Source organism: Streptomyces sp. NPDC050147, from assembly GCF_040660195.1.
Classification (GTDB): domain Bacteria; phylum Actinomycetota; class Actinomycetes; order Streptomycetales; family Streptomycetaceae; genus Streptomyces.
The window spans coordinates 343,488-768,868 of record NZ_JBFALJ010000001.1 but is presented as its reverse complement, the minus strand read 5'-3'; the positions used below and the strand labels follow the sequence as shown (position 1 = coordinate 768,868).

Genomic DNA, 425,381 nt, shown 5'->3' with positions numbered 1-425,381 from the left:
GTCGCCGCCGTGCGACGCGCCGTGCGTCGGCTCCCGCCGGTGCGCCGCAGGGTGCCGAGGCGCCTGTTGAGACGCCGGTCGCCGAGCCTGTGGCCGTCGAGGTCGAGGCCGAGGCCGAGGCTGAGCCCGTCGAGGAGGCCGCTCCCGCGCCGCGTCGCCGCCGTGCGACGCGCCGTGCGTCGGCTCCCGCCGGTGCGCCGCAGGGTGCCGAGGCGCCTGTTGAGACGCCGGTCGCCGAGCCTGTGGCCGCCGAGGTCGAGGTCGAGGCTGAGCCCGTCGAGGAGGCCGCTCCCGCCCCGCGTCGCCGCCGTGCGTCCCGCCGTGCGTCGGCCCCCGCCGGTGCGCCGCAGGGTGCCGAGGTCTCCGTGGAGACGCCGGTGGCCGCCGATGAGCCCGCCGCCGAGCCCGCGCCGGAGGCCCAGCCGGAGTCCGGCGACGCCGCCCCGCGCCGTGGCCGCCGCCGCGCCACCCGTGGTTCCTCCGCGCCCGCCGCCGAGACCGCTGCCCCCGAGGCCGCCGAGCCCGTGACGAGCACGGACACCCCCGAGGCGGAGTCCGCCGAGGAGGACGCGCCCCGTGGGCGGCGCCCCCGCCGTGCCACCCGCAAGGCCGCCGCCGGATTCTCGGCGCCCGCCCCGGCGCGGACCCGCAAGGCGCGTGCCGGTGACGCCGATGACGACTCGGAGCGCAAGCCCGCACGGCCCGCCGTCGCCGTCTTCCAGGCGCCGGTCTTCGCCGAGCCGATGTTCCAGACCCCCGAGCGCGCCGCCGCCGCGGCGGCCGCCGCCGAAGCGGCCGACGAGCCCGCCGAAGAGGTCGAGGCCGAGCCCGTCGCCACCGCGCCGGTGGTGGAGGAGGAGACCGGGCCGCGCCGTCGCCGCCGCCGCAAGGCAGCGGACGAGCAGCCCGCCGCCGAGCGCGAGCCGGCCAAGGCCGCCGCGCAGCCCGTCGAGGCCGAGGCCCCCGAAGCCGAAGAGGCCGAGGACACCGCCGCGGACAACGACAACGGCAATGACAACGACAACGACGACTCCGACGACTCCGGTGAGCGCCACGGCCGCCGTCGCCGCCGTGGTGGCCGTCGCCGCCGCCGCGGTGAGTCCGCGGACGACGCCGGTGACCAGCAGGACGCCGACGCCGAGTCCGACACGGACGCCGCCGAGCAGGGACAGTTGGCCGAGGACGCGGAGGACTCCGCCGAGCAGGCCGAGGACGACTCCGAGGACAACGGCTCGGGCGCCGGTTCGAGCAGCAGCCGTCGCCGTCGTCGCCGCCGTCGCCGTGCCGGTGACTCCGGTGACTCCGCTGACGTGGCCGCCGCCGACGGCGACCCGGAGCGTACGGTCGTCAAGGTCCGGGAGCCGCGCAAGAAGGAAGAGCGCGAGCGTGAGCCCGGCACCGGCGTCGACGAGGTCCAGTCCATCAAGGGTTCGACCCGCCTCGAGGCCAAGAAGCAGCGCCGCCGCGAAGGCCGCGAGCAGGGCCGCCGCCGCGTCCCGATCATCACCGAGGCCGAGTTCCTGGCCCGCCGCGAGGCCGTCGAGCGCGTCATGGTCGTCCGCCAGAGCGGCGAGCGCACGCAGATCGGTGTCCTCGAGGACAACGTGCTCGTCGAGCACTACGTCAACAAGGAGCAGGCCACCTCGTACGTCGGCAACGTCTACCTGGGCAAGGTCCAGAACGTGCTGCCGTCCATGGAGGCCGCCTTCATCGACATCGGCAAGGGCCGCAACGCGGTCCTGTACGCCGGTGAGGTCAACTTCGAGGCGCTCGGGATGGCCAACGGCCCCCGTCGCATCGAGTCGGCCCTGAAGTCGGGCCAGTCGGTCCTCGTGCAGGTCACGAAGGACCCGATCGGCCACAAGGGCGCCCGCCTCACCAGCCAGGTCTCGCTCCCCGGCCGCTACCTGGTCTACGTGCCCGAGGGCTCGATGACCGGCATCAGCCGCAAGCTGCCCGACACCGAGCGCGCGCGTCTGAAGACCATCCTCAAGAAGATCGTCCCCGAGGACGCGGGCGTCATCGTGCGCACCGCCGCCGAGGGCGCGAGCGAGGACGAGCTGCGCCGTGACGTCGAGCGTCTGCAGGGCCAGTGGGAGGACATCCAGAAGAAGGCGAAGGCGGCCTCCACGAGCGCCCCGGGCCTGCTGTACGGCGAGCCGGACATGACCGTCCGTGTCGTCCGCGACATCTTCAACGAGGACTTCTCGAAGGTCATCGTCAGCGGCGACGACGCCTGGGAGACCATCCACGGATACGTCTCCCACGTCGCCCCCGACCTGGCCGACCGCCTGCAGCGCTGGACCTCCGAGGTCGACGTCTTCGCGACGTACCGCATCGACGAGCAGCTGATGAAGGCGCTCGACCGCAAGGTCTGGCTGCCCAGCGGCGGCTCGCTGGTGATCGACAAGACCGAGGCGATGATCGTCGTCGACGTCAACACCGGAAAGTTCACCGGTCAGGGCGGCAACCTCGAAGAGACCGTGACGAAGAACAACCTCGAAGCGGCCGAGGAGATCGTGCGCCAGCTGCGCCTGCGTGACCTCGGTGGCATCGTCGTCATCGACTTCATCGACATGGTGCTCGAGAACAACCGTGACCTGGTCCTTCGCCGCCTGCTCGAATGCCTGGGCCGTGACCGCACGAAGCACCAGGTGGCCGAGGTCACCTCGCTGGGTCTCGTGCAGATGACCCGTAAGCGGGTCGGCCAGGGCCTCCTGGAGTCCTTCTCCGAGACCTGCGTCCACTGCAACGGCCGCGGCGTGATCGTGCACATGGAGCAGCCGACCTCCGCCGGTGGCGGCGGCAAGCGCAAGAAGCGCGGCCGCGGTGGCTCGGAGCAGGGCCAGGAGCACACGCACGAGCACGACCACGAGGTCGCGTACGAGACGGAGACCGAGGACGAGGTCGTCGCGGAGGCCGCGGCCCCCGTGGCGCTCCCGGAGCCGGAGTTCGTGCCGGACGAGGAGCTCTACAGCAGCGCGTTCGAGGCCGAGGCCGCGGCGTCCCGCGGTGGCCGCTCGCGCCGCAGGGCGACCCGCCGGGCCTCGGCTCCGGCCGGCGCCCCGAAGGCGGAGACCCCCGCCAAGGCGGAGACCCCGACCAAGGCGGAGAAGCGGGGCAGGTCCCGTGCCGCCAGGGCCGAGGCATCTGAGGCCGAGGCTCCGGTGGTCGAGGCTCCGGTGGCCGAGACCCCCGTGGTCGAGACCCCGGCCGCCGCCGAGGACCCGGTCGTCGAGGTCGCCCCCGAGGCGCCCGTGGACGACGCGGCCCCCAAGGGGCGTACGCGCCGTCGTGCGACCCGCAAGGCGACGTCGCCCGCCGGCTCGCCGAAGAGCGCCGAGAGCACCGAGTCGCAGGCCGCCGCGGTGATCGTCGCCGAGGCGCCCAAGGCGGAGCCCGTCGCCGAGCCTGCCGCGGCCGAGCCGGTGGCCGAGGCCCCCGCCGACGCCGCCCCGGCCCGTCCGCGCCGCCGTGCGGTCCGTAAGGCCACCGCGCCGACCGCGTCCGAGGAGGCGGCCGTCCTGGTCGTCCCGTCGGCCGAGAAGGCCGCACAGGCCCCGCAGAAGGCCGCCGAGGAGGCCGCGGAGAAGCCCGAGGCCGACGCCGAGGAAGCCGCTCCGGCCAAGAAGACGGCGCGTAAGGCCGCCGCCAAGAAGGCGCCCGCGAAGAAGGCCGCCGCCAAGAAGACCGCGGCCAAGAAGACGACCGCGAAGAAGACGACGGCCAAGAAGGCGTCGAAGACGACGAAGAAGACCGCCGCGGCGGAGCAGACGCCGTCCGGCGTCAAGGCCTCCGCGGCCGACGAGGACTGACCTCCTCCTTCGTAGTCCGTACATATGACCGGGTGCCCCCGGCATGGTGATCGTTGCCATGCCGGGGGCATCTCTGTAGTTGGAACACGGAGAAGTATTTGTAAGACTCATGCGGTTGGTGAGTGAACACACGGCGTGACGTTCGGGAGACGTTGCGCTCGTGTCAGGGGAGGGGATGCATGATGGCGCACGGACGCCTGAGAGGCACGGGACGTCACCGTGCCGTGAAGCAGATCAAGGGCGGGCGCCAGGCCGTCGCGCTGGCCACGGTCCTGTCGGCGGCGGGGATCCAGACCGTCACCGCCATGGGGACGGCCGCGGCCGACGGCGAGCCGCCGCTGGTCGAGGCGCCGCTCTTCAATGATCCGAAGGGCACCCCCGAACAGCAGCACGCGATCCGCACCCGGCTGATCGAGCTGACGAACGCCGCGGTGCCCGGCTCGTCGATCAAGGTCGCGGTCTACCACGTATGGGAGGCCTCGGTCGTCGACGCGCTCCTGGCGGCCAAGAACCGCGGTGTGCACGTGCAGGTGGTGCTCGACGAGACCAGCAGGAGCGACCGCCCCACGAACACCTCGTACAGCAGGCTCGCCACGGCTCTCGGCACCGACAGGGCCAAGTCGTCCTTCGTGACGCTCTGCCCGACCGGGAAGTCCTGCCTGGGTGATCCCAAGTACGGCAAGTCGATCATGCACAACAAGTTCTGGCTGTTCTCGGAGGTCGAGGGGGCCAGGGACGTCGTCGTGCAGACCACGTCGAACTCGACCCCGTCCGCCCACACGAAGTTCTACAACGACGCGCTGCAGCTCCCGAACAACCCGACGATGTACGAGGCGTACGCCGACTACTTCGCCGACATGATCCGCAAGGACTGGCGGAACTGGGACTACCGCACGGTGAGCGACGGCCTCTACAAGGCGTACTTCTTCCCGCGCTCCGGCACGGTCAACGAGACCGACACGATGTACTCGGTCCTGAACAACGTGCAGTGCAACTACACGGACGCGGCCGGGGTCGCCCGGCACACCAACATCCGCGCCTCGATCTTCAAGATCACCCGCAAGCAGATCGCCGACAAGCTCGTCTCGCTCAAGAAGGCCGGCTGCACGGTCAGCATCCTCTACGCCGAGACCGACAGCGCCAAGAGCCAGGGCGGCACCCCGGGCACCTGGGAGGCCCTGCACAAGTCGGGCGGGCCCACCGTGCGCTGTTTCAACGACGACCGGGACCCGCTGCGCCCCGGGAGCAAGCTGGTGACGCCCTACATCATCCACTCGAAGTACCTGCTCATCGACGGCAAGTACGACGGCAGGCAGAACAAGCTCTCCTTCACCGGCTCGCAGAACTACACGGCGCCCGCGCTGCGCGAGAACGACGAGGCGATCGTGAAGGTCGACGACGACTCCGTGCACGACGCGTACCGCGGCCACTTCGACCGGGTGCGGGCGATCGCCTGGCCGGGCAAGGCCGACAGCACCGATCTGTGCAAGGGTGTCAAGCCTCTGCCGCCGGACGGTGAGAAGCCGGTTTGACCCTTCCGGGTGAGCCCCGTAATCTTGACCGTCGGCGTGTTACTAGCACGTCCTACCCCTGTAAACCTGTTTTCCTTCCGGCGCCCCCGGCGCTCGGGAGAGGCCGACCGTGCATCTGGACGGACGGCTGGACTGCGGGGGTCCCGTTCCGAGCGAAAGAGAGATCCGTGTACGCCATCGTGCGCAGCGGTGGTCGCCAGCACAAGGTTGCTGTCGACGACATCGTTGAGGTTGACAAGCTTCCCACCGCCAAGGTCGGCGACACCGTAGAGCTCTCTACGCTGCTCGTGGTCGATGGCGACGCCGTGACGAGCGACCCGTGGGTGCTTGCCGGTATCAAGGTCACGGCCGAGGTCGTGGACCACCACAAGGGCGCGAAGATCGACATCCTTCGCTACAAGAACAAGACCGGCTACCGCCGTCGCCAGGGTCACCGCCAGCAGTACACGGCGATCAAGGTCACCGGTATCCCCACGGCTGCGAAGTAAGGGACTGAGACAAGATGGCACACAAGAAGGGCGCATCGTCCACTCGGAACGGGCGCGATTCCAATGCTCAGCGGCTCGGCGTGAAGCGCTTCGGCGGTCAGACCGTCAACGCCGGTGAGATCCTGGTCCGCCAGCGTGGCACCCACTTCCACCCCGGCTCGAGCGTCGGCCGTGGCAAGGACGACACGCTGTTCGCGCTGGCCGCCGGTGCGGTCGAGTTCGGCACGCACCGTGGCCGCAAGGTCGTGAACATCGTTCCGGTCGCCTGAATCAGGCTTCCGTAGAACAGGTTCTTCGCGAGGGCGGACCTCACTTCCCTGTCGGGAAGCGGGTCCGCCCTTCGCGTGTTACACCTAGGGGCATTTCGCCCTTAACATTTCGTCGTTTCTGGAGGCACATCCCATGACCACCTTCGTGGACCGCGTCGAGCTGCATGTCGCCGCGGGTAGCGGGGGCCACGGCTGTGCCTCCGTTCACCGTGAGAAGTTCAAGCCTCTCGGCGGTCCGGACGGCGGCAACGGCGGCCGTGGCGGTGACGTGATCCTGGTTGTCGACCAGTCGGTCACGACACTTCTCGACTACCACCACTCCCCGCACCGCAAGGCCACCAACGGCGCTCCCGGCGCCGGTGACAACCGCTCCGGCAAGGACGGCCAGGACCTGGTCCTGCCCGTGCCGGACGGCACCGTCGTCCTCGACAAGGATGGCAACGTCCTCGCCGACCTGGTCGGCGAAGGCACGACGTACGTCGCGTCCCAGGGCGGCCGTGGCGGCCTCGGCAACGCGGCGCTCGCCTCGGCCCGCCGCAAGGCGCCCGGCTTCGCACTCCTCGGTGAGCCGGGGCAGGCCGGCGACGTCGTCCTGGAGCTCAAGACGGTCGCGGACGTCGCGCTCGTGGGCTACCCGAGCGCGGGCAAGTCCTCGCTGATCTCGGTCCTGAGCGCGGCCAAGCCGAAGATCGCCGACTACCCCTTCACGACGCTGGTCCCCAACCTCGGTGTGGTGACGGCCGGTTCGACCGTCTACACGATCGCCGACGTACCGGGTCTGATCCCGGGCGCCAGCCAGGGCAAGGGCCTCGGGCTCGAGTTCCTGCGGCACGTCGAGCGGTGCAGCGTTCTGGTGCACGTCCTGGACACGGCGACCCTGGAGTCCGACCGTGACCCCGTCTCCGACCTCGACATCATCGAGGCCGAGCTGCGGGAGTACGGCGCGGGCCTGGAGAACCGGCCGCGGGTCGTCGTCCTGAACAAGATCGACGTACCGGACGGCCAGGACCTCGCGGACCTGGTCCGCCCCGACCTGGAGGCACGCGGCTACCGCGTCTTCGAGGTGTCGGCCATCGCACACAAGGGGCTCAAGGAGCTCTCCTTCGCGCTCGCCGAGGTGGTGGGCGCCGCGCGCGCCGCGAAGCCGAAGGAGGAGGCGACCCGCGTCGTCATCCGGCCCAAGGCCGTGGACGACACGGGCTTCACCGTCAAGCTCGGCGACGACGGCATCTACCGCGTGCGCGGCGAGAAGCCGGAGCGCTGGGTGCGTCAGACGGACTTCAACAACGACGAGGCCGTCGGCTACCTCGCGGACCGGCTGAACCGTCTCGGCGTCGAGGAAGCGCTGATGAAGGCCGGCGCGCGTACGGGCGACGGCGTGGCCATCGGCCCCGAGGAGAACGCGGTCGTCTTCGACTGGGAGCCCTCGGTGATGGCCGGCGCGGAGATGCTCGGCCGCCGCGGCGAGGACCACCGCCTTGAGGAGCCCCGCCCCGCGGCCCAGCGCCGCCGGGACCGGGACGCGGATCGTGACGAGGCGGAGAAGGCGTACGACGACTTCAAACCGTTCTAGGTTTTTGCCTGGCGGGGGCGCCCTGGACTGCGCGAAGGCCCCCCGGAGCTTCTGCTCCGGGGGGCCTTCGCCTGTTCGTACACCGTGCGGGTGCGTTGCGGCTGATCGCGCAGTTCCCCGCGGCGCCCCTTGCGGGGCCTGCGGCTACGCCGTGACCGAGTCCTCCGCGCCGTTCGGGTTCGGCTCCGTCGGGTCGGACTCCATTTCCTCCGCCGCGTCCTGTGCCGCACGCTGACCGGGGATCTCCGCGTCGATGCGGGTGGCCATGCGGACGCGGCGCTCGTCGGCCTTGGCCGAGAGCGCGAGGACGGCCTCGTTGAAGCGGACCAGGGAGGGCGGGTCCGAGGGGCCGAGGAGGTGCTCCTTGAGGGCCGCGCGGGCCTCGGCGTGCGTGTCCTTCTCCGGGGAGCGGACGGCCTCCAGGAGGGCCGGGACGTCCTCGGCGGTCGGGGACAGGATCGTCGCCGCGCTCACCGTCGGGAAGCCCGCGCGGAAGTCCGCCTCGGCCATGCCGGACGTGTTAGCGACCGCGTACGGCTTCTCGCTCGACAGCCAGTCCGAGACCACCGAGGAGACATCGCTGATCAGCAGGTCGGCCTGGTTGAAGCAGGAGAAGATCGCGGGGCGTGCGGTGGTGATGATCTGGTGCTCCCACTCGGGGAACGAGGCCCAGTACGCCGCCTCCCACGCCGCCGTCGCCTCGGCGACCGCAGCCTGCTGGTCGCCGTCCGGCGTGCCCTGGAGCATCATCCGCTCCATCTCGTCCACGCTCTTGCGGAACGCGGTCGAGGTGAGCTGGTCCAACTCGGCGGTGCGGCGCGCCAGTTCGGCGGCCGCCTCCGGGCCGGGACGCTCGCCCGAACGCTTGGCGGCGGCCTCGCGGATCATCGCCTTGATGCGCAGGTCGGCGGCGCCGGCGCGGGGGTCCTGCGAGCCGGTCATCGGGTGCGGCTTGTAGATGAGCCGGACACCGGGGTCGGCCAGAAGGTGCCGGACGATGTTCTCGCCCGCGAGGGTCACCGACGTGTTGCCGGGGTTGCCGTCCCAGCCTTCCCAGGTGGGGGCGTACAGCACGGTCGTGAACGCACCCGTGGGAGCGCCCGTCGACGGCAGGATCGGCGACAGCTGGGGGCGGCCGACCTCGACCACGTCCTTGTCCTCGACGCCGACGTCGGCGGCCTGGTAGCGGTCGCGCGCGGCGGGCCCCGCCACCCACACCTCGTCGTACGCCTTCGCGTACGGGTTGCAGGAGGACAGCTTGTCGCTCTCGCCGTGGTTGATGAAAGCGTGCTTGATCGTGGGGATGCGCAGCACCTGCGAGGTCTTCGCGGCGTTCGCCGGGTGCAGCATCATCTTCAGCGTCGAGGTCTCCAGGGAGAACATCGTCGCGACCTTCGGGAAGCAGATGATCGGGACGTCCGTCGCGTCGATCTTCTGCACCATGAACCGCTCACGCAGCACGATCAGCGGATTGCCGTCGAGCCGGGAGAGCGTGGAGAGCCACATGTTCGCCTGGTACGCGGACGTGGCGCCGCCCGAGAAGTACATGGCGACGGACGGCTGGTACTCGGCCAGCCAGTTGTCCAGCCACTCCATGACCTTCTCGTCGTTCTTCGCGCGCTTCTTGGGAAGCAGCCACGTGGCGAGGTAGAGCGCGCCGATGCCCATCAGGGCGATGGAGATACCGAGGCCGATGCCGCCCCAGTACGCGTCCGTGGTGGCCGCGGTGACGATCAGGCCGGCCGTGGAGGGGATCGAGAACGTCAGCAGGCGGTGGGCCTGACGGCGCGAGAGGATCCGCGGCGGGGCAGCGGTCAGGTGCAGCGCGGACGTGTCGATGTTGCGTGTGACGATCGGCAGCTGGCGGGAGCGGCGCACCATTATGGCGGTGGCCTGGCAGCCGAAGTGCAGGAAGTAGAAGGCGAGCAGCGAGATCGTCAGCGGCGACTGCTCGGCCAGCGGTTCGATGCCGTCGATGCGCAGCAGGCCGACCAGGATCAGCATGTCGCGCAGGAGCTGCCTGACGGTGACATCGAACCGGATCTTGCCAAGGAGGGAGAGGAGCCCCGGCTGCTTGTACTGCAGATAGACGTCGAGCGCGAGGTTCGCCGCGGAGGCGGCGATGAACACCGGTACATACGGGACCAGCGCGCTGACGAGCTGGGCCGTGAAGAGCGCGAACATCGCGAACAGCGTGGAGAGCTGCACGATGCGGCGGGGGGCGAGTCCGGCAGAGGGCACGGGCTTGGGCTCCTGGCGGGGGATCGGGGCGATCGGGGGGGGATCGGGGGGATCGGACGGGAAGTCGACCACTGACCGTATGACGTGCGGTGTCCTTGTAGCAATCTTCCGTGACCACAATCACCGGATAAAGGGGCAAAGGCACTGAACCATCGGGCCGGGAATGGCCTCCGGGGAGTCTTCGGTCCGTCCCTCGAAATGGATGGGCACTCCACGCGCTCACTCGCGTAGATTGCTGCTCCGGCAGGGAACGGGATCTTCAGGATCAATTGGGGAAGTACGTGGCTGGGGCAAGGCAGGATGCAGGGTGGGCCCGGAGGGCCTCGGTTGAGGGCGGTGGTGGGAGACGGGCGGGCGTGGCAGAGGCCCGCAGGGTTGTCGTCAAGGTCGGGTCCTCGTCCCTGACCACCGCGTCGGGGGGCCTGGACGCCGATCGCGTCGACGCCCTCGTCGACGTGCTCGCCAAGAGCCGCAGCGGCGGCGAGCGCGAGATCGTGCTCGTCTCCTCCGGCTCCATCGCCGCCGGACTCGCGCCGCTGGGGCTGCGCAGGCGCCCCAAGGACCTGGCCAGGCAGCAGGCGGCCGCCAGCGTCGGCCAGGGCCTTCTCATGGCCCGCTACACCGCTTCCTTCGCGCGCTACGGCGTACGCGTCGGGCAGGTGCTTCTCACCTCCGACGACATGGCCCGCCGCGCCCACCACCGCAACGCGTCCCGCACCTTCGACCAGCTCCTCGCGATGGGCGCGCTGCCCGTCGTGAACGAGAACGACACCGTGGCGACGGACGAGATCCGCTTCGGCGACAACGACAGGCTGGCCGCTCTCGTCGCCCACCTCGTCCACGCCGACCTCCTCGTCCTGCTCTCCGACGTGGACGGCCTCTACGACGGTGACCCGGCCAGGCCCGGCACCTCCCGGATCTCCGAGGTCACGGGCCCCGCCGACATAGCGCACGTCCAGATCGGCAGCGCGGGCAAGGCGGGCGTGGGCACCGGCGGCATGGTCACCAAGGTCGAGGCGGCGCGGATCGCGGCGGCAGCCGGCATCCCGGTCGTCCTGACCTCCGCGAGCCAGGCCGCCGACGCCCTCGCGGGCCGTGACACCGGCACGTACTTCCACCGCACGGGCCGCCGCTCCGGCGACCGGCTCCTCTGGCTCCAGCACGCCTCCGAACCGCAAGGCGCGCTGACGCTCGACGACGGGGCGGTGCGGGCGGTCGTCGAGGGGCGCAAATCGCTGCTGCCCGCCGGAATCGCGGGGGTCGAGGGCGACTTCGCCGCGGGCGACCCCGTCGAGCTCCGGGACAGCGCGGGGCGAGCCGTGGCGCGCGGCCTGGTGAACTTCGACGCCAAGGAGCTCCCGCAGCTCCTCGGCCGCTCCACCCGTGATCTCGCGCGGGAGCTCGGCCCGGCGTACGAGCGGGAAGTGGTGCACCGCGACGACCTGGCCCTGCTGCACGACTAGGGCCCTGGCCCTACACGGACGCCGGGCACCGGACGCCGGACGCAGAGCCCCGGACGCCGGACGCCGGACACCGTGGCCGCGGCCGAAAACAGGCGCGAACGCCGTGCGCCGACAGGCCTCCGCGAGGTGAAACTCCCTAAAACCGCCCCGCGGGGGCGCTTGGCCTGCTCAACTTTGTTCCAGACACTTCCGCACGACCATTGCGTATCCGCACCACCATTGCGTAAAGGAGGCCGTCGTGAGACGAGTGCGCCCGGGAGCGTCGTCCCGCGCGCCGGCTGAGCGGTCCCTGACCAGCGTCGCCGCGGGGGCGACGTACACCGGTGACACGCGAGCGGCGGGCGAGACGGACGAGAGCCAGGAGGGCGAGACGGTGGACGCGCCCCGTCTGTGGCACGTCACCCTGAGCGTCTCGGGGGACGAAGCCTCGCTGAAGGAGGTCAGGCGGGGCCTCGAACAGCTCGCCCACGACCACCCCTTTCTGCTGACCAGCAGGTACGCGCCCGATCACGCGGAGATCCGGTACTGGGAAGAGGCCCGTGACCTGCACGACGCGGCCGCGGTCGCGCTCCGGCTCTGGGGCGAGCACCGGCAGAGCGCGCAGCTCCCGCCGTGGGAGATCGTGGGGCTCGAGGTCATCGACCGCGACACGTACCACCAGCGCATCGCGGAGGGGTACGGCCCGCTGCCGGCGACCCCCGTGGGCGTGCACCCTTTTTGAGCCGACGTGAGCACCATGGTCTCGGCTGCTGAAACAGCGGGTGGACCTGGGCGGCTCCGCATTACGCTGCGGTCATGACGTCCCTCACGCCTCCGTTCTCGGGCTTGCCCTACGACAACCTCTCGCCCGTCGCCCAGGCCGCCTACCGCGCCCGTGGCGCCGCCGCGACGCTCGCGCCGCTGCCGCGAGCCGCCAAGGACGACGCGCTCCTGGCGATCGCCGACGCCCTTGAGGTCCGCACCGCCGAGATCATCGAGGCCAACGGCAAGGACACCGCCCGCGCCCGCGAGGCCGGGACCAGCGAGTCCGTCGTCGACCGCCTGACGCTCACCCCGGAGCGGGTGCGCGCCATCGCCGCCGACGTGCGCGACGTGGCCGCGCTGCCCGACCCCGTCGGCGAGGTCGTCCGCGGCTCGACCCTGCCCAACGGCATCGACCTGCGCCAGGTCCGCGTGCCGCTCGGCGTCGTCGGGATCATCTACGAGGCCCGCCCGAACGTCACCGTGGACGCCGCCGCCCTCTGCCTGAAGTCCGGCAACGCGGTGCTCCTGAGGGGCTCGTCATCGGCGTACGAATCGAACACGGCGCTCGTCCGCGTGCTGCGCGACGCCGTCCACGGAGCCGGCCTGCCCGCCGACGCCGTCCAGCTCGTGCCGGGCGAGAACCGTGACTCCGTGCGCGAGCTGATGCGCGCCCGCGGCCTGGTCGACGTCCTCATCCCGCGCGGCGGCGCCTCACTGATCAAGACCGTCGTGGAGGAGTCCACCGTCCCGGTCATCGAGACCGGCACCGGCAACTGCCACGTGTACGTGGACGCCGTCGCCGACCTGGACATGGCCGTCGACATCCTCATCAACTCCAAGGCCCAGCGTCCCAGCGTCTGCAACGCCGCCGAGACGCTCCTGGTGCACGCGGACATCGCCGACGCCTTCCTGCCGCGCGCCCTGGACGCCCTGGCCGAGGCCGGGGTCACCGTGCACGCCGACGAGCGGGTCATCGCGTACGTGGAGAGCACAGGCGGCTCGAAGGCCACCGTCGTGCCCGCGACCACGGAGGACTGGGAGACCGAGTACCTCTCGTACGACATCGCGGCGGGCATCGTCGACTCCCTGGAGCAGGCCGTCGAGCACATCCGCCTGTGGACCTCCGGGCACACCGAGGCGATCGTCACCACCTCGCAGCAGGCCGCGCGGCGCTTCACCCAACTGGTGGACTCCACGACGGTCGCCGTGAACGCCTCCACGCGCTTCACGGACGGCGGACAGTTCGGCTTCGGCGCCGAGATCGGCATCTCCACGCAGAAGCTGCACGCCCGTGGCCCCATGGGGCTTCCCGAGCTGACCTCGACCAAGTACATCGTCACCGGCGACGGTCACATCCGCTGAATTCCCGCACGGGCCGAATTCCCGCACCGTCTGCCCAGATTGCCCCTTCCGGTCTACGCTGGGAGGGTGCCGGAGGACGTGGGGGGCACGCCGTCATCTGCTGACGGCCGGGAGCCCGACGACGACCGCGACCGCGGGGGTGCGGACGAAGAGTTCGCCTCCGTGGTCTTCGACGAGGCCTTCGTCAAGGCCGCCGAGATCCATGAACCCACCGCGGTGGAGCGGCTGTTGGCCGCAGCCCAGGCGCGCGCGGAGGCCTCGGAGGCGGAGAGCCGCCGGGCCCGCACCCGCGGCTCGGGGCGCGACTCGCCGGAGGACGACTTCTACGACGAGGGCTTCGGCCCCGACGACGGCGGCGAGTTCGGCCACGACGCGGACCTGGACGACGTGTACGACCGGGAGTTCGCCGAGCACGGGTACGGCAGGCAGGGCTATGCGAGCCGCAACCGCTGGCACCGCCCTGTCGCCTGGCTGCTCGCCCTCCTGATGGGCATCGGCATGGTCGCGCTCGCCTTCACCGCGGTCTACCGCGGCGCGTCGACGGGCCGCCAGGACCCCACCCCGCCCCCGGTGTCCACGGAGCCGTCGGCCTCCGCGGAGTACGGCCGGCCGCCGGTGTCCGCAACGCCCCGCACCCCGTGAGAAGTTGTCAGAACTTGTCGTGTACCAGGGCGTTTACCGGACCGCGCGGAGACCTACCCTGAAGGTATGGGCGGGCCAGGAGAACCACCCGAGGGGACACCCGAGGGAGCTCCCGCCGGTGGTGAGGACGAGTACCGATCCGTCGTCTTCGACGAATCGTTCGTCCGCGCCGCGCGGCTCCAGGAGTACTCCGCGCAGGAGCGCATAAGCGATCACATGCACGCGGTGCGTCACCGCCCCGCTCACCACAGGCACCTCTCCAAACAGGCCGTGATCCTCGTCCTGCTGATCGCCGTCGCCTTCGGCACCGCGATCTACATGGGCGTACGCCATCCTGCCCAGGACCCCGTCGCCCAGCGCCCCGAGCCGCTGCGGATGACGGTGATCCCGCTCGCCCCGCCAGGGCCCGTGCCCGGCGCGGAGAAGCCCGCCGACCTGTTCGCGCACAGCCCGGCCGCACGGTTCCGGGTGGGTGCCTCGGGCATCAACCTGCCGCCGGCGCGGCGCACCTCGCACTTCTCGGAGGGTCAGGTGATGACCGCGCTGACCACCGCCAAGGACTATCTCGTCGAGTCCTCGCTCGACCCGGACGTCCTCACCGGCGGCACCGTGCGCTCCGCGCGCATCCTGCTCGACCCGCGCCAGCTCGACCAGTTCGACGAGAGCTTCGCGCACCCGGCGGCGGACGGCCGGCACGCGCCCACGGGCTGGCTCGTGCGCTTCGACCCGACGAAGACGGCCCTCGCCTCGCCCGGCATCCGCGTCCACGGCACGCTGCACGCGACCGAGACGGACAAGAACACCCTTGAGGTGACCTCGGACCACACCTTCGTCTACGCGCTGCGTCCGGCCGGAAAGGGCGAGCACGTCAAGGCCTCGCTGTTCACCGTCCGGCGTGAGCTGCAGTTCCGCTTCGACCGCGACGACCTGCGGATGCGCCAGACCGAGCTGCTCGTGTCGTACACGCAGGCCGGCCCGCTCGCCTGCTCCGCCGACGCCGCCAACCGGCTGCGGCCGCTGCTCGCCGGACAGAAGGCGAAGGCGGGCGGCCCCGCGGGCACCGACCCGTACGCGACGGGTGATGCCACGGCGCTGTGCGGGTCGCTCTCGGCGACCGCCCAACCCTCGCTCTGAGGGCTACTTGCCTTCGCCGGTCGGCGGGTCCTCGTTCCGGTTCCCGCCCTGCTGGCCGCCCTGCCCGGTGAACTTCCCGCGCAGCTTGCCGCCCAGGTCGCCCGCGCCGCCCGCGATGTCGTTGACCAGCTTCATCAGCGGGTCCTTGCTGCTGCGTACGTCATCGGCGTAGCTGGAAGCCGACTGGCGGAAGGAGTCGGACACCGAGGTGTCCCTGTCCTCGTCGCGGCGGGGGTAGTGGCCGTCCATGATCCGCTGGTAGTCGCGGGTCTCGGCCCACTTCTTCAGCTCGGCGGCACGCACGGTGGTGAAGGGGTGCGTACGCGGCAGGATGTTCAGGATCTTCAGGACCGAGTCGCGCAGGTCGCCCCCGGCCTCGTACTCCTTGGCCTGCTCCAGGAACGCGTCCACGTTCATCTCGTGCAGGTGGTTGCCGCCCGCGATCTTCATCAGGCCGCGCATCGACGCCTTGAGGTCCTGGCCCACCAGGAGCCCCGCGCGGTCCGCCGACAGCTCCGACTTGCGGAACCACTCGCGCAGGGCCGTCACGATGGCCATGATCGCCACGTTGCCCAGCGGGATCCAGGCCACCTTGAGCGCGAGGTTGGTCAGGAAGAGCAATATCGTGCGGTACACCGAGTGGCCGGAGAGCGCGTGGCCCACCTCATGGCCGACGACTGCGCGCATCTCCTCCTCGTCGAGCAGCTCGACCAGGCCCGTGGTCACCACGATGATCGGCTCGTCGAGGCCGATGCACATCGCGTTCGGGGTCGGGTCCTGGTTCACGTACATCGGCGGGACCTTCTCCAGGTCCAGGATGTAACAGGCGTCCCGCAGCATGGTGTTGAGGTGCGCGAACTGCGCGTCGGAGACCCGTACGGAGTCCGAGAGGAACAGAAGCCGCAGGCTCCGCTCGGGAAGCAACCCGCTGAGTGCCTTGAAGACGGTGTCGAAGCCGGTCAGCTTGCGCAGGGCCACCAGGGCCGAACGGTCCGCCGGGTGTTCGTACGCCCGTGACGAGATGCCGGGGAAGCGCCTGCGCTGCCTGCTCGGCACATTCTCGTGGCCACCGTCCTGCCGGCCGTGGTCGTTGTCGTCGGTCATGCCCCATCCCCCATGCTCGTCCAGTCATGCCCCCGAGGTGGGCCCCAGCCTAGGCGGAGATACCGTGACAGGGCAGCACAGCGAAGGGAGTCGTCCGTCATGGCCGTCATGGAGCACAGCGCCGCAGCCCACCACTGGGTCACGGAGGCGGCCGCCCTGGCCGCGAAAGAGCAGGGGGCGGGCAATCTGCTCCGCGTCGTGCTGATCGTCATGGTCGTCGGCTGTGTGCTCGTGGCGTGGTTCCTGCTGCGCGGCTACCGCCAGGGGGCCGACGCCGAGCGTCCCGGCGGCCCCGCGAAGGGCGGCGAGGACCGTCCCGGCGGGGGCGACGAGGACGACCGCGTGGACCACAACAGCTGAGTCGGCGTGAGCCCGGCCGCCGCCCCCGCATACGATGGCCCGGAAGTCTTTGTCCCGCCCACCTCCGGATAGGTCCTGCCGACGATGAGCCTCCACAGCACCGCCTCCCAGCTGGTCACTCTCGCCTCCGAGGGCAAGCACGTCGACGAGCACGCAAGCCTCAGCCCTCTCATCACCGGCGGTGGCGCGTTCGTCGCGCTCATGCTGCTGCTGTGGATCACCACGCGCTTCAACCGGGACCGCTGAGCGGTCCACCGAACGGACGCTGAAACAGAGCCCGTCCACCGGGCCGGTAGGGTCTGCACGCATGGGAGAGCAGGACATGCCTACCGGTCCCGGTTCCGGCCCGGCCAGCAAGGGCAAACGTCGCCTGGGCGTCATGGGCGGAACGTTTGACCCGATCCACCACGGACACCTGGTGGCGGCCCAGGAGGTCGCCGCGCAGTTCCACCTCGACGAGGTGGTGTTCGTGCCGACCGGGCAGCCGTGGCAGAAGAGCGACAAGGCGGTGTCCGCGGCCGAGGACCGTTATCTGATGACGGTCATCGCCACGGCCGAGAACCCACAGTTCTCGGTGAGCCGCATCGACATCGACCGCGGCGGACCGACCTACACGACGGACACGCTGCGCGATCTGCGCACGCTCAATCCCGACACGGACCTCTTCTTCATCACGGGCGCCGACGCCCTCGGCCAGATCCTCACCTGGCGCTACACCGAAGAGCTGTTCTCCCTGGCGCACTTCATCGGGGTCACCCGGCCGGGCCATACGCTGGCCGATCCGGGTCTGCCGGAGGGCGGAGTCTCGCTGGTGGAGGTCCCGGCCCTCGCCATCTCGTCCACGGACTGCCGTGCGCGAGTCGCCAAGGGGGATCCCGTCTGGTACCTGGTGCCGGACGGCGTGGTGCGTTATATCGACAAGCGCGAGCTGTACCGCGGCGATTGAGCCGAGAGGGGCACCGGTGAACGACCGACAGTACGACCCGTATGCGGGCGGCGACCCGTACGCGGGCGAGTACGCGGCTGATCAGTACCAGGTCGTCGGGTACGACGAGTATGGGCAGCCGGTGTATCAGCAGGTCCAGCAGCAGGCCCCGCAGCAGGCGCAGCCGTCGGCTTCGTACGACCCGTACGGGGGCCAGGCCCAGCAGCAGCAGCAACACCAGCAGCCGCAGGGTTATGGCTACGACCCGTACGCGACCGGGCAGCAGGCGCCTGTTCCGCCGTACGACTCCGGTTCGTACGACTCTGGTTCGTACGGCGGCTATGACCAGGCTCAGCAGGCGGCTCAGCCCCAGGCTCAGCCCCGGCCGCAGGCCGCACAGCAGACGCAGACCGGCTGGATCCCGCAGCAGTCGCGGCAGCCGGAGCCGGAACCGGAGCCGGATTTCGAAGCCGAGCCGCAGCGTGAGCCCCAGCGCCGCGACCCCGCGTACGAGACCCAGCAGTTCTCCTTCATCGAGGAGCCGGACGAAGAGTCCGAGGACGTCATCGACTGGCTGAAGTTCACCGAGAGCCGCACCGAGCGGCGCGAGGAGGCCAAGCGGCGCGGGCGTTCCCGGGTCGTCGCGCTCGTCGTGGTGCTCGCGCTCGTGATCGCGGGCGGCGTCGGCTACCTCTGGTACGCGGGCAAGCTGCCGGGCCTTTCGGACGACGCGTCCGGCGGCGGCGACGCGGCGGCAGGACCGCAGAACCGCGATGTGATCGTCGTACACCTGCACAACACCAAGGGGGGCGGCACCTCCACGGCCCTCCTGGTGAACAACACCACCACCAAGCGCGGCACCACCGTCCTGCTGCCCAACTCCCTCTCCGTGACGGACGACGAGGGCGCGGGGACGACGCTCGGCAAGTCGGTCGACGACGACGGGTCCACCGGCACCCGCGAGTCGATCGACAGCCTGCTCGGCACCCAGGTCGAGGGCACCTGGCGCCTCGACACCCCCTACCTGAACAACCTCGTCGAGCTGGTCGGCAACATCGACGTCGACACGGACACGGACGTGCCGGACCCCAAGGCCAAGAAGGGCCAGGGGCCCCTCGTGAAGAAGGGCGAGCAGCAGACCCTGAGCGGCCCGATGGCCGTCGCGTACGCCACCTACCGTGCGTCCGGCGAGCCCGAGACCGCGCAGCTCGACCGGTTCGGGCAGGTCATGCAGGGCGTCCTGCGGAAGCTGTCGTCCGACCCGCAGGCCGCGACGACCACCGTCCAGTCGTTGGCCCAGATCCTGGACCCGTCTCTCAAGGAGAAGGACCTCGGCGCCTTCCTCGCCAAGCTCGCCGACCGCGCGAAGGGCGGCGACTACGCCACCCAGATGCTCCCGGTGCAGCAGGACGGGACGCTCTCGGAGAAGGCCGGCGCGAGCGTCGTCAAGAACGTCCTGGGCGGCGCGGTCAAGAACGCGGACAAGGACGCGGCCGTACGGGTCGGCGTCAAGAACGCGTCCGGCAGCAAGGGTGCGGGGCAGGACGCGCGGATCTCGCTGGTCAACGGCGGCTACACCTTCGTGGACAGCGGCGCGGGCTCGACGGCCCAGGCGCAATCGCAGGTCACGTACGCCGACGCGGACAAGAAGACGCAGGCCACTGAGGTCGCCAAGACCCTCGGCCTGCCGGACGGCGCGGTCCGCAAGGGCAAGACCGCCCCGAACGCGGATGTGTCGGTCGTCCTCGGCCAGGACTACGACGCGGGATGACGGCAGCGACCCCGGCCGGGCCTTCTTCCGGCCGGGGTGACGCAGCAGACAGGGTGATCGGGCGATCGCCGGGAGTGCTGTCGGCGGTCCGTGAGACCCTTGGGGTGTCTTGACCATCTGAAGGAAAGCTCAACTGTGACCGCCACGGACCGCTCCATCGAGCTCATCAAGGCCGCCGCGCAATCGGCCGCCGACAAGCTCGCGCACGACATCATCGCGTACGACGTCAGCGACGTGCTGTCGATCACGGACGCCTTCCTGCTCGCCTCCGCGCCCAACGACCGCCAGGTCAAGTCGATCGTCGACGAGATCGAGGAGCGGCTCAGCAAGGAGCTCGGCGTCAAGCCGGTGCGCCGCGAGGGCGACCGCGAAGCCCGCTGGGTCCTCCTGGACTACGTGGACATCGTGGTGCACGTCCAGCACAGCGAGGAGCGTGTCTTCTACGCCCTCGAGCGCCTGTGGAAGGACTGCCCCGAGATCGATCTCCCCGCGGACGCCGTCGCGACCCGCGGCAAGGCCGCCGAGCACGCCGAGCAGCGCGCCGCGGAGGAGGCAGCCGATCTGGACGGTGAGCTTCGGTGACCAGCCGCGGCTGCCGGATCATCCTGTGGCGGCACGGCCAGACCGCCTGGAACCTGGAGCGCCGCTTCCAGGGCTCCACGGACATCGAGCTGACCGACACCGGAGTCGCGCAGGCCAGGCGCGCCGCCCGGCTGCTCGCCTCGCTGAAGCCGGACGCCATCGTGGCGTCCGACCTGAAGCGGGCGGCAGCCACGGCGAACGAGCTCGCGGCCCTCACCGGCATCCCCGTCACACACGAGCAGGGTCTCCAGGAGACGTACGCCGGTGAGTGGCAGGGCCTGACGCACGACGAGATCATCGCGCGCTTCGGGGACCAGTACGCCGCGTGGAAGCGCGGCGAATCGGTGCGCCGCGGCGGCGGTGAGCTGGAGACCGAGGTCGCCGACCGTGCCGCGCCGATCGTGCTGCGCCACGCCGAGAAGCTGCCGGAGAATGGCACGCTCGTGGTGGTCAGCCACGGCGGCACGATCCGCACCACCATCGGCCGCCTCCTCGGCCTGGAGTCCTACCACTGGGAGGGCCTCGGCGGGCTCTCCAACTGCTGCTGGTCGGTCCTCGGCCAGGGCGCGCGGGGCTGGCGCCTGCTCGAGCACAACGCCGGCACGCTGCCGGAGCCGGTGCTCGGCGACGACGATTAGCGCTGGGCCGGGCCGGTGCGAGAGCCGCTGGTCGGAGGGGTTGAGAGGGCCCGTCACCCGGATTTCACATTCCGGCTTGTCGCAGGCTAAAGTTCTTCTTGTTCGCCCGCCGAGCGGGGCGGAACATCATGCGGCTCCGCCGCGTGGCACGAGGGGCTATAGCTCAGTTGGTAGAGCGCCTGCATGGCATGCAGGAGGTCAGGAGTTCAATTCTCCTTAGCTCCACAATATGGATCCCGTCCTCGTCAGAGGGCGGGATCCTTCTGCTTCCGGTGGCCTGAGCTCGCGAAGTTCGGCCGCCCGCCGACGGCTCTCCTCGTCGTCCGGGGTGTACGCGACGATCCGGCACTCCTGCATGCCGTTGATGGACAGCGATACCGACGTCATCCGCAGCTCTCCGACCGCCTCGTGCCGGAACGTCTTCACACGGGGTCCCGGCGGCGCCACGTCGCCCCTCTCCCACAGCTCGGCGAAGTGTGCGCTCGCGGCGGACAGGCGGCCTATGAAGTCCTCCCAGGCGGGCTCGCCCACATGCCGTCCGTACGAACTGCGCAGCGTCGCCACCATCACCGGCAGCTCCTCGTCCCGGAAGACCAGCGGGCAGACGGGATCGGGCGCGATGAACAGCGTCCACAGCACGTTCGGAGCTCCGAGGGCCGCAAGCTGCGGGACGAAGAAGAGATCGCGGTAGGCGGGGTTGGTGGCGAGGATGTCGTACCGCTCGTTGTAGACCACCGCCGGGTGGGGGTCGAGGGCGTCGATGATGCCCTGGATCTCCGGTCCGACGGCCGCGGGGGAGACGGTCCTGCGGACCGGGTCGTACGGCACCTCGGCCAGGTGGTACAGGTGCTCGCGCTCCGCCTTGTCGAGGCGGAGCGTACGCGCCACGGCGTCCAGGACCTGCGCCGACGCGTTGATCGGGCGGCCCTGCTCCAGCCACGTGTACCAGGTGACGCCGACTCCGGAGAGCTGGGCGACCTCCTCGCGGCGCAGGCCGGGCGTGCGGCGGCGCAGGCCCGGCGGCATGCCCACGTCGGCCGGTGTCACCCTGGCCCTGCGGCCACGCAGGAAGGCGGCGAGCTCCGGCCTGCGGCGCTGAGTCGTCCCCATCGTCGTCACATCCCCCATGGTCGGTCCTCGCCCCAAGCCTTGCCAGGTGCTGCCAGTACCAGCATCAGCGGGCTCTCGTTACCCGTACCAACTCGCCGCCATGCTCGGTGCCATGACAACGACATCCCCGCCGACCGCGGCGGATCCCGCTGGTTCGAGCTCTGCGTCCAGTAAAGCCCCCAGCACTGACAACCGCTCCGGGCGGCTGCTCGCCGTCGTCATCGCCGCGCAGTTCATGGCGCTGCTTGACGTCTTCATCGTCAATGTCGCCGCGCCCACGATCCGCACCGAACTGGGCGCGTCCGGCGCCGGGTTGCAGCTGGTGATCGCCGGATACACCATCTCGTACGCCGTGCTCCTGATCACCGGTGCGCGGCTCGGCGACCGCCTCGGGCACCGTCGGGTCTACCTGTTGGGCCTCACGGTCTTCGTGGTCGCCTCGCTCGCCTGTGGACTCAGCCAGGGGACGGGCGAGTTGATCGCCTTCAGGCTGTTGCAGGGCGCGGGTTCGGCGTTGCTCATCCCGCAGGTGCTCAGCCTGATCCAGCGCAACTTCACCGGGGAGGCGCGGACGAAGGCGCTCGGAGCGTACTCGGCCGTGCTCGCCGTCGGGGCCGCCGCGGGGCAGGTGCTGGGCGGGGTCCTGGTCAGCGCCGACCTGTTCGGCACGGGGTGGCGCCCGGTGTTCCTGGTGAACGTGCCGGTCGGCGTGGTCCTGCTGGTCGTGGCCGCGCGTGTGCTGCCGCGTGACGCCTCCCGGAAGCCGGGGGAGGGGCGGCGGACGCGCGGGCTGGATCTGCCGGGGCTCGTGCTGCTCGGTGCCGCCGTCTCGCTGCTCACCGTGCCGCTGGTGCTCGGTCAGCAGGAGGGCTGGCCGCTGTGGTCCTGGCTCTCGCTGGGCGCCGCGGTGCTGCTCTTCGCCTCCTTCTGCGGGTACGAGTCCCGGCTCGCGCGCGGCGGCGGTGCGCCGCTGATATCGCCGAGGGTCCTGCGCATCCCCGGCATGGGTCTCGCTGTGTTCCGGATCGCCGTGGTGATGGGGGTCAACGCGGGCTTCTTGTTCGTGCTCACGCTGCACATCCAGGGCGGACTCGGCTACAGCGCGCTGCGCGCCGGACTGACGTTCGCGCCGACCGCGGTGGTCTTCGGTGTCGTCGGCCTGACGTGGCGCCGCTGGCCGGGGGCGCTCCAACGGGCACTGATCCCTGGCGGGTTCGCGCTCACCGCGGCTTCGGCGGTGGCCGTGGGACTGCTGCTCCGGGACGGCGGGGAGGGCGGACCGTGGCTGTATGTGGCCTTCGTAGGCATAGGGGCGGGCCTCTCCTTGGGGTTCAGCCCGACGCTGACCCGGGCGCTTTCCACGGTGCGGCCCGAGGAGGCCGCGGACGCCAGCGGCCTCCTGTCGACGGTCGCTCAGCTCGGCCAGCTGATCGGCGTCGCGTGTTATGGCGCACTTTTCCTCAACCGGCTTGAGTCACAGGGGGCTCCGGGGGCGTATTCATCCGCGGACGCCCTCATGGTGTCCGCATACGCCCTGGCCGGGGCGGCCGCACTGGGCGCCGTGTCCGGACTGGTACGACCACGTCGCTGACCGGGTCGCTCAGGCCGTGGCAGAATCGGACAGCCGGAAGGGGACCGCACCAGACCACCGATTGTGACCCGACGGGAGGGAGAGCGATGCCTGCGAGCATCCTCGATGGGGCCGACGGCGCCATCGCAGTGGCCGCGCCGCGCCGCGCTGCCTCTCCCTTTGCGGCGATCCCTCTTCTCACCTGTCCGTCCTGCGGTTCGTCCCACGTCGCCCAAGTTCTCGGCGACAACGGCGGTGTCTCGTACGTGTGCACGGCCTGCGGCCGCAGCTGGAGCTGATTGATGGGTGCACACAGGCGGAAGTGCGACTGGTGCGGCAGTGGCACGCCGATCGTCCGCGACATGGAACCGGTCAACCAGGACTACCAGTACTGGTGCGAGGAGTGCGCGCGGGCGCTGATCATAAAAGGCGACCCCATCGAGACGTACCGCGAACTCGAAGGGGAGCCGATCTATGGCCGGCTGCTCGACGAACACTGCACGCTCAAGCGCTTCTACTCCTTCGCCACGGCCTGACCCCACTCGGCCCTCAGACGGTCCGGCGTCCGGCTCGTCGCAGTCGGCGTCCGGCCCCTTGCAGCAGGAACGCGAAAGCGGTCCCTACGTAGAGGGCGGACAGCGTCATCTCGCCATAATTCTGGTCGAGTTCAAGCCGCCCCACTCCGTGCGGGACCCACCACAGGGCGTACGAACAGAAGACGAGGCCCACCGCGCCGACGGCCGCCCACCGGGCGCGGCCGCCCCGGCGCACCGCCTCCGTCCACACGAGCAGGCCCAGCGGCACGCACCACACCCAGTGGTGCGACCACGACACCGGGCTGACCAGGAGCGCCGTCACCGCGCAGCTCACGGCGGCACGGGCGCGCTCCCCGCGCAGCGCGGCGCGCACCGCGACCGCAAGGCCGAGCGCACCGGCCCCCGCCGCGGCCACGGCCCACCAGAGGCCCGGCTCCGCGGTGTGCAGGAGCCGTGCGAGTACCCCCCGCAGAGACTGGTTCGCGGTGTCCTCGGGAAGCCCGACCCGGCCCGCCTCGAAGACCATCCGGGTCCAGAAGCGCCGTGAGTCGTACGGCAGGGCGGCGGCAGCGAGCAGCGTCGCGCCGACGAAGGAAACAGCCGCCACGCACGCGTGCCGGACGGGTACGCGCCACTGCCCGCGCCGGACGGCCTCCGCGGCGCCGGTGAGCAGCAGGAACACCGCGAAGAGGGCGGGAGTGAGCTTGATCGCGGCCGCGATGCCGATACCCAGACCCGCCCAGCGGTGGCCGGGGTGGCGGGACAGATCCCACAGGACCAGGACGGCGAGCAGCAAATTGATCTGGCCGTACCGCAGGGTCGTCCAGACCGGCTCCGCCCAGACCGCGAGCGCGGACACCCACAGGGCGCTCTCCACGCGCGCGTGCCCGGTGCCCGTGGCAGGCCCGACGAGGCGGAGTGCGAGATGGGCGAAGGCCACCAGGAGGAGGAGGTTTCCCAGCGTCGCCAGTGTGCGCATCTGAGCCGTGTCCAGGAGCGTCAGCGGTGTGAACAGCAGGGCGGCGAAGGGTGGGTAGGTGGTGGGCAGGTGCGCCTCGGTGGTGCGCAGCGCGTAGAGGTCGCCGCCCGCGCGCACGGTCTCACCCTCGGCGCGGTAGACCATCAAGTCGATCATCGAGACGTCCGCGGCACGCTGCGCCAGCCAGAAGACCGTGAAGGAGAGCAGGCAGGCCCCGGCGGCGAGGGGCAAGCGGCGGCGGGCGCCGACAAGCGCGATCACGGTCACGAAGGCAGACAGTACCGGCCGTATCCGTACAGACCGGAAACGATTTGGTGGAGCACGGGGAGGACCGTGTAATGTTGGCGGAGCCGCCGGGGGAACCGGGCGGACAAGCAAGGGGCTATAGCTCAGTTGGTAGAGCGCCTGCATGGCATGCAGGAGGTCAGGAGTTCAATTCTCCTTAGCTCCACAGCAGATGAGAGCGGGCCACCCAGATCGGGTGGCCCGCTTTCGTGTGCCTCGCCGGATCTTCAGGAGCGGGTCGTCACCGTCCGCTGCCGAGCGCCCTGCGGCCACGGCCAGGCGGGAGCGCGAGCGGCAGTGCCGTGCGCGGCGAGGGCACGGACGGGTCCTCCTCGATGCGCAGCGCCAGCGCGGGGCAGCGGCGTACGGCACGTGCGGCACGCGCTTCGGAGTACCGCGGTACGGACGCTTCCGCCACACCGGGGAAACCGTCGGGGCCCAGCTGGATCAGCTCGGGGATGATGTCCGCGCACAGCCCGTGGCCCTGGCAGAGCGTCCAGTCGACGGCGAGCCTGCGGCCACTGGGCGCCTCGGCCTGCGGGGTGTCCGACTGGAGCGGCAGGACGCCCTCCACGGGGCGGCCGCAGCCACCGCCGAGAACGTGCGCGGCGAGGTCGTCCGTGAACGCGGAGATCGTGGACTCGATGAAGGCCGCCGTGCCGTCGGGATGCTTGCAGGCGCCACGTCGTTTCACGGCCCGTGTCACCTCGCGCAGCGCCTCCAAGGCGGTGGGACCGCCGCCGTCCAGGACGTCGGCGAGTCCGCGGGCCGCCGCGGGAAGGCCGAGATAGCAGGGGCCGCACTGTCCCGAACTCTCGGCGGCCAGCCAGTTCGCCACATGCAGTGCCTCCCCGAGCGGGCAGGTCCCGGCGCCGATCGGCAGGATCGCGCCCGCACCGAGCGCGCCGCCACACGCCTCCAGGGAGGCGCGTGAGACGACCGCGTCGTGAGCCGTGACGGCGTCGAGCCACTTGCCGTGATAGCCGCCCGTCAGGACGCCCTGGGGGAGCGGTGGGGCGCCGGCCAGCTGCAGGACGTACCGCAAGGGCACTCCCGTGGGGACCTCGACCACCATGGGTCTGGCGACGGCCCCGGAGACGGTGAGCAGCACCGTGCCCGGCTCGTCCCGCAGGCCGGTGCGGCAGTAGCGGTCGGGGCCGATCCGGGCTGCGACCGCGAGCTGGGCGAAGGTCTCCGCGTTGGACAGCAGAGTGGGCGCGCCGCCCACTCCGGAGTCGGACGTGCGCACCTTGCGTCCCGGCGGCATGGGCGGGCCGCCGTCCGCCGAACGCACCAGGGCGGACGATTCGCCGGTCACCATGCGCACCGGATTGCGCTGCACGCGCGCGCGGATGCTCGATCCGCGCCGGTTGGTCAGGCCGCGCTCGGCGAGCGCGGCGAGCATCGAGGACTCGGTGGAGTCCCGGGTGACGCCCACGACGAGCGTGCGGGCGCCCAGCGCCTCGGCGGCGAGGAGAGCGCCGTCGAGGATGAGGTGCGGGGCCCGGTTGATCAGGACGGTGTCCTTGCGGCAGGCCGGTTCGTCCTCGCTGCCGTTGATGACGACCACGGGGCGTACGCCTCGGCGTATCGCCGCGTCGGCGACCGAGCGCAACTTCTTGGCGAAGGGGAAGCCCGCGCCGCCCCTGCCGCGCAGCGAGATGGCCTCGGAGAGGGAGGCGAGGGACTCGCCCGCCATGGGTTCGAGCGGTCCGTGCACCTTCAGGTGCATCGCCAGATCGAGGCGCTCGACCAGGTCGAAGCCCGAGGTCAGGAGCGGAAGTCCGACGACTCGGACTTCGGGGACGTCGGGCAGCGACGCGTTCACTTGGGGCCTCCGGTGGCGGCGTTCCAGGGCTCGCCCGAACTCGGCGCCTGGAAGGTGTGGGGCAGCGGTTCAGTGGCGGGGCCACTGTCGTACGGGGCTTGGTACGGGGCCTCGTACGGGGGGTTGAGGGCCGCGCCGTAGGGCGGGTCGTACGCGGTGTCGTGGGAGCGGTAGCCGGGGTCCTTCGGGTCGTACGCCGTGGAGTGGGTGTCGTAGGTGTACGAGGTGTCGTACGGGATGTGAGGGGCCTCGGCGGGGAGCGGCGGGGAGGGTGCCGGCCAGCGGGGCGGGGGCTCCATGTGCGGCAGGACCTCCGTGACCTCCGTGGGCCGGTTGGTGGAGGCGAGGACGCGGTAGGCCGCCGCGATGCCGGCCACCGGGGCGGTGTCGGGTCCGGGTTCGGGGGCACGGCCGGGAGCGGCGGCCGTGCCGGGGAGCGGGGACTCCGTGGTGTCCCGGCGCACGGGCTCGTCACTGCCCGCCCTGCGCTCCGGTTCAAGGACGGCCAGGATGCGGGCGGCCACCTTTCGCTTGATCGGGAGCGGGGACGCACGCAGCGCGACCGCACCCGCGACGGCGACCAGGCAGAGGCTGTACAGGACGATCACCCATGGCTTGGGAGGGCGTCCCGCGTACAGGCCGTGAATCAGTGCCGAACACCAGGCCGGGTAGGCGAGCATGTGCAGCGCGCGCCAGCGCGACGCGACCTGGGCCGGTGAGGCGAAAGCGCTGCGCAGGGCCCCGGTGACGCCTGTGACCACCATGAGGAGCCCGGCGAGCGAGCCGAGGCCGATGAGCCCGTCGCTGCCGGAGAAGCCGAGCCCGAAGGGGATGAGAGCGCCGACCGGCGACACGTGATCGAGCACGAGTTTGACGGTGACGTGGAGCAGGAGGAAACCGATGGAGGCGACGGCGGTCGCCCGGTGCACGGCCTGGGCGAGCAGTCGCTGACGGGAGTGCAGGAAGAGCCGGTCCGTGGCGACCAGGCCCCAGGCGACGGCGGCGGTCAGGGAGACCAGGGACAGGACGCCGGTGGTGAAGTCGAGCGCGGCGCGGAACGCGTCGCTCCCGAGGATCACGAGCAGGGGTATGAGAAGCAGTGCGGCAGTCATCAGGACTCCGCGCGTGGTTCTGCTCGGTTCTGGGAAGGCTGCGAACGAACGGCTCCTACGACTGGTCCGGGTGGCGCGGTTGGCACGAGTGGTGCGGTTGGCACGGGTGGGGCGGTTTGCGTCGCTCTTGCGGTGAGGATTCAGAGGGTTCATGGGGGCGACTCCGAAATGGCTCGATCGCCGCATGCTAAGTGGCCTCATACCGGCGAGTACGCGGTTTGAGTTATTGCGTCGTTATCTAAAAGCGATGCGATCTTGGTGTTGCCCCGATAGTGGTCGGTACGCGGAGTAACCCTTGGCCAAAGGTCAGGGTGCGGCCCTCCCGCGGGCCAGGGAGCGGCGCGGGGCGGCGTGGTGGAACCTCGTCGCGGGCCGGGCGAGCGCTGCGGTACCCTGACGCCATGCGTGCCGTACGCCTTCTGCTTAGCGGGCCGCGCTGATCAGTCCCGACCGCCGGAAAATCGCGGTCGGCATCGGCGCGGCGTCCCCTCCTGTGTGAGGGGCTTTTTCATTTGGCCGGGACGGTCATTTCCGCGGGCAGAGACGATCGATGGAGCTTTGAGGATCATGAGCGAGACGAATTCTGCTGCCGCCTCCGAGGTGGCAGCACCGCACCGCTATACGGCCGCCCTGGCCGCCGAGATCGAGGCACGCTGGCAGGACTTCTGGGACGCCGACGGCACGTACGAGGCGCCGAACCCGAGCGGGGACATGGCCGCGCGGGGCGACGCGGAGGCAGCGCTGGCCGCCAAGCCCAAGAAGTTCATCATGGACATGTTCCCCTACCCCTCCGGGGCGGGCCTGCACGTCGGCCACCCGCTGGGCTACATCGCCACGGACGTCTTCGCGCGCTTCCAGCGGATGAACGGCCACAACGTCCTGCACGCCCTGGGCTTCGACGCGTTCGGGCTGCCCGCCGAGCAGTACGCCGTGCAGACGGGCACCCACCCGCGGGCCTCCACCGAGGCCAACATGGAGAACATGAAGGCGCAGCTGCGCGGTCTGGGCCTGGGCCACGACCAGCGTCGCTCCTTCGCGACGATCGACCCGGACTACTACAAGTGGACCCAGTGGATCTTCGTACAGGTCTTCAACTCCTGGTACGACACCGACGCCCAGAAGGCCCGCCCGATCGCCGACCTGGTCGCCCAGTTCGACAGCGGTGAGCGCGCCGTTCCCGGCACCACGCGCGCGTGGAGCGAACTGGACGCCGCGGAGCGCGCGGAGGTGCTGAGCGGGTACCGCCTGGCGTACGCGTCGGACGCACCCGTCAACTGGTGTCCCGGCCTGGGCACCGTCCTGGCGAACGAGGAGGTCACCGCCGACGGACGCTCCGAGCGCGGCAACTTCCCCGTCTTCAAGGCCAAGCTGCGGCAGTGGAACATGCGCATCACCGCGTACGCGGACCGCCTGCTTGACGACCTGGACGCGCTGGACTGGCCCGAGGCCATCAAGCTGCAGCAGCGCAACTGGATCGGCCGCTCCGAAGGCGCCCGCGTCGACTTCCCCGTCGGCACCGAGGGCGGCGACGCGATCACCGTCTTCACCACCCGCCAGGACACCCTGTTCGGCGCCACCTACATGGTTCTGGCGCCCGAGCACGAGCTGGTCGACAAGGTCGTCCCCGATGCCTGGCCCGAGGGCACCCACGAGACGTGGACCGGCGGGCACGCCACGCCGGCCGAGGCCGTCGCCAAGTACCGCGCGTTCGCGGCCTCCAAGTCCGACGTGGAGCGCCAGGCCGACGCCAAGGAGAAGACCGGTGTCTTCACCGGTGTCTACGCCACCAACCCGGTCAGCGGCGAGCAGGTCCCGGTCTTCATCGCCGACTACGTACTGATGGGCTACGGCACCGGCGCGATCATGGCCGTCCCGGCGCACGACAGCCGTGACTTCGCCTTCGCGCGCGCCTTCAACCTGCCGATGCGCTGTGTGGTCGAGCCTGCCGACGACCGCGGCACCGACCCTTCGACGTGGGACGGCGCCTTCTCCTCGTACGAGGCGAAGCTGGTCAACTCCTCGAACGAGGAGGTCTCGCTGGACGGCATGGACGTGGTCGGCGCCAAGGCGCGGATCACCGGCTGGCTGGCCACCCGCGGCATCGGCGAGGGCACCGTCAACTTCCGCCTGCGCGACTGGCTGTTCAGCCGCCAGCGCTACTGGGGCGAGCCCTTCCCGATCGTCTACGACGAGGACGGCGTCGCCCACTCGCTGCCCGAGTCGATGCTGCCCCTGGAGCTGCCGGAGGTCGAGGACTACTCCCCGCGCACCTTCGACCCGGACGACGCGGACACCTCTCCGGAGACGCCGCTGTCCCGCAACGAGGACTGGGTCAACGTCACCCTGGACCTGGGCGACGGTCCGCGAAATTACCGCCGCGAGACCAACACCATGCCCAACTGGGCGGGCTCGTGCTGGTACGAGCTGCGCTACCTGGACCCGCGCAACGACCAGAAGCTGGTCGACCCGGCCGTCGAGCAGTACTGGATGGGCCCGCGCGAGGGACAGCCGACCGGCGGCGTCGACCTGTACGTGGGCGGCGCCGAGCACGCGGTGCTGCACCTGCTGTACGCCCGCTTCTGGTCGAAGATGCTGTTCGACCTCGGACACATCTCGTCCTCCGAGCCGTTCCACAAGCTGTACAACCAGGGCATGATCCAGGCCTACGTGTACCGCGACAGCCGTGGCTTCCCGGTCCAGGCGACCGAGGTCGAGGAGCGCGACGGCCAGTACTTCTTCGAGGGTGAGCCGGTCAAGCGCGAGCTGGGCAAGATGGGCAAGTCCCTGAAGAACGCCGTCACTCCGGACGAGATCTGCGCGGAGTACGGCGCCGACACCCTGCGCCTGTACGAGATGGCGATGGGCCCGCTGGACGTCTCGCGCCCGTGGGACACGCGCGCGGTGGTGGGCCAGTACCGTCTGCTGCAGCGGCTGTGGCGTCGACTCGTCGACGAGTCGACCGGTGAGGTCACGGTCGCGGACGTCGCGGAGTCCGACATCGCCGAGGGCACGCTGCGCGCCCTGCACAAGGCGATCGACGGCGTGCGCCAGGACATGGACGGCATGCGGTTCAACACCGCCATCGCCAAGATCACCGAGCTGAACAACTACCTGACCAAGGAGGGCGGCACGCTGCCGCGCTCGGTCGCCGAGCGCCTGGTGCTACTGATCGCTCCGCTGGCCCCGCACATCGCCGAGGAACTGTGGCGCAAGCTGGGTCACACCGAGTCGATCGTCCACCAGGACTTCCCCGTGGCCGACCCCGCGTACGTCGTGGACGAGACCGTGACCTGCGTCGTGCAGATCAAGGGCAAGGTCAAGGCGCGCCTGGAGGTCTCCCCGTCGATCTCGGACGAGGAGCTGGAGAAGGTGGCCCTGGGTGACGAGAGGGTACTGGCGGCGCTGGACGGCGCCGGGATCCGCAAGATCATCGTTCGGGCACCGAAGCTGGTGAACATCGTTCCGGCGTAACGCTGAGTGCTGAGTGCTGAGCGCGTGCGAGGGGGCATGAGGGTAGTCCCCTACGGGCAGGTTGGGGGTTCCGGCGGAACCCTCGGCCTGCCCTTTGCGTTTACCGTTGAAGAGTCGGTGCGGAACTCGCCGCAGGACCTGAGAGGAGCGTCATGGAAGCCGTGGGCGTGATCGTGGCACTGCTCGTCCTGCTGTTTGTCGTCTTTGGTGCGTACATGACGGTGAAGGCGGTCGGAGCCGCCAAGCGCGGCGTGGACCGTACGATCTCGCAGGCGCGCAGGTCGGTGGAGGACACGACGCTCCGCGCCAAGAGCTTCGCGCAGGTCGGTACGGCCGGCGAACTGGCCCAGCTGCGCCTCTCCTTGCGTACGTCGATGCGGGCCACGCAGGACGCCCTGCAGGCGGGTGTGGTCGAAGACGCCTCGCTGAAGGAGTCCCTGGGGCTCTTCGAGCGGCTCAGCGCGCATGGGCACGAGTTGGACGACGAGCTCCGGCGTCTTGAGCGGGACCCCGACAAGACGTCCCTGGCCGCGCGTCTCCCGGCGCTGCGGGAGCGTACGGCGCAGATCACGAAGTCGGCGGACTCGCTGCGATGGGTGGTGCGCGACCGGGCCCACCGGTTCGCCGACGACGACCTGGACTCGCTGAGCTCGCAAATCGATCTGGAGACGGGTGCGCTGCGGCACTGGACGAAGGAGCCCGCGCCCCCGCAGACGCCCGCCGCGTGGCCTTCGCCCGAGCCTGCGGTGGACGCGGCGGGCGAGGGTGCCGAGCAGACGTGGACGGAACCGTCGGAGCCACAGTCCACGTCGGCGCGGCCCGCCATCACGCCGCCGGTGGAGCGGCCCACCTATCCCTGGGAGAAGCAGGCCAAGCCCGAGAGCACGACGTGATCGAGGGAGTGATCTGGCACCGCCCGGAGCGCGACTGGCAGACTGACCCGCAAGGGGCCGGGCTGCCGCCGTCGGGTCCAGGCAGGTAATCTCCACCGCATGTCCCGTCATGTCGCGATCGTCACGGATTCAACGGCCTATCTGCCGCAGCGGACGATGGAGCGGCACGGCATCACGTCGGTACCTCTGACCGTGGTCCTCGGTGACCAGGCGCTCGAAGAGGGCACAGAGATCTCCGCCCGCTCGCTCGCTCTGGCGCTGCAGAAACGGCGCTCCGTGACCACCTCGCGGCCAAGCCCGGAAGTTTTCGCGCAGACCTATCGCAAGGTCGCCGAGTCGGGTGCGACGGCCATCGTCTCGCTGCATCTGTCCGCCGAGTTCTCGGGCACGTACGACGCGGCGGTCCTGGCCGCGAAGGACGCGCCGGTTCCGGTGCGAGTGGTGGACACCGGAATGGTCGCGATGGCCCTCGGCTTCTGCGCCCTCGCGGCGGCGGAGGCCGCGGAGTCGGGCGGATCGGTGGACGAGGCGGTGACCGCGGCGGAGAAGAGGGCGGCGAACACGTCCGCGTACTTCTACGTCGACACATTGGACTACCTTCGCCGCGGCGGCCGGATCGGCGCCGCACAGGCCCTGTTGGGCTCGGCCCTTGCCGTGAAGCCGTTGCTTCAGCTGGACGGCGGGCGCATCGAGATGCTGGAGAAGGTGCGGACGGCGTCCAAGGCGATCGCACGCCTTGAGGAGATCGTGGCCGAGCGGGCCGGTTCGAACCGCGTGGACATCGCGGTGCATCACCTGGCGGCCCCGGACCGCGCGACGACCCTCGCGGACCGTCTCAGGGACCGGGTGCCCGGCCTTGCGGAGTTGCACGTGAGCGAAGTGGGGGCGGTGATCGGGGCGCATACGGGGCCGGGGTTGTTGGGGGTTGTGGTCTCGCCCTGGTGAGTGGTGGTCGGGCCTGGTGAGTCCCTGGTGAGTCCCTGGTGAGCAAATGTGGGTGACGGAGTTATCCACAACTCCTGAGTAATCCACGGGAATTGACCAAGATCAACTCGGTTCCGTCGCAGTGCCTAGCGTCGTCGGCATGGCACTTCGATCACTTTCACGGACACCTGCCGCGACGAGCGGACCGGGGCGAGGCCCCGAGTCGGACGGTCGCGCCCTTGCCGGTCGCGCCCAAGGCGGCCCTACTTCAGCCGGCCGCGCGCGATATCGCCATGCCCGCAGGCGGGCGACCCGACGCAGACACGCCTCGGCGCAATCGCGAGCACAGGCGTTGCGGCAACGCGCGGAGCTGCTTTTCACTGCCGGGGCCGAAGGGGGCGGCGACGGTGGGGGGTTGAGGTCGGGTGCGCCGCCGGGGGGTGGGGCGGGATGGCCCGGGGCGGGCGTGGGATCGGGGGTTGAGCCAGAGCCACAGGTGGGCCCTGGGGTGGGGTTGCAGCGGGAGCCGAGGCCGGAGGGGGAGGCGGCAGCGGGGTCGGGGTCGTCGGAGTCCGGGCCGAGGCCGGGGGTGGGGTTGGGGCCCAGGACACCGGCGCGATCGGAGGCTGGGCGGCGGTCGCGGAGAGGGCCGGGGCTGGCGGAGGCTGCGCCCGGGGTGAGAGTGGGGGCGGCGGGGGCCGGGCACGGGGTCGAGACCGAGATCGGGACCGAGGCCGGAGTTGGGACTGACGTAGGGGTCGAGGCCGGAGTCAGGGCCGGGAGCGGGGTCGAGGCTGGGGTCGGGCCGGGGTCGGGGTCGGGGGCGAAGCCCCGGAGGCGGGCGTTGTCGCAGCCGGACGTCGCGCCGCCGTTGCCGACGCAGGCCGCGCGGTGGCGGCAGCCGGTGTTGGAGGAGGCTGTGGGGCGTGAGCAGCCGGGGTTGGAGTCGGCGTCGTTGTCTCAGCCGCAGGTAGTGCGGCAGGTGGATGGTGTCGCGGGCCGGCAGTCGGAGCGGCGGGCTGTGCGGGGGCATCCCCCGACGCCGACGCCGACGCCGACGCCGGTGAGCGTGCGGCGAACGCCGGTTGAGCCGACGCCGGTGCCGACGGCGCAGGGCGGGCGGGGGCCCCGGTCGGCGTGGCAGCGGCCGAGGGGTGAGACGCCGACGCCGGTGAGCGTGCGGCGAACGCCGGTTGAGCCGACGCCGGTGCCGACGGCGCAGGGCGGGCGGGGGCCCCGGTCGGCGTCGCAGCGGCCGAGGGGTGGGACGCCGACGCCGGTGAGCGTGCGGCGAACGCCGGTTGAGCCGATGCCGGTGCCGACGGCGCAGGGCGGGCGGGCGCCCCGGTCGGCGTCGCAGCGGCCGAGGGGTATGACGCTGCCGCAGGCCGTGTGGCAGCAGCCTCGGTCGGCGTCGCGGCCGGACGTTGTGACCGTGCCGCAGGCTCAGGAGCAGGCCCGGCCATCGGCGCCCCATCGGGCTCAGCAGCGGGCGGAGCCCGCGGCCGACGGTGAGGGGATGCCGCCGTTGCCGGGGCGGGTGGGACTTGCCGTACGGGAGCGGTTGCCGGTGTGGCTGCAGCTGCGGTGCGGTCTTGAGCGGCGGAGTCTGGTCGCGCTCCTGGTGGTGCTCGCCGTCGCGGCGGTCTTCGCCGCCCAGCACTTCTGGGCGGGCCGGACGCAGCCGGTGCGGGAGCCGGACGTGGTCGGAGCGGCGCCCGATCGGGGCGCGGAGCCGTCGCCGGCGCCGGGAGCCCCGCCTCCTCCGGGTGGTGATGGCCGCCCGGTGGCCGGTTCCAGCGGCGCTCGGATCGTCGTGGACGTCAGCGGCAAGGTCCGCAGCCCGGGCGTTCTGCGCATGCCCGCGGGTTCCAGGGTCGCGGACGCGCTCAAGGCCGCGGGCGGCGTCCGTCCCGGTGTGGACACGGAGGGCCTCAACCGTGCCCGTCTGCTCATCGACGGCGAACAGGTGGTGGTGGGAGCTCCGGCGACGGCACCCGCAGCTCCGGCGGCCCCTGGCGCGGGGACGGCCGCGGGGCCGACGGGAGCGAGTCCTGCCGCCGCGATCAGCCTCAGCACGGCTACCGCGGAGCAACTCGACGAACTGCCGGGAGTCGGCCCCGTGCTGGCCCAGCACATCATCGACTACCGCACGGAGCAGGGCGGTTTCCGCTCGGTGGACGAACTGCGGGAGGTCAATGGAATCGGTGACAAACGCTATGCCGACCTGCAGAATCTCGTGCGGCCATGAGGGCGCCGAGCCGGGCGACGGGCGCGCAGGGAGCTCCGACGGCTCCCATGGCCATGGGGCGGCCCGCCGTTCACGCCCCGGACGGGCATCGGCTCGCGGGGGCCGAGCCCCGCCCGGAAGGCCCGCTGGACCTGCGCCTGGTGCCGCCCGCCCTCGCGGCGTGGGGCACCGCGGCCGTGGCGCTGGACGCCCCGTCCCGGTGGGTGATCGCAGCCGTGGTGGTCTGCGTGGCGGTAGCCGGGGCTCTGCTGGTGACATGGACGGTGAGGGGGAGGCGTCCGACGGGTGAAGGGCCAGGCGATGCGCGGGCGCGCCCGGGGCGTGGAGGGCGGCAGGATGCGACAGAGCCGGACGATGGCCCGAGGCGGCGGCAGTCCTGGGGGCGGGTCTCGGTGGCGGCTGTCCTCCTCTGCGCTGCGGCCGGCGCTACCTCGGCGGCACTGCATGGGGCCGACCTGCATCGGGGCCCAGTCCCCGCCCTTGCGCGTCAGTACGCGGAAGCAGAGATCGAGTTGGACGTCACCTCCGACCCTCGGCTGACCCGGCCCCGCGTCACGGGAGCCCATGCCATGCCGCCCTCCGTCATGCTGGACGCGGAGATCGTCCGGGTGACGTCGCCTGATGGCACTACCTCCGTGACCCGCACCCCGGCCCTGGTCTTCGCAGAGAGCGGGGGTGGGGACTGGGACGCGAATGCGGGAGAGGGCGGGACCAGCGGCAGGGACGCTGTCGGCTCCGGTAGGGCAGGCACTGGGGAGGTCGTCGGCTCCTGGGGGGCAGGGGGTGGAGATGCTGTCGGCCCCGGGAGGGCAGGCGGCGGGGCTTCCGTCACTGCCTGGTCCAAGGCGCGTTGGCTCGCGCTTCTGCCCTCGACCAGGCTTCGTGTGCAGGCGAGACTCGCGCCTCCCTTGCCACGCGGCGACCGCGTCGCGGCGGTGCTGCGGGTGTCGCAGGAGCCGGCGCCGCGGGTGATCGAGGCGCCGTCAGGGCCGCAGCGGTTGGCGGGGCGGTTGCGGGGCGGGTTGCGGGAGGCCACGGACGGGTTGCCGCCCGACGCGCGGGCGCTGTTGCCAGGGCTGGTGGTGGGGGACACCTCGCGCGTGCCGCTGGAGTTGGAAGAGGCGTTCAAGGCGACCGACCTGACGCACCTTCTGGCGGTGAGCGGGGCCAATCTCACGATCGTCCTCGCCTTGCTCATCGGTCCACCCAGCCTTGCCCAGCGAGCTGAACGACGAGGTCTGGCGCCGCGGTTGGGGATTTCGCTGCGGGCGACCGCGTTGATCGGCGGCGCCCTCACCCTCGGCTTTGTCATCGTCTGCCGACCGGACCCGAGCGTGTTGCGGGCCGCGGCCTGTGGACTGATCGCGCTGCTGGCCATCGGCACAGGGCGGCGCCGTTCACTGATCCCGGCGCTGGCGGCCGCCGTGCTGCTGCTCGTCCTGTACGACCCGTGGCTGGCGCGAAGCCCCGGCTTCCTGCTCTCGGTCCTCGCCACCGGAGCGCTGCTCACCCTCGCCCCGAGGTGGAGTGCTGCCCTGCGAAGGCGGCGGGTTCCGCCGCGGTTGGCCGAGGCGTTGGCCGCAGCGGCTGCCGCGCAGGCGGTGTGCGCGCCCGTCGTCGCCGTCATCGCGGCGCGGGTGAGTCTGGTGGCGGTGCCCTGCAATCTCCTCGCGGAGGTGGCCGTCGCACCCGCCACGGTCCTTGGCTTCGCCACACTTGCGACCGCGCCGCTGGCGATGCCGGTCGCCAAGGCCCTTGCGTGGAGTGCGAGTTGGCCTACCGGGTGGATCGCGGACATCGCCCGCGCGGGCGCGGCCCTGCCCGGCAGCGGGGTCGACTGGCCCGGCGGTTGGCGTGGCGGTCTGCTGCTGGCCCTCGCCACGGTCGGCGTGGTGCTGGTCGGCCGCAGGCTTGTGAGGCACCCCTGGCTCAGCGTGGCCTGCGCCCTGCTGCTTCTCCTCGCGGTCGTGCAACCGCCGCCCCTCACCCGGGTGATCGCGGGCTGGCCACCGCCGGGGTGGCGGTTCGCGGTGTGTGACGTGGGCCAGGGGGACGCCACGGTGCTCGCTGCCGGTGACGGGGCGGGAGTGGTGGTCGACGCGGGCCCTGACCCGGTGCTCGTGGACCGCTGTCTGCGTTCGCTCGGCGTGACCCGCGTACCGCTCGTGCTGCTGACCCACTTCCACGCCGATCACGTGGCGGGTCTGCCGGGCGTGCTGCGGGGGCGGTCGGTCGGGGCGATCCAGACGACGGGGTATCAAGAGCCCCCGGAGCAGGCTCGCTTCGTGCGGGCACAGGCGGCTGCCCACCGGATCCCGGTGAGTCATGCCGTGGCGGGGGAGAGGCGCCGTGCGGGTGCGGGGGTCCTCGATTGGGAGGTGCTCTGGCCCATGGCGGTCACCACGGGGGCGGGGCCGACTCCCGATGGCGCGAACGACGCCAGCGTCACCCTGCTCGTCCGGGCCATGGGGGTGACCCTGCTCCTGCTCGGTGATCTCGAACCGCCGGCCCAGCGAGCCCTGACACGGACCCCGGCTGTGGCGGCGCTGCCACCCGTGGACGTGCTCAAGGTCGCCCACCACGGCTCGGCTTATCAGGACCCCGGACTCCTGCGACGGGCCGCGCCGCGCCTCGCGCTCATCTCTTGTGGCCGGGACAACTCATACGGACATCCGGCACCCCGCACGGTCGCGGCGCTGAAGGCGGGGGGAGCGGAGGTGCTGCGGACGGATACGAACGGCTCGATCGCGGTAGCAGGCCCAACCGGTGAATCGGCAGCGCAGCCGAAGGACGGAGGTCCACCCTTGCGGGTAACCACTCGCCCTCCATAACGGCCCGCGGGCCACTGCCGCCCCGGATTACCGGGCGCCCGAGCTGCTCGCCGCTGCCGACTTGGCCGGGGTGAGCCCATCGACCTGATCGAGCCGAGCCCGCTCGCGTCTCGTCAAGCCCCCGGCCACCGGGCGGAGCCCGCTCAGGTCTCGGTGAGTCTCCCGACCCGCCAAACCCCCGCCAGGGGTGACCAATTCGGTTACTCGGGACAGTTCCAGTGCTAAGGCAGGATTTCAGTGAAGTGGGTTCGTGTTGCATCGAATGCCGTAACGGTGATCGAATGCCTCTTCGTGACCAGAGTTGTCAAGGTGCGCGGGGGTGTGTCGCAAATGTTCGGCCGTTGGCTGGGAGACCGTATGAACCGAGCCGGCCGGACGAACCGAGCCGGTCGGGTGGGTCGTGCCGGTGGGGTGGGTCGTGCCGCTCTGGCTGCGCGAGCGGGGCGAGCGGGGCGCAGCGGGGGGCCTCTTTCCGCCGTGGCGGTTCCGCCCAGCGCGGGCGTGTTGAGTTGCCGGGTGCTGGACCCCGTCAACGAGCCCGTGCGGCACGCCGAGTTCGCGGTCAGCGATGCCATGGGGCGCAAGGTCGTCGGTGGGGGGCTTGACCCGTTCGGTTCGTTCGTCGCGGCCGTTCCTGCCGGGGACTACCGCCTGGCGGTCTCGGCGGAAGGGTTCACTCCGTACCGTGCGAACGCCACGGTCGGGGAGAGCGCGCACGCCTCGCTCGGTGACGTCATGCTCCAGATAGCCCCGCCTCCGGCGCTGCCCGAGCCCGGTGACTGGGAGATCGACCCTCTGCACTCCTCGGTCGCCTTCACCGCGCGGCACATCGGTCTTGCCCGTATCCACGGCAGGTTCAACAGCTTCGCGGGCGCCATACGGCTGGGGGAGCGGATGGAGGACTCCGCGATGCACGTCGTCATCGACGCCGCCTCCATCGACACCGCGGTGAAGATGCGCGACGACCATCTGCGGTCCAAGGACTTCCTCGACGTGGAGCGCTTCCCGACGATGGAGTTCTACAGCGACCGCTTCCTGCACAAGGGCGGCACCCGCTGGGCGATCACGGGCGGACTGACGCTGCACGGGGTGACGCGCACGGTGACGCTGGAGACGGAGTATCTCGGGGTGGGCCACGGACTGGAGGGTGAGACCAGGGTGGCCTGCCGCGCCTCCACCGAGCTGCACCGTGACGACTTCACGATCAACTGGCAGACGATGCTCGCCCGTGGCATCGCCGCGGTCGGACCCAGCATCTCGATCGACCTCGACATCCAGGTCCTGCCCAAGAGCTGACACCGGCGCATACCGGGCAGGCCCTCGCAGCGCGGGTCCAAGCCCGCGCAGGCCCCCGCCGACCCATGCCCGTGCAGGCCCCTGCAGCGCGGGTCCATGCCGTGCAGGCCCCCGCCGTCCGTGCCGGGTCGTGTCTACGGAGCTTCGAGCCAGCCCTCGTGCTCCGCCGCCAGATCGTCCAGCGCCGTCCGGTCCAGGCGCCGCTCGGGGTCCTCGACCACGACCAGCCACTGGGCGTCCTCGGCGTCGTCCTCGCCGGCCAGGGCGTCACGGACGAGTTGGGGCTGCTCGCGCACGCCGAAACGGTCGGGGAGTTCTTCGGCCACTTCCTCCGCGGCATCGCGGTCGGGCAGCACCAGGACATGTCGTACGTCGGTCACCTGCTCATTCTCCGATACAGGGGGAGCCGACCGGCAACCGGCCGCACGGGACGGGCTGTCAGTGCCGCGTGGGATGCTTTACCGCGATGGCCAGGAAGACAGATACCGCCGACCCGCTCGCTCCCCTCACGCTCGCCGTGGGCCAGGAGGACCTCCTCCTCGACCGCGCCGTGCAGCAGGTGGTCGCGGCCGCCCGTGCCTCGGACCCCGACACGGACGTGCGTGACCTCACATCCGACCAGCTGCAGCCCGGCACGCTCGCCGAGCTGACCAGTCCCTCGCTCTTCGCCGAGCGCAAGGTCGTGATCGTACGCAACGCGCAGGATCTGTCGGCCGACACGATCAAGGACGTGAAGGCGTATCTCGGGTCGCCGGCCGAGGAGATCACCCTTGTCCTGCTGCACGCGGGCGGGGCCAAGGGAAAGGGCGTGCTCGACGCCGCGCGCAAGGCGGGGGCCCGTGAGGTCGCCTGCCCCAAGATGACCAAGGCCGCGGACCGGCTGTCGTTCGTGCGGAGCGAGTTCCGTGCCCTGGGGCGTTCGGCCACGCCCGAGGCGTGTCAGGCCCTTGTCGACTCGATCGGCAGTGATCTGCGGGAGCTCGCCTCGGCGGTGTCCCAGCTGGTGGCTGATGTCGAAGGCACGATCGACGAGGCCGTCGTCGGCCGTTACTACACGGGCCGGGCCGAGGCCTCCAGCTTCACCGTGGCGGACCGTGCGGTGGAGGGGCGGGCCGCTGAGGCGCTCGAAGCGTTGCGTTGGTCCTTGTCGACCGGTGTCGCTCCCGTACTGATCACCAGTGCCCTCGCGCAGGCTGTCCGGGCGATCGGCAAGCTTTCCTCCGCGAGGGGCGGGCGGCCGGCGGATCTCGCTCGCGAGCTCGGTATGCCTCCCTGGAAGATCGACCGGGTCCGGCAGCAGATGAGGGGCTGGACGCCGGACGGGGTGGCGGTGGCTCTGCGGGCTTGCGCGGAGGCTGATGCGGGCGTCAAGGGCGGGGGCGATGATCCCGAGTACGCGCTGGAGAAGGCCGTCGTCGCGATCGCCCGTGCGGCGAGGTCCCGGCGGGGCTAGGCGCTGGCGCTCGGCGTTGGCACTCGGCGTTGGCACTTTGCCGGAGCGGTGCTTGCCCTGCGGGTGCGGCGGGGTTGTTCGCGCCGTTCCTCGCGCCCCTGAGGAGCGACCGCCCGTGCTTGTCTGCGGGTGCGTTGTGGTTGGTCGCGCAGTTCCCCGCGCCCCTGAAGGGGTGCGTCCGTCGGGCTGGTGTCTGCGGGTGCGTTGTGGTTGGTCGCGCAGTTCCCCGCGCCCCTGAAGGGGTGCGTCCGTCGGGCTGGTGTCTGCGGGTGCGTTGTGGTTGGTCGCGCAGTTCCCCGCGCCCCTGAAGGGGTGCGTCCGTCGGGCTGGTGTCTGCGGGTGCGTTGTGGCTGGTCGCGCAGTTCCCCGCGCCCCTTCACAGCTCCCCGCGCCCCTTCACGGCCCCCCGCGCTCCCCGCGCCCCTTCACGGTCCCCCGCGCTCCCGGCGCCCCTTGCAGGTCCCGCCCCCGGACACAGCAATGCCCCCGGAGTGGGCCGGGGGCATCGGCGCAGCGTGGCGTACTGCGGGGTCTGTCCGCGATTCGAGGTAGAGGGCTCGAATTACCCTCGCGGGAAGGATTGATCAGCGCCCCGGCGAACCGGGGCAAAGGGTTCAGCCCTGGAGGGTCGCAACCTTCGAAGCAAGCGCCGACTTCTTGTTGGCGGCCTGGTTCTTGTGGATGACACCCTTCGAGACAGCCTTGTCGAGCTGACGCGAAGCCTCACGAGTCGCCTCGACGGCCTTCTGGGTGTCGCCTGCGGCAACGGCCTCACGGGCCTTGCGGATCGCGGTCTTCAGCGAAGACTTGACCGCCTTGTTGCGCTGACGCGCCTTCTCGTTGGTCTTGATCCGCTTGATCTGGGACTTGATGTTCGCCACGAAAGAGCCTTTTCAGGTTCAGGTACTGCAGAGGTACTGCAGATGAGTTTCTTTGACATGCGCCTCAGAAGCCGAGAGAGCCAGGAGACACAGCTGCCCAGATTACCAGCCGCTCCCCGACCGGCCCAATCCGGGCCCGCTCCTCACCTCGACCGGCCCGACCCGGGCCCGGCTCCCCTGCCCCATCCGGGCCCGGCTCCCCACCCCGACCGGCGCGGTGAGGGCCCGCTTCCCCTCCCCGACCGGCCCACACCGGGTCCAGTGCCTCACCCGTGGGACCATGGAACCTACGTATAGATCCGACCCGAGGCGACAGGCGCCTCAAGAGACAGGACCCTGCGTGCCCGCGACCCCTAAAAATGTGCCCGAGCCGAGCCGTACCGACCCGGCTCTGATCCGTAATTTCTGCATCATCGCGCACATCGACCACGGCAAGTCCACACTCGCCGACCGGATGCTCCAGCTGACCGGCGTGGTCGACCAGCGCCAGATGCGTGCTCAGTACCTCGACCGCATGGACATCGAGCGCGAGCGCGGCATCACGATCAAGTCCCAGGCGGTGCGTCTGCCCTGGGCCCCCTCGGAGGGGCCCGACAAGGGCAGTACCCACGTTCTCAACATGATCGACACCCCGGGGCACGTGGACTTCACGTACGAGGTGTCGCGCTCGCTGGCGGCCTGTGAGGGCACGGTCCTCCTGGTCGACGCGGCGCAGGGCATCGAGGCTCAGACTCTCGCCAACCTCTATCTGGCGATGGAGAACGACCTCAAGATCGTTCCGGTGCTCAACAAGATCGACCTGCCGGCCGCCCAGCCGGAGAAGTTCTCCGAGGAGCTCGCCAACCTCATCGGTTGCGACCCGGAGGACGTGCTGAAGGTCTCCGCGAAGACCGGCATCGGCGTCGAGGCACTGCTCGACAAGGTCGTCGCCGAGGTTCCGCCGCCGGTCGGTGTCGCCGACGCGCCCGCCCGCGCGATGATCTTCGACTCGGTGTACGACTCGTACCGAGGCGTCGTGACGTACGTCCGTGTGATCGACGGCCAGCTCAACAAGCGTGAGCGCATCCGGATGATGTCCACCGGCGCGACGCACGAGCTGCTCGAGATCGGTGTGTCGTCCCCCGAGATGACCCCGGCCGACGGCATCGGCGTCGGCGAGGTGGGCTACATCATCACCGGCGTGAAGGACGTCCGTCAGTCCAAGGTCGGTGACACGATCACCTCCCTGCACAATGGTGCGACCGAGGCCCTCGGCGGTTACAAGGACCCGAAGCCGATGGTCTTCTCGGGTCTCTATCCGCTGGACGGATCGGAGTACCCGGACCTGCGTGAGGCCCTCGACAAGCTGCAGCTCAACGACGCCGCCCTGGTCTACGAGCCGGAGACCTCGGCCGCGCTCGGCTTCGGCTTCCGCGTCGGCTTCCTGGGCCTCCTTCACCTCGACGTGATCCGTGAGCGGCTCGAGCGCGAGTTCGGTCTCGACCTCATCGCCACCGCTCCGAACGTGGTCTACCGCGTGGTCATGGAGGATGGCACCGAGCACACGGTCACCAACCCGAGCGAGTTCCCCGAGGGCAAGATCGACGAGGTCTTCGAGCCCGTCGTGCGCGCCACGCTGCTCGCGCCCAGCGAGTTCATCGGCTCGATCATGGAGCTGTGCCAGAACCGGCGCGGCACCCTGCTCGGCATGGACTACCTCTCCGAGGACCGTGTGGAGATCCGCTACACGCTGCCTCTCGCCGAGATCGTCTTCGACTTCTTCGACCAGCTCAAGTCCAAGACGCGCGGTTACGCCTCGCTGGACTACGAGCCCACCGGCGAGCAGTCCGCCCAGCTCGTCAAGGTCGACATCCTGCTGCACGGCGACAAGGTCGACGCCTTCTCGGCCGTCACGCACAAGGACGCGGCGTACGCGTACGGCGTGCGGCTCGTCGCCAAGCTGCGCGAGCTCATCCCGCGCCAGGCCTTCGAGATTCCCGTCCAGGCCGCGATCGGCTCCCGGGTCATCGCCCGCGAGACCATCCGCGCCATCCGCAAGGACGTCCTCGCCAAGTGCTACGGCGGTGACATCTCCCGAAAGCGCAAGCTCCTGGAGAAGCAGAAGGAGGGCAAGAAGCGCATGAAGATGGTCGGCTCCGTCGAGGTGCCGCAGGAAGCCTTCATCGCGGTGCTCTCCAGTGACGACAGCGGTCCGGGCAAGGGCAAGAAGTAGCCCACGCCCCCAGGCCCGCCGTCCCGTCCGGCACGGACGTCACACGGCGTCACACAGCCATCGCACCGGGTCCGTCGCGCTCTTGCGCGGCGGACCCGTTCTTGTAGGAAGTGACAGGCAGAAGACCCTTACGCACCGGGCCTCAGCGCTCTACTCTGATCACTGCTCGTAGGTTACTCGCAAGTTAAACAAGACCCTCGCAAGTTCAACAAGACCAGCAGCCGCCAGCCAGTCGCCGCATAGTCGCGGGTCCGGAGGATGTCGTGAGCGACACACAGACCTTGATCGAGAACCGTCCGCCGTCCGTGGCCCAACTCTTCCTGGAGCGCGTGGCGGCCACGCCCGACGCGGAGGCCTACCGCTATCCGGTGCCGGCGGCATCGGGCGAGGGCCCCGACGACTGGAAGTCGCTGAGCTGGGGGCAGGCCGCCGAGCGCGTCTACGCCATCGCGGCCGGCCTGATCGAGCTCGGTCTCGCCCCCGAGGACCGGGTGGCGCTCGCCTCGTCCACGCGGGTCGAGTGGATCCTCGCCGACCTCGGCATCCTCTGCGCGGGCGCGGCCACCACCACGGTGTATCCGCAGACCAACGCCGAGGAGTCCACCTACATCCTGGCCGACTCCGGCAGCCGGGTCCTGATCGCCGAGGACGCCGCGCAGCTCGCCAAGGCGCGCGAGAAGCGGGCCGAGCTGCCCGATCTGAGGCACGTGGTGGTGATCGACGCCGAAGGCGCGGGGCCCGTCGAGACAGACCCCGACGGCTGGGTGCTCACCCTCGCCGACCTGGAGGCGCGCGGCGCCGCCCACCTGGAGAAGAACCCGGAGGCGGTCAAGGAGCGGATCGCCGCCATCACCAAGGACCAGCTCGCCACGATCATCTACACCTCCGGCACCACCGGCCGCCCCAAGGGCGTGCGCCTGCCGCAGGACAACTGGTCGTACATGGCCAAGGCCATCGCGGCGACCGGGCTGCTCGGCCCGGACGACGTGCAGTACCTGTGGCTGCCGCTCGCGCACGTCTTCGGCAAGGTGCTGACCTCGGGCCAGATCGAGCTCGGGCACGTCACCGCGGTCGACGGCCGCGTCGACAAGATCATCGAGAACCTGCCGGTGGTGCAGCCGACGTACATGGCCGCCGTGCCGCGCATCTTCGAGAAGGTCTACAACGGGGTCGCGGCCAAGGCCCGGGCCGGTGGCGGCGCCAAGTACAAGATCTTCCTGTGGGCCGCCGAGGTCTCCCGCGAGTACGCGAAGGTCAGCCAGGACAACTTCCGCAGGACCGGCAACGCGTCGGTGCCCTTCGGGCTGCGCGCCAAGCACAAGGCCGCTGACGCGCTCGTCTACTCCAAGCTGCGCGAGGCCTTCGGCGGACGGCTGCGCGCCGCTGTCTCCGGGTCGGCCGCGCTCGCGCCCGATATCGGCTACTTCTTCGCCGGCGCGGGCATCCACATCCTGGAGGGTTACGGCCTCACCGAGTCCTCCGCCGCCTCCTTCGTCAACCCGGGCGAGGCCTACCGCACCGGCACCGTCGGCAAGCCGCTGCCCGGCACCGAGGTCCGGATCGCGGACGACGGCGAGATCCTGCTGCGCGGCCCCGGCATCATGGAGGGCTACCACGGCCTTCCGGAGAAGACCGCCGAGGTCCTGGAGTCCGACGGCTGGTTCCACACCGGTGACATCGGCGAGCTGTCCGCGGACGGCTATCTGCGGATCACCGACCGCAAGAAGGACCTGATCAAGACCTCCGGCGGCAAGTACATCGCGCCCGCCGAGGTCGAGGGCCAGTTCAAGGCCGTCTGCCCGTACGTCTCCAACATCCTGGTGCACGGCGCCGACCGGAACTTCTGCACCGCACTGATCGCGCTCGACGAGCCGTCCATCCTGGCCTGGGCCAAGGACAACGGCCTGGACGGCAAGAGCTACGCGGACGTGGTCGCGGCCCCGGCGACGGTCGAACTGGTCGAGGGCTACGTGAAGGAGCTCAACGAAGGCCTCCAGCGCTGGCAGACCGTCAAGAAGTTCAAGCTGCTGCCCCGCGACCTGGACATCGAGCACGGCGAACTGACGCCCAGCCTGAAGCTGAAGCGGCCGGTCGTCGAGCGTGAGTACCAGCACCTGATCGACGAGATGTACGCGGGTTCGCGCGAGGCCTGACTCTGAGCCTCGACTCCCGCGCACGCACGGGCGGGGGGATGCCGGACCCATGGGGAAGGACTCATGGGTCAGCCGCCACCCCGCCCGCGCCGCATCTCCTTCACCAGCTCCTCCATGTGCGTCACGTGGTGGCGCAGTTCGAGGACGTCCTTGAGGCTGCTGGCCGCCATATGCGTCTCGATGGCGGAGAGGCGCGCGGCCAGCTCGTCGAACTGCTGCTGTTCGCGCGCCAGGATCGTCTCCAACTGCCGGTTCTTGCGGTGCAGTTCGAGGAAGACGGTGACCTTGGCGCGCAGCACCCAGGGGTCGAACGGCTTGGTGAGGTAGTCCGCGGCGCCCGTAGCATAGCCCCGGAAGGCGTAGCCCGCGTCGTTGTCGGTGCCCGTCAGGAAGATGATGGGCACGTCCTTGGTCTGGTCGAGCCGTTTGATGTTGGTCGCGGTCTCGAAGCCGTCCATCCCCGGCATGCGCACGTCCAGGAGGATCACGGCGAAACGTTGGCGCAACAGTGCCTTCATCGCCTCCTCGCCCGAACGAGCGCGCACGAGTGGTTCGTTGAGTGACCCCAGGACGGCTTCGAGCGCCAGCAGGTTGTCCTCCATGTCATCGACAAGAAGGATGCTCGAGCGGTTGTCGGTCAAGACCTCTGTGCTCATGGTGACGGTGCCTCACTCGGTCGGCGGCGGAACAGCGGCCTCCCCGAGAGCGCCTGCCGGTTCCGGTGCAACGGTCGTGTCTGTGGTGGTGGCCGTGTCCGGCTCTGCCGTGCCCGCGCCCTCAGGGGCCAGGAGCGCACAGGCGACGGTGAGCAGCTGGTCCACGTCCACGGGTTTGGGTACGTAGTCGTTGGCGCCCTGCTCGATGGCCTTCTCGCGGTCACCGGGCATCGCCTTCGCGGTCAGCGCGATGATGGGAAGGCCGGTCCAGCGGGGGGTGCGGCGGATCGCGGTGATGGTTTCGTAGCCGTCCATCTCCGGCATCATGATGTCCATCAGGATGAGGTCGGTGTCCGGGTTGCGCTCCAGTGTCTCGATTCCTTCCCGGCCGTTCTCCGCGTAGAGGACAGGCATGCCGACGCGGCTCAGCACATGGGTGAGCGCGAAGACGTTGCGGATGTCGTCGTCCACGATCAGGACGCGGCGCCCCCGCAATATGCGGCCCGCAGGCCCCTCGCGGTACTCCTCCAGCTTGGTCGGCGTCGGCCAGCTGTCGTTCTGTTCGTGGAAGGTGTGCGGGGACATGGTGACCCGCTCGTCGTGCGGCTCCGGTGTCGTGAGCGACCTGGTGGCCGCGTACGCCGCCGCCGCGGGCCCATGGCCGGGGTGCACCACGGGGACGTAGAGCGAGAAGGTGGAGCCCTGCCCCGGACTGCTCTCCGCGGTGATGCGGCCGCCGAGGAGACCTGCGATCTCGCGGCTGATGGAGAGACCGAGGCCGGTGCCGCCGTACTTGCGGTTGGTGGTGCCGTCGGCCTGCTGGAACGCCTCGAAGATGGCCGGCAGCTGATCGGCCGGGATGCCGATGCCGGTGTCCGTGACGGCGAAGCAGAGGCGGTCGCCGCCGTCGTGGAGCCGCCGGTCGCCGGCGTTCTTGACGCGGGTGACGCGCAGTTCGACCCGGCCGCTCGCGGTGAACTTGACCGCGTTCGACAGGAGGTTGCGCAGGATCTGCTGGAGCCGCTGCTCGTCCGAGAACATCTCGCGCGGCACGTCCTCGCCGACCGACACCTCGAAGGCGAGCCCGCGGTCCAGGGTGAGCGGGCGGAACGTCGCGTGGACGTAGTCGAGGACCTTGATGAGGGGGAGCTTCTTGGGGCGTACGTCCATCCGGCCCGCCTCGATCTTCGACAAGTCCAGGATGTCGTTGATCAGTTGCAGGAGATCGGAGCCCGAGCGGTGGATCGTGGTCGCGAACTGCACTTCCTGGTCGGAGAGGTGGCTGTCGGGGTTGTCGGAGAGCAGCCGGGCGAGGATGAGCAGGGAGTTCAGCGGGGTGCGGAGCTCGTGCGACATGTTCGCGAGGAACTCCGACTTGTACTGCGACGACGTGGCGAGCAGCGCCGCCTTCTCCTCCAGCTCGGCGTTCGAGCGCTGCAACTCGGCTTGCTGGAGCTGGAGTTCGTCCGAGCGGTCCTGGAGCTGCGTGGCGAGCCGCTGGGACTCGCTGAGCAGTGACTCCGTACGGGAGTTGGCGATGATCGTGTTGATCGCGACGCCGATGGTGCTCACGAACTGGTCGAAGAACGCCAGGTGCACGTCCGAGAAGCGGGAGAACGTGGCCAGCTCGATGACGCCGAGCAGCTTGTCCTCGAAGAGGATGGGGATGATCACCAGGCTGGCCGGGGCGGCGTCCCCGAGCCCTGAGGTGATCTTGATGTAGTCGGGCGGCACCTCGTCGACGAGGATCCGCTTCTTCTCCAGGGCCGCCTGGCGCACCAGACCGTGCGGGGGCATCGCGCCCGTGTCGACGACCGAGCCCTGCGCGGAGCCGTACCCGGCGATGAAGGCGAGCCCCTTGACCGGGGGAGTCTGCAGCGTCGCGGCGTCCCCGGCCTCCGGGTCGGCCAGGAAGAAGGCGCCGTACTGCGCGTTCACCAGCGGGGTCAGCTCGCGCAGGATCAGGTCGGCGACCTCCATCAGGTCGCGGTGGCCCTGCATCAGACCCGCGAGACGGGCCAGGTTCGACTCCAGCCAGTCCTTGGCGCGGGTGGTCTCGCGGAGGTTGGAGACCATGACGTTGATGTTGTTCTTGAGCTCGGAGACCTCGCCGCGGGTCTCGACCGTGATGGAACGGGTCATGTCGCCCTGGGCCACGGCCGACGCGACCTCAGCGATCGCGCGGACCTGGGTGGTGAGGTTCAGGGCGAGTTCGTTCACGTTGGTCGTGAGGCGTTTCCATGTGCCGTAGACGCCCTCGACCCGCGCCTGGCCGCCCAGTTGCCCCTCGGAACCGACCTCACGGGCCACGCGGGTCACCTCGGAGGAGAAGGAGGACAGCGTGTCCACCATGGTGTTGATGGTGGTCTTCAGCTCCAGGATCTCGCCGCGCGCGTCCACGTCGATCTTCTTGGAGAGGTCGCCCTGGGCCACCGCCGTGGCGACCTGCGCGATGTTGCGGACCTGGCCGGTGAGGTTGTCGGCCATGTAGTTGACGTTGTCCGTGAGGTCCTTCCACACACCCGATACGCCGAGCACCTGGGCCCGCCCGCCGAGCCGGCCGTCCGTGCCGACCTCCCGGGCCACGCGGGTCACCTCGTCCGCGAAGGCGCGCAGCTGCTCCACCATCGTGTTGACGGTGTCCTTCAGCTCCAGGATCTCGCCGCGCGCGGTCACCGTGATCATCTTGGACAGGTCGCCGTTGGCGACGGCCGTGGTGACCTGGGCGATGTTGCGCACCTGGGAGGTGAGGTTCAGCGCCATGAAGTTGACGTTGTCCGTGAGGTCCTTCCACACGCCGGACACACCGCGCACCTGAGCCTGCCCGCCCAGGTTGCCTTCGGTGCCGACCTCGCGGGCGACGCGGGTGACCTCGTCGGCGAACGCGGAGAGCTGGTCCACCATCGTGTTGATGGTCGACTTCAGTTCGAGGATCTCGCCCTTCGCCTCGACCGTGATCTTCTTGCCGAGGTCACCCTGGGCGACGGCCGTCGACACCAGGGCGATGTTGCGCACCTGAGAGGTGAGGTTGTCCGCCATGAAGTTGACGTTGTCGGTGAGGTCCTTCCAGACCCCCGACACGCCGCGCACCTGAGCGCGACCGCCCAGGTTGCCCTCCGTGCCGACCTCGCGGGCGACACGCGTGACCTCGTCCGCGAACGCGGAGAGCTGGTCCACCATCGTGTTCACCGTCGACTTCAGCTCCAGGATCTCGCCCCGGGCGTCGACGGTGATCTTCTGGCTCAGGTCGCCGTTGGCGACGGCCGTGGTGACCTGGGCGATGTTGCGCACCTGGGAGGTGAGGTTCGACGCCATGAAGTTGACGTTGTCGGTGAGGTCCTTCCAGACCCCCGACACACCGCGGGCCTGCGCCCGGCCGCCCAGCTGCCCCTCGGTGCCGACCTCGCGGGCGACACGCGTCACCTCGGCGGCGAACGCGGAGAGCTGTTCCACCATCGTGTTGACGGTCAGCTTCAGTTCGAGCAGCTCGCCCGTCGCCTCGACCGTGACCGTCCGCGTCAGGTCGCCCTGAGCCACCGCCGTGGTCACCAGGGCGATGTCGCGCACCTGGGCGGTGAGCCGGGCGGCCATCGTGTTGACGGCCTCCGTCACGTCACGCCAACTGCCCGAAAGGCCGCGCACCTTGGCGCGCCCGCCGAGCCGCCCCTCCGTGCCGACCTCACGGGCGACACGGGTGACCTCGCCCGTGAAGAGCGAAAGCTGGTCGACCATCGTGTTCACCGCGCGGCCCAGACGCCGCAGGTCTCCCCGCAGCTCACGGGAGCCGTCGTGCAGGTCCACGCGCTGGGTGAGGTCTCCGCCCGCGACCGCGTTCAGCACGCGCGTCGCGTTGGCCGCCGGGGCGACCAGGGAGTCGAGCAGGGAGTTGACGGCCACCACGCGCGTGGCCCAACTGCCCTGCCCGGGGCTCGCGGAGAACCGCTCGTCGAGGTGACCGTGGCGGATGATCTCCCGGCGTACTCGCGTGAGTTCGCTGTCGAAGTGCAGGGAGCGGTCGAGCATCTCGTTGAACACCGTGTGCAGCTCGGCGACCACGCCTTGACCGCTCACCGTGACCTTGGTGAAGTCCCCGTCGCGCGCCGACCGCATGGCGGCCAGCAGGTTGCGCAGCTCGGACGGCGTGTCCGGGGCGGATTCCGGGATGTTTTCTGCTGCCGTGTCCGGATCTTTCCCGGCGTGCGGCTGAGGTGTCGGGGCTGGTTTCGGTGCCGGAATTCGACCGTAACCGAGCGCGGGCATAGCAGTGTCATCACTCATAGCGGCCCACTTCAGTAACTCGGTGCTTATGGGCGTGGCCAGTCTGTCACTCTGTCCGTGTCACCTGAGGCGTATTCGACCGAACTGCTCAGGAGCCGAAACGTGGGGTCCATTCCGATGCAACGGGAGACCATTTTCCGTGCGTCCGCCCAGCCGGGACACCAGCCCGGCCCGCCGGCGGTGGTGTGCACATCGCTGCCCGGAAACCCGCTGGCGCCCGCCGCCGCACGCAAGTTCGTGCGCGCGGCGCTCGCCGACTGGGCCGAGCTTTCCGTGCCCGCCGCCGCGGGCGTCACCGACCGCCTGGCGGACGATGCCGTGCTGCTGGTCAGCGAGCTCGTCACGAACGCGGTCGTGCACGCGGGCACGACGGTCGAGCTGGTGTGCAGGCTCGACGAGGCGGGCCTGGGGGAGAGCTGCGACACCCTGGTCATCGAGGTCTCCGACCACCACCCCGCCCGAGCGGTCCGCAGCGAACCCAGGCCCCGGCAGCCCGGCATGCCCGAGTACGGCCGCGGCCTCCAGCTCGTGGCGACCCTCTCCGAATCCTGGGGCATCACCTACCGCACCGGCACCAAGGCCGTCTGGGCGCGCCTCGCCGTCGGCGGCGTACAGGCCGGGCAGGCCGGGCAGGACATCGAGTCGTACGCGAGTGAACAGGCGCCGCAGCGCGGCATGCGCACCGCCGAGATCCTCGCGCCGATGCCGCGGCGGATCACCCACGACACGGAGTGGGTCAACCGCGGCGCGCTCACCTTCCTCGCCGAGGCCTCCGACCTGCTCGCCGGGCAGTTCGACGAGGACCTGGTGGCCGCGCTCGCCGGGCAGCTGCTCGTGCCGCGGCTCGCCGACTGGTGCGCGGTGTGGCTCGACGACGAGCCGGAGGTCGCGCCGCGCGGCTCCGTGAGCGGGGGCACGGACTCCAGACTCGCCCGCGTCTGGCACACCAGCGAACAGCGGATAGAGGAGCTGCGCCGCAGCCTGGAGAAGGACCCGCCCCAGTTGCCCGACGCGGTGGGCTCAGGCGCCGTCCCCGTGCCCTGGCCCGGCGATGCCCCGGCGGGAGAGCCGAACGGCGCGGCCCTGGCCTACCGCCTCACAGCGGGCGGCCGCGTGCTGGGCACGCTCATCATCGGGCGGGCCGGGGTGATGCGCTTCGCCGACGAAGTCACGGGCCTCGTCGAGGACTTCAGCCGCCGCGTCGCCCTGGCCATCAGCGCGGCGCGGCGCTATCAGCGCCAGGCCACCATCAGCCAGGTCCTGCAGCGCGGCCTCCTTCCGAGCTCCGTCGCGGACATCCCCGGCGTGAGCAGCGGCGTCGTGTACGAGCCGCGGGACAAGGGCGGGCCCGGCGGCGACTTCTACGACGTGTTCCAGGCGGGCAAGGGCCGCTGGTGCTTCGCGCTCGGCGACGTACAGGGCAAAGGCGTCGAGGCGGCCGTCGTGATCGGCCTCGCCCGCCCCTGGCTGCGCCTGCTCGCCCGCGAGGGATACGAGGTCGCGGAAGTGCTCGACCGCCTCAACCAGCTCCTCCTCGACGACGCGACGGAGGCGGCGGACGCCGCCGCGGCGGTGGTCGCGGTGGCGGGCGGCCAGGGCGTGCCAACGGACGGGGCCACCTCCCGCTTCCTCTCACTCCTCTACGGCGAGCTGGTCCCCATGGACGACGGCGGCGTCCGCTGCACGGTGGCGAGCGCGGGGCACCCGCTGCCGCTCCTCCTCTCCCCGGACGGGACGGTCCGGGCGGCGGCCACGCCTCAGCTGCTGCTCGGGGTCGTCGACGACGCGACGTACAGGAGCGAGACCTTCGAGCTGCGCACGGGAGACACGTTGCTCTGCGTCACGGACGGCGTGACGGAGCGCCGCACGGGACAGCTGATGTTCGACGACAGCGACGGCCTCGCCACGGCGCTCGCGAGCTGCGCGGGCCTGGACGCGACCTTGGTGGCGGAACGGATCAGGCGCCTGGTGCACGAATTCTCCGACCGGCCGCCGGACGACGATCTGGCGGTGCTTGTGCTCCAGGCACAGTAGCGGCGTCGGCTCTCTCCGGAGTGCGGGACAATCGGGGTATGCCTTCCGCACTGCCCGATGGTGAGCCCATGCCCGAGGACGGGGCCCTGCCCGCGTCCGCCCTCGCGGGTGCGGGGGAACGTCCGCTCGGTTTCTACCTGCACGTCCCGTACTGCGCCACGCGCTGCGGGTACTGCGACTTCAACACCTACACCGCGACCGAGCTGCGCGGCACCGGCGGAGTGCTCGCCTCGCGCGACAACTACGCGGACACCCTGATCGACGAGGTGCGGCTCGCGCGCAAGATCCTGGGCGACGACCCGCGCCCCGTGCAGACCGTCTTCGTCGGGGGCGGTACGCCGACGCTCCTCGCGGCGGCCGATCTGGTCCGCATGCTGGGAGCGGTGCGGGAGGAGTTCGGGCTCGCGGACGACGCGGAGATCACCACCGAGGCGAACCCGGAGTCCGTCGATCCGGCTTATCTGAGCGAGCTCAGGGCCGGGGGCTTCAACCGCGTCTCCTTCGGGATGCAGAGCGCCAAGCAGCACGTACTGAAGGTGCTCGACCGTACGCACACACCCGGCCGGCCCGAGGCCTGCGTGGCGGAGGCGCGTGCCGCGGGCTTCGAGCACGTCAACCTCGACCTCATCTACGGCACACCGGGGGAGACGGACGACGACTGGCGGGCCACGCTGGACGCGGCGATCGGAGCGGGGCCCGACCACGTCAGCGCCTACGCCCTGATCGTCGAGGAGGGCACGCAGCTGGCGCGACGGATTCGGCGCGGCGAGGTGCCGATGACGGACGACGACGTGCACGCGGACCGGTATCTGATCGCCGACGAGGTCCTCGGGGGCGCCGGTTTCTCCTGGTACGAGGTGTCCAACTGGGCCACGTCCGACGCCGGACGCTGCCTGCACAACGAGTTGTACTGGCGCGGGGCCGACTGGTGGGGGGCCGGGCCGGGGGCCCACAGCCACGTGGGGGGCGTGCGGTGGTGGAACGTCAAGCATCCCGGGGCGTACGCGGGGGCGCTGGCCGCGGGGCGGTCGCCCGGGGCCGGGCGGGAGATTCTCGCCGCGGAGGATCGGCGGGTGGAGCGGATTCTGCTGGAGCTGCGGCTGCTTGAGGGGTGCCCGTTGTCCTTGTTGCGGCCTGCTGGGCTCGCGGCTTCCCGCCAGGCCCTGGCGGACGGCCTCCTCCAGGCGAGGCCCTACGAGGAGGGGCGAGCGGTCCTCACGCTCCGGGGACGCTTGTTGGCGGACGCGGTGGTGCGGGACCTGGTGGACTGAGGTTCCAGCGGCCCTGCGGGGCCTTCCCCCATCCCGCCCCTTCCCGAAACTTCCGGCTTCGCCGGCTCGGGCGCACCGCAGATCACCGGCTTCGCCGAGCTCGTCCTCAAACGCCGGACGGGCTGAATATCCCTGGTCGGCCCGGGTGGGTGGGGCGGGACAGTTCGCACCGGTAGACGGCGACGGGCCTGGATCCCTGGTCAAACCTCGGGGCAATCGGATGGGTGGGCGAAAAAGATCCGCCGCGCAGCGGCGGGCTAGGGCGCTGTGACGAAGTCGATCAGTTCCTCCACGCGGCCAAGCAGCGCCGGCTCAAGATCCCGGTAGCTGCGTACCGAGCCCAGGATCCGCTGCCAGGCCGCGCCAGTGTTGGGCGGCCAGCCCAAGGCCTCGCAGACGCCCGTCTTCCAGTCCTGCCCCCGCGGCACCCGGGGCCACGCCGCGATCCCCACCGATGACGGCTTCACCGCCTCCCACACGTCGATGTAGGGGTGCCCCACCACCAGCGCCGAGGACGAACTCACCTCCGCCGCGATCCTCGACTCCTTGGAGCCGGGCACCAGGTGGTCCACCAGGACGCCGAGCCGCGCGTCAGGACCGGGGGAGAACTCCTCGACGATCGCCGGGAGGTCGTCGATGCCCTCCAGGTACTCCACGACCACGCCCTCGATCCGCAGGTCGTCGCCCCACACCCGCTCGACCAGCTCCGCGTCGTGCCGCCCCTCGACGTAGATCCGCCCCGCGCGTGCGACCCGGGCCCGCGCCCCCGGAACGGCCACCGAGCCAGAAGCGGTACGCGTGGGACGTACAGGAGACGAAGCAGCGGACGGACGGACGAGCGTGACCGTCCGGCCCTCCAGATCGAAGCCCCCGGGAGTCATCGGGAAAACACGCTGCTTGCCGAAGCGGTCCTCCAGGGTCACCGTCGGGCCCTCCGCCGTCTTCTCGCAGCGGATCACCGCCCCGCAGAACCCGGTGCTCAGCTCCTCCACCACGAGATCCGCCTCCGCGGCGACCTCCGGCACGGGCTTCGGCTTCTTCCAGGGCGGGGTCAGGTCCGCGGAGTACTGGCGCATTTTCCCGACGATAGGAAGAAGAAGGGGGAGGTCCGCTACGACACGCCGAAGCGGGCCGCCAGTGTGGCGCGTTGCGCACGGACAAATGCCGCATCCACCACCGCGCCGTGCCCCGGCACGTACAGCGCGTCCTCGCCGCCCAGGTCGAGCAGCCGGTCCAGCGCCGCCGGCCATCGTTTCGGGACCGCGTCCGACCCCGCCTGCGGTTCGCCCGACTCCTCGACCAGATCGCCGCAGAAAACGATCTCCGGAGAGCTGTCCGTGCCGGGGATCAGCACCGCCAAGTCGTGCCCCGAGTGCCCCGGGCCGACGTTCGCCAGCAGGACCTGCACCCCGCCGCCCAGGTCGAGCGTCCACTCCCCGCACACCGAGTGGCGCGGGTGGACGAGCAGGTCGGCGGCCTCCGCCGCGGCGTCGGGGCTCACGCCGTGCCGGACGGCGTCCTCGCGCAGCTCGTCCCGCCCCCTGACGAGCAGCGCGTCGAGGCCGACCGCGCCGTACACCTCCACGCCCGCGAACGCCGCTGCGCCGAGCACGTGGTCGAAGTGCGGGTGCGTCAGGACGAGATGGGTGACCCGGCGGCCCCCGCCCATGATGCCGCGCGCCTGGGTGCGCAGCTCCGCTCCCTCGCGCAGGGTCGCGCCCGCCTCGATCATCAGCGCCGATTCGCCGCCCACGACGAGGCCCGCCGTACAGTCCCAGACCGGCAGACGCCGGCGCCCCACGTGCGGCGCGAGCCGTTCCCAGCCCGCCTCTTCCCAAGCCAGTGCCACGTCCATGCCCTCGACGCTAGCCCCGTACGGGCGGCTTGGCAGCCGCCGCCCCACCCGCCGGACCGGCGCCGGCGGTCCGGCCCTTGCCGGGTCCGTACCTCGCAGCCGTACACTGGGCCCGGTGCAGGCTGGCACTCACCCGCGGGGAGTGCCAGGCAAGCAGCGGGGCAGACAAGTCTCAGGGCGAAAAGGTGGAGGTGTTGCGCGGATGCTCAGTGAACGCAGGCTCGAGGTGTTGCGTGCCATCGTCCACGACTACGTCGGCACCGAGGAGCCCGTCGGCTCCAAGGCGCTCACCGAGCGGCACAGCCTCGGCGTCTCTCCGGCCACGGTCCGCAACGACATGGCGGCGCTGGAGGAGGAAGGGTTCATCGCCCAGCCTCACACGAGCGCGGGACGCATCCCCACGGACAAGGGGTATCGGCTCTTCGTCGACCGGCTCGCGGGCGTCAAGCCGATGGCGGCGCCGGAGCGCAGGGCCATCCAGAACTTCCTCGACGGCGCCGTCGACCTCGACGACGTCGTGGCGCGCACGGTGCGGCTGCTCGCGCAGCTCACCCGGCAGGTCGCGGTCGTGCAGTATCCGTCCCTCACGCGGTCGACGGTGCGGCACGTGGAGCTGCTCTCGCTGGCTCCCGCCCGCCTGATGCTCGTACTGATCACGGACACGGGCCGGGTCGAGCAGCGCATGATCGACTGTCCCGCCCCGTTCGGCGAGTCCTCGCTCGCGGACCTGCGGGCGAGGCTCAACAGCAGGGTCGCGGGCCGTCGCTTCGCGGACGTGCCGCAGCTGGTGCAGGACATGACGGAGTCCTTCGACGCGGAGGACCGGGGGACGGTGGCGACGGTGCTCTCCACGCTCCTCGAAACCCTCGTCGAGGAGACGGAGGAGCGGCTGATGATCGGCGGAACGGCCAATCTCACCCGCTTCGGACATGATTTTCCCCTCACCATCAGGCCCGTCCTGGAGGCTCTTGAGGAGCAGGTCGTCCTGCTCAAGTTGCTTGGCGAGGCCACGGATTCGGGCATGACCGTACGGATCGGTCACGAGAACGCCCATGAGGGACTCAGCTCCACGTCCGTGGTCTCCGTCGGCTACGGTTCGGGCAGCGAGGCAGTAGCCAAACTCGGCGTGGTCGGCCCGACCCGCATGGACTATCCGGGAACGATGGGAGCAGTACGCGCAGTGGCACGTTACGTCGGACAGATCCTGGCGGAGTCGTAAGTGGCCACGGACTACTACGCCGTACTAGGCGTGCGCCGCGACGCTTCCCAGGACGAGATCAAGAAGGCCTTCCGAAGGCTTGCGCGAGAGCTTCACCCGGACGTGAATCCGGACCCGAAGACTCAGGAGCGCTTCAAGGAGATCAACGCCGCGTACGAGGTGTTGTCGGACCCGCAGAAGAAGCAGGTCTACGACCTCGGCGGTGACCCGCTGTCCCAGGCGGGCGGCGGCGGAGGTGCGGGCGGTTTTGGAGCCGGTGGCTTCGGCAACTTCTCGGACATCATGGACGCGTTCTTCGGGACGGCGTCGCAGCGTGGCCCCCGGTCGCGCACGCGCCGTGGCCAGGACGCCATGATCCGCCTCGAGATCGACCTGGACGAGGCGGCCTTCGGGACCACCAAGGACATACAGGTCGACACGGCGGTCGTCTGTACGACCTGTAGCGGTGAAGGCGCCGCGCCGGGGACGTCCGCTCAGACGTGTGACATGTGCCGCGGTCGCGGTGAGGTGTCGCAGGTCACGCGGTCCTTCCTCGGTCAGGTCATGACGTCGCGGCCGTGCCCGCAGTGTCAGGGCTTCGGCACGGTCGTGCCCACGCCCTGCCCGGAGTGCGCCGGCGACGGCCGCATCCGGTCGCGGCGGACGCTCACCGTGAAGATCCCCGCGGGTGTCGACAACGGCACGCGGATCCAGCTCGCGGGCGAGGGCGAGGTCGGCCCCGGCGGCGGCCCCGCCGGCGACCTGTACGTGGAGATCCACGAGCAGCCGCACGCCGTGTTCCAGCGGCGCGGGGACGATCTGCACTGCACGGTCACCATCCCCATGACGGCCGCGGCTCTGGGCACCAAGGTGCCCCTGGAGACGCTGGACGGCCTGGAGGAGGTCGACATCCGGCCGGGCACGCAGTCCGGCCAGTCGGTCCCGCTGCACGGCAGGGGCATCACGCACCTGCGGGGCGGTGGACGCGGTGACCTCATCGTGCACGTCGAGGTCCTCACGCCGAGCAAGCTGGACGCGGAGCAGGAGCGGGTCCTGCGGGAGCTCGCGGTGATGCGGGGCGAGGAGCGGCCCACGGGGCAGTTCCAGCCGGGACAGCAGGGTCTGTTCTCCCGCCTGAAGGACGCGTTCAACGGGCGGTAGCGCCTTGAGCAGTGCTTTTTGGTGCCCCCGGCAGCGGATACCCCGTGCCGGGGGCGCTTTGTCTTCTTCGTCCGCGGGCCGTTCGTGGTTGCTCGCGCCGTTCCCCGCGCCCCTGACGGGGCGCGATTCGGCCCTTCGTTGAGGGCATGGCACGATGCGTTCATGTCCTCCGCGCTGACCGATCTCTGTCGCTATCCGATCGTGCAGGCCCCCATGGCGGGCGGCGCTTCGTGCCCCCAGCTCGCCGCGGCCGTGTCCGAGGCCGGGGGGCTCGGTTATCTCGCCGCCGGGTACAAAACCGCCGACGGGATGTACCAGGAGATCAAACAGCTGCGGGGGCTCACGAGCCGGCCGTTCGGCGTGAACCTCTTCATGCCGCAGCCGGAATACGCCGACGCCGCCGCCGTCGACGTCTACCGCAACCAGCTCGCCGGTGAGGCCGCCTGGTACGAGACGCAGCTCGGCGACCCGGACAGCGGCCGCGACGACGGCTACGACGCCAAGCTGGCGATCCTCGTAGAGGACCCGGTGCCGTTGGTGTCGTTCACCTTCGGCTGCCCCACCCGCGACGTCTTCGACGCGTTCGCGCGGGTCGGCACGATCACCGTCGCCACCGTCACCTCGCCCGAAGAGGCGCAGACCGCCCAGTGGTCGGGCGCCGACGCCGTGTGCGTACAGGGCATCGAGGCGGGCGGCCACCAGGGCACGCACCGCGACAACCCCGAGACGGACGGCGCCGGGCTCGGCCTTCTCTCGCTCATCGCGCAGGTGCGCGAGACCGTGCAGATCCCGGTCGTCGCCGCCGGCGGCCTGATGCGCGGTTCCCAGATCGCCGCGGTGCTCGCGGCCGGCGCCGACGCCGCGCAGCTCGGCACCGCCTTCCTGGTCTGCCCCGAGTCGGGCGCGAACGCCCTGCACAAGCAGGCCATGACCAACCCGCTGTTCACCCGGACCGAACTGACCCGGGCCTTCTCGGGACGCCCCGCGCGCGGCCTGGTCAACCGCTTCATGCGTGAGCACGGGCCTTACGCCCCCGCCGCCTACCCCCAGGTCCACCACCTCACCAGCGGCCTGCGCAAGGCCGCGGCCAAGGCCGGTGACGCACAGGGCATGGCGCTGTGGGCGGGGCAGGGTCACCGCATGGCGCGGGAGCTTCCCGCCGGGCAGCTCGTGGAGGTCCTGGCGGCCGAACTCGCCGAGTCCGAGGCCGCGTTGGCGGCCGGCGGGCGGCAGGGGGACCAGCCGGGGAACCAGCCGGGGAGCCAGGCGTGACCGCGCCCGTCTTCGTCGTCGAGAGCTTCGAGACCTTCGAGAACACGGCCGCGGGCGGCGACGGACGCTACGTACTCGATGGCCCCGAAGGGCGCCACGCCGTCTCCGTGAAGCGCCTGCACGCGGGTGAGGACGTCGTCCTGACCGACGGGGCCGGGCGCTGGGCCGACTGCGTGGTCCTGGACACCGAGGGCAAGGACCGGCTGATCCTGCGGATGGATCCCGTACGGGAAGAGGCGCCCCAGGAGCCCCGAATCACCGTCGTACAGGCCCTGCCCAAGGGTGACCGCGGTGAACTCGCCGTCGAGACCATGACGGAGACCGGCGTCGACGCGATCGTGCCCTGGTCCGCGTCGCGCTGCATCACGCAGTGGAAGGGCGAGCGCGGGCTCAAGGCGCTCGGCAAGTGGCGTGCCACGGCGCGCGAGGCGGGCAAGCAGTCGCGCCGCGTGCGCTTCCCCGAGGTGGCCGAGGCGATGTCGACCAAGCAGGTGGCGGCGCTGCTCGCCGCGGCCGACCTCGCCGCGGTCCTGCACGAGGAGGGCAGCGAACCGCTGGCCACAGCCGACCTCCCGGCGGCCGGGCACATCGTCCTCGTGGTCGGCCCCGAGGGCGGTGTGTCCCCGGACGAGCTCGCGGCCTTCGCGGACGCGGGGGCGAAGCCGTACCGCCTGGGGCGCAGCGTGTTGCGTACGTCGACCGCGGGGACGGCGGCGGCCGCACTGCTCCTGGGGCGTACGGGTCGCTGGTCCTGAACTTCCGTCCCGGGTCCGCCGCGCGGTGAGGTCCCCGGAGCGGACGCGGATTCCCGGAGTGGACGCAAAGGGGACTGTCGTCAGGCGGCTCGCAGTGGCACTCTGCCGCCTATGGGGGCATTGAGGCGCTTACGTGATCGTGCGGTCGAGGTACGCGGACGGCGCCGGCGGGTGCTGTACGCCGTCGGGTTCGCGGGAGCGGCGGTGATCGGGGCCGCCGCGTGCGACCCGGTCGACGGAGGCATGAACACCGCCGCCGTCGCGATCACCACCGACGAGATGGCGACCAGAGAGCTGGAGCGGCAGCACCTCGACGTGCTGTGGATCAGCTGCACCGCCCGCTACAAGTCCAGGGTCACACCGTCCAGCGGCTCCCCGGACCGTGACGCCGTGGCCACCGTCGACTGCCAGGGGCAGGCCAGGAAGGGCAAGGGCTCGGACGGCACCAGCGACATCACCGTCAAGGGATCGGTGTGGTCCGTCGTCGACGGACACTGCGTCCGCGGGAACCTCACCGCCAAGGTCGACGGCAAGGAGTGGTTCCAGGTGGATGTGCTCGGCGACTGCGCCGGAGGCGACAAGCCCGATCAGCCGGATGAGCCGGACCAGCCGGATGACCCCGAGCAGCCGGATGAGCCCGACCAGCCGCCCACGGCGACCGTCACGGTGACCGTCACGCCCGACCCGCCGCCGCGGCAGCCCGATCCGACGTGCACGTGCTTCAAGGGCAAGTGATCCAAAACGCTGTCCGGTTCCGCCGGGGCTGCCTAGGCTGGCTCTGTGACACTGACTGGACACCCTGCGTATCTCCGGTTTCCCCATCTACGCGGCGAGTTGGTCGCCTTCACCGCCGAGGACGACGTCTGGGTCGCGCCTCTCGACGGCGGCCGGGCATGGCGCGTCAGCGCCGACAACATGCCGGTGAGCCACCCCCGCATCTCCCCGGACGGAACGACCGTCGCCTGGACGTCCACGCGTGACGGCTCCCCGGAAGTGCATGTCGCTCCGGTCGACGGCGGACCGTCCACGCGCCTGACGTACTGGGGCAGTTCACGCACGTCGGTGCGCGGCTGGACCCCGGATGGGCGGGTCCTCGCGGTCAGCACGTCCGGCCAGGCCTCGCTGCGCCGCAGCTGGGCGCGGGCCGTCCCGCTGGACGGCGGGCCCGCGGACACTCTGCCGTACGGAGTGGTGGGAGACATCGCGTACGGCCCGAGGGACGGCCAAGTCCTGCTGCTCTCCGCGCCGATGGGGCGCGAAGCGGCCTGGTGGAAGCGGTACCGCGGCGGCACGGCGGGCAAGCTCTGGATCCGCTGCGGGGATGCCGACGAGGAGGGCGGCGAGGAGGGCGGCGAGGTCCGCTTCGTACGCGTCCACGAAGAGCTCGACGGGAACATCGAGTACCCGTTGTGGGTCGGTGAGCGCGTGGCCTTTCTCTCCGACCACGAAGGTGTCGGCGCCGTCTACTCCTCGCTGCCCGACGGCTCCGACCTGCGTCGGCACACCGGTGTCGACGGGTTCTACGCCCGGCACGCCGCCACCGACGGCGCGCGCGTCGTGTACGCGTCGGCGGGTGAACTCTGGCTCCTGGACGACTTGGTGGACGCCGCGCCGCGCCGCATCGACGTCCGCCTCGGCGGCCAGCGCGCCGACCTCCAGCCCTACCCCGTGAGCGCGGCGCGCTGGTTCGGCGCCGCCGCGCCCGACCACACGGGACGGGGCAGCGCCGTCTCCGTGCGTGGCGGCGTGCACTGGGTGACCCACCGTGAGGGGCCGGCCCGCGCGCTCGCCGCCGAGCACGGGGTGCGCGCACGGCTGCCGCGCACGTTCCGCGTCGACGGCGAGGAACACGTCGTCTGGGTGACGGACGCGGAGGGCGACGACGCACTCCAGTTCGCGCCGGCCACGGGGCTCGCGCCCGGCGCCACACCGCGCCGGATCGCGGCCGGGCAGCTGGGCCGGGTGCTCGCGCTCGCCATGGCGCCCGACGGCAGCCGGGCCGCCATCGCCTCGCACGACGGGCGGGTGCTGTTGGTCGAGCGGGAGAGCGGTGAAGTGCGTGAGGTCGACCGCGGGGAGCACGGGGACGCCACCGGGCTCGTCTTCTCGCCGGACTCGGCGTGGCTCGCGTGGTCGCATCCGGGGCCGAGTCCGCTGCGGCAGCTGAAGCTGGCGAACACGGCCGACCTCGCGGTCTCCGAGGCGACACCGCTGCGATTTCGCGACTACGCGCCCGCGTTCACGCTGGACGGGAAGCACCTGGCGTTCCTGTCCGCGCGGTCCTTCGACCCCGTCTACGACGAGCACGTCTTCGACCTCGCCTTCGTCGGAGGATCGCGGCCCCACCTGATCACGCTGGCGGCCACCACGCCCTCGCCCTTCGGGCCGCAGCGGCACGGGCGGCCCTTCGAGGCGCCCGACAAGGACGAGACCCCGGACAGCGAGGGCTCGCCCGCCACCCGCGTCGACCTCGACGGCCTCGCCGACCGCATCGTGCCGTTCCCGGTCGAGGCCGCCCGCTACTCGACCCTGCGGGCCGCCAAGGACGGCGTCCTGTGGCTGCGGCATCCCGTGCGGGGCGTCCTCGGCGCGTCCCGCGCCACCCCGTCCGACCCCGACCCGCGGACCGAGCTGGAACGCTACGACCTGGTCCAGCAGCGCATCGAGGAACTTGCCTCGGACGCCGACCACTTCGCCGTCAGCGGGGACGGCAAGCGGGTGCTGCTGTGGGCCGACGGGAAACTGAAGGTCGTGCCGAGCGACCGGCGGGCCTCCGGTGACGAGAGCTCCGACTCGAACATCACCGTCGACCTCACACGGGTCCGCCAGACCGTCGATCCCGCCGCCGAATGGCGCCAGATGTACGACGAGGCAGGGCGCCTCATGCGGGACAACTTCTGGCGGCCCGACCTGGGCGGGGTCGACTGGGCGGGCGTCCTGGACCGGTACCGCCCGGTGCTCGACCGGGTGGCCACGCACGACGACCTCGTGGACCTGCTGTGGGAGGTCGCCGGAGAGCTCGGCACCTCCCACGCGTACGTCATGGGGGGAGGGACCCCGGGGAGTCCGGCGGCCCGGCAGGGGCTGCTCGGCGCGGACATCTCGCGGGGCGCGGACGGGGCGTGGCGCATCGACCGCATCCTCCCCTCCGAGACGTCGGACCCCGCCGCACGCTCGCCGCTCGCCGCGCCCGGGGTCGCGGTGCGTGCCGGGGACGCGTTGCTGGCCGTCGCGGGGCGGCCGGTCGATCCGGTGGTGGGGCCGGGGCCGCTGCTCGTGGGTACGGCGGGGAAGCCGGTGGAGCTGACGGTCTCGCCCGCGGGTGGCGGCGATCCGCGGCACGCGGTGGTGGTACCGGTCGACGACGAGGAGCCGTTGCGGTACCACGCGTGGGTCGCGGACCGGCGTGCGTACGTCCACGAGCGGTCGGGCGGCCGGCTCGGGTATCTGCACGTGCCGGACATGCAGGCTCCCGGCTGGGCGCAGATCCATCGCGACCTGCGGGTGGAGGTGGCGCGGGACGGTCTCGTGGTGGACGTACGGGAGAACCGGGGCGGGCACACGTCCCAGTTGGTGGTGGAGAAGCTGGCCCGCAGAATCGTGGGCTGGGACCTGCCGCGGGGCAGGCAGCCGGTCAGCTATCCGGCGGACGCGCCGCGGGGGCCTGTCGTCGCCGTCGCCAATGAATTCTCCGGGTCCGACGGGGACATCGTGAACGCGGCGATCAAGGCGTTGGGGATCGGGCCCGTGGTGGGGACGCGGACGTGGGGCGGCGTGATCGGCATCGACAGCAGGTATCGCCTGGTGGACGGGACGTTGGTGACGCAGCCGAAGTACGCGTTCTGGCTGGAGGGGTACGGGTGGGGTGTCGAGAACTACGGGGTGGACCCGGACGTCGAGGTGGTGACGGCTCCGGAGGACTACGCGACGGGCAGGGACCCTCAGCTGGACGAGGCGATCCGCTTGGCCCTGACGTCCTTGGAGACAACATCTCCTAAGACGGCACCGGGGTTGCCCGGGGGGTGAGGGGGCGGGCCCTGCGGGGCGGGTGCGGGTGCGGGTGCGGGTGCGGGTGCGCGTGCGGTGTCGGTGCGTGTGTGGGGCGGGGCCGCACCGGTATGTCCGTCCTCGCTATCGTCCGGTGGCCGTGGGGCTGCTTCGGCGCCGGAGCGCCGCGAGCTGTGCTCCGGGCGGACAAACCGGCACGTCCCCTCGCGTCTCGATGCCGACTGCGGGTGCGCGGGGGCTGAGGCTCCTCCGGCACCGCGGGGCAATCGGGTGGGTGGGTGGGAGAGCTTGTCGGGGGCGCGGCCGGTGCCGGGGGGCGAGGGGAGGGCCTGGCGTGGGCGCAGCCCGGATAGCATGCGGGGGGCCATAGTGAACCAGCTCGGACCGGAGGCACCGCATGGCGGGAGAACCGCAGGCTGACTGCCTGTTCTGCAAGATCGTCGCGGGGGACGTACCCGCGACCCTCGTCAGGGAGACGGACACGACCGTCGCCTTCCGGGACATCAACCCGCAGGCCCCCACCCACGTCCTGATCATCCCCAGGGCGCACTACCCGGACGCCGCCTCCCTCGCCGCCGCCGAACCCACCCTCGCCGCCGACGTCCTGCGCGAGGCCGGCGAGGTCGCAGCCGAGGAGAAGGCGGAGAGCTACCGCATCGTCTTCAACACCGGCACCGGCGCGGGCCAGACCGTCTTCCACACGCACGCCCACGTCCTCGGCGGACGCGGCCTGCAGTGGCCTCCGGGATAACTCACCTTGTCCGTACGCGAACTGGTGGTCCTCGGCACCGCCAGCCAGGTCCCCACCCGGCACCGCAACCACAACGGGTACGTCCTGCTCTGGGACGGGCAGGGCATCCTCTTCGACCCCGGTGAGGGCACGCAGCGCCAGATGCTGCGTGCCGGGGTCGCCGCGCACGACCTGCACCGGATCTGCGTCACGCACTTCCACGGCGATCACTCACTGGGACTCGCGGGGGTCATCCAGCGCATCAACCTGGACCGCGTTCCGCATGACGTGACCGCGCACTTCCCGCGCTCCGGACAGCACTTCTTCGACCGGCTCCGGTACGCCACCGCCTATCGCGAGACCGTCTCACTCGTCGAGGAGCCCGTCTCGGAGAGCGGGCAGCTGGCAGCCACCCCCTCCTTCGCGCTCGACGCCGTCAAGCTCTCGCACCCCGTCGAATCCTTCGGCTACCGCGTCACCGAGCCCGACGGCCGGCGGATACTCCCGGAGCTGCTCGCCGAGCGCGGCATCGCCGGGCCCGACGTGGGGCGCCTGCAGCGGGAAGGCTCGCTGCGGGGTGTCACGCTCGACGAGGTGAGCGCGGTGCGTCGGGGGCAGAGGTTCGCCTTCGTGATGGACACCCGCCTCTGCGACGGCGTCCACGCGCTCGCCGACGGCTGCGACATGCTCGTCATCGAGTCCACCTTTCTTGACGAGGACGAGCAACTCGCCCTCGACCACGGGCACTTGACCGCCGGTCAAGCCGCCCGCGTCGCCGTCGAATCCGGCGTCCGGCATCTCGTGCTGACCCACTTCAGCCAGCGCTACCCCGACCCCGGCGTTTTCGAGCAGCAGGCCCGGGATGCGGGATTCGACGGTGAACTCACCGTCGCGAAAGACCTGCTGCGTGTACCTCTGCCCAAACGAACCACCTGAGTGAGCCGCCGTCATGCCCCTTCCCAAAGCCGAACTCCACCTCCACATCGAGGGGACGCTCGAACCCGAGCTCGCTTTCTCCCTCGCCGCCCGCAACGGCGTCACCCTCCCGTACGCGGACACCGAAGAGCTGCGCAAGGCCTACCTCTTCGATGATCTGCAGTCCTTCCTGGATCTCTATTACGGGTTGATGGCCGTCCTGCGGACCGAGGCGGACTTCGAGGAGCTCGCCGACGCCTACCTGGCGCGAGCCGCCCGGCAGGGCGTGCGGCACGCGGAGATCTTCTTCGACCCGCAGGCCCACATGGCCCGCGGTGTCGGCATCGCCACCGTCATGGAAGGGCTCGGGCGCGCCCTGGAGCGCAGCGAGGAACGGCACGGCATCTCGACCCGGCTCATCATGTGCTTCCTGCGCGACCAGTCCGCCGAGTCGGCCCTGGAGACGCTGGAGGCCGCCAAGCCCCACCTGCACCGCATCGTCGGCGTCGGGCTCGACTCCGCCGAGGTCGGCCACCCGCCCGCCAAGTTCCGCGAGGTGTACGAGGCGGCGGCCGCGCTCGGCCTGCGCCGGGTCGCGCACGCGGGCGAGGAGGGACCGCCGGCGTACATCACGGAGGCCTTGGACGTCCTGGGCGTCGAGCGCGTCGACCACGGGCTGCGCTGCATGGAAGACCCGGAGCTTGTGGAACGCCTCGTGCGCGAGCGGGTGCCGCTCACCCTGTGCCCGCTGTCCAACGTCCGGCTGCGCGCCATCGACGTGCTCGAAGAGCATCCGCTCGCACGCATGATGGACGCCGGGCTGCTGTGCACGGTCAACTCCGACGACCCGGCGTACTTCGGCGGCTATGTCGACGACACCTTCCACGCCGTACGCGAAGCACTCGCCCTGGACCAGGAGCGGCTGCGGGAGCTCGCGCGGAACTCCTTCGAGGCGTCCTTCCTCGACGGCAGCGCGCAGGACGAGGCGCTGCGGGCGCGGTACCTCGCCGAAGTCGCGGAATATTCGTTCGACTGAGCGCGCGGGACGGTCAGGGCGCCGAGCGCTGCCCGGGTCAGCTTCTTCCGTTACGTTTCCTGCATGGTCGTACCTCTCAAACCCAGCATCGACCCGCTCAAGGCGGCCCGCAGAGCAGGCGATCCGCCCTGCGACGTCTTCCTCACCGGCACGGTCTTCCTCGACATCATCTTCACCGGGCTCGACTCCGCGCCCGTGCGCGGCACCGAGTCCTGGGCCCGCGGCATGGGGTCGAGCCCCGGTGGCGTCGCGAACATGGCGACCGCGCTGGCCCGGCTCGGTCTGCGCACCTCGCTGGCGGCGGCGTTCGGGGACGACCACTACGGGGAGTACTGCTGGGACGCGCTCGAACAGGGCGAGGGCATCGACCTCGCGACGTCACGCACCGTGCCCGGCTGGCACTCACCGGTGACCGTCTCGATGGCCTACGAAGGCGAGCGGACCATGGTCAGCCATGGGCACGAGCCGCCGCCCGACGCCGACTCGCCGGACGGCGGCGCCCCGTCCTGCCCGCCACGCGCGCGTGCCGCCGTCGCATCGCTGACGCCCGGCACGCGCGCGCCGTGGATCGCCGGGGCCGCGCGCACGGGCACGCGGATCTTCGCCGACGTCGGGTGGGACGACACCGGGCGCTGGGACCTGGCGGGCCTGACTGACCTGCGGCACTGCGAGGCGTTCCTGCCGAACGCGGAGGAGGCCATGCGGTACACCCGTACGCAGTGTCCGCGCGCCGCCGCGCGGGCACTGACCGAACACGTGCCGCTCGCCGTGGTGACGCTGGGTGCCGAAGGGGCGTACGCGGTGGACGGGCGGACCGGCGAGACGGCCGAGGTACCGGCCATCGCCGTCGAGGCGCTGGATCCCACCGGGGCCGGTGACGTCTTCGTGGCGGGGTTCGTGACCGGCACCCTCGCCGGGTGGCCCCTCGCGGACCGGCTCGCCTTCGCCGGGCTCACGGCGGCGCTCTCGGTGCAGGAGTTCGGCGGCTCCCTCTCGGCGCCCGGCTGGGCGGAGGTCGCCACCTGGTGGCGGACCGTGCGGGAGGTCGACGACCAGGACCCGGTGGCGCTGCGCCGGTACGGGTTCCTGGAGGGCCTGCTTCCGGAGGCCACGCGTCCGTGGCCGTTGCGGCGGGCGGTGCCGACGATCGGGTTCCGGTCGGCGTAGTCGCCGGAGGCCTCCGCGCGCGACAGGAGTGGAAAAGCCCTACGGCGGTGACAGTGGTGCGTCGTACCCTTGGCAGTGCAAGGCTGTCGAGCGGCCACCAAGCCCCGCATGAGGAGGATGAGCAGGCCTAAGTGCCGGCCCATGACTCAGACACCCACAGCTCGTAACCCCGCCCAGGGTCAGTCGCGAGCAGAGTTCACCGTCCCGGCGAATCACCCGATGGTCACGGTGCTCGGCTCCGGAGACGCTCTGTTGCGCGTGATCGAGAAGGCCTTCCCGGCGGCCGACATCCATGTCCGGGGCAATGAGGTCAGCGCTGCCGGTGACGCCCATGAAGTCACCCTGATCCAGCGACTGTTCGACGAGATGATGCTGGTGCTCCGCACCGGTCAGCCGATGACGGAGGACGCAGTGGAACGCTCGATCGCCATGCTCAGGGCGGACGAGGCAGGTGAGGGCGACGGCCAGGAGACCCCGGCCGAGGTCCTCACCCAGAACATCCTCTCGTCCCGCGGGCGCACGATCCGCCCCAAGACGCTCAACCAGAAGCGCTATGTCGACGCCATCGACAAGAACACCATCGTCTTCGGCATCGGCCCCGCGGGCACCGGCAAGACCTACCTCGCCATGGCCAAGGCCGTGCAGGCCCTCCAGGCCAAGCAGGTCAACCGCATCATCCTGACCCGCCCCGCCGTCGAGGCCGGCGAGCGGCTCGGCTTCCTGCCGGGCACGCTCTACGAAAAGATCGACCCGTACCTGCGCCCGCTGTACGACGCGCTGCACGACATGCTCGACCCGGACTCGATCCCGCGCCTGATGGCGGCGGGGACGATCGAGGTCGCGCCGCTGGCATACATGCGTGGTCGCACTCTGAATGACGCCTTCATCATCCTGGACGAGGCGCAGAACACCAGCGTCGAGCAGATGAAGATGTTCCTCACCCGCCTCGGCTTCGAGTCGAAGATCGTGATCACGGGCGACGTCACCCAGGTCGACCTGCCGAACGGCACGAAGTCGGGTCTGCGGCAGGTCCAGGACATCCTGGAGGGCATCGACGACGTGCACTTCTCGCGGCTCACGTCGCACGATGTCGTCCGGCACAAGCTGGTCGGCCGTATCGTCGACGCGTACGAGAAGTACGACGACAGCCAGCAGAACCTGAAACAGCAGAACCAGAAACACGGGAAGTAGCGAAGCCAGCGCCATGTCGATCGACGTCAACAACGAATCCGGAACCGAGGTCGACGAGCAGGCGATCCTCGACATCGCCCGCTACGCCCTCGCGCGGATGCGCATCCACCCGCTCTCCGAGCTCTCGGTGATCGTCGTGGACGAGGACGCCATGGAGCAGCTCCACATGCAGTGGATGGACCTGCCGGGACCGACGGATGTCATGTCGTTCCCGATGGACGAGCTGCGCCCGCCGGCCAAGGACGAGGAGGAGCCCCCGCAGGGCCTCCTCGGTGACATCGTGCTCTGCCCCGAGGTCGCCACCAAGCAGGGCAAGGAAGCGCCCACGGAGCACTCCATGGACGAGGAGCTCCAGTTGCTCACCGTGCACGGGGTGTTGCACCTGCTCGGGTACGACCATGAGGAGCCGGACGAGAAGGCCGAGATGTTCGGTCTCCAGGCGGCCATCGTCGACGGCTGGCGCGGCGAGAACGGCCTGACCGGGCCGTCTCCGGCGCCCACCGTCTCCTAGCGCCGTGGATGTCCAGCTGATCGCGGGCGCCGTCGCCCTGGTCGTCGTCGCCTGGCTCGCGGCCTGCGCCGAGGCGGGCATCGCCCGCACCTCCAGCTTCCGGGCGGAGGAGGCGGTCCGCTCCGGGCGGCGCGGCAGCGCGAAGCTCGCGCAGGTCGCCGCCGACCCCACCCGCTACCTGAACGTGGCGCTGCTCGTGCGCGTGGCGTGCGAGATGGCGGCGGCGTCCCTGGTGACGTACGCCTGCCTGCAGGAGTTCCCCGAGACGTGGGAGGCGCTGGCCGTCGCCATCGCGGTGATGGTCCTCGTGTCGTACGTGGCCGTGGGCGTCTCGCCGCGCACCATCGGCCGCCAGCACCCGCTCAACACGGCGACCGCCGCCGCGTACGTCCTGCTGCCGCTGGCCCGCATCATGGGCCCGATCCCGCCGCTCCTGATCCTCATCGGCAACGCGCTCACGCCCGGCAAGGGCTTCAGGCGCGGCCCGTTCGCCTCCGAGGCGGAGCTGCGGGCGATGGTCGACCTCGCCGAGAAGGAGTCCCTGATCGAGGACGACGAGCGCCGCATGGTGCACTCCGTCTTCGAGCTCGGTGACACCCTCGTACGCGAAGTGATGGTGCCCCGGACGGACTTGGTCGCCATCGAGCGCTTCAAGACCATCCGGCAGGCGCTCACCCTCGCGCTGCGGTCCGGTTTCTCGCGCATCCCGGTGACGGGCGAGAGCGAGGACGACGTCGTCGGCATGGTCTATCTGAAGGATCTGGCCCGCAAGACGCACATCAACCGCGACAGCGAGTCCGATCTGGTGTCGACGGCGATGCGCCCGGCGACGTTCGTGCCCGACACGAAGAACGCGGGTGATCTGCTGCGCGAGATGCAGCAGGAGCGCAATCACGTCGCCGTCGTCATCGACGAGTACGGCGGCACGGCCGGCATCGTGACCATCGAGGACATCCTCGAAGAGATCGTCGGCGAGATCACCGACGAGTACGACCGCGAACTGCCGCCCGTCGAGCAGCTCGACGACGGCTGCTACCGCGTCACCGCACGCCTGGACATCGGTGACCTCGGGGAGCTCTTCGGGCTCGACGAGTTCGACGACGAGGACGTCGAGACGGTCGGCGGGCTGCTCGCCAAGGCGCTGGGCCGGGTGCCGATCGCCGACGCGTCCGCGGTCGTGCGGTTGCCGGACGGGCGTGAGCTGCGGCTCACCGCGGAATCCGCCGCGGGGCGACGGAACAAGATCGTGACGGTCCTTGTGGAGCCCGTCGAGCCGTCGGGCGCCCAGAAGGCGGCCACGGCGTGACCCCGCAGGAACTGCGCACCTTCTGCCTGTCGTTCAACGACGTGGTGGAGGAGTTCCCGTTCGGGCCCGAGGCCTCGGTGTTCAAGGTGGCGGGGAAGATGTTCGCGCTGAGTTCACTGGACGGGACGCCGCTCACCGTGAACCTCAAGTGCGACCCGGAGATCGCGGTCCAACTGCGGGCCGCGCACCCCGAGATCGTGCCCGGATGGCACATGAACAAGCGGCACTGGAACACCGTGACGGTCGACGCGACGCTCCCGGACCAGCAGGTCCGGGAGCTCGTCGAGGACTCGTACGACTTGGTGGTCGCCGGTCTCCCGAAGGCGGTACGCCTGCGGCTCGACCGGCCTTAGGTGTTCCCCCGGGTTCCCTAGGCGTTACGCCGGGTGCGCAGGCCCGTCGCCACCAGGGCCGCCGTCACGAGCAGGACCGTCGCGTCGATCAGGAGCACCGTCCGCGTCCCCGCCAGGAGGTCCGTGTCCGTGGTCGCGAGCACCCCCAGGAGCGGGATGCCGATCGTGATGCCCACCTGCTGGGTGGACGTCACCAGGCCCGTGGCCAGACCCTGCTCCTCGTCCGGGACACCCGACGTGACCGTCACGCCGTACGAGATGATCGCGCCCAGGTGGAACATGCTCGCCACCGAGACGCCCGCCGTGGCGAGCCAGACCGACCAGCCGCCCGTGTCGATGCCGAGCAGCGACGCGATGAACAGGCCCTGGCCGAGCAGCGAGACGACGAGGACACGGCGCGCCCCGAAGCGGCTGATGACCTTGGGCGCGTAGATCCCGGCGACGACCGAGAGCACGCCCTGCACGCCGAAGACGAGACCCGTCTCGAACGCGGAGAGCTCCAGGACCTCCTGCAGATACAGGGTGAGGACGAAGACGACCGCCGACATCATCGAGAAGGTGACGAGACCGCCCAGGTTGCCCCACGCCACCGTCCGCCGCCGCAGCATCGGCAGCGAGACCAGCGGGGACGCGGCGCGCGACTCGACGTAGCCGAACGCCGCGAGCAGCAGCACGCCGGCGGTCAGCGTGACGATGACGTCCGCGCCGCCGAAGCCGCGCTCGGCAGCCGTGGAGAGCGCGTAGATCAGGGCGAGCAGGCCGCCGGTGACGGTGACCGCGCCGGGGACGTCGAGGCGGGGACGGTCCGGTGTGCGGGAATCGGTGAGCAGTCCCGGTGCGAGCGGCAGCACGATCAGTACGAAGAGGGTCAGCAGGCCCATCGTGGAGCGCCAGCCGAGCGTGTCGGTCAGTACGCCGCCGAGGACCATGCCGACCGTGAAGCCGAGCGAGAGCAGCGTGCCGGAGATGCCGAGCGCGCGGTCGCGCTGCGGGCCCTCGGGGAAGGTGGTCGTCAGCAGGGACATGCCGGTCGGCACGATGGCCGCCGCGCCCACGCCTTGCAGCGCGCGCCCGGCGAGGAAGGACGCCGGGTCCCAGGCGAAGGTCGCCAGGAGTGAGGCGAGGCCGAAGAGCGCGAGGCCGCCGATGAACAGCTTGCGGCGGCCGAACAGGTCGCCGGTGCGGCCGAAGAGCAGCAGGAAGCCGCCGGAGGGAAGGGCGAACGCGGTCACCGCCCACTGCAGCGCGGACTGGCTCATGCCCAGGTCGGCGCCGAGCACGGGCAGCGCCACATTCAGCACGGAGAAGTCGAGCGCGACCATGAACTGGGCGGCACAGAGCACGAAGAGGACGAGCTTGTCGCGGGGGGAGAGCCGGGGAGCCCCCGCTGTGGGGGTCGGCGGGGCTGTGGGGGACGGGGGAGTGGTGGTGTCGATCGCCATGGCAACGAGCTTCGGGTGTCCGGAATACCCGTGGGGAGCGGGAACTTATGCTGGTGGTCGTAACACCAGGCAGGGGGAGCTGCGGATGGCAGGGACGAGCGGGGCGGCGACAGCGCGGCCCCAGGACGAGGCCAAGGCACGGCGGCTCGGCGAACTGCGCGAGTTCCTGATGAGCCGCCGCGCCCGGGTCAGCCCCGCGGAGGCGGGCCTGCCGGACGGCGGCGCGCGACGGCGTACGCCGGGGCTGCGCCGTGAGGAGGTCGCCGTGCTCGCCGGGGTCGGCGCGTCGTGGTACCAGTGGCTGGAGCAGGGCCGCGACATCTCGGTGTCGCCGCAGGTCCTGGACTCCGTGGGGCGCGTCCTGAAGCTGTCGAGCGCCGAGCGGCGGCACTTGTACGTGCTGGCCGGGCTGAATCCGCCCGCCCCCGAGGTCGAGCAGGCCGACCGGGACATGTGCCAGGGGATGCAGCGGCTGATCGACACGTGGATGCCGTATCCGGCGCACATCATGGACCGCTACTACAACTGCGTCATGTACAACCACGCGGCCACGATGGTCTTCGGGATGCGTCCCGAGAACACCCAGAACTGCATCGTGGACTTCTTCACGGACCCGATCTACCGCTCGCGGAGCGTGAGTTGGCGCACGAACGCGGAGAACGTCGTCGCGCAGTTCCGTGCGTCGTGCTCGGAGACGCCGGACGACGAGGGGTTCCAGGAGGTCCTCGCCGAGCTGCGGGAAACGGCGGGCGAGGAGTTCACCGAGCTGTGGGAGCGGCGGGACGTGCGGCCCGCGGGGCAGGTCCACAAGGAGCTGACGCATCCGCTGGTGGGGGCGTTGCACGTCGAGTCGACGGCGTTGCGGGTGCCTGCGCGGCCCGACCTGACGATCGTGCTGCACACGCCGCTTCCGGAGGTGGAGACCGCGGCGAAGCTGGAGTGGCTCGCCTCGCCGGAGGGGCGGCGAGGGGCGATGTACCCGGTGGCGGTTTAGCTGTCCGTGCTCCGTATGCTCGGCGTATGACCGAGAGTGCTGCGCTTGACGCTGAGGACCGGAAGATCGTTACGCTGGCTCGTTCGGCGCGGGCGCGCAACGGGGTGGCCGAGGGGGCCGCCGTGCGGGATGAGACGGGGCGGACGTATGTCGCCGGTACGGTTTCGCTCGACTCCCTGAAGCTTTCCGCGCTGCGGACCGCGGTCGCCATGGCGGTCGCCTCCGGCGCGGAGTCCCTTGAGGCCGCCGCGGTCGTCTCTGCCGGGGAGTCGCTGTCCTCGGAGGACCTCGCCGCTGTGCGGGACCTTGGCGGGGCCGGGACGCCGGTGTTTCTGGCGGGGCCTGACGGTGAGGTCCGGGTGCGGGCTCAGGCGAGCTGACTTCGGTCGGCGCGGGAGCCTCCCCCAAGCTCGCAAAGAGCAGGGTGCCCCACGACGGGCCGAAGACTCCGCCTTTCCGCGGGCTCGCCCGAGGCGTCGTGGACACCGTCTCCGTGCCGCATCGGCGCCCGATCGTTGCCTCGGCGTGCTGCGGCCCTCCGGCGATCAGGGAGAATGGGCGCCATGAGCGTTCGTACCGAGTCATCCGAGCCGTCCGAGGCCACCCACCGCGCCGGCTTCGCCTGCTTCGTGGGCCGCCCCAACGCGGGCAAGTCCACCCTCACGAATGCTCTGGTCGGCCAGAAGGTGGCGATCACAGCCAACCAGCCGCAGACCACGCGGCACACGGTGCGCGGCATCGTGCACCGGCCTGACGCCCAGCTGATCCTGGTGGACACCCCTGGGCTCCACAAGCCGCGCACGCTGCTCGGCGAGCGGCTCAACGATGTCGTGCGGACCACCTGGGCCGAGGTCGACGTGATCGGCTTCTGCCTGCCCGCGAACGAGAAGCTCGGCCCCGGCGACCGGTTCATCGCCAAGGAACTGGCCGGCATCAAGAAGACGCCGAAGATCGCGGTCGTGACGAAGACCGACCTCGTCGACAGCAAGACGCTCGCCGAGCAGCTCATCGCCATCGACCAGCTCGGCAAGGAGCTCGGCTTCGAGTGGGCGCAGATCGTGCCGGTCTCGGCGGTCGGCGACAAGCAGATCCAGCTGCTCGCCGACCTGATCGTCCCGATGCTCCCCAAGAGCCCGCCGCTCTACCCGGAGGGCGACCTCACGGACGAGCCCGAGCAGGTCATGGTCGCCGAGCTGATCCGCGAGGCCGCCCTCGAGGGCGTGCGGGACGAGCTGCCGCACTCCATCGCCGTCGTGGTGGAGGAGATGCTGCCGCGCCAGGACCGGCCCGCGGACAAGCCGATGCTCGACATCCACGCGAACGTATACATCGAGCGCCCCAGCCAGAAGGGCATCATCATCGGCCCGAAGGGCAAGCGCCTCAAGGAGGTCGGGATCAAGTCCCGCCAGCAGATCGAGGCCCTCCTCGGCACTCCGGTCTTCTTGGACCTGCACGTGAAGGTCGCCAAGGACTGGCAGCGCGACCCGAAGCAGCTGCGCAAGCTCGGTTTCTGAGCGGGCGGGCTCGGTCGGTCTCACTCGACGCCCTTGATGCGTCGCACCAGCAGCGCCCCCGCGAGCCCGATCACCGCTGCCACCAGGTAAAGCACCCGGTAGCCGCCCAGGTGCGTCACGATCGGGGCCGCGAGGGCCGGGGCGGCGACCTGGGGCAGGGAATTGGCGATGTTGATGACGCCCATGTCCTTGCCGCGGTCCATGGCCTTCGGCAGGACGTCCGTCATCAGCGCGAAGTCCACCGACGTGAAGACGCCGAAGCCCACCCCGAGCACCGCCGCCGCGACGATCGCGCCCGGCCACGTCTGCCAGCCGGACAGCAGGGCCGTCGCCACCGCCATCAGGACGCCGGACCAGAGTACGAACGGCTTGCGGCGGCCCACGCGGTCGGACCAGACGCCGCCCACGACCACGGTCGCGAGCAGCGTCAGGCCGTTCACCGCCGTGAGGATCAGTACGCCCTCGTCGGGGTCGGAGTGGCCCAGGCGGTCCCGCAGGTAGTACAGGAGATAGAGCAGCACCAGGGCGTTGCTGAGGTTCATCAGGAAGCGGGTCAGCCAGGCCCAGCCGAGGTCGGGGTAGCGGCGCGGGCTCAGCCAGAAGGCGGCGGCGAACGACCGCCACGCGAACGGCGGCTTGTCCTGTGGCGCGAGGCGCAGGTCCTGGTGGCGCAGGACGTACGGAACGACGCCCGCCAGCGTGAACGCCGCGCACGCCGCGTACCCCGCGCCCACGCCCCCGGCCGCCGTCGCGAGTCCCGTCCCCACCACCACGCCCAGGAGCTGCGCCGCCCCCAGCCAGCCGCCCACCGAGCCCCGCTGGAGGCGCGGCACCCGGTCCGGCACGGCCGCCGTGACCGCGGCGAACGCGGCGTTGAGCGTGAGCTGGACCAGGCACCAGCCCGCCGCCATCCACCACACCGACCCGGCGGCCGAAAGCAGCAGGAGCGCGACAGCGCCGCCTGCCGTGCCCGCCACGATCCACGGCGTACGCCTGCCCCAGCGGGACGTCGTACGGTCCGAGAGGGCGCCGAAGAGCGGGTTCGCGGCGAGGGACACCACGGCCCCCGCGCCCGCCACCCACGCCAGAACCGTCTCCTTGGAGGTGCCGGCCGGGGCCAGGTCCGCCGCCTGTACGGCGAGCAGGATCTGCAGCGGGCCGTACCACCCGACCCAGATGGCGCCGTTGGCGAGCGACAGGGAGGCCGTCCAGCTCCGGCCGACCCGGTCGACCGGTTCGCGCAGCGCGCCGGCCGTCATGCCCGTTGCGCCCGCAGCGCCTCACGCAGCCAGGCGTACGACGCCTTCGGGGTGCGCTTCAGGGTGGCGTGGTCGACGTGCACGAGACCGAAGCGCTGCCGGTACCCCTCGGCCCACTCGAAGTTGTCCATCAGGGACCAGACGAAGTAGCCGCGTACGTCCACACCCTCCTCGGACGCCCGGTGTAGTGCCCGCAGATGGCCGTCCAGGTAGTCGATCCGCCGTTGGTCGTCGATTCCCTCGTACGAGCAGCCGTTCTCGGTGATCACCAGTGGGGGGAGACGGTCGCCGTACCGGTCGCGGAAGCCGGTGAGCAGGTCGGTGAGCGACTCCGGGACCACCGGCCAGCCGAAGTCCGTCACCGGGCGGCCCTCGATCTCCCTCGGCGAGAAGGGGAGGCCGGGCGGGAGGGTGAGGCCGGAGAACTCCGTCGGTGTCGCCGTGGTGGCCGGGAGCGGGGCGCCCACCTTCGTCGGCTGGTAGAAGTTGATCCCGTACCAGTCGACCGGCTCGGCGATGATCCTCAGGTCGGCCTCGACGTCGTCGCCCGGCATCAACTCCCCGATTGCGTCCGGGTATCGGCCCAGGATGAGCGGGTCGGCGAACAGGCGGTTGAGGAGTACGTCGTAGAAGTCCGCCGCTTCCGTGTCCTCGGCCGAGGAGGACGCCGGCCAGGTGGGGCCGTGCGAGTTGGCGATGCCGATGTCCGTGACGCCCGCCGCGCGCAGTGCCCGTACGGCGAGGCCATGGGCGAGGAGCTGGTGGTGGGCGACCGGCAGCGCGTCGAACATGAGCTTGTGGCCGGGCGCGTGCTGGCCGAGCGCGTGACCGAGCAGGGTGTGCTCGGCGGGCTCGTTCAGGGTGATCCACTTCTTGGCGCGGTCACCGATGCGGTCGGCCACCACGGCCGCGTACTCGGCGAAACGCTCGGCCGTGTCCCGCCGCTGCCAGCCGCCCTCGTCGGCGAGCGCGAGCGGTGTGTCCCAGTGGAACAGCGTGGGAACGGGACTCACGCCCGCCGCGCGCAGCTCGTCGACGAGCCGGTCGTAGAAGTCGAGGCCCGCGGCGCTGACCTCGCCCGCCCCGCTCGGCAGTACGCGCGGCCACGACACCGAGAAGCGGTAGGCGTTCACCCCCAACTCGCGGATGAGAGCGACGTCTTCGCGGTAGCGGTGGTAGTGATCGCAGGCGACGGCGGCTGTCGTGCCGTCCTTCACCCTGCCGGGCACGGCAGTGAACGCGTCCCAGACCGAGGGGCCGCGTTCGTCGACGGCGCCCTCGATCTGGTGAGCCGAAGTGGACACTCCCCACACGAAGTCGCGGGGGAACTGAGGGAGGGGTGCGCGCGCAGGGGTCGCTGCCATGGGCGCGATCTTCCGTACGGTCGCGTACGGAAGTCAATGGGCGTGCCTCAGAAAACGTGAACACTTCTCACGTCTTGCGAGCCGTCCGCTACGACCCTTCCTTCAGGACGCGCGTGATCAGCTTCCGCTGTGCGTCGGTCAGGCGGGGATCCGAGCAGTACACCGTGTGTCCGTCCACGGTGAGCTGGTAACTGAAGCCGTCCGGCACCCCTATCGGTGGCGTGCTCCGGCCCTCTGCCACGGCCTCTTCGGCCAGGGCCTGCCACTCGTGGGCATCGGGCAGTCCCGAGGTGTCGACCTCGGCGTGCCGCTCGATGCCCGCGAAACCTCCCGTGCGCTTCACCTGGATACGCATGGAACCTGTCTACTCCATGGGCGGGCCGGTCGCCAGGTCAGTTGGTCGGCACTCCGACTTGGGACCATGCCTTCACCACGGCGCCGTGCTCCTCGCCGTCGCCGTACTTGGCGCGCGCCGCGGCCACGGTCAGCTTGGCGAAGTCCGCGAAGGACGCGTCCTGGGCCAGCTCACCGCCGGTCAGGACGGCGTACCAGATCTGTCCGGCCCGCTCCCACGCGTTGCCGCCGAGCGCCTCGGCGAGCAGGTAGAAGGCGTGGTTGGGGATGCCGGAGTTGATGTGCACGCCGCCGTTGTCGCGGCCCGTGCGGACGTAGTGGTCCATGTCGGCGGGCTGCGGGTCCTTGCCGAGCACGTCGTCGTCGTACGCCGTGCCGGGGGCCTTCATGGAGCGCAGTGCCTTGCCCGTGACGCGCGGGGCGAGCAGCCCGGCGCCGATCAGCCAGTCGGCCTCGGAGGCGGTCTGGCCGAGCGTGTACTGCTTGATCAGCGAACCGAAGACGTCCGCGAAGGACTCGTTCAGGGCGCCTGGCTGGCCGAAGTACGTGAGGTTCGCCGTGTACTGCACGACGCCGTGCGTCAGCTCGTGGCCGATGACGTCCACGGGGATGGTGAAGTCGAGGAAGATCTCGCCGTCACCGTCGCCGAACACCATCTGTTCGCCGTTCCAGAATGCGTTCCCGTACTTCTCGCCGTAGTGGACCGTCGCGTTCATCGGCAGGCCGCTGCCGTCGATGGAGTTGCGCTGGTACGACTTCAGGAACAGCTCGAAGGTCGCGCCGAGGCCCGCGTACGCGCGGTTGACGGTCGCGTCCTTGCCGGGCTTGTCGCCCTCGCCGCGGACCTTGCGGCCCGGCAGCTCGGTCTTGTGCTTCGCGTCGTAGATCGTGCGGTGCGGCTTGTTCTCCGCGGCTTCCTTGGGCAGCGAGACGGACGGGGCGCCGATGACCGTGGTCAGGCGGCGGTGGGTGCGCTCGATCGAGTCGCGCTCCAGGGTGCGTCGAGCGGGACCGGCGAGGGCGGCGTCGTCACTCTGGGCCAGAGTGTCGAGCACGTGGGGCGGAATGATGGTGCAGAAGACAGGCTCGAAGCCTGCGTTGGCGGTCATGGCCGCAATGTGGCACTGGGTCATGCCGCTGTCACTACCTGCAGCCATGATTACTGAAATGGAGGTATTGATCACCTCTTACCCGTTACCTGATGGCGATCCCGCATACTGATACGCACCCGCGCACACAGCGCGACTCCATTAGGCTACGGAGCATCATGCGTTACGGGCTGCTTCTCCTTAGCTGCCGCGGCGAGGGCCTGTAGTCGAGGCCGACCCCCTCCCCGCGGAGTTCGGTGTTGCTCGCACAGCGACCGTCGGCCGTCCTTCAGGACACTCCCGAGGAGCCCCCGCATCATGGCGATCAAGCCCAATCTGCAGCGCGCGACTTCCATGCCGGTCCACAAGTACGGCCAGTACGACCAGGTGGACATCCCCGACCGTACGTGGCCGGACAACCGCATCACGGTCGCTCCCCGCTGGCTCTCCACGGACCTGCGTGACGGCAACCAAGCGCTGATCGACCCGATGTCGCCCGCGCGCAAGCGCGAGATGTTCGACCTGCTGGTCCGCATGGGCTACAAGGAGATCGAGGTCGGCTTCCCCTCCTCGGGCCAGACCGACTTCGACTTCGTACGGTCGATCATCGAGGACGGCGCGATCCCGGACGACGTCACGATCTCCGTCCTGACGCAGGCCCGCGAGGAGCTCATCTCCCGCACGGTCGAGTCACTGGTCGGCGCCAAGCGCGCCACCGTCCACCTGTACAACGCGACCGCGCCCGTCTGGCGCGAGGTCGTCTTCCGTGGCTCGAAGGACGCGGTCAAGCAGATCGCCGTCGACGGCACGCGTCTGGTCATGGAGTACGCGGAGAAGCTGCTCGGCCCCGAGACGGTCTTCGGCTACCAGTACAGCCCCGAGATCTTCACGGACACCGAGCTGGACTTCGCCCTGGAGGTCTGCGAGGCCGTCTGTGACGTGTGGCAGCCCGAAGAGGGCCGCGAGATCATCCTGAACCTGCCCGCCACGGTCGAGCGCTCCACGCCCTCCACCCACGCGGACCGCTTCGAGTGGATGTCGCGCAACCTGTCGCGGCGCGAGCACATCTGCCTGTCCGTCCACCCGCACAACGACCGCGGCACCGCCGTCGCCGCCGCCGAGCTGGCCATCATGGCCGGCGCCGACCGCATCGAGGGCTGCCTGTTCGGGCAGGGCGAGCGCACCGGCAACGTCGACCTCGTCACGCTGGGCATGAACCTGTTCTCGCAGGGCGTGGACCCGCAGATCGACTTCTCCGACATCGACGAGATCCGCCGCACCGCCGAGTACTGCAACCAGATGGAGATCCACCCGCGCCACCCGTACGCAGGTGACCTCGTCTACACCGCCTTCTCCGGCTCCCACCAGGACGCCATCAAGAAGGGCTTCGAGGCGATGGGCATCCGCGCCGAGCAGCAGGGCAAGACGGTCGACGAGATCGAGTGGGCCGTCCCGTACCTGCCCATCGACCCCAAGGACGTCGGCCGTTCGTACGAGGCCGTGATCCGCGTCAACTCGCAGTCCGGCAAGGGCGGCATCGCCTACGTCCTGCAGAACGACCACAAGCTGGACCTGCCGCGCCGCATGCAGGTCGAGTTCTCCAAGATCATCCAGACGAAGACCGACACCGAGGGCGGCGAGGTCACGCCGGACGCGATCTGGGGCATCTTCCGGGACGAGTACCTGCCCAACCCCGCCAACCCGTGGGGCCGCATCCAGGTCAAGAACGGCCAGACGACCACGGACAAGGACGGCACCGACACCCTCACCGTCGAGGCGACGGTCGACGGCGCCGACACGGTCCTGACCGGCATCGGCAACGGTCCGATCTCGGCCTTCTTCAACGCCCTGCAGGGCATCGGCATCGACGTACGCCTCCTGGACTACCAGGAGCACACGATGAGCGAAGGAGCCTCCGCGCAGGCCGCCTCGTACATCGAGTGCGCGATCGGCGACAAGGTCCTGTGGGGCATCGGCATCGACGCGAACACGACACGTGCGTCGCTGAAGGCCGCGGTCTCCGCGGTGAACCGCGCCGCTCGCTGACGCCTCCGGCCGCCGGACAGGCTCGAAATGAGCCTGTCCGGCGATCGTCTACCGGCCATCTCTCGCTCAGGGTGCTGACGCCACATCAACAATGTGGCTAACATCACGCCCAACGCGGCAACGTTGCCGGGACGTTACGGAGGTGCGCGGTGCTGCCAGATCGGGGACGAAACGGCCGGGAAACCCGCATCTTCGCCACGCCCGTTTCGCGCGGGCGAGTCCTGCGCAGGCGCATGATCGGCGTGCACACGGCCTGGACCACCGTCGGGGACGGCGAGTTCTTCTGCCCCGGCTGCGGCGGTGACCGCAACTACCGGCGCCGCACGGGTCGTCGCCGCTTCGTCCTGCTCGGTGTCCCGGTCCTGCCGCGCGGCGTCGCGGGCCCCATCGTCGAATGCGCCGCCTGCGGCGACCACTTCGGTACGGATGTTCTCGGCCACCCCACGACCACGCGGCTTTCGGCCATGGTGCGCGACGCCGTGCACACCGTCGTCCTCGCCGTCCTCGCCGCGGGCGGCACCTCGTCGCGTTCGACGCTCGACGCGGCCGTCGGCGCGCTGCGCGGCGCCGGGCTCGACGACTGCCGCGAGGAACAGCTCGTCGCACTCGTCGACGCGCTCGCGGCGGACACCGGGCGGGCGACCGTCCCGGACTGCGGGCCCGGTCTGGCCATAGAACTCCACGAGGCGCTCGGCCCGCTGGCCCCGCACCTGGCCCCGGCCGGGCGCGAGGCGCTGCTGCTCCAGGGCGCGCGGATCGCCCTCGCCGACGGCCCCTACACCCCCGCCGAGCGCGAGGTGCTCGCCACGGCCGGCGGCGCGCTGACCATCGGCGCGGACGAGGTGACGCGGCTGATGGTGGCGGCGCGGACGACGCACTTCTGACCTCTGCCGGTCTCCGGGCGAGGCAGGCCCCCGTACTCCCACGGGAGTAACGCGGCCCCATCGCCTCCCAGCGCCGTACGCCCCAACTCGCCCTCACGCCCGACGGATCGCGCGGCCCTCTCCGGAAAGGTTGGCACCGACCTGCCAACCTGTCGGAAGGAGGCCCGTCATGCGGGCCGAACAGACCACCTCACGCCGGCGTCGAGCCGTGCCCTGGGGGCTCCTGGGGCTGTGGATCGTCGTCATCGCGCTCGCCGGGCCCTTCGCGTCGAAGCTGGCGGACACCCAGCAGGACGGCGTCGTCGACTATCTCCCCGCCAGCGCCGACTCCACCCACGTGGCCGAGCTCCAGGCTCAGCTGCCCGGCGGTGAGGCCACCGAGCTCGTGCTCGTCTACCACCGGGACGGAGGTCTGACCGCCGCCGACCGCGAGACGGCTGCCGCCCAGGTCGCCGAGATCGGCCAGGACCACAAGCTGACCGGCGTCCCGCGCGCCGTACCGTCCAAGGACGGCGCCACGCTGATGTACCCGGTGGCGAGCAACGAGCCCGGCCAGGACGAGGACGCCAGGGACGCGCTGGTCGACGACGTACGCGAAGTCGCCGAGGGCAAGGGCGCGTTGAGCGTCGACGTGGGCGGCCCGGGGGCGCTGGCGACCGACGCGGGCAAGGTCTACGACTCGCTCGGCGGGCCGCTGCTCTACACCACCGCCGGGGTGGTGGCGCTGCTCCTGATCCTCATCTACCGCAGCCCGTTCCTGTGGCTCGTGCCGCTCGCCGTGGCGGGCATGGCCGACTATCTGGCGATGGGCGTCGCGTACGGCCTGCACGAAGGCTTCGGGACGTCCGTCACCGGCCAGAGCAGCGGCGTCATGACGATCCTCGTGTTCGGCGCGGGCACGGACTACGCGCTGCTCATCGTCTCCCGCTACCGCGAGGAGCTGCGCAGGATCGAGCGGCCCTACGACGCGATGGCCGCCGCCCTGCGCGGCTGCGGGCCCGCCGTGCTCGCCTCGTCGGGGACGGTCGCGCTGGGGCTGTTCTGCCTGCTCGCCGCCGACCTCAACAGCAGCAGGGGCATGGGCCCGCTGGGCACGGTCGGTGTGCTGTGCGCGCTCGCCGCGATGCTGACGCTGCTTCCCGCGCTCCTCGTCCTCCTCGGCCGACGCGTGTTCTGGCCGCTCGTGCCCGCCTTCGGCAGCGAACCCAAGAAGCGGCGCAGTCTCTTCACCATGATGGGGAGTTCGGCGGGGCGCAGGCCGCGCGCCGTGCTCGTGGGCGGTGCCGTGCTGCTCGGAGCGCTCGCCCTCGGGGCGTTCAACCTGCCGGGCGCGCTCAAGCAGGAGGACTCCTTCACCAAGACGCCCGACTCCGTCCACGCGATGGAGACCCTCGCCAAGGCCTACCCCGGACAGGGCACCCGGCCCATCACCGTGATGGCCCCCGAGGACCGTGCCACCGCGGCCCTGTCCGCGGCCAAGGACACGAAGGGCGTGGACAGCGCGCGGGAGGGACGCACGGGGAAGGGCTGGACGGAGATCTCCGTGATCGCGACGTCCGCGCCCGAGTCGGCGCGGGAGACGCAGACGATCAAGGCGCTGCGGGCGAACCTGGACGGGTCGTACGTGGGCGGTGCCAGCGCCCAGCAGCTCGACCTGAAGGACACGAACGACCGTGACACCCTGATCATCGTGCCGCTGGTCCTCGCGGCGGTGCTGCTGATCCTGGTGGTGCTGCTCAGGTCACTCGTCGCGCCGCTGATGCTGCTCGCGGCCGTGGTCGCGGTGTGGGGGGCCTCGCTGGGCATCGCGGGCCTCGTCTTCGAGCCACTCCTGGGCTTCGAGGGCACGGACCCCGGGCTCGGCCTGCTGTCCTTCGTCTTCCTCGTCGCCCTGGGCGTCGACTACGGCATCTTCCTGATGCACCGCATGCGGGAGGAGTCCCTCGCCGGGGCGGAGCCGGGGGAGGCGGCGCTGACCGCGCTGCGGACCACGGGCGGCGTCATCGCGTCGGCGGGCCTGGTGCTCGCGGCGACGTTCGCGGTGCTCACCAGCATGCCGCTGGTGCAACTCGTCGAGCTCGGCTTCGTGATCGCGGTCGGGGTGCTGCTCGACACGTTCCTGGTGCGGACGTATCTGGTGACGAGCGCGAGCGTGGCGCTCGGCCGGAAGGTGTGGTGGCCGGGCAAGCTGTCGCGGCCCACGGCCGCCGCCCCGCCGGTGGCGGAACCGGAGCCCCAACGGGTGCCCGCCCCTTGACCGTTGACCGCCTCGGGACGCCCCTTCCCTGCCGGAGGGGCGTCCTCGTACGGGAGGATGGAGCGGTGGGGAGAGAATCGCAGGTTCAGGTCCACCGGAGCTCGTCGACACCGCGCGGTCTGCTGTCCTTCACCCGGTCCGTGCCCGGCACGTCACGTGCCCTGCGGGACGACGCGCTGTTCGCCGCGGGGCTCGCGGTCCTTTCCGCACTGCTCGCGGCCTTCGTGGCGGACGGGCGGCGGCCGGACCTGCTCGCCTGGGCGCTGTTGCTCGGCGCGCACGTGCCACTGGTGTGGCGGCGCGTGCGGCCCATGCCTGTGCTGCTGGCCGTCCTGGGGTGCGTAGCGCCGTACCACGCCGTCGACTACACCCACATCGCCGCGGTCCCGGTGGGCATGGTCGCCCTCTACACCGTCGCCGTGTCCGGCCGCCCGCGCCGGGCCCTGATCACCGGCCTCCTCCTCGTCGGCGTCATGCTGACCGTCAACGTGAGCGTCTCCCCGCACCAGGTGGCCGAGGTGATGAGGATCACCGGATGGGTCGTCGCCGTGCTGCTGCTCGGCGTGTACGTGCGCATCCACCGCCAGTACGTCGCCTCCGTCCTTGAGCGCGCCGAGCGGGCGGAGCGTACGCGCGAGGAGGAGGCGCGGCGGCGGGTCGCCGAGGAACGGCTGCGGGTCGCCCGCGATCTGCACGATCTGCTCGCGCACAGCATCACCCTGGTCGGCGTCCAGACCTCCGTCGCGGCGCATGTCCTCGCCGCCGATCCGGAGCGGCTCGACCGGGCGGCGGTGGCGAAGGCGCTGGACGACATCGCCGACACCTGCCGGTCGGCCCGGGGCGAACTCCGGGCCACGCTCGCGGTGCTGCGGGCCTCCGGTGCCGGGCCCGAACCCGACGAGACGCGGGACCCGTTGCCGGGGCTCGACGGTCTCCCCGATCTGGCGGAGGCGGCGCGTACCTCCGGGGCCGAGGTCGATCTGGCGGTACGGGAGGCCGAGGCGCCGCCCGCCGTGGGCGCGGCGGCCTACCGGATCGTGCAGGAGGCACTGACCAACGCGGTGCGGCACGGCGGGCCGGGGCTCACCATCCGGGTGGGGATACGCGTGGCGGACGCGGCGCTGCGGGTGACGGTCACGGACGACGGGCGGGCCGCCGACGACCCCTCGCACACCCCGGGGTTCGGCCTCGTGGGGATGCGGGAGCGGGCCCGGAGCGTGGGCGGCACGTTGGAGGCCGGGCCCCGGGCGTGTGGTGGATTCGAGGTGTCGGCCGTGCTGCCGCTGGTTCCTGTCGGCCTGGGAGGGCTTCGATGACGATCCGTGTACTGCTCGCCGACGACCAGACGCTGGTGCGGGCCGCGTTCGCGATGCTGGTGGAGTCCGCACCGGACATGGAGGTGGTGGGGCAGGCGGGGACGGGCCGGTCGGCGGTCGAACTGGCCCGCTCGGAGCGGGCCGACCTCATCGTCATGGACATCCGGATGCCCGACCTCAACGGCATCGAGGCGACGCGGCTGCTCGCCGAGGACGAGGACCTGGCCGGGGTGAAGGTCTTGATGCTGACGACCTATGACACGGACGAGCATGTCGTCGACGCGCTGCGGGCCGGGGCGTCCGGGTTCCTGGTCAAGGACACGAAGCCGGCGGAGCTGCTGGAGGCGATTCGTACGGTGGCGGCGGGGGAGTCCCTGCTGTCGCCGGGCCCGACTTCGCGGCTGATCGCCCGGGTGCTGCGTGCCCCGGCCGCGGTCCCGCCTCCGGAAGAGCTCGCGGGGCGGTTGAGCGAGCGGGAGTGCCAGGTGCTCGCGTTGGTGGCGCGGGGCCTGAACAACACGGAGATCGCGGAGACGTTGGGACTGAGTCCCTTGACGGCGAAGACTCATGTCAGCCGGATCATGGGCAAGTTGGTGGTCCGGGACCGGGCGCAGTTGGTGATCGTGGCGTACGAGTCGGGGTTGGTGCGGCCGGGGGTGAGGGGGGCGGAGTAGGACGGTCCCTGCGGGGCTTTCCCCAATCCCGCCCCCTCCCGAAACCAAGGGGCTCCGCCCCCTGGACCCCCGAAAAGATGTCCTCAAACGCCGGACGGGCTGAATCTATCCAGCCCGTCCGGCGTTTGAGGACGAACCCGGCGCAGCCGGTGATGACGGCAACCAAGGCCCCCGCGCCGAGCGGGATTTCGGGAAGGGGCGGGGTTGGGGAAAGAACCGCCCTACAACAACCCCGCCCCCGCCAAGAACTTCCCTACCCGCTCAACCTCTCCGGAGGCCAGCGGAACCTGCGGCTCCGCAGTCGCCGCACACGCAATCACGCCCCGCAGGGCAAGCGCCGCCTTGAACGCGCCCAGCGCAGAAGAGCTGCCGCCCATCCGCCCCGCGTCCCCGACACGCACCATCCCGAACAGGCCGCACAGTCGCTCCTGCTCCACCCGAGCCCGCACCCAGTCCCCCTCCCGGCAGTAGCGGTACAGCCGCGCATACCCCTCCGGGTCCACATTCCCCAGCCCCGGCACCACCCCGTCCGCCCCCACCGCCAGCGCCGTGTCCACCGTCGTCTCCGAACCCGTCAGCACACTGAAGCCGGGTGCGTCCCCACGCCCTCGCGCCCCCAGCACCACCTCCCGGAAGTTCCCCTCGTCCCCGCTGGAGTCCTTCAGCCCCGCCAGGACCCCCTCCGCCGCCAGCTCCAGGACCAGCTCCGCGGGCAGCTTGGAGTGGACCGAGGCCGGCAGGTCGTACGCGAAGACCGGCACCGGCGATCCCGCCGCCACCAGACGGAAGTGGCGGGCCACCTCCGCCGGATGTGTGCGCGTGTAGAAGGGAGCCGTCGCCACCACTCCGTCCGCCCCCGCATCCGTGACCGACCGGACGTGATCCAGAACCCTTGGCGTCGCCATGTCGATCACCCCTGCCAGGACCGGCAGTTGCCCCCCGGCATGCCCCACCACGGTGTCGACCACGACCCTCCGCTGAGCATCCGTCAGGTATGCCGCCTCCGACGACGAGCCGAGGACGAACAGGCCGTCGACCCCGCCCGAGACCAAGTGGTCGACCAGCCTGACGAGCGACGCCGTGTCCACCTCGTGGTCCGGTGTCAGGGGGGTGCAGACGGGCGGAACGACACCGGTCAGCGGGGTGGGCATGGTCATGGAGTCTCCCTGGGGCTCGCGTCCGTGGCGGCGGACTGGATGACTAGTTCGTGCGTGGACTGGCCGTCCGGCACGGGGTGGTGGCAGCGGTAGCGGTGCCCGGACCCCGCCGTCGACGCGACGTCCGGCATGGTGGCCGCGCAGGTCTCGTCCGCCTTCCAGCACCGCGTACGGAACGGACAGCCGCTCGGCGGTCGCGTCGCCGAAGGCACCGGGCCGACGAGCGGGATCGGGTCGATGGGGTCCAGGAGGCCGGGCGTCGCGGAGAAGAGAGCCCGGGTGTACGGATGGCGTGCCCGGTCCAGGATCTCCTGCGCCGGTGATTCCTCCACGATCCTGCCCAGGTACATGGTGATGACCCGGTCGCTCATCCGCCGCACCGTCTGGATGTCGTGCGACACGAAGACCAGGGCCAGACCGAGCCGCTCCTTCAGGTCCAGGAGGAGGTTGAGGATCTGGGCGCGCACGGAGACATCGAGCGCGCTCGTCGGCTCGTCCGCCACCACGAGCTCCGGTTCGAGGGCCAGGGCGCGCGCGATCGCCACGCGCTGGCGCTGTCCGCCCGACAACTGGCCGGGCAGACCGTCCGCCAGGACCTTGGGCAGCCCCACCAGGGACATCAACTCGACGACCCGGGCGTCGCGTTGCGCCGGAGTTCCCACCCTGTGCACGTCAAGGGGGTCCCGGAGGATCTGCCGTACCGTCAGCCTGCGGTTCAGTGCCGTCGACGGGTCCTGGAAGATCATGCCGGTGTTGCGTCCGATCGCGATCCGGCGCTCGGCCGGCTTCATCGTCCACAGGTCGCGTCCCCGGAAGGACACCGTCCCGGCCGTGGGCTGCTGCACCCCCACGAGCACCTTCGCGAGCGTCGACTTGCCACACCCCGACTCGCCCACGACACCCACCGTCTCGCCGGGCGCGATGGTCAGATCGGCGCCGGTCAGGGCGTACACGCGGTCGCGTGAGAACAGCCCGCCCGAGCGAGCCCGGTGCACGACGTGCGCGTCGGAGAGGGTGATCAGGTCTTCGGAAGGCGTGTCCTTCGTCGCGTCCTTTGTCGTGTCCTTCGTCGTCACTTGAGGGCCTCGCTTCCCCTGGGCCGCGGCACGCCCGGCGGCTGCTGCGCCGGGTGGTGGCAGGCGATGGAATGCCGTTCCCCGCCCACGAGTTCGGGCGCCGTCGTGCGGCACACCTCGCTCGCGAGGGGGCACCGGTCCGCGAACCTGCAGCCCGCGGGGAAGTCGGCCGGTGAGGGGACGACACCCTTGATCTGGGTCAGGCGCTCCGCCGCGGATTCGAGCGAGAGCACCGAGCCGAGCAGGCCGCGCGTGTAGTGGTGCGACGGTGCCTCGACGAGGTCCGCCGTCACGCCCGTCTCGACGATCTGGCCGCCGTACATCACCACCACCCGGTCGGTGACGTCCGCGATCAGGGCCAGGTCGTGCGAGACGAGGATCAGCGCGAAGCCCAGCTCCTCGCGCAGGCGCAGCAGGAGTTGGATGACCTGGGCCTGGACCGTGACGTCCAGGGCCGTCGTCGGCTCGTCGGCGACGATCAGTTTCGGGTCGCGGGAGAGGGCCATCGCGATCAGGACGCGCTGGCGCTGGCCGCCGGAGAGTTCGTGCGGGTAGCTGCGCAGGGTGCGGTCCGGGTCGAGGCCGACCAGTTCGAGGAGTTCCACGGCCGTGCGGCGGCCTCCCCTTCGTACGACCTGTTTGAGCTGGGAGCGGACCGTCATCGCGGGGTTGAGGGACGACAGGGCGTCCTGGTAGATCATCGCCATGTCGTGGCCGAGCAGTCGTCTGCGGGCGCGCATCGGCATGCCGAGCAGCTGCTCGCCGTCGAAGGTGACCTGGCCGCCGATGCGGGCGCCCTTCGGCTCCAGGCCCATCACGGTCAGCGCGGTGAGCGACTTGCCGCAGCCCGACTCGCCCACCAGGCCGAGCACTTCGCCCGGCCGGACGTGGAAGCTGATGCCGTCGACGATGTCCACCCCGCCGTGCCGGGCGTCGAAGCCGATGGTGAGGTCGGAGACGGTGAGCACCGGGCTGCCCTCCGGCAGCGGGCGCGCGCGTGAGCGCAGACGCTCGGCCGCCTCCGTCAGGCCCGGCAGTTCGAGGACCTTGCCGCTGCCCGGCTCGGGCGCTTCGAGAGGGTCCTCCTTACGGGCCTCTCCCGGCACGTCACGGGTCGCGGGCGCCGCCCACGCGTCCGACACGCCTTCGGAGAGGATGTTCAGGGCGAGGACCGTGATCAGCATCAGGAGGCCGGGGAAGACCGTCGCCCACCAGCCGCCGAGCAGCACCATGTTCTTGCCGTCGGCGATGACGCTGCCCCAGGACGGGTCCGGGGGCCGCACGCCCGCGCCGATGAACGACAGCGAGGCCTCGAAGACGATCGCCTCGGCGACCTGCACCGTGCAGAACACGAGGATCGGCGCCGCACAGTTGATGGCCACGTGCTTGATCAGGATGTGTGGGGTGCGGGCGCCGACGATGCGTTCGGCGACGACGTAGTCCTCGCCGTACTGATCCATCACGTTCGCGCGCACGACCCGCGCGATCGGCGGGGTGAACAGGAACGCGATGGCGCAGATCAGTACGAGGATGCCGCCCCCGAAGACCGCCACGAGGACGGCCGCGAGCGCGATCCCGGGGAACGCCATGACGATGTCCAGGCACCGCATCAGCGTCTCGTCGACCGCTTTGCGGGACGTCGCCGCGATCGCCCCGAGCACGGCCCCGACGACCAGGGCGAGCAGCGTCGCCCCGAGTCCGATCGCCAGGGACCAGCGCGCCCCGTACATCAGCCGGCTGAGGATGTCCCGGCCGAGGCTGTCCTGCCCCATCCAGTGGTCGCCGGTCGGGTGTCCCGTGCCGTCGGACTGCGGCTGCTGGTCCAGCGGGTCGTGCGGGGCGATCAGCGGTGCGAGGAGCGCCACCAGGACGACCACGCCGATCACGCCCACCGCGACGCGCGACAGCACGGGCAGGCGGCGCAGGGAGCGCAGCCGGATGCCGGGCCGCGAGAGCCGCTCGGCCAGAGCCTTGCGCGACATGATCATCAGGCGGTCCCCCTCAGACGCGGATTGACCAGCAGATAGAGGATGTCGAGGACCAGGTTCACGACCACGAATCCGACGGCCGTCGTGATGACGACCCCTTGTACGACGGCCGGGTCGCCGTTCTTCACGGCGTCGATCATCAGCTTCCCCATGCCGGGCAGCGAGAAGATCGTCTCGATGACGACCGCGCCGCCGAGCAGATAGCCCACGCGCAGGCCGAGCACGGTCAGCGGGTTGATGAGGGCGTTGCGCAGGACGTTGCGGCCGACCACCACGACCGGTGGCAGTCCGCTGCCGATCGCCGTGCGCACGTAATCCTTGTCGAGCTCCTCCACCACCGCCGTGCGGATGATGCGGGTGAGCCCGGCGGCCACCGGCAGGGAGAGCGCGAAGGCGGGCAGCGTCATCGTCTTCAGCCAGCCGGTGAGGGAGTCACCGGGGTTGACGTATCCGCCGGTCGGGAACCAGCCCGCCTCCACCGCCAGGTACTGGATCATGAGCAGCGCCAGCCAGAAGCCGGGCGCCGCCACACCGGTCAGCGAGATGACGCGGATGAGCTGGTCGGGCAGCCGGTCGCGGTAGATCGCGGCGGTCACCCCGAGCAGCAGCGAGATGACCACCGCGATGCCGAGCCCGAGGAAGGTCAGCTGCAGGGTGAGCGGAAGCGCGGTGGTGACCTGGTCCACCACCGGTGAGCGGGTGAGCACGCTGATGCCCATGTCGCCCTGGACCAGATCGCCGACGAACGCGACATAGCGCACCGGCAGCGGATCGAGCAGGCCGTTCTCCTCGCGGAACTCGTGCAGCTGCTCCTCGGTCGGATTGGCGCCCTGGAAGAACGCCGACGCCGGATCGACGTCGGAGAACCGCATCACGAGGAAGACGAACAGGACGATGCCGAGCAGCAGGGGGACGAGCAGGACTAGGCGGCGCACCAGGATTCTGACGATCGCGATCACGTCGTACGACTCCCCACGGTCTTGCTGGAAGGCTGGTTCCCTGAGCGGCTAGTCGGCCCACTTGGCCTGGAGGAGATTGATGCCCGGATAGGGCTGGGCCTTGATGCCGGTGAGCTTCTTCGGGTCCCAGGCGGTCATCAGCTCGTTGTGGACGACCGGATAGATCACCGCCTGCTCGGCGACGGTGTCGATGTACTCCTGGACCATGGCCTTCTTCTTGGTCGCGTCCGGCTCGCGCGTCGCCTGGTCCATGTCCTTGAAGAGCTTCTTGGCCACGGAGTTGTCCGCCCAACGGGCGTAGCCCATCCACAGGTTCTCGGGCCCGTAGTTGTAGTGCATGATCAGGTCGGGGTCGATGCCGAACTGGTTGGGGTTCGATGCGGCCGCGACGATCTGGTAGTCCTTCTTCTGGTCCATCTTGGTGAAGACGGCCGTGGTCTCCTGCGGGTCCAGCGTCGTCTTGACGCCGATCGCGTCCCACGAGGCCTTGATGGTCGGCAGGCAGTCGACGATCCAACTCACGTTCACCGCCATGAGATCGACCGACAGGTCCTTGACCCCGGCCTCCTCCAGAAGCTTCTTCGCCTTCTTCGGGTCGTACGCGTAGACCGTCTTCGCCGGGCGGTAGGCGGGGTTGGACTCGTTGAGGAACGAAGTCGACGCCTTGCCATGACCCTTGAGGGCGACCTCGATCATCTTCTCGGTGTCGATGGCATAGTGCAGCGCCTGGCGCACGCGTACGTCGTCGAAGGGCTTGTGAGCGGTGTTGAACATCAGGAACAGGTTGTTCATCCCCGCGCCGCCCTCGACGGTGAGCCCGCCCTTCTTGAGCTGCTCGATATTGGCGTACGGGATGTTGTCCGCGATCTCCGAGTCCGCGCTGCCGCCGGAGATCTTCGCGACGCGGGGGGCGGCGTCCACGATGGTCAGCCAGTTCATCTTCTTGAAGGCGGCCTTGCGGGGGCCGTTGTAGTCGTCGAAGGCCTCAAAGGTGGTGTTGGACTTCGGGGCGTGCGACGCCATCTTGTACGGTCCCGAGCCCACCGCCTTGCCCTTGGTCGCGTCGTCCCAGGCGCCCGGCTTGGAGAAGACGTGCTTCGGCATGATCTTGGCGAGGGAGAGGCGGGCCAGGCCGTCCGGGAAGGGGAACTTGAGGGTGAGCTCGACGGAGGTCGCGTCGACCTTCTTGACCTCCTTCAGCCAGCTCTCGAAGAAGCCCTTGGCCAGGGTCTGCGTCTTCGGGTCCAGGATGCGGTCGAAGACGAACACCACGTCGTCGGCGGTCACCGGCTTCCCGTCGTGCCACCTGGCTCCGGGCCGCAGCGTGAACTTCCAGGTGGTCGCCTTGTCGTCGGTGGGGATCTCCGTGGCGAGCGCGGCGTACGGCTCACGGGTGAGGGGGTCGGTGCCCAGGAGGCCCTCGTAGATGTGTTCGTTGCCGGCCATCGCGAAGGCGGACGCGGTCTGCGTGGGGTCCCAACTGCCGTCGTTTCCATAGCCGATGACGGCGGTGAGGGTCGAGTCGCCGCCCTTGCCGTCGCCGTCTCCGGCCTCGTTCGTGGACTCGGGCCCCGACGAGCAGGCGGAGAGCGTGGTGGTGATGGCGGCGGCGGCGCCCAGCGCACCGGTGTACTTGAGGAAGGCCCGACGGTCCGATGTGGGGCCGGTGGAGCCGCGGCTGGTCTTCAGGTCGCTCACTGTGTCTCCCTTGAGAGATCCCACGTCCTACGTCATGGTGGCGTGGCGACGATAAGAGGGGCCGGGGGGCCGGTCAAGGCTCTGGACGTGCCGTTACGCGTCGATACGCGCAGTACGTCGCCGACCGTGCCGGCCGAGGCCCGTGCGTGGCGCCTCGTCGAGATGAAAGGTCGGATGACATGGGTGAGTGTCAGGGCATGGACCGCTTCCGTTCGCGCCTGCCGGCGCTCGGCTACGGCGGCGACTACAACCCCGAGCAGTGGGGCCCCGAAGTCCACGCGGAGGACGCCGAGCTGATGCGCGAGGCGGGGGTGAATCTGGTGACGCTCGGGATCTTCTCCTGGGCGAAGACGGAGCCGGCCCCGGGCACGTACGACTTCACTTGGCTGGACGGCCACCTGGACCGTCTCGCGGAGGCGGGCGTCGCGGTGAGCCTGGCGACGATGACGGCGTCCCCGCCGCCATGGCTGACGCGCCTGCACCCGGAGACCCTCCCGATGACGCAGGACGGGGTCCGCCTGCACCCGGGGGCCCGCCAGCACTGGTGTCCGTCGAGCCCGACGTACCGCACGCACGCCGTACGCCTCACCGAGCGCCTGGCCGCGCGGTACGGCGAGCACCCCGCGCTCGCCCTCTGGCACATCGGCAACGAATACGGCTGCCACATCTCACGCCACTGCCACTGCGAGGTGTCGACGGCGGCGTTCCGCGGATGGCTGCGGGAGCGGTACGGCACGGTGGAACGCCTCAACGACGCATGGTCGACGGACTTCTGGTCGCAGCGCTACGGCACCTTCGAGGAGATCCACACCCCTCGCAAGGCCCCGTCGTTCCGCAACCCGGCCCAGCAGCTCGACTACTGGCGCTTCTCCTCCGACGAACTCCTCGCGTGCTACCTGGCGGAGAAGGAGGTCCTGACCCGCATCACCCCGCACATCCCCGTCACGACGAACTTCGTGCCGGTGGCGAAGACGCTGGACCTGTTCGCGTGGGCACCGCACCTGGACGTGGTGTCGTACGACTCGTACCCCGACCCGCACGATCCGGCTTCACTCCACCGAACGGCCTTCTCGTACGACGTCATGCGCGGCCTGAAGAGCGGCCGGCCGTGGCTGCTTCTGGAACAGGCGCCGGGCGCCGTGAACTGGCGTGAGCGCAACGGCAGGAAGCCACCGGGCCGGATGCGCCTGGACAGCTGGCAGGCGGTGGCGCACGGCGCGGACTCGGTGCTGTTCTTCCAGTGGCGGCAGTCGCGCGGGGGAGCGGAGAAGTTCCACTCGGCGATGGTGCCGCACGGAGGCAGGCAGACGCGGATCTTCCGCGAGGTGCGTGAACTGGGCGCGGAACTGGCAGCGCACCCCGAGCTGCTCGGCGCGACGCCCGAGCGGGCGGACGCGGCGCTGCTCATGGACTGGCCCAGCTGGTGGGCGCTGGAACTGGACGCGCACCCGAGCGCCGACGTCACGTTCCTGGAGGCGGCCCTGGCCCACCACAAGCCGCTGTACGACGCGTCGGTGGCCTGCGACGTGGTCCCGGTGGACGGGGACTTCACCGAGTATCGCCTGCTCCTGGTCCCCAATCTTTACTCGGTGACGAAGGAGACCGCGGCACGAATCCGTGCGTACGCCCACGGCGGCGGCACTCTGGTGATGTCCTACTTCTCCGGAATCGTGGACGAACACGACCGCGTCCACCTCGGCGGATACCCCGCCCCCTTCCGCGAACTCCTCGGCCTGCGGGTGGAGGAGTTCGACCCGGGACCGGACGGCACGTGGTCGGAGGAGATCCACCTGGAAGGCGCGGAAGCGGTGACCACGTCCGCCGAGGGCACCCCGACGGTGACCCGCCACCCCTACGGCGAGGGCGTGGCCTGGTACTTGGGCACGCGCCCCGCCCCGAAGGAGATGCGGGAACTTTTTGACCGGGTGCGCGCGGAGTGCGGGGTGGAGCCGGTCCTGCCGGACCTCCCCGAGGGGGTGCAGGCGCGGACGCGGGTGACGGCGGATGGGGAGCGGGTGCATGTTCGGCTGGACACCCGGGACTGGTCGGTGGACGTGCTCCGCGGCTGACCCCCGCAGGACTAATCCCGCTCGCTCTTGCCCGGATCACCCATGGCGGTCGCTCTGAAGAAAAGTCCCAGACCAGAAGGGGAAACCCTCTGGTCAAGAAGCATCCGCGTGGGACTTTACTGCAACTGTCAGCCGTCGGCGGGCCGTTGACCGCAGGGGGGCCCGGGGGAGAAGGCTCCCCCGGGCCCGCCTGGGCGTCAGGCCCTTGCGGGGCCCGGCCGTTCGGCCGCGCTCGTCAGCTCGTCTGCATGGGAACAGCGAGGTACTTGTAGGCGATCCAGCCGGTCTCCCCCTTGTGCGGGCCGCTGGTGACCTTCAGGAAGGCCCACGTGCCGGCCTTGGCGGTGCAGGTGACGTACACCCAGCGGCCTTCGCCCACCGTGCCCTTCGCCGTGTAGCCAGTACCGGGGCCAGTGCGGAACTTGACGGTGGTGTCAGTCTGGGTGTCGTAGTTGGCGACATTCTTGGTGCAGGCGCTGGAGCCGACCGCGGAGGCGGTCGGCGCGAGCGCCACGGTGCCACCCACGATCGCAGCGCCGACAGCGGCCACGCTGGCGAGTCGGGCGGCGATCCTGTGCTTCGTCATGTGTTGCCTTTTCTTTGGTTCTTCGCGCGCTACAGCCCACAGCGGTGCCATAGCCATAGCTTCGAGGCGTTTTCAGGCCAAGGGCGAGGGCGAAAAAACAAGTTCGCCCCTGCGGGTGCATCCTCGCGGTATGGCCCAACATTTCCCCAACACGCGCCTACGTCACGTGCGTGCTGCTTCTCACCGTCAACCGTCAACCGGCCGTCCTGACCCGTCACGAGGCGATCGCGTTGGTTCCCCGAGGGGTCGTGTGGCCGGCCGGACACCTGGCTCGTCGGACGTTAGCGAGGCGTTAGTCAGACGTCGGTAGATCATCAGCAGCGACCGACAGTCTGGTTCTGCCGAGCCCGCACCACTGACTGAACGGGAAGAACATGTCGCACTCCACCCTCCTCCACGCCCGCAAGGCCGCTGCCGCCATGGTGATCGCCGTCGCCGCGTTCGGGCTCACCGCCTGCCAGAGCGGCGGAAACGACGCCTCCTCGTCCTCCGCGTCCTCTTCCGCGCCCACTTCCGCGTCCAAGACCGGCGAGACCGGCGGGGACTCCGCCGACGGCAAGTCGTCGGGCACGCCGGCCAAGTCCGGGAAGAGCTGCACGGACCAGATCAACTACGCGGGTGACCCTCGGTCGAACGCCGAGATCAACAGCATCGGCGCGGACACCGGCACCTGCCCCACGCCGGTGAAGGGGAACAAGCCGTCGGCAGCCCCCGAGAAGACCGGGAAGAGCTGCACGGACCAGATCAACTACGCGGACGACCCCCGGTCGAACGCGGAGATCAACAGCATCGGCGCCGACACCGGCACCTGCCCCACGCCCGAGAAGGGGAACAAGCCGTCGGGCACCCCGAACAAGCCCGGTGTCAGCTGCACCGACCAGATCAACTACGCCGGCGACTCGCGGTCGAACGCCGAGATCAACAGCATCGGCGCGGACACCGGCTACTGCCCGCCGGTCAAGAAGTAGTGGGACACGGCTAACACAGCTACCCGTCGAGGTCGAGGTTCTCCCGGAGCGCGTCGACCACGTACTCGGGGCAGAACTCCAGGAGCCACTCCATGAAGCGCATGCCGTATTCGTCCCGTGCGCGGTCGATGATGAGGTCGCCGTCCTCGGGCGCGGTGAGGCCGAACCTCTCCTCCAGCCAGTCGAGATACTCCCCGTGCCCCGGGCTGTGCTCTTCGTCGGCGTCCCACTCCCACTCGGGGAGGTACCACTCGTGGTCGATGGCCAGCAGGCGGAACAGGTCCCGCAGCCCGGAGGCGACGACGTCGAGGTCGCCCTCGTCCCCGAAGAGGACGACGGGCAGCGTCGCGAGATCGGCGCGGTCGTCACAGCGCCACAGCGCGTAGAACGACCCGGAACCGGTGGCCTGGGCGAAGGGCACGAGCCGGTCCAGGCGGACCCGCAACTCCGGGGAGTCGGTCATGTCCAGCCACTGGACGAGGCCGGCGTCGCGCCACCCGTACGCGTACATCTCGAACCCGTCGGCGAAGCCCGCTTTCCCGGGCCCGTCGTGGAACTCCTTGAGCAGATTCAGCTCGGGTATGGGCGAGTAGGCACTACCCATGGCGTCGTCCACGGCATCTCCTCGGTGGGGGACGGTTCGGGACGACGGACGTTACCGTCCGGCACTGACAGCGAGAGCGCCAAGACCGGGCCGCCCACCGGGACCGAAAATGCGAGGCGGCGACCGCGGACCCGCGGCTAGTTTTCCGTCATGCCCGAACTCCAGCGCCTGCGCGCCGACCACGCTCCCGCCCTGCTCGCCTTCGAACGCGAGAACCGGACCTACTTCGCGAAGTACGTGCCCGACCGTGGCGACGCCTACTTCACCGAGTTCGACGTACGGCACGCTTCCCTGCTCGCCGAACAGGCCGCCGGGACCTGTCACTTCCACGTACTGGTGGATGGCGAGGGCGCGGTGGTCGGCCGGGTCAACCTCGTCGATGTGACGGACGGCGAGGCCGAGCTGGGCTATCGCATCGCGGAGAGCGCCGCGGGCCGCGGGCTCGCCACGTCCGCCGTACGGCAGGTGTGCGGACTCGCGGGCAGCGAGTACGGGCTGCGCGCGCTGCGGGCGGCGACGGACGCCGACAACGCCGGGTCGCGGGCGGTGCTTGTCCGTGCGGGGTTCGTGGTCGTGGGCGAGGTGGACGCCGACGGGCAGGGGCGGACCGAGGTGCGCTATCGCCGTGACACGGCGGCTGGTTGACACGTGATCCGCCTCGCACCAGAGTCGCGCCGGTGGAGATCAGCGATCTGAGCGAGGCCGAGCGGGAGGTGTGGAACGCCTTCCCGCTGGGGCGGGCCGTCGACTTCCGGGAGCGGCACAGGGAACCCGCCGATCTCGGCGCCGACTGGGGTCCTGAGCGGACCGTGCGGGCCGAGGTGCTGCGCGCTCTGCTCATCGACGGGCCACGCCAGGAAGGCGAGACGCCCGTGCTGCGACTGCACGGCGCCCGCATCACGGGCAAGCTCGACCTTGAGTACGCGGAGGTCGCGGGGGCGATCCATCTCTGGGCCTGTTACTTCGACGAGGAACTGGACGTCTACGGAGCGCAGTTACGGCAGCTGAACCTCGGCTGGTCCGTGTTTCCCGGTCTGTATGGCGTCGGACTGCGGGTCGACGGCTCGCTGCGGATGACCGGGGTCCGCGTCCGGGGAAACGTCCGGCTCGGCGGCGCCCGAATCTCCGGAGCTCTTTTCCTCGACAGGGCGCAGCTGGGTGAGGAAGGTGCGGCCGTCGACCCCGATCAGCCCATCCTGGCCCTCAATCGCGTCACCATCGACGACGACCTGACCGCCGACCAAGGCTTCACCGCCCACGGGATGGTCCGCCTCGCGGGTGCCGTGGTCGCCGGGAACATCACGTTCGACGATGCGGTCCTCAATAATCCAGGTGGCACGGCCCTGCACGCTTCGAACTTGAGCGGCGGCACCGATCTGCATGCGATGCGGCTCACCGCGCGGGGACGGATCAACCTGCGGGGCGCCCGGATACCGGGCCAGCTCAATTTCGCCTACGCGCGCCTGTCCAACCCCGGCGGCATGGCCCTTCGCGCCAGCAGCCTCGCCGTCGGCGAACTGTGGTTGCGGGAGGCCGCCCCCATCGAGGGCTCCGTCACCCTGCGACGCTCTCGGCTCGACCTCCTGCACATCTCTCCGGAGAGCTGGCCGGACGCGGTTCGCCTCGACGGCCTGACCTACACCACGCTCGACCCGCACGAGCCTGCCGAGCGTCGGCTTCAGATCCTGGGACGTGATTCCGACGGCTATGTCCCGTACGCGTACGAGCAACTGGCCGCCTCCTACCGCCGGATCGGGGACGATGCCGCCGCGCGCAAGGTCCAACTCGCCAAGCAGCGCCGCCACCGCACCACCCTGCCTTGGTACGCCAAGGCCTGGGGGTACCTCCAGGACGCCACCGTCGGCTACGGCTTCCGGCCCACGCGGGCGGCGGCCTGGCTCTTCTCGCTCCTGCTGATCGGCTCCGTCGCGTACGCCGTGCGGGAGCCGGTGGCGCTGAAGCCGGACGAGGCCCCGGAGTTCAACTCCGTCTTCTACGCGCTGGACCTGCTGCTCCCGATCATCGACTTCGGCCAGGAGCACGCGTACGCCTCGCGGGGGCCGTATCAGTGGTTGGGGTATGCCCTGGTCATCATGGGCTGGACCCTCGCCACGACGATCGCGGCGGGCATCACGCGGGCGATCAGCCGCCAGTAGCGCGCACCCCGGTCACGAACGCCTGCCAGGCGGGGGCGTTGATCAGCAGGGCGGGGCCCTGGGGGTCCTTGCTGTCCCGTACGGGGACGATGCCGGGGACTCCGTCGGCTACCTCGACGCAGCTGCCGCCCTCGCCATTGCTGTAGCTGCTCTTGCGCCAGCGGGCGGCGCCGATGAAGTCGTAGGCGACCTCTATGCACTCCTCCCCGCCGTCCCCGCCGCTGTGACTGCTCTTGCGCCAGCTGGCGTTGCTCAAGTCGTACTCGCGCATCGTCTGAATTCCTCCGACGCCGAATCGATCAGGTCCAGGGACGCCTCCGGCGACAACGCGACGGCCCTGAGCTGATCGTAAGACGACCTCGTCCGCTTCACCACAGCCGGATCGTCCAGCAAGTTCCCCGAAAGCACGGCTTCTGTATAGACAGTTGGCGGCGCGTCCTCGAACTCCATGAGCCGCATCATCTTGCCCATCGGCGAGTACGCTCCGGCCGCGAAGGGGAGCACCTGGACCATCACCCTGCGCTCGCGCATCATCGCCGCAATGCGATCGAGCTGCCCGGCCATCGTGGCGGGCCCGCCGACCGGTACACACAGCACGGCCTCGTGGAGGATCGCCCAATACATGGGCTTTGCAGTGTCCTTGAGGAGCAGGGTCCGGTCCATGCGAGCCCTTACCAACTCCTCGACGTACTCGTCGGTGGCAAGGGGGTTGCTGCCCAGGAAGATCGCTCGCGCGTACTCGGGGGTCTGCAGAAGCCCCGGGACCACCGCCGGGGCGAAGTCACAGATCTCCGTCGCCAGCCTCTCCAGCTCCGCAGCATGCGCGAAGTACTCCGCGAACGGCTGGTCATTAATCAGCTTGCGCCACAGCCGCTCGAAAAGGCCATCGGTTTGTAGTACCTCATCGATCCGCTCCGCCACATCCAACTGCGGCTTACGAATAGCCTGTTCGAATTGGCCGATATAGCTGCCGGAAACAAATACCCGCACCCCGAGCGCAGCCTGCGTAAGCCCCGCATCCTCCCGCCGCCGCTTCAGCTCCGCGCCGAAGAACTCCCAGGCCGCCTGACGTGAACCATTGGCCATGGCCAACCACCCTCCGCTGCCTCGCAGTTGTAGGAGACAGACTCCTGTCGAGTCTAGGTGGATTCCGTCACCGTAGGGATGCGAAGAGTGAGATTCGACGGCAAAGGGGAGCCACCCGATGGGTGAGAACAAGGCGCACGCGCCGGTATGCGTGGCAGAGGCGGAGGAGACCATGAAAGAATTGCGCAACGCGCTCGCGCGGGCGGGAATTACGTTGCCGTCATTGCGGATCGACCCCACATCTTTGGCCCGCGAGGCACCTTGCCCGCGCATTGAATTGGGCGGATGCCGTGTCGAGACGGCCGCTCGGCTGGTCGCCGCGCTGGGGGTCGCGCCATGAACCTGTACCTCCCCGTCGGCGCCTACGCCGTGGACACCCGCACCGGACAGGTCGGCCGGGTCATGGGCCACGAAGGGCCCTACGTCCAGCTCCGCCCCTTCGGCGGCGGCCGGGAGTGGGACTGTTCGCCGGACGCGCTGAGGACCGCCACCGCCTCGGAGCGGCTCCGTGCCGCGACGGCGTACGCGAACGCCCGAAGCCGGGGGGAAGTGCCGTGACATAGGGTGCGGCGCCATGGCGATATGGAAGTGGAGCAAGCCCAAGGTCGAGTCCAAGTATCCGACACCGCTCACCATGCACCAGCTCTGGATGGTGTCGCTGAGCGCGCCGGTCAGCCGGGACAAGGACGCCTCCCGGACGACCCTGTATCCGTTCACCCGCCTCGACGACGGCAGAGCGCGGAAGTGGCTGGCCGAGCAGTGGGAGATCACCGCGCCCGAGCAACTGCTCGGGCGCCTGAGCGGGCTCGCGAGCACCGGCTACCGTGCGATGGCCCGGCGGCGGCTCGGGGTGGAGCCCCTGGCCTGGGACATCGCGCTCTACGTGGACATCTCACGGCGCGGCTTCGCCTGCGGGATGCTGAGCGAGGCCGACACCTGGAACCGGCTCAAGAACGTCGTGCCGACGGTGGTGGGGACGTACTCCTCGTGGGAGGAGTACGCCGACCACTATCTGCTCGGCAGGAAGGTGTGGCGGGACAGTCTTCAGGGCACCGAGGACGCGGACTTCCCCGCGCCCCAGGCCGCCTCCGACGCCCATCTGAAGACCCTTTTGGACCCGGCGAACGGGGCCAGCCCGTGGAACCTCGCCCCCTGGGAAGCGATCAGCCACCCCGACCGGGCCCGGCAGCCCGCCTAGTGCTGCTGCGGCTTCGAGGGGGTCAGCTCGCTCGGGCGCACGATGACGTACCCCTCGCCGCGCAGCATCAGCTGCACCGCTTCGCCGGAACCGCCCCTGATCATGGAGCCGACGGACTGCGAACGGTGCAGTGAGGTGTCCAGGTTCGCGGTCCAGCCGACCACCGCGTCCGTGTCGACGTACACCGGCTGCTGCGGCGACACCGGGATCACCAGCGGGTTGCCGTCGCAGACCAGGCCGAGCTGCCCGGCGCCGGTGAAGACGCTGTTGAAGAGGCCGCCGCCGGTGACGCCCGCGCCCTTCACCGTCTTGATCTCGTAGGAGAGCGTCGCGTCGAAGCACAGGACGTTGCGGCCGTTGACGGTGAGGACGTCGCCCGGCTCGATGTCGACGATGAAGCAGTTCTGCGCCTCGTGCGCGAACCACGCCTCCCCCTGGCCGCGCACCGCCATGAGCGCAAGACCCTCACCGGTCATCGCCCGCTTCAGCATGCCGCCCACGCCCTGGCCCTTGCGCTCGAACTGAAGATCACCGCGGTAGGCGATCATCGCGCCCTGCCGTGCGTGCATCTCACCGTTGACCGCGTACTTGATGGACTTGGCGTTCTGCAGGGTCATCCCGGGGGCGACGGACTGCTGGGCCATGTGCTCCGTGGAGAACAGCTCACTCTTCATGCGGGCATTTTGGCAGGCGTGAGTGATATGGCCAGGGGTCAGGACGGGCCGGTGCCGATCCGGTCACGGCCCCGGAGCCACCCCGGCCACGGCTGTCGGCCCCGTACGCGAGAATGGGGCCCATGAGTCTGTTCCGTGATGACGGCGTCGTGCTGCGCACCCAGAAGCTGGGTGAGGCGGACCGCATCATCACGCTGCTCACCCGCAGTCACGGCCGGGTCCGCGCCGTCGCGCGCGGCGTGCGGCGCACGAAGTCCAAGTTCGGGGCGCGCCTCGAACCCTTCTCCCACGTCGACGTGCAGTTCTTCGCGCGCGGCAGCGAACTCATCGGCCGCGGACTCCCGTTGTGCACCCAGAGTGAGACGATCGCTCCGTACGGTGGCGGAATCGTCACGGACTACGCGCGCTACACCGCCGGCACGGCCATGCTGGAGACCGCCGAGCGGTTCACGGACCACGAGGGCGAGCCCGCCGTGCAGCAGTATCTGCTGCTGGTGGGCGGGCTGCGGACCCTGGCCAACGGCGAGCACGAGCCGCACCTCATCCTCGACGCGTTCCTGCTCCGCTCCCTCGCCGTGAACGGTTACGCACCCAGCTTCAGCTCCTGCGCGAAGTGCGGGCTCCCCGGGCCGAACCGGTTCTTCTCCGTCGCCGCGGGCGGCTCCGTCTGCGTCGACTGCCGGGTGCCCGGCAGCGTCGTACCCTCCATGGAAGCCCTCGGCCTGCTCGGCGCGCTGCTCACCGGAGACTGGGAGACGGCGGACGCGTGCGAGGCGCGGCATGTCAGGGAGGGCAGCGGGCTCGTCTCCGCCTATCTGCACTGGCACTTGGAGCGCGGGCTCCGCTCGTTGCGGTACGTAGAGAAGACCACGTAAGCACGTCACGTACCACGTCAGGTACAGAGAACAGCTAGGTAGGAGAGAGCCCCCCATGGCACGACGCGGAATCCTCGGACGGTCCCGCCGTGAGTACAAGGCCCCCGAGCCGCACCCCTCGGGCGCCACACCGCCGAAGATCCCCGGCGAGCTGGTGCCCAAGCACGTGGCGATCGTCATGGACGGCAACGGGCGTTGGGCGAAGGAGCGGGGTCTGCCGCGCACCGAGGGGCACAAGGTCGGTGCCGAGCGCGTCCTCGACGTGCTGCAGGGCGGCATCGAGATGGGCGTCGGGGCGATCTCGCTCTACGCCTTCTCCACCGAGAACTGGAAGCGTTCTCCGGACGAGGTGAAGTTCCTGATGAACTTCAACCGCGACTTCATCCGCAAGACCCGCGACCAGCTGGACGAGCTCGGTATCCGCGTGCGCTGGGTGGGCCGGATGCCCAAGCTGTGGAAGTCGGTCGCCAGGGAACTGGAGATCTCCCAGGAGCAGACCAAGGGCAACGACAAGCTCACCCTGTACTTCTGCATGAACTACGGCGGCCGTGCGGAGATCGCGGACGCCGCACAGGCGATCGCCGAGGACGTGAAGGCGGGGCGGCTCGACCCCTCCAAGGTCAGCGAGAAGACCTTCGCGAAGTACATGTACTACCCCGACATGCCGGACGTCGACCTCTTCCTGCGCCCGAGCGGGGAGCAGCGCACCTCCAACTACCTTCTCTGGCAGAGCGCTTACGCCGAGATGGTCTTCCAGGACGTGCTGTGGCCGGACTTCGACCGCCGCGACCTGTGGCGCGCCTGCCTCGAATACGCCTCGCGCGACCGCCGCTTCGGCGGGGCGATCCCGAACGAGCAGCAGATCGCCGACAGTTAGACAGTTGTTCATGCGTACGTGAGGGGCCCCCGCCGTCAGCGCGACGGTGGGGGCCCCTCACGTACGTACGGTTACTTGTTCGCGCACTCCGCACAGGTGCCGAAGATCTCCACCGTGTGCGCCACGTTCACATACCCGTGGTCGGAGGCGATCGCCTCGGCCCACTTCTCGACCGCGGGGCCCTCGACCTCGACCGCCTTGCCGCACGCCCGGCAGACCAGGTGATGGTGGTGGTCGCCGGTGGAGCAGCGGCGGTAGACCGACTCGCCCTCGTCGGTGCGGAGCACGTCGACCTCGCCTGCGTCGGCGAGGGACTGGAGCGTTCTGTAGACCGTGGTCAGGCCCACCGAATCGCCCTTGTGCTTGAGCATGTCGTGCAGGTCCTGCGCACTGCGGAACTCGTCCACCTCGCCCAGGGCCGCCGCCACAGCGGCGCGCTGCCGGGTGGATCGTCCTCGTACCGGGGGTCCCGCAGCCGTTGTCACAGGTGCCTCCTCAACTGAAAAAATCGCACGATCGCCCGCACATCTGTCATATCCCGTCGGGCCATTGTGCCAGCTCGCTCTCAGGCGCTGACCTCGTCAGCCGGGCGCCGCGCCCCGGGGACGTCCTTGGCGACGTCCTCGGCCGTGCAGGTCGCGTCGGCAGAGGTCACGGCCCGTGCCCGTCGCCGGGCCAGGGGGGTGGCGAGCGCGGTCAGGACGACGAAGACGCCGATCGCCATCAGGACGATGGTCGCTCCTGGCGGCACGTCCTGGTAGTACGACGTGACCGTGCCGGACAGCGTCACGGCGGTGCCGATGACCACCGACAGGATGAACGTCACCTTGAACGAGCGGGTGATCTGCTGGGCCGCGGCGACCGGCACCACCATGAGCGCGCTCACCAGGAGCAGCCCCACGACGCGCATCGCGACGGTGACCGTGACGGCGGCGGTGACCGCGATCAGCAGGTTCAGCGCGCGCACCGGAAGTCCCGTGACCCGCGCGAACTCCTCGTCCTGGCTCACCGCGAACAGCTGCTTGCGCAGGCCGACCGTGACCAGGACCACAAAGGCCGCGAGCAGGCAGATCGCCGTGACGTCGGAGTCCGAGACCGTGGAGAGCGAGCCGAAGAGGTACGAGGAGAGGTTCGCGTTGGAGCCGGTGTCCGAGAGATTGATCAGCAGGACACCGCCCGCCATGCCGCCGTAGAAGAGCATTGCGAGGGCGATGTCGCCGCGCGTCTTGCCGTACGCCCTGATCAGCTCCATCGTCACCGCGCCCACGACGGCGATCAGCGTCGCCATCCAGACGGGGCTCGAATTGAGCAGGAAGCCGAGGCCGACACCCGTCATGGCGATGTGGCCGATGCCGTCGCCCATCAGGGCCTGGCGGCGCTGGACGAGGTAGATGCCGATGGCGGGGGCCGTGATGCCGACGAGGACGGCGGCGATCAGCGCCCGCTGCATGAATTCGGTCTGGAAGATTTCCATCATCATCAGGTCAGCAGTCCCGTGCGGATCGGCTCGTGCTCGTCGGCCGAGTGCGGATGTACGTGGTCGTGGCCGGGCAGGGCGTGCTGGCCGAGCGCCTTCGGGGGCGGGCCGTCGTGCGTCACGCAGCCGTCGCGCAGGACGATCGCGCGGTCGATCAGCGGTTCGAGGGCGCCGAGCTCGTGCAGGACGAGCAGGACCGTCGTACCGGCCGCCACTTGCTCGCGCAGGGTCTGGGCGAGGATCTCCTGGCTGGCCAGGTCGACGCCCGCCATCGGCTCGTCCATGATCAGCAGCTCGGGCTCGGAGGCGAGCGCGCGGGCGATGAGCACGCGCTGGTGCTGGCCGCCGGAGAGGGCGCCCACGGAGTCCTTGGCGCGGTCGGCGAGGCCGACGAGCGCGATGGCCCGGTCGACCGCCGCGCGGTCGGTCTTCGTCGTCCAGCCCAGCCTCGACAGCTTCGTACGCGAGAGGCGGCCCGACGACACGACCTCGCGGATCGTCGCGGGGACGCCGCTCGCGGCTGTCGTGCGCTGCGGTACGTAGCCGATGCGGGCCCACTGCCTGAAGCGCTTCAGGGGGGTGCCGAAGAGGCTGATGTCGCCGCCGGTGAGGGGGACTTGGCCGATCACGGAGCGGACGGCGGTGGACTTGCCCGAGCCGTTCGCGCCGAGCAGCGCGACGACCTCACCGCGCCTGACGGTGAGGTCGATGCCGCGCAGCACCGGGCGCGCGCCGAGGGTGGCCGTGGCCGCCCTCACGGATATGACGGGCGGGACGGACCCCGCGCCGTCCATGGCTTCCGTGACTCCCATGGCGTGCGCCTCCGATGCTGCTAGCCGTACGTTCACTTCGCGCCGAGGGCCTTCTTCAGCGCGGCGAGGTTGGATTCCATGACCCCGATGTAGTCATCGCCCTTGGACTTGTCCGTAATTCCCTCCAGGGGATCCAGGACGTCCGTCTTCAGGCCCGCGTCGTTCGCGAGCGTCTTGGCGGTCTTGTCGCTCGCGAGGGTCTCGAAGAACACCGTGGAGACCTTGTCCTCCTTGGCGATGTCCTGGAGCTCCTTGATGCGGGCGGGGCTCGGGTCCGCCTCGGGGTCGATCCCGGAGATGCCCTCCTGGTCGAGGCCGTAGCGCTCGGCGAGGTAGCCGAAGGCGGAGTGCGTGGTGATGAAGGTCTTGGTCTCGGTGTTCTTCAGGCCGCCCTCGAACTTCGTGTTCAGCGCGTCCAACTTCTTGACCAGGGCCTTCGTGTTCTTCTTGTACGCCGCCGCGTGGTCGGGGTCGGCCTTCTCCAGCGCCTTGCCGACACCCTCGGCGACCTCGGCGTACTTCACCGGGTCGAGCCAGATGTGCGGGTCGGCACCGGCTTCGCCCTCGCCCTCGTGGCCGTGCTCTGCTTCCTCGTCGGCGTGCTTTTCCTCGCCGGAGTGCTCTTCGGAGTGCTCTTCGCCCTCGTGGCCGTGGTCGTGGCCGACGCCCGTGCCGTGCTTCTCCAGCTTCGTGAGGGTCGCGGCATCCACGGTGTTCTTCACGCCGGACTGGCCGATGGCGTCGTCGACGGCGGGCTGGATGCCCTTGAGGTACAGGATGACGTCCGATTCGCCGAGCTGGGCGGTCTGCCTCGGGCTGAGCTCCAGGTCGTGCGGCTCGACACCCGGCTTGGTCAGGGTGTCCACGGAGACGTGGTCGCCGCCGATCTCCTGGGCGAGGTACTGCATGGGGTAGAACGACGCGGTCACACTCAGCTTGCCGTCGCCGTCCTTGTCCGCGGCGCTGGAGGACGAGCAGGCGGACAGGGCCGTGAGCCCGAGGACCGTGGCGGAGGCGACGGCGGCGGTGGGTATGAGGCGACGTACGTTCATGACACTCATTTTCAACAAATCTGGAAACGATTGTCAACTAGTCGTCTGATACGTCCCCTGCGGGACGGTCGCCCGGGAACCGATTTGATTAGGGGGGTAAGCCCGCCGGTAACCTGAAGCATTCGCTTCGCCCACCGTCGTAATGAAGAGAGCACCGTGGCCGCCGACAAGATCGACAGCATCGTCAGCCTGAGCAAGCGCCGTGGCTTTGTTTACCCGTGCAGTGAGATCTACGGCGGCCAGCGTGCCGCCTGGGATTACGGGCCGCTCGGCGTCGAGCTCAAGGAGAACCTCAAGCGCCAGTGGTGGCGTTACATGGTCACTTCGCGCGAGGACGTCGTCGGCATCGACTCGTCGGTGATCCTGGCCACGGAGGTCTGGCAGGCCTCGGGTCACGTCGCGACGTTCTCCGACCCGCTGACCGAGTGCCTCTCCTGCCACAAGCGCCACCGCGCCGACCACCTGGAAGAGGCGTACGAGGCCAAGCACGGCCGTCCGCCCGAGTCCCTGGCCGAGGTCAACTGCCCGCACTGTGGCACCAAGGGCCAGTTCACCGAGCCCAAGCAGTTCTCCGGCATGCTCGCCACGCACCTCGGCCCGACGCAGGACAGCGGCTCCGTCGCCTACCTGCGCCCCGAGACCGCGCAGGGCATCTTCACCAACTTCGCCCAGGTCCAGCAGACTTCGCGCAAGAAGCCGCCGTTCGGCATCGCGCAGATGGGCAAGTCCTTCCGCAACGAGATCACGCCCGGCAACTTCATCTTCCGGACCCGCGAGTTCGAGCAGATGGAGATGGAGTTCTTCGTCAAGCCGGGCGAGGACGAGAAGTGGCAGGAGTACTGGATGGAGCAGCGCTGGAACTGGTACACCGGCCTGGGCCTGCGCGAGGAGAACATGCGGTGGTTCGAGCACCCGAAGGAGAAGCTCTCCCACTACTCCAAGCGCACCGCTGACATCGAGTACCGCTTCCAGTTCGGCGGCAGCGAGTGGGGCGAGCTGGAGGGTGTCGCCAACCGCACGGACTACGACCTCTCCGCGCACTCCAAGGCGTCGGGCCAGGACCTGTCCTACTTCGACCAGGAGGCCGGCGAGCGCTGGACTCCGTACGTCATCGAGCCCGCGGCCGGCGTCGGCCGCACCATGCTCGCCTTCCTCCTCGACTCCTACATCGAGGACGAGGCCCCGAACGCCAAGGGCAAGCTGGAGAAGCGGACGGTCATGCGCTTCGACCACCGCATCGCTCCCGTCAAGGTCGCGGTCCTGCCTCTTTCGCGGAACCCCGAGCTGTCCCCGAAGGCCAAGGGCCTGGCGACGGCCCTCCGCCAGAACTGGAACATCGACTTCGACGACGCGGGCGCCATCGGCCGCCGCTACCGCCGCCAGGACGAGATCGGCACGCCGTACTGCGTGACGGTCGACTTCGACACCCTGGACGACAACGCGGTCACGGTGCGCGAGCGCGACTCGATGAAGCAGGAGCGGGTCTCCCTCGACCAGATCGAGGGCTACCTCGCCTCGCGCCTGGTGGGCTGCTGACGCCTGACTCGAAGAGAAACCCCCGGTTCCGTACGCAGACGTACGGAGCCGGGGGTTTCTGCTGCACACTGGGCGCCATGCCTTCGACGACCACGAGCAAGGTCAGCAGATGGGACCAGCACGGGCGCGAGCATGTCGTGCGCGTGCAGAAGGCAGGTGTGCAGCGGCAGTTGAGCTGCGACACGTGCGGATGGGGGAGGCGGGTGCAGTTCCTGCCATGGCTGAAGGCGGAGGAACACCTCGCGCAGGAGCATCAGGCGACGGTGGACCCTTCGATGCCCTAAGCCCCTGGGCCCCCTGGGGACGGTCCCGGAGGTCAGGTCAGCCGAACCGTCTCACGAAGCGCCGCTGCCACGGCGTCTCCACCGCCCGCGGCGCATAGTGCTCCCGTACATACGCGACCGCCTCGTCGCCCGGCACCCCGTCCAGCACCGCGAGGCACGCCAGCGCCGTCCCCGTGCGGCCGAGGCCGCCGCCGCACGCGACCTCGACCCGCTCCTCCCGCGACCGCTCCAGCGCCTCACGCAGGGCGGCGGCCGTCGCCCCGCGGTCGGTGGGCAGCCGGAAGTCCGGCCAGCGGACCCACCGGGCCTCCCAGTCGACGGCGGGCGGCTCCTTGCCGAGGAGATACAGCGCGAAGGCAGGCTCCGGGCCCCGCGGAAGCGGTCGCCGCAGGCCTCGGCCGCGGATGAGCCGGCCCGAGGGGAGTCGCAGTACGCCTGATGCCGTGGGGTCCCAAGTCGCAGTCATGACGCGACGGTAGTGCTGGGCATGCCTGTCGCGTCCTCCGACCCGGTCTCAAGCCGCTCTGCCGTCCGCCGTGCCGTCTCCCTCGCCCACCGGCCGCTCGTCAGCGCACCCAGTACCAGCACCGCGAGGCCGCAGCCCGCGATGATCCACCAGGCGGGGCGGCTCGCCTCCGTGAAGGTGGCGGCGTACGACGAGGTTCCCACCCCGGAGGCGAGGACCGCCCCGATGACGGCGACGCCGAGGGTCTGGCCGATCTGGCGGCTCGTGGAGGCGACGGCGGCGGCGACGCCCGCCTGGGAGCGGGGCATTCCGGAGACGGCGGTGTTGGTGATCGGGGCGTTCACGAAGCCGAAACCGAGACCGAAGAGGACATAGCCGAGGAGGAGCGTCGCGTTCGTGGTCTCGGCGTCGAAGGCGGCGAACAGGACCCCGGACGACGTCATCGCGACCCCCGCCACCAGGAGCGGGACACGCGGGCCCCGGCTGCCGACCAGGCGGCCCGACAGCGGGGCGCAGACCAGTGTCATCGCGGCCATCGGCAGCATCCACACGCCCGCGTGCAGGGCGTTCAGGCCGCGTACGTTCTGGAGGTAGAGCGTGGAGAGGAAGAGGAAACCGCCCAGCGCGGCGAACGCGCAGACCGCGATCACGGTGGCCCCGCTGAAGGGGGCTGATCTGAAGAAGCGCAGGTCGATCAGAGGATCGGCGCGGCGCGGCTCGTAGGCGATGAGGCCGAGCAGGGCCAGGAGCGCGGTGGCCGCGAACGCGATGATCAGCGGCGAGGTCCAGCCCGCGGTCGGCGCCTCGATGATCGCGTACGTCAGGGCGCCGAGCAGCACGATGATCAGGAGCTGGCCCACGGGGTCGGGGCGGCGTGGCTCGGGGGCGCGGGACTCGGGGACGTACCGGATGGTGAGGAGCAGCGCCGCGAGGCCGACCGGCAGGTTGATCCAGAAGATGGAGCGCCAGCCGACGGAGTCCACCAGGAGGCCGCCCAGCAGCGGGCCCGTCGCCATGGAGATGCCGACCACGCCGCCCCAGACCCCGATGGCGCGGGCGCGCTCGCGCGGCTCGGTGAAGGTGTTGGTGATGATCGACATCGCGACCGGGTTGAGCATGGACCCACCGACCGCCTGGGCCATGCGGAAGGCCACGAGGGACTCCAGGTTGGGCGCGAGGGAGCAGGCGACCGAGGCGAGCGTGAAGATCACCAGGCCCACCTTGAATATCTTCCGACGCCCCACACGGTCCGCCGTCGACCCCGCGAGCATGAGGAGCGCGGCGAGTACGAGGGTGTAGGCGTCGATCGTCCACTGCATGCCCGAGATGCTGGTGCCGAACTCCCGCGCCATGGTGGGCAGGGCGACGTTCAGGACGGTGTTGTCGAGGCTGACGATGAGCAGGCTCATGCAGCAGATCGCGAGGATGAGCATGCGTCGGCGGTGCGTGAGCTCTTGCGGGGGCATGAGTTCGACGGTAACCCGGCGGGCTGGGCGCCGCCCTCGTGGGCCGCGCCCCTCACCCGAGCCCGCGGGGCAGTCGCAGACTCAGGAGTGCGAGGCCGATGAGCCCGGCCAGTTGGACGCCGAGGACGATCGCGAACGCGTCCCGCATTCCGGAGCCCGACGCCAGGGCCAGGAAGAGCGAGCCGAGGGTGGCGACGCCGACGGCCAGGCAGGACTGTTGCACCGTCGCCGCGAGGCCGCTGCCCGCGCCCGCCCGCTCGGCCGGTACCGCGGCGAGCACGATGCGGTAGTAGAGGGCGAGCTGTACGCCCTGGCCGACGCCGCAGAGAGCGAGTCCCGGGGCGAGGACGAGCGGGCTCAGCGACGCCCACGGCGTCCACAGCACCGTGAGCGCGAGGACCGCGAGGCCCGTGCCGTGCACCAGCGCGCACAGCGGCAGCGCGCGGCTGCCGAGCCGTTTCACCAGGCGTGGGGCGAGCATCGACGCCGCGAACTGCGCGACGCCCATGGGGATCAGGGTCAGACCGGACTTCAAGGGGCTGAAGCCCAGCCACTGCTGGAGCGTCACCGCGCTGACGAACATCCAGCCGGCGAAGCCGATGAAGATGGGCAGGCCGAGGGTGAGCCCGATCCGTACGCCGGGTTCGCGCAGCAGGGACGGGGGCAGAAGCGGGCTGCCGCCGGTGCGCTCCGCGCGCAGTTCGACGCGGGCGAACGCCCAGGCGAGGAACGGTGAGGCGAGCAGGGAGAGCACCGACCAGAGGGGCCAGCCCGCGGCCCTGCCCTCGGTCAGGGGCAGCAGCAGCGCGATCAGGGACGCGGCGAACAGGAGCGTGCCGCCGATGTCGCCGCGGGTGGGCTGCGCGGCGCGGCTGTCCGGCACGGAGCGCACCGCGCAGAACAGGGCGGCGACCGCGACCGGCACGTTCACCAGGAACACGGCGCGCCAGCCGGTGCCCGCCAGGTCGGCGGAGACCAGGACGCCGCCGAGCACTTGGCCGAGGATCACGGAGATGCCGCCCACCGAGCCGTAGAGGGCGACCGCCCTGGACCGCCGCTCGCCCCGCGTCGTCGCGTGGATGGTGGCGAGGACCTGCGGCAGCATCAGCGCGGAGGCCGCGCCCTGGGTGACGCGCGCGGCCACGAGCCACCAGGCGCCGGGCGCGAGACCGCAGGCCAGCGAGGTCACGCCGAAGGCGGCGACACCCCAGAGGAAGAGCCTGCGGCGCCCGTACGTGTCGCCGAGCCGTCCGCCGAGCACGAGCAGCACGGCGTACGCGACGGCGTAGCCCGCGACGACCATCTCCAGGGTGGCGGGGGAGGCGTTCAGGTCGTGCTCGATGCTGGGCAGGGCGACGTTGACGATGAAGAAGTCGATCATCGGGAGCGCGGCGCCGAGCAGGATGGTGACGAGGCCGAGCGGGGTCAGGGCGGGGGAGTCGGCGGCTGTGGCGGACCGGGCCGCCGGGGCGGGCTCGGGCTTCAGGACGTGGGCCGTGGAATTCGTCAGGTTCACGAGTACGACGCTCGGCGAACCTTCAGCCTGGTACCAGAGTCTCTTTATCCTGGTACCCGCACTACCTGGAAACAGGGTCGGCATACGGGCAAGCTGTTCCCATGGACACCGCAGCGCCCACGCAGCCGGGCGACCGTATCCGCCGCAGTGAACTCGCCGACTTCCTGCGCAGCCGCCGCGAGCGCATCACGCCCGAGCAGGCGGGCCTGCCGCGCGGCCCCCGCCGTCGTACGCCGGGCCTGCGCCGCGAGGAGGTCGCGCACCTCTCCACGGTGGGCGTCACCTGGTACACGTGGCTGGAGCAGGGCCGCGCCATCCACGTCTCGGCCCAGGTGCTCGACGCGCTGTCCCGTGCCCTGATGCTGGACGCCGGTGAGCGCGCGCACCTCTTCCAGCTCGCGGGCACCGCCGACCCCTCCCCGGCAGCCGAGACCGCTTCGGTCCCGCAGGGCCTGCTGCGGATCGTCACCCAGCTGGAGCCGTACCCGGCGTGCGTGCAGAACGCCCGCTACGACGTCCTCGCCTACAACGCGACGTACGGGAATCTCCTCACCGACCTCGACGTGCTGCCGCCCGAGGACCGCAACTGCATGTGGCTGACCTTCACGCACCCCGCCTGGCAGGCCGCCATGGACGACCGGGCGGAGACGATGCGCCGGATGGTGGCCAGGTTCCGGGCCCGGATGGCGGGGCACCTCGCGGATCCGGCGTGGAAGACGCTGCTCAGGAGGTTGCGCAAGGCGTCGCCGGAGTTCTGCGAGCTGTGGGAGCGGCACGAGGTGATGCAGGCGGTCGACCAGACCAAGCGCTTCACGAATCCGGTCGTGGGCCCACTGCATTTCACCTACCACGGTCTGTGGCTCGGCCCGGCCGAGGGCCCGCGCCTGGGGACGTACGTCCCGGCGGACGCGCGTTCGCAGGCGGCCACGGAGGAGCTGCACCGGCTGGTGAAGGCCGGGCGCGTGGGCAGTCGCGCGGATGGGGGACAATAGGAGGTCTGCCCCCTCTCAGCCCGCTCGTCCCGGAGGAATCCCGCGCCATGGAGCCCCAGCTTCAGATCGGCCCGCACGCCGTGCGGCCGCCCGTCGTGCTCGCGCCCATGGCGGGCATCACGAACGCGCCCTTCCGGACGCTGTGCCGGGAGTTCAGCGGCGGTAAGGGGCTCTTCGTCAGCGAGATGATCACGACTCGGGCGCTGGTCGAGCGCAACGAGAAGACCATGCAGCTGATCCACTTCGACGAGACCGAGAAGCCCCGGTCCATCCAGCTGTACGGGGTCGACCCGGCCACCGTCGGCAAGGCCGTCCGCATGATCGCGGAAGAGGACCTGGCCGACCACATCGACCTGAACTTCGGCTGCCCCGTCCCCAAGGTCACCCGTAAGGGAGGCGGCTCCGCGCTCCCGTACAAGCGGCCCCTGCTGCGCGCGATCCTCCGCGAGGCCGTAAGCGGCGCCGGCGACCTGCCCGTCACGATGAAGATGCGCAAGGGCATCAACGACGAGCACATCACCTTCCTCGACGCGGGCCGCATCGCCGTCGAGGAAGGCGTCACGGCGATCGCGCTGCACGGCCGCACCGCCGCCCAGCACTACGGCGGCACCGCCGACTGGGACGCCATCGCCCGCCTCAAGGAGCACGTGCCCGAGATCCCGGTGCTCGGCAACGGCGACATCTGGTCCGCCGCCGACGCGACGCGGATGATGAAGGAGACCGGCTGCGACGGAGTCGTCGTCGGCCGCGGCTGCCTCGGCCGCCCCTGGCTCTTCGCCGACCTGGTGGCGGCCTTCGAGGGCACGGGCGCGCCCAAGGCCCCTGACCTGCGCGAGGTCGCCGCCGTCATGCTGCGGCACGCGACCCTGCTCGGCGAGTGGATCGGCGACGAGGCGCGCGGTGTCATCGACTTCCGCAAGCACGTGGCCTGGTACCTGAAGGGTTTCGCGGTCGGCTCGGAGATGCGCAAGCGTCTCGCGATCACCTCGTCCCTCGCCGAACTCGAGGACGGGCTCGGCGAGTTGGACCTCGACCAGGCGTGGCCGGTGGGAGCGGACGGTCCGCGCGGCCGGACGTCGGGCAACAACCGCGTCGTCCTGCCGGACGGCTGGCTGAAGGACCCCTACGACTGTGCGGGCATCAGCGAGGACGCGGAACTGGACACCTCCGGCGGCTGAACCGCCGAATCCCGCGTCGAGGGCCCGGAGGTCTCGTGGCCGCCGCGGATTTGGCCTGAACACTTTTCCTCGCCGGGGTGCGGCGAAGCGCTCTGTCGGCGGTCCGCGCCCCGGTCGGCGTACGAGTGGCACCCGACCGTCTCGCCGCGCGTCCGGATACTGACATCAGACCGCTTCAAACGGCGTGATTCTCGCCACCCCTGATAGGCGTTGCGCTCAGATGAGCGGTTTCAGGGCGCCTGCACTTCTCCAAGGGGTGGCACTCAGTGCCACTGCTCGATCATTCACAAGATGAACTCACATCTGAGTGCGAGCCGCTCATGTGAGCAAAACGCCAGGTCTACGGGCGTTGCGCATTCAAGAGTTGAACGAATGATCCACCGTGCAGCTACCGCCGAGTCACTTTCGATCTACTGGCGGACGGGTGGTTACAGCCGCATGACGCGCAAGTGGACGTACCCATGCGCCTTCGATCTGGGTATGTTCCTCGCCGTCAGGGCAGCCACCGAGTCCTCGAGGAGTCGAGACCCGTGTCGGAAAACAAAGATCCCCACGTAGCGCAGAGCGATGCGAACGTCAGCGATGCGAGCGATGCGAGCGATGCGGCCGTGAAGTTCGTCTACGACTTCACCGAGGGCAACAGGGACCTCAAGGACCTTCTCGGCGGGAAGGGCGCGAACCTCGCCGAGATGACCAACCTCGGGCTGCCCGTCCCTCCGGGCTTCACGATCACCACCGAGGCCTGCAAGACCTACCTCGCCAGCGGCGAGGAGCCGGTCGAGCTGCGCGACGAGGTGAGCGCGCACCTCGAGGCCCTTGAGAAGACCATGGGCAAGAAGCTCGGTCAGGCCAATGACCCGCTGCTCGTCTCGGTCCGCTCGGGCGCCAAGTTCTCCATGCCCGGCATGATGGACACCGTCCTGAACATCGGGCTCTCCGACAAGTCGGTGACCGGTCTGGCCAAGCAGTCCGGCGACGACCGCTTCGCGTGGGACTCCTACCGCCGCCTCATCCAGATGTTCGGCAAGACCGTCATGGACGTCGACGGCGAGCTCTTCGAGGACGCCCTGGAGGCCGCCAAGGCGGCCAAGAAGGTCACGGTCGACACCGACCTGGAGGCCGGCGACCTGAAGAAGCTGGTCACGAAGTTCAAGAAGATCGTCAAGACCGAGGCCGGGCGGGACTTCCCGCAGGACCCGCGCGAGCAGATGGACCTCGCGATCCGCTCGGTCTTCGAGTCCTGGAACACCGACCGCGCCAAGCTCTACCGCCGCCAGGAGCGCATCCCCGGCGACCTGGGCACCGCCGTCAACATCTGCTCGATGGTCTTCGGCAACCTCGGCCCGGACTCCGGCACGGGCGTCGCGTTCACCCGCGACCCGGCCAGCGGCCACCAGGGCGTGTACGGCGACTACCTGACGAACGCGCAGGGCGAGGACGTGGTGGCGGGCATCCGCAACACCGTCCCGCTCGCCGATCTCGAGCAGATCGACAAGAAGTCGTACGACCAGCTCATGCAGATCATGGAGACCCTCGAAACGCACTACAAGGACCTGTGCGACATCGAGTTCACCATCGAGCGCGGCCAGCTGTGGATGCTCCAGACCCGCGTCGGCAAGCGCACCGCCGGTGCCGCCTTCCGCATCGCGACGCAGCTCGTCGACCAGGGCCTGATCGACGAGGCCGAGGCGCTGCAGCGCGTCAACGGCGCCCAGCTCGCCCAGCTGATGTTCCCGCGCTTCGACGACACCGCGAAGGTCGAGCAGCTCGGCCGGGGCATCGCCGCGTCACCCGGTGCCGCGGTCGGCAAGGCGGTCTTCGACTCGTACACGGCCATCAAGTGGTCGCGTTCGGGCGAGAAGGTCATCCTCATCCGCCGTGAGACCAACCCCGACGACCTCGACGGCATGATCGCGGCCGAGGGCATCCTCACCTCCCGCGGCGGCAAGACCTCGCACGCCGCCGTCGTCGCCCGCGGCATGGGCAAGACCTGCGTCTGCGGCGCCGAGGAGATCGAGGTCGACACCAAGCGGCGCCGCCTGACCGCGCCCGGCGGTGTGGTCGTCGAGGAGGGCGACGTCGTCTCCATCGACGGCTCGACGGGCAAGGTGTACCTGGGCGAGGTGCCCGTGGTCCCCTCGCCGGTCGTCGAGTACTTCGAGGGCCGGATGCACGCGGGCGCCGACGACGCCGACGAGCTGGTCGGCGCCGTGCACCGGATCATGGCGTACGCGGACCGAGTACGCCGCCTGCGGGTCCGCGCCAACGCGGACAACGCCGAGGACGCCCTCCGCGCCCGCCGCTTCGGCGCCCAGGGCATCGGCCTGTGCCGCACCGAGCACATGTTCCTCGGCGAGCGCCGCGAGATGGTCGAGCGGCTGATCCTCGCCGACGCGGACGGCGAGCGCGAGGACGCCCTCAAGGAACTCCTGCCGCTCCAGAAGCGCGACTTCGTGGAGCTCTTCGAGGCGATGGACGGCCTTCCGGTGACGGTGCGCCTCCTGGACCCGCCGCTACACGAGTTCCTGCCGGACATCACGGAGCTCTCGGTCCGTGTCGCCCTCGCCGAGTCCCGCAAGGACTCCAACGAGAACGACCTGCGCCTGCTCCAGGCGGTGCACCGCCTGCACGAGCAGAACCCGATGCTGGGCTTGCGAGGCGTACGCCTCGGCCTGGTCATCCCCGGCCTGTTCACCATGCAGGTACGGGCCATCGCCGAGGCCGCCGCCGAGCGCAAGAACGCCAAGGGCGACCCGCGCGCGGAGATCATGATTCCGCTCGTCGGCACGGTCCAGGAGCTGGAGATCGTCCGCGAGGAGGCCGAGCAGGTCATCGCGGAGGTCGAGGCGACGACCGGCGTGGAGCTGAAGCTGGCGCTCGGCACCATGATCGAGCTGCCGCGTGCCGCGCTCACGGCGGGCCAGATCGCTGAGGCCGCCGAGTTCTTCTCCTTCGGCACGAACGACCTCACGCAGACGGTCTGGGGCTTCTCGCGCGACGACGTGGAGGCGAGCTTCTTCACGGCGTACCTGGAGAAGGGCATCTTCGGGGTCTCCCCGTTCGAGACCATCGACAAGGACGGCGTGGGCAAGCTGGTGAAGGACGCGGTCAAGGCAGGCCGCGCCACCCGGCCCGACCTGAAGCTCGGCGTCTGCGGCGAGCACGGCGGCGACCCGGAGTCCGTGCACTTCTTCCACGAGGTGGGCCTGGACTACGTCTCCTGCTCCCCGTTCCGCATCCCGGTGGCCCGCCTGGAGGCAGGCCGCGCGGCATCCGAATCGGCGGGCAGCGACCACCGGTAGGCCTCACGGCCACCGGCGAACTCCGGGCCCGACCTCGTGTCCCCGACCCTCACCGATGCGGGGACGGGCCCGGTCCACCAAGAAGGGGCAGCTCCCTGTGCGGGGGAGCTGCCCCTTCGGGTTGCCGCTACCGGCTCATTCCGATCTCAGTTCGCGGCTGTTGGCTCGGTTCTTTGCGATGTTCCGGGTCTTCTTGGTGTTGGCCGACTCGGCGACCACGGCGAGTACCGCCGGTGACCTCGACCACTCGGCGAGGTGGCGCTGCATCCAGTCCGTGACCTCCGCCAGCTCGGCCGGTGTCGGCACGTGGCCGTCCTTGACGGACAGGTAGAACAGCCAGTCGTCGATGCGGCGGCGGATGAACGCGCGGAATGCCTCCACCTTGAGCCGGTCGATCTCCGGCAGTAGTTCGCCCGACCACTGCCGGAACTCGGCAGGGCTGGTCACCTTCATCGCGATCTCGTCCACGAGGGCGACCACCGCCCCCTTGGAGATCGACTCCAGGGGGTCCCGCAGAATCGTGGCCACGAGCGCGCGGTCCCGGTCGCGGCTCCGCGAGGAAGCGATCACCGAGACAACGCGTCGGTACGCGGACGCTCGCACGTGCTCGTCCGCGACGGCTTCGTCCACGTCCACGTCGATGATGCCGGCCTCCGCCAGCAACTCGGCCACATCGGAATGCAATGTCATCGCTTCATCCCTACTTGCAGGGTTTCTTGCCGGCCTCGGCGGCCTCGCGCTGCTCCTTCGCAGCCCGCTCCTCCGCCTGACTTCGCTTGCCGAGCTTCCTGACGGCGGTCCTGATCTGCGGCTTGAAATGCTCCACCGCTTGTCGCTGCTTGCTCGAAAGCTCCGGTTGGTTGTGGAGGGGCTTGCCGTTCGGGCCGATCCTGACCTCGCGACCCCCGCCACCGGTGACATGGGCGTGCGCCGGCTTGTCGACGTCGTACTCGTGCACGACGATTTTCACGCCGTTCTTGCTGACGTCGAGGAGGGACAGGCCGAGAGGGTCGATCCACATGAACGGGTTCGGCACGTAACTGTGCGGCGCGAAGCCGCCGGCGAGACCGATCGGGTCCGCGGTGAGGTAGCGGGCGGTTTCGGGGTCGTAGTGCCGGAAGTAGTTGTAGTGCAGGCCGGTCTCGGGGTCGTAGTACTGGCCGGGGAAACGCAGAGGTGTGTAGGCGGTGGCGCCTCGGTTCCAGACCGTGGTGCCCCAGAGGGTGCTCCTGGTGCGCCAGGCGATGTCGCCCTGCTCGTCGAGGAGCTCGGTCGGGGTGCCGACGAGGTCGGTGGCGATGGCGTAGAAGCGGGCGTCCACTTCTTCGTCGGTGAGGTGTTTGCGCTCTGTCTGGGCCAGGGGGAGCAGGCCGTCGTGGTCCCAGGTGAGGGTCACTGATTCCGGTGCGCCCGGGGTGTGGCTCGTCTGTTCGCAGAGGGTCATGTCGTCCCAGGTGAAGTCGGTCTGTTCTGCCACTTCCTGCTTTGCCACCCCCTGCTCTGTCGCGCCGCCCTGTTCCGTCACGCGCTGTTTGGATACGCGGCGGCCCAGGGGGTCGTAGAGGTAGCGCCACCTCGTGCCGTCGGGGGTCACCACGGACGTGAGGCGGTCTTCCGCGTCCCATTCGTAGTGCCAGGTGTCGGGTTTGCGGGACAGGCGGGTCTTCTGGCGCAGGGTGGTGCGGCCCGCCGTGTCGTACGCGTAACGGACGTTGCCTGCCGCGGTGATGCGGGTGCCGGTGTAGGTGCGTGCGCCTGTTGCCTCCTGGCCCGGCATGGGGGACGGCCAGGAGGCGTTGGTCTGGTTGCCCGCCGCGTCGTAGGCGTACGTTTCCGTCCAGCCTGCCGCGTGGACCGCGGTGACGCGGCCGGCCGCGTCCAGGTCGAAGCGCCGTGTGCCGTTGAGCTGGTCCTCCATGCCGGTCAGGTGGTCGTCCGCACGGTAGGTGTACGCGCGGCGCTGGATGCGCGTGTTGGCCGGGCCCATCAGTTCCTGTTCCGTCAGGCGGCCCACGACGTCGTACACGTTCGTCAGCGTCAGGGTCTCGCCGACCGTGCGGGTGAGTTCCCGGCCCGACCCGTCGTGCGTGAACGCCATCCTCCTGCCGGACGAGACCAGTTCGGTGCGACGGCCTGCCGCGTCGTACGTCCAGGTGCTCCTCGCGCCGGACGGTGTGGTGCGGCCGGTGCGGCGGCCCAGTTCGTCGTAGGTGTGGGTCAGGGTGCGGCCATTGACCGTTTCCGAGAGCAGACGGCCTGAGGCGTCCCTCTCCAGGGTCAGTGTCACGTCCGGGCTCACCGCCGCGGTGAGGCTGCCTGACGCGTCGTAGGCGAAGCGCGTGATCGCGGCGCCTGCCACGTTCTGCGTGACCGTCCGGCCCAGCGCGTCCCGTTCGAAGACGATCTCGTCGCCCGCGGCCGTCGTGCGGGTCGCCAACTGGCCCGCCGCGTCGTAGGTGTACGTCAGTGCGCGGTCGTCGAAGTCCGTCTCCGCCACCAGGCGGCCTGCCGGGTCGTACTCGTAACTCCAGGTCAGGCCCTGCGGGTTGGTGACCTTGCGGAGCTGGAGCTGGGTGTCGTGGAGGAACTCGTAGCGGACGCCGTCGGGGTCCGTGCGGGCCGCGATCAGGTCGAAATGCGTGTATTCGTGTGTCGTGGTCGCGCCCATCGCGTCCGTGTGCGAGACGCAGTTCCCCTCGCCGTCGTACGTCCACGACTCCGACGAACCGTCCGCCTCCGTGCGCCGCGCCAGCTTGCCCTCCACCGTCCACTCGAGCAGCGTGGTCGCGCCCGTCGGGTCCGTGATCGTGTGCACGCGGCCGAAGGCGTCGAGGGCGTAGCGGGTCACCGCGCCCAGCGGGTCGGTGACTTCCAGCGGCAGCCCCGCCGCGTTGCAGCGCCGCTCGGTGGTGTGACCGAGGGGGTCCGTGATGGTGGACACGGCTCCCGTGGCGTCATGGGTGAAGTGGTGCGTCATGCCGTCGGGGGCGGTCACGCTGATGCGGTTGCCGCGCTCGTCCCATGCCTGGCGCTGGACGGTGTCGCCCGGGCCGACGATCTCGACCAGCAGGTTGAGGTCGTTGTACGTCGCACTGGCGCATGTGCCGTCCGGCGCACGCGTCGCGGTCAGGTTGCCCTGCTCGTCCCAGGTGTTCTCGGTGCGGTGCCCCAGCGCGTCGGTGCGGGAGAGCAGGTTGTTCCAGCTGTCCCACTCGGTGTGGACGGTGCCGCCCAGCGGGTCCGTCTCGGACAGGAGCTGACTGAGGTCGTTGTAGCGGTAGACGGTGGTGTGGCCGAGGGCGTCGGTGTAGCGGGTTTCCCGCTCATCGGGGCGGTACTCGATGGTGCAGGACAGGTGGCCGGCGGTGCTCTCGCCGCGGACGCAGCGGTCCTCGTCGTCGTAGGTGAAGCGGTACCAGGTCTGGTTGCTGTCGGTCCAGGACGTGATGCGGGCCCGGTCGTCGTAGTCCAGCCGCAGCCGCGCGCCGACCGAGTCGTGGACCTCGGCCAGGTTGCCCACCTCGTCGTAGCCGTACGCGGCCACCAGCGTGCCACCGGAAGCGTCCTCGGGGCCGGGGCCGGGGCCGGGGGCGAGCAGACGCAGCGCGGTGACGCGGTGGTCGTCGGTGTCGACCTTCAGGTGGTAGCCGCCGGTGTGGCGTATCGCCGTGGGTGCCCCGGTGGGGTCGTGGTCGATGTCGAGGCGGTTGCCGTTGCGGTCGGTGACGGCCCGCAGCGGCAGAGTCCGTTCCCCGGCCGTGGTCTCCGTGCTGGATGTGACCGCGAGGAAGTGGCGGACGTGGCCGGTCTGTGGGTCCGCGACCGTGACCGTCCCCGCGTCGTCGACGGTCAGCGGCCGGCGGGGGCCGTGAGCGGGGAGCACCGGTGCGCCACCGGGGGCGGGGTGGGGGTAGGACAGGAGCTGGCCGTCCTCGGTGGCGTAGACCAGGCCCTCGTCGTCGATCACGACCCGCTCGTCCAGCGTGGAGGCCCACGAGTGTCCGTACCAGTGGCCCCAGCGGTACGTGGACAGGTGCGTGCGATGGAGGACGAGGGGGAGCAGGCCCGGCAGGACGACGTCGGTCTGCTCCATGAGCATCTCGCCGGAGATCATGTCGATGGGGTCGCCGTTCTTGCAGCGGCCCTTGGCCGGCTTGCCCTTGCCCGCCACCTTCTTCATGCCGCCCGTGAGGGCGTTGCGGAGGCCCCGTCCCCCGGAGCGCAGTCCGCGGGCGGCGGCCTTGAGGCCTTTGGCCGTTCCGGCGAGGCCACGGAGGGAGGAGAGGGCCTTCATGCCGGGGATGCAGTCGAGGGCGGCGAAGGCGACGTCCAGTAGCCCGGCTTCTCCGTTGGCGTATTTGTTGAGGGTGTCGGCGAGGACGACGAGGGCGGCGATGAGGACGATCGCGCCGAGGATCGGGCCGCCGACGATCAGTGCGATGACGCCGAGGACGGCGACGACGACCTTGCAGACGGCGACGATGGTGTCCCAGTTGTCGGTGACCCAGTCGCCGACCTCCTCCCACCACTTACGGTTCTGGACGCCCGCGTCGGAGGCCTCTTCGAGTTTCTTCTTCGCCGTCCCGGCCGCGTTCTCGCGCATCTTGCGCGCGTCCTCGGCCATCTTCTTCGCCGCGTCGAGGTTGCCCTTCGCGGCGCTGACGTCCGACTTGGCGGCCGTCTGGGCCTTCTGGGCGGAGTCGGCGTTGCGGGTGGCGGCCTTGACCTTGTCCGGGTCCGGCTTGGGGACGTCCTTGCCGGCCTTGGAACCGCCGTCGTCGTCCTTGTACTTGTCGGCTTCCTTGCCCGCCCTGTCCATCCAGGAGTCGGCCGAGGTCAGGCGGGACTGGGCGGCGCTGAGGCTGGTCTGCGCCTCGCGGCCCTGGGCGAGGGCCTTGTCGGCAAGGGCCTGGGAGCGTTCCAGCTCCGGCCAGTACGCCGAGAGGGCGTCGCCGGCCATCTCGTAGCTCTTCTTGAGCTTCTTCAGCTTGCCCGGCGCGTCCTCGAACTCCGCCGTGAAGGACTTCGCCGTCTTGCCCGCCCAGGTAAGGATCGCGTCCTCGCCCGCCATCCCCTTGATGTCACGGAGGACTTTCGAGACGTCGTCGGCGAAGTCGTGCAGGCTCTTGGCGAGGTTGCGGACCCTGTCCGGGTCCCCGGGCGTCGGGTCCTTGTCCAAGTCCAGGACATGCCAATCCGCCGGACGATTCCCCGCCATCTTGCTCCCCCGTCATGTCACACGCATACGTCCTCAGACGCCCAGAAACCCATCTGGCAATGCTCGCGTGCAACGGTATCCGGTCAAGCAGCCCACCTGGGCTGCTCCTTCGGGCGTCAGCGGCGTGCCTCGCGCAGCATGGCCGCCAGCGCCCGCCGGGTGGCGCACTCGCGCCAGTCGCACTTGCACCGGGGGCAGTGCAACGCGTGGGACAGCATCGCGCGGTACGCCAGATTCGCCGGGTCCTCCGCCGGCCCGGCGGCGTTCCTGCGCCCGCCACGCTCCACCATGTCGACTCCGTCCACTCTCCTGTGCCCCGGACCGCTCGCGTTTGCCGGGGCCTTGCCGCAAGACTTCCGTGGAACCGGGGCCGTTGGACGCAACGAAGAGGCATACGCGGCCGAGCTCTTGGTGTGCGGAACACGAAGTGCGCCCCCCGGCGTGTGCCCGGCGCGTGACCGGGGTGAGCGGGGTGACCGGGGTGAGCGGTGAGGCTACTCGGCGCTCTCCAGCAGGGACTTGAGCCCGGCCAGGCGCTCGCGCCAGAACGCCTTGTACGCCGCCACCTCCGCCGCGTCCGCCAGCTTCTCGTGGCGGACGCCCACCAGCGTTTTCGCCGGGCCCTTGACCGTGACCCCCACGGAGAGACGGCTGGTGGCGCCCGTCGCGTCCTTGAGGTCGGCGGTCACCGACTTGGCGGGGCGGTGCGTGCGCAGCGTGAAGTCGACGCCGGGGAGCCAGCGGTCGCGTACGCCGTCGTCCGCGAAGGCTTCGACGACTTGGGCCGCCGAGGCCGCGATCGTCTTGCTGCCGCTGGTCCGCCAGTCGCCCGTACTGCTCTGGCCGACCTCGCGCAGGCCCCGCTCCTGCTCGTAGCCGACGGCCACGGACTGGGCGTACCAGCCGTCGACGGCGTGCTCCTCGCGGACGTGGCGGGCGATCTCCGTGTGACTGCGCGAGGCCGCGCCCCAGGCGTCGAGCACGGCGAACCACTGCGGCCAGCCCTTCCCCGTCGCCTCGCGCAGCGTCTCGTCCGCCAGTTTCTCGGTGATCTTCTTGCCCGCAGTGCCTGTACCGCGCACAGCGCCCGTACCGCCCGCAGCGCCTGTCTCACCCGTGCTTCCGCTCATGGCGCGACGCTAGGACCGGCCTCGCCCTGCCGCAAGGCGAGAGCCCGAGGGGTGCAGTGCCTCACCCCTTCAGCGCCGCGTATCGCACCCCTGTGAGGCTCTCCGACGCCTCCCAGAGCCGCTCCGACGCCGTGTCGTTCAGCGTCCACTTCGCCCGCCACGACCTTCCCGGCGCTCCCTGCCACCCCAGGACCCGAGGTCCGGTGAACGAGTCGGGGCGGACGTCCGGTGCCGTGGCCGCGTACAGCGACGGCAGTGCGCCCTTCGTCGCGGGCTGGGCCAGGGCGCGGTTGCCCAGCCACATGACGCGCTCGGCCACCTTGCGCCCCTCCATCTTGGGCCCGGCGGCCTGGAGGTTCGTCTGCGCGTACCCGGGGTGCGCCGCCGCGGCCACGACGCCGGAGCCGGTGGCCGCGAGCCGCCGGGCCAGCTCGTGGGTGAAGAGGAGGTTCGCCGTCTTGGAGCGGCCGTAAGCGATCCAACGGCGGTAGTCACGCTCGCTGTTGAGGTCGCCGATGTCGATGTTCGCCAGAGCGTGGAAGGCGCTGGACACCGTGACGATCCGGGCCCCCGGCGTACGCAGGAGCCGGGGCAGCAGCAGTCCGGTGAGCGCGAAGTGGCCCAGGTGGTTGACGCCGAACTGCGTCTCGAAGCCGTCCGCCGTCTGCCGGTGGGGCAGCGCCATCAGGCCCGCGTTGTTGATGAGGAGATCGAGGCCATCACCGGCCCCCTCGTCACGGGCGTACGACTCCGCGAAGGCCCGCACCGACCCCAGGTCCGCCAGGTCGAGGCACCTGAACCCGGCTACTGCCGAGGGGACTTCGGCACGTATGCGTTCCAGCGCCCGCGCCCCCCTCTCCTCGCTGCGGCAGGCGAGCACCACGCGCGCGCCATGACGGGCGAGTTCGCGCGCGGTGACGTAGCCGATGCCGCTGTTGGCGCCGGTGACCACGGCGGTTCGGCCGCTCTGGTCGGGGATGTCGCTCGCGTTCCAGCCCGTCATGACACAGCTCCCTCTGCTTGGGCGCACGCCTGTTCCTACCCGAGAGTAGGCGGTGCGAGCCAAGGGCCCCAGGGCAGGGAGTCAGGCCGCGGCGCCCCCGTCGATCACCAGATCCGCGCCCACCACCGACGCCGATTCGTCCGAGGCGAGGTACAGCACGGCGGCCGCGACCTCCGCGGTCGACGAGACGCGGCCGAGCGGGTTCGCGCCCTTCATCCGCTCCGTTCGCTCGGCCTCGCTCTCACCCGGGCGCAGCGACATGGTGGTGTCGGACGAGCCGGGGCTCACCGCGTTGATCCGTATCCCGTCGCCGATGTACTCGACCGCTGCGCCCTTGGTCAGCGCGGAGACGGCAGCCTTGGTGACGCCGTAGCCGATGGTGCCCGGCAGGCTGGTGTGGGCGCCGAGGGTGGAGGAGATGTTGACGATCGCCCCGCCGCCGGACTGCGTCCGCATCTGCCGCACCTCGGCCTGGAGCGCGAGCAGTGCGCCGGTGACGTTGATGTCGAGCATCGTCCGCCAGTCCTCCTCGGGCAGCTCGGCGACCGGCTGCCCGGCGCGCAGGACGCCCGCGTTGTTGACGGCCACGTCCAGCGAGCCGAACCGCTCGACGGAGGCGTCGACGAGAGCCGTGAGGTCTGCGGAGCGCGAGACGTCGGCCGGGACGGCGAGCGCCGTGCCGCCCGCGTCCTCGATGAGGCCCACGGTCTCCTTGAGCGGACCTTCGGTGCGCCCGGCGACGACGACGTTCGCGCCCTCGGCGGCGAAGGCGAGCGCCATGGCACGGCCGAGGCCGGAGCCGCCGCCGGTGACGAGGGCGGTGCGTCCTGCGAAGCGGGCGCGAGGTGCTGAAGTCATGACGGAACTCTTTTCTTGAACGATCGGTTCAGTATGAGGGCATGAAAAAGAAGGCCGGGAGTGATTGATCCGGGAAAGGCGGCTCTCAGTCGAGCAGGCTCAGTGCCTGCTCCGTCGCGTCCCGTACCCGCGCCGGGTCCGTGGACGCCTTGCCGACCACGCGCAGCCCCTGCATCAGGGTCAGCAGCATGCGTGCGACGGCGAGCGGGTCGCGATCCTCGGGGAGTTCGCCCTGGGACTGGGCGCGCACGAGCGCGGAGTGCAGCAGTGTCTCCATGTACTCCCAGCTGCGCTCGACGCAGCGGGTCGCCGCCTCGTCGTGCGGACCGAGCTCGGCCGCCGTGTTGGTGATGAAACAGCCGTTGGCGCGCCCTTCGTCGGAGGCTGCCTCGCGTCCGAAGCGGCGCACCACCGAGCGGACGGCGGGTAGTGCCGGGCCAGGCTGGGAGAGCTCGTCGAGCAGGCGCGGGTTCTGCAGCGTCGCGTACCGCTCCAGCGCCTTCAGGTACAGCTCGTGCTTGTTGCCGAACGTCGCGTAGATGCTGGCCCGGCCGATGCCCAGCTCCTCGACCAGGTCGGCCATGGACGTCGCCTCGTAGCCGCGCCGCCAGAACAGCTCTAGGGCCGACTGGAGCGCGGCGTCCGGATCGAATTCCTTGGTCCTGGCCACGAGGAGACCGTAAGTCGTTCCGGAACGATCGGTCAAGTAATTCCGCTAGGCGAGCCGGACCTTGTGCGTCTCCACCGTCACGGAGTCGTCGTCCAGGCACCGCCCCGTCTCCAGGTCGAACCGCTGCTTCAGGAGCGGCGAGGCGACGAACGGGCGGCCCGCCGCCGCGCCGAGCAGGCCGCGCGAGAGAACCGCGGCGCCCGTGAACGGGTCGCGGTTGTCGATCGCGTACGCGCGGCCCGCGCGGTCGATGAAGAGCGCGGCCTGGCGGCCGTCGGGGAGGAGGGCGGCGATGCCGCGGCCCGGCAGGAGCCGGGCGCGGTCGCAGACCTCGAACCAGTCGTCGTCCAGGTGGAGTTGCACACTCATCGGAGTCGTCGTCGGAATGCTCATCAGGATGCGGCACCTTCCAGGTCGCGAGGGCGGGAGCCGATGGACAGCAGCGGCAGGTCCGGCTTGATCTGGTCCCGTTCCGGGACGAAGCTCACGGTCGGGTCCGGGACGTCCGGCGCGTTCACGAAGGACACGAACCGTGCGAGACGCTCGGGATCGTTGATGGTCTCGGCCCACTCGTCGCGGTAGTGCGCGACATGGTCGGCCATCAGGGCCTCCAGCTCGTCACAGAGGCCGAGCGAGTCATGGACGACCACGTCCCGTACGTGGTCCAGGCCGCCCTCGATCCGCTCGATCCAGGTCGAGGTGCGCTCCAGACGGTCCGCCGTGCGGATGTAGAACATCAGGAACCGGTCGATGAGCCGCACCAGTTCGGCGTCGGACAGGTCCTGCGCGAGCAGGTCGGCGTGGCGCGGGGTCGCGCCGCCGTTGCCGCCCACGTACAGGTTCCAGCCGCTCGACGTGGCGATCACGCCGAAGTCCTTGGACTGCGCCTCCGCGCACTCGCGCGCGCAGCCCGACACGGCCGACTTCAGCTTGTGCGGGGAGCGCAGGCCCCGGTAGCGCAGCTCCAGGTCGATCGCCATCCGGACCGAGTCCTGCACGCCGTAGCGGCACCAGGTCTGCCCCACGCACGACTTCACCGTCCGCAGCGACTTGCCGTACGCGTGCCCCGACTCGAACCCCGCGTCCACCAGACGCGTCCAGATCAGCGGCAGTTGCTCGACGCGCGCGCCGAACATGTCGATGCGCTGGCCGCCGGTGATCTTCGTGTAGAGCCCGAAGTCCCGTGCCACCTCGCCGATCACGATCAGCTTGTCCGGGGTGATCTCGCCGCCGGGGATGCGCGGCACGACCGAGTAGGAGCCGTTCTTCTGGAGGTTGGCGAGGAAGTGGTCGTTCGTGTCCTGCAGGGAGGCCTGCTCGCCTTCGAGTACGTAGCCGTCGGCGCCGATCGTCGGGGCCAGCGAGGCGATGATCGAGCCGACCGTCGGCTTGCAGGTCTCGCAGCCCTCCGTGCCACGGGCGGACTCGCGGCCGTGGGAGTCCAGGAGCCGCCGGTAGGAGGTGATCCCCAGGGTGTGGACGATCTCGTACAGCTCCTGGCGCGTCTGGGCGAAGCAGCCGCACAGGCCCTTGTCGACCTCGACGCCCGACGCCTCCAGCTCGTCGTTGACCAGCCGGCCGAGCACCTTCACGCAACTGCCGCAGCCCGTACCGGCCTTGGTGCACTTCTTGACCTCGGGCACGGTCGTGCAGCTGTGCTCGGTGACGGCGCCGCGAATCGCACCCTTGGTGACGTTGTGGCAGGAGCAGATGACCGCCGAGTCCGGCAGCGAGGACGGTCCGATCGACACCGGGCCGCCGGCGCCCGCGGGAAGCACCAGCTGCTCCGGCGAGACCGGCGGCACGCTCCCGGTCAGCGGACGCAGCACGCCGTACGCCTCCGCGTCGCCGACCAGGACACCGCCGAGCAGCTCGCCGTCCGCGCCGATGACCAGCTTCTTGTACGTGCCCGAGCGCGAGTCCGAGTAGACGACGTCCAAACAGTCCGGGGTCGCGCCGTGCGCGTCGCCGAAGGAGGCGACGTCCACACCGAGGAGCTTCAGCTTGGTCGACATGTCGGCGCCGGTGAAGCTGGACTCCTCGGCGGCGATCGCGGCGGCGACGGTCTCGGCCATCTCATAACCGGGCGCGACAAGCCCGTACACCCGGCCGTCCGACGCCTGGGCGCACTCGCCGATTGCGTACACGTCCGGGTCGCTGGTGCGGCACTGCTCGTCGACGGTGATGCCGCCGCGCTCGCCCACCGAGAGGCCGCTGTCACGGGCGAGTTGGTCGCGGGGCCGCACACCCGCCGAGAACACCACCAGATCGGTGGCGAGTTCGCTGCCGTCCGACAACTTCATCCCGCTGACGGCGCCCTCGGTGCCGACGATCTCCTGAGTGCCGACGCCCGTGTGCACGGTCAGGCCCATGCCGGTGATGGTGCGCAGGAGCGCGGCGCCGCCGCCCTCGTCGACCTGCACCGGCATGAGCCTCGGCGCGAACTCGACCACGTGCGTGGCGAGTCCGAGCCCGCGCAGCGCGCCCGCGGCCTCGAGGCCGAGCAGTCCGCCGCCGACGACGGCGCCGGTCGTGGCGTACGTCTTCGCGTACTCCTCGATGGCGAGCAGGTCCTCGATCGTGCGGTAGACGAAACAGCCCGGGGTGTCCTTGCCCGGCACCGGCGGCACGAAGGGGAAGGAGCCGGTCGCGAGGACGAGCGTGTCGTAGGCGAAGGTCTGCCCGGAGCGCGCCGTGACGGTCTTCGCCGCGCGGTCGACGCTCTCGGCCGGGTCGCCGACGTACAGCTCGATGCCGTGCTTCTCGATGAACTCCGGGTCCGTGAGCGAGAGTTCTTCGGGCGTGCGGCCCGAGAAGTACGAGGTGAGCTGTACGCGGTCGTAAGCGGGCCGCGGCTCTTCGCACAGGACGACCACGCGGTGCGTGTCGGTGAGGCCGCGTGCGGCGATGGCCTCGAGGAAGCGCTGGCCGACCATGCCGTGCCCGACCAGCACGATGGTGTTGTCGTGCGCGCTGTGGCGGGGGGTGTCCGTGGGCATCTCAGAGGCCTCCGTCGTGGGTGAGCAGGTGGAGCAGGGGGCTGCCGTCGTCGGGCAGCGGGTCGTCGGCCTCCCAGGCGCGGGCGAGCGCGCCGACGGCGCTCAGCTCACCGAGCAGAACGCCGCCGACGAGGCGGTCTCCGCGCACGACGACCTTGCGGTACGTGCCACGGGTGGCGTCCGCGAGCTGGACGACGTCGTCGTCGGGCCGGTGCTCGGGGTCGCCGAAGGCCGCCAGGTCCAGGGGAGCGGAGCCGGGGCGTCCGTTGTGCAGGGTGAGGCGGGTGAGGGCGCGGGTGCCTGCGTAGGGGCGCGCGTCCCGTGGTGACAGCAGGGAGTCCGCGAGGGCGTCGGCCTGTTCGAGCGCGGGCGCCGCCAGGCAACGCGCCTCACCGGAGTGCTCGGCGCAGTCACCGATGGCGCGGATGTGCGGGTCGGAGGTGCGCAGCTCGTCGTCCACGACGATGCCGCGGCGTACGTCCAGGCCCGCGGCCTGCGCCAGCCCTGTGCGGGGGCGGACGCCGCAGGCGAGGACGGTGAGGTCCGTGCCCAGTACGTAACCGTCGGCGAGCTCGACCGACTGGACGGCCCCGCCGGCCTGTCGCACGCCGCGCACCCGGCACTCGGTGTGCACTTCGACCCCGAGCTCGGTGAGATGCCGGTGGACCAACGCACTGGCGGACGGATCGAGCTGCCGCTCCATGAGCCGGTCGCCCTGCTGGGTGAGGACGACCTGGGCGCCACGGACGGCGAGCGCGCGGGCGGCCGAGACGCCGAGCAGCCCGCCGCCGATGACGACGACGCGGGTGCCGGGCCCCACGGCCTCGGACAGGGCGAGGCAGTCGTCCATGGTCCGAAAAGCGTGCACGCCGCGGGGCAGGTCGGTGGCGCCCGGCTCGAAGAGACCGCGCAGTGGCGGGAGAACGGGGTTCGATCCGGTCGCGAGGACGAGGGTTCCGTACGGGACGACGCTGCCGTCCGCGCAGTGCACGAGGCGGTCCGCGCGGTCCACGCGGACGGCGCGGGTACGGAGGAACTCGCCCGGGACCGGCGGCAGTCCGATGACTTCCGGCCCGAAGCGTCCGGCGAGGACGTCGGCGAGGAGCACGCGGTTGTACGGTGCGTGCGGCTCCTCCCCGATGAGTACGGCCCCGGCGCCGCCGCTGCCCCCGAGACGCTGGGCGAGCCGGACACCGGCGAGGCCGCTGCCGATCACCACCACGCGTGAGGAGCTCGCGGGGTTCGCGGGGCTCGGGGTCGATGAGGTCATGTACGGCAGAGTGCGGGGGCGGTGTTACCCGGTCGCATCCTTGCTGTTTCCCTCGGGGAACGCTGCCCTCAGCGGGCGCGGGGGTCGGCTGTGAGGGTGTCGCCCCGTGTCCTCCTCCGGCGGCACGGGCCTGTCCCGTCTTTTCCGCCGGCCCGTTGCCCTGCGTCTGGTCCTTGCCGAACGGGCCTTCCCGTCCACCCGCCCGATTGCCCCGCAGTCGGCGATGTTCGTGAGGGGACGTGTCGGTTTGTCTGCCCCGAGCACGGTTCGCGGCGCTCCGGGGCCGAAGTAGCCCGGCGGTCACCGGACGACAGCGAGGACGGACATACCGGCGCGTCCCCGCCCCACAACCGAACCGACACCGTGACCGCACCCGGGCACCACCTGGCACCACCGGACTTAACCCCCGTTGAGCCGATCCTCAAGTCCGCCTTAAGGATCACCGATAAGCCCCTGACCAGCCACTTCCACCCCCGCCCCGCACCTAGTCTGCGGCGGTGACCACCGACCGACCTGCCGCGTACCCCCCAGTGCCCCCGATCCGCGTCACCCCCACAGCCCTGCGCACCGGCATCCTCGCCGTAGCCCTCGCAGTGACCGCGCTCTGGGCGGTGCAGGCCGAGCCCTCGGCCCGGCTGGACGTGCTCTTCGCGACCGGCGCCCACCTCACGGGACTGCTCGCGGGCTACGGCGTACTCGTCATGCTGTTCCTGATGGCGCGCGTGCCGGCGGTCGAGCACGGGGTCGGCGCCGACCGGCTCGCCCGGCTGCACGCCCTCGGCGGTCGCTACGTACTCACCCTGTGCCTGGGCCACGCCCTGCTCGCCCTCTGCGGATACGCCGCCCACACCGACACCGACCTCCTCAGCGCCACACTCGACCTGCTCGGCTATCCGAGCCTTGCCCTCGCCACCGTCGGTACCTCCCTGCTCGTGGCCGTCGGGCTCACATCGGCGCGCGCCATGCGGCGCCGCGTCCCGCACGAGACCTGGCGGGCCGTGCACCTGCTGACCTATCTCGGCGTGGCGCTCGGCTTCGTGCACCAGCTCGCCGGTCCCGACGTGGCGGGCAGCGTCCTGACGGTGTGGGTGTGGTCGATGCTGCACGCCACGGTGGCCGTGCTGCTCGTCTGGTACCGCGTCGTCGTGCCCGTGCGGCAGGCGCTGCGGCACAGCCTGCGCGTCATCGACGTACGCGTCGAGGGGCCCGGTGTCGTGTCGGTCGTGATGCAGGGCATCGGACTCGACGAACTGCGCGCCGAACCGGGACAGTTCTTCCGCTGGCGCTTCCTGCGGCGCAGGCTCTGGCGCACCGCGCTGCCGTTCTCGCTGTCCGCGCCCGTGCGCGACGACACCCTCCGGATCACCGTGAAGGCCATCGGTGACCACACGCGGCGGATGCGGCGCCTGAAGCCGGGGACGCGCGTGCTCGCCACGGGTCCCTTCGGCGCCCTGACCCCTCATCGGCGCACGCGGCGCAGAGTGCTGCTGCTCGCGGGCGGGGTGGGGATCACCCCGATGCGGGCGCTGTTCGAGACGCTGCCCGGCGGGCCCGGGGACATCACGCTCCTCTACCGGGCGGGCAGCGCGGAGCAGCTCGTACTCCGCGATGAGCTGGAGGAGATCGCCCGGAGCAGGGGAGCGGGGCTGCACTATCTGCTCGGACGGTCCGACGCCGCCTTCGACCCGCTCGCGCCGCAGGCCCTGCGCAACCTGATCCCCGACCTGGCCGAGCACGACGTCTATCTGTGCGGGCCGCCCGGGATGACCGCGTCGGCCACCGTGGCGCTCGTACGGGCCGGGGTGCCGCAGGAGCGCGTCCACGCCGAGTGCTTCGCCTTCTGAGCCTCTGAGACCCCTGGACACCCGACCCTTCTCCGAATAGGGGCTGACGTGGGACGTCACCGCAAACCCGTGGGCCCGGCACCGGGCCCCACCCCGCAGGCGCGCCGCAAGCTGGCGACGGGCCTCGCGGGAGCGAGCGCGCTGCTCGCCACCGTGCTCGCCCTCACGGTCGATCCGGCGGCGCCACCGGCCCCCGATCGCGCCCCGGCGGGAGCTCCGGCGGAAGCTCCGCCGGGAGTTCCGGCGCCTCAGGCCGCCCCTTAGGGGGTCGCAACCTCTGAAGACCCTCAACACTCCCTGAATTCATGGACGGCGTGATCACCCCCTCCATAAGGTCGCGATCATGCCCGACATATCGCTGACCACCGTCGTCGTCCTCTGTATCGCCGCGCTCGCGGCCGGCTGGATCGACGCGGTGGTGGGCGGTGGCGGGCTCCTCCTGCTGCCAGCCCTGCTCCTCGGCCTGCCGGGCGGGACCCCGGCCGCGCACGCCCTCGGGACGAACAAGGCCGTGGCCATCGTCGGGACGACCGGCGCCGCGGTGACCTACGTCAGGAAGACACCGGTCGACGTGCCCACCGCCGTCCGGATCGGCCTTGCCGCGCTCGCCGGGTCGATGGGCGGCGCCTTCTTCGCCGCCGGTATGAGCACCGAGGTGCTCAAGCCCGTGATCATGGTGGTGCTGCTGGGGGTCGGGGCCTTCGTCATCTTCAGGCCCGCCTTCGGCACCGCGCCGTCGGCCCGCCCCGTCTCGCCCAAGCGCGTCCTTGCCGCCATCGGCCTCGCGGGCCTCGGCATCGGGTTCTACGACGGGCTCATCGGGCCCGGCACCGGCACCTTCCTGGTGCTCGCGCTGACCGCCGTGCTCCACCTCGACCTGGTGTCCGCGTCCGCCACCGCCAAGATCGTCAACTGCTGCACCAACGCGGGCGCCCTCGGGATGTTCGCCTGGCAGGGCGCGGTCCTGTGGCAACTGGCCGCGCTGATGGCCGTCTTCAACCTCGCGGGCGGCATGTTCGGCGCGCACACCGCGCTGAAGAAGGGCAGCGGCTTCGTCCGGATCGTGTTGCTCACCACCGTGTTCGGGCTGGTGGCGAAGATGGCGTACGAACAGTGGTTCGCGTAGCGAGGCCGGCCGCCCGGCCCCCGTGGTGGGACCGGCTCCCACCCGCGGGCCACCCGAGGGTCAGCGCACGCTCGTCATGTGTGCGAACACCACGACATTGCCCTGGTACCCCGTCCTCTTCGAGTAGCCGCCGCCGCACGTGATGACCCGCAGCTCCGGCCGGTCCGCCGCCCCGTACACCTTGGCGTCCGGGAACCTCTTCGCGTCGTAGACCTCGTTCGCGTCGACCGTGAACACCGCGACGCTGCCGTCCCTGCGTTCGATCTCGATGGTGCGGCCCCGGGTCAGACCGCCCAGGTCGTAGAAGACGGACGGGCCGTCCGCGTTGTCGACGTGCCCCGCCACGATGGCGGTGCCGGTCTCGCCGGGCGTGGTCCCCGACTCGTACCAGCCCGCGAGATCGGTCCTTTTCGGGGGCGGTACGTCGAGACTGCCCTGCCGCGTCAGACCGAGCCCCATGAGAGGCGCGTCGACCCGGATCGAGGGGATACGGATCCGGTCGGGCGGGGAAGGGGGAAGCGCCGCGGCGGCCGGGGCGTCACCGGAACGGGAGTGGCCCGACGCGGCCTGCGCGGCGGATGGCTGCGGCGGGGGGTGGGACTCCGTGCCGTTGCGCAGCAGCCACGCGCCGGAGCACAGGGCCAGCACGGTGACGGCGCCTATGGCGGAGTTGAGGGATTTCCTGCCCGGGTTCTTCCCACCGTGGTTCTTTCTGCCGTGGTTCTTCCCGCCGAGGTTCTTCCTGCGCGTCAATCGACTCGACCCCCTCAGGGTTTCGGGGAAGCCGTCCCCGCATCCCTCTCCGGATCCACGAGGGACCGGTGGACCCGGAGAGGGAGGGGGCTGGCGGTACCGGTGGACAGCGGAGGGTGTCCGTCAGATCCTGTCGCCTCTCGCCCGGCGATGCAGGAGCCAGGTACCGCCCGCGGCGGCGACGGCAAGCGCCGCCACACCCGCCGCGGTCTGTACGGGGTCGGGGCCCAGAGCGCCGCCGACCCCCGTCTTCACATGGCCCTTCGGGGTCACCTGCTGCTCCTCACGGGCGGCGGCGGTGGAGGTGATCGTCACCATCAGGTCGCCCGCCACCTGCTTGCCGTCCGCGCCGGAGCCGGAGCACTGCGCGGCGATCTCGTAGGTGCCGGGCTGAGCCGAGGGGGGCACCTTGAACTCGCCGGTGGCGTTCTCCTTGTGGGTTTCGGGGGCGAGAGTGAAGGTGCCGGCGCCGACCGCGCTGGCGTCGCCCGTCGCGGCCCCGTCGCTGCCGCAGGCGGTGGTGTTCACGGTGACCGTGGAGCCCGGCATGACGGTGGACGGGTTGACCTCCAGGCCTCCTCCCGTGTCGCGCGCGGCAGCCGCGGCGGGGGGCGCCAGCAGAGCCGCCGATGCGACGGCGAGCGCGGCAGTGGTCAGCAGGCGGGCTTTGCGCATCGTGCTTGCTCCTCCGAGGGGCCGATCAGAGGGCACGGCCCGCGACACCCCCAAGTGCCGCTGCGTCGGTCGAACCCCGCTCTACCGAGGTAAGTGGCACTCGGCGGCGCACGCCTCCTGAACACCCGTCAGAAATGCTGCGGACGGGCGACTTCTGGCACTTCGGCGAGAACATCCCAGCAGGTCACTCGGCGTGTCGCCGTGCCGTGTCCGAAGGGGCGGCGGGGCGCCTGTGAATGGGTGACCCCAGGGCCGTCCGGACACCCTGCCCCGGACCTTTCGAGGCCCCTTCGTGTCCCCTCGGCGGCCTCACCGTGACCCCGACCTGACCTGATCCCGATTCAGATCACCTCTGTCGCCGCTTGACCTCAACCTAGGTTGAGCACCGAGGCTCCTCTCATGACCCAGAACACGAACACCGCTGATTCCGCGTCCACCGTCACCTTCTCCACCGCCCCCGCCGCACCCCTTCGCGTCGCCGTCATCATCGGGAGCAATCGCGAGGGCCGCTTCGGGCCGATCGTCGCCGACTGGCTGCTGGCGCGCATCCGGGAGCGGGCGGACTTCGAGGTGGACGTCATCGACCTGGCCGAATCCCACCTGCCGACCGCGCTCTCCTTCAACCCGTCGCCCGACACCCTCGCCGAGCTCGGCAAGGTCACCCCGAAGCTGGCCGCCGCCGACGCCTTCGTCGTCCTCACCCCCGAGTACAACCACTCCTATCCCGCGTCCCTCAAGAGCCTCATCGACTGGCACAACGCCGAATGGCAGGCAAAGCCCCTCGCCTTCGTCTCCTACGGAGGGCTCTCCGGCGGCCTGCGCGCGGTCGAGCACCTGCGCCCGGTCTTCGCCGAGCTGCACACCATGACGATTCGCGACACCGTCTCCTTCCACAACGCCGGCGGCCTCTTCGCCGACGACGGCACCCACAAGGACCCGACGGCCGCGAACGCCGCCGCCAAGTCGATGCTCGACCAGCTCCACTGGTGGGCGTGGGCCCTTCGGAGCGCCAAGGAAGCCCGCCCCTACGGGGGTTGAGAGCCGTCGGGGGCCCGCGGTCAGGCCTCCGGAAGGTGCACCGTAGCCACCGCGCCGCCCCTCCCGGTCCGTCCGGCGGCCGGTCCGGCGAGAATCGGTGCATGACGTCCACGTACGAAACCGGCTCCGGGCCCGGACAGGCAGCGGTGCTCACCGTGCTGACCACGACCGACACCGCCCAGAAGGCGGAAGACCTCGCGAGCGGCGCGGTGGCCGCCCGGGTCGCCGCGTGCGCGCAGGTGGTCGGACCCGTCGTCTCCGTCTACCGGTGGGAGGGCGCCGTCGAGACCGCGCGGGAGTGGCAGATCCTGTTCAAGACGGCCGCCGCGCGGTACGACGCCCTGGAGACCTGGCTGACCGAGGCCCACGACTACGACACCCCCGAGATCATCGCGACGCCGGTCGTGCGGGGGAGCGCTGCCTACCTGGAGTGGGTGGAGCGGGAGACGGCGGAGTGACGCCGGAGGGGGGCCGGCTGCCGTTCTTCGTGTACGGAACGCTGCGGCCGGGGGAGCGGAATCACGACGTCCATCTGCGCGGCAGCGTCGAGGCCGAGATGCCCGCCCGGCTCTCGGGCGCGGTCCTCTATGAAGGGCCCGGCTACCCGTATCTGGTGGAAGGGCCCGAAGGCACCCCGGTGCGAGGCGAATTGATCACCGCGACCCCGTCCGCGTACGACCGGCTCCTCGACGATCTCGACGTACTGGAGGACTACGCGCCGGGCGACCCCCGCAACCTCTACGAGCGCGTCGTGCGCGAGGTGACCCTCCTGGACGGGGCGACGGCGCCCGCGTGGGTGTACGTGGCGGCGCCGCGGGTGGCGGCGAGACTGCGCGCCTCGGGGGTGGTGATCGGGGGAGGGGACTGGTCGTCGTCCAGGATGCGCCGGTGAGGTGTGGGGGCGCGCCCGGTGAGGCGTGGGCGCGTGACAGCCCAAGGCCGGGCCGTGGCGCGCTTTGCGCAGCTCAAACGCCTGCGCACTCGATCTGATGGACAGCGTCACCCGTGCGAGCGACCCGCGGCAGACGCATGATCACGGAGGGACGCCGCTGTGGGACTCTCCGTGTGCACCAGTCGGTGCGCGAGTCGGTGCGTGAGCACCACGTCCTCAGCAGGAGTTGCCCCATGAGCCTTCGCCGTTCGCTGCCGGCCCTCGTCGGCGCCGTAGCCCTCACCCTCGGCCTCCCTGTGGCGGCCGCCGCGTCCGCTCATGCCCCGGCCTCCGTCATGAACCCCTGCGGGTTCTACGAGACCGGCAGCGACGCGTTCTACAACCACTGCACGGGCGACGGATCGAACGTCGTCATCAAGGTGAGGGTCGCGATGGCACCCGACTACGAGCGCTGTGTGGGCCCGGGAAAGCACTGGCTGGGTTCGGCGAACAAGATCCAGGGCGCGCACTACGTGGGACGCACCTGCTGATCGCCGGCCACTGACCGTGCGCACGACCGCGGGCCGGGGTGGGTTCCCCGGCCCGCGGTCATGCCCGGCGGCTACGCCCGTTCGAGCCGCACCGCGCACACCTTGAACTCCGGCATCCGCGACACCGGGTCAAGTGCCGGGTTCGTCAGGGAGTTGGCCCGGCCCTCGCCCGGCCAGTGGAACGGCATGAAGACGGTGTCGGAGCGGATCGCGGTCGTGATCCGCGCCGGCGCAACGGCCCGCCCCCGCCGCGAGACGACGGCCAACGGCTCGCCCTCCTCGACCTCGAGGCGCGCGGCGAGCCACGGATGCAGCTCCACGAAGGGCCCCGGAGCGGCGGAGTTGAGCTCGTCGACACGGCGCGTCTGGGCCCCCGACTGATACTGCGCGAGGACCCGCCCGGTGGTCAGGAGCACGGGATACTCCGCGTCCGGCTCCTCGGCGGCACCCCGATGCACCACCGGCACGAACCGCGCCCGCCCGTCCTCGGTGGCGAAGCGGTCGAGGAACAGGCGCGGGGTGCCGGGATGCTCGGCACCCCGCCCGCTTCCGCCCCCGTGAGCCTCCTGGCCGTGGCCCGCGTCCTCGTTCGCGGGGCACGGCCAGAACACCCCTTCCCCGTCTCCTTCCTTCAGGCGCGCGTACGAGATCCCCGAGTAGTCCGCCACCCCGCCCGCGCTGGCCCGGCGCAGCTCCTCGAAGACCTCCTCCGGGTCCGTCGGAAAGCCCTTCTCGTGGCCGAGGAAGGCGGCGAGACCGTGCAGCACGTCCAAATCGCTGCGTACGCCGTCAGGAGCACTCACCGCCCGGCGACGCAGCAGCACCCGCCCCTCCAGGTTCGTCACCGTGCCCGTCTCCTCCGCCCACTGCGTCACCGGCAGGACGACATCGGCGAGGCGGGCCGTCTCGGAGAGCACCACGTCGGCCACCGCCAGGAAGTCGAGCGACCGCAGCCGCTGCTCCACATGCGCGGCGCGCGGCGCCGAGACGACCGGGTTGGAGCCCATCAGGAGCAGTGCCTTGATGTCTCCGCCGAGCGCGTCGAGCAGCTCGTACGCGGACCGGCCGGGGCCCGGGAGCGAGTCGGGGTCGACGCCCCACACCCCCGCCACATGCGCCCGCGCCGCGGGGTCCGTCAGCTTGCGGTAACCGGGCAACTGGTCGGCCTTCTGGCCGTGTTCCCGTCCGCCCTGCCCGTTGCCCTGCCCGGTCAGGCAGCCGTACCCGGCGAGGGGGCGGCCGGCGTTGCCCGTCGCGAGGCAGAGGTTGATCCACGCGCCCACCGTGTCCGTCCCCTTGGAGTGCTGCTCGGGCCCGCGCGCGGTCAGCACCATCGCGGCTTCGGCGTCGCAGAACATCTTCACCGTGTCCCGGAGTTGGGGCACGGGAACGCCGCTGATCCGCTCCACGTACTCCGGCCAGTGCGCCATCGCCGCCGCCCGCGCGTCCTCCCAGCCGCTGGTGCGCTCCTCGATGAACGTCTCGTCCGTCCGCCCCTCGGCCACCACCAGGTGCAGCAGGCCGAGCGCGAGGGCGAGGTCGGTGCCGGGGCGCGGCGCCAGATGCAGGTCGGCCTGCTCGGCGGTGCGGGTCCGGCGCGGGTCGATGACGATCAGTTTTCCGCCGTTCTCCTTCAGCTCCGTCAGATACCGCAGCGCGGGCGGCATCGTCTCGGCGAGGTTCGAGCCGACGAGGATCACACAGCCGGTGCGCGGGATGTCCTCAAGGGGGAACGGCAGACCGCGGTCGATCCCGAAGGCCCGCTGTCCGGCCGCTGCCGCCGACGACATGCAGAACCGGCCGTTGTAGTCGATCTGCGACGTGCCGAGCGCCACCCGCGCGAACTTCCCCAGGGCGTACGCCTTCTCGTTGGTCAGGCCCCCGCCGCCGAACACCCCGCACGCGTCCGCGCCATGTTCCGTACGGGTGCGGGAGAGCCCCTCGGCGACGCGGGCGACGGCCTCCTCCCAGGTGGCCGGTTCGAGCCGGCCCGTGGCGTGGGATCGGATGAGTGGCTCGGTCAGGCGCACCCGGGAGGAGAGCACAGCGGGCGCCGTGCGGCCCTTGCCGCACAGCGCGCCCCGGTTCACGGGGAACTCGGGACGCTCCACGACCTCCGTCCCGCCGGGGCCGGTGGTCAGGCCCATCCCGCATTGCAGCGCGCAGTACGGACAGTGGGTCGGTGTCGCCGTGGTGTGCATACCGGACAGGGTCCGACGCGCGTGTTACGCGCCCCGACGCGATCGCGTTACACACGCGGTAAGCCGACCTCAGCGAGGACCGCCTCCCACTGTGAGCCCGGCCGTGCCCCGTCAGGGGCGCGGGGCACTGCGCGAGGACGGACCACGACCCGCACCCGGCGGACGAGCGGAAGAAGGCAGACGCACCCCCGCACCCCGCCCGCTCAAGGCCCAGGGGCCAGGTCCGTCAGCGAGGTGCGGCAAGGGCCTGGTCCACGCCAGGCTCCCGGGGCCCCAGGAACCGCGGATCCGGTTGAAACGCCGAGTCGAGCGCCGCCTTGCCCGCCGCGAACAGCTCCCTCGCGCCGCCGTAGTACCAGGTCGCGTCGTGCTTGGCGTCGACCCCGACGCCGTACGAGGAGACGCCCGCCGCACGGCAGAGCGCGACGGCCCTGCGTATGTGGAAGCCCTGGCTGATCAGCACCGCCCGGTCCACGCCGAACACCTTTTTGGCGCGCACGCAGGAGTCCCAGGTGTCGAAACCCGCGTAGTCACTGACGATCCGCCGTCCCGGCACGCCGTGCTCGGTCAGATACGCGCGCATGGCGTCCGGCTCGTCGTACTCCTCGCGGCTGTTGTCCCCGGTGACGAGGACGACCTCTATCCGCCCCGCCTCGTACAACTCGGCCGCCGCGTCGAGGCGGTGCGCGAGATACGGCGAGGGCTCGCCCTCCCACAGGCCGGCGCCGAAGACAACCGCGACCCGTGTGCGCGGCACGTCAGCCGTCGTGTGCAACCGCCCCTCCGCCGTCACGAACAGCCACGTCGCGGGCAGCAGCGCCACCACACAGAGAGCCATGAAGACCTGCACGGCCCGCCGCTGCCCCTGCCGCGTCCGCGGCAGCCGCAGCCACGCCGGACGCTTCCACTCTGGACGCTTCCACGCCGGACGCATCCACCCCGGACGCCTCATCCCGTTCCCCCGTGCCCCGAGCCGGATCCCCCCGGATCCGATCACTGCCACAACGGTAAGCGACCCCACCGACAACAGCGCACTGACAACGAGCCACCGTCGCCGGTGAGCCAGGCCGAAAGGACCCGTCACCGGCGCGCAACGCGACCGAAACGCCGCACGGTCATCCTCGGTCCATGACGCCGTCGAACCCTCTTCGCGATGAGTCCGGCAGCACCCCTCTCGAAAGCACGGCGCACATCATGAACCGGATCACCACCCAGCTCGGCAGCCAACTGGCCCTCGTCTCGCTCGACGGCAGGCGCCGCCCCGCACCGCGCCGCCCCGCACCGGCACCCGACCTCGTCGTCGTCGCCCACGGCAGCCGTGACCCCCGCGCTCTCGCCACCGTCACGGCGCTCCTCGCACGGGTCCGGGAGCTGCGACCCGGCCTCGGCGTGCGCCTCGGCCACATCGAGCTGAACGAACCGCTGCTCGGCGACGCCCTCGCCGCGGCCACCGGCTCCGCCGTCCTCGTGCCGCTGCTGCTCGCCCGCGGCTACCACGTCAAGCACGACATCCCCGAGGCCGCCGCCCGCGCGCCGCACCTCGACACGCGCGTCGCCGCCCCCCTCGGCCCACACCCCTTGCTGGTCGACGCGCTGCACGACCGCCTCGTGGAAGCGGGCTGGCCGGCCAGGCCCGGCCAGGCGGGTCGGCGCACCGGCGGCGTGGTCCTCGCCGCGGCCGGCTCCCGCGACCCCGACTCCGCCGCCGACACCCGGCGCACGGCGGACCTCCTCGCCCAGCGGCTCGGCGTACCGGTGCTCCCCGCGTACGCCACACCGACCGCGGCCACCCCGCTCAGCGTCCCCGCGGCGGTGCGTGCCCTCGCCGCCCGTGGCCGCCACCACACCGCCGTGGCCTCGTACTTCACGGCGCCCGGCCGCTTCGCCACGCAGTGCGCCGACGCCGCGCCCTGGATCGCCTCGGCCCCGCTCGGCGTCCACCAGGCGATGGCCCAGCTCCTCCTGCACCGCTACGACCAGGCCCGCGCGACCTCACCCGCCACGTGGGCCCCGGCCCGCCGGCTGACCTCCGCCTGACCGTCGCCCGTCGGCCACCGAGGCACCCTGAAGCCCTCTTTGTCACTGCTTGCGTTTACTGTCGGTGCATGGAAGGCACTGCACCGAACGTGTACGACGAGGAGGCGGCCTATGACAAGGCCGCCGTCGAGCGATGGGCCACGGAGCCGGACAAGAGGCCGGGACGCACCGCCTTCCAGCGGGATCGCGCGCGCGTTCTGCACTCCTCCGCGCTGCGCCGCCTCGCCGGAAAAACCCAGGTGGTCACCCCGGGCACGCGCAGCAACGAGGCGTGGGACGCCAGCGCCCGTACCCGCCTGACGCACTCCCTCGAGTGCGCGCAGGTCGGCCGTGAGCTCGGCGCCGCCCTCGGCTGCGACCCCGACCTGGTGGAGACCGCCTGCCTCTCGCACGACATGGGCCACCCGCCCTTCGGGCACAACGGCGAGCAGGCGCTGAACGAAGTGGCGCAGAGCTGCGGCGGTTTCGAGGGCAACGCCCAGTCCCTGCGGCTCCTCACCCGGATCGAGCCGAAGCGCTTCGTCCGCAGCGAGGAGACGGACGAACTGGTCGGCGTGGGGCTCAACCTGACCCGCGCCGCCCTGGACGCCGCGACGAAGTACCCCTGGCCGCGCGGCGCTCACCCCACCGACCCGGACTCACCCAAGTTCGGGGTCTATGAAGACGACCGACCGGTCTTCGACTGGGTCCGCAAGGAGGCCCCCGGCCGTCGCACCTGCTTCGAGGCCCAGGTCATGGACTGGTCGGACGACGTGGCGTACTCGGTGCACGACATCGAGGACGGCCTGCACGCCGGGCACCTCGACCCGAACGTCCTGCACGCCGAGCCGGAGCGCCAGGACATCTTCGCCGTCGCCATCGGCCGCTATGTGCCGGCGGACACCGACCCCGAAGAGCTCTCCGCGGCCCTGGACCGCCTCCTGGACCAGGAGTGGTGGCCGCACGGATACGACGGCTCGGCGATCGCCCAGGGCCGCCTGAAGGACGCCACCAGCCAGCTCATCGGCCGCTTCTGCCTCGCCGCGGAGAGCGCGACCCGCGCGCGGTACGGCAAGGGCCCCCTGACGCGGTACGCCGCCGAACTCGTCGTGCCGCGCGAGGCCCGCCACGAGTGCGCGGTCCTCAAGGCCGTCGCCGACCGGTACGTCATGCAGCGCCCCGCCCAGGAGCGGCTGCGCGCGGACCAGCGGATCGTCGTCGCCGAGCTGGCCGAGGCGCTCACGGCCCGCGCCCCCGAAGGACTCGACCCGCAGTTCCGCGCGCTGTACGACACCGCGCCCGACGACCGCGCGGCGCTGCGCGTGGTCGTCGACCAGATCGCGTCCCTCACGGACGCCGCCGCGCGCTCCCTGCACGCGCGGCTCACGGCGAGAAGGCCCTGACACAGAGGCCTGACACCGAGGCCTGACACATGCGGTACGAGCCGATCGATCGACCACGGGGCGTGACGAAAACTGGCCGGATCGGGCCCCAACCCCTTCCCGCATCACGCTCCGTGCGGGACGCTCCCCTGACGGCAAGGCTTTGAGGAGGCATCAAGTGGTCGACGCGGATCAGACGTTCGTCATTGTCGGAGGAGGTCTCGCGGGCGCGAAAGCGGCCGAGACACTCCGGTCCGAGGGCTTCACCGGCCGGGTGATCCTCATCGGCGACGAACGCGACCACCCGTACGAGCGCCCGCCCCTGTCGAAGGGATATCTCCTGGGCAAGGAGGAGCGCGACAGCGTCTTCGTCCACGAACCCTCCTGGTACGCGCAGTCGGACGTGGAGCTGCATCTCGGCCAGACCGTCGTCTCCATCGACCGCGCGGCCAAGGCCGTCCGCCTCGGTGACCGGGCCGTCATCCACTACGACAAGCTCCTCCTGGCCACGGGCGCGGAGCCGCGCCGTCTCGACGTCCCCGGCACCGGCCTGGTCGGCGTGCACCACCTGCGCCGCCTCGCGCACGCCGACCGGCTGCGTCAGGTTCTGGCCGGTCTCGGCCGTGACAACGGCCACCTGGTGATCGCCGGGGCCGGCTGGATCGGCCTGGAGGTCGCCGCCGCCGCGCGGACGTACGGCGCGGAGGTCACCGTCGTCGAGCCGCAGCCCACCCCGCTGCACGCGGTCCTCGGCCCCGAGGTCGGCCAGATGTTCACCGACCTGCACGCCGAGCACGGCGTGCGCTTCCACTTCGGCGCCACGCTCACCGAGATCGCCGGTGAGGACGGCCTGGTGCTCGCCGCCCGTACGGACGACGGAGAGGAGCACCCGGCGCACGACGTGCTCGCCGCGATCGGCGCCGCCCCGCGCACCGCGCTCGCCGAGTCGGCCGGCCTGGAGATCGCCGACCGCGCGCACGGCGGCGGCGTCGTGGTCGACGCCTCCCTGCGGACCTCGGACCCGGACATCTTCGCGGCGGGCGACGTGGCCGCCGTCCGCCACCCGCTCTTCGGCACGAGTCTGCGCGTGGAGCACTGGGCGAACGCCCTCAACGGCGGACCGGCCGCGGCCCGCGCGATGCTCGGCCAGGACGTGACGTACGACCGCGTGCCCTACTTCTTCTCGGACCAGTACGACGTGGGCCTGGAGTACTCGGGGTGGGCGCCGCCGGGTACGTACGACCAGGTCGTGGTCCGAGGCGATACGGGGAAGCGGGAGTTCGTCGCCTTCTGGCTGAGCGAGGGCCGGGTCCTCGCCGGGATGAACGTGAATGTGTGGGACGTCACGGACCCCATTCAGAGGCTGATCCGCACGGGCGCCCGGCCGCCCGCCGAGTCCCTCTCCGACCCGTCCGTCCCCCTGGAGTCGCTGCTCGGGTGACGGGCCGGGCGGGAGTGTCACAGCAGGGCCGTAGTATTCCTACGTGGCAGGCAGGATCAATGACGAGGACGTGAAGGCGGTTCGGGACGCGGTCCCGATCGACGCCGTGGTCTCCGACTACCTCCAGCTGCGGAACGCGGGCGGAGGCAACCTCAAGGGCCTGTGCCCCTTCCACGACGAGAAGTCACCGTCCTTCCAGGTCAGCCCCAGCAAGGGTCTCTTCCACTGCTTCGGCTGCCAGGAAGGCGGCGACACGATCGCCTTCGTGATGAAGATCGACCACCTCACCTTCTCGGAGACGGTCGAGCGCCTCGCCGCCCAGGCGGGCATCACGCTGCGGTACGAGGAGGGCGGGTACAACCCCTCGAACCAGCGCGGCGAGCGCATCCGTCTCGTCGAGGCCCACAAGATCGCCGCGCAGTTCTACGTCGACCAGCTGGAGAGCCCCGAGGCCGAGATCGGCCGGAAGTTCCTGGCCGAGCGCGGCTTCGACCAGTCCGCCGCGGCGCACTTCGGCGTCGGCTACAGCCCCGCGGGCTGGGACCACCTCACGCGGTTCCTGCGCGGCAAGGGCTTCACCGACAAGGAGCTCACCCTCTCCGGCATCTCCCAGGAGGGCCGCCGCGGCCCCATCGACCGCTTCCGCGGCCGTCTGATGTGGCCGATCCGCGACATCAGCGGCGAGGTCGTCGGTTTCGGCGCGCGCAAGCTGCGCGACGACGACAACGGCCCCAAGTATCTCAACACCCCCGAGACGCCGATCTACAAGAAGGGCCAGGTGCTCTACGGGGTCGACCTGGCCAAGAAGGAGATCGCCAAGACCTCCCGCGCGGTCGTCGTCGAGGGATACACGGACGTCATGGCCTGCCACCTCGCCGGTGTCACCACGGCCATCGCGACCTGCGGCACCGCCTTCGGCGGCGACCACATCAAGATCCTGCGCCGCCTCCTGATGGACAACGGCTCGGCGCGGGTGATCTTCACCTTCGACGGTGACGCGGCAGGCCAGAAGGCCGCCCTGCGCGCCTTCGAGGACGACCAGAAGTTCGCCGCCGAGACGTACATCGCCATCGCGCCCGATGGCATGGACCCCTGCGAGCTGCGCCTGGCCAAGGGGGACGGAGCGGTCGCCGACCTCGTCGAACCCCGCACCCCGCTCTTCGAGTTCGCGCTGCGCCAGATCGTCGCGCGGTACGACCTGGAGACCCCCGCGGGCCGCGCCGCGGCCCTGGACGAGGCAGCGCCGGTCGTGGCCCGCATCAAGAACAGCGGCGCGCAGCACGAGGTGGCCGTCCAGCTCGCCGGGATGCTCGGCATCCTGGACACCCAGTTCGTGGTCAAGCGCGTGGCCCAGCTCGCGCGTTGGGCCCGCGACCGGGGCGGCAGGGGCCCGGCCCCGCAGGAGCGGCGCCCGTCCCACAACCAGCAGTACGCGGCGTCGCCGTCCTCTTCCTTCGGCCCCGCGCTCACGCTGCGCAGCCCCGCCCACCGCACCGAGCGCGAGCTGCTCAAACTGGCCCTGCAGCGCCCGGAGCTGGTCTCCCCGGCCTTCGACGCGTACGGCGTGGACGAGTTCACCGCGCCGCCGTACGCGGCGGTGCGCCAGTGCGTGGAGGAGGCGGGCGGCGCCGAGGCGGGCATCCCCGAACCGCAGACCTACCTCGCCCGCGTCCTGGACGCGGCGCCGGACGACACGGTCCGCGCCATGGTCACCGAACTGGCCGTCGAGGCGATCCTGCGCAAGCAGGTGGACGAGATCTACGCGGGCATCCAGCTCGTCCAGGTCCGGCTGCGCGCCGTCGACCGCCGCATCCGCGACGTCCAGGGCAGCCTCACCCGCCTGAGCGCACAGGGCGACCCCGCACGACTCGCGGCGGTCCAGAACGAGTTGTGGATCCTCCAGCAGTACGCGCAGGCGCTGCGCGAGCGGGGCGCCGACGCGCTCTGAGGTTCGGACGGCGCCCGACTGGATACCCGTCGGGTAACCACGCGGTCACGCACCGGACTCAGAAAGTCACCGCACGCCCCTCGTGGCGGCCGTGTGTCGTACCCCACACTGGGGTGCGGTGCCTGAGTCCTCGGAGCGCGGCCGGTCCGCAGACAGCGGATGCGGATCCGGTACACCCGCGATTCCACACATCGTGTTCGGGACGGACAGCGGCGAGGCCGTGGAAGCCGATCCCGCTGTACCGCTGCCGCACGCCTCAGCAGCGATCATCATGGAGGTCGCCCCCGTGCAGACCCAGACCCTCGGCCAGAGCGAGACCGCCGTTGCCGCGAAAGCGGAGGCAGTGGCGGATACGGACGTCATCGCGGCCGTGCCGCAGCAGGGCCGCGCCGCACGGCACCCGGAGACCGGTCCCGACAGCCCCGGTGTCCAGACGGCCCCCGAGCCCCCGGAAGCCCCGGAGGCGCTCGAACCGGACAGCGGTGAGCTGCCCCTGCCGCCCGCCCCCCGCGGTCGCGCCGACACCGGCGGCCCCTCCTCCGACCTGTTCCGGCAGTACCTGCGCGAGATCGGCCGGATACCCCTGCTCACGGCGGCGGAGGAAGTGGAACTGGCGCGCGGCGTCGAGGCCGGCCTGTTCGCCGAGGAGAAGCTGCGCCTGGCCACCGACCTGGACTCGCAACTCGCCCTCGACCTCGACAAGTTGGTCGTCATGGGCCGGATGGCCAAGCGCCGCCTGATCGAGGCCAACCTCCGCCTGGTCGTCTCCGTCGCCAAGCGGTACGTGGGGCGCGGACTGACCATGCTCGACCTCGTCCAGGAGGGGAACCTGGGCCTGATCAGGGCGGTCGAGAAGTTCGACTACGCCCGCGGCTACAAGTTCTCCACGTACGCGACCTGGTGGATCCGCCAGGCGATGTCGCGGGCCCTCGCCGACCAGGCCCGCACCATCCGCGTCCCCGTGCATGTCGTGGAGCTCATCAACCGCGTCGTCCGCGTCCAGCGCCGGATGCTCCAGGAGCGGGGGTACGAACCGACCCCCGAGGAGGTCGGCGCCCACCTCGACCTGCCGCACGAGCGGGTCAGCGAGGTGCTGCGCCTGGCCCAGGAGCCGGTGTCGCTGCACGCGCCCGTGGGCGAGGAGGACGACGTCGCGCTCGGCGACCTCATCGAGGACGGCGACGCGACGAGCCCCGTCGAGTCGGCGGCCTTCCTCCTCCTTCGCGAGCACCTGGAGGCGGTCCTGTCCACGCTCGGCGAGCGTGAACGCAAGGTGGTCCAGCTGCGTTACGGCCTCGTGGACGGCAGGCCCCGCACCCTGGAGGAGATAGGACGGATCTTCGGCGTGACACGCGAACGCATCCGCCAGATCGAGTCCAAGACCCTCAACAAGCTGCGGGACCACGCCTTCGCGGACCAGCTGCGCGGCTATCTCGACTGAGCTGACCACTCGACTGAGCGGACTAGTCGACCTCGGCCACGGCCTGCGCGAACTGAGCCGCGTACAGACGCGCGTACGCGCCCTCCGCGGCCAGCAGGACGTCATGCGTGCCCTGCTCCACGATCGACCCGTTCTCCATGACCAGGATGGTGTCCGCGTCGCGGATCGTGGACAGCCGGTGCGCGATGACGAACGAGGTCCGCCCATGGGCGAGCCGCGCCATCGCCTTCTGGATGAGCACCTCCGTACGGGTGTCGACCGAGCTGGTCGCCTCGTCGAGCACCAGGATCACCGGGTCGGACAGGAACGCCCGCGCGATCGTGATCAGCTGCTTCTCGCCCGCGCTCACCCCCGTGCCCTCGTCGTCGATCACCGTGTCGTAGCCGTCGGGCAGCGTGCGGCAGAAACGGTCGGCGTGGGCCGCCCGCGCCGCTTCCTCGATCTCCTCGCGCGTGACGTCCTTGGCCGCCCCGTACGCGATGTTCTCCGCGATGGTGCCGCCGAACAGCCAGGTGTCCTGGAGCACCATGCCGATGCCGGACCGCAGTTCGTCACGCGACATCTTCGCGATGTCGACCCCGTCCAGCGTGATGCGCCCGCCGGTGACCTCGTAGAACCGCATGAGGAGATTGACCAGCGTGGTCTTGCCCGCGCCGGTGGGACCGACGATCGCCACCGTGTGGCCCGGCTCGACCTTCAGGGACAGGTCCTCGATGAGCGGCTTGTCCTTCTCGTAGCGGAAGGACACCTGCTCCATCTCGACCCGGCCGCGCAGCTGTTCGGGACGCATCCCCGCCGCCGGGTCGGCCTCCTGCTCCTCGGCGTCGAGCAGCTCGAAGACCCGCTCGGCGGAGGCGACACCGGACTGCACCAGGTTCGCCATCGAGGCGACCTGCGTGAGCGGCATCGAGAACTGCCGCGAGTACTGGATGAAGGCCTGCACGTCGCCGATCGACAGCGCCCCGGACGCGACCCGCAGGCCACCCACCACGGCCACGAGCACGTAGTTGAGGTTCGACATGAAGAACATCAGCGGTTGCATGACCCCGCTGTTGAACTGTGCCTTGAACCCGGCCTCGTACAGCGCGTCGTTCTGCTCGGCGAAGGCCTTCGCCGACTCCTCCTGGCGCCCGAAGACCTTCACCAGGTTGTGCCCGGTGTACATCTCCTCGATGTGCGCGTTGAGCTTGCCGGTGGACTTCCACTGCTGCACGAACTGCGGCTGCGACCGCTTGCCGACCTTCGTCGCCACGTAGAACGACAGCGGCACGGTGACCAGCGCCACCAGGGCGAGCAGCGGAGAGACGTAGAACATCATCACCAGTACGCCGATGATGGTGAGAGTCGAGTTCACCAGCTGGCCCATGGTCTGCTGGAGGGTCTGGCCGATGTTGTCGAGGTCGTTCGTCGCCCGGCTGAGCACCTCGCCGCGCTGCCGCTTGTCGAAGTACGCGAGCGGGAGCCGTGACAGCTTCTCCTGGACGTCGCCGCGCATCCGGAAGACGGTCCTGTTGATGGCGTGGTTGGCCAGCCGCGTCGCCACCGCCATCAGCAGACCCGCGATCAGGAACACGCCGAGCGCGAGCAGCAGCACCTCGCCCACCGCGTCGAAGTCGATGCCCTTGCCCGGCGTGAAGTCGACCCCGGAAAGCATGTCGGCCATGCCGCCGTCGCCCCTGTCGCGCAGGCTCTCGATGGCCTGGTCCTTGGTGACGCCGCCCTGCATGTCACGGCCGACGATGCCCGCGAAGAGCAGGTCGGTCGCCTTGCCGAGAATCTTCGGGCCGAGCACGGTGAGCGCCACGCTGAGCACAACGGCGGCGACCATCCCGTACATCGTGGTGCGCTCCGGCTTGAACTCTGCGAGGAGCCGTCTGCCGGAACCCTTGAAATCCATCGACCGGGAGTCCGGCCCCATCATCTGTCCGCCCGGACCGGCCATTACGCGGCCTCCGCTTCCGTGAGCTGGGAGAGCACGATCTCCCGGTAGGTCTCATTGCCGGCCATGAGCTCGTGGTGGCTGCCCGTCCCCACGACCCGGCCCTCGTCGAGGACGATGATGCGGTCGGCGTCACGGATCGTCGACACGCGCTGGGCGACGATCACGACGGTCGCCTCGGCAGTCTCACGGCCGAGCGCGGCCCGCAGGGCGGCGTCCGTGGCGTAGTCCAGGGCCGAGAAGGAGTCGTCGAAGAGATAGATCTCGGGACGCTGCACCAGGGTCCGCGCGATCGCGAGGCGCTGGCGCTGGCCGCCGGAGACGTTCGTGCCGCCCTGGGAGACGGGCGCGTTCAGGCCCTCCTCCAGGCCTTCGACGAACCCCTTGGCCTGGGCGACTTCGAGCGCGTGCCAGAGCTCCTCGTCGGTCGCGTCCGGGTTTCCGTAGCGGAGGTTGGTGGCGACCGTGCCGGCGAAGAGGTACGGCTTCTGCGGCACCAGGCCCACGGTCCTGGCGAGCAGCGCGGGCTCGATGGTGTGCACGGGCACGTCGTCCACCAGGACCTCGCCCTCGGTGGTGTCGATGAGCCTCGGCACGAGGCTGAGCAGAGTCGACTTGCCGCTGCCGGTCGACCCGATCACGGCGGTCGTCTCGCCGGGCCGCGCGACCAGGTCGACGGCCTTCAGGACGGGCTCCTCGGCACCGGGGTAGCGGAAGCCCGCGTCGCGGATCTCCAGGTGACCGTGGCGCCGCAACTCCCGTACGGGGGAGGCCGGGGGCACCACGCTGCTCTCGGTGTCCAGGACCTCCTCGATGCGCTCGGCGCAGACCTCGGCGCGCGGCACCATCATGAACATGAAGGTGGCCATCATCACGGACATCACGATCTGCATGAGGTACGCGAGGAACGCGGTGAGCGCCCCGATCTGCATGCCGCCGCTGTCGATGCGATGCGCGCCGAACCACACCACGGCGATCGAGGAGATGTTCACGACGGTCATCACGATCGGAAACATCAGCGCGAGCAGCTTGCCGGTGCCGACCGACACGTCGGTCAGCTCAGTGTTGGCCTTCCGGAAGCGGTCCTTCTCGTACTCGTCGCGGACGAAGGCGCGGATGACGCGGTTGCCGGTGATCTGCTCGCGCAGCACGCGGTTCACGGTGTCCAGACGCACCTGCATGGTGCGGAAGAGCGGGCGGAGCCGCTTCACGATCAGGCTCACGCAGATCGCGAGGGCGGGCACGACCGCGATCAGGACACCCGAGAGCGGTACGTCGAGTCCGAGGGCCATGATGATGCCGCCGACGCACATGATCGGCGCCGACACCATCAGCGTGAACGACATGAGGACCAGCATCTGCACCTGCTGGACGTCGTTCGTGGTCCGGGTGATCAGCGACGGAGCGCCGAACTGTCCCAACTCCCTGGCGGAGAACGACTGCACGCGGTCGAAGACGGCGGCCCGGACGTCGCGGCCGAGCGCGGACGCGGTGCGGGCGCCGTAGTAGACGGCGCCCACGTTGCAGATCACCTGGGCGACCGTGACGGCGACCATGAGGCCGCCGAACGACAGGATGTAGCCCGTGTCGCCCTTCACGACACCCTCGTCGATGATGTCGGCGTTGAGCGTGGGCAGATAGAGCGAGGCGCACGTCTGCAGGAACTGCAGCAGCACCAGCAGGCCGATGGGCTTCTTGTACGGGCCCAAGTGGGCCCGCAGGAGTCGTATGAGCACGGAGTCTCTTCGAGAGGCGTGGGCGGGGGTTACGGCGAGGTCGCCCCCCATACTCCGATACCGCACCGGGGCGCGTGCAACCAATTAAGCGATGACCCGGTAAAAAGTTGGTCTGGGTCAATAAGTGGGGCGCGCTCCGTGCGGCGCTCTCTAGAACCCGCTCGCTTCGAACGCCCCGGGATGGGACTGCTCCCGTACCGTCCGGTACTGCTGGCACACCGCCTGGCCCACGGCCTGCTCCTCGCCGGGCTCGAAGACCTGCGCGGACGCCCCCTGCCAGTAAGGCAGTTGACCGTTCAGCGCCCAGGCCGCCTGCCGCGCCGCACCGATCGCCGCGTAGTCCGCGGGCTGCGGCACCACGACCTGCGTACCGAACAGCATCGGCGCCGCGGCCTGCACCGCCGGCAGCTCGGCCGCCGCACCGAGCAGGAAGACCCGGCGCACCTCCACGCCCCGCCTGCGCAGCACGTCGAGCGCGTCCCCGAGCCCGCACAGCATGCCCTCGAAAGCCGCCCGCGCCAGATGCTCCGGCCGCATCGACTCACGCCGCAGCCCGGTCAGGGTGCCCGCCGCGTGCGGCAGATTCGGCGTCTTCTCGCCCTCCAGATACGGCAGGAGCACAAGCCCGTGCGCACCAGGCGTCGACTTCATGGCCAGCTCCGAGAGCCCCTCAAGATCGGGCACCCCCAGCATCTCGGCCGCGCCGCGCAGCACCCGCACGGCGTTCAGCGTGTGCACCACCGGCAGATGCAGGCCGGTGGCGTCCGCGAGCGAGGTGATCGTCCCGCTCGCGTCGACCAGGGCCTCGTGGTGTACGGCCATCACGGACCCCGAAGCCCCCAGTGAGACGACCGCGTCGCCCTGCTGGACCCCGAGCCCGAACGCCGCCGCCATCGTCTCGCCGGTCCCCGCCGAGATCAGCAGCCCCTCGGGCGTCGTTCCCGCCGCCTCGGCGGGTCCGATCACCTCGGGCAGCATCGCCTGGTGGCCGAGCGCGAGCTCCACGAGATCGGGGCGGTACGCACCCGTCGCCGCCGACCAGTAGCCGGTCCCGGAGGCCCCGCCCCGGTCGCTCGTGCGCCGCGCGGGCCGCCCGAGCAGCTGCCACACCAGCCAGTCGTGCGCCTGCATGAGGGAGGCGACGCGCTGGGCCGCCTCCGGTTCGTTCTTCGCGAGCCAGCGCAGCTTCGTCACGGGGTGCGCCGCCTGCGGGACGCATCCGACGGCCTGCGCCCAGGCCTCGCGGCTGCCGAGCCCGTCGATCAGGTCGGCGGCGGCGACCTGCGCCCGCCGGTCGTTGCCGACGAGCGCGGGCCGCACGGTGTTGCCGTGCTGATCCAGGGGGACGACCGCATTCTGCTGCGCGGAGACGCCGATGGCCTGTACGCCTTCGAGCAGCCCGCCGCCCGCCGCCTCGCCGAGCGAGAGCAGCCAGGCCTGCGGATCCACGTCCGACGGACGGCCGCCTCCATCGGGGCCCTCCGTCGGATGCGGGGCGTAGCCCTGCTTGAGTACGGCGCCCGTGTCCGCGTCACAGACCACGATGCGCGTGAAATCGGGCGAACTGTCCAACCCTGCGACTATCCCCATGCCAGGAATTCTGCCGCACCGCGCGACGTGTCCCGTACCCCAGCTCCCAGGAGCCGCCCCCGGTTACGTGTTACTGGTGCCCCAGTCGTCCTCGCCACTGCCCTGCCCGCGCTCGCGCAGCGACCGCACCCGGTCGGCCACCGAGTCGGGGACCCGGTCGCCGACCTTCTCGGACACGGTGTGGAAGGCCTTGCCCGCCACGTCGCGGCCCTGCTGGGTCGCGGACTCCACGGTGTTGCGCACCGCCGGGTTCTGCGCGAACTCGCGGGCGGATTTCCTCAGCTTCTCGTAGCGCTCGCGGCCTGCCCGGGTACCGAGCACGTACCCGAGAGCCACTCCCGCGACGAATGTGAGCCGGTAGCGCATGGCTGCCACCCTTCCCTTGCGTCGGCATCGATCGTCTGTTCGCTCGTCTGTTGCCCTGCGTGGTCTGTTGCCCTGCGCGGGCGGTGGGGATACCGATTGGCGGAGCACCCCCCTGCTTGCGCTAATGTATGTGTCGCAGCGACCGCCCGCCGCCTGGAGAGTTCCCAGGTAGCTGCGTTCGATGCAACGAGACGATCCCCTGTAGCTCAATTGGCAGAGCAGCCGGCTGTTAACCGGCAGGTTACTGGTTCGAGTCCAGTCGGGGGAGCTCGGTCTCCTGTAGCTCAATTGGCAGAGCAGCCGGCTGTTAACCGGCAGGTTACTGGTTCGAGTCCAGTCGGGAGAGCTGTGAGGAAGGACCCCTGAGATTCCTCTCAGGGGTCCTTTTTCGTGCCTGGTGGAACCATGCGGGCAGCACTGCGGTCCTCATGGTCGAGCGATGCCGACCATCCGAAGCAGGAGATCGTATGAGCGGCTATGCTGCGGCAGACGGCGCGCACAAATGTGCGCGACGCGCCATTAGGGGCGGTAGCTCAGCCGGTTAGAGCAGCGGACTCATAATCCGTCGGCCGTGGGTTCGAGTCCCACCCGCCCCACCGAAGCGCTGGGCCGCAGGAACGATTCCACCTGTGCCAGCAGCGCAAACCTCCCCCGTCCTTCTCTTTGAAGTGACGCGCGGTGAGCTGCGGGGCCGGCACGACCCCACAGCCCCGCGGTTCGGTCAGCGGAGGGCGAGCGCGACGATCTGTGTCACCGCTTCCTTGCTGAAGTTGTCGTCGCTGACGAGGATCAGCGACCGCTCGCCGGAGGGCAGGACGGGGCCCCAGGTCATGCCTTCGGTGTTGTCGACGGTGGACAGCCCGAGGGTGTGGAAGTCCGCGACGAGCGTCTTGCGCATGGGCGCGACGTGCTGCCCGGCCAGGGAGTCCACCGCGCGTACGTCGGTGGCGCCCCGTGTGGTGGCCTCGTACAGGCGGATCTTGTATCCGGAGCCGGCGACCCAGGTGCGTTCGAGCACGAGATAACGGTCGGGGTCGTCCGGGAAGGCGAGGAGGGACGGAACGCCGGTGTCGGGGCCCCACGGGCTGTCCGGGTCGGATTCGGCGAAGATCTTCTCGATGGGGTACGCGAACTGTCCGAGCACCCGGCCGCCGCGAGTCTGCTGCGTGACGCGGACGAGCGCGCCGTGGGTCAGGTCCGGCACCGGGCCGTCCTGGAGCAGCGGGCCCTCGACCGCGCTGGTGACCATCCGGCCCCGGGCACCGAAGGTGAGCGCCTCGACGGCCTGGTTCCGGCGCGGTCCGCGCTCCGCCGTGTACATGTAGTTCTCCGGCAGCCGCAGACGGCCGCGGTGGGCGCCGTCCGGGTCGGAGATCTCGACGGACGGCTGGATCAGCGGCGGACCGGCCACGGCGGGACGGTCGCCCTCCTGGCCCCACCAGTAACGGCAGTCGCGCGGATCGACGCGGATCTCCTCCGGGTCGACGGCCTTGCCGTCTCCGACGGCGGGCGACGGGTAGACCGCCCCGTCCGCCTGGCGGAAGGGGCGGGTTCCGGTGAAGCCGACGGAGTGCACGCCGTCGGCGTCGACGTCCAGCTTCGCGGTGTAGAAGCGGGCGGGCTGGAGGGAGGAGCGGTCGTCGCTGATGAACACGTACTCGCCGGTGCACCGGTCGCGGTCGACGCCGGAAAGGCCCCCGACCGTGGTGTCCTGGAAGTCGAGCTTGTGCGGAAGGATCTTCTCGCCGAGCAGGCGGGCCTGCACCGTGCCCCCCGACTCCGCGGCCGGGCCGCCGGGTTGGGGGACGGCAGTCGCCGTAGGAGCCAGCGTGGATGTCATGAGCAGTGCCGCGGCACAGGCGCGGTAGATCAGGGAGGCACTCATGCCGGTGATCATGGCCCGGCCCACTCCCGCCCCGCAGTCACCCACACGGGTACTCCTCCCACGGCCCGGCCGCCTCCTTCTCGGTGCGCGTCGCGCGGGCGGCCCCACAGCGGCCCTGCGACCAGCGGCCCAAAGCTTCAGGACCGGAATCCGGGGCAGCAGGGACTCATGAAGATATTGATCGTCCTGGTGGTCATCGGGCTGGCCGCGGCCTGGTACATGCAGTCGAGGAAGCGGCGTTGAGCGCGCACGCGGGATCCACGGGCGCCGCTCCCGTGGCCGTGCATCCGCCCGCGGGCACCGGCGGCCGGCGAGTGACGGTCCGCGGGCGGATCCTCGGCCTCGCGCACTCGGACGCGGACGTGGTCGAGTTCTTGCGGGTGGCCGGGCTGCCGGATGCGGACGGCCTCCTCGACGATCCCTCGTGGGTGATGTGGTCCGGTGGACGAGCGCACCACTACGAAGCGGCGTAGGGGCCGGTACGGCGTGCGGGGAGACCCTAGAGCGGGGCCTGCCAGGTGGTGGTCGTGCCCGAGCCGACGCCGTCCGTCGTGCCGTCGTCGTAGACCGTCAGGCGCACGCCCGTCCGGCCGTCCGGCAGCGTCGCCCGCGCGTCCACCGCCACCTCGATGCGGGTGACGTCGGGGCGGCGCGACGCGGCGGCCAGGGCGCGGCGCAGGGCTGCCAGCAGGTGGCCCGCCGCCGGGTCGGTGACGCGGGCGTCCACGGCGCCGGTGAAGTGCACCGAAGGCTGCACGCCGACCACGGCTGCCGCGCCCGCCGTCTCGCGGAGCACCTTGCCGCGGAACGTGGTCGGGGCGTCGGCCGGTGGCTGCTGGAGCGCGAAGATCGCCGTACGGACCTCCTGGATGGTGCATTCCAGCTCGTCCACGGCCTGGTCGAGGGTGGACTCCACCTGCGGCGAGGTGTCCCTGCGACGGGTCGACTCCAGCATCATGCCCGTCGCGAAGAGCCGCTGGACGACGAGGTCGTGCAGGTCCCGGGCGATGCGGTCGCGGTCCTCGAACACCGCGAGGCGCTGCCTGCTCTGCTGGGCGTCCGCCAGGACGAGGGCCAGCGCGGCCTGTGAGGCGAACTGGGTGGCGAGGAGCCGCTCCACGGAGGTGTAGGCGCGCTCGCCCCTGCGGCGGGGCAGCGCGAGCGTCCCGATGAGCCGGCCGCCCGCCTGGAGCGGCAGCATCATGCTGGGCCCGAAGTTGGTCCGTACGTGCGTGGTCATCCGGGGGTCGGTCGCGGAGTCCTCGACGAACACCGGCTCACCCCCCAGGAGTTGTTCGAGAACCGCGCTGCCGGGCTCGATGGTCGTGCCGATGAGGTCGTCCTGGAGGGCGTGAGAGTGGGCCTCGGCGGCCTCGCTCGGCTGCGTGACGCCGTCGTCCTCCTCCGTGGCCGCCGCGACGATCCGCATGCCGCCCTGGTCCGTGGGCTGCAGGACCACCCCCGCGGAGGCGCTCGCCAGGATGCGGGCCTGCTCGGCGACCTTCATCAGCGCGTCGGCCGCCGGTTCGCCGGTCAGCAGGGCCGTGGTGACCGCGGCCGCGCCGTCGATCCACCGCTCGCGCTGCCTCGCCGCCTCGTACAGGCGGGCGTTGCCGATCGCGATGCCCGCCTGGCTCGCGAGGACACGGAGCAGTTGCAGGTCCTCCTCCGTGAAGCGGCCGTCGCGCTTCTCGGTGAGGTAGAGATTGCCGAACGCCTCGTCGTGGACGTGCACGGGAACGCCCAGGAAGCTGTGCATCTCCGGGTGCTCCGGCGGTACGCCGCACGAGCGGGGGTCCGACGTCAGGTCGTCCAGGAGAAGCGGCTTCGGCTCGCGGATCAGGGTGCCGATGAGGCCCGAGTGGCCGTCGGGGAGAGGGCCGATGCGCTCCCGCTCGGCCGGCGTCAGGCCCGCCGTGAACAGATCGGTCAGCTTGCCGTGGCCGGGGTCGATGACGCCGAGCGCGCCGTAGCGGGCGCCGGTCAGCTCGGTCGCGCTCTCCACGATGTGCTGGAGCGTGGTGTGCAGTTCGAGGTCCGAGCCGACGCCGAGCACCGCGTCCAGGAGGGGCACGAGGGAGAGCGGCAGGCCGTGGCCGTTCATCGCGCGGCGCCGCTCGCGTCCGGCCCCGCCCCGCCGCCGCGCGCCTTCTTGACCAGGCTCAGCAACGAGACCACCATCCACGCCCCCTCCAGAAGCAGAAAACCCCACTGCCGTTCATGGAAGGCATCGCCCGCGGTGAGCCCGGACCCGACGAAGTTCAGCCAGAGGTAGGGCCAGGTGTCCGTACCGAGCCTGCCCGCCTGGGCCAGGACGAAGGCGAGCAGGATCATCGCGGAGCCGACCAGCTGCACGGTCATCGACATTCTGGCACTCTTCCGCGGGGCGCTGGGATCGGCGGGGGAGGCCCGGGATCAGCGGGAGAGCGGGCTGAGGTCCAGGGGCTGGATCTTGCCCTCCAGCATCGCGCCGAGCCCGAGCACGGCGCACACGTCGGGCCGTTCGGCGATCTGTACCGGCATCCCCGTCGCGTCCCGCAGCATCTGGTCGAGGCCCGGGAGCAGCGCGCTGCCGCCGACCATCCTGATCCCGCGATCGGCCAGGTCGGCCACCAGGTCGGGCGGGCAGTCCCGCAGCACCTTGCCGATGCCGTCGAGTACGGCGGTGAGCGGGGTGTGGATCGCCTCGCGGACGGCGGCGGTGTCCACGTGCACCGACCGGGCCAGGCCCGTGGCGACGTCACGGCCGTGGATCTCGGTCGACTCCGGCCCGTTCGGGGTGAGGCCGTTGCCGCGCAGGGCGAGCTGGAGGGGGCGTACCGACTGGCTGGGCAGCACCAGTTCGTGGTGCTGGCGCAGGTGCTGGACGATCGCGCGGTCGATGGCCTCGCCGCCGACCGGGATCCGCTGGGCCGTGACGATCGACCCGAGGGACAACACCGCGACCTGCGTGGTCGCGGCCCCGCACACCAGGATCATGGTCGCTTCCGGCTGCTCCACGGGCAGCCCGCAGCCGACCGCGGCCGCGATGAGGGTGTCCACAAGCTCGACCCTGCGTGCCCCGAGCCCGACCATCGTCTCGACGGCGGCGCGCTGGGCCAGCGGGTCCGCGTCGTGCGGTGTGCAGGCGGCGGCGCGCAGGCGCGGCTTGCGGCGCAGGGTGCGGCGCAGCTTCTCGCCGAGGAGGTGGCGCAGCATGCGCTGGGCCATCTCGATGTCGACGACGGTGCCGCCGGAGACCGGCCGCACGACCCGGATGTATCCCGGCGTCCGCCCCGTCATCTGCTCGGCGAACTGACCGACCGCGATGAGCGCGCCCGTCCGCGTGTTCACGGCGGCGGCGCTGGGCTCGTCGACGACGAGGCCCACGCCCTTCACGAACACCCGGGTCCTCGCGGCACCCAGGTCGACGGCGATGTGGCAGCGGCGCAACTGCTCCAGACTGACGGTCATGGCAGATCCTCCCGAGAGCGCAGACCGTACGGACCGTCGGACGACGGCCTTGTCTCGCATCGTGCGGTGGCCGCGGGCGGCGCGCGCGTTGGGATGAGCCGGGCGGGGCGCCGCCGCACGGGTGGTCTTGGTCGCGTCGTCGGCGGGCACGGTTAGCATCCCGTGTGACGCAAACGCCCCCGGAGGAAGACGAGGCCGACGGCCCCCGCATACCCGAAGCCGACAGCAGCCCCCCGCTGTCCCCGCCACCGGTGGAGCCTCGGGGGCCCGTCGGGAGGAGGCGGATACTCGCCGATCTGACGCCTTTGCGCACGTCCGTCGACTACCGCAGGCTCTGGGTCGGCAACACGATCTCCTGGATCGGCCAGGCGATGACCGCGCTCGCGGTCTCCCTCCAGGTCTACGACATCACGCACTCCAGCTTCTCGGTCGGTCTGGTGGGGCTCTTCTCGCTGGTCCCGCTCGTCGTGTTCGGCCTGTACGGGGGCGCCATCGCGGACACCGTGGACCGGCGGAAGCTGGGCCTCTACTCGTCGCTCGGCTCGTGCGGGCTCTCGGTCGCGCTGGCCGCGGGCGCGTCTCTGGGCTTCCACCACGTGTGGTTCCTGTACTCCGTGGTCGCGCTGCAGGCGGTCTGCGGGGCGCTGAACTCGCCGGCGCGATCCTCGATGATCCCGCGGCTCCTTCCGGCGGAACAGTTGCCCGCGGCCAACGCGCTCTCGTCGGTCACGACGACAGGGGGCACGATGCTCGGCCCCATGCTGGGCGGCCTCATCGTCGGCCTGTGGGGATACCAGGCGGCGTACACCGTGGACGCGGTGGCCTTCAGCGCGGCGCTGTACGCGATGTGGCGGCTGCCGGCGATGCGGCCGGAGGGCGCGGAGGAAGGGGTGCGCAGGAAGCGGGCCTCGGTCCTCGACGGCCTGCGGTTCCTCGCGACGCGGCCGAACCTGCGGATGACCTTCTTCACGGACATGTGCGCGATGGTGCTCGCGCACCCGCGGGCGCTGTTCCCCGCGGTGGCGGTGGTGTGGTTCGGGGGCGACGCGAAGACGGTGGGCCTGCTGGTCGCGGCGCCCGCGGTGGGAGCGCTGCTCGGCGCGGTGTTCTCCGGGTGGCTGGGCCGTGTCAGGCGCCACGGCCTCGCGATTCTCCTCGCGGTGGCCGGGTGGGGCGCGGCGATCGCCGTCTTCGGCCTGACGCGGAACCTGTGGCTGGGGCTGTTCTTCCTCGCCTTGGCGGGCTGTGCGGACACCATCTCGATGGTGTTCCGGAGCACGATGCTCCAGGCGGCCGTGCCGGACGAGATGCGGGGGCGGCTGCAGGGGGTCTTCATCGTGGTCGTCGCGGGCGGGCCCCGGCTCGGGGACTTCATCGCGGGGTCGGTGGGCGACCTGGGGTCGCCCGGGGTGGCGGTCACCGGGGGCGGTGTCGCGTGCGTCGTGGCGGTGGGGCTGCTGGCCCTCAAGTGGCGGAGGTTCGCCCGGTACGACGCGAGGGTGCCGGAGGCGTAGCGGCCCGGGGGGCTCACCGGCCGTGGAGCAGGCCGACGAGGCGTGACAGATCGCTCACCGTCGTACGCACTCCGGCGGCGGCCAGGCGCTCGCGGGCGGTGCGGCTCGGCGCGTACCCGACGAAGGCGATGCGCAGGCTCCGGGCGGCGGCCGCCTCCGCCGGTGAGGAACCGACCATCACGCAGCGGTCCGCCGGGGTGCCGAGCTGCTCCAGCGCGCGGCGCGGGCAGTCGGGGTCGGGCATGAGGAGGGTGAGGTCCGAGGTGCGGCCGTGGATCCCGGCTTCGGGCAGGTGCAGCCCCTTGGCCCCCAGGTAGGCCGTCACGGCGCGCGGCGACGTGTCGGTGACGATGGCCAGCCTAAGGGTCTCCTCGGGCCGGGCCAGGGTGCGCAGGAGGTGCGCGACGTGGGGCGAGGGCTTCGCGGTGAGCGCGGCCTGCATCTCGATCTCCTCCAGGCGTGTGTGCAGCTCCCGGGAGAGCGTGCCGCGCCGGGCGAAGGCGCGGAGCACGCCCATGGGGTGGACGCGGTCCGCCGTGCTGCCGGCCGGTCCGGACTCGGGCAGCAGAGGGGTGCCGGCCAGCGCTGCCTCGGGGTCGCGCTCCTCGGCGATCAGGGCGGTGAGAGCTCTGGCGGCGTGGCGGGCGGACTGTGCCGAGTAGAGCTGGGCCAGGGTTCCGTCGAAGCAGAGGAGGACGGATTCGACGGCGTCGGGCACCGGGTCGGGGGACGGCCCGGCGGCGACCTCGCAGTACCAGTCGTCGGACTGCGGCACCGCCTGGAACCTGTCGCGCAGGCGGCCCGAGCGCTGGAGGCGCTCATGCAGGTCGCTGGAGACGATCACGACGGCCCGCCTGCTGTCACGCCCGAGCAGATGACGCAGCCCGGAGGGGAAGGCGGGCGCCGAGACCGTCGGGTCCGGCTCGTGGGTGAGGGTGACCCCGAGCCCCAGCACGGGGAAGGCGTCCAGCGCGGCGGGGAGTTCGTCGACCGTCGCGGTCAGGGCGTGCAGGACGTGCACCTCGGGTGCCACGACCACCTCCCAGCCCCGCGGACCCGCCCGCATCGCGAACAGGTCGGGGCCGATGCCGCCCCGGATGAGCAGGTGGGAGATCTCCTGGCCCAGTTTCTGCCGTACGTCCTCCTGACGTCCCGCCGGGCGGGCCAGGTACTCGAAGGTGATGCTGGTCGGCGGGGCGACCGGCTGGTCGGCCGCGGTCTCCCGGTGCACACCGAGATCGTCGAGCTGGTCGCTGGGGAGTTCCTCGTGGGGGACGAGCACCTCGTCCTCGGTGTGCGGGAACTCGCGGAGCAGCTCGTCAAGTTCCGACTGCTCCTGCTCGGTCGCGCCGAGCTCCCGGTTCAGCTCAAGCCGCGTGTGGAGCAGGGACTGCCGCAGACGCATGATGTCGGCGCGGGTGGCGTGGGCCGCCGGGCCGGGGACGCCTTCCAGGGGCTTGCCGCGCCACAGTTCCAGGGCGGAGCGGGCCAGTTCGCGGGCCCGGACGAAGTCTCCCGCGAAGCGGGCGTCCCGGGCGTCGTCGTGGAGCCGCTGGAAGCGGAACAGGTCGACGACATCGGGGCCCGTCGGGAGGGCCAGCGCGTAGGTGCCTTTCCCGGCCTGCACGGAGTCCGGGCCGAGCGCGTTGCGCAGGCGGGACGCGTAAGCGCCGATGAGACGGGGTGCGTTGACGGGCGCGGTGCTCGAACCCCACATGCCGTCGATCAGCTCGTCGATGGGCACGTCACGGCCGCGCCGGAGCAGCAGCAGGCAGAGCATGGCCTGCTCCCTGCCGCTGCCGGTGGCGAGCGGGCGGCCGCCGCGCGCGACGAGGAGAGGGCCGAGCAGGGAGTACGTGCGCTCGCGGGACCCGGGGGCGGAGAGCTGCGTGAGCTGCTGGAGGCCACGGCGCCGGCGCTCCGGGTCGGGCGATTCGAGGTCCCTGGCGGCCGAAAGCAGCGTGCCCCCGACGGCGCGGCGCTCGGGTGTTCCGGATGCGCTCGCTGGGCTCACCCCGGTGGCCAGGTCGTCGGCCGGCGACCCCGCGGCCTCGTCGACGCCCGCGTACATCTCGCGTACGAGGCGGCCGAGCGCGCGGAGATCGGACGCCTCGCTCTCCTCGCTGTGGGGGATGAGAGTGAAGCCGCACAGCACGGCGCTCCCTCCCGGCGGGAGCCGCACACAGGTGCGGGAGATGGCGCCGTGGGTCAGGCCTTCGGCGTGCAGGGCGCCGACCGCGAGGGCGAGGGGCGGGATCAGGTCGAGAATGTGGTGGGTGGGCAGCCCTTTCGGGTGGTGCTGCAGGAGCTCCGACAGATTGCGGCCCTCGATGAAATCCATGACCACGTAGGGGACTTCACCGTTGGCGTAGTCCCGCACGGGAGCCACGTTCGGATGGCGGAACCGGGACAGCCGTCGCGCGGCCCGTGTGAAGCCGAGGCGGAGCCACTGCGGTGCCTGCGGGTAGCGCTGCACCACCACGGGCTCCCCGCCCCGGTCCTGGTTCTCCGCGAGCCACACACTCTCGCTCCGCCCGATCTTCCGCACCATGCGGTAGCGATGACCGAGAAGTCCCGCGTCCCGCCCGCCGCCCAGCTGCCGCACACTGTCCGCGGTGACCGTCGCGAAAGGCTCGCCCAGCGGTGTCGCCGACCCTGAGCCCCCGCCGGAGGGAGCCACCGCCCGCAGCTCACCGGGTGTCGTCCCCGCCCGCTCGTCGATCAGCCCGCCGACCCGGGCAAGCAGCTCTCGCGTACGCCCCCGTGCGGTACGCGGCAGCGTGCGCAGCAGCAACTCCCGTACGCCGTCGCGGAATTCGTACGCACCGGCGGCCCCGCCCGAAGCCAGCATCCCGCTCAGGATCACCTCCGCCAGATGCTGCGGGCGCGGGCGCCTCTCCACCGCCGCCTGGACGAGCCGCATCACCGGCAACTGCGTCTCGCCCACCGCCAGATGGCCCGCCAGGCGGAAGGCCTCGGGGGAAGCGGTGGAGCGGAAGCGGAGCACGAGGTCCTCGGGGGCGAGGTCCGTGACGTCCGTGATGTCCGTGGCGTCGGCACCGGCGGCCGGTGACGGCGGACCGTGGTTCAGCCACCCCACCGCACCCGGCAGCCGCGCCCCGCCCGAGTCCGCCACCAGCGCCGCCCAGTGGGCGAGCCACGTCCCGGCGGGTTCGAGGACCGGGACGGGCACCGCTCTGTCGGGCGCCGCCTCCGAGGCGGCGTACGGAGTGAAGGAGAGCGCGGCGGACGGCGCCGCTGGGAACGGGGCCGAGAGCGAGCCCGGAGTCGTGGGCAGAGCCGTGGTGCGCCAGAGGCGCTCCGGGAGCGGCTGGATCACGGCCACCGGCATCCGCGCCGCCCAGCGGCGCAGCGTGCGGTACCAGCGGATGCCCGCCGCGCCGTCGCGCCACTGCGGGCCCATGCAGTCGCTGATCACCAGGGTGACCGTGCGGCCCGATGCGGGCGCGTGGGCGGCCTGGGGCGGGACCGTGCCGTCCGGCTCCGCCCGGTGCAGCTCCACCGTGCGGAAGATTCCGGACTGGGCGAGCGCCGCGTGGAGTTCGCGGACCAGGGGCCGCCAGATCGGCATCGTGGGGCCCGCGTCGTACACCAGGCACAGGCGCAGCCAGCGCTCGTCGGCGGGGCGCAGGACCGGAAGCCAGCCGCGCGGGTGGCCGCCGAGCCGGGCGATGCGGTGGGCCGTGGCTTCCTCGTCGATGACCTGGCCCACCGGGGAGGGGACGCGGCGTTTCAGGGGGCGCAGGGCACGTTGCAGGCTGAGGGGGTGCGTCACCATCGGGGGCACGGGGACGCGGACCGGGGTGTGGTGGGCCGCCGCCGTCGCGTCGGCGGCGCCCGGCAGGTCCTCGCGAGAGGCGGAGGTGGCCGAGGCGCCACCGGCCGCCCGAGCGGGCAGCCGTAGCGGCACCCGGTCGTCCGGCGCGGGAGCGGGGTCGGGACCGGCCGGTTGCGCGGCCGGCGACGGGTTCACCGGCGGTGGTGTTCGTTCCGTCGGCGGCGCGACGGTGGCTGCTTCCCGTGACGGTGGTTCGTCGGCGTCCATCTGCCCTGCGAGCCAGAGCAGTTCGGCCAGCTCGATGGAGGTGGGGCGTGAGCCGTCGGCCGCCTCCGCGAGGAGATCGGCGAGCCGCGCGACGGGGCCCCGGCTCCGGGGCGCGTCAGAGTGCATCGGGGCCCGGATCCGCCGCCTGCGTCAGATACGGCATCAGCTGCCGCGCGAGCTCGTCGCGCGAGCCCGCGTCGACGCCCGCCGCGCCGGTCAGGTAGATCGCGTTCAGGAGCTGGTCCGTGGCGAGTTCACCGCCGGTGCCGCGCTCCAGGAAGCGGGCGATGAGTGTGCGGGCGTAGGCGTCGGGTTCGCCGAGGTGGGCCCTGACGATCTCCTCCAGGTGTTCGTCGCGCGGCTGGCGAAGGCGCAGCGTGACGCAGCGGCGCAGGAACGCGGGCGGGAACTCGCGCTCGCCGTTGCTGGTGAGGACGACGAAGGGGAAGGCCCGGCAGCGCACGCGCCCGCGCTCGACGGTCACCGGGTCGTCCGAGCCGTCGGCCAGGAGGACCGCCTTCGGGGTGTGCTTGGCGATCCGTACCAGCTCGGGGACCTCGTACTGGCCCTCCTCCAGGATGTTCAGCAGGTCGTTCGGCAGGTCGAGGTCGCTCTTGTCGATCTCGTCGATGAGGAGGGCGCGCGGGCGGTCGTAGGGCAGCAGCGCGGTGCCGAGCGGGCCCAGGCGCAGATGGTCCTCGACGCCCGCGCCGTCCCGCGAAGCCCTGGCCCTCGGGGCGCGCCCCGCCGCGTACAGCCGCGACAGCGGGTCGTACTGGTAGAGGCCGTCGTGCAGGGCGCTGCGGCTCGTGATGTTCCAGCGCAGGACCGGGCCGAGGCGCAACTCCCTCGCCACCGCGTACGCGAGGCTCGACTTGCCGCTGCCCGGTGGGCCCGTCACCAGGAGCGGGCGTCGCAAGTACAGGGCGGCGTTGACCAGTTGGACGCAGGTCTCCGTGGCCCGGTACGTGTGCGCCCGGTGCACGCGGTCGGGGGAGGTCGCCGAGCCGTCGTCGGTGGGCGTCTGGAGGACCGGGCCGCCGTCGAAGGCGCGCCAGGGCGGCGGCGGAGGCAGCTGGGCGATCCCGTCGTGGGGCTCGTTCGTGCCGGTGTAGACGGGCCACAGGGACATGGTCGGGGTTCTCCGTGTTCGGGGGCGGGCGGCGGTCGGCGGGCTCAGGCGACGGGGGAGTGGCGGTGGGCGGCGGGTGCGTCGGGGAAGCAGCGGGGGTCGTCCCAGAGGAGCTGCACGTCCCGCGCCCAGTGGGTGTCCGGCTCGTCCGACGCCTCCGCGGTCTCGCGCAACGTCAGGATGGCTCGGGGGAGTTCGGCGGGCGGGTGCCCTTCGACGTGGGCGGCGATGCGGTCGAGGAAGTCGGAGCCCGCGCACGTCGTGTCGCCGCGGTGACCGGGGTCCTCGCAGCCGGTGCGCGGCCACAGGATGACGGGCACCGGCGCGGTGAGCGAGACGTCGAAGTGCGTCACGTCGGTGTCGGGACCGGCGCGCTCGGCGTGTGGCGGGGCCGCGAACCCCGCCAGGTCCGCGCCGTCGCGCCGCAGCCGGAACCTCAGCTTGTTCGGCTTCTCCTGGGTGCCGCACTCGACGCGGTGCAGGACGGTCGCCGGGCAGTCGTCCAAGTGCTCCCACTTGCGGGCCAGGCGGTGACGCAGACCGCCCTTGCGGCGGGACCGGTCGGTGACGACCAGGGGGTACGAGCAGCCGAGCGGGGTCGGGTCGTCGGCCCCGCACTCCCACCGGGCCACCGGCCAGTTGAGCAGCGCGCGGGGCAGCACGAAGGCCAGCAACTCGTCCGTGCCGGGGGTGAGATGGGAGAAGGCGTCGTCGACGCGCTCCTGGACGTAACGGCGGACCTGCCCCGCGGCCAGGGTGTGCGAACCGACGGGATGGCGCAGGCCCTCGCGGTACGCCGACACCTCGACCAGGAGCTGGTCGTCGCCCGCGCCGCTGTGGTCGATGTCGATGACGATGGGGGACCAGGCGGGTGGCTCGCCCTGCTTCGGCGCGGTGGGGGCCCCGGGAGCTTCCAGCAGCTCCGTGAGACGGCCGGCGAGGCGCGTCACCGCCTCCGGGTCGTCGACCTCCCAGAGGATGTACCAGGCCGCCGACCACAGCGAGCCGAAGCCCTCCGGCGGCACGGGCGGGCCGAAGGGGCCCACCGCGTCGCGGTACAGCCGCTCCGGGTCGCGGGCGGCGCCGGTGTCCGCCGCCCGGCCCACCAGGGCGCGCAGCCGTTCCTTCGCGTCGCGCTGATGGCCGGGGATGGGGACGAGGTCGCCGAGCGGCGGCCAGTAGCGCGCCATGACGGAGGTGGGCAGCATCCGTCCGTTGCGCACGCCACTGGACGCGCGGGCGGCGGCCGACACCATGCCCACCACCCGGTTGCTGTCCGCGAGGGTCACCGCCGCGCCGCTGAACCCCGGAGCCAGGGGCTGCCCGTGCGCGCTCCACGCCTCCAACTGGACCCACTCGTCGGCGATCCGCTGGGCCGCGATGGCGCGGTACTCGGCGAGGGTGCCCTCGCGGTAGCCCTTGGGAAATCCGTACACGAGGAGCCGGGGGCGGGGTTCGGCGTACGCGTCGTCGGGTGCCGCGAACTCGGCGGGCCGCACCGGCACCGCGTGCGCGAGCTCCAGGACGGCGAGGTCGCCCAGGTCGTCGCCGTGCCCGTTCCAGCCGCCGTGCGCCTCGACGGCGGCGTTCACCTCGCCGAGGTCCTCGCGGTGCGGGAAGGAGACGGTGACGGGTGCGCTGCCGCTGCCGCTGCCGCTGCCGCTGTGGTTGCCGCTGCGGCGGACGACGTGTGCGCAGGTCAGCACGTGCCGCTCGGAGACGAGGAATCCGGCCCCGACCTCGCTGCCGCAGACGATGCGGACATGCCACGATGCGCTGCTCATGGGGTGGGGGTGGCCTCCGGGGTTGGTCCGTCGTGGGTGCGGGGGTGCTTCGGGGGTGGCGTCGTTTCGCTGCCCGCTGCGGGGCGCCGTGCGTTGCTGCGGCGTTGCTCCGTCTCGGGGCGGGGCCGCGCCGGTATGTCCGTCCTCGCTATCGTCCGGTGGCCGCTGGGTTGCTTCGGCGCCGGAGCGCCGCGAGCTGTGCTCCGGGCGGACAAACCGGCACGTCCCCTCGCGTTTTGACGCCGGGTGCGGGTGGTTGCTGGTTGCTGCGGGGCAATCGGGTGGGTGGCGGGGGCCGTGCTTTGGGTGGGGCTGCCGGTGCGTTCCCTAGGTGGCTGCGGGGTGATCGGGTGGGTGGGTGGGAGAGATCCGCCGCGCAGCGGTGGGGCTGGTCTCCGGCTCATGACGCCCCCCGCGGCCCCGCGGGTCCGTCCGGGGTCCAGGCGAGGCGCACCACCAAGTGGCCCTCCGCTGTGCCCTTCACGATCACCGCGCCCGCCTCCGCCGACATCCGCACGCCGAACTCGATCTCCACCGAGTCGGGGCGCAGGCTGCCGTCACGGAACACCCGCAGCGCGGACTCCGCTGCCGCGCGTGCCCCGGCGAGCGACTCCTCGAAGGTGCGCGCCGCGCGGGCGGGGCCGTCGCCGCGGGAGACGAGGTGGGAGCCGTGCGTGTCCTCCACGTCGGCCATGACGACCTGCGTTCCGTCGTCGGTCGTGAACTCCACCAGATCGTCCATCAATGCCCCCGTCGAGCCCTGTGCATCAGCTGCCAACTGCATTGTCGCGGAAGGTCCTTGCAGCTGTCATCCGTCTCCCGGGCAACGGACGCGTACGGGTGAGGCTGGCGGGAAGGTGCCCTGGCGGCTTCCCGCCAGCACCCGTCGACACCCCCGCAACACACGCCCCCCGACACTTCTCGCAGCGCCCGGGACCACCCCCGCCCGGGTCCGACGAGGAGAGGGCACCCATGACCCGATCATCCGCGTGGCGAAGAGCCGGGCTGCTGCCGGCCCTCGGCCTCACGTTCGCGCTGCTGCCGGCCGGGCAGGTGGCTGCCGCGGTCCCTTCCGATGCGCCGCAAGGGCGGGCCGCCCCTGCCGCGCACGCGGCCCACACGGTCACCCTGGTGACCGGCGACAAGGTCACCGTCACGGAACTCGGCGGCGGCAAGAAGACCGTCACTGTCGACCGGCCCACCGGGGCCACCGGAGCCGTCCGGAGTGAGATCGCGGGGGACCGCATCACCGTCGTACCCGACGAGGCACGGCCCTACCTGAGCGCGGGCACCCTCGACGCGCGGCTCTTCGACGTGACGGGGCTGATACGCCAGGGGCTGGGGGACGAGAAGAGTGGCGCGCTGCCGCTCATCGTCACGTACGACAAGGACGCGCGGCGTGACGCGGGCCCGGTGACGCCCCGCGGCGCCGACAAGGTGCGTTCGCTGCCCAGTGCGGGCGGCTTGGCGGTGAAAGCGGCCGAGCCCGGGACCTTCTGGCGGGACGTCGCTCCCGACTCCGCCAAGGCCGGGCGTACGCAAGCCGGTTCGGGCGGGGAACTCGCCGACGGCATCGACAAGATCTGGCTCGACGGGCGCGTCGAGGCCGACATGGCACAGAGCAACGAGCAGATCGGCACCCCCGAGGCGTGGGAGGCCGGGCTCACCGGCAAGGGCGTGAAGGTGGCCGTCCTCGACACCGGCGTGGACGCGGGCCACCCTGGTCTCAAGGACCGGGTGGACGCCACCAAGAGTTTCATCCCGGGCGAGGAAGTCGCCGACCGCAACGGTCACGGCACCCATGTCGCCTCGACCGTCGGCGGCAGCGGCGCCGAGTCCGACGCGGACAAGGAGAAGGGCGTGGCGCCCGGCGCCGTCCTCTCCGTGGGCAAGGTGCTCAGCGACGAGGGCTCCGGCAGCGAGTCGCAGATCATCGCCGGAATGGAGTGGGCGGCCAAGGACGTCGGCGCCAAGGTCGTTTCCATGAGCCTCGGTTCACAGGAGGCGAGTGACGGCACCGACCCGATGGCGGCCGCGGTCGACACCCTGTCCAAGGACACCGGCGCCCTCTTCGTCATCGCCGCGGGCAACACCGGCGTCCCGTCCTCGATCGGCTCGCCCGGCGCCGCCGACTCCGCGCTGACCGTGGGCGCCGTCGACTCCGCCGACCAGGCCGCCTACTTCACCAGTCAGGGCCCGCGGCACGGCGACAACGCCCTCAAGCCCGACCTTTCGGCACCGGGCGTCGACATCCTCGCCGCCCGGTCCCAACTCGCCGAAGGCGAGGGCTACTACACCGAGATGAGCGGTACGTCGATGGCCACGCCGCACATCGCGGGCGTGGCCGCCCTGCTGGCCGAGAAGCACCCGGACTGGAGCGGGGCCCGCCTCAAGGACGCTCTGATGTCGACGTCCGCGCGACTGGACGCGTCGGCCTACGAACTGGGCGCCGGGCGAGTCAGCGTGCCCGACGCCATCGACGCACGCGTCACCGCGACCGGGAGCGCCGACCTCGGCCACTACTCCTGGCCGTACGAGGACAACGAGCCCGTCACGAAGACGGTGACGTACACGAACGCCACTGACGCGGCCGTGGAGTTGAGCCTCTCCGTCGAGGGAGCGGCCGAAGGTGTCGCGTCCCTCGCCGACAAGACGCTCACCGTCCCCGCGCACGGCACCGCGTCGACCACGGTGACCGGTGACGGCGCGAAGGCGCCCGTCGGCAACACCAGTGGCCGCATCGTCGCGAGCGCCGCCCAGAAGCCCGTCGCGCACACCGCGTTCGGCCTGGTCAAGGAGGAGGAGCGGTACACGCTCACCGTCCGCGTCAAGGACCGTGACGGCGCCGCGACCGGAGCCGGCCTCGTCTACCAGCGGCTCGCGGAGCGGGTCGACCCCGTCCAGGCGGTGGTCGGTGCGTCCGGCACGCTGGAACTGCGCCTGAAGCCCGGCACGTACAGCCTCTCCTCCTTCCTCGACGTGCGCGGCAGCAAGGGCAAGGACTCGCTGGGCCTCGGCTTCCTCGCCGCGCCCGAGATCGTGCTCGACAGGGACCGTGAAGTCACTCTGGACGGGCGCGCGTTGCGCGAGGTCGGGGTGGACGTCGGAAAGCGGACGGAGACCCGCCAGCTCCTGATGGAGTACGACCGCCGGGCGAACGGCGCCGCTCTGCAAGGGGCGGTCCAGGTGCCGGTCAAGTACGACAGCGTCTTCGCGGCGCCCACCGCGAAGGTGTCCGACGGCAGCTTCGAATACCGCACCGTCTGGCGTCTGGGCAAGCCGGTCCTGGACGTGAAGGGCCTCGGTGAGGTCGTCGCTCAGCCCGGCGGCACGGTGAGCGACGGCCGGAGCAGACTGCGCGTCGTGGACGTGGGCGGTGGCACTGCAGCCGAGTACGCGGGCAAGGACGTGAAGGGCAAGGCCGTCGTGGTGCGGCGCGAGCCCGGCTCGGGCATGACCCCCGCTCAGCTGGGTCAGGCTGCCCAGGACGCGGGCGTGAAGGCGCTCTTCGTGACGGACGGCGCACCGGGCAGGCTCAACGCCTGGTTCGGCACCGACGACAACGCGGACCGGCCGCTGCAGATCGGCACGGTCAACGCGGCGGACGGCGCGCGGCTGCGGGCGGCGGCGGAGGCGGGCAGGGCCGTGGAGACGACGGCGACCTCACGCACTCCGTACGTCTACGACGTGTCGGAGGGCCACAAGGGTGCGGTGCCGCGCGACCTGACGTACGAGCCGTCGAAGCGTGAACTCGCGGTCCTCGACACGAAGTTCCACGCGGTGAAGCCCGTGGCGGGCGGCGAGTTCCGCTACTCCCTGACGGACACCTTCCATGTCGGGATCGGCTTCCAGGAGAAGATCGACTACCCGGTCGAGCGGACGGACCACGCGTCCACGGGAGCCGGTCAGCTGTGGCACGAGTCGGTGTCGGTCGGGCCCGGCGCCCTGGAGGAGCGGAGCGGTCTGGTCGACTACCGGGGCGGCGAGCGGGGCGAGCTGAACTGGTTCAAGCCCGTGTGGCACCCGTGGCTGGGGACGGGCCTCGGCTGGGGCCAGCAGCGGACCGGGAACACCCTGGAGTTCAACGTGCCCGGGTGGGGTGATTCCGGCCCCGACCACACCGGATTCGGCGACGTGTGGAACGACGGCTCGATGACGCAGTTCACCGAGGTCCACGCGGACGGGAAGCTGGTCGACCGGCGCAAGAGTTCGGGGGCGTACGTATGGGACGCGGACCCGGCGTCGACGACGTACAAGGTCGTGACGGACACGACGCTCGACCCGGGGCGGTGGCGGCTGGCCACGAAGGGCCACTCGGAGTGGACCTTCACGTCGAAGGAGACGGCGAGCGACCACAAGACGTTCCTGCCCCTGCTGAACCTCGGCTTCGACGTGGACACCGACCTCGCGGGCGACGTCCGGGGCGGCCGGAGCCTGTCGGTCGGGATCTTCTCCGAGTACGTCAAGGGCGCGCCGGACACCGGAACCATCGGCGGCGCCGAGCTCGAGGTGTCGTACGACGACGGGAAGAGCTGGACCGGGGTGAAGCTGGACCGGGACGGCGCCAGGGCCGCCTGGAACGCGAGGCTGAAGGTGCCCGGCTCCGCCGATTTCATCTCGCTGCGGGCCTCGGCGAAGGATGACCGGGGCGGCTCCGTCACCCAGGAGATCGTGCGGGCGGTGGGGGTGAAGTAGCCAGGGCGGAACGCGGCGACGCCGCCTCCCGTGGGACGGGGGAGGCGGCGTCGCTGTGCGGACTTCCGGGTGACGTCAGACCAGCCAGCCGAGGAAGTGGGCGATACCGGCGACGACGTCAGTGATGATGTTCATGGTGGTGCTTCTCCTTGTGGGACTTTCTCAGGACGTTCCAACTCCCGGGCCCCGTATGGGACATGGGCCGGGAACGCGACAACTACGGCCTGCAGCCCGTCGCTTGCGCACCGTAATCATCGTCAATCACAGAGCCCCCATGCAATCTCTGGAGTGACGATCACCTGTTCCAGGGAACACCTGCTTCCCTGTTCGCATTTTCGAGAGGCGGAGGGCCGACTCGATGGAGGGCGAGGCCTGATGGAGCGCCCCGCTTCCCCCCCCGCAGGGTCAGCCCGTCCGTGTGAAGGAGCGGTGCGCCTGGACGAAGTGACGCTCGCCCGCCGCCGCCCGCCCGGCGGGCGCCGAGACCCACAGGTCGTACATCTTGCCGCCCTCGTTCCAGCTCAGGTCGTACGTGCGGCGCGGTCCGCCGTCGCCGGAGCCGCCGTCCCAGGTGAACTCCCAGACGGCGGCGGGGCGGCCGTCGTGCGTGGTCTCCCGTACCGAGCCGTCGCGGTAGCCGGGGTAGTCGGCCGGGCCGTCCTTGTGTGCCTGCCGCATCACCGCCAGGGGGCCTTCCGGGTCGAGCGGCTGGGGGTGGACGCCGATGCGGAAGGCGTTGTCCGCCGAGTTGTAGAAGACGCGGGGCGGTTCGGACGAGCGGGCGAAGCCGGTGGGCGTCACCATCTTGAATCCGGTCGGGTCGGTGACGGTCCGATAACCCGCGGGGGCCGGGTCGCCGTCGGTGGGCTTGCCCGGCTTCTCGACGGCGCCGGTTTTGCCGGGGGTGGGTTTCCCGGTCCCCTCGGGGGAGGGGACCGGGGCGGCGGGGCTCTTCTTGCCGGGGTTCTCCGGCTTGTCCGCGCTCTTGGACGGAGTGTTGCTCGGCTCCTTGGTCTCCGGCTTCTCACCCACCTTGTCCGCGACGCCGCCCCCCGTCGCGTCCGTCCGCCCACTGGAGTCGTCCCGCGTCATGAGCCACGCGCCGGTGCCGCCCGCCCCGAGCGCGACGACCAGGGCGCCGGCGATCAGCGCCGTACGGACGCGGGGGCGCGCGGCAGGTGCGGGGGCGGCGCCCAGCACGACGGGGTCGCCGTCCGACGGCGGCGGGGGCGGGGGTTTGTGGGCCGCCGGGGTGCGGGGCACGGTGGGCATCCGCTCCTCGACCAGGAAGCCGCGCAGGGCCTGCTCGGCCTCGTCCGCGCCGAGCCGCCGCTCGGGGTCCCGCTCCAGCAGGCCCCGTACGACCGGCTCCAGCGGACCGGCCGAATCCGGGATTCTGATCTCGTCCAGGACGACGGCGTGCAGGACCCCCGCCACCGAGTCGCGGTGGAACGGCGACTCGCCCTCGACGGCCGCGCAGAGCAGCACCCCGAGCGACCACAGGTCGGACTCCGGGCCCGTGCGCTTGCCCGACATGCGCTCCGGGGCGGTGTACTCGGGCGAGCCGACGAAGGCACCCGTCTCCGTGAGCGTCGTCTGCCCGGCGACCTGCGCGATTCCGAAGTCGGAGAGCACCACGCGCTCCGTCCCCGCCTCCAGGAGCACGTTCGCGGGCTTGAGGTCACGGTGCAGCACCCCGGCCCTGTGCGCGGCACGCAGCGCGGCCAGCAGGGCGAGGCCGATGCGGGCCGCCTCGGCGGGTGGTACCGGACCCTCGATGGCCATCCGGTCGGCGAGTGAGCGGCCGTCGATCAGCTCCATCACGAGCCAGGGCTGCGCGTCGTGCTGGACGACGTCGTGCAGGACCAGTATCCCGGGGTGCTTCACCTGTGCGACCGAGCGCGCCTCGCGCAGGGTGCGTTCGCGCCGTCCCGCGGCGTCGGCGGCCGACTGCCCCGCGTCGACGTGCAGTTCCTTCACCGCGACGGCGCGGCCCAGGAGCTCGTCCTCCGCTCGCCAGACCGTGCCCATGCCGCCGCGTCCGAGCGGCGTCGTGATGCGGTAGCGCCCAGCTATGAGATCCCCGTGACTCGCCATGGCCGCATCATACGAACTCACGTTGTAAAAGGCGCAGTTGGGCAGTTCAGTGACCGTGGTGCGCGAGTGGTGTGACCGCGCCGTGAAGGGAGGTGAAGGGCGTACGCACCGACAGCGGGTGCACCCGCGCGCCGGGTACGCAACGTGCGTGATCGACTACCTTGGGTGACTGGAGCGGGCCGCTTCGGGAGCGGTCCGCACGGTGGAGGGGATCTCAACATGATGCGACGACGCATGGCCGTGACCCTGGGGGCGCTTCTGGCCGCCGCGACCCTGTCGGTCGCGGTGCCGGGATCGGCGTACGCGGCGGAGGGTGTCCTGATCATCAACGGCGACGCACACGAGAACCCGAGCGGTTGCTACGGGGTGGAGTGGTTCCCGTCCTCGGTCACCAACCACACCGACGCCATCGCGGAGGTCCACGCCGGGCCCGGCTGCGGCGGACCGGTGGAGTGGCTCGTCCACCCGGGCGAGACGTACTACACGGAGACCGCTCAGAGCGTCTTCATCCTCTGACTGCTGACTGCTGACTGCTGACTGCTGACCGTCGGCTGACGGTGGCCGACTGGCCGAGGGTGGGCCTCACTGGTCGCGGCGCTGTACCGCTGTCACAGCGATCGCCGCCGCGATCAGGGCCCAGATCCCGTAGACCGTCCAAGCCCCCGTGGCCGTCCACGGGTAGACGTCCGGGGGACCGCCCGGCTGGGCCAGGCGGTCCCAGGCGTTGAGGGGCAGGGCGTGGGAGAGCACCGCCGTCCAGCGGCGGTCGTCGGTGAGGACGGCGGGGAACAGGACGAGCACCGCGAAGACAGCCGCCACGGTGGTGGCGCCGTGCCGGACGAGCGCGCCGAGCGCCATGCCCGTGAGCGCGCAGACCGGAGCCAGGAGCGCGGACGCCACGACCGCGCGCAGGGCCCCCGGGTGCGAGATCCCGATGCCCACGTCACGTCCGGACAAGATCGCCTGGGTGAGGGCGAAGGAGGCCGCGCTGACCACCGCGCCGAACGCCGTCGTCACCGCGGCGATCACCGTCACCTTGGCGGCCATCACCGAGCGGCGGTCCGGGACCGCCGTGAACGTCGTGCGGATCAGGCCGGTGCCGTACTCGCCGACGACCGGCAGCGCGCCGAGGGCGCCGACGGTCAGCATGTAGACCAGCGCGCCGTTCGAGGTGAAGGCCTCCAGAAGCGGGATGCCGTCATGGATGAAGGCGGCCCGGTCGTCGCCGTCGCGCTCCGTCCAGTAGCGGTACGAGTCGTAGGCCGTGCCCACGTTGAACGCGAGGACCGACAGCGCGCTCAGCAGGAGGACCCAGGCCGTCGAGCGCAGCGACCAGAGTTTGATCCACTCGGCGGCGACGAGGTCACGGAAGCGGGCGCGGGATTCCGCGGCCATGAAGACGGTGAAGGTCGTCATCGTGATTCTCCCGCCAGATATTCGACGCTGTCCGCGGTGAGTTCCATGAACGCTTCCTCCAGGGAGGCGGTGCGCGTGGTCAGTTCGTGCAGCAAGATCCGCTGCCGGAGGGCGAGTTCGGCGATGCGGGTCGCCGGCAGGCCGGTGACGGTGAGTGTGTCGCCGTCCGTCTCCACCGACGCGCCCTCGGCGGTCAGGGCTTCCGTCAGTTCGCGGGGGTCCGGCGTCCGCGCCGTCACGCGTCGCCGGGTCCCTCGCGCCGCGAAGTCGGTGAGGCTCTCCGCCGCGATCAACTCGCCCCGGCCGATGACGATCAGCTGGTCGACCGTGTTCTCCATCTCCGTCATGAGGTGGCTGGACACGAAGACCGTGCGGCCCTCGGCTGCCAGGCGCCGGAAGAGCCCGCGTACCCACAGCACACCTTCCGGATCGAGGCCGTTGAGGGGCTCGTCGAACAGCAGCACCGGCGGATCGCCGAGCAGCGCGGTCGCGATGCCGAGCCGCTGCCGCATACCCAGCGAGAAGCCGCCGACGCGGCGCCGTGCCGCGCCCGAGAGCCCCACCTCACGCAGCACCTCGTCGACCCGGGCACGCGGAACGCGGTTGCCGCGGGCCAGGCCGTACAGGTGCGCCGCGGCCCGGCGGCCGCCGTGCACGTCACCCGCGTCGAGCAGCGCGCCGACGTGGCGCAGGCCGCGGGGCCGGTCGCGGAAGGGGCGTCCGTCGATGGTCACCGTGCCACGGGTGGGATCGTGCAGGCCGAGCAGCAGCCGCAACGTGGTGCTCTTACCGGCGCCGTTCGGGCCGAGGAACCCCGTGACGTGTCCGGGGCGCACGGTGAAACTCAGGTCCTTGACGGCGGTCTTGCCGCCGTACGTCTTGGTCAGTCCGTTGACTTCGATCACCCGGCATACGGTGCCGGGACCGACGCCCCCGCGTCGTCGGACCACCGCCGACAATCGCGCGCCAGGATGTCGACCGTGGGTGTACAGCCACGGTCCGATGACCTCCCCCACCCGCGTGGTTACGATCAGCGCATGTCCGCCACCCCGCGTCTTCCCCTGCTCAAGCGCATACCCCTGGGCGTCTGGACGGCGGTGACGTGGTGCGCGGTGACGGCCCAGCCACTCGTCCAGTACGTTCTGATGCCGCCCCGGCAGGACGTCTCCTACTCCTATCCACGGCACGGCATGGACGGACTCGGAGCCCGGCTTTTGCTGCTCCTTGCCACCGCCCTGGCCCTCGCGGGCTGCGCCGTGCTGAGCCGCCGGCCGCTGCCCGCGACGGCGCTGCTCGTGGCGGGCACGGGTTGCTCGATGGCGGCGTGGCAGCAGACGGAGATGGTGCCGACGGCCTACCTGCCGGTCACCGTCGCCCTCGGCTCCGTCACGGCCCTCAGCTCCCGGCGGACCTCGCTGATCGCGGGCGCCCTGGCCTTCGGGGCGCTGTTCGGCCTCTGGGCCGCGCGGGAGTTGCTCGGCTTCGGCCGCGACGACGGCACCGCGGCGGAGCCGTACATCGCACTGATCGCCCTCGTCGCCTGGCTCATCGGGAATTCGGTGCGTCAGTCCCGGGTGTACGCGGCGAACCTCCGCTCCCAGGCCGCCACCCAGGCCGTCACCGCCGAACGGCTGCGCATCGCGAGGGAGTTGCACGACATGGTCGCCCACAGCATCGGCGTCATCGCCCTCCAGGCGGGCGCCGCGCGGCGGGTCATCGACACCCAGCCCGACGGAGCCCGCGACGCGTTGACCGCCATCGAGGCGACCGGCAGACAGACGCTGTCCGGCCTGCGCCGGATGCTCGGCGCCCTGCGCGAGGCGGAACCGGGGGCGGCGGACGCACCCCTCGGACCCGAGCCCGGTCTCGCCGCCGTCGACCGGCTCGCCGAGACGACGACCGCCGCCGGAGTCCGCGTCGACGTGCGGTGGCTCGGCGAACTCCGGCCGCTGCCACCGGAGATCGACGTCTCCGCGTACCGCATCATCCAGGAGGCGCTCACCAATGTCGTACGCCATGCGAGCACCGCATCGTGCAGCGTGTCCGTCGACTGCCGTGCCGAGGAGCTGGCCATCGAGGTGATCGACGGCGGACGCGGCCACGGCCGCACCCCGGGCAGCGGCTACGGCCTCCTCGGCATGCGCGAACGGGTCGGCCTGCTGCACGGCGACTTCTCCGCCGCGCCGCGCCCCGAGGGCGGCTTCCGGGTCGCGGCACGGCTGCCCGTACCGGCGGGCGTCCGATGAGTGAGCACAGCGGCCGGGCCCCGGTCCGGGCCCCCTTCCGCGTCGTACTCGTCGACGACCAGCCCCTTGTCCGCGCCGCCCTGCGGATGGTCATCACCGAGGCTCCCGACATCGAGGTCGCGGGCGAGGCGGGCACCGGCTCCGAAGCCGTCCGGCTCGTCGGGGAACTCCGCCCGGACATCGTGGTGATGGACATCCGCATGCCCGGCATGGACGGCATCGAGGCCACCCGTCTGATCACCGAGGGGCCGAGCACGGACACGCATGTCATCGTCCTGACCACCTTCGACGACGACGATTACGTCTACGGCGCGCTCCGCGCCGGCGCGGCGGGGTTCCTCGTCAAGGACATGGCGCTCGACGACATCCTCGCCGCCGTCCGCGTGGTCGCCGCCGGAGACGGTCTGATCGCCCCGAGCGTCACCCGCCGCCTGATCAAGGAGTTCGCGGACCGGCCGCAACGTGACTCCCGTCCGCGGAAGAACATCACCGGCATCACCGACCGTGAACGCGAGGTCCTGACCCTCGTCGGCAGGGGGCTCTCCAACGCGGAGATCGCCGCCGAACTCTCGCTCAGCGTCGCCACCGCCAAGACCTATCTGACCCGCCTGCTCGCCAAGCTGGACGCGCGCGACCGGGTACAGCTCGTGATCATCGCGTACGAGACGGGGCTTGTCGGGAACACGTCGTCAAGTTGTTAGCCTGCGGGGCGGATCATCGAACCCAGGAGGCCTAGTGTCACCCGACCGCCCCACGATCGCCCTGGTCACCAGCAGACCTCAGCTGGAGACCGGCCTCGACCGTGACCTCCCGGAGCTGGCACGCTCGCTCGGCGCGGCGGACGCCGACGTCACCACCGTTTCCTGGGACGACCCGGAGGCCGACTGGGAGCGGTTCGACCTCGTCGTCATCCGGTCCGCGTGGGACTACAGCGAGCGTGTCGCGGAGTTCGTGGCCTGGGCGGGGCGGGTCGCACGGCTCACCGTCCTGGCCAACCCGGCGTCCGTGGTGCGGTGGAACACCGACAAGCGGTATCTGGCGGATCTCGCGGCGGCGGGAGTGCCCGTCGTGCCGACCCGCTATCTGGCGCCCGGCGACCCCGTGGAGCTATCTGAATCCGACGACGGCGAGTTCGTCGTCAAGCCCACCGCCGGGGCGGGCGCGCGCTACGCCGCCCGGTACGAGAAGGGCGAGTACGAGGCCGCCGCAGCGCACATCGAGCGGATGCACGGCGAGGGCCTGACCGCGATGGTCCAGCCCTACATGCCGGGCATCGACGAGACCGGTGAACGCGCGCTCGTGCACGTCGGCGGGCGGTTCCTGCACGCCGTACAGAAGGGTGCGGTGCTCGCGCCGGACACGGCCTACGACGACGAGAAGATGCCGCACCCCGACCTGCGCCCGTGGCAGCCGACCGCAGCGGAACTCGACGTCGCCGAGCGGGCGTTGGCCGCTGTCCCGGGCTCGCCCGAGCTGCTGTACGCCCGCGTCGACCTGGTCGACGACGCGGACGGCGCGCCCTGCGTCATGGAGCTCGAACTCGTCGAGCCGAACCTCTTCCTCGACCTGCACGGGGCTTCGCTGCCAGCCGTGACGCAGGAGATACTGACCGCCGCGAGTTAATCGGGTGGACGTGGCGCGCGTGGCCTGATTAGCCTGCCGCCATGTCCAGTCCCGAGTCCGACAGACTCTAGCCACCGGCCCGGCATGTCCGGTGGCGCTCACTCACGTCGCCGGATGCATCGCCGAAGCGGTTCACCGCCGCTGTGCGGACGGACATCCCTTTCTTCTTCCTGGCGCGGCAGCCGCGTGGCCCCCCTCTGTGCGGGGCGGCATCCGCGGTCGGCCGTCGCCTTGTCGATCACTGACGTGGTTGCGGAGCTCCTTCATGCCTCTTGCCCTCTACATGCTCGGCCTTGCCGTCTTCGCGCAAGGAACCTCCGAGTTCATGCTCTCCGGTCTCGGCCCTGACATCGCCGCCGACCTCGACGTATCCCTCTCGACGGCGGGCACCCTGACCTCGGCCTTCGCCGTCGGGATGGTCATCGGTGCGCCGGTGATGGCCGTCCTCGGCCGCCGCAGGCCGCCCAGGACCGCGCTGCTCGCCTTCCTGGTCACCTTCCTGCTCGTCCATGTGGTCGGCGCGCTGACCACCAGCTTCGCCGTACTGCTCGCGACCCGCGTCGTCGGCGCGCTCGCCAACGCCGGGTTCCTCGCGGTGGCCCTGGTCGCCGCAGTCGGCATGGTGGAGCCGAACGCCAAGGGGCGGGCCACGTCGGTGCTGCTCGGGGGCGTCACCCTGGCCTGTGTCGCGGGCGTTCCCGGCGGCGCGCTGCTCGGGCAGTTCTGGGGGTGGCGGTCCGCCTTCTGGGCGGTGGCCCTCGTCTCGGTGCCCGCCGTCCTGGCGATCCTGCGGTCCGTGCCCGCCGGTGCGCCCGCCGGCGCCCCCGAAACCGCCGGGAGCGGCGCACGCGGGGAGCTGCGGTCACTGCGCGCCCCACGACTCGCGGTGACGCTGCTGCTCGGAGCGCTGGTGAACGGCGCGACCTTCTGTACGTTCACCTATCTCTCACCGGTGGTCACCCATGTCAGCGGATTCTCGGAGAGCTGGGTGCCGGCGCTGCTCGCGCTCTTCGGAGTCGGATCGTTCATCGGGGTCACGGTCGCGGGGCGGTTCGCGGACGCGCGTCCCGTGCCGTTCCTCCTCGCGGGCGCGGCGGCGCTGCTCGCCGGGTGGGTGCTCTTCGCCCTGGGCGCGGGGAACCCCGTGGCGGCGGTCGTGCTCGTCCTCGTCCAGGGCGCGCTGTCCTTCGGTGTCGGCTCCACACTGATCACCCAGGCGCTGTACGCGGCGACCGGCGCCCCCACCCTCTCCGGCGGTTTCGCCACGGCCGCGCTGAACGTGGGCGCCGCGATCGGCCCCGTGGGCGGTGGCATCGCCCTCTCGGCGGGACTCGGCCACCGCTCGCCCCTGTGGGTCAGCTCGCTGCTCGTGGCGCTCGCCCTCACCGTCGGGGCAGTGGCACTTCTCCGTAGCCGAGGTCAGGGGCCGTCGGTGAGCGAGAGCCGCTGGAGCAGCCCCCAGGTGAACTCCGCGACGCAGCGCCGGGGCTGACCCGCCCCGTCCGGCGCGGTGAAGGCGAGCCGCCAACGTGTGGGCGCCGTGCCCTCCATCGGGCGGGCCGGGGCGAACGCGCGGGCGGCCTCGTCGACCGTGCACGACCAGGGGGTGAGGTCGTCCAGGGTCCGGAGCGCGGGGCCCGGGGCGCCGGGCGCGCGGATCAGCCACTCGTTCCACACCGCCCCGTTCGGTGCGCGCAGGACCTCGAAGCGCAGGTCGGGCCAGAGCGGCACCGGCCACAGCAGGGCCTCGCACGTCAGGTCACCGATCTGCCGGGCCACAGTGGCTTCGGGGGCGCCGAGCACCGAGCGGTAGCGGGAGACGGCACCGCGTGAACGGGGGGAGCGGCTCATCGCCTGCCAGCGGCGGTTGGCCTCGCGCATGTCCGTGATGGAGACGCCGAGCTCATGGCGGGCCGCCTCCACCAGGTCCGGGTTGTGGTCGGCCATGCGGCGCAACAGGACCAGCTGGAAGTCGTGAGGCGTGAACGGGCCCGATGAGCCGGGGCCGGGGGAGGAGCTAGCGGACATGCGCTCCATGGTCGCGCACCGTCGCGGCTCCCGGGCGGCGCCCGCCGGGAAGGAAGAGGACCGAGTTGACGTACCGGGGCCTGCGCGGTGTGAGCACCCTGCGAAGGAGGCCCTGCGACACGACGTACGACGTGTCGTTCTGGTGCGCCTCCAGGTCGAAGTCGGCGAGCGGCAGCCAGGTGTGGTGGGGCAGGACCCAGCCCTCGTAGCCGTGGTGCTGAGTGAGGAGCTCGACGATCGGCTCGATCGGCTGGATGCGGGATTCCAGCTCGATGAAGAGGGCGGGACGGTCCCGGGTGAGCAGATCGTGGGCGCCGTGCAGGACCGCGAGTTCGTTGCCGTCCACGTCGATCTTGACGAAGCCGACGTCACGCAGGCCGAGTCCGTCCAGGGTGAGGCAGGGCACCTCGACGGCCTTGGCGTGGATGTCCCTGCGGATGAGTGAGGAGACCCCGCGGTCCCCGCGGTCGCCCTGCGGGAGCCAGAGCCGTGCGGTGCCGGGGCGGTCGGTGGCCGCGGCCTGGATCACCCGGACGTTGCCCGGTGTGGAGGCCTCAAGGAGCCGCGCCAGATGCGGCACGGGCTCCACGGTCACCACGCGGCGCGCACGCGAGGCCAGGCGGCGCGACCAGGGGCCGTACCAGCCGCCGACGTCCACCGCGGTGCCGCACCCGCGCGGGCAGAGGTCGGCGAGGCGGGTGAGCTCCGGTTCGAAGCGGGGGTAGACGAGGTGGGCCAGGGCGCCGATGAGCCGGGCGGGGAGGTGCGGGGCCAGGCGGGCGGCCACGGTCTTGTGGGGGCCCGTCACGGGGAGATCCGCTTCAGGAGCTGCTCGTGCTCGTCCTCCGATATCTGCTCTCCCGACGAGGGCAGGAGCTGCGGTATGCCGTCGATGATCGGGTAGCGGCGGCGCAGCCGCGGGTTGTAGAGGACCTCCTGCGGTACGAGGGGTTCCGCGGGTCCCAGAAGATGCAGCGGGCCTTTGTCCAGCGGACAGGCAAGGATCTTCAGGAGTGGGTCTTCGGGGTTCATCAGCTGGTCAACTCCTTGGCGGGGGGCGTGGGTTGGGGTGGGGGCGCGTCATGCTTGGGCATGGCGAGGAGGACGGAGACCGCGAGCGCCGTGCCCGCGATCCGCAGGGTGAGCCGCAGAGGTTCGTCCGGCAGCGGCTCGCCGAACGCCAGCGTGCCGAGTACCGCGGTGAACAGCGCGGTGACCGTCGTGCACACGGGGACGATGAGCGAGGCCCGGCAGCGCTGGAGCGCCGCCTGGGACATGATCAGGCCGAACGCGCCGGTGAACAGCAGGAGGTACGGGTACGGGGAGCGCAGCAGGTCGAGCAGGGCCGAGCCGAGTTCGTCCGTGGTCAGGTAGCTGGACACGCCCTTGATGGCCAGCGAGCTGACCCCGTAGAGGAGCCCGACGGCGACGCCGTACTCGACGCCCGTCGTCGGCAGGCGGTGCCGGTGCTTCGCGCGGCGCTCGGCCGATCCGTACAGCAGGACGCCCGCCGCGAGCGACGGCAGACAGACCGTGAGGACCAGCGGAACGGGTGCGCTGCGGCTCACGGTGTCCGCCCCCTCGTCCAGCGAGAGGACGACCATGAGCAGCGCGGCGAGAATGGCCCCGACGGCGTACCGCTCGCGCCCCGATGTCTGCTCCCCGAGCAGCACGGAGGAGAGCAGCAGCAGGAGCACGAGCCCGGAGACGAAGATGCCCTGCGCGGCGGCGATCGGCAGCGTCCGGTAGACGGCGAGCTGCGCGCCGAACCCGGCGGCGAGCGCGAGCGATCCGCCGATCCACAGCGGGCTGGAGACGACCTGCCTGAGCAGCCGTGCCGGTTTGCGCACGCTGACGGACGGCATCGCGGTCAGGGCCCGCTTCTCCAGGACGAAGCCGGTGCTGTAGAGGACGTTCGCCAGCAGGGCGGCGGCCACACCCCACCACATGGCCCTACGTCCTTCGGGCGTGCAGCAGCAGGATCGACGAGGCGCTCGGCACGGCGCAGGCGAGCCGGTCCAGGGCGCGCAGCGGACGCGGTACGCCGTGGAAGGGCGCACCGGCGACGCGCACCACGTCGAAGCCGGACGCGGCGACGAACTCCCGCAGCGCGCGGGCGGTGTAGAGCCGCAGGTGCCCGACGACCTCGCTCCCCGGACGGCCGTGGATGGCGCGCAGGCTGACCTCGGAGAAGACGGGCTGGACCCCCGCGAGCAGGAGCCCGCGGTTGTACCAGGCGGCGAGGTTGGGCGTGGACAGCATCAGGTGCCCTCCCGGCCTGAGGACTCTCCGCAGTTCGTCCAAGGCGCTGTCGGGATCGACGAGATGCTCGATGACTTCACTGAAGAGGACGGCGTCGGCGGTACCGTCGCCGAACGGGAGCCCCCCATCGGTGAGTTCACCGCGTACGACGTACGGCAGATGCGCGTGGGCCCGCTTGAGGGCATCCTGCGACCAGTCGACGCCGATGACGCGGTGCCCGGCCAGGAGCGGGGCGGCGGTGGCCGCCGCGGTGCCGTCGCCGCAGCCGATGTCGAGGACGACGGCCGTGCGGGCGGTGGCGGGGCCGATGGCGTCGGCGAGCATCCGGGCCTGGCGCAGGCTGCGGGCGTCGCCGGAGGCCACGGGGACGGAGGGGTCCTCGTAGAAGTCCCGCAGGTCGCGGGGCGCGGTGCTGGTGCTCGTGCTGGTCACGGTGTCTTCCCCTCCTCCGTGTGCTCCGTGGCGTGGAGGTAGTGCTCGAAGAGGTCACGCAGGTGGGCGCCGTCGCCGCTGCTGAGCAGGGACTTCGACCAGCGCAGGGCGACGTGCAGACGGCCCGCGGTGGACGCCGTGGTCACCGTCAGGCCGCGGGGCAGCCGGGCGGGCGCGGAGAACCAGACGGCGTGCGCGCGTCCGGCGTCCCCGAAGTCGAGGGGGTACGGAACGCGGCCGATGTTGCTGAGCAGCGTGGTGGACGTCCAGGGCGCGGCGGCTCTGCGCAGGCCGCGCGTGACGGCGGCTCTGACGGTGACGGGCAGGACGGGCGAGGTCAGGAGGGCTGCCCCGCGCCCGAGTTGGGGCCGGGAGAGGGCCTTGAGCGCGCGGGTGCGGTCGGCCGTGCGGCGCAGGAGTGCCCCGATGTCTTCCGGCCCCCACTCCGCGGAGGTCAACTCGGCGGCGCTGAACGGCACCTCGACGAGCCGGGTGCCGTTCCCGATGGGCATGTCCATGCTGCGGGGCCGGTCGTCGACGGGCATGGTGATCCGGAACGGCTTCGGCCGCCCGCCGTGCTCCCGGTTCCAGTGCGCGATCATCAGTGCGGTCGCCACCATGAGCTGGTCGTTCACGGTGAACGGCGCCCCCTTGGGCCGCCGCGGCACGGGCAACTCGGAGACGAGCATGCCGTTGCCGGGCGAGGGCTCCGGGGTGCCGCGCGAGACACGGGCAGGGGGAGCCCAGCCGGAGGGCGCGTCCCCGACGCCCGCCGCGCTCCCGGGACCGGCTGACGAGGCCGTACGCGACGGGGGCGCGGCAGGCGAGTTGTCCTGTCCGCCGTACAGCTCGGCGGCGGTCGCGAGCACACGGAGGCAGGCGGGGCCGTCGAGGGCGGTGTGATTGATGGTGAGGAACAGGACGCTGCCACCGGCGGGGCGCCCGGAGCTGTCCGGGGTGCCGCCCGCGCCGTCCCCGCGCACGGGGCCGGCCGTGTCCCCGTCGCCGTCGGAGGCGATCACCTCAAGACGGATCGGCGGGGACACCGACAGCGGCGGGGCTTCGGACAGGGAGCGGGTGCGCGCCTTCTTCAGCGCGTCCCGTTCCGGCGGCGGGAACGTCACCACCTCCACGTCCGGCTCCGCCGTCAGCTCCCATTCGTAGCGGCGGCGGTACCAAGGCCCCCGCGCCTCCCGCATCAAAATGCGCGGGTGGCGGCGCAGGGCCTCGGTGAACGCGGCCTTCAGGCGGTCCGGGTCCGGTGTGCCGGGCAGGTGGACCTCGATGTGTACCGTCTCCGGTTCCTCCTCCTGGAAGCAGTGCCGGGCGACCTCGTCGACGACCGGGAACGGCACGCGCTCCGGGGGCCGCTCGGGTCCGTCCGCGTGACGTGCCGGGTGATCGAGTGCGGTCATCGGTCTGAGTCCTCCCCGGGGGTGGACGGCGCCGCGGCTCCCGCGAGCCCGTCCGTCGCCCTTGGTCCGCGCCGCCTGAAGCGCGCGGTCCGCGTGGTCCGCGCATCCGAAGATGCCGGTTCCGGTTGGGCCGCGGCCGGGCCCCTGGCCGAGATGGTCGAACCGGTGGCCTGCGAAGCGCCACCCGCGTTCTGGCTGCTGCCCGCGTCGGAGCCCGGCCCGCTCTCCCCGCGCTTGCGGTGCGGCAGCGGAGTCGTGCCCAGGTCCCGGTCAGGACCGGGCGGTGGCGTGCCGCCGCTCGCCGGCGGAGGCATCACCGGGGGAGCAGCGGGCGGAGGCTGGTGCGGAGGAGGGTCCCAGGGAGCGAACTCGCCGCCGCCGGGTTCCCCGGCTGCCGCAGGAGTCCCCTCCTGGGTCCCCCGCACACTGACCAGCGCCGCGAACAAGGCGATCAGCGCGAGGAGTTGGGCGGCGGGGCTGAACGCGCCCTCGTCCGCCGTGCTCGGCTCACCCGCACCCACCGCCGCCACGATCCCCGCCCCGGCCATCGCCACCAGGGCGAGCGGCACGAGCAGCGTGTGACGGCGCCAGGCCAGCAGGGCGAGCGCGGGCACGAGCAGTGCGAACCAGCCCGCGATCACCGCGGCCACCAGCGTCAGCGCCACCGTGCCGAGGATCAGTCCCGGCGCGGGCGGCGCCAGGTCCGGGCCGTCCGGGTTCGGCTCGCGCCGCCGGATCAGGACCAGGGCGATCAGGACGAGGACGCCGACACCGCCGCCGATCAGGCCGATCTCGTAGATCCGCGAGGGCTCGTAGGAGAGCTTGACCGTGCCGCCCTCACCCTCGGGGACCAGGAAGCCCTGCTGCCAGCCGTCGAGACGTACGGACGACAGCTCCTTGCCGTTCAGCGTCGCCTTCCAGCCGTCGTTGATGTTCTCGTAGGTCGAGAGGTACGAGGCCGAGCCCGCGCCCACCGACACCTCGCGCCGGTCGCCCAGCCAGTCCTTGATGTTCAAGGAGCGGGACTCCTCGTCGATCGCGCCAGGCGTCCCCTGCGTCAGCGAGACGTCCATGAGGGCGAGCGGACCCGCGTCCCCGGCCTCGACGGTGTGCTTGCCCGCGCCGAGCGACAGGGTCGTGTTCTGCGATCCGCGCGAGCAGAGCGTCACCTCGATGGGCCGCCGCTCGACCAGGTCACGTACCGAGCCCTTCGCGCTCGTCGCGTGCAGCTTGCCGTCGACGGCCAGCATCGGGCCTTCACCACAGGCGAGTTCGAAGGTCTTGGAGGCCGAAGGCTGCTTCGTCCGGTACTTGTCCAGGGCCGGGACGTAGACCTCGGTGAGACCCACCGGCAGCTGCAGCTCCTTGTCCGCCACCGGGTTGTGGACCGCGAGCGGCGCGGTCTTGGTGACCGTGATGGTCAGCTCGTCCGTGGTGATCGGCGGGAACCGCGTGTTGCCGTTCTCGTCGACGCCGGCGATCGCCGCGCCGTCCGGCGAGCTGATCTCCACCTTCTCGGGGCGGGTGGAGAGCCCGCCCGCCGCGGGAAGGACGATCTCGCCGATCGGCTGCTTGCCCTTCCACTTCAGATGGACCACGGGACGGTCACCGGCGATCCACGCCGTCGTCAGGTCGCCGTCCGTGAGGTTGCGCGGAGACAGACCGCCGCCGAGCCTCGACGTGGAGTCCGCGCTCGCGACGATCTGGTCCTTCTGCTCGGGAGCCACCTTGTAGAGCAGCTCGTCCAGCTCGGACCCCGCCACGGGCAGCGCGCTCGCCTTCACCTCGTACTCGGCCTCGGCCGGAGTGGTGAAGCGGCGGTGCAGTCCCGACTCGGTGTTCACCGGCGACAGGGCGCTCGGGTCCGAGGCACGGTGCATCGAGTACGTCGTCGCATCGGCGCCCGCGGCGGCCTTGCGGCCCGGACCGGAGCCGGTGTCCGTGGGCAGCTGCAGCAGCTTCGTCACGCGCACGCCGGGAACGGTGATCTCCGAGAATCCGGCGCCGGTCACGCCCTCGTGGCCGATCTCCGCGTCCAGGATGGTGACCTTCAGCCAGCTCGAATCACCCTCGGGCGCCTTGACGCTCTGGCGCATGCCGTTGGGCTTCAGCGAACTCGTGCGGCTGCCCTGCTCCGTCTCCACCCGCACCCGCGTGGGCGCGGCCCGTACGCCCTCATGGGGCAGCGGCGTGACCCGGATCGAGGACGGGACCGACTCCTTGGCCCTGAACTCGGCCTTGATCCAGGCACCTCGGGGCTTTCCGGGACTGCCCTCGGCCCATGCCGTGGCCGGATTGCCGTCGAAGGCGTTCACGGGGTCGTACTGCGGCAGGTGGAAGAGCCAGTTGCCGTAGCTGGACGCCGTCACGGACTTCGCGCCGCGCAGCTGAGCCGTCGTCTGGTGCTCGATCCCCGTGGTGGGCAGGATCTGGTGCGGCTTCTTGCCCGCGTCCTGGACGGCCCCGCTCGCGTTGCGTTCGCCCGGTGTGTACGTATAGGAGGTGTTGGAGTTGACCAGGCCGAAGCGTGTGTCGGCGCGGCGCAGACCGTCACCGACCGCTTGCAGGCCCGGAGTTCCGACCCCCGGGTGGTTGTCGCCCGTCAGGACGGAGGGGCGGTCCCGCATCGAGGGGTCGGCGGAGAGCTGGAGGAGCGACTCGGGGCCACCGCTCACCACGGCCGTGTTCGAGACCGGCTTGATCCCGGCCTGGCCGGGCCGCTCGGCGCCCGCGCCGGGTGCATAGATCTCCACCGCGCGCTCGCGCGGGTAGAGGCCCTCGACCTGGAGGGGCGTGTCCTTGGGGATGATCCCGCCGGTCTGGGTCGGACCGAAGCCGGTGACCCGCTCGAAGCCGGACTCCTCCAGGGTCCGCTTCACGGTCGCGCTCGGCACGTTCCCGACCTGGTCGGGGTCGAGGTCATTGCGTACGACGACGTAGTAGAGGCCCGCACGCGTCAGGTAGTCGCGCAGACCAGGGACCGAGCCGCCGGTCGCGAGCGCCTGCTCCACCGCGTCCATCGCGCGCCGGTTGCCGGGCGTGCCGAACGGGACGTAGTCGCGCTGCGCCCAGCGCGACTCGGCGAGCACGTCGAGGGGCTGGTCGATGGGCGAGCCCCAGGTGTAGATGCCGTGCGCGGTGGCGGGCACCACGAGCGCGCGGGAGTCGGGGGAGTACTTCTTCAGCCAGTCACCCGTCGCCTCCCAGTAGTTGGGCAGCTTCTGGAAGGAGCCGGGCTGGAGGATCGAGCCGTTCAAGTAGGGGAAGGCGAGCCCCGGCAGCACGAGCAGGGCCGCGATCAGTGGGGCGAACTTGCGCCCGCGCACCGGCCGGGCCCCGCGAGCCTGCGCCGCCACGCCCACGAGATGCATCAGGCCGAAGACCAGCGCGAGCGCCAGGCCCGTCTGGAACTTGTAGATGTTGCGGAAGGGGACAAGACCGCCGTTCAGCCACGACTGCACCGTCTCGTGGAAGGGCGCGCCGAACGAGCCGCCGTACCCCGCGAGCGTGATCAGCGCGACCGAGAGCACGGTCAGGACGAGCCAGCGCCGCTCGGGCAGATCGCGCCGCGCGAGCCCGGCGAGGCCGAGGGCGGCGGCGAGCGCCGAGCAGACCACGACGATGACGGACGTCGCGACCGTCCAGCCGGCGGGCAGCCATGCCTCGCCGAAGTGCAGGTAGGCGACCCAGTTGCCGGCGCCGCGCAGTGTCTCCGTGGCCGACATCGTGCCGGTCGTGGTGGCCGAGTTCTCGACGTAGGGGAGGAAGTTCTCGCCGTACACGCCGAGCACCAGCAGCGGGACCACCCACCATGCGGTGGCGAGGATGACGCCGGGCACCCACCAGGTGATCAGCTTCCGCTTGCGTGGCCCGTTCGGTCGGGACAGCAGATACAGGCCCACCGGCAGCAGCGAAGCGAGCGTCGAGGCCGCGTTCACGCCACCCATGAAGGGGATGAAGAGCGCCGAGCGCAGGGCCGCCGAGCGCGCGCTGATGCGGTCGTTCGTCAGCGGGAGCAGCACCCACGGGAGCAGGGCGCCGGGCAGCGCCGCCGCCGACGTCGATCCGACGACGACCGTGAAGGTCGGCCACAGGGCGTACGCCACCGCGCCGAGCAGCCGGCTCGTGCCGCTGCCGATCTGCAGGCGCTCCGCGAGCCGCAGCGCACCCCAGAAGGCGGTCGCCACGATCAGCGAGAGCCAGAGGCGCTCCGCGAGCCACACGGGGAGCTGGACGAGGTCCGCGAGGCCGTAGAACGGCAGCATCGGGAAGGTATAGCCGACGTACTGGTTCTGGATGCCGCCGAAGCCGCTCTGGTCCTGCCACAGCTGGCCCAGGTCGGAGAGGAACTGCCAGGGGTCGACGGCGACCCCCAGCTTCGTGTCGAACGTCATCCGCCCCGGCTTCACGGCCAGGAAGAGGACGAAGACCACGGCCCAGAACCCGAGCAGCCAGCGCTTGGAGCGCGGCCCTCTGCCGGGTTCGGGGGCGTCAGCCGTTGGCCGGACTGCCGCCGGGGGTGGGGCCTGGACCGTGGTCATGAACACCGCCTGAGGATGAGAAGGAGATTCCAGGTGGCGAACTCGCGTACACCCGGCACTTTGGTGATGCCACTGGCCAGGAACGGCCAGTAGCGGGACCGTGCGGACACGACGGACACGTCTTCCCTCGCCCGCACTTGGCGCAGGGTCGGGCCGACGTGGTGAGCGAAGAGGTTCTCGCCGAGCGTGTGTTTGGCGGTTTTACCGGTACGTCGTTCATAGCGGGCGCGCCCACGGGCGCCGCCCAGGTAGTGCCAGGGCGCCCACTCGTGGCCGCCCCACGGCGAGTACCAGTTGGTGAAGGAGACATAGATCAGACCGCCCGGCCTGGTCACCCGCACCATCTCACTGAGGAACGTCTGCGGATCGTCCACGTGCTCGAGGACGTTGGAGGAGAAGGTGACATCGGCGACGGCGTCCGCCAGCGGGAGCAGATACCCGTCGGCGACGACGGAGCCCTCCGGCGGCTTGGCGCCCAGCTCGGCCGGGTCCGGCTCGAAGAGGAAACTCTGCGCGCCGCGGCGCCGGAACTCCTCGGTGAAGTAGCCACCGCCGCCGCCGACATCGACGACGACACGGCCCTTGACCGGTCCGTAGGCCTCGACCTGGTCGGCGGCGTCACGGGCGAGCAGGGTGTAACACCGCTCGGGCTCTTGCTGCTCGCGCAGAAAGGCCCGGAAGAGGGTGGCGGATCGGCGCAGGGACGGGTCCTTCACGTGGACCCCTGGGTTGCCTGGTGCGTGACGATCGCCTCGGAGGCCACCGCCTGGAACTCGCGTACGGAATTGGCCCACCGGTAGCTGGTGGCCCGCTCGCCGGCCGCCTTGCCGAAGGTCTCGCGGCGCTCGGTGCTCAGCGCCAGGGTGCACCAGGCGGCGGCGAAGGAACTCTCGCCCCGGGCGAGCAGCCCCGTCACGCCGTCCTCGATGGAGTCACGTACGCCCGGTACGTCGAAGCCGATGGCCGGTGTCGAGCGGGTCGCCGCCTCGGTGATGACCAGACCCCAGCCCTCGACGGCGGAGGGGTGCAGGAGCATCCACGCCTCGCAGAGCAGCCGGTGCTTCTCCGCCTCGGAGACATGGCCCTTGAACTCGACGCCGGGCCCCGCGATCTGTTCGAGCCGGGCGCGCTCGGGCCCGTCGCCCACGATCACCAGTCGTCCTCCGGTGACGGGCCTGACCCGCTCCCAGAGCCGAAGCAGCAGATCGATGCGCTTGTACTCGACGAGCCGTCCCATCGCCAGGAACATCGGCTCGTCCGAGCGGGCGTGGAGCGGACCCGGCTCCTCGACCCCGTTGTGGACTATGCGTATGCGCTCACGCTCGACGCCTATCGCGCGCAGGGCGGAGGCCGTCGACGGTGAGACGGCCACCAGGAGGTTGCCGCGCTGGGCACCGGAGAGCGACCAGTGTTCGAGTCTTCGGCCGAGCCGGGCCGCGGGGGCGAGCGCGCCTTGGAAGCGCATCCCCCACAGATCGGTGTGGACGTGGTTGACCAGGCACACCGTGGGTCCGCGGTGCCACAGCGGCGCCAGGTACGGCATGCCGTTGCAGACCTCGACGAGGAGATCACAGTCGCCGACCTGCCGGGTGAAGGCGGAGCGCGTGCGCAGATAGTGCCCGAGGTCACCGCCCGCCGACACGACGCGGTAGTCGCGGAAGGCGGCAGGCCCGCCGCACAGGAGGGTGACCTGATGGCCGAGTTTGCTCAGGCCGTCGGCCAGCCGGTCGACGAGCAGTTCGGATCCACCCGCGGCCGGATTCGCCAGGTCGCGACGGGCGAGGAAGACGATGCGGCGGGGCTGCGGGGGAGGTGCCGGTAGCCGGTGCGCGACCCGCGGGGTGGCGGCGCGCAGCGGAGAAGGCACGTGCTGGGGCATGCGTGCTCCAACTCGTCAGGGTGCGGAACCGTGAGGTCGCTATGGGGGGTTGCACCGTTCGGGGATCGCTTGCGGAGGTGCTGTGCTCTGGCTGTGCGGGGATGGTGCGGGGGCGGTGCGCGGACTGTGCTGGGGTGGGGTCGTTAGTTTTCGCCGCCGTGTTCGACGCGGCTACTCACCGAAGTGACAACTTTCGGGGTTTCAACTGCTGACGTCTCATCACATCGTGGTGGGTTGCAGGGCGGTTGGCGACGTACCGCTATGCGGACCGTGAGGCTCCGCCGCGGAACCCGGCCCTCCGGGCCCTTGTGCCCCACTGTCGGACCGCCGTCCGCGCAGGACGAGAACGCCCCCCGCGATCGTGAGCAGCGCACCCAGCCCACCCGTCCCCAGCGGCAGCGTCTCGCCCACCAGCTTCAGCCGGCTGCTGTCGTCGTCGGCGAGCTTGACCTGTGCCTTCTGCGTCTTCGGCGTGAACGCGATGCGCTTGCTCTCCAGCAGCACCGTCGCGTCCTTGTCCGAGCCTGGCGCGCGCAGCGTCTTGCGGGGGCCGATAGCCGCGTAGATGATCCGGCCGGTGCGCTTGTCGGCGACCAGCTCGACGCCGTGGTTGGAGTACCACTCCTCGGCGAGGACGTTGCTGCGCTTGGGCTGTCCCACCAGGCGGCCCGGCACCAGACGGGTGCCGGTCTTGGCGGGCTTCACCTTGGCGGTGAAGCGGTAGCCCTCGTAGCCCTGGATCTTCTTTGTGCCTCTGAAGGTCAGCGGGACGGTCGCGCCGAGGGTGTTGTCCCACCAGACGTAGGAGCGTCGTTCCACGTCGAAGGGGAACTTGAGGTAGGCCTCACCCTCGAAGTAGGGCTTCTCGTCGCAGCAGTGCACCGGCTTGTTCGTCTTGCGGTCGGTGACCCAGCGCTCCGTCGTGAACTGGAGCGAATCGTGCGGGTCCGAGGCCGGCAGGGACGCGTCAGGATCGACCGACGTGACCACGTCCCAGACGGCGTGCTCGCTGTTGCTGTCGTCGACGTCGCCACGCACCTGGCGGGTGATCGTGAGGTTCTTGCCGTGCACCGTTTTGATCTTGTCGGTGTCGAAATAGCTTCCTTTGCCCTTGAAGACGGTGGTTGTGTCGATATCGACGGGTGTGCGCTTTGCCCGTGGCTCGACGTACCACGCGAGCATCGGGGCCAGGACGAGCAGAAAAACGCCGAGTCCGAGGAGGATCAGCGAGAGGGGCGAGGCTGTGCGGCGCATCCGGCACTCCTGTGGCGGGTGAGAAGTGTTACCGAGCCGTAGGGGCCGGACGCTAGGCGGACCCTTGACGAAGTGTCAATGCGTTGATGAAACTGTGCTCCAACCGGAAGGGGCCGGTAAGGGGGCTGTGCGTACGACATCCGCGCGACCTGGGTGGGGACGACCTCCAGCAGAGAGGCTGACCCTGACATGCACCGATTGCTCGCCGCCGGTCTGACCGTCGTAGCCGCCGCGGCACTCGCCGTGGCCGCCGCGTTCGGCGTCGTCGCGCTCCTGAACGCGACCCCGGAACAGCCCAACACCCCCCTCGTGCACTACGAGACCGCCCCTCGGGGACAGTGAGTGACCGTGCCCGTGACCGAGAGCCAGGGGTCACTGTCCGTACGCTCGGCCTGGCGCGACGTACCGCCCATGCAGGTGCGCCGGTTCGCCGCGCTCGCCCTGGACGAGGTGCCCGCGCTCGCCCAGGACATTTTGCGGCAGATCCGCTCCGAGTACCCCGGCCTGCCCGTCGTCCTGGACGACTCGGGCGAACCCATGGCGCTCATCGGCATACGCCGCGCCCTGGAGGGGTTCGTCCAGCAGATCGCCTCCGCCGACGGCGGGCGGCCGTGCTACCCCCTGGAGGTGTTCCAGGAGTTCGGCAGGGGTGAGGGGCTGCACGGCCGCAGCCTCGACTCGCTCCAGGCGATCTACCGCCTCGGCGTACGGCTGGCCTGGCGCCGCCTGGCCGAGATAGGCCAGCAGATCGAGATCCCGCCACCGGCCATGTACGAACTCGCCGAGTCGGGCTTCGAGTATCTGGACGGCCTTGTCGACCAGTCCGTACGCGGATACGCCGAGGCCGCGGCCCGGCAGGCGGGCGAGAGGCTGCGCCTGCAACGCAAGCTGATGGAACTGCTGCTCTCCGAGCGGCGCGGGGACCCCGGGGCGGGAACACCGGCCGACTTCGGCCACGGCTCCGGCGCGCACTCCGCTCCGGGGCAGCCAGGCGCCCGCAGCGCCCTCGACGAACGGGCCGCCCGCGTGGGCTGGCAACTGCCCGAGCGGGTCGCCGTCGGGGTACTCCTGCGTCCCGCGAGGGAGGCCGTGGCGCCCGCCGTCGGCCAGGGTGTCCTGCTCGACATGGAGACGGAACAGCCCCGCATGGTCGTCCCCGACCCGGACGCGGCCGGCCGTCCCGAACTCCTGCGGCGCGCCATGGCCGGCTGGTCCGGGGCGATCGGCCCGCCCGTGCCGCTGGCCGACGCGGCGAAGTCACTGCGCTGGGCGCAGGCCGCGGTCCGGCTGATGGAGCGCGGACTGCTGCCCTCCGGTGAGGTCCTGTACTGCACCGAGCACACCGAGGCCCTGGTCCTGCTCCAGCCGGAGGAGCTCATCGAGGACCTGGCCCGCCGCTGCCTCGCCCCGCTCGCGCACTGCGGACCCGCGCACGGGCGCCGCCTTGCCGAGACCCTGCTCGCCTGGCTGGAGACGCGGGGCGGCGCACCGGAGGTCGCGGCCCGCCTCGGGGTGCACCCGCAGACGGTGCGCTACCGCCTGCGGCAGATCAGGGAGCTGTGGGGCGACGAGGTCGACGACCCGGACCGCCGCTTCGAGCTGGAACTGGTGCTCAGGGCAAGGCGTTTGCGTGGCCAACTGGGCCGGGCGGGCTGAGCGAGGGCGTTCGGACAGCCGTACGGGTAGCCTGCCGCAATGGACATAGCGGTACGCGCGCAGGCAGCACTCGGCGAGGGGCCCACCTGGGACCACGCCACCCAGCGGCTGATCTGGGTCGACATCCTGAGCTCACGCGTCCACACGTACGACCCGTCGACCGGGCACCGCTCGGTCCTGGTCACCGAGCAGCACGTGGGCGCCGCGAAGCCGCGCGCGGGCGGCGGGCTCGTGGTCAACCTCCGGGACGGCGTGGGCCTCTACGACTCCATGGCCGACGGAGGCGCCTTCCGCTGGCTGCACCGCGAGGCCGTGCCGGGCCGCCGCGGCAACGACGCGGCGGTCGCACCCGACGGCGCGCTCTGGGCGGGCACGATGGCCTACGACGAGACGCCGGGCGCCGCCAACCTCATCCGCGTCACCGGTGACGGCACGGCGACCGAGGTCTTCGGGGACGTGTCCGTCAGCAACGGCATCGGGTGGAGCCCCGACGGCCGCTCCATGTACTACATCGACACCCTGACCCGGCGCATCGACGTCCTGGACGTGCGCGAGGGTCAACTCCCGGGCTCCCGGCGCCCCTTCGCGACCGTGGAGGCCGCGGCCGGATATCCGGACGGTCTCACCGTCGACGCCGACGGCTGCGTCTGGGTCGCCCTGTGGGACGGCGCCGCCATCCGCCGCTACACCCCGACCGGCGCCCTGGACCGGGTGATCGAGCTCCCGGTGGCCCGTCCGACCGCGTGCGCGTTCGGCGGTGCGGGGCTGCGCGACCTGTACATCACCTCCGCGCGTACGGGACTTGAGGCGCCGCACCCGCTGTCCGGATCGGTGCTCGTGATGCCGGACGCGGGACAGGGCGTGGTGCAGGCGGCGTTCGCCGGATAGGGCGCTGATCAGGCGGATTGCCGTACATCGGACGCCCGCACCGCTGGAACATTCGATTCCGCACACAACCTTCACGGCAGCGGCTTCCTCTGTTACCCGTGGCTCACTTAGCCTCCATGCCTCATGGACTACTGCCACCCGTGCCACAGGCACCTCAACGGCGCCCTGGCCTGCCCGGGATGCGGCACCCCGGCCTCAGGTGGCCGTGAGTACGCGGAGGCGGACGCCGCGCAGGATGAGCCGCCGGGTTCCGAGCGCCCGTACGACGACGAGGCGCCGCGCCGCAGGAGCCGCCGCCGGGAGCGCGGGCGCCGGGCGCACCGCCGTAGGCGCCGCAAGGTCCTCCTGGTGACCGCCGGGCTCGCGCTCGCGGCTGGTGGTCTGAGCCTGGCCGAGCTCGGCATCGAGGGGCCGTCGGACGAACCGGCGGCGGCCTCCGCGCCGGACGCGGAAGCGAGCCGGTCCGCGTCCCGGAAGCCGACGGACCCGGACAGCGGCGCGGCCACCGGCGGCGGGTCCACGTCGGCCACGCCCTCGGCATCGGCGTCCGCGGCGGACAGAGAGTCCGAGAAGGACGAGAAGACCAAGGACGGCAAGGACAGCAAGGACAGCAAGAACGGCGAGGAGGAGAAGGAGGAGAAGGAGGAGGAGACGGACGAGGCCGGTCAGGGCCCGGACTCGGCCACTCCGGTCACGACCTCCGGACCGGACGCACCGGAAGCCCCCGGCGATCCGGACACCCCCGGGACCACGCGCCCCACCGAGCCCCCGCCGAGCTCGCAGCGGCCCGATCCGACCCCCGACCCGGAGCCGTCGGAGACATGCGACCGCTTCCTGTGGTGGTGCACCTAGCGATCGGTGACGCGAGGAGCGGGCGTCAGCCGGTGTCACCGCCGGTCATGCGTCAGCCGGCGTCCCCGCCGCTGCCTCAACCGGCGTCTCCGCCGATCATTCTGCGCAGCAGCGCCCGCAGCGAAAGCCGCTCCTCCCGGGAGAGCTCGGCCAGCGGCTCTCGCGCGAAGTCCAGCGAATCGCGCAGGCTGCGGGCGACCGTCAGGCCCTCGTCCGTCGGCGCCGCGAGCTTCACGCGGCGGTCGGCGGGGTCGGGCCGCCGCTCGACGAGGCCGCGTACCTCGAGCCGGTCGACGATTCCCGTGATGTTCGACGGCTCGCACTTCAGCTTCTGCGCTATGCGGCGCATGGGCAGCGGCTCCAAGGAGAGCAGTCCAAGGACGCGCGCCTGCGCCCCGGTGAGGGCGTGCTTGCCCGCCGCGGCGTCGTACTCCTCGTAGTAACGCGCGACGACCGTGCCGATGAGCTCGACGACTTCGAGTGTCAGGGGGTCGGGCGTGCGCGGGGTGCGGGAGCTGGTGGTGGCCATGCGCTTCAGGCTACCCGGTTACTTGACATGGTGAAATATGTAGGAGCATGGTTGTTTCACAACCTGAAGCATTTCCGAGACGTCAGTCTGTCGGCAACGGCAGCCTGAGCAGGAGGAGGACGCCCGCATGTCCGTCACCCCCGAGGCCCCCGGGTCCGCGCAGCTCCCCGCCGTCAGCCGTGAGTGGCACCTCGTGCGCCGCCCGCACGGCTGGCCGGTCCCGGAGGACTTCGCGCTGCGCGAGGCCCCCGTGGCCGCCCCGGCCGACGGCCAGGTCGTGGTCCGCAATCTGCACTTCTCCGTGGACCCGTACATGCGGGGCCGGATGAACGACGTGAAGTCGTACACGCCGCCGTTCCAGCTGGACCAGCCCATGGAGGGCGGTGCGGTCGGCGAGGTCGTCGCGTCGAACGCCGAGGGCCTCGCCGTGGGCGACCACGTCCTGCACTTCGCCGGCTGGCGCGAGTACGCGACCGTCCCGGCCAAGCGCGCCGTCAAGGTGGACGGGCAGGCCGCGCCGCTGTCGGCGTACCTCGGTGTGCTCGGCATGCCGGGCCTGACCGCCTACGCGGGGCTCTTCGAGGTCGCCTCCTTCAAGGAGGGCGACGCGGTGTTCGTCTCCGGTGCCGCGGGCGCCGTCGGCTCCCAGGTCGGTCAGATGGCCAAGCTCAAGGGTGCCTCGCGCGTCGTCGGCTCGGCGGGCTCGGACGAGAAGGTGAAGCTCCTCGTCGAGGAGTACGGCTTCGACGCCGCGTTCAACTACAAGGACCCGCGCCCGGTCGTGGAGCAGCTGAAGGAGGCGGCCCCCGACGGCATCGACGTCTACTTCGACAACGTCGGCGGCGAGCACCTCGAAGCGGCCATCAGCCGCATGAACGTGCACGGCCGCGCCACCATCTGCGGCATGATCGCGGCCTACAACGACACCGAGCCGACGCCCGGCCCGCGCAACATGGCCATGATCATCGGCAAGCGCCTGCGTCTGCAGGGCATTCTCGTCGGGGACCACGAGGCGCTGCAGCCGCAGTTCGTCTCCGAGGTCGGCGCGTGGATCCGCTCCGGCGAGCTCAAGTACAACGAGACGGTCGTCGAGGGCGTGGAGAACGGCGTGGAGGCCTTCCTCGGCATGCTGCGCGGCGAGAACACCGGAAAGATGGTCGTTTCCCTCGCCTGAGAGTGGAGAGCCGGTGACGTGAGGGCGGCGGGCGGTGGCCGGAGAGAGATGGCCACCGTCCGTCGTTTTCCGTCATCCGATAAAGTAATTCCACATTGCCGCGACTGTGGGCGCGCATCGCGGAACATCTCAGGAGGAACCGGCACTTATGTCCATCCAGCAGATCGACGTCAAGTACACCGCCGTCGCCACCGCCGAGAACGGCCGTGACGGCCGCGTCGCCACCGATGACGGCAAGCTCGACGTCGTCGTCAATCCGCCGAAGGAGATGGGCGGCAGCGGCGCCGGCACCAACCCCGAGCAGCTCTTCGCGGCGGGCTACAGCGCCTGCTTCCAGGGCGCGCTCGGCGTGGTCGCCCGCAAGGAGAACGCCGACATCTCCGGCTCGACCGTGACCGCCAAGGTCGGCATAGGCCAGAACGAGGCCGGCGGCTTCGGCCTGGAGGTCGCGATCACCGCCTCCATCCCGAACGTGGACGCGGCCACCGCGCAGTCCCTCATCGAGAAGGCGCACCAGGTGTGCCCGTACTCCAGCGCCACGCGCGGCAACATCAAGGTGGAGCTCGCGGTCGCCTGACCGTTTCCTCTGCTACGTGACGGAGGGCCGTACCCCGCAGCAGGGGTGCGGCCCTCCGTCATGCCGGTCAGCGGGTGACCGCCGCCGTGTGGATGGCCCGCACCAGGCGCTCGTCCTCCGGGGCCGGTCCGCCGGGGAAGGGGAAGCGGCGCCGCGTGTACCCGTAGGCGAGCCCGCTGCGCGGATCGGCGAGCGCCTGCGAGCCGCCCACGCCCTTGTGCCCGATGGACCCCGCGCCGAGGAAGGGGTACCAGGCCTCGGCGACGTTCTGGAACCCCACCCCGAACGATCTGTGGGCCCGTATCACCAGGTCGAACCCGTTGGAATGGATCTGCCCGAACTCGGCCACGGTGTCCGCTTTCAGGAGCGGCTCCCGCCCGTCGAGCCCGCCGACCGCCGCCGCGTACATCCCGGCGAGACCGCGTGCGGAGGCGACACCGCCGACGGACGCGGGACCTTTGGCGCGTACGGCACGTGAGTTGGGAAGCGACTCCAGGTCGGTGGGGTGCGCGCCGTTGCGGTTGAAGGCGATGGAGTTGAGGGTGCCCGGCTGGGGCGGCTGCGCGTCGAGGAAGGCGCGCTCGTCGGGCGACGGCATCATCGGCAGCACGGAACGGAAGCGGGGCTCCAGTGCTTCCGGGAGCCCGAGGTGGAAGTCAAGGCCGTACGGCGCGCGGACGCGTTCCTCGTACACCTCGTGGAGCGTCCGCCCGGTGGCCCGTAGGACGACCTCGCCCGCCAGCGCGCCGATGGACAGGGCGTGATAGCCGAAGGCGGTGCCGGGACGCCAGTAGGGCCGCTGGGTGGCGAGGCGGGCGGCGATGGCGCGGTCGTCGGCGATCTCCTCCGGCGTGAAGCCGCTGTCGGCGCCGACGATCCCCGCCCGGTGCGAGAGAAGTTCCCGAAGGGTGACGTCTGCCTTCCCCTCGGCACCGAACTCCGGCCAGTAGTACGCCACTTCGCGGTCCAGCCCCAGGGTGCCGTCCTGAACGAGCAGCGCCATGACGAGATGGGCGGCGCCCTTCGTGGACGAGTACACGCCGAAGAGCGTGTCACCGTCGGTGTCCGGCCCCACCCACAGGTCGACGACCTGCTCACCTCGTACGTGGGCGGCAACCTGCGCGGCATGATCGGGCTTCTCCCCGGCGAGCAGGGCGGCGAACTCCTCCCGCACGGCTTCGTATCCGGCTGCGGTGGTGCCCTGGACCTTGATCTCACGTGTCATGCGTTCTTCCTCCCCCACCCCGCCCCTTCCCGAACTGGGGCGGGGTGGCGGAACGAACCCGCCCGGACCTCAGCTCACACTCAGCAACGCCCGCCCCACCTGCGGAAACATCCCCTTCGGGTGGTCCCGGAACAGCGGCTCGGTGCCGAACAGGACCACACGGGAGCCGGCAGCGGCCCCGCTCACGACGGAAGGCTGCCCCGCGGCGTCAGAGGGCCCGCCGACACCGCCCTCCGCGGGACGCCAGTGCCCGGAGACCAGCGGGTTCCCGGCCCCGTAGGACTGCTCCACCCGCACCCCGCTCCCGAGCCCCTTGAACCACATGGGTGCGTACACGAACGAATGCGACGGCGCACCTCCCGTGACGGGCCCACCGGAGTTCACGACGCGGACCACACCATTGGCATCCCCGTTCCCGGAGACCGCCCGCACGGAAAGCAGCTTCGCGTCGGAGTTCAACGCGGCCCCCTCGGCGCCACGCCCGACAAGGCCGCCTCCCCGGGCGAGGAACGCGTCGAGCCCGGCCTTCGCACCGGCGTTCAACTCCCCGTACGCGAGCCCGGCCGACACGAACAGCGCGTCCGCACCTGACTTCTTCCAGTCGAAACCGGAGTTGAGGACCTTCGTCGAGACCGGCACCACGTCGAAGTTCATCTCCCGCAGCGCGAACAGCTCCCCGGGAGTGACGGCCGCAGCGATCCGCGTGGCACGGACGACGGCGCCACCCTTCGCCTTGGTCGCGTCGAAGGCGACGTCGTACTTCTTCGCCGCCGCGACGGCCGCGCCCCGCGCCGACGACGGCAGAATCACGCTGCCGTCGTCAGCCCGCCGCACGGAAGTACCGCGCCCGAGCAGCCAGTTGAGCGCGGCGACCTCCCGCGCGTCGTCGAGCCGCAGCCGAAGATCCCCGCGCGAGGCGACATGCCCGACCCGCGACGCGGAGTCCACGACGCGCGTCCGCACACCGGACAGCGAGCCGCCCTTCACCGAATCCACCGTCGCGCCCCACAGCCGCCCGAGGCTCCACCCCGAGATGTCGTACATGGTGGACACCTTGTCGCTGATGTCCCGCCCGTCGGCGAGCATCACGTTGGCGAGCCCGCGCTTGGGCTGCCGCATGTCGATGACGTACGAACCCTCGGCGTACGAGGTGCCGCCAAGCCTGAAGTCGCGGGTGGCCCGGCGGACTTCGACGTCGTTGTCCAGCAGATGCTCCACCAGCCGCGAGGCGGCAGCGGCCGAGCGCTGACCGCGCTCACCCTTCCCCTCGCCCCGCGGAATCACGTACGCACGCGGGAAGTCCGTCGTGTAGACGTCCTCCGGGCCGATCCCCGGGACGCCGGGCACGGTCTCAGGCGAGACCGGCACCTGCGCCGCGCCCGCCGCGCCCCGCCGGAACGTCTCGATCTGGTCGGCGATCACCGAAGTGCGGTGCTCTTGCGTGTACGTGAGCGTCGCCGACATCGCCGCGCCCGCGATGTCCACGTTGATCGCGGAACGCCGCCGCAGCTCCGGCACCGAGAGCTCGTCGTACTCGTCGTTGTTGACCGCCATCGGGAACTCGATGGTGTGCGCGGCGACCGTGCCGTGGAACGGCATGTACTGCGGGGTGAAGATCGGCGGCCAGTCGTCCCAGCCCTCCTCCTGGTCACGGAAGGGGATGATCGCCGGTTCGACACCGTCCTTCGCGGGGGTGTAGCCGAGGCCGTTGACCGCCGCTTCCATGCCGAGGGCGTTGGCGTAGGTGTTCTTGAGGAAGAGGTCGTACTCGTAGTTCTCGCCGTGCGGGGGAGTCGTCGGCTCGATCAGCGTGCCGTTGACGTAGCCGTGCAGGTCGATCATGACCGCGGGCTGCTTGTCGATGGCGATCTGCCGCATCGCGCGCGCCTCGGGCTGTGAGGCGGTGATGAAGTCGCGGTTGAGGTCGAAGCCGTTGGCGTTGGCGCGCGTGCCCGCGATGCGGCCGTCGGGGTTGGCCGTGACGTTGAAGTACAGCCGGTTGTGCGCGAGCAGGTCTGCCGTCTTGGTGTCCTTGGCCTTCGCCAGCTTCTCGATGAGCTTCAGGGCGGCGTCGGTGCCCTCCCACTCGTTGCCGTGAATGTTGTTGTTGATGAAGACCGGCGTCTTGTACGAGGACTTGACCGTCGGGTCCTTGGCGGCGGCGCCCGGCGCGTTCTCGATGAGCTCACGCATCCGCTCCTGGCGGGCGGTCTCCTTGGCGGACTCGGGGGCGGTGACGGTCACCAGGTAGAGCTGGTGGCCGCCCGCCGAACGGCCGGCGATCTCCACGCTGACCCGGTCGCCGATGGACTGGACGTCATTCAGCTTCGGGGCGATGGAGTGATACGGGGCCAGACCCAGCTTTATCGACTTGTCGTCAGGATTGACGGGAGGCGCGGTGAGCTTCTGCTCACGGGGATAGCCGCGGTCCTTGCCGCGGCCGTGGCCGGACGACCCGAGTGCTGGGCTGTCCGCGGCTCCCAACGCCCGGTCGGCGGCGCTCTGAGGCGTCCTCGCGGCCCGCTCCGTGCTGCTGAGGGGTGAGCCCTCGCGGAGGATGTCGCCGCCGCCCGGACGAGGGTCGGCGGTCGCGCTGCCGGGGGCGAGAGGGGTGAACACGAGAGCGCCCGCCGAGGCGAGGGTGGTGAGCAGAACGGGTCTGGATGGCCGGGATATGCCCATACGTTCCTCCGGGAAAGAAGTCAGTACGCGTGGTCTACCGTTTCAACCCCCGCACAACAAGAGGGCCTTCGACCCCGCGGTCCCATGGACCGCGGGGCTCCGACCGGCGGATAGGCTGTCCCGCATGCGTGATCTGGGACGAGGCTTCGGCTATCTGATGAAGGGCCAGCGCTGGGTCGCCCAGCACGGCAAGCAGTACGGATTCGGCCTGCTGCCCGGCCTGATCACCCTGCTTCTCTACGCCGCCGCGCTCGTCGCGCTCGCCCTGTGGGGCACGGACTTCGTCGGCTGGGCGACGCCCTTCGCCGACGACTGGTCCGCGCCGTGGCTCGGCCTGTTCCGGGGCTTCCTCACGGCGCTCCTCTTCGCGCTGGCGCTCCTCCTGTCGGTCGTCACCTTCACGGCGGTGACGCTCCTGGTGGGCCAGCCCTTCTACGAGTCGCTGTCGGAGAAGGTCGACATCTCCGTCTCCGGCTACGCACCCGAGTCGGGCCTGCCGCTCTGGCGCGAGCTGTGGATCTCCGCCCGCGACAGCCTCCGCATCGTCATGCGGGCCCTGGTCTGGGGCGTCCTGCTCTTCGCCCTCGGCTTCATCCCGGTCGTCGGCCAGACCGTCGTCCCGGTGGTCGGCTTCTGCGTGACGGGCTTCTTCCTGGTCGAGGAGCTGACGGCGGTGGCGATGCAGCGCCGGGGCGTCGAGGCCCGCGAACGGCTCGCGCTGCTGCGTGGCCGCAGGCAGTTGGCGTGGGGTTTCGGCACCCCGCTCGCCGTGGCCTTCCTGGTCCCGTTCGTCGCGGTGTTCCTGATGCCGGGTGCGGTCGCGGGCGCGACGCTCATGGCGCGGGAGCTGCTGGGCGAGGACGGGCCCGACGACGCGCGGGGACCGGCCGGTTCGGCCGACTCGGCAGGTTCGGCCGGTCCCGGCGGGCGGACGTCCGCTACGGGCGGGCGTTCATAGCCGCCGACAGGATCTTCCGTACCTGCGCGATGATGTCGAGGCGGTTGCGCACGAACTCGGGATCGGTGATCTCGCCCGCCGGGTCCGTGTTGTCCGCCCCGAACCGCAGGATCGGCGTGTGCACATGGCCGCCGGGCAGACGGTCGTGCAGTCCGAGGCGGTCGCGCAGCAGCGTCGCCCGGTAGGCGATCTCGTTCGACAGGTAGTTGCCGCCGCCTCCCTCGCGGGCCGTCGAACCGGCGGTGGGCCCGTCCGGGCGGACCACGGGAGCGCTCTGGCCCGCCGGGATCTCGGTCACCGACGTGTTGTCGTACACGGGGAAACGGCCCGTCTCGGCGCTCACGATCTCCTTGTACGGGAGCGTCGTGGACGTCCACTGGGGCTGCGACGCCGGATCGGTGACCGGGACGGTCTCCGTGCGCGAGAGGTTCTCGTTGTCGGGGAACCCGCCCCGCCAGGCGCCGTTGGTCCGCTCGATGTCGAAGCGTCCCGCCCGGCCCTGGCTGACGGTGGTGAAGAGGTCGACGCGGGGGAGATGCGCACGCAGGGTGCGCTCGACCGTCCCCTGTGCGAAGTCGTCCCAGCGGACGGGGAAGACGGCGGTCTCCACCCGGGCGGGCCCGTCGGCGGTCTCGATGACGGTGCCGTCGAGCGCCAGCGCGGTCGCGCCGGACGGATTGCTGATGCGGGTGTCCCGGTCGAGCGTGAAGGGGTCGAAGCCGGTGACGAGGATGCGCTTGAGGTGGTGGCCCGCGCGGTCCTTGTGCGGATAGCGGATGGAGTCGTGGCCGCGCGAGGAATCCTCCAACTCCCGTATGAGACGCGCGCGCCGGGTCTCGCTCACGCCGAAGCGGGTCGGCTCCCACTGCCTGAGCTCCCGTGTCATCCCGAGCCGGGCCCAGTACAGCGGCCGGTCGTCGTCCCGGCTCAGGTCCCCGCTCTTCCCCGCCGCGGGGCCCCGCCCCTGCGCCCGGTCGACGGCACGCCGCCACAGCGCGTCTCCTTGCCGTTCGACGATGCGCTTGGCCTCGCCGTACGAGCGGGCGCGGTCCAGGGCGCGCGCGAACTCCGGTGCCACGGAGTCGAAGCCGCTGCGGCGCAGTATCTCCTGCGGCGCGGCCCGGTCGAGGCGCTGCTCCTCGGCGGTGGCGGCCGGTGCGGTGGCCGCCGACGCGGGCACCGCGGCGAGGGAGAGCAGGAGGGTGACGCCGAGCGCGGCGAGCCGCGGGGAGACGGGGGGCGTGAGTGACACGGGAGTCCTTCCGTGGCCGGTGAGGTGGTCGCAGTATCCCGGCAGGAAGGCGGCGCCGAAAGGGCCTAGTGATCCATGGCGGCGTGATCCGCGAGGACCTCGTCGATCACGTGGCGCGCGATCCTCGCGATGGTGGCGTTCCGCGTCCGGTAGTACGGCAGCTCGATGAGCGCGATCGACAGGGCCCAGCCACGGCCGCGGGCCCACGTCGCGTCATCGACGTCCACGGCGGCACGGAAGCCCTCCCGCGCGTCGGCCGTCAGCAGACTCCACGCGGTGATCAGGTCGACGGCGGGTTCGCCGAGTCCCATGCACCCGAAGTCGATGACTCCGCTGAGGCGACCGCCGGCGGTCAGCAGATTCCCCGGCTGCAGGTCGGCGTGGACCCAGACCGGTGGCCCGTCCCACCGGGGCGCGCGCAGGGCGGCGTCCCAGGCGGCGGTCGCGGCGTCGGTGTCGATGACGCCGTGCAGCAGGGCGATGGCCTCGCGGGTCGCGGCGTCACGGCGCGCGAGGGGCCCGCCGCGGTAGGCGGCAGGCGCGTCGGCGGGGTCGACGCGCCGCAGGGCGGTGACGAACTCGGCCAGGTCCGCCGCGAACAGACCGGGTTCGGCGAGGCCGCCGACCACCGGGTTCTCGCCGTCCAGCCAGCGGTACACGTACCAGGGCCAGGGGAAGCCCTCGGCGGGCTCGCCCTTTCCCAGCGGCGCGGGGATGGCGACGGGCAGCGACGGCGCGAGCCGCGGCAGGAGAAGCACCTCGCGCTCCACGTCACCGACGCCTCCCTCGACACGGGGCAGCCGGACGGCCATGTCGTCGCCGAGCCGGTAGATGGCGTTGACGGTGCCGTTCGAGTCGACGGGCTCGACGGCGAGGTGCGCCCAGTCGGGAAACCGCGCGGCGAGCAGCCGACGTACGAGGTCCGTGTCGATGTCGGCTTCGTGGGCGTGCATCTTGGCGGGCGGCATGCGGGCCTTCCGGAGTTTCGGGGAGATAGGGCCGAACGCTGATCGAAGCTGGCCGTGGACGACGGGTCAACTGGATTGGGCCTCAAGTGGGCGTCACCCGGGCGGACACAGCGTCTGAGGGAACGGCTCCACCGCGGGCGGGCCACCCGGCCCCGCGCGGTCACCTGCCTGATCACTCGCCGTCGGCGCCGAGCAGCCCGAGAAAGTTCCTGAACGCCTCCGCCATGTCCACCGACTCGGGGTCCAGGAGCCACTGGTACTGGAGCCCGTCCATCACCGCGACGAGGAGCGGCGCCGCCGCCTCCGGGGTGAGACCGCCGGGGAGCCGCTCCCCGTACTGCGCGCGCAGGACCGCCGCGAACTTCTCCCGCACGGAGCCGTACCGCTCGGTGAAGTACTCCCGTGCCGGATGCCCGTCCGTGACGCTCTCGCCGAGCAGTGCGGAGAAGGTCTGGATGATGCCGGGACGCATCGCGTTGTACTCGACGAGTGAGCCGAGCAGGTCGAGGCGGATCTCGTGCGCCGGCACCGCGTCCCACTGGTCGCGTGCCTCCAGGACGGCGACGAGCAGGGCGTCCTTCGTGGGGAAGTAGTGCAGCAGGCCCTGCTGGGTGAGCCCGACCCGCTCGGCGACGGCACCCAGGCTCGCGCCCCGGTAACCCCGCTCGGCGATCACCTCGAGGGTGGCCCGGAGGATCTCCGCACGCCGCTCCTCGCTTCTGGCCCTGGCCATCGTGTCCGCCCCTTCACGTTCTCGGTCTGCTCGCGGGACCGACCGTACGTCACGCCCGGTCTCATATAACGTCAAGATTACGAAACCTACCGCCCTACAGGTAGGCGGGGCAGGATGGAGGGAACGTACGGAACGGAAGCACGGACCGGACTTCAACGAGGAGGTACCGCCATGGCGGAAACCCAGGGACCCGGAGCCACACAGGCCGCCGACCAGGCACGCGAGGCGGTCGTGGAGGCCGCGCTCGGCGCGCTGGATCTGGACGCCAAGGCCCGCCTGCTCGGCGGGCGTGACATGTGGTCGCTGCACGCGCTGCCCAAGATCGGCCTGAGTCCCCTCGTGATGTCGGACGGCCCGATCGGCGTGCGCGGCACCCGCTGGACCGCCGACGACCCGTCCATCGCCCTGCCCTCCCCGACCGCGCTCGCCGCCACCTGGGACCAGGACCTCGCCCGCCGCGCGGGCGCCCTCCTCGCCCAGGAGGCCCGGCGCAAGGGCGTCCACGTCCTCCTCGCACCCACCGTCAATCTGCACCGCTCGCCGCTGGGCGGCAGGCACTTCGAGGCGTACAGCGAAGACCCGTATCTGACCGGTGTCATCGGCAGCGGCTACGTCCAGGGCGTGCAGTCGGGCGGCGTCGGCACGACCGTCAAGCACTTCGTCGCGAACGACGCCGAGACCGACCGCTTCACCGTCGACAACAAGGTGGGCGCGCGAGCCCTGCGCGAGCTGTACCTCGCGCCCTTCGAGGCGATCGTCACCAACGCCCACCCCTGGGGCATCATGACCGCGTACAACCAGGTCAACGGCTCGACGATGACCGAGCACCGCTACCTGGTCAACGAGGTCCTGCGCGGCGAGTGGGGCTTCGACGGCTACAACGTCTCCGACTGGATGGCCGCCCGCTCGACCACCGGCGCCATCGAGGGCGGCCTCGACGTCGCCATGCCGGGGCCGCGGACCGTGTACGGCGACGCGCTCGCCGAAGCGGTGCGCGGCGGCCGGGTCAAGGAGTCGACGGTCGACGAGGCCGTCCGCAACGTCCTGCGTCTCGCCGCCCGCGTCGGCATCCTCGAAGGCGCCGAGCCCGTCGTCACCGATCTGCCCGCCGAGATCGACGGCGAGGCGCTCGCCCGCGAGATCGCCCGCCGCGCCTTCGTCCTCGTGCGCAACGAGAACGACACGCTGCCGCTTCGGCCCACCGCCTCCGTCGCCCTCATCGGCGCCGCCGCGCGCGACGCCCGCATCCTGGGCGGCGGCTCCGCCACCGTCTTCCCCCCGCACGTGATCTCCCCGCTCGACGGTCTGACGGCGGCGCTCGGCGAAGACACCTTGACGTACGCCGTCGGCGCCGACCCGAGCGACGAACTCGCCCCCGCCGAACAGGGGTTCGCGCTGCGCGCCGTCTGCCGCGACGCGGACGGCCACGTCCTGGGCGAGAGCGGCCTCCCCTCCGGCCATCTCCAGTGGATCGGCGACGACCTGCCCGACGGCGTCACCCACGAGACGATGGCCTCCGTCGAGATCGTCGGCACGTTCACGCCCCGCGAGAGCGGCGAGCACTCCTTCGGCACACGCGGACTCGGTGCCTTCACACTCCGTGTCGGCGGCGAGGTCGTCTTCGACGGGACCGAGGTGATGGACGCCGCGTCCGACCCCTTCGAGGCGTTCTTCGGCTCACCGGTCGAGCGGGCCAAGGTGAACCTGACGGCGGGCGAGAGCGTCGAGGTCTCCCTGCTCCACCCGCTCGACAAGGAGTACGAGGCCCCGCTGCCCGGCGTGGTGTTCTCCTTCGTGCACCTCGGCCCGCGGCGCGATCCCGACGAGCTGATCGCGCAGGCCGTCGAGGCGGCGCGCGGCGCCGACACCGCGGTCGTGGTCGTCGCCACCACCGAGCGCGTCGAGTCCGAGGGCTTCGACCGGCAGGACCTGCGGCTCCCGGGCCGCCAGGACGACCTGGTGCGAGCGGTGGCCGCGGCCAACCCCCGTACCGTCGTGGTCGTCAACTCCGGCGCACCGGTGGAGCTTCCGTGGCGCGAGGACGTCGCGGCGGTGCTGATCGGCTGGTTCCCCGGGCAGGAGGGCGGCGCCGCGCTCGCCGATGTACTCCTCGGCGCCGAGGAGCCGGGCGGAAGGCTGCCCACGACGTGGGGACGCCTCGCGGACGCCCCGGTCACCCAGGTCACTCCAGCGGACGGCGAACTCGCCTACGACGAGGGCGTGTTCATCGGGTATCGCGCCTGGGAGAAGTCGGGAGCAACCCCCGCCTACGCCTTCGGTCACGGCCTCGGCTACACCGACTGGACGTACGAGTCCCTCACCGTGGAGGGCACGACCGTCACGATCCGCGTCCGTAACTCCGGGCCGCGCGCGGGCCGCGAGGTCGTCCAGGTGTACCTCGCCCCGGCCACGGCCGACGTCAACCGACCGGCCCGCTGGCTCGCGGGCTTCGCGGGAGTCGAGGCCGCGCCCGGCGAGAGCGTGGAGGTGCGGATCGAACTCCCGCGCCGCGCCTTCGAGATCTGGGACCGGTCCACCAACTCCTGGTCGCGCCAGGCCGGTTCCTACGAGGTCCAGGCAGGCCGCTCCGTCGCCGACCGCAGGCTGAGCGAGACGATCGCCGTCTGACGAGGGCGGACCGCGCTAGCGAACCGAGAAGCCGTACACCGTCTCCGACCGGTACACCCCACCCGGCCGCAGCACCGTGCCCGGAAACTCCGGCCGGTTGGGGGAGTCGGGGAAGTGCTGCGTCTCCAGAGCGATCCCGTCCCCCGGGCCGAACGGCAGCGGCTCCTCGAAGTGGTCCGCCGTGTACAGCTGAAGGCCCGGCTCCGTCGTCGCCACGGTCAGCACGCGGCCGGACCCTGGATCGCTCAGCTCGGCCACCTCGACCGGCCGCGCGGTGAGCCCCTTGTCGAGCACGTAGTTGTCGTCGATCCCGGCCCCGGCCTTCCGCGCCTCCCGGAAGTCGAAGCGCGTCCCCGCGACCTCCTCGTACGCACCCGTGGGGATCTGCGTCCCGTCGGTCGGTGTGCGGCGCGCCGCCGCGATGCGCAGCTCGTGCCCGCCCGCGCCACCGCTTCCGGCCCCCGCGAGATTCCAGTACGTGTGGTTGGTGAGGTTCACGACTGTCGGGGCCTCGGTCGTCGCCTCGTACGCGATCCGCAGCGCGCCCGACTCGTCCAGGCAGTACGTCGCCGACACCGTGAGCCGCCCGGGATAGCCCTCCTCGCCGTCCGGGCTCACCCGCGAGAGCCGCACCCCGTGCTCGACCTGCGCCGCCTCCCACACCCGCTTGTCGAAACCGGCCGTGCCACCGTGCAGCGCGTTGGGCTCGTCGTTCCTCGCCAAGCGGTACGTCCGCCCGTCGAGCGTGAACTCACCGCCCGCGATCCGGTTCGCGTACCGGCCCACCAGCGCCCCCAAGTACGGCCCCGGATGGTCGAGGTAGCCCTGGAGGCCGTCGAAGCCGAGGGCCACCGGCGCGCGCCGCCCCGACCGGTCGGGAACTTCCGCCGACTGGATGATCCCGCCGTACGTCAGCACGCGTACCCGCACCCCGCCCCTTTCCAGGGTCCAGCGATGGACGGGCGTGCCGTCGGGGAGGGTCCCGAAGAGTTCACTGCGCATGATCGCGACCCTACGCCGGGCCGCCGGACCTCAGGCCCCGGGACCCCCGGGATTCTTGGCCTTCACCTGACGGTAGGCCAGCTCGGCGAGGCGCGACTGGCCGTCCTTGCTGGGGTGGAACCAGTCCCAGCGGCTCAGCTGGTCGCCGTCGAAGCGGTAGTCGAAGACCGCCCCGCCGTCGTACCGGCAGCGCAGGTCCTTCAGGCACACGTCCTTCAGCACCTCGTTGTACGCGATCACGCGGTTCTGCACGGTGGCCCGCCGCTCCGTCGCTGCCGCGTCCCGCGCGTCCGGGTCCGCCAGCATCGAGGAGCAGATGCCCAGCTTCCAGATCTGCTTGCCCAGCGCGTTGGTGCGCCCCTGGGACCAGAGCCGCTTCAGGTCCGGTACGGAGGTGACGTACACCTGGGTCTTGGGGAGCTCGCGCCGCAGTGTGCGCATCGCCTTCTCGAAGTCCGCGCGGAACTCGGAGACCGGCGTCATGGAATCCGCGGTCGGCCGGCACGCGTCGTTCGCGCCCGCCATCACCGTGATCAGCTCGGGCCGTTCGGCCGCGGCCTGCTCGACCTGTGCGGGGAGGTCCGCCATCCGGGCGCCGGTCTTCGCGTAGTTCCAGCTGTGCCCGGCGGCGCGCTCCTTGCCCAGCAGCCGGGTGGCGAGGCTGCGCACCTCGGAGTCCGTGCCGGTCGCCCAGGACGCCTCGGGGCAGTCGGCGAGCACCGAGCAGGCGTCGAAACCGCGGGTGATGGAGTCGCCGACGGCCGCCAGGGAGTCCGGGCTCGTGTCCCAGGTCGGGGTGGGCTTGGGGGATGGCTTCCGTGCGGATGGCCCCTGGGGCGCGGGAGTGTCGCCGCCGGAGGCGTCACACGCCGTGAGCGCGCCGGCGCCAAGAAGAACCGCCGTCGCCGTGACGACGGCGGCACGCGAGCGGTGCCTTCGGTTCCGCATCCCGGGTCCCCCTCTGTTGCCGTAGGCCGGTCCATTGCCGTAGGCCGACCGCGCCGCTTCGGCGCCCCTGCGAGTGCTGTACCTGCCTGAGGGACGCCCCGAACCCCCGGCCGGGTGAAGCATGAGCGATTCCTGGCCTTGGGACCGACCGTACGTCACACTCCTTGTTCCGCCGCACGGTAGCCTCGCCACCCAGTGGCACCCTGCTCTTCCGGTTCCGCTAAATTACATCACGTCACATCTGTCCCGTTTTTGGGAGTTTCCCGAATTCAGGGCGAGAACGCTCGCACGGGCGCGAGGCCGCTGGGGAAGGCGAACCTCGACCCACACTGGAGGTCCCGGTGACGACACGTGGAGTTCTTTACGTGCACTCCGCACCGCGCGCGCTGTGTCCGCACGTCGAATGGGCAGTCGCGGGCGTACTCGGCGCGCGCGTCAACCTCGACTGGATCAGGCAGCCCGCGGCGCCCGGCAGCTGGAGATCCGAGTTCTCCTGGCGTGGCTCGGTGGGCACCGCGTCCAAACTGGCCTCCGCCCTGCGCGGCTGGCAGCTGCTGCGCTTCGAGGTCACCTCCGAGCCGTGCCCCACGGCCGAGGGCGAGCGGTACAGCGCCACGCCCGAACTCGGGATCTTCCACGCGGTCACCGGCATCCACGGCGACATCCTGATCCCGGAGGACCGCCTGCGCGCCGCACTGGCCCGGTCCCAGCGCGGCGAGAGCGACCTGGAGGCCGAGCTCGCCAAGCTGCTCGGCAAGCCCTGGGACGACGAACTGGAGCCTTTCCGGTACGCCGGCGAGGGCGCCCCGGTGCGGTGGCTGCACCAGGTCGTCTGACGGAGCTCCTTCTCGTACGACGAAGGGCCCCCACCGAGCGGTGGGGGCCCTTCGTCGCTTACGGGTGACTGCTCAGACGGTCCTGAACGCGAGCACCACGTTGTGGCCGCCGAAGCCGAACGAGTCGTTTAGCGCCGCGATCCTGCCCTCGGGCAGTGCGCGCGCCTCGTCGCGGACGATGTCCGCGTCGACCTCGGGGTCGAGGTTCTCGATGTTGATCGTCGGCGGGGCCATGCGGTTCTTCAGCGCGAGGACCGTGGCCACGGTCTCCACGCCGCCCGCGCCACCGAGCAGGTGACCCGTCATCGACTTCGTGCTGGCGATCGCCATGTGGTCGACGTCGTCGCCGAAGGCCTTGCGCAGCGCCTTGATCTCGGCGACGTCACCCTGCGGCGTCGAGGTCGCGTGCGCGTTCACGTGCATGATCTCGGCGGGCTTGAGGTCCGTGGTGTCGATCAGGTTCTGCAGGGCTGCCGCGATGCCGTTGCCGGACGGCTCGGGCTGCGTGATGTGGTGGGCGTCGGCCGAGATGCCCTGGCCGACGGCCTCCGCGTAGATCTTCGCGCCGCGGGCCTTGGCGTGCTCCTCGGACTCCAGGACGATCACGCCGGCGCCCTCGCCGAGCACGAAGCCGTTGCGGTCCGCGTCGTAGGGACGCGAGGCGCCCTTCGGGTCGTCGTTGTTCTTGGACATCGCCATCATGTTGCCGAACGCGACGATCGGCAGCGGGTGGATCGCCGCCTCCGTGCCGCCCGCGACGACGACGTCGGCGCGGCCGGTGCGGATCATCTCGATCGCGTAGCCGATGGCCTCGGCGCCCGAGGCGCACGCCGACACGGGAGTGTGCACACCCGCGTGGGCGCCCAGCTCGATGCCGACGTTGGCCGCCGGCGAGTTGGGCATGAGCATCGGAACGGTGTGCGGGGAGACGCGGCGTACGCCCTTCTCCTTGAGCACGTCGTACTGGTCGAGCAGGGTGGTCACGCCGCCGATGCCGGAGGCGATGACCGCACCCAGGCGGTGCGGGTCGACCGACGCGTCCTCGCCGGCCTTCGCGGTGTAACCCGCGTCGGCCCAGGCCTCCTTGGCCGCGATCAGCGCGAACTGCGCCGAACGGTCGAGCTTGCGGGCCTGCGGACGCGGGATGACCTCGCCCGGCTCGACCGCGATCTGGCCCGCGATGCGGACCGGAAGCTCGGCCGCCCAGTCCTGTTCCAGAAGACGTACACCGGAACGGCCCGCGAGCAGACCGTCCCAGGTCGAGGCTGCGTCGCCACCCAGCGGTGTGGTTGCGCCGATACCGGTGACGACCACGGTGCGATTGGTCGAGTTCACAGGAAAATTCTCCACGGTGTTGAGGGGATCAGCGGCGCCACCGCCGGGTGGCGACAGCAGAGCAGCCTGGTCAGGCCTGGTGCTTGAGGATGTAGCTGGTCGCGTCGCCGACCGTCTTGAGGTTCTTGACGTCGTCGTCCGGGATCTTGACGTCGAAGCGCTCTTCGGCGGCGACGACGACCTCGACCATGGACAGCGAGTCGACGTCCAGGTCGTCGGTGAAGGACTTGTCCAGCTGGACGTCCTCGACCGGGATGCCGGCGATCTCGTTCACGATCTCGGCGAGACCGGCGACGATCTCTTCCTGAGTGGCGGCCATGTTGGCGCTCCTTCTATGTATCCAGAGGGTGTGGCGGCATTCGTACGGATCGGGTGATCCGGACTTGATGCCTAGGGGAGGGTAACGACCGTGGCGGCGTACACGAGACCCGCCCCGAAGCCGATGACGAGCGCGGTGTCGCCGCTCTTCGCCTCGCCGGTGGCCAGGAGCCGCTCCATCGCGAGCGGGATCGAGGCTGCCGACGTGTTGCCGGTGGTGCGCACATCACGGGCGACCGTGACGTGTGCCGGCAGTTTCAGAGTCTTCACCATCGAGTCGATGATCCGCTCGTTGGCCTGGTGCGGGATGAAGACATCCAGGTCGTCCGCGGTGATTCCGGCCGCGTCCAGCGCCTGCTGGGCGACCTTCGCCATCTCGAACACGGCCCAGCGGAAGACCGCCTGGCCCTCCTGCGTGATCGCAGGGAACTTGATGTTGCCCTCGCGGTCGAGCGGCAGCTTCGAGACATCGCCGACGTGCAGGTCGTTCCACGCGACGGTCTGCTTGATGGTCTCGGACTTGTCGCCCTCGCTGCCCCAGACGGTGGGGCCGATGTGCGGCTCCGTGGACGGGCCGACGATCACGGCACCCGCGCCGTCGCCGAACAGGAAGGCCGTCGCGCGGTCCTCCAGGTCGGTGAGGTCGCTCAGCCGCTCGACGCCGATGACCAGGACGTACTCCGCGGAACCGTCGACGATCATGCCCTTGGCGAGGGTGAGGCCGTAGCCGAAGCCCGCGCAGCCGGCGGAGATGTCGAACGCGGCGGGCTTGCCCGCGCCGATCTTGTCCGCGATCTCGGTCGCGATGGCCGGGGTCTGCTTGAAGTGCGAGACCGTCGAGACGACGACCGCGCCGATCTGCTCCGGGGTGATGCCCGCGTCGGCGATCGCCTTGCCGGACGCCTCGATGGACATCGCGGCCACGGTCTCCTCGTCGGAGGCCCAGTGGCGGGTCGCGATGCCGGAGCGGGAGCGGATCCACTCGTCGGACGAGTCGATCGTCTCGAGGATCACCTCGTTGGGCACGACACGGGTCGGGCGGTAACCGCCGACACCCATGATGCGCGCGTACGGGGCGCCCTTACTGGGCTTGATCTTCGACATGCTCTCCTGGCTCCTTCTCAGGCACCCGCCGCGTCGGCGGCGGATGCAGTGTCGGCGATGAGCTCAGTTGCGGCGTCGAGATCGGCAGGGGTCTTGAGGGCCACCGTCCGCACGCCGGGCAGCGCGCGCTTGGCGAGACCGGTCAGCGTGCCACCGGGGCACAGCTCGATCATCGCCGTGGTACCCAGGTCCTTGAACGTCTCCATGCACAGGTCCCAGCGCACCGGGTTGGCCACCTGGCCGACCAGGCGGGACACGACGTCCGAGCCGGTCGCCACGGCCTGGCCGTCGCGGTTCGAGACGTACGTCAGCTTCGGGTCGGCCGGGTCGAGGGCCTTGGCGGCCTCTTCGAGCGTGGCGACCGCGGGAGCCATGTGGTGCGTGTGGAACGCGCCCGCCACCTTCAGCGGTACGACGCGGCGGACGCCTTCCGGCTTGTCCTCGGCGAGCGCCGCGATCTGCTCGGCGGTGCCCGCGGCGACGATCTGGCCCGCGCCGTTCACGTTCGCCGGCGTCAGGCCGAGCTTCTCCAGGTACGGGATGGTGACCTCGGGGTCGCCGCCGAGCAGCGCCGCCATGCCGGTCTCCGTGATCGCGGCGGCGTCGGCCATGGCCAGACCCCGCTTGCGGACCAGGCCGAGCGCGGCCTCTTCGGTGAGCACACCGGCGAACGCGGCGGCGGTGATCTCGCCGACGCTGTGTCCCGCGACCGCGCCGGGCTTGTTCCCGGCGAGGGCGTCACTGAGTGCCGCGGCGGACAGCAGACCGGCGGCCACGAGCAGGGGCTGGGCCACGGCGGTGTCGCGGATCGCGTCCGCGTCGGCCTGCGTGCCGTAGTGGGCAAGGTCGAGCCCGATGGCGTCCGACCACGCGCCGATGCGGTCGGCCGCACCGGGGAGGTCGAGCCAGGGAGTCAGGAAGCCGGGCGTCTGAGCGCCTTGGCCGGGAGCGACGAGTACGAGCACTCTCACACTCTCTCTTGTGGACGGTGCAAGCCGCCCGTGGGGACAGGGACGAAGAACGGCTGGGGGAATTGTAGAGGTCCGACAAAATCCTATGGTTGGAGATCTCCGTCGGCCAGACGTCCCAGGATCAGCGCGATCCGCAGCGTGAATGCGGAACGTACGTCCGAGGGCGACCAGCCGGTGACGTCTGTCACACGTCGCAGCCGGTAGCGCACGGTGTTGGGGTGCACGAAGAGCATGCGTGCCGCGCCTTCGAGACTGCTGGCCTGCTCCAGATAGACGCTGAGCGTCTCCAGAAGCGCGGAGCCGGCTTCCTCCAGTGGTCTGTAGATCTCCTCCACCAACTGCTCGCGCGCGGCCGGATCGCTCGCGATCGCGCGCTCCGGCAGGAGATCGTCCGCCAGAACGGGGCGCGGGGCGTCCTGCCAGGCGGCACAGGCCTTGAGCCCGGCGGCCGCGGCCTGCGCGGACCGGGTGGCGGCGAGCAGGTCGGGGACGATGGGGCCGGCGACGACGGGCCCGGCCGCGTACGGGCCGATCAGACCCTTGGCGACCTGCAGCGGATTGTCGCTGCCGCCCGCGATGACGACCAGACGGTCGCCGAGTACACCGGTCAGGACCTGGAGCTTGGTGTGCCGTGCGGCGCGGCGGATGGCTTCGACGGTGAGTTCGCTGTCGCCGTCGGGCGCGGTGCCGAGGACGACACAGACGTGCTCGGGGGAGTTCCAGCCGAGCGCCGCGGCCCTGCTCACCGCCCCCTCGTCGGCTTCCCCGGAGAGCACCGCGTTCACGACGAGGGACTCAAGCCGGGCGTCCCAGGCACCGCGTGCCTCGGCGGCCTGCGCGTAGACCTGCGCCGTGGCGAAGGCGATCTCGCGGGCGTACACGAGGAGCGCCTCACGGAGGACGGATTCGTCACCGGGGGCCGCGATCTCGTCGACCGCGGACTCCATCACCTCGATCGTCGTACGCACCATCTCCACGGTCTGGCGCAGGGTGATCGCCCTGGTCAGCTCGCGCGGGGCGGTGCCGAAGACGTCCGTGGAGATGGCCTGGGGGGCGTCGGGACGCCGGAACCACTCGGTGAACGCGGCGATGCCGGCCTGCGCGACCAGACCGATCCACGACCGGTTCTCGGGTGGCATCGCCCGGTACCAGGACAGCGTCTCGTCCATGCGGGCGATGGCTTGCGCCGCGAGGCTGCCGGCCGACTGTTCGAGGCGCTTCAGCGTGGCTGAGTGCGCGTGAGCCTTCCGGTGCGCGTCCTGACGAGCGGCTTCCTCGTGGCGCGCGGTTTCCTCGTGGGCTGCCTGATGGGCGTCCTGGCGGGCTTCGTTCGCAGAGGGTTCGGGCACGGGGACAAGACTGCCTTATCGGGACGGGGGCGTGCGGTGCCGGGTCTAACGTGGGGTGTGTGATTGATGTACGGCGCTCCGGCGATCGGTACCGCGGCGGGGAGCCCGGAGCCGGTATCGAGACCTTCCACGCCTTCTCCTTCGGGCCGCACTACGACCCGGACAACCTCCGCTTCGGCGCGGTCCTGGCCTGCAACGAAGAGCGTCTGGCGCCCGGCGCGGGCTTCGACGAACACCCGCACAGCCACACCGAGATCGTGACCTGGGTGGTGGAGGGCGAACTGACGCACCGTGACTCGACCGGCCACGAGTCGACCGTCGGACCAGGGGACGTCCAGCACCTGAGCGCGGCCGGCGGCGTCCGCCATGTGGAACGCAACGACGGCGAGGGCCCGCTGGTCTTCGTGCAGATGTGGTTGTCCCCGCTCAGCCCTGGCGGCGACCCGGCCTACGAGGTGGTCCACGGCATCGCGGACTCGACTCCGTACGCGGTCCCGGCCGCGGGCGCGCTCCTCCACGTCCGCAGACTCGCCGCGGGCGAGCGCACCGCCATCCCGGACGCCCCCTTCGCGTACGTCCATGTCGTACGCGGCGAAGTCCACGTGTCCGGCGAGACCCTGACCCCGGGCGACGCGGCCCGCATCACGGCCGCGGAGGGCCTGGAAGCAGTGGCGAACGGCAAGGGGGCGGCGGAACTGCTGGTGTGGGAGATGACGAACGGGCGGTAGGGGAGCCGTAGCCGCCGGCGCCGCTGTGGGCAGTCGTGCCGCTGGGGCGGCACGGGTGGGCACAGCGGCGGCACCCCGCCCCCGCCGGGCTGCGGAAACGCTCCTTGCGGCAACTGGGCTGCGGGGCAGGGCTCAAGGGTGCGGGGCAGGGCAGCGCAAGCCGCGGGCAGGGCAGCGCAAGCCGCGGGCAGGGCAGCGCTAGTCGGGGGTAAGACTCAAGGCGCAGGGAGAGCTCAAGCCGAGGGGCAGGGCTCAAAGCTGCGGGCACCGCAAGGGGCCACACGAACCCCCCTCAGAGCTCGGAGAGCACCGCATCGGTGAACGGAGGCCACGCCTCGACGGCCCACGGCCCGAACGCCCGATCCGCCAGAGCGACACACGCCGCCCCCGCGTCGGGGTCGACCCAGAGGAACGTCCCGGCCTGCCCGAAATGCCCGAACGTCCGAGGCGACGACGAACTCCCGGTCCAGTGCGGCGACTTCGAGTCCCGAATCTCGAACCCGAGCCCCCAGTCATTGGGACTCTGATGCCCGTACCCGGGAAGCACACCCTTCAGCCCCGGATGCACCACGGACATCGCCTCAGCCACCGTCCGCGCATCCAGCAACCGCGGCGCCTGCACCTCGGCGGCGAACTTCACCAGGTCGTCGACGGTGGACACCCCGTCCTTGGCGGGCGAAGCCCCTCCGACGAGCCCGGTGGACGCCATCCCCAGCGGTTCGAGCACGGCCTGCCGCAGATACTCCCCGAAGGAAATGTCCGTCGCCTTGGCGATGTGATCCCCGAGCACCTCGAACCCCGAGTTCGAGTACAACCGCCGCGTCCCGGCGGGCGCCGTCACCCGGTGCTCGTCGAACGCGAGGCCACTGGTGTGCGCCAGCAGATGCCGCACGGTCGAACCCTCGGGCCCGGCGGGCTCATCGAGCTCGATCGCCCCTTCTTCGTACGCCACGAGGACCGCGTACGCCGCCAGCGGCTTGGTGACCGAAGCGAGCGCGAAACGGTGTCCGGTGGGCCCGTGCGCCCCGACAACCGTGCCGTCCGCGCGAACGACGGCGGCGGCAGCGGTGGGGACCGGCCAGTTCTCGATCAACGCCAGGCTCTGCATGCGTACGAGCCTATGCGCCCTACAGGCTCAGTCGCATCGAGGGGTCGGGCTTGCGCACGAAGCCGAGCGAGGCATACAGCGGCTCCGCTTCCGCCGACGCATTGAGATCGACACTTCCCGCACCACGCTCCCGGAACCAGTCGAGGAGCACCTGCATGCCTGCCCGCGCATACCCACGCCGCCGCTGATCCGGGTCGGTGGCGACGCTGAACACGTGACCAATGACGCCCCGCGGGTTCCCCGCCCGCCCGATGCGGTAGTCGAGTGTCCCCACCACCAGCGCCGCGAGCTTGCCGGGCCGGTCCGGCCAATCGACGACGAAGGCGGCGAAGTCGCCGTCGTGATCAGCCAGTTTGCCCCGGACGACGGAAAGGGACTCTGCATGCCAGCCGGTGTCGGACTCGGCGGCGGCCACCGCGCCGGTGGCGAACATCGAGTCGATCATCACCTGCCGCAACCTGATCAGTTCCTCTGCATCGTCCGGCGTCGCGCGACGTACAACACTCATGATCGACACCGTAGCCACCGCACGCAGCGGCGTCCCCCGATTTTCGAGGGTGTGTGTCCGTCACATATTTCCTCCCGGTTCTGCTTGCTTAGAGCGCACTCCAAGGTTCTAGCGTGGTGGTCATGACGGTGATGGAGACCGAGACCACCCGCACACGGGGCCCCGCGCAGGGCGTGACCGAAACGACCCCAGGCGCCGCCGGGAGCCCCGCAAGCCCCGACGGCACTGGCACCCGAGCGGACGCCTGCGCCTCCGCACCCACAACGCACCCCCGCCCGAACGGGCAGGACCACTACACGATCAGTGAGGTCGTCGCCTTCATCGGCCTGACCGCGCACACCCTGCGCTGGTACGAGCGAATCGGCCTGATGCCCCACATCGACCGTTCCCACACGGGCCAGCGCCGCTACCGCAACCGCGATCTGGACTGGCTCACCTTCGTCGGCAAGCTCCGTCTGACCGGCATGCCGGTGGCGGACATGGTCCGCTACGCCGAGCTGGTGCGAGAGGGCGACCACACCTTCACCGAACGCCACGAGCTTCTCGAACAGACACGCCGTGACGTCCGCACCCGCATCACGGAGCTCCAGGACACGCTCGCCGTGCTCGACTACAAGATCAACTTTTACGCTGACGCCCGACCGGCGTCGGAGAGGCACTGACACCGATGACCGCAGAGACGCCCAAGCCCCCCACGCCTACGACCGCCGCGACGCCTACGACCCCCGCGACGTCCGGGGCCCCCGGCAAGACCCCCGGCGGCGCGCCCGACGAGACGCCCGACCGGATCGCGAAGGTGCAGCTCGGGACAGGCGGTCCCGAAGTCGGCGTCCAGGGACTTGGCTGCATGGGCATGAGCTTCGCCTACGGCCCCACCGACGCCGAAGAGGCCCGGGCGACCCTGGAGCGAGCCCTCGAACTCGGCGTCACCTTCTACGACACCGCCGACGCCTACGCCGCCGGCGAGAACGAGAAGTTCCTTTCCCCCTTCCTCAAGGCCCACCGCGACGAGGTCGTCCTCGCCACCAAGTTCGCCCTGGCCATCGACCCGAACGACTCGACCAAGCGGATCATCAACAACGACCCCGCCTACATCCGCGCCTGCGTCGACGCCAGCCTCCAGCGCCTGGGCGTGGACGTCATCGACGTCTACTACATGCACCGCCGCAACCCCCAGGTCCCTATCGAGGAAACAGTCGGCGTGATGGCCGAACTGGTCGCCGCGGGCAAGGTGAAGCACCTCGGTCTCAGCGAGGTCACCGGCCCCGAACTCCGCGCCGCCCACGCCGTCCACCCCATCGCCGCCCTCCAGTCCGAGTGGTCGCTCTTCAGCCGTGACATCGAGCAGAGCGTGGTCCCCGCCGCCGCCGAACTCGGCGTCGCCCTCGTGCCCTACTCCCCGCTCGGCCGCGGCTTCCTCACCGGCTCGTTCGTCAGCGCCGACAAGGAACTCGGCAAGGACGACTTCCGCCGCCAGCAGCCCCGCTTCACGGGCGACAACGCCGCCGCCAACGCGGCCCTCCTCGAACCCGTCCGCACCGTCGCCGAAGCTCATGGCGCGAGCCTCGGCCAGATCGCCCTCGCCTGGGTCCAGCAGCAGGCCCAGGTCCACGGACTCGCCGTCGTCCCCATCCCCGGCACCCGCAAGCGCACCCGCGTCGAGGAGAACACCGCGGCCACCCACCTCGAACTCACCCCCTCCGAACTCGCTCTCCTGAACCCCATCGCCACCCAGGTAGCGGGCGACCGCTACGCCGACATGACCTTCACCTCAGCGGGCCGCGAGTAACAGCGCATCGGCTGTCCGCCGGCGAGGGGCGGTCCCGACCAGCGGGTCGGGGTCTGCCTCCGCGGGGGCGGGGCCGCCCCCCGCGGACCGGGCCCCCCGGTAAGCCGGTGACCCGGCGGATCGGGTCCCCCGGTAAGCCAGGTGACCTGGCCGCCAGGCGGGACCCGCCCGATAGGCAGGCGACCCGCCCCGGTAAGTCGGCGACCTGCCCCTGTAGGCGGGAGCCGCTCGATAGGCAGGCGTCCCCCTATAGGCAGGCGCCCCACCCCGGTAAGTCGGCGACCTGCCCCCGTGGGCGGGAGCCGCTCGATAGGCAGGCGTCCCCCTATAGGCAGGCGACCCGCCCCGGTAAGTCGGCGACCCACCCCCGTGGGCGGGAGCCGCCCGATAGGCAGGCAACCCACCCCGGTAAGCCGGCAACCCGCCCCTGTAGGCGGGAGCCGCCCGTAGCGCGCCCACCCGGCCGCCCCTCCGCCGCACAGCGACCCGCCCGGTGGGGACCCTTGCGCGGCTGCTCCGGGCGTCGCAGGTTCCTTGTGCGGCCCCACAGCCCGCCACGCCACCAGCTCCCCCTTACCGCGCGGGGTGCGGCTCCGTACGCGTTCCGCCCGTCACGCCAACCCCAGAGCGAAGACCGCGAATCCGGCCGCCAAGAGCCCGGCGAGGGCCCTTCGTGGGTGCGTGGCCTGCTTCCATGGGGACTCGAAGCCGCGGGCGTAGCGGCCTATCAGCAGCAGTAGCGCCCCGAAGACCGGGAGCCAGGCGATCCGGGCGGCTATCCAGGCCCAGGTGTCCGGGCCCGCCGTCAGCCCCTGCACCGTGCCGCCGAGGAACGAGCCGGGCACGGCCGCCGCGAGCATCGCTGTCTGGTGCCAGCAAAGGATCGTCATCGCCGACAGGTTGATCACGACCACCGGCGCCCACAGGGCGGGCCTGCGCAGCAACTTGCCGATGCGTTCCCGCAACAGGATGGCCGCACCGCTCTGCGCGGCGGCCAGCGCCAGGACGAGCAGCGACGGCGGGTGGGAATTCGTCCGGGCCTCACCCGGGACACCGACCATCGACGCCGGATAGTGGAAGACGAACAGGAGGGCCGCGAACAGCGCTGTCCCCCCGAGGAGCAGCAGCCAAGCACCGCGCCTGCCCAGTTTCTTCTCGCCCCAGCTGACGCCCAGTTGATAGGCGAACATCCAGCCGGGCAGCAGGTTCAACAGGCTCAGCGTGGACGGCATGGCGTCCCCGAACGGGCCGTAGCGCAGGAAGTCGACGACGGCGACCGAGCCGAGCAGCGGTGCCGCGGCCCAGGCACCGAACCGCTCGGCCGCCTTGATGCACCAAGGGGTGAGCGCCGTGATCACCGCATAGATACCCACGAACCACAGCGGCTGTATCACCAGCGTTGACCCCGTGCGCAGAGTCGTGCCCGGCACCCCCATCGCGTACAGCACGGGGATCAGCGCGGCCCAGACGGCCGTCACGCCGAGGACCGGGCGTCCGAGACGAGTCACACGCCCCCGAAGCCAGCGTCTCGTCGACTCCCCGCGCGCCACGGCCCGTCGGTATGACAGGACGGAGGCATAGCCGCCGACCAGGAAGAAGATGCCCAGCATCTGCAGCACCCAGGTGAGCGGTGCGAAGAATCCGAACGACGCCAGAGGGCTGGCGTTGTGCAGCGCGCCGCCCGCGTCGAGCGTGAACCCGCCGAGCAGCCAGTGACCGGTCGGCACGGCGAGCAGTGCGAGCGCTCGCAGCCCGTCTATGGCCCGGTCGCGATGTGCGGGCGTCTTGGCGTCGATCGTCGAAGCCGTTTTGCGCAGGGTGGTCAGTGGGGTGAGGCTCATGGCCGCTCTCCGAGGGGGTGGGCGTCGGCGGCAGGCGCCTCTTTGACGGCGCCGTCGTCCGGGGTGCTGGAAGCGTCCGTCTCCGCGATGGCGGCGAAGGCCTGGAGGGAATCCGTCCCCGGGGCGAAATAGCCGGTGTGGCCCTCGGCTCGCTCGGCGGGAACGTGTCGGGCGCCGAACCCCGGATCGGCAGGGTCCTCGCCATGGCCGAGGCCGAACAGCTCGACGTTCGGCACGTCACCGATCCAGTCGCTGTCGTCCTTCGCCGCCCACACGCGGGCGGAGGTGCGCAGATCGGCCACGCTGTCCGCACGCATCCCGGGGGAGCCGAGCACCACCAGGTCCGACGCTGCGAGTTGGGGTGCCGCCACGCCGCAGACCACCGAGCCGTAGCTGTGGCAGAACACGGCGGGGCTTGGGGCGCCGGAGGCAGTCATGCCCCGCACGAACCGTGCCAGCCGGGGTGCGCCGGCCTCGGCGAGCCGTCCCGTAGCGGCATCGGGGCCGAGGCCGACCGGGGTGGTGTAGCCGACCCAGGCCACCACGGCCGTGTCGGCGCCCGCCGCGGTGTGCAGGGAGCGCGCCATCCCGGCCGGTGTGCCGTACTCATCATTCGAGCGATCGAAGGTGCTCAGATCTATGTCCGAACCCGGCACGACAACTGATACGTGTCGGGCGGTCGCCAAATCCCCAAATACCTCGGCCACTTGACCTCTCCCGCGTGGATCGAACGCGAGTATCTGCCGGTCGGGGCTCAAAAGCTCTGCGTATCGCGCGACCAAGGACCGGGATCGCTCGTGGTCCTGCACGGTGAGACTCGGGTCGCTTTCGCGCGCCCGCTCACGGGCGCGCTCGGCCTTGAGAGAAAGGGAGTTGGCCTCGAAGCGCAGGGCGGCCGGGGCACCGTCCAGATTGCCGACGACGGACGGGTGCCGTGTGGCCAGCCTGTGCTGTTGCGCCTGGCTCAACGAGTCGAAGAACGCGGCGACTCGGGCGGGGCCCGCGGCCGCCGGATCCGGCAGCCGGAACCCCCACGTATGGTCCGCGCGCCAGGCTTGTGTGCCCGGCGGTGGGCCCGTCAACGGCTGCTGCTCATTGCCGACGGCCCAGCCCGTCGTGCCCGCCACGATCGTCGTCGTGAGCGCCGCGGCGATCAGCGTTCGCTTGCTGCGGGTCTTCCAGCTCCCGCGGGCTTTCCAAGAACGAAGGCGCATGGCCCGTCTCCCTCCCCATCTCGAGACACGCTCTGGCGTGACGAGGGAAAAGTAGGGAGACGGTGCCAGGCAGCACCTCACACTGGGGAGCCAACTTGCAGGTGATACCGGGGTATGTGGAGCCCATACCCCGGTATGGGGAGAGGGGCCCTACTGTTCGCCGGGCGTGATCAGACCTGACTCATAGGCGAAGATCACGGCCTGCGCGCGGTCCCGCAGATCCAACTTGGACAGCACCTTGCCGATATGGGTCTTCACGGTCTGCTCGGCGAGGACCAGGCGCTCGGCGATCTCCTGATTGGAAAGACCGCGCGCGATCAGCACAAGTACCTCGGTCTCACGCGGCGTCAGGCCGTTCAGCCGCAATGACTGGTCGGTGCGTGGACGCTGCTTGGCGAAGTCCGTGATCAGGCGACGTGTCACCGACGGAGCGAGCAGCGCATCGCCGGCCGCCACCACGCGCACCGCCGAGATCAGATCCGCCGGTGGGGCGTCCTTGAGGAGGAAGCCCGAGGCTCCGGCGCGCAGTGCCTCGTACACATAATCGTCCACGTCGAAGGTGGTGAGCATCAGCACCTTCGGCACATGCACCACTCCGGGCGGCGGGTCCAACAGGGCGCGCGCCGCGGTCAGTCCGTCCATCTCGGGCATCCGGACATCCATCAGGACGACATCGGGATGGGTGTTGCGGCTGACGTCGACACCCGCCTTGCCGTTCGGTGCCTCGCCCACGACGTCGATGTCGCTCTGGGCCGCAAGGAGTGCGGCGAATCCGGCCCGCACCATGTTCTGGTCATCGACGATGATCACGCGGATGGTCATGCGGTGCCGGATTCCTTCTTGAGGAGTGGGAGTTGGGCCGCCACACGGAAGCCGCCATCGGGCAGCGGACCGGCGTCGACCGTGCCGCCGACCAACCGTACGCGTTCGCGCATGCCGATGAGTCCGTGGCCTGTGCCGCTGTGCTCCAACGAGTCGGCTGCTTCGGTGGGCGGGCCGTTGACCACGAGGATCAGCAGATGCTGCTCGTCCAGGCTCACGGTGATGGTGGTGCGTGCCCCCGGCGCGTGCCGCATCACGTTCGACAGGGCTTCCTGGACGATGCGGTAGGCGGAGAGGTCGACGGCCGGTGTGACGTCGGCGAGCTGTGTGAGCACCGACAGTTCAGGACGTGACAGATCGATCGGTATGCCGGCACGCACCGTGGCCTCCACCAGGTGCGGCAGCCTGCTGAGCCCAGGCTGCGGGGCACGCTCGCCCGGTGTGTCCTCGCTGCGCAGCACAGCGAGCAACCGCCGCATCTCGGTGAGGGACTCGCGGGCGCTGGCGGCGATGCTCCCGAACTCCTCACGTGCCGCGTCCGGAAGGTCGCCGAGGCGGTAGGGCGCAGAGTCGGCCTGCACCGTGATCACCGACATGTGGTGAGCGACGACGTCGTGCAACTCGCGGGCGATGCGTGCTCGTTCCTCGAGGAGCGTGCGCTGGGCGCGCTCGGCCTCGCTGATGGTCTCCTGCTCGATGAGTCTGCGCTGTGCGTCGCCGCGCTCGCGCAGCAGCGCGCCGAGCAGCAGCGCGACACCGCTCAGCACGATCAGGAGCACGCTGGTGTCCTGGCTGCCGTCGTCACGGAACGCACCGAGGACGAGGCTCACGACGACGGTGACCAGCCAGATCCCGAGGAGGGTGCGGCGGCTCTCGCGCAGCGACAGCACGAGACACACGAACACGTAACCCACGATGATCATGGCTGTCCAGGGGGCGGGGCGGTCGTCGCCCATGGACAGCGTCACGATCGCCCCGAGGACATCCGCGACGATGACGATGCACCAGGCGGCCAACGGGCGGCTGACCGCCAGCAGCAGCGGTGCGGCCTGGGCGACACCCAAGGCGCCCGCCAGACCGCCGCTCACGCCGTAGTCGTTCGTCAGCACCTGAGCGGTGACGGGGATGAGTGCCGCGACGAAGCCCAGCGCGGCGATCAAGGGAAACAGCCGCATCCACCGCTTGGGCGCCCGTGCGAGGAGCGGCTCCGCCCGACCCGCGGGCGTCGAGAGAAAGGCCCCCGCCCTGCCGAGTCCTTCACGGACGCCCGCGGACGCATGCTGAAGGGCGCCCCGACGTCCGTCCGGCTCGGTGGCCGGCGGGCGGGGATCCTGGTCCGGTGGGGTCGATGCGCTGCTCATGGCCTGATCAGCGTAGGCAAGAAGCGCGCCCCGCGCCGTCGTACCGCGGAGCTGACCTGCACCTCATACCCAGGTACGAACCGGGCTCGCCTCGATACCCAGGTATGACCCGGGGACCCGTGGCCCCGCCGGTCGACAGCTTCGCCGGGCATCGGCTCGGCCGGGTCACAGCTCCGCCAGCAGCTCGGCCTTCTTCATGCTGAACTCCTCGTCCGTGAGCAGACCGGACTGGTGCAGCTCGCCGAGGTGACGGATGCGCTCCGCGATGTCCGCGGGGTCGCGACGGACCACTGGTGCGTTGCCGGGCACCGTGCCGGGAGTCAGAGCCGGGCCCGAGGACCTCACCGCGGCGAGCACCGACGCCGCGAACGGCAGCGACTCGTGCACCGGCCCGTACCCGAGGCCGAAGACGACGGCCGCGGGATCCTGGTCCGCCTGCGCGGGCTGGGCGATCGGGGTCTCACGGCGCAGCAGCCGCAGATGCCCCTCGAAGACCTCGGGGGAGCGCCACTCGACGCCGCTCAGATCCGTGACCAGGAAGCTTTGGTCGCCGGCTTTCCATTTCGCGGACGAAGCACCCGTCCAGAACCACCGGAAGGCCACTGACTTGCCGTCGAAGGAGGCCTTGCCGTCGTACGCCTTGAATTGCAGCGGAGTCTCGGGCGCGGCCACCAGATAGCGGTCCGGAGGCCCGCAGTCCCCTGTTGTGAGCTGGGCCCGCAGCTCGTCCGCGTAGTACTCGGCAAGCGTCTCCCGCTCGGCGGGCAGCACGAGTCGATACGGGTCGCAGCCGTCCTTGAGCTGGCCCGCGGCCGCCTCCATCAGCGGATCCGCGCCCGGTCTCGGCACGGCGTGCAGGACGACTGTCCCGCGCTTGCCAGGAGTCAGTGTCACCGCTGCGATCGCCTCGTGGGGGATGCGGCGTTCGCCGAGCGCCTGAAGGAGCTTCGGCGTGCGGATCCCCCGTTCGAAGCGGATGAGCACGGAGTCGGACTCGAACTCCCAGGCGGCATGAAATCCGGCCAGTACGTCACCCATGCGGCTCATCGTAGGCGGCACGCGCGCCTCCGTCCCTCCTGCGGCGTGCCGCTGTTTTGTCGATTTCTACGCGCGTCAGGCCACTGTCGCGCCGGAAAATTCCTTCCGGCAAGCGTCATCCCCGCTCGCACACCGCACCGAGCGGTACGAACCGATGCCGATGTCGGCGAAGTTCCTGAGGCTCTCCGTGCCCGGCTCGAAATAGCCGGTGTGACCGATCGCGCCCCGTGCGGAGAGCACGCGCGCGCCGAAGTCCCGGGAGACGGGATCGGCACCGTGACCGAGCCCGCCGACCTCCATGTTTGGTACATCCTGGATCCAGTCGTCGCCGTCCCTTGTGGCCCAGACCCGGGCACCTGTGCCCAGCTGTGTCACCGTGTCCGCGCGCATGCCAGGGCTGCCCGCGACCGCGATGTCGGAAACGCGGGAGGGAAGCTGCCGTGCGGCGACCCCGCACACCACCGAGCCGTAGCTGTGGCAGTACAGCGCGACGGGTGAGCGACCGGGCAGACTGCGGACCAGAGAGTTCAGCCGGATCGCGCCGTCATCCGCACGCATGGACGTGGCGGCGTCCACACCGAGGCCGACAGGCGCGGTGTAGTCGGCCCAGGCGATCACGGCGGTACGCGCGCGTGGGCTCGCAGAGTGCTCCGCGCCGTACAGCGCCTTGGCCATGCCGACAGGCGCCGAGTACTTGCGGTTCGTCCGTTCGAAAGTCAGCACGTTCGTGTCCACGCCCGGCACCACGACCGACACCCTGGAGGCCCGGTCGAGGTTTCCGAAGACCTCGGCAATACGACCCGACCCCATCGGGTCGAAGGACAGGACTTGCCGACCCGGGCGCATCATCACGCCGAAGCGCTTCATTCTGCGCTCCGCCTCCTGCTGCCCGAGCAGGGAGAGCCGGTTGTCGTGCATGCGCCGTCGCTCGGTCTTGCGCGCTTGCTCCAGGGCGATGTGGTTCGCGCGATATCGCAGCTTTACGGGGGCACCGTTCATGTTGCCGACCGCGAGGGGGTAGCGGGTGGCGAGTCGGGTGCGCTGCTGGGCGTTGAGCGACGCGAAGAAGTGGGCGAGCTTGCCTGCCGGAGCGCCGGGGTCGGGCAAGGCCCTTCCACCGATGTGCCCGCGCTCCCAGGCGGAGAGCGAGGCCGCGAGCGGCGATGCGGCGTCCTTGTGGTGGCGCACCGCGGTCCAGCCCGTGGTCGCCAGCATGATGAACACGACGGCGAGCGCAAGGAGTGCGCGCCAGGCGTTGAGTTGAGGGGAGGAGTCGAAGGAAGTCACTACGGAACACCCTAGGAGAATCGTGATGCCTACCGCGCACTGGGTGAGGCAGATCACGTTTCCTCTGGGGTAATTGAGGCATAGTGGGCGCACGTTGAGCGCTTTCATCACGCTTCGTAGGGAGGATGTGCGCGCTGCGTGCCCGAAGTGCGCCGCTACTGACGGTGCCATCAAGCGAGCACTAAACGTGTTGATTTGTTCGATGGGTCGGTGCGCCGGGCGACGCCTCGTGGAGTACGCGCATCGTCACTCTGCGCGCCAGTTCTCCGTCAACGCGGGGCCCAGTTGGTCGAGATATGTCTCGGTGATCGCGCGGATCGACTCCACGCTCGAGTCCTCGCCCGCACCCCACAGTCGCCCGGTCACGCGCATCACTCCACTGAAGGCGGCCACCACCACGCGCGGTCGCGGGTCCGTTTCCAGGTCGAGCCCCTCACGCTCGGCGATCACGCACGCGATCTCTTCCTCCATCTCGATGGAGCGGCGTAGGTGCGCGGCGAGCAAGGAAGGGGTGGACTCGATCATCTGGTAAGTCCGCATGTGGAGTTCGACCGGGACGACCTCCTCGATGGACCGGCCCATCGCGTCCCATGCTCCGAGGACGGCTCCGCGCAGCGCCACGAACGGCGTTTCGTCGGCGGGGCGTTCACGCAGCGTCTCCACGAACCGCTGCTCCACCATCTCCTGTACGGCGAAGGCGGTCTCTTGCTTGTTGGCGAAGTACCGGAAGAACGTGCGCTGAGAGACATCGACGGCTTCGGCGATCTCGTCGACCGTCGTCTCCTCGAACCCTTTGGTCGTGAAGAGCTCGAGCGCCGCACGCAGGAGCGCGTCGCGGGTGCGCTGCTTCTTCCGCTCACGCAGCCCGGGTCGAGAGGGCTCGCCGGAGACCTCCCCGGAGGTCTCGGCCTGCGGCTTCGCGGGGTCCGCGGCTCGCTGCTCGGTCCTCACGCCATGGCCCTCTTTCCGCCGTTCTGACCGACTCACCATACCTGTGAGCTACGTGACAGTTACCGACTTGTGAATTGGTTTGTCAACTGTCAGCGACTGACATTAGCCTCGAACGCATGACTAGTCAGATCACCGTCGACAAGGCGGACGAGGCGCCGGAGCCGTCGTCCGCTCCGGCCCCGGCCAAGGGGCTCCGCGGCCACCCTTGGCTGACGCTCTTCTCCGTCGCGATCGGCGTGATGATGGTCGCCCTGGACGGCACCATCGTGGCGATCGCCAACCCGGCCATCGCGAAGGACCTCGGCACCTCGATGGCCGGTGTCCAGTGGATCACCAACGGTTACCTCCTCGCTCTCGCTGTCGCGCTGATCACCGCCGGCAAGCTCGGTGACCGGTTCGGCCACCGGCAGACCTTCCTCATAGGCGTGGCGGGCTTCGCCGTGGCCTCGGGAGCCATCGGGTTCTCCAGCAGCGTCGGCCTGGTCGTCGCCTTCCGAGTGCTCCAGGGCCTCTTCGGAGCCCTCCTGATGCCGGCCGCGCTCGGCCTGCTGCGCGCCACCTTCCCGGCCGAGAAGCTGAACATGGCGATCGGCATCTGGGGCATGGTCATCGGCGCCTCGACCGCGGGCGGCCCCATCGTCGGCGGCCTGCTCGTCGAGCACGTCAGCTGGCAGTCGGTGTTCTTCATCAACGTGCCGGTCGGCGTCATCGCCCTCGTCCTCGGCCTGGTGATTCTCAAGGACCACCGTGCGCAGAACGCGCCGAAGTCCTTCGACATCCCCGGCATCGTCCTGCTGTCGGGCGGCATGTTCGCGCTGATCCTCGCCCTCATCAAGGGCTCGGAATGGGGCTGGGGCGGATCCACGACGCTGCTCTTCCTCGTGGGCGCCGTGGTTCTCTTCGCGCTCTTCGCCTTCTGGGAGACGAAGGTCAAGGAACCGCTCATCCCGCTGGGCATGTTCAAGTCCATCCCGCTGTCCGCGGGCGTGGTCCTCATGGTCCTGATGGCCTTCGCCTTCATGGGCGGCCTGTTCTTCGTCACGTTCTACCTGCAGAACGTGCACGGCATGAGCCCGGTCGACAGCGGTCTGCATCTCCTGCCGCTGACGGCGATGATGATCGTCGCCTCGCCGATCGCCGGCGCGCTCATCACCAAGTTCGGCCCGCGTGTCCCATTGGTCGGCGGCATGGTGGCCACGGCCATCGCAATGTTCGGCATGTCCACGATGACGACGGACACCGCGACGCTGCCGATGTCGCTCTGGCTCGGCCTGCTCGGCCTTGGCCTCGCGCCCGTGATGGTGGGAGCCACCGAGGTGATCGTCGGCAACGCCCCGCTGGAGCTGTCCGGCGTGGCGGGCGGCCTCCAGCAGGCCGGCATGCAGGTCGGCGGTGCGCTCGGCACGGCGGTGCTCGGTGCGCTGATGGCCGCCCGGGTCGACGAAGACCTTCCCACGAACTGGGCGGACGCCAAGCTTCCGCCCATGACGCCGGACCAGCTCGACCAGGCGTCCGCCGCCATCGAGATGGGCGGGGCCCCGGTCCCGCCGAAGGCGCCGGAGCCGGTCGCCGAAGCGATCACCTCGGTCGCGCATGACACGTTCGTATCCGGCATGGGCCTCGCCTTCACCGTCGCCGGTGTCGTCGCGGTCGTCGCGGCCCTGGTCGCCATGGCGACCAAGCGAGGCGCCAACGCGGACGCGAGCGCCGGAGTCGGGCACATCTAACCGCGCTCACAGCGGGCGGCGGTCACGCATCAGGGAAAGCCCCTCAGGGTCCAACTGGGGGGCTTTCGCCTATCTGGGTGACGCACATCCGTACCCCTTCCGACGGAGCAAGCGAGTGAGTCACAGTTCTGGCAAGTGATCCACACGACACGGGAGTTGATGCAGATGCGTACGACCATGCCCACGACTTTCGCCGCGGCCGCACTCGCCACAGTGATCCTCACCCCCGCACGGGCCGACGCCACGGCACCGGCCACACAGGCCGATCTCGCGACACCCGCGAAGCACGCCGGGGCCGCCGCGCCACCCATGCTCGCCGGCTGTGGACCGGGAGAGCTCTGTCTATGGGGAAAGGGACAGTTCAAGGGCGCTCGACAGGCGTACGAGCTGTCTGAGATCGACATCGAGAGCTGTGTAGCGCTGCCGGAGGGGGGCAGCGCTCAAGCCCTCGCCAACCGCACGGGCCGACCGGTCACCACGTATCAATCCGCGGAGTGCGGCGAGACCGGCGAGTTCGACACCTACCCAGGGGGCGGCACCTGGGTCCCCGAATCCCCCTATCGCGTACGGGCGTTCAAGGTCTGGGAGAACTAACTGACCGGAGGTACATCGAGAGTCTCCGCGGTCGGCGCCGGCCGCGGCACCTCGCACTCCGCCCCGGCCGACAGTGCCGTCACCTGTGCCCGCAGCGCTCGCACCTCCGTCGTCAGCGCCTCGATCGCCGCCGTCTGGCGCCGCTCCTCGACGTCGTCACGGTCGAAGCGCGAGATGAACCACGCCGCGATGTTGGCGGTGACCACACCCAGGAGCGCGATGCCCGACAACATCAGGCCGACGGCGAGTATGCGACCCAGCCCGGTCGTCGGCGCGTGATCGCCGTAGCCGACGGTGGTCATCGTGGTGAAGGACCACCACACCGCGTCGCCAAGGGTCTTGATGTTGCCGTTCGGCGACTCCCGCTCCACCGACAGAACGGCCAGCGAACCGAACATGAGGAGACCCACGACAGCCCCGGCGACATAGGTCGTCAGCTGAATCTGAGACGCCATCCGGGCCCGGCGCCCGACCAGCATCAGAGTCGAGACGAGTCGCAGCAACCGCAGCGGCTGCAACATCGGGAGGAGGACAGCACAAAGGTCGAGCCAGTGCGAGCGGACGAATTGCTTGCGATGGTCGGTGAGGTAGAGGCGTACGAGATAGTCGACGGCGAACGAAGCCCAGACGATCCACTCCACCACCGTGCAGGTGGTTCCGACGTTCTCGCTCGCGTCGGGCACCACGATGGGCACGGCGTAGGCGACGGCGAAGGCCACCGCGAGCACGAGGAGTGGACGCTGAGTGCGTCGCTCCCAGCGGAGCTGTGCCGGTTGATGCTTTATGGGCGCTTCCATGCGCGCATCGTAGGAAACGCCGGAGGGCGGCGGGAGCCACCGCCCCACCGCCCTCCGAACGACCTGCGTGCTACAGGTGCCACGCATTGGCGCAGCGTCTGGCGCCGCGCCAATGGCACGGCGCCTACCGCAAGGCCTAGGCGTCGCCTCCAGCGGCGCCCGGGTCAGCCGCCGTGACGTCAAGCAGCTGGTAGCGGTCGATGGCCTGCTTCAGCACTGAGCGGTCCAGCTTGCCCTCGCGGGCCAGCTCGGTGAGTACGCCGACCACGATCGACTGCGCGTCGATGTGGAAGAAACGGCGGGCCGCACCGCGGGTGTCCGCGAAGCCGAAGCCGTCGGCACCCAGGGACTGGTAGGTGCCGGGGACCCAGCGGGAGATCTGGTCGGGGACGCTCCGCATCCAGTCGGAGACGGCCACGAACGGACCCTCGGCCCCCGACAGCTTCTGCGTCACGTACGGGGTGCGCTGTTCCTCTTCGGGGTGCAGGAGGTTGTGGCGCTCCACGTCGACCGCCTCGCGGCGCAGTTCGTTCCAGGAGGTCGCCGACCAGACGTCCGCCTTGACGTTCCACTCCGAAGCGAGGATCTGCTGGGCCTCGACCGCCCACGGCACCGCGACACCGGAGGCGAGGATCTGCGCCGGGATGGCGCCCTGCTCGCCCGACTTGAAGCGGTAGATGCCCTTGAGGATGCCGTCCACGTCGACATCGGCGGGCTCGGCCGGGTGCTGGATCGGCTCGTTGTAGACGGTGAGGTAGTAGAAGACGTCCTCGCTGTCCGGGCCGTACATCCGGCGCAGGCCGTCCTTGACGATGTGCGCGATCTCGTAGCCGAAGGCCGGGTCGTAGGCGACGCAGCCGGGGTTGGTCGAGGCGAGCAACTGCGAATGGCCGTCCGCGTGCTGGAGGCCCTCGCCGGTCAGCGTCGTACGGCCGGCGGTGGCGCCCAGGACGAAGCCGCGGGCCAGCTGGTCGGCCATCTGCCAGAACTGGTCGCCGGTGCGCTGGAAACCGAACATCGAGTAGAAGACGTACACCGGGATCAGCGGTTCGCCGTGGGTGGCGTAGGCCGAGCCCGCGGCGATCAGCGAGGCCGTGCAGCCGGCCTCGGAGATGCCGTCGTGCAGCATCTGGCCGGTCGGGGACTCCTTGTACGCGAGGAGCAGTTCCCGGTCGACGGCCTCGTACTGCTGGCCGAGCGGGTTGTAGATCTTCGCGCTCGGGAAGAAGGCGTCCATGCCGAAGGTGCGGTACTCATCGGGGGCGATCAGCACGAAGCGCTTGCCGATCTCCTTGTCCCGCATGAGGTCCTTCAGGATGCGGACGAACGCCATGGTCGTGGCGATCGACTGCTGGCCCGAACCCTTCTTCGCGGTCGCGTACGTCTTGTCCTCGGGAAGCTGGAGGGGCTTCGAGCGGACCACGCGGGTCGGGACGTAACCGCCCAGGCCCCGGCGGCGGTCGTGCATGTACTGGATCTCTTCCGAGTCACGGCCCGGGTGGTAGTACGGCGGGGGGCCGTCCTCCAGCTGCTTGTCCGTGATCGGGATGTGCAGGCGGTCGCGGAAGCGCCTGAGGTCGTCGACCGTCAGCTTCTTCATCTGGTGGGTGGCGTTGCGGCCCTCGAAGTTCGGGCCGAGCGTCCAGCCCTTGACCGTCTGCGCCAGGATGACGGTCGGCTGGCCCTTGTGGGCCTTGGCGGCCGCGTATGCCGCGTAGACCTTCTTGTGGTCGTGGCCGCCGCGGCCCAGGTGCAGGATCTGCTCGTCGGTCATGTTCTCGACCATGGCGCGCAGCCGGTGGTCGTCGCCGAAGAAGTGCTCGCGGATGTACGAACCGGTCTCGGTCGCGTACGTCTGGAACTGGCCGTCGGGCGTGGTGTTGAGACGGTTGACCAGGACGCCGTCGCGGTCCTGCGCGAGCAGCGGGTCCCAGCTGCGGTCCCAGACCAGCTTGATGACGTTCCAGCCGGCGCCGCGGAACTGCGACTCGAGCTCCTGGATGATCTTGCCATTGCCGCGCACGGGTCCGTCGAGGCGCTGGAGGTTGCAGTTGACGACGAAGGTCAGGTTGTCCAGGCCCTCGCGGGCGGCGATGGAGAGCTGGCCGAGCGACTCGGGCTCGTCCATCTCGCCGTCGCCGAGGTAGGCCCAGACGTGTGACTTGGAGGTGTCGGCGATGCCGCGCGCCTCCATGTAGCGGTTCATACGCGCCTGGAAGATCGCGCCGAGCGGGCCGAGGCCCATCGAGACGGTCGGGAACTCCCAGAAGTCCGGCATCAGACGCGGGTGCGGGTAGGACGAAAGCCCGTGCGGAGCCTTCGACTTCTCCTGGCGGAAGCCGTCGAGCTGCTGCTCGGACAGCCGGTCGAGGAGGAACGCGCGGGCGTAGATGCCGGGGGACGCGTGCCCCTGGAAGAAGATCTGGTCGCCGCCGTCGCCCTCGTCCTTGCCGCGGAAGAAGTGGTTGAAGCCCACGTCGTAGAGCGAGGCGGAGGAGGCGAAGGTGGCGATGTGGCCGCCGACAGCGATGCCGGGGCGCTGGGCGCGCGACACCATCACGGCGGCGTTCCAGCGGGTCGCGTTCAGGACCTTGCGCTCGATCTCCTCGTTGCCGGGGAAGAACGGCTCGTCCTTGGTGGCGATCGTGTTGATGTAGTCCGTGCTGCGCATCTCGGGCACGGCGACGCGCTTTTCGCGCGCGCGTTCGATAAGCCGGAGCATCAGGTAGCGGGCCCGCTCGCGGCCGCGTTCGTCGACCGCGGCATCGAGGGAGTCGAGCCACTCCTGGGTCTCTTCGGGATCGAAGTCCGGGACCTGACTCGGCAGGCCGCCAATGATGATCGGGTTGCGATCGGATCCGGAAGCCACGCTGTTCCTTCGCTGTTGGGGCTTTCGCCTGGGTTCTGCCTGGCTGTGAGACGTTCCCCATCGTGTACCGCGTAGACGCAATCGTCATCTCTACTGAGAGGTAACCGACGGGTTCGCCCGGCGGCCCTGGGGTAGGCTCGACCAAATCGCAACGATACGCCCATCCTGCCTAGCCGGTTCGTAAGACCGTTCGGACACCGATTCCGTTCGGTGTCGTGCGAGCGAAGTGCGAGCGGAGAAGGACCTGGCAGGTGGGCCTTGAGTTGCGGCGACACGGCCGGGAACGTCACCGTTTCAGCGGTCTTGACGGCCGGGTACTTGCGCGATCCGGTCCGCCCGTGTGGACTACCGCCAATGTCCCGCGCACGCGCGTGGGTGAAGGCATTCCCGAAAACATGATCAGGAGGCAAGCCGTGAGCGCGACCGCGGACCACGCGGAGGAGCGGACCAACCCTGCCGCGAGGCTGGGTTTCCAGCCCGAGCAGGTGGTCCAGGAGATCGGCTACGACGACGATGTCGATCAGGAGCTCCGCGAGGCCATTGAAGGGGTGATCGGCAGTGAGCTCGTCGACGAGGATTACGACGACACTGCTGACGCCGTGGTGCTGTGGTTCCGCGAGGACGACGGCGACCTGACGGATGCGCTGGTGGACGCCACCCAGCTGATCGAAGAAGGCGGCGACCTCTGGCTGATGACGCCCAAGACAGGCCGTGACGGCTATGTCGAGCCGAGCGACATCAACGAAGCAGCCACGACCGCAGGCCTCGCTCAGACCAGGAGCATCAGCGCGGGCAAGGACTGGACGGGCAGCCGTCTGGTCACGCCGAAGGCGGCAGCCAAGAAGCGGTGAAGCTGCCGCTCAGGCAGCAGGAAGTCGACTGAGCCAATCGCTGTGAGCCCCCACCGACGTATGCCGGTGGGGGCTCACGCGTGCGTGGGGGCCCGGGGCGGCGGGGGAAGTTGTCGGCCCTGCGGGGTGATCGGACGAAACGCCCGTTGCGTAGGGTGGTCATCACCCGAACAGCCCCACCGAAGGGAAGCGAACTCATGGCGCTCGCCGGCATCGCGACCGACACCAAGGCCCCGGACTTCGAGCTGAAGGACAATCACGGCCGGACCGTGCGGCTGTCGGACTTCCGCGGCGAGAAGAACGTGGTGCTGCTCTTCTATCCGTTCGCGTTCACCGGCGTGTGCACGGGCGAGCTCTGCGCACTCCGCGACGAGCTGCCGAAGTTCGTCAACGACGACACCCAGCTCCTGGCCGTCTCGAACGACTCCATCCATACCCTGCGTGTTTTCGCCGAACAGGAGGGCTTGGAGTACCCGCTGCTCTCCGACTTCTGGCCGCACGGTGAGGCGTCGCGCGCGTACGAGGTCTTCGACGAGGACAAGGGCTGTGCGGTGCGCGGCACGTTCATCATCGACAAGGAGGGCGTGGTGCGCTGGACTGTCGTGAACGGCCTGCCGGACGCCCGCGACCTCAACGACTACGTCAAGGCTCTCGACACCCTGTGATTCCTCAGGGGTGACACCCTGTGATTCTTCAGGCGCAGAGCCTGTGGTGGCCGGGAACCGGTCACTAGGATCCACTCGTTGATCCGATGGCAAAGAACGACTGGGGCTCCCCGCCCCTGGACATCAATTTGGGAGGACTTGTGGGAGTCAGCCTCAGCAAGGGCGGCAACGTATCGCTGAGCAAGGAGGCCCCCGGCCTGACCGCGGTTCTGGTCGGCCTGGGCTGGGACGTCCGTACCACCACCGGTACGGACTTCGACCTCGACGCCAGCGCCATCCTGACGAATGCCGAGGGCAAGGTCAGCAGCGACGGCAACTTCGTGTTCTTCAACAACCTGAAGAGCCCGGACGGCTCCGTCGAGCACACCGGTGACAACACCACCGGTGAGGGCGAGGGCGACGACGAGGCGATCAAGGTCGACCTGGCGGCCGTCCCGGCCGACGTGGACAAGATCGTCTTCCCGGTCTCGATCTACGACGCCGAGACCCGCCAGCAGTCGTTCGGCCAGGTCCGCAACGCGTTCATCCGCGTCGTGAACCAAGCGGGCGGCGCGGAGATCGCGCGGTACGACCTCTCCGAGGACGCCTCGACGGAGACCGCCATGGTCTTCGGCGAGCTGTACCGCAACGGCCCGGAGTGGAAGTTCCGCGCCGTCGGCCAGGGTTACGCCTCGGGCCTGCGCGGCATCGCGCAGGACTTCGGCGTCAACGTCTGAGCCGAGTAACGCCCTCCGCCTTTCGTCCGGCGCCGCACACCACGAGTGCGGCGCCGGACGTGCTCAAATCTCTTGCTCCCGGGCGATGCTCCCGAACCATGGGGGACCGGGGAATTCTTGTTCTCGAACCACGGGGAGGACCACATCATGGGCGTCACGCTCGCCAAGGGAGGCAACGTCTCCCTCTCCAAGGCCGCACCGAACCTCACGCAGGTCCTGGTCGGCCTCGGCTGGGACGCGCGCTCCACCACCGGAGCCCCCTTCGACCTCGACGCCAGCGCGCTGATGTGCAACTCGGGCCGGATTCTCGGCGACGAGTGGTTCGTCTTCTACAACAACCTCAAGAGCCCGGACGGCTCCGTCGAACACACCGGCGACAACCTCACGGGTGAGGGTGACGGGGACGACGAGTCGCTCCTGATCGACCTCTCCAAGGTTCCCGCTACCTGTGACAAGATCGTCTTCCCTGTCTCGATCCATGACGCGGACAACCGCGGCCAGGCGTTCGGCCAGGTCAGCAACGCTTTCATCCGTGTGGTCAACCAGGCGGACCACCAGGAACTCGCGCGGTACGACCTCTCCGAGGACGCCTCCACGGAGACCGCGATGATCTTTGGTGAGGTGTACCGCTATGGCGGTGAGTGGAAGTTCCGTGCCGTTGGACAGGGGTACGCGTCAGGTCTGCGGGGCATCGCTCTAGACTTCGGGGTCAATGTTTCGTAAAGCAGGGGACCGACGCGGGGGAGACCGCTAAGCGGGAGCCCGTACACACACGATTGGGTAGCCAGTGCTTCTGAAAACCTTCGGCTGGTCGTTCGCGGTTACCGCGCTCGGCCTGGTCGCGGCGGTGTTCTACGGGGGGTGGACAGGTTTCGGGATCGTGGCGATCCTGTCCATCCTCGAGATCTCGCTGTCCTTCGACAACGCGGTGGTCAACGCCGGAATCCTGAAGAAGATGAGCGCCTTCTGGCAGAAAATCTTCCTCACCATCGGTGTGCTCATCGCCGTCTTCGGCATGCGGCTCGTCTTCCCCGTCGCGATCGTGGCCATCAGCGCCAAGATCGGCCCGATCGAGGCTGTGCGTCTCGCGCTCAACGACAAGGACCAGTACCAGCAGCTGGTGACCGACGCTCACCCGTCGATCGCCGCGTTCGGTGGCATGTTCCTGTTGATGATCTTCCTCGACTTCGTTTTCGAGGACCGTGACATCAAGTGGCTCGGCTGGATCGAGCGCCCGCTGTCCAAGCTCGGCAAGGTCGACATGCTGTCGGCCTGCGTCGCGCTGATCGTGCTGATGATCTCCGCGATGACCGTCGCCACCCACGCCCACCAGCACGGTGGCGAACATGTGAACAAGGCCGAGACGGTGCTGCTCTCCGGCGTCGCCGGACTCATCACCTATCTCATCGTGGGCGGGCTCTCCGGCTTCTTCGAGAACAAACTCGAGGAAGAGGAGGAGCGCGAGCACGAGCAGGAGGAAGAGGCCAAGAAGAGCGGCAAGAAGGTTCCCGCCGTCGTCATGGTCGGCAAGGCCGCGTTCTTCATGTTCCTCTACCTCGAGGTCCTGGACGCGTCGTTCTCCTTCGACGGCGTCATCGGCGCCTTCGCCATCACCAACGACATCGTCCTGATGGCGCTCGGGCTCGGCATCGGCGCGATGTACGTCCGTTCGCTCACCGTCTATCTGGTCCGCCAAGGCACCCTCGACGATTACGTCTACCTGGAGCACGGCGCGCACTACGCGATCGGCGCCCTCGCCGCGATCCTCCTCATCACCATTCAGTACGAGATCCACGAGGTCATCACCGGTCTCGTCGGCGTCGTCCTGATCGCCTGGTCCTTCATCTCCTCCGTCCTGCGCAACAGGCGCATCGCGGCGGAGGAGGGCAAGGGCTCGGGTTCGGACGAGAAGACCGAGGTTTCCTCCGGCGTCTGACGCAGGGTCTGACTCGTTCCCGGGGTGTGACGCGGGGCCGAGTGAGGAACGCTTCTGAACGGGGCGGCCATCGAGGACGAGTCCTCCTGGCCGCCCCGTGGCATTCGTAACGGGCCCATGGGGCTCCGGCACTTTTTTGGGGGCGGCGATGTCCTTCTGGGACGGTCTGTGGCGTGGGCGCTCGATGGACTACGAGTCGGGCAGTGCGGCGACCAACTCCATCGAACTCACGAAGCGGCACCCGACGGTCTCGCTCAACAAACAGGGCGCGGCCACCGGCAATCTCCGGGTCAACCTGTCCTGGCAGATGCGTACGTCTGACATCATCGGCAAACCCAAGGGCGACAGCCTGCTGCGGCACCCCCTCAAAATGTTCCAGCCCGACGTGGTGCAGGCGCACACCCAGGGCGTGGTCAACGTGGACCTCGACCTCGGCTGTCTGTACGAGACGACGGACGGCGCCAAGGGTGTCGTGCAGCCGCTGGGCAGCTTCTTCGGCAGTCTGAACGTCGCGCCGTACGTGAAGCTCAGCGGTGACGACCGGTTCGGTTCGCCGTCAGGCGAGACGATCTACGTGAACCTCGACCACCGCGAGTCGATCAAGCGGCTGCTCTTCTTCGCCTACATCTACGACCAGACGCCCGCCTTCGACCGCACGCACGCCAAGGTGACGCTCTACCCGAGCAACGGCCCGCGGATCGAGATCGACCTGGACGAGCGCCAGCCGCAGGCCCGCTCCTGCGCGATATTCACGCTGGAGAACGTCAAGGACGAGCTGATCGTGCGCCGCGAGGTGAAGTTCGTGTACGGCTTCCAGGCCGAGCTCGACCGGCTGTACGGCTGGGGGCTGCAGTGGGGCCGCGGCTACAAGACCAAGGTCGGCGGCGCCTGAAGCGCCGCACCGGCCTCGCCTGCCCCGCGCCCCCGGCCTGCCGTGAGCACCCCGCCTGCCGAGAGCGCCCCGCGCGCCGCAAGCCCCCGGAACACCCCGAGCGCCCCGCCCTCTCAGCGTGCGAGGAACTGCGGCCCCTGGGGCGGCAGCCGGAAGTGCGGGTCGGGCATCGGCGCCACGGGCTGCGGATAGCCGTACGAGGGCTGCGGTACCGGCGCCGTGTGCGCGGGCGCGTGCTGTGGGTAGCCGTAGGACGGCTGCGGTACGGGCGGCTGGTGGCGCGGAGGCTCGGGAGGATAGCCGTACGAGGGCTGTGGGGCGGGGGCGGGGAAGGGCTGCGGAGGTGGTGCCTGCGTGGCAGCAGCGGGCATCGGCTGCCGCTGGGGGTGCGGCTGCGGGAGCGAGGCCTCGGTCGTCGGCTCGGGCACGGCTTCGGACTCGTCCACGGAGATGCCGAAGTCCCCGGCGAGACCCTCCAGGCCGTTCAGATAGCCTTCGCCCAGTGCACGGAACTTCCAGACGTCGCCGCGACGGTAGAGCTCACCGCAGATCAGGGCCGTTTCGGCGCCCGTCTGCGGGGTGATGTCGAAGTACGCGAGCGGTTCGGCTTCGCTCGCGCCCGCGTCGTACAGCAGAATGCGCAGCGCTCGTACGTTTTCGAAGGCGACGTTGTCGGCGGAGGCGACGAGCAGGACTCGGCTCACCGCGGGGTCCAGGCCCGCCATGTCCGTCTGGATGGTGTCGGTCAGGCCCTCGGAAAGGCCCTGGGAGACGCGCTTCTTGCCGAGCCGCCAGACCTTTCCCGAGGGATGGCGCGGCTGGTTGTAGAAGACGAAGTCCTCGTCGGACCGTACGCGGCCGTCGGCGCCGAGCAGCAGGGCCGACGCGTCGACGTCCGGGACGCCCTGCCCGGGGGTCCAGCGCAGCACGGCGCGGACGGCCGTGGCTTCGAGCGGGACGTTCGACCCCTTCAACATCGCGTGCGTCATGCGGTCATCCTGCCTTCCCGGGTTTGGACGGGACAACGCGGGGGTGACGGTGTGTGGCCTGTGTGTCTGTCATGGCCGAGTTACTGGAATTTCATGCCCGTGGGGAACCCTTGACACCCATCCCTACGTACTATTACCGGCCACATCACGTCGGGTCGCGCCGACGAGTACAGGGGAAATCATGCGTCATTTCGGGCATATAGCCCCAGAGGTGCGACAGCGTCTCTTCCATCGGGAGCCGTGCGCCTTCACCGCGGACTCCTCCCCGCGTCTGCTCGCCGCTGCCCTGGGAGCCACGCTCTACAGCCCGGCCACGCGCCCTCGCCTCGCCGACGACATCCTGAAGCAGGCGGGGCGTGGCGTGATCTCGATGGTGCTCTGCCTGGAGGATTCGATCGACGACGCGGAGGTCGACGGCGCCGAGGAGAACCTCGTCGATCAGTTCGCCGACCTGGCGGAACGGGAGGGCGCGGAGCCGCCGCTGCTGTTCGTCCGGGTCAGATCCCCCGAGCAGATAGCCGACCTGGCGGTCCGCCTCGGGCCCAGCATCCGGCTGCTGTCCGGATTCGTGCTGCCGAAGTTCACCGAGGAGCGCGGCGTCGCCTTCCTGGAGTCGCTCGCCGCGGCGGAAGCTGCGAGCGGCCGCCGGCTCTTCGCGATGCCCGTCCTCGAATCGGCCGAGCTGCTGCACCTGGAGAGCCGCTCGGAGACCCTGGCCGGGATCGCCCGCACCGTCGACAAGTACCGCGAGCGGGTGCTCGCGCTGCGGCTCGGCGTCACCGACTTCTGCTCGGCGTACGGACTGCGCAGGCCGCCGCACATGACCGCGTACGACGTCCACATCGTGGCCTCGGTCATCGCCGACGTCGTCAACCACTTCGGCAGGGCCGACGGCACGGGCTTCACCGTGACCGGCCCCGTGTGGGAGTACTTCCGCGCCCAGGAGCGGATGTTCAAGCCGCAGCTGCGCCGCAGCCCCTTCCTGGAGGGCCGGGCGGAGGAGCTGCGGCAGGCGCTCATCGAGCACGACATCGACGGGCTGCTGCGCGAGATCGAGCTCGACCGGGCCAACGGCCTGCTCGGCAAGACCTGCATCCACCCCTCGCACGTGCTGCCCGTGCACGCGCTCTCGGTCGTCAGCCACGAGGAGTTCAGCGACGCCGAGGACATCCTGCGCCCGGAACGGGACGGCGGCGGGGTCATGCGCTCGGCGTACACGAACAAGATGAACGAGGTGAAGCCGCACCGCGCCTGGGCCGAGCGGACCCTTCAGCGCGCCGAGGTCTTCGGCGTCGCGCGCGAGGACATCGGTTTCGTGGAGCTGCTCACCGCCGGGCTCTCCGGCTGACCGCCGCTCCGCCGGGCTCCGGGCCGCCTCCCCGGACCTCCCCGGCCGGCCGCGAAGACCGTGACGAACGCGGCGAACGCGGCGAACACGGCGAACACGAAGACCGTGACGAACGCGGCGAACGCCACGAAAGTATGGAACGTAAGGACTGTGCGAGGACTGTGAACGACGAAGTGGTGTGGTCAGGGACGTGGGTCGCCGAGCGGCTCGGTGTGGAACTGGCCGGAGACACGGGGCTGAGCGACCTGCTCGGCCTCGCCCTGCGCCGCAACCCGAAGCGGGCGCACCTCCTGGTGTCGAACGTCCTCGGCAAGCATGTGCCGCAACTGCCTTCCGTCGTGTACGCCGCCGGGCGTGACCTCGGTGTCCGGGTGCGCGCGCTCCTGGGCGACGCGGAGGCCCGGCGCGCGGTCGTGCTCGGGTACGCGGAGACGGCGACCGGCCTCGGCCACTGTGTCGCGGACGGCATCGGCCTCGCGCCCTACCTCCACTCCACGCGACGCCCGGTCGACGGCGTGCGCAGGGCGGGCGGCTTCGAGGAGTCCCACTCGCACGCGACCTCGCACCTGCTGCTCCCCGAGGACCCCCGGCTGCTCACCAGGGACGGCCCGCTGGTGCTCGTGGACGACGAGTTCTCCACCGGCAACACGGTCCTCAACACCATCCGCGCCCTGCACGAGCTGTACCCGCGCGAGCGGTACGTCATCGTCGCCCTCGTCGACTTGCGCTCCCCGCGGGACCAGGGCCGCCTGGCCGACTTCGCCCGGGAGATCGGCGCGCGGGTCGACCTGATCACGACGGCGTCCGGCACCGTGAGCCTGCCGGGCGGGGTCCTGGAGAAGGGACAGGCACTGGTCGAGGAGTACGAGGCGGCCTCGGCGCTCCCCGCCCCGCGCCGGGAGAGCGGGCCGGTCACCCGGGTCGACCTCCGCTGGCCCGCCGGGGTGCCGGACGGCGGGCGCCACGGGTTCGCTCCCGAGCACCGGGAGGCACTTGAGGCAGCGCTGCCGGGGATGGCGGACCGGATCGCGCGAGCGCTGACTCCAGAGGCCGCCACGGGGGCCGCCACGGCGCCCGCCCGCGTCCTCGTCCTGGGCTTCGAGGAGCTGATGTACGCGCCCCTGGCCCTCGGCGTCAGGCTGGAGGAGCGGTTGTCCGCCGGGGGCACGGAGGTGCGGTACTCCACCACCACCCGCTCGCCCGTCCTCGCCGTAGACGACCCCGGCTACGCCATCCGCAGCCGCCTCGTCTTCCCCGCGCACGACGCTCCCGCCGACGGACCCGGCGAGAGGTACGCGTACAACGTCGCGGGCGGCGGCTTCGACGCGATCGTCGTCGTGGTCGACTCCGTCGGCGACCGCCCCGAACTCCACGCCGCGGGCGGGCTGTTGGTGCAGCTCGCCGCGCACGCCCCACAGGTGCTGCTCGCCGTCGTTCCCTCGTACGTTCCCTCCGACGTCCCCGCGCGCGCACCCGAGCACGTCTCCCGGCACGCCCCCGAAAGGCCATCCATGCTGCCCGAGCCCCTCCGCGGCCCCGACTTCTCCTCGTACGCGGCCGAAGACGTCGGCTGGCTGCTCCAGGACCTCTCGGACGCGCGGCTGGAAGCGCCCACCGAGGAGCGCGAGGAGGCGATACAGAGCGGTGGCGCGCACTACGCCGAGTCGCTGCCGGTCGAGTACCAGCCGAGCCCGCAGTACCAAGAGCTGTTCCGCGCGGCGCTCGACACCTCCGCCGCCCGCATCGCGCAGGCCGTCGGCACCGTCACCGAAACCGTCCTCGCCGAGCTCCCCCACGGCCGAAAGCGCGGGGGGACCCCCTCCCCACGTCCGGTCCTCGTCTCCCTCGCCCGCGCGGGCACGCCCGTCGGCGTACTGATGCGGCGCTGGGCGCAGCACCGGCACGGCCTCGACCTGCCGCACTACGCCGTGTCGATCGTGCGCGGCCGCGGCATCGACGCCAACGCGCTGCGGTGGCTCGCCGCACACCACGACCCGACCGACGTCGTCTTCGTCGACGGCTGGACGGGCAAGGGAGCCATCACGCGCGAACTCGCCGACGCCGTGCGGGAGTTCGAGGAGTCCGGCGGTCCGGCCGGGTTCAATCCGGAGATCGCGGTGCTTGCCGACCCCGGCTCCTGCGTCCGCACCTACGGCACCCGCGAGGACTTCCTCATCCCCTCGGCCTGCCTCAACTCGACGGTGTCCGGCTTGATATCGCGCACCGTCCTGCGCGCGGACCTCGTCGGCCCCGACGACTTCCACGGCGCGAAGTTCTACCGCGAGCTCGCCGACGGCGACGTCTCCCTCGACTTCCTGGACGCCATCACCGCCCACTTCGACGCAGTGGCGGATGCCGTCGACACCCAGGTCAAGGAACTGCTCTCGGCCGACAGGGAGCCGACCTGGGAGGGCTGGGCAGCCGTGGAACGGATCAGCGAGGAGTACGGGATCCACGACGTGAACCTGGTCAAGCCGGGCGTCGGCGAGACGACGCGTGTCCTGCTGCGGCGCGTTCCCTGGAAGATCCTGGCCCGCGCCGGGGCGGGGGCCGACCTCGATCACGTACGTCTCCTCGCGGAGCAGCGGGGTGTCCCGGTCGAGGAAGTGGACGAACTCCCTTACACCTGCGTCGGATTGATTCACCCTCAGTTCACGCGCGGCGCCACCGGCACGGACGGCAAGGCGGTGTCCTCCAAGTGAGCACGCACGTGGGCGCGCCCCGCACGGTGCTGGTCGCCAGCGACCTCGACCGTACCCTCATCTACTCCGCCGCCGCTCTCGGCCTGACCATGCCCGACGCTGAGGCGCCGCGGCTGCTCTGCGTCGAGGTGTACGAGAGCAAGCCGCTGTCGTACGTCACCGAGGCCGCCGCCGGGCTGCTCGACGAGGTGGGCCACGGCACGGTCTTCGTGCCGACGACCACCCGGACGCGCGAGCAGTACGGGCGCATCCACCTTCCGGGCCCCGCGCCGGAGTTCGCGATCTGCGCCAACGGCGGGCATCTCCTGGTCGACGGGGTGTCCGACCCCGCGTGGCGGGCGGACGTGGACCGGCGGCTCGCCGCCGAGTGCGCCTCGCTCGACGAGGTCCGCGCCCACCTGGTGCGTACCGCCGACCCGGCCTGGCTCCTGAAGGAGCGGGTGGCGGAGGATCTCTTCGCCTATCTCGTCGTCGAGCGCTCCCTGCTGCCGAAGGAGTGGGTCAAGGAGCTCGCCGTGTGGGCGGAGGAGCGCGGCTGGACCGTCTCGCTGCAGGGCCGCAAGATCTACGCCGTGCCGAAGCCGCTGACCAAGAGTGCGGCGGTGCGCGAGGTGGCCCGCCGTATCGACGCGGACGAGATCCTCGCCGCCGGTGACTCGCTCCTCGACGCCGATCTGCTGCTTGCCGCGGACCGCTCCTGGCGGCCGGGACACGGCGAGCTCGCGGACACGGGCTGGACGGCGCCGGGGCTCACCGTGCTGCCCGAGCGGGGCGTCGCGGCGGGGGAGGAGATCCTGCGGGGGTTCCTCGCGGCGGCGGGGCGTTGAGTCCTGGGGCCCGTGGCAGGGGACAGGGGGGCTTCTTCTGACGAAGCCGTGCGTCCCGGCTGAGCTGGGGTGGGCGTCTTTCTGACGAAGCCGCGCGCTCCGGTTGATCCCGGGCCCCGGTTGATCCCGGGGTTCTTAGGCTCTTATCGGTCGAAGCCCAGCGCCCCGGCTGATCCGCTGCCGCTAGCCTTGGCCCATGCCACGATACGAGTACCGCTGCCGTTCCTGCGGCGACACCTTTGAGCTGAGCCGCCCGATGGCCGAGTCCGCCGCCCCAGCGCCCTGTCCCGCCGGGCACGAGGACACGGTGAAGCTGCTCTCGACGGTGGCCGTCGGGGGCTCCACCTCGGCGCCCGCCCCTGCCCCGCGCGGCGGTGGCGGAGGCGGCTGCTGTGGCGGAGGCTGCTGCGGCTAGCGCGGCCAGCGGCTAGCGGTCAGCGGCGCGGCTAGCGGGTCCGCCGACCGCGGCGCGCCGGACGACCGACCCGACCCGAGGGGTGCCAGACGGCCTCGGTGAAGTTCGCTGCGGTTCGGCCGCGCCCTGAAGGAGTGCGGGGCTGTGGCATGTGCGGCTCCGCGGTGCGGGCGTGACCGGCCACGACGCACCCCAAGGTGCTCGACGGCCTCCACGGCAGAGCGCGGCACGGTGCGGCAGGGCCCGGTTGGGCGCGGCACATCCAGCCGAGGACTCAGCGGACGCTCAGCGGACCACGGTCCCGGGCCCCGCTCCCAGCAGCCCGAGCTCCGCACGCGTGGGCGCCCCTTCCCAGTCCCCGTGCGACGCCACGGCGAAGGCCCCTGTGGTCACGGCCCGGTCGAGGCGCCCCGCCAAGTCCTCCCCGTCGAGCAGCGCCGACAGATATCCGGCGACGAACGCGTCCCCCGCGCCCACGGCGTCCACCGCCCGCACCGGACGCGCCGGAGCGTACAGCTCCCCGTCGGCGTCGTACGTGGTGGCCCCGTCGGCGCCGAGCTTGACCACGACCTCGCCGACGCCCTGCGCGCGGAGCTCCTCGGCCAGGGCGGAGGCCTCACCGGATGTGTTCTTCGACTCCGGTACGCACAGCGGCAGTTCGTCGTCCGAGGCGATGAGGACATCGACGTACGGCATCCAGGAACGCATGACCGCGGCGGACTCCTCCGCGCTCCACAGCCGTGAGCGGAAGTTGACGTCGAGGCAGACCGTCGTGCCGTGCTCCCGGGCCAGTTCGAGACCGCGGCGACACGCGGCGAGGGCGGACGGGCCGAGGGCCGGGGTGATGCCGGTGAGGTGCAGCACGCGAGGCGCAGCGGGAGAGGCGAAAGCGTCCTCGACCGCGGTCGCCGTGAGGCGTGAACCGGCGGAGCCCGCACGGTAGTAGTGCACGCGGGTCACTTCGGGCAGCCGGGGTTCGAAGAGGATCAGGCCCGTGGGCGCGTCCGGGTCGCGGGTGGCGCCGCTGACGTCTACGCCCTCGGCCCGCAGCGTGCGCAGCACCAGCTCGCCCGCCTCGTCGTCGCCGACCGCGCCGGCCCACCGCGCCGCGTGGCCGAGGCGCGCGAGACCGATGGCCACGTTCGACTCGGCGCCCGCGACGGAGACCTCCATCGAACCGCCCAGCTTGAGCGGACCGCTGCCGCGCAGGGCGACCATGGTCTCGCCGAGGGTGAGGACGTCGGCGGCAGTTTCGTGGCCCATGGCGCTCACCGACCGGCCCCCGCGACTGCCCCCGCGGCTGCCTTCGTGACCGCCACGAACTCCGCGGCGCGCTTGCGCAGCGCGTCCAGGTCGCCGCCGTCCGCCGCGTCCCCGATGAGCGGGGAGCCGACGCCGACCGCGACCGCGCCGAGCGCCAGATACTCCTCGGCGGCGGCCCGGTCCACGCCGCCCACCGGTACGAAGGGGAGGTCGGGGAAGGGGGCTCGCAGCGCCTTGAGATACGCGGGGCCGCCCATCGCCGAAGCGGGGAAGATCTTCAGCGCGGTGGCACCGGCAGCGCTCGCCGCGATCACGTCGGTGGGTGTCAATACCCCTGCCGCCACGGGCAGTTCACGCCGCAGGGCCTCGTCGACGCCGGCACCGAGCCCCGGCGTCACGACGAGGTTCGCTCCCGCGTCCGCGGCACGCCGTGCGTCGTCCGCCGTGAGGACCGTGCCCGCGCCGAGCCAGGCGTCGCCGCCCAGTTCGGCGCGCGCCCGCTGCAGGACGCCCAACGTGTCCGCGCCGCTGAGCGAGACCTCCACGAGCGGCACACCGGACTCCACGAGCGCCATGACCGTCCGGAAGGAGGCCTCCGCGTCGGTGCCGCGCACGATGGCGACCAGGCGCTGGGTCCGCAGAGCTGAACTGAAGGCAGTGGTGAGGTCCGACATGCCCCCAGGCTCGCACAGGCAGGTCAGCGCGCCTGCTCAGGGTGGTTGGGCGAACGGTCTGCTCTGGGGCGGCCGGGCGGAAGGTCTGCTCAGGTCTGCTCGGGGTGGTGAGGCCCGCGCCCCGCGTGCCGCACCGGCTCGGGGTGGCGCGCCCGCCAGTACGGGTTGTCGTGCGGCAGTGCCGAGCCGACCCGCCCGTACATCCCGAAGATCATCAGGAGGATGCCCACCACAAAGCTGAACAGCACGTTCTGGATGCGGAAGGCGAGGAAGTTGAAGCTGGTGTCGAGGAGGCCGAGGTTGACGAAGCCGCTGAGAATGAAGGCGACGCCCGCGACCATGTTGAGCGTCGACGCGAAGTTGCCGCCGATCACCATGCCGACGAGCAGGAGCAGCCCTACGCAGATCGACAGGACGCTGAGCGCGCCGTTGGTGTTCAGACCGGCGACGGTGTCGCCCCCGGTGTCGAAGAAGCCGATCTTGTCGATCAGGCCGAGGATGCCGAACACGACCAGGACGAGCCCCATCAGGCCCGCGCCGACGCGGTATATCGTGCTGAGACGATGGTCGACGGGCAGGTGTTCGTTCAGTGTGACGCGCCGCCTGGGCCGCCTCGTCCCTGAGTGAAGTACGTGCGCGGCCATGTCCGCCTCCCGATGTCGGCGTACGTAACTCCAGGATCCGCCCGCGGGCCGCGGATCGCCACCAGAGGTCGTCGCGGATCGCCACCAGAGGCCGCCGCGGACCGGGCACCCCTGAGCCCTCAGGCTCCCTGCCCCCGCTCCTCCCTGATCTGGGTGACCACGCGGCCCACCGCCTGCCGCACGGCTTCGGTCTCGGTCAGGAAATGCCAGTAGTCCGGGTGGCGCCCCTCCAGGGAGGCCACCGCGCGGTCCAGGCGGGCGACGGACTCGTCCAGCGGGCGGGCGTGCCGCTGCTCCGGGGTCTGGCGTCCCGCCATGGCCAGGCGCTGGGCGTCGCGGATCGCGAAGCGGGTGCGCTCGATCTCCTGCTGGGGGTCCTTCGCCACCGCGTTCAGCCGCTGGAGCCGGTCGCCGGCGGCCGATACCGCCTCGTCCGTCGAGTTCAGCAGGGCGCGGACCGTCGAGAGCAGCGAGGTGGCGTCCGGCCAGCGCTGCTCGTCGCGCGCCTGGCGGGCCTCCTTCAGCTTGACCTCGGCCTGGCGCACGTTCTCCGCGGCCTGGTCCGGCACGCGCTGCAGGTCCTGCCAGCAGGCCACGGTGAACCGCCGCCGCAGCTCGCTGAGGACCGGTTCGACCTGGCCGCTGCGGGTGGTGAGTGCCTGCGCGCGCGTGCGCAGCGAGACGAGGCGGCGGTCTGTCTCGGCGGCGCGCTCGGGCAGCCGCTCGGCCTCGGCCCGCACCGCTTCGGCGTCCCGCAGGACGCGGTCGGCGCGCTGCAGTGTCTCCGGCACGCCGTGCTGCCCCGCTCCCTGATTGAGCTTGGTCAGCTCGGGCCCGAGGGCGGCGAGGCGGGCAGCCAGGTCATCGGCCCTGAGCCCGGCGCCTCGTACGGCATCGAGGGCGTTGCTGGCGGCCAGGAGGGTCTGGCGGGCCCGCTCGACGGCCGGGGCGAGGCGGGCGAGCTGCGTCTCCGCCTTGTCGAGCAGCGGGCCGAGCCCCTGCTGGAATCGGTCCAGGTCCTGCTTGGCCTTGTCCAGCTCGGCCTTGGCCTCGGTGAGCTCGGTCCGCGCGCGGGCGGCGACAGAGGCCTCCAGGTCGTCACGGTCGAGGTCGTGCGCGTCCACCGCGCTGATGTACTGGCGGCTGGCCTCGTCGATCCGCCGCCCGATGGCCTCGAAGTCGGAGACGGCACGCTGTGCGGCGGGCGTGGAGTCGACGGCGACGATGGTCTCGATGGAGATCCGCAGATCCCGCTGGGCGGTGTCCAACTCGTAGAAGGCGGCGGCTGCCGCGTCCTTGGCGGCCTGGGCGTCGGCCCGCACGCTCTCCCCGCGCCCGCCGAACCACCGCCGGGTGCCGCCGCCGGCGAAGGCGGCGGGGAGAGTGAGGGCAAGAAGGGGGAGGGGCAGGAGGGCGAGCGCCACCGCGTCGCGGAAGGGGCTCGTACGGACACGGGCGTGGACGCGGGTGCGGACGCCGGGGCGGGGACGCGGCCGCACGCTCCCGCAGCGACGTACGTCCTCGTCCGGCAGTGCTGAGCTACTCGGCGTGTCCGGTGTGTACGGCTGCGAAGGTGTCGCCGTCACTATCCCTCTCCCGTGCTGTCATCCGCCTTGCCCGGTGTCACATTCTCCCACCGGTTAATGACGAACACACGGGCTGGTTAGTTCGCGCTGCGCATCGTGACTTTGCCGTCTTCGCTGCGGGCGGACACCAGGTGCGGGCCACCAGCCGCGGAGAACGGAAACATCCACGGCCCAACGGGCGGGAGCCGCCCCGTACGGGTTTGCGGCCCGGGGCCACGGGCAAGGTAGGCTGTCGAAACATCCCGGGCGCGTAGCTCAGCGGTAGAGCGCTGCCCTTACAAGGCAGATGTCGGCGGTTCGAAACCGTCCGCGCCCACCGGTTTGATCAGCAGAAAGGCCCTGTACCCCCAGCTCAACGGGGGTACAGGGCCTTTCTGTTGGGGCGCGTCGTGCAATCCGGCACCCCCCTCGCGCAGTCTGACTACACCCCAACTACTGCGCCCCGTCTCCTAAAAATCCCCTAAACGATCAACGTCGTCCATGCAGGTCGGATGCCGGTTTGAGGCGATGGCCGCAACGCAGATCGCCCTCGCGTTCCGCTGGGTGCGGACTGCGAGGGTGATCCCAAGTGCCGGCCCGTCACGAGGGGGGCACCACTGCGACGGTCCCGGCACGTTCGTGGCGGGGGGTGATTGATCTATCCATCTATGTGTAACAGGTGGTTCCGGTTGAGCACATCGCCCGTTCGAGTGAACACGTGTTCGATTACTTCAGACTACAGCTAGCTCTGCGGCGTGGGGCATATGCCGCAGAGCTGAGGGAGGATCTTCACTTTTCCGCCACGCCGCCCGCCCATGATCAGCCATTCGATCACTTAGCGACCACTTGGGTACTGACACCCTCCTGATCTGCACATTGTGTGTGCAGGTGCCTGCCCGACGTAACCCCCGACCTGAATGGGTTCTCACCCGTCGAGTCGCGCTCGGGCACCGAATCGCGCAGCTGCGCCTCGCGGCACAGCTGTCTCAAGAACAGCTAGGCAATCTGGCGGGGATTGAGAGGCGCAGCATCCAGCGGTATGAAGCGGGTACGCGCGACCCGCAGTACTCGGACCTGCTCCTGATTGCCCACGCCCTGCGAGTGCACCTCGCCGACCTCCTCGACTAGACGACTGGCCGGGCGGGGTCTGGGCTCGACTTGCCGCTTCATACCCTTCCACCGATGGCATATGCACGGAGCGACGAGCAGGTACATCTGCGCGGCGAAGGCTGCCAGCACCGCAGCACTGGCAGCCTCTTTAACAGCACCAGCGGCTAGGTACACCGCCCCGGCTGATTCCAGTAGCCGTCACGCTCCATCCGCGCTCTCGCCCTCCGGACGATCATCCGCGTCTCCTCATGCGTGCGGCCAAGCGGTGTGCAGACCGGGCAGATCCTCGCCCCGCTCCAACACCGCTCGGTTTCGAGCGGCGGCCCTTCGTGGACCGAGCAGATCTTCCCGCCTGTCAGGGACCGGGAGTTGTCGGCCGGGGGCCGGAAGACCGGCGCGGCCTCGTCAGCTTGCTGCGGCGGTTGCTTCCCGGAGCTCGTCCTCGCTCGCCCGGAACTCGTCGAACTCACCGTTCACCACCCCGTCAAAGAATTTGCTGATCTCCAATCGGCTCATCAGCAGCACTGGCGAGCCGGTGTCCTTGTCGTCGCTGATGGCGATCATGCGGGTGCCATCCGGGATGCTGTGGTGCGGGTGGCCCACCGCGGGCGGCGCCTCCGCGAGGATCACGCACTCCTTGAGGATCGGGTCCAGATCGGTCCGTCCAGCCTTCCGCCAGTCCAGACCGGGCGCGGTGTGATGCTCATAGGAGATGGTGGTTCGGCCGTTCGTGAGCGTGCCCATAAGGAACCTCCTGTTGGTGGATGGATAGGACGTCCCTCGCCCCAAGCGGATGAGCGCGCGGCGCGTGCGCGTCTCGGGGCGAGGGGCCTACAACCCGCCGTTGTCGCGGCGGGAGTTCGTGGGGTCCATGGCTGCGGCGCGGGCCGCGCGCAGCGCCCGCCGCAGCCGGTCCCCGGCCTCGCAAGGCTGCTCGACCCGGCATGGGCGGCATCCATCGAGGTGTGCGAGGTAGTGCTGGTACACCGCTTGTGCCGTCGTTGTCGCAGTCACAGCTGCTCCTCTATACCGAGGCAGCGTCTGCCCACGCCGATCAGGGCAGCCACGGACGGCAGAGGGCACAGATCGCCCGGCTGGTGTGGGAGTACCAGCCAGTACGTTCCTGGCGGCTCGGCGCGGCGGGTCGCTGGCACACCCAGATATGTGCCAGCCCCCAAGAGCGGCGCCACGTCTCCGTACTGCCACGCCAGGCGAGGGGTGGGCTCCACCAGCGCGTAGTAGTGAGAACCGTTGGCGTCGCAGATCACCGGCCCCGCCAGCATTCCGGCGAGCGTTCCCCTCACGATCTCGGTGAGGTCGGTGCCGCACGCGGCATGTACGAGTCGGGCAGGTAGACGCACTGCGCAGAAGCGGACGCCGCACGGGAGAAGCGCAACGCCGCGATCAGTCCACTCGCGCGAGGCTTGCGCGGGGCCCTGTTGAGCCTCCGCGAACCACTCAGAGATCTCTCTGTCTCTCTGCTGCGTATCCACCGTCTGCCCCTGCCGTCATCAGCGTCGATCAGGTCTGATGACGACGCTATGGGCGGGGTGTGCGGACCGCCGACCGGATTCCGGTCGGTGCCCTCACGCAGCCAGGATGCCGATCTCCATCGCCAACTCGGACGCCCGTCGACGACGCGGCGCCTGAGTGGATTCGACAGCCTCAAGGATGAGGCTGCGCGCGTAACCGTTGTAGCGGATCGTCTCAGGCGCGGCCCGGTGCGCCTTCTCCAAAGTGGCCAGCGCAACGTCGGGCTGGTTGTCGAGTTGGTAGCCGCGCGCCTCCTCGATCCGGTGCCGCGCGCGGCGTGGCCTTGAGCGGATGGTGTGCTCCTCAGCGCGGGCGGCTTGGCGTACAGACTCGCCGCCTTGGTGGAGTTCGACGGCGACGGTTACCGCGTGGGCGCCCATGATGGCCTGCGAGAAGCTTGTGACCGGGTGGTAGTAGTCCGCGCCGAGGCGACCGGCCATGGAGTTGGCCTTGTCCCAATGTGCCCAGGCAGTACCCGTCTCTCGGCGGCGGGCCGCGGTGTAGCCGAGCTCGAAGCGCAGCGCCCCGGCGATCGCCAGGACATCGTCACTGGCGTCCGGCAGAAGCGGTTCGAGGAACTGCAGCGCCTCCAGGTTGACCGCGTCCGCTGCGTCGAAGTGACGGGGGCCGCTGTCACGGTGGGCCTGAGCCATGAGCCAAGCGGCGACGCCGATGGAGTGCGGGTCCTCGGACTCCTGAGCGGCGATCATGCCGCGCTCGGCAACCCGCCACAGCAAAGAGCTATCGGGCTGGTAGGCGAGGAAGAACTGCGACAGTGAGTAGGTCTGGGAGAGCAGGCTCTGTGCGGTACGTCGAGCGGCCCCAGTATCGGCATGCCGCACCAGGGACTGCGCGTCGCGGATCAGGTCCGGCAACAGTTTGCCGATGACCTCGCGGTGATCGGGGGCTCGATGGCGTGCCTTCCACGCCGCATGCAGGCGGGCCTCGACGTGGGCCACCGGCGGCGGCTCGACGCTGGAAGACAAGGGGAAAGTGTCGACGGCGGCCTTCACCGCGGCGAGGCGCGGGTGACCGGGGCCGATGAACAGATCGACATGCATGTCGGGATGGCCTGTCAGGTCGGAGAGGTCACGCACCCGTAGGGCCTCGGCGATGCGCAGCACCATCTCAAGGCCGGGCGCTTTCTGCTGCCCGTTCTCGATCTTTCGAAGGGTGTGCGGTGAGATGCCGACGAGATCGGCAAGCTGTCCCTGGGTCATCCCCCGTCGCTCACGCGAAATCTGGACCCGTTGGCCGAAGCGCAACGGATCGCCGTACGGGTCCGGGGTAGCATCAAATGGCACGGTCTCGCCCCAATCTCTGTACAGGTCGCACTGCCAGGGTATGGGGCGGGACCATTTCTATGTCAGGGCTCTGGCCAGGAATCACCAGGCCGGGCATGACGAAAGGGCCCCCTCCCGCCCGAAGGCGAGAGGGGGCCGGATCATCTGGTGCGCATGTGCTCGCGTACCTGCTCGTGGATGTCGCTCGGATCGGGGGTGACGCCGGCGTCCCGCATACGGTGGATCAGCCGATCGACGGTCCAGGAGTAGGCGAGCACCAGACTGCCCAGCCCGTCGATGCGCGCGTTCTGTCTTTCGATCTTGAACTTCATCTCGTCTCTGATCTCGCGGAACGAGGCGAGATCCGCCGCCCGTTGGGCTGGTTCGGCGGCGGCCTGGGCCTGAGCACGCGTCGCTTCGGCCGTGGTGCGTGCAGCTGCTCGGGTCGCCCGCGCGGCGAACAGCCCTGAGCCGAGCAGGGCCACGGCGCCGAGGAGGGCGCCGACGATGCCTGCGACGACGCCCCACGTGCCGGTCATCTACCACGCTCCCGCAGGTCAGGGTGGGGCACGGAGTGCTCGGGCACTCCCGACGCCCACAAGATCAGTCCCACATGGCCGATGGCGTACCAGGCAGCGATGGCCAGGCCCCGCGGGTAGTCGCCCACGGCTGCGCCCCACAGGTACGCGCCGCCCCACACGATCGGCGGGACCACCGCGGCCATGAAGCCCAATCCATCCCGGCCGACGCGCAGCCAGGCGAAGCCGAAGGTGACGAGCCCGCAGATGATCCAGACTGATGACCAGCAGCGCAGGTCCGCCCACCGCGTGAGGAGTTGAAGGCCGACGGGGGTCGGGCCGGACTGGAGGGCGAAACCGAGGCCGTAACAGATCTTGGCGAGGCCGAGCAGGACGAGGGCGATGCCGCGGCGGCCCAGCGTCGCGCGCATCCGCCGGGCCGCCCGGCACATCAGAAGGTCGTCGGCTCGGACGGGGGCGTTGACGCTCCCGGACTCGTCTTGTTGGGCACGGCGTAGGTGATGCCCCAGGCGCCGAGAACGGCGAGGACGATCGTGACGACCTCCCCGGTGACGAGGGCGCCGTCCTGTGTGGCGGCGACCGCGGCGGCGGAGCCCGCGGCGACACCGGCGACGAGGGACTTGGCGAAGCTGGAGATACGCATGGGGGTCCTCACTTCTTGGGGAGCTTGAGCTTCTGTCCAGGCGTGAGCGCATCGCTCTTCAGCCCGTTGAGGGACTTGATCTCGCCGTAGCGGGAACCGTCGCCGAGCTCGTGCACGGCGATAGACCAGAGGGTGTCGCCCTTGCGGACGGTGTACGACGCGGAGCCGCCCGGCGACCAGCTCGCGGGGTGCTTGAGCCGCTCGTCGACGCGGGCACGGATCCCGTCCATGCCGCCCTTGATCCCCCTGGGGTCGATCTTTCCGGGCTGCCACTCAGCGTGCCCGATCGTCGAGGTCTCACCGTCCTTGCCCCAGTCGTGCCGACGGGACAGGGCCGCGGAGACGCGCACGATCGCCTCGACCTGGACCGCTGGCCAGGGGTCCTTGCCGTCGCCGAGGTTCTCGCACTCGAAGCCGTAGAAGTGGCGGTTGCCGTCGGTGTTCGCCTCGTTGTCGGCGGGCAGGGCGCGTTCGGCGATGACCGCGCGCAGCACGTCGTCGTCGCCCATCCCCGCGTGGTTCGCGCGGCCGTAGCCGACAAGGTGGACGCGGCCGTCCTTGGTGATGACGCCGTGGCACAGCGGGCCAGGCAGGCCGCTGTAACCCTTGCGGCAGATGTCGACGGTGCGGGCGCTTCCCGAAGTGACGGTGTGGTGGATCATCACCCCGTGCACGGGCCCCCAGGGGCCTTTGTGGTTGCGGTTATGGTTCTTCCAATCGCCGACCTCGACGACCGTCACGCCCTCGTCGCGCAGCGCGTCGAGGAAGCTGCCCGGGGACAGCGGCGGGGCCATCAGCGGCCATCCTCAGACAGCGATGCGTCCACGCCCGCCTGGTAGAGCACGCTGGCTGAGACGGTCCACGCCGCCTGGATGTCCTCGCCGAGGTCTGCCCAGGGCGGCATCGTGCGGCCGTCGTGGGTGAGGCCTCCGGTCACCTCGCCGTACGCGGCGTAGGCCTTCTGCCCGAGGTCGGTCGGGAGTGGTTGCTGTGCCATGAGCCCTCCAGGACATGAAGAAAGCCCCGGCCAGATGGCGCGGGGCGGACGGGTGAGCGGGGGTTACTGGATGTCGGTCGCGGTGGTGTTCGGCGACGTCGAGAGGTCGTCGATTCCGGTGCCGCCGGCGCCGGACCAGGTGCCGCGCATGTCGTTGCCGAAGCGGTGGATGCCGGTGCCGCTGGAGATGGACAGACCGCGCACGGCCTTCGTAGCGCTCGCCCCGGGGCGGCACTTGTTGCCGGAGATCGCGATCGCCACCGGGTTGGTCGACACACGGATGCCGTACGCCGAGCTCGCGACCCGGTTGGCGCCGTCCACGAAGTTGTCGCGGATCTGCACGTCGCTACCGCCCTGTACCAAGATCCCGGAGTTCGCGGGGTCGCGGATGTGGTTCGCGATGATGTTGCTGTTGTCGCTGTTGACCATCGTGATTCCGTGGGCGCCAGCGGTCCAAATCACGTTGCCGTTCAGCACGGTGTTGTTCTGCTCCTCCGTGCTGAGACCCGTGCCCGACACGTTCGCGAGCACGTTGTCCGCGACCGTGGCACGGGAGGCCCGGTAGAGGCGAATGCCCGCCTGCCCACCGGCCGTGCCGTCGATGGTGTTGCCCACGACCGTCAGATTGAGGATCGTGCCCGTGAGCTCGCCGTAAGCGACGATCGCGTTGTCGTAGCCGCCCCCGGACCGGAAACTGTTCCCCACCACGGCCAGATTCCTCATGACCTGGCTCGCGCTGGTCTGGGTGCCGTCGGGCAGTTTCGTGTCCTCGGTATCCGAGAGGATCACGGAGCGGAGGCGTACGCCGCTCCCGCAGGAGACGAATGTGTTGCCGGTGATCGTGACGTCTTCCCAGGAGTACGCGCTGATCGCGAACTGGAGAAGTCCCTCGAACGAGCAGTCACTGATGCGGACCCGCCGGTGGTACTTCGTGATCGTCGCCGAGTGCGACCCGATGCCACGCGGCCACGCGGTCGTGCCCGCCGTCCCCGAGGCGCCGAAGTGGCAGCCCGTGATCAGAACGTCCTCACACGGCGTGTGGTCGTAGGGGCCGAATCCGCCGAACACACCGCTGGACTTGGCGAGGTCTAGCTGGATTGCCTCGCTGAAGTCCCTGGCGCCGGGGTCCACGTATCCGCGAAACCGGCAGTTCTGGATCAGGCCGTGCGAGGTGCTGTTCAGCTCGATGGCATGGAAGCCGGGCAGGTCCCGGACCTCAAGATCACGAATTACGATGTCCGTGGCGTGCCCGATCGAGATGCACATCGCGCTGCCTGTGAGGCCCGAGGTCGTGCCGCGCATGTTCCACAGGCCGCCCTCGATGACGATCCGCGAGTGGCCCGTATACCCGCCGAACGCCTGGCCCGCGTCCCCGTTGATCAGCATCGTTCCGGCGTGGTTGCGGCGGAGCTCGGCGCCCGCCATCAGTGTCAGACGGGTGTTGGTGTAGATCCGTAGGGTCTGCCCGGTCAGGTACACCCCCGGCGGCAACACGACCTGAGCGCCGCCGAGATCACGCGCCAGATTGAGGGCGAGCTGAATGCCCGGGGCCGCGTCCGTGCTACCGGATCTGTCCGCCCCGTAATTCGTGGCGAGCAGGGAGGCCGCCTGAGCCATCGCGCCCAAGCGTCCGGCAGTGATGTCCATTCCGGGCAGCCAGTCGACAGGCGTCGTCACGAAGACCCTCCTTCACAGTGAGGCGATCGCGGGGTGGGCCAGCTGGACGGGTTCGCCGACGCCGTGCGCTTTGATCACGCCGTTGACGGATCGCACGACGGTGAGGCGCTGTCCGCCGACCACCTCGAAGTTGTCGAAGCGGAGCAGCGGGGAGACGTTGGTGTTGCCCGCGAACGCCGAGGCGCTCAGGCCGACGGCGCCCTCTGCGATGACGTTGGTGGTGATCTCTTGGTCCTGGTGCCACACCGCGGGCTCGGGGGTGGCGACCGGCCAGACGCGGATGCGGATGCGGTGCCCGTCCAGCCGCACCCGCACTTCGAACTCGGCGTCGGCCACGTACGTGTAGGGCAGCGCGGGAGTCCCGCCGACTTGCGTGGTGTCGCGCGTGACGGAGGTGAACATGCCGCCGCCCGTACCGAAGTGGACGCGCGCCCGGTAGTACGTGCTGCCGTTGACGTAGCGCAGCAGCACGGAGGGCACGAGGCTCGCCCCGGTGGACACCTGCCCGGCCTGGAAACGGCACCTGATCTCGCAGTCCCGCATCCCCGCAACCAGGGTCTGGAAGCGGACCGTGGTGACCGCGCTGGGTAGCGTCACCACGCCGCGGGCCCCGTCGACCGAGCGGTCCGAGGCGGCGCCGCCGGCCGTCGCCCACACCTGCCCGCCCGACGAAGTGCCCCAGCCCGAGGCCACGGCCCGCGTGAAGGTGTCGGACACTGGAGCGATCGCTGAGGCGGAGACCTCCTCCCCGCCGAGCTGCATCACGATGGGCATCTCGGCCGGGTCAGTGGTCCACGGCAGGCCGGAGCTGACCACGTCCAGCGCGGTCGCCGTGTCCGTGGCCGCCGCGCTGAGAACGCAGCCGTCCGTGTCCGCCTTCCCGTACACCGGATGGTCGGCCTTCGCGGTCATCCACGGCCCGGCAGGCTCGCAGGTGAACGTGATCTCCCACGTGCGCGGGAGGAGGGTCTCGCTGTACCCGGTGACGATCAAGTCCACGTCCCCGTACGCCACCCATGGAGGCAATCCCTGGAGCCGCAGGAGATCCCCCTCGCGTAGCGCGAGCACCTGCGGAATGAGATGCGGCGCCTTGTGCAGCAGCACGCGTACGGAGGGGTAGCGGGCCCCGTCATAGGTGCCCAGGTGCAGATGCCAGTAGGCGTGTGGGGTGGGCTGCACGTCGTCCGCCAGGGACAGCGTGAGCGACTCGTCGTAGACGCCGATCCCGTCCGGCGGTGGCTGCACCGACAGCGGGCCCTCTTCCAGGACCGCCCGCGCCGAACTCCCACCGTCCCTGGTGATGGTGATGTCGTTGCGGGTGGCGTCGTCATCGTCGACCGGCTCCAGCGGCGGGGCCAGCCCCGGCACCCCATAGACGAGAGTGAGGGCGGGCTCCTGCGTGTAGAGACTGGAGCGGTCCCGGTAGACGAGCCCTGTGCGGGCCCGGTCCTCCAGGAGCATTCCGCCATCCGCCTCGGCGGCCTTCTGGAGCAGCGTCAGGAGAGTCTCGGGGCGCTGCGGCCCCACACGCTCCGTCGCGAGTGGTCCCGCGACGCGGGCCAGGGGGATGTTCTCCTCGTTGGCCAGGCGCAGCATCCGTGCCCACGCGGCCTCGCCCGTGTACCCGTTGTCGGACCCGGTGTAGAGACTGTTCTGCGCGGTGGGCAATACGGCCAGGTGCCCGATGGACCATCCCTCGGTCGCCGCACCCCAGGTGCCTGTCACCGCGGTGACGCGTCCGGCCGTGCCGCTGAACGTGGCGCCGGTGCCGCCTGCGTCACCGCCGACGTCCTGAAATTCGAGCCGCCAGGAGACGGTGCCACCGGACTCGCGGACCCACAGGCGCATGCGCACCCAGCCGTGGAACACATCGCTGCCCACGCTCGCCGTGACGTGGACCAGCTCGGCGCCGGAGGAGTCGTAGCCGAGGATCCGCGCGCTGCCCGCCCGCATACCGACCCACCAGCGGCGCACCGTGCCGGTCGTAGAGACGCTGATGACCTCCGGCCACGGCTCTGCCGCTGGCGGGGCCTTGTCGTCTGCGGTGTAGACGAACTCCACCTGCCACTGCGTGGGGGTCGGGTACGTCGGGACGATCGCGGACAACGTGGCGGCCGACGAGAGTTTAGGCAACGCCTTGGATGAGGGCAGGGTGTCGACGCCCGCGAACTCCAGCCCTGTCACGGCCGCGGGGGTGACGCCCTGGATCGGCGAGTAGGCGCGGGTCGCCTCCCGGGCCTCCTCCATCGGCCAGTACGCGATCGGATTGCCGGACGGAATGCGGCGCCGGAGTGTGCTGTCGAGCGCCTTCTGCCCCTGCCCGTAGCGGCGGAGGATGCCCGCAGCCTCCACAGTCGTCCACACGGTCTTACCGCCCCGCGTCCACTTCTGCGGCCACTTGGCGATCTCACCGACGAAACGCTCCTGCCGGTCAGCGATCGCCGCACCGGTGAGCGTCCACACGCGGCCGGCAGAGTCCGTGAAGCCGGACGAACCGAGCGGCTGCGCCTCGAAGTTCGGTGACGCCACCACGGTCCCGCCGATCCCGGAGCGCACCTCTGCGGCGTAGATGTGGGCCTCGGCCGGGTAGCGCGGAACGGTCACGCCGAGATCCGTCGGCGCCACCGTGAGCGGGGCCATCCCGGCGTACATGCTGATCGGGCCCTCGATCGTGACCGGCGTGGAGAACTGCGTCCACGGCCCGGCCAGCGACGGCGCCCAATAGAACGTGACGGTCCTGCCGCCGACGCCGTTGTCGACGTCGAGGGTGGCGCGTAGTGCCGCGCGCGGGGGCAGGTCCGGCAGCGGGCGGGCGTGGAAAGAGACCGCCACCCCGTCGAGGGAGTAACTCAGGTACAGCAGCCCGTCCTGTAGCCGCAGGAGGTAGGACCGCTGATTGCTGAGGGGGTCCCATTTCCCGATCAGGGTGTGGGCGCCGGGCGCGTGCCAGCTGGTTTCGGCCTCGACACGGACATCGAGGTCGCCGGTGATGTCGAGTGCCGCGTCATCGGGGGTGGAGGCGTAGGAGCCCGGTGTGCCGTCGAGATCGAGGAAGTGCGGGCCGCTCGGCAGCCACAAGCGGACGGGCGTGTTGCGGCCGATCAGCCCGTAGTACGGACTCACCGGGTTGCGCGGCGAGTAGCGGCCGTCCTTGTTGTCGATCTTCAGGGGGCAGGTGGCGGGATCCGCGGACGTGCCACTGTTGCGGATCCCGCGCGCGTGCGTGATCGGATCGGCGGTCCGCACGTCCGCCGTAATGTCCGTCCACACCGTGCCGGTACGGATCTCCACGCGCAGGCCGAGCGGATCCTCGGGAAACGCCACGGTCACCTCCCCAGTACGAATTGGACGTTGCCGCCGCGCGCGCCTATGGAGTCGCGAAGCGTGCCGATGATGAGGTCACCGAGGGCGCTGCCGTCCGAGCCGACCTCGACGACCTGCGGCGTCCTCGCCCGCATACCGCCGGCCGCCCCTACACCGGCCGCGCCCGCAGCCATCGCCATCGACGCGGACGGGGTGGGCGTGGAGACGAGGTTCGCCATGGCCGTGTCGAGTACACCGGCATTGCGGGTGACGCCCTGCGCGATGCCTGCGGGGATCCACCGGCCGACCTGGTCCGCCATGAGGCGAGACGGCGAGGAGATGCCCAGGGCACTCGCGATCGGGCCGGGGATCATGGACTTCGCGAACGAGATCAACTGATTCTTTAGCCAGCTACCCATGGCCTTGATGCCGTTCCACAGGCCGCGGATCACGTCGCGCCCCTTGGAGACCAGCAGACCGGACAGCGAGCCGATCGCCCGCGAGATCCGGCCCGGCATGCCGCGCACCCAGGAGACGAAGGAGGAGGCCCTCGACACAGCGGCCTGCCGGAAGGCATTGAATCCAGCCGAAGCGGCGTTGCGCAGGGAGCCCGCGAGGCCGGCCAAAGCCGATCCGGCCTTACCCGGCAGACCACGCAGCCAGGAGACGAGCGAGTTGAACTGGCGGATCGCTGCGTTCTTCGCCCCGCCGAACCAGCCGCTGATCATGCCGGGGAGGCCTGCGAACCAGTTGAGGGCGGTCTTGATGCCTGCGACGGCAACATCGGTGGCCGCCTTGATGAAGTTCCAGGCCGCTGACCAGGCCGTTTGGAACCAGGTGGTTTTGGTCGCGATCAGCACGATGATCGCGATGAGTGCCACGATCGCTGCGATGATCCAGAACACCGGGCTCGCGAACATGCTGGCGTTCAGCTGCCACTGAGTCGCTGTCCAGATCCGGTTTCGCGCGGCGACGATGGCCTGAGCGATCGCCCACGTCTTCATGGCGATGGTGACCGTACCGATGACCGCAGCGAGCGCGGTCAGTACGGGGGTGGGGGTAGCGCTGATGATGCTGGCAAGCCACGTAGCGAGCTGCGCCGTCAGGCCGATCAGCGGTGCAAGCGCGACGAGGAGGTCAACCCCAGCAGACGCCAGGGTGCCAAGCGCAGCGCCGCCCTCTCGTGCCGTCTCCAGGAACTGTGCGAAGCCCTCGGAATCTGGAAGCGAAGAGCCCCAGTTGGCGAAGGCCTCCGACATCTGGACCAGGCCGCCGGTCACCCCGTCCGACACAGGCAGGAACGCCTGAAGAAGCCCGGCGAACCCGATCGCCAAGTTCTTGATCACCGCGAGGAAGTTGGCGAGAGCGGGCCCGGCCGCCGAGGACATATCGGCCGCCCACTCCTTGAACCCCGCGCTCTTGACCCCGACGGCAACCTCGTCGAGGAAGCCACCGATGGCGCCAGCCGCGGCCTGCACGAACGGCGTCAACGTCGGGAGCAAGTCCCGCAGGATCCCGATGCCCTTGGTGAACAGCGGCATCGTCGTGCCGGACATCTCGTCCGACCAAGCCCGGTAATCGCTCTTCAGGCCGATGAACGCGCGCGCCGTCGCCTGCGTCGCGGGCGGCAGCTCGGCGAGCGCGTCCTTGTACGCCTTCTGCTTCTCGGCCGCGTCCTCCGCCCCCGCGGCCACAGCCTTCTGCGCGTCCTCAGCGAGCTTGGAGACCTCTGCGACGGCCTCCATCTGCGGGCCCGCGGCGAGGCTGAACGCCTTAACCGCCAGCCCAGCGGCAGCAGCGCCCGCGGCGAGACCACCAAGCGCCGTAGCCGCCGCTGCCACCACGGGCAGCCCCGCACCGATACCGGCCACCGCCGGCGCCACCTTGCGCAGCGCGGACACTGCCGCACGAGCACCGCGCCCGATCCCGTGGGACAGGCTGCGGCCCATGGCGTCGCCGTCACGGATGAACCTGCCGTTGAGGTCACGCAGTTGGCCGTTGACGTCGCGGGTGAGCCCGCGCATGCGCAGCTCGGCACGGCCAAGGGCCCGCGTGAACGGGGCGTCGTCCGCGCGCAAACCTGCGACCAAATCGCCGAGGTTGAGGGCCATGGGTGCACCCCCTCGGGGAGATCACGGTCGGGGAGTTCGCCGTGCCTTGGGCTCAGGCGGCGCGAAACGCCTGCTCAGCCGCGACTCGGCGGAGAGCAGGCCGAGAATCCGCGTCCTGAGCCACCGCCAGGAGCGGGCACGCATGAGGCCCGGCTCAGAAAGATCGACGCCGTACACCTCGTGGAGATCGGCCTCGATCAGTGGCCACTCGTCGAGGAGGCCCGCCCACGTCAGGTCTTGGCGGCCTTGCGGGCGCGGCTGGTAGCCCGCGGGGTGCTCGTACCACTCGTGGAGCCCCGTCGCGGGGTCGACTTCGCCGCAGCCGATGAGGCCGCCCGGCGTGCCGCCCGATTCGGGGCCAGTTGAGAAGGGTCGCCGTCCGCGTTCCAGTACTGCTCGGCCGTATCGATGCCCACCGTGATCCACAAAACGGCGGTCATCGCGGCGTGCTTGAACCGAGGCCAGTCCAGATTGCTGAACAGGTCGTCATAGGCCGAGCCGAGGGCAGTTCGGTACAGGTCCAGCTCGGCGGCGTCATCCAGGACTTCGGCGTCCATCGGGGTGCCATCGGTAGCCATCCGGGCGCCGGACTCCACCAGGGACTGCACACGCAGCCCGTCCTCGGCGGAGCAAGCGGGGATGTGGAAGGTGCGGACAGTGCCGTCCTTGCACTTGATCGGGAGGTCGAGGGAGTCGCCGAGGAACTCGTCCAGGACCTTGAAGCCGCCCATCAGGGGCTCACCGGGTTCGTGATCGGCGTGAGCGGCCCGGTGCCGGTGAACGTCACCTGCACCTGGTCCAAGTCGCGAGCTTCGCCGCCCTGCGGCTCCCAGTTCGGCAGACCGTAGCCCTCGTATGCCTCCGGGAGCCCGTTGCGGTCGAAGAACCGCAAGGGCACCTTGCTCTCCTCGCCGTAAGCGAAGAACGCAGTCCTGATCTTTTCGTGCACCACGCTGTACGCGGTACTGTCCGGGGTGGCCTTACGGTTGAAAGTCACCTCAACCTCCCAGTCTTGGCCGGTTTTGGTGTTTTCGCCCCATCCGTCGGTGTCGTACGAGGTGTCGTCCTCGTGGTTCGGCTCGGCCGTCCACTGGAATTCCGTGACGGCGGGGCAGAGCTGCCAGTCCGGCACCCCCGCGGTGCCCATGTTGATCTCCAGGCGCCAGCGGCGCGCAAGAGCGGTCTCAGTCGGCGTCGACATGACGGCCTCCTATTCGTTGACGTGGGCGCTCGGTCGAGACGAGCGGGCGTAGTAGTTGCTGGTCAGCTCTTCGCGGCCGTGCTCGTCCTGGCCCATCGGGGCCTGCGACTGCCGCCAGATCAGCGAGAGCCGGACACCGCCGAGGAGCGTGTTCTCGCGCATGTGCAGGAGGTCGCGGACGGCGTCGGCCATGTCGAGGACCTCGTTCGGGTCCGGGCCCGCCCGCATGCGGATCTGGAGGCCGTCGGTGACGTCGGTCTGGCCGGTGTCCTCGACCGGGTACGGCGTGATCGCGAATGCCCGGGCGGGAGCCTCGGGTAGGCGGTGCAGGAAGACCCCGGTCTCGCCGTCCGTCACCACCCCGGCGGGCCGGTACACGCCGAGCCCTTCGGCGGCGAACAGCTCAGCGAGGCCGTTGATGATCGAGCTGGTGTGACCCACGGCGGCCTCCGGACATGCGAAAACCCCCGCACGGGGCGGGAGTTCGGTCGGATGAAGGTCAGCCGCGGAAGAAGCGGCGCAGCGTCACGGCCATGAGTTGGAGCATGACCTCACGCTCCGAGTTCATCGCCGACTCCAGGTACTTCGCCTGGCGTCCGGGCAAGTGTTTCCAGGTCAGCTCTTCGTGCTGACGGACCGCGTACACCGTGTCGTAGCTGATCGCGCCGTTCAGCCCGTCCACGTCGACTCGGCCAGAGCGTTCGAGGGTGCCCTCCTCCAGCGGTACGCGCTCGTTGGAGACTTTCAGGCCGTGCTCCAGGGCGCGTTGGAGGCCTTCAGATGCCAGGCGCCGGCCGCGAGAAGTCCATAGCCGGGTTCCCTGCCAGTTCATGCGCGCGTACTGCGTCACTGAAGCTGCACCTCCAGATGATCAGGCGTGGGCAGCTTGGCGCCGTCCTGCCGCACGGCCGCGATCACTGTCGTGCGCCTGCCGTCCGGGAGGTGCACGCGGCTCTTCGCGGGCGCCACGGTCTCCAGCGGTGCCCGGAACGTCGAGGACGAGGTGACCTCCTCGCCCGCCGCGTTGCGGACGAGCCGTGTCGTCTGTTCCAGCAGGCCCCGCACCTCGGCAGCTGGGCCGTACAGCGGGCCCGTGGAGGAGTTGCCGAGAAACGGCTCCACCGTCACCGTGTGCTGTTGCAGGAACCGCGGGAACCTCATGACGTCCACACCACCTGGCACAGCCCCAGCTCGGCCAGGATCTCGGCGGCCTCTGCGGTCAGTTCGGTGTCCTCGGCGGTCGCCGTGGGCGCGGACTGCCGGGAGAAGCTGAGCCCTCCAGCGGAGATCGATGTCCACGGGCTCGCCGCGGGATCGTCGCTCTCTCCGGCAGCTGCCGCGTCCCGCTTGGCCCACTCGGCGACCTGCGCTGAGGTGGCGTCACGGAACGCGGCCCGGACGTCCGTATCGGACGGGTAGCCCGTCGTGTCGGTGTCGTACAACGCTGCCTTGGTGGCCGCCGACACGAGCCGTGAGGCCCTCGCCAGCAGCCGGTCGGCACCGGCCGGAGCGGGCTGCCCGGTGTACGCCTCGTACTCCGCGGCGGTGGCGAAGACTCTGCCCACCGGGCACCTCCTATGCGCTCGCGCCGATCACGATGACGTCGTACGTGACGGGGGTGCCTGCACCGGAGTTGGTGACCTTCAGCTGGTCGCCGGTGCCTGCGGTGACGGTGTACGCCGTGGGGTCCTGGTCCCCGGCCATGACGCCGAGGCTGGCTCCGGGGCGCAGCGCCACCGTGCCCGTGGTGTTGAGGAGTGTCGCCCACGGGTTCGCCCCGGCGGCGCCGATGACCACGTTGTTCGTGTTCGGCACCGCCGCGGAGATGAACAGGCCTTTGATCCGTACGAAGGTGAGGGATGCCCCGAACGCGTCCGTGAGCGCTCCCGCGAGGTCGAGATCCTCGGTTGCGGACGCGGCCAGTGTGCGCCGGTCGTGGAACACCCGGTCGGCCTTGCCCGCGGTGGTGCCGTTGAGGAGGCTGACAGCTCGTCGGAAGATCAGCGGATCGGACGTCGTGGTCAGGTCCAGTGCCTTGGTCTGCGTGACCGTGGCGGCCATGGACAGGGACGCGGATACGCCCATCAGGCGTCACCGCCGCCCGAGTACCGCTCGGCGAGCTGGTCGCGGGTGGCGCTCTCGGCGTCCTCCCGCGGCATGCCCTGCGCGACCGCGTACTCCACCCACGTCGCCTTGGACGCGGACTTGCCGGGCGGGTCCGGGTTGACGTCGGTGGCCGGTACGACGCCGTCCCCGTCGGGGTCCTCGACGACGGGCGGTGCGCCGATCCCCGGTGCCACGACGAGCGGGCCGTGCGGGTTGGCCTTGCCCGCGTTGGAGGGCGGGACGTCGCCCGGCCGCGGGTCGACCGCGGCGTCCCTCAGAGGCGCCGTGTCGCCCACGTCCGTGACGAACCGCGGGTCGGGGACCTCCGTAATGCGCGCGGCGGGCGGGGTGTCGACGTACGTCTTGCCGTCGACCGTGTACCCGGCGCCCTGGCAGTAGGAGATGACGGCCTGGCTGTCGGTCTCGGCGACGCCGTCCTCGAAGTGGATGCCGCCGGGGCCGGTGCCGGTGAAGTGCGGGTCGGGGCTTTCGATGCGTGCCATGGATCAGATCTCCTCGTCCTTGGTGACCTTGACGAGGCGTCCGGTGTCCACGCCGTGCTTCTCCAGTTCGGCGAGGACCGCGCGAACGCCGTCGGGGTCGAGGTTGTCGCCGGACTGGACGAGCAGGTCAGCCAGCTCGTCCGCGGTGGCGAAGGTGCGCCGCTGCATCAGGCGCTCTTGATGTTCCGGAAGACGCCCGCAGCCTTGGTCGCCTTCAGGACGACCGCCAGCGGGCCCATCTCGACCTCACCGGTCTTGACGGCGCCCGCGCGGTTGAAGTCGGGCAGCCACGTGTCGACGAGGTCGCCAACGATCGAGGCGCCGTGGAAGCCATCCAGGCCGTAGCGGACGGCGTACAGGTCACCGAGGTTGGTGATGTTGCCGCCCGCGCCGCCCGCGTCGGCGTCCCGTGTGACGAGGCCGATTACGTCGGTGTTGCTGCCCGCCTTGGACTTGAGGTCGACCAGGTCGACGCCGTTGTAACGCATGATCGGGCGGCCGAAAGCGTCCTCCGACTTCTCGTACTGGTCAGTCCAGACCGCGAGGCTCTTGAAGAGCGCCAGGGTCTTGCGGTTGCCGTAGATGACGTCTGGCGTTTCGTCGAGGGTGGCCAGCCAGGAGTCGACGTGACGCATCGCGGCGAGCGCGGTGGCCTTGTCGGCCACGGTGGTCCAGTCGACGTAGCCAGTGGCGACGCCGTTGGCGAGCGGCAGGTATTCGGTGGTCGTGCCGGTGAGGATCTTCGACAGGCCATCGAAGCCGTTCGCGTCGACCGCAGTGTCACCGTTGATCACCGCGTCAGCGAACTTCGCCCGCGCGGCCTTGATCTTCTGCGACATGTTCAGCGCGACCGCACCGGACGCCGCAGCGCCCAGACGCGCGACGACACGGTCCACCTGGAACGCGCCACCGAGCGGCTTGAGGTCCACGGTGTAGCGCTGCGTGGTGACCTCGGTCGGCGTGTACTCGGAGTTGATCGCACGGAAGTCGGCGGACACCTGCGTGATCAGGCGCCGGTACCCGTACGTCAGGGTGTCGCCGCCGGTGGGGGAGACAACGTCATCGAACGTCAGGCGGTTCAGGATGTCGGACGACTTCGCGAACTCGTCGATCACCTGCACATCGACATCGTCCTGCGCGTTGTTCTTCGCCTCCGCAAGGGTGACGGGCATGGAGTGCTCCTAGGGGTCAGCCGCCGAGCTTGGCGGCGATGGCGTCGTGCAGAGAGGTGGGGCGCTTCGTGGTGCCGGGCCCGCCGGCGAAGTCGCCCCCGCCCCGCCGCGGCACCTGGCCCGTGCGGAGCTGCTGATTGTTCTCGACGGCGTCCTTGATGGCGTCGTCGAGCTTGGTGGTGAAGTCGGCTGCCGAGGGATCCAGCCCCTTGACGGACTCCATGAAGCTGACCGAGTCGCGCAGCGCGCTCGCGTTGGCGTTGTGCTTGTCGGCCTGGTCGATGATGGCGAGTTGGACCGTCAGGCCTCGGGTGGTGCTCTCCAGCTCGCCGATGCGGGTGGTCTGGGTGGTGATGGTGCGGGTCAGCTCGGCGGGGTCGGCGGGCTTGTCGTCCTTGACGAGGCCGAGGGCCTTGCCGATCTCCTGCGCGAGTTCCTGGCGGGCCTCCTGTGCGGCGTTCGCCTTCGCGGTGGTGCGGGACTTGCCCGCTTCCTCGCGCGCATCGCGGATGACCTTCGCTACGGGCTCGGGCAGGGACTCGACCTTGCCGTCCCACTGGAAGCTGTCCCATGGGTTCGATCCGCCCTCGCCGGACTGCTGTCCGACCTGGCCAGAGCCCCCAGTCCCGGACGCTGAGGCGCCTTGTCCGGCCGCGCCGGATTCACCGGCCCCGGCCTGTCCGCTGCCTGAACCGGCGGCGCCTTCGCCCTCGCCGCTGCCACCCGCGATTGCGTAGACGGGCCTTCCGGCCACGAAGCCGAGAACCGTGCCTGCCGCGTGCGTGGCGAGCGGATGCCGAAAAGGGGTGCGGTGCATGAGCCCTCCAGGGGCGCATCGGGCCCGCGCCTGGCGGGCCATGGGTGGTCAGCGCGCTGAGCTGATCTGCTCGCGCGCCGGTTTCCGCTTCAGGTCGTCGTGTGCGGCCACGTGTTCGCGGGCGGCGGCCTGCCACTTCCGTACGTAGGACCCGGCCCGCTTGCGGGTCGCGTCGTCCATGGCGGTGGCCTGGCGGCGCTTCCACGCGCGGATGTGTCGCTCGATGTCGCGCTGCCGCTGGGTGTCCTCGTACGTCGTGCCGGGCGTCGCATGATGCGGCGGGCGCGTGCTCACGCCTGGCAGGTACGCGGCCAAGCTGTGGCGGCAGTTGGGATGGAAGAGACCACGTGCGCGCGCCTCGACGAGGGACCCGGCGACGTGCACCGCGACCGTACGGGTCGGAGCGAGCAGCTGCGTCGGCTGGATCGCGTGCTCGGCGCGGATCGTGTGCGGACCTGACTGCGGCCCCAGCGTGAGGACTTCGCCCTCCCACTGGCGACACAGCGGGCACTCCAGCGGCGCATCCGAGACGATCACCAAGCCCACCCGGATTTCCGCGAGAGCGTCGATGTGGCCCTCGATCGCGGCCCGCGCGGTGACGGAGCGGACTGCCATCTCCGCATAGCTGGCCATCTCCCAGGAGCGGCCGGCGGAGTCGACGAAGCCGGTGACGCCCCGCTGAGCGAACTGGTCGAGGGCCCGCTGGCTGGCTTGCCTGCGGGTCAGGCCGCCGAGGAGCACGGAGGTCGTGGCGCGGGAGACGACCGACCGGTAGGTGTCCAGGACCGCGCGGGTGATCCGTATGTACAGCGGGCGGGTGTCCTCGGCGTACGAGGCGGCCAGCCGGTCCACTGAGGGGGCATTCGGCAGCACGCGTCGGGCATGTAGCTCACGGCCGATGTCCAGTGCGCCGACCTCGGCCACCGCGGCTTGTCGGCCGCGCCCGTACGCCTCGGCGAGCGCGGCAGCTACGGCCCCGTTCGCGTCGGTCTGGAGAGCGTTGGCGATCTCCTCGACGGCCTGGCGCAGGTCGCCGATGCTGCGGAGCTTGATCTCCGCCCACAGAGGGGAGTCGATGCCCTGCTCAAGTGCGGCCCTCAGCTTGTCGAGGAGCGCCAACTCGGCGTCTTCGTAAAGCATGGTGACCGCGCGGGCGAGATCCTCGGCCATGGCCGGGGAGACGGGCATCAGTCTGCCTCCTCGTCACCGCCCTGGCCGAAGCCGGGGGCGCCGGGCCCTTCGGCGCCGGTCATCGTCGGGTCGGCGACCAGCTGGCCGGTCTCCTTCAGGATCCGGTCGGTCTCCTCGCGGACGGCCGTGTCGTCCAGATCGGGGCTCCGCATCCGCACCTTCGCTTCGGTGCTGATGGCCTGCCCACGGGCGAGGAGTTCGATGGTCTCCGCCGTCGACTTGGGGTCCTCACTGACGGAGTCCCCAAACTCGATCTTGGGGCGTTCCGGGGTCACCTTGGAGAACCCGAGTTGCCGGTCCAACAACAGCTGGACCTCCAGCATGTTCGCCAGCTCGGGCGCCCAGTAACGGGCCTTCTTGTCCCGAGTGATCATGCTTTTACGCTCGCGCGCCACAACCTCCGTAGCAGTGACCGCAGCGTCCCCGTCCATCCCGAACGACTGCGCCGAATACCCAGCCAGCTTCACGGCCTGCCGGACGATGGCCTCCGCTGTCCGCTGGTGCTCGTCCACGCGAATCAGGAACTGGTTCTCGGTGATGCCTTCACCCGAGGTCGGCGAGGCGTTGACGGCCTGCCAGACCTCCCGGTCCAGGTCGAACGAGGCGCCCAGACCCGGCCCCTCGCCAGTCAGGTACCCGTTCGGGACGATCAGGCGGGCCTTGGCCAGCCGAATGTCCCTCATCCACGACGTCCACGTTTCATCGAGCGCGTGGAACATGCCGTGCACGCCCTGGAAGTCCGAGCGGCCGAGGTTCGACCGCCGGTCCTGCCGGTCCGGGCCCATGTTGCGGACGTACGCAGCGGTAAGCCGGTCGATGCCCGTCAGGATCGTCTGGCCATCGCCGTCCGGGGTCAGGGAGTCGACCAGGTCCGCGGTCTCCGGGTGCTCCGTGAGGGGCACCGGGCGGCCCACGTTCGTTGACGTGCCCTCATACAGGGCGTGCCGGATCGCCCCGATCTCGTGCAACTCCAGGTGGCGCAGGACCCGGACGCCGTCGGCGGACACCTCACGCCAGAACGTGACCGACTTGAGGATGCCCATCTGCCACTCGGGGACGGCCGTGTCGGCGTGGTGCGTGGTGAGCAGCGCCCGCTTGGCCAGGTCAGCGTTCCAGGTCACGCGCAGGTACGCGCCGCGCAGTGCGGCGGATACCTCCCCGGCCTCAAGGAGCGTGTTCGCCAGCCCGCCGGCCTCGGCCAGTTCGTCGAGCCGCGCCTGTGTCTCCTTCGTCTCGACGGTCAGCGTCGGGGGCTCGGAAAACAGCAAGTCCGCGCTGGTGGTGGCGATGTCGGCGGCCAACGGCACGTGCAACGAGTGGTCGGGGGTGTCGAGTCGGCGGGGCCGCTCCCAGAACCGCAGGCGCCGGCCTGTGCTCGTGGTCTCGGTGTTGGGCTGGTGCGCCTTGCGGATGCGGTCTCGGTCACCGGAGTACCAGGCGTCATCCATGGCCATGGTGGCGAGGGGCTTGACCATCTGCGGTGGCGGCCAGGCGGAATCTGTCTCAGGCAGGGGCATTACGTGGTCTCCCCGTCCTCTTCGTCGCTCGGCTTCTCCAGGTGGTCAGCGGCGGCGCGCAGGAACCCGACCATCTCTCGCCGGAAGGCGCGTTCGTCCATGCGGCCATCTGCCACTGGGACCCGCAGGCTTCCCCAGCACGCCTCCGTGTCGCCCGCGCGGACGTGGACAGACAGCTTGATCTCGGCGGCCATCAGGCGGCCTCCTTGTAGTCGATCAGGCCGCGCCACTCGTGCGCGGTGGAGTGGAGGGCGTACCGCAGGGCGTCCGCGCTGTGATCGTCGATCTTCAGCGGCTTATCCTCACCGCGTTCGGCGGCCTTCTCGTCCCAGGCGTAGCCGGGGAGTTCGCCGAGAAGCCCGTCACAGGAGCGGTGGATGCGCAGCAGGCCGGAGCCGAGGGCCACGCCCACGGACCGGATGCCGTCGAGGACGTCGTTCACGGCAGGCGTGATCCCGGGGACGCGTTCGGTCCACAACTGGTTCATGAAAGAGGCGGCGGACGGGTCTACGAAGATCCATTCCGGTCGTACGCCACGCGCCGCACCCTGCTCTCCCGGTCGGCGGACGTTCGCGAGCCACTGGCGAACGTCGTGCGAATACTGGGCGTCCGTCAGCTGACGATGCGCAGCCGCGCTGTCGTGCCGGTACTCGGACACGGCGTACAGGTGGTCATCCTCGCCCTGCCCGATCAGCACCGCGGAGAACGGGTTGACCGTGCCGTAGTCGATGCCCACAGCGGTCCAGCGCCGCATGTACGGCAGGATGTCGACGACGTGGCGGTTCTCGTCGAACATGTCGTACACGGACCCGGAAGCCAGGCACCACTCGCCGAGGATGAACCGCCGGTACCAGAGCCCGATGTACTGCGCTTTCAGGCGGGCCACGAACCCAGGGTCCAGGGCCGGATTGTCGTCCAGGGTGAAGTGCCAGTTCGTCAGCCCCACCTCGGCGCCGCGGAGGATGAAGTCCTTACGCAGCCAGTGGAACGGCCCGTCCGGGTTGGTCGTGGCCAGGAGCCTGGACTCCGCACCGACGCGCAGACGGGACAGCAGCATCATCCAGAAGCTGTGCGGGACCAGGGTCGCCTCGTCCACGTAAGCCAGGGCGATCGTCGCGCCGCGGATGCGGCCTTCCGCTCGGGCGTCGCTTGCGCCAACCAGGTGGACCGTACGGCCGAGGATCACGGCTGTGGTCGAGCCGGTCGTGTGGTGCACATGCTTGGCCAAGGGGCCGAAGAGGTGCTGCGACTGGAGCGGATCGAGGAGGTTCCTCTCGATCGTTTGCAGCGTCCGGCCCACGATGACGATCAGCCCGTGGTCGGGGGCCACCGTCAGCCGGATCAGGAAGGCCAGCAGACTCGCGATCGTCTTACCGGACGACACCGCCCCCGACCACAGGGCCAGGGGCGTGTCTTGGGACTCCACGATCGAAGTGATCTGCCGGGGGGACAGGGGCAGCGGGACGTCACGGAGCATCACCGTCCCCCTCGCTCGCGGGCTCCTGCGTCTGCTGCTCGCGGTACACGCTGGCAAGGCCGGTTAGGAGCTGGCCGACCATCGAGCGGGCCTGCTCGGCTCCTCCGTCCTCTGACGGCGGGACCAGGCGTAGTGACTGGGCGGCAGCTGCGGTGGCTGCGGTGATGAGCTGCCTTTTGTCGGAGGCCGGCGGCTCGTCGACCTGCTTCTCCTCGTACGTGTTGTCCTTGCCGCCGAAGTTGTAGATGGTGGCGGGCTGCCAGAGCTGAGCGGACAGTCGGAGCGCGTCGTCGGTGAGGGCGTCGGCGAGGATGGCCCGCTTCTCCGCGAGCTGGGCCACACGGGCGCGGGTGGCGTCCTCGGTCATCGTGGTGTCGAAGGTGAGGTGCAGCTCGGCGGCGATGACGCTGATGGTGCGGGGCGAGCGGTTGAGGCGGCGGGCGATCTCGTTGCGGCCGAGGCTCTGTGCGTGCAGCTCGCGGACAGCCTCGCGGTCCTCGTCGGTGACCGGGCGTTGTCCCTTGATGAGCCCCATGGCCACCTCCGGGCGTGCGAAGGCCCGACCACACAGGTGCGGTCGGGCCGGTCAGCAGATGTGGGTCAGCACTCCTCGTCGATCTTCACCGTGGAGAACTCGACTTTGGTTTCTACGGGGTGCTTGCCCGCTTCCGGAGTCTGTGAGCAGACCTTCCAGTTCCGGTCGAAGGCCTGCATGCGGCCGGCGCCTGTGGCGTCCTCCGACGTGAGGAGGAAGAACCCTGCGCCCTGCGCCTCGTCTTGCGCGGCCTGGAGGCCCTTGCCGCTCATGTCCGGGAGCGTTGCTGTCTCCGCGTCCGCGTCCGCGCCTGTGTCCGTGTCGGCGGCGGGGCTGTCGTCCGTCTGGCTCGTATCCGGGGACTTCGTGCCGGGGTCGGTGTCCTCGGCGGCGCATCCGGTGAGTGCGAGTAGTGCGGCGGCGGCGAGTGTGGTGATGGTGGTGCGTGTGCGCATGGTCCCCCCTGGGATGTTGTGCGTGAGGGGCATCCTGCGGCATGTGGACACGGCGTGAACGGGGAGTCGCGATCCTGTGACATAAGGAAGGCCCGCGCGTTGGCGGGCCTGTTGTTTCCGGGCATGCCGGATCTGCGGCTCAGTGTGGGACATGATCGGCCGGAACGCAACTACGGGCGTCGCTTAGTCGTCGAGCGAGTCCTCCAGCATTCTGTTCTTGTCGAACTTCCCCTCGTCGTCCAGCCAGCCGAGGTCATCCATCGTCTTGTTCATGGCCAAGGCCATGTAGTCGTCCCGGTCGACGTCTTCACACCCGGGGATCGTGTCGCCCTCGGCGACGGGATTGGCGTCGAAGTCGTAGGCGGCGACGGCCTTCTCGCAGCGCTTGAGTTCGTCTGCGTACGTGGGCCGGATGATCCACCAGGCTGTGACGGCGACTGATGCGACGGTGACGAGGGCGGCGATGATGATGTGGCTTCTCTTGAAGCGGCGCATGGTTCCCCCCATGTGTGAGGTCCGGAGCGTAGCGGTGTGGGGTGCCAGCGGGTGCGGGAACGGCGAAGCCCCGCCGCGTCGGGGGGTTGGCGCGTCGGGGCCCGTCTCAGAGTGTCAGTTCTTCGGCGTTCCGGGGATTGGCTTCTCCTCGTCCTTCACCCAGCCGCCCCGCGAGCCGCGGTAGTCGGTGGCGTGATCCTCGGAGTCGGGGACGCGCTCGGGGTCGCGGGTCGGGAAGTCCTTGGGCAGTGGCATGGTGGTGGTCCTGTCTCGTGTGATCGGGATGGGAAACCGGGGCGGCCGTCAGCTGCCAGGCGGGGGCCGCCCCGGGGTTTAGTGGTCGCCGGTCTTGTGGCGACGGTGCGCGTCGGCTGGATCGTGGATGATCGTGAACCCCTCTTGGCGATCCACCCGAAGCGCGTTGTTGGTGTTGGTGTTGGCGTCCTGACCTGGGCCAACAACGCCAACAGGGGCCCCTTCTGAGGTGGGGGAGGGGGACGGAAGGTCGTTGCGGTGGACGCCGGGCCCGTTGCCCGCCCGTGTGCGCACACCTGGACGCCACGGCACGCGGGCCTCGTCGAGGAGCAGCTTTACGGCCTTCGTGTCGGGCACCTCCAGCTCGTCCCGCAGCGCGGTCAGGAGCACGCTGCTGCGGTCGGCCCCGGCGAGCTCCTCAAGGGCTGCGACGACGTCATGCCAGTCGGGCTCGGCCTCGTCGTACGGCTCGGTCTCCTCGTCGGCGGCCTCGGCACGCCCGGCCTGATGCGTGATGAGCAACCCGAGGGCGAGCGCCACCCACATCAGCCAGCGGTGAAGCGCCAGCGCGGACACCGCGACGGAGAGCAGGAGACCGAGGATCACCCAGCGTGCCAGCGCCTCGCGCCACTCCCCCGGCCAACAGAGCGGGCCAACACCGCGCAGGATGCGGCGGGTTCCGTGGACGATGTGGTCAGCGGTCTGTAGTGCGATCACTGGACGCCTCCCGAGTACCAGCCGCCGAGCAGGTTGACGGCGCTGGCGAGGGGCACGGCCATGGTTCCGGCGATGCCTGCGGCCATGCCGAGGAAGATTCCGGCGAGCACGCCAGCGATGTTCTGGAGGCGCGGTAGCCGCTTGCCCCACAGGTGGGAGCCGATGACGAGGGCGGTCCAGATGGCGAAGACCGCGTATCCGCCTGCCGTGAGGATCATCGCGTTGGGGCGGGTGACGGTGGGGGAGTCGCCGCCGATGCCGTAGACGAGGTAGGCGTAGCCGATGCCGTTGCCTCCCCACAGGCCGAGGCGGGTGATGATGCCCATTGCGCTCAGGCCTGGGGAGGCGAGAACGGCGATCATGCCGTAGCAGAGGGACAGTACGAAGGGCAGGAGTGTGGTCCAGGAGCGGCCTCCCCCGCCGTCGTCGCCTTTCTTGCCCCCGCCGCCGCTCTTTTTCCACCAGCGTTGGATGGTGAGGGCGACGATGATCGTGCCGAGGGTGGGGCAGCCGAGGGTGACGATGGGCTGCGTCAGGATCGCGTTGTCCACGGGGTCCTCAGAGGGTGAAGAGCGCGGCCACGGCGACCACGGAGACGGTGACGATGGCGATGGTGCGCACCGCGGGCAGGACGTAGCGGGCGTGGTCGCGCTGGGGTGCGAGGGCGATCAGTCCGAGGGCGGCGAGGATCGCGAGCATCGGGAAGACGATCAGGGCGAGGATCATCACGCGCCCTTCCGGACTTCGCGGAGGGTGCGCTCGACGGACGACTCCTTGGCGTTGGCGTCTGCGACCTGCCGGACATAGCGGAGGACCGCATCCGGAGCGATGACGCCGCAGGAGACAGCCATCCGGACGGCATCCGCGATGGTCATCGGGCCGGACATGGGCAGTGCCGGGATCCCCTCCGGGGACTCCTCCTCGTCCTCCGGAGGCTCCGGAGCCTCATCCGGGAACATCCGGAGGGCGTTCTCCTCGGCGTCCACCAGGCCGCGCGCACGGGTCAGTTCACGGTTGATCGCGACCATGGCGAGCTCACCGCCGGCCTCCGCGCGCTGCTTGTCGACCCACTGCTGGGTCTTGTCATCCAGCGGCTTGGCGTGGTGGCGCAGGACGATGGTCCACAGCGCCTTGACGATGCCGGAGACCACGGCGCCGATGATCCCGATTGCTTCTTGTCCGGCGAGCCAGCCGTGCGCGCCGACCGCGATCATCGCCACGGCGAGTGCCCCGTGCCCCATGTTGCGGGGCAGCTTGGCGCGCTTCGGGTCGTAGCGGGCGAGCCACTCGACGGCCATGCACAGGATCCACGCAAGGTCGAAGGCGACCGCGGCGGCGTACGCAGCGGGCGCGATGGTGACGCGGGCGAGGAGATCGCCGATGGAGGCGGTGGACCAGACGACCGCGACGGCGACGAGGAGTCCGGCCGCCGCGGTGACCGCGTTCAGGATGAGGCGGTCCCAGTCGCGGGGCGGTACGGGTACCTCGACTTCGTACCGGTCGAGGACCATCTCGGTCTTGCCGTTCACGGTGTGCGGTACGAGGCGAGTGCGCTGGATGGGGCGGGTCTTCACGGGAGGTTCCTCCGTGACCGTGGGTCAGAGGGCGGCGAGGCAGAGCGTGTAGGCGCCGGCGGTGCGGACGTGCGTGGTCTCGGGTACGTCGTGGCAGTCGCCGGTGCGGGTGTGGAGTGAGGCGGCGACGCGCAGCGCCCCGGTCGTGCATGGGGTGCGGTCGGCGGTCGTGGTGACGCAGCTGCCTGCGGGCCAGGGATGACGGCTCGCGCGCGGGGGCTCGGGTGCGGGGGCTCGGGTGCGCCCTGCGGGGAAGGGGCGGGCACGGCCTCAGGCACAGGGTGCGCTGGTGCTGCTGCGGCGGCGTCGGTGCCTGTCCACCACTCCTGGTTGAACCGGTCGTAGGCGACGGCGGCGGCGACCGCGGGCCCGCTGAGTGTCAGCAGGACCGCGGTCACCATGCGGGCGAGGCGCCTCACGAGCGTCCGCCGCTCGTGCCGTGCTGCCCGTCCTGCGCGGCGCCGTACACCAAGCCGAACTGCGTGTCGGCTTCGCCGCTCTGGTCGCGGTCCGCGTAGTCGGCGGCGCAGGCCTCGGGGGTGGCGGGCTCGTCGACGAGCGGGTTGCCGGTGGGCTCGCTCATTACAGGCCCTTCGCGGCGGCGTGGAGGCGGAGCGCGTACTCGCCCCGCGTGATGCCCTCATCCATGGGCGGCAGCGAGAGGACAGCGGTGGCGGCGGCGCGATTGGCGACGGCCTCGGGCACGCCGCGCAGCGTGCTGATCGTGCTGGCACACAGGGCGCGGGACCAGTCGATGCCGGTCAGCTGGTCGGTGGGGGCGTGAGCGGCGAGGTGGCCAGCCACGGCGAGCAAGAGCTGTTCGGCGAGGGTCGGCCGGGTCAGCGCCTGGTGAAGGGCTTCATCCGCTTGGTGACGATCGATAAGCTCGGGCATTGCCTGCCCTTTCGCGAGAGTCAGGGTGGGCGGCCCCGGCCCATATGGCGTGCTACCGCCGGACCGGGGCCTTGTGCGTTGCAGGGAAACCGGGTGCGGTCTCCACGGCTCAGCACGTTAGACCCTAGGGTCTAGCCCGTGCAAGACCCTAGGGTCTAAAGTCGGCGTGGTCGCGCTCCACGGCACGGAGGGAGCGTCAGTGGACGAGCAGGTCGAGGAGGTGCGTCGACTCTTGGAAGCCATCGAGCGCCTGGAGCGAATGCAGGACGACGAGGCGTGTGCCAAGGCGGTTACGCAGGTGCTCGACACCTGGCCGGACCATCACGCACGCCTGCGGGAGCTGCGGCAGCAGCGGGTGCAGCGGCTGCGGGAGGCCGGGAAGACGTGGCAGGAGATCGGCGATCTGCTCGGGGTGCACTTCACGCGGGCGCAGCAGATCGCGAAGGGGATGCGCGGCACGAAGCGACCGAAGAAGAGCGATCCGGAGGCGTAGCGGTGGATGATCTCGTGCAGTGGTACGGCGAGCAGCTCGGGGAGTCACTGCGACCTTCCTCACGGGCGGAGTGTGGCCGTCGCGGAGGAGGCACGGCGCCGCAGATGCCCAGTCCGCCTGATGTGTCCCTGACGGTACGGTCGCGACCATGATCACTCAGATAGTGACGCTGGCCGGCGTACTGGTCGGTGCCCTGACGTCGTACCTGTCCGTCACCATGGCCGAACGTTCTAGGCACCGACGCACGATGGCAACCCGTTGGGACGAGCGAAAGCTCAACACGTACGTCGAGTACGCCGCATGCGTGAAGGAAGTAGCTGACGCCTCGAAACACTCTCGGATGGCGGAGGAAGGCTCAGACGCCCACAAGGAGTCCATAGCCGCGATGGAAGAAGCCGAGCTCCGGCGCTCGGCGCTCTTCGAAGCGCTGCTGCTGCTGGCAGATCCTCCTGCTATAGAGGCGGCCCATGAGGTCAACGTGGTCCTGTGGGACATGGTGAAGAAGGCGCGTACCCACGAACCCCTACCTATCGTCGGCAACCTCCACATGCGCCTGAACACGTACCACGAGCGAGCCCGAGAAGACCTGGGCATCAACAAGGATGCGTGGCGGGTGCTCTGAAGCCGTCGGGCGGTGCCGTGTCCCGCGCGTGCTGTCCTACGGGCACAATGGTCCGCTGAAGCCGGGGCTGGCCAGCCGCGCCACGAGGTCGAGATGGCCGCGAAGAAGGCCGTACGGCATGCCGATGGGGGCCCGGTCGAGTAGCGGGCGCAGCTACTCGGCGCGCATGGCGACGGTGAACAGGAGTTCCCGCGGGTCGAGCTCGGACGCGTCCGGCAAGGGGACGTCGTGCCCGTTCAGGCAGGTGAGCGTCACGGGGACGGTGTCGTCGCCGAGGTCACCGCGGATCTGGTGCGAGTGGGTGGCGCGGCAGGTTGGGCAGTTCACGGTGGCGTAGTCGACGCCGTAGGTGATCGCTCCGTGAATGGTGATCTCGACATCTGCCATGGGGCGATCCTCTCGCGGGTGCGATCGCGACGGTAGACCGCCACCCGACTAGACTCGAACGTATGTCCGATCAGCCTGCGCCGTCCCGACTGGAGAAGCTCCGCATCGTCGAGGCCTTCCTCCGCCACCAGCTCGGCCAGGTCGAGCGGTGGATCGCCGAGGCCGAGCGCCGCGAGGCCGAACGCCGCCGCGGAGAGCAGGCCCGACCGCCGGCCCCGGACTGGCAGATAGAGCAGGGCCTCGACGGACGCGCCGCGGTGTACGTCCACGTCGGCGGCTGCCACATGGCGGGCAAGCGGTCGAAGGGCGTCACGCGCGAGCAGGCGTGGCGCGGGCTCACGACTGACCAGATCGAGCCGTGCCCGCACTGCCGACCCGACACCGAGCTCGGTGTGCTGGAGTAGGTCGACGTCCTCGCTGATCGTGCAGGACCAGGGGGCCACCCTCGACGGCCCGCCGCACCCAGCTGGGGACGGCGGGCCGCGTGCTGTCTAGTCCTCGTCGCGGAGGTTTCCGCCGCTCAGCATGATCCGGCTCGGGCTCCTCATGCCGCGACGCTGACGGCGCATCTCCGCCGCCAGCTCCGGGAACCTCCGCAGCAGCGATCTGCGCAAACTGTCTGCGAGCTTTTGCAGCTCAGCCTCGGCCATGCCGCCATCACCTCGCCTTCAGTTCCTTGATGCGCCGCTTCAAAGAGCCCTGCCGCATATCGCGGATACCGAGCATCCAGCGGACTGCGTAGCGGATACGGAGCCAGGCCAGCGTCATGCCGCGATCACTCCGCCCTCGCTCCAGATCTGCCCGCACCCGGTGCAGTGGGCGAGGGGGACCCGTCCTTCCCCGCCGTGTATGTCGATCTTCCCGCCGCACTTCACGCAGGCCCGTTCGAGGGTGCGGCGCTGCGCGGCGATGTCGAGGGCCCGCTCCACACGCTCGGCCGCGCCGGCCGCGGCGGTCCCGATCAGTTCCCGCTGAAGCACGGTCAGCCGCTGGAACGGGCCCGGTCGGTCCTCGATCCGGGCCAACAGCCATAGGGCCGTGTACGGGGCGGGGCGGCGTCGGCCGGTCCACCTCCAACGGCGTGGGTCTATCGCGTCGGCGCGAGCGAGGCGGTTGCGGCGCTCGCGGTCGGCGGCTGGCCAAGTGGCCGGGGCGGGGTGCATGGGCGGGCGCTGGGTGCTGCTGGCGATCTGGTCGGCGGTGTCGTGGAGGGCGGCCTCGATGGTGCGCATGGTGTCGAGGATGTGGAGGCGGACCGGGGCAGGGCGCTCGCCGAGCTGGTCGGAGGAACGTTCCAGCGAGCGGAGGTGGGCGGCCTGGTGGCGGTCGTACTCCAGCTGGTCGGCGTCGGCCTGGTCGAGGGCGGCGAGGTAGCCGCGGAGGCCGAGGCCGAATGCGCCGTGCTGGACGGGTTGGCCGGCGGCCTGGTGCAGGTCTGCCCAGTGCAGGGCGATGGTGCGGAGGTGGGTGGCGGTGGTGGTCATGGTGCGCTCCGTGTGCTCGGTGGGGCGTATCGTGATCAACACCTGTTGGGGCGTCCTGGTCTGGGGAGACTGTGAGGGCGCCCCTTCGTCATGCTCAGGCGGTAGCGAGCCGTTCGGCTGTGGCGGCCTCGGTGATCGGCTCATCGGGGTAGCCGCATCGCTTGTTGTCGAAGTCCCAGAAGGCTCCGGGCATCTGACAGTCCGGGCCGATGCGATGGGAGTCGACGAACACGTACCGGGCGCGGGCCTCGTCCATGTGCGCGTCGCAGGCGAGTCCGTTCTCCAGAGCGGCGTCCCATGCGATGTGCCATGTGGCGTCGGCCTGGCAGTCGGTGGCTGGGACATCGCCGGGTGAGTGGCCGCATTTCCGGCCGCGGAGCCGGACGTCGCGGCCGAGCGGGGCGAACGGGTCCATGGTCAGTGCCTCCTTGTCGGGGGTCCGTACGGCGATTGCCAGGCAGGCCGGTCCGGGCGGCGGGCGGGTTTGCCGTCGTCCTCGACGAGCCCCGCCTCGCGCATCGTCTGGAATGCGCGGCCGAGCTCTTCCATGACCGGCCGGATCGCCTCCGCGTAGGCGTGCATGAGGTCGGTCATGGCGTTCTGGACTTCGCGGATGCGGTCGGCGAGGGCGCGGGCGTGCTCCGGCTCGTCGTAGATCACGATGTTCGTGATGCCGTGGAGGGGCTGCCACTCGCCGTTGTCGTCGAGGAGCTCGACGCGGGTGGGCTTCACGGCTGTGCCTTGGTCTGGCCGGTGGGCGGGAGGATCGCTTCGTGCAGCTCGACGAGCCGGGCATCCCACCAGCGGGACATCGAGACGCCGAGCGGCGGCCCCCCGGCTTTGACCCACTGCTCGTACAGGGCGATGACGCGGGTGGTCTTCTCGGGCTCGCTGGCTGTGTGGCACGTACACGTCTCGTCGCGGCACGCGTTGATCGCGCTGAAGTCGTAGAACGCGTTGTGCATCAAGGTGAGGCGGCGCCGCCCTGCGTGCACGGTGAGGCGTGCGGGCTTCTCGATGCGGAGTCCTTCGATGGTGATCTCGTCGTCTGCGACGGTGATCTTGGGGCCTTCGAGGCGGATGACCGCGTCGATCGCCGCGAACCCCACGGGCTGGCAGCACTCGCCATCGCAGCTGGGTACGGCACTGCACGGTGCGCCTTCAGGCTCGGTCGCTTCGGTCGCTGCCGGGCCGGGCTGCTCGTCGAGGGTGGCGAGGAGAGCGGTCGCGGCTGGGTGCGGCTCGCCGGACCTCATGGCGTCCTGCCACGAGGCGGCGAGAACGCGAACCCGCTCGATGACGGCCTCGGCCCTGTCTCCGCGCTGCTGCCACGCGTACCGCTCCTCGGCCATCTCCTGCCGTTGCGCGAGGAGTCGGCGGCTGGCCTTCGCCTCGGTCTCCAACCGGGCGTACAGGGCGTCGAGGTCGTCGTCGGTGATGGTGTCGGCGGTCTTTCTGGGCCCGCTCACGCTGCGCTCCTGCGGGTCTGGTTCGGACAGGTCGGGTCGTGGTCGGTGGCGAGCGACGTCCACCACCGCTCGCAGCACGCGGTGTTGATCTCCTCGGCGTGGACACGGAGGCGGGCCAGGCGCTCGGCGCGGACCGCGACGGCACGGCGCTCGTCGGCCAGCTCGTACTCGCGGAACATGGCGATCACAGGCAGGAGCGAGGCCGCGGCGAACAGCCATACTTCCCACGTGGCGCCGTTGCGGGCGGACTGCACGGCGCAGTAGGCCAGCCAGAGGAAGGCGCCGCCTTGGAGGCTGCAGAGGGTGCGGGCGAAGCGGCTCATAGGAAGCTCCCGGTGAGCGAGATGGTGCGGATGACCTTCCTGCGGGCGGTGAGACCTTGGCCCCAGAGGTCGGAGCCCAGCTCGTGGCTGCGGTAGCGCTGGCGGCGGGGCGTGAGCGTGCAGCGGCAGATGTGCGTCGGGGTGTTGGCAGGGATGAAGTGCCCGCGCGTACAGCGCCTCACGGGGTCACCTGGATTTCGGTGAGCGGCACACCGGCGGTGAGCTGGGTGTGCAGCTCGCGCAGCCGGGCCATGGCACGGCTGTCGCGCAGGTTCAGAGCACTGCGGGAGGGGCCGGGGATCTTGAACCAGCAGGCACGGCAGAGGTATTGCCCAGTGCGACGGGGACGACGGCAGGAGAGGCACGGGAGGGTGGTCAACGGGACCTCCAGGGTTTCCAGGGCGGGAGTTGTGTCCAGTGGGCGAGGGGGAGGCCGGTGATGGCCATGACGAGGACGACGTAGGCGACGACGAGGGTCACGGCTGCTGCGCCTCGTCGGCCATGCGGCGGAACTTCGCCAACGCGGCCTCGTCGTCCTCGTCGAACTCGTCACCGCGCGAGGCCATCTGGTCGGCGGCGAGGTCGAGGGCGAAGGTGAGGAATTGCCGCTCGGAGTCGGCGAGCACGTTGGTCGGGTCGATGGTCATGGTCGTCTCCGGGGTGGTCGTGGTGGACTGGCCGGGTCGGCCGCCGCAGGTTCGGGCCGCGGCGGCCGACGCTGCGGTCAGAGATGGGTGGCGATAGCTCCACTCACGCCCGTCACGAAGGACTCGCGTACGTCAGCGGGCATGTCGGTGGCGAAGGCGAAGTGCACGCGCACGATGGGCTTCTCGTCGCCCTCGATCGACAGGGTGTCCTCGGAGGGCTCCAGGCCATCGGCGCCGAGGTTGATGGCCCACGCGGACACGTCGGCCGCGCCGCTGATCAGGTCATGGATGGCGCGCTGCGCGGTGTCGTAGGTGGCGAGGCTGAAGTCATCCCAGGTCACGCCCCCATCAGGGGTGACCTCGGTGCCGTCCATCTGCTCGCCAACGCCCACATAGTCGGGGTCCTCGGTGAGCGTGGCGTGCTGGCGGGCGGCTTCGGTGCGGAGGTCGTCGTCGGTGTACGGGCGGTCGGTCATGGTGATCTCCGTTGGGTTCGTGTGTGCGCGAGTGCGGGCGGAACCGGATGCCGGGCTCAGGCGGCGTGTGTGTCCGTCTGGCTGGTTTCTCCGCGTCGTGTGAGGCGTTGGTGCCGTCTGGTGCTGCTGAGGCTGTCGTCGTCCTCCCAGTGCCATCTGTGGAGCGCTTCGAGGAGGGTCTGCCGGTGTCGGGTTTGCTCGGTGGCTGTCCACGGCGGTGGTGGTGCGGGTGGTGGCGGGAGTGGGGGCCGTGTGGGGATGTCCTCGCGTAGGGCCCAGTCCTGGAGCGTCATGACGCGTCCCTTTCGGCTCGGCGTTGGCAGGCGGTGTGGATGGTGCGGGTGGGGCGTTTGGGGTCGGGTGCGATGGGGCGTCCGCATTCGGTGCACCGGGTCCACTCGGGGTGGTCTTCCTGGTGATCGATTTCGCCATCGAGGGGGCCCACTACCTGAGGTTGGAAAGCAACCTCGGCCGCGTCATGGGAAGACTCTTGGAACCCCCCTGGGTTATTCGGGCCCCCGTGGCCCGAACCAATCGGGCCCCCGTGGCCCGAACTCCAACGGGCCCCCGTGGCCCGAACTTCATCGGCCGTACCGTCGGTAAGTTCGGGCCCCCGTGGCCCGACCTGAATCGGGCCGCCGTGGCCCGAACTTTCGGAGTCGCCCTCCCACACGGGCGACGCCTTTCCAGTGCCCCGGGAGGTCGCCTTCAGGTGGTCGGCGGCAGCACTCCAGTTGGGCCAGGGCGTCATGATCAGCGTGTACAGCGTTGGCTTCCCGCGGCGGCGCTCGCCCTTGACGCCGGCGACTCCCGCGAGGACCGCGGCGTCGAGGTAGCGGCGTGCGTCCTTCTCTCGTGCGCCCGCGGCCTTGGCGATGTCCTGGATACGGATGGCCTTGTGGTCGCCGTGGAACCTCAGCTCGCCGTTGGCGTTGGCCATGGCGCGCAAGGCGTAGAGCATGGTGAGGAAGCCGCCCTTGAGGGACGCGGGCATGTCGCGCGTCCACTTCCATGCGAGGGCGTTGCCGTACGCGTGCGGCACGCTGCCGCTCGCGCGGGTCTCCTGCTCCTCTGTGCTCAACTTGGGCTCTTTCTCAGTGATGTTGCGGAACCGATACGGCGAGATCCGGGGCCCTGGGGCGGCTGGTCAGGCCGCCCCAGGCGGGTTCAGCGGTGGTGCTGGTGGTCATTCATGGATGCGTCCGATCCGGTAGGCGTCGGCCGCCTCGGCGGCTTGCTGAGCGAGGGCGGCCTCGGCGCACGTCTTGTGCGCCGGGGACCGCTTGCCGTCGCGGAGATGGGTGTCGATCCCGCAGTAACGGCAGGGCTTCGGGCTCCAGGACCAGTGCGAGGAGTCGCGCCAGTCGAGGAGCCCGCCGGGTAGCGGGTCGGGCGGGGCGCGGCGGCGGTGACGGGCCGTCATCCGGAGCGCCTGCGGAGGAGAGTGCGTTCCCTCGCGGCGAGCCCACCCCACACCCCGTGCGGCTCGGGCCTGGCGAGGGCGTACGCGAGGCACTCCGCGGTGACAGGACAAGCGCCACAGACGGTCCGAGCGAGCCGCGAGGACTGACCTTCCTCGGGGTAGAAGAGAGTCGGGTCGACCTGTGCACAGAGCGCTTCAGCGCGCCATCCGTGCGCGGGCTCCACGGTGTCGGGGGTGCAGGGCGTGGTCGTCACCGGTCGGCCTCGGCTTTCGTGTTGAGGCCGAGGGCGTCGAGGAGGTCCCCCAGGTCGTTTCGGTTGTGGGCGTGGCGGAGTACATAGCGGGAGGCGTCGCGGCGCTCCTCGCGGGTGTTCTCGCCGGGTTGAAGGGCTGCGGTCTTGTCGATGTCCAGGCGACCGACGCTCACTGGGCACCGCCTGGGGTGGTGTTGCAGGTCCAGCAGCGGCGGGACCCGTCGGCGTGGATGGCGTGGAAGGTGGTGCGGTCCTCGGTCGGGCAGTGGGCGAAGTCGTTCGCGACGGCGTCGCCCTCGATGAGCAGCTCGTCCAGCTCGGCCTGGTTGAGTGCGCGGCGCGTGGTCACGGCGTCGTACTGCCCGACGAGGGAGACGACGCGGGTCTCCAGGTCGCGGATGCGGCGGGCCTTGGCTCCGAACATCAGACGGCCCCCGCCCCAGGCTCGCGAGCCGCCGGCCACTGGGCCGGTCCCTCGCTCGTCGCGGTCTGGGTCTCGCCTGCCTGCTGGTGGATCTCGGCGACGGTGACGCGCTGCTGCGGGAACTCCTCGTCGACCGTGACCTCACCGCGGCGGATCGACTCGAAGATGATCTGAAGCTGAGCAACGTCGAGGTTGGTCCACCTGTCACTGGCTCGTCCGCTGCGGCTCTCTTCGAGCTGCTCGACCGTGACGCCGATGTTCTCGAACGCCGTGATTGCGTCGGCGATCCGCTGCGAGAGCGGCTTGTCGCCCGCGCCGTTCTCCAGCGTGTAGTTGGCAACCGACTTGGCCTCTTCGCGGTACCAATCCGGCAGAACCGTGAAGATCATTTCCCTGAGCCTGCGGGCACCGTTGTTCGTGTTGTTCTCGTAGACGTCGCGCGGGTCCTCCAGCCGCTTTCCGGACCCCTTGGCCCACCGGACGTGCGGGACGATGAACGTGGTGCTGGCGCGTTCGTTGGATTCCAAGTCCCACGCCCACGCCTGCATCTCGGACTCGCCGGCCTCGTCGTCGCGGCGCAGCTCGTTCAGGCCGTGGTGGATGTTGCCCCAGCAGCGGGCCAGTTCCTTGGCGAACTGGATCGTCTCGCCGTTGATGTTGCCGTCGGCGCCACCGCGGTTGAAGCGGAAGAACGAGCGGGCGGCGAGGGTCTGCTGACGGAACGCGGACCGCATCTTGCGCGTGGCCATCGCCTCGTCACGGGGGAACTGGCGGGCCACGACGACGGCGGCCTGTACCTCGGCGACCGCGCGGGACTGCTCAACGGCAGTGCCCTGCCCGACGAACGAGGGGGCCGGAGCCGCCGGGGCGGCGACCTGCTGCTCGACTACGGGGAAGTTCACAGGTACTCCAAGGTGTCTCGGGTCTCGGCGTAGCCGGGCAGGGCGATGGGCTCGATGTCGTCGCTGTAGCCGGGCCAGTAGCCGGAGGCGGTGCACTCGGCGAAGGTCTCCAGCGCGCGGCGGTTGCGGGCAGCGCCGATACGGCGGGCCGTCGCGGTCACCTCGATGACGGTGATCACGTACGGAGCGGTCTTCTCCTGGCAGACGAACACGAACGCGGCGTCGTCTCCCGCGATGCCGAGAGCTCGACAGGCGGCGCGGTACCAGTCGTCTTGCTGGTGGTAGCCGTACTCGTCGATGTCCTTGGCGAGCTTCTCGGGGTTCGCCGAGCGGCACGTCTTGTAGTCGGGGATGATCAGCCGCCCCGTGCGGGGGTTGGGCAGCCAGTCGAGGCGTGCCCGCCGCATGACGCCCGTGCGGTCGTCGCGCCAGAACAGGGACTGCTCTGGCGTGCCGCGCTCGGGGTCGAAGAGCAGGGAGGCGACGGGGTGGCGGCGCAGGGCGTCCGCCATGTCGTGCACCTGCTGGTACTCGGCGGGCTTCAGCGGGACCTCTCCGGCCTCACGAGCCTTGGTCACCGCGGCCTTCGCCACGTTGGTGTTCCACGTCTCGTGCTCGATCTCTCTGAGCGTCGGCCCGTTGCCGAGGACGAGCTTGTGGGCGGCGTTGCCGATGTCCCACACCTTCTTCACCGGCTGCGGGTTGTCCTGCTCGTACCGGAAGATCGCCGGGCACGAGGGCGGCAGCAGCTTCCGCGCGCCGCTCGACGACAGGGCGTACCGGTGAGAGTGGTACTCCTCGTTGGTCATCTCGTAGATGCCGGGCTCGGTGATGTGCTCGGGCCCGGCGGCCGGGGCCGAAGCCCCGGCCTGCACGGTCGTCGTCATCAGGCATCCGCCTCCGGGTCGTACTCGGTGGCGACCTCGATGCGGGTGACGGTGTAGTCCGTCGTCTCCTCGACGCCGTCCTTGCCGATGACCAGCTCGTACGGGTCGTCCGGCTCGGACTCGTCGCCGAGCCAGTCGAAGACGTGGCCGGTGTCGTACTCCGGGTTGTGGTTGATCGCGTCGGCCTCGCAGTGCATCCGCGCGGCTTCCGCGTTCGTGTACGTGCCGAGCGGGGTCATGCCCCACGCGGCGCGGTAGACGTAGGCGACGCCGGGCTCCGTCTCCAGATGCACATCGCGCGGGGTCATCGCGGCAGTGAGGGCGAGCGTCGCGTACACCTGCGCTTCGGCGGCGAGCGCGGCACCGGTGACCGGGTCGCCGCCGTCGCCGTAGGTGTATTGGTGGGCCTGAGCAGCAAGGCGCCTGGCCTCGCGGGCATCGTCGGCGGCGGTCATGAGCGGCCGTCCTTTCGTGCGAGCAGGTAGTAGCGGGCGTTCTCCGGGCCGCAGACGACGAGGTGGCCCCTCTCGGTGAGGGCCTGGAGGTCGCCGCGTGCGGTCGACCGGTTCAGCTCCTGGAGCCCTTGGGCGCGGTAGACGGCCATGACGCGGGTGGTGGTCCATTGGCCGGGCCACGTGCGGATGGCGTCGAGGAGCTGTGCGAGGCGGCCGGTGAGCTGGGGAGTGGCGATGGCCTCGCGGCTGCTCTTCTCCCCGCCCAAGGGCAACGTCGCGAGGATCTCCTCGATCCCCTCGCGCAGTCCCATGGGCGCATCCGGCCGCCACTGGATCGCGAACTGCACAGCCAGGGCGAGGCAGTCACGCTCGGCGGCGATCCGGCCAGCGTGCGCGTGCATGACCCCGGTGTCGTAGCCCGACTTGTACACCGGGTCTGTCTCGGCGTCGGCCACGGCCATCACTGCGCGGGCGAACCGCACGCGGTCGTCGCGGCGCTCCAACTGCGCGTAGGTGTCCGCGTCGTTCAGGGCGGTGACGTAGCGCTCGATCCGATCGGCCGGGTAGTCGCGGGTGTTCACGCGGTGCGTCATCGTGCAGCCCCCTTCGGAGCGGCGAGGCGGAGCAGGAAGAGAAGTCCCTCGATCACGGCGAGCCGGGCCCGGTCCCACGCGTTGGCCACGGCGAGGCCGACCCGCGTCGGTACGTCGGACTCACGGGCCCAGCGCGGGGTGAGGTGTTCGGCCTCGACGAGGAGGAAGAACGGCACCAGCGAGCCAGCGAACACGCCGACAGCGACGGACACGCACGCGGCGATCTCGGCGGGCGACTCGCGGCCGATCACTCGACACCACCCGTCTCGACGCGGATCGCGCCGCGTGCGACCTTGTCGGCCAGGCGGGCGATCGCTGCGGGCGCGCTCTCCTGACGCTCCGGGGCACTCGGGCACTCCCGCGCCTTCTTGCGCAGCCATGCCGCGACGTCGGTCTTAGACAGGCGACGCTCGGCGACGCGGGCGACCTGTTCCTTGTCCCGTTGCAGGGCCTCGTTGTCGGCCGTCAGCTCGTCGACACGAGCCCGCAGCCGCTCGGCCTCCGCCTCCGAGTCGAAGAGACGGCGCAGCACAGGGGCCATCCGCTCACCCATGTACGAGGTGAGGTTCAGGCAGTAGAGGTCCTCCCACGTGGGGTGTTCGTGCTCGCGGCAGTCGCGTACCGACTTGGCCAGCGAGGCGACCAGCCCGGTGCTTGCGGGCCGTACGTCGCCGAGCTGTTCGGCCGCCGTGCCCCGCTGTGGCCCGACCGGCATTGGCAGAGCGTCCGCGGAGCCCGCGATCCCGTGTTCCGCCAACTCCGTCAGCGTCGCCATCACGAACGCGGGGCAACTGCCGCACTTCTCCGGCGCGTACAACGCCTCCCCGCCGCGCGTACCCTCACGCTGCGTCCAGCACGTACCGTCCTTGGTGTTCACCACCAGCGGCGCGCTCACAGCGACACCGCCTCAGCCGACACGGGCAGAGCCACGGACACCTCGACCGGCACGTCCCGCCACACCGTCGTCAGCACGTGACGGCGCACCTGCTGACCGCGCAGCTCGAACGTGTTCTGCGCCGCCCGCACAGCCCCGCCGAGCACGTCGGCGTACGCCGCGAGCTCCGGCATCTCGCCGTACAAGTGGCCGTGCAGATCCGGGATGATCGTGCCGATCGTCCATCCCGCCTGCGGCAGGTCGGGGTGCTCCTTCAGGAGCTCAGCCAGCGCGGTCGCCGCGCTGAGCTGGGAACTAGAGTTGCTGCCCATCGGGGCCTCTCTTCTTTCGGGTAGGGGCGCCGTAGTCGTGGGGTCGCTCAGGCCGGGAAGTCGGAGCGGCCCCGCGGCGCGTGGTGGGTCAGACAGCCGGAGTGATGGCGGTCCGGTCGGCTTCCTTGCGCAGGTCGTCGGCGGTGAAGGTGATTCGGCCGCCGTCGAGGTGGCAGTGGACTTCGCGCCGGTAGCACTTCTGTTTGAGCACTCGTGCGCTGCGGTACGGCAGCAGCCGCTTTTCGATGACCTCCTCCGGCGTCCACCGTCGGAATTCGGCCTCGGTGTCGATCGGCTCGCGCGTCCTGCCGGGGGGCGTGTGCGTGGCCTTGGCGGTCACGTCATCTCCTCGTGGGTGATCAGGTCTTGGGGGACCTGGAGCGCTGTTGCGACCTTGCGGACCTGCTCTTCGCCGGTGTCCCTGATCTGCGCCCGCTCCAGGCGGGAGAGATAGCCGCGATTCAGACCTGTCTTGGCTTGAAGCTCGCGGATGCTCATCTTTCGGGCCTGGCGGATGGCTCTTACTGCGGGTCCGTTTGGCTTCACGCTCAGAATCTAGACCCACAGTCGCTACCAAGGCAAGCACTCTGCCTACATTCGCGCTTCAGAAGTGAGCTGTGTGCTCAGGTTGCTCAGCAGGGGCGCGTGCGCCGGTGCAACCCGGGGGCGCAAAGTGCTCAATAAAGCCCAGGTCAAAGCGCCGAATCTGAGCTAGAAGCGTGCAACCCAATGAGGCATGATTGGGCCCCATGGACGAGGACTCCAAGCTGCTGGGCTCTGAGCTACAGGCGAGCCGCGAAGGGCGACGGCCCAAGCTGCTTCAGCCCGATGTCGGCGTCGCCCTCGGCGTGAGCCGCACGACGATTCAGAACATCGAGAACGGCAAGTTCAAGAAGATCAGTCCGACCATCCGCGAGTACGCCGAGCTCCTGGGGTGGCCCGAGGGGGCAGTCGACCACGTCTTCGCGGGCGGAAGGCTGGCTGACTTCGACGCCGCGGGGGCGCCGGACGCCGAGCCGGAACCTGCCCCGAGTCTCGGGCTCTCGCCGGCCGTGGAGTACGAGCTGCGGTCGGGCGATGTGCTGGGCTCCCAAGTCATCAATCTCGGCCCTGATGAGGAGGACGGGCAGATCATCGTCGTTTTGCAGGGCAAGAAGGGTGCCAGCAAGGAGGAGGTCGCGCGCGTAGCGGCTCGCTTCCGCAAGGCGCGCAGGCACTTGCAGGGCATCGGGGCTGACGCCGACGACGGTGAGGTTGCAGACTCCGGCTGAATTCACGCAAGCCCCGTGCGCCACAGCAGCATGTGTGGTTGCATGCACAGACCGTCACCGTGAGGGGGGCACCGCACGGCGGAGCGGGGAATCAGCATGGAACTCTCCATCAAGGTCGCGCGCTACCGGGGAGCGTATTTCGAGCCGTACATAGAGGATTTCGCCACGGATGATGAGGCCGGGTGCGTCTTCCACATGCACGAGGACGACATCACGTCTGCGGGCGCCGTCGTCTTCGCGGACGCGCTCACTCAGCAGGCCCGCCGGTGGCGGCCTCGGCCGCCGGACGTGCCGCGCGGCCCGCGTATCCCCATCACCATGGAGATGCGCCAGGACATGCCCGAGGGGTACGCAATCGTCATCGACGACCGGGCTGCTGGCATCCACTACACAGTGCGTTCGGGCCTGATCAAACAGCACGCGGGCGAGGTCATCACCAACTCGCAGTCCGAGCGCTCGCCCGATTGGATGCGCCTGCCAGCGCGCTACGTCGTACGCCACCAGGTGAGTTGAGCTCGGTCGGCCCGGGGAGGGGTTTCCATGGCCTACGCAGAGAAGGTCTACAAGGTCCGCAACGGCAAGGCCACGAAGCAGTTCACGTGGAGGTCTCGCTACAAGAAGCCGGATGGCACATGGGGGACACAGCCGGGCTTTGATACGAAGCGACTTGCCGAGGACTACGGCAACCAGCAAGAAGCGCTGATCAAGATGTATCAGTGGGTGGACCCGGAGCGCGCCGAGATGCACTTCGGGAAGTGGGCGCGGGAATGGATGGCGTCGCGCGCGCCGCGGGGACGGACGATCACCACACGCTGGGACCGGCTGGACACCCACATCTTGCCGCGCTGGGAGCACACCCCACTGATCAAGGTGAACTGGTTCGACGCGGAAGCTTGGGCGAACTCGGTGTCTCTCACGCACGATGACTCGACCGCGAGCCAGTGCTTGACGCTCATGAGCCAGATCATGACCGGAGCTGTCGACGCTGGATGCATTCTGGTCAACCCGCTCGCAGGCCGCCGCCGTTCGAGGCCAGCAGCTGTCAAGCAGCGGATTCAGCAGAAGGCCACAGCCAGGGCAGAGGGCGAAGCGCGGGCCGCGGACCCCGAGCGCCTACTCAGGGTGGCGCGGCGGCTCGGCCCGCTGGATGGCACACACCTGCTCACGACGGCGTTTGCCGGGCCGCGGTGGGGCGAAGGGTTGGCGCTCACCAAGGAGGACAGCCTTGGGGAGCGCAAGGAGCCTCACTGGGGAGGCTTCTTCACCTGTCCCACCCTCCAACTGCGACAGGAGGTTGCGGAGTACCAGACTCGCGATCCGGCGACGGGGAAGAAGGGCCCGATGTTCTTCGGTCTGGAGCCCCTGAAGACCGACGGCAGCCTTCGGGACGTCGATCTTCCCCCGTTCCTGCACGAGCTGATCCTGGCTCAGATCGAAAGGCTGCCGGAAAAGGTCTCCTGGCTGTACTGCACGCGGTCGGGGAAGTGCTGGCGCGGATCGAACTTCGGCCGGCAGGTGATGCGGCCAGCGTGCGACGGTCGTGAAGCGCTCCCCAAGTCGAAGGGACATCGCGCCCGGGAAAAGTGGGACCCGATCATCCCGGGGATGACGATGGACCTGCTCCGTCACACGCACGACACCTACCAGGCGCAGATCGGAGTGGCCGAGCCACTCGCTTTCGAGCAGGCCGGGCACCGGCGACCGGGCATCAAGGCCGTGTACCAGCACCCCACGCCGGACATGCGTAAGCAGCGGCTGGAAGGGTTGCAGGAGATCTTCGAGCGGGCGATGAGCAATCTCGGCTGGGACCAGATCTGGGAGAAGTCAGAGTTGATCTCCGGAATTCCTCCTAAACGATCACTGGGGGCGGGTAAGAGGGCCCCGCGTGCCAGGTCAGTGGCCTAGCGGCTGCCACAGGACGGTGGTCTTACAAGGCAGATGTCGGCGGTTCGAAACCGTCCGCGCCCACAGTGACGCCGTGCAGGTAAGCGGCATGACCGGCCCCCCGTCCTTGATCGGATGGGGGGCCGGTTTTCTGTGCGGGGCCACGTCGCGTCACGTTTCCACCTGAGGGCTGGGTGTCCAGCCTGGTTCCGAGTGGCTGTCGTTCGTCGGTTTGACGGTTCCGGCCTTCAACTGGGCCCGGAGCACCTCGATCTCCTGCTGCATGGATTTCAGCTGCTCGTAGCTGTCGAAGAGGTAGCGGACCTTGGTGCGCAGGGTCAGTGGATCGATGGGCTTCAGAGCGACATCCGCCACGCCGAGCAGGAAGGCCGCGGCGGCGACCTCGCGGCTGACGTCGAAACCGGTCAGCAAGACGATGGGTATGGCGCGTGTCTGGTCGAGGCGCCGTACGTAGCGCACGACGTCGAGACCGCTCACGCCCGGCATGCGCACATCGAGCAGGATGAGCCCGACGTCCCCGCGCAGGACCACTCTGAGCGCGTCGTCGCCGTTCGTCACGCTCACCAGCGGGTAGCCGAGAGGGGCCAACGCGCTCTCCAGCGCGAACAGGGTGTCCTTGTGGTCGTCGACGACGAGGATCACGGAATTGGTCTGCATGGACTGAGCCCCCTCTCTCAACAACCACGTTATGCCGAAGTCGAGTTGGAGAGTCCCTTCGTTACCGCAGGGCTAAACCTGGGCTCGGGACGGGGGCATCAGGAGTATCAGAAGTACGAGCAGTACGAGGAGTATCAGCGGCATCTACAGGGGTCGCCCAAGGCCGCCGCCCCGACCCGCCCGGAGGCGAGACGGGGCGACAGCGGGGCAGCAATGGGCAGCAACGGTGCGGCAGCGGGGTGGGATCACCCACCCCGTCGTGTCCGCGGGCTAGTCCTGTCCCGCCTTCGCGTACTCCTGTGCCATGCCTCCCGCGAAGTCGTAGACGACCACCTGCTCATCGCCGACGACCCAGGCATCGTGGCCGGCTGAACACACGAAGACGTCACCCGGTCCGACCTCGGCCTCGCCTCCGGCGTCCATGCGGATGTGCATCCGGCCTTCGACGACATAGCCGTTGTGGTGGATCTCGCAGCTGTCGGTGCCCGCGAGCGGGGCCACTGACTCGGACCAGCGCCAGCCGGGCTCAAAGGTGCCCACGGCGAAGTCCAGTCCTGTGAGATGGACGGCTTCGAGGTGGCCGCGAGGGAAATCGCGTCGCTCGTCCGGCTTTTCGACCGCCTTGACCTCAATCATGACAACTTCCTCCGTCCGGGCCAGGCCCGTGCGTGCGGAGTCAGTTGTCGTCGCCGCGGGGCCCGCAGCCGACGCAGTCACCAGCTGACCCCTTCCCCTCTATCGTCCGCCTGTCAACTCGAGGGCGCCACCGGGGGCTTCCGGTGATCCGCTTCCGGCCGCGAGTGCGCTCGGAGGGCTTCCCGCGAGGGTGCCGATCGGCTGAGGCGGGGACGGGGGGAAGGGAGCTCAGCGGCCCGAACCCGGGTGTGTGCGCTTGTACCTGCGGTCCCAGCGCTCCTGGCGTTCCTTGCGGATGCGGTAGTCGCGGTAGGTCATGGGGTAGCCGCCGCCCCCACCGCCGCCTCCGCCCCCACCTCCGGCGCCGGGAGCCGAGCTCGCGCCGCTTCCGCCGCTGCTCTTGCCATTGCTCTTGCCTGAACCCCCGCGGCCGTACTGCTGGACCATGAAGAAGACGAGCGCCGCAGCGGCCAGCCACAGAAGCGGCTGGTTGAAACCCAGGCCGACCAGTGCAAGGAGCAGGACGACCAGCAGAACATTCATGGCAGCACCTCCTTGGCGTAGAGGGAGTCAACGCCCGCTGTCACCCGGTGTCAATAACTTTCTCGTGGATGTGTTTGAGCCGTGCGCGAGCCGCCACGGCGTCCGGTCCCGCCACCTGTTCCCAGAAGCGGTGACAAGTGACGAACACCGCCAACTCCCTTTCGCGCTCCCGCAGTTTCTCGACCTCCGCCTGTTCGTCCGCGGTCCAGCCGGGAGAGGCGGGGCGCTCCACTTTCCGCCAGCCGTGGTCGTCGCTGAAGCCGTCGAGGGGCGTGACGGACCAGGGGAGCCGCTTCAGGAGGGCCAGGAGTTCGGCCCGGACCTGGTGCAGTTCCTCCTGGCCCGCGAGGAGGTCGTCCGGGAAGTCGTATGCAGGGGTTGCAGGCACCCCGTAATGCTACTCCTGTTCGAATTTCGGGTGCGAGGGCCGCCACGCGAGATGTTGCGGATGTTGAGGGGGAGCGCTGCGGGTGTTGCCGGGAGCGGGGCTGCGGGTTTTGCCGAATGTGGTGGGGTGAGGAGCCGAGGGGCGGGTCGTGCGAGGGGTTCCTGAGCGGTACGACTTCCCGCGCGCCCCCGCGCGCGGCAAGCTGTAAGCATGTGCCGCAGCATCAAGACGCTCCGTCCGCCCGCCATCCCCGAAGACGCCACCGAGGAGGAGATCCGGGCCGCCGCGCTCCAGTACGTGCGCAAGATCTCGGGGTTCCGTGCCCCGGCCGCGCACAATCGCGAGGTCTTCGACCGCGCCGTGGACGCGGTCGCCGAAGCCACCGCCGAACTGCTCGCCGGCATCGAGGTGCGCGGGGGCAAGCCGCGGGCGGCCGAGCAGGCGTCCGGGGAAGCTTCGGCGGCCTAGCTCGCCGCGGTCACGGTCGCCGTCGCCGTAGCCGTGCGCGGCCGGCGGACCAGGAACGCCGCCCCCGCGCCCGCCGCGAACAGCGCGAGCAGTGAGACGCCCGTGGCCAGCCACGTCGCGCCGAGCCACTGCGCGCCGAAGTAGCCGAGCGCGACGCTGTACCCGGCCCAGGCCACGCCCGCGAGGGCCGACCAGGGCAGGAACTCGCGCACCTTGCGGTGTGCGGCGCCCGCCGCGAGCGAGACGATCGAGCGGCCCGCCGGTGCGAAGCGCGCGATGACGACCAGTGTGCCGCCGCCCCTGGAAAGCGCCGTGCCGAGTCGTTCCTGCGCCGTGGTGAGGCGGCGCGAGCGGGCGATGGCGCGGTCCAGGCGCTCGCCGCCGCGCCAGGCGAGGCGGTAGACGGCCAGATCGCCGATGACCGAGGCGGTGGCGGCGCAGAGCAGGAGGAGCAGGATGTCGGGGACCGCGTGCGGAACGCTCTGCGCGCCGGTGCCCGCCGCAGCCGCCGCGGTGGCCGCCGTGATGACCAGGACACCGCTCGGCAGCACGGGCAGCACGATGTCGAAGAGCACGGAAAGCGCGACCACCGCGTAGATCCATGGGCTGCTGGTCAGTGAGCCCAGATTCTCAAGCACCGAAATTCCCCGTAACTCCCCGGCCGACGGCTTGACTGCCGCGACGTCGCGGGGGAGCGGCAGGGGCGGCGTGGTGACAGCTGTACAGCGTACGCCGCGCCCTCCGCCGTAGATCTACAGGGGGCTTATTTGTTCGCTACATCACGTTCACCCGGCTGCCGCCTCCGATGGGGCATGCGGCGCCGAAGTCCCGTACCAACATCATCACCGACTCAACGACCAGCAGGGTCGACGGACGGTACGGAAGGAGAGAGCGATGGTGGCAGCAGTGCTCGCCGGGGCCGTGGCAACGGCGGTGCTCGCAGCGGGCGGTGGCGCGGTCGGCGGGGGCGCGCCCTTTTACGAGATGCGGGTCGCCGGGCGGTTCGCGCCGCCCACGGCCTCCCTGTACGTGTGGGCGGTCACGTACGACACGAAACTCGTCCCCGCTGGTTCCCAGATCGAGATCGACCAGCGCGGCAAACCGAACGACATGACGGTCACGCTCCGGGTGAAGGGAATGAAGCCCGGTCACGCGTACGGCGCGCACGTGCACCGGAAGCCGTGCGGCGCCGACCCCGAGGCGGCGGGCGGGCACTACCAGCACCGTCCGGACCCGGTTCAGCCCTCCGAGGACCCGGCCTACATGAATCCGCGGAACGAGGTCTGGCTGGACTTCACCGCGGGCGCGGACGGTTCGGGCACGGCGACGGCCCGCCATGCCTGGGAGTTCCGGGCGGGCGAGGCCAGATCCGTCGTGCTGCACCGCGAGCAGGGTGGTGCAGGGGAGCGGGTGGCGTGCCTCACGGTGCCGTTCCTTCCCACGCACTGAGGTCCTCGGAGCCCACTCACCGAAGTCCTGGGAGCCCGACTCACTGAAGTCCTCGGAGCGCGAAGGCGTCTGACCGTGACGGTGCCCTTTCCTCGTACGCGTACGAGGAAAGGGCACCGTCACGCGTGCGCCTGAGCGCGCGTCCGCGTCAGGCGGTGACCGGCGTCCGCTCCGACGCGGCCTTGCCCTCGCTCTCGCCGCGCGGGGCGAAGAGGCGGTCGAGGCCGAGCGCGCCCGAGCCGGTGAAGACGAGCAGGAGCATGGCCCAGCAGAAGATCGCGGAGGCCTCGCCGCCGTTCTGCATCGGCCACAGGGCTTCCGGCTGGTGCACCTTGAAGTAGGCGTACGCCATCGAGCCCGACGAGATGAACGCGGCGGCGCGGGTGCCGAGGCCGAGGGCGACCAGGCCGCCGCCGACCAGCTGGATGACGGCCGCGTACCAGCCCGGCCAGGTGCCGGCGTCGACCGTGCCGCCGCCCATCGCGCCACCGAGCACTCCGAAGAGCGAGGCGGCGCCGTGGCAGGCGAAGAGCAGGCCGATGACTATGCGGAAAAGCCCGAGGGCGTAGGGCTGGGCGCTGTTGAGACGTCCAGTCATGGTGGGGGACTCCTTCGGTTTTCGGGGACGGTAACCGAGCGGAGGCCCAAGGTTAGGGGAACCTAATCAATGCTTGCAAGTTCAACATTTGGCCATTCGGGCGATTCCGCTTCTGTCGCGGACGGGACCGCTCCCCTCGCGGCGGGGATCTTCGCGACTCCCGCCGCCGTCCGCAGCACGGCCCGCGCCACCGCGTCCGCGTCCGACAAGGTCACCGAGTCGACGCCCGGCCTGGCCCCGGCCGCGGTCACCCAGTGCACCCCCTCGGTGGGCACTCCGAATGCGTACCGCCGTGCGTGGGAACGACCTTGACGGTCGATCAGGTGATAGGGGCGGGGGGTGACGTCCAGGCCGCCGGTTTCGTGGCCGTCGACGACGTGGGCGCGGCATTGTCCCGTTCTCAGGAGCAGTCCGAGCAGCTCGTCCGCGGTGCGCCGCACGTCCGGTTCGGGGAGCCTGGCCTCGATCACTGTGGTGACCGACACAGCCGACCCCGGTACGTCGGGGGAGTGCGCGAGATACGCCCCGTCCGCGGCGGGGCGCACGTCGAGACGCGGGCCGAGCACCTCGACGACGCCCGCCTCGATCAGCGCCGTCATCTCCTCGATGCGGCGCCGGGGCGGGCCGATCGAGAGGAAGGCGTTGAGCGGTGTGTACCAGCGGTCCAGGTGCTCGCGGCGCGACGTTCCGGACAGGCCGCCGTGGTCGAGGATCAGGCGGAGTTCGTTGCGCAGGTCGCGCAGTACGTCCAGGGCCGACTTCAGCGGGCTCGCGACATTGCCGAGCGCGGCCTGCGCGCTGTCGTCGCGGAGGTAGGCGAGCAGCCAGGCGCGGAAGTCGTCCGGGGAGCGGAAGACGCGGCCGGAGTGCGGCTGCGCGAGGCGGTCCCAGGACCAGCGCGTGGCCTCGGATATCCCGAACTCGTCGAGTACCAAGGCTTCTTGAGGGCTGTGGTGCGGCTCCGCCAGGTAGGCGTCCCGGAACTCCGATGCCCGCTCGGGCGGTTGGACGAGGGCCGCGTAGTAGACCGTCTCGACCTCCTTCGCGACCAGCGGCCATATCTCGTCGAGGAAGTCCGGGGCGTCGCCGCTGTCCGCGCGCTTGCGGAAGCGGGCTATGACGTCGGGGGTGAGGACGAGCGGCTCGTGCCGCCCGTACGGGCCCTTCGCGTTGTCGCCGCGCGCCTGGTAGGGGACGCCGCGCCGCGAACCGGCGTACAGCTTCGGCTCGTGCCCCGAGGGCTGATAGCGCAGGCCGCCCCCCGGGACCGGGGTGAAGCGTCCGCCGCGGCCCTGCGTCAGGAGCGCCATGTGGTCGAAGAAGTTCAGCCCGAGCCCGCGCAGCAGGACGCGCTCACCGGGGGCGATGGCCGACAGGTCCACGTCGGCGGGGTTGGCCGGCGGTATGTGGCGCAGGCCGTGCCGCGCCGCGTGCGCGGCGAGGCGCTCCTGCGCTTCGTCGCCGACCGTGGGGAGGTGGCCCTGCGCGAGGACGACGGCACTGAGCCCGGAGAGTTCACGGCCGCTGTCGAGTACGAGGGACTGGGGCCCGTCACTCGGACCGTCGAGCCGCAGGGCGCGTGCCGCGTGCACCTCGACCCGGACCGATCCGGGGGCGGCGCGCAGGGTTTGGGCGAAGACCCACTCCAGATAGCGGCCGTAGCAGGCGCGCGTCGGGTAGTCGTCAGGGCCGAGCTCCGGCGCGTGCCCGGCGGCGGCCCACGCGTACAGGCTCGGCCCCGGCCGGATCGGTCCGGCGCAGTCGACGCTCTCATCGGTGAAGAGGGTCACCTGGGAGGCGACCGTGTTCATGAGCAGCTCGGCCGGCTGGGCGGTCCGCCAGACGCGGCCCGGCCCAGGGGGTGAGGGGTCGACGACGTGGATCGTCAGCCGTGTCCCCGGCGGCAGGAGTTCGACTGCCGAGGCACACAGGCGCTCCAGGACGCTCGTGCCGCGGGGTCCCGCGCCGACGACGGCGACGGCGACTGAGGCTGCGGCTGGGGCTGTGACGTCATGGTCCGGTGCGGTCGTTGCGGATGGTGCGGACAAAGACGTGACTCCCGGGCGTAGCAGGGGGCGTGGGGGGTGTGGGGGTATGAGGGGTATGGGGGTGATGGAAGCGGACGGTCCGCCTCATCATGCCGCCGACGTCCCCGAAGTCGAACCCCACGGCAGAGGATCACCAGCCGGGTGTGTCCTGCGTCACGCGCGACCCGTGGGGTGCTGGCCGCCTTTGGGGGGCTATGGGGAGTAAAGGGGGCGCGAGGTGGGTGTGTGTGGGGTGTGTGGGGGAGTGGAGGGGGTGGGCTAAGAGGCTCATCTGCCCCGCCAACCCCGCCGACCCGGCCTGCCCGTCGACCTCACCCGCCCCGCCAACCCCGCGTGCCCCGTCGGCCTAGTCGCCCCACGGTCCCGGGGCCTGCCCGTAGGCCTCCCGTCCCGCCAATCCCGCGTGCCCCGTCGGCCTCAGCCAGCCGCCCCGCCGTCCCGGGCCTGCCCGTCGACCTCACCCGTCCCGCCATCCCCGCGTGCCCTGTCGGCCTCAGCCACCCCGCGGACCCGGGCCTGCCCGTCAACCTCACCTGTCCCGCGGACCCGGACCTGCCCCGTTGACCTCACCCGCCCCGCGACCCGGGCCTGCCCCTAGGTCACGACAGCCGGGACTCCTGGGTCGTTTCCAGGCGTACGCCTGCGCCCTTCACCGTCCGGGCCTGGTCGAGTTGTACATGCGCCGTACGGCCCCTCAGCGTCAGTGTCATGAGCTGGTTGCCGAACCAAGGGCCGCCCGTTTTACGCCAGTTGATGGCCACCCCTGCCGTGCGGCCGTGGCGTACGAAGCGGCGGCCCAGAGCGCGGCCCACCCTGCTCCAGCCGAAGTGGAAGCCCAGCTTTATCGACGCGTGGATGGAGTTGTGGACGGGGGAGCACGTCAGCTGCAGGACGCGGGAGTCGGGCCCGCCGCCGTCCGGCCACGTGGGCTCCGCGATGTACGCGTGGTGGACGTCACCGGAGAGCACGCACACCGTCGCCGGAGCCCCCGTCCCTGTGCCCGCCTCGGCGATCAGGGAGGTCAGCGCGTCGAAGGACGACGGGAACGCCGCCCAGTGCTCCAGGTCCGAGCGCCTGCGCAGGTTCTCGCCGAAGCGGGCCCAGCGCGCGCCACGCTCGCCCCGGCACAGCGCGGCGTTCCAGCCCTCGGCGTCATGGATGAGGTGCGGAAGCAGCCAGGGCAGCGACGTGCCGATCAGGAGGTGGTCGCAACCACCCGCCCCGCCGCCGTCGCCCGCCCCGCCGGACCCGTCCGCCCCGCCCAGGCCGTCGAGGGCCTGCTCACGCAGCCAGCGGGCCTCGTCCGGGTCGATCATCGCGCGGTTCTGTTCGTCCAGGACGCGCGCGGCCCGCGTGTCGATCATGAGCAGGCGTACGCGGCCGAAGTCCCGGCGGTAACTCCACCGGGTCGCCCCGGGGTCGGCGTCCGAGGCGGAGGCGAAAGCGCGCAGCGCGTCAGTGCCGTCCGGTGTCGCGCGCAGCGTGGCGTACAGCTCGTCGCGTTCGAGCTCGGCGGGCGGCAGATTGCCGATGTGCTGGTAGACCCAGTACGACATCAGGCCGCTCAGCACGCGCTCGCGCCACCAGGGCGTCGCGCGCATCTCGGCGAGCCAGGCCGCGCTGGTGTTCCAGTCGTCGATGACGTCGTGGTCGTCGAAGATCATGCAGCTCGGCACGGTGGAGAGCAGCCACCGCACCTCGGGGTCGAGCCACGATTCGTAGTAGAGGTGGGTGTACTCCTCGTAGTCCGCGACCTGGTCGCCCGGAGGGTCGTTCAGGTTCCGGCGGGCCGCGAGCCAGCGCCGCGTCGCCTCGGAGGTGTTGTCCGCGTACACCTGGTCGCCAAGCAGGAGCAGGACGTCCGGGCGGTCGGCCGCCGTGCCGGTGGCGATGCGGGCGGCGAGGGTGTCAAGCGCGTCGGGCCCGACGGAGTCGTGCTCGTCGCTCGGCGGAGCGGCCCAGCGGCAGGACCCGAAGGTGACGCGGAACGCCTCGTCGTCGCCGTCGCCCGGCGTGCGGATCGTGCTCGGCGGGAAGGGCGAGTCCGGCAGCGGCCACACGGGGCCGTCGCTGTCGCCGAGCCGCACCTCGTACGCGGTCTCCGTGCCCGGGCGCAGTCCCGTGACCGGGATGAGCGCGTAGTGATGGCCCGCGATCTGGAACGTGTTCGCCGTGCCCTTGGCGCCGTCGGCGCACCGCACCTCGGCGGTGCAGGGGCGGTCGGCCTCGACCCAGACCGTCGCCGTCGAACCGTCGACATACCTCAGCAGTGGACCCAGGCGCAGCCGTGCCACGATGATCACTCTCCTCCGTCGCCCCGTACGGTACGGAACGACGGAGGGCAGTGGGGAGGTTCCGGGGATTCCCGCTGGTTACAGGCCGGTGACCTCGGAACCCGTCGGGGCGGCGACCTCGGCAGCCGTCGCGGCGGTGACGTCAGCAGCGTCGCGGCCGGTGACTTCGGCAGCCGTGGCGGGCCGTCGTCGCGGGCCGCCGCCGAGTAGCCGCCGGTCTCAGCAGCCGTTGAGGATCGAGGACAGGGCGGTCTTCTCCTCCGCGTTCACCGTGAGGCGGTAGTGGTGCTTCACGTCCACCCACATCCGGGCGTAGTAGCAGTGGTACGACCTGGTCGGCGGCAGCCATTCCGCCGGGTCCTGGTCGCCCTTGCTCTGGTTGACGTTGTCGGTGACGGCGATCAGCTGGGGCTGGCCGAGGTCGTTGGCGAAACCTTCCCGCTGGGCGTTGGTCCAGCCGCTCGCGCCGGACTTCCAGGCCTCGGAGAGCGGGATCACATGTTATCCGCATCTTGAAATTGGTGACGCTGACATCGCTGACATGTGACCTGGATGCCGTGACTTCCCTGTGAGCGGTGCGTTATCCGGTGCAGCGGCTCAATGCCGCTGACAGTGATGGCAGAGGGGGCGTGGTGGCGAGTACGCAGAGAGTGGCCACAGGGGAGGGGGTGACGTGGACGGTTCTTGGCGACGACTACCGCGTTGCGGAGCCGGTCGAGCAGTACTTGGAGTACCTGAGATCGAGGGACTGCTCGCCCAACACCATCAAGAGCTACGCCCGAGGGATCTCGCTGTGGTGGACCTTTCTGGAGCGACGGGGCCAGGCGTGGGATGCAGTTGGCGTGACTGAACTCGGTACGTTCATCGGCCAGTTACGTAGGGGGAGCGTGACGGAGGACGTTGTGCTGCTCCGCGGACAGGCGCGGGCGGCGGACTCCACGGTGGCGAGCCGTGCCCGAGCGGTCATGGGCTTCTACCGCTACCAGGCCTCGCGGGGCGTCGAGGTTGCCGGTCGGCTCTACGAGACGGTGCAGGCCCGGCCGGGGAGCTATCTGCCGTTCCTGGAGCATGTGGCGCGTCGGACCGGACGGCGGTCGAGTGTCGTGAAGGTGCGGGTACGGACGAAACCGGTGCCGGTGCTGCTGCCCCGCCAGATGGCGTCGATCCGGGAGGCAGAGGCGTCCTGGGACGCGGCAGGCGCGGTCTGGTCGGGCGAGCTGCGGTACCGGTTGCTGTGGACGCTGCTGGAGGAGACCGGACTGCGGCTCGGTGAGGCGCTCGGCCTTCGGCACTGTGACTGGAAGACCGGAACGGGCACGACTGCACAGGTCGAGGTCGTACATCGTGAGGATCACCCGCACGGTCTGCGGGCCAAGAGCGGCCACCGCCGCATCTTCATCGGCTCCGCGCTGGACCGTCTGTACGGGGACTGGGTATGGGCACTGTGCGAGGCCGGGGCGGATGCCGAACTCGACGACTGGGACAACGCGTACATCTTCTGCAACCTGCATCGGGGTCGGCGCTTTGCTCCGATCAGGCCGGAGAGCGTCTACGGACACCTCGGTGTGGTGAAGCAACGGATCCCGGCACTCCCGGGAGGCATGACCCCGCACTGGTACCGCCACACGCACGCCACCGCCCTTCTGCTGGCCGGCGTTCCGATGCATGTGGTGAGCCGGAGGCTGGGGCATGCCGACGTCCAGACCACCATCAACACGTATGCCCATGTCACGGAAGACGCCGAGCTGAAGGCGTGCGCCGACTGGCAGAAGATCACCCAGGCGTGGGGAGCCGACGATGAGCGCTGAATCGGCCGAGATCCGGGCCCTGCCCGAGCAGCGATCGGCAGCTCCGAGGGCTCGGGAACGTAATCGCCGGGACAAGCGGGACCCTCGGCTGCCGATCGCCCAGCTGTTCAGCGAGGAACGCGCAAGGCAACTCTGGGAGAGCCTGCCGGAGGGACACCGACAGGGCCACTTCGATGCTGCGAACATGCCCGAGGACTACCGGCAAGCGTTCATCGTGCGGACGATTGACAAGAGCCGGGGCTGGTTCACCCAGTCCCTGAGCCTGCGTGGACTGCCGGAACCGATGCAGTGGGAGCTGGCCTGGTGCGTCCACCAGCAGGTTGCCGACGGCTACAGCATCAACACCATGCGGCTGGGGGAACTGAGGCGCGGGCTCGTTCTCGCGGTCGAGCACGGCGGCCAGGTGGCACGAGCGGCGCGCTCGCTCACCGCCTTGACGCATGAGGAGTGGGGGCTAGAGGTTCGCGGGGCATTGATGCGCACGAACCCAACGGCCAACCGGTACCTGCCGGAGTGGGTTGAGAACGGCTTGAAGCATCTTCAGGACAGGCTCGCTCACGCCTACCACGACGGCGAATGGTGGCGACTGAACGTCTGGAACCCGGCCCTGGACCGGCGCATCCCACAGCGGGAGCATGAGCCGCAGGGGCGGTCAGTCGCCAACTTCAGCCAACTGACCACAGCCTGGTTTCGCGAGGCCGCGCAGTGGTGGCTGTCGGTGCAGCTCTCGACGGAACGGTACGTGTGGTCGTCAGTGAAGAGCCGACTGGATCACCTGAAGTGGTTCCAGTGGTACATCGATCAGGAAGGGTGCGCAGGCCCCCAGTTGGTGGGCTCGCCTGAAGAGCTGCGCCCTTGGCTGCGCGGATTCGTGGACTCGCTCAACGGCCATACCGCGATGACCGGACCGAACAAGGGCGGCAAGCTCGCGAAGAACAGCCGCCGGGGTCCGCTTGTGACCATCGAGGCGTTCTACCGCTGGATGTATGACAACCGAGCCGAGGCCTCCTTGGTGCTCGGCGACGCGCGCTGGGCCGGACTCGGCCCTCAGCACACCGTGCTGTTCCGGCTGGAGGACAAACCGCGGCTCACGAACCAACTCCCGGACGACATGGCGCTGGAAGACGAGGTGATCAGCCGGATCGCCGCAGGCTCTGGAGTGCTCGCGGCGCCCAAGGACGAGGGCGGGCTCGACGACAGGCAGGCGTTCCATGCGCTCATGCTGCTGATCCGAACCGGCCGACGCATGAATGAGGTCCTGATGATGGACTTCGAGCCGCTGCTGCCGCTCCTGACAGTGGGCAAGCAGGGAGGCAAGGAGGCGGACGGTTTCGTGGCTCGGCTGGCCTACCAGCAGACGAAGATCACGGGCGGTGATCCGCCGACGATCCCGGTCGATCAGGAGATCGTCGACATCATCCGCCTTCAGCAGGAGTGGGCCCGCGCATTCACCGCTTCTCACGGCGCCCCGGAAGAAGCGAATCCGCGCTACCTCTTCCTGCAGACCAAGAACAACCGCCTTGGGACGAGGCCCTATGCCTCGGCGACATTTCACACCCGACTCCGCGTACTGACAAAGAAGTTGGCGATCACAGACAGTGTCGGTCGGTCCGTCAAGGTTTCCAAGACGCACACCTTCCGGCACACACGCGCGACGGACCTGATCAACGCCGGGGTTCCCATCCATGTGGTGATGCGCTACTTGGGACACGTCACCCCGGCCATGACCATGCACTACGCCAAGACCCTGGCGGTCACGGCCGAGCGTGAGTTCCTTCGCTACAAGAAAGTGACGGCAGACGGTCGGACCGCCGAGGTCGATCCCAGTGACCTCTACGATCTTCTTCACCTGGATCAGCGAGCGGACCGCGTGCTGCCGAATGGGTGGTGCATGCTGCCGCCACGGCAGGTCTGCTCCAAGGGCAATGCCTGCTTGACCTGCGACAAGTTCGTTACCGACGCGAGTCACCGGGGCGAACTGCAAAACCAGTTGGAGCAGTCCGAGGCGCTGGTCGCACGCCGCCAGGAGCAGTTCACCGCTCGCCACGCCGAGCCGATGGGAGAAGACAACGTGTGGCTGGCCGGCCGTCTCGCCGAGACCAGCGCCCTCAGGAAAGTCCTCGTCGCCCTCGACCAGATCGGCGTCCACGACGACGGCCGACTGCGAGCCGTCCGCGGCGCCGGTACGAGTGATCGCCCCGGTCCGACCCAGACACACCAACAGGAGCCCACCGTATGAGCCCGCTGCCCGAACATCTGCGAAAGGCCGCCCGCTCGCGCACTGAGGAGTCCGAGAAGCGGGCCCGCGCCGCACTCGATCAGCTGGTCAAGATGATGCAGCCCGTCAGCTTCATCGCTGTCGCCCGCGAGGCGGACATCAGCACAGACTTTCTCTACCGGCACCAGGAACTGCGCTCACTGATCGAGCGACATCGAACGAAGACCGGGGCCGTCCCCGCCCAGCGACCTGACCACTCCGAGGGCTCGTCCTCGGCCGCGGTAAGAGCGCTGAGCGCCCGCTTGACCCTGCAGCAACAGGAGCACCAGAGAGAGGTGGTGAGACTGCGCAAGGCCTTGGAGGTCGCGCAGGGGGAAAACCTCGCTCTCCGTCGGCGCCTTGCCCAGTACGAGGCTGACTGAGCTGGACGAGGCTCTCAGGAAGGCTCTGTCAGGTTGAGCGGTGAGGCGTTGGATGATCTTGGTGTGGGTCATCGTGGGAGGGGTCCGAGTGGGGAGCGAGATGTCGGTGTCGTACAGGGGGGTACCGGTTTCCGGCGGAGGTGATCGGTCACGCGGTGTGGCTGCATCACCGTTTCCCACTCTCGTTCTGTGAGGTCGAGGAGCTCCTCTTCGAGCGCGGCATCGTGGTGTCCTACGAGACGGTCCGGGCCTGGTGCGCCACGTTCGGTCCCGCCTACGCCGACCAGTTGCGCCGGTGTAGGCCGCGGCCGGGCGACAAGTGGCATCTGGACGAGGTGTTCATCAAGGTCAACGGCCGGATGCGGTACCTGTGGCGGGCCGTCGACCAGGACGGCAACGTCCTGGACATCCTCGTGACGAACAAGCGCGACACGGCCGCGGCCCGGCGGGTCTTCCGCAAGCTCCTCAAGGACTGCCAGTACGTGCCCCGCGTGATCGTGACGGACAAGCTGCGCTCCTACGGCGCCGCCCACCGCCAGGTCATGCCCTCGGTCGAGCACCGCACCTCGAAGTACCTCAACAACCGGTGCGAGAACAGCCACCAGCCCACCAGACAACGCGAGCGCGCCATGAAGGGCTTCCGCTCCAGCGGAGCGGCCCAGAGATTCCTCGCCGCCTTCTCCCGCATTTCGGGTCTCTTCCGCCCCCACCGGCACCTGCTCACAACCAGTGACTACCGCACCGAGATGACCCAACGATTCCGCACCTGGAAAACCGTCACCGGCATGGCCCCGGTCGGCTGACAGCAGGGCATCTCACAACACCCGAGCGCCATCAGCATGCCCCAACCCACACCACCAACTTGACAGCACCCGATCAACTACTCGTCCGACACTGCCTCCGTAGCCGACTCAACGACCGGCTCCTCCACAGCCTCGTGCTCGGCGATGGTCTCGCTCATCAGGCGACTCCTTGATCATCGGATCCGCCGGCTATTGGACACTCCCCGGACTACCGGTAGGAGGCTCGGATATCGCGGCGTACGGCGTCGAGGTAGTCGGTGATGGCTCGGTGGTTCTTGGTGAGGCATTCGATTTTTTCGGCCATGCGGTCGCGTTCGTGTTCGAGCGTTGCGACCATGTCTGGCGTGACGTAGGGCATGTGGATCGTGCGGGGGGTGTTCAGGCAGGGCAGGATCTGCTTGATGATCCGTGTGGGCAGCCCTGCGTCGAGCAGGCCTCGTACCTGGAGAACCCGGTCAACGACGTACTCCTCATAGTCCCGGTATCCGTTGGGCAGTCGATCTGACGCGATCAGTCCCTGCTCCTCGTAGTAGCGCAGCAACCTCACCGGAGTCCGCGTGTGCGTCGACAACTCACCGATCCGCATATCCCTCTCCTCGCCCTCTGTGGCTGGCGTCGTGTGACTCAGCGGACACCGAATTGACCCTCACACTAATGTCACCCTTCGATCATGAGGCCATGACACGAACACATGCTGCGCCATCTCCCTCGATAACGAACGCCCGGCTCCCACTGGCGGGTCTTCTGGCCTTGGCCGCCACCGGGTTCATTACGCTCCTGACCGAGACGATGCCCGCCGGGCTGCTTCCCGGGATGAGCCGAGACCTGGGTGTGAGCGAGAGTGCTGCCGGGCAGAGCGTCACCGTCTTCGCGATCGGGGCGATCCTCGCCGCGATCCCGCTCACCAAGGCGACGATCGGCTGGCCGCGCCGACACTTGCTGCTGGTGGCGATCGCAGGATTCGCGATCGCCAACACCGTCACCGCGCTCTCCGAGAGCTTCGCACTTACGCTAGCCGCCCGGTGCCTCGGCGGCATCGTCGGCGGGTTGCTCTGGGCGCTGTTGGCCGGGTACGCGGTACGGATGGTTCCCTCACATCAGCGCGGCAAGGCAATGGCGATCGCGATGGGGGGCGCAATCGTTGCCCTGTCCGTCGGAGTTCCTGCTGCGGCGTTTCTGGCCAAGCTCGTCGAGTGGCGATACGCGTTCGGGATCATGACCGTCCTCACGCTCGCGTTGATCGTGTGGGTCGTCGCGGCGGTGCCGAACTTCTCCGGACAGCCCAAGGGCTCACGGCTCCCGCTCACCCGTACCTTCCGCATTCCCGGCGTAGCGCCCGTGCTCTTCGCGACCCTCACGTTCGTGCTCGCCCACAGCATCCTCTACACCTACATCGCCCCGTTCCTCAAGCCGCTCGGCATGGCAGGTCAAGTCGACGCCGTGCTGCTCACCTTCGGCTTGGTGTCGCTGGTGAGCATCTGGATCGCCGGAGCGCTCGTCCATCGGCACCTGCGCCTCCTCATGATCCTCGCGTGTGTGCTCTTCGCGACATGCGCGCTGCTGCTCGGCATCTTCTCCGGCGTGCCTTCGCTCGTCTACGCCAGCGCGGCGCTCTGGGGGCTCGCGTTCGGCGGCACCTCTACCCTGTTGCAGACCGCAGTCGCCGAAGCAGCAGGCGACGCCGGCGATGTCGCCCAAGCACTCCTCACCACCGGATGGAACGTCGGAATCGCCGGTGGTGGCATCATCGGAGGCATCGTCCTCAGCGGATTGGATGCATCCTGGCTGAGTTGGGTCACGCTCGCACTGCTCGTCCCTGCACTCGCCACTGTGCTCGCGGCACACAAATACGGGTTCACCAAGGGAGAGCTCGGCAGCCGCTAAACCACCGCTCAACCTGACAGAGCCCTACTGGGACCCCCTGATCTCCATGGCTTCGGCACTTCCAAGTATCTGGAAGTGCCGAAGCTCCCTCCTGCAGCTTCTCAGCAGCGGGTGAGCATGTCCTTCAGCGTCGTCTTCTCCTGCGCAGTGATTGTCAACTTGTAGTGGTACTTCACCGCGATCCAGTCCGTGGAGTAATGGCACCAGTTCGACTGCAGTGGCGGACGCCATGCGTCCGGGGACTTGTCGCCCTTCGCTTGGTTCACGTTGTCGGTGACGGCGAGCAGTTGTGGGTTGGTGAGGTCGTTGGCGAATGCCTTCCGCTGAGCCGTGGTCCACTTGCTGGCGCCACTGACCCACGAGTTTGCCAGCGGGACCATGTGGTCGATGTCGACGTCGGCCGGATCTGACCACGTGGCACCGTCGTACGGGCTTACCCATGTCCCGCTGACAGCCCGGCACTGCGAGTCGGTTGTGACGTTCTTGCCATCGCGCTTGAGAACCACTTCACGGGTGTTGCAGTTGGCCCCCTGGTCGGCCCAGTGCGGGTACTTGTCACGGCTGTAGCCGTCCATCGACCCCTTGGGCGCCACCGTGAGGTCCTCAAGTTGCTGTCCAGGATCTGCTGCAGCCCCAAGTGAAGCTCGAAGAGATGTCGCCGGTATGCCGCTGACGTTCTGACCTTTGAGTTCTTCTCGCTGCAGCGTCGGAGCTGCAGATACCACATGGTCGATGTCGACGTCGGACGCGGCGGTCCAGGTGCCGCCGTCGTACGGGGACTTCCAGGTGCCCGACGTGGCCGCGCAGCTGGAGTCCTGCTCGACGTTCGTGCCGTCGCGCTCGAGGACGACCTCGCGGGTGTTGCAGGCGCCGGACTGGGTGCTCCAGTGCGGGAACTTGTCGCGGCTGTAGCCGTCGGACGAGCCCTCGGCCTTCTGGGTGAGTTGGCCGAGATAGGTGCGGGCGGTGGCGGCGGAGACCGGCTCCGGGGGAGCGGCCTGGGCGGGAGCGCCGGTGAGGAGGGCCGCAGCGGAGGCGAGGGCGGTCAGGGCGGTGACAGTGGCGAGACGTCGACGCGCGTAGAGAGCGGGCATACGAACTCCCTTGATGTGGGGGGATGTTGGCCGTTGGGGCGGCCATGCTGACGCATTGGGGTTTCCTGTGGATGTGCGTCAAGTGACAGGGTCGCGTCAATCAGGTGGTCAGTTCAAGAGTTCTGACGCCGTGTCATGTGCGGTCATGTGTGCGGGAGTTGGAAATGAGTGACCTGGGTCACGCCCGAGGGGGCCGAAAGGCCCTGGGCCGGGGTGCGCGGACGTCCCGTACGATGGATGGCGCAGAAGGGGAGTAGCTCTTCGCCGGACCGTCGACATACTGCTCAGCTCGCCTGAGCCGGCGCCCGGAGGCAGGACCCGTCACCCATGGGATGAACCGTGGTGGACGTGACCAGCCAGCGAGACCTTCGGCAAGCAGTACCCGACGTACGCGACCGTGTACGTCCGTGTGTGCTGCCGTGCCGAGGTGTCGTACGTGAGGTACAGATTGCTCTCGGTGGGGCAGCCCCGACCGATTGAGGAACCTTGATCAGCATCAGCGTGATGGCGCTCGTCTTCGGCGTCGTCTTCCTTGCCGAACTCCCGGACAAGACAGCGCTGGCCGGGCTCGTCCTCGGGACGCGCTACCGCGCCTCGTACGTCTTCGTCGGGGTCGCGGCCGCCTTCGTCGTCCATGTCGTGCTCGCCGTGGCGGCGGGCAGCGTGCTGACGCTCCTGCCGCAGCAACTGCTGCACGCGCTCACCGGCGTCCTCTTCCTCGGCGGGGCGGCGATGCTGCTCCTGAAGGGCGGCGACGGCGAGGAGGAGGTCCGTGAGCCCAAGGACCAGAGCTTCTGGAAGGTCTCCGGCGCGGGCTTCATGCTGATCCTGGTCGCGGAGTTCGGTGACCTGACGCAGATCATGACCGCGAACCTGGCCGCGCGGTACGACGACCCGCTCTCCGTGGGTCTTGGCGCGGTGCTCGCGCTGTGGGCGGTCGCCGGTCTCGGCATCGTCGGCGGAAAGGCGCTGATGAAGCGCGTGCCGCTCTCGCTCATCACCAAGATCGCGGCGCTGCTGATGCTGGGTCTTGGGGTGTGGAGCCTGTACGAGGCGATTGCCTGAGCCGCTGGGGGCGGCGGGCCTCACCTGAGCTGCCGGGGTCACCTGAGTCGCCGGGGTTGTCGGCTCTTCTGTCTGAGGGGCCTGGTCCGGTGTGGTCCAAAGGGGTGAGTCGAGGCGTACGCAAGGGGTGTGACCTGCGGTGCTGGCGTCTGGTGGCCCCTTTTTGTATCGTGGAGGAACAAAGTGGCTCCGCCCGTGTTCCCTGACCGGCGGGCGGGGCCGCCTTGATTCTTCTTCCGCGAAATTCCGCATCTCCCTCTGTGCTCGACCTCCCCTCCCCGCTCAACCTCCCTCTGCGCTCTGGAGTACGCCGATGACGGCTGAGACCGACTCTGTTCTGACCGCCCGGGCTCTCCTCCTGGACATGGACGGGACCCTCGTCAACTCCGACGCGGTGGTCGAGCGCTGCTGGCGGCGCTGGTCCGAGCGGCACGGTCTCGACTTCGACGAGGTCATCAAGGTCGTCCACGGACGGCAGGGGTACGCCTCGATGGCGGTGCTGCTGCCGGAGCGGCCCATGGAGGAGAACTACGCGGAGAACCGCGAGATGCTGGCCGCCGAGACCGCCGACATGGAGGGCGTCGTTCCCGTGCCGGGAGCCGCTGCCTTCCTGGCCTCGCTCAAGGGGCTGCCGCACGCGCTCGTGACGTCCGCGAACGTGCCCCTGTCCAACGGGCGGATGGCCGCGGCCGGGCTGCCGCTTCCGGCCGTGCGGGTCACCGCGGAGAGCGTGGGCGCGAGCAAGCCCGACCCCGAGGGGTTCCTCAAGGGGGCCGCCGAGCTGGGCTTCGACCCCGCCGACTGCATCGTGTTCGAGGACTCCGGGGCGGGGATCGCCGCGGGGCTCGCGGCGGGCATGCGGGTCGTGGGGATCGGCCCGCGGGCCGGGGAGTTCGGGCCCACCGTGCATGTCGCTGATCTGACGGAGATACGGGTGGAGCCGGTTGCCGGTGGAGGGCTTCGGCTGGTTGTCGGCTGATCTTCGCTTGGCCCGCTGATGGTCGGGCAGACCGCTGCTGACCTTCGCTCGGCCGCCCGCCGGCGGTTCTTGGCCGGACTCTTGGCCGGGTTCTTGGCGCCCCGCACCTCATGGTGCGGGGCGCCTCGCGTTTCCCGGCTTACGGCTCCCTCGTCTCCCTTTCGAGCGCCGCCCGCGTCTCCTTCCCGTAGACCCCCCTGCCGTCGCGCTGCGTCCCGCGGGCGTACTGGTAGCGGGCCACCGCGTCCGCCACCTGGGTGTCGTACGTGCCGTGGTCGTCGCCCATGTACAGGTACAGCTGCCGCAGGCGTTGCTGGAGTTCGCTGACCTCAGGGCCCCTGTCGCCGCGGCTCAGGACGCGGTCGGCCTTCGGCGCCGTCGGTTCCACCGAACCCGTCGCCCGAGCCGTCGAGCGGCTCGGCGGCGGCGTGGACCGCGGCTTGGGCGAGGCCGAGCGCGACGGTGTGGGGGACGGGCTCGCCTCGGGTGATGCGGACGAAGACGAGGACGAGGAGGGGGACGGCGGCGCGGAGGGCGTCGCGGAGGCCGTCGGGGGCGGTGGCGCCTGACTGGCGGAGTCGGACGCGGCGGTCGCCGCACGCGTCGCCAGGTCCGGCAGAGCCTGCTCTCGTCGCGGCTTGTCGGGCGAGAGCAGCACCGCCGCGAGCACCGCGACGGCCACCACGGCCGCCGCGGCGCCCACCGCCGCGTACAGGCCCGTACGGCCGCGCCGCGGTTCCGGATCGCCGTCGTACGGCGGAGGAGGCGGGGAAGCGTCTCCCTCGGCTGCGGAGGGGGCCCCGTCCGGCGCGTCCGGCGCGTCCGGCGCGTCCGGCGCGTCCGGCGCGCCCGATGCGAACAGCCCCACATCCGCCGAGCGTGGCGGAGCCGTGGCCTCCGGTGGGAGGACGGGCGTCGGCGCGGGCCCCGGCTCGGGCGTCGTCTCCTCCGCGAGGCCGGGCTCCGGCAGCGTCACGTAGGGACGTATGCGCAGCGGATCGAAGTCCTCCGCCGCTGCCGCCTGCGCGGACCTCGTGTCCCGCGCCGCGTCGGCCGCCCGCTCCGTACAGCCGCAGACAGGCGAGCCGCCGCGTGTGCGCGACGCACCGCACTCAGGACACCGCCGGCCGCCGAGGCCGCTGTCGACCCCGTCGTCCCGCCCGCTGGCGGCGTCGCTCGGACGTTTTCCCGTGCTGCTCACTCTTCGTACCCCACCCCTAGAGAACTCCAGCGATTATGCAGACCCAGGCTTCAACAGGCCATAACGGGTCACACGGACCAGGATGGAAAGGGAGGAGCCCTCCCCACAGGACACGTATGAGCCCTCAGGAGGTGTCCATGACGCAGGATGTCAGCGCCCGCCCCGTGGGGCCGGAACCGGATCCCGCCCCCGGGCCACCGGGCGAGCACGCGCACGGCGGCGTACTGGTCTCCATCGGTGCGCTGCTGCTCGGCATGCTGCTCGCCGCACTCGACCAGACGATCGTCTCGACCGCGCTGCCCACCATCGTCAGCGAGCTCGGCGGCATGGAGCACCTTTCGTGGGTCGTCACGGCGTATCTGCTCGCCGCGACGGCCGCGACACCGCTCTGGGGCAAGCTCGGCGACCAGTACGGCCGCAAGAAGCTGTTCCAGCTGGCCATCGTGATCTTCCTGGTCAGCTCGGCGCTCTGCGGCATGGCGCAGAACATGCCGCAGCTCATCGGCTTCCGCGCGCTCCAGGGAATCGGCGGCGGCGGCCTGATGGTCCTGTCGATGGCGATCGTCGGTGACATCGTCTCGCCGCGTGAACGAGGCAAGTACCAGGGTCTGTTCGGCGCCGTCTTCGGTGCGACGAGCGTTCTCGGGCCGCTGCTCGGCGGCCTCTTCACCGAGCACCTCAGCTGGCGCTGGGTCTTCTACATCAACCTCCCCATCGGCGTCGTCGCGCTCGTCGTCATCGCCGCCGCCCTGCACATCCCGGTGCGCTCGACGAAGCACACCATCGACTACCTCGGCACCTTCCTGATCGCCGCCGTCGCAACCTGCCTCGTCCTCGTGGCCTCTCTCGGCGGCACCACCTGGGGCTGGGGCTCGCCGCAGATCATCGTTCTCGCGGTGCTCGGCGTCGTGCTCGCCGTGGCCTTCGTGTCCGTCGAGCGCAAGGCGGCCGAACCGGTCATCCCGATGAAGCTGTTCCGGGTCAGGACGTTCACGCTCTCCGCGATCATCAGCTTCGTCGTCGGCTTCGCGATGTTCGGCGCGATGACCTATCTGCCGACGTTCCTCCAGGTCGTCCAGGGCGTCTCGCCGACCATGTCGGGCGTGCACATGCTGCCGATGGTGATCGGCATGCTGATCTCGTCGACCGCGTCCGGCCAGATCGTCAGCCGTACGGGCCGCTGGAAGGTGTTCCCGATCGTGGGCACCGGCATCACGGCCCTTGGCCTGCTCCTCCTCCACCAGCTGGACGAGAACAGCGGCACGGTGGAGATGAGCGCCTTCTTCTTCGTCTTCGGCTTCGGCCTCGGCCTGGTCATGCAGGTCCTGGTGCTCATCGTGCAGAACGCGGTCCCGTACGGGGATCTGGGCGTCGCCACGTCCGGCGCCACGTTCTTCCGCTCCATCGGAGCCTCGTTCGGTGTCGCCATCTTCGGCACGATCTTCGCCAACCGGCTCGTCACCAAGCTCAATGACGCCGTCACCGGGCAGCAGCTGCCGCCCGGCGTCAGCGCGGACTCCCTCAAGGCGGACCCACGCGGCATCGCCGAACTCCCGGCGTCGCTGCGGCCCGGGGTCGTACACGCGTACGCCTCGTCCATCACGGACGTCTTCCTGTACGCGGCGCCGGCGGCCGTGGTCGCCTTCGTCCTCGCCTGGTTCCTGCGCGAGGACAAGCTGCGCGGCTCGGTCACGGCACCGGATCAGACGCAGACGCTCGCCAGCAATCCCGTCGAGCGCTCGTCGTACGACGAGGTGGCGCGGGCGCTTTCCGTCCTCGGCACGCGGGAGGGCCGCCGCGAGATCTACGTACGCATCACCGAGCGGGCCGGCTACGACCTGTTGCCCGCCGCGAGCTGGCTCCTGCTGCGGATCAGCCGCCACGGCCACGTCGAACCGGCGAGGCTCGCCGAGCGCAGCCCCGTACCCCTGTCCGTCATCACGGCGGCGTCCCGCCAGGTCGAGGAGCGCAGGCTCGCCCTGCGCCAGGGCATGGGCCTGACGCTGACCGACGAGGGGCGGGCGGTGGTCGTCAGGCTGGCCAGGGCCCGTGAGGAGTCCCTGTCCGAGCTGCTCGGCGACTGGTGGGGCCCCGACCGGCCGACCGACCTCGTCAAGCTCGTCGAGGAACTCGGCGCCGAGTTGTGCGGCTCCGACGCCGAACAGCCGCACAACGGCAGGTCACCACAGCGCGGGGTGGCGGCCTGAGCGGCGCCGCCACCTCGCTCTCGCCCCCAGTGACCGACCCCAGCAGCTGAACCCCTGTAGCTGAACTCGGTGACTGATCCCACTAGCTGACGACAGCTATAGGGGTTCAGCTGCTGAGGGTCAGCTTCTTGGTGTACCAGCACTCCGCGTACATCCGCTCGGTGAGCGGCTCGCTCTCCTCGTAGCCGTGCCGGGCGTAGAGCGCTCTGGCCTCGACGAGATCGAGACGGGTGTCGAGGATGACGCGCTCGGCGCCGAGCGCCCGGGCGGCGTCCTCGGCGGCGGCGAGGAGGAGCGCGGCGCCGCCCTTGCCGCGCATGTCCTCGCGTATGAAGACGCGCTTGAGCTCGGCGGCGGGAGGGCCGGGCAGGTCGTCCATGAGCCGCACCCCGGCCGTTCCCGCGGGATCGCCCTCGTGCCGGGCGACAAGGAGTACACCGGTGGGCGGGCGCAGGTCGTCGCCCGTCTCCGCCGCGACCTCGCGCTCCAGCTCTTCGGGGTCGGTCCTGTGTCCTTCGTGGAGGAGGTAGTACCGGTCGCTCATCTCTGTGTAGTACGCGCGCCAGAGCGTCGCGGCGACAGGGGAATCGACGGCTTCGGGGGCGACGGTCCAGGAGGCGGTGGCCGAGGTGCCGTGCTCGATGAGGGTGGTCATGAGGGCCATTCTCAGGACGCGACTGCCGTGCTCCGCAAGCGAATTACGGGGCCGTGGCTCTGCCGCGGTCAGTCCTTGCGTCCGGTCGCGGCGATGCTGACGCCGAGCCCGATCATGGTGAGCCCCCCGACGCCGCCGACGGCCGAGAGGCGCCGGGGGGAGTGCGTGAACCAGCCGCGCGCGGTCGCCGCGACCAGGCCCCAGACGCTGTCGGATGCCAGGGCGATGGCGTTGAAGACGAGGCCGAGCAGCAGCATCTGCAGCATGACGTGCCCCTGCTCGCGGTCGACGAACTGCGGCAGCACGGCGGCGAAGAAGACGATGGTCTTGGGGTTGGCCACACCGACGGCGAACCCTTCCCACAGCGTACGAAGCCCGCTGTGGGCGGGGGCTTCACCGGTGAACGCGGCGTACAGCGAGCCGCGCTGCCGCACCGCCTTGACCCCCAGATACACCAGATACGAGGCACCAAGCAGCTTCAGTGCCGTGAACACGACGACCGAGCGCTCCACGACGGCGCCGACCCCGATGGCGACGGCGATCACGAGCACGTACGCGCCGATCGTGTTCCCCACCACCGTGGTCAGCGCGGCACGGCGCCCCTGAGCCAGCGCCCGCCCGACCACGAACAGGACGCTGGGCCCGGGAATGACGATGAGCAGAAACGACATGGCCGCGAAGGCGAGTATCCGGTCGGTGGACATCATGGGTTCATGGCATCACGGAGCAGCCACGCGCCGGTACCGCATTTCCGCACTGCTCCGCTGCCCGCGCGGCACCGGTTGGTTGCCCACACTGCTCGCGCTGCTCCGCGCGACCGCTCGCGGCTGCTAGCCCTTGGGCGCCGCCTGCTGGACGACCTCGAAGGACCACACCGCGGCGCTGCTCGAAGCGGGCTTGGGCCGCTCTCCAGCGGCTGCGCCACCGCCCTGGTGCGCGGCCTTCATCGGCCCTTCCATCCACGCCTTGAAGGACTCCTCGTCACGCCACCGCGTGTAGACGAGGTAGTCGTCGGTGCCTTCGATGGGGCGCAGGAGCTCGAACCACTCGAAGCCGTCCGAGTTCTCGACGGCCCCGGCGCGGGACGCGAAGCGCTTCTCGAGGGTTTCCCGCTGTTCGGCCGGGACGGTCAGCACGTTGATCTTGACGATGCTCATGCGTCCATCCTGCCGCAGGGGCCGTCAGCCGGGACGACCGGCTCAGCCCCTGTCCGGGTGGCGTTCGCGCCAGGTGCGGGCCACCTCGTCCACGTCGAAGGGCTTCAGGCCCAGGGGCGGGCCCGGGGGCGGCATGCGCAGGGCCTCGCTGATTTTGGCGTTGAGGTCCGTCACCAGGCGGCGGGCCGCTTGTTCGGAGGGGGCGTCGGGGGCCGCGGCCAGGACGTCCTCGGCCTCCTTGCGCAGGGCCAAGGTAGGGGGGAGGTGGGAGAGGCCCTCGCGGGCCATCTTCTGCTTGATCCACCACTGTTCGTCGTGCGATGTGGTGTCCAGTCCGTCCGGCAGTGGCTTGCCGCGGCCCTTCAGGGTGGCGAAGTCGCCCCGCTCCTCGGCCTCGCGGATTTGTTTGTCGATCCACGACTCGAAGCTGACCTCAGGTGGTTTCCGTTCAGTCATGAGTTCATTGTTCCAGGCCCGGTGCGTTCACGTGAGGCTGCGCCATAGGATGCGGCGGCGCGGGGCGTGTGCGGTCGCCGCGTGTTCTGGACGCCGAGAACTGGCCGAGAACTGGGGGAGCGTACGTGCTGGAGTTGACCATGGCCTCGTTGGCCGGGGCGGACGAGGGGGCGACCGCGGGCATGCTCATGGCCGACGCCCCGAGCGCACCGGGTTCTGTGTTGCGGGTGGGGCGCGATCGCAGCGTGTGCCGTCTGGTTCCGCCCGATGACTGGCTGTTCGTGTCGCGCACGCATCTGGAGTTCCGCTGCGGGCCCGACGGGGCCTGGACCGTCACGTGGCTGCGCGGGTCACATCCCGAGCCCGCGTCGGAGGTGCGGCTCACGGTGGGTGGGATGCCGTCACCACTTGAGTACGGGGGGACGGTTCCGCTCCCCAGGGGCGGCTCCGGCGATGTCGTCATCCAGGACCGGGCCGGGCCGCGCAGCGTGAACGTCGGGTTCTACCAGGAGGGTTGAGACCGACCTGCGGGGCTGCCCGGCCGGGGTGCTCAGTCAGCGCCGGGGTGCTCAGTCAGTCCAGCACTCGGACCAGGGCCAGGCCGTCGTACCCCTTCGTGCCCACCGTCTGCAGCGCCGTCCCGGTCAACTTCGGGTGGCTCGCGATGAGTTCCAGCGCCTTGCGCGTTCCCTGCACGTGGGGGTCCGTGGTGTCGGCGTCGGCCACCGCGCCGCTCCGTACGACGTTGTCGACGATGATGAGGCTGCCGGGGCGGGTGAGCTTGAGCGACCATTCCACGTACCGCGCGTTGTTGACCTTGTCCGCGTCGATGAAGACCAGGTCGAAGGGGGCCGCGTCCTCGGCCACGAGCGCGGCGAGCGAGTCGAGGGCCGGGCCCACCCGGACCTCGGTGAGCTTGTCGAGGCCGGCGCGGGCGAGGTTGCCGCGGGCCACGTCGGCGTGGACCGGGGAGTACTCCAGAGTGATCAGGCGGCCGTCCGCGGGCAGGGCGCGGGCGAGCCAGATGGTGCTGTAGCCGCCGAGTGTGCCGATCTCCAGGATGCGGTGCGCGCCCTGGATCTGGGCGAGGAGCTGGAGCAGCTTGCCCTGGTTCGGCGCGACGCTGATCTGGGGCAGTCCCGCGGCGTCGCTGTCGCGCAGGGCCGCGGTCAGAGCCTCGTCGGCGGGGGCGAGCAGGCCGGTGAAGTAGGTGTCCACCGCGGTCCATTGCTGCTGGGGCATGGGGGCCTTTCCGGGGGTGTTCTGAGGGTCCGGCGTTCGGGTGCTCGATGGTTGGTGGTTGGTGGTTGGTGTTCGGCGGGCGGTGTTCGGGGGTCGTTAGGTTCGCTAACGATGCTAGTGGGGGTGGGGTCGATTGTCAGTGGGGGCTCGCATACTGAGGTCGACGGGTTGTGGTGGCGTGTCGAAGGCTGCGGGTTGCGGGGGTTGCGATGACGTACGGGGTTGGTGCGGCGACTGGGGCTGGGGCGGGCGCCGGAGCTGGGCAAGCTTTGCCCGCGGCGGTGATCCGGGGGCTTGCTGATCGGTGGCTTCCGCTGATGGCTTCGCCGGGCTCGGGGGACGGGCCGGGCCGGAGTGACGGGGCGGACGCGGGGGACTTCGTCTGCTCACCTGCCGGGTTGTGGCTCGCGCTGGCCGCCGTCGCGGTGGGCGCGCGGGAGGAAACCGCCGCGGAGCTGCGGGAGTTGCTCGGCGTCGCGGACGAAGAGGCCGCCGGTGTGGTCACGGCAGCCGCGCGGAGCTTGGCCGGCACGGACGCGGTGGCCGTCGCCACCCGGGTATGGAGCCGAGTGCCGGTGTACCGCGCCTACCGGGAGGCGTTGCCGGACGTGGGTTTCGGTGCGATGGCCCCGGAGAGGGTGACACGGGACGGCTTGGATTTGGATGGTCTGGGCCCGGACGGCTTGGACCCGGGCCGATTGGACCCGGAGGGTATCGACGCGTGGGTGCGGAAGGCGACGGGCGGGCTGATCGAGCGGTTGCCGGTCGTGATTACTCCGGATGTGCTGCTGCTTCTCGTCAACGTGCTTGCCCTCAAGGCGCGTTGGGAGATTCCCTTCGAGGGTGCGGGCACGCGCGACCAGGACTTCACGGACGCGCTCGGCGTGCGGCACCGGGTGCCGACGATGCACCGGCCCGTTCCGCTGAACTCCGCCTGGACGGTGGCCGGCGCGAGTGTCGTCGAGCTGAAGTGCCGGGCGGAGGGCGGGCGGGCGCCTGCCCGAGTGCGGTTCGTGCTCGGTGAGCCGGGCGCCGGGGCGGCGGAGGTGCTGCCGCTGGCGTGGGCGCCGGAAGGCCGCTGGACGGGGATCGACGCCGAGCAGATCAACATGGCGCTGCCCCGGATGTCCTTGCGGACGCGGGTCGATGCGACGGAGCAGTTGGCGGCCCTTGGCGTGCGGTGGGCGATGAGCGAGGAAGCTGACTTCTCCGGGATGTCGCCGGAGAGGCTAGCGATATCGCAGGTCGTGCAGGAGGCCGTGGTGAGGGTCGCGGAGGAGGGTGTCGAGGCGGCGGCGGTGACGGCTGTGCCGATGGCTCCTGGCGGGGCGCCGTATGTCCCTCGACGGATCGAGTGGATCGCCTTCAACCGGCCCTTCGGGGTTGTGGTGCTTGACGGTGCCGGGGAGGTGCCGTTGTTCACTGCGTGGCAGGCGGGGGTGCCGGGGTAGGCGGCGGCCGGGGGAGGGGCGGCCCCTGCGGGGCTCTCCCGAATCCCACCCTGCCCGAAACCATGGGGCTCCGCCCCTTGGCCCTCCCCGAAAAGACGGCGCAAACGCCGCGGGTGGGGGCGGTGGGCTGGAGCGGCGGTCAGGTTGGAGGGAGGGCGGGCTCAGGCCACGGCCGGTGAAGGGGCGGACTCAAGCCACGGTCGGTCGGAGGGGGGCTCATGCCCGGTCGTGTCGGGCTGGAGGTGAGGCTGTCCCGAGCCCCGGTCGGGCTGGGGGGCGGGGGCTCAAGCCCCGGTCGGGCGGACCGGAAGGCGGGCTCAGTCCCGGCCGTGCAGGAAGGGAGCTGCGCAGGTGCCGACCAGGAAGAGGAAGAGGGTCAGCCCCAGCCGGGCCGGAAGGGAGGGCGGGCCAGAGCCCCAGTCGGGCCCGGAGAGAGGCTGGCCCGGGCCCCGGTCGGGTCGGAAGGTCTGAGGGAGGGCTGGCCCTGGCCCCCGCCGGGGTTAAGTGGGCCCCAGGTCAGTGAGAGGGTCGTTCCACCGCCGGGCGGGAGCCCGGCAGTGGGCGTCCCGCGCTTTCGGTCATGAACCACACCGCGACACCGCCCACCACGGCCGCCGCCATCATGTAGTACGCGGGCATCATCATGTTCCCCGTCGCCCCGATCAGCGCCGTCACCACCAGCGGTGTCGTGCCTCCGAAGATCGACACGGAGATGTTGAAGCCGATGGAGAGCGAGCCGTAGCGGACCTTGGTCGGGAAGAGGGCGGGGAGCGTCGACGGCATCGAGGCCGTGAAGCAGACCAGGAGCAGGCCGAGCGCCGCCATGCCGAGGCCGATCGCCCAGAGCGAGCCCTGGCGGATCAGGAGCAGGGCGGGGACGGAGAGGAGCAGGAAGCCCACGCAGCCCGCGGCGATCACCGGGCGGCGGCCCACCCGGTCGGTCAGCGCGCCCGCGAACGGCTGGACGCACATCATCAGCGCCATCACGGCGAGCACGACCAGCAGCCCGTGCGTCTCGTCGTACTTGAGCTCGCTCGTCAGGTAGCTCGGCATGTACGACAGGAGCATGTAGTCGGTGACGTTGAAGACCAGGACCAGGCCCATGCACAGGAGCAGCGCCTTCCACTGGCCCTGGACCATGTCACGCAGACGCACCTTCGGGCGAGCCTGCTCGTCCTTGTGCGCCTTGGCGAGCTCGGCGGCGAACGCCGGGGTCTCCTCCAGCCTCATCCGCAGATACAGGCCGATCAGGCCCATCGGGCCCGCGATCAGGAACGGGATGCGCCAGCCCCAGGAGACGAGGTCGTCGGTGGAGAGCAGGGCCGTCATCAGGGTCACCAGGCCCGCGCCGCCGATGTAGCCCGCGAGGGTGCCGAACTCCAGCCAGCTGCCGAGGAAGCCCCGCTTCTTGTCGGGCGCGTACTCGGCGATGAAGGTGGACGCGCCCGCGTACTCGCCGCCGGTGGAGAAGCCCTGCACCAGGCGGGCCAGCAGGAGCAGGATCGGAGCGCCGACGCCGATGGAGGCGTAGGAGGGGATCAGGCCGATCGCGAACGTGCCGGCCGCCATCATGATCATGGTGAGGGCGAGGATCTTCTGGCGGCCGATGCGGTCGCCGAGCGGGCCGAAGACCATGCCGCCGAGCGGGCGGATCAGGAACGCCGCCGCGAAGGCGCCGAAGGTGGAGAGCAGCTGCGCCGTGGGGTTGCCCGACGGGAAGAAGACCTTGCCGAGCGTCACGGCGATGTAGCTGTAGACGCCGAAGTCGAACCACTCCATCGCGTTGCCGAGCGCCGCCGCCTTCACGGCCCGCTTGACCAGCACCGGGTCGACGACGGTGACGTCCGCGGAGCTGCGCGCGGACGGAGAGGCCTGAGTCTGTGGGCCCTGAGGGGGCTGAGGGCTCTGCGGGGCTACGCGTGCGACGGGTGTGGCTGCCGGCAAGGGTTCGCTCGCCTGCCTCTCGGTGGACGACAAGGGCAGAGCCGCCCAGCGAGGAGCGGCCCGTCAGCGACCATAGGTGTAAGCAGCATCATTACGTTCGGTGTCCGGTCAGACGCGTACTGTCCGGAATGTGCCGCTAACCAGGGCGAATGGTTCCGCTTGTGACGGTGCCGCGAAGGCGTTCTTGTGATCTATGTCGCGGCTCGCACGAGGAACCGCCCGGCGGGGTCCGGGTCGTCTTTCCATGGATATGAGGTGGACAGCTTGTGGAGATCCAGTTTTCGACCGGACAAAAGGGCTGGTTAGGAAGTCTGCGCAAAAGCCGGTAGAAAGCGGTGTGGCTGCCAGGTGAAATGAGGGTGTAGCGCGTCCCACCCATGGGCGCGAGCCTTTCGGTTTCCGACCGCAGACCTCGGGGCCGACGGAGAGAACTCTCGGAACCGGCCGGACGTTGGGACCGAGCAGAGACGACGAGCGGGCGGGAGGGCCGACGGGGCGTGGCGAATGTCGAGCACGGAGGACCGGGAAATGCCTTTGGGGCGGGGGCACCGGGCACACCGACACCGCGGATCGGGGCGGTCCGCGTCGCCCTGTGGCTGATCGCTGCCGTACTCGCGGTACGACAGGCGGCGGTCGTCCTGCGTACGCCGAAGGGCGAGCGGTTCATCGATCTGGAGACCTGGATCGGCCCGGAAGGCGTCCTGCACGTGAACGGCTCGTTCTACGACGCGGACAAGTTCACCGGCACCCCCTTCGCCGGACTCGTGCTCAAACCGTTCTCCCGCGCGGCCGAGCAGGCGCTCGGCTGGGGCTGGACGTTCGGCACCCTGATCCTGGTCGTGCTCCTCGGCCTCGTCGCAGCCCGCGCCCTGCCGCAGCCCGTGTCCCGGCGCACCTCGCTGCTCGCCGCACCCGTCGCGATCTGCCTCCTGATGCTGTCGCTCCCGGTCCGCAACACCCTCTACCTGGGCCAGACCAGCATCTTCCCCGTGCTCCTCGTCCTGCTCGGGTGCTTCGCGGTCCGCGGGGAACGCGCCAGCGGCGTCCTCATCGGCATCGGGGCCGCGCTCCAGCCCACCCTGCTGCTCTTCGCCGCCCTCTTCTGGTTCACCGGCCGCAGACGCGCCACGGCGTCGACCGGCGCCACCTTCCTAGCCATCACCGCGCTGGCCTGGGCCGCGATGCCGCACGACTCGTGGACGTACTGGATACACCACCTGGCGGGCGCAGGCCTCGGCGCGAGTCCGGCCGGTCTCGCCAACCAGTCGCTGCACGGCGCCCTGCTCCGGTTCGGCCTCGAAGGGCCGCTGGAGATCGGGCTCTATCTGGTCCTGAGCGCGGCCGTCGTCTGGTTCGGCGTGCGCCGCGCCGTCCGCTACGCCAAGGACGGGCAGCTCCTGCTCGCCGTCGCGATCACCGGCTGCGTCGCCGTCGCCGTGTCGCCGACGACCTGGCAGCACCAGCTCCTGTGGGTGCTGCTCGCGGTGGTGGGCCGGGTCGGCAAGAAGCAGTCCGACCGGTACATGTGGCCCGTCGCCGTCGTCCTCGTCTCGACACTGCCGGCGAAGATGATGCTGCCGAACATGCCGGTCGTGGAGCCGATCCGCGACAACGTCGTACTGATCGCCGCGCTCGCCGCCGCCACGGTGGTGCCGTTCCTGTCGCGTACGGCCCCGCAGTACCAGGCGCCCATCCCCACCGACTACGCCAGGCCCGCGCCCGCGCGCTGGAGCTGGGTGCCGCTGCTCCCGTTCTGGCGCCGGGTCACGACCCGGCCCAACCTCCTGCTCGAACTGCTCCTGATCCGCGTCGGCTACTCCGCCTACCAGCAGGCACGGCTCGCCGCGACGGGCGGCACCAACTCGGGCGGGCGGGCCACCGCCGAGCAGCACGGCGAGCAGGTCTACGCGGTCGAGCGGTTCCTGCACATCGACATCGAGCACTGGGTCAACCACGCGGTGGTGAAGGTCGACTGGCTGGAGGAGTTCTTCAACTTCTACTACACGTCGTTCCACTTCGTGGTGCCGCTGACCGTCCTCGGCGTGCTCTACGCCCGGCGCCCCGCCGACTACCGCTGGGCACGCTCGGCCCTCGGCTTCGCGACGCTCCTCGCGCTCGTCGGATTCTGGCTGTACCCGCTGGCCCCGCCGCGCCTGATGCCCGAGCTCGGCTTCATCGACACGGTCCACGGCGTGCAGGACTTCACCCAGCCGGACTACGGCACGCTGACCGCGCTCACCAACCAGTACGCGGCGATGCCCTCCCTGCACTTCGGCTGGTCGCTGTGGTGCGGCGTGGTGATCCTGATCCTCGCGCCCAAAGTGTGGATGAAGGCGCTCGGTCTGCTGCACCCGCTGTTCACGGTCTCCGCGATCGTCGCCACCGGCAACCACTGGGTCCTGGACGCGGTGGGCGGCGCGGCCGTCGTCGGCGCGGGCTTCGCCCTCGGCTACCTCCTGGCCGGGCCCCGGGTGAGCAGCGGCCTGAAGGCGGCGACGGGGGCGGAGCCGCCGGTCATCGACATGACGAAGGACTCGGCGAAGGACCGTACCCCGAGCTGATCTTGTACGTGCCCGGTGTGGACACCGTGAGCCGGGTGAACTCGCCCTGCCGCCGCAGGCAGGCGCCCTCCGCCCTGAGCCACCGCGAGTACACCAGGCGCAGCGTCACGGGTCCGCGGGTGGGGACGCGCACCACCATGGCCGACCCGGTGGTCTTCACGACGGTCGCCGGCTTCGACACCATCGGCACCGCGTCCTTCACCCGGAACACCCGCCAGTGCGCGTCCCGCCACACCGGTTCGAGCCACTTCGGGCCGGAGGCGACCAGGGCCGCCTCGTCCTCGGCGAACCCGTCCGGCTTGCCCGAGGGCAGCACCACGTAGCCGACCGCCCACTTGTCCAACCATGCCCGGTAGGTGGCGGCCGAGAAGGACCCGTCGTAGAAGAGGCGCCCGCGCTCGATGTCGAGCTGCCGGTTCCAGCCGCGCGCCATGTTCACGTACGGCGCCAGTGCCGTGGCCTCGCGGTGGTTGCGGGCCGGGACCACCTCCACGCGCCCTCGGTCGGCGCCGAGCCGCTCCAGCTCCCGCACCACGCCCTTGGTGTCGGCCGCCCACTTCGGCACGGTCGTCGACACCGTCAGATCGTCCGCGGTCTTCTGCCCGACCCAGGCCGAGGAAAGGACCAGCGCGACGATGAGCACCCTGCGGCGTACGCGGGACAGCGCGGGCATCAGCAGCGCGCCGAGCAGCGCGGCGGGCGCGAGCAGCTCGGCCAGACGCTCCACGTTCGTGCCGATGGGGGAGGGGATGAGATACGTCAGGACCGTCCCTGCCGCGTACACCCCGGCGCCCCAGCGCAGCACGCGCCACTCGCGCGGAGCCGCCACGATGAGCGCGAGGCTGAACACCACGGGCGGGAAGATCCGGTCGAACGGCATCAACTGCTCGCCGTCGAACGGGAAAAGGACGGTGGTCGCCCCCACGACCACCACCGGCGGCACGATCAGCGCCGCGGCCCGCCCCCAGTCCCGTACGAGGAAATAGGCGGCGCCCGCCACCACGAGGAAGAGGCCCGCCACCGGGCTGGACATGGTGGCGAGCGTCGCGCACACCACGGCCGCCACCACGCGCCGCTCCCGCACGAGCACCAGGCACGCGGCGAACCCGAAGGCGATTCCGAGCGCGAAGGTCGTGCGCCCGGAGGCGACGTTGCACCACACCGCGAGCGAGGCGAGCACCGCGGGCCACAGCGGGCGGCGCATCCCGGTGCGTTCGACGAGGGCGGCGACCAGCCAGGCACCGGCGACACCGGACACCACCGTCACCGTCTTCACGCCGACGGCGGCCATCAAGTAGGGGGAGATCAGGCTGTAGTTGGCGGTGTGCATGCCGCCGTACCAGAAGAGGCCGTACGCGGCGGCCCCATGCTCCGACGCGAACCTGGCCCAGGCCTCCTGAGCCGCCAGATCGCCGCCGCCGGTGGCCAGGAACGCCGCCCACACCGCGTACAGCGGAAGCGTGGGAAGTGTGGCGACGAGCGGTGTCCGGTGGCGTCGGCAGAAGGCCCGGAGGGAGGTCTTCCGCTCACTGGGTGTGCTGCCCGACGGTGCGACGGAGAGACCTGCGGAGACCACGGCGACCGTTTCCGTTCGAAGTCTTGGAGAGGCAAGGGTTTCACTTCTCTAGACGCGTCAGGCGATCGAAACGTTGGTTTCGGCGAAAAAGACCCGGAGGAGGCAGGGGCGGGGCGTAGGAGGGAGTCGCCCCTGCCTCCCTGGCCGCGGGTCAGCCGGTGCTGACCTGCAGTTCTTTGACGCCGTTCAGCCAGGCCGAGCGGAGCCTGCGGGGGTCGGAGACCAGGCGGAGATCGGGCAGCGCGTCCGCGATCGCGTGGAAGATGAGGTTGATCTCCAGGACCGCGAGGGACTTGCCGAGGCAGAAGTGCGGGCCTCCGCCGCCGAATCCGAGGTGCGGGTTCGGGTCGCGGGTGATGTCGAACCGCAGCGGGTCGTCGAAGACTTCGGGGTCGTTGTTGGCCGAGGAGTAGAAGATGCCGACGCGGTCGCCCTTCTTGATCTTCGCGTCACCGATCCGGGTGTCCTCGGTGGCGGTGCGCTGGAAGGAGACGACGGGAGTCGCCCAGCGCACGATCTCCTCGGCGGTGGTCTCGGGGCGCTCGCGCTTGAAGAGGTCCCACTGGTCGGGGTGGGTGAGGAAGGCGTGCATGCCGTGGGTGATGGCGTTGCGGGTCGTCTCGTTGCCGGCCACCGCGAGCAGGATGACGAAGAAGCCGAACTCGTCGGAGGAGAGGTTGCCCTCGTCCTCGGCGGCCACCAGCTGGCTGACGATGTCCTTGGCCGGGCACTCCTTGCGGGCGGCGGCGAGGTTCATCGCGTAAGAGACGATCTCCATGGCCGCCTCGACGCCGACCTCCTCGGTGATCGCGTACTCCGGGTCGTCGTAGGCCGCCATCTTGTTGGACCAGTCGAAGATCTTCGTCCGGTCGTCCTGGGGCACGCCGATGAGCTCCGCGATCGCCTGGAGGGGAAGTTCCACGGCGACATTGGTGACGAAGTCGAAGGAGCCGTCGGCCGCGGCGTTCGCCAGGGCCGTCTCGACGATGGAGCCCGCGCGCTCGCGCAGGGCGTCCTCCAGGGAGCGTATGGCGCGGGGCGTGAAGCCGCGCTGCACGATCTGGCGGACCCGGGTGTGCTCGGGCGGGTCCATGTTCAGCATGATCAGCTTCTGGACCTCGATCTGGTCGCGGCTGATCGTCTCGTTGAAGCGGATGACCGCCGTGTTGAGGTTCGAGGAGAACAACTCCGGGTGCGTGGAGACGTACTTGACGTCCGCGTGCCGTGTGACGGCCCAGTAGCCGGAGTCGTCGAAGCCGGAGATGCGTGGCGGCTGGACGATCCAGCGCACCGGTTCCGTCTGCCGCAGCTGGGCGAACTCCGGGTGTGGCACGCGCTCTTGGAGCAGGTCGGGGTCGGTGAAGTCGAACCCGTCGGGCAGCGCTGGACAGGGCATCGGCAACTCCAGGAGTTCAGTTCTGGCAGCTCTGCAGCCGTAGCTGTGGCTGTAGTTGTGGCTGTAGTTGTCCTGACGGTCCATCAGGAGTTGTCCCGCAAGGTAGTAACGGGTTCTACAAGAGGCAAGGCCCGTGCCGGGGTCGCTTTCGTGTACGTCGTGCGCAAGGTGCGTGCAAGCCCCTTGCGGTGCCGGGGTCGCGCTCAGCAGACTGCTTGCAGAACTAGAACGCGTACTAGTTCTCCGCGCGGGTGCCGGGACGCCCCCGCGGGATGTGGATGGAGAGGACGCCCATGGCCGCGGAACCTGTCATCGTCGAAGCCGTACGCACCCCCATAGGAAAGCGCGGCGGCGCGCTCGCCAATCTCCACCCCGCCTATCTGCTCGGCGAGACCTACCGCGAGCTCCTCGGCCGTACGGGCATCCACGCCGACTGCGTCGAGCAGATCGTGGGCGGCACGGTCACCCACGCCGGGGAGCAGTCCATGAACCCGGCGCGCACGGCCTGGCTCACGATGGGTCTTCCGTACGAGACCGCCGCGACGACGGTGGACTGTCAGTGCGGTTCGTCGCAGCAGGCGAGCCACATGGTCGCCAACATGGTCGCGGCCGGGGTCATCGACGTGGGCATCAGCTGCGGTGTCGAGGCGATGTCACGGGTGCCGCTGGGTTCGGGCTCCAAGCACGGGCCGGGCAAACCCTTCCCCGAGGAGTGGAACGTCGATCTGCCCAATCAGTTCGAGGCGGCCGAGCGGATCGCCCGCAACCGCGGCCTGACGAGGGAGAACGTCGACTCGCTCGGCCTCATCTCGCAGGAGCGCGCCGCCACCGCCTGGGCCGAGGAGCGCTTCAAACGCGAGACGTTCGCCGTCCAGGTCCCGACGACGGAGGAGGAGCAGGCCGCCGGGCAGGGCATGTGGCGGCTGGTCGACCGGGACGAGGGGCTGCGGGACACCACGATGGAGGGCCTTGAGCGCCTCAAGCCGGTGATGCCGACCGCCGTGCACACGGCGGGCAACTCCTCGCAGATCTCGGACGGCGCGGCGGCGATCATGTGGGCGTCGAAGCGGATGGCGCGGGCGCTGAAGCTGAAGCCGCGCGCGCGGATCGTGGCCCAGGCCCTGGTGGGCGCCGATCCGCACTTCCACCTGGACGGGCCCATCGACGCGACGCGGGCGGTCCTCGGCAAGGCGGGGATGTCCCTGAAGGACATCGACCTCGTGGAGATCAACGAGGCGTTCGCCTCGGTGGTGCTGAGCTGGGCGCAGGTCTTCGAGCAGGACCTGGAGAAGGTGAACGTGAACGGGGGCGCGATCGCGCTGGGGCATCCGGTGGGGGCGACCGGGGCCCGGCTGATCACCACCGCGCTGCATGAACTGGAGCGCCGGGACAAGGAGTTCGCGCTGATCACGATGTGCGCGGGGGGCGCTGTCGCGACGGGGACGATCATTCAGCGGCTGTAAGGCGGAACGCAGGGGTATTCAGCCTGTCCGGCGTTTGAGGACGAACTCGGCGAAGCCGGTGATTCACGGTGCGCCGGACTTCCGTTCAGGCAGCCGCCCTGAGGCTCAGTACCACCCGTTGGCCTGCCAGTGGGCCCATGCGCCAGTGGGGCTGCCGTAGCGGTCGTTCATGTAGTCGAGGCCCCACTCGATCTGGGTCTCGGGGTTGGTCTTCCAGTCCGAGCCCGCCGAGGACATCTTCGAGCCGGGCAGGGCCTGGACCAGGCCGTAGGCGCCGGAGGAGGAGTTCGTGGCCTTGGGGTTCCAGCCGCTCTCGTGCTCCACGATCTTGCTGAACGCCTTGTACTGCGCCGGGTCCGGGATCTTCTTCTTCGCGATCGCCTGCGCCGAGGAAGGAGCCGCGGCGGGGGCGGCGGCCGGAGCGGCGGCCTTCGCCTCGGTGGGGGCCGCGGCCTGGGCCGGACCCGCCACGAGCACCATGCCGGTCGTGGCGGCGGCCATGGCGGCACCGGTGAGGGCCTTCTTCGGGGTGGCGATACGGCGAAGGAGCGTGGCGGACAAAGCGTGGCCTTCCGTGGGGGACATGGTGTCGCGGGCATGCCGTGAGCCACGAGGATGTGGTCGGGGGAATGCGTCGGCGCCGGGGGCCTTTCGACCGGCGGCGCCGTGCGACTCGATCCAGAGAAGCAGGGTTGTGGCGTCCCCGCAATGCCCCCTTTTACTAGTGGATGCCGCATGTGGGCGAAAGGTCCCGCACGTGACGGGGCTCTCAATCGGCAGGTCAGGGCGGGTTTTGAGGCGTACGCGCCAGAAGTCGGAGGTACGGCCCGCCTTAGGAGAGGACCTAAGTCCTGTGGTCGGCCTCACCGCGAAGGGACCCCCCGGGTGACCGCGAGTCAGTGGCCGCCTACGCCTTCGGGTCCTCGAATGTGACCTGGGCCTCGAAGGCGGCCCGGCGCGTGGCCCGGCGCAGCGCCTTCAGGACGGCGGGGCCGAGAGCGAGGCTCAGCAGGACCGTGACGACGGCGCGCGGGAGGTCCCAGCCGAGGGAGGTCGCGAGGCAGTACGCGAGGAAGCGGCCGAGGTTGTCCCCGACGGGGTCGCCGGGCACGAAGGAGACACCGGTCGCGAGGCCGCCGAGGTAGGGCCAGCCCTGCAGATTCATGACAGTGCCGTACAGGACGGACGAGATGGCCCCGTAGGCGGCGAGCAGCCACAGCTCGCGGCGCCCGCGGAAGGTGTCGGCGCCCGGCAGCAGCCCCGCGCCCATGCAGACCCACCCCATGGACAGCATCTGGAACGGCATCCACGGGCCGACACCGCCGGTCAGGAGCGCGGAGGCGAACATGGACACGGCACCGAGCACGAACCCGAACCCGGGGCCCAGCACCCGCCCGCTGAGCACCATCAGGAAGAACATCGGCTCGATCCCCGCCGTCCCCGCCCCCAGCGGTCGCAGCGCGGCTCCGGCGGCGGCGAGCACCCCCAGCATCGCGATGGCCTTGGCGTCGAGCCCGACGTCCGCGATGGTCGCCACGACGACGGCGAGCAGGAGCGGCAGCAGGGCCGCGAACAGCCAGGGCGCGTCCTGGGCGTGCGCGCTCAGCCCCGAGTCCCCGTCCGCGATCAGCGGCCACCCGAAGGCCACGACGCCGACCGCGCTGACGAGCGCGAGGGCACCGATCGAGCGCGGACCCAGGCGGACGGGGCGGACCTGCCGGGAGCCCGCCCGGCGGGCGGCGGGAGCGCGGCTCACGCGGGTCCACCCCCGGCGGCCAGCGCGTCGCGCACCTCCGTGACCGTCAGCCACTTCTGCGGGGCCAGGATCTTGGTGGTCTGCGGGGCGAAGGAGGGGGAGGAGACCACGATGTCCGGGGTCGGACCGTCGGCGACGATCTCCCCGTCGGCGAGGATCGCCACCCGGTGGGCCAGTTCCGCCGCCAGTTCCACGTCGTGCGTGGCGAGGACGATCGCGTGGCCCTCGCCGGCGAGGCGGCGCAGAAGCGTGACCAGGCGGGCCTTGGCCGCGTAGTCGAGGCCCCGGGTCGGCTCGTCGAGGAGGAGCAGCGGCGGGCGTGCCGTCAGGACGATCGCCAGGGCCAGGGTGAGGCGCTGGCCCTCCGAGAGGTCGCGGGGGTGGGTGTCGTCCGCGATGCCGGGGAGCAGCTCGGTGACCAGCGCACGGCAGGTGCCGGGCTCCGCTGCCGCGTCGTGGTCCGCCGCCGAACACTCGGCGGCCACCGTGTCCGCGTAGAGGAGGTCACGCGGCTCCTGGGGGACCAGGCCCACGTGGCGGATGAGCTCGCGCGGCCCGGTGCGGTGGGGGAGCACGCCGCCGACGCGGACCGAGCCCGCCGCCGGTTCGAGCAGGCCCACCAGGGTCGACAGGAGCGTGGACTTCCCGGCGCCGTTGCGGCCCATCAGCGCCACCGTCTCTCCCGCGTGGACGGTGAGGTCCACCCGGCGCAGGGCCTCCACCCGGCCCCGGCGGACGGCCAGAGCGCGGACGCTCGCGGCGGCCGCTTCGGGTGCATCGGCCTTCGTACGTCCACGGAGCCGGGTCAGGACCGTCGCGGGGCGTTCATCGGGGCGCGGGGCCTTGGCCGCCTCCCGGGGCTCGGCCCCGGCCAGGCGCTCCCGCAGTGTGCCCGCCCTGCGCCGCGCGTCCCGCACCGTCAGGGGCAGCGGGGACCAGCCCGCGAGGCGGCCGAGGCCCACCACCGGCGGATAGACGGGCGAACGGGCCATCAGCGACGCGGGGTCCCCGAGCACGGGCGGCTCGCCCGGCGCCGCGAGCAGCAGGACCTGGTCGGCGTACTGGACGACACGCTCCAGGCGGTGCTCGGCCATCAGGACCGTCGTGCCCAGGTCGTGGACGAGACGCTGCAGCACGGCGAGCACCTCCTCGGCGGCGGCCGGGTCGAGGGCCGACGTCGGCTCGTCCAGGACGAGGACCTCGGGATGCGGCGTGAGCACCGAGCCGATGGCGACGCGCTGCTGCTGGCCGCCGGAGAGCGTGGCGATGGGCCGCTCACGCAGATCGGCGAGGCCGAGGAGGTCCAGCGTCTCCTCGACCCGGCGGCGCATCACGTCGGGGGCGAGCCCGAGTGACTCCATCCCGTAGGCGAGTTCGTCCTCGACCGTGTCCGTCACGAAGTGCGAGAGCGGGTCCTGGCCGACCGTGCCGACGACATCGGCCAGTTCGCGCGGCTTGTGGGTACGGGTGTCGCGCCCCGCCACCGTCACACGGCCCCGCAGTGTGCCCCCGGTGAAGTGCGGCACGAGCCCGCTCACCGTGCCGAGCAGCGTCGACTTGCCGACCCCGGAGGGCCCGACCAGGAGCACCAACTCGCCCTCGGGTACGGCGAGATCGACGCCGCGCACGGTGGGCTCGGCGATCCCCTCGTACGTCACGGAGACATCCTCGAAGCGGATCATGAGGGCTCCTTGGTACGTGCGGGGGCGGAAACGGAGGCGGAGACAGGGGCGGCCGAATCGGCGGGCACCGGCGCCACGAAGGCGGGCAGCAGCCCGACGAGGACGGCCGCCGCGGGCCACAGCGGCAACGTCGGCGCCGTCAGGGGGACGACCCCGGGGTGCAGGGCGGACGCGTCGTACGAGGCGGCCCAGAGCATCAGGCCCGCCACCGCGACCCCCGACCCGGCGACGAGCCAGGCGCGCACGCCCCACGGGTCGGGGCGGTAGCGCGTGCGGACGGAGCGACGGCCGCCGAGGCGGAGTCCGGCGAGGGCGGCGACGAGACCGGCGGCCAGGACGGGCAGACCATAGCCGGTGCCGTCCGCGGAGAGCAGCCCGTACGTACCCGCGCAGACGCCCATCAGGCCGCCGAGCGTCAGGAACGCCGTCGCCCTGCGCACCCCGGCCGGAACCGGCGCGGTGCGCCCGAAGCCGCGCGCGTCCATCGCCGCGGCCAGCGCCACCGACCGCTCGAGCGCGCCCTCGAGGACCGGAAGACCCACCTGGAGCAGCCCCCGGATGCCCTTGTCCGCGCGCCCCCGAAGGCGTCGCGCCGCGCGAAGGCGCTGCACGTCCATGATCAGGTTCGGCGCGAAGGTCATCGCGACGACGATGGCGACCCCCACCTCGTACAGCGCGCCCGGCAGCGACTTGAGCAACCGGGCCGGGCTGGCCAGGGCGTTGGCGGCGCCGACGCAGATGAGGAGCCCGGCCAGGCGCACCCCGTCGTAGAGCGCGAAGAGCAGCCCCTCGGCCGTCACCCGGCCCCCGATCCGCACCCCCTTCGCCCAGTCGGGCAGCGGCACTTCGGGGAGCGTCACGATGACGTGCGTACCGGGGATGGGGGAGCCGAGGACGACGGCGAAGACGAGCCGGATCGCGATCACGACGAGGCCGAGCTTCACGAAGGCGCCGTACGAGCGCGCCCACGGGGCCGACGTGCGACGCGCCGCGACGACATAGCCCGCGACCCCGATGAGGAGACCGAGCAGCAGGGGATTGGTGGTGCGCGACGCGGCGACGCCGAGCCCGAGCGCCCACACCCACCAGGCGCCGGGGTGCAGCGCGTTGCTCCGGTGCGCCTGGGGGGCAAGGCGCCGCCGCAGCGCACCGGGAGCGGTGCTCGGGTGATCGGTCATCGTGCGGTCAGCCGCGTCGGCGGCGTGCCTGCCATACGGCGGCGGCGCCGAGCAGGGCGATGGCGGCCACGCCGGCGATCAGCCCGACGGAGGGGCCACCGGAGTCGCCCTGTTCCTTGCTCGCGTCCGGCTTCTCCTCGGCGTCCCGCGAGCGGCCGTTGCCCGAGACCTGCTCGCCGCAGCCCGACTTCGGGTAGTCGGCGATGGCGCACAGCAGCGCGTTGCTGTCATAGCGCAGGGGTTTGGCGACCGCCGCGAGCGCGTCCGCGCTCGTCGCGTCGTCCGCGATCCGCGCGCAGGCGGTACGCGGCTTCGGCGGGGTCTCCCCGTCAGGGGCGTCGCCCGGCGTACCGAAGTCGATGACGAGGGCGATCCGCTTGCGGTCGTCCTTGGCGGGGGTCTTGGCGCAGATCGTGTCGAAGTCCGCGGCGCCGCGCGGCTTCGCGGAGTCCTGCGAGTCGTCGGACACCGAGAACCGGAAGCCCTGCACGGCACCGTCGTCGGGGCGGGCGGTGCTGGGCCCCTGACTCGCGTACGCCCACTTCGCGCCGTCCCGGTCCCAGAAGGACCAGTAGCGGTAACCGGCTGCCTGGGCGGGGGCGGCGGCGAGGACGCCGAGCAGGGCGGCGGTGAACGCCACGGCCACCAGGCGTCCCCACCGCGCGCGACCCCGCGTCACAGCTGCTGCTTCTTCTTGTTGCCGCTGTACAGGAAGCCGATGCCGATACCGGCGACCATGCCGACGCCGATGACCCACCAGATGCTCACGCCGCCGTCGTCGCTGTCCTTCTTCTCGGCGGCCTGCTCGGTCGCCTGCGGGGCCGGACCCTGCGCGTTCAGCTGCTTGACCAGGTCCGCGCCGCCGAAGTCGCGCGGGTCCAGGCCCGAAGCGCGGGCGGCGAAGATCAGCTGGGCGTAGGCGGCGGGGCCGGACTTCTCGGCCCAGTCCGCGGAGTTCTTCGCCAGCCACTGGGCCGACTTCTCGGCCTGCTCGGGCTGACCGGCCGCGGCGAGCGCGAGCACGGAGTCCGCGGTGTTGCCCAGGTCGGGCATGTTCTTGGCACCGGGCATCGACGACATCAGGTGGTCGTCGCCCTTGGCGAGGGTCTTGAGGAGGTAGCCGGTGCCGTTCGCCGCCGCCTGCTCGGCGGTGTCGGCCTTCGCGCACTTCGGGGCGGCGGCCTTCTTCTCGGCGGCGTCGACGACCAGGCCCTTGCCGTGGGCGCCGAGGACACCGGCCGCCGTGGCGTCCGCGTTCGGCGAGAGCTTGCCGGACTTGACGTCCGCGAGGCCGAAGGCGCCGCCGTCCTTGCCACAGCTCATGGAGAGGGCGGGCAGCGCGTCGTACGGAGAGTTGCCGTCCTGCGACTTCACCGACTGCGGCTTCTCGCCCGCCGCGGCGAGCGCGCCGATCACGATGCCGGTGGAGTTGGCGTCGGAGTCCATGCCGGGGCTGTAGCCCCAGCCGCCGTCCTTGTTCTGCACCGACTTCAGCCAGCCCACGCTCTTGTCGACCGTCTTCTGCTGACCGCCGAGCGCGGCGAGCGCCTGCACGGCGGAGGCCGTCGCGTTGCTGTCGAACATCGTCTTGGAGTCGCACGGCTCGCCCGCGTCGGCGCGGTACGCGGCGAAACCGCCGCTCGGGCACTGCTGGCCGGTGAGCCAGTCGACGGCCTTCGCGGCGGGCTTCACACCGGCCGAGTCCTGGGCGAGCAGGGCGTACGACTGCCGGAACACCCCGTCGAACTTGGGGTCCGCGTCGCCGTAGAGACCGGAGGGCAGCTTGGCGGAGGGCGACGGGGACGCGGTGTCCGCGAAGGCGGCCGGGGCGGCGGCCGAACCGAACACGGCGACGGCGGCCAGGACCGCTGCGCTGCGGCGAACGTTCATGATGCGGCGGGTGCCTCTCACTGCGGGGAGCGGGGCAGCACGGGCGCGTAGCGGGCACGGGCACCGGGCGGCTCCGGCTCCGTATACCTCGACGGTGCCGTTCATCGGGGGCCCCGATGAAGCGAGCCGGTCATGCTTCGTACCGGGCATTCCGGCTCTCCGTCAGCTCGGTGAACTGCGGATACGGCTGCGGGTCAGCGCCGGATTCGCACCGGCTTCCCCCTGTACGGGCATGATGACGACGGAGGCCACTCTACCGGCCCGTAGGGGGAGCGGCCCGGGGCGCCCGCCCCCGGCCGGAGCTCACACCGCGCGGTACCGCACCGGATCGTTGCCCACCGCCTCCGCGCGCCCCAGCTTCACCAGGCGCCGCACATGCGCCTCGGCCTCGGAGACCGCGATGTTCCGTGAGCCGTAGCGGATCTCGGCCCAGGGGCGGTTCCACTCCATCCGCTCGGCGAGCTGCCAAGCGGTGAGGGGCTCGGCGAGGAGGGCGAGCAGGTCGGTGAGGCGCTCCTCGTGGTGGACCAGGATCTCGCGCACGCGGGCGGGGGCGTCGGTGAACGCGTACTGGTGGGCGGGAAGCACCTCGGCGGGTCCCAGGCGGCCGACGCGCTCCAGGGAGTCGAGGTAGTCGCCGAGGGGATCGGTGATGGTCGCGTCGTCCGGGTCCTCGTACAGGCCGATGTGCGGGGTGATCCCGGGGAGCAGATGGTCCCCGGAGAACAGCCGGCCGTGGCCCGGCAGCCGCGCCGGGTGCTCCTCCTCCAGGTGCAGGCAGACATGGCCCGGGGTGTGGCCGGGGGTCCAGATGGCGCGGAGCCTGCGACCCGGCAGTTCGAGCAGCTCGCCCGGGGTGATGTCGCGGTCGGGGAGCGCGGCTGCCATGCCGGGCAGCCGGGGCGCGCGGCCCGCGTCGCGGGCGGTGAGGAGCGGGGCCAGGTGGTCGGCGGGGGCGCCCGCGGCCGTCAGCTTCTCCACCATGTAGTCGAACCAGCGTGCGGGCGGTCCGGTCCGCGTGCGGCGTACGACCGACGCGTCCGCCTCGTGCATCGCGATCCACGCGCCCGATGCCTCGCGGACCTTGGCCGACAGGCCGTGGTGGTCGGGGTGGTGGTGGGTGATGACGACGCCGTGCACCGCGTCGGCGGACGTGCCACAGGCGGCGAGACCGTCGGCGAGCGAGTCCCAGGACGTGGGGTCGTCCCAGCCCGTGTCGATGAGGACCGGACCGGCGTCCGTGTCCAGGAGGTGGACGAGGGTGAAGCCCAGGGGATTGTCCGGAATCGGGACCTTGATGCTCCATACGCCCCCGCCGTGCTCGGTCACCCGCGGATCGGTCACCTGCGTCATCGGGGCCCTCATCTCTCGTCGCTGCGCGGCCACGACCACGGCCTCGGTCAGCATAACTAGAACTAGTTCCAATGATCGCTCAAGTCGACTGTTTCGTCAGCCCACTTGAACGGCTGCCTGAACCTTGCTCTCCGTGGACTACTGGAACTAGAACTGGTATCAGTTCTGAAACAGTGTCAGAAAGATGGCCGCGCAGGCGGAATCCCGCAGGAGGCAGTCAGCCATGACCGAGCTCGTGGAACACGGACAGCTTTTCATCGGCGGGGAGTTGGTGGACCCCTTGGGCAAGGACGTCATCGAGGTGGTCTCGCCGCACACCGGCCAGGTCTTCGCGCGGGTGCCGCACGCCGCGCCCGCCGACGTCGACCGGGCCGTCGCCATCGCGCGCAAGGCGTTCGACGAGGGGCCCTGGCCCCGGATGACCCTCGACGAGCGCATCGAGATCGTCACCCGGATCAAGGACGCGTTCGCCCTGCGGCACGAGGAGATCGCCCGCGTCATCAGCTCCGAGAACGGCACCCCGTACACATCGAGCGTGATGGTGCAGGCCCTCGCCGCGATGATGGTCTGGGACTCGGCGCTCACGGTCGCCCGGAACTTCACGTATGAGGAGGCGCGCGACGGGGCCCTCGGCAAGATCCTCGTGCGGCGCGAGCCGGTCGGCGTCGTGGCGGCCGTGGTCCCGTGGAACGTCCCGCAGTTCACCGCCGCGGCCAAGCTGGCGCCCGCCCTGCTCGCGGGCTGCCCGGTGATCCTCAAGACCTCGCCCGAGACGCCGCTGGACGCCTACATCCTCGCCGAGATCGCCACCGAGGCGGGGCTGCCGCAGGGCGTGCTCTCCATCATCTCGGCCGACCGCGAGGTCAGCGAGTACCTCGTCGGGCACCCCGGCATCGACAAGGTCTCCTTCACCGGCTCCGTCGGCGCGGGCAAGCGCGTCATGGAGGTCGCCGCCCGCAACCTCACGCGCGTGACACTGGAGCTCGGCGGCAAGTCGGCCGCGGTGATCCTGCCCGACGCGGACGCGGCGAGCGCGGTCGCCGGCATCGTCCCCTTCGCCTGGATGATCAACGGCCAGGCGTGCGTGGCCCAGACCCGCATCCTCGTGCCGCACTCCCGCCACGACGAGTTCGCCGAGGCCTTCGCCGCCGCGGCCTCCGCGCTCAAGATCGGCGACCCGCTCGACCCCGAGACCGAACTCGGCCCGCTCGTCGCCCGGCGCCAGCAGCAGCGCTCGCTCGACTACATCCGTATCGGCCAGGAGGAGGGAGCCAAGATCCTCACGGGCGGCGGCCGTCCGGCAGGCTTCGACCAAGGCTGGTACGTCGAGCCGACGCTCTTCGGCGGCGTCGACAACTCGATGCGCATCGCCCGCGAGGAGATCTTCGGCCCGGTCATCTGCCTTCTGCCGTACGGCGACGAGGACGAGGCCGTGAAGATCGCCAACGACTCGGAGTACGGGCTCAGCGGCAGCGTATGGACGGCGGACACGGAGCGCGGCATCGACATCGCGCGGCGGGTGCGCACCGGGACGTACTCGGTGAACACCTTCAGCCTCGACATGCTCGGCCCGTTCGGCGGCTACAAGAACTCCGGGCTCGGGCGCGAGTTCGGGCCCGAGGGGTACGGCGAGTACTTCGAGCACAAGATGATCCACCTCCCGGCGACGTATACATCGGCCGCCGGCGCGGCGGGCTCGGGGGCGGGTGCCTGATGGGTGACCGCTGGCATGTCGAGGTGGACCGGTCGGTCTGCATCGGCTCCGGGATGTGCGTGATCACGGCGCCGGGCGGTTTCGCGCTCGACTCCGCCCGCCAGTCGCACCCCGAGGATCCCGAGACCGACGCCAACGAGAAGGTGCTCGAAGCGGCCGAGGGGTGCCCGGTCGAGGCGATCACCATCACGTTGTCCGGCAGCAGGGAAACCGTCTTCCCGCCGGAGGACTGAGCATGCGTCGTCCGGCCGACGGATTTACTTTCGTTACGCCGCGCGAGCGGATTCCGTGTGCTTGTGCTCTTTATGTGCGCTCGAACGGGTGGGAACAGGACTTTACCCGTGCGTTCCGCATGGCTGATCGATGACATCCGTGACTGTCCGTCCCCTTTGCGGCCTGGAACTGTTCAGACCCAGACCACTTAGGGGGGACGCCGTGGACAAGCGGTACGAGGTCTACTGTCTGGCCGACAGATATTTCTACGAGACTCCGGACCGCTTGTCCGTGGGCGGGACCGCCCCCGAGTTCGGGACGGCGGGGCGCCCGGTCCCGCGGGGATGGCGGTCGGCCCGCGAGGGCGACTGGCTGGCCCTCGTCCCCGTCGACGACGACGGGCACGCACGGCCCGCGCCCCAGCAGGGCTGGAAGATCCACGTGTCCGCCACGCTGGAGAACGCGGACCAGATCGCCGCGGCGGTCCACGACCACTGCGTGCCGCGCGCCGTGCCCTTCAAGTTCATCGCCGGACGGCACCTGCTCCACCTGCGCAACAGCAAGTACGCGGGACGCGACGGCAGCGGCAAGTTCGTGACGATCTACCCGGCCGACGAGCACCAACTGCACGAGATACTCAGCGAGCTGGGGCGAGTCCTCGAAGGTTTCGAGGGCCCTTACATCCTCACCGACCTGCGCTGGCGGGAAGGCCCGCTGTACGTCAGATACGGCGCCTTCACCCGCCGCATGTGCGTCAACGAGCGCGGCAGTCTCGTGCCCGCGATCGAGGACGACCAGGGTCGCCTCGTACCCGACTCGCGCGATCCGGCCTTCCGGGTGCCCGAGTGGGTGACGCTGCCGCCGTTCCTCGAATCCCAGCTCGCGGCGCGCAACAACACCACGGTCACCGACCTGCCGTACCGCATGGAGAAAGCGCTGCACTTCTCCAACGGCGGCGGCGTGTACGTCGGCACCGACACGCGTGACGGCAGCAAGGTCGTCCTGAAGGAGGGACGGCCGTACGCCGGCCTGGCGTCGGACGGGGCCGACGCCGTGGCCCGCCTGGAGCGCGAGCGGGACGCGCTCCAGCAGCTCACGGGGCTCGGTGTCGCACCGGAGGTGCGCGACTGGTTCGAACTCGGCGGCCACCGCTTCCTCGTCATGGACTTCCTGGAGGGCGGCACCCTCAACTCCTTCTTCGCGGACCGGCATCCGCTGCTCGTCAGCGAGCCGGACGCCGACGCGATCGCCGCGTACACGGCATGGGCGATGCGGATCCACCGGGCTGTCGAGGAGGCCGTCGCCGCCGTGCACGAGCGGGGCGTCGTCTTCAACGACCTCCACATGTTCAACATCATGGTCGCGCCCGACGAACAGTCCGTCTCCCTCCTCGACTTCGAGGCGGCGACGCGGGTGGGCGAGAGCGGCCGGCAGATCGTGGCCCACCCCGGGTTCATCGCACCCGCGGACCGCGAGGGCGTGGACGTCGACCGCTACGCCCTCGCGTGCCTGCGGCTCGCCCTCTTCCTGCCGATCACCACGCTCCTCGCCGTCGACCGGGGCAAGGCCGCACACCTCGCGACGGTCATCGCGTCCCAGTTCCCGGACGTACCCCGGGAGTTTCTCGACGAGGCCGTGGCGGAGATCGAGCGCCCCGGGCAGGCCCGGGCGGACGCGAAAGGTGCCGTACGGCCGACCCTGGGGGCTGCCGAGCGGGCTGTCGAGAGGGCTGTCGAGGGAGTGGCCGCGCCGCTCGTCGACGTCGCCGACTGGCCTTACAGCCGGGACTCGATGGTCAAGGCCATCCTCGCCTCGGCCACCCCGGAGCGCGACGACCGGCTCTTCCCCGGCGACATCGCGCAGTTCACCGACGGTGGCGGGCTCGGCCTCGCGCACGGCGCGGCCGGAGTGCTGCTCGCCCTCGCCGAGAGTGGCGCCGAACGCTACGAAGAGGGCGAGCACTGGCTCTTGAAGCACGTCGAGCCCGCGCCGCCCGGCACGCCCCTCGGGCTCAACGACGGCCTCGCGGGCATCGCCCATGTACTCGAACGGCTCGGTCACCGCACGCGCGCACTCGACCTGATGGAGCTCGTCCTCCAGGAGAACTGGCAGCGGCTCCCCTCCGACCTGAACGGCGGCCTCGCCGGACTGGGCCTCGCGCTCGACGCCATCGCGCACAGCACGGGCGAGGAGTCCTTCGCTCAGCACGCGCTGCAGGCGGCGGAGGTGATCGGTGAGCGGCTCACCGCGGAGCCCACTGCGAAGGGGCGGCCACGGGCCGGTCTGCTGCACGGCGCCACCGGGCCCGCGCTCCTCTTCCTGCGGCTGTACGAGAGGAGCGGCGACCCCGCGCTTCTCGACCTGGCGGCGAAAGCCCTGCGCGCGGACCTCGCCCGGTGCGTGGCACGGCCCGACGGCAGCCTCGGGGTGGACGAGGGCTGGCGCACGATGCCCTACCTCGGTGACGGCAGCGTAGGCATCGGGATGGTCATCGACGACTACCTCGCGCACCGGGACGACGCCGGGTTCGAGGCGGTACGGCCGGGCATCCTGGCCACCGCGCGTTCACGCTTCTGCGTGCAGCCGGGCCTGTACCAGGGGCGGGCCGGGCTGCTGCTGCACCTCAACCGCAGCACCGCGCCCGGCATCACGCCCGAGGACGTCGACGCGCAGATCGAGGGGCTCGGCTGGTTCGCGATGCCGTACGCGGGGCAACTCGCGTTCCCCGGCAACCAGATGCTGCGTCTCTCCATGGACCTGCACACCGGAACGGCGGGCTGTCTCCTCGCGCTCGCCGCCGCCCTGGGGGACGGCGGAGCACACGTCCCCTTCCTGCCGCCGCTCAGGCGGCCCCAGAGCCGGTCCCGCCACGCGGCGGGGTCGTGACACAACCCAGAAGGACAACCACGTCCCCAAATGAGAGGGAACATCATGGCGCTTCTCGACCTGCAGAGCATGGAGTCCGACGAGATGACCGGTGGCGGCGGCGGTGGCGGCGGCAGCCAGGTGAGCCTGCTGCTGTGCTGGAGCGACGCGAGCGTGCTGCTCTGTCTGTGACGCCGACCCGTGCCTGACGCCGGCACGGTTCGCCCGTGAGGGACCGGGCGGCGCCTCTCCCCGGAGGCACCGCCCGGGTCCACGGCGCTTGTTCGCCAGGGCTGTGTGGCGGGCCCTGGTGCCGGACGACGGCGACGTATGCCACCCCGGGGTCGGGCAGCTGTTACGGATGCTCGGCCACGGAGCCCCGCGCCGGGCAGCCGTCATGGCGTTCTTGCCCTGGATGGTCCGCTTCGGACGACCGTCACGGACGCCGATGCCACGGGGATCGACGTCAATGGAGCACGGACGCCCGGCCACGGGCGCCCCGTGTGGGGCAGCCGTCAGGGGTGTCCCGGTGTGGATGCCGGGTACGGGTGGCTGCGTGGGGCGAACGGAACGGGTCGCTGGCGTCACGGGCGGCCTGGATCGGACAGCCGTCGCGGGCGCGCGTACGCGCGGTACGCACGGGTGCGCGACGTCACGGGTGTTCTGGATCGGACAGCCGTCGCGTACGCACGGATGCGCAGACGCCCCGCCACGGGTCGGCAAGCGAGCTCCGTCGCGCCACACCGGCGGTCGCCACTCCGCCGCGGCACCACCGCCGGCACCGTCACCGCCACTCCGCCACGGACACGAGGACTGCGAGGACCCGGACCGAATGGCGATCACGAAACCCCGGAACCGGCAAACCAGCCTCGACGCCGGGCTGTTGAAAGACGCGACCCGGTACAGCGCCCTCCGCTGCGCGGCTCTCGCGCTCTGCAGTGTCGCGGGGGCGGGTGCGAGCCTCGTCCTGCCGTTCGCCATCGGCCGTGCCCTCGATGCCGTCCTCGTGGGCCACGCGGCAGGACACGTCGGCGCGGACGCCACCCGCTGGATCCTCGTGTGCACGGCGCTCATCACCGCGAGCGCCCTTCTCGACGCCTGCGACGGCGTCCTCACCGGAACCACCAACGCCCGCACCACGGCCTGGCTGCGCGGCCGTGTCGGACGCCACATGCTGGCCGTCGGACCTCGCGCCACCGCCCGCTTCGCCCCTGGCGACCTCGTGGCCCGCCTCATCGACAACGCGGCGCACGCGGGCGTCGCGCCCGCCACGTTCGCCGCGCTCCTCGCCGCCTTGGTCGCGCCCGTGGGCGCCATCGTGGCCCTTGCCCTGATCGACGGCTGGCTGGCCGTCGTGTTCATCGCGGGGGCGCCCGTACTTGTCCTGCTCCTGCGGTGGTTCGTGCGTGTCTCGTCCGACTGCGTGGCCCGCTACCAGCAGGTCCAGGGGGACATCGCCGGCCGTCTCAGCGAGGCGGTCGGCGGCGCGAGGACCATCGCGGCCGCGCACACCGAGGACAAAGAGGCCAGGCGCGTCCTCGACGCGCTCCCCGAACTCTCCCGCCAGGGCCACCGGATGTGGCGAGTCCAGGGCCGCTCCCAGGCACAGGCCGTCGCGGTCGCACCCCTTCTGCAGATCGCGGTCGTCGCGGTCGCGGGCCATCTGGTGGTCCAAGACCGCATCAGCGTCGGCGAGTTGCTGGCTGCCTCCCGCTACGCGGTGCTCGCCACCGGGATCGGCATGCTCGTCGGACAGCTGGGAGCGCTGGTGCGTGCCAGGGCCGCCGCGCGCCGCCTGGGGGAAGTGCTCGCGGAACCCGCGACGTCGTACGGGAGCGAAGAACTTCCGCCAGGGGAAGGTGTGTTGGAACTGCGTGGCGTCACGGTCGTCCGCGGCGGACGCACCGTGCTCGACGGCGTCGACCTGACGGTGCCCGCGGGCGGCACGCTCGCCGTGGTCGGGCGCTCCGGGGCGGGCAAGTCGCTCCTCGCGTCCGTCGCGGGCCGCCTCGCCGACCCCGACGAAGGGGACGTACGCCTCGACGGCGTCCCGCTGCGTTCGCTCGGCCGCGAGGAGCTGCGACGCGAGGTCGGCTACGCCTTCGAGCGGCCGGCGCTCCTCGGCACGACCCTGGAGGACACGATCGGCTTCGGGGCCCCCCGCCCGGCGCCGTCCCGCATCCGCGAGGCGGCACGCGCGGCGCACGCCGATCCCTTCATCGCCCGCCTCCCCGACGGCTACGGCACACCCTGCGCGGACGCGCCCCTCTCCGGGGGCGAGGCCCAACGCCTCGGCCTGGCAAGGGCGTTCGCGCGGGGCGGGCGGCTCCTGATCCTGGACGACGCGATGTCGAGCCTGGACACGGTGACCGAACACCACATAGCCGAGGCCCTGCTCCACCACACCCCGCACCGCAGCCGCCTGATCATCGCCCACCGCACGGCGACGGCGGCCCGCGCGGATGTGGTGGCGTGGCTGCACGAGGGCCGGATACGGGCTGTGGGTACGCATGCGGAGTTGTGGGAGCGAGAGGAGTACCGGGGGGTGTTCGGCGCGTGAGGCGCGTGGAGCGGCGTGTGAGGCGCGTGGAGCGGGCGCAGCCGCCCTCGACCTCGCAGGGCCCCTACCGCCGAGGTGTCCGGTTCCTGTGGCGCAGGTGGCCCGTGGTGCTACGGCTCGCGCTCTGGTCCGTCCTGGAGACCGGGCAGACCTTTCTCACCGGGTACGCCCTCGCGCGCGCCCTGGACGACGGGTTCCTCGCCGGGCGCGAGGCGGTGGGCCTCGGGTGGCTCGGCGGGGCCGGGCTCGGCGTGGTCGTGGCCGCGTACGGAACGGGGCGGGTGTACCGCGCGGTCGCCGACCTGGTGGAACCGCTGCGGGACACCCTGGTACGGCAGGTCGTCGGCCGGGGGTTGCGGGAGGCGGACGGCGCCTCCGTGTCCAGGCTCACCCAGCAGGTCGAAATCGCCCGGGACACCTTCGCGGGCCTGGTCCTGGTCTCCCGTTCCTTCCTCTTCACGGCGGCGGGCGCGCTGATCGGCCTGTTCTCGCTCGCCCCGCTCCTCCTCCTGGTCGTCGCGCCGCCGCTGCTCGCCGGAGTCGGCCTGTTCGTGGCGAGCCTGCGTCCGCTGGCACTGCGCCAGGAGCGGTTCCTCGTCGCCGATGAGGGCATCGCCGGCCAACTGGGTTCGGTCGCCCCGGGGTTACGGGATGTCGCTGCCGCCGGCGCGGAACAGGACGTGGCCGAGGACCTGGACCGGGGCATCGCCACGGAATACGCGGCGGCCGGTTCCCTCGCCCGCTGGGGCGTCCTGCGCACGGCGGCCCTCGTGACCGGCGGCCAGCTCCCGCTCGTCCTGCTCCTCGTCACGGCGCCCTGGCTCCTGAACAGCGGGGTCACACCGGGCGCCCTGGTGGGGGCGATCGCCTACGTGAGCCAGGCCCTGCTCCCGGCCCTGCACAACCTGATCCACGGCCTGGGCACAAGCGGCTCCCGCCTGGCCGTCGTCCTGCGCCGCCTGACGTGGACCCCGCCCCCGGAACCCCCCGACCCGCCCGAAACGAAGACGCCCGCCGCCGAGACGCCGACTCCTGGCGGGATACGGACTACCGCCGGGGCCCCTGCGCGTGGCGATGAGGCCGCCCCCGCTGGGATGCCCGCCCCGGACGGGGCCCCTGCGCGTGGCGATGAGGCCGCCCCCGCTGGGATGCCCGCCCCGGACGGGGCGCCTGCACGTGACGACGAACCCGCTCCCGACAGGAGGGAAACGCCCGCGCCCGGCAGGACGGGAACCCCAGCGCCCGATGAGAAGCCCGCTGCCGGTGGCGTCCCCGCTCCCGCCAGGACGGTATCGCCCGCTCCCGGCAGGACGCCTGCTTCCGGTGGCGTCCCCGCTCCCGGTGGCCGCCCTGCGCCCGGTAGGACGGGAACGCCCGCTCCCTATGAGGAGCCCGCTGCTGGTGGTGTCCCCGCTCCTGGCAGGGCGCCCGTTTCCGGTGGCCGCAATGCGCCCGGCAGGACGCACATGCCCGCTCCCGGTGAGAAGCCCGCTCCCGGCAGGGCGCCCGTTTCCGGTGGCCGCAATGCGCCCGGTAGGACGGGAACGCCCGCTCTCGATGAGGAGCCCGCTCCCGGTGGCATCCCCGCTCCCACCGGAGCCCTCGCCCCCAGCGGCACCCCCACCCCCACTGGAGCCCCCACCCCCCACGAGAAAACCACCCCCGACGAGCCCCCCGCCCTCCAGCTCTCCTCCGTCACCTTCGCCTACGGACCCCGCGCCGAGCCCGTCGTGCGTGATCTGTCGCTCGCCGTTCCGCGGGGTGGGCATCTGGCGGTCGTCGGGCCCAGTGGGATCGGGAAGTCCACCCTTGCCGGGCTCGTGGCCGGGCTGTTGGCGCCCGGGAGTGGTGCCGTCCGCGTGGACGGGCGGTCCGTGCGGGGGCGAGAGGCCGTCGAGCGGCGGGTGTTGATCCCGCAGGAGGCGTATGTCTTCAGCGGCACGGTGCGCCAGAACCTGGAGTATCTGCGGGCGGATGCCGTCGACGACGCGGAGCTGCTGGCCGCAGCGCGGGCCGTCGGGCTCAGCGCGGTGATCGACCGGCTAGGCGGCCTCGCCGCCCCGGTCGACCCCGCCGCGCTCTCCGCGGGCGAACGCCAGCTCATCGCGCTGACCCGCGCCTACGTCTCGTACGCGCCCCTCGCCCTGCTCGACGAGGCGACCTGCCACCTCGACCCGGTGGCGGAGGCCCGCGCCGAGCGGGCGTTCGCGGCACGGCCGGGCGGCACCCTCGTGGTGATCGCCCACCGCATCAGCTCGGCCCGCCGCGCCGACCGCATCCTGGTGATGGACGGGACGCACACCTTCTGCGGACGCCACGAGGAGCTGCTCGAACGGTCCTCGCTCTACCGCGAACTCTCCGGCAACTGGGGCCCGGGGGACGGGAGCACGTCACACCCAGCCCTCCCCCTTCGAGATCCGTATGGCGTCGATCCTGTTGCGGGCGCCGGTCTTGCGGGTGATCGCGGCCATGTAGTTGCGCACCGTCCCGTTCGTCAGATGGAGGCGGTTCGCGATCTCGGCGACGGGCGCGCCCCCGGCAGCCAGTGAGAGCACCATTAACTCCCGGTGCGTCAACGGCATCTGAGCGGCCTTCAGGAACCCGAACCCCAGTGTCTCGTCGACGAACCGCAGGCCGGCCGCCACCTGCCTGATCGCGGCGAGCAGCCGGTCCGGCGGGCTCGCCTTGTCCACATAGCCGAGGGCGCCCGCCTCCATGCAGCGGCGCAGCAGCCCCGGCCGGTGGCCGGAGACCAGGACCAGGAGCGGGCAGCCGAGGCCGCCGTTCACGGGATGGGACTGCTCCCCGAACTCGGCGGACTCGTAGGCCGAGTCACCGTCGGGGTCGACCACACAGACGTCGGGACGCACCGCCCCCGTACGGTCGCGGGCGTTGTGCCACGGTGCATGGAAAACCTCCAGGTCCGGCTCACGGGCGAGGCGTTCCGCCAGAGCCGATCGCAACAGACAGGCGTCGTGCACGAGAAGTACCCGGATCACGCTTCGCTCCTCCAGGTGCCCGCTTCGAGTCCCGATGGCTTCGTACAGCACGTAGACCATTCATAGTGGGGCCGACGGCTGGTACGGACGCGAGAACTGGCCAAGCGGGACCAGGAGAGGCTCGGGGGCGCAATTGCCAAAAAGCGCGCGCCCCCCGCGCAACGATTCAGGGGTTAGAGACCGTGCGTTCCCGGGCAAACGGGTAAGGCGGCCTAAGCCGCCTCGGGAGACGTCAGGTCGATCAGACGGCACACCATCTCGATGTCGATCTTGACCTGCGCGATCGACGCGCGGCCCGAGAGCCAGGTGATCAGCGCCGAGTGCCAGGTGTGCTCGATGACCCGGACCGCCGAGAGCTGCTCGGGGGTCGGCGGGTCCGCCAGGCCCATCGCGTCCAGGATGATCGCCGTGGTCAGCCGCGAGACCGTGTCCACCTCGGGGCTCACGGAGCGGTCGGCGAACGTCAGCGCCCTGACCATCGCGTCCGCCAGGTGCGGCTCGCGCTGCAGGGCACGGAAGGCCCGCATCAGCGTCTCGGCGCACCGCTCGGCGGGCGTCTCACCGGCGGGCGGACGCTTACGGATCGTGGTGTGCATCTGCTGCAGCTGGTCCTGCATGGTGGCGACCAGGAGATGCACCTTGGAGGGGAAGTAGCGGTACAGCGTGCCGAGGGCGACGCTGGAGGACTCGGCGACCTCGCGCATCTGCACCGCGTCGAACCCGCCCCTGCTCGCGAGTTGGGCGCTGGCGTGCAGGATGCGGCGACGGCGCGCCTCCTGCCGCTCGGTCAGGGGCGGTGACGCCGGATCAGCTGCTGCGACGTCCGCTGCCTTGGCTTCCGCTGTCATATGTCCCGTTGTTCCGTCGTCCCGGTCCGGTTACGTGGTCGGCCAGCATGGCAGGGCGCCCGTCGTGGCGCGAATCACCTGATCCGGGCCTTACAGCGCGGCTACCTGCCGGTAGATTCAAACCTCGTTCCGCGATCGATCAGCGATCATTCAACGATCAAGTCTGAAACTTGTTCTAGATTACCGTCCCGGCGTAACCTCGCGGACAACCGCAGGGAGAAGGGGGCCGAGAGTGACCGCTGAGGCCATGGAGGCGGGCCCCCGGACGGGGCCGGACGCCGATGGTGACCGTCCGTTGCGCATCGCTCTCCTCACGTACAAGGGCAACCCGTTCTGCGGGGGCCAAGGCGTCTACGTACGTCACCTCTCACGCGAGCTGGCCCGCCTCGGCCACAGCGTCGAGGTGATCGGCGCGCAGCCCTACCCCGTCCTGGACGAGGGGCTCGAAGGCCTCAGCCTCACCGAGCTGCCGAGCCTCGACCTCTACCGCTCGCCCGACCCCTTCCGCACGCCGAAGCGCGACGAGTACCGCGACTGGGTCGACGCGCTCGAAGTGGCGACGATGTGGACCGGCGGCTTCCCCGAGCCCGCGACGTTCAGCCTGCGGGCCCGGCGTCATCTGCGCGCCAGGCGGGGCGAGTTCGACATCGTGCACGACAACCAGACGCTCGGCTACGGCCTGTTGGGCGACCTCGGGGCCCCGCTCGTCTCGACGATCCATCACCCCATCACCGTGGACCGCCGCCTCGAGCTCGACGCGGCGCCCGACTGGCGCCGCCGGATGTCCGTGCGCCGCTGGTACGCGTTCACGCGCATGCAAAAGCGCGTGGCGCGCCGCCTGCCCTCCGTGCTCACCGTCTCCGGCACGTCGCGCCAGGAGATCGTCGACCACCTCGGTGTACGCGCCGACCGCATCAGCGTCGTGCACATCGGCGCCGACACCGACCTCTTCTCGCCGGACCCCTCGGTCCCCGAGGTGCCGGGGCGCATCGTCACGACGTCGAGCGCGGACGTACCGCTCAAGGGCCTGATCTACCTCGTCGAGGCACTGGCCAAGGTCCGCGCCGAGAACCCCGCCGCCCACCTCGTCGTCGTCGGCAGGCGCGCCGAGGACGGCCCCGTGGCGCAGGCCATCGAGCGGTACGGCCTGGAGGGGGCCATCGAGTTCGTCAAGGGCATCACCGACGAGGAACTGGTCGACCTGGTCCGCTCGGCGCAGGTCGCCTGCGTCCCTTCCCTCTACGAGGGCTTCTCGCTCCCCGCGGCGGAGGCCATGGCGACCGGCACCCCGCTGCTCGCGACGACCGGCGGCGCGATCCCGGAGGTCGCGGGGCCGGACGGCGAGACCTGCCTCGCGGTACGCCCCGCAGACCCCGGCGCGCTGGCCGCCGGACTGAACCGACTGCTCGGCGACCCGGAGCTGCGGGCCCGCCTCGGCGCCGCCGGGCGTGAGCGGGTTCTCGCCAAATTCACCTGGGCCCGCGCCGCCCAGGGCACCGCAGAGCTGTACCGCGCGGCGATCGCGCGGACCGCAGGCCCGCAATCCGGCCGCCGCCCCGCGGCCACCCCGACGTACTCCGGGAGCCCTAGCTGATGCTGACCGTCGACTTCACCCGCTTCCCGCTCGCCGCGGGCGACCGCGTCCTGGACCTGGGCTGCGGCGCGGGCCGGCACGCCTTCGAGTGTTACCGGCGGGGGGCTCAGGTGGTGGCCCTCGACCAGAACGGCGAGGAGATCCGCGAGGTCGCCAAGTGGTTCGCCGCGATGAAGGAGGCGGGCGAGGCGCCGGCGGGCGCGACCGCCACCGCGATGGAGGGCGACGCGCTCAACCTCCCCTTCCCCGACGCCTCCTTCGACGTCGTGATCATCTCCGAGGTGATGGAGCACATTCCGAACGACAAGGGCGTACTCGCGGAGATGGTCCGGGTCCTCAAGCCCGGCGGCCGCATCGCGGTGACGGTCCCGCGCTACGGCCCCGAGAAGATCTGCTGGGCCCTGTCGGACGCCTACCACGAGGTCGAGGGCGGTCACATCCGCATCTACAAGGCGGACGAGCTGCTCGGCAGGATGCGCGAGGCGGGCCTGAAGCCGTACGGCACGCATCACGCGCACGCGCTGCACGCGCCGTACTGGTGGCTGAAGTGCGCGTTCGGCGTGGACAACGACAAGGCGCTGCCGGTGCGGGCGTACCACAAGCTCCTGGTCTGGGACATCATGAAGAAACCGCTGGCCACGAAGGTGGCGGAGCAGTTGCTCAACCCGGTCGTGGGCAAGAGTTTCGTGGCGTACGCGACGAAGCCGCACCTGCCGAAGGCCGACGCGAAGACCGACGCGTGACGAGCCCGGAGCGGACGGAACACCTGGTCCTGCCGGGCGTCCTGACGGCCGATCAGGCGACGCGGACCGTACAGGGCATCCTGGCCGTCCAGCGCGAGGACGGCGCGATCCCGTGGTTCCGCGGCCACCATCTCGACCCCTGGGACCACACCGAGGCGGCCATGGCCCTGGACGCGGCGGGCGAGCACGCGGCGGCGGCCCGCGCCTACGACTGGCTGGCCCGGCACCAGAATCCGGACGGGTCCTGGTACGCGGCGTACGCCGACGGGGATCCGCACGACGTGACGGACCGGGGCCGCGAGACGAACTTCTGCGCGTACATCGCGGTGGGCGTCTGGCACCACTACCTCTCGACCGGCGACGACACGTTCCTGGACCGCATGTGGCCGACGGTGGTGGCGGCGGTGGAGTTCGTCCTCGCGCTGCAGCAGCCGGGCGGGCAGATCGGCTGGAAGCGTGAGCCGAGCGGTGAGCCGGTCAACGACGCGCTGCTCACTGGCAGTTCATCGATTCACCAGGCACTGCGGTGCGCTCTGGCGATCGCCGAGCAACGCGAAGAGCCCCAGCCGGACTGGGAGCTCGCGACGGGCGCGCTGGCCCATGCGATACGCAGCCACCCCGAGCGCTTCCTGGACAAGGACCGCTACTCGATGGATTGGTACTACCCGGTCCTCGGCGGCGCGCTGACGGGGGCCGAGGCCAAGTCCCGTATGGAGGAGGGCTGGGACCGCTTCGTGGTGCCGGACCTGGGTGTGCGCTGCGTCATCCCCAACAACTGGGTAACGGGCGGGGAGAGTGCCGAACTCGCCCTGGCTCTTTGGGCGTTGGGTGAATCGGACCGCGCCTTGGAGATCCTCCAGTCGATCCAGCACCTGCGCGACCCCGCGAGCGGTCTCTACTGGACGGGCTACGTCTTCGACGACAAGGCGATCTGGCCCGAGGAGCTGACGACGTGGACGGCGGGCTCCCTGCTGCTCGCGGTAGCGGCGCTCGGCGGCGACGAGGCCACCTGCGCGGTGTTCTCGGGCGAACGCCTCCCGATGGGCCTCACCCCGGAGTGCTGCGGCACCGCTACCGGGGGGCGGTAGCGGCGACCGCGGTGGCATCCACCGGCTCCGCCGCTCAGTAGCGGCGGAGTCGTCCCGCGATGGCGTGGCCGACGAAGACGTAGACCAGCGCCGCGAGACCGTAGCCGCAGACGACACGTGCCCAGGCCTCGTCGAACGTGAACAGGTCGTGGGACCAGCCGGCCAGCCAGCGGGCCACGTCGTGGATGAACTGGACCAGGTCGTTGGCGCGGTTCGCGTCCAACAGATACATGAGGATCCACAGGCCGAGGATGATGGCCATCACGTCAGCCACGATGACGACGACCCTCGCTGCGGTGCTGCCACGTGCTTGTCGGGTGGACATGAGGACCGTGTACCTGGTCCGGCCCCGTTGAAACCCGTACGGGCTCGCCCGAGTGGCGGGCCCCGCCGGGCGGGGTGAGGCTGCCTGGAGAGCTGTTCCCAGGCTGTCCACTCCCGGAGGTCCCCCGTGTTGCCGTCCGCCGCGACCGTACGCCGGTCTCTCGTCGCCCCTGTGCTGTGCGGAGCCCTGATCGCGGGGGTGACCGGATGCGGCGGCGGTGACGCGGACGCGTCCTCGGCACCGTCGAGTTCGAGCTCGGCCGAGAAGCAGAAGTTCGCGAAGACACGGTTCGTGGCGAACGCGGGCCTCGCCGCCGGAGCGACGTACCAGTGGATCGTGAAGCCCTTCCGGGCAGGGAAGTTCAAGAAGGGCGCCGACGGGCGGAAGTTCGCCCTGGTCAAAGCGGGTCTGGCGGGAACGCTCGCCTACAACCGGCTGAAGGCGGCGTCGAAGAACGCGAAGGGCGACCCGGCGCTGGCCAAGGCGGTGGCTCCGCTGACGGCGGGCATCGACGCCCTGAAGGACCTTCCGGCCAAGCTGCGCAAGGGCGATTCCACGGACTCCGTCGTGAACTCCTTCGACGACGTCATCAACAAGGTGAAGGACGCGGGGAAGGGCGCGGGCGCGGAGGTCAAGGACAAGGTGCCGTCGGCGGGGGAGCTGGCGAAGGGGTAGTCCGGCGCCCGCGCACGTCTCTCACGGGCCCCGTCCTGTGGTCCCCTAGCCGTTCAACTCGGCGAGCACCCGCAACGTATGGCGATCCGGCGCCAGCACGAGGAGATCCGTCACGGGGCCCTCGCGCCACAACTCCAGCCGCTCCGCGATCCGTTCCCGCGGCCCCACCAGCGAGATCTCATCGGCGAAAGCGTCAGGAACGGCCAGCACGGCCTCCTCCCGGCGCCCCGCGAGGAACAGCTCCTGAATCCGCCGGGCCTGCGCCTCGAACCCCATCCGCGCCATCAGGTCCGCATGAAAGTTCCGCGCGGAGTGCCCCATCCCTCCGATATAGAAGCCCAGCATCGCCTTGACCGGAAGCAAGCCCTCCGCAACGTCGTCGCAGACCTTCGCCCGCGCCATGGGCGCGACCACGAAGCCGTCCCGCGCACCTTCCAGCGACGCCTCGTACACGCCGGCCCGCATCGGCGACCAGTAGAGGGGCAGCCAGCCGTCCGCGATCCGCACCGTCTGCGCGATGTTCTTCGGGCCCTCCGCACCTAGCAGCACCGGCAGATCCGCCCGCAGCGGATGCGTGATCGGCTTCAGGGGCTTGCCGAGGCCGCTGCCGCTCTCCCCTCGGTAGGGGTGCGAGTGGAAGCGCCCGTCGAGGGAGACCGGGCCCTCCCGCCGCAGCACCTGGCGGATCACGTCCACGTACTCCCGTGTGGCGGTCAGCGGCGACTTCGGGAACGGCCGCCCGTACCACCCCTCCACCACCTGCGGCCCGGAAAGCCCGAGCCCGAGCATCACGCGTCCACCGGACAGATGGTCCAGGGTCAGCGCGTGCATCGCCGTCGTCACCGGCGACCGCGCCGCCATCTGCGCGACCGCCGTGCCCAGCTTGATCCGTGAGGTCCGCGCCGCGATCCAGGTCAGTGGGGTGAAGGCATCGGACCCCCACGCCTCCGCCGTCCATACGGAGTCGTATCCGAGCCGCTCGGCCTCCTGGGCGAGCGCCACGTGCCCGGGATCGGGCCCACGCCCCCAGTAACCGAGTGCGAGTCCCAGGCGCATGCCCATCCCCCGATCCTGTCTGACGGTACGTCAGTTCGGTGCAGGGTGGCGACTGTACGACAACGGCCCCCCGCCCGGAAGGGCGAGGGGCCGCGAGGTGCGGGAGAGATCAGCCGCGCTGAATCCCCGTGGTGTCCTGCAGTACGCCACGACGGCCGTCCTGCGTCTGGGCCACCAGGCCGGGACCGCGCTGCTCGACCGCCAAGTACCAGGTGCCGGGCGCCAGTTCGGCGATCGGCGTCGGCGAGCCGTCCTCCGCGTACAGCGGACGCGGCACCGGCACGGCGAACCAGAACGGCGAGAAGTCACCGGTGGCCTGCGCCTGCCCGGGGGGCGGCGTCTGCTGCTGCGGCTGACCCGGCTGGGCGCCGAAGGGCTGACCCTGCTGCGGCTGACCGGGCTGAGCGCCGTACGGCTGCCCCTGCTGCGGCTGGCCCTGCGCACCGGGGTACCCGTACCCACCCTGCGGCTGGCCGCCGTAGGGCTGGGGGGCGGCGGGGCGCGGGGCGCCCATGAGGGGAGCCTTGAACGCGGGGACCGTCAGGGCGAGGATCGCCCCGGCAGCCAGGATCAGCGTGGCGATCAGGGAGAGGATCGTGCCGACACCGGCGTCGATGCCGCTGTCGCCCGACTGCCCCATGTTGTCGAACCCGCCGGCCGGGTCGAAGATCTGGCCGATGGCGTTCAAGGCGGAGGCCACGGTGAAGGCGACGCCGAAGTGGCCGAGGTCGATGCCGAGGACCTTCGGAGGCGTCGGCAGCCCACGTGAGACGACGATGCAGACAGCACCGATGATCCCGGCCAGGGTGACACCCAGCAGGAACGGCCCGCTGTTCCAGCCGTTCGGCATGTCGGCTGAGTCTGAGACACCTTCGAGGTCGACGATGTCCAGGAACGAGGCGATGAACAGCAACACCGCTGCCCCGATCACCACGCCGTCGCCTCGAGTGAGAGAGCGGATATTCACTTCAGGTCCTTCGTAAGTCGTCTCGTCGTTGGAGGCGTCGCTCGCCCCATGGTCGTGGCGCGGAGCGCGGGGGTGGCCCCCCATCGTACGGAGGACATTATCGTTCGCACGGGTGGGGTGTCTGCTCGGCATAAAGACGTACCGACCCGTTATCCCCGGCCAACCAACCCGTTATCCCCGAAGAAAGCTCACGATTCCGTCGGAGATCCCCTGCGCCGCCTTCTGGCGCCAGGCACCACTCGTGAGCAACGCCTCGTCCTTCGCGTCCCGCATGTTGCCGCACTCGATGAAGACCTTGGGGACGGTGGAGAGGTTGAGGCCGCCCAGATCCTTGCGTACGTCGAGTCCTGTGCCGTCACCGACGTAGTTGGACGGAGCGCTGCCCGTCGCGAGCAGGAACTTGCCCGCGACGCGTTCGCCCAAGTCGCGCGAAGGGGCGACGATCTTGGAGGTGTCCGCGGCACCGGCCTTCACCGATGCGGGAAGGATCACATGGAAGCCGCGGTTGCCCGCGGCCGATCCGTCGGCGTGCACGGAGACGACCGCGTCCGCGCGGGCGTTGTTGCCGATGCGGGCGCGCTCGTCGACGCAGGGGCCCCAGGGGCGGTCGCCGTCCTGGGTGAACTTGACCGTGGCGCCCTGCTTTTCGAGCAGCGTGCGCAGGCGGCGCGAGACGTCGAGGGTGAACTGGGCCTCGCTGTAACCGTTGTTCGTGGACGTGCCCGTGGTGTCGCACTCCTTGCGGTGCGTACCGACGTCGACGAGGCGGTTGATCTCGGCGGTGTGTTTGCCGTTGCCCGTGTTGTGGCCGGGATCGACGACGACGACCTTGCCCTTGAGGGGGCCGGAGGCGGCGGGGCGGCTGGACGACTTCGGGGGGTCCGTCGCGCTCGGCTTGTCGCTCCCCTTGCCGTCGGCCTCGTCACCCGTGCCCTTGTCGTCCTTCTCGGACGTCGACGTCGACGGGGACGGCTCGGCGGACGACGAACCCTGCGGGGACTGACTGGACGCGGGAAGTGTTCTGGGCGGCTCACTGCCGCCGGGGCCGCTCGTCGCCTCGTAGATGAGCCACCCGGCGAGACACGTCGGCACCAGCGCGGCGAGCGTCACCGTGAGGGGGCCGCCGCTGAAACGGCGGGGCGGGCGTGGGGGCTGGCTGTCCGGACCTACGTACGACACGACAGCCACCTTACGGGCCGTTCACGTGCTCCGCAGGGACCCAGGGCTCTCCGTCGGCTCTGTGTCAGAGGCGCTCTGCCCGCCTGCGTTCGCACCCCTGCCTTCAGCGGTCTTGCCCGCGATCTCCGGCCACAACGGCAGATTCAGCCAATCTGAGCACATAAGCAGCTAGTTCAACCTTTAAGGAAGGAAGCGTTAATTCAGCATTATTACGGCTGGTTTGAGCGGCCTCAGATGGGTGTCGGCGGCCCGACGATTGGGTGATTGCCGACCGCAGGCGTACTGCCAGGCCTCCGGCGTCCGGTGCCGCTTTCGAGCGGTACTGAACGCTGGACAGACAAGGAGTACAGGTGGAAGAAGAACGCCGGCGACTCGGTGGACGACAACCCGGCCAGCTGGCTGGTCGAGTACCTGTAACAGCCTGACTCACCACGACGCCCTGGGCCTGCCCATCACGCCGGGCCAGGGCGTCGCTCTGCCCGGCGCGGACGGTCAGATCCCCGTTCCCGTTCGCCGCAGGACGCGCAGGGAGTCGGTTGCCGAGACCTCGGTGAACGCGCCGGACTCCAGGGCCCTGAGGTAGACGCGGTACGGGGCCTGGCCCGTCATGATGTCCGCCGGGTCCGGGAACACGTCGTGGATCAGGAGCAGGCCGCCCTCCGCGATGTGCGGGGCCCAGCCCTCGTAGTCGCCCGTGGCGTGCTCGTCCGTGTGGCCGCCGTCGATGAAGACCAAGCCCAGCGGCCCGCCCCAGGCCTTCGCCACCTGCGGCGAGCGGCCGACGATCGCGATCACGTGGTCCTCCAGGCCCGCGTGGTGCAGCGTCCGGCGGAAGGTGGGGAGGGTGTCCATCCGGCCGACCTCCGGGTCGACCGTCGCCGGATCGTGATACTCCCAGCCCGGCTGCTGCTCCTCGCTGCCGCGGTGGTGGTCCACGGTGACGGCGGTGACGCCCGCCTCGCGTGCGGCGTCCGCGAGCAGGATCGTGGAGCGGCCGCAGTACGTACCGACCTCCAGGAGCGGAAGGCCGAGCGCCGCGGCTTCCGTCGCCGCGGCATACAGGGCGAGGCCCTCACCGACGGGCATGAACCCCTTGGCCGCTTCGAAGGCTGCCAGAATCTCCGGCTTGGGCTGGGGGGCCATGGGTCCTCCTGGGCTTCGGGAAAGCGGTGGGTGTCCGCAAGGCGGGGGTGACCGCAAAGCGGTGGGTGTCCGCCAAAGTGATCGGTCTGGGCCGTGGGCCGACCTATGCTGCCGCATGGCCGGGCTGGTCATGGAGGCGGGGTCGTACGCCGGCTGCGGACGGGCCCGAGAAGCTCCGTGTCGGCAAGTTCTCAGTACCCGAAACGCCGGCCGGGCTGACAGTTCAGCCCGGCCGGCGCTTGCGGCCGTCTTGTGCCAGTGGGGCCCGCCCTACGCCGGCACCTCACTGCCGCCCGGCAGCGAAAGGTCCATCTCCACGGCCCGGTCGTTGCCCCGGTACGCCGCCGCCGAAGCCAGCGGCGCATGCCCCGCGGCCGTCGCCGCCAGGACGTACGAGCCGTCGCCCGGGACGGAGAGCGAGTAGTGGCCGCCCTCGTCCGTGAGGGCGGCGCCCGCCTGCCGTCCCCGGCGGTCGATCAGCGTCACCTTCGCCCGCGCGACCGGCGCCCCCGCCGCGCTCAGCACCCGGCCGTGGAAACCGGCCAGTGCCTCCGTCGCGGCGCGCAGGTTCGCGTCCTCCTCGCTGCTGGCCCGGAGCTGGGTCTTGACCGAGCGGCGGGCGGAGGGCAGGAAGAGGGCGAAGACCAGGCCGAGGGCGACCGCACCCGTGGCGATGAGGAAGGACGTGCGGAAGCCCGTCATGGTGGGGATGGCGACACCGCCCACGTGGTCCGCCGTGTTGGCGAGCACCATGCCGATGACGGCGCTCGACACCGACGTGCCGATCGAGCGCATCAGGGTGTTCAGGCCGTTCGCCGCGCCCGTCTCCGACGGGTCCACCGCGCCGATGATCAGCGCCGGGAGCGAGGAGTAGGCGAGGCCGATGCCCGCGCCGACGACCACCGCGATGATGATCGTCTGCCAGGCGGCGCTCATCAGGCCGAGGCCCGCCCCGTAACCGATCGCGATGATCAGCATGCCGAGGATGAGGGTCACCTTCGGGCCGTACTTCGCGGACAGGCGGGCGTAGACCGGGGCCGTGAACATCATCGTGAGGCCGAGCGGCGCCACGCACAGGCCCGCCACGACCATGGACTGGCCGAGGCCGTAGCCGGTGGCGGTCGGCAGCTGGAGGAGCTGCGGGAGGACCAGCGAGATCGCGTAGAACGCCACGCCGACCATGATCGAGGCCAGGTTGGTGAACAGGACCGCCGGGCGGGCCGTGGTGCGCAGGTCGACCAGCGGCGCCTTGAGGCGCAGCTCCATCACGCCCCAGAGGACGAGGACGGCCGCCGCCGCGCCGAACAGGCCCAGCGTCATGCCCGAGGTCCAGCCCCAGTCACTGCCCTTGGTGATGGGCAGGAGGAAGAGGACGAGGCCCGCGGAGAGGCCCACCGCGCCGAGCACGTCGAACGTGCCCTGCGCCTTCACCGTGCTCTCCGGCACGAAGAGGACGGTCAGGAGCATCGATACGACGCCGAGGCCCGCCGCGCCGAAGAACAGGGCGTGCCAGTCGGCGTGCTGCGCGGTCAGTGCCGCCAGCGGCAGCGCGAGGCCGCCGCCGACGCCGATGGAGGAGCTCATCAGGGCCATCGCGGAGCCGAGCTTCTCGCGGGGCAGCTCGTCGCGCATCAGGCCGATGCCGAGCGGGATGGCGCCCATCGCGAAGCCCTGGAGGGCGCGGCCGACGATCATCACGACGAGGTCGTCGGTGAAGCCGCAGACCAGTGAGCCCACGACCATCACGGCCAGGCTGAGCAGGAGCATGCGGCGCTTGCCGTAGAGGTCGCCGAGACGGCCCATGATCGGGGTCGAGACGGCGCCGGCGAGCAGGGTCGCGGTCATGACCCAGGTGGCGTTCGACGGCGTGGTGCTCAGCAGCGTCGGCAGGTCCTTGATGACCGGCACCAGGAGCGTCTGCATCACCGCGACGACGATGCCGGCGAAGGCGAGTACGGGGACGACTCCGCGAGTGCCGCGTTGGTGGGTCGTCGACTGCGTCATTACGTGGGGCCTCCGGGGCGGTGCAAAGGCTGGCAAGGGTACGTGCAGTACGAACCTGTTTCCCCGGGCGACTATTCCGACGGGTGTCGTACGAGGGGAATTCTTGACCTGTTGTTAACCGGGGGCTCAGGAGTGGCGCGCGGTCGCCGGTGCGGCGTACCTGCATCTGACCCGCCGTCAGGCTTCCATCGAAGTGGAACGTGTTCTAGTCTGTCGCCGTCCCGGAAGCTGCTACCGGCGAGGACGCGCATGGGCATCGGAATCACGCAGGAACAGCGGGAGTTGGCGCGGGCGGTGCGCGGCTGGACCGCCCGCGCCGTACCGCCCGAGGAAGTGCGCAAACTGCTCGACTCGCCGCCCACAACCGGCGGCAGGCCCGCCTACTGGGACGGGCTCGCGGAACAGGGGCTGCTCGCGGTGCACCTGCCGCAGGAGTACGGCGGCGGGGGCGGCGACCTGGTGGACCTCGCGGTCGTCCTGGAGGAGGCCGGGCGCGCGGCGCTCCCGGGGCCGTACCTGGTGAGCTCCCTCGCCTCGGTCGTGCTGCACCGGGCCGGAGCCGTCGACCTGGCGGCCGACCTGGCGTCCGGGGCGCGGATCGGCGCCGTCGCGCTCGGTGCGGGCACGCTGACCGCGGTGTCCGTGGCGGACGGGTACCTCCTGGACGGCACCGCACCGCCCGTGCTCTGCGGAGCAGACGCCGACCTGCTGATCCTGGCCGCCGAGTCGGCGCGCGGGACGGAGTGGCTCGCAGTCGACGCGGCGGAGCTGACCGTGCGCACGCAGGAGAGCGCCGATCCCACGCGACCCACCGCCGAGGTGACGGCGCACGGCATCGAGGTGCCGGCCGGGCGGGTGCTCGGCGTCGACGCGGCACTCGTACGGGATCTCGCGTCTGCCCTGTACGCGGCGGACGCGTGCGGGGTGGCGGCCTGGGCGCTGGAGACCGCCACCGAGTACGCGAAGGTGCGCGAGCAGTTCGGGCGGCCGATCGGGCAGTTCCAGGCGGTCAAGCACCTCTGCGCGGACATGCTGGTGCGCCTGGAGCAGGCGCGGGCGCTCGCCTGGGACGCGGCGCGGGCTGCCGACGAGCCCCCGGAGGTGAGAGGGCTCGTAGCCGCGCTCGCCGCAGGGGCCGCGCTCGACGCCGCGTACTCCTGCGCCAAGGACTCCGTCCAGATCCTCGGCGGCATCGGCTTCACCTGGGAGCACGACGCGCATCTGTATCTGCGCAGGTCAGTGGTTGCCCGGCAGCTGCTCGGCACCGGCGACGCACACCGGCTGCGGGCGGTACGGCTCGCTCAGGGCGGGGCGCGCCGGGAGCTGCGGACGGAGTTGCCCCAGGAGGCGCGGGCGTACCGGGACCAGGCGCGCGAGGCCGTCGCGGCGGCCCGTGGTCTCGATCCGGCCGCCGCACGCAAGGCCCTGGCGCCCACCGGCTACGCCGCGCCGCACCTGCCCGAGCCGTACGGTCTGGGCGCGGGCCCCGTCCAGCAGCTCGCCGTCCAGCAGGAGCTGGCGGCGGCCGGGGTGCGCGTGAGCGATCTCGGGATCGCCACCTGGGTGGTGCCCTCGCTCATCGCGTTCGGGACGAGGGAGCAGCAGGAGCGGTTTCTGGCGCCGACACTCAGGGGCGAGGTGCTGTGGTGCCAGCTGTTCAGTGAGCCCGGCGCGGGCTCGGACCTGGCCTCGCTGCGGACGCGGGCGAAGCGGGTCGACGGCGGCTGGCTGATCAACGGCCAGAAGGTGTGGACGAGCGCGGCGCAGTGGGCGGACCTCGGGATCCTGCTGGCCCGCACGGACCCGGACGCCCCCAAGCACAAGGGCCTCACGTACTTCCTCGTCGACATGAAGCGGGCAGCGGGCATCGACATCCGTCCGCTGAAGGAGATCACCGGGGACTCCCTCTTCAACGAGGTCTACTTCGACGACGTCCTGCTGCCCGCCGACGCGGTCGTCGGCGAGGTGAACGACGGGTGGCGGGTCGCGCGCCACACGCTCGGCAACGAACGCGTCCACATGGCCGACCAGCTGACGTTCGACACCGGCCTGGAGGCGCTCATCGAGCGCGCCGGTGAGCTCGACGGGGCCTGCCGCGCGCGGATCGGCGCGCTCGCCGCCGAGGCGCACGCGCTCGCCTGCATCGGCCTGCGTACGACGATGCGGCAGGTGGCCGGGGCGGAACCAGGGGCCGGGGCCTCCGTCCGCAAGCTCGTGCAGACCTCCCATCAGCAGAAGGTCGCGGAACTGGCCCTCGAACTGCTCGGCCCGGCGGGCGCCGTGCGCGAGGGAAAGGGGGAGCGGGCGCTGCACGGCTTCCTCATGTCGCGCTGCCTGACCATCGCGGGCGGGACCACGCAGGTGCAGCTGAACGTCGTGGCGGAGCGGCTCCTCGGCCTGCCGAAAGACCCCGAGCCGCGCCCCATCATCTGAAGGAGACGAGTGGTGAAGGCGTACATAGCCGGCGTCGGCATGACGGAGTTCGAGAAGCCCGAGACGCGGGACTGGCAGTACTGGGACATGGCGAGGGAAGCGGGCACGAAGGCGCTCGACGACGCCGGGATCTCCTACGAGCAGGTGGAGCAGGTCCCGGTCGGATACTGCTTCCAGGCCTCGACGGCGGGCCAGCGGGCCGCGTACGAACTGGGTCTGACCGGCGTCCCCGTCTACAACGTGAACAACAACTGCGCGACGGCGTCGACCGCGCTGATGATGGCGCGGCAGTTCGTCGAGGGCGGCATCAACGACTGCGTGCTCGCGCTGGGCTTCGAGAAGATGGCGCGCGGCGCGCTGGGGGGCGGGAGCGACGGCGGCGACTTCAAGACCTCGCCGGTCGCCCGGCACTACGGCGTGATGGCGGCGAAGCACGGCTTCGAGATGACCCCGCCCACCGCCCAGATCTTCGGCAACGCGGCACGCGAGCACATGGAGAGGTACGGCACGACCGAGGCGCAGCTCGCCGCGGTGGGCGCGAAGAACCACCGGCACTCGGTGAACAATCCGTACGCCCAGTTCCAGGACGAGTACACCGTCGCCGAGATCCTCGCCGCCAAGACCATCCACCGTCCGCTCACCAAGCTGCAGTGCTCGCCGACGTCGGACGGGTCGGCCGCGGCCGTGGTGGTGTCGGAGAGGTTCGTGGAGCGGCACGGCCTTCAGGAGCGTGCCGTGGAGATCGCCGCGCAGGCGATGACCACGGACACGGGGGAGTCCTTCGGCTCGGGCTCGTGCATCGACGTCGTGGGGCAGCCGATGTCGCGGGCGGCGGCCCGGCAGGTGTACGACAGGTCGGGACTCGGCATCGAGGACGTCGACGTGGTCGAGCTGCACGACTGCTTCTCCGTCAACGAGCTCCTCACCTACGAGGCCCTTGGCATGTGCGCGCCGGGGGAGTCGGGGAAGCTCGTCGAGAGCGGGGCGACGACGTACGGCGGACGGTGGGTGGTGAACCCGTCGGGCGGCCTGATCTCCAAGGGGCATCCGCTCGGCGCGACGGGCATCGCCCAAGTGGCCGAGCTCACCTGGCAGTTGAGGGGCGAGGCGGACGCGCGGCAGGTGGCGGGGGCACGGGTGGGGCTCGCGCACAACATCGGGCTCGGCGGGGCCGCGGTGGTGACGCTGCTGCGGAAGGGGTGAGGAAGGAGGGGTGAGGGAGCTGGTGCGAGAGGGGTCGGGAGGAGTGAGGAAGGTGGGGCGGGAGGCGGTCCGTGGGTCCTAGGACTCACGGCCGAGGACCTCTGCGTCGAAACCCCGATGCACGGGGCATGCACTCTTGAGAGCATGTCCGTCATGGTCCAAACGCCCCCTGACACTTACATGACCTCGACCTCGCGGAAGTCCGCCCCCGTGTGGGCGGTGGTGCTCGCCGCCTGTGCGGGACAGTTCCTCGTCGTCCTCGACGTGTCCGTGGTGAACACCGCCCTGCCGTCGATGCGGGCCGACCTCGGCATGAGCGCGGTGGGCCTGCAGTGGGTCGTCAACGCGTACTCGATCGCCTTCGCGGGCTTCATGCTGCTGGGCGGGCGGGCCGGTGACCTCTTCGGCCGCAAGCGGATGTTCCTGGTCGGGCTCGGGCTCTTCACGGTGGCCTCGCTCGCGGGCGGCCTCGCGCAGGCCGAGTGGCAACTGCTCGTGGCGCGGGCCGTGCAGGGGCTCGGCGCGGCGGTGCTCGCCCCTTCGACCCTGACGATCCTGACCTCGGCGGTGCCCGAGGGGCCCGCACGCATACGGGCCATCGGCACCTGGTCGGCGGTGGGCGCGGGCGGCGGCGCGGCGGGCGGCCTGGTCGGCGGAGTCCTCACCGACCTGCTCTCCTGGCGCTGGGTGCTCCTGATCAACGTGCCGATCGGCGCGCTCGTCCTCGCGGCGGGCGTGCTGTGGCTGACCGAGAGCCGCGCGGGCGGCAGCCGCAGGCTCGACCTGCCGGGCGCGGTCCTGGTGACCGGCGGGCTCGCCACCCTCGCGTACGGCATCGTCCAGACCGAGGAACGGGGCTGGACGGCGGCCCAGACCCTGGTGCCCCTGGCGGTGGGCCTGGCGCTGCTCGCGGCGTTCCTCGTGGTGGAGGCGCGGGCGGCGGTGCCGCTGATGCCGCTGAAGCTGTTCCGGGTGCGGTCGGTTTCGGCGGCGAACGCGGCGATGTTCGTGTGCGGCGCCGGAATGTTCGCCATGTGGATGTTCATGACGCTGTACGCGCAGAACGTGCTCGGCTACTCGGCGCTGAAGGCGGGTCTCGCCCTGATCCCCTCGTCGCTGACGATCGTCTTCGGCTCGAAGCTGGCACCTCGCCTGATGCCGGTCCTCGGGGCGAAGAACGTGTCGCTGCTCGGCATCATCGTGGCGGCGGCCGGGTTCGGCTGGCAGTCGACGATGACGGCCGACGGCGCGTACGTCACCTCCATCATGCTGCCCGGCATCGTGATGATGTTCGGGGCCGGCCTGGCCGCGACGCCGCTGGCCTCGCTGGGCACGTCCGGGGCGGCGCCGGGCGACGCGGGCCTCGTCTCGGGGCTCATCAACACCTCGCGCACGATGGGCGGCGCGCTGGGGCTCGCGGTGCTCTCCACCGTCGCGGCCTCGCGGATGGGGGGCTCCACGAGCCCCGAGGCGCTGACCGAGGGGTACGCGGCGGCGTTCCGGACCAGTGGGTTCATTCTGCTGGCGGGGGTCGTGGTGCTGCTGGTGTGGATGCCGAGGGAGCGGGTCTAGACCTCCTGAGGCCGGGGCCAGGGCTTCAAAGGCCAGGGGCCAGGTCAGAGCCAACCCCGCTGCCTGGCCTCCCGCACCGCCTCCATCCGGTTCCGCGTCCCCGTCTTTCCGATCGCCGCCGAGAGGTAGTTCCGCACGGTCGACTCCGACAGGTGCAGCTTTCCGGCGATGTCGGCGACCGTGGCACCGTCCACCGCAGCCTTCAGGACGTCCGCCTCCCGGCCGGTCAGCGGGCTCGGCCCCGCGCTCAGGGCGGCCGCCGCGAGCGCGGGGTCGATCACCGTCTCGCCCCGCAGCACCTGCCGGATCGCCTCCGCGAGGTCCTCCACCGGGCCGTCCTTGACCAGGAAGCCCACCGCGCCCGCCTCCATGGCCCGGCGCAGATAACCGGGCCTGCCGAAGGTCGTGAGGATGAGGACGCGGCACTCGGGGCACTCCTCCCGCAGGTCCGCCGCAGCGTCGAGCCCGCTGCGGCCCGGCAGCTCGATGTCGAGGAGTGCCACGTCGGGGCGGGTGTTCAGCGCCGCGTCCACGATCTCGTCGCCCGCGCCGACCTGCGCGACGACCTCGATGTCCGTTTCCATGCCGAGCAGCAGCGCGAGTGCGCCCCGCATCATGCCCTGGTCCTCGGCGAGCAGGACTCTGATCATGGCGTGCGCTCCTCCAGGACAGGACCGGAATCGGGACCGGGGCCGGAACCGGGGTCGGGACCCGGCTCGGTGACCGGCAGCTCCGCCGTGACCCGGAACCCGCCGCGTGGTGCGGGGCCCGACTCCAGGGAGCCGCCCGCCGCCGCGAGGCGTTCGGCCAGGCCCTTCAGCCCGCTGCCGGGCGTGCCCGAGCCTACGCCGCGGCCGTCGTCGGTGATCAGCAGCCGGGTCCGTTCGGCGGTGCCCGCCACCTCGATCTCGCAGCGGGTCGCCCTTGAATGGCGTACGGCATTCGTGGCGGACTCCCGGACGACCCAGCCGAGCAGCGCCGCCGTCCGTGGGGCGAGCGGCGGCCCCGACTGGCGGACGACCGCCTCGATGCCCGCCGCGTCCAGCAGATCGCGGGCCCGGTCGAGCTCCGTGGCCAGGCTTCCCTCGCGGTAGCCGGTGACCGCCTCGCGGATCTCGGTCAGGGCCTGGCGGCCGACGGACTCGATGTCGCGGACCTGGCCGAGCGCCGCGTCCAGGTCGCGGGGGGCCAGACGGCGCGTCGCCTCCGCCTTCACGACGATCACCGAGAGCGTATGGCCGAGGAGGTCGTGCAGGTCCCGCGAGAAGCGCAGCCGTTCCTTCTCGACCGCGCCGCGAGCCAACTCCTCACGTGTGGAGCGCAGTTCCTTCACCGTCTCGGAGAGGGCGAGGATCGCCGCCGTCACCATGACGGAGAGGAACGTGCCGTACGCGATGCCGACCGCGTCCCAGCCCTCCCGCAGCCCGCCGACCACAGCCGCGAAGACGCTCAGGGCGAATGCCGCGGGAATGAGCCGGCTGCCCCGGAGCACCGAGCCCGTGGCCAGGCCGAGCAGGGGGAAGAACATCAGCCAGCTGCCGCCGTAGCCGATGGCGAGGGCGAAGGTGACCGCGGTGAGCGCGAGCAGCAGCCGCTTGGTGACGCGCGCCTCCCGGGCCCGTTTGTCGAAGGCGCGGAAGACCACGCTGATGTAGAGGGAGTTGAAGACCAGCAGGCCCAGGCCGCCGAGCCAGGGGTTGCCCGTCTTGCCCTGGAGGATGTTGGAGAAGGAGCCCATCCCCATCAGAAGCCAGGGCAGCATCGCGAAGCCGTTGGGCGGACCCAGGTCCTCGGGCCTGCTCCGCCCGGACTTCTCCTTCGCCCGCATCTCGGCGAGCTGTTCCCTGCCGCTCTGTGTCAAGGCCGCGAGACGTGTGTGCCGCCGCCAGAAGCCCCTCACCGACATCGTGTCTCCTGTCGCGCCGTGGCGCTCGGCCGGCCTTGCCATGTGGGCCGCGCAGCCCTGCGGTACGAGTTCACAGCGTACGAAGCGAACGCGGGCGGCGAGGGGATCGTCCGTGCCGAGCGGGAGGGGATCGTCATGGCCAAGACGGTACGAACCCCGGGCGGGGCGGCGGCAGATGTGGTTGTACGGACTGGGCCGGTACAAATGTCCCACGCGTGATCCATGCCGTATCTGACGTGACGTCAGGAGCCTTCCCAACTACCGGAGGCTCGGCTATACATGGGATCGCCGGACTGGAACGCGTTCTAGAACGGGCTCCTTCCGGCCCTGTTGCGACCTCGGTGCGACCGACGGTGCGGACGGCCGCACCGAGGTCTTCAGACCGGCCAAGGAGCTGCCACCCCATGCCCATCGATGCCGCGAAAGCACTGGCCGCGGAGCCCAGGTCGACCGAGATCGCCTGGGATCACAAGGACATCCAGCTCTACCACCTGGGCCTCGGCGCGGGCGTCCCCGCCACCGACCCCGACGAGCTGCGCTACACCCTGGAGTCCAGGCTGCACGTCCTGCCCAGCTTCGCGACCGTCGCGGGCGCCGGCATGGGCGTCGTGGGTGGGCTCTCGGCCCCCGGCATCGAGGTGAACCTGGCCGCGGTCCTGCACGGCGGCCAGAGCGTCACGCTGCACCGTCCGATCCCTGTCGAGGGCAAGGCAGTCACCACCTCCAAGGTGGCCGCCGTGTACGACAAGACGAAGGCGGCGATCCTCGTCCTGCGCACCGAAGTATCCGACGCCGAGGGGCCGTTGTGGACGAGCGACGCCCAGATCTTCGTACGTGGTGAAGGCGGGTTCGGCGGCGAACGCGGCCCCTCCACCCGCCTCCCGGCCCCCGAGGGTGAGCCCGACAGGACCGTCGAGCGTCCCGTCCGTGAGGAGCAGGCGCTGCTCTACCGCCTCTCCGGGGACTGGAATCCGCTGCACGCCGACCCCGAGTTCGCCAAGCTGGCGGGCTTCGACCGGCCGATCCTGCACGGCCTGTGCACGTACGGGATGACGCTGAAGGCCGTCGTCGACACGGTGCTCGGCGGCGACGTGTCGCGGGTGCGGAGCTACAGCACGCGCTTCACCGGGGTCGTCTTCCCCAAGGAGACCCTGCGGATCCGGATGTGGCGCCCGCAGGGCGGCCGTGTCCAGGTCTTGGTGACGGCCGTCGAGCGGGACGACGCGCCGGTCCTCGCCGACACGATCGTCGAGCACACCTGAAGCTCCGGACACGCCTGAATCTTCGTACGAGAGGAGCCGCACCATGCGCGCAGCCGTACTGCACGAGATAGGCCAGGACAAACTCGAGGTCCTCGACGACGTCGAGACGGTGGGCTTCGGCCCCGGCAAGGTGAAGATCCGCGTGCGGGCCACCGGCCTGTGCCACTCCGACGTCTCCGCGATGAACGGCGTGCTGCCGCAACCGGCGCCGTTCATCCCCGGCCACGAGGGAGCGGGCGAGATCGTCGACGTCGGCGACGGCGTGAGCGGGATCAGTCAGGGAGACAGGGTTCTGGTGTGCTGGCTGCCCGCCTGCGGCCAGTGTCCGGCGTGCAAGCGCGGCCAGAGCCAGCTGTGCCTGGCCGGTTTCATGAACGCGGGCACGCCCAACTTCAAGCGCCCCGGCGGTGACGTCTTCGGCTTCGCGGGTACGGGCACCTTCACCGAGGAGGTCGTGGTCGACGCGGGCTGCGCCGTGCCGATCCCGGACGACGTGCCCTTCGACATCGCGGCGCTGATCGGCTGCGGCGTGACGACGGGTCTTGGCGCGGCCATCAACACCGCCAAGGTGGAGGCCGGTTCGTCGGTCGCCGTCATCGGCTGCGGCGGCGTCGGCGTCAGCGCGATCCAGGGCGCGCGGCTCAAGGGAGCCGCGCAGATCATCGCCGTCGACCCGGTGGCATCGCGGCGCGAGGCCGCGCTGCGGTTCGGCGCCACGGAGGCGGTCGCCCCGGACGAACTGGCCGACGCCAAGCAGCGGATCACCGCGGGCGAGGGCTTCGACTACGTCTTCGAGGTCGTCGGAAAGTCCGCCACCGCCCGCACCGCGTACGAGACGACGCGGCGTGGCGGCACGCTGTGCGTCGTCGGGGCGGGCGCCATGGACGACAACCTCCAGCTGAACATGTTCGAGCTGTTCTTCGACGAGAAGAAGATCCTTCCGTCCATGTACGGCGGCGGCGACGTCCTGCAGTCCTACGAGCGGGCCATCGCGCTGTGGCGCGCGGGCCGCATCGACCTGGAGAGCCTGATCACCCACCGGGTGCCGCTCTCCGAGATCAACGAAGCGCTTGACCAGATGCGTACGGGCGTCGCGCTGCGTACGTGCATCGAGATCTGAGAGGACGTCGATCCCTGATGGCACAGCCATTGCCACGGCCTCACCCACGGCCACTCGATGGGTTGGCCGCGATCGTGACCGGAGCGGGGCGGGGGCTCGGGCGTGCGGAGGCCCTCGAACTCGGCAGGCTCGGCGCGAGCGTCGTCGTCAACGACTTCGGGCAGCCGGGCCGTGACGGCTCGGGCGAGGCGTCCGCGACGCCCGCCGAGGAGGTGGCCGCCGAGATCCGGGCGGCGGGCGGACGGGCGGTCGCTCACCTGGGCGACGTCGCGGACTACGAACAGGCGCGCGGGCTTGTCCAGTTGGCGGTCGACTCGTACGGCAAGCTCGACATCCTGGTGAACAACGCGGGCATCCTGCGGGACCGGATGATCTTCTCGATGAGCGAGGGCGAGTGGGATGCGGTCATCCACGTCCACCTCAAGGGACACTTCAACACGACGCACTTCGCGTCCGCGCACTGGCGTGAGCGGTCCAAGGCGGCGGGCGGGCCGGTCTACGGCCGGATCGTCAACACCTCGTCGGAGGCGTTCCTCGCGGGGTCGGCGGGCCAGCCGAACTACGCGGCGGCGAAGGGCGGCATCGTCGGCCTGACGACGTCGAGCGCGCTGGCGCTCGGCAAGTACGGGGTGACGGCCAACGTCATCTGCCCCCGGGCGCGGACGCGGATGACGGAAGACGTCTTCGCCGGGTTCCAGGAGCCGGACGCGGGCCAACTGGACGCGCTCGCCCCCGAGCATGTGGCGCCGCTGGTCGGCTACTTGGCGTCGCCCGCGGCGGCCGGGGTCAACGGCCAGCTGCTCGTCGTGCACGGCGGGATGGTGGCCGTGGTCGAGCGCCCCAAGGTGGCGGCGAAGTTCGACACGGCGAAGGACGTCTTCACGTACGAGGAGCTGGACGAGGCCCTGTCCCCTTACTACGCGGGGCGGCCGGAGGGTGAGACGTTCGCGGCGGCGGAGGTGCTGGGCCTGAAGCGGGGCTGAATACGCCGGACGGGCTGAATTTCTCAGCCGTCCGGCGCTTGAGGACGGCCCCCGCGCAGCGGGTTTTCGGGAAGGGGCGGGGTAGGGGAAAGAGTCAGTTCTTGTCGTCCTGCCGGCGGTGCCGACCCCGCGGTGCCCCGCCCCCGTCATGCTCGGCCACAGGCCCCCGATGCCTACCGGCACCGGAGCTGCCCGCCGCCTCCCGCGGCTCGGGATTCCGCTCGGATTCCGTACTGATCTCGGTCGTCATCAACACACTCACCCCGTAAACCGGTAAAGAAGATCGTTCGTACAGCCGGGTGAGTCTAACCAACGCCCGCGCGCCCCGTGAGAGGCGCCTGCTGCAACGGAACGGGCCGCGGGGCGACCGGCGCGGGCGCTGCCGCCGGAGCGGGCGGTTCCACCTCCGCGACCCCGCACGGGACCGCCTCCGTCACGTACGGAAGGCGTAGCGCCCCCTCCCGCGTCCACCACCCCGCACCGGCCAACCACCCCTCGGGAGCCGCCAGTTGATGGAGGCGTCGCTCGGCGGGCCGCCACATGCCGAGCCAGCTTCCCGCCGCCCCGTCGATCCGCAGAGCCACCGCGCAGCTCTCCGGCATCAGCGTCTGACCGGGCTGCATGGCGAACGGCGTCACCGCGAGGTCGGGCAGGCGCAGGCACTCGGGGAAGCGCACCGGGCGCGTGCCGCCAAGGACACCCCAGCCGAGCCTGTCGTGGCCCGGCGCGTCCGAGCGGATCAGGAGCAGCCCGCTGTCGGGGTCGGCGAGCAGCAGCCGGTCATCGCTCTCTTCGGTGATCTGGAGGAGGGGCGACACCTCGCCGCCCCGCATCAGGTCCACCGCCACCGCCTTGACCCGCCCGCCCAACTCCCGGTCCAGGGCCAGCATCCGGCCGTCCCCGTCCAGCCAGGCCCCGCCCGAACAGCGCCCGGGGATCTCCGCGACGTGCTCGGGACCGAAGGCGCCGCCCGCCACCAGCCACACGGCGGTCGACCCCACGCCCACCGCGAGCGCGTACGCGTGGCTGCCCACCGGGGAAGGCGGCAGCAGCGTCAGCCGGGCCTCGCCGCACTCCACCGCGCCGAGCGGCACCTCCCCGGTCTCCGGCCCCGTCGGGTACAGGAGCGCGAACGCGTGCCGTCCGTCGACGACGCGGTGGATCAGGACCCTCCCGTCGGCCATCGGGAGCACCTCCGTGCCGGGCTCCTCGGGCTGGTTGCCGGGCAGCGGCACCGCGTACGGCTCGGGGGAGTCGAGGGTCCAGCGCTCGGGGAACCAGGAGCCGCCGTCGAGGGCGAGACGGGCGGCGTACGTACCGTCGACGGTGGTCACGGGGGGTGCCGCGGGCGCCGGGGGAGACGTCGCAGACGTCGGCGCGGTCATGGGCTCGGGCTCAAGCGTGGGCGCTGTCATGGGAAACCTCCGGGCCACGAAGCTAGTTTTCGTACGCACTGCCGTGGCACCTGTGACCGCCCGCTTCACACAGAAGGATGGCGATGTATCGATTCGCCTGAGGGGGCGGGGGTGGTTGTGCTGAGTGGGGAGAGCACGCTTAAAGTAAGGCGAACCTAAGTGGCTGTGGGCCCGCGGAAGCGGCAGCCCCGGCACACCCCCTGGAGCCTGGAGCACCGATGGCACCGCTTGCACCACTTTCACCGTCCTCACGATCCGTGCGGCCCCGCCGCCACCGGGCCACCGCCGCGGTCGCCATCGCCATGGCAGGCGCCCTCTCCCTCGCGGCCTGTGGGTCGGGCGAGGGCGAAGGCTCCGGCAAGTCCGACAACGGCAGCGGCAGCAAGGCCGTCGCCCAGGGCGGCGAGGACTTCACCAAGGCCGCCGAGCAGACCGCGAAGATGGGCACCACGGCGAAGCCGGGCGAGTTCCCGCGCACCGTCACGCACGCCCGCGGCAAGACCGAGCTCAAGGCCCAGCCCAAGCGGGTCGTGGTCCTGGACGTCGGCGAGCTCGACAACGTGGTCTCACTGGGCGTCAAGCCCGTCGGCTACGCCCCCACCGAGGGCGACGACGGCGTCCCCGGCTACCTGAAGAAGGAAGCGGGCGACCCCAAGGACGTGGGCACGATCAACGCCCTCAACCTGGAGGCGATCGCGGGCCTGAAGCCCGACCTGATCCTCGGCAGCGAACTGCGCGCCGCCAAGCTCTACCCGCAGCTCTCCAAGATCGCCCCGACGGTCTTCTCCATCCGCCCCGGCTTCACGTGGAAGGAGAACTACCTCCTGAACGCGGCAGCGCTCGACAAGACCGCCAAGGCGAAGACGGAGCTCGCCGCGTACGAGAAGAAGGCGAGGTCCCTGGGCCGGGACCTCGGCGACGACAAGCCGACGATCACGATGCTCCGCTACATGCCGGACCGCGTCCGCCTCTACGCGAAGGCGTCCTTCATCGGCACGATCCTCGCCGACACCGGCCTGCCCCGCCCCGAGAACCAGCGGATCAACGACCTCGCCACCGAGATCAGCACCGAGAAGATCGACGAGGCCGACGCCGACTGGATCTTCACCGGTGTCTACGGCGACGCGAAGAAGACGGGCCGCTCCGAGGCCGAGAAGAACCCCCTGTGGAAGAAGCTCGACGCGGTCAAGGACGGCCGGGCCAAGAACGTCCCGGACGAGACCTGGTACCTGGGCCTCGGCGTGACGGCGGCGAATTCGGTCCTTGACGACCTCAGGTCCAACCTGGCTCCGTAAGGGACGCGGGGGAGGCGGGGACGCGGGGGAGGCGAGGGGCGAGGGGCGCTCAGTAGCAGCCCGTAGCGGTGCGTAACGTACGACATGCCGAGCGCAGCGGGAAGGTAGCCTTTCCCCGTGCCCCGTCTGTCTGAAGTCATCGCCGCCCTCGACGTCCTGTGGCCCGCCGAACTGGCCGAGAGCTGGGACGCGGTCGGCACGGTCTGCGGCGACCCCGAGGCGGAGGTCTCCCGGGTCCTCTTCGCCGTCGACCCCGTTCAGGAAATCGTCGACGAAGCGGTGAAGCTGGGCGCCCAGCTCCTGGTCACGCACCATCCGCTCTACCTGCGCGGCACGACGACGGTCTCGGCCGGCACCTTCAAGGGCCGCGTCGTCCACGACCTCATCAAGAACGACGTGGCGCTGCACGTCGCGCACACGAACGCGGACCGCGCCGACCCCGGCGTCTCGGACGCCCTCGCCGGTGCCCTCGACCTCCGTATCGTCGGTCCCCTCGTGCCGGACCCCGGCGACGCGCACGGCCGCCGCGGTCTCGGCCGGATCTGCGAACTCGCACACCCATCGACGCTCGGCGAACTCGCCGCCCGCGCGGCCGAGCGTCTGCCCGCCACCGCGCAGGGCATCCGCGTCGCGGGCGACCCCGAGCAGCTGATCCGCACCCTCGCGGTCAGCGGCGGCTCCGGCGACAGCCTCTTCGACGACGTACGCGCCTGCGGCGTGGACGCCTTCCTCACCGCGGACCTGCGCCACCACCCGGTGTCGGAGGCCCGCGCGCAGACCCCGCTCGCGCTGCTCGACGCCGCGCACTGGGCCACCGAGTGGCCGTGGTGCGAACTGGCCGCGGCGCAGCTCGATCAGATCTCCGACCGTCACGGATGGGGACTTCGCGTCCACGTCTCCAAGACGGTCACCGACCCCTGGACCGCCCACGCGGCCTCGAATACCGACACAACAGGAGCCCCCAACTGAACGCCGCGCCCGCCGACCAGATCCGACTCCTCGACGTCCAGGCACTCGACGTACGCCTCCAGCAGCTGGCGCACCGGAAGAGGTCCCTGCCCGAGCACGCCGAGATCGAATCGCTGAACAAGGACCTCACGCAGCTGCGCGATCTGCACGTCGCCTCGACGACCGAGGAGAGCGACTGCGCACGCGAGCAGATCAAGGCGGAGCAGGACGTCGACCAGGTGCGCCAGCGGGCCAACCGCGACCAGCAGCGCCTGGACTCGGGCGCCGTGACGTCCCCCAAGGACCTGGAGAACCTCCAGCACGAGATCGTGTCGCTCGCCAAGCGCCAGGGCGACCTGGAGGACGTCGTCCTCGAGGTCATGGAGCGCCGCGAGTCCGCCCAGGAGCGGGTCTCCGAGCTGGCGGAACGTGTCTCCTCGGTCCAGTCGAAGATCGACGACGCGACGGCCCGCCGTGACGCGGCCTTCGAGGAGATCGACAGTGAGGCCGCCACGGTCACCAAGGAGCGCGAGGTCGTCGCGGCTTCGGTCCCGGCCGACCTGCTCAAGCTCTACACCAAGCTGCGCGACCAGCAGGGCGGCGTCGGCGCGGCCAAGCTCTACCAGCGCCGCTGCGAGGGCTGCCGTCTGGAGCTGAACATCACCGAGGTGAACGAGGTGAAGGCGGCGTCCCCGGACACGGTCCTGCGGTGCGAGAACTGCCGCCGCATCCTGGTCCGCACGTCCGAGTCGGGTCTGTAAGGGACCGTGGCCGTGCGGGAGTTCATCGTCGAGGCCGACGGCGGGTCGCGGGGCAACCCGGGGCCCGCGGGGTACGGCTCGGTCGTCATCGACGCGGCGACCGGGGAGACCCTGCGCGAGGCCGCGGAGTACATCGGCGTCGCGACGAACAACGTCGCCGAGTACAAAGGGCTCGTGGCCGGCCTGAAGGCGGCACACGAACTCGACCCGGCCGCCTCGGTCCACGTCCGCATGGACTCCAAGCTCGTCGTCGAGCAGATGACGGGCCGCTGGAAGATCAAGCACCCGGGCATGAAGCCGCTCGCCGCCGAGGCCGCGGGGATCTTCCCGGCGGACCGGGTGACGTACGAGTGGATCCCGCGCGCGGAGAACAAGCACGCGGACCGTCTCGCCAACGAGGCGATGGACGCGGGCAAGCGGGGTGAGCGGTGGTCCGCGTCGGACTCGACGGCGGAGCTGGACGCGCGGGCCGCGCGGTCGGCGGCGCAGGCTCCCGCAGGGCCTCCGGGTGACGCGACCGCCGGTGCGGCGAAGGCGCGGGCCGCGCTGGCGGGGTCGGACACGCTTGCCGCGGACAACGTGGCCGCGCAGGCCCCGCCCGTCGGCTGGGCGGCACCGGCCGACCTGAGCCGCCCCGCGACCTTCGTACTGCTGCGGCACGGCGAGACCGCGCTGACGCCCCAGAAGCGGTTCTCCGGAAGCGGCGGGTCCGACCCGTCCCTCTCCGACGTGGGCCGGGAGCAGGCCGAACGCGCGGCGGCGGCGTTCTCCGCGCGCGGCACGATCCAGGCGATCGTCTCCTCGCCGCTGAAGCGCTGCCAGGAGACCGCGCAGGCCGTCGCGGCCCGCCTCGGACTCGACGTACGCATCGAGGACGAGCTGCGTGAGACGGACTTCGGGGCCTGGGAGGGCCTCACCTTCGGCGAGGTACGGGAGCGCCGGCCCGAGGAACTGAACGCCTGGCTGGCGTCGCCGGACGCGGCGCCCCCCGGCGGCGAGTCCTTCGCCGCGGTGGCCCACAGGGTGTCGGCGGCGCGGGACCGCCTGGCCGCCGAGTACGCGGGCCGCACCGTCCTCCTGGTCACGCACGTCACGCCGATCAAGACGCTGGTGCGCCTGGCACTGGGCGCTCCGCCGGAGTCCTTGTTCCGCATGGAGCTCTCGGCGGCGTCAGTCTCGGCGGTGGCGTACTACGGGGACGGCAACGCATCGGTACGCCTCCTGAACGACACGTCGCACCTGCGGTAGGACGCGGCTGAGTGCCCTGAAGGGGCGCGGGGAACGGCGCGCTCGGCCACGATGCACGGGCAGGGGTTCGGCGCGGGGGCAGGGCTTTGCGGGGCCGGTGTACTGCGCGGGGGCCGAGTGCCCTGAAGGGGCGCGGGGAACGGCGCGCTCAGCCACGAAGCACGGGCAGGGTGCAGCGCGGGGGCTGAGGGCCCCGAAGGGGCGCGGGGAACTGCGCGCTCAGCCACCAAGCACCCGCAGGGGCGTACTCGCCTAAGGCCCAGGGGCCAGATCACCGCAGGGAAGCCGCCTCGCGGGCCAGAGCCTCGATGCGGGGCCAGTCCTTCGCCGTGATCGCGTCAGCGGGAAGCATCCAACTGCCGCCCACGCAGCCGACGTTCTTCAGGGCGAGGTACGACGGGGCGGAGGCGAGACCGATGCCGCCCGTCGGGCAGAAGCGGGCCTGCGGCAGCGGTCCGCCGAGCGACTTGAGGTAGGCGGTGCCACCGGCCGCCTCCGCCGGGAAGAACTTCATCTCGTGCACCCCACGCTCCAGGAGCGCCACCACCTCGGACGTCGTCGAGACACCCGGCAGGAACGGCACCCCGGACGCCTTCATCGCGGCGAGCAGCGTGTCGGTCCACCCCGGGCTGACCAGGAAGCGGGCCCCGGCGTCGACGGACTCCGCGACGCCCTGGGGCGAGATGACGGTGCCCGCGCCGACCACCGCGTCCGGCACCTCGGCGGCGATGGCCCGGATCGCGTCGAGCGCGGCGGGCGTCCGCAGCGTCACCTCGATCGCGGGCAGCCCGCCCGCGACCAGCGCCCGCGCCAGCGGCACGGCGTCGGCGACGTCCTCCACGACGACTACGGGGACGACGGGGGCGAGATCGAGCACGGAGGCGGAGGCCGCGGCGGAGGGGGAAGTCATGGGAGCATCCTGCCTCGGCCCACGCAGCATGCGCAAAGGACGTTGCGCATGCTGCAACCAGGCAGGTTCAGAGGGCTGGGGGCAGTGCAGGGCGCGGGGTCAGTGGAGGGCCGCGCGGTCAGTGGATCTCGCGTACCACCACGTCCAGCGCCCACGCCTTGCCCGCCTTCGCGGGAGCCTGCGCCTCCACCACGTGACCGAGGTCCCGCAGCACCTCGACCAACTCGGCCGGGTTCTTCGGCCGGGCACCGGTCTCCAGGAGGGACCGCACGATCCGCCCCTTGGTCGCCTTGTTGAAGTGCGAGACGACGGACCGCTTCTCGACGCCGGTCGCCGGATCGAGCTGCGCGTGCAGCACCCGCACCGTCGCCGTCCGGTCGGCGACCTCGCCCTTCGGCTTCCACGCGGCCGCGTACGCCGACGAACGCAGGTCCAGTACGAGCCCGTCGCCCGCCGCCTCGGGCATCGCCGAGGCCATCGGCGTACGCCAGTAGGCGCCCAGCGCTCCGAGGCCCGGCAGCTTCACGCCCATCGAGCAGCGGTAGGAGGGGATGCGGTCGGTGACGCCGACGGCGCCCCACAGCCCGGAGAAGACAAGGAGCGAGCGGGCCGCGCGGCGCTTGGCGGCGGCGTCCAGGGAGGCGAGGTCGAGGGCGTCGTACAGAACGCCGGTATAGATCTCCCCGGCGGGACGCGCGCCGGCCGTGCGGAGCTCGGCGTTCTTCGCGATCTCGCCACGCAGCCCCTCGCTCAGCCCGAGTACGTCGCGGGCCTTCTCCTCGTCCGCCGCACAGAGGTCCACCAGCTCATCCAGCACGGCCCGCCGCGCGTCCGCGAGCGCCGGCAGGGAGAGCGACTCCGGCTTCAGGGGGGCGCCACGGCCGGAGGACGCCTTGCCTTCGGAGGGCGGCAGCAGGACGAGCATGGGTCTCCTTCGGAGGGAACGAAAGGGGGATGCGGCCCCCGGCCAGGGTAAACGTCCGAGAGAGGTGGGCATGCGCTCCTCCCACCGTGCCACCCCGCCCCCCGCGCCCTACGCTCGTCCCATGCCTCGTCGCCATCTCCGTGTGACCGGCGCAGCCGAAGCTCCGTTGCGGGGCGTGCTGCGTGAGCTGCGTACGAAGCTGGAGGTTGCCGAGGGCTTCTCGGGGGACGTCCTCGCCGACGCCGAGCGGGCCGTCGCCGCCCCGCGCCTTCCCGCGTACGACGCGACCGACATCCCTCTCTTCACCATCGATCCGCCCACCTCCGTCGACCTGGACCAGGCGATGCACCTGTCCCGGCGGGACGGCGGCGGATTCCGGGTGCGGTACGCCATCGCCGACGTCGCCGCGTACGTCACGCCCGGAGGGCCACTCGACGCGGAGGCTCATCGGCGCGTCACCACCCTCTACTTCCCGGACGAGAAGGTGCCGCTGCACCCCACCGCGCTGAGCGAGGGCGCGGCCAGCCTGCTGCCGGGCCAGGACTGCCCGGCGGTGCTCTGGACGATCGACCTCGACGCGTACGGGGGCGCCGTCTCCACCGACGTGCGCCGTGCCCTCGTACGCAGCCGCGCCAAGCTCGACTACGACGGCGTGCAGCAGGCCATCGACGGCGGTACCGCCGAGGAGGCGCTCGCGCTGCTCGGCGACATCGGGCGGCTGCGTGAGCGACTGGAGGCCGAGCGGGGAGGCATTTCCCTCAACGTGCCCGAGCAGGAGATCCTCGAGCGGAACGGCGCGTACGAACTCGCCTTCCGAGCCCCTCTGCCCGCCGACGGGTGGAACGCCCAGATCTCCCTCCTCACCGGCATGGCGGCCGCGGAGCTGATGATCGGGTCGGGAGCGGGCATCCTGCGCACCCTGCCGACCGCGCCGGACGGCGCCGTCGGCCGCCTGCGCCGCACCGCGAAGGCCCTGAAGGTCGACTGGCCGCACCACGTCCCGTACGCCGAGCTCGTCCGCTCCCTGGACCCGCGCCTGCCGCACCACGCCGCGTTCCTCCAGGAGTGCACGACGCTCCTGCGGGGCGCGGGCTATATGGCGTTCAGCGGAGGCCACGTCCCGGAACTCACCGCTCACGCGGCCGTCGCCACCCCCTACGCCCACTGCACCGCCCCGCTCCGCCGCCTCGTCGACCGGTACGCCTCCGAGCTGTGCCTGGCCGCGTCCGCCGGGGACGAGCCGCCTCAGTGGGTGCTCGCCGCGCTGCCGGAGCTGCCCAAGGAGATGGAGGAGGGGACGCGGCGCGGCAACACCGTGGAGCGCGAGTGCGTGGACCTCGTCGAGGCCGCCCTGCTCAAGGACCGGGTCGGCGAGATCTTCGACGCGGTGGTGGTGGACGTGCGGGAGCGCGAACCGGAAGTCGGAACCGTCCAGTTGACCGACCCCGCGATCGTCGCCCGGATCAAGGGCGGTACGGGCGGCCTTCCGCTGGGGGAGCGGCTGCGGGTGCGGCTCACGCAGGCGGACCCCGGGACGGCGAAAGCGCAGTTCGCGCCTGCGTGACGCATGGCGTGGTGTGGCATGGAAGCTGGGCGCGCGGGCGTTGCACTCCTGCGAGGGCTCGGAGAAGGCTCGGAGGAGGCCCGGAGGGGACTCCGGGGGCGCCGAGAACTCCGGACTGCGGGGACTTTGGGAACGAGGGGCAGGCAGGTCATGGACGGCGATGCGCAGGGCGACCACCAGGGCATACCGCACGGCGGCCACCACCACGGAACACCGCACGACAGCGGAGGCCGCCACGGAACACCGCACGACAGCGGCGGACGTGAGCACGCCGTCTGGACCCGCGCCCGCCTCGGCCCCTGCGCGCCGCCCCTGGACCTCCTCACCGCCCGCTTCGACCAGCACCGGTACGCCCCGCACTACCACGAGGAATTCACCGTCGGGGTGTGCGTCGGCGGGTCCGAGGTCATCGACTACCGGGGCGGTCGCCTCGACGTGGGCCCGGGGACCATCGTCGTCCTCGCTCCTGGCGAGGTGCACACCGGCGGCCCCGGCCCGCACGGCGGCTACGCCTACCGGGCGATGTACCCCGCACCGTCCCTCCTCGCCGAGGGCACCGTGACCGCGCCGTACTTCCGCGACGCGGTGATGAACGACCCCGAGCTGGCCGCCGCCCTGCGCACGGCGCACACCGAACTCAGCGCGGGCGCCGCCCCGTTGGAGGCATTGGAGGCCGAGTCGCGTGTCCCCTGGCTGCTCACCGCCCTCGCCCGCAGACACGGCACCGCCCGGCTCCTGTGCGACACGATCCCCGGCGCGGACCACATCGCCCGCGCCGTGCGCGAGCGCCTCGCGGACCAACTCCTCGCCCCGCCCTCCCTCGCCGACCTGGCCGCACCGCTCGGCCTGTCCCGCTACCAGCTCCTGCGCGCCTTCCGTACGTCGATGGGGATGCCGCCCTACGCCTGGCTCGCCCAGCACCGTGTGAAGCGGGCCCGCTCGCTCCTGGAGGCGGGACTGCGACCGGCGGAGGTGGCGTCCCTCGTGGGCTTCGCCGACCAGGCGCACCTGACGCGGTGGTTCCGCCGGATACTCGGGGTGACCCCGGCGGCGTACCGCAACAGCGTTCAAGACGTCACGCGTTGAACGAACCGACACTGCACGCATGACTGCACGCGGCTGGTTCCTCTTCTCCCTCATGGGCGTCCTCTGGGGCATCCCCTATCTGATGATCAAGGTGGCGGTCGAAGACCTCTCGCCGACGATGGTGGTCTTCACCCGCTGCGCGCTCGGCGCCGCGCTGCTCCTGCCCTTCGCGATACGGCAAGGCGGAATGCACCGGGTCGTACGCGCCCACTGGAAGCCGATGCTGGCCTTCGCCTGCATCGAGATCCTTGTCCCGTGGTGGACCCTGACGGACGCCGAGCGCCACCTCTCCAGCTCCACGGCGGGTCTGCTGATCGCCGCCGTACCGATCATCGGCGCCGTACTCGCCCGCTTCTTCGGCGACACGGAGCGGCTGGGCGCGCGCCGCCTGACGGGGCTCGGCCTCGGGCTCGGGGGAGTGGCGGTCCTCACCGTCCCGCACCTCACCGGCGGCAACGCGTGGTCCCTGACGGAGGTGCTGATCACGGCACTCGGCTACGCGATCGCCCCGCTGATCGTGGCCCGCCACCTGAAGGCGGTCCCCACGCTCCAACTGATCGCCCCATGTCTGACGCTGGCGGCCGTGGTCTACGCCGTACCGGCGGCCATGACCTGGCCCTCCGAGGTCCCGAACACCCAGACGCTGGCGTCCCTGGCGGGCCTGGGCGTGATCTGCACGGCCCTGGCCTTCGTCGTCTTCCTGGAACTGATCCGGGAGGCGGGTCCGACCCGGGCGGTCGTCTTCACCTACGTGAACCCGGCGGTGGCGGTGGCGGCAGGCGTCGCGTTCCTCTCCGAACCGCTGACGGCGGGCGTGGTGGCGGCCTTCACGCTCATCCTGGCGGGCTCGTTCCTCGCGACGGCGGGGTCGGCGGGGCAGGGGGCGGGCTCCCGGCGGGTAGCATGGTCGGCACGGCAGACGAGCCGGGCGGACGGCCGCGTGAAGCACCCCTCACCGGGGGCTCTTCCCGAGGAACGTCCGGGCTCCACAGGGCAAGGTGGTGGCTAACGGCCACCCGGGGTGACCCGCGGGACAGTGCCACAGAAAACAGACCGCCGGGGGCTTCGGCCCTCGGTAAGGGTGAAACGGTGGTGTAAGAGACCACCAGCGCCTGAGGTGACTCAGGCGGCTAGGTAAACCCCACCTGGAGCAAGGTCAAAAGGAGCGCCGTCAAAAGCGCTCTGCGCGGACGTTTGAGGGCTGCCCGCCCGAGTCCGCGGGTAGACCGCACGAGGTCCGCAGCAATGCGGACCCTAGATGGATGGCCGTCTCCCCGGCCGCCGCGAGGCGACCGGGCGACAGAACCCGGCGTACAGCCCGACTCGTCTGCCGCTATCACTGTGCACTCCGTGCACTCCCACTCTGCGCGCTCCCGCTCACCTCTCCTCAACGGGCGGTGCTGGGAGACAAGGGCCCGCCCCCGCGTCCGCGCGGGGGCCGGGCCCTTGCTCGTCTCTGTCCAGCGGCTGATCCGTCCCAGCGGCTGACCGGTGTCGATCTCGTTGGTCCTGCTGGTCCTGCTGGTGGACAGCAGGGCGAGCCCGAGCGGATTCCGTTGGGCTGAGGGCCACCCGGTGCGGTTGCGGGTGGCCCTCAGTCTGTACGCGCAGCTCCGCCCACACGGTTTTGCCCGGGGCCGCCCGACGAGGTGTGACGCCCCAGGCGTCAGAGAGGGCGGCGACGAGAAGCAGGCCGCGACCGGACTCGGACGCGGAGTCCGTGACTGGGGGAGCAGACGGAGGCTGCTTCTCGGCGCGTGTGTCGCTCACCTCGATGCGGCAGATGTCGTCGGCCTGGGTGAGCTGGAGGTGGAAGTCCCGGCCGGGGACTGTCCCGTGACGTACCGCGTTGGCGGCGAGCTCTGCGGCGATGAGGGTGAGCGTCTCGTTGGCGGGAGTCGTGTACGGGTAGCCCCAGTCATTGAGGCGGTGCGAGACGAGTCTGCGGGCGAGGCGGGCGCCACGAGGTGTTGAGGTGAAGCGCATCGCGAACTCGCGTTCGGGAGCGAGGCGTTGTGGCATATGCCCGTTCGGGGGAGTTGCTGACTTCATGATGTCAACGGTTGCCTACCGTGCGTAGCGTTGAACAGGAGCGATGCGCTGACGAGTGCGGCCTGTACACGTACGCGGTGCGCTTGTACGTGGTGTTGGGCGTGACCGGCTCCAGAGCTCTGAGTTGCCTGGCTGGGGCGGTTGTACGAGAGGAGCCGCAGCGTGGACGACGAGGTTCAGCAGCCGGAGTACGAGGTCGGGACGGGCATGTTGTACGTGTTCGGGCGACAGTTGAAGCTGTTCCGCGAGCGGGCGGGCATGGACCGCGCGAGGCTCGGGTCGCTGACCGGGTACTCGGCCTCGACGATTGCGTCGTTCGAGCAGGGCAGACGTATTCCGCCGCCGAAGTTCATCGACCGGGTCGATGAGGTACTGGAGGCGGGTGGGGTGTTGTGCGCGAGCAAGGAGGAGGTGGCTCGGGCTCAGTATCCGGCGTTCTTCCGGGACGCGGCTAGGTTGGAAGCCGAGGCGGTCGAGCTTTGTGTGTACGACACTCACGTGGTCAATGGCTTGTTGCAGACGGAGGAGTACACGCGGGCTCTACTGGGGATGCGGCGCCCGTTGCTGGACGAGGCGACCATCGAGCAGCGCGTTGCCGCGCGACTTGCACGACAGGGGATCTTCGACAGGTGGCCCGCACCGTTGTTGAGTTTTGTCATGGAGGAGCCAGTTGCGCGAAGGCCGCTCGGCGGTGAGCAGGTGTGGCACGGACAGCTCGCGCGACTGCTTTTGCTCGGCCAGAAGCGGAATGTCGAGCTTCAGGTGATGCCGCTCGACCGCCAGGACAACGCAGGTGTCGATGGCGCGTTCACCTTGCTTACGCCAGGGCAGGCGCAACCGGTCGGGTACATGGAGGCTCAAGGTCGGAGCACTCTGGTTACAGAGCGAGACTCGGTCCATGCGCTGTCCGCGCGCTATGGAATTATCCGAGCGCAGGCTCTCACCCCGAGTGAGTCCCTGGCCTTCATCGAGGAGCTGTTGGGAGAGAGATGAACGCTGAAGCAAAGCGCAGTCCTGCACCTGTGCTTGTCTGGGTCAAGAGCAGTTACAGCGGCGCTGAGGGTGGTCAGTGTGTCGAAGTCGCTGCCCGCCCTGGCAGGGTTCACGTCCGCGACTCGAAGGATGCGGCCCGTGCCGCATTGGCCGTCGAACCCGCGGCATGGACCGCATTCGTCGGGTTCGCGGCGCTCTGACAGAAGCAGGGCCCTCGGCAAGCGTCTGCTTGCCGAGGGCCCTGGCCGTGTGTTGAGGCCAGCTTGCCCGCTACCCGGCACGCACACGAGAAGGCCCCAACTGGCGCGCTCAACATGGCCACTTGAGAGCAGAGTTACTGTAGTTTTCTGCTATGAAACAGGGCAAAGTGGCAGAGAACCCCGAGTCGCGCTTCTCCGCAGTGCTGGTAGGCGCAGCAAGGCTTCCCGGCGTACGCATCGACAGGGCGGCATACCTTCGAAGAGCGCTGGCGCGCTATTGCTCCGAGGACGACATCCGAAGAGCGATCGAAGAGACCCCCGCGGCGGCGGGTATCACTGTCGAGGTTCTCGATAAAGCGGCCAGTGACTCCATCCGCTATGAAACCGGTAAGGTCAGCGCTCTGTCCGCCGCTGCAGGAATACCGGGCATCATCGCCCTTCCTGCCACCGTGCCCGCTGACATGGCCCAGTACTTCGGCCACATGCTGCGTATCTCGCAGAAACTCGCCTACCTCTACAGCTGGCCCGATCTGTTCTCCGACGAGGGCGATGACGTCGATGACGCGACCATGGGTGTGCTCACGCTGTTCTTCGGCGTGATGTTCGGTGCCCAATCGGCGAACGCCGCTGTCGGGAAAGTCGCGGGGATGATGGCGGAACAGGTCGCCAAGAAGCTGCCCCAGAAGGCGCTCACCCAGGGCGTCATCTACCCCATAGTGAAAAGAGTCGCAGGCTACATCGGTGTTCAGATGACGAAGCAGTCCTTCGCGAAGACTGTCTCGAAGGCCATCCCTGTCGTCGGGGCGGTTGTCTCTGGCGGGCTCACTCTCGCGACCTACCTTCCCATGGCCAAGCGCCTCAAGAAGCACCTGTCCAGCTTGGAGCTGACGAAGCCGACGTACCGAGTTGTGGACGTCGATGTAGATGTGGAAGCCGAAGAAGTCGAAGAGTCTGATGCCGGAGAAAACGCTGAGCCGCATGACCGCCTATGACGGTGAGTATGGCGCCCCGCTCTTAGCGACTCTGGGTGGGGGAAGTGGTTCGATCTCCCGCGCGAAGAATTCCTGGAAATCCTCACCGCGCTCATAGAGCGCGTCGAACCCCAGGTTGGTTTCCCGGATCAGTGACTGGTCGGTGTAACGGTTGGCTCCATCCGGGTTTCCGGAATCGTCGTATACGACCTCATACATCACCGCATCGCCGAGGATTACCACTTCCGGAACCGGGCGACTCTGCTCGATGTTCGAAATGGTCCGGGCGTCGAGGATCTTGATGTCGTCGCCCAGTTCCACGCGTACACGCAGGACGAACAACTCCCATTGCACGTACGGTGTGACCGGGAATTCCACCACGCGGAGGCGGCGGTGTGGAACTCCCAGCTGCCTGGCCCGACGAAGTTCCTGTGCGTAGTCCTGGCGGCCCTCGCCGGCCAAGGACAGGGCCCTGTTCCAGTCGCCCGCGGCGAAGGCCTCCCAGCTGGCGAAGCCGCGTTCCTCGAAGTGCTGTCCGCGCTCGAGCTTGTTCAGGAAGTCGATGCCGCTGGTGTAGACCCTGCTGAGATCCGCATGGTACGTAGGGCGATCCATGCGCTGAGGGGCACCGGCGGGGAAGGAATCAAACACTGGGGATGTCCGGTTTCGCCGCGACGAGCATGTTCCTGGGGATGACCACGAGGCGTTCGTCCGCCCCGATCGAGACCCCGTCGGGCAGGTTCTTGGCGAGCGATTCCGTGAGGTCGCGGCCGATGACGGCGATGTCTCCGTTGGCGAGTTCCCAGATGTCCGGGCAGTCAGGAGTTCCGGTTGTATTTCCGAGTTCCTGGGGTGATTTTCCCAGGCGCTGTTTGAAAGTCGTGTCCGGATCCGCTTCCCATGGCCTGACCATTATCGTCTCCCCCTCGATGGGTCGGGTAGCTTCACTGTAGCGTGCAATGGGATCGCCTGACCATGTGTCAGGGCAGCTCTGTGAGGGTAATGGCGAGGATTGACTCCTCCTTGTTTCGCGCTGTTCGGGGGTGGAATGATGTTGATTGGAAAGAAAATCATGCCAATGCCTGACAGGCACGTTTTTTCTGCTGTGTTGTCGGTAAATCGGGTGAACGGAGGGGTTGCTGTGGACCCGGCATTGACGTCGCTCGCACAGAGCGCGGGAACCACCTTGGTCACGTTGATGGCGGCAGATGCCTGGCAGCGCACGCGTGACGGGTTCACGCAGCTCTGGCGTCGGATGCAACCCGAACGGGCTGAGATCGTGGTCGCCGAGTTAGAGGCAGGCCGCGAGGATGTGCTGGCTGCCGTGGCGGCGAGCGACCAGGAGACTCTGGACGAACTGCGCCTGCAGTGGCAGGGGTTCGTACGTCGCCTGATCGTCGCCCGGCCCGCCGCCGCCGAAGAACTGCGCAGGCTCCTGGACGAACTCGACCCTGAGGGCTCGGTGGCCCGACAGGTCACCCAGCACGCCACCGCTTCCGGCCAGGCCCGGGTCTACCAAGCGGGACGAGACCAGCACATCGAAGAGCGATGACGGGTGGGATGGACGGTCGCGCCGAGGACCGTGGACGGGTCTTCCAGACATCCGGCGACCAGCACATCAACGAGCATCACCACTACGGCGGTGACGGCCCCGATTCCAGTGGCCCGGACTCGGTTCGCCGCCCGGCAGTGGGGCGGCCTCCCGTCGTACTGCGTGACCGGAGCGAGGTGATGGAACGCCTGCGGGCAAGCGTCGCGGCAGGGCGCGGCGGCGAGGTCTACGTGCTGTACGGCATGGGCGGCGCGGGTAAGACGGCGGTCGCGTGCACCCTCTTCCAGGAGGTTGCCGGCGAACAGGGCCGGGCAGCTCTGTGGGTCAACGTCGCCGACCGTGCGAGCCTGCGCGGCGGCATGCTGGCCGTGGCCGCCGACCGAGGGGCAGGCGACGGCGAACTGCTGGCCGCCCGCAACGGCCTCCGTCCCGCGGCCGATCTCGTCTGGCAGCATCTCGACCGCTCCGCCGAGCCCTGGCTGCTGGTCCTCGACAACGCCGACGAGCCGGAGATCCTGCGGGACGGCTGGCTGCGTACCAGCCCACGCGGCATCGTCGTGGTGACCACACGCCGAGCGGCGGCCCGCTGGTGGCCGGGAGCCGAGCTCCAGCACATCGGCGTACTGCCGCGGGAGGACGCCGCGCTCGTGCTGCGCGACCTCGCTCCGCACAGTGGTACGACGGAGCAAGCGGCGCGGGTCGCGGACCGGCTCGGGCGTCTGCCGCTCGCCCTCACCCTGGCCGGAGGCTTCCTCTCCCACCAAGTACTCGACCCCTGGACGATGGATGCCTACGGACACCACCTCGACGAGGACGAGCGGGTTCAGCTGATCGACCGCGGAGCCGACGCGCTGTCCGAAGCGGACCCGCGGCATCTGGTCGGCCTGACCTGGCAGCTGACACTCGACACGTTCGAGGCGCGCGGGCTGCCCGAAGCGGTGGCCCTGCTCAGGCTGCTGGCCCGGTTCGCCGCCGAACCCCTGCCGCTTGCCCTGCTCAACCACGAGGGCATCGGCGACGTCCTCGCCCGGGCCCGTACCGAGACGGCTCTGAGGGCCCTGCTCGACCAGTCGCTGTCCGAGCTGGTCGACGTCGTCGGCACGCGTTGCGTGCAGAGCCATGGCGTCCTGCTCGACAGCGTCTCCGCGGCGACCCCCGCCGGACTGATCCCCGCTCTCGAAGCCGTGGCCGTCCGGCTGCTCGACGCGGCCGTACCCGGCGTACCCGACGCCGGGCCGCACGAGCCGCGATTGCGCCTGCTGGTACCGCATGCGCTGGCCATACTGCGGCGTATCGGCGAGCCGTCTGCCGCTGCCGACGCCCTGGCAGTGGCGACGCGGCTGTCGGTCGCCCTGCACCGGACGGGTGACTACCTCTCGGCCTGGGAGACCTCCCGAACCGCTGCGAACCTTGCGCAGCGAATGCTCGGCGCGGATGACCGCATGATTCTGGCCGCTCGTTCCCGGGCCGGGCGGGCGCTGTTCCGGCTGGGCAGGTTCGCTGAGGCCGAGTCGTTGCTCCGTGGCGTCCGTGCCAGGCAGAGGGAGCTGTTCGGGGCCGACGACCCCGACACCCTGGACACCTCCTACGGTCTGCAACTCGTACTGGCGAACCTCGGGAGGCGAGAGGAGGCGGTCGCGTTGCTCGGCGTCACCGTCACCGGCCGGCGCTCGGCGCTGGGCCCGACGCATCCGCTGACCCTGCGCGCCCGCGCCAGCCTGCTGGAGATGCTGCCCGCGAGTGAGGTGGTCACCGAGGAGGACGGTGCACTGCTCTCGTTGCCCTCGGAGTGCGAACGGATCCTCGGGCCCGATCACACGGTGACCCTGGGCGCCCGACACAACCATGCGTGGGCGCTGTACCTCCTCGGCCGGTTCGACGAGGCCGACAGTCAGATCCGGCTGGTCGCCGACGCGTATGTGCGGCGCTTCGGGCCGGAGTACCCGATCGTCCTGGCGGCCCGGCAACTGCTCTCCCGGACTCGGGCGGCGCTCGGCCACGTCGATGAGGCGATCGAGCTGATGGCCGACGTTGTCGCGCGGCGGGAACGCGGCCTGGGCCCCGAGCACCCCTTCACAGTCGCGGGTCGGCAGCTCCTGGATACGTACCGGTCGGGTCGGTGAGATGTCGGCGTGTGCCGCAACGAGGAACGTGGCCTCAGTAGTGGTAGCGGGCCTTGAGGATCTTGACTTCCTTCTCGTCCACCCGGTAGACGAGCCGGTGCTCGTCGTTGATCCGGCGTGACCAGTAGCCGGACAGGTCGCCCTTGAGGGGCTCCGGCTTGCCGATGCCGGTGAAGGGGGTGCGCTGAATTTCCGCGATCAGCCGTGTGATCCGGCGGGCCATGGAACGGTCCGAACCGAGCCAGAACAGGAAGTCCTCCCACCCGGCCGGGTCGAAGTGGACGCTCCTCACCCGTCACCCGCCAGCTCTTCCAGCTCATCCATGGTCTTGGTGACCACAGTCTCGCCGGCCCTGTCCCGCGCGACGGCTTCCATGAGGCTTCGCGCGTTGGCGGGAGAGCGCAGCAGGTAGACGGTCTCCTGCCAGGAGTCGTAGTCCTCGGCGGACATCATTACCGCGTCGCCGTTCTTGGAGCTGATGCGCACTGGGATGTGGTCGTCATTGACGCGTTTGATGAGTGGGAAGAGGTCCTTGCGGGCCTCGCTGGCACTTATCGTCATCTGCGACACCTCTTTCCTTGTAGTACGGAAAAACGGTACCACAGTGGTACTCAAATCTGGTACGAGAATGGGGCGCCGCGGACACCGATGACGTGAAGCCGGACTTGCAGCCCCGGCCCCACGAGAACACCGGCACCGACACGGTGAAGCCCGACAGTGACACCGTCGCCGCGCTCGCCTGAGCCCCCCGCTGTCGCGGTCGCAGCGCTCGCCGCCCGCGCACCACGCTCGCTCACTTGGAACTCACTGAACAGCGCTCCGCCGAGGCGCGCCTCAGAACACCGAAAGCCCCGTCAGCGTCGTGAAGCGGTCGAGCGCCGCCACCCCCGACACCGAGTTGCCCCGCTCGTCCAGGCCCGGGCTCCATACGCAGAGCGTGCAGTGGCCGGGGACGACGGCGATGATGCCGCCGCCCACGCCGCTCTTGCCGGGCAGCCCTACGCGGTAGGCGAAGTCGCCCGCCGCGTCGTACGTCCCGCAGGTAAGCATGATCGCGTTGACCTGCTTGGCCTGGCTGCCGCTGAGCAGGCGGGTGCCGTCGGCGCGGATGCCGTGGCGGGCCAGGAAGCCGGTGGCCAGGGCGAGGTCGGCGCAGGACGCTTCGACGGAGCACTGGCGGAATTACTGGTTCAGGAGGACCGGGACCGGATTGCCGATGTTGCCGTACGACGCCATGAAGTGGCCGAGCGCGGCATTGCGGTCCCCGTGCGCGGACTCGGAGGCGGCGACGCTCTCGTTGATGGTGAGCCGGTCGTTGCCGCTCTCCGCGCGCAGGAAGTTCAGGAGGGTGCCCGCCGCGTCCCCGGTCTGGGTCTGGAGGCGGTCGGTGACGACGAGCGCGCCCGCGTTGATGAAGGGATTGCGCGGGATGCCGTTCTCGTACTCCAGCTGCACGAGCGAGTTGAAGGGGTTGCCGGAAGGCTCGCGGCCCACGTGGTCCCAGAGGGCGTCGCCCTCGTGTGCCAGGTCGAGCGCGAGGGTGAACACCTTGGTGATGGACTGCGCGGAGAACGGCTGCCGCCAGTCGCCCACCCCGTACACCGTGCCGTCCGGCTCCGCGACGGCCATGCCGAACCGGCGCGGGTCGCGGGCGGCGAGCGCCGGGATGTAGTCGGCGGGCCTGCCGCGTCCCGGCGCGCTCTCGATCTCGGCCGCGATGCGGTCCAGGACCGGCTGATAGGTCTGGGGCGTCCGGGGCGAGGTCATGATCGCCATTTTGCACCCGGATGCCCGGCGTCGTGGGTCGCGGCCGGATTTGGCCGTAGCATGTCAACAAGTTCGCGAGCGACCCTTGTTACCTCCGGTAAGTCGTGCCTCAATGCGGTACAGGGTGCTGACTGGGCGTCAGTTGGCTGTCAGTAGTCGCTAGTTGCCGATCGCTAGTGGCAGTCGTCAGTCGTCAGTTCACCTGAGTTCCCTCGCGTTCCCCCCACCTGAAGGCAGGACCCCCATGAGGCATGACATTCGCGCAACAGGCAGGTCACAGCGCAGATTCGGCACCGACAGGCTCGGCGGGCTCGGCGGGCTCCGCAGGCTCGGTACCGGGTCGGCCCTGGGCGTCGGACTCGTCGCCGTGGGCGCCATGGTGATGGCGCCCACCGCCACCGCGGTCACCCCGGACACCGCCACCATCTCGTTCGACTGCGGTACCTGGGGCTCGGGCTCGGCGACGCTCAAGGCCACCCAGGACGGGACCGCCGCGACCATCAGCGTCTCCACCTCCGCGATCAGCGCCCCCATCGACATCGCCGCCGGCTCGGTCGACTCGACGCTCACGCTCACCAAGAACGGAACGGACAGCACCACCTTCATCGGCAGCTCCAACCCGGCCATTCCCGCGGGCGGCGAGGTGTCCACCGGGCCGCTCGACGGGACCGTCGCCACCGGCGACAGCCTGGAGGGCAAGTCGCTTCAGGTCGTGGTCCTCGGCATCACCGTGACCTGCAACGCCACCTCTGCGCAGGCACCCGGTCCGTTCGTCTTCTGACGGTCACCTTCTGGCGGTCGTCTACTGGTGCCCGCCGGCATCCCCTGCCAGCGGGCGCCAGTACTGGCCCTTGCCCTCGTCCCGTACGACGTATCCCAGGCCCTGCATCGTCTCGGCGAGGTCCCGGGCGTCCTCCGCGACCTTGTTCTTCAGCGCGGCCTTCCGTGCCGCGAGGACCGCGTGCGCCTCGGCGGGCAGGCCGGGGGCGCCGGGGATCCAGCGGTGGAACAGGGCCGCGTGCGGGTCGGCGTCCTGCCACGGGTAGCCGTGCGAGCGAAACGCCCTGGCCAGGGCCGGAGCCGGTGTCTTGTGGACGCCCCTGACGAACTCGCGTGACGTCTCGTCCAAGACCACGAGTTCCTTGCCGTCCAGGAACACCGCGCAAACGCGTGCGCGTTCCATGGTCCGCGTCCGGTCGTGCTGCTCGGCCACCAGCTCCTGGTCGGTCAGCCGCAGCTTCAGGGTCTCGACGTGCTCCGTGACGGCGATGAGGAGCCCGGCGACCAGACCGACGCCCGACACGATCGCCGTCTGCCACGGCTTGTCCAGTGACCCGACGAACGTGATGCCGTCCCGCCAGGGCAGCACCGGCAGGCCGGTCAGCCAACGGGCCAGCGGCGGCAGGGCGATGCCGAGCAGGAGACCGAGGACCGGCATGCCGATGAGGATGGTCAGCAGGTCACCGCGCGGGTAACCGAGGACCGTCGTCCGGCCCTTGCTGAGCGGGACGGGGCTGCCGAGGCTCTCTTCGCTGGTCATGTTCGCGACGCTAGGCGAGCGCGTGGCCGCGGGGCAGCCGCCGAAAGTCGATGGGTGGGCAGACTTCGGTCGGTATCGCGGCTGTGGGACCGCGCCGAGCCGTCGATAAATGCGTTGCCGCCGCCCGCGCCTTCTCCTACCGTGCCGATCATGCTGCCCGCCGTGGACACCGACGAGCAATGGGACATCGTCGTCCCCGACGAAGCCGTCATGCGGCCGGGAGTCGAGGACCTGTGCCACCGCCTCGGCCTCACCGGAGCGCCCCTCGACCGGTTCACGGAAGGGACACAGCCCGTCTACGCCGTCGGAGACGACCTCGTGCTGAAGCTCTTCCCCGGCGCGGTCGCCGACGACGGCCTCGTCGAGGAGCGGGTGTTGAGCCGTCTCCAGGGCCAACTCCCCGTTCCCACACCGCGGGTGCACGCGTCCGGGGCGTACGAGAACGGCTGGCGGTACGTGCTGATGTCCCGGCTGCCCGGCGAAGACCTCGCCGCCGCCTGGCCGCGCATCCCGCGCGCCGACCGGGAGCGGCTGGTCACCGAGGCCGGCGAGGCGCTGGCCGCGCTGCACGCACTGGATCCGGGGCCCCTCACCGATGTGCTCGGTCCCGGCGACTGGGGAGCCTTCCTGGACAGGCAGCGGGCCGGGGCCGTCGCGCGGCAGCGCAAGCTCGGGCTGCCGGAGAGCTGGGTGGAGCAGATCCCCGACTTCCTGGACGCGGTGCCGCTGCGTGCCGACGCGCCGCGGGTCCTCCTGCACACCGAGTTCATGCGCCGGCATCTGCTGGTCGGCCCCGTCGGCGGGGCGAGGCGGCTCGGGCTCACCGGGCTCTTCGACTTCGAGCCCGCCATGATCGGGGACAGGGCGTACGACTTCGTGGGCGTCGGCCTCTTCGTCACGCGCGCGGAGCCGGGTCTCCTGGGCCGGTTCATGCGGGCGTACGGCCGCACCTTCGAGCCGCGCGAACTCCTCGCGCACACCCTGCTCCACGTCTACAGCAGCCTGCCCTGGTACCTGCGGGAGCTGCCCGCCCCGCCGGAGCCGACGCTCGACGCGCTGGCCCGGACGTGGTTCGACGGCGGCGACGGCTGAGCCCGAAAGGCCGCCCTCAGCCCACCGGCATCAAGGTCAGATACGCCAGGCCGAGCACCTGGCGGTAGCCCCGCAGCCAGGTGGAGCGCTGACGGTCGACCTTCTCGCGGGTCTCGGCGGCCAGCGGGTGGCCGGGGTGGGTGGCCAGCCATTCCTCCACGTCCGTGCGGTAGCCGGACTCGAACTCCTCCCACTCCTCCGTGCTCGCCGTCTCCACCCACAGGGGACGGAAGCCCGCGGCGATCGCCGCGTCGACGAGGTCACCGAGGAAGAGGTGTTCGCCGGTGTGGGCGCCCGGCCACATCCCGGCGAGTTCGTCGGAGGTGGGCGTGCGCTGCCAGAACCCCTCGCCGAGCACGACGCGCCCGCCGGGAGTGACCAGACGCCGCAGGGCGCGCAGGGCCGCCTCGGTGTGGCCGGGCGGTTCGGCGGAGCTGAGCGCGTGGCTCGAGCCCAGGCAGAGCACGAGGTCGGCGGGCCCGCGGGTGGTGTCCGTCGCCGACTCCTCGACGAAGGAGACGCGCTCGGCCAGACCGCGCTCCTTGGCCGCGGCACGGCCCCTGGCCAGGTCATCGGCCGACAGGTCGACGCCCACGCCGGTGGCGTCCGGGGCGGCCTCAAGGACGCGGAGCAGCAACTCGCCCCAACCGCAGCCGAGATCGAGGACCGAGCCGGTGCCCGGTGTGACGCGCTCGACGAGGCGCGTGGCCCGCGCCTCGGAGAGCGGGCCGTGGAAGGTCAGGCCGGTGAGGCGGGGCGGCAGGTTCTGGGCGGGGGCATCAGTCATGATCGGGGACGTTAACCGGTCGACTCCGCTCGGGACCAGTGACTTTCGCGGCGATGCGGCAGCGGCTGATCGCCGGGGCGCCGGACTCGTTGCGCCGGGGCGCCGCCTCCGGGCCTGCGTCCCCCGGTCGGCATGCGGCACAAGACGCCGTACAGACACGCCGAGTCGGTCCAGCTCTCGCGCGACTCCGCGCGACGCCGCCCCCTACTCATCGACCAGGGCCGTCTGCCCAATGACCGGCATGACCGGCATGACCGGCGTGACCGGGGCGGTCCCGCCCCTGTACACGAGCAGCCGGAGTGCCGTCCCGACGACGAGGGCTCGCCACGGCGGCCCGTGTCAGGTCTCGTCCGCCCTCGACGCGCTCTCCTGACCCCGTACGTTCTTCGCCCGCGAACCCACCGAGACGAGCACCCCCACCGCCGTGCCCGCCAGGGCCGCCGGCACCATCCAGTTGCGGTTGAAGGAGTGGCCGAGCGCGTGGTCGAGGGAGTAGGCACCGGGGCCGGTGACGGCGAGGGTGGCGGCGACCATGCCGAGGAACGCCGGGTACTCGTAGCCGCCGGCCTGGCTGAAGAATCCGTTGGGGGCGTGCACCGCGGTCGCCCCGGCCATGGCACCGGCCGCCGCGGAACCGGCGGCGGGGGTCGCGAGGCCCAGCGCGAGCAGGGTGCCGCCGCCCGCCTCGGCGAGCCCGGCGACGACGGCGTTCGCCTTGCCGGGCGCGAAGCCGATGGACTCCATGAAGGCGCCGGTGCCCGCGATGCCGTGGCCGCCGAACCAGCCGAAAAGCTTCTGGGCGCCGTGGGCGGCGAGGACACCGCCGGTTCCGACGCGGAGCAGCAGAAGGCCCAGGTCGCGTCGGTCGAAGCAGGAAGAGGTCATGGCGCTGTCTCCTGAGGGCCGGGGGAGGGGAGTCTCTTTTCCCTCACCACCGTCCGTCAGGGCCCGGCCGCGCACCCCGCTCGAGCGGCCGTACGGGTGACCACGTCCGGTGGCGAGGCGGAGCCGGCGGTGTGACGGTGAGTGCATGAGCACCCAGGTAAACCGGCTCGTCGACCCGACGGTCCGAGCCTTCGTCACCGCCGTGAACGCCCATGACCAGGCCGCTTTCCAGGCTGTCCTCGCGCCGGACGTGACCATGTCCGACGACGGCTCCGAGCGGAACGTCGCCGACTGGGCGGACCGCGAGATCTTCTCCTCGAACGGCCACATGGAGGTGGAGAACGAGTCGGACGGCGGACGCGCGCTGATCGTCACGTACCGCAACGACACGTGGGGGGAGATGCGGACGAAGTGGCAGTTCACCGTCGACGGCGGGAAGGTCACCCGGTTCGAGACGGGGCAGGCCTGAGACCCACGGCTTGAAACCCACCGCCTCAGACCCACCGCCTCAGACCCACCGCCTCAGACCCACGGCCTGTAACCGTGGGCGCGTAGGTCTTGTCTTCGCGTGCGCTTCAACTCCTAGTGTCCGTCGGCATGGAGACGACTCGCAGGACGACGACACACAGGACGACGACACGCAGGACATTGGGGCGCAGCGGCATCGAGGTCAGTGCGCTCGGCCTCGGCTGCTGGGCCATCGGCGGCGAGTGGTCGGGCCCCGACGGGCAGCCGTACGGCTGGGGCGCCGTCGACGACGAGGAGTCGGTACGGGCGATCCGGCGGGCTGTCGACCTCGGCGTCACCTTCTTCGACACCGCGGACAACTACGGGACCGGGCACAGCGAGCGCGTCCTGGCGCGTGCTCTCGGCGCACGCCGTGACGACGTCGTCATCGCCACGAAGTGGGGGAACCTCTTCGACGAGGAGACGCGGACCGCGGTCGGGGGCGCGGACGACTCGGTCGCGTACGCACGCCGTGCGCTGACGGCCTCGCTGAAGCGGCTCGGCACGGACCACATCGACCTCTACCAGTTGCACATCGGCGACGCGGAACCGGAGCGGGCCGCCCAACTCCGGGACGCCTGCGAGGAGTTCGTGCGGGAGGGGCTCATCCGGGCCTACGGGTGGAGCACGGACGACCCGGACCGTGCGGCGCTGTTCGCCGAGGGGCCGCACTGTACGGCGGTCCAGCATCGCTGCAATGTGCTGCAGGACGCGCCGAAGATGCTGGCGCTCTGTACGGAGCTGGGGCTCGCGAGCGTGCTGCGGAGTCCGTTGGCGATGGGACTGCTGACCGGGAAGTTCGGCGCCGGGCGTGTGCCGGGGGCCGGGGACATCCGCAGCGCGCCGCCCGCGTGGCTGCCGGGCTTCGGGACGGGCGGGGGCGCGGACCCCGAGTGGCTGGGGCGGGTGGACGCGGTGCGGTCGGTGCTGACCGGCGGCGGGCGGACTCTCGCGCAGGGCGCGCTCGCCTGGCTCTGGGCCCGAAGCCCGCTGGCCGTGCCCGTCCCGGGGTTCCGGACCGTGGCGCAGGTCGAGGAGAACGTGGGCGCGCTGGAGCACGGGCCGCTGACCGCGGACGAGTTGGGGGAGGTCGAGCGGATCCTGGGCGGGGTGCGCGAGGCGGCCGGGGAGTAGGAGCAGTTCGCCGGGCCTTCGTGGCGGGGCCCAGGCGGCTGTCGCGGGGCGTCATGTCACAGGGCAGCCGTTCCGTGGGGCCGGCCCATCCCGCGGCTTGCCGCGGGCCCCGCCGGCCGCCACGGAGCGGCTGCCCTGCCCCCTCCCCCATGCACAGCGGCAGGTGTGGCAGGTATGCCGTCAGTGGCCCGTGTGCCGTCAGTGGCAGCTCTTGTAACCGGGGTTGCTGTTCGTCCAGGAGCAGGAGTCCTTGAGCGAACCGCTCGGCTTGATGAGGCGGGCCTTGTCGCTGGTGTTGTTCCAGACGTACGAGCCGCGGCCCCAATAGCGGACGCCGGACGCGTTGGTGCCCTTGCCGGTGCGGACCTTGACCGTCTTGCCGGCGCCGATCTTGTAGCTGCCGAAGGTGTACGTGTAGCCGGTGTTGTCCTTCAGCTTGTAGCCCTTGAGCTGGATCGCCGAGCCGGAGCTGTTGTGGATGTTCACCCACTCCGCGTTCAGCGAGGAGTTGGAACGGGTGTCCCGGCCCGGGCTGTCGAACTGGATGTAGCCGAGGTGCAGTCCGCCCTGGTGGCGCGCGGCCGCGGTCGCCGGGGACGCGGCGAGCAGAGGGGCCGCGAGTGCGGCTGCGGCGAGGACGGCCGGGGCCGCGGAACGTATGCGCAAAGTGTGCTCCGAGAGTGCTGGGAATATGGAGTTCTCGTGGAGGGCACGCCGAGCATACGGGGGTTGATGCGCGTAATTGTCGCGGTACTTCTCATTCCGTTTGGGGAGATGTGGGCCGACCGTGAACGGGGGTCACGGTCGGCCACGAGGGGGCGGGTGTGGCTAACCCCGCCCGATGAAAGGCATGTTCGTCGCGAGCACCGTCGCGAACTGGACGTTCGCCTCCAGCGGCAGCTCCGCCATATGGCGCACCGTCCGCGCCACGTCCGACACGTCCATCACCGGCTCGGGAGCCAGCTCTCCGTTGGCCTGGAGGATGCCGGCCCGCATCTGCTCGGTCATGTCCGTCGCCGCGTTGCCGATGTCGATCTGACCGCAGGCGATCCGGTAGGGGCGGCCGTCCAGGGACAGGGACTTCGTCAGGCCGGTCAGCGCGTGCTTCGTCGCCGTGTACGCGATGGAGCGCGGGCGCGGCACGTGCGCGGAGATGGAGCCGTTGTTGATGATCCGGCCGCCCTGCGGGTCCTGCTCCTTCATCTGCCGGAAGGCCGCCTGCGCGCAGAGGAACGCGCCGTTGAGGTTCGTGTCGACGACGTGCCGCCACGCGTCGTACTCCAGTTCGTCGACGGGTACGCCGCCGGGGCCGAACGTACCGGCGTTGTTGAAGAGGAGATCGAGCCGGCCGAAGCCTTCGCGCACGGCCGAGAAGAGCGCGGCCACGTCCTCGGGCCGTGAGACGTCGGTGCGCACGCACAGGGCGTCGGTCTCGGCCGGGGCGTTCACCTCGGTGGAGTCCTCGGCGTGCGGGACGGCACGCACCGCGGCGCCCTCCGACACCCCCGCGGCGATGGCCGCCGTCTCCTCCAGCGTCTCCTTGCGGCGCCCCGCGAGCGCCACGGACCATCCGGCCCGCAGCAGTTCCACGGCCACGGACCGGCCGATTCCGGAGCCCGCGCCGGTCACCACGGCGGTCTTCGTTCGCCCGGTCGGGTGCCCGTTCGGATGTCCAGTCAACTCTGCGTTCATGGCCCCGCAGCGTACGGGAGGTCCGTCCATATGGTCATCATCCGACCGCCATGCGGGTGTTGTGTACGCGACAGTCGCGCGTCGTCGCCCCCCACTTGCATGCCCGTGACACCAAATCGTCAGGGGAGGGCCATATGACACCCACAGGCCAGCAGGACACAACCGAGCTACGAGCCGCCGCGCGCCACCTGGGCCGCCGGCGCTTCCTGACCGTCACCGGCGCCGCGGCCGCGCTCGCGTTCGCCACCAATCTGCCCACGGCGGGCGCGGCGTCCGCCGCCGAGATGGACGCGCGCAAGATCGCCGACGATCCGTTCACCCTCGGCGTCGCGTCCGGCGACCCGCAGTCCGACTCGGTCCTGCTCTGGACCCGCCTCGCCCCTGACCCGTACGAACCGGGCGGCGGACTGCCGAACCAGCGCGTCGTCGTCCAGTGGGAGCTTGCCCACGACGCCCTTTTCCGGCGTGTCGTCAGAAGCGGTTTCGAGATGGCCCACCCCGAGTACAACCACACGTTGCACGTCGAGGTGGACTTCCTGGAGGCGGGACGGCCCTACTACTTCCGGTTCAAGACGGGGAAGTGGATCAGCGAGACGGGCCGGACCCGCACCGCGCCCGCGGAGGGCAGCAGGGTGAGCTCCCTGAAGTTCGCCGCGGTGTCCTGCCAGGCGTACCACGACGGCTACTTCACCGCGCACAGACACTTGGCGAAGGACGACGTCGATGTCGTCTTCCACCTCGGCGACTACCTCTACGAGTACGCGGTGAACTCGGTCGGCGGCGCCCGCAACTACACCGACCGCACGCTGCCCGACGTCTTCAACCGCGAGACGCAGACGCTGGAGGACTACCGCCTGCGGTACGCCCTCTACAAGACCGACCCGGACCTGCGCGCCTCGCACGCGGCGCACCCCTTCGTCGTCACCTGGGACGACCACGAGACCGAGAACAACTACGCGGACGACCTCGACGAGAACGGCAGCCCGCCCGCCGAGTTCCTGGTGCGCCGCGCCGCCGCCTACCGCGCGTACTGGGAGAACCTGCCGCTGCGCAGCCCCCAGCAGCCCGTCGGCCCCGACCTGCAGCTCTACCGCCGCCTGCAGTGGGGCCGGCTCGCGCAGTTCGACATCCTGGACACGCGGCAGTACCGCTCCAACCAGGCCTACGGCGACGGCGCCGACGTGCCGGGACCCGAGTCCACGGACCCCAAGCGCACCATCACGGGAGCCACGCAGGAGCGCTGGCTCATCAACGGCTGGCGCGACTCGGACGCGGTATGGAATGTCATGCCGCAGCAGGTCAACTTCTCGCAGCGGAAGCTGGACCTCAACGCGGTGGCGAAGCTCAGCATGGACGCCTGGGACGGATACCCGGCATCCCGCGACCGCGTCCTCGCGGGCGCGGCGTCCGCCGGGATCGAGAACCTGATGGTGCTCACGGGCGACGTGCACGTCGGATACGCCTACGACATCAAGGCCGACTTCGGCGACCAGAAGTCCAAGACGGTCGGCACGGAGATCGTCGCCACGTCCATCGCCAGCGGCAGGGACGGCGCCGAGAAGCCGCCGACGTGGGACACCTACACCAAGGCCAACCCGCACATGAAGTTCTACAACGGGCGGCGCGGCTACGTCACCGTGGACCTCGGCCTGAAGTCCGCGCGCGCCGACTTCAAGACGGTCTCGGCGGTGACGACGCCCGGGGCGCCCATCACGACGGCGGCGTCCTTCGTGACGGAGGCGGGGAACCCGGGTCTGAAGCCCGCGTGACCCGGCGGGCTTCAGGTCCCTAGCTCCGCGGGGGTGCGCTCACTCGCCCGGGTAGCGCACCCCGATCCGCTCCCGCACCGCGTCCAGGGTCCGCATCACCGCGAGGGTGCCGTCCAGCGGGACGAGGGGGGACTCGGTGTCGCCGGCGCGCAGGCGGTGCATCACCTCGGCCGCCTCGTGCTTGAGGCTGTCGCGGGGGCCGTACTCGGGGGAGGCGACGAACTCCTCCGGGTCGCGGCCGTCGCGGTGCAGCACGAAGCGTTCCGGGAAGAAGAAGCCGTTCGGGATGTCGATGCGGCCCAGCGAACCGGTGACGGACGCGGTGACCGGGGTGCCCGCGTTGATGGAGCAGTGCAACAAGGCCTGAGCACCGCTCTCGTACGAGAGCAGCATTCCGGTCTGGAGATCGACGCCCTCGTCCGAGAGCGTCGCTCTCGCACTCACCCCCGAAGCCTCACCGAGCAGCAGCTGCGCGAAGGACACCGGGTACACCCCGAGGTCGAGCAGCGAGCCACCGCCCTGCGCCGGGTCACGCAGACGGTGCGCCGGCGGGAAGGGCCCCGCGAGGCCGAAGTCGGCCTGCACGGTCCGCACCTCGCCGATCGCCCCGTCGGCGACCAGCGCCTTCATCCGCCGGATCAGCGGATGGCAGTACATCCACATGGCCTCCATCAGGAAGAGGCCGCGCCGCCGGGCGAGCGTCACCAGCTCCCGGGCCTCCCGCGCGTTCAGCGTGAACGCCTTCTCGCACAGCACCGCGCGGCCGGACTCCAGGCAGAGCCCCGCCGCCGTGCGGTGCGAGGCGTGCGGCGTCGCCACGTACACGACGTCGACGTCCTCGTCCTCGGCGAGCGCGCCCCACTCCCCGTAGGCGCGCGATATCCCGAACCGCTCGGCGAACGCCTTCGCCGACGCGTCGGTCCGCGAGGCGACCGCGACGACCTCGGCGTCCGGCATGTCGAGGAGGTTCGCCGTGAACGATGCGGCGATCCCGCCCGTGGCGAGGATGCCCCAACGCACGGGCTCACGGTTGTCTTCCACTACTGGGGCCCCTGTTCGTACAGCCGGAGTCATGCGAAGTACCGCGGCGTACCGCGGAAATGGTCTCAACCAGCACAGCTGAGCTGAGAGCATAGGTAATCGCACGCCTAATCGGGAGGGAATCCGCATGCCGGAGCACGGCAGCCGCGTCACGAGTGGGTCCGAAGGCCCCCTCATACGGCAGTCAGAGAGGGCGAGGAAGGGCCCGGCACCCGACACCGTGGCCCGCGCCGCCCAGCGTCGCACCGGCCTCCTCGTCACTCTCATGCTCGGCGGCCTGACCGCGGTGCCGCCGCTCTCCATGGACATGTACCTCCCGGCGCTCCCGGAGGTCACCCGCTCGCTGCACACGTCCGCCGCGACCGCGCAGCTGACCCTCACCGCCTGCCTCGCCGGCATGGCCTTCGGGCAGCTCGTCGTCGGGCCGATGAGCGACAAGTGGGGGCGGCGCAGGCCGCTGCTCATCGGGCTCCTCGTCTACATCGTCGCCACCGCGATCTGCGCGTTCGCGCCCACCGCCGAACTCCTCATCGGCTTCCGCCTTCTGCAGGGCCTCGCGGGCGCCGCGGGCATCGTCATCGCCCGAGCCGTCGTCCGCGATCTCTACGACGGTGTGGAGATGGCCCGCTTCTTCTCCACCCTCATGCTGATCTCCGGGGTCGCCCCGGTCATCGCGCCGGTCGTCGGCGGCCAGGTCCTGCGCTTCACGGACTGGCGCGGCATCTTCGCCGTGCTCACGGTCATCGGCATCGCCCTGACGGCGGTGGTCTGGCGGCGCCTGCCCGAGACGCTCGCCCCCGACAAGCGGCACAGCGGCGGCACCGTCGAGGCGCTGCGCACCATGAAGTCGCTCCTCGCCGACCGCGTCTTCACCGGCTACATGGTCGCGGGCGGCTTCGCGTTCGCCGCGCTGTTCGCGTACGTCTCCGCGTCGCCGTTCGTCATCCAGGAGATCTACGGGGCGTCACCGCAGACCTTCAGCCTGCTCTTCGGCGTGAACTCCATCGGCCTGATCGCCGTCGGACAGATCAACGGCAAGATCCTCGTCGGCCGCGTCAGCCTCGACAAGGTGCTCACCTTCGGCCTGAGCGTCATCGTCCTCGCGGCCGCCGCGCTGCTGCTCATGACGTCGGGCGTCTTCGGTGACGTCGGCCTGTTCCCCGTCGCGGCCGGGCTCTTCGTCCTGATGTCGGCGATGGGCCTCGCGATGCCCAACACGAACGCCCTCGCCCTGATGCGCACCCCGCACGCCGCGGGGTCCGCGTCGGCGCTGCTCGGCACGTCCTCGTTCCTCGTCGGCGCGATCGCGTCCCCGCTGGTGGGCATCGCGGGCGAGGCCACGGCCGTGCCGATGGCCGTCGTCCAGCTCGTCTGCGGCCTTGCGGCCATCGGCTGCTACTTGGGACTGTGCCGCCCCTGGCAGTACTCGGCCAGACCGACTCGGGAGGGGACGGACCACTGACCGCGCCACGCCTCCTGCGCGCCGGCTCGCCGGACCGTGCGGGGCTCGACACGGACGAGATGGCCCACCTCGTACGCGAGGTGCGCGCGCTGACGCGCGGCGAGCGGCCCTGGTGCGCCGGTGCCGTCGTGCTCGCCGGACGTGGCCCGGTGATCGCCGTCGAGGAGGCGGTGGGCCGCGCGGTGCGTTATGCCGCGTACGACCCGGAGAAGGACGCGGGCGTCGAACTTCCGCCCGCGCAGCAGGTGTTGACCCGCACCGGCACCCCCTTCGACCTGGCCTCGCTCACCAAGCTGTTCACCACGGTCGCCGCGATGCAGCAGCTGGAGCGCGGCACGCTCGGCATCGACGCGCTGGTCTCCGCGTACGTCCCCGAGTTCACGGCGGCGGCCGAGCACGGCATCACGGTGCGCCGGCTGCTCACGCACACCTCGGGACTGCGCCCCGAGCTCCCGCTGTACGACTGCCCGGACGACGCCGCGCGCTTCGCCGCCCTGCGCGCGGAGGTCCCGTCGAGTCCGCCGGGCGACCACCTCTACTCCGACCTGAACATGCTGCTCCTCCAGCACGTCCTGGAGCGCCTCACGCGCCGCCCGCTCGACGTGCTCGTCCGCGAGGGCATCACCCGGCCGCTCGGCATGGCCGCCACCGGCTTCGGGCCGCGCCCCGACGCCGCCGCCACCGAGGACCAGCGCAAGCCGTGGGCGAAGGCCGACCGGGGGATGCTGCGGGGCGAGGTGCACGACGAGAACGCCTGGGCGCTCGGCGGCGTCGCGGGCCACGCCGGGCTCTTCTCCACCGCACGCGACCTCGCGGTCTTCTGCCGCGCGCTGCTGTGTGGCGGCTCGTACGGTACGGCGCGGATCCTCGGCCCGGACTTCGTGGAGCTGATGCTTACGCCGCCGGGGCTCGGGTTCGGCCTCGACCAGGCCTGGTTCATGGGGGAGCTCGCGGGCCGCGGGGCGGCGGGGCACACGGGGTTCACCGGGACGTCGCTGGTGATGGACCCGGCCACGGACACGTTCCTGATCCTCCTGGCCAACACGGTCCACCCGCGGCGCGGGTCTGCCGACAGCGGGCCTCGGGCCCGGGCGGCCACGCGCCTGGCCCGCGCGGCGCGCTGAGCGGGGCTCGGCCTGCGCGGGCAGCGGGTGCGGATTGCGCAGTTCCCCGCGCCCCTGAAGGGGCCCGATCGTCCCCCCGCGGCGGAGCTGCCCCTGGCGGGGCGGCGCGGGCTCGTCCCTTCCGCCCCTAGAATCACTGGGTGAACGCCCCGACTTTTCCGGCATCCCCGGCCGCGACCCTGCGCACCGCCCTCGCGGGGCTCCTCGACGGGCTGCCGCCCAAGCAGGCCGCGCACGCCGTCGACCGGCTGATCGCCAACTACCGGGGGCACACCCCGACCGACGTCCCGATCCTGCGTGACCGTGCGGACGTGGCCGCGTACGCCGCCTACCGCATGCCCGCGACCTTCGAGGCCGTGCGTTCCGCGCTCGGGGCCCTCGCGGACGCGGCGCCCGCGGGATGGGCGCCCGGCAGCCATGTGGACGTCGGCGGCGGGACCGGCGCGGCGACCTGGGCGGTGAGCGCGACCTGGGACGGCGAGCGGCCCGTCACGGTCCTCGACTGGGCCGAGCCCGCCCTCGCCCTGGGGCGTGAACTGGCCGCCACGAACCCGTGGTTGAAGTCCGCGCGGTGGCAGCGCTCTCGTATCGGATCGGCGCTCAGCATCGAGAGCACTGATCTCGTCACGGTGTCGTACGTCCTCGGGGAGCTGACCGAGGACGACCGCCGCTCGGTCGTGGACGTGGCGGCGGCAGCGGCACAGCAGGCCGTCGTGATCATCGAGCCGGGCACCCCCGACGGCTACGCGCGCGTCATCGAGGCCCGCGACCGGCTGATCGCCGCCGGTTTCCGCGTGGCCGCACCCTGCCCGCACAGCTCCGCCTGCCCGATCGTCCCCGGCGAGGACTGGTGCCACTTCTCGGCCCGCGTCAGCCGCTCCTCCCTGCACCGGAAGGTCAAGGGCGGCTCACTGGCGTACGAGGACGAGAAGTTCAGCTACGTGGCGGCGGTCCGCTTCGACGCCGGTCCGGCCGAAAAGCGCGTCGTGCGCAAGCCGCAGATCCGCAAGGGCCAGGTCCTGCTCGACCTGTGCGCGGCGGACGAGACGCTGCACCGCGAGACGGTGACCAAGCGCCACGGCCCGCTGTACCGCGCGGCCCGCGACGCGGAGTGGGGCGACGCCTGGCCGCCCCACGGTGGCGATGGGCTAGACGCGTAGCTCCTGCGTGCAGCACTTCACGCTGCCGCCGCCCTTGAGCAGCTCGCTCAGATCCATCGCGACGGGTTCGTAGCCACGCTTCCGCAAGGGTGCGAAGAGACCGGCCGCGGCCTGCGGGATCAGCACGTGCAGGCCGTCCGAGACCGCGTTGAGCCCGAGGGCCACCGCGTCCGGCTCGTCGGCGATCAGCGCGTCGGGGAAGAGGCGCCGCAGCACCGCCTGGCTGCCCGGTGAGAACGCGGGCGGGTAGTACATGACGTCGTCCGCCGCGTCGTCGAGCACCGCGAGCGCCGTGTCCAGGTGGTAGTAGCGCGGATCGACGAGATCGAGTCCGAGGACCGGGCGGCCGAAGAACTCCTGCGCCTCCCCGTGCGACAGGGGGCTGGCCCGGAAGCCGCGCCCGGCGAGGACGTACGAGGACGTGACGGCGAAGTCGCCCTCGCCCTCGTTGATGTGCGTCGGTTCGTGGAGGTCGGTGAAGCCGTGCTCCCGGAACCACTCCAGGTGGGCGACGGCCTCGGGGCCGCGCTCCGGGTGGGCGAACCGCGCGCCGAGCACGCGGCCTCCGATGACGGTGGCGCCGTTCGCGGCGAAGACCATGTCCGGCAGGCCGGGACGCGGGGTGAGCTCCTCGACGGTGTGGCCGAGCGAGCGGTAGCGGTCGCGCAGGTCCTCCCACTGGGCGATGGCCAGGGGGACGTCGACCGGTTTCGAGGGATCCATCCAGGGGTTGATGGAGTACGTGACCTTGAAGTGTGCCGGTGAGCACATCAGATAGCGCCGGGGTGTGGCGCGACGAGGAAAACGACTCAACGAGGGCTCCTCACGTACCGCTGCGGTCAGTTGGTGCCGCAGGGGGGCAGTTGCTGCCCATGGTGCGGTCTGAGGAGCCCTCGCGCTGTGATCTGAACGGGTGGTTCGGCGAGTGGTCAACCCGGGTCCGCGGACGGTTGGCACGCCGTCCACGTGCCGGTCCACTGTCCCGGCCCACGTCCCGGCCCACGGCCCCGTCTCACGACTCGCCGCGCGCCGAGCGGCCTTCCCGCAGCTTGCGCAGCAGCTCACGCTTCTGCGCCTGCGGGCTGAGCCCGCCGCCCACCTGACCGCCGCGGCCCGCGCCGCGCAGCGCCTTGCGGGAGAGGTTGGTGCGCGTACCGCCCACGCCCAGCATGTTTCCTGCTCCGCCTCGCGACATGTGCGTACCTCCGTATCGGGAATCTTCAGCGAGACGACGCGTCTCGCTTCTTCGAATACTCTGGACGAGACGGTTCGTCTTGTCAAGCTTTAACGAGACGGCACGTCTCGGCTCGTGCGCTGCTACATTCGAGGGCATGGCCACCAAACCCACCCCCGACTCCAAGCGCCGCAGCGAACGCTCGCGCCACGCGATCTACGACGCCGCCCTCGACCTCGTCTCCGAGGTCGGCTACGGCAAGCTCACGATCGAGGCGATCGCCGCCCGCGCGGGCGTGGGCAAGCAGACGATCTACCGCTGGTGGCCGTCGAAGGGCGCCGTCCTGCTCGACGCCTTCCTCGACCTCGGCGAACAGGCCCACCAGGAGGCGAGCGACAACGTCGGCCAGCAAATGGCTCCGACCGAGATCCCGAACTCCGGAGACCTCGAGGCCGACCTCAAACTCGTCATGCGGGCCACCATCGACGAGTTCAGGAACCCCAAGTACGACGCCCCTTGGCGGGCGCTCGCCGCCGAGGGCATGCTCAACACCGAGCTCGGCGCCGAGTACGTGGAGAAGCTCCTGGAGCCCGGACTCCAGATGTACGTGCGGCGCATCGAGATCGCCAAGGAGGCCGGCCAGGTCGCGCCCGACGTCGACCCCCGCATCGCCCTGGAACTGTGGACGGGCCCGCTCGCCCAGCGCTGGCTGCAGCGCACCGGCCCGCTCACGCACGAGTACGCCGACAAGCTCGTCGAATACGCCCTCTACGGAATCGCGCCCCGCTGACCACCCCTGGCCGGCGGCGCCACGCGGGTCACACGGAGTTGACCGGCCACCCCTGGCGCGGACCGGACGCGCTCACGCCTTTGACTCCCTTCACCGGAGTCCGCGCGAGGAGACCCGGAGCGTCCGTGATCACGCCGTTGCAGCCGAGCCGCAGCACCCGGTCCCGCTGGCGCGGCGTGGTCACGGTGTGCGCCCACACCCGGGGCACCCCGGAGTGGACCGCGCGCAGGAGGTCCGCGTCCCGCGCCTTGTGATCCACGTCCAGGACGTCCACGAACGAGGCCCACTGCTCGGGCCGGTCCGTGCGCATCTGCCCCTTGGAGCGCCACAGCTGCGCGAGCAGCCCCATCCGGTGGGCGCGCGCGGCGACGCGGGGGTCGTTGGAGTTCACGAACACCGAACGCGTCAGGCCGCGGGCGCTGATCAGCGAGCCGAGCCGCCGCAGGCTGCGCGGATCCTTCGCCTCCAGCATCAGTACGATCCGCCCGCCGAAGCGGTCCAGGACCTCGGCGACCGTCGGCGGCCGCTCGGAACGCCAGCGGCCGGGCAGATCGGCGCCCGGCCGCAGCCTCACCCGGCGCCACTCGCGCAGCGTGAGCGAACTCACCGGCCCCGTCGACGTCGTCGTACGGTCCAGGGTCTCGTCGTGCAGGACCACCAGGGTGCCGTCGCGCAGTATCCGCGTGTCGACGTCGATGACCTGCGCCGTGCCGCGTTTGTAGGCCGCCACCAGTCCGGACATGCTGTTCTCCGGCACTTCGAGGGCGCCGCCGCGATGCGCGGTGTAAGTGAAGCGGGGGAGGGCGTCCACCGTCAGGGGGCCGCCTCCCCATTCGAGCGGGGCGAGTGGTCCGGCGGGCGCGGCGAGGGCCAGTGTGGTGAGGCTCATGAGCCCCGAGAGTCCCGCGAGCACAGTCCTGGTGACCATGGCGAACACGGTAGGGGGGTAAATCAATCCTTAGTACGCAATGACGCGCTATGTCACCCTGCGCCTTGCATCACCCCAGCTACCCCGGATGTGGGCTCTGGCCCCCCGAGGAGCAGGATGGTGCGACCATGGGAGATGCTTCTCGGCACACATGCGAGGTGAGGGGATTGATGGGCGCGGAGTTCGGCCGCCGGTCCGGCGGACAGAGCAGGATTTCCCAGTGGCTTCGCCGACGTCCCCGACCGGAGGACACGGCAGGCGAGGAGGCGAGCCGCGAGGCACTGCTCGTCGCCGCCGCGGCAGCGGGTCTGCCGCTCTCACCGGCCGCGCACCCCTCCGCGTACCGATGTTCCTGTGACCGCATCGGCTGTCCCACCCCCGCCAGGCACCCCATCTCCTTCGCCTGGCAGACGCAGTCCACCACCGACCGCGGGCAGATCGAGCGCTGGGCGAGGCATCAGCCGCAGGCCAACTTCATCACCGCGACCGGCATGGTCCACGACGTCCTCGACGTGCCGCTGGCCGCCGGGCGCGAGGCCCTCGCCAGGCTGCTCGCCGCCGGCGTCGAGGTGGGCCCCGTCGCCGAGTCCGAGGGCACCATGGACGAGGGGCGGATGCTCTTCTTCACGCTCACCCGCGGCACCCCCGAGGACGAGGACGAGTGGTGGCCCTGCGAGCTGGACTGCCACCCCGAGACGACGAACGAACACCCGGGCCTGCGCTGGCACTGCCGCGGTTCGTACGTCCTCGTACCGCCCGCGCGGCTCCCCGGTGACCTGGCGGTCCACTGGATCCGCGGCCCCGAGAACGAGCTCCCGGACCCGCTGACGCTTCTCGAGACGCTCACCGACGAATGCGCGCGCGTCGCGGGCGAGCCCCAGCACGACGTCGCCGCCTGGCCGATGAGGGGCTGACGCCCGCGCGCGGGGGGCCGGCCTCGGCTACTCGCCCTTCGCGCCCGTCAGTCCCTGGATACGGCTCAGGAACCTCACCTTGCCCGATCCCGCCGGGTCGACGACGACCTGGTTGGAGACGCGCTCCAGCATCACCGACTGCTTGACCTCGCCCTTCAGGAGGGGCTTCACCTCGGGCTCGACGGTGAGGTTCACGCCCTTCGCGGCGGTCTGCTTCTCGTAGTGGTGCGTCGAGAAGAAGACCATCGCCCCGCCGTCCTGGGTGCGCAGACCGACCGGCGCGAACGTTCCGTCGTTCTTCGGCTCGTCGATGTACTGGACGGCGATGCCGCGACGCTTGGTGTTCTTGTCGCGGAACGCCTTCCACGCCGACGTGTGGTCGCCCGGCGCGAACGTGTCGCCGCCCGACTTCAGATACGTCGTGTACTCCCTGCCGAGGTTCTTCGGCGCCACCGCGAGGGCCGGGGAGTTCAGCGCGACCGGCTCCGCGAGGCCGTCCTTGTCCTTCTTCAGCTCGGGCATCTTGTCCGGCGACACCAGGTTCAGGTAGGACGCCTCCCACAGCTGGTCCTTGCTGCCCTTCGTGAACACGAGCACCCAGCGCAGGTCACCCCTGCGGTTGGACTTCGTGTCCGCGACGAACCACCGGGGCCAGCCGGCCTTCTTGGGGATCGAGAACTTCGCGTCCGTCAGCTCCAGGGGCACCTGCTGGGGATTGCCGCCCGGGTTCCGCGCGCCCCGCGACTTCAGGCCCGCCTGGTTGATGGCGCCCAGCGGGCCCGTGACCCGGGCCGCGTCCAGGGCCGGGTCGTACGCCTTCTCGGCCTTGTTGTACGCGGTGAGGAAGTCCCGCAGCGCGCGGTCGGCCTCAGCCTTCGTCGCCGACGGGACGACCTCCCGCTCCCCGTGCACCGTCACGCAGCCGCTCGCCGTCACCGTCAGTACGGTGACCGTCGACGCCACCATCGCGTACCGGACCGGCCGACGCGACCGGCCGCTCCGCATCGGAGTGCGCTGCCTTGGAAGCCTGCTCATGCGTTGCGTTCACCTTCCCCTTCCCGGGCCCGAACCCTACCGGGGCGAAAAAGAACGCGAGCGTCGGGATCAGGTACAGCAGCCACACCGTGACCTGGACAACCGTCGGGTCGGGCTGGAAGTTGAAGACGCCCTTCAGGAGCGTGCCGTACCAGCTGTCCGGCGGGATCGTCGCGCTGATGTCGAACGCCTTGTTCCGCAGCCCGCCGAGGAACTCCGCCTCCTGCAGGTCATGGACTCCGTACGCGAGCACGCCCGCCGCCACGACCACCAGCATGGCGCCGGTCCAGGTGAAGAACTTCGCCAGGTTGATGCGGACCGTGCCCTGGTAGAACAGCCAGCCGAGCGCGACCGCGGTCAGCAGGCCGAGAAGCACGCCGATCAATGGCCCCGGCGTCCCGTCGTTCGAGGCCCGCACCGACGCCCACACGAACAGCGCGGTCTCCAGGCCCTCCCGGCCCACGGCGAGGAACGCCGTGGCGACCAGCGCGCCCGTGCCCATCTGGAGCGCCGCGTCCAGTTTGCCGTGCAGCTCCGCCCTGAGATGACGGGCCGTACGCCGCATCCAGAAGACCATCCACGTCACAAGGGCGACGGCGACGATCGACAGCGAACCGCCCAGCGCCTCCTGCGCCTTGAACGTCAGCTCCTGCGAACCGAAGGTCAGCGCGCAGCCGAAGCCGAGCGCGAGGGCGCACGCGACGCCGATGCCGATCCATATGGGCCTGAGCGCGTCGCGCCGCTCCGTCTTCACCAGATAGGCGATGAGGATGCAGACGACCAGGCTGGCCTCGAGGCCTTCGCGCAGGCCGATCAGGTAGTTACCGAACATGTCTGTCAGATCCCCTCAGCCGAACAGTGCCCGGCCCCACCAGTCGTCCTTGTCACGGACGCCCGGCGGGATCGCGAAGACCGCTGAACCCACGTGCTGGATGTACTCGTTGAGAACGTCGGCGCGCGCCAGGCTGCGCTGCACCGGGATGAAGCCGGTGCGCACGTCCCGCTGGTAGGCGAGGAAGAAGAGCCCCGCGTCCAGCCGCCCCAGGCCGTCGGTGCCGTCCGTGAAGGAGTAGCCGCGGCGCAGGATCGTCGCACCGTCGTTGGTGTCCGGGTGCGCGAGCCTGACGTGCGAGTCGGGCTTCATCGCCTTCAGGAACGGCTCGTCGTGCTCCTTGGCCTTGCCGACCGGGGCACCCTCGCCCTTGTCGCGCCCGAAGATGTCCTCCTGCTCACCGAGCGGAGTGCGGTCCCAGGTCTCGACGTTCATGCGGATACGACGCGCGACGAGGTACGAGCCGCCGACCATCCAGCCGGGCCCGTCCTTCTCGCCCACCCACACGTGCTCGGCGAGCGCGGAGTCGTCCTCGCCCGAGATGTTGCGGGTGCCGTCCTTGAACCCGAAGAGGTTACGAGGCGTCTGCGCGCCCGGCGTCGTGGAGGACGTCTTCCCGAAGCCGAGCTGCGACCAGCGCACGGCGACCTTGCCGAAGCCGATGCGGGCGAGGTTGCGGATGGCGTGCACGGCGACCTGCGGGTCGTCCGCACAGGCCTGCACGCACAGGTCGCCGCCGCCGCGGGTCTTGTCGAGATTGTCCCCGGGGAACTTGGGCAGATCGACGAGCGCCTCGGGCCGTCGGTCCGCCAGGCCGAACTTCTCGAAGAGACTCGGCCCGAAGCCGATGGTGAGGGTCAGCCGCGACGGCTTGAGGCCCAGCGCCTCGCCGGTGTCGTCCGGCGGCGCCTCGGTGAGACCGCCGAAGGCGCCCTCACCGACCTCGTGCCCCGCGGTCATCCGCGCCGCGGCCTTCGTCCAGTCCTTGAGGAGCTGCACGAACTGCTCGCGGTCGTCCGTCTTCACGTCGAACGCGGCGAAGTGCAGCCGGTCCTGGACGGCGGTCGCGATGCCCGCCTGATGCTTGCCGAGGAAGGCGACCGCGCCGCCCGCCGACGAGGCCGGCACGGCCTCGTCCCCGGAGCGGGCGACGGCCACCGCGCCCCCGGTGACGGCGGCACCGAGCGCGAGCCCGGCACCACCCCAGCCGAGGAGCGAACGCCGGGAAGGAGAGCCGGGGTGGCCGGAGTTGCCGGAGCTCTCGTCCTCCGGCACGGCCTCGGTGTCGTGCGTGGTCTCAGGCATCGTGCGCCCCCCCGCTGCTACTTGCCGCTCACGACGGCGGCGGCCAGCTTCGACAGCGGCTCGGCGAGCGCGTTGACGCCGTCCTGCAGCTCCTTGACGTCCGCCTTGCCGAGCTTGTCGTACGACGTGTACGTGTACGAGTCCTTGCCGCCGCCCTGGCGGTACTCGTCGAGCAGCTTGTACAGGGCCGCGAACTGCTTGTCGAGCTCCTTGGTGAGCGCCGGGTCGTTCTCCGAGGCGACGGCCTTGAGCAGGCCGTAGGCCTTCTCCGCGCCCTCGACGTTCGCCTTGAAGTCGACGAGATCGGTGTGCGAGTAGCGCTCCTCCTCGCCGGTGACCTTGCCGGTGGCGACCTCGTCGAGAAGCTCCTTGGCGCCGTTGGCCATCGAGGTCGGGGTGATCTCGGCCTTGCCGACGCGGTCCTGCCAGTCCTTGAGGTCCTTGTCCAGCCGGGTGGCGAGCTCCTTCTCGCGCTCGCCGATCTTCTTGTCCTTCCACAGGGCCCGCTCCAGACGGTGCCAGCCCGTCCAGTCCTTCTCCAGGTCCTGACCCTCCGCGAGGCCGTCCTCGCGGAGGTCGACCTTCGGGTCGATGTCACCGAAGGACTCGGCGACCGGCTCGGTGCGCTCCCAGCCGATGCGGGAGGTGGAGTACGTCTTCTTCGCGGCCTCGATGTCGCCCTCGCGGACGGCGTCGGTGAAGAGCTTCACCTTGGGCAGCGTCGCGTCGGCCTGCTCCTGCGCGTAGGCGCGGTAGTCGGCGACGGCCTTGTCCAGGCGCGGGTCGCGCTTGACGGCCTTGCCGCCGCTGACGGTGACCTTCTGGCGGATGCCGTCGCCCTTCATGCCGGGCTTGCAGGCGATCTGGTACGAGCCGGACTTCACCTCGGCGGTGAGCTTCTGCTTCGTGCCGGGGCCGATGTTCTCGCGCTCGCTGACGATGCGGTCGTCGGGGAAGAGGAGGTAGACCTCGGTGACCTTGGAGCCCTTGTTCTCGATGGCGAGCTCGACGTGCCCGGCGCTGAGCTTGGTCTTGGAGAGCTCGCACTTGTCGTCGGTCGCGGTCACCTCGACGGTGTTGGAGCCGCCCTTGGCGTCGCTCTTCTCCGTACAGCCCGTGACGGCGGTGAGGGCCGCCGCGGCCGCTGCCGCGATGGCAATGGCGGTGGTGGGACGGGCGGGGTGCATAGGGGCTCCAAGGCGGGTCACGGACATACTCCGGCGTTCCGGTGAGGGGACCCTAACTTATATGACCCTTATCTGGCTGAGGGGCAAAGCGGAGGTCAAGACGGCTCGACGTAGGAGCTGAGAATCAGCCCGGCCGGCGAGTGAGGCCGTCTTCTCGGGGGTCCAGGGGGCGGAGCCCCTTGGTTTCGGGAAGGGGCGGGATCGGGGAAGGCCCCGCAGGGACCGCCGGAACCTCCCCCCGCACCGGTGCCACCAGCGGAGCCCCCGTCCGCGGATGCGGAAACACCTCGACCGGTTGCCGGTAGACCTCGCTCAGAAGCTCCCCGGTGAACACCTCACCCGGAGGCCCCTCCGCGGCGACCGCCCCGCCCCGCAACACCGCCACCCGATCCGCGTACGCCGCCGCAAGGCCGAGATCGTGCAGCACCACGACCACCGCGTCCCCCGCGGCGGCCCGCTCCCGGCAGATCCGCAGCACCAGCTCCTGGTGGCGCAGATCGAGCGCCGCGGTCGGCTCGTCGAGCAACAGCAACGGCGCACGCTGGGCCAGCACCCGCGCCAGCGCGACCCGCGCCCGCTCGCCACCGCTGAGCGCGGAGAAGGGCCGAAGAGCGAACTCGCTCACCTCCGCGGCGGCCATCGCCTCCCGCACGACCCGGTCGTCGTCGTCCTCCCGCGCCGTCCCCGACCAAGGCGCGCGCCCCATCCGTACGACCTCCTCCACCGGGAAAGGGAAGGACAGGGCGGCCTCCTGCGGCAACACCGCCCGCCGCAGGGCGAGTTCACGGGCGGGCCACTGCGTGGCGGGCCGCCCGCAGACACGTACGACCCCTTCGTCAGCCGGAAGATCCGCGGCCAGGGCGGCCAGCAGGGTCGACTTCCCGGCCCCGTTGGGCCCGACCAGGGCGAGCACCTCACCCGCCCGCGCGGTCAAGGACACCCCGGCGAGCACCTCGCGCCCGCCGAGCCGCACCCGCAGCCCCGACGTCTCGGCGAGCACGTCACCAGGGGAGACGGGCCCCGGCAGGCAGCGCCCGGCACCGGAGGAGAACAACCGCCGCGAGATCCGCCCGATCATGCCCAACCCCCTTGCCTGCGACGGGTCCTGCGCAGCAGCCAGAAGAAGAACGGACTGCCGAAGAACGCGGTGAGCACCCCGAGCGGCAGCTCCGCGGGCGCCGCCACCGTCCGCGCCGCGAGGTCCGCGCCGACAAGGACGACCGCCCCGCCCAGCGCGCTGCCCGGCAGGAGGAAGCGGTGGCCGGGCCCCGCCGCCATCCGCAGCAGGTGCGGGACGAGGAGACCGACGAACGTGATGATCCCGGCGACGGCCACGGCGGCGGCGGTCAGCAGTGCCACCACGAGAACCAGCACGAGCCGCAGCCGCTCGACGTCGACCCCGAGGTGCCGCGCGGGCCGCTCACCGAGCGCGAGGAGGTCCAGCTTCCGTGCGTAAAGCGGCGCCACGGCGAGACCGGCCACCGCGCACGGCAGCACGGCGAGCACCTTCGGCCACGTCGACCCCGCGAGCGAACCGAGCTGCCAGAACGTGATCTGGGTGATCTGCGCGTTGTCCGCGAAGAAGACACAGAGCCCGATCAGCGCCCCCGCGAAGGCGTTCGCGGCGATCCCGGTGAGGATGAGCGTGACGACCTCCGTGCGCCCTCCGTCGCGCGAAAGGACGTACACGAGCAGGACGGTGGCGAGCCCGGTGACGAACGCGCAGACCGTCACGGTCCAGTTGCCGAAGAAGCTGAGCCCGAGCGCGATCGACGCCACCGCGCCGACGGCCGCGCCCGCCGAGATCCCGATGACACCGGGCTCGGCCAGCGGATTGCCGAACACGCCCTGCATGAGAGCGCCCGCGCACCCCAGCGACGCCCCCACGAGCAGCGCGAGCGTCACGCGCGGCAGCCGCACGTTCCACAGGACGCTCTCGCCGACCCGGTCGAGCGCGCTCCCGCCGAGACCGATCCGGTGCTGGACGGAGCTGAGGACGTCCCCGAGGGGGATGTCGTACGCGCCGATGCCGGCCGAGAGGAGGCAGAGCAGGACGAGGGCAGCCGTGAGCCCGGCGGTGAGGGAGGCGGTCGCGCCGCGCCGACGGTCCCGGTGAGCCTGCGGTTCCCGCCCGCGGGGCCCGGCGTCGGCCGTCTTGGTCAGGACGGTCACTTCGTGCCCTCGTACAACTGCTCCACCAGGGACTTCAGGACCTGGTCCGTGCGCGGCCCGTAGTTCAGGAGCACTCCGTCGTCGATCGAGACGATGCGGCGGTCGAGCCCGGCCGGGGTCTCGGCGACACCGGGGACCTTGAGGAGCCCGTCCACGCCGTCGACCGATTCGAGCCCCTTGGACATGACCAGGATCGCGTCCGGCGCCGCCTTGGCCAGCGCCTCGCTGGTGATCGCCGTGAAGTCCTTCTTCAGGCCCGAGGCCTTGCCCGCGTCGACCGCGCCCGCCGCCTCCAGGAGCGAACTCGCCCCGGACTCACGGCCGCCGAGCAGGTAGACGGATGCGGAGCCGCGCAGGTAGAGGAAGGCGACGCGGGGCTTCTCGGTGCGGGCGGCTGCCGGGATGGACTTCCGCACCTTCGCGATGCGCCCCTGCGTACGGGACTTGAGCTCGTCGCCCGACTTCTCGACCCCCAGCGTCTTCGCCACCGCGTCGATCCGGGGGCCCACGTCGTCCAGGCCCTTCGCGGGGTCGAACACGACCAGCGGGATGCCCGCGTCACGGATCTGGTCGATGGCCTCGGCGGGACCCGTGGAGGTGTCCGCGAGGACGACCGTCGGCTTCAGGGAGAGGACGCTCTCCGCCGAGACGTCGTGCGCGCGTGTCACCACCGGCAGCTTCTTCGCCTGCTCGAAGGTGGCGGTGATGTCGCGGGCCACGACGTTCTCGCCGAGCCCGAGCGTGAAGACGATCTCGCTCAGGCCGCCGGTGAGCGGCACGATGCGGCTCGTGTCCTCGACGGTGACCTTCTTGCCGTCGGCCGACGTGACGGTGGCGGGGAGCACGGGGTCGGGGCGGGACCGCAGCGGCTCGACCCGGTCGGGTGCCGAGGCCGCCGCCTTCGCCTTCGGAGACTCCTCGCCACCGCCGTCCGACGACGAACCGCAGCCCGTGAGGGCCAGGGCGAGAACGGCGGTCCACGCGCCGGCGATACGGAGTGAGCGCGGCATACGCACCGAAGTCCACCGTCCTGTCGTGCTGTTGAGGGCTGCTGCTGGAGGTCCGCCGCGAGGCGCCTGGGGCCGGTTGGCCGGGATGGGGGTTCCAGCCTGAGTGATCGTAGTTTAGGTTAGCCTTACCTCATTAGCTACACCCGGAGGGGTCCCATGCCGTCGTCAAGACAGGTGCGAGCCATCGCCCGCGCCGGAGCCGTGGCGGTGCTCACCGCACTCGTCGGAGCACTGCTCCCCACGGCCGCCGCGCACGCCGAGGACCGCACGGTCCAGGGCGGACGGCTCGACTGGGGCATCAAATCCTCGTTCCAGAGCTACGTCACCGGGCCGATCGCCCAGGGGAGTTCGACCCTGCGGGGCGGCGCCGCGACGGTCGGCGGCAGCCAGTTCCGCTTCCACTCGGCGAAGGGCTCGTACGACCCGGACAGCGGGGCCTTCAGCGCCGCCTTCTCCGGTGGAGTGCACTTCCTCGGGCACAGGAAGGACGGCTCGTACGAGCTGGACCTGACCATCAGCCGCCCCACCGTCAAGATCGCCGGCGGCTCCGGCACGCTCTACGCCGACATGGTCAGCAAGGAGAAGGGCACGGGCAAGGTCACGACCAACGCCCAGGTGCCGCTCGCGACCCTCGGCATGTCCGGCATCGACATGAAGGGCGGCTCGGGACCGATCGCCCTCGACAACCTCCCGGCGACGCTCACTTCCCAGGGCGCGAAAGCCTTCGCCGGGTACTACACGGCGGGCACCGAGCTCGACCGGGTGAGTCTGTCCACGGACCTCGCGGCGAAGTCCGCTTCCTCCGCCCCCGCGAAGAAGCCCTCGTCGAAACCCTCTCCGAAGCCTTCGTCCGGGAAGAAGGCCGAGGCGGGACGGATCGAGGACGGCGCCGTCGACTGGGGCGTGCGCCGCACCTTCCGGGAGTACGTCACCGGCTCCATCGCCAAGGGTGAGTGGAAACTGTCGGCGGGGGCCCAGGACGGCGGCGCGCTCTTCCGCTTCCCCCGGGGCGAGGGGTCGTACGACAAGAAGAAGCAGACGCTCGACGCGGACTTCGCGGGCACGGTGCGCTTCACCGGCGAGCGCGGCCTCGACCTCGCGCTGAGCAAGGTCGCCGTCAAGGTGAAGGACGGCAAGGGCACACTCCTCGCCGACGTCGACAGCAAGGGCGACAAGGGCGTCACGCTGAAGAAGGCCCCGCTGGTCACCTTCGCCGCGAAGGAGCTGAAGCCGCAGAACGGGCTGGTCTCCCTCACCGAAGTGCCCTCGAAGCTCACCGCCGACGGCGCCAAGGCGTTCGGCGGCATGTACAAGGCGGGTTCTGAGATGGACCCCCTCTCCCTCGCCGTCGCCCTCGACGCCGACGCGAAGCTGCCCGCGCTGCCGGACCTGGGCTCGTCCGCGAGCCCGGCCCCGCAGGCGAAGAAGGCCGCCGCGCCGAAGACCGAGAACGCCGCCGACTCGTCCGATTCCTCGTCGCCCGCCGTGCCGATCGGCGTCGGCGCGGGCGTGGCGGTGCTGCTCGCCGCTGCGGTCACGTTCGGGGTCGTACGCAAGAAGCGTGCGGCGACGGACGCCTGACCGCCTCGTCGTCCGTATCGCTCAACGTCCTGCTCTTTCTCCGCTGTCACCTCATCTCTTCTCAAGGAGAAGCCTGATCATGGCCGTCACCCGACGCCCCATAACCCTCGCGGCAGCCGCCGCGACCGCCATCACCCTCGGCGCGACCGCCCTGACCCTTCCGGCGCTCGCCGCCGACGGCGGCGGCGCCGCGCCGAAGGTGGAGCTGAAGGACGGCACGCTGGACTGGGGCCTCAAGGAGTCCTTCCGCAAGTACGTCACGGGCATCGCCGTGGGCAAGATCGAGGCATCGGACGGTGCCAAGCAGGCTGTCGGCAACGGGGTGTTCACCTTCACCGACGGCAAGGGGACGTACGACACGGGGACACACGCCACCGACACCGCCTTCAAGGGCAGCGTCCGCTTCTCCTCCACGGCCCACCGCTTCGACATCAAGGTCGCCGACGTCAAGGTCCGCACCGAGGGCACGGGCGGCGCCATCCAGGCCGACGTCAGCCTCAACGGCGCCGTCCAGAACGACATCGACCTCGCCGAGCTGGACCTGACCGGGATCAGGCCGGGTCAGGGCGAGGGCGGCGCCATGACCTTCAAGGACATCCCGGCGACGCTGACGGCGGACGGCGCCAAGGCCTTCAACAACATGTACAAGGAGGGCGACAAGCTCGACCCGGCCACCCTCACGGTGAAGGCGGGCGGCGCTCCGACCCAGAAGCCGACCGAGAAGCCGACGGAGAAGCCGACCCAGACGCCGAAGCCGACGGACAAGCCCACCGCGACGCCCGAGCCGACCGAGAAGCCCAGCGGGACCCCGAAGCCGACGGACAAGCCCACCACGACCCCGAAGCCGTCCTCCGGGACCGGACAGCCCGCGGGCGAGGTCCACGACGGTTCGCTCGCCTGGGGCGTGAAGGAGAGCTTCCGCCGCTACATCGAGTCCGGCGGCGGCGCCACGCTCTCCGGCGGCGCGGAGAAGAACGACAACGGCTACGACTTCCCGTACGCCGAGGGTGACGTGGACAGCGACGCGAAGAAGCTGAACGCGTCCTTCGGCGGCGCCGTCCGCTTCGAGTACAAGGCGCACGGCATCGACATGAAGTTCAGCGACATCAAGGTCGCGGCGGACGGTGCCAAGGGCACGCTGAGCGTGGACGTCACCACGCCCAAGGGCACCAACAACGACGTGAAGTTCGCGACGCTCGACCTCTCCAAGGCCTCGTACGCGGCGAAGGACGACGTCGTCGTGCTCGACAAGGTTCCCGCGGCGTTCACCGCGGCGGGCGCGAAGCAGTTCGAGAGCGAGGACGCGCCCTCCGGCTACAAGGAGGGTGACGCGATCGACCCCGTGACGGTGGCGCTCTCCGTCGCCGAGGGCGCGGAGCTGCCGAGCGGCAGCGGCGGCTCGACGGGGGGTTCGACGGGCGGCTCGGCCGGCTCCGGTTCCACCGGCGGGGGTTCGTCCGACCTCGGGGGCACGGTCGGCGGCGGTACGGGGGGCTCGCTGGCGTCCACCGGTTCGTCGGTGCCGACGGGCGCGCTGCTCGGGGCGGCGGGTGCGATCGCCGCCGCGGGCGCCGGAGCGGTCTTCGTGGCTCGCCGCCGGGCTTCCTGAGGCCCGAGGGTGCTTGAATGCCGGGATGACGCAACTGCCTGACGGCCTCGACGTACTCCGGGTCTTCTGCGGGCCCGACGGTCGGCACGGCAATGAGCTGGGTGTCGTGCGTGACGGGGCCCGCGTGCCCGTGCGGGACGAGCGGCAGGCGGTCGCCGCGAAGCTCGGCTTCAGCGAGACGGTGTTCGTCGATGACCCCGAGCGCGGGGTCATCGACATCTACACCCCCACCCTGCGGCTGCCCTTCGCCGGGCACCCCTGCGTCGGTACGTCCTGGCTCCTCGACGTCCCTGAACTGGTCACGCCCGCGGGGGTCGTGGAGGCCCGCCAGGACGGGGAGTTCAGCTGGATCGCTGCGCGGGCCGAGTGGGCGCCGCCGCGGACGCTGCGCGAGTACGGGACTCCGGCCGAGGTGAATGCCCTCGCGGTGCCCCCGCCGGGGGAGTGGATCTACGCGTGGGCGTGGGAGGACGAAGCGGCGGGTCGAGTGCGGGCCAGGGCCTTCCCCGGCCGTGACGACGGCATCCGGGAGGACGAGGCGACGGGGGCGGCGGCGTTGCTGCTGTGCGCCGAGCAGGGCCGTGCGCTCAACATCACGCAGGGGCGTGGCTCGCAGATCCTTACGGCGCCTGCGCCGGGCGGGTTGATCGAGGTGGGGGGACGGGTGCGGCGCCTGGCCGGGGGCCTTGGGCGCCGTTGATCACCGGCTTCGCCGAGTTCGTCCTCAAACGCCGGACGGGCTGAGAGACTCAGCCCGTTTCGGGAAGGGGCGGGATTGGGGAAGGCCCCGCAGGGTCCGCCCTACGCCGACAGCGGGAACTCGTCCCCCAGCTCACGGAAGACCGCGGTGTTCAAAGCGAAAGCGCGCTTGCACTCGTCCACGATCCGCTGCCGCTCCAGCTCGTCCGGGACCACCTCTCCCAGACCGTCGAGCAGCTCCCGATAGCCCCGCTTGAACGCCGCCGGATTCGAGATCCCCTCGAAGACGTAGAAACGGACACCGTCGCCCTTGCGGGCAAAGCCCCACGTCTGTTCCGCCTTGCCGCGGATGATCTGGCCGCCGGAGAGATCGCCGAGGTAGCGGGTGTAGTGGTGGGCGACATAACCGCCGGGCCACTCCCGCGCGCACTCCGCGACCCGCGTCGCGTACGCCGCCGTGGCGGGCAGCGGGGCGGCGAAGGACTTCCAGCCTGCGCCCCGCAGATGCGCGAGGTCCCGCTCCAGCTCCGCCACGCGCTCCAGCTCGGGCTGGATGAACGGGCCGGCGACCGGGTCGTCCTTCAGCGTGGCGGCGCCCTCCTCAAGGGCGCGGTACACGAACCACAGCTGTTCCGTGTAGCGGGCGTACGCGTCGACGCCGAGCCTGCCGCCCAGCAGATCGCTCATGAACGTCGAGGTCTCCGCCTCCGTGTGCTGCTCGTGCGAGGCGGTGCGGATGACCGTCGAGAACGGATCCATGAGGGACCTCCGAAGCGAAGAAAGCGAGAAACGCCGAGGGAAGGCGGGAACCAGTGACGGAACCGGTGACCTCCACCGATCATCTAACTTAGGCTTGCCTAAGTCAACTGGTTCCCGACGCCCTGTCGGTAAAACGCTACCCGCTCTGAGCTCAGGGAAGCGTAAGGATCTCCGCCCCGCTGTCCGTGACCACGAGAGTGTGCTCGAACTGCGCGGTCCGCTTGCGGTCCTTCGTCACCACGGTCCAGCCGTCCTCCCACATGTCGTAGTCGTACGTGCCGAGGGTCAGCATCGGCTCGATGGTGAACGTCATGCCGGGCTTGATCACGGTCGTCGCGTGCGGGCTGTCGTAGTGCGGGACGATCAGGCCGGAGTGGAAGGACGTGTTGATGCCGTGGCCGGTGAAGTCGCGGACGACGCCGTAGCCGAAGCGCTTGGCGTACGACTCGATGACGCGGCCGATGATGTTGATCTGGCGGCCGGGCTTGACCGCCTTGATGGCGCGGTCGAGGCACTCGCGGGTCCGCTCCACGAGCAGCCGGGACTCCTCGTCGACGTCCCCGACCAGGTACGTCGCGTTGTTGTCGCCGTGCACACCGCCGATGTACGCGGTCACGTCGAGGTTGATGATGTCGCCGTCGTTGAGGACGGTGGAGTCCGGGATGCCGTGGCAGATGACCTCGTTGACGGAGGTGCACAGCGACTTCTTGAAGCCGCGGTAGCCGAGCGTGGAGGGGTAGGCGCCGTGGTCGCACATGTACTCGTGGGCGACGCGGTCCAGCTCATCGGTGGTCACGCCGGGCGCGATGTGCTTGGCGGCCTCGGCCATCGCGCGCGCGGCGATACGGCCCGCGGTGCGCATCAGTTCGATGGTCTCCGGGGTCTGCACCTCGGGCCCGGTGTACGGGGTGGGCGCGGGTTTCCCCACGTACTCCGGGCGCCTGATGTTTCCCGGAACGGGGCGGATGGGGGAGAGCTCCCCTGGGACGAGCAGTGACTGGCCAGACATGCCAGCGAGTCTAACCAGCGGTGGTGGGGCAGCATGGCGGGAGAGAGAGGAGCAGACCATGCCACTGTTCAAGAGGCGGACCGTCGGCAAACCGGGCGAGTGGTACTACTGCCTGGAGCACCGAAAGGTCGAGGAGGGCCCCGACTGTCCGGGCAAGGACCGCTTCGGGCCGTACGGGTCCCGCGAGGAGGCCCAGCGGGCGATGGAGACGGCCGCCGAGCGCAATCTCGAATGGGAGACGGACCCGAAGTGGCATGACAAGGGTGCCGGGGGTGGAGGCGAGGGCGAGGGCAGGGGCTGACCCGCTCGCCCACGGGGGCCGGTCACCCGGCGCCGGACACCTCGCGGCGCCGGACGGCGTCCTCGTCCGTGCTCGCGTCGTACGACAGCAGCTTCGGCAGCACCGCGGTCAGGGCGGCGACCGAGGCCACGCAGGCGAGGCCGCCCGACCAGATGGCGGCGCGGGTGCCCGTCCAGCCGGCGGCCGCGCCCGCGCGGACCTGGCCGAGCTGCGGGCCGACGCTGTAGGAGAGCACCTCGATGCCGGCGAGGCGGCCCCGCAGCTCGTCCGGGATCGTCTGGTTCCAGATCGTCGAGCGGCCGAGCCCGCTGAGCATGTCTCCCGCGCCCGCGAGCGCCAGGCACACCAGAACCAGCCAGACGTTCGCGAACCAACCGGCGGCCGTGATCGCGAGCCCCCACCCCGCCGCCCCGAACACGACGAGCACCCCGTGCCGCCGCACCCGTGACGTCCACCCGCTGGTCAGGCTGAGCAGCAGCGAGCCCACCGCCCCGGCCGCGTACATCAGAC

The 425,381-nt window shown here is 70.6% G+C and carries 395 protein-coding genes, 6 tRNA genes, 1 other RNA gene, 7 pseudogenes and 1 riboswitch (1 of these 410 only partly in view); of the genes and pseudogenes, 180 read left to right on the top strand and 229 right to left on the bottom strand.

Going from position 1 to position 425,381, the window contains the following annotated elements:
* From AB0I94_RS03575 to obgE, 5 genes are all read left to right on the top strand, one after another.
* Positions 1-3,815 (top strand): Rne/Rng family ribonuclease (locus AB0I94_RS03575; RefSeq protein WP_363307686.1); only part of this gene is annotated, 3,815 nt, incomplete at its 5' end.
* 179 nt (positions 3,816-3,994) lie between these two features.
* Positions 3,995-5,347 (top strand): phospholipase D-like domain-containing protein, encoded by a 1,353-nt coding sequence (locus AB0I94_RS03570; protein WP_363307685.1) that lies wholly within the window; start codon positions 3,995-3,997, stop codon positions 5,345-5,347.
* 167 nt (positions 5,348-5,514) lie between these two features.
* The gene (gene rplU, locus AB0I94_RS03565) at positions 5,515-5,835 is read left to right on the top strand and encodes a 50S ribosomal protein L21 (RefSeq protein WP_160505004.1); all 321 of its coding nucleotides are present in this window, start codon (positions 5,515-5,517) and stop codon (positions 5,833-5,835) included.
* A 14-nt stretch (positions 5,836-5,849) separates the two neighbouring features.
* Positions 5,850-6,104, top strand: a complete 255-nt coding sequence (gene rpmA, locus AB0I94_RS03560; protein WP_160505003.1) for a 50S ribosomal protein L27 — start codon at positions 5,850-5,852, stop codon at positions 6,102-6,104.
* A gap of 133 nt (positions 6,105-6,237) precedes the next feature.
* Positions 6,238-7,677, top strand: coding sequence for a GTPase ObgE (obgE, locus tag AB0I94_RS03555; RefSeq protein ID WP_363307684.1), 1,440 nt, complete (start codon positions 6,238-6,240; stop codon positions 7,675-7,677).
* A gap of 144 nt (positions 7,678-7,821) precedes the next feature.
* Here the strand turns inward: obgE and AB0I94_RS03550 are convergent, their stop codons facing one another.
* A complete protein-coding gene (locus AB0I94_RS03550) occupies positions 7,822-9,918 on the bottom strand; it encodes a hypothetical protein (protein WP_363307683.1) in 2,097 nt (698 codons plus the stop codon).
* A gap of 356 nt (positions 9,919-10,274) precedes the next feature.
* Between AB0I94_RS03550 and proB the strand changes: the two genes are divergently transcribed.
* The 5 genes from proB to AB0I94_RS03525 all read left to right on the top strand — a co-directional run bounded on the left by proB (position 10,275) and on the right by AB0I94_RS03525 (position 15,263).
* Entirely contained in the window at positions 10,275-11,381 is a 1,107-nt protein-coding gene (proB, locus tag AB0I94_RS03545) for a glutamate 5-kinase (RefSeq protein WP_363307682.1), read from the top strand.
* Between the two features lie 238 nt (positions 11,382-11,619).
* The gene (locus tag AB0I94_RS03540) at positions 11,620-12,102 is read left to right on the top strand and encodes a hypothetical protein (RefSeq protein WP_363307681.1); all 483 of its coding nucleotides are present in this window, start codon (positions 11,620-11,622) and stop codon (positions 12,100-12,102) included.
* 74 nt (positions 12,103-12,176) lie between these two features.
* Positions 12,177-13,487, top strand: a complete 1,311-nt coding sequence (locus AB0I94_RS03535; protein WP_363307680.1) for a glutamate-5-semialdehyde dehydrogenase — start codon at positions 12,177-12,179, stop codon at positions 13,485-13,487.
* Positions 13,488-13,553: 66 nt separating this feature from the next.
* Positions 13,554-14,129: a hypothetical protein gene (locus AB0I94_RS03530; RefSeq protein WP_363307679.1), complete on the top strand. Its 576-nt coding sequence runs from the start codon at positions 13,554-13,556 to the stop codon at positions 14,127-14,129.
* A gap of 66 nt (positions 14,130-14,195) precedes the next feature.
* A complete protein-coding gene (locus tag AB0I94_RS03525; RefSeq protein ID WP_363307678.1) occupies positions 14,196-15,263 on the top strand; it encodes a hypothetical protein in 1,068 nt (355 codons plus the stop codon).
* Positions 15,264-15,266: 3 nt separating this feature from the next.
* On the opposite strand, the gene AB0I94_RS03520 is transcribed toward AB0I94_RS03525, so the two are convergent.
* Positions 15,267-16,367 (bottom strand): M48 family metallopeptidase, encoded by a 1,101-nt coding sequence (locus tag AB0I94_RS03520; protein WP_363307677.1) that lies wholly within the window; start codon positions 16,365-16,367, stop codon positions 15,267-15,269.
* A gap of 99 nt (positions 16,368-16,466) precedes the next feature.
* Between AB0I94_RS03520 and AB0I94_RS03515 the strand changes: the two genes are divergently transcribed.
* The 7 genes from AB0I94_RS03515 to AB0I94_RS03485 all read left to right on the top strand — a co-directional run bounded on the left by AB0I94_RS03515 (position 16,467) and on the right by AB0I94_RS03485 (position 20,868).
* A complete protein-coding gene (locus AB0I94_RS03515; RefSeq protein WP_363307766.1) occupies positions 16,467-16,727 on the top strand; it encodes a hypothetical protein in 261 nt (86 codons plus the stop codon).
* An 84-nt stretch (positions 16,728-16,811) separates the two neighbouring features.
* The gene (locus tag AB0I94_RS03510; protein ID WP_363307676.1) at positions 16,812-16,973 is read left to right on the top strand and encodes a hypothetical protein; all 162 of its coding nucleotides are present in this window, start codon (positions 16,812-16,814) and stop codon (positions 16,971-16,973) included.
* Between the two features lie 61 nt (positions 16,974-17,034).
* Positions 17,035-17,673 (top strand): nicotinate-nucleotide adenylyltransferase, encoded by a 639-nt coding sequence (gene nadD / locus AB0I94_RS03505; protein WP_363307675.1) that lies wholly within the window; start codon positions 17,035-17,037, stop codon positions 17,671-17,673.
* Between the two features lie 16 nt (positions 17,674-17,689).
* Complete coding sequence (locus AB0I94_RS03500) at positions 17,690-19,423, top strand: LCP family protein (RefSeq protein WP_363307674.1); 1,734 nt, start codon at positions 17,690-17,692, stop codon at positions 19,421-19,423.
* Positions 19,424-19,558: 135 nt separating this feature from the next.
* Complete coding sequence (rsfS, locus tag AB0I94_RS03495) at positions 19,559-20,005, top strand: ribosome silencing factor (protein ID WP_363307673.1); 447 nt, start codon at positions 19,559-19,561, stop codon at positions 20,003-20,005.
* Positions 20,002-20,643: a histidine phosphatase family protein gene (locus tag AB0I94_RS03490; RefSeq protein WP_363307672.1), complete on the top strand. Its 642-nt coding sequence runs from the start codon at positions 20,002-20,004 to the stop codon at positions 20,641-20,643. The genes rsfS and AB0I94_RS03490 overlap by 4 nt, the downstream gene beginning before the upstream one ends.
* A gap of 152 nt (positions 20,644-20,795) precedes the next feature.
* A tRNA-Ala gene (locus AB0I94_RS03485) sits at positions 20,796-20,868 on the top strand.
* On the opposite strand, the gene AB0I94_RS03480 is transcribed toward AB0I94_RS03485, so the two are convergent.
* A complete protein-coding gene (locus AB0I94_RS03480) occupies positions 20,860-21,771 on the bottom strand; it encodes a helix-turn-helix transcriptional regulator (protein WP_363307671.1) in 912 nt (303 codons plus the stop codon). The genes AB0I94_RS03485 and AB0I94_RS03480 overlap by 9 nt on opposite strands.
* A 94-nt stretch (positions 21,772-21,865) precedes the next feature.
* On the opposite strand from AB0I94_RS03480, the gene AB0I94_RS03475 reads away from it, so the two are divergent.
* From AB0I94_RS03475 to AB0I94_RS03465, 3 genes are all read left to right on the top strand, one after another.
* Positions 21,866-23,344 carry an MFS transporter gene (locus AB0I94_RS03475; protein WP_363307670.1) on the top strand — a complete coding sequence of 493 codons (1,479 nt, stop codon included), beginning with the start codon at positions 21,866-21,868 and terminating at the stop codon, positions 23,342-23,344.
* 86 nt (positions 23,345-23,430) lie between these two features.
* On the top strand, positions 23,431-23,622 hold the full coding sequence (locus AB0I94_RS03470) for a hypothetical protein (RefSeq protein WP_363307669.1): 192 nt from the start codon (positions 23,431-23,433) through the stop codon (positions 23,620-23,622).
* 3 nt (positions 23,623-23,625) lie between these two features.
* Complete coding sequence (locus AB0I94_RS03465) at positions 23,626-23,859, top strand: hypothetical protein (RefSeq protein WP_006137425.1); 234 nt, start codon at positions 23,626-23,628, stop codon at positions 23,857-23,859.
* Positions 23,860-23,872: 13 nt separating this feature from the next.
* Here the strand turns inward: AB0I94_RS03465 and AB0I94_RS03460 are convergent, their stop codons facing one another.
* The gene (locus AB0I94_RS03460) at positions 23,873-25,105 is read right to left on the bottom strand and encodes a glycosyltransferase 87 family protein (protein WP_363307668.1); all 1,233 of its coding nucleotides are present in this window, start codon (positions 25,103-25,105) and stop codon (positions 23,873-23,875) included.
* 111 nt (positions 25,106-25,216) lie between these two features.
* Between AB0I94_RS03460 and AB0I94_RS03455 the strand changes: the two genes are divergently transcribed.
* A tRNA-Ala gene (locus AB0I94_RS03455) sits at positions 25,217-25,289 on the top strand.
* Between the two features lie 75 nt (positions 25,290-25,364).
* On the opposite strand, the gene AB0I94_RS03450 is transcribed toward AB0I94_RS03455, so the two are convergent.
* Both AB0I94_RS03450 and AB0I94_RS03445 read right to left on the bottom strand, forming a co-directional pair.
* Positions 25,365-26,951 (bottom strand): NADH-ubiquinone oxidoreductase-F iron-sulfur binding region domain-containing protein, encoded by a 1,587-nt coding sequence (locus tag AB0I94_RS03450; RefSeq protein WP_363307667.1) that lies wholly within the window; start codon positions 26,949-26,951, stop codon positions 25,365-25,367.
* Positions 26,948-28,063: a hypothetical protein gene (locus AB0I94_RS03445; RefSeq protein ID WP_363307666.1), complete on the bottom strand. Its 1,116-nt coding sequence runs from the start codon at positions 28,061-28,063 to the stop codon at positions 26,948-26,950. Before AB0I94_RS03445 ends, AB0I94_RS03450 begins: the two co-directional genes overlap by 4 nt.
* Before the next feature lie 567 nt (positions 28,064-28,630).
* On the opposite strand from AB0I94_RS03445, the gene leuS reads away from it, so the two are divergent.
* From leuS to AB0I94_RS03415, 6 genes are all read left to right on the top strand, one after another.
* A complete protein-coding gene (leuS, locus tag AB0I94_RS03440) occupies positions 28,631-31,534 on the top strand; it encodes a leucine--tRNA ligase (protein ID WP_363307665.1) in 2,904 nt (967 codons plus the stop codon).
* 152 nt (positions 31,535-31,686) lie between these two features.
* Entirely contained in the window at positions 31,687-32,427 is a 741-nt protein-coding gene (locus AB0I94_RS03435) for a hypothetical protein (protein ID WP_363307664.1), read from the top strand.
* Between the two features lie 99 nt (positions 32,428-32,526).
* Complete coding sequence (locus tag AB0I94_RS03430) at positions 32,527-33,372, top strand: DegV family protein (RefSeq protein WP_363307663.1); 846 nt, start codon at positions 32,527-32,529, stop codon at positions 33,370-33,372.
* 1,408 nt (positions 33,373-34,780) lie between these two features.
* Complete coding sequence (locus tag AB0I94_RS03425; protein ID WP_363307764.1) at positions 34,781-35,602, top strand: ComEA family DNA-binding protein; 822 nt, start codon at positions 34,781-34,783, stop codon at positions 35,600-35,602.
* Positions 35,603-35,655: 53 nt separating this feature from the next.
* A complete protein-coding gene (locus tag AB0I94_RS03420) occupies positions 35,656-38,433 on the top strand; it encodes a ComEC/Rec2 family competence protein (RefSeq protein ID WP_363307763.1) in 2,778 nt (925 codons plus the stop codon).
* Between the two features lie 357 nt (positions 38,434-38,790).
* On the top strand, positions 38,791-39,729 hold the full coding sequence (locus tag AB0I94_RS03415; RefSeq protein ID WP_363307662.1) for a YceI family protein: 939 nt from the start codon (positions 38,791-38,793) through the stop codon (positions 39,727-39,729).
* 134 nt (positions 39,730-39,863) lie between these two features.
* Here AB0I94_RS03415 and AB0I94_RS03410 read toward each other — a convergent pair whose 3' ends face one another.
* Complete coding sequence (locus AB0I94_RS03410) at positions 39,864-40,109, bottom strand: hypothetical protein (protein WP_361046475.1); 246 nt, start codon at positions 40,107-40,109, stop codon at positions 39,864-39,866.
* Positions 40,110-40,195: 86 nt separating this feature from the next.
* Here AB0I94_RS03410 and holA point away from each other — a divergent pair, with 86 nt between their 5' ends.
* The gene (gene holA, locus AB0I94_RS03405) at positions 40,196-41,182 is read left to right on the top strand and encodes a DNA polymerase III subunit delta (RefSeq protein ID WP_363307661.1); all 987 of its coding nucleotides are present in this window, start codon (positions 40,196-40,198) and stop codon (positions 41,180-41,182) included.
* 614 nt (positions 41,183-41,796) lie between these two features.
* Here the strand turns inward: holA and rpsT are convergent.
* Positions 41,797-42,063, bottom strand: coding sequence for a 30S ribosomal protein S20 (gene rpsT, locus AB0I94_RS03400; protein WP_135334171.1), 267 nt, complete (start codon positions 42,061-42,063; stop codon positions 41,797-41,799).
* A gap of 340 nt (positions 42,064-42,403) precedes the next feature.
* Between rpsT and lepA the strand changes: the two genes are divergently transcribed.
* Together lepA and AB0I94_RS03390 are read left to right on the top strand one after the other, a co-directional pair.
* Entirely contained in the window at positions 42,404-44,275 is a 1,872-nt protein-coding gene (lepA, locus tag AB0I94_RS03395) for a translation elongation factor 4 (RefSeq protein WP_363307660.1), read from the top strand.
* Positions 44,276-44,538: 263 nt separating this feature from the next.
* Complete coding sequence (locus AB0I94_RS03390; protein ID WP_363307659.1) at positions 44,539-46,428, top strand: AMP-dependent synthetase/ligase; 1,890 nt, start codon at positions 44,539-44,541, stop codon at positions 46,426-46,428.
* A 68-nt stretch (positions 46,429-46,496) separates the two neighbouring features.
* Here AB0I94_RS03390 and AB0I94_RS03385 read toward each other — a convergent pair whose 3' ends face one another.
* Complete coding sequence (locus tag AB0I94_RS03385; RefSeq protein ID WP_363307658.1) at positions 46,497-47,084, bottom strand: response regulator; 588 nt, start codon at positions 47,082-47,084, stop codon at positions 46,497-46,499.
* Positions 47,085-47,096: 12 nt separating this feature from the next.
* Positions 47,097-51,194, bottom strand: coding sequence for a HAMP domain-containing protein (locus tag AB0I94_RS03380; protein ID WP_363307762.1), 4,098 nt, complete (start codon positions 51,192-51,194; stop codon positions 47,097-47,099).
* 270 nt (positions 51,195-51,464) lie between these two features.
* Between AB0I94_RS03380 and AB0I94_RS03375 the strand changes: the two genes are divergently transcribed.
* Both AB0I94_RS03375 and hemW read left to right on the top strand, forming a co-directional pair.
* The gene (locus AB0I94_RS03375; RefSeq protein ID WP_363307657.1) at positions 51,465-53,396 is read left to right on the top strand and encodes a SpoIIE family protein phosphatase; all 1,932 of its coding nucleotides are present in this window, start codon (positions 51,465-51,467) and stop codon (positions 53,394-53,396) included.
* Positions 53,397-53,434: 38 nt separating this feature from the next.
* The gene (hemW, locus tag AB0I94_RS03370) at positions 53,435-54,667 is read left to right on the top strand and encodes a radical SAM family heme chaperone HemW (RefSeq protein ID WP_363307656.1); all 1,233 of its coding nucleotides are present in this window, start codon (positions 53,435-53,437) and stop codon (positions 54,665-54,667) included.
* A 257-nt stretch (positions 54,668-54,924) separates the two neighbouring features.
* On the opposite strand, the gene AB0I94_RS03365 is transcribed toward hemW, so the two are convergent.
* Positions 54,925-55,743, bottom strand: a complete 819-nt coding sequence (locus tag AB0I94_RS03365) for a DUF3097 domain-containing protein (RefSeq protein ID WP_363307655.1) — start codon at positions 55,741-55,743, stop codon at positions 54,925-54,927.
* Between the two features lie 35 nt (positions 55,744-55,778).
* Positions 55,779-56,522: an MBL fold metallo-hydrolase gene (locus AB0I94_RS03360; protein WP_363307654.1), complete on the bottom strand. Its 744-nt coding sequence runs from the start codon at positions 56,520-56,522 to the stop codon at positions 55,779-55,781.
* A gap of 202 nt (positions 56,523-56,724) precedes the next feature.
* On the opposite strand from AB0I94_RS03360, the gene hrcA reads away from it, so the two are divergent.
* From hrcA to AB0I94_RS03290, 14 genes are all read left to right on the top strand, one after another.
* Entirely contained in the window at positions 56,725-57,741 is a 1,017-nt protein-coding gene (hrcA, locus tag AB0I94_RS03355; RefSeq protein ID WP_363307653.1) for a heat-inducible transcriptional repressor HrcA, read from the top strand.
* On the top strand, positions 57,742-58,881 hold the full coding sequence (dnaJ, locus tag AB0I94_RS03350) for a molecular chaperone DnaJ (RefSeq protein ID WP_363307652.1): 1,140 nt from the start codon (positions 57,742-57,744) through the stop codon (positions 58,879-58,881).
* Between the two features lie 162 nt (positions 58,882-59,043).
* The gene (locus AB0I94_RS03345; protein WP_363307651.1) at positions 59,044-60,153 is read left to right on the top strand and encodes a nitronate monooxygenase; all 1,110 of its coding nucleotides are present in this window, start codon (positions 59,044-59,046) and stop codon (positions 60,151-60,153) included.
* Positions 60,150-60,908, top strand: a complete 759-nt coding sequence (locus AB0I94_RS03340; protein WP_363307650.1) for a 16S rRNA (uracil(1498)-N(3))-methyltransferase — start codon at positions 60,150-60,152, stop codon at positions 60,906-60,908. Before AB0I94_RS03345 ends, AB0I94_RS03340 begins: the two co-directional genes overlap by 4 nt.
* Before the next feature lie 111 nt (positions 60,909-61,019).
* Complete coding sequence (locus AB0I94_RS03335; protein ID WP_363307649.1) at positions 61,020-61,643, top strand: hypothetical protein; 624 nt, start codon at positions 61,020-61,022, stop codon at positions 61,641-61,643.
* A 51-nt stretch (positions 61,644-61,694) separates the two neighbouring features.
* On the top strand, positions 61,695-64,934 hold the full coding sequence (locus AB0I94_RS03330) for a S41 family peptidase (protein ID WP_363307761.1): 3,240 nt from the start codon (positions 61,695-61,697) through the stop codon (positions 64,932-64,934).
* Between the two features lie 379 nt (positions 64,935-65,313).
* The gene (locus AB0I94_RS03325) at positions 65,314-65,667 is read left to right on the top strand and encodes a histidine triad nucleotide-binding protein (protein WP_363307648.1); all 354 of its coding nucleotides are present in this window, start codon (positions 65,314-65,316) and stop codon (positions 65,665-65,667) included.
* 6 nt (positions 65,668-65,673) lie between these two features.
* A complete protein-coding gene (locus tag AB0I94_RS03320) occupies positions 65,674-66,582 on the top strand; it encodes a ribonuclease Z (protein WP_363307647.1) in 909 nt (302 codons plus the stop codon).
* Between the two features lie 13 nt (positions 66,583-66,595).
* A complete protein-coding gene (locus AB0I94_RS03315) occupies positions 66,596-67,597 on the top strand; it encodes an adenosine deaminase (RefSeq protein ID WP_363307646.1) in 1,002 nt (333 codons plus the stop codon).
* A 63-nt stretch (positions 67,598-67,660) separates the two neighbouring features.
* A complete protein-coding gene (locus tag AB0I94_RS03310) occupies positions 67,661-68,764 on the top strand; it encodes a PfkB family carbohydrate kinase (protein WP_363307645.1) in 1,104 nt (367 codons plus the stop codon).
* A 141-nt stretch (positions 68,765-68,905) separates the two neighbouring features.
* Positions 68,906-69,955, top strand: a complete 1,050-nt coding sequence (locus tag AB0I94_RS03305; protein WP_363307644.1) for a PhoH family protein — start codon at positions 68,906-68,908, stop codon at positions 69,953-69,955.
* Between the two features lie 13 nt (positions 69,956-69,968).
* Positions 69,969-70,466, top strand: coding sequence for an rRNA maturation RNase YbeY (gene ybeY / locus AB0I94_RS03300; protein ID WP_363307643.1), 498 nt, complete (start codon positions 69,969-69,971; stop codon positions 70,464-70,466).
* A gap of 4 nt (positions 70,467-70,470) precedes the next feature.
* Positions 70,471-71,772 (top strand): hemolysin family protein, encoded by a 1,302-nt coding sequence (locus tag AB0I94_RS03295; RefSeq protein ID WP_363307642.1) that lies wholly within the window; start codon positions 70,471-70,473, stop codon positions 71,770-71,772.
* Positions 71,769-72,125, top strand: coding sequence for an MmcQ/YjbR family DNA-binding protein (locus AB0I94_RS03290; RefSeq protein ID WP_363307641.1), 357 nt, complete (start codon positions 71,769-71,771; stop codon positions 72,123-72,125). Before AB0I94_RS03295 ends, AB0I94_RS03290 begins: the two co-directional genes overlap by 4 nt.
* A 17-nt stretch (positions 72,126-72,142) precedes the next feature.
* On the opposite strand, the gene AB0I94_RS03285 is transcribed toward AB0I94_RS03290, so the two are convergent.
* The gene (locus AB0I94_RS03285; RefSeq protein ID WP_363307640.1) at positions 72,143-73,567 is read right to left on the bottom strand and encodes an MFS transporter; all 1,425 of its coding nucleotides are present in this window, start codon (positions 73,565-73,567) and stop codon (positions 72,143-72,145) included.
* A gap of 169 nt (positions 73,568-73,736) precedes the next feature.
* On the opposite strand from AB0I94_RS03285, the gene AB0I94_RS03280 reads away from it, so the two are divergent.
* The 3 genes from AB0I94_RS03280 to era all read left to right on the top strand — a co-directional run bounded on the left by AB0I94_RS03280 (position 73,737) and on the right by era (position 76,075).
* On the top strand, positions 73,737-74,561 hold the full coding sequence (locus tag AB0I94_RS03280) for a helix-turn-helix transcriptional regulator (protein ID WP_363307760.1): 825 nt from the start codon (positions 73,737-73,739) through the stop codon (positions 74,559-74,561).
* Positions 74,562-74,587: 26 nt separating this feature from the next.
* Positions 74,588-74,941: a cytidine deaminase gene (locus tag AB0I94_RS03275; RefSeq protein WP_363307639.1), complete on the top strand. Its 354-nt coding sequence runs from the start codon at positions 74,588-74,590 to the stop codon at positions 74,939-74,941.
* Positions 74,942-75,115: 174 nt separating this feature from the next.
* Positions 75,116-76,075: a GTPase Era gene (gene era, locus AB0I94_RS03270; protein ID WP_363307638.1), complete on the top strand. Its 960-nt coding sequence runs from the start codon at positions 75,116-75,118 to the stop codon at positions 76,073-76,075.
* A 20-nt stretch (positions 76,076-76,095) separates the two neighbouring features.
* Here era and AB0I94_RS03265 read toward each other — a convergent pair whose 3' ends face one another.
* The 4 genes from AB0I94_RS03265 to AB0I94_RS03250 form a co-directional block, all read right to left on the bottom strand.
* A complete protein-coding gene (locus tag AB0I94_RS03265; protein WP_363307637.1) occupies positions 76,096-77,334 on the bottom strand; it encodes an MFS transporter in 1,239 nt (412 codons plus the stop codon).
* On the bottom strand, positions 77,331-78,698 hold the full coding sequence (locus AB0I94_RS03260; protein ID WP_363307636.1) for a GH1 family beta-glucosidase: 1,368 nt from the start codon (positions 78,696-78,698) through the stop codon (positions 77,331-77,333). The genes AB0I94_RS03265 and AB0I94_RS03260 overlap by 4 nt, the downstream gene beginning before the upstream one ends.
* Before the next feature lie 88 nt (positions 78,699-78,786).
* Positions 78,787-79,053, bottom strand: coding sequence for a protealysin inhibitor emfourin (locus AB0I94_RS03255; RefSeq protein ID WP_363307635.1), 267 nt, complete (start codon positions 79,051-79,053; stop codon positions 78,787-78,789).
* Between the two features lie 37 nt (positions 79,054-79,090).
* Positions 79,091-80,161, bottom strand: coding sequence for a M4 family metallopeptidase (locus AB0I94_RS03250; protein WP_363307634.1), 1,071 nt, complete (start codon positions 80,159-80,161; stop codon positions 79,091-79,093).
* Positions 80,162-80,458: 297 nt separating this feature from the next.
* On the opposite strand from AB0I94_RS03250, the gene leuA reads away from it, so the two are divergent.
* From leuA to AB0I94_RS03225, 5 genes are all read left to right on the top strand, one after another.
* A complete protein-coding gene (leuA, locus tag AB0I94_RS03245) occupies positions 80,459-82,186 on the top strand; it encodes a 2-isopropylmalate synthase (protein WP_363307633.1) in 1,728 nt (575 codons plus the stop codon).
* Positions 82,187-82,419: 233 nt separating this feature from the next.
* A complete protein-coding gene (locus AB0I94_RS03240; RefSeq protein WP_363307632.1) occupies positions 82,420-83,070 on the top strand; it encodes a TerB family tellurite resistance protein in 651 nt (216 codons plus the stop codon).
* 169 nt (positions 83,071-83,239) lie between these two features.
* Positions 83,240-85,327 (top strand): MMPL family transporter, encoded by a 2,088-nt coding sequence (locus AB0I94_RS03235; protein ID WP_363307631.1) that lies wholly within the window; start codon positions 83,240-83,242, stop codon positions 85,325-85,327.
* 119 nt (positions 85,328-85,446) lie between these two features.
* A complete protein-coding gene (locus tag AB0I94_RS03230; RefSeq protein WP_363307759.1) occupies positions 85,447-86,643 on the top strand; it encodes a histidine kinase in 1,197 nt (398 codons plus the stop codon).
* On the top strand, positions 86,640-87,317 hold the full coding sequence (locus AB0I94_RS03225; RefSeq protein WP_363307630.1) for a response regulator transcription factor: 678 nt from the start codon (positions 86,640-86,642) through the stop codon (positions 87,315-87,317). Before AB0I94_RS03230 ends, AB0I94_RS03225 begins: the two co-directional genes overlap by 4 nt.
* Before the next feature lie 221 nt (positions 87,318-87,538).
* Here AB0I94_RS03225 and AB0I94_RS03220 read toward each other — a convergent pair whose 3' ends face one another.
* The 5 genes from AB0I94_RS03220 to AB0I94_RS03200 are packed head-to-tail and all read right to left on the bottom strand — an operon-like array spanning position 87,539 to position 94,195.
* On the bottom strand, positions 87,539-88,474 hold the full coding sequence (locus tag AB0I94_RS03220) for a dihydrodipicolinate synthase family protein (RefSeq protein ID WP_363307629.1): 936 nt from the start codon (positions 88,472-88,474) through the stop codon (positions 87,539-87,541).
* A complete protein-coding gene (locus tag AB0I94_RS03215) occupies positions 88,471-89,550 on the bottom strand; it encodes an ABC transporter ATP-binding protein (RefSeq protein ID WP_363307628.1) in 1,080 nt (359 codons plus the stop codon). The genes AB0I94_RS03220 and AB0I94_RS03215 overlap by 4 nt, the downstream gene beginning before the upstream one ends.
* Positions 89,547-91,538, bottom strand: a complete 1,992-nt coding sequence (locus tag AB0I94_RS03210; RefSeq protein ID WP_363307627.1) for a dipeptide/oligopeptide/nickel ABC transporter permease/ATP-binding protein — start codon at positions 91,536-91,538, stop codon at positions 89,547-89,549. Before AB0I94_RS03210 ends, AB0I94_RS03215 begins: the two co-directional genes overlap by 4 nt.
* A complete protein-coding gene (locus AB0I94_RS03205; protein ID WP_363307626.1) occupies positions 91,538-92,497 on the bottom strand; it encodes an ABC transporter permease in 960 nt (319 codons plus the stop codon). The genes AB0I94_RS03210 and AB0I94_RS03205 overlap by 1 nt, the downstream gene beginning before the upstream one ends.
* Positions 92,498-92,545: 48 nt before the next feature.
* Positions 92,546-94,195, bottom strand: coding sequence for an ABC transporter substrate-binding protein (locus AB0I94_RS03200; protein ID WP_363307625.1), 1,650 nt, complete (start codon positions 94,193-94,195; stop codon positions 92,546-92,548).
* Between the two features lie 197 nt (positions 94,196-94,392).
* On the opposite strand from AB0I94_RS03200, the gene AB0I94_RS03195 reads away from it, so the two are divergent.
* Entirely contained in the window at positions 94,393-96,264 is a 1,872-nt protein-coding gene (locus AB0I94_RS03195) for a beta-galactosidase (protein WP_363307624.1), read from the top strand.
* 235 nt (positions 96,265-96,499) lie between these two features.
* Here AB0I94_RS03195 and AB0I94_RS03190 read toward each other — a convergent pair whose 3' ends face one another.
* A complete protein-coding gene (locus tag AB0I94_RS03190; protein WP_363307623.1) occupies positions 96,500-96,850 on the bottom strand; it encodes a hypothetical protein in 351 nt (116 codons plus the stop codon).
* Between the two features lie 374 nt (positions 96,851-97,224).
* Between AB0I94_RS03190 and AB0I94_RS03185 the strand changes: the two genes are divergently transcribed.
* Positions 97,225-97,818 carry a hypothetical protein gene (locus AB0I94_RS03185; protein WP_363307622.1) on the top strand — a complete coding sequence of 198 codons (594 nt, stop codon included), beginning with the start codon at positions 97,225-97,227 and terminating at the stop codon, positions 97,816-97,818.
* A gap of 19 nt (positions 97,819-97,837) precedes the next feature.
* On the opposite strand, the gene AB0I94_RS03180 is transcribed toward AB0I94_RS03185, so the two are convergent.
* Entirely contained in the window at positions 97,838-98,434 is a 597-nt protein-coding gene (locus AB0I94_RS03180) for a hypothetical protein (protein WP_363307621.1), read from the bottom strand.
* A 138-nt stretch (positions 98,435-98,572) separates the two neighbouring features.
* Here AB0I94_RS03180 and AB0I94_RS03175 point away from each other — a divergent pair, with 138 nt between their 5' ends.
* Together AB0I94_RS03175 and AB0I94_RS03170 are read left to right on the top strand one after the other, a co-directional pair.
* On the top strand, positions 98,573-99,067 hold the full coding sequence (locus AB0I94_RS03175; protein WP_363307620.1) for a GNAT family N-acetyltransferase: 495 nt from the start codon (positions 98,573-98,575) through the stop codon (positions 99,065-99,067).
* Between the two features lie 32 nt (positions 99,068-99,099).
* Positions 99,100-100,578, top strand: a complete 1,479-nt coding sequence (locus AB0I94_RS03170; RefSeq protein WP_363307619.1) for a membrane-associated oxidoreductase — start codon at positions 99,100-99,102, stop codon at positions 100,576-100,578.
* Here the strand turns inward: AB0I94_RS03170 and AB0I94_RS03165 are convergent.
* Together AB0I94_RS03165 and AB0I94_RS03160 are read right to left on the bottom strand one after the other, a co-directional pair.
* The gene (locus AB0I94_RS03165; protein ID WP_363307618.1) at positions 100,565-100,849 is read right to left on the bottom strand and encodes a DUF397 domain-containing protein; all 285 of its coding nucleotides are present in this window, start codon (positions 100,847-100,849) and stop codon (positions 100,565-100,567) included. The two genes, AB0I94_RS03170 and AB0I94_RS03165, sit on opposite strands and share 14 nt — an antisense overlap.
* Entirely contained in the window at positions 100,831-101,664 is an 834-nt protein-coding gene (locus AB0I94_RS03160) for a helix-turn-helix transcriptional regulator (RefSeq protein ID WP_363307617.1), read from the bottom strand. The genes AB0I94_RS03165 and AB0I94_RS03160 overlap by 19 nt, the downstream gene beginning before the upstream one ends.
* A gap of 118 nt (positions 101,665-101,782) precedes the next feature.
* Between AB0I94_RS03160 and AB0I94_RS03155 the strand changes: the two genes are divergently transcribed.
* From AB0I94_RS03155 to AB0I94_RS03145, 3 genes are read left to right on the top strand one after another with little or no spacing between them, the layout of a single operon-like run.
* Positions 101,783-102,004 carry a hypothetical protein gene (locus AB0I94_RS03155; protein ID WP_363307616.1) on the top strand — a complete coding sequence of 74 codons (222 nt, stop codon included), beginning with the start codon at positions 101,783-101,785 and terminating at the stop codon, positions 102,002-102,004.
* A complete protein-coding gene (locus AB0I94_RS03150) occupies positions 102,001-102,222 on the top strand; it encodes a hypothetical protein (protein ID WP_363307615.1) in 222 nt (73 codons plus the stop codon). Before AB0I94_RS03155 ends, AB0I94_RS03150 begins: the two co-directional genes overlap by 4 nt.
* A gap of 16 nt (positions 102,223-102,238) precedes the next feature.
* The gene (locus tag AB0I94_RS03145) at positions 102,239-102,862 is read left to right on the top strand and encodes a DUF1266 domain-containing protein (RefSeq protein WP_363307614.1); all 624 of its coding nucleotides are present in this window, start codon (positions 102,239-102,241) and stop codon (positions 102,860-102,862) included.
* Here AB0I94_RS03145 and AB0I94_RS03140 read toward each other — a convergent pair.
* Positions 102,859-103,536 (bottom strand): AIM24 family protein, encoded by a 678-nt coding sequence (locus AB0I94_RS03140; RefSeq protein WP_363307613.1) that lies wholly within the window; start codon positions 103,534-103,536, stop codon positions 102,859-102,861. The genes AB0I94_RS03145 and AB0I94_RS03140 overlap by 4 nt on opposite strands.
* 122 nt (positions 103,537-103,658) lie before the next feature.
* On the opposite strand from AB0I94_RS03140, the gene recO reads away from it, so the two are divergent.
* Together recO and AB0I94_RS03130 are read left to right on the top strand one after the other, a co-directional pair.
* On the top strand, positions 103,659-104,411 hold the full coding sequence (recO, locus tag AB0I94_RS03135) for a DNA repair protein RecO (protein ID WP_363307612.1): 753 nt from the start codon (positions 103,659-103,661) through the stop codon (positions 104,409-104,411).
* 55 nt (positions 104,412-104,466) lie between these two features.
* The gene (locus AB0I94_RS03130) at positions 104,467-105,288 is read left to right on the top strand and encodes an isoprenyl transferase (RefSeq protein WP_363307611.1); all 822 of its coding nucleotides are present in this window, start codon (positions 104,467-104,469) and stop codon (positions 105,286-105,288) included.
* 71 nt (positions 105,289-105,359) lie between these two features.
* Here AB0I94_RS03130 and AB0I94_RS03125 read toward each other — a convergent pair whose 3' ends face one another.
* The 4 genes from AB0I94_RS03125 to AB0I94_RS03110 all read right to left on the bottom strand — a co-directional run bounded on the left by AB0I94_RS03125 (position 105,360) and on the right by AB0I94_RS03110 (position 108,629).
* A complete protein-coding gene (locus AB0I94_RS03125) occupies positions 105,360-105,773 on the bottom strand; it encodes a transcriptional repressor (protein WP_363307610.1) in 414 nt (137 codons plus the stop codon).
* Positions 105,774-105,853: 80 nt separating this feature from the next.
* Positions 105,854-106,762, bottom strand: coding sequence for a metal ABC transporter permease (locus AB0I94_RS03120; RefSeq protein WP_363307758.1), 909 nt, complete (start codon positions 106,760-106,762; stop codon positions 105,854-105,856).
* A gap of 5 nt (positions 106,763-106,767) precedes the next feature.
* Positions 106,768-107,577: a metal ABC transporter ATP-binding protein gene (locus AB0I94_RS03115; RefSeq protein WP_363307609.1), complete on the bottom strand. Its 810-nt coding sequence runs from the start codon at positions 107,575-107,577 to the stop codon at positions 106,768-106,770.
* A 32-nt stretch (positions 107,578-107,609) separates the two neighbouring features.
* On the bottom strand, positions 107,610-108,629 hold the full coding sequence (locus AB0I94_RS03110) for a metal ABC transporter substrate-binding protein (RefSeq protein ID WP_363307608.1): 1,020 nt from the start codon (positions 108,627-108,629) through the stop codon (positions 107,610-107,612).
* Between the two features lie 156 nt (positions 108,630-108,785).
* On the opposite strand from AB0I94_RS03110, the gene AB0I94_RS03105 reads away from it, so the two are divergent.
* Both AB0I94_RS03105 and AB0I94_RS03100 read left to right on the top strand, forming a co-directional pair.
* Positions 108,786-110,165, top strand: coding sequence for a glycine--tRNA ligase (locus tag AB0I94_RS03105; RefSeq protein ID WP_363307607.1), 1,380 nt, complete (start codon positions 108,786-108,788; stop codon positions 110,163-110,165).
* Positions 110,166-110,242: 77 nt separating this feature from the next.
* A complete protein-coding gene (locus AB0I94_RS03100) occupies positions 110,243-110,449 on the top strand; it encodes a hypothetical protein (RefSeq protein ID WP_363307606.1) in 207 nt (68 codons plus the stop codon).
* A 37-nt stretch (positions 110,450-110,486) separates the two neighbouring features.
* Here the strand turns inward: AB0I94_RS03100 and AB0I94_RS03095 are convergent, their stop codons facing one another.
* From AB0I94_RS03095 to AB0I94_RS03085, 3 genes are read right to left on the bottom strand one after another with little or no spacing between them, the layout of a single operon-like run.
* Complete coding sequence (locus AB0I94_RS03095; RefSeq protein WP_363307605.1) at positions 110,487-110,915, bottom strand: protein-tyrosine phosphatase family protein; 429 nt, start codon at positions 110,913-110,915, stop codon at positions 110,487-110,489.
* Positions 110,912-112,381, bottom strand: coding sequence for an MFS transporter (locus tag AB0I94_RS03090; RefSeq protein WP_363307604.1), 1,470 nt, complete (start codon positions 112,379-112,381; stop codon positions 110,912-110,914). Before AB0I94_RS03090 ends, AB0I94_RS03095 begins: the two co-directional genes overlap by 4 nt.
* Before the next feature lie 52 nt (positions 112,382-112,433).
* The gene (locus AB0I94_RS03085; protein WP_363307603.1) at positions 112,434-113,897 is read right to left on the bottom strand and encodes an MFS transporter; all 1,464 of its coding nucleotides are present in this window, start codon (positions 113,895-113,897) and stop codon (positions 112,434-112,436) included.
* 101 nt (positions 113,898-113,998) lie between these two features.
* Between AB0I94_RS03085 and AB0I94_RS03080 the strand changes: the two genes are divergently transcribed.
* The 3 genes from AB0I94_RS03080 (at position 113,999) to ppdK (ending at position 119,369) form a co-directional block, all read left to right on the top strand.
* The gene (locus tag AB0I94_RS03080) at positions 113,999-114,889 is read left to right on the top strand and encodes a helix-turn-helix transcriptional regulator (RefSeq protein ID WP_363307602.1); all 891 of its coding nucleotides are present in this window, start codon (positions 113,999-114,001) and stop codon (positions 114,887-114,889) included.
* Between the two features lie 47 nt (positions 114,890-114,936).
* Positions 114,937-116,067 carry a tRNA dihydrouridine synthase DusB gene (dusB, locus tag AB0I94_RS03075; RefSeq protein ID WP_363307601.1) on the top strand — a complete coding sequence of 377 codons (1,131 nt, stop codon included), beginning with the start codon at positions 114,937-114,939 and terminating at the stop codon, positions 116,065-116,067.
* A 608-nt stretch (positions 116,068-116,675) separates the two neighbouring features.
* A complete protein-coding gene (ppdK, locus tag AB0I94_RS03070; protein WP_363307757.1) occupies positions 116,676-119,369 on the top strand; it encodes a pyruvate, phosphate dikinase in 2,694 nt (897 codons plus the stop codon).
* 135 nt (positions 119,370-119,504) lie between these two features.
* Here ppdK and AB0I94_RS03065 read toward each other — a convergent pair whose 3' ends face one another.
* From AB0I94_RS03065 to AB0I94_RS03020, 10 genes are all read right to left on the bottom strand, one after another.
* Positions 119,505-120,059 carry a hypothetical protein gene (locus AB0I94_RS03065; RefSeq protein ID WP_363307600.1) on the bottom strand — a complete coding sequence of 185 codons (555 nt, stop codon included), beginning with the start codon at positions 120,057-120,059 and terminating at the stop codon, positions 119,505-119,507.
* Between the two features lie 10 nt (positions 120,060-120,069).
* Entirely contained in the window at positions 120,070-124,587 is a 4,518-nt protein-coding gene (locus AB0I94_RS03060) for an RHS repeat-associated core domain-containing protein (protein ID WP_363307599.1), read from the bottom strand.
* A gap of 116 nt (positions 124,588-124,703) precedes the next feature.
* Positions 124,704-124,892, bottom strand: a complete 189-nt coding sequence (locus AB0I94_RS03055; RefSeq protein ID WP_363307598.1) for a hypothetical protein — start codon at positions 124,890-124,892, stop codon at positions 124,704-124,706.
* 189 nt (positions 124,893-125,081) lie between these two features.
* A complete protein-coding gene (locus tag AB0I94_RS03050; RefSeq protein ID WP_363307597.1) occupies positions 125,082-125,717 on the bottom strand; it encodes a hypothetical protein in 636 nt (211 codons plus the stop codon).
* A 61-nt stretch (positions 125,718-125,778) separates the two neighbouring features.
* Positions 125,779-126,720 (bottom strand): oxidoreductase, encoded by a 942-nt coding sequence (locus AB0I94_RS03045; RefSeq protein ID WP_363307596.1) that lies wholly within the window; start codon positions 126,718-126,720, stop codon positions 125,779-125,781.
* Positions 126,721-126,801: 81 nt separating this feature from the next.
* The gene (locus tag AB0I94_RS03040) at positions 126,802-127,578 is read right to left on the bottom strand and encodes an SDR family oxidoreductase (RefSeq protein WP_363307595.1); all 777 of its coding nucleotides are present in this window, start codon (positions 127,576-127,578) and stop codon (positions 126,802-126,804) included.
* Positions 127,579-127,663: 85 nt separating this feature from the next.
* Positions 127,664-128,248, bottom strand: coding sequence for a TetR/AcrR family transcriptional regulator (locus tag AB0I94_RS03035; protein WP_363307594.1), 585 nt, complete (start codon positions 128,246-128,248; stop codon positions 127,664-127,666).
* A gap of 45 nt (positions 128,249-128,293) precedes the next feature.
* Positions 128,294-128,644 carry a nitrite reductase small subunit NirD gene (nirD, locus tag AB0I94_RS03030; protein WP_363307756.1) on the bottom strand — a complete coding sequence of 117 codons (351 nt, stop codon included), beginning with the start codon at positions 128,642-128,644 and terminating at the stop codon, positions 128,294-128,296.
* A complete protein-coding gene (gene nirB / locus AB0I94_RS03025) occupies positions 128,641-131,247 on the bottom strand; it encodes a nitrite reductase large subunit NirB (protein ID WP_363307593.1) in 2,607 nt (868 codons plus the stop codon). The genes nirD and nirB overlap by 4 nt, the downstream gene beginning before the upstream one ends.
* A 1-nt stretch (position 131,248) precedes the next feature.
* Positions 131,249-132,517: an FAD-dependent oxidoreductase gene (locus AB0I94_RS03020; protein ID WP_363307592.1), complete on the bottom strand. Its 1,269-nt coding sequence runs from the start codon at positions 132,515-132,517 to the stop codon at positions 131,249-131,251.
* A 497-nt stretch (positions 132,518-133,014) separates the two neighbouring features.
* On the opposite strand from AB0I94_RS03020, the gene AB0I94_RS03015 reads away from it, so the two are divergent.
* The 3 genes from AB0I94_RS03015 (at position 133,015) to AB0I94_RS03005 (ending at position 135,487) form a co-directional block, all read left to right on the top strand.
* Positions 133,015-134,361, top strand: coding sequence for a ferredoxin reductase family protein (locus tag AB0I94_RS03015; RefSeq protein ID WP_363307591.1), 1,347 nt, complete (start codon positions 133,015-133,017; stop codon positions 134,359-134,361).
* 48 nt (positions 134,362-134,409) lie between these two features.
* Entirely contained in the window at positions 134,410-134,625 is a 216-nt protein-coding gene (locus AB0I94_RS03010) for a hypothetical protein (RefSeq protein ID WP_363307590.1), read from the top strand.
* Between the two features lie 79 nt (positions 134,626-134,704).
* On the top strand, positions 134,705-135,487 hold the full coding sequence (locus AB0I94_RS03005; RefSeq protein ID WP_363307589.1) for a TSUP family transporter: 783 nt from the start codon (positions 134,705-134,707) through the stop codon (positions 135,485-135,487).
* A gap of 60 nt (positions 135,488-135,547) precedes the next feature.
* Here the strand turns inward: AB0I94_RS03005 and AB0I94_RS03000 are convergent, their stop codons facing one another.
* Positions 135,548-136,150: a class F sortase gene (locus tag AB0I94_RS03000; RefSeq protein ID WP_363307755.1), complete on the bottom strand. Its 603-nt coding sequence runs from the start codon at positions 136,148-136,150 to the stop codon at positions 135,548-135,550.
* Positions 136,151-136,363: 213 nt separating this feature from the next.
* Positions 136,364-136,915: a hypothetical protein gene (locus AB0I94_RS02995; RefSeq protein WP_363307588.1), complete on the bottom strand. Its 552-nt coding sequence runs from the start codon at positions 136,913-136,915 to the stop codon at positions 136,364-136,366.
* Positions 136,916-137,314: 399 nt separating this feature from the next.
* Between AB0I94_RS02995 and AB0I94_RS02990 the strand changes: the two genes are divergently transcribed.
* From AB0I94_RS02990 to AB0I94_RS02975, 4 genes are all read left to right on the top strand, one after another.
* Positions 137,315-137,953, top strand: a complete 639-nt coding sequence (locus AB0I94_RS02990) for an NAD(P)H-dependent oxidoreductase (protein ID WP_363307587.1) — start codon at positions 137,315-137,317, stop codon at positions 137,951-137,953.
* 101 nt (positions 137,954-138,054) lie between these two features.
* Positions 138,055-138,411, top strand: coding sequence for a divalent-cation tolerance protein CutA (gene cutA, locus AB0I94_RS02985; protein WP_363307586.1), 357 nt, complete (start codon positions 138,055-138,057; stop codon positions 138,409-138,411).
* Positions 138,408-138,845 (top strand): gamma-glutamylcyclotransferase family protein, encoded by a 438-nt coding sequence (locus tag AB0I94_RS02980; RefSeq protein ID WP_363307585.1) that lies wholly within the window; start codon positions 138,408-138,410, stop codon positions 138,843-138,845. Before cutA ends, AB0I94_RS02980 begins: the two co-directional genes overlap by 4 nt.
* Before the next feature lie 233 nt (positions 138,846-139,078).
* A complete protein-coding gene (locus tag AB0I94_RS02975; RefSeq protein WP_363307584.1) occupies positions 139,079-139,375 on the top strand; it encodes a DUF6355 family natural product biosynthesis protein in 297 nt (98 codons plus the stop codon).
* A gap of 71 nt (positions 139,376-139,446) precedes the next feature.
* Here AB0I94_RS02975 and AB0I94_RS02970 read toward each other — a convergent pair whose 3' ends face one another.
* On the bottom strand, positions 139,447-141,576 hold the full coding sequence (locus AB0I94_RS02970) for a molybdopterin oxidoreductase family protein (RefSeq protein ID WP_363307583.1): 2,130 nt from the start codon (positions 141,574-141,576) through the stop codon (positions 139,447-139,449).
* 226 nt (positions 141,577-141,802) lie between these two features.
* Positions 141,803-142,510 (bottom strand): ElyC/SanA/YdcF family protein, encoded by a 708-nt coding sequence (locus AB0I94_RS02965; protein ID WP_363307582.1) that lies wholly within the window; start codon positions 142,508-142,510, stop codon positions 141,803-141,805.
* Positions 142,511-142,704: 194 nt separating this feature from the next.
* On the opposite strand from AB0I94_RS02965, the gene AB0I94_RS02960 reads away from it, so the two are divergent.
* The 5 genes from AB0I94_RS02960 to AB0I94_RS02940 all read left to right on the top strand — a co-directional run bounded on the left by AB0I94_RS02960 (position 142,705) and on the right by AB0I94_RS02940 (position 149,804).
* Positions 142,705-143,613: a sirohydrochlorin chelatase gene (locus tag AB0I94_RS02960; RefSeq protein ID WP_363307581.1), complete on the top strand. Its 909-nt coding sequence runs from the start codon at positions 142,705-142,707 to the stop codon at positions 143,611-143,613.
* A gap of 68 nt (positions 143,614-143,681) precedes the next feature.
* Positions 143,682-144,995: a deoxyguanosinetriphosphate triphosphohydrolase gene (locus AB0I94_RS02955; protein ID WP_363307580.1), complete on the top strand. Its 1,314-nt coding sequence runs from the start codon at positions 143,682-143,684 to the stop codon at positions 144,993-144,995.
* Positions 144,996-145,152: 157 nt separating this feature from the next.
* Positions 145,153-146,415: an FAD-dependent oxidoreductase gene (locus AB0I94_RS02950; RefSeq protein ID WP_363307579.1), complete on the top strand. Its 1,263-nt coding sequence runs from the start codon at positions 145,153-145,155 to the stop codon at positions 146,413-146,415.
* 43 nt (positions 146,416-146,458) lie between these two features.
* On the top strand, positions 146,459-148,363 hold the full coding sequence (dnaG, locus tag AB0I94_RS02945) for a DNA primase (protein WP_363307578.1): 1,905 nt from the start codon (positions 146,459-146,461) through the stop codon (positions 148,361-148,363).
* Positions 148,364-148,481: 118 nt separating this feature from the next.
* Positions 148,482-149,804 (top strand): RNA polymerase sigma factor, encoded by a 1,323-nt coding sequence (locus AB0I94_RS02940; protein WP_363307577.1) that lies wholly within the window; start codon positions 148,482-148,484, stop codon positions 149,802-149,804.
* Positions 149,805-149,826: 22 nt separating this feature from the next.
* Here AB0I94_RS02940 and AB0I94_RS02935 read toward each other — a convergent pair whose 3' ends face one another.
* The 4 genes from AB0I94_RS02935 to AB0I94_RS02920 all read right to left on the bottom strand — a co-directional run bounded on the left by AB0I94_RS02935 (position 149,827) and on the right by AB0I94_RS02920 (position 155,435).
* Positions 149,827-151,746 carry an ABC transporter ATP-binding protein gene (locus AB0I94_RS02935; protein WP_363307576.1) on the bottom strand — a complete coding sequence of 640 codons (1,920 nt, stop codon included), beginning with the start codon at positions 151,744-151,746 and terminating at the stop codon, positions 149,827-149,829.
* Complete coding sequence (locus tag AB0I94_RS02930) at positions 151,746-153,479, bottom strand: ABC transporter ATP-binding protein (protein ID WP_363307575.1); 1,734 nt, start codon at positions 153,477-153,479, stop codon at positions 151,746-151,748. The genes AB0I94_RS02935 and AB0I94_RS02930 overlap by 1 nt, the downstream gene beginning before the upstream one ends.
* 150 nt (positions 153,480-153,629) lie before the next feature.
* Positions 153,630-155,069: an FGGY family carbohydrate kinase gene (locus AB0I94_RS02925; protein WP_363307574.1), complete on the bottom strand. Its 1,440-nt coding sequence runs from the start codon at positions 155,067-155,069 to the stop codon at positions 153,630-153,632.
* A gap of 63 nt (positions 155,070-155,132) precedes the next feature.
* The gene (locus AB0I94_RS02920) at positions 155,133-155,435 is read right to left on the bottom strand and encodes a YtxH domain-containing protein (RefSeq protein WP_363307573.1); all 303 of its coding nucleotides are present in this window, start codon (positions 155,433-155,435) and stop codon (positions 155,133-155,135) included.
* 195 nt (positions 155,436-155,630) lie between these two features.
* Here AB0I94_RS02920 and AB0I94_RS02915 point away from each other — a divergent pair.
* From AB0I94_RS02915 to AB0I94_RS02905, 3 genes are all read left to right on the top strand, one after another.
* Positions 155,631-155,703 (top strand) — tRNA-Asn (locus tag AB0I94_RS02915).
* 5 nt (positions 155,704-155,708) lie between these two features.
* A tRNA-Asn gene (locus AB0I94_RS02910) sits at positions 155,709-155,781 on the top strand.
* Between the two features lie 176 nt (positions 155,782-155,957).
* A tRNA-Ile gene (locus AB0I94_RS02905) sits at positions 155,958-156,031 on the top strand.
* Positions 156,032-156,156: 125 nt separating this feature from the next.
* On the opposite strand, the gene AB0I94_RS02900 is transcribed toward AB0I94_RS02905, so the two are convergent.
* Positions 156,157-157,320 carry an esterase-like activity of phytase family protein gene (locus AB0I94_RS02900; RefSeq protein ID WP_363307572.1) on the bottom strand — a complete coding sequence of 388 codons (1,164 nt, stop codon included), beginning with the start codon at positions 157,318-157,320 and terminating at the stop codon, positions 156,157-156,159.
* 239 nt (positions 157,321-157,559) lie between these two features.
* Between AB0I94_RS02900 and AB0I94_RS02895 the strand changes: the two genes are divergently transcribed.
* Entirely contained in the window at positions 157,560-157,793 is a 234-nt protein-coding gene (locus AB0I94_RS02895) for a hypothetical protein (protein ID WP_363307571.1), read from the top strand.
* 26 nt (positions 157,794-157,819) lie between these two features.
* Here AB0I94_RS02895 and AB0I94_RS02890 read toward each other — a convergent pair whose 3' ends face one another.
* Genes AB0I94_RS02890 through AB0I94_RS02880 form a run of 3 tightly spaced genes read right to left on the bottom strand, consistent with a single transcriptional unit; the run spans position 157,820 to position 160,773 of the window.
* The gene (locus AB0I94_RS02890; RefSeq protein ID WP_363307570.1) at positions 157,820-159,424 is read right to left on the bottom strand and encodes a GAF domain-containing protein; all 1,605 of its coding nucleotides are present in this window, start codon (positions 159,422-159,424) and stop codon (positions 157,820-157,822) included.
* On the bottom strand, positions 159,421-159,687 hold the full coding sequence (locus AB0I94_RS02885) for a hypothetical protein (RefSeq protein ID WP_363307569.1): 267 nt from the start codon (positions 159,685-159,687) through the stop codon (positions 159,421-159,423). The genes AB0I94_RS02890 and AB0I94_RS02885 overlap by 4 nt, the downstream gene beginning before the upstream one ends.
* Before the next feature lie 48 nt (positions 159,688-159,735).
* Positions 159,736-160,773: a rod shape-determining protein gene (locus AB0I94_RS02880; RefSeq protein WP_363307568.1), complete on the bottom strand. Its 1,038-nt coding sequence runs from the start codon at positions 160,771-160,773 to the stop codon at positions 159,736-159,738.
* A 251-nt stretch (positions 160,774-161,024) separates the two neighbouring features.
* On the opposite strand from AB0I94_RS02880, the gene AB0I94_RS02875 reads away from it, so the two are divergent.
* A complete protein-coding gene (locus AB0I94_RS02875) occupies positions 161,025-162,287 on the top strand; it encodes an MFS transporter (protein WP_363307754.1) in 1,263 nt (420 codons plus the stop codon).
* Between the two features lie 13 nt (positions 162,288-162,300).
* On the opposite strand, the gene AB0I94_RS02870 is transcribed toward AB0I94_RS02875, so the two are convergent.
* From AB0I94_RS02870 to AB0I94_RS02855, 4 genes and pseudogenes are all read right to left on the bottom strand, one after another.
* Positions 162,301-166,479, bottom strand: coding sequence for an SAV_2336 N-terminal domain-related protein (locus AB0I94_RS02870; RefSeq protein ID WP_363307567.1), 4,179 nt, complete (start codon positions 166,477-166,479; stop codon positions 162,301-162,303).
* Positions 166,469-167,485 carry a MoxR family ATPase gene (locus AB0I94_RS02865; RefSeq protein WP_363307566.1) on the bottom strand — a complete coding sequence of 339 codons (1,017 nt, stop codon included), beginning with the start codon at positions 167,483-167,485 and terminating at the stop codon, positions 166,469-166,471. Before AB0I94_RS02865 ends, AB0I94_RS02870 begins: the two co-directional genes overlap by 11 nt.
* A gap of 44 nt (positions 167,486-167,529) precedes the next feature.
* Positions 167,530-169,275: pseudogene (locus AB0I94_RS02860) on the bottom strand (trypsin-like peptidase domain-containing protein); the annotation flags it as partial.
* 394 nt (positions 169,276-169,669) lie between these two features.
* Positions 169,670-170,011 (bottom strand): CU044_2847 family protein, encoded by a 342-nt coding sequence (locus AB0I94_RS02855; protein ID WP_363307565.1) that lies wholly within the window; start codon positions 170,009-170,011, stop codon positions 169,670-169,672.
* A 230-nt stretch (positions 170,012-170,241) separates the two neighbouring features.
* Between AB0I94_RS02855 and AB0I94_RS02850 the strand changes: the two genes are divergently transcribed.
* Positions 170,242-173,964 (top strand): S8 family serine peptidase, encoded by a 3,723-nt coding sequence (locus tag AB0I94_RS02850; RefSeq protein ID WP_363307564.1) that lies wholly within the window; start codon positions 170,242-170,244, stop codon positions 173,962-173,964.
* 405 nt (positions 173,965-174,369) lie between these two features.
* Here AB0I94_RS02850 and AB0I94_RS02845 read toward each other — a convergent pair whose 3' ends face one another.
* Positions 174,370-176,061, bottom strand: coding sequence for a serine/threonine-protein kinase (locus AB0I94_RS02845; RefSeq protein ID WP_363307563.1), 1,692 nt, complete (start codon positions 176,059-176,061; stop codon positions 174,370-174,372).
* A gap of 234 nt (positions 176,062-176,295) precedes the next feature.
* Between AB0I94_RS02845 and AB0I94_RS02840 the strand changes: the two genes are divergently transcribed.
* Complete coding sequence (locus AB0I94_RS02840) at positions 176,296-176,577, top strand: hypothetical protein (protein WP_363307562.1); 282 nt, start codon at positions 176,296-176,298, stop codon at positions 176,575-176,577.
* Between the two features lie 66 nt (positions 176,578-176,643).
* Here AB0I94_RS02840 and AB0I94_RS02835 read toward each other — a convergent pair whose 3' ends face one another.
* Together AB0I94_RS02835 and AB0I94_RS02830 are read right to left on the bottom strand one after the other, a co-directional pair.
* Positions 176,644-177,477, bottom strand: a complete 834-nt coding sequence (locus AB0I94_RS02835) for an ABC transporter permease (protein WP_363307561.1) — start codon at positions 177,475-177,477, stop codon at positions 176,644-176,646.
* Entirely contained in the window at positions 177,474-178,382 is a 909-nt protein-coding gene (locus AB0I94_RS02830) for an ATP-binding cassette domain-containing protein (protein WP_363307560.1), read from the bottom strand. The genes AB0I94_RS02835 and AB0I94_RS02830 overlap by 4 nt, the downstream gene beginning before the upstream one ends.
* A gap of 132 nt (positions 178,383-178,514) precedes the next feature.
* Between AB0I94_RS02830 and AB0I94_RS02825 the strand changes: the two genes are divergently transcribed.
* The 4 genes from AB0I94_RS02825 (at position 178,515) to AB0I94_RS02810 (ending at position 182,838) form a co-directional block, all read left to right on the top strand.
* Positions 178,515-179,723 (top strand): sensor histidine kinase, encoded by a 1,209-nt coding sequence (locus AB0I94_RS02825; protein WP_363307559.1) that lies wholly within the window; start codon positions 178,515-178,517, stop codon positions 179,721-179,723.
* On the top strand, positions 179,720-180,424 hold the full coding sequence (locus AB0I94_RS02820; protein WP_363307558.1) for a response regulator transcription factor: 705 nt from the start codon (positions 179,720-179,722) through the stop codon (positions 180,422-180,424). The genes AB0I94_RS02825 and AB0I94_RS02820 overlap by 4 nt, the downstream gene beginning before the upstream one ends.
* Positions 180,425-180,479: 55 nt before the next feature.
* On the top strand, positions 180,480-181,346 hold the full coding sequence (locus AB0I94_RS02815) for a hypothetical protein (protein ID WP_363307753.1): 867 nt from the start codon (positions 180,480-180,482) through the stop codon (positions 181,344-181,346).
* 265 nt (positions 181,347-181,611) lie between these two features.
* A complete protein-coding gene (locus tag AB0I94_RS02810) occupies positions 181,612-182,838 on the top strand; it encodes a Cmx/CmrA family chloramphenicol efflux MFS transporter (protein WP_363307557.1) in 1,227 nt (408 codons plus the stop codon).
* Here AB0I94_RS02810 and AB0I94_RS02805 read toward each other — a convergent pair.
* From AB0I94_RS02805 to AB0I94_RS02760, 10 genes are all read right to left on the bottom strand, one after another.
* Positions 182,766-183,383 carry a hypothetical protein gene (locus AB0I94_RS02805; protein ID WP_363307556.1) on the bottom strand — a complete coding sequence of 206 codons (618 nt, stop codon included), beginning with the start codon at positions 183,381-183,383 and terminating at the stop codon, positions 182,766-182,768. The two genes, AB0I94_RS02810 and AB0I94_RS02805, sit on opposite strands and share 73 nt — an antisense overlap.
* Positions 183,364-184,182, bottom strand: a complete 819-nt coding sequence (locus AB0I94_RS02800; protein ID WP_363307555.1) for an FkbM family methyltransferase — start codon at positions 184,180-184,182, stop codon at positions 183,364-183,366. Before AB0I94_RS02800 ends, AB0I94_RS02805 begins: the two co-directional genes overlap by 20 nt.
* Entirely contained in the window at positions 184,179-184,406 is a 228-nt protein-coding gene (locus AB0I94_RS02795; protein ID WP_363307554.1) for a Trm112 family protein, read from the bottom strand. The genes AB0I94_RS02800 and AB0I94_RS02795 overlap by 4 nt, the downstream gene beginning before the upstream one ends.
* A complete protein-coding gene (locus AB0I94_RS02790; protein WP_363307752.1) occupies positions 184,406-185,311 on the bottom strand; it encodes a hypothetical protein in 906 nt (301 codons plus the stop codon). The genes AB0I94_RS02795 and AB0I94_RS02790 overlap by 1 nt, the downstream gene beginning before the upstream one ends.
* Positions 185,312-185,327: 16 nt before the next feature.
* Positions 185,328-186,068 (bottom strand): class I SAM-dependent methyltransferase, encoded by a 741-nt coding sequence (locus AB0I94_RS02785; protein WP_363307553.1) that lies wholly within the window; start codon positions 186,066-186,068, stop codon positions 185,328-185,330.
* The gene (locus AB0I94_RS02780; RefSeq protein ID WP_363307552.1) at positions 186,065-187,483 is read right to left on the bottom strand and encodes a condensation protein; all 1,419 of its coding nucleotides are present in this window, start codon (positions 187,481-187,483) and stop codon (positions 186,065-186,067) included. Before AB0I94_RS02780 ends, AB0I94_RS02785 begins: the two co-directional genes overlap by 4 nt.
* Positions 187,480-192,024: a DUF3367 domain-containing protein gene (locus AB0I94_RS02775; RefSeq protein WP_363307551.1), complete on the bottom strand. Its 4,545-nt coding sequence runs from the start codon at positions 192,022-192,024 to the stop codon at positions 187,480-187,482. The genes AB0I94_RS02780 and AB0I94_RS02775 overlap by 4 nt, the downstream gene beginning before the upstream one ends.
* Positions 192,021-192,740, bottom strand: coding sequence for a class I SAM-dependent methyltransferase (locus AB0I94_RS02770; RefSeq protein ID WP_363307550.1), 720 nt, complete (start codon positions 192,738-192,740; stop codon positions 192,021-192,023). The genes AB0I94_RS02775 and AB0I94_RS02770 overlap by 4 nt, the downstream gene beginning before the upstream one ends.
* The gene (locus AB0I94_RS02765; RefSeq protein WP_363307549.1) at positions 192,737-193,903 is read right to left on the bottom strand and encodes a glycosyltransferase family 4 protein; all 1,167 of its coding nucleotides are present in this window, start codon (positions 193,901-193,903) and stop codon (positions 192,737-192,739) included. The genes AB0I94_RS02770 and AB0I94_RS02765 overlap by 4 nt, the downstream gene beginning before the upstream one ends.
* 219 nt (positions 193,904-194,122) lie before the next feature.
* Positions 194,123-195,157 (bottom strand): DUF3068 domain-containing protein, encoded by a 1,035-nt coding sequence (locus tag AB0I94_RS02760; RefSeq protein WP_363307548.1) that lies wholly within the window; start codon positions 195,155-195,157, stop codon positions 194,123-194,125.
* A gap of 189 nt (positions 195,158-195,346) precedes the next feature.
* Between AB0I94_RS02760 and AB0I94_RS02755 the strand changes: the two genes are divergently transcribed.
* From AB0I94_RS02755 to AB0I94_RS02740, 4 genes are all read left to right on the top strand, one after another.
* Positions 195,347-195,499 carry a hypothetical protein gene (locus AB0I94_RS02755; protein WP_249590098.1) on the top strand — a complete coding sequence of 51 codons (153 nt, stop codon included), beginning with the start codon at positions 195,347-195,349 and terminating at the stop codon, positions 195,497-195,499.
* A 12-nt stretch (positions 195,500-195,511) separates the two neighbouring features.
* On the top strand, positions 195,512-196,813 hold the full coding sequence (locus tag AB0I94_RS02750; protein WP_363307751.1) for a helix-turn-helix domain-containing protein: 1,302 nt from the start codon (positions 195,512-195,514) through the stop codon (positions 196,811-196,813).
* Positions 196,814-196,852: 39 nt separating this feature from the next.
* The gene (locus AB0I94_RS02745) at positions 196,853-197,701 is read left to right on the top strand and encodes an SMP-30/gluconolactonase/LRE family protein (RefSeq protein ID WP_363307547.1); all 849 of its coding nucleotides are present in this window, start codon (positions 196,853-196,855) and stop codon (positions 197,699-197,701) included.
* A gap of 123 nt (positions 197,702-197,824) precedes the next feature.
* Complete coding sequence (locus AB0I94_RS02740) at positions 197,825-198,553, top strand: hypothetical protein (protein WP_363307546.1); 729 nt, start codon at positions 197,825-197,827, stop codon at positions 198,551-198,553.
* Positions 198,554-198,629: 76 nt separating this feature from the next.
* Here AB0I94_RS02740 and AB0I94_RS02735 read toward each other — a convergent pair whose 3' ends face one another.
* Complete coding sequence (locus AB0I94_RS02735) at positions 198,630-199,082, bottom strand: MarR family transcriptional regulator (RefSeq protein WP_363307545.1); 453 nt, start codon at positions 199,080-199,082, stop codon at positions 198,630-198,632.
* Positions 199,083-199,209: 127 nt separating this feature from the next.
* Between AB0I94_RS02735 and AB0I94_RS02730 the strand changes: the two genes are divergently transcribed.
* On the top strand, positions 199,210-200,256 hold the full coding sequence (locus tag AB0I94_RS02730; protein ID WP_363307544.1) for an NADP-dependent oxidoreductase: 1,047 nt from the start codon (positions 199,210-199,212) through the stop codon (positions 200,254-200,256).
* 148 nt (positions 200,257-200,404) lie between these two features.
* Positions 200,405-200,833 (top strand): organic hydroperoxide resistance protein, encoded by a 429-nt coding sequence (locus AB0I94_RS02725; protein ID WP_363307543.1) that lies wholly within the window; start codon positions 200,405-200,407, stop codon positions 200,831-200,833.
* 67 nt (positions 200,834-200,900) lie between these two features.
* Here the strand turns inward: AB0I94_RS02725 and AB0I94_RS02720 are convergent, their stop codons facing one another.
* Positions 200,901-202,058 carry a serine hydrolase domain-containing protein gene (locus tag AB0I94_RS02720; protein WP_363307542.1) on the bottom strand — a complete coding sequence of 386 codons (1,158 nt, stop codon included), beginning with the start codon at positions 202,056-202,058 and terminating at the stop codon, positions 200,901-200,903.
* 69 nt (positions 202,059-202,127) lie between these two features.
* On the bottom strand, positions 202,128-204,740 hold the full coding sequence (locus tag AB0I94_RS02715; RefSeq protein ID WP_363307541.1) for a M14 family zinc carboxypeptidase: 2,613 nt from the start codon (positions 204,738-204,740) through the stop codon (positions 202,128-202,130).
* 124 nt (positions 204,741-204,864) lie between these two features.
* Between AB0I94_RS02715 and AB0I94_RS02710 the strand changes: the two genes are divergently transcribed.
* Positions 204,865-205,698: an EI24 domain-containing protein gene (locus AB0I94_RS02710; protein ID WP_363307540.1), complete on the top strand. Its 834-nt coding sequence runs from the start codon at positions 204,865-204,867 to the stop codon at positions 205,696-205,698.
* Here AB0I94_RS02710 and AB0I94_RS02705 read toward each other — a convergent pair.
* The 3 genes from AB0I94_RS02705 to AB0I94_RS02695 all read right to left on the bottom strand — a co-directional run bounded on the left by AB0I94_RS02705 (position 205,679) and on the right by AB0I94_RS02695 (position 208,651).
* Positions 205,679-206,950, bottom strand: a complete 1,272-nt coding sequence (locus AB0I94_RS02705; RefSeq protein ID WP_363307539.1) for a pyroglutamyl peptidase — start codon at positions 206,948-206,950, stop codon at positions 205,679-205,681. The two genes, AB0I94_RS02710 and AB0I94_RS02705, sit on opposite strands and share 20 nt — an antisense overlap.
* Before the next feature lie 65 nt (positions 206,951-207,015).
* A complete protein-coding gene (locus AB0I94_RS02700; protein WP_363307538.1) occupies positions 207,016-207,918 on the bottom strand; it encodes an aminoglycoside phosphotransferase family protein in 903 nt (300 codons plus the stop codon).
* Between the two features lie 172 nt (positions 207,919-208,090).
* Positions 208,091-208,651, bottom strand: a complete 561-nt coding sequence (locus AB0I94_RS02695; protein ID WP_363307537.1) for a TetR/AcrR family transcriptional regulator — start codon at positions 208,649-208,651, stop codon at positions 208,091-208,093.
* A 171-nt stretch (positions 208,652-208,822) separates the two neighbouring features.
* On the opposite strand from AB0I94_RS02695, the gene AB0I94_RS02690 reads away from it, so the two are divergent.
* Positions 208,823-211,279 (top strand): glycoside hydrolase family 3 C-terminal domain-containing protein, encoded by a 2,457-nt coding sequence (locus AB0I94_RS02690; protein ID WP_363307536.1) that lies wholly within the window; start codon positions 208,823-208,825, stop codon positions 211,277-211,279.
* Between the two features lie 15 nt (positions 211,280-211,294).
* Here the strand turns inward: AB0I94_RS02690 and AB0I94_RS02685 are convergent, their stop codons facing one another.
* Both AB0I94_RS02685 and AB0I94_RS02680 read right to left on the bottom strand, forming a co-directional pair.
* Positions 211,295-212,281, bottom strand: coding sequence for an aldose epimerase family protein (locus AB0I94_RS02685; protein WP_363307535.1), 987 nt, complete (start codon positions 212,279-212,281; stop codon positions 211,295-211,297).
* A 30-nt stretch (positions 212,282-212,311) separates the two neighbouring features.
* Complete coding sequence (locus AB0I94_RS02680) at positions 212,312-213,229, bottom strand: SGNH/GDSL hydrolase family protein (protein WP_363307534.1); 918 nt, start codon at positions 213,227-213,229, stop codon at positions 212,312-212,314.
* A gap of 341 nt (positions 213,230-213,570) precedes the next feature.
* Here AB0I94_RS02680 and AB0I94_RS02675 point away from each other — a divergent pair, with 341 nt between their 5' ends.
* A complete protein-coding gene (locus AB0I94_RS02675) occupies positions 213,571-214,065 on the top strand; it encodes a DUF3145 domain-containing protein (RefSeq protein WP_361827740.1) in 495 nt (164 codons plus the stop codon).
* A gap of 72 nt (positions 214,066-214,137) precedes the next feature.
* Here AB0I94_RS02675 and fabF read toward each other — a convergent pair whose 3' ends face one another.
* The 5 genes from fabF to fasR all read right to left on the bottom strand — a co-directional run bounded on the left by fabF (position 214,138) and on the right by fasR (position 219,016).
* Positions 214,138-215,400: a beta-ketoacyl-ACP synthase II gene (gene fabF, locus AB0I94_RS02670; protein WP_363307533.1), complete on the bottom strand. Its 1,263-nt coding sequence runs from the start codon at positions 215,398-215,400 to the stop codon at positions 214,138-214,140.
* Positions 215,401-215,470: 70 nt separating this feature from the next.
* Entirely contained in the window at positions 215,471-215,719 is a 249-nt protein-coding gene (locus AB0I94_RS02665; RefSeq protein WP_160504853.1) for an acyl carrier protein, read from the bottom strand.
* A 71-nt stretch (positions 215,720-215,790) separates the two neighbouring features.
* Entirely contained in the window at positions 215,791-216,822 is a 1,032-nt protein-coding gene (locus tag AB0I94_RS02660) for a ketoacyl-ACP synthase III (RefSeq protein ID WP_363307532.1), read from the bottom strand.
* A gap of 17 nt (positions 216,823-216,839) precedes the next feature.
* Positions 216,840-217,787: an ACP S-malonyltransferase gene (locus tag AB0I94_RS02655; protein WP_363307531.1), complete on the bottom strand. Its 948-nt coding sequence runs from the start codon at positions 217,785-217,787 to the stop codon at positions 216,840-216,842.
* A gap of 89 nt (positions 217,788-217,876) precedes the next feature.
* A complete protein-coding gene (gene fasR, locus AB0I94_RS02650; protein ID WP_363307750.1) occupies positions 217,877-219,016 on the bottom strand; it encodes a fatty acid biosynthesis transcriptional regulator FasR in 1,140 nt (379 codons plus the stop codon).
* Positions 219,017-219,201: 185 nt separating this feature from the next.
* Between fasR and AB0I94_RS02645 the strand changes: the two genes are divergently transcribed.
* Positions 219,202-219,870 carry a pirin family protein gene (locus tag AB0I94_RS02645; protein ID WP_363307530.1) on the top strand — a complete coding sequence of 223 codons (669 nt, stop codon included), beginning with the start codon at positions 219,202-219,204 and terminating at the stop codon, positions 219,868-219,870.
* Positions 219,871-220,162: 292 nt separating this feature from the next.
* On the opposite strand, the gene AB0I94_RS02640 is transcribed toward AB0I94_RS02645, so the two are convergent.
* Together AB0I94_RS02640 and AB0I94_RS02635 are read right to left on the bottom strand one after the other, a co-directional pair.
* Positions 220,163-220,978, bottom strand: coding sequence for a serine hydrolase domain-containing protein (locus tag AB0I94_RS02640; RefSeq protein WP_363307529.1), 816 nt, complete (start codon positions 220,976-220,978; stop codon positions 220,163-220,165).
* A gap of 19 nt (positions 220,979-220,997) precedes the next feature.
* Positions 220,998-221,486, bottom strand: a complete 489-nt coding sequence (locus AB0I94_RS02635) for a GNAT family N-acetyltransferase (protein WP_363307749.1) — start codon at positions 221,484-221,486, stop codon at positions 220,998-221,000.
* Between the two features lie 122 nt (positions 221,487-221,608).
* On the opposite strand from AB0I94_RS02635, the gene AB0I94_RS02630 reads away from it, so the two are divergent.
* Together AB0I94_RS02630 and AB0I94_RS02625 are read left to right on the top strand one after the other, a co-directional pair.
* Complete coding sequence (locus tag AB0I94_RS02630; protein ID WP_363307528.1) at positions 221,609-222,148, top strand: MerR family transcriptional regulator; 540 nt, start codon at positions 221,609-221,611, stop codon at positions 222,146-222,148.
* A gap of 185 nt (positions 222,149-222,333) precedes the next feature.
* Positions 222,334-223,275, top strand: coding sequence for an aldo/keto reductase (locus AB0I94_RS02625; protein WP_363307748.1), 942 nt, complete (start codon positions 222,334-222,336; stop codon positions 223,273-223,275).
* 611 nt (positions 223,276-223,886) lie between these two features.
* On the opposite strand, the gene AB0I94_RS02620 is transcribed toward AB0I94_RS02625, so the two are convergent.
* The 7 genes from AB0I94_RS02620 to AB0I94_RS02590 form a co-directional block, all read right to left on the bottom strand.
* A complete protein-coding gene (locus AB0I94_RS02620; protein ID WP_363307527.1) occupies positions 223,887-225,116 on the bottom strand; it encodes an acyltransferase in 1,230 nt (409 codons plus the stop codon).
* Positions 225,113-226,330, bottom strand: coding sequence for an alpha/beta hydrolase (locus tag AB0I94_RS02615; protein ID WP_363307526.1), 1,218 nt, complete (start codon positions 226,328-226,330; stop codon positions 225,113-225,115). The genes AB0I94_RS02620 and AB0I94_RS02615 overlap by 4 nt, the downstream gene beginning before the upstream one ends.
* A gap of 150 nt (positions 226,331-226,480) precedes the next feature.
* Entirely contained in the window at positions 226,481-227,152 is a 672-nt protein-coding gene (locus tag AB0I94_RS02610; RefSeq protein WP_363307525.1) for a response regulator transcription factor, read from the bottom strand.
* Complete coding sequence (locus AB0I94_RS02605; RefSeq protein ID WP_363307524.1) at positions 227,149-228,513, bottom strand: histidine kinase; 1,365 nt, start codon at positions 228,511-228,513, stop codon at positions 227,149-227,151. The genes AB0I94_RS02610 and AB0I94_RS02605 overlap by 4 nt, the downstream gene beginning before the upstream one ends.
* A gap of 165 nt (positions 228,514-228,678) precedes the next feature.
* Positions 228,679-229,560 carry a DUF4429 domain-containing protein gene (locus AB0I94_RS02600; RefSeq protein ID WP_363307747.1) on the bottom strand — a complete coding sequence of 294 codons (882 nt, stop codon included), beginning with the start codon at positions 229,558-229,560 and terminating at the stop codon, positions 228,679-228,681.
* A 66-nt stretch (positions 229,561-229,626) separates the two neighbouring features.
* Entirely contained in the window at positions 229,627-230,838 is a 1,212-nt protein-coding gene (locus tag AB0I94_RS02595) for an alpha/beta hydrolase (protein WP_363307523.1), read from the bottom strand.
* Between the two features lie 246 nt (positions 230,839-231,084).
* Complete coding sequence (locus tag AB0I94_RS02590) at positions 231,085-231,702, bottom strand: TetR family transcriptional regulator (protein WP_363307746.1); 618 nt, start codon at positions 231,700-231,702, stop codon at positions 231,085-231,087.
* A gap of 203 nt (positions 231,703-231,905) precedes the next feature.
* Between AB0I94_RS02590 and AB0I94_RS02585 the strand changes: the two genes are divergently transcribed.
* Positions 231,906-233,516, top strand: coding sequence for an MFS transporter (locus AB0I94_RS02585; protein ID WP_363307522.1), 1,611 nt, complete (start codon positions 231,906-231,908; stop codon positions 233,514-233,516).
* A gap of 177 nt (positions 233,517-233,693) precedes the next feature.
* On the top strand, positions 233,694-234,110 hold the full coding sequence (locus tag AB0I94_RS02580) for a peptidase inhibitor family I36 protein (RefSeq protein ID WP_363307745.1): 417 nt from the start codon (positions 233,694-233,696) through the stop codon (positions 234,108-234,110).
* On the opposite strand, the gene AB0I94_RS02575 is transcribed toward AB0I94_RS02580, so the two are convergent.
* Positions 234,107-234,907: a potassium channel family protein gene (locus AB0I94_RS02575; RefSeq protein ID WP_363307521.1), complete on the bottom strand. Its 801-nt coding sequence runs from the start codon at positions 234,905-234,907 to the stop codon at positions 234,107-234,109. The two genes, AB0I94_RS02580 and AB0I94_RS02575, sit on opposite strands and share 4 nt — an antisense overlap.
* A gap of 136 nt (positions 234,908-235,043) precedes the next feature.
* Positions 235,044-237,776: a pyruvate dehydrogenase (acetyl-transferring), homodimeric type gene (gene aceE / locus AB0I94_RS02570; protein WP_363307520.1), complete on the bottom strand. Its 2,733-nt coding sequence runs from the start codon at positions 237,774-237,776 to the stop codon at positions 235,044-235,046.
* A gap of 413 nt (positions 237,777-238,189) precedes the next feature.
* Here aceE and AB0I94_RS02565 point away from each other — a divergent pair, with 413 nt between their 5' ends.
* From AB0I94_RS02565 to AB0I94_RS02540, 6 genes are all read left to right on the top strand, one after another.
* Complete coding sequence (locus AB0I94_RS02565; protein WP_363307519.1) at positions 238,190-238,627, top strand: DUF3052 domain-containing protein; 438 nt, start codon at positions 238,190-238,192, stop codon at positions 238,625-238,627.
* Positions 238,628-238,824: 197 nt separating this feature from the next.
* A complete protein-coding gene (locus AB0I94_RS02560; RefSeq protein WP_363307518.1) occupies positions 238,825-239,292 on the top strand; it encodes a peroxiredoxin in 468 nt (155 codons plus the stop codon).
* 140 nt (positions 239,293-239,432) lie between these two features.
* Positions 239,433-240,008, top strand: a complete 576-nt coding sequence (locus AB0I94_RS02555; RefSeq protein WP_363307744.1) for a TerD family protein — start codon at positions 239,433-239,435, stop codon at positions 240,006-240,008.
* A gap of 147 nt (positions 240,009-240,155) precedes the next feature.
* Positions 240,156-240,731: a TerD family protein gene (locus AB0I94_RS02550; protein WP_160504835.1), complete on the top strand. Its 576-nt coding sequence runs from the start codon at positions 240,156-240,158 to the stop codon at positions 240,729-240,731.
* Between the two features lie 64 nt (positions 240,732-240,795).
* The gene (locus AB0I94_RS02545) at positions 240,796-241,944 is read left to right on the top strand and encodes a DUF475 domain-containing protein (RefSeq protein ID WP_363307517.1); all 1,149 of its coding nucleotides are present in this window, start codon (positions 240,796-240,798) and stop codon (positions 241,942-241,944) included.
* A gap of 148 nt (positions 241,945-242,092) precedes the next feature.
* A complete protein-coding gene (locus AB0I94_RS02540; protein WP_363307516.1) occupies positions 242,093-242,836 on the top strand; it encodes a Tellurium resistance in 744 nt (247 codons plus the stop codon).
* A gap of 113 nt (positions 242,837-242,949) precedes the next feature.
* Here the strand turns inward: AB0I94_RS02540 and AB0I94_RS02535 are convergent, their stop codons facing one another.
* Complete coding sequence (locus tag AB0I94_RS02535) at positions 242,950-243,825, bottom strand: TerD family protein (protein WP_363307515.1); 876 nt, start codon at positions 243,823-243,825, stop codon at positions 242,950-242,952.
* Positions 243,826-244,006: 181 nt separating this feature from the next.
* On the opposite strand from AB0I94_RS02535, the gene AB0I94_RS02530 reads away from it, so the two are divergent.
* The 4 genes from AB0I94_RS02530 to AB0I94_RS02515 all read left to right on the top strand — a co-directional run bounded on the left by AB0I94_RS02530 (position 244,007) and on the right by AB0I94_RS02515 (position 249,117).
* Positions 244,007-245,173 (top strand): HpcH/HpaI aldolase/citrate lyase family protein, encoded by a 1,167-nt coding sequence (locus AB0I94_RS02530; RefSeq protein ID WP_363307514.1) that lies wholly within the window; start codon positions 244,007-244,009, stop codon positions 245,171-245,173.
* 134 nt (positions 245,174-245,307) lie between these two features.
* Positions 245,308-247,875 (top strand): phosphoribosyltransferase, encoded by a 2,568-nt coding sequence (locus AB0I94_RS02525; RefSeq protein WP_363307513.1) that lies wholly within the window; start codon positions 245,308-245,310, stop codon positions 247,873-247,875.
* A gap of 89 nt (positions 247,876-247,964) precedes the next feature.
* Positions 247,965-248,702 carry an HAD family hydrolase gene (locus tag AB0I94_RS02520; protein WP_363307743.1) on the top strand — a complete coding sequence of 246 codons (738 nt, stop codon included), beginning with the start codon at positions 247,965-247,967 and terminating at the stop codon, positions 248,700-248,702.
* Between the two features lie 196 nt (positions 248,703-248,898).
* Positions 248,899-249,117 (top strand): zinc ribbon domain-containing protein, encoded by a 219-nt coding sequence (locus AB0I94_RS02515; RefSeq protein ID WP_363307512.1) that lies wholly within the window; start codon positions 248,899-248,901, stop codon positions 249,115-249,117.
* A 285-nt stretch (positions 249,118-249,402) separates the two neighbouring features.
* Here AB0I94_RS02515 and AB0I94_RS02510 read toward each other — a convergent pair whose 3' ends face one another.
* From AB0I94_RS02510 to AB0I94_RS02495, 4 genes are all read right to left on the bottom strand, one after another.
* Positions 249,403-250,380: a sugar kinase gene (locus AB0I94_RS02510; RefSeq protein ID WP_363307511.1), complete on the bottom strand. Its 978-nt coding sequence runs from the start codon at positions 250,378-250,380 to the stop codon at positions 249,403-249,405.
* A gap of 5 nt (positions 250,381-250,385) precedes the next feature.
* Positions 250,386-251,054, bottom strand: coding sequence for a bifunctional 4-hydroxy-2-oxoglutarate aldolase/2-dehydro-3-deoxy-phosphogluconate aldolase (locus AB0I94_RS02505; protein ID WP_363307510.1), 669 nt, complete (start codon positions 251,052-251,054; stop codon positions 250,386-250,388).
* A gap of 89 nt (positions 251,055-251,143) precedes the next feature.
* A complete protein-coding gene (locus AB0I94_RS02500; RefSeq protein ID WP_363307509.1) occupies positions 251,144-251,698 on the bottom strand; it encodes a DUF4383 domain-containing protein in 555 nt (184 codons plus the stop codon).
* A 119-nt stretch (positions 251,699-251,817) separates the two neighbouring features.
* Positions 251,818-253,284 carry a hypothetical protein gene (locus tag AB0I94_RS02495; RefSeq protein ID WP_363307508.1) on the bottom strand — a complete coding sequence of 489 codons (1,467 nt, stop codon included), beginning with the start codon at positions 253,282-253,284 and terminating at the stop codon, positions 251,818-251,820.
* 244 nt (positions 253,285-253,528) lie between these two features.
* Here AB0I94_RS02495 and AB0I94_RS02490 point away from each other — a divergent pair.
* Positions 253,529-253,600: transfer RNA gene (locus tag AB0I94_RS02490), tRNA-Val, on the top strand.
* Positions 253,601-254,145: 545 nt separating this feature from the next.
* Positions 254,146-254,391 (top strand): helix-turn-helix transcriptional regulator, encoded by a 246-nt coding sequence (locus AB0I94_RS02485; protein ID WP_363307742.1) that lies wholly within the window; start codon positions 254,146-254,148, stop codon positions 254,389-254,391.
* Between the two features lie 387 nt (positions 254,392-254,778).
* On the opposite strand, the gene AB0I94_RS02480 is transcribed toward AB0I94_RS02485, so the two are convergent.
* The 36 genes from AB0I94_RS02480 to AB0I94_RS02305 form a co-directional block, all read right to left on the bottom strand.
* Positions 254,779-255,117, bottom strand: coding sequence for a DUF397 domain-containing protein (locus AB0I94_RS02480; RefSeq protein WP_363307507.1), 339 nt, complete (start codon positions 255,115-255,117; stop codon positions 254,779-254,781).
* 87 nt (positions 255,118-255,204) lie between these two features.
* Positions 255,205-255,387: a hypothetical protein gene (locus AB0I94_RS02475; RefSeq protein WP_363307506.1), complete on the bottom strand. Its 183-nt coding sequence runs from the start codon at positions 255,385-255,387 to the stop codon at positions 255,205-255,207.
* Between the two features lie 572 nt (positions 255,388-255,959).
* On the bottom strand, positions 255,960-257,210 hold the full coding sequence (locus tag AB0I94_RS02470; RefSeq protein ID WP_363307505.1) for a helix-turn-helix transcriptional regulator: 1,251 nt from the start codon (positions 257,208-257,210) through the stop codon (positions 255,960-255,962).
* 140 nt (positions 257,211-257,350) lie between these two features.
* A complete protein-coding gene (locus AB0I94_RS02465; protein WP_363307504.1) occupies positions 257,351-257,728 on the bottom strand; it encodes a hypothetical protein in 378 nt (125 codons plus the stop codon).
* Positions 257,725-258,138: a hypothetical protein gene (locus tag AB0I94_RS02460; RefSeq protein WP_363307503.1), complete on the bottom strand. Its 414-nt coding sequence runs from the start codon at positions 258,136-258,138 to the stop codon at positions 257,725-257,727. Before AB0I94_RS02460 ends, AB0I94_RS02465 begins: the two co-directional genes overlap by 4 nt.
* A 20-nt stretch (positions 258,139-258,158) precedes the next feature.
* A complete protein-coding gene (locus AB0I94_RS02455; protein ID WP_363307502.1) occupies positions 258,159-258,371 on the bottom strand; it encodes a hypothetical protein in 213 nt (70 codons plus the stop codon).
* Between the two features lie 8 nt (positions 258,372-258,379).
* Positions 258,380-259,165 carry an N-acetylmuramoyl-L-alanine amidase gene (locus AB0I94_RS02450; protein WP_363307501.1) on the bottom strand — a complete coding sequence of 262 codons (786 nt, stop codon included), beginning with the start codon at positions 259,163-259,165 and terminating at the stop codon, positions 258,380-258,382.
* Entirely contained in the window at positions 259,165-259,368 is a 204-nt protein-coding gene (locus AB0I94_RS02445; RefSeq protein WP_363307500.1) for a hypothetical protein, read from the bottom strand. Before AB0I94_RS02445 ends, AB0I94_RS02450 begins: the two co-directional genes overlap by 1 nt.
* 63 nt (positions 259,369-259,431) lie before the next feature.
* Positions 259,432-261,045 carry a right-handed parallel beta-helix repeat-containing protein gene (locus AB0I94_RS02440; RefSeq protein ID WP_363307499.1) on the bottom strand — a complete coding sequence of 538 codons (1,614 nt, stop codon included), beginning with the start codon at positions 261,043-261,045 and terminating at the stop codon, positions 259,432-259,434.
* 12 nt (positions 261,046-261,057) lie between these two features.
* A complete protein-coding gene (locus tag AB0I94_RS02435) occupies positions 261,058-264,369 on the bottom strand; it encodes a hypothetical protein (protein ID WP_363307498.1) in 3,312 nt (1,103 codons plus the stop codon).
* A 2-nt stretch (positions 264,370-264,371) separates the two neighbouring features.
* Positions 264,372-266,459, bottom strand: coding sequence for a hypothetical protein (locus AB0I94_RS02430; RefSeq protein ID WP_363307497.1), 2,088 nt, complete (start codon positions 266,457-266,459; stop codon positions 264,372-264,374).
* A gap of 230 nt (positions 266,460-266,689) precedes the next feature.
* Positions 266,690-267,190: a hypothetical protein gene (locus AB0I94_RS02425; RefSeq protein ID WP_363307496.1), complete on the bottom strand. Its 501-nt coding sequence runs from the start codon at positions 267,188-267,190 to the stop codon at positions 266,690-266,692.
* Positions 267,190-267,660: a hypothetical protein gene (locus AB0I94_RS02420; protein ID WP_363307495.1), complete on the bottom strand. Its 471-nt coding sequence runs from the start codon at positions 267,658-267,660 to the stop codon at positions 267,190-267,192. Before AB0I94_RS02420 ends, AB0I94_RS02425 begins: the two co-directional genes overlap by 1 nt.
* Positions 267,661-267,669: 9 nt before the next feature.
* Entirely contained in the window at positions 267,670-268,101 is a 432-nt protein-coding gene (locus AB0I94_RS02415) for a minor capsid protein (protein WP_363307494.1), read from the bottom strand.
* 58 nt (positions 268,102-268,159) lie between these two features.
* Positions 268,160-268,510 (bottom strand): hypothetical protein, encoded by a 351-nt coding sequence (locus tag AB0I94_RS02410; protein ID WP_363307493.1) that lies wholly within the window; start codon positions 268,508-268,510, stop codon positions 268,160-268,162.
* On the bottom strand, positions 268,507-268,821 hold the full coding sequence (locus tag AB0I94_RS02405) for a hypothetical protein (protein WP_363307492.1): 315 nt from the start codon (positions 268,819-268,821) through the stop codon (positions 268,507-268,509). The genes AB0I94_RS02410 and AB0I94_RS02405 overlap by 4 nt, the downstream gene beginning before the upstream one ends.
* Positions 268,818-269,225, bottom strand: coding sequence for a hypothetical protein (locus AB0I94_RS02400; protein ID WP_363307491.1), 408 nt, complete (start codon positions 269,223-269,225; stop codon positions 268,818-268,820). Before AB0I94_RS02400 ends, AB0I94_RS02405 begins: the two co-directional genes overlap by 4 nt.
* Positions 269,226-269,235: 10 nt before the next feature.
* Positions 269,236-269,745, bottom strand: coding sequence for a hypothetical protein (locus tag AB0I94_RS02395; RefSeq protein ID WP_363307490.1), 510 nt, complete (start codon positions 269,743-269,745; stop codon positions 269,236-269,238).
* Positions 269,745-270,269 (bottom strand): hypothetical protein, encoded by a 525-nt coding sequence (locus AB0I94_RS02390; RefSeq protein WP_363307489.1) that lies wholly within the window; start codon positions 270,267-270,269, stop codon positions 269,745-269,747. Before AB0I94_RS02390 ends, AB0I94_RS02395 begins: the two co-directional genes overlap by 1 nt.
* 3 nt (positions 270,270-270,272) lie before the next feature.
* Complete coding sequence (locus AB0I94_RS02385; RefSeq protein ID WP_363307488.1) at positions 270,273-270,437, bottom strand: hypothetical protein; 165 nt, start codon at positions 270,435-270,437, stop codon at positions 270,273-270,275.
* Entirely contained in the window at positions 270,437-271,441 is a 1,005-nt protein-coding gene (locus AB0I94_RS02380) for a major capsid protein (RefSeq protein WP_363307487.1), read from the bottom strand. The genes AB0I94_RS02385 and AB0I94_RS02380 overlap by 1 nt, the downstream gene beginning before the upstream one ends.
* A gap of 16 nt (positions 271,442-271,457) precedes the next feature.
* Entirely contained in the window at positions 271,458-272,258 is an 801-nt protein-coding gene (locus AB0I94_RS02375) for a hypothetical protein (protein ID WP_363307486.1), read from the bottom strand.
* A 48-nt stretch (positions 272,259-272,306) separates the two neighbouring features.
* Positions 272,307-273,446 (bottom strand): phage minor capsid protein, encoded by a 1,140-nt coding sequence (locus AB0I94_RS02370; protein ID WP_363307485.1) that lies wholly within the window; start codon positions 273,444-273,446, stop codon positions 272,307-272,309.
* Positions 273,446-274,966, bottom strand: a complete 1,521-nt coding sequence (locus AB0I94_RS02365) for a phage portal protein (RefSeq protein WP_363307484.1) — start codon at positions 274,964-274,966, stop codon at positions 273,446-273,448. The genes AB0I94_RS02370 and AB0I94_RS02365 overlap by 1 nt, the downstream gene beginning before the upstream one ends.
* Positions 274,966-275,160 carry a hypothetical protein gene (locus AB0I94_RS02360; RefSeq protein ID WP_363307483.1) on the bottom strand — a complete coding sequence of 65 codons (195 nt, stop codon included), beginning with the start codon at positions 275,158-275,160 and terminating at the stop codon, positions 274,966-274,968. The genes AB0I94_RS02365 and AB0I94_RS02360 overlap by 1 nt, the downstream gene beginning before the upstream one ends.
* Complete coding sequence (locus AB0I94_RS02355) at positions 275,160-276,443, bottom strand: PBSX family phage terminase large subunit (RefSeq protein ID WP_363307482.1); 1,284 nt, start codon at positions 276,441-276,443, stop codon at positions 275,160-275,162. The genes AB0I94_RS02360 and AB0I94_RS02355 overlap by 1 nt, the downstream gene beginning before the upstream one ends.
* Positions 276,433-276,978: a helix-turn-helix domain-containing protein gene (locus tag AB0I94_RS02350; protein ID WP_363307481.1), complete on the bottom strand. Its 546-nt coding sequence runs from the start codon at positions 276,976-276,978 to the stop codon at positions 276,433-276,435. The genes AB0I94_RS02355 and AB0I94_RS02350 overlap by 11 nt, the downstream gene beginning before the upstream one ends.
* A 65-nt stretch (positions 276,979-277,043) precedes the next feature.
* Positions 277,044-277,433, bottom strand: coding sequence for a PASTA domain-containing protein (locus tag AB0I94_RS02345; RefSeq protein ID WP_363307480.1), 390 nt, complete (start codon positions 277,431-277,433; stop codon positions 277,044-277,046).
* Positions 277,434-277,616: 183 nt separating this feature from the next.
* Positions 277,617-277,928 carry a hypothetical protein gene (locus AB0I94_RS02340; protein ID WP_363307479.1) on the bottom strand — a complete coding sequence of 104 codons (312 nt, stop codon included), beginning with the start codon at positions 277,926-277,928 and terminating at the stop codon, positions 277,617-277,619.
* A gap of 114 nt (positions 277,929-278,042) precedes the next feature.
* Positions 278,043-278,183 (bottom strand): hypothetical protein, encoded by a 141-nt coding sequence (locus AB0I94_RS02335; RefSeq protein ID WP_363307478.1) that lies wholly within the window; start codon positions 278,181-278,183, stop codon positions 278,043-278,045.
* A gap of 78 nt (positions 278,184-278,261) precedes the next feature.
* Positions 278,262-278,900, bottom strand: a complete 639-nt coding sequence (locus AB0I94_RS02330; RefSeq protein ID WP_363307477.1) for a hypothetical protein — start codon at positions 278,898-278,900, stop codon at positions 278,262-278,264.
* The gene (locus tag AB0I94_RS02325) at positions 278,897-279,451 is read right to left on the bottom strand and encodes a hypothetical protein (protein WP_363307476.1); all 555 of its coding nucleotides are present in this window, start codon (positions 279,449-279,451) and stop codon (positions 278,897-278,899) included. Before AB0I94_RS02325 ends, AB0I94_RS02330 begins: the two co-directional genes overlap by 4 nt.
* A gap of 7 nt (positions 279,452-279,458) precedes the next feature.
* Positions 279,459-279,626, bottom strand: coding sequence for a hypothetical protein (locus AB0I94_RS02320; RefSeq protein WP_363307475.1), 168 nt, complete (start codon positions 279,624-279,626; stop codon positions 279,459-279,461).
* On the bottom strand, positions 279,626-280,474 hold the full coding sequence (locus AB0I94_RS02315) for a protein transporter Sec31 (protein WP_363307474.1): 849 nt from the start codon (positions 280,472-280,474) through the stop codon (positions 279,626-279,628). The genes AB0I94_RS02320 and AB0I94_RS02315 overlap by 1 nt, the downstream gene beginning before the upstream one ends.
* A gap of 415 nt (positions 280,475-280,889) precedes the next feature.
* On the bottom strand, positions 280,890-281,057 hold the full coding sequence (locus AB0I94_RS02310; protein ID WP_363307473.1) for a hypothetical protein: 168 nt from the start codon (positions 281,055-281,057) through the stop codon (positions 280,890-280,892).
* The gene (locus AB0I94_RS02305) at positions 281,057-281,368 is read right to left on the bottom strand and encodes a hypothetical protein (RefSeq protein WP_363307472.1); all 312 of its coding nucleotides are present in this window, start codon (positions 281,366-281,368) and stop codon (positions 281,057-281,059) included. The genes AB0I94_RS02310 and AB0I94_RS02305 overlap by 1 nt, the downstream gene beginning before the upstream one ends.
* Before the next feature lie 199 nt (positions 281,369-281,567).
* Here AB0I94_RS02305 and AB0I94_RS02300 point away from each other — a divergent pair, with 199 nt between their 5' ends.
* Both AB0I94_RS02300 and AB0I94_RS02295 read left to right on the top strand, forming a co-directional pair.
* Positions 281,568-281,861 (top strand): hypothetical protein, encoded by a 294-nt coding sequence (locus tag AB0I94_RS02300; protein WP_363307471.1) that lies wholly within the window; start codon positions 281,568-281,570, stop codon positions 281,859-281,861.
* A gap of 148 nt (positions 281,862-282,009) precedes the next feature.
* On the top strand, positions 282,010-282,483 hold the full coding sequence (locus AB0I94_RS02295; RefSeq protein ID WP_363307470.1) for a hypothetical protein: 474 nt from the start codon (positions 282,010-282,012) through the stop codon (positions 282,481-282,483).
* Positions 282,484-282,636: 153 nt separating this feature from the next.
* Here AB0I94_RS02295 and AB0I94_RS02290 read toward each other — a convergent pair whose 3' ends face one another.
* Positions 282,637-282,870, bottom strand: coding sequence for a hypothetical protein (locus AB0I94_RS02290; protein ID WP_363307469.1), 234 nt, complete (start codon positions 282,868-282,870; stop codon positions 282,637-282,639).
* Between the two features lie 62 nt (positions 282,871-282,932).
* Here AB0I94_RS02290 and AB0I94_RS02285 point away from each other — a divergent pair, with 62 nt between their 5' ends.
* The gene (locus tag AB0I94_RS02285) at positions 282,933-283,274 is read left to right on the top strand and encodes a DUF6233 domain-containing protein (protein WP_363307468.1); all 342 of its coding nucleotides are present in this window, start codon (positions 282,933-282,935) and stop codon (positions 283,272-283,274) included.
* An 87-nt stretch (positions 283,275-283,361) separates the two neighbouring features.
* Here the strand turns inward: AB0I94_RS02285 and AB0I94_RS02280 are convergent, their stop codons facing one another.
* The 24 genes from AB0I94_RS02280 to AB0I94_RS02165 all read right to left on the bottom strand — a co-directional run bounded on the left by AB0I94_RS02280 (position 283,362) and on the right by AB0I94_RS02165 (position 293,959).
* Positions 283,362-283,520 (bottom strand): hypothetical protein, encoded by a 159-nt coding sequence (locus AB0I94_RS02280; RefSeq protein WP_363307467.1) that lies wholly within the window; start codon positions 283,518-283,520, stop codon positions 283,362-283,364.
* A 114-nt stretch (positions 283,521-283,634) separates the two neighbouring features.
* On the bottom strand, positions 283,635-284,354 hold the full coding sequence (locus AB0I94_RS02275; RefSeq protein WP_363307466.1) for a hypothetical protein: 720 nt from the start codon (positions 284,352-284,354) through the stop codon (positions 283,635-283,637).
* A 94-nt stretch (positions 284,355-284,448) separates the two neighbouring features.
* Positions 284,449-284,769: a hypothetical protein gene (locus AB0I94_RS02270; protein WP_363307465.1), complete on the bottom strand. Its 321-nt coding sequence runs from the start codon at positions 284,767-284,769 to the stop codon at positions 284,449-284,451.
* Between the two features lie 2 nt (positions 284,770-284,771).
* The gene (locus AB0I94_RS02265; RefSeq protein WP_363307464.1) at positions 284,772-285,086 is read right to left on the bottom strand and encodes a hypothetical protein; all 315 of its coding nucleotides are present in this window, start codon (positions 285,084-285,086) and stop codon (positions 284,772-284,774) included.
* The gene (locus AB0I94_RS02260; protein ID WP_363307463.1) at positions 285,083-285,823 is read right to left on the bottom strand and encodes a hypothetical protein; all 741 of its coding nucleotides are present in this window, start codon (positions 285,821-285,823) and stop codon (positions 285,083-285,085) included. The genes AB0I94_RS02265 and AB0I94_RS02260 overlap by 4 nt, the downstream gene beginning before the upstream one ends.
* Positions 285,820-286,146, bottom strand: a complete 327-nt coding sequence (locus tag AB0I94_RS02255) for a hypothetical protein (protein WP_363307462.1) — start codon at positions 286,144-286,146, stop codon at positions 285,820-285,822. The genes AB0I94_RS02260 and AB0I94_RS02255 overlap by 4 nt, the downstream gene beginning before the upstream one ends.
* Entirely contained in the window at positions 286,143-286,328 is a 186-nt protein-coding gene (locus tag AB0I94_RS02250) for a hypothetical protein (RefSeq protein WP_363307461.1), read from the bottom strand. The genes AB0I94_RS02255 and AB0I94_RS02250 overlap by 4 nt, the downstream gene beginning before the upstream one ends.
* A complete protein-coding gene (locus AB0I94_RS02245; RefSeq protein ID WP_363307460.1) occupies positions 286,325-286,525 on the bottom strand; it encodes a hypothetical protein in 201 nt (66 codons plus the stop codon). Before AB0I94_RS02245 ends, AB0I94_RS02250 begins: the two co-directional genes overlap by 4 nt.
* Before the next feature lie 97 nt (positions 286,526-286,622).
* Positions 286,623-286,793, bottom strand: a complete 171-nt coding sequence (locus AB0I94_RS02240; protein WP_363307459.1) for a hypothetical protein — start codon at positions 286,791-286,793, stop codon at positions 286,623-286,625.
* Between the two features lie 77 nt (positions 286,794-286,870).
* Positions 286,871-287,269 carry a hypothetical protein gene (locus AB0I94_RS02235; protein ID WP_363307458.1) on the bottom strand — a complete coding sequence of 133 codons (399 nt, stop codon included), beginning with the start codon at positions 287,267-287,269 and terminating at the stop codon, positions 286,871-286,873.
* A 289-nt stretch (positions 287,270-287,558) separates the two neighbouring features.
* Entirely contained in the window at positions 287,559-288,350 is a 792-nt protein-coding gene (locus tag AB0I94_RS02230) for a hypothetical protein (RefSeq protein WP_363307457.1), read from the bottom strand.
* A 105-nt stretch (positions 288,351-288,455) separates the two neighbouring features.
* Positions 288,456-288,692: a hypothetical protein gene (locus AB0I94_RS02225; RefSeq protein WP_363307456.1), complete on the bottom strand. Its 237-nt coding sequence runs from the start codon at positions 288,690-288,692 to the stop codon at positions 288,456-288,458.
* Complete coding sequence (locus AB0I94_RS02220) at positions 288,689-288,946, bottom strand: WhiB family transcriptional regulator (RefSeq protein WP_363307455.1); 258 nt, start codon at positions 288,944-288,946, stop codon at positions 288,689-288,691. Before AB0I94_RS02220 ends, AB0I94_RS02225 begins: the two co-directional genes overlap by 4 nt.
* On the bottom strand, positions 288,943-289,119 hold the full coding sequence (locus AB0I94_RS02215; protein WP_363307454.1) for a hypothetical protein: 177 nt from the start codon (positions 289,117-289,119) through the stop codon (positions 288,943-288,945). Before AB0I94_RS02215 ends, AB0I94_RS02220 begins: the two co-directional genes overlap by 4 nt.
* Positions 289,116-289,370 carry a hypothetical protein gene (locus tag AB0I94_RS02210; protein ID WP_363307453.1) on the bottom strand — a complete coding sequence of 85 codons (255 nt, stop codon included), beginning with the start codon at positions 289,368-289,370 and terminating at the stop codon, positions 289,116-289,118. The genes AB0I94_RS02215 and AB0I94_RS02210 overlap by 4 nt, the downstream gene beginning before the upstream one ends.
* Positions 289,370-290,272: a hypothetical protein gene (locus tag AB0I94_RS02205; protein ID WP_363307452.1), complete on the bottom strand. Its 903-nt coding sequence runs from the start codon at positions 290,270-290,272 to the stop codon at positions 289,370-289,372. Before AB0I94_RS02205 ends, AB0I94_RS02210 begins: the two co-directional genes overlap by 1 nt.
* Positions 290,269-291,159, bottom strand: coding sequence for a PD-(D/E)XK nuclease-like domain-containing protein (locus tag AB0I94_RS02200; protein WP_363307451.1), 891 nt, complete (start codon positions 291,157-291,159; stop codon positions 290,269-290,271). Before AB0I94_RS02200 ends, AB0I94_RS02205 begins: the two co-directional genes overlap by 4 nt.
* The gene (locus tag AB0I94_RS02195; protein WP_363307450.1) at positions 291,159-291,614 is read right to left on the bottom strand and encodes a hypothetical protein; all 456 of its coding nucleotides are present in this window, start codon (positions 291,612-291,614) and stop codon (positions 291,159-291,161) included. Before AB0I94_RS02195 ends, AB0I94_RS02200 begins: the two co-directional genes overlap by 1 nt.
* The gene (locus AB0I94_RS02190; protein WP_363307449.1) at positions 291,611-292,207 is read right to left on the bottom strand and encodes a hypothetical protein; all 597 of its coding nucleotides are present in this window, start codon (positions 292,205-292,207) and stop codon (positions 291,611-291,613) included. Before AB0I94_RS02190 ends, AB0I94_RS02195 begins: the two co-directional genes overlap by 4 nt.
* The gene (locus AB0I94_RS02185; protein WP_363307448.1) at positions 292,204-292,458 is read right to left on the bottom strand and encodes a hypothetical protein; all 255 of its coding nucleotides are present in this window, start codon (positions 292,456-292,458) and stop codon (positions 292,204-292,206) included. The genes AB0I94_RS02190 and AB0I94_RS02185 overlap by 4 nt, the downstream gene beginning before the upstream one ends.
* Complete coding sequence (locus AB0I94_RS02180; protein WP_363307447.1) at positions 292,455-293,102, bottom strand: hypothetical protein; 648 nt, start codon at positions 293,100-293,102, stop codon at positions 292,455-292,457. Before AB0I94_RS02180 ends, AB0I94_RS02185 begins: the two co-directional genes overlap by 4 nt.
* Positions 293,099-293,413: a hypothetical protein gene (locus AB0I94_RS02175; RefSeq protein WP_363307446.1), complete on the bottom strand. Its 315-nt coding sequence runs from the start codon at positions 293,411-293,413 to the stop codon at positions 293,099-293,101. Before AB0I94_RS02175 ends, AB0I94_RS02180 begins: the two co-directional genes overlap by 4 nt.
* Before the next feature lie 88 nt (positions 293,414-293,501).
* Positions 293,502-293,753: a hypothetical protein gene (locus AB0I94_RS02170; protein ID WP_363307445.1), complete on the bottom strand. Its 252-nt coding sequence runs from the start codon at positions 293,751-293,753 to the stop codon at positions 293,502-293,504.
* Positions 293,750-293,959 carry a helix-turn-helix transcriptional regulator gene (locus AB0I94_RS02165; protein ID WP_363307444.1) on the bottom strand — a complete coding sequence of 70 codons (210 nt, stop codon included), beginning with the start codon at positions 293,957-293,959 and terminating at the stop codon, positions 293,750-293,752. Before AB0I94_RS02165 ends, AB0I94_RS02170 begins: the two co-directional genes overlap by 4 nt.
* A 203-nt stretch (positions 293,960-294,162) precedes the next feature.
* Here AB0I94_RS02165 and AB0I94_RS02160 point away from each other — a divergent pair, with 203 nt between their 5' ends.
* The 3 genes from AB0I94_RS02160 to AB0I94_RS02150 all read left to right on the top strand — a co-directional run bounded on the left by AB0I94_RS02160 (position 294,163) and on the right by AB0I94_RS02150 (position 296,589).
* Positions 294,163-294,684 (top strand): helix-turn-helix transcriptional regulator, encoded by a 522-nt coding sequence (locus tag AB0I94_RS02160; protein ID WP_363307443.1) that lies wholly within the window; start codon positions 294,163-294,165, stop codon positions 294,682-294,684.
* Between the two features lie 96 nt (positions 294,685-294,780).
* Positions 294,781-295,197 carry a hypothetical protein gene (locus tag AB0I94_RS02155; protein WP_363307442.1) on the top strand — a complete coding sequence of 139 codons (417 nt, stop codon included), beginning with the start codon at positions 294,781-294,783 and terminating at the stop codon, positions 295,195-295,197.
* A 27-nt stretch (positions 295,198-295,224) separates the two neighbouring features.
* Positions 295,225-296,589 (top strand): hypothetical protein, encoded by a 1,365-nt coding sequence (locus AB0I94_RS02150; RefSeq protein ID WP_363307441.1) that lies wholly within the window; start codon positions 295,225-295,227, stop codon positions 296,587-296,589.
* A 150-nt stretch (positions 296,590-296,739) separates the two neighbouring features.
* On the opposite strand, the gene AB0I94_RS02145 is transcribed toward AB0I94_RS02150, so the two are convergent.
* The 4 genes from AB0I94_RS02145 to AB0I94_RS02130 form a co-directional block, all read right to left on the bottom strand.
* Positions 296,740-297,246, bottom strand: coding sequence for a response regulator (locus AB0I94_RS02145; protein WP_363307440.1), 507 nt, complete (start codon positions 297,244-297,246; stop codon positions 296,740-296,742).
* A gap of 270 nt (positions 297,247-297,516) precedes the next feature.
* Positions 297,517-297,882, bottom strand: coding sequence for a cupin domain-containing protein (locus AB0I94_RS02140; protein WP_363307439.1), 366 nt, complete (start codon positions 297,880-297,882; stop codon positions 297,517-297,519).
* A gap of 228 nt (positions 297,883-298,110) precedes the next feature.
* Positions 298,111-298,425 (bottom strand): hypothetical protein, encoded by a 315-nt coding sequence (locus tag AB0I94_RS02135; protein ID WP_363307438.1) that lies wholly within the window; start codon positions 298,423-298,425, stop codon positions 298,111-298,113.
* Positions 298,426-298,465: 40 nt separating this feature from the next.
* Positions 298,466-298,813: a hypothetical protein gene (locus tag AB0I94_RS02130; RefSeq protein WP_363307437.1), complete on the bottom strand. Its 348-nt coding sequence runs from the start codon at positions 298,811-298,813 to the stop codon at positions 298,466-298,468.
* 210 nt (positions 298,814-299,023) lie between these two features.
* Here AB0I94_RS02130 and AB0I94_RS02125 point away from each other — a divergent pair, with 210 nt between their 5' ends.
* A complete protein-coding gene (locus AB0I94_RS02125; RefSeq protein ID WP_363307436.1) occupies positions 299,024-299,281 on the top strand; it encodes a DUF2277 domain-containing protein in 258 nt (85 codons plus the stop codon).
* Here the strand turns inward: AB0I94_RS02125 and AB0I94_RS02120 are convergent.
* Positions 299,278-299,919, bottom strand: a complete 642-nt coding sequence (locus tag AB0I94_RS02120; protein WP_363307434.1) for a VTT domain-containing protein — start codon at positions 299,917-299,919, stop codon at positions 299,278-299,280. The two genes, AB0I94_RS02125 and AB0I94_RS02120, sit on opposite strands and share 4 nt — an antisense overlap.
* 256 nt (positions 299,920-300,175) lie before the next feature.
* On the opposite strand from AB0I94_RS02120, the gene AB0I94_RS02115 reads away from it, so the two are divergent.
* The gene (locus AB0I94_RS02115) at positions 300,176-300,730 is read left to right on the top strand and encodes a superoxide dismutase family protein (RefSeq protein ID WP_363307433.1); all 555 of its coding nucleotides are present in this window, start codon (positions 300,176-300,178) and stop codon (positions 300,728-300,730) included.
* A 148-nt stretch (positions 300,731-300,878) separates the two neighbouring features.
* On the opposite strand, the gene AB0I94_RS02110 is transcribed toward AB0I94_RS02115, so the two are convergent.
* The 4 genes and pseudogenes from AB0I94_RS02110 to AB0I94_RS02095 all read right to left on the bottom strand — a co-directional run.
* A complete protein-coding gene (locus AB0I94_RS02110) occupies positions 300,879-301,328 on the bottom strand; it encodes a DoxX family protein (protein ID WP_363307432.1) in 450 nt (149 codons plus the stop codon).
* Positions 301,329-301,390: 62 nt separating this feature from the next.
* Positions 301,391-303,376, bottom strand: a complete 1,986-nt coding sequence (locus tag AB0I94_RS02105; protein WP_363307431.1) for an FAD/NAD(P)-binding protein — start codon at positions 303,374-303,376, stop codon at positions 301,391-301,393.
* Between the two features lie 599 nt (positions 303,377-303,975).
* A complete protein-coding gene (locus AB0I94_RS02100; RefSeq protein WP_363307430.1) occupies positions 303,976-305,670 on the bottom strand; it encodes an alkaline phosphatase D family protein in 1,695 nt (564 codons plus the stop codon).
* Positions 305,671-305,889: 219 nt separating this feature from the next.
* Positions 305,890-306,171: pseudogene (locus tag AB0I94_RS02095) on the bottom strand (HNH endonuclease family protein); the annotation flags it as partial.
* 74 nt (positions 306,172-306,245) lie between these two features.
* Between AB0I94_RS02095 and AB0I94_RS02090 the strand changes: the two are divergent.
* The 4 genes from AB0I94_RS02090 to AB0I94_RS02075 all read left to right on the top strand — a co-directional run bounded on the left by AB0I94_RS02090 (position 306,246) and on the right by AB0I94_RS02075 (position 310,921).
* A complete protein-coding gene (locus AB0I94_RS02090) occupies positions 306,246-307,478 on the top strand; it encodes a tyrosine-type recombinase/integrase (protein WP_363307429.1) in 1,233 nt (410 codons plus the stop codon).
* Complete coding sequence (locus AB0I94_RS02085; RefSeq protein WP_363307428.1) at positions 307,468-309,717, top strand: site-specific integrase; 2,250 nt, start codon at positions 307,468-307,470, stop codon at positions 309,715-309,717. Before AB0I94_RS02090 ends, AB0I94_RS02085 begins: the two co-directional genes overlap by 11 nt.
* Positions 309,714-310,118 carry a DUF6262 family protein gene (locus tag AB0I94_RS02080; RefSeq protein WP_363307427.1) on the top strand — a complete coding sequence of 135 codons (405 nt, stop codon included), beginning with the start codon at positions 309,714-309,716 and terminating at the stop codon, positions 310,116-310,118. The genes AB0I94_RS02085 and AB0I94_RS02080 overlap by 4 nt, the downstream gene beginning before the upstream one ends.
* Positions 310,119-310,258: 140 nt before the next feature.
* Positions 310,259-310,921, top strand: a complete 663-nt coding sequence (locus tag AB0I94_RS02075; RefSeq protein ID WP_363307426.1) for an IS6 family transposase — start codon at positions 310,259-310,261, stop codon at positions 310,919-310,921.
* Positions 310,922-311,129: 208 nt separating this feature from the next.
* On the opposite strand, the gene AB0I94_RS02070 is transcribed toward AB0I94_RS02075, so the two are convergent.
* On the bottom strand, positions 311,130-311,507 hold the full coding sequence (locus AB0I94_RS02070; RefSeq protein ID WP_363307425.1) for a MerR family transcriptional regulator: 378 nt from the start codon (positions 311,505-311,507) through the stop codon (positions 311,130-311,132).
* A gap of 68 nt (positions 311,508-311,575) precedes the next feature.
* On the opposite strand from AB0I94_RS02070, the gene AB0I94_RS02065 reads away from it, so the two are divergent.
* The gene (locus tag AB0I94_RS02065; RefSeq protein WP_363307424.1) at positions 311,576-312,805 is read left to right on the top strand and encodes an MFS transporter; all 1,230 of its coding nucleotides are present in this window, start codon (positions 311,576-311,578) and stop codon (positions 312,803-312,805) included.
* 101 nt (positions 312,806-312,906) lie between these two features.
* Here the strand turns inward: AB0I94_RS02065 and AB0I94_RS02060 are convergent.
* Positions 312,907-313,404: pseudogene (locus AB0I94_RS02060) on the bottom strand (HNH endonuclease family protein); the annotation flags it as partial.
* A 120-nt stretch (positions 313,405-313,524) separates the two neighbouring features.
* Positions 313,525-313,899, bottom strand: a pseudogene (locus AB0I94_RS02055) (hypothetical protein); the annotation flags it as partial.
* A 486-nt stretch (positions 313,900-314,385) separates the two neighbouring features.
* Between AB0I94_RS02055 and AB0I94_RS02050 the strand changes: the two are divergent.
* Together AB0I94_RS02050 and AB0I94_RS02045 are read left to right on the top strand one after the other, a co-directional pair.
* The gene (locus AB0I94_RS02050; RefSeq protein WP_363307423.1) at positions 314,386-314,964 is read left to right on the top strand and encodes a TMEM165/GDT1 family protein; all 579 of its coding nucleotides are present in this window, start codon (positions 314,386-314,388) and stop codon (positions 314,962-314,964) included.
* 313 nt (positions 314,965-315,277) lie between these two features.
* Positions 315,278-315,943: an HAD-IA family hydrolase gene (locus tag AB0I94_RS02045; protein WP_363307422.1), complete on the top strand. Its 666-nt coding sequence runs from the start codon at positions 315,278-315,280 to the stop codon at positions 315,941-315,943.
* Positions 315,944-316,082: 139 nt separating this feature from the next.
* On the opposite strand, the gene AB0I94_RS02040 is transcribed toward AB0I94_RS02045, so the two are convergent.
* On the bottom strand, positions 316,083-317,144 hold the full coding sequence (locus AB0I94_RS02040) for a peptidoglycan-binding domain-containing protein (protein WP_363307421.1): 1,062 nt from the start codon (positions 317,142-317,144) through the stop codon (positions 316,083-316,085).
* 137 nt (positions 317,145-317,281) lie between these two features.
* On the opposite strand from AB0I94_RS02040, the gene AB0I94_RS02035 reads away from it, so the two are divergent.
* Positions 317,282-319,351 carry an MDR family MFS transporter gene (locus AB0I94_RS02035; RefSeq protein ID WP_363307420.1) on the top strand — a complete coding sequence of 690 codons (2,070 nt, stop codon included), beginning with the start codon at positions 317,282-317,284 and terminating at the stop codon, positions 319,349-319,351.
* Positions 319,352-319,457: 106 nt separating this feature from the next.
* On the opposite strand, the gene AB0I94_RS02030 is transcribed toward AB0I94_RS02035, so the two are convergent.
* From AB0I94_RS02030 to AB0I94_RS02015, 4 genes are all read right to left on the bottom strand, one after another.
* On the bottom strand, positions 319,458-320,006 hold the full coding sequence (locus AB0I94_RS02030; RefSeq protein WP_363307419.1) for a GNAT family N-acetyltransferase: 549 nt from the start codon (positions 320,004-320,006) through the stop codon (positions 319,458-319,460).
* 68 nt (positions 320,007-320,074) lie between these two features.
* Positions 320,075-320,713 carry a LysE family translocator gene (locus AB0I94_RS02025; protein ID WP_363307418.1) on the bottom strand — a complete coding sequence of 213 codons (639 nt, stop codon included), beginning with the start codon at positions 320,711-320,713 and terminating at the stop codon, positions 320,075-320,077.
* Positions 320,714-320,836: 123 nt separating this feature from the next.
* A complete protein-coding gene (locus AB0I94_RS02020; RefSeq protein WP_363307417.1) occupies positions 320,837-321,163 on the bottom strand; it encodes an antibiotic biosynthesis monooxygenase in 327 nt (108 codons plus the stop codon).
* Positions 321,164-321,205: 42 nt separating this feature from the next.
* Complete coding sequence (locus AB0I94_RS02015) at positions 321,206-321,619, bottom strand: DUF1992 domain-containing protein (protein WP_363307416.1); 414 nt, start codon at positions 321,617-321,619, stop codon at positions 321,206-321,208.
* 125 nt (positions 321,620-321,744) lie between these two features.
* Between AB0I94_RS02015 and AB0I94_RS02010 the strand changes: the two genes are divergently transcribed.
* Positions 321,745-322,137 (top strand): hypothetical protein, encoded by a 393-nt coding sequence (locus AB0I94_RS02010; RefSeq protein ID WP_363307415.1) that lies wholly within the window; start codon positions 321,745-321,747, stop codon positions 322,135-322,137.
* 55 nt (positions 322,138-322,192) lie between these two features.
* On the opposite strand, the gene AB0I94_RS02005 is transcribed toward AB0I94_RS02010, so the two are convergent.
* Entirely contained in the window at positions 322,193-322,861 is a 669-nt protein-coding gene (locus AB0I94_RS02005; protein WP_363307414.1) for an O-methyltransferase, read from the bottom strand.
* Between the two features lie 317 nt (positions 322,862-323,178).
* Between AB0I94_RS02005 and AB0I94_RS02000 the strand changes: the two genes are divergently transcribed.
* Positions 323,179-324,312 (top strand): serpin family protein, encoded by a 1,134-nt coding sequence (locus AB0I94_RS02000; RefSeq protein ID WP_363307413.1) that lies wholly within the window; start codon positions 323,179-323,181, stop codon positions 324,310-324,312.
* A 516-nt stretch (positions 324,313-324,828) separates the two neighbouring features.
* Here AB0I94_RS02000 and proP read toward each other — a convergent pair.
* A complete protein-coding gene (gene proP / locus AB0I94_RS01995) occupies positions 324,829-326,295 on the bottom strand; it encodes a glycine betaine/L-proline transporter ProP (protein WP_363307741.1) in 1,467 nt (488 codons plus the stop codon).
* A 458-nt stretch (positions 326,296-326,753) separates the two neighbouring features.
* On the opposite strand from proP, the gene AB0I94_RS01990 reads away from it, so the two are divergent.
* On the top strand, positions 326,754-328,817 hold the full coding sequence (locus AB0I94_RS01990) for a bifunctional glycosyltransferase 87/phosphatase PAP2 family protein (protein ID WP_363307412.1): 2,064 nt from the start codon (positions 326,754-326,756) through the stop codon (positions 328,815-328,817).
* Here AB0I94_RS01990 and AB0I94_RS01985 read toward each other — a convergent pair.
* A complete protein-coding gene (locus AB0I94_RS01985; protein ID WP_363307411.1) occupies positions 328,771-330,393 on the bottom strand; it encodes a glycosyltransferase family 87 protein in 1,623 nt (540 codons plus the stop codon). The genes AB0I94_RS01990 and AB0I94_RS01985 overlap by 47 nt on opposite strands.
* 151 nt (positions 330,394-330,544) lie before the next feature.
* Positions 330,545-331,789 carry a cytochrome P450 gene (locus AB0I94_RS01980; protein WP_363307740.1) on the bottom strand — a complete coding sequence of 415 codons (1,245 nt, stop codon included), beginning with the start codon at positions 331,787-331,789 and terminating at the stop codon, positions 330,545-330,547.
* A 293-nt stretch (positions 331,790-332,082) separates the two neighbouring features.
* Between AB0I94_RS01980 and AB0I94_RS01975 the strand changes: the two genes are divergently transcribed.
* Entirely contained in the window at positions 332,083-333,252 is a 1,170-nt protein-coding gene (locus tag AB0I94_RS01975) for a steroid 3-ketoacyl-CoA thiolase (protein ID WP_363307410.1), read from the top strand.
* 105 nt (positions 333,253-333,357) lie between these two features.
* Here AB0I94_RS01975 and AB0I94_RS01970 read toward each other — a convergent pair whose 3' ends face one another.
* From AB0I94_RS01970 to AB0I94_RS01940, 7 genes are all read right to left on the bottom strand, one after another.
* A complete protein-coding gene (locus AB0I94_RS01970; protein WP_363307409.1) occupies positions 333,358-333,837 on the bottom strand; it encodes a transglycosylase SLT domain-containing protein in 480 nt (159 codons plus the stop codon).
* A gap of 322 nt (positions 333,838-334,159) precedes the next feature.
* Positions 334,160-335,008: an ECF transporter S component gene (locus tag AB0I94_RS01965; RefSeq protein ID WP_363307408.1), complete on the bottom strand. Its 849-nt coding sequence runs from the start codon at positions 335,006-335,008 to the stop codon at positions 334,160-334,162.
* Positions 335,005-336,690, bottom strand: coding sequence for an ATP-binding cassette domain-containing protein (locus tag AB0I94_RS01960; RefSeq protein WP_363307407.1), 1,686 nt, complete (start codon positions 336,688-336,690; stop codon positions 335,005-335,007). The genes AB0I94_RS01965 and AB0I94_RS01960 overlap by 4 nt, the downstream gene beginning before the upstream one ends.
* Complete coding sequence (locus AB0I94_RS01955; RefSeq protein WP_363307406.1) at positions 336,687-337,868, bottom strand: energy-coupling factor transporter transmembrane component T; 1,182 nt, start codon at positions 337,866-337,868, stop codon at positions 336,687-336,689. The genes AB0I94_RS01960 and AB0I94_RS01955 overlap by 4 nt, the downstream gene beginning before the upstream one ends.
* A gap of 7 nt (positions 337,869-337,875) precedes the next feature.
* Positions 337,876-338,517, bottom strand: coding sequence for an SCO2322 family protein (locus AB0I94_RS01950; protein WP_363307739.1), 642 nt, complete (start codon positions 338,515-338,517; stop codon positions 337,876-337,878).
* 26 nt (positions 338,518-338,543) lie between these two features.
* The gene (locus AB0I94_RS01945) at positions 338,544-339,758 is read right to left on the bottom strand and encodes a prenyltransferase/squalene oxidase repeat-containing protein (RefSeq protein ID WP_363307405.1); all 1,215 of its coding nucleotides are present in this window, start codon (positions 339,756-339,758) and stop codon (positions 338,544-338,546) included.
* Positions 339,759-339,881: 123 nt separating this feature from the next.
* Positions 339,882-340,008: riboswitch (cobalamin riboswitch) on the bottom strand.
* 53 nt (positions 340,009-340,061) lie between these two features.
* The gene (locus tag AB0I94_RS01940) at positions 340,062-341,111 is read right to left on the bottom strand and encodes an MBL fold metallo-hydrolase (protein WP_363307404.1); all 1,050 of its coding nucleotides are present in this window, start codon (positions 341,109-341,111) and stop codon (positions 340,062-340,064) included.
* A gap of 223 nt (positions 341,112-341,334) precedes the next feature.
* Here AB0I94_RS01940 and AB0I94_RS01935 point away from each other — a divergent pair, with 223 nt between their 5' ends.
* The 6 genes from AB0I94_RS01935 to AB0I94_RS01910 all read left to right on the top strand — a co-directional run bounded on the left by AB0I94_RS01935 (position 341,335) and on the right by AB0I94_RS01910 (position 351,012).
* Positions 341,335-342,825, top strand: a complete 1,491-nt coding sequence (locus AB0I94_RS01935) for an aldehyde dehydrogenase (protein ID WP_363307402.1) — start codon at positions 341,335-341,337, stop codon at positions 342,823-342,825.
* Entirely contained in the window at positions 342,825-343,058 is a 234-nt protein-coding gene (locus AB0I94_RS01930; protein WP_363307401.1) for a ferredoxin, read from the top strand. The genes AB0I94_RS01935 and AB0I94_RS01930 overlap by 1 nt, the downstream gene beginning before the upstream one ends.
* A gap of 202 nt (positions 343,059-343,260) precedes the next feature.
* Positions 343,261-345,924 (top strand): class III lanthionine synthetase LanKC, encoded by a 2,664-nt coding sequence (lanKC, locus tag AB0I94_RS01925; protein WP_363307400.1) that lies wholly within the window; start codon positions 343,261-343,263, stop codon positions 345,922-345,924.
* Between the two features lie 45 nt (positions 345,925-345,969).
* A complete protein-coding gene (locus AB0I94_RS01920; protein WP_363307399.1) occupies positions 345,970-346,095 on the top strand; it encodes a SapB/AmfS family lanthipeptide in 126 nt (41 codons plus the stop codon).
* Between the two features lie 640 nt (positions 346,096-346,735).
* Positions 346,736-348,463, top strand: a complete 1,728-nt coding sequence (locus tag AB0I94_RS01915) for an ABC transporter ATP-binding protein (RefSeq protein WP_363307398.1) — start codon at positions 346,736-346,738, stop codon at positions 348,461-348,463.
* A gap of 17 nt (positions 348,464-348,480) precedes the next feature.
* Positions 348,481-351,012 carry an ATP-binding cassette domain-containing protein gene (locus AB0I94_RS01910; RefSeq protein WP_363307397.1) on the top strand — a complete coding sequence of 844 codons (2,532 nt, stop codon included), beginning with the start codon at positions 348,481-348,483 and terminating at the stop codon, positions 351,010-351,012.
* Here the strand turns inward: AB0I94_RS01910 and AB0I94_RS01905 are convergent.
* A pseudogene (locus AB0I94_RS01905) lies at positions 350,938-351,180 on the bottom strand (LuxR C-terminal-related transcriptional regulator); the annotation flags it as partial. The gene AB0I94_RS01910 and the pseudogene AB0I94_RS01905 sit on opposite strands and share 75 nt — an antisense overlap.
* Positions 351,181-351,674: 494 nt before the next feature.
* Positions 351,675-352,310 carry a TetR family transcriptional regulator gene (locus AB0I94_RS01900; protein WP_363307395.1) on the bottom strand — a complete coding sequence of 212 codons (636 nt, stop codon included), beginning with the start codon at positions 352,308-352,310 and terminating at the stop codon, positions 351,675-351,677.
* Between the two features lie 232 nt (positions 352,311-352,542).
* Between AB0I94_RS01900 and AB0I94_RS01895 the strand changes: the two genes are divergently transcribed.
* From AB0I94_RS01895 to AB0I94_RS01885, 3 genes are read left to right on the top strand one after another with little or no spacing between them, the layout of a single operon-like run.
* Positions 352,543-353,904: a glycosyltransferase family 4 protein gene (locus AB0I94_RS01895; RefSeq protein WP_363307394.1), complete on the top strand. Its 1,362-nt coding sequence runs from the start codon at positions 352,543-352,545 to the stop codon at positions 353,902-353,904.
* On the top strand, positions 353,904-354,647 hold the full coding sequence (locus AB0I94_RS01890) for a class I SAM-dependent methyltransferase (RefSeq protein WP_363307393.1): 744 nt from the start codon (positions 353,904-353,906) through the stop codon (positions 354,645-354,647). The genes AB0I94_RS01895 and AB0I94_RS01890 overlap by 1 nt, the downstream gene beginning before the upstream one ends.
* Positions 354,644-355,735 carry a prenyltransferase gene (locus tag AB0I94_RS01885; RefSeq protein ID WP_363307392.1) on the top strand — a complete coding sequence of 364 codons (1,092 nt, stop codon included), beginning with the start codon at positions 354,644-354,646 and terminating at the stop codon, positions 355,733-355,735. The genes AB0I94_RS01890 and AB0I94_RS01885 overlap by 4 nt, the downstream gene beginning before the upstream one ends.
* Before the next feature lie 34 nt (positions 355,736-355,769).
* On the opposite strand, the gene AB0I94_RS01880 is transcribed toward AB0I94_RS01885, so the two are convergent.
* A complete protein-coding gene (locus AB0I94_RS01880) occupies positions 355,770-356,060 on the bottom strand; it encodes a hypothetical protein (RefSeq protein WP_344521026.1) in 291 nt (96 codons plus the stop codon).
* A gap of 129 nt (positions 356,061-356,189) precedes the next feature.
* Between AB0I94_RS01880 and AB0I94_RS01875 the strand changes: the two genes are divergently transcribed.
* Entirely contained in the window at positions 356,190-356,735 is a 546-nt protein-coding gene (locus tag AB0I94_RS01875) for a hypothetical protein (protein ID WP_363307738.1), read from the top strand.
* A gap of 45 nt (positions 356,736-356,780) precedes the next feature.
* Here the strand turns inward: AB0I94_RS01875 and AB0I94_RS01870 are convergent, their stop codons facing one another.
* The 5 genes from AB0I94_RS01870 to AB0I94_RS01850 form a co-directional block, all read right to left on the bottom strand.
* Positions 356,781-357,791 carry an LLM class F420-dependent oxidoreductase gene (locus tag AB0I94_RS01870; RefSeq protein WP_363307737.1) on the bottom strand — a complete coding sequence of 337 codons (1,011 nt, stop codon included), beginning with the start codon at positions 357,789-357,791 and terminating at the stop codon, positions 356,781-356,783.
* A 109-nt stretch (positions 357,792-357,900) separates the two neighbouring features.
* On the bottom strand, positions 357,901-358,758 hold the full coding sequence (locus AB0I94_RS01865) for a hypothetical protein (protein ID WP_363307390.1): 858 nt from the start codon (positions 358,756-358,758) through the stop codon (positions 357,901-357,903).
* A 171-nt stretch (positions 358,759-358,929) separates the two neighbouring features.
* Positions 358,930-359,937, bottom strand: a complete 1,008-nt coding sequence (locus AB0I94_RS01860; protein WP_363307389.1) for an N-acetylmuramoyl-L-alanine amidase — start codon at positions 359,935-359,937, stop codon at positions 358,930-358,932.
* 492 nt (positions 359,938-360,429) lie between these two features.
* Positions 360,430-361,080: a class I SAM-dependent methyltransferase gene (locus AB0I94_RS01855; protein ID WP_363307388.1), complete on the bottom strand. Its 651-nt coding sequence runs from the start codon at positions 361,078-361,080 to the stop codon at positions 360,430-360,432.
* A gap of 270 nt (positions 361,081-361,350) precedes the next feature.
* A complete protein-coding gene (locus AB0I94_RS01850; RefSeq protein ID WP_363307387.1) occupies positions 361,351-363,084 on the bottom strand; it encodes an MFS transporter in 1,734 nt (577 codons plus the stop codon).
* A gap of 249 nt (positions 363,085-363,333) precedes the next feature.
* Here AB0I94_RS01850 and AB0I94_RS01845 point away from each other — a divergent pair, with 249 nt between their 5' ends.
* The 3 genes from AB0I94_RS01845 to AB0I94_RS01835 all read left to right on the top strand — a co-directional run bounded on the left by AB0I94_RS01845 (position 363,334) and on the right by AB0I94_RS01835 (position 368,292).
* The gene (locus tag AB0I94_RS01845) at positions 363,334-365,517 is read left to right on the top strand and encodes an acyl-CoA dehydrogenase (RefSeq protein WP_363307386.1); all 2,184 of its coding nucleotides are present in this window, start codon (positions 363,334-363,336) and stop codon (positions 365,515-365,517) included.
* A 12-nt stretch (positions 365,518-365,529) separates the two neighbouring features.
* On the top strand, positions 365,530-366,720 hold the full coding sequence (locus AB0I94_RS01840; protein ID WP_363307385.1) for a lipid-transfer protein: 1,191 nt from the start codon (positions 365,530-365,532) through the stop codon (positions 366,718-366,720).
* Between the two features lie 153 nt (positions 366,721-366,873).
* Positions 366,874-368,292, top strand: a complete 1,419-nt coding sequence (locus tag AB0I94_RS01835; protein ID WP_363307383.1) for an MFS transporter — start codon at positions 366,874-366,876, stop codon at positions 368,290-368,292.
* A gap of 44 nt (positions 368,293-368,336) precedes the next feature.
* On the opposite strand, the gene AB0I94_RS01830 is transcribed toward AB0I94_RS01835, so the two are convergent.
* On the bottom strand, positions 368,337-368,942 hold the full coding sequence (locus AB0I94_RS01830; RefSeq protein WP_363307382.1) for a response regulator transcription factor: 606 nt from the start codon (positions 368,940-368,942) through the stop codon (positions 368,337-368,339).
* Entirely contained in the window at positions 368,939-370,120 is a 1,182-nt protein-coding gene (locus AB0I94_RS01825; RefSeq protein WP_363307736.1) for a sensor histidine kinase, read from the bottom strand. Before AB0I94_RS01825 ends, AB0I94_RS01830 begins: the two co-directional genes overlap by 4 nt.
* Before the next feature lie 482 nt (positions 370,121-370,602).
* Between AB0I94_RS01825 and AB0I94_RS01820 the strand changes: the two genes are divergently transcribed.
* Genes AB0I94_RS01820 through AB0I94_RS01810 form a run of 3 tightly spaced genes read left to right on the top strand, consistent with a single transcriptional unit; the run spans position 370,603 to position 373,563 of the window.
* Positions 370,603-371,460, top strand: a complete 858-nt coding sequence (locus tag AB0I94_RS01820) for a MaoC/PaaZ C-terminal domain-containing protein (protein ID WP_363307381.1) — start codon at positions 370,603-370,605, stop codon at positions 371,458-371,460.
* A 43-nt stretch (positions 371,461-371,503) separates the two neighbouring features.
* Positions 371,504-372,580 carry a Zn-dependent alcohol dehydrogenase gene (locus AB0I94_RS01815; protein WP_363307380.1) on the top strand — a complete coding sequence of 359 codons (1,077 nt, stop codon included), beginning with the start codon at positions 371,504-371,506 and terminating at the stop codon, positions 372,578-372,580.
* Between the two features lie 17 nt (positions 372,581-372,597).
* Complete coding sequence (locus tag AB0I94_RS01810) at positions 372,598-373,563, top strand: 3-oxoacyl-ACP reductase (RefSeq protein WP_363307379.1); 966 nt, start codon at positions 372,598-372,600, stop codon at positions 373,561-373,563.
* Positions 373,564-373,868: 305 nt separating this feature from the next.
* Here AB0I94_RS01810 and AB0I94_RS01805 read toward each other — a convergent pair whose 3' ends face one another.
* Positions 373,869-374,948: a hypothetical protein gene (locus AB0I94_RS01805; RefSeq protein ID WP_363307735.1), complete on the bottom strand. Its 1,080-nt coding sequence runs from the start codon at positions 374,946-374,948 to the stop codon at positions 373,869-373,871.
* 332 nt (positions 374,949-375,280) lie between these two features.
* Here AB0I94_RS01805 and AB0I94_RS01800 point away from each other — a divergent pair, with 332 nt between their 5' ends.
* The 4 genes from AB0I94_RS01800 to AB0I94_RS01785 all read left to right on the top strand — a co-directional run bounded on the left by AB0I94_RS01800 (position 375,281) and on the right by AB0I94_RS01785 (position 379,230).
* Entirely contained in the window at positions 375,281-376,273 is a 993-nt protein-coding gene (locus AB0I94_RS01800) for an iron-siderophore ABC transporter substrate-binding protein (protein WP_363307734.1), read from the top strand.
* Positions 376,274-376,390: 117 nt separating this feature from the next.
* On the top strand, positions 376,391-377,242 hold the full coding sequence (locus AB0I94_RS01795; RefSeq protein ID WP_363307377.1) for a Nif3-like dinuclear metal center hexameric protein: 852 nt from the start codon (positions 376,391-376,393) through the stop codon (positions 377,240-377,242).
* A complete protein-coding gene (locus tag AB0I94_RS01790) occupies positions 377,239-377,982 on the top strand; it encodes a C4-type zinc ribbon domain-containing protein (RefSeq protein ID WP_363307733.1) in 744 nt (247 codons plus the stop codon). Before AB0I94_RS01795 ends, AB0I94_RS01790 begins: the two co-directional genes overlap by 4 nt.
* Before the next feature lie 12 nt (positions 377,983-377,994).
* Positions 377,995-379,230 carry a bifunctional RNase H/acid phosphatase gene (locus AB0I94_RS01785; protein ID WP_363307375.1) on the top strand — a complete coding sequence of 412 codons (1,236 nt, stop codon included), beginning with the start codon at positions 377,995-377,997 and terminating at the stop codon, positions 379,228-379,230.
* Positions 379,231-379,501: 271 nt separating this feature from the next.
* On the opposite strand, the gene eda is transcribed toward AB0I94_RS01785, so the two are convergent.
* Positions 379,502-380,140 carry a bifunctional 4-hydroxy-2-oxoglutarate aldolase/2-dehydro-3-deoxy-phosphogluconate aldolase gene (eda, locus tag AB0I94_RS01780; RefSeq protein WP_363307374.1) on the bottom strand — a complete coding sequence of 213 codons (639 nt, stop codon included), beginning with the start codon at positions 380,138-380,140 and terminating at the stop codon, positions 379,502-379,504.
* Positions 380,141-380,258: 118 nt separating this feature from the next.
* A complete protein-coding gene (gene yaaA, locus AB0I94_RS01775) occupies positions 380,259-381,065 on the bottom strand; it encodes a peroxide stress protein YaaA (protein ID WP_363307372.1) in 807 nt (268 codons plus the stop codon).
* A 121-nt stretch (positions 381,066-381,186) separates the two neighbouring features.
* On the opposite strand from yaaA, the gene AB0I94_RS01770 reads away from it, so the two are divergent.
* The 4 genes and pseudogenes from AB0I94_RS01770 (at position 381,187) to rnpB (ending at position 385,045) form a co-directional block, all read left to right on the top strand.
* Positions 381,187-382,629 carry an RNB domain-containing ribonuclease gene (locus AB0I94_RS01770; RefSeq protein WP_363307371.1) on the top strand — a complete coding sequence of 481 codons (1,443 nt, stop codon included), beginning with the start codon at positions 381,187-381,189 and terminating at the stop codon, positions 382,627-382,629.
* 150 nt (positions 382,630-382,779) lie between these two features.
* Positions 382,780-383,715, top strand: a complete 936-nt coding sequence (locus AB0I94_RS01765) for an AraC family transcriptional regulator (RefSeq protein ID WP_363307370.1) — start codon at positions 382,780-382,782, stop codon at positions 383,713-383,715.
* Between the two features lie 19 nt (positions 383,716-383,734).
* A pseudogene (locus AB0I94_RS01760) lies at positions 383,735-384,514 on the top strand (DMT family transporter); the annotation flags it as partial.
* A gap of 121 nt (positions 384,515-384,635) precedes the next feature.
* Positions 384,636-385,045, top strand: an RNA gene (gene rnpB / locus AB0I94_RS01755) — RNase P RNA component class A.
* A 47-nt stretch (positions 385,046-385,092) separates the two neighbouring features.
* Here the strand turns inward: rnpB and AB0I94_RS01750 are convergent.
* Entirely contained in the window at positions 385,093-385,767 is a 675-nt protein-coding gene (locus tag AB0I94_RS01750) for an ATP-binding protein (protein WP_363307369.1), read from the bottom strand.
* 162 nt (positions 385,768-385,929) lie between these two features.
* Between AB0I94_RS01750 and AB0I94_RS01745 the strand changes: the two genes are divergently transcribed.
* From AB0I94_RS01745 to AB0I94_RS01735, 3 genes are all read left to right on the top strand, one after another.
* On the top strand, positions 385,930-386,760 hold the full coding sequence (locus AB0I94_RS01745; RefSeq protein ID WP_363307367.1) for a helix-turn-helix transcriptional regulator: 831 nt from the start codon (positions 385,930-385,932) through the stop codon (positions 386,758-386,760).
* Positions 386,757-386,960, top strand: coding sequence for a DUF397 domain-containing protein (locus tag AB0I94_RS01740; RefSeq protein WP_363307366.1), 204 nt, complete (start codon positions 386,757-386,759; stop codon positions 386,958-386,960). Before AB0I94_RS01745 ends, AB0I94_RS01740 begins: the two co-directional genes overlap by 4 nt.
* A 152-nt stretch (positions 386,961-387,112) precedes the next feature.
* Positions 387,113-387,952 (top strand): hypothetical protein, encoded by an 840-nt coding sequence (locus AB0I94_RS01735; protein WP_363307365.1) that lies wholly within the window; start codon positions 387,113-387,115, stop codon positions 387,950-387,952.
* On the opposite strand, the gene AB0I94_RS01730 is transcribed toward AB0I94_RS01735, so the two are convergent.
* Both AB0I94_RS01730 and AB0I94_RS01725 read right to left on the bottom strand, forming a co-directional pair.
* The gene (locus tag AB0I94_RS01730; protein WP_363307364.1) at positions 387,947-388,582 is read right to left on the bottom strand and encodes a DUF6879 family protein; all 636 of its coding nucleotides are present in this window, start codon (positions 388,580-388,582) and stop codon (positions 387,947-387,949) included. The genes AB0I94_RS01735 and AB0I94_RS01730 overlap by 6 nt on opposite strands.
* Positions 388,575-388,844, bottom strand: a complete 270-nt coding sequence (locus tag AB0I94_RS01725) for a hypothetical protein (RefSeq protein WP_363307363.1) — start codon at positions 388,842-388,844, stop codon at positions 388,575-388,577. Before AB0I94_RS01725 ends, AB0I94_RS01730 begins: the two co-directional genes overlap by 8 nt.
* Positions 388,845-389,072: 228 nt before the next feature.
* Here AB0I94_RS01725 and AB0I94_RS01720 point away from each other — a divergent pair, with 228 nt between their 5' ends.
* Complete coding sequence (locus AB0I94_RS01720; RefSeq protein WP_363307362.1) at positions 389,073-389,483, top strand: hypothetical protein; 411 nt, start codon at positions 389,073-389,075, stop codon at positions 389,481-389,483.
* Positions 389,480-391,606, top strand: a complete 2,127-nt coding sequence (locus tag AB0I94_RS01715; RefSeq protein ID WP_363307361.1) for a tetratricopeptide repeat protein — start codon at positions 389,480-389,482, stop codon at positions 391,604-391,606. The genes AB0I94_RS01720 and AB0I94_RS01715 overlap by 4 nt, the downstream gene beginning before the upstream one ends.
* Before the next feature lie 34 nt (positions 391,607-391,640).
* On the opposite strand, the gene AB0I94_RS01710 is transcribed toward AB0I94_RS01715, so the two are convergent.
* From AB0I94_RS01710 to AB0I94_RS01700, 3 genes and pseudogenes are all read right to left on the bottom strand, one after another.
* A complete protein-coding gene (locus tag AB0I94_RS01710; RefSeq protein ID WP_363307360.1) occupies positions 391,641-391,898 on the bottom strand; it encodes a Txe/YoeB family addiction module toxin in 258 nt (85 codons plus the stop codon).
* Positions 391,895-392,167, bottom strand: a complete 273-nt coding sequence (locus AB0I94_RS01705) for a type II toxin-antitoxin system Phd/YefM family antitoxin (protein ID WP_363307359.1) — start codon at positions 392,165-392,167, stop codon at positions 391,895-391,897. Before AB0I94_RS01705 ends, AB0I94_RS01710 begins: the two co-directional genes overlap by 4 nt.
* A gap of 273 nt (positions 392,168-392,440) precedes the next feature.
* A pseudogene (locus AB0I94_RS01700) lies at positions 392,441-393,382 on the bottom strand (glutaminase).
* 367 nt (positions 393,383-393,749) lie between these two features.
* Between AB0I94_RS01700 and AB0I94_RS01695 the strand changes: the two are divergent.
* Positions 393,750-394,154, top strand: coding sequence for a hypothetical protein (locus tag AB0I94_RS01695; protein ID WP_363307731.1), 405 nt, complete (start codon positions 393,750-393,752; stop codon positions 394,152-394,154).
* Positions 394,155-394,175: 21 nt separating this feature from the next.
* Here AB0I94_RS01695 and AB0I94_RS01690 read toward each other — a convergent pair whose 3' ends face one another.
* On the bottom strand, positions 394,176-394,913 hold the full coding sequence (locus AB0I94_RS01690; RefSeq protein ID WP_363307358.1) for a hypothetical protein: 738 nt from the start codon (positions 394,911-394,913) through the stop codon (positions 394,176-394,178).
* A 150-nt stretch (positions 394,914-395,063) separates the two neighbouring features.
* On the opposite strand from AB0I94_RS01690, the gene AB0I94_RS01685 reads away from it, so the two are divergent.
* Positions 395,064-396,005 carry an aminoglycoside phosphotransferase family protein gene (locus tag AB0I94_RS01685; RefSeq protein ID WP_363307357.1) on the top strand — a complete coding sequence of 314 codons (942 nt, stop codon included), beginning with the start codon at positions 395,064-395,066 and terminating at the stop codon, positions 396,003-396,005.
* 16 nt (positions 396,006-396,021) lie between these two features.
* Here AB0I94_RS01685 and AB0I94_RS01680 read toward each other — a convergent pair whose 3' ends face one another.
* Together AB0I94_RS01680 and AB0I94_RS01675 are read right to left on the bottom strand one after the other, a co-directional pair.
* Positions 396,022-396,792 (bottom strand): class I SAM-dependent methyltransferase, encoded by a 771-nt coding sequence (locus tag AB0I94_RS01680; protein WP_363307356.1) that lies wholly within the window; start codon positions 396,790-396,792, stop codon positions 396,022-396,024.
* A gap of 339 nt (positions 396,793-397,131) precedes the next feature.
* Positions 397,132-397,677, bottom strand: a complete 546-nt coding sequence (locus tag AB0I94_RS01675; RefSeq protein ID WP_363307355.1) for a DoxX family protein — start codon at positions 397,675-397,677, stop codon at positions 397,132-397,134.
* Between the two features lie 145 nt (positions 397,678-397,822).
* On the opposite strand from AB0I94_RS01675, the gene AB0I94_RS01670 reads away from it, so the two are divergent.
* On the top strand, positions 397,823-398,146 hold the full coding sequence (locus AB0I94_RS01670; protein WP_363307354.1) for a nuclear transport factor 2 family protein: 324 nt from the start codon (positions 397,823-397,825) through the stop codon (positions 398,144-398,146).
* Positions 398,147-398,274: 128 nt separating this feature from the next.
* On the top strand, positions 398,275-399,318 hold the full coding sequence (locus tag AB0I94_RS01665) for an aldo/keto reductase (RefSeq protein WP_363307353.1): 1,044 nt from the start codon (positions 398,275-398,277) through the stop codon (positions 399,316-399,318).
* A gap of 198 nt (positions 399,319-399,516) precedes the next feature.
* Here AB0I94_RS01665 and AB0I94_RS01660 read toward each other — a convergent pair whose 3' ends face one another.
* Together AB0I94_RS01660 and AB0I94_RS01655 are read right to left on the bottom strand one after the other, a co-directional pair.
* On the bottom strand, positions 399,517-399,984 hold the full coding sequence (locus AB0I94_RS01660) for a lamin tail domain-containing protein (protein WP_363307352.1): 468 nt from the start codon (positions 399,982-399,984) through the stop codon (positions 399,517-399,519).
* Between the two features lie 162 nt (positions 399,985-400,146).
* Entirely contained in the window at positions 400,147-401,010 is an 864-nt protein-coding gene (locus tag AB0I94_RS01655) for an SDR family oxidoreductase (RefSeq protein ID WP_363307351.1), read from the bottom strand.
* A gap of 134 nt (positions 401,011-401,144) precedes the next feature.
* Between AB0I94_RS01655 and AB0I94_RS01650 the strand changes: the two genes are divergently transcribed.
* Entirely contained in the window at positions 401,145-402,779 is a 1,635-nt protein-coding gene (locus AB0I94_RS01650; RefSeq protein WP_363307350.1) for an alkaline phosphatase D family protein, read from the top strand.
* Between the two features lie 39 nt (positions 402,780-402,818).
* Here the strand turns inward: AB0I94_RS01650 and AB0I94_RS01645 are convergent, their stop codons facing one another.
* Positions 402,819-403,820, bottom strand: coding sequence for a Gfo/Idh/MocA family oxidoreductase (locus AB0I94_RS01645; RefSeq protein WP_363307349.1), 1,002 nt, complete (start codon positions 403,818-403,820; stop codon positions 402,819-402,821).
* Positions 403,821-404,085: 265 nt separating this feature from the next.
* Here AB0I94_RS01645 and AB0I94_RS01640 point away from each other — a divergent pair, with 265 nt between their 5' ends.
* The 3 genes from AB0I94_RS01640 to AB0I94_RS01630 all read left to right on the top strand — a co-directional run bounded on the left by AB0I94_RS01640 (position 404,086) and on the right by AB0I94_RS01630 (position 407,566).
* A complete protein-coding gene (locus tag AB0I94_RS01640) occupies positions 404,086-405,282 on the top strand; it encodes a multidrug effflux MFS transporter (RefSeq protein ID WP_363307730.1) in 1,197 nt (398 codons plus the stop codon).
* A gap of 59 nt (positions 405,283-405,341) precedes the next feature.
* Positions 405,342-406,406, top strand: a complete 1,065-nt coding sequence (locus AB0I94_RS01635) for a serine hydrolase domain-containing protein (protein ID WP_363307729.1) — start codon at positions 405,342-405,344, stop codon at positions 406,404-406,406.
* A gap of 140 nt (positions 406,407-406,546) precedes the next feature.
* Complete coding sequence (locus AB0I94_RS01630) at positions 406,547-407,566, top strand: small ribosomal subunit Rsm22 family protein (RefSeq protein WP_363307348.1); 1,020 nt, start codon at positions 406,547-406,549, stop codon at positions 407,564-407,566.
* Here the strand turns inward: AB0I94_RS01630 and ddaH are convergent.
* Both ddaH and AB0I94_RS01620 read right to left on the bottom strand, forming a co-directional pair.
* Positions 407,555-408,337, bottom strand: a complete 783-nt coding sequence (gene ddaH / locus AB0I94_RS01625; RefSeq protein ID WP_363307728.1) for a dimethylargininase — start codon at positions 408,335-408,337, stop codon at positions 407,555-407,557. The two genes, AB0I94_RS01630 and ddaH, sit on opposite strands and share 12 nt — an antisense overlap.
* A 241-nt stretch (positions 408,338-408,578) precedes the next feature.
* Positions 408,579-408,761 (bottom strand): DUF6243 family protein, encoded by a 183-nt coding sequence (locus tag AB0I94_RS01620; RefSeq protein ID WP_363307347.1) that lies wholly within the window; start codon positions 408,759-408,761, stop codon positions 408,579-408,581.
* 136 nt (positions 408,762-408,897) lie between these two features.
* Here AB0I94_RS01620 and AB0I94_RS01615 point away from each other — a divergent pair, with 136 nt between their 5' ends.
* A complete protein-coding gene (locus tag AB0I94_RS01615) occupies positions 408,898-409,530 on the top strand; it encodes a TetR/AcrR family transcriptional regulator (protein ID WP_363307346.1) in 633 nt (210 codons plus the stop codon).
* Between the two features lie 28 nt (positions 409,531-409,558).
* Here the strand turns inward: AB0I94_RS01615 and AB0I94_RS01610 are convergent, their stop codons facing one another.
* Positions 409,559-410,458, bottom strand: coding sequence for a glycerophosphodiester phosphodiesterase (locus AB0I94_RS01610; RefSeq protein WP_363307345.1), 900 nt, complete (start codon positions 410,456-410,458; stop codon positions 409,559-409,561).
* A gap of 170 nt (positions 410,459-410,628) precedes the next feature.
* Here AB0I94_RS01610 and AB0I94_RS01605 point away from each other — a divergent pair, with 170 nt between their 5' ends.
* Complete coding sequence (locus AB0I94_RS01605; RefSeq protein WP_363307344.1) at positions 410,629-411,372, top strand: bifunctional DNA primase/polymerase; 744 nt, start codon at positions 410,629-410,631, stop codon at positions 411,370-411,372.
* 27 nt (positions 411,373-411,399) lie between these two features.
* Here AB0I94_RS01605 and AB0I94_RS01600 read toward each other — a convergent pair whose 3' ends face one another.
* From AB0I94_RS01600 to AB0I94_RS01570, 7 genes are all read right to left on the bottom strand, one after another.
* A complete protein-coding gene (locus AB0I94_RS01600; RefSeq protein ID WP_363307727.1) occupies positions 411,400-412,338 on the bottom strand; it encodes a hypothetical protein in 939 nt (312 codons plus the stop codon).
* Positions 412,241-413,239, bottom strand: a complete 999-nt coding sequence (gene efeU, locus AB0I94_RS01595; RefSeq protein ID WP_363307343.1) for an iron uptake transporter permease EfeU — start codon at positions 413,237-413,239, stop codon at positions 412,241-412,243. Before efeU ends, AB0I94_RS01600 begins: the two co-directional genes overlap by 98 nt.
* A gap of 15 nt (positions 413,240-413,254) precedes the next feature.
* Positions 413,255-414,544, bottom strand: a complete 1,290-nt coding sequence (gene efeB / locus AB0I94_RS01590; RefSeq protein WP_363307342.1) for an iron uptake transporter deferrochelatase/peroxidase subunit — start codon at positions 414,542-414,544, stop codon at positions 413,255-413,257.
* Positions 414,545-414,561: 17 nt separating this feature from the next.
* Entirely contained in the window at positions 414,562-415,731 is a 1,170-nt protein-coding gene (gene efeO, locus AB0I94_RS01585; RefSeq protein WP_363307341.1) for an iron uptake system protein EfeO, read from the bottom strand.
* Positions 415,732-415,855: 124 nt separating this feature from the next.
* Positions 415,856-416,809, bottom strand: coding sequence for a heme ABC transporter ATP-binding protein (locus tag AB0I94_RS01580; RefSeq protein ID WP_363307340.1), 954 nt, complete (start codon positions 416,807-416,809; stop codon positions 415,856-415,858).
* A complete protein-coding gene (locus AB0I94_RS01575) occupies positions 416,806-417,894 on the bottom strand; it encodes an iron ABC transporter permease (RefSeq protein WP_363307726.1) in 1,089 nt (362 codons plus the stop codon). The genes AB0I94_RS01580 and AB0I94_RS01575 overlap by 4 nt, the downstream gene beginning before the upstream one ends.
* 5 nt (positions 417,895-417,899) lie before the next feature.
* A complete protein-coding gene (locus AB0I94_RS01570; RefSeq protein ID WP_363307339.1) occupies positions 417,900-418,913 on the bottom strand; it encodes an ABC transporter substrate-binding protein in 1,014 nt (337 codons plus the stop codon).
* A 156-nt stretch (positions 418,914-419,069) separates the two neighbouring features.
* Here AB0I94_RS01570 and AB0I94_RS01565 point away from each other — a divergent pair, with 156 nt between their 5' ends.
* The 3 genes from AB0I94_RS01565 (at position 419,070) to AB0I94_RS01555 (ending at position 422,803) form a co-directional block, all read left to right on the top strand.
* Positions 419,070-420,494 (top strand): HtaA domain-containing protein, encoded by a 1,425-nt coding sequence (locus AB0I94_RS01565; RefSeq protein WP_363307338.1) that lies wholly within the window; start codon positions 419,070-419,072, stop codon positions 420,492-420,494.
* Between the two features lie 79 nt (positions 420,495-420,573).
* Positions 420,574-422,103, top strand: a complete 1,530-nt coding sequence (locus AB0I94_RS01560) for an HtaA domain-containing protein (RefSeq protein ID WP_363307337.1) — start codon at positions 420,574-420,576, stop codon at positions 422,101-422,103.
* A 25-nt stretch (positions 422,104-422,128) separates the two neighbouring features.
* The gene (locus AB0I94_RS01555) at positions 422,129-422,803 is read left to right on the top strand and encodes a PhzF family phenazine biosynthesis protein (RefSeq protein ID WP_363307336.1); all 675 of its coding nucleotides are present in this window, start codon (positions 422,129-422,131) and stop codon (positions 422,801-422,803) included.
* Positions 422,804-422,904: 101 nt separating this feature from the next.
* Here AB0I94_RS01555 and AB0I94_RS01550 read toward each other — a convergent pair whose 3' ends face one another.
* Together AB0I94_RS01550 and map are read right to left on the bottom strand one after the other, a co-directional pair.
* A complete protein-coding gene (locus AB0I94_RS01550) occupies positions 422,905-423,561 on the bottom strand; it encodes a biliverdin-producing heme oxygenase (RefSeq protein ID WP_363307335.1) in 657 nt (218 codons plus the stop codon).
* Between the two features lie 151 nt (positions 423,562-423,712).
* On the bottom strand, positions 423,713-424,570 hold the full coding sequence (gene map, locus AB0I94_RS01545) for a type I methionyl aminopeptidase (protein ID WP_363307334.1): 858 nt from the start codon (positions 424,568-424,570) through the stop codon (positions 423,713-423,715).
* Between the two features lie 58 nt (positions 424,571-424,628).
* On the opposite strand from map, the gene AB0I94_RS01540 reads away from it, so the two are divergent.
* Complete coding sequence (locus AB0I94_RS01540; RefSeq protein WP_363307333.1) at positions 424,629-424,871, top strand: hypothetical protein; 243 nt, start codon at positions 424,629-424,631, stop codon at positions 424,869-424,871.
* 22 nt (positions 424,872-424,893) lie between these two features.
* Here AB0I94_RS01540 and AB0I94_RS01535 read toward each other — a convergent pair whose 3' ends face one another.
* Positions 424,894-425,381 carry the 3' end of an MFS transporter gene (locus AB0I94_RS01535; RefSeq protein WP_363307725.1) on the bottom strand. The gene runs 772 nt beyond the window's last position, so only the last 488 of its 1,260 coding nucleotides appear in the window; its start codon lies beyond the right edge, outside the window; its stop codon occupies positions 424,894-424,896.

What these genes read in the sequence shown, in the direction of transcription:
- leuS (WP_363307665.1), top strand. Translation starts at nt 28,631, where the DNA reads ATGAGCGAGACGAATTCTGCTGCCGCCTCCGAGGTGGCAGCACCGCAC.
- AB0I94_RS02385 (WP_363307488.1), bottom strand. Translation starts at nt 270,437, where the DNA reads ATGCAGCGGCGCACCTTCGCCACCGCGGACGAGCTGGCTGACCTGCTC.
- AB0I94_RS02735 (WP_363307545.1), bottom strand. Translation starts at nt 199,082, where the DNA reads ATGGCCACCACCAGCTCCCGCACCCCGCGCACGCCCGACCCCCTGACA.
- AB0I94_RS01765 (WP_363307370.1), top strand. Translation starts at nt 382,780, where the DNA reads ATGGACGGCGATGCGCAGGGCGACCACCAGGGCATACCGCACGGCGGC.
- AB0I94_RS03115 (WP_363307609.1), bottom strand. Translation starts at nt 107,577, where the DNA reads ATGGGAGTCACGGAAGCCATGGACGGCGCGGGGTCCGTCCCGCCCGTC.
- AB0I94_RS03265 (WP_363307637.1), bottom strand. Translation starts at nt 77,334, where the DNA reads ATGACGGCCGGCGCGCTGCGCGAACCGGTCGACCGGGTCGGCCGGAGC.
- AB0I94_RS02365 (WP_363307484.1), bottom strand. Translation starts at nt 274,966, where the DNA reads ATGCCCCTGCCTGAGACAGATTCCGCCTGGCCGCCACCGCAGATGGTC.
- AB0I94_RS02150 (WP_363307441.1), top strand. Translation starts at nt 295,225, where the DNA reads ATGGCCTACGCAGAGAAGGTCTACAAGGTCCGCAACGGCAAGGCCACG.
- AB0I94_RS02755 (WP_249590098.1), top strand. Translation starts at nt 195,347, where the DNA reads ATGCACCGATTGCTCGCCGCCGGTCTGACCGTCGTAGCCGCCGCGGCA.
- AB0I94_RS02210 (WP_363307453.1), bottom strand. Translation starts at nt 289,370, where the DNA reads ATGTTCGGAGCCAAGGCCCGCCGCATCCGCGACCTGGAGACCCGCGTC.
- AB0I94_RS03045 (WP_363307596.1), bottom strand. Translation starts at nt 126,720, where the DNA reads ATGACGGGCTGGAACGCGAGCGACATCCCCGACCAGAGCGGCCGAACC.
- AB0I94_RS03225 (WP_363307630.1), top strand. Translation starts at nt 86,640, where the DNA reads ATGACGATCCGTGTACTGCTCGCCGACGACCAGACGCTGGTGCGGGCC.
- AB0I94_RS02740 (WP_363307546.1), top strand. Translation starts at nt 197,825, where the DNA reads ATGGACTACTGCCACCCGTGCCACAGGCACCTCAACGGCGCCCTGGCC.
- AB0I94_RS01685 (WP_363307357.1), top strand. Translation starts at nt 395,064, where the DNA reads ATGCTGCCCGCCGTGGACACCGACGAGCAATGGGACATCGTCGTCCCC.
- AB0I94_RS03140 (WP_363307613.1), bottom strand. Translation starts at nt 103,536, where the DNA reads ATGAAGAGTGAGCTGTTCTCCACGGAGCACATGGCCCAGCAGTCCGTC.
- AB0I94_RS01615 (WP_363307346.1), top strand. Translation starts at nt 408,898, where the DNA reads ATGGCCACCAAACCCACCCCCGACTCCAAGCGCCGCAGCGAACGCTCG.
- AB0I94_RS02615 (WP_363307526.1), bottom strand. Translation starts at nt 226,330, where the DNA reads ATGCGCCTTCGTTCTTGGAAAGCCCGCGGGAGCTGGAAGACCCGCAGC.
- era (WP_363307638.1), top strand. Translation starts at nt 75,116, where the DNA reads ATGGGCGCCATGAGCGTTCGTACCGAGTCATCCGAGCCGTCCGAGGCC.
- AB0I94_RS01580 (WP_363307340.1), bottom strand. Translation starts at nt 416,809, where the DNA reads ATGATCGGGCGGATCTCGCGGCGGTTGTTCTCCTCCGGTGCCGGGCGC.
- AB0I94_RS03280 (WP_363307760.1), top strand. Translation starts at nt 73,737, where the DNA reads ATGAGCCGCCGCGCCCGGGTCAGCCCCGCGGAGGCGGGCCTGCCGGAC.
- AB0I94_RS02285 (WP_363307468.1), top strand. Translation starts at nt 282,933, where the DNA reads ATGTCCGATCAGCCTGCGCCGTCCCGACTGGAGAAGCTCCGCATCGTC.
- AB0I94_RS02290 (WP_363307469.1), bottom strand. Translation starts at nt 282,870, where the DNA reads ATGGCAGATGTCGAGATCACCATTCACGGAGCGATCACCTACGGCGTC.
- AB0I94_RS01770 (WP_363307371.1), top strand. Translation starts at nt 381,187, where the DNA reads ATGCCTCGTCGCCATCTCCGTGTGACCGGCGCAGCCGAAGCTCCGTTG.
- AB0I94_RS02935 (WP_363307576.1), bottom strand. Translation starts at nt 151,746, where the DNA reads ATGGCCGGTCCGGGCGGACAGATGATGGGGCCGGACTCCCGGTCGATG.
- AB0I94_RS02140 (WP_363307439.1), bottom strand. Translation starts at nt 297,882, where the DNA reads ATGATTGAGGTCAAGGCGGTCGAAAAGCCGGACGAGCGACGCGATTTC.
- hemW (WP_363307656.1), top strand. Translation starts at nt 53,435, where the DNA reads ATGCCTTCCGCACTGCCCGATGGTGAGCCCATGCCCGAGGACGGGGCC.
- AB0I94_RS01920 (WP_363307399.1), top strand. Translation starts at nt 345,970, where the DNA reads ATGGCGCTTCTCGACCTGCAGAGCATGGAGTCCGACGAGATGACCGGT.
- obgE (WP_363307684.1), top strand. Translation starts at nt 6,238, where the DNA reads ATGACCACCTTCGTGGACCGCGTCGAGCTGCATGTCGCCGCGGGTAGC.
- AB0I94_RS03190 (WP_363307623.1), bottom strand. Translation starts at nt 96,850, where the DNA reads ATGACGAAGCACAGGATCGCCGCCCGACTCGCCAGCGTGGCCGCTGTC.
- AB0I94_RS02970 (WP_363307583.1), bottom strand. Translation starts at nt 141,576, where the DNA reads ATGCACACCACGGCGACACCGACCCACTGTCCGTACTGCGCGCTGCAA.
- AB0I94_RS02550 (WP_160504835.1), top strand. Translation starts at nt 240,156, where the DNA reads ATGGGCGTCACGCTCGCCAAGGGAGGCAACGTCTCCCTCTCCAAGGCC.
- AB0I94_RS02695 (WP_363307537.1), bottom strand. Translation starts at nt 208,651, where the DNA reads ATGGCCAGGGCCAGAAGCGAGGAGCGGCGTGCGGAGATCCTCCGGGCC.
- AB0I94_RS02025 (WP_363307418.1), bottom strand. Translation starts at nt 320,713, where the DNA reads ATGATGTCCACCGACCGGATACTCGCCTTCGCGGCCATGTCGTTTCTG.
- AB0I94_RS02685 (WP_363307535.1), bottom strand. Translation starts at nt 212,281, where the DNA reads ATGCGCAGTGAACTCTTCGGGACCCTCCCCGACGGCACGCCCGTCCAT.
- AB0I94_RS02780 (WP_363307552.1), bottom strand. Translation starts at nt 187,483, where the DNA reads ATGACCGCACTCGATCACCCGGCACGTCACGCGGACGGACCCGAGCGG.
- AB0I94_RS03160 (WP_363307617.1), bottom strand. Translation starts at nt 101,664, where the DNA reads ATGGCCAATGGTTCACGTCAGGCGGCCTGGGAGTTCTTCGGCGCGGAG.
- AB0I94_RS02430 (WP_363307497.1), bottom strand. Translation starts at nt 266,459, where the DNA reads ATGGCCCTCAACCTCGGCGATTTGGTCGCAGGTTTGCGCGCGGACGAC.
- AB0I94_RS02080 (WP_363307427.1), top strand. Translation starts at nt 309,714, where the DNA reads ATGAGCCCGCTGCCCGAACATCTGCGAAAGGCCGCCCGCTCGCGCACT.
- AB0I94_RS02005 (WP_363307414.1), bottom strand. Translation starts at nt 322,861, where the DNA reads ATGCCCCAGCAGCAATGGACCGCGGTGGACACCTACTTCACCGGCCTG.
- AB0I94_RS02990 (WP_363307587.1), top strand. Translation starts at nt 137,315, where the DNA reads ATGACCCAGAACACGAACACCGCTGATTCCGCGTCCACCGTCACCTTC.
- AB0I94_RS02745 (WP_363307547.1), top strand. Translation starts at nt 196,853, where the DNA reads ATGGACATAGCGGTACGCGCGCAGGCAGCACTCGGCGAGGGGCCCACC.
- AB0I94_RS03250 (WP_363307634.1), bottom strand. Translation starts at nt 80,161, where the DNA reads ATGACCGCCAACGCAGGCTTCGAGCCTGTCTTCTGCACCATCATTCCG.
- AB0I94_RS02200 (WP_363307451.1), bottom strand. Translation starts at nt 291,159, where the DNA reads ATGACGACGACCGTGCAGGCCGGGGCTTCGGCCCCGGCCGCCGGGCCC.
- cutA (WP_363307586.1), top strand. Translation starts at nt 138,055, where the DNA reads ATGACGTCCACGTACGAAACCGGCTCCGGGCCCGGACAGGCAGCGGTG.
- AB0I94_RS03515 (WP_363307766.1), top strand. Translation starts at nt 16,467, where the DNA reads ATGGCCGTCATGGAGCACAGCGCCGCAGCCCACCACTGGGTCACGGAG.
- AB0I94_RS01945 (WP_363307405.1), bottom strand. Translation starts at nt 339,758, where the DNA reads ATGAACGTTCGCCGCAGCGCAGCGGTCCTGGCCGCCGTCGCCGTGTTC.
- AB0I94_RS02350 (WP_363307481.1), bottom strand. Translation starts at nt 276,978, where the DNA reads ATGGGGCTCATCAAGGGACAACGCCCGGTCACCGACGAGGACCGCGAG.
- AB0I94_RS01560 (WP_363307337.1), top strand. Translation starts at nt 420,574, where the DNA reads ATGGCCGTCACCCGACGCCCCATAACCCTCGCGGCAGCCGCCGCGACC.
- AB0I94_RS02460 (WP_363307503.1), bottom strand. Translation starts at nt 258,138, where the DNA reads ATGCGCGCGACGCTGGGCCGCCGCGGCATCGCCCTCGTCCTGCTCGGC.
- efeB (WP_363307342.1), bottom strand. Translation starts at nt 414,544, where the DNA reads ATGCCTGAGACCACGCACGACACCGAGGCCGTGCCGGAGGACGAGAGC.
- AB0I94_RS03210 (WP_363307627.1), bottom strand. Translation starts at nt 91,538, where the DNA reads ATGATCATGTCGCGCAAGGCTCTGGCCGAGCGGCTCTCGCGGCCCGGC.
- AB0I94_RS03435 (WP_363307664.1), top strand. Translation starts at nt 31,687, where the DNA reads ATGGAAGCCGTGGGCGTGATCGTGGCACTGCTCGTCCTGCTGTTTGTC.
- AB0I94_RS02635 (WP_363307749.1), bottom strand. Translation starts at nt 221,486, where the DNA reads ATGAGTGTTGTACGTCGCGCGACGCCGGACGATGCAGAGGAACTGATC.
- AB0I94_RS02820 (WP_363307558.1), top strand. Translation starts at nt 179,720, where the DNA reads ATGAGTGAGCACAGCGGCCGGGCCCCGGTCCGGGCCCCCTTCCGCGTC.
- AB0I94_RS01815 (WP_363307380.1), top strand. Translation starts at nt 371,504, where the DNA reads ATGCGCGCAGCCGTACTGCACGAGATAGGCCAGGACAAACTCGAGGTC.
- AB0I94_RS02335 (WP_363307478.1), bottom strand. Translation starts at nt 278,183, where the DNA reads ATGCCACTGCCCAAGGACTTCCCGACCCGCGACCCCGAGCGCGTCCCC.
- AB0I94_RS02380 (WP_363307487.1), bottom strand. Translation starts at nt 271,441, where the DNA reads ATGCCCGTCACCCTTGCGGAGGCGAAGAACAACGCGCAGGACGATGTC.
- hrcA (WP_363307653.1), top strand. Translation starts at nt 56,725, where the DNA reads ATGCTCAGTGAACGCAGGCTCGAGGTGTTGCGTGCCATCGTCCACGAC.
- AB0I94_RS01570 (WP_363307339.1), bottom strand. Translation starts at nt 418,913, where the DNA reads ATGCCGCGCTCACTCCGTATCGCCGGCGCGTGGACCGCCGTTCTCGCC.
- AB0I94_RS03380 (WP_363307762.1), bottom strand. Translation starts at nt 51,194, where the DNA reads ATGCGGTCGGCGCGCGACGGGGACTTCACCAAGGTCACGGTGAGCGGT.
- AB0I94_RS03255 (WP_363307635.1), bottom strand. Translation starts at nt 79,053, where the DNA reads ATGCGTATCCAGGTGAAGCGCACGGGAGGTTTCGCGGGCATCGAGCGG.
- AB0I94_RS02015 (WP_363307416.1), bottom strand. Translation starts at nt 321,619, where the DNA reads ATGACTGAACGGAAACCACCTGAGGTCAGCTTCGAGTCGTGGATCGAC.
- AB0I94_RS02720 (WP_363307542.1), bottom strand. Translation starts at nt 202,058, where the DNA reads ATGACACGTGAGATCAAGGTCCAGGGCACCACCGCAGCCGGATACGAA.
- AB0I94_RS02560 (WP_363307518.1), top strand. Translation starts at nt 238,825, where the DNA reads ATGGCGCTCGCCGGCATCGCGACCGACACCAAGGCCCCGGACTTCGAG.
- AB0I94_RS01880 (WP_344521026.1), bottom strand. Translation starts at nt 356,060, where the DNA reads ATGTCCACCCGACAAGCACGTGGCAGCACCGCAGCGAGGGTCGTCGTC.
- AB0I94_RS02795 (WP_363307554.1), bottom strand. Translation starts at nt 184,406, where the DNA reads ATGAACCCCGAAGACCCACTCCTGAAGATCCTTGCCTGTCCGCTGGAC.
- AB0I94_RS02715 (WP_363307541.1), bottom strand. Translation starts at nt 204,740, where the DNA reads ATGGGCATATCCCGGCCATCCAGACCCGTTCTGCTCACCACCCTCGCC.
- AB0I94_RS02405 (WP_363307492.1), bottom strand. Translation starts at nt 268,821, where the DNA reads ATGAGGTTCCCGCGGTTCCTGCAACAGCACACGGTGACGGTGGAGCCG.
- AB0I94_RS01540 (WP_363307333.1), top strand. Translation starts at nt 424,629, where the DNA reads ATGCCACTGTTCAAGAGGCGGACCGTCGGCAAACCGGGCGAGTGGTAC.
- AB0I94_RS02890 (WP_363307570.1), bottom strand. Translation starts at nt 159,424, where the DNA reads ATGAACGGCCACGGCCTGCCGCTCTCCCTCGTGCCCCTCCTGGACGCG.
- AB0I94_RS03360 (WP_363307654.1), bottom strand. Translation starts at nt 56,522, where the DNA reads ATGGACGTGGCACTGGCTTGGGAAGAGGCGGGCTGGGAACGGCTCGCG.
- AB0I94_RS01550 (WP_363307335.1), bottom strand. Translation starts at nt 423,561, where the DNA reads ATGGATCCGTTCTCGACGGTCATCCGCACCGCCTCGCACGAGCAGCAC.
- AB0I94_RS02190 (WP_363307449.1), bottom strand. Translation starts at nt 292,207, where the DNA reads ATGACGCACCGCGTGAACACCCGCGACTACCCGGCCGATCGGATCGAG.
- AB0I94_RS03155 (WP_363307616.1), top strand. Translation starts at nt 101,783, where the DNA reads ATGGGTGAGAACAAGGCGCACGCGCCGGTATGCGTGGCAGAGGCGGAG.
- AB0I94_RS01870 (WP_363307737.1), bottom strand. Translation starts at nt 357,791, where the DNA reads ATGCGCCTGGGACTCGCACTCGGTTACTGGGGGCGTGGGCCCGATCCC.
- AB0I94_RS02920 (WP_363307573.1), bottom strand. Translation starts at nt 155,435, where the DNA reads ATGCGCTACCGGCTCACATTCGTCGCGGGAGTGGCTCTCGGGTACGTG.
- AB0I94_RS02580 (WP_363307745.1), top strand. Translation starts at nt 233,694, where the DNA reads ATGCCCACGACTTTCGCCGCGGCCGCACTCGCCACAGTGATCCTCACC.
- AB0I94_RS02455 (WP_363307502.1), bottom strand. Translation starts at nt 258,371, where the DNA reads ATGCGTATCTCCAGCTTCGCCAAGTCCCTCGTCGCCGGTGTCGCCGCG.
- AB0I94_RS01935 (WP_363307402.1), top strand. Translation starts at nt 341,335, where the DNA reads ATGACCGAGCTCGTGGAACACGGACAGCTTTTCATCGGCGGGGAGTTG.
- AB0I94_RS01800 (WP_363307734.1), top strand. Translation starts at nt 375,281, where the DNA reads ATGGCAGGCGCCCTCTCCCTCGCGGCCTGTGGGTCGGGCGAGGGCGAA.
- AB0I94_RS02725 (WP_363307543.1), top strand. Translation starts at nt 200,405, where the DNA reads ATGTCCATCCAGCAGATCGACGTCAAGTACACCGCCGTCGCCACCGCC.
- AB0I94_RS02110 (WP_363307432.1), bottom strand. Translation starts at nt 301,328, where the DNA reads ATGACTGGACGTCTCAACAGCGCCCAGCCCTACGCCCTCGGGCTTTTC.
- AB0I94_RS02295 (WP_363307470.1), top strand. Translation starts at nt 282,010, where the DNA reads ATGATCACTCAGATAGTGACGCTGGCCGGCGTACTGGTCGGTGCCCTG.
- AB0I94_RS02065 (WP_363307424.1), top strand. Translation starts at nt 311,576, where the DNA reads ATGTCACCCTTCGATCATGAGGCCATGACACGAACACATGCTGCGCCA.
- AB0I94_RS03130 (WP_363307611.1), top strand. Translation starts at nt 104,467, where the DNA reads ATGGCACGACGCGGAATCCTCGGACGGTCCCGCCGTGAGTACAAGGCC.
- AB0I94_RS01900 (WP_363307395.1), bottom strand. Translation starts at nt 352,310, where the DNA reads ATGACAGCGGAAGCCAAGGCAGCGGACGTCGCAGCAGCTGATCCGGCG.
- AB0I94_RS02870 (WP_363307567.1), bottom strand. Translation starts at nt 166,479, where the DNA reads ATGCACTCTGACGCGCCCCGGAGCCGGGGCCCCGTCGCGCGGCTCGCC.
- AB0I94_RS02370 (WP_363307485.1), bottom strand. Translation starts at nt 273,446, where the DNA reads ATGCCCGTCTCCCCGGCCATGGCCGAGGATCTCGCCCGCGCGGTCACC.
- AB0I94_RS01740 (WP_363307366.1), top strand. Translation starts at nt 386,757, where the DNA reads ATGAACGCTGAAGCAAAGCGCAGTCCTGCACCTGTGCTTGTCTGGGTC.
- AB0I94_RS02445 (WP_363307500.1), bottom strand. Translation starts at nt 259,368, where the DNA reads ATGGCACAGCAACCACTCCCGACCGACCTCGGGCAGAAGGCCTACGCC.
- AB0I94_RS03080 (WP_363307602.1), top strand. Translation starts at nt 113,999, where the DNA reads ATGGACACCGCAGCGCCCACGCAGCCGGGCGACCGTATCCGCCGCAGT.
- AB0I94_RS01705 (WP_363307359.1), bottom strand. Translation starts at nt 392,167, where the DNA reads ATGACGATAAGTGCCAGCGAGGCCCGCAAGGACCTCTTCCCACTCATC.
- AB0I94_RS03195 (WP_363307624.1), top strand. Translation starts at nt 94,393, where the DNA reads ATGGACCGCTTCCGTTCGCGCCTGCCGGCGCTCGGCTACGGCGGCGAC.
- AB0I94_RS02525 (WP_363307513.1), top strand. Translation starts at nt 245,308, where the DNA reads ATGGAACGTAAGGACTGTGCGAGGACTGTGAACGACGAAGTGGTGTGG.
- AB0I94_RS02225 (WP_363307456.1), bottom strand. Translation starts at nt 288,692, where the DNA reads ATGACGGCCCGTCACCGCCGCCGCGCCCCGCCCGACCCGCTACCCGGC.
- AB0I94_RS02680 (WP_363307534.1), bottom strand. Translation starts at nt 213,229, where the DNA reads ATGCGGAACCGAAGGCACCGCTCGCGTGCCGCCGTCGTCACGGCGACG.
- efeO (WP_363307341.1), bottom strand. Translation starts at nt 415,731, where the DNA reads ATGCACCCCGCCCGTCCCACCACCGCCATTGCCATCGCGGCAGCGGCC.
- AB0I94_RS02515 (WP_363307512.1), top strand. Translation starts at nt 248,899, where the DNA reads ATGCCACGATACGAGTACCGCTGCCGTTCCTGCGGCGACACCTTTGAG.
- AB0I94_RS03110 (WP_363307608.1), bottom strand. Translation starts at nt 108,629, where the DNA reads ATGAACGTACGTCGCCTCATACCCACCGCCGCCGTCGCCTCCGCCACG.
- AB0I94_RS02865 (WP_363307566.1), bottom strand. Translation starts at nt 167,485, where the DNA reads ATGTCCCTGTGGCCCGTCTACACCGGCACGAACGAGCCCCACGACGGG.
- AB0I94_RS02845 (WP_363307563.1), bottom strand. Translation starts at nt 176,061, where the DNA reads ATGGCGAGTCACGGGGATCTCATAGCTGGGCGCTACCGCATCACGACG.
- AB0I94_RS02835 (WP_363307561.1), bottom strand. Translation starts at nt 177,477, where the DNA reads ATGACGACCTTCACCGTCTTCATGGCCGCGGAATCCCGCGCCCGCTTC.
- AB0I94_RS03430 (WP_363307663.1), top strand. Translation starts at nt 32,527, where the DNA reads ATGTCCCGTCATGTCGCGATCGTCACGGATTCAACGGCCTATCTGCCG.
- AB0I94_RS02320 (WP_363307475.1), bottom strand. Translation starts at nt 279,626, where the DNA reads ATGATCCTCGCCCTGATCGTCTTCCCGATGCTCGCGATCCTCGCCGCC.
- AB0I94_RS03275 (WP_363307639.1), top strand. Translation starts at nt 74,588, where the DNA reads ATGACCGAGAGTGCTGCGCTTGACGCTGAGGACCGGAAGATCGTTACG.
- AB0I94_RS01850 (WP_363307387.1), bottom strand. Translation starts at nt 363,084, where the DNA reads ATGACGCAGTCGACGACCCACCAACGCGGCACTCGCGGAGTCGTCCCC.
- AB0I94_RS01930 (WP_363307401.1), top strand. Translation starts at nt 342,825, where the DNA reads ATGGGTGACCGCTGGCATGTCGAGGTGGACCGGTCGGTCTGCATCGGC.
- AB0I94_RS03445 (WP_363307666.1), bottom strand. Translation starts at nt 28,063, where the DNA reads ATGACTGCCGCACTGCTTCTCATACCCCTGCTCGTGATCCTCGGGAGC.
- AB0I94_RS03150 (WP_363307615.1), top strand. Translation starts at nt 102,001, where the DNA reads ATGAACCTGTACCTCCCCGTCGGCGCCTACGCCGTGGACACCCGCACC.
- AB0I94_RS02660 (WP_363307532.1), bottom strand. Translation starts at nt 216,822, where the DNA reads ATGTCGAAGATCAAGCCCAGTAAGGGCGCCCCGTACGCGCGCATCATG.
- AB0I94_RS02610 (WP_363307525.1), bottom strand. Translation starts at nt 227,152, where the DNA reads ATGACCATCCGCGTGATCATCGTCGATGACCAGAACATGGTGCGGGCC.
- AB0I94_RS03480 (WP_363307671.1), bottom strand. Translation starts at nt 21,771, where the DNA reads ATGGGGGATGTGACGACGATGGGGACGACTCAGCGCCGCAGGCCGGAG.
- AB0I94_RS03095 (WP_363307605.1), bottom strand. Translation starts at nt 110,915, where the DNA reads ATGACTGCGACTTGGGACCCCACGGCATCAGGCGTACTGCGACTCCCC.
- AB0I94_RS03335 (WP_363307649.1), top strand. Translation starts at nt 61,020, where the DNA reads ATGGGGGCATTGAGGCGCTTACGTGATCGTGCGGTCGAGGTACGCGGA.
- AB0I94_RS03040 (WP_363307595.1), bottom strand. Translation starts at nt 127,578, where the DNA reads ATGACTTCAGCACCTCGCGCCCGCTTCGCAGGACGCACCGCCCTCGTC.
- AB0I94_RS02535 (WP_363307515.1), bottom strand. Translation starts at nt 243,825, where the DNA reads ATGACGCACGCGATGTTGAAGGGGTCGAACGTCCCGCTCGAAGCCACG.
- AB0I94_RS03185 (WP_363307622.1), top strand. Translation starts at nt 97,225, where the DNA reads ATGTCGCACTCCACCCTCCTCCACGCCCGCAAGGCCGCTGCCGCCATG.
- AB0I94_RS02900 (WP_363307572.1), bottom strand. Translation starts at nt 157,320, where the DNA reads ATGAGTGCCTCCCTGATCTACCGCGCCTGTGCCGCGGCACTGCTCATG.
- AB0I94_RS01665 (WP_363307353.1), top strand. Translation starts at nt 398,275, where the DNA reads ATGGAGACGACTCGCAGGACGACGACACACAGGACGACGACACGCAGG.
- AB0I94_RS03535 (WP_363307680.1), top strand. Translation starts at nt 12,177, where the DNA reads ATGACGTCCCTCACGCCTCCGTTCTCGGGCTTGCCCTACGACAACCTC.
- efeU (WP_363307343.1), bottom strand. Translation starts at nt 413,239, where the DNA reads ATGTTCGGTAACTACCTGATCGGCCTGCGCGAAGGCCTCGAGGCCAGC.
- AB0I94_RS02765 (WP_363307549.1), bottom strand. Translation starts at nt 193,903, where the DNA reads ATGCCCCAGCACGTGCCTTCTCCGCTGCGCGCCGCCACCCCGCGGGTC.
- AB0I94_RS01835 (WP_363307383.1), top strand. Translation starts at nt 366,874, where the DNA reads ATGGTCCAAACGCCCCCTGACACTTACATGACCTCGACCTCGCGGAAG.
- recO (WP_363307612.1), top strand. Translation starts at nt 103,659, where the DNA reads ATGAGTCTGTTCCGTGATGACGGCGTCGTGCTGCGCACCCAGAAGCTG.
- AB0I94_RS01890 (WP_363307393.1), top strand. Translation starts at nt 353,904, where the DNA reads ATGCTGACCGTCGACTTCACCCGCTTCCCGCTCGCCGCGGGCGACCGC.
- AB0I94_RS02520 (WP_363307743.1), top strand. Translation starts at nt 247,965, where the DNA reads ATGCCCGACGCTGAGGCGCCGCGGCTGCTCTGCGTCGAGGTGTACGAG.
- AB0I94_RS03315 (WP_363307646.1), top strand. Translation starts at nt 66,596, where the DNA reads ATGCCCCTTCCCAAAGCCGAACTCCACCTCCACATCGAGGGGACGCTC.
- AB0I94_RS02035 (WP_363307420.1), top strand. Translation starts at nt 317,282, where the DNA reads ATGACGCAGGATGTCAGCGCCCGCCCCGTGGGGCCGGAACCGGATCCC.
- AB0I94_RS03090 (WP_363307604.1), bottom strand. Translation starts at nt 112,381, where the DNA reads ATGCCCCCGCAAGAGCTCACGCACCGCCGACGCATGCTCATCCTCGCG.
- AB0I94_RS03415 (WP_363307662.1), top strand. Translation starts at nt 38,791, where the DNA reads ATGAACCGAGCCGGCCGGACGAACCGAGCCGGTCGGGTGGGTCGTGCC.
- AB0I94_RS03100 (WP_363307606.1), top strand. Translation starts at nt 110,243, where the DNA reads ATGCCTTCGACGACCACGAGCAAGGTCAGCAGATGGGACCAGCACGGG.
- AB0I94_RS01940 (WP_363307404.1), bottom strand. Translation starts at nt 341,111, where the DNA reads ATGACGCAGGTGACCGATCCGCGGGTGACCGAGCACGGCGGGGGCGTA.
- AB0I94_RS02310 (WP_363307473.1), bottom strand. Translation starts at nt 281,057, where the DNA reads ATGAGCGAGCCCACCGGCAACCCGCTCGTCGACGAGCCCGCCACCCCC.
- AB0I94_RS02175 (WP_363307446.1), bottom strand. Translation starts at nt 293,413, where the DNA reads ATGGGCAGCAACTCTAGTTCCCAGCTCAGCGCGGCGACCGCGCTGGCT.
- AB0I94_RS02775 (WP_363307551.1), bottom strand. Translation starts at nt 192,024, where the DNA reads ATGACCACGGTCCAGGCCCCACCCCCGGCGGCAGTCCGGCCAACGGCT.
- AB0I94_RS01635 (WP_363307729.1), top strand. Translation starts at nt 405,342, where the DNA reads ATGGCCCACCTCGTACGCGAGGTGCGCGCGCTGACGCGCGGCGAGCGG.
- AB0I94_RS02625 (WP_363307748.1), top strand. Translation starts at nt 222,334, where the DNA reads ATGGGCATGAGCTTCGCCTACGGCCCCACCGACGCCGAAGAGGCCCGG.
- AB0I94_RS03345 (WP_363307651.1), top strand. Translation starts at nt 59,044, where the DNA reads ATGTCCTCCGCGCTGACCGATCTCTGTCGCTATCCGATCGTGCAGGCC.
- AB0I94_RS01830 (WP_363307382.1), bottom strand. Translation starts at nt 368,942, where the DNA reads ATGATCAGAGTCCTGCTCGCCGAGGACCAGGGCATGATGCGGGGCGCA.
- AB0I94_RS01980 (WP_363307740.1), bottom strand. Translation starts at nt 331,789, where the DNA reads ATGCCCTGTCCAGCGCTGCCCGACGGGTTCGACTTCACCGACCCCGAC.
- AB0I94_RS03005 (WP_363307589.1), top strand. Translation starts at nt 134,705, where the DNA reads ATGCCCGACATATCGCTGACCACCGTCGTCGTCCTCTGTATCGCCGCG.
- AB0I94_RS01735 (WP_363307365.1), top strand. Translation starts at nt 387,113, where the DNA reads ATGAAACAGGGCAAAGTGGCAGAGAACCCCGAGTCGCGCTTCTCCGCA.
- AB0I94_RS02160 (WP_363307443.1), top strand. Translation starts at nt 294,163, where the DNA reads ATGGACGAGGACTCCAAGCTGCTGGGCTCTGAGCTACAGGCGAGCCGC.
- AB0I94_RS01680 (WP_363307356.1), bottom strand. Translation starts at nt 396,792, where the DNA reads ATGACTGATGCCCCCGCCCAGAACCTGCCGCCCCGCCTCACCGGCCTG.
- AB0I94_RS03325 (WP_363307648.1), top strand. Translation starts at nt 65,314, where the DNA reads ATGGCGGGAGAACCGCAGGCTGACTGCCTGTTCTGCAAGATCGTCGCG.
- AB0I94_RS02345 (WP_363307480.1), bottom strand. Translation starts at nt 277,433, where the DNA reads ATGCGCACACGCACCACCATCACCACACTCGCCGCCGCCGCACTACTC.
- AB0I94_RS02115 (WP_363307433.1), top strand. Translation starts at nt 300,176, where the DNA reads ATGGTGGCAGCAGTGCTCGCCGGGGCCGTGGCAACGGCGGTGCTCGCA.
- AB0I94_RS02575 (WP_363307521.1), bottom strand. Translation starts at nt 234,907, where the DNA reads ATGGAAGCGCCCATAAAGCATCAACCGGCACAGCTCCGCTGGGAGCGA.
- AB0I94_RS03465 (WP_006137425.1), top strand. Translation starts at nt 23,626, where the DNA reads ATGGGTGCACACAGGCGGAAGTGCGACTGGTGCGGCAGTGGCACGCCG.
- AB0I94_RS01715 (WP_363307361.1), top strand. Translation starts at nt 389,480, where the DNA reads ATGACGGGTGGGATGGACGGTCGCGCCGAGGACCGTGGACGGGTCTTC.
- AB0I94_RS01605 (WP_363307344.1), top strand. Translation starts at nt 410,629, where the DNA reads ATGGGCGCGGAGTTCGGCCGCCGGTCCGGCGGACAGAGCAGGATTTCC.
- AB0I94_RS03145 (WP_363307614.1), top strand. Translation starts at nt 102,239, where the DNA reads ATGGCGATATGGAAGTGGAGCAAGCCCAAGGTCGAGTCCAAGTATCCG.
- AB0I94_RS01555 (WP_363307336.1), top strand. Translation starts at nt 422,129, where the DNA reads ATGACGCAACTGCCTGACGGCCTCGACGTACTCCGGGTCTTCTGCGGG.
- AB0I94_RS02530 (WP_363307514.1), top strand. Translation starts at nt 244,007, where the DNA reads ATGCGTCATTTCGGGCATATAGCCCCAGAGGTGCGACAGCGTCTCTTC.
- AB0I94_RS02710 (WP_363307540.1), top strand. Translation starts at nt 204,865, where the DNA reads ATGCGTGATCTGGGACGAGGCTTCGGCTATCTGATGAAGGGCCAGCGC.
- AB0I94_RS01640 (WP_363307730.1), top strand. Translation starts at nt 404,086, where the DNA reads ATGCTCGGCGGCCTGACCGCGGTGCCGCCGCTCTCCATGGACATGTAC.
- rpmA (WP_160505003.1), top strand. Translation starts at nt 5,850, where the DNA reads ATGGCACACAAGAAGGGCGCATCGTCCACTCGGAACGGGCGCGATTCC.
- AB0I94_RS02085 (WP_363307428.1), top strand. Translation starts at nt 307,468, where the DNA reads ATGAGCGCTGAATCGGCCGAGATCCGGGCCCTGCCCGAGCAGCGATCG.
- AB0I94_RS02975 (WP_363307584.1), top strand. Translation starts at nt 139,079, where the DNA reads ATGAGCCTTCGCCGTTCGCTGCCGGCCCTCGTCGGCGCCGTAGCCCTC.
- AB0I94_RS01750 (WP_363307369.1), bottom strand. Translation starts at nt 385,767, where the DNA reads ATGAAGTCAGCAACTCCCCCGAACGGGCATATGCCACAACGCCTCGCT.
- holA (WP_363307661.1), top strand. Translation starts at nt 40,196, where the DNA reads ATGGCCAGGAAGACAGATACCGCCGACCCGCTCGCTCCCCTCACGCTC.
- AB0I94_RS02360 (WP_363307483.1), bottom strand. Translation starts at nt 275,160, where the DNA reads ATGGCCGCCGAGATCAAGCTGTCTGTCCACGTCCGCGCGGGCGACACG.
- AB0I94_RS02500 (WP_363307509.1), bottom strand. Translation starts at nt 251,698, where the DNA reads ATGGCCGCGCACGTACTTCACTCAGGGACGAGGCGGCCCAGGCGGCGC.
- AB0I94_RS02395 (WP_363307490.1), bottom strand. Translation starts at nt 269,745, where the DNA reads ATGGGCGTATCCGCGTCCCTGTCCATGGCCGCCACGGTCACGCAGACC.
- AB0I94_RS02000 (WP_363307413.1), top strand. Translation starts at nt 323,179, where the DNA reads ATGGCTTCGCCGGGCTCGGGGGACGGGCCGGGCCGGAGTGACGGGGCG.
- AB0I94_RS03420 (WP_363307763.1), top strand. Translation starts at nt 35,656, where the DNA reads ATGGGGCGGCCCGCCGTTCACGCCCCGGACGGGCATCGGCTCGCGGGG.
- AB0I94_RS02505 (WP_363307510.1), bottom strand. Translation starts at nt 251,054, where the DNA reads ATGTCGGACCTCACCACTGCCTTCAGTTCAGCTCTGCGGACCCAGCGC.
- AB0I94_RS02135 (WP_363307438.1), bottom strand. Translation starts at nt 298,425, where the DNA reads ATGAATGTTCTGCTGGTCGTCCTGCTCCTTGCACTGGTCGGCCTGGGT.
- AB0I94_RS02700 (WP_363307538.1), bottom strand. Translation starts at nt 207,918, where the DNA reads ATGCCGCCCGCCAAGATGCACGCCCACGAAGCCGACATCGACACGGAC.
- AB0I94_RS02030 (WP_363307419.1), bottom strand. Translation starts at nt 320,006, where the DNA reads ATGACCACCCTCATCGAGCACGGCACCTCGGCCACCGCCTCCTGGACC.
- AB0I94_RS02600 (WP_363307747.1), bottom strand. Translation starts at nt 229,560, where the DNA reads ATGAGCCGCATGGGTGACGTACTGGCCGGATTTCATGCCGCCTGGGAG.
- AB0I94_RS01690 (WP_363307358.1), bottom strand. Translation starts at nt 394,913, where the DNA reads ATGACCAGCGAAGAGAGCCTCGGCAGCCCCGTCCCGCTCAGCAAGGGC.
- AB0I94_RS02465 (WP_363307504.1), bottom strand. Translation starts at nt 257,728, where the DNA reads ATGACCGGCACGTGGGGCGTCGTCGCAGGCATCGTCGGCGCCCTCCTC.
- AB0I94_RS01565 (WP_363307338.1), top strand. Translation starts at nt 419,070, where the DNA reads ATGCCGTCGTCAAGACAGGTGCGAGCCATCGCCCGCGCCGGAGCCGTG.
- AB0I94_RS02125 (WP_363307436.1), top strand. Translation starts at nt 299,024, where the DNA reads ATGTGCCGCAGCATCAAGACGCTCCGTCCGCCCGCCATCCCCGAAGAC.
- AB0I94_RS01620 (WP_363307347.1), bottom strand. Translation starts at nt 408,761, where the DNA reads ATGTCGCGAGGCGGAGCAGGAAACATGCTGGGCGTGGGCGGTACGCGC.
- AB0I94_RS02275 (WP_363307466.1), bottom strand. Translation starts at nt 284,354, where the DNA reads ATGACCACCACCGCCACCCACCTCCGCACCATCGCCCTGCACTGGGCA.
- dusB (WP_363307601.1), top strand. Translation starts at nt 114,937, where the DNA reads ATGGAGCCCCAGCTTCAGATCGGCCCGCACGCCGTGCGGCCGCCCGTC.
- AB0I94_RS03510 (WP_363307676.1), top strand. Translation starts at nt 16,812, where the DNA reads ATGAGCCTCCACAGCACCGCCTCCCAGCTGGTCACTCTCGCCTCCGAG.
- AB0I94_RS01975 (WP_363307410.1), top strand. Translation starts at nt 332,083, where the DNA reads ATGGCCGCGGAACCTGTCATCGTCGAAGCCGTACGCACCCCCATAGGA.
- AB0I94_RS02995 (WP_363307588.1), bottom strand. Translation starts at nt 136,915, where the DNA reads ATGCGCAAAGCCCGCCTGCTGACCACTGCCGCGCTCGCCGTCGCATCG.
- AB0I94_RS02850 (WP_363307564.1), top strand. Translation starts at nt 170,242, where the DNA reads ATGACCCGATCATCCGCGTGGCGAAGAGCCGGGCTGCTGCCGGCCCTC.
- AB0I94_RS02375 (WP_363307486.1), bottom strand. Translation starts at nt 272,258, where the DNA reads ATGCACCGCACCCCTTTTCGGCATCCGCTCGCCACGCACGCGGCAGGC.
- AB0I94_RS01600 (WP_363307727.1), bottom strand. Translation starts at nt 412,338, where the DNA reads ATGGTGGCGTCGACGGTCACCGTACTGACGGTGACGGCGAGCGGCTGC.
- AB0I94_RS02480 (WP_363307507.1), bottom strand. Translation starts at nt 255,117, where the DNA reads ATGGGCACGCTCACGAACGGCCGAACCACCATCTCCTATGAGCATCAC.
- AB0I94_RS03235 (WP_363307631.1), top strand. Translation starts at nt 83,240, where the DNA reads ATGCGGGCCGAACAGACCACCTCACGCCGGCGTCGAGCCGTGCCCTGG.
- AB0I94_RS03120 (WP_363307758.1), bottom strand. Translation starts at nt 106,762, where the DNA reads ATGGAAATCTTCCAGACCGAATTCATGCAGCGGGCGCTGATCGCCGCC.
- map (WP_363307334.1), bottom strand. Translation starts at nt 424,570, where the DNA reads ATGTCTGGCCAGTCACTGCTCGTCCCAGGGGAGCTCTCCCCCATCCGC.
- ybeY (WP_363307643.1), top strand. Translation starts at nt 69,969, where the DNA reads ATGTCGATCGACGTCAACAACGAATCCGGAACCGAGGTCGACGAGCAG.
- AB0I94_RS01825 (WP_363307736.1), bottom strand. Translation starts at nt 370,120, where the DNA reads ATGCGGGCGAAGGAGAAGTCCGGGCGGAGCAGGCCCGAGGACCTGGGT.
- AB0I94_RS01725 (WP_363307363.1), bottom strand. Translation starts at nt 388,844, where the DNA reads ATGGTCAGGCCATGGGAAGCGGATCCGGACACGACTTTCAAACAGCGC.
- AB0I94_RS02965 (WP_363307582.1), bottom strand. Translation starts at nt 142,510, where the DNA reads ATGCGTCCGGCGTGGAAGCGTCCAGAGTGGAAGCGTCCGGCGTGGCTG.
- AB0I94_RS03050 (WP_363307597.1), bottom strand. Translation starts at nt 125,717, where the DNA reads ATGAGCGGAAGCACGGGTGAGACAGGCGCTGCGGGCGGTACGGGCGCT.
- AB0I94_RS02240 (WP_363307459.1), bottom strand. Translation starts at nt 286,793, where the DNA reads ATGACCATCGACCCGACCAACGTGCTCGCCGACTCCGAGCGGCAATTC.
- AB0I94_RS02540 (WP_363307516.1), top strand. Translation starts at nt 242,093, where the DNA reads ATGTCCTTCTGGGACGGTCTGTGGCGTGGGCGCTCGATGGACTACGAG.
- AB0I94_RS03240 (WP_363307632.1), top strand. Translation starts at nt 82,420, where the DNA reads ATGATCGGCGTGCACACGGCCTGGACCACCGTCGGGGACGGCGAGTTC.
- leuA (WP_363307633.1), top strand. Translation starts at nt 80,459, where the DNA reads ATGGCGATCAAGCCCAATCTGCAGCGCGCGACTTCCATGCCGGTCCAC.
- AB0I94_RS02355 (WP_363307482.1), bottom strand. Translation starts at nt 276,443, where the DNA reads ATGCTCCGTGACGTCCCGCTGCCCCTGTCCCCCCGGCAGATCACTTCG.
- yaaA (WP_363307372.1), bottom strand. Translation starts at nt 381,065, where the DNA reads ATGCTCGTCCTGCTGCCGCCCTCCGAAGGCAAGGCGTCCTCCGGCCGT.
- AB0I94_RS03385 (WP_363307658.1), bottom strand. Translation starts at nt 47,084, where the DNA reads ATGAGCACAGAGGTCTTGACCGACAACCGCTCGAGCATCCTTCTTGTC.
- AB0I94_RS03475 (WP_363307670.1), top strand. Translation starts at nt 21,866, where the DNA reads ATGACAACGACATCCCCGCCGACCGCGGCGGATCCCGCTGGTTCGAGC.
- AB0I94_RS03260 (WP_363307636.1), bottom strand. Translation starts at nt 78,698, where the DNA reads ATGGCAGCGACCCCTGCGCGCGCACCCCTCCCTCAGTTCCCCCGCGAC.
- AB0I94_RS02665 (WP_160504853.1), bottom strand. Translation starts at nt 215,719, where the DNA reads ATGGCCGCCACTCAGGAAGAGATCGTCGCCGGTCTCGCCGAGATCGTG.
- AB0I94_RS02020 (WP_363307417.1), bottom strand. Translation starts at nt 321,163, where the DNA reads ATGAGCATCGTCAAGATCAACGTGCTGACCGTCCCGGCCGAACAGCGG.
- AB0I94_RS01650 (WP_363307350.1), top strand. Translation starts at nt 401,145, where the DNA reads ATGACACCCACAGGCCAGCAGGACACAACCGAGCTACGAGCCGCCGCG.
- AB0I94_RS02630 (WP_363307528.1), top strand. Translation starts at nt 221,609, where the DNA reads ATGACGGTGATGGAGACCGAGACCACCCGCACACGGGGCCCCGCGCAG.
- AB0I94_RS03020 (WP_363307592.1), bottom strand. Translation starts at nt 132,517, where the DNA reads ATGACCTCATCGACCCCGAGCCCCGCGAACCCCGCGAGCTCCTCACGC.
- AB0I94_RS01820 (WP_363307381.1), top strand. Translation starts at nt 370,603, where the DNA reads ATGCCCATCGATGCCGCGAAAGCACTGGCCGCGGAGCCCAGGTCGACC.
- AB0I94_RS01805 (WP_363307735.1), bottom strand. Translation starts at nt 374,948, where the DNA reads ATGACCGCGCCGACGTCTGCGACGTCTCCCCCGGCGCCCGCGGCACCC.
- AB0I94_RS02045 (WP_363307422.1), top strand. Translation starts at nt 315,278, where the DNA reads ATGACGGCTGAGACCGACTCTGTTCTGACCGCCCGGGCTCTCCTCCTG.
- AB0I94_RS02885 (WP_363307569.1), bottom strand. Translation starts at nt 159,687, where the DNA reads ATGTCGATGACCGTGCAGCTGGTCGGCTCCGCGATGATCCTGCTCGCC.
- AB0I94_RS03525 (WP_363307678.1), top strand. Translation starts at nt 14,196, where the DNA reads ATGGGCGGGCCAGGAGAACCACCCGAGGGGACACCCGAGGGAGCTCCC.
- AB0I94_RS02305 (WP_363307472.1), bottom strand. Translation starts at nt 281,368, where the DNA reads ATGCCCGAGCTTATCGATCGTCACCAAGCGGATGAAGCCCTTCACCAG.
- AB0I94_RS03165 (WP_363307618.1), bottom strand. Translation starts at nt 100,849, where the DNA reads ATGCGCGAGTACGACTTGAGCAACGCCAGCTGGCGCAAGAGCAGTCAC.
- AB0I94_RS03285 (WP_363307640.1), bottom strand. Translation starts at nt 73,567, where the DNA reads ATGGCGATCGACACCACCACTCCCCCGTCCCCCACAGCCCCGCCGACC.
- AB0I94_RS03305 (WP_363307644.1), top strand. Translation starts at nt 68,906, where the DNA reads ATGACTCAGACACCCACAGCTCGTAACCCCGCCCAGGGTCAGTCGCGA.
- AB0I94_RS03365 (WP_363307655.1), bottom strand. Translation starts at nt 55,743, where the DNA reads ATGCGCCAGTACTCCGCGGACCTGACCCCGCCCTGGAAGAAGCCGAAG.
- AB0I94_RS03065 (WP_363307600.1), bottom strand. Translation starts at nt 120,059, where the DNA reads ATGACATTGCATTCCGATGTGGCCGAGTTGCTGGCGGAGGCCGGCATC.
- AB0I94_RS02730 (WP_363307544.1), top strand. Translation starts at nt 199,210, where the DNA reads ATGTCCGTCACCCCCGAGGCCCCCGGGTCCGCGCAGCTCCCCGCCGTC.
- AB0I94_RS02425 (WP_363307496.1), bottom strand. Translation starts at nt 267,190, where the DNA reads ATGGGCGGCTTCAAGGTCCTGGACGAGTTCCTCGGCGACTCCCTCGAC.
- AB0I94_RS02585 (WP_363307522.1), top strand. Translation starts at nt 231,906, where the DNA reads ATGACTAGTCAGATCACCGTCGACAAGGCGGACGAGGCGCCGGAGCCG.
- AB0I94_RS02825 (WP_363307559.1), top strand. Translation starts at nt 178,515, where the DNA reads ATGTCCGCCACCCCGCGTCTTCCCCTGCTCAAGCGCATACCCCTGGGC.
- AB0I94_RS03220 (WP_363307629.1), bottom strand. Translation starts at nt 88,474, where the DNA reads ATGACCATGCCCACCCCGCTGACCGGTGTCGTTCCGCCCGTCTGCACC.
- AB0I94_RS03060 (WP_363307599.1), bottom strand. Translation starts at nt 124,587, where the DNA reads ATGGCGGGGAATCGTCCGGCGGATTGGCATGTCCTGGACTTGGACAAG.
- AB0I94_RS03175 (WP_363307620.1), top strand. Translation starts at nt 98,573, where the DNA reads ATGCCCGAACTCCAGCGCCTGCGCGCCGACCACGCTCCCGCCCTGCTC.
- AB0I94_RS01675 (WP_363307355.1), bottom strand. Translation starts at nt 397,677, where the DNA reads ATGACCTCTTCCTGCTTCGACCGACGCGACCTGGGCCTTCTGCTGCTC.
- AB0I94_RS02450 (WP_363307501.1), bottom strand. Translation starts at nt 259,165, where the DNA reads ATGGCCCCGCCGCTGTCCCCGGGCAGCTTCCTCGACGCGCTGCGCGAC.
- AB0I94_RS02760 (WP_363307548.1), bottom strand. Translation starts at nt 195,157, where the DNA reads ATGCGCCGCACAGCCTCGCCCCTCTCGCTGATCCTCCTCGGACTCGGC.
- AB0I94_RS01955 (WP_363307406.1), bottom strand. Translation starts at nt 337,868, where the DNA reads ATGACCGATCACCCGAGCACCGCTCCCGGTGCGCTGCGGCGGCGCCTT.
- AB0I94_RS02605 (WP_363307524.1), bottom strand. Translation starts at nt 228,513, where the DNA reads ATGAGCAGCGCATCGACCCCACCGGACCAGGATCCCCGCCCGCCGGCC.
- AB0I94_RS01960 (WP_363307407.1), bottom strand. Translation starts at nt 336,690, where the DNA reads ATGATCCGCTTCGAGGATGTCTCCGTGACGTACGAGGGGATCGCCGAG.
- AB0I94_RS02235 (WP_363307458.1), bottom strand. Translation starts at nt 287,269, where the DNA reads ATGACCGACCGCCCGTACACCGACGACGACCTCCGCACCGAAGCCGCC.
- nirB (WP_363307593.1), bottom strand. Translation starts at nt 131,247, where the DNA reads ATGCCCACGGACACCCCCCGCCACAGCGCGCACGACAACACCATCGTG.
- AB0I94_RS02255 (WP_363307462.1), bottom strand. Translation starts at nt 286,146, where the DNA reads ATGAGCCGCTTCGCCCGCACCCTCTGCAGCCTCCAAGGCGGCGCCTTC.
- AB0I94_RS02810 (WP_363307557.1), top strand. Translation starts at nt 181,612, where the DNA reads ATGCCTCTTGCCCTCTACATGCTCGGCCTTGCCGTCTTCGCGCAAGGA.
- AB0I94_RS02340 (WP_363307479.1), bottom strand. Translation starts at nt 277,928, where the DNA reads ATGCGCCGCTTCAAGAGAAGCCACATCATCATCGCCGCCCTCGTCACC.
- AB0I94_RS01695 (WP_363307731.1), top strand. Translation starts at nt 393,750, where the DNA reads ATGGTGATGGCGCCCACCGCCACCGCGGTCACCCCGGACACCGCCACC.
- AB0I94_RS03470 (WP_363307669.1), top strand. Translation starts at nt 23,431, where the DNA reads ATGCCTGCGAGCATCCTCGATGGGGCCGACGGCGCCATCGCAGTGGCC.
- AB0I94_RS01810 (WP_363307379.1), top strand. Translation starts at nt 372,598, where the DNA reads ATGGCACAGCCATTGCCACGGCCTCACCCACGGCCACTCGATGGGTTG.
- AB0I94_RS03310 (WP_363307645.1), top strand. Translation starts at nt 67,661, where the DNA reads ATGGTCGTACCTCTCAAACCCAGCATCGACCCGCTCAAGGCGGCCCGC.
- AB0I94_RS02855 (WP_363307565.1), bottom strand. Translation starts at nt 170,011, where the DNA reads ATGGACGATCTGGTGGAGTTCACGACCGACGACGGAACGCAGGTCGTC.
- AB0I94_RS02390 (WP_363307489.1), bottom strand. Translation starts at nt 270,269, where the DNA reads ATGGCACGCATCGAAAGCCCCGACCCGCACTTCACCGGCACCGGCCCC.
- AB0I94_RS03570 (WP_363307685.1), top strand. Translation starts at nt 3,995, where the DNA reads ATGATGGCGCACGGACGCCTGAGAGGCACGGGACGTCACCGTGCCGTG.
- AB0I94_RS02620 (WP_363307527.1), bottom strand. Translation starts at nt 225,116, where the DNA reads ATGAGCCTCACCCCACTGACCACCCTGCGCAAAACGGCTTCGACGATC.
- AB0I94_RS01670 (WP_363307354.1), top strand. Translation starts at nt 397,823, where the DNA reads ATGAGCACCCAGGTAAACCGGCTCGTCGACCCGACGGTCCGAGCCTTC.
- AB0I94_RS03520 (WP_363307677.1), bottom strand. Translation starts at nt 16,367, where the DNA reads ATGACCGACGACAACGACCACGGCCGGCAGGACGGTGGCCACGAGAAT.
- AB0I94_RS02155 (WP_363307442.1), top strand. Translation starts at nt 294,781, where the DNA reads ATGGAACTCTCCATCAAGGTCGCGCGCTACCGGGGAGCGTATTTCGAG.
- AB0I94_RS02145 (WP_363307440.1), bottom strand. Translation starts at nt 297,246, where the DNA reads ATGCAGACCAATTCCGTGATCCTCGTCGTCGACGACCACAAGGACACC.
- AB0I94_RS01970 (WP_363307409.1), bottom strand. Translation starts at nt 333,837, where the DNA reads ATGTCCCCCACGGAAGGCCACGCTTTGTCCGCCACGCTCCTTCGCCGT.
- AB0I94_RS01915 (WP_363307398.1), top strand. Translation starts at nt 346,736, where the DNA reads ATGGCGATCACGAAACCCCGGAACCGGCAAACCAGCCTCGACGCCGGG.
- AB0I94_RS02195 (WP_363307450.1), bottom strand. Translation starts at nt 291,614, where the DNA reads ATGACCGCCGCCGACGATGCCCGCGAGGCCAGGCGCCTTGCTGCTCAG.
- AB0I94_RS02510 (WP_363307511.1), bottom strand. Translation starts at nt 250,380, where the DNA reads ATGGGCCACGAAACTGCCGCCGACGTCCTCACCCTCGGCGAGACCATG.
- AB0I94_RS02960 (WP_363307581.1), top strand. Translation starts at nt 142,705, where the DNA reads ATGACGCCGTCGAACCCTCTTCGCGATGAGTCCGGCAGCACCCCTCTC.
- AB0I94_RS02070 (WP_363307425.1), bottom strand. Translation starts at nt 311,507, where the DNA reads ATGCGGATCGGTGAGTTGTCGACGCACACGCGGACTCCGGTGAGGTTG.
- nadD (WP_363307675.1), top strand. Translation starts at nt 17,035, where the DNA reads ATGGGAGAGCAGGACATGCCTACCGGTCCCGGTTCCGGCCCGGCCAGC.
- AB0I94_RS02640 (WP_363307529.1), bottom strand. Translation starts at nt 220,978, where the DNA reads ATGCAGAGCCTGGCGTTGATCGAGAACTGGCCGGTCCCCACCGCTGCC.
- AB0I94_RS02805 (WP_363307556.1), bottom strand. Translation starts at nt 183,383, where the DNA reads ATGGAGCGCATGTCCGCTAGCTCCTCCCCCGGCCCCGGCTCATCGGGC.
- AB0I94_RS02420 (WP_363307495.1), bottom strand. Translation starts at nt 267,660, where the DNA reads ATGTCGACGCCGACTGAGACCGCTCTTGCGCGCCGCTGGCGCCTGGAG.
- AB0I94_RS02955 (WP_363307580.1), top strand. Translation starts at nt 143,682, where the DNA reads ATGGAAGGCACTGCACCGAACGTGTACGACGAGGAGGCGGCCTATGAC.
- AB0I94_RS01655 (WP_363307351.1), bottom strand. Translation starts at nt 401,010, where the DNA reads ATGAACGCAGAGTTGACTGGACATCCGAACGGGCACCCGACCGGGCGA.
- AB0I94_RS01855 (WP_363307388.1), bottom strand. Translation starts at nt 361,080, where the DNA reads ATGGCCCCCCAGCCCAAGCCGGAGATTCTGGCAGCCTTCGAAGCGGCC.
- AB0I94_RS02690 (WP_363307536.1), top strand. Translation starts at nt 208,823, where the DNA reads ATGGCGGAAACCCAGGGACCCGGAGCCACACAGGCCGCCGACCAGGCA.
- AB0I94_RS02925 (WP_363307574.1), bottom strand. Translation starts at nt 155,069, where the DNA reads ATGGGGATAGTCGCAGGGTTGGACAGTTCGCCCGATTTCACGCGCATC.
- AB0I94_RS02270 (WP_363307465.1), bottom strand. Translation starts at nt 284,769, where the DNA reads ATGGACCCGTTCGCCCCGCTCGGCCGCGACGTCCGGCTCCGCGGCCGG.
- AB0I94_RS01845 (WP_363307386.1), top strand. Translation starts at nt 363,334, where the DNA reads ATGGGCATCGGAATCACGCAGGAACAGCGGGAGTTGGCGCGGGCGGTG.
- AB0I94_RS01610 (WP_363307345.1), bottom strand. Translation starts at nt 410,458, where the DNA reads ATGGTCACCAGGACTGTGCTCGCGGGACTCTCGGGGCTCATGAGCCTC.
- AB0I94_RS02840 (WP_363307562.1), top strand. Translation starts at nt 176,296, where the DNA reads ATGGCCGTGACCCTGGGGGCGCTTCTGGCCGCCGCGACCCTGTCGGTC.
- AB0I94_RS02280 (WP_363307467.1), bottom strand. Translation starts at nt 283,520, where the DNA reads ATGGCCGAGGCTGAGCTGCAAAAGCTCGCAGACAGTTTGCGCAGATCG.
- eda (WP_363307374.1), bottom strand. Translation starts at nt 380,140, where the DNA reads ATGACTTCCCCCTCCGCCGCGGCCTCCGCCTCCGTGCTCGATCTCGCC.
- ddaH (WP_363307728.1), bottom strand. Translation starts at nt 408,337, where the DNA reads ATGTGCTCACCGGCACACTTCAAGGTCACGTACTCCATCAACCCCTGG.
- AB0I94_RS02880 (WP_363307568.1), bottom strand. Translation starts at nt 160,773, where the DNA reads ATGACCGTCAGTCTGGAGCAGTTGCGCCGCTGCCACATCGCCGTCGAC.